307 protein-coding genes, 4 tRNA genes and 3 pseudogenes (1 of these 314 only partly in view) are annotated in these 423567 nt (G+C 69.5%); 151 read left to right on the forward strand and 163 right to left on the reverse strand.

Translation table 11 applies throughout. The annotated features are described in order from the left end of the window. Positions 1–5576 carry the 5' end (the start) of a non-ribosomal peptide synthetase/type I polyketide synthase gene (locus tag OV427_RS48315; protein WP_267863039.1) on the reverse strand. The gene continues 5839 nt to the left of window position 1, outside the view, so the window shows 5576 of its 11415 coding nt (coding positions 1–5576); its start codon is at positions 5574–5576; the stop codon falls past the left edge of the window. Beyond that, positions 5569–10920 carry a non-ribosomal peptide synthetase gene (locus tag OV427_RS48320; RefSeq protein WP_267863040.1) on the reverse strand — a complete coding sequence of 1784 codons (5352 nt, stop codon included), beginning with the start codon at positions 10918–10920 and terminating at the stop codon, positions 5569–5571. Before OV427_RS48320 ends, OV427_RS48315 begins: the two co-directional genes overlap by 8 nt. A gap of 262 nt (positions 10921–11182) precedes the next feature. Here OV427_RS48320 and OV427_RS48325 point away from each other — a divergent pair, with 262 nt between their 5' ends. From OV427_RS48325 to OV427_RS48335, 3 genes are read left to right on the forward strand one after another with little or no spacing between them, the layout of a single operon-like run. Continuing rightward, positions 11183–12163, forward strand: coding sequence for an aldo/keto reductase (locus tag OV427_RS48325; protein WP_267863041.1), 981 nt, complete (start codon positions 11183–11185; stop codon positions 12161–12163). Between the two features lie 60 nt (positions 12164–12223). Further along, a complete protein-coding gene (locus tag OV427_RS48330; protein ID WP_267863042.1) occupies positions 12224–13135 on the forward strand; it encodes a patatin-like phospholipase family protein in 912 nt (303 codons plus the stop codon). 38 nt (positions 13136–13173) lie between these two features. Beyond that, positions 13174–13815, forward strand: coding sequence for a glutathione S-transferase domain-containing protein (locus tag OV427_RS48335; RefSeq protein WP_267863043.1), 642 nt, complete (start codon positions 13174–13176; stop codon positions 13813–13815). A gap of 37 nt (positions 13816–13852) precedes the next feature. Here OV427_RS48335 and OV427_RS48340 read toward each other — a convergent pair whose 3' ends face one another. Beyond that, positions 13853–15163 carry a M23 family metallopeptidase gene (locus tag OV427_RS48340; protein WP_267863044.1) on the reverse strand — a complete coding sequence of 437 codons (1311 nt, stop codon included), beginning with the start codon at positions 15161–15163 and terminating at the stop codon, positions 13853–13855. A 345-nt stretch (positions 15164–15508) separates the two neighbouring features. On the opposite strand from OV427_RS48340, the gene OV427_RS48345 reads away from it, so the two are divergent. Both OV427_RS48345 and OV427_RS48350 read left to right on the forward strand, forming a co-directional pair. Next, entirely contained in the window at positions 15509–16231 is a 723-nt protein-coding gene (locus tag OV427_RS48345; RefSeq protein WP_267863045.1) for a dienelactone hydrolase family protein, read from the forward strand. Between the two features lie 38 nt (positions 16232–16269). After that, entirely contained in the window at positions 16270–16485 is a 216-nt protein-coding gene (locus OV427_RS48350; protein WP_267863046.1) for a hypothetical protein, read from the forward strand. A gap of 147 nt (positions 16486–16632) precedes the next feature. Here the strand turns inward: OV427_RS48350 and OV427_RS48355 are convergent, their stop codons facing one another. The 3 genes from OV427_RS48355 to OV427_RS48365 form a co-directional block, all read right to left on the reverse strand. Then, the gene (locus tag OV427_RS48355) at positions 16633–17469 is read right to left on the reverse strand and encodes a family 16 glycosylhydrolase (protein WP_267863047.1); all 837 of its coding nucleotides are present in this window, start codon (positions 17467–17469) and stop codon (positions 16633–16635) included. A gap of 178 nt (positions 17470–17647) precedes the next feature. Next, the gene (locus OV427_RS48360; RefSeq protein ID WP_267863048.1) at positions 17648–19144 is read right to left on the reverse strand and encodes an FAD-dependent monooxygenase; all 1497 of its coding nucleotides are present in this window, start codon (positions 19142–19144) and stop codon (positions 17648–17650) included. A 168-nt stretch (positions 19145–19312) separates the two neighbouring features. Next, positions 19313–19906 carry a TetR/AcrR family transcriptional regulator gene (locus tag OV427_RS48365; RefSeq protein WP_267863049.1) on the reverse strand — a complete coding sequence of 198 codons (594 nt, stop codon included), beginning with the start codon at positions 19904–19906 and terminating at the stop codon, positions 19313–19315. A 91-nt stretch (positions 19907–19997) separates the two neighbouring features. On the opposite strand from OV427_RS48365, the gene OV427_RS48370 reads away from it, so the two are divergent. From OV427_RS48370 to OV427_RS48385, 4 genes are all read left to right on the forward strand, one after another. Continuing rightward, the gene (locus OV427_RS48370; RefSeq protein ID WP_267863050.1) at positions 19998–20375 is read left to right on the forward strand and encodes a DUF1304 domain-containing protein; all 378 of its coding nucleotides are present in this window, start codon (positions 19998–20000) and stop codon (positions 20373–20375) included. A gap of 178 nt (positions 20376–20553) precedes the next feature. After that, on the forward strand, positions 20554–21192 hold the full coding sequence (locus OV427_RS48375; RefSeq protein ID WP_267863051.1) for a DinB family protein: 639 nt from the start codon (positions 20554–20556) through the stop codon (positions 21190–21192). A 194-nt stretch (positions 21193–21386) separates the two neighbouring features. Further along, positions 21387–22007 carry a hypothetical protein gene (locus tag OV427_RS48380; RefSeq protein ID WP_267863052.1) on the forward strand — a complete coding sequence of 207 codons (621 nt, stop codon included), beginning with the start codon at positions 21387–21389 and terminating at the stop codon, positions 22005–22007. Positions 22008–22296: 289 nt separating this feature from the next. Beyond that, positions 22297–23676: an FAD-binding protein gene (locus OV427_RS48385; protein WP_267863053.1), complete on the forward strand. Its 1380-nt coding sequence runs from the start codon at positions 22297–22299 to the stop codon at positions 23674–23676. Between the two features lie 39 nt (positions 23677–23715). On the opposite strand, the gene OV427_RS48390 is transcribed toward OV427_RS48385, so the two are convergent. Next, entirely contained in the window at positions 23716–24864 is a 1149-nt protein-coding gene (locus OV427_RS48390; protein ID WP_267863054.1) for a hypothetical protein, read from the reverse strand. Positions 24865–24986: 122 nt separating this feature from the next. After that, complete coding sequence (locus OV427_RS48395; RefSeq protein ID WP_267863055.1) at positions 24987–26747, reverse strand: SulP family inorganic anion transporter; 1761 nt, start codon at positions 26745–26747, stop codon at positions 24987–24989. 293 nt (positions 26748–27040) lie between these two features. On the opposite strand from OV427_RS48395, the gene OV427_RS48400 reads away from it, so the two are divergent. Beyond that, on the forward strand, positions 27041–28090 hold the full coding sequence (locus OV427_RS48400) for a hypothetical protein (protein ID WP_267863056.1): 1050 nt from the start codon (positions 27041–27043) through the stop codon (positions 28088–28090). Then, a complete protein-coding gene (locus tag OV427_RS48405; RefSeq protein ID WP_267863057.1) occupies positions 28087–29883 on the forward strand; it encodes a hypothetical protein in 1797 nt (598 codons plus the stop codon). The genes OV427_RS48400 and OV427_RS48405 overlap by 4 nt, the downstream gene beginning before the upstream one ends. Before the next feature lie 61 nt (positions 29884–29944). On the opposite strand, the gene OV427_RS48410 is transcribed toward OV427_RS48405, so the two are convergent. Both OV427_RS48410 and OV427_RS48415 read right to left on the reverse strand, forming a co-directional pair. Further along, a complete protein-coding gene (locus OV427_RS48410; protein ID WP_267863058.1) occupies positions 29945–30676 on the reverse strand; it encodes a DUF5953 family protein in 732 nt (243 codons plus the stop codon). A gap of 31 nt (positions 30677–30707) precedes the next feature. Then, on the reverse strand, positions 30708–31322 hold the full coding sequence (locus OV427_RS48415) for a DUF6310 domain-containing protein (RefSeq protein ID WP_324290041.1): 615 nt from the start codon (positions 31320–31322) through the stop codon (positions 30708–30710). Positions 31323–32116: 794 nt separating this feature from the next. On the opposite strand from OV427_RS48415, the gene OV427_RS48420 reads away from it, so the two are divergent. Beyond that, positions 32117–32887: a DNA/RNA non-specific endonuclease gene (locus tag OV427_RS48420; RefSeq protein ID WP_267863060.1), complete on the forward strand. Its 771-nt coding sequence runs from the start codon at positions 32117–32119 to the stop codon at positions 32885–32887. 190 nt (positions 32888–33077) lie between these two features. Beyond that, the gene (locus OV427_RS48425; protein ID WP_267863061.1) at positions 33078–34094 is read left to right on the forward strand and encodes a formylglycine-generating enzyme family protein; all 1017 of its coding nucleotides are present in this window, start codon (positions 33078–33080) and stop codon (positions 34092–34094) included. A 12-nt stretch (positions 34095–34106) separates the two neighbouring features. Here the strand turns inward: OV427_RS48425 and OV427_RS48430 are convergent, their stop codons facing one another. Together OV427_RS48430 and OV427_RS48435 are read right to left on the reverse strand one after the other, a co-directional pair. Next, the gene (locus OV427_RS48430; RefSeq protein ID WP_267863062.1) at positions 34107–34988 is read right to left on the reverse strand and encodes a hypothetical protein; all 882 of its coding nucleotides are present in this window, start codon (positions 34986–34988) and stop codon (positions 34107–34109) included. A 14-nt stretch (positions 34989–35002) separates the two neighbouring features. Beyond that, on the reverse strand, positions 35003–36151 hold the full coding sequence (locus tag OV427_RS48435) for a hypothetical protein (RefSeq protein ID WP_267863063.1): 1149 nt from the start codon (positions 36149–36151) through the stop codon (positions 35003–35005). A 296-nt stretch (positions 36152–36447) separates the two neighbouring features. Here OV427_RS48435 and OV427_RS48440 point away from each other — a divergent pair, with 296 nt between their 5' ends. Next, positions 36448–37707 carry a threonine/serine ThrE exporter family protein gene (locus OV427_RS48440; protein WP_267863064.1) on the forward strand — a complete coding sequence of 420 codons (1260 nt, stop codon included), beginning with the start codon at positions 36448–36450 and terminating at the stop codon, positions 37705–37707. A 6-nt stretch (positions 37708–37713) separates the two neighbouring features. Here the strand turns inward: OV427_RS48440 and OV427_RS48445 are convergent, their stop codons facing one another. Continuing rightward, the gene (locus OV427_RS48445) at positions 37714–38718 is read right to left on the reverse strand and encodes an HAD family hydrolase (protein ID WP_267863065.1); all 1005 of its coding nucleotides are present in this window, start codon (positions 38716–38718) and stop codon (positions 37714–37716) included. Between the two features lie 179 nt (positions 38719–38897). Here OV427_RS48445 and OV427_RS48450 point away from each other — a divergent pair, with 179 nt between their 5' ends. After that, positions 38898–41189 carry a hypothetical protein gene (locus OV427_RS48450; RefSeq protein WP_267863066.1) on the forward strand — a complete coding sequence of 764 codons (2292 nt, stop codon included), beginning with the start codon at positions 38898–38900 and terminating at the stop codon, positions 41187–41189. A gap of 15 nt (positions 41190–41204) precedes the next feature. Here OV427_RS48450 and OV427_RS48455 read toward each other — a convergent pair whose 3' ends face one another. Next, on the reverse strand, positions 41205–42050 hold the full coding sequence (locus OV427_RS48455) for a neuromedin U (protein WP_267863067.1): 846 nt from the start codon (positions 42048–42050) through the stop codon (positions 41205–41207). A gap of 296 nt (positions 42051–42346) precedes the next feature. Between OV427_RS48455 and OV427_RS48460 the strand changes: the two genes are divergently transcribed. Then, complete coding sequence (locus OV427_RS48460; RefSeq protein WP_267863068.1) at positions 42347–44188, forward strand: SulP family inorganic anion transporter; 1842 nt, start codon at positions 42347–42349, stop codon at positions 44186–44188. 33 nt (positions 44189–44221) lie between these two features. Here OV427_RS48460 and OV427_RS48465 read toward each other — a convergent pair whose 3' ends face one another. Then, a complete protein-coding gene (locus OV427_RS48465; protein ID WP_267863069.1) occupies positions 44222–45364 on the reverse strand; it encodes a chemotaxis protein in 1143 nt (380 codons plus the stop codon). A 153-nt stretch (positions 45365–45517) separates the two neighbouring features. On the opposite strand from OV427_RS48465, the gene OV427_RS48470 reads away from it, so the two are divergent. After that, the gene (locus tag OV427_RS48470; protein ID WP_267863070.1) at positions 45518–46834 is read left to right on the forward strand and encodes a DUF2252 family protein; all 1317 of its coding nucleotides are present in this window, start codon (positions 45518–45520) and stop codon (positions 46832–46834) included. Positions 46835–47107: 273 nt separating this feature from the next. After that, complete coding sequence (locus tag OV427_RS48475; RefSeq protein ID WP_267863071.1) at positions 47108–49846, forward strand: CARDB domain-containing protein; 2739 nt, start codon at positions 47108–47110, stop codon at positions 49844–49846. Positions 49847–50015: 169 nt separating this feature from the next. Here OV427_RS48475 and OV427_RS48480 read toward each other — a convergent pair whose 3' ends face one another. The 3 genes from OV427_RS48480 to OV427_RS48490 all read right to left on the reverse strand — a co-directional run bounded on the left by OV427_RS48480 (position 50016) and on the right by OV427_RS48490 (position 52905). After that, the gene (locus OV427_RS48480; RefSeq protein ID WP_267863072.1) at positions 50016–50483 is read right to left on the reverse strand and encodes an ester cyclase; all 468 of its coding nucleotides are present in this window, start codon (positions 50481–50483) and stop codon (positions 50016–50018) included. A gap of 263 nt (positions 50484–50746) precedes the next feature. Continuing rightward, entirely contained in the window at positions 50747–52312 is a 1566-nt protein-coding gene (locus tag OV427_RS48485; RefSeq protein ID WP_267863593.1) for a hypothetical protein, read from the reverse strand. A gap of 158 nt (positions 52313–52470) precedes the next feature. Next, positions 52471–52905, reverse strand: coding sequence for a hypothetical protein (locus tag OV427_RS48490; protein ID WP_267863073.1), 435 nt, complete (start codon positions 52903–52905; stop codon positions 52471–52473). A 336-nt stretch (positions 52906–53241) separates the two neighbouring features. On the opposite strand from OV427_RS48490, the gene OV427_RS48495 reads away from it, so the two are divergent. Next, positions 53242–55107 carry a serine/threonine-protein kinase gene (locus tag OV427_RS48495; protein WP_267863074.1) on the forward strand — a complete coding sequence of 622 codons (1866 nt, stop codon included), beginning with the start codon at positions 53242–53244 and terminating at the stop codon, positions 55105–55107. A gap of 20 nt (positions 55108–55127) precedes the next feature. Here the strand turns inward: OV427_RS48495 and OV427_RS48500 are convergent, their stop codons facing one another. Continuing rightward, positions 55128–56078 carry a hypothetical protein gene (locus tag OV427_RS48500; protein ID WP_267863075.1) on the reverse strand — a complete coding sequence of 317 codons (951 nt, stop codon included), beginning with the start codon at positions 56076–56078 and terminating at the stop codon, positions 55128–55130. A gap of 209 nt (positions 56079–56287) precedes the next feature. Between OV427_RS48500 and OV427_RS48505 the strand changes: the two genes are divergently transcribed. After that, the gene (locus tag OV427_RS48505; protein ID WP_267863076.1) at positions 56288–57316 is read left to right on the forward strand and encodes a hypothetical protein; all 1029 of its coding nucleotides are present in this window, start codon (positions 56288–56290) and stop codon (positions 57314–57316) included. 1 nt (position 57317) lies between these two features. Here the strand turns inward: OV427_RS48505 and aac(3) are convergent, their stop codons facing one another. After that, positions 57318–58118 carry an aminoglycoside 3-N-acetyltransferase gene (gene aac(3), locus OV427_RS48510; RefSeq protein WP_267863077.1) on the reverse strand — a complete coding sequence of 267 codons (801 nt, stop codon included), beginning with the start codon at positions 58116–58118 and terminating at the stop codon, positions 57318–57320. 92 nt (positions 58119–58210) lie between these two features. On the opposite strand from aac(3), the gene OV427_RS48515 reads away from it, so the two are divergent. Next, complete coding sequence (locus tag OV427_RS48515; RefSeq protein WP_267863078.1) at positions 58211–59464, forward strand: cytochrome P450; 1254 nt, start codon at positions 58211–58213, stop codon at positions 59462–59464. A gap of 102 nt (positions 59465–59566) precedes the next feature. On the opposite strand, the gene OV427_RS48520 is transcribed toward OV427_RS48515, so the two are convergent. Beyond that, complete coding sequence (locus OV427_RS48520; protein WP_267863079.1) at positions 59567–59926, reverse strand: hypothetical protein; 360 nt, start codon at positions 59924–59926, stop codon at positions 59567–59569. A 210-nt stretch (positions 59927–60136) separates the two neighbouring features. Here OV427_RS48520 and OV427_RS48525 point away from each other — a divergent pair, with 210 nt between their 5' ends. Then, complete coding sequence (locus OV427_RS48525) at positions 60137–61306, forward strand: FIST signal transduction protein (RefSeq protein WP_267863080.1); 1170 nt, start codon at positions 60137–60139, stop codon at positions 61304–61306. Next, positions 61303–63573, forward strand: coding sequence for an ATP-binding protein (locus tag OV427_RS48530; protein WP_267863081.1), 2271 nt, complete (start codon positions 61303–61305; stop codon positions 63571–63573). Before OV427_RS48525 ends, OV427_RS48530 begins: the two co-directional genes overlap by 4 nt. 105 nt (positions 63574–63678) lie before the next feature. Here the strand turns inward: OV427_RS48530 and OV427_RS48535 are convergent, their stop codons facing one another. After that, positions 63679–64524, reverse strand: a complete 846-nt coding sequence (locus OV427_RS48535; RefSeq protein ID WP_267863082.1) for a hypothetical protein — start codon at positions 64522–64524, stop codon at positions 63679–63681. A 103-nt stretch (positions 64525–64627) separates the two neighbouring features. On the opposite strand from OV427_RS48535, the gene OV427_RS48540 reads away from it, so the two are divergent. The 3 genes from OV427_RS48540 to OV427_RS48550 all read left to right on the forward strand — a co-directional run bounded on the left by OV427_RS48540 (position 64628) and on the right by OV427_RS48550 (position 67306). Then, positions 64628–65578, forward strand: a complete 951-nt coding sequence (locus OV427_RS48540; RefSeq protein WP_267863083.1) for an ATP-grasp domain-containing protein — start codon at positions 64628–64630, stop codon at positions 65576–65578. A gap of 85 nt (positions 65579–65663) precedes the next feature. Beyond that, a complete protein-coding gene (locus tag OV427_RS48545; RefSeq protein ID WP_267863084.1) occupies positions 65664–66548 on the forward strand; it encodes a LysR family transcriptional regulator in 885 nt (294 codons plus the stop codon). A 131-nt stretch (positions 66549–66679) separates the two neighbouring features. Continuing rightward, a complete protein-coding gene (locus tag OV427_RS48550; protein ID WP_267863085.1) occupies positions 66680–67306 on the forward strand; it encodes a CHRD domain-containing protein in 627 nt (208 codons plus the stop codon). Between the two features lie 86 nt (positions 67307–67392). On the opposite strand, the gene OV427_RS48555 is transcribed toward OV427_RS48550, so the two are convergent. Then, positions 67393–68010, reverse strand: a complete 618-nt coding sequence (locus OV427_RS48555; protein ID WP_267863086.1) for a hypothetical protein — start codon at positions 68008–68010, stop codon at positions 67393–67395. A gap of 121 nt (positions 68011–68131) precedes the next feature. On the opposite strand from OV427_RS48555, the gene OV427_RS48560 reads away from it, so the two are divergent. Together OV427_RS48560 and OV427_RS48565 are read left to right on the forward strand one after the other, a co-directional pair. Then, positions 68132–68827, forward strand: coding sequence for an expansin EXLX1 family cellulose-binding protein (locus OV427_RS48560; protein ID WP_267863087.1), 696 nt, complete (start codon positions 68132–68134; stop codon positions 68825–68827). An 82-nt stretch (positions 68828–68909) separates the two neighbouring features. After that, a complete protein-coding gene (locus tag OV427_RS48565) occupies positions 68910–71654 on the forward strand; it encodes a M16 family metallopeptidase (RefSeq protein ID WP_267863088.1) in 2745 nt (914 codons plus the stop codon). Between the two features lie 10 nt (positions 71655–71664). Here the strand turns inward: OV427_RS48565 and OV427_RS48570 are convergent, their stop codons facing one another. From OV427_RS48570 to OV427_RS48585, 4 genes are all read right to left on the reverse strand, one after another. Further along, the gene (locus OV427_RS48570) at positions 71665–77181 is read right to left on the reverse strand and encodes a DNA repair ATPase (RefSeq protein ID WP_267863089.1); all 5517 of its coding nucleotides are present in this window, start codon (positions 77179–77181) and stop codon (positions 71665–71667) included. Between the two features lie 122 nt (positions 77182–77303). Then, positions 77304–79463, reverse strand: coding sequence for an SPFH domain-containing protein (locus OV427_RS48575; RefSeq protein WP_267863090.1), 2160 nt, complete (start codon positions 79461–79463; stop codon positions 77304–77306). Between the two features lie 121 nt (positions 79464–79584). After that, the gene (locus OV427_RS48580) at positions 79585–80406 is read right to left on the reverse strand and encodes a hypothetical protein (protein WP_267863091.1); all 822 of its coding nucleotides are present in this window, start codon (positions 80404–80406) and stop codon (positions 79585–79587) included. 237 nt (positions 80407–80643) lie between these two features. Next, a complete protein-coding gene (locus OV427_RS48585) occupies positions 80644–81681 on the reverse strand; it encodes a methyltransferase (RefSeq protein ID WP_267863092.1) in 1038 nt (345 codons plus the stop codon). A gap of 103 nt (positions 81682–81784) precedes the next feature. Between OV427_RS48585 and OV427_RS48590 the strand changes: the two genes are divergently transcribed. Then, a complete protein-coding gene (locus tag OV427_RS48590; RefSeq protein WP_267863093.1) occupies positions 81785–82510 on the forward strand; it encodes a 2OG-Fe(II) oxygenase in 726 nt (241 codons plus the stop codon). Positions 82511–82521: 11 nt separating this feature from the next. On the opposite strand, the gene OV427_RS48595 is transcribed toward OV427_RS48590, so the two are convergent. Next, positions 82522–84213: an amidase gene (locus tag OV427_RS48595; protein ID WP_267863094.1), complete on the reverse strand. Its 1692-nt coding sequence runs from the start codon at positions 84211–84213 to the stop codon at positions 82522–82524. A 112-nt stretch (positions 84214–84325) separates the two neighbouring features. On the opposite strand from OV427_RS48595, the gene OV427_RS48600 reads away from it, so the two are divergent. Next, the gene (locus OV427_RS48600) at positions 84326–85384 is read left to right on the forward strand and encodes a patatin-like phospholipase family protein (protein WP_267863095.1); all 1059 of its coding nucleotides are present in this window, start codon (positions 84326–84328) and stop codon (positions 85382–85384) included. A 135-nt stretch (positions 85385–85519) separates the two neighbouring features. On the opposite strand, the gene OV427_RS48605 is transcribed toward OV427_RS48600, so the two are convergent. From OV427_RS48605 to murJ, 7 genes are all read right to left on the reverse strand, one after another. Beyond that, the gene (locus OV427_RS48605; protein WP_324290042.1) at positions 85520–91117 is read right to left on the reverse strand and encodes a myxosortase-dependent M36 family metallopeptidase; all 5598 of its coding nucleotides are present in this window, start codon (positions 91115–91117) and stop codon (positions 85520–85522) included. Between the two features lie 600 nt (positions 91118–91717). Further along, complete coding sequence (locus tag OV427_RS48610; RefSeq protein WP_267863097.1) at positions 91718–92665, reverse strand: aromatic alcohol reductase; 948 nt, start codon at positions 92663–92665, stop codon at positions 91718–91720. A gap of 211 nt (positions 92666–92876) precedes the next feature. After that, positions 92877–92950: transfer RNA gene (locus OV427_RS48615), tRNA-Met, on the reverse strand. Positions 92951–93019: 69 nt separating this feature from the next. Next, positions 93020–93093: transfer RNA gene (locus tag OV427_RS48620), tRNA-Met, on the reverse strand. Between the two features lie 100 nt (positions 93094–93193). Continuing rightward, entirely contained in the window at positions 93194–94900 is a 1707-nt protein-coding gene (locus OV427_RS48625) for a S1 RNA-binding domain-containing protein (protein WP_267863098.1), read from the reverse strand. Then, positions 94888–95121, reverse strand: a complete 234-nt coding sequence (locus OV427_RS48630) for a hypothetical protein (protein ID WP_267863099.1) — start codon at positions 95119–95121, stop codon at positions 94888–94890. Before OV427_RS48630 ends, OV427_RS48625 begins: the two co-directional genes overlap by 13 nt. Before the next feature lie 346 nt (positions 95122–95467). Next, a complete protein-coding gene (gene murJ, locus OV427_RS48635) occupies positions 95468–97153 on the reverse strand; it encodes a murein biosynthesis integral membrane protein MurJ (RefSeq protein ID WP_267863100.1) in 1686 nt (561 codons plus the stop codon). 117 nt (positions 97154–97270) lie between these two features. On the opposite strand from murJ, the gene OV427_RS48640 reads away from it, so the two are divergent. From OV427_RS48640 to OV427_RS48660, 5 genes are all read left to right on the forward strand, one after another. Then, a complete protein-coding gene (locus tag OV427_RS48640; RefSeq protein ID WP_267863101.1) occupies positions 97271–97753 on the forward strand; it encodes a ferritin in 483 nt (160 codons plus the stop codon). 41 nt (positions 97754–97794) lie between these two features. Continuing rightward, positions 97795–98679, forward strand: a complete 885-nt coding sequence (gene encA, locus OV427_RS48645) for an encapsulin nanocompartment shell protein EncA (RefSeq protein ID WP_267863102.1) — start codon at positions 97795–97797, stop codon at positions 98677–98679. A gap of 20 nt (positions 98680–98699) precedes the next feature. After that, positions 98700–100124, forward strand: a complete 1425-nt coding sequence (locus tag OV427_RS48650; protein ID WP_267863103.1) for a sigma-54-dependent transcriptional regulator — start codon at positions 98700–98702, stop codon at positions 100122–100124. A 79-nt stretch (positions 100125–100203) separates the two neighbouring features. After that, a complete protein-coding gene (locus OV427_RS48655; RefSeq protein WP_267863104.1) occupies positions 100204–101238 on the forward strand; it encodes a M23 family metallopeptidase in 1035 nt (344 codons plus the stop codon). Between the two features lie 97 nt (positions 101239–101335). Beyond that, positions 101336–102637 (forward strand): hypothetical protein, encoded by a 1302-nt coding sequence (locus tag OV427_RS48660; protein ID WP_267863105.1) that lies wholly within the window; start codon positions 101336–101338, stop codon positions 102635–102637. 45 nt (positions 102638–102682) lie between these two features. Here OV427_RS48660 and rsmI read toward each other — a convergent pair whose 3' ends face one another. The 12 genes and pseudogenes from rsmI to sucC form a co-directional block, all read right to left on the reverse strand. Beyond that, positions 102683–103513: a 16S rRNA (cytidine(1402)-2'-O)-methyltransferase gene (gene rsmI, locus OV427_RS48665; protein ID WP_267863106.1), complete on the reverse strand. Its 831-nt coding sequence runs from the start codon at positions 103511–103513 to the stop codon at positions 102683–102685. Between the two features lie 12 nt (positions 103514–103525). After that, positions 103526–103906 carry a YraN family protein gene (locus OV427_RS48670; protein ID WP_267863107.1) on the reverse strand — a complete coding sequence of 127 codons (381 nt, stop codon included), beginning with the start codon at positions 103904–103906 and terminating at the stop codon, positions 103526–103528. Between the two features lie 68 nt (positions 103907–103974). Continuing rightward, the gene (locus OV427_RS48675) at positions 103975–105876 is read right to left on the reverse strand and encodes a chromosome segregation protein SMC (RefSeq protein WP_267863108.1); all 1902 of its coding nucleotides are present in this window, start codon (positions 105874–105876) and stop codon (positions 103975–103977) included. Between the two features lie 95 nt (positions 105877–105971). Further along, positions 105972–106361: a 50S ribosomal protein L19 gene (rplS, locus tag OV427_RS48680; RefSeq protein ID WP_163988562.1), complete on the reverse strand. Its 390-nt coding sequence runs from the start codon at positions 106359–106361 to the stop codon at positions 105972–105974. Positions 106362–106479: 118 nt separating this feature from the next. Then, positions 106480–107223 carry a tRNA (guanosine(37)-N1)-methyltransferase TrmD gene (gene trmD, locus OV427_RS48685; protein ID WP_267863109.1) on the reverse strand — a complete coding sequence of 248 codons (744 nt, stop codon included), beginning with the start codon at positions 107221–107223 and terminating at the stop codon, positions 106480–106482. A 21-nt stretch (positions 107224–107244) separates the two neighbouring features. Continuing rightward, a pseudogene (gene rimM, locus OV427_RS48690) lies at positions 107245–107819 on the reverse strand (ribosome maturation factor RimM). After that, on the reverse strand, positions 107816–108115 hold the full coding sequence (locus OV427_RS48695; protein WP_163988569.1) for a KH domain-containing protein: 300 nt from the start codon (positions 108113–108115) through the stop codon (positions 107816–107818). Before OV427_RS48695 ends, rimM begins: the two are co-directional and overlap by 4 nt. Positions 108116–108135: 20 nt before the next feature. Next, positions 108136–108399 (reverse strand): 30S ribosomal protein S16, encoded by a 264-nt coding sequence (rpsP, locus tag OV427_RS48700; RefSeq protein WP_163988571.1) that lies wholly within the window; start codon positions 108397–108399, stop codon positions 108136–108138. A gap of 87 nt (positions 108400–108486) precedes the next feature. Continuing rightward, positions 108487–109620, reverse strand: coding sequence for a 23S rRNA (adenine(2503)-C(2))-methyltransferase RlmN (gene rlmN, locus OV427_RS48705; protein ID WP_267863111.1), 1134 nt, complete (start codon positions 109618–109620; stop codon positions 108487–108489). 199 nt (positions 109621–109819) lie between these two features. Then, a complete protein-coding gene (gene ndk, locus OV427_RS48710; RefSeq protein WP_163988575.1) occupies positions 109820–110257 on the reverse strand; it encodes a nucleoside-diphosphate kinase in 438 nt (145 codons plus the stop codon). Positions 110258–110301: 44 nt separating this feature from the next. Further along, positions 110302–111201, reverse strand: coding sequence for a succinate--CoA ligase subunit alpha (gene sucD, locus OV427_RS48715; protein WP_163988577.1), 900 nt, complete (start codon positions 111199–111201; stop codon positions 110302–110304). A 36-nt stretch (positions 111202–111237) separates the two neighbouring features. Then, the gene (gene sucC, locus OV427_RS48720) at positions 111238–112398 is read right to left on the reverse strand and encodes an ADP-forming succinate--CoA ligase subunit beta (protein WP_267863112.1); all 1161 of its coding nucleotides are present in this window, start codon (positions 112396–112398) and stop codon (positions 111238–111240) included. Between the two features lie 330 nt (positions 112399–112728). Here sucC and OV427_RS48725 point away from each other — a divergent pair, with 330 nt between their 5' ends. Further along, positions 112729–113817, forward strand: coding sequence for a S41 family peptidase (locus OV427_RS48725; protein WP_267863113.1), 1089 nt, complete (start codon positions 112729–112731; stop codon positions 113815–113817). A 226-nt stretch (positions 113818–114043) separates the two neighbouring features. Here the strand turns inward: OV427_RS48725 and sdhB are convergent, their stop codons facing one another. The 5 genes from sdhB to OV427_RS48750 all read right to left on the reverse strand — a co-directional run bounded on the left by sdhB (position 114044) and on the right by OV427_RS48750 (position 120214). Beyond that, on the reverse strand, positions 114044–114850 hold the full coding sequence (sdhB, locus tag OV427_RS48730; protein WP_267863114.1) for a succinate dehydrogenase iron-sulfur subunit: 807 nt from the start codon (positions 114848–114850) through the stop codon (positions 114044–114046). An 81-nt stretch (positions 114851–114931) separates the two neighbouring features. Then, positions 114932–116809, reverse strand: a complete 1878-nt coding sequence (gene sdhA / locus OV427_RS48735; RefSeq protein ID WP_324290084.1) for a succinate dehydrogenase flavoprotein subunit — start codon at positions 116807–116809, stop codon at positions 114932–114934. A gap of 221 nt (positions 116810–117030) precedes the next feature. Continuing rightward, positions 117031–117975: a malate dehydrogenase gene (mdh, locus tag OV427_RS48740; RefSeq protein ID WP_267863116.1), complete on the reverse strand. Its 945-nt coding sequence runs from the start codon at positions 117973–117975 to the stop codon at positions 117031–117033. Positions 117976–118009: 34 nt separating this feature from the next. Next, positions 118010–119308 (reverse strand): NADP-dependent isocitrate dehydrogenase, encoded by a 1299-nt coding sequence (gene icd / locus OV427_RS48745; RefSeq protein WP_267863117.1) that lies wholly within the window; start codon positions 119306–119308, stop codon positions 118010–118012. Between the two features lie 348 nt (positions 119309–119656). Further along, positions 119657–120214 (reverse strand): sensor histidine kinase, encoded by a 558-nt coding sequence (locus OV427_RS48750; protein WP_267863118.1) that lies wholly within the window; start codon positions 120212–120214, stop codon positions 119657–119659. A gap of 396 nt (positions 120215–120610) precedes the next feature. Between OV427_RS48750 and OV427_RS48755 the strand changes: the two genes are divergently transcribed. Both OV427_RS48755 and OV427_RS48760 read left to right on the forward strand, forming a co-directional pair. Further along, the gene (locus OV427_RS48755; RefSeq protein ID WP_267863119.1) at positions 120611–122767 is read left to right on the forward strand and encodes a hypothetical protein; all 2157 of its coding nucleotides are present in this window, start codon (positions 120611–120613) and stop codon (positions 122765–122767) included. A 5-nt stretch (positions 122768–122772) separates the two neighbouring features. Beyond that, on the forward strand, positions 122773–123516 hold the full coding sequence (locus OV427_RS48760; protein ID WP_267863120.1) for a hypothetical protein: 744 nt from the start codon (positions 122773–122775) through the stop codon (positions 123514–123516). 111 nt (positions 123517–123627) lie between these two features. Here OV427_RS48760 and OV427_RS48765 read toward each other — a convergent pair whose 3' ends face one another. After that, positions 123628–125253, reverse strand: a complete 1626-nt coding sequence (locus OV427_RS48765) for a bifunctional 3-(3-hydroxy-phenyl)propionate/3-hydroxycinnamic acid hydroxylase (RefSeq protein ID WP_267863121.1) — start codon at positions 125251–125253, stop codon at positions 123628–123630. A 653-nt stretch (positions 125254–125906) separates the two neighbouring features. On the opposite strand from OV427_RS48765, the gene OV427_RS48770 reads away from it, so the two are divergent. Next, complete coding sequence (locus tag OV427_RS48770) at positions 125907–126119, forward strand: hypothetical protein (RefSeq protein ID WP_267863122.1); 213 nt, start codon at positions 125907–125909, stop codon at positions 126117–126119. Positions 126120–126276: 157 nt separating this feature from the next. On the opposite strand, the gene menE is transcribed toward OV427_RS48770, so the two are convergent. Genes menE through OV427_RS48800 form a run of 6 tightly spaced genes read right to left on the reverse strand, consistent with a single transcriptional unit; the run spans position 126277 to position 133809 of the window. Next, positions 126277–127770, reverse strand: a complete 1494-nt coding sequence (menE, locus tag OV427_RS48775; protein WP_267863123.1) for an o-succinylbenzoate--CoA ligase — start codon at positions 127768–127770, stop codon at positions 126277–126279. A 37-nt stretch (positions 127771–127807) separates the two neighbouring features. Next, the gene (menC, locus tag OV427_RS48780) at positions 127808–128968 is read right to left on the reverse strand and encodes an o-succinylbenzoate synthase (protein ID WP_267863124.1); all 1161 of its coding nucleotides are present in this window, start codon (positions 128966–128968) and stop codon (positions 127808–127810) included. Positions 128969–128977: 9 nt separating this feature from the next. Next, entirely contained in the window at positions 128978–129901 is a 924-nt protein-coding gene (locus OV427_RS48785; protein WP_267863125.1) for a 1,4-dihydroxy-2-naphthoate polyprenyltransferase, read from the reverse strand. Continuing rightward, on the reverse strand, positions 129898–130755 hold the full coding sequence (gene menH / locus OV427_RS48790) for a 2-succinyl-6-hydroxy-2,4-cyclohexadiene-1-carboxylate synthase (protein ID WP_267863126.1): 858 nt from the start codon (positions 130753–130755) through the stop codon (positions 129898–129900). The genes OV427_RS48785 and menH overlap by 4 nt, the downstream gene beginning before the upstream one ends. Beyond that, complete coding sequence (gene menD / locus OV427_RS48795; protein WP_267863127.1) at positions 130746–132515, reverse strand: 2-succinyl-5-enolpyruvyl-6-hydroxy-3-cyclohexene-1-carboxylic-acid synthase; 1770 nt, start codon at positions 132513–132515, stop codon at positions 130746–130748. Before menD ends, menH begins: the two co-directional genes overlap by 10 nt. Next, positions 132499–133809, reverse strand: coding sequence for an isochorismate synthase (locus tag OV427_RS48800; protein WP_267863128.1), 1311 nt, complete (start codon positions 133807–133809; stop codon positions 132499–132501). The genes menD and OV427_RS48800 overlap by 17 nt, the downstream gene beginning before the upstream one ends. A gap of 182 nt (positions 133810–133991) precedes the next feature. Between OV427_RS48800 and aroF the strand changes: the two genes are divergently transcribed. The 8 genes from aroF to OV427_RS48840 all read left to right on the forward strand — a co-directional run bounded on the left by aroF (position 133992) and on the right by OV427_RS48840 (position 142121). Further along, positions 133992–134831, forward strand: a complete 840-nt coding sequence (aroF, locus tag OV427_RS48805; RefSeq protein ID WP_267863129.1) for a 3-deoxy-7-phosphoheptulonate synthase — start codon at positions 133992–133994, stop codon at positions 134829–134831. Continuing rightward, positions 134828–135517: a bifunctional demethylmenaquinone methyltransferase/2-methoxy-6-polyprenyl-1,4-benzoquinol methylase UbiE gene (gene ubiE / locus OV427_RS48810; protein ID WP_267863130.1), complete on the forward strand. Its 690-nt coding sequence runs from the start codon at positions 134828–134830 to the stop codon at positions 135515–135517. The genes aroF and ubiE overlap by 4 nt, the downstream gene beginning before the upstream one ends. After that, complete coding sequence (locus OV427_RS48815; RefSeq protein WP_267863131.1) at positions 135498–136100, forward strand: shikimate kinase; 603 nt, start codon at positions 135498–135500, stop codon at positions 136098–136100. Before ubiE ends, OV427_RS48815 begins: the two co-directional genes overlap by 20 nt. Further along, on the forward strand, positions 136097–137368 hold the full coding sequence (locus OV427_RS48820) for a shikimate dehydrogenase (protein WP_267863132.1): 1272 nt from the start codon (positions 136097–136099) through the stop codon (positions 137366–137368). Before OV427_RS48815 ends, OV427_RS48820 begins: the two co-directional genes overlap by 4 nt. Continuing rightward, on the forward strand, positions 137365–138384 hold the full coding sequence (gene aroC, locus OV427_RS48825) for a chorismate synthase (protein ID WP_267863133.1): 1020 nt from the start codon (positions 137365–137367) through the stop codon (positions 138382–138384). The genes OV427_RS48820 and aroC overlap by 4 nt, the downstream gene beginning before the upstream one ends. Further along, positions 138381–139454 (forward strand): 3-dehydroquinate synthase, encoded by a 1074-nt coding sequence (locus OV427_RS48830; protein WP_267863134.1) that lies wholly within the window; start codon positions 138381–138383, stop codon positions 139452–139454. Before aroC ends, OV427_RS48830 begins: the two co-directional genes overlap by 4 nt. After that, positions 139451–140743: a 3-phosphoshikimate 1-carboxyvinyltransferase gene (locus tag OV427_RS48835; RefSeq protein ID WP_267863135.1), complete on the forward strand. Its 1293-nt coding sequence runs from the start codon at positions 139451–139453 to the stop codon at positions 140741–140743. Before OV427_RS48830 ends, OV427_RS48835 begins: the two co-directional genes overlap by 4 nt. 76 nt (positions 140744–140819) lie before the next feature. Beyond that, positions 140820–142121: a citrate synthase gene (locus OV427_RS48840; protein WP_267863136.1), complete on the forward strand. Its 1302-nt coding sequence runs from the start codon at positions 140820–140822 to the stop codon at positions 142119–142121. A 93-nt stretch (positions 142122–142214) separates the two neighbouring features. Here the strand turns inward: OV427_RS48840 and OV427_RS48845 are convergent, their stop codons facing one another. Then, positions 142215–144032: an AMP-dependent synthetase/ligase gene (locus OV427_RS48845; RefSeq protein ID WP_267863137.1), complete on the reverse strand. Its 1818-nt coding sequence runs from the start codon at positions 144030–144032 to the stop codon at positions 142215–142217. Positions 144033–144115: 83 nt separating this feature from the next. Between OV427_RS48845 and OV427_RS48850 the strand changes: the two genes are divergently transcribed. The 3 genes from OV427_RS48850 to pyk all read left to right on the forward strand — a co-directional run bounded on the left by OV427_RS48850 (position 144116) and on the right by pyk (position 147020). Next, positions 144116–144493: a hypothetical protein gene (locus OV427_RS48850; protein ID WP_267863138.1), complete on the forward strand. Its 378-nt coding sequence runs from the start codon at positions 144116–144118 to the stop codon at positions 144491–144493. A 108-nt stretch (positions 144494–144601) separates the two neighbouring features. Then, positions 144602–145393, forward strand: coding sequence for a bifunctional nuclease family protein (locus tag OV427_RS48855; RefSeq protein WP_267863139.1), 792 nt, complete (start codon positions 144602–144604; stop codon positions 145391–145393). 226 nt (positions 145394–145619) lie between these two features. After that, the gene (gene pyk / locus OV427_RS48860; RefSeq protein WP_267863140.1) at positions 145620–147020 is read left to right on the forward strand and encodes a pyruvate kinase; all 1401 of its coding nucleotides are present in this window, start codon (positions 145620–145622) and stop codon (positions 147018–147020) included. Positions 147021–147065: 45 nt separating this feature from the next. Here the strand turns inward: pyk and OV427_RS48865 are convergent, their stop codons facing one another. The 9 genes from OV427_RS48865 to OV427_RS48905 all read right to left on the reverse strand — a co-directional run bounded on the left by OV427_RS48865 (position 147066) and on the right by OV427_RS48905 (position 156699). Further along, positions 147066–147731 (reverse strand): hypothetical protein, encoded by a 666-nt coding sequence (locus tag OV427_RS48865; protein ID WP_267863594.1) that lies wholly within the window; start codon positions 147729–147731, stop codon positions 147066–147068. Positions 147732–147747: 16 nt separating this feature from the next. Further along, positions 147748–148872 (reverse strand): glutamine-hydrolyzing carbamoyl-phosphate synthase small subunit, encoded by a 1125-nt coding sequence (carA, locus tag OV427_RS48870; RefSeq protein WP_267863141.1) that lies wholly within the window; start codon positions 148870–148872, stop codon positions 147748–147750. Beyond that, on the reverse strand, positions 148872–150185 hold the full coding sequence (locus tag OV427_RS48875; protein ID WP_267863142.1) for a dihydroorotase: 1314 nt from the start codon (positions 150183–150185) through the stop codon (positions 148872–148874). The genes carA and OV427_RS48875 overlap by 1 nt, the downstream gene beginning before the upstream one ends. Further along, the gene (locus OV427_RS48880; RefSeq protein ID WP_267863143.1) at positions 150182–151075 is read right to left on the reverse strand and encodes an aspartate carbamoyltransferase catalytic subunit; all 894 of its coding nucleotides are present in this window, start codon (positions 151073–151075) and stop codon (positions 150182–150184) included. Before OV427_RS48880 ends, OV427_RS48875 begins: the two co-directional genes overlap by 4 nt. Before the next feature lie 85 nt (positions 151076–151160). Continuing rightward, entirely contained in the window at positions 151161–152423 is a 1263-nt protein-coding gene (gene lepB, locus OV427_RS48885; protein ID WP_267863144.1) for a signal peptidase I, read from the reverse strand. Positions 152424–152426: 3 nt separating this feature from the next. After that, positions 152427–154238, reverse strand: a complete 1812-nt coding sequence (gene lepA, locus OV427_RS48890; protein ID WP_267863145.1) for a translation elongation factor 4 — start codon at positions 154236–154238, stop codon at positions 152427–152429. Positions 154239–154522: 284 nt separating this feature from the next. Then, positions 154523–155467: an NAD-dependent epimerase/dehydratase family protein gene (locus OV427_RS48895; RefSeq protein WP_267863146.1), complete on the reverse strand. Its 945-nt coding sequence runs from the start codon at positions 155465–155467 to the stop codon at positions 154523–154525. A gap of 78 nt (positions 155468–155545) precedes the next feature. Next, positions 155546–156505 (reverse strand): UDP-glucuronic acid decarboxylase family protein, encoded by a 960-nt coding sequence (locus OV427_RS48900; protein WP_267863147.1) that lies wholly within the window; start codon positions 156503–156505, stop codon positions 155546–155548. Between the two features lie 14 nt (positions 156506–156519). Then, complete coding sequence (locus OV427_RS48905) at positions 156520–156699, reverse strand: ribbon-helix-helix domain-containing protein (RefSeq protein ID WP_163988641.1); 180 nt, start codon at positions 156697–156699, stop codon at positions 156520–156522. A 93-nt stretch (positions 156700–156792) separates the two neighbouring features. Between OV427_RS48905 and OV427_RS48910 the strand changes: the two genes are divergently transcribed. Then, positions 156793–157431: a hypothetical protein gene (locus OV427_RS48910; RefSeq protein ID WP_267863148.1), complete on the forward strand. Its 639-nt coding sequence runs from the start codon at positions 156793–156795 to the stop codon at positions 157429–157431. Between the two features lie 27 nt (positions 157432–157458). Here OV427_RS48910 and OV427_RS48915 read toward each other — a convergent pair whose 3' ends face one another. The 6 genes from OV427_RS48915 to OV427_RS48940 form a co-directional block, all read right to left on the reverse strand. After that, positions 157459–157821, reverse strand: a complete 363-nt coding sequence (locus tag OV427_RS48915; RefSeq protein WP_267863149.1) for a cupin domain-containing protein — start codon at positions 157819–157821, stop codon at positions 157459–157461. Positions 157822–157848: 27 nt separating this feature from the next. Further along, positions 157849–158772, reverse strand: coding sequence for an SPOR domain-containing protein (locus tag OV427_RS48920; RefSeq protein ID WP_267863150.1), 924 nt, complete (start codon positions 158770–158772; stop codon positions 157849–157851). A gap of 134 nt (positions 158773–158906) precedes the next feature. After that, the gene (locus OV427_RS48925) at positions 158907–159365 is read right to left on the reverse strand and encodes an integration host factor subunit beta (protein ID WP_267863151.1); all 459 of its coding nucleotides are present in this window, start codon (positions 159363–159365) and stop codon (positions 158907–158909) included. A gap of 75 nt (positions 159366–159440) precedes the next feature. Further along, positions 159441–160229, reverse strand: coding sequence for a hypothetical protein (locus OV427_RS48930; RefSeq protein WP_267863152.1), 789 nt, complete (start codon positions 160227–160229; stop codon positions 159441–159443). 28 nt (positions 160230–160257) lie between these two features. Beyond that, positions 160258–161304, reverse strand: coding sequence for a tRNA 2-thiouridine(34) synthase MnmA (mnmA, locus tag OV427_RS48935; protein ID WP_267863153.1), 1047 nt, complete (start codon positions 161302–161304; stop codon positions 160258–160260). A 122-nt stretch (positions 161305–161426) separates the two neighbouring features. Beyond that, on the reverse strand, positions 161427–162695 hold the full coding sequence (locus tag OV427_RS48940) for a CCA tRNA nucleotidyltransferase (protein WP_267863595.1): 1269 nt from the start codon (positions 162693–162695) through the stop codon (positions 161427–161429). A 260-nt stretch (positions 162696–162955) separates the two neighbouring features. Between OV427_RS48940 and OV427_RS48945 the strand changes: the two genes are divergently transcribed. The 7 genes from OV427_RS48945 to OV427_RS48975 all read left to right on the forward strand — a co-directional run bounded on the left by OV427_RS48945 (position 162956) and on the right by OV427_RS48975 (position 171853). Then, entirely contained in the window at positions 162956–164581 is a 1626-nt protein-coding gene (locus OV427_RS48945; protein ID WP_267863154.1) for a kelch repeat-containing protein, read from the forward strand. 193 nt (positions 164582–164774) lie between these two features. Beyond that, entirely contained in the window at positions 164775–165674 is a 900-nt protein-coding gene (locus OV427_RS48950; RefSeq protein WP_267863155.1) for a halocarboxylic acid dehydrogenase DehI family protein, read from the forward strand. After that, a complete protein-coding gene (locus tag OV427_RS48955; RefSeq protein ID WP_267863156.1) occupies positions 165671–166531 on the forward strand; it encodes an alpha/beta fold hydrolase in 861 nt (286 codons plus the stop codon). The genes OV427_RS48950 and OV427_RS48955 overlap by 4 nt, the downstream gene beginning before the upstream one ends. 93 nt (positions 166532–166624) lie before the next feature. After that, positions 166625–167533, forward strand: a complete 909-nt coding sequence (locus OV427_RS48960; protein ID WP_267863157.1) for a sigma-70 family RNA polymerase sigma factor — start codon at positions 166625–166627, stop codon at positions 167531–167533. A gap of 101 nt (positions 167534–167634) precedes the next feature. Beyond that, positions 167635–167964 (forward strand): pilus assembly protein N-terminal domain-containing protein, encoded by a 330-nt coding sequence (locus OV427_RS48965; protein WP_267863158.1) that lies wholly within the window; start codon positions 167635–167637, stop codon positions 167962–167964. 162 nt (positions 167965–168126) lie between these two features. Continuing rightward, entirely contained in the window at positions 168127–169590 is a 1464-nt protein-coding gene (locus tag OV427_RS48970; protein WP_267863159.1) for a protein kinase domain-containing protein, read from the forward strand. Between the two features lie 148 nt (positions 169591–169738). After that, the gene (locus OV427_RS48975) at positions 169739–171853 is read left to right on the forward strand and encodes a carboxypeptidase-like regulatory domain-containing protein (protein ID WP_267863160.1); all 2115 of its coding nucleotides are present in this window, start codon (positions 169739–169741) and stop codon (positions 171851–171853) included. A 57-nt stretch (positions 171854–171910) separates the two neighbouring features. On the opposite strand, the gene OV427_RS48980 is transcribed toward OV427_RS48975, so the two are convergent. Further along, complete coding sequence (locus OV427_RS48980) at positions 171911–172273, reverse strand: DUF2019 domain-containing protein (RefSeq protein ID WP_267863161.1); 363 nt, start codon at positions 172271–172273, stop codon at positions 171911–171913. Continuing rightward, positions 172270–173556, reverse strand: a complete 1287-nt coding sequence (locus OV427_RS48985) for a hypothetical protein (protein ID WP_267863162.1) — start codon at positions 173554–173556, stop codon at positions 172270–172272. Before OV427_RS48985 ends, OV427_RS48980 begins: the two co-directional genes overlap by 4 nt. Before the next feature lie 911 nt (positions 173557–174467). On the opposite strand from OV427_RS48985, the gene OV427_RS48990 reads away from it, so the two are divergent. The 5 genes from OV427_RS48990 to tnpC all read left to right on the forward strand — a co-directional run bounded on the left by OV427_RS48990 (position 174468) and on the right by tnpC (position 181849). Then, on the forward strand, positions 174468–178925 hold the full coding sequence (locus OV427_RS48990; RefSeq protein ID WP_267863163.1) for a hypothetical protein: 4458 nt from the start codon (positions 174468–174470) through the stop codon (positions 178923–178925). 409 nt (positions 178926–179334) lie between these two features. After that, the gene (locus tag OV427_RS48995) at positions 179335–179628 is read left to right on the forward strand and encodes a hypothetical protein (RefSeq protein ID WP_267863164.1); all 294 of its coding nucleotides are present in this window, start codon (positions 179335–179337) and stop codon (positions 179626–179628) included. After that, a complete protein-coding gene (tnpA, locus tag OV427_RS49000; protein WP_267863165.1) occupies positions 179612–179938 on the forward strand; it encodes an IS66 family insertion sequence element accessory protein TnpA in 327 nt (108 codons plus the stop codon). The genes OV427_RS48995 and tnpA overlap by 17 nt, the downstream gene beginning before the upstream one ends. Next, positions 179932–180297: an IS66 family insertion sequence element accessory protein TnpB gene (tnpB, locus tag OV427_RS49005; RefSeq protein WP_267856678.1), complete on the forward strand. Its 366-nt coding sequence runs from the start codon at positions 179932–179934 to the stop codon at positions 180295–180297. Before tnpA ends, tnpB begins: the two co-directional genes overlap by 7 nt. Before the next feature lie 58 nt (positions 180298–180355). Further along, positions 180356–181849: an IS66 family transposase gene (gene tnpC / locus OV427_RS49010; protein WP_420718390.1), complete on the forward strand. Its 1494-nt coding sequence runs from the start codon at positions 180356–180358 to the stop codon at positions 181847–181849. A gap of 539 nt (positions 181850–182388) precedes the next feature. Here the strand turns inward: tnpC and OV427_RS49015 are convergent. Further along, positions 182389–183324 (reverse strand): DUF2381 family protein, encoded by a 936-nt coding sequence (locus OV427_RS49015; protein WP_267863167.1) that lies wholly within the window; start codon positions 183322–183324, stop codon positions 182389–182391. Positions 183325–183338: 14 nt separating this feature from the next. Continuing rightward, a complete protein-coding gene (locus tag OV427_RS49020; RefSeq protein ID WP_267863168.1) occupies positions 183339–185255 on the reverse strand; it encodes a serine/threonine-protein kinase in 1917 nt (638 codons plus the stop codon). A gap of 513 nt (positions 185256–185768) precedes the next feature. Between OV427_RS49020 and OV427_RS49025 the strand changes: the two genes are divergently transcribed. Further along, positions 185769–185842 (forward strand) — tRNA-Arg (locus OV427_RS49025). A 57-nt stretch (positions 185843–185899) separates the two neighbouring features. Here OV427_RS49025 and OV427_RS49030 read toward each other — a convergent pair. The 7 genes from OV427_RS49030 to OV427_RS49060 form a co-directional block, all read right to left on the reverse strand. After that, positions 185900–186517: an iron-containing redox enzyme family protein gene (locus tag OV427_RS49030; RefSeq protein ID WP_267863169.1), complete on the reverse strand. Its 618-nt coding sequence runs from the start codon at positions 186515–186517 to the stop codon at positions 185900–185902. A gap of 2 nt (positions 186518–186519) precedes the next feature. Next, positions 186520–187749, reverse strand: a complete 1230-nt coding sequence (locus OV427_RS49035; RefSeq protein WP_267863170.1) for a CapA family protein — start codon at positions 187747–187749, stop codon at positions 186520–186522. Then, positions 187746–188726 carry a fatty acid desaturase family protein gene (locus OV427_RS49040; RefSeq protein WP_267863171.1) on the reverse strand — a complete coding sequence of 327 codons (981 nt, stop codon included), beginning with the start codon at positions 188724–188726 and terminating at the stop codon, positions 187746–187748. Before OV427_RS49040 ends, OV427_RS49035 begins: the two co-directional genes overlap by 4 nt. 7 nt (positions 188727–188733) lie before the next feature. After that, the gene (locus OV427_RS49045; protein ID WP_267863172.1) at positions 188734–189345 is read right to left on the reverse strand and encodes a methyltransferase family protein; all 612 of its coding nucleotides are present in this window, start codon (positions 189343–189345) and stop codon (positions 188734–188736) included. Further along, the gene (locus OV427_RS49050) at positions 189342–190616 is read right to left on the reverse strand and encodes a hypothetical protein (RefSeq protein WP_267863173.1); all 1275 of its coding nucleotides are present in this window, start codon (positions 190614–190616) and stop codon (positions 189342–189344) included. The genes OV427_RS49045 and OV427_RS49050 overlap by 4 nt, the downstream gene beginning before the upstream one ends. Next, on the reverse strand, positions 190598–191647 hold the full coding sequence (locus OV427_RS49055) for a hypothetical protein (RefSeq protein WP_267863174.1): 1050 nt from the start codon (positions 191645–191647) through the stop codon (positions 190598–190600). Before OV427_RS49055 ends, OV427_RS49050 begins: the two co-directional genes overlap by 19 nt. A 216-nt stretch (positions 191648–191863) precedes the next feature. Further along, complete coding sequence (locus OV427_RS49060; RefSeq protein ID WP_267863175.1) at positions 191864–192904, reverse strand: hypothetical protein; 1041 nt, start codon at positions 192902–192904, stop codon at positions 191864–191866. A 645-nt stretch (positions 192905–193549) separates the two neighbouring features. Here OV427_RS49060 and OV427_RS49065 point away from each other — a divergent pair. The 4 genes and pseudogenes from OV427_RS49065 to OV427_RS50945 all read left to right on the forward strand — a co-directional run. Then, positions 193550–193774: a hypothetical protein gene (locus OV427_RS49065; protein WP_267863176.1), complete on the forward strand. Its 225-nt coding sequence runs from the start codon at positions 193550–193552 to the stop codon at positions 193772–193774. Beyond that, positions 193771–194508 (forward strand): metallophosphoesterase family protein, encoded by a 738-nt coding sequence (locus OV427_RS49070; protein WP_267863177.1) that lies wholly within the window; start codon positions 193771–193773, stop codon positions 194506–194508. Before OV427_RS49065 ends, OV427_RS49070 begins: the two co-directional genes overlap by 4 nt. Before the next feature lie 193 nt (positions 194509–194701). After that, positions 194702–195454 carry an LOG family protein gene (locus OV427_RS49075; protein WP_267863178.1) on the forward strand — a complete coding sequence of 251 codons (753 nt, stop codon included), beginning with the start codon at positions 194702–194704 and terminating at the stop codon, positions 195452–195454. A gap of 11 nt (positions 195455–195465) precedes the next feature. Continuing rightward, a pseudogene (locus OV427_RS50945) lies at positions 195466–195546 on the forward strand (ISAzo13-like element transposase-related protein); the annotation flags it as partial. A gap of 473 nt (positions 195547–196019) precedes the next feature. Here OV427_RS50945 and OV427_RS49085 read toward each other — a convergent pair. Then, the gene (locus OV427_RS49085) at positions 196020–198056 is read right to left on the reverse strand and encodes a carbamoyltransferase C-terminal domain-containing protein (RefSeq protein WP_267863179.1); all 2037 of its coding nucleotides are present in this window, start codon (positions 198054–198056) and stop codon (positions 196020–196022) included. A gap of 71 nt (positions 198057–198127) precedes the next feature. Here OV427_RS49085 and OV427_RS49090 point away from each other — a divergent pair, with 71 nt between their 5' ends. The 3 genes from OV427_RS49090 (at position 198128) to OV427_RS50685 (ending at position 228741) form a co-directional block, all read left to right on the forward strand. Beyond that, positions 198128–199087: a TauD/TfdA family dioxygenase gene (locus OV427_RS49090; protein WP_267863180.1), complete on the forward strand. Its 960-nt coding sequence runs from the start codon at positions 198128–198130 to the stop codon at positions 199085–199087. Between the two features lie 188 nt (positions 199088–199275). Further along, positions 199276–227010, forward strand: coding sequence for a non-ribosomal peptide synthetase (locus tag OV427_RS49095; protein ID WP_267863181.1), 27735 nt, complete (start codon positions 199276–199278; stop codon positions 227008–227010). 198 nt (positions 227011–227208) lie between these two features. After that, complete coding sequence (locus tag OV427_RS50685) at positions 227209–228741, forward strand: peptidoglycan-binding protein (RefSeq protein ID WP_324290043.1); 1533 nt, start codon at positions 227209–227211, stop codon at positions 228739–228741. A gap of 337 nt (positions 228742–229078) precedes the next feature. Here the strand turns inward: OV427_RS50685 and OV427_RS49110 are convergent, their stop codons facing one another. Beyond that, entirely contained in the window at positions 229079–230416 is a 1338-nt protein-coding gene (locus OV427_RS49110) for a neprosin family prolyl endopeptidase (protein WP_267863182.1), read from the reverse strand. Between the two features lie 178 nt (positions 230417–230594). On the opposite strand from OV427_RS49110, the gene OV427_RS49115 reads away from it, so the two are divergent. The 8 genes from OV427_RS49115 (at position 230595) to OV427_RS49150 (ending at position 241253) form a co-directional block, all read left to right on the forward strand. After that, positions 230595–231542 (forward strand): hypothetical protein, encoded by a 948-nt coding sequence (locus OV427_RS49115; protein WP_267863183.1) that lies wholly within the window; start codon positions 230595–230597, stop codon positions 231540–231542. Positions 231543–231822: 280 nt separating this feature from the next. Continuing rightward, positions 231823–236046 (forward strand): hypothetical protein, encoded by a 4224-nt coding sequence (locus OV427_RS49120; RefSeq protein WP_267863184.1) that lies wholly within the window; start codon positions 231823–231825, stop codon positions 236044–236046. Positions 236047–236054: 8 nt separating this feature from the next. Then, positions 236055–236621, forward strand: a complete 567-nt coding sequence (locus OV427_RS49125; RefSeq protein WP_267863185.1) for a type II secretion system protein — start codon at positions 236055–236057, stop codon at positions 236619–236621. Beyond that, positions 236618–237670: a PilW family protein gene (locus OV427_RS49130; RefSeq protein WP_267863186.1), complete on the forward strand. Its 1053-nt coding sequence runs from the start codon at positions 236618–236620 to the stop codon at positions 237668–237670. The genes OV427_RS49125 and OV427_RS49130 overlap by 4 nt, the downstream gene beginning before the upstream one ends. Continuing rightward, complete coding sequence (locus tag OV427_RS49135; RefSeq protein ID WP_267863187.1) at positions 237670–238269, forward strand: hypothetical protein; 600 nt, start codon at positions 237670–237672, stop codon at positions 238267–238269. The genes OV427_RS49130 and OV427_RS49135 overlap by 1 nt, the downstream gene beginning before the upstream one ends. A gap of 222 nt (positions 238270–238491) precedes the next feature. Continuing rightward, on the forward strand, positions 238492–238860 hold the full coding sequence (locus OV427_RS49140; protein WP_267863188.1) for a spore germination protein GerW family protein: 369 nt from the start codon (positions 238492–238494) through the stop codon (positions 238858–238860). 123 nt (positions 238861–238983) lie between these two features. Further along, complete coding sequence (locus tag OV427_RS49145; RefSeq protein ID WP_267863189.1) at positions 238984–239712, forward strand: hypothetical protein; 729 nt, start codon at positions 238984–238986, stop codon at positions 239710–239712. A gap of 92 nt (positions 239713–239804) precedes the next feature. After that, complete coding sequence (locus OV427_RS49150) at positions 239805–241253, forward strand: WD40 repeat domain-containing protein (protein WP_267863190.1); 1449 nt, start codon at positions 239805–239807, stop codon at positions 241251–241253. A gap of 22 nt (positions 241254–241275) precedes the next feature. On the opposite strand, the gene OV427_RS49155 is transcribed toward OV427_RS49150, so the two are convergent. The 4 genes from OV427_RS49155 to OV427_RS49170 all read right to left on the reverse strand — a co-directional run bounded on the left by OV427_RS49155 (position 241276) and on the right by OV427_RS49170 (position 243999). Next, positions 241276–241773, reverse strand: a complete 498-nt coding sequence (locus OV427_RS49155; protein ID WP_267863191.1) for a hypothetical protein — start codon at positions 241771–241773, stop codon at positions 241276–241278. 7 nt (positions 241774–241780) lie between these two features. After that, positions 241781–242164 carry a hypothetical protein gene (locus OV427_RS49160; RefSeq protein WP_267863192.1) on the reverse strand — a complete coding sequence of 128 codons (384 nt, stop codon included), beginning with the start codon at positions 242162–242164 and terminating at the stop codon, positions 241781–241783. Positions 242165–242353: 189 nt separating this feature from the next. Next, positions 242354–242881, reverse strand: a complete 528-nt coding sequence (locus OV427_RS49165) for a DUF4334 domain-containing protein (protein ID WP_267863193.1) — start codon at positions 242879–242881, stop codon at positions 242354–242356. Further along, on the reverse strand, positions 242878–243999 hold the full coding sequence (locus OV427_RS49170) for an NAD(P)-dependent alcohol dehydrogenase (protein ID WP_267863194.1): 1122 nt from the start codon (positions 243997–243999) through the stop codon (positions 242878–242880). Before OV427_RS49170 ends, OV427_RS49165 begins: the two co-directional genes overlap by 4 nt. Positions 244000–244201: 202 nt before the next feature. Here OV427_RS49170 and OV427_RS49175 point away from each other — a divergent pair, with 202 nt between their 5' ends. After that, positions 244202–245299 (forward strand): citrate synthase, encoded by a 1098-nt coding sequence (locus tag OV427_RS49175; protein ID WP_267863195.1) that lies wholly within the window; start codon positions 244202–244204, stop codon positions 245297–245299. A gap of 124 nt (positions 245300–245423) precedes the next feature. Here OV427_RS49175 and OV427_RS49180 read toward each other — a convergent pair whose 3' ends face one another. After that, entirely contained in the window at positions 245424–247517 is a 2094-nt protein-coding gene (locus OV427_RS49180) for a PQQ-dependent sugar dehydrogenase (protein ID WP_267863196.1), read from the reverse strand. 148 nt (positions 247518–247665) lie between these two features. Beyond that, entirely contained in the window at positions 247666–249048 is a 1383-nt protein-coding gene (locus tag OV427_RS49185) for a sigma 54-interacting transcriptional regulator (RefSeq protein WP_267863197.1), read from the reverse strand. 300 nt (positions 249049–249348) lie between these two features. On the opposite strand from OV427_RS49185, the gene OV427_RS49190 reads away from it, so the two are divergent. Then, complete coding sequence (locus tag OV427_RS49190) at positions 249349–250557, forward strand: ADYC domain-containing protein (RefSeq protein WP_267863198.1); 1209 nt, start codon at positions 249349–249351, stop codon at positions 250555–250557. Between the two features lie 11 nt (positions 250558–250568). On the opposite strand, the gene OV427_RS49195 is transcribed toward OV427_RS49190, so the two are convergent. Beyond that, positions 250569–253793: a protein kinase domain-containing protein gene (locus OV427_RS49195; RefSeq protein ID WP_267863199.1), complete on the reverse strand. Its 3225-nt coding sequence runs from the start codon at positions 253791–253793 to the stop codon at positions 250569–250571. Positions 253794–254165: 372 nt separating this feature from the next. Here OV427_RS49195 and OV427_RS49200 point away from each other — a divergent pair, with 372 nt between their 5' ends. The 3 genes from OV427_RS49200 (at position 254166) to OV427_RS49210 (ending at position 256480) form a co-directional block, all read left to right on the forward strand. After that, a complete protein-coding gene (locus OV427_RS49200) occupies positions 254166–254756 on the forward strand; it encodes a hypothetical protein (RefSeq protein ID WP_267863200.1) in 591 nt (196 codons plus the stop codon). An 83-nt stretch (positions 254757–254839) separates the two neighbouring features. After that, positions 254840–255490: a hypothetical protein gene (locus OV427_RS49205; RefSeq protein WP_267863201.1), complete on the forward strand. Its 651-nt coding sequence runs from the start codon at positions 254840–254842 to the stop codon at positions 255488–255490. 111 nt (positions 255491–255601) lie between these two features. Then, the gene (locus tag OV427_RS49210; RefSeq protein WP_267863202.1) at positions 255602–256480 is read left to right on the forward strand and encodes a zinc metalloprotease; all 879 of its coding nucleotides are present in this window, start codon (positions 255602–255604) and stop codon (positions 256478–256480) included. 129 nt (positions 256481–256609) lie between these two features. On the opposite strand, the gene OV427_RS49215 is transcribed toward OV427_RS49210, so the two are convergent. Further along, positions 256610–257077, reverse strand: a complete 468-nt coding sequence (locus OV427_RS49215) for a nucleoside deaminase (RefSeq protein WP_267863203.1) — start codon at positions 257075–257077, stop codon at positions 256610–256612. Positions 257078–257321: 244 nt separating this feature from the next. On the opposite strand from OV427_RS49215, the gene OV427_RS49220 reads away from it, so the two are divergent. The 3 genes from OV427_RS49220 (at position 257322) to OV427_RS49230 (ending at position 261903) form a co-directional block, all read left to right on the forward strand. Then, entirely contained in the window at positions 257322–258218 is an 897-nt protein-coding gene (locus tag OV427_RS49220; RefSeq protein ID WP_267863204.1) for a transcriptional regulator, read from the forward strand. Next, positions 258215–261280, forward strand: a complete 3066-nt coding sequence (locus tag OV427_RS49225) for a serine/threonine-protein kinase (protein ID WP_267863205.1) — start codon at positions 258215–258217, stop codon at positions 261278–261280. Before OV427_RS49220 ends, OV427_RS49225 begins: the two co-directional genes overlap by 4 nt. 206 nt (positions 261281–261486) lie before the next feature. Further along, positions 261487–261903 carry a hypothetical protein gene (locus tag OV427_RS49230; RefSeq protein WP_267863206.1) on the forward strand — a complete coding sequence of 139 codons (417 nt, stop codon included), beginning with the start codon at positions 261487–261489 and terminating at the stop codon, positions 261901–261903. Positions 261904–261958: 55 nt separating this feature from the next. Here OV427_RS49230 and OV427_RS49235 read toward each other — a convergent pair whose 3' ends face one another. Continuing rightward, a complete protein-coding gene (locus OV427_RS49235) occupies positions 261959–262789 on the reverse strand; it encodes an ion transporter (protein ID WP_267863207.1) in 831 nt (276 codons plus the stop codon). A gap of 97 nt (positions 262790–262886) precedes the next feature. Beyond that, complete coding sequence (locus OV427_RS49240) at positions 262887–263930, reverse strand: NAD(P)-dependent alcohol dehydrogenase (protein ID WP_267863208.1); 1044 nt, start codon at positions 263928–263930, stop codon at positions 262887–262889. Between the two features lie 176 nt (positions 263931–264106). On the opposite strand from OV427_RS49240, the gene OV427_RS49245 reads away from it, so the two are divergent. From OV427_RS49245 to OV427_RS49260, 4 genes are all read left to right on the forward strand, one after another. Beyond that, the gene (locus OV427_RS49245) at positions 264107–265012 is read left to right on the forward strand and encodes a LysR family transcriptional regulator (protein ID WP_267863209.1); all 906 of its coding nucleotides are present in this window, start codon (positions 264107–264109) and stop codon (positions 265010–265012) included. 305 nt (positions 265013–265317) lie between these two features. Beyond that, complete coding sequence (locus OV427_RS49250) at positions 265318–268431, forward strand: serine/threonine-protein kinase (protein ID WP_267863210.1); 3114 nt, start codon at positions 265318–265320, stop codon at positions 268429–268431. 59 nt (positions 268432–268490) lie between these two features. Next, complete coding sequence (locus OV427_RS49255) at positions 268491–269372, forward strand: sigma-70 family RNA polymerase sigma factor (protein WP_267863211.1); 882 nt, start codon at positions 268491–268493, stop codon at positions 269370–269372. 90 nt (positions 269373–269462) lie between these two features. Beyond that, positions 269463–270749 (forward strand): matrixin family metalloprotease, encoded by a 1287-nt coding sequence (locus OV427_RS49260; protein WP_267863212.1) that lies wholly within the window; start codon positions 269463–269465, stop codon positions 270747–270749. 53 nt (positions 270750–270802) lie between these two features. Here OV427_RS49260 and OV427_RS49265 read toward each other — a convergent pair whose 3' ends face one another. The 3 genes from OV427_RS49265 to OV427_RS49275 all read right to left on the reverse strand — a co-directional run bounded on the left by OV427_RS49265 (position 270803) and on the right by OV427_RS49275 (position 273985). Then, positions 270803–272005 carry a PLP-dependent aminotransferase family protein gene (locus OV427_RS49265; RefSeq protein WP_267863213.1) on the reverse strand — a complete coding sequence of 401 codons (1203 nt, stop codon included), beginning with the start codon at positions 272003–272005 and terminating at the stop codon, positions 270803–270805. Positions 272006–272008: 3 nt separating this feature from the next. Next, entirely contained in the window at positions 272009–273100 is a 1092-nt protein-coding gene (gene hppD / locus OV427_RS49270) for a 4-hydroxyphenylpyruvate dioxygenase (RefSeq protein WP_324290044.1), read from the reverse strand. Positions 273101–273196: 96 nt separating this feature from the next. Further along, entirely contained in the window at positions 273197–273985 is a 789-nt protein-coding gene (locus OV427_RS49275) for an alpha/beta hydrolase (protein WP_267863215.1), read from the reverse strand. A 222-nt stretch (positions 273986–274207) separates the two neighbouring features. On the opposite strand from OV427_RS49275, the gene OV427_RS49280 reads away from it, so the two are divergent. Further along, positions 274208–275797 carry an MBL fold metallo-hydrolase gene (locus OV427_RS49280; protein WP_267863216.1) on the forward strand — a complete coding sequence of 530 codons (1590 nt, stop codon included), beginning with the start codon at positions 274208–274210 and terminating at the stop codon, positions 275795–275797. A gap of 45 nt (positions 275798–275842) precedes the next feature. Here OV427_RS49280 and cysC read toward each other — a convergent pair whose 3' ends face one another. From cysC to cysD, 3 genes are read right to left on the reverse strand one after another with little or no spacing between them, the layout of a single operon-like run. Continuing rightward, complete coding sequence (cysC, locus tag OV427_RS49285) at positions 275843–276400, reverse strand: adenylyl-sulfate kinase (protein WP_267863217.1); 558 nt, start codon at positions 276398–276400, stop codon at positions 275843–275845. An 11-nt stretch (positions 276401–276411) separates the two neighbouring features. Then, positions 276412–277668, reverse strand: a complete 1257-nt coding sequence (locus OV427_RS49290) for a sulfate adenylyltransferase subunit 1 (protein ID WP_267863218.1) — start codon at positions 277666–277668, stop codon at positions 276412–276414. Continuing rightward, positions 277668–278573, reverse strand: coding sequence for a sulfate adenylyltransferase subunit CysD (gene cysD, locus OV427_RS49295; RefSeq protein ID WP_267863219.1), 906 nt, complete (start codon positions 278571–278573; stop codon positions 277668–277670). The genes OV427_RS49290 and cysD overlap by 1 nt, the downstream gene beginning before the upstream one ends. Before the next feature lie 168 nt (positions 278574–278741). Between cysD and OV427_RS49300 the strand changes: the two genes are divergently transcribed. Then, positions 278742–279554, forward strand: coding sequence for a GNAT family N-acetyltransferase (locus OV427_RS49300; RefSeq protein WP_267863220.1), 813 nt, complete (start codon positions 278742–278744; stop codon positions 279552–279554). 36 nt (positions 279555–279590) lie between these two features. After that, a complete protein-coding gene (locus OV427_RS49305) occupies positions 279591–280367 on the forward strand; it encodes a thioesterase II family protein (protein WP_267863221.1) in 777 nt (258 codons plus the stop codon). A 10-nt stretch (positions 280368–280377) separates the two neighbouring features. Here OV427_RS49305 and OV427_RS49310 read toward each other — a convergent pair whose 3' ends face one another. Beyond that, positions 280378–281157 (reverse strand): 4'-phosphopantetheinyl transferase family protein, encoded by a 780-nt coding sequence (locus OV427_RS49310; protein ID WP_267863222.1) that lies wholly within the window; start codon positions 281155–281157, stop codon positions 280378–280380. 85 nt (positions 281158–281242) lie between these two features. On the opposite strand from OV427_RS49310, the gene OV427_RS49315 reads away from it, so the two are divergent. Beyond that, entirely contained in the window at positions 281243–282457 is a 1215-nt protein-coding gene (locus tag OV427_RS49315) for a phosphatase domain-containing protein (RefSeq protein ID WP_267863223.1), read from the forward strand. Here OV427_RS49315 and OV427_RS49320 read toward each other — a convergent pair. Continuing rightward, entirely contained in the window at positions 282426–285113 is a 2688-nt protein-coding gene (locus tag OV427_RS49320) for a galactose oxidase-like domain-containing protein (RefSeq protein ID WP_267863596.1), read from the reverse strand. The two genes, OV427_RS49315 and OV427_RS49320, sit on opposite strands and share 32 nt — an antisense overlap. A gap of 340 nt (positions 285114–285453) precedes the next feature. Between OV427_RS49320 and OV427_RS49325 the strand changes: the two genes are divergently transcribed. The 4 genes from OV427_RS49325 (at position 285454) to OV427_RS49340 (ending at position 289697) form a co-directional block, all read left to right on the forward strand. Continuing rightward, the gene (locus OV427_RS49325) at positions 285454–286707 is read left to right on the forward strand and encodes a glycosyltransferase family 2 protein (protein WP_267863224.1); all 1254 of its coding nucleotides are present in this window, start codon (positions 285454–285456) and stop codon (positions 286705–286707) included. Beyond that, positions 286704–287804, forward strand: a complete 1101-nt coding sequence (locus tag OV427_RS49330) for a hypothetical protein (protein ID WP_267863225.1) — start codon at positions 286704–286706, stop codon at positions 287802–287804. The genes OV427_RS49325 and OV427_RS49330 overlap by 4 nt, the downstream gene beginning before the upstream one ends. 37 nt (positions 287805–287841) lie before the next feature. Next, positions 287842–288966 carry a hypothetical protein gene (locus OV427_RS49335; RefSeq protein WP_267863226.1) on the forward strand — a complete coding sequence of 375 codons (1125 nt, stop codon included), beginning with the start codon at positions 287842–287844 and terminating at the stop codon, positions 288964–288966. A 161-nt stretch (positions 288967–289127) separates the two neighbouring features. Then, complete coding sequence (locus tag OV427_RS49340) at positions 289128–289697, forward strand: hypothetical protein (RefSeq protein ID WP_267863227.1); 570 nt, start codon at positions 289128–289130, stop codon at positions 289695–289697. 50 nt (positions 289698–289747) lie between these two features. On the opposite strand, the gene OV427_RS49345 is transcribed toward OV427_RS49340, so the two are convergent. Together OV427_RS49345 and OV427_RS49350 are read right to left on the reverse strand one after the other, a co-directional pair. Then, positions 289748–291364 carry a Rieske 2Fe-2S domain-containing protein gene (locus OV427_RS49345; protein ID WP_267863228.1) on the reverse strand — a complete coding sequence of 539 codons (1617 nt, stop codon included), beginning with the start codon at positions 291362–291364 and terminating at the stop codon, positions 289748–289750. A gap of 280 nt (positions 291365–291644) precedes the next feature. Beyond that, positions 291645–292703 carry a carbohydrate-binding protein gene (locus OV427_RS49350; RefSeq protein ID WP_267863229.1) on the reverse strand — a complete coding sequence of 353 codons (1059 nt, stop codon included), beginning with the start codon at positions 292701–292703 and terminating at the stop codon, positions 291645–291647. 351 nt (positions 292704–293054) lie between these two features. Here OV427_RS49350 and OV427_RS49355 point away from each other — a divergent pair, with 351 nt between their 5' ends. Then, positions 293055–294020 (forward strand): TerC family protein, encoded by a 966-nt coding sequence (locus OV427_RS49355; protein WP_267863230.1) that lies wholly within the window; start codon positions 293055–293057, stop codon positions 294018–294020. A gap of 18 nt (positions 294021–294038) precedes the next feature. Here the strand turns inward: OV427_RS49355 and OV427_RS49360 are convergent, their stop codons facing one another. The 7 genes from OV427_RS49360 to OV427_RS49390 form a co-directional block, all read right to left on the reverse strand. Continuing rightward, entirely contained in the window at positions 294039–294344 is a 306-nt protein-coding gene (locus OV427_RS49360; protein ID WP_267863231.1) for a hypothetical protein, read from the reverse strand. A 182-nt stretch (positions 294345–294526) separates the two neighbouring features. Next, positions 294527–294598 (reverse strand) — tRNA-Val (locus tag OV427_RS49365). Between the two features lie 89 nt (positions 294599–294687). Then, complete coding sequence (locus OV427_RS49370) at positions 294688–294957, reverse strand: hypothetical protein (protein ID WP_163988766.1); 270 nt, start codon at positions 294955–294957, stop codon at positions 294688–294690. Positions 294958–294972: 15 nt separating this feature from the next. After that, positions 294973–295398 (reverse strand): SCP2 sterol-binding domain-containing protein, encoded by a 426-nt coding sequence (locus tag OV427_RS49375; RefSeq protein WP_163988768.1) that lies wholly within the window; start codon positions 295396–295398, stop codon positions 294973–294975. Positions 295399–295408: 10 nt separating this feature from the next. Then, positions 295409–297025: an Hsp70 family protein gene (locus OV427_RS49380; protein ID WP_267863232.1), complete on the reverse strand. Its 1617-nt coding sequence runs from the start codon at positions 297023–297025 to the stop codon at positions 295409–295411. Between the two features lie 91 nt (positions 297026–297116). Further along, a complete protein-coding gene (locus OV427_RS49385; protein WP_267863233.1) occupies positions 297117–299237 on the reverse strand; it encodes an ATP-dependent helicase in 2121 nt (706 codons plus the stop codon). A gap of 55 nt (positions 299238–299292) precedes the next feature. Continuing rightward, positions 299293–300987 (reverse strand): HEAT repeat domain-containing protein, encoded by a 1695-nt coding sequence (locus OV427_RS49390; RefSeq protein WP_267863234.1) that lies wholly within the window; start codon positions 300985–300987, stop codon positions 299293–299295. Positions 300988–301121: 134 nt separating this feature from the next. Here OV427_RS49390 and OV427_RS49395 point away from each other — a divergent pair, with 134 nt between their 5' ends. Next, on the forward strand, positions 301122–302003 hold the full coding sequence (locus OV427_RS49395; protein ID WP_267863235.1) for a CHAP domain-containing protein: 882 nt from the start codon (positions 301122–301124) through the stop codon (positions 302001–302003). Positions 302004–302078: 75 nt separating this feature from the next. On the opposite strand, the gene OV427_RS49400 is transcribed toward OV427_RS49395, so the two are convergent. From OV427_RS49400 to OV427_RS49415, 5 genes and pseudogenes are all read right to left on the reverse strand, one after another. Continuing rightward, complete coding sequence (locus OV427_RS49400; RefSeq protein ID WP_267863236.1) at positions 302079–303263, reverse strand: glycosyltransferase family 2 protein; 1185 nt, start codon at positions 303261–303263, stop codon at positions 302079–302081. Between the two features lie 167 nt (positions 303264–303430). Then, positions 303431–305401: a hypothetical protein gene (locus OV427_RS49405; protein WP_267863237.1), complete on the reverse strand. Its 1971-nt coding sequence runs from the start codon at positions 305399–305401 to the stop codon at positions 303431–303433. A gap of 6 nt (positions 305402–305407) precedes the next feature. After that, positions 305408–305506, reverse strand: a pseudogene (locus OV427_RS50950) (zinc-ribbon domain-containing protein); the annotation flags it as partial. A 9-nt stretch (positions 305507–305515) separates the two neighbouring features. Further along, positions 305516–305932 (reverse strand): ComEA family DNA-binding protein, encoded by a 417-nt coding sequence (locus tag OV427_RS49410; protein ID WP_267863238.1) that lies wholly within the window; start codon positions 305930–305932, stop codon positions 305516–305518. Between the two features lie 4 nt (positions 305933–305936). Continuing rightward, positions 305937–307214, reverse strand: a complete 1278-nt coding sequence (locus OV427_RS49415; protein ID WP_267863239.1) for an aspartate kinase — start codon at positions 307212–307214, stop codon at positions 305937–305939. A gap of 110 nt (positions 307215–307324) precedes the next feature. Here OV427_RS49415 and hutH point away from each other — a divergent pair, with 110 nt between their 5' ends. Further along, on the forward strand, positions 307325–308851 hold the full coding sequence (gene hutH / locus OV427_RS49420; RefSeq protein ID WP_267863240.1) for a histidine ammonia-lyase: 1527 nt from the start codon (positions 307325–307327) through the stop codon (positions 308849–308851). A gap of 126 nt (positions 308852–308977) precedes the next feature. Here hutH and OV427_RS49425 read toward each other — a convergent pair whose 3' ends face one another. The 3 genes from OV427_RS49425 to OV427_RS49435 all read right to left on the reverse strand — a co-directional run bounded on the left by OV427_RS49425 (position 308978) and on the right by OV427_RS49435 (position 311194). Next, positions 308978–309709: a hypothetical protein gene (locus tag OV427_RS49425; RefSeq protein ID WP_267863241.1), complete on the reverse strand. Its 732-nt coding sequence runs from the start codon at positions 309707–309709 to the stop codon at positions 308978–308980. 61 nt (positions 309710–309770) lie between these two features. Next, entirely contained in the window at positions 309771–310424 is a 654-nt protein-coding gene (locus tag OV427_RS49430; RefSeq protein WP_267863242.1) for a PAAR-like domain-containing protein, read from the reverse strand. Between the two features lie 152 nt (positions 310425–310576). Next, entirely contained in the window at positions 310577–311194 is a 618-nt protein-coding gene (locus OV427_RS49435; RefSeq protein ID WP_267863243.1) for a hypothetical protein, read from the reverse strand. A gap of 12 nt (positions 311195–311206) precedes the next feature. On the opposite strand from OV427_RS49435, the gene OV427_RS49440 reads away from it, so the two are divergent. From OV427_RS49440 to OV427_RS49450, 3 genes are all read left to right on the forward strand, one after another. Beyond that, positions 311207–312079 carry an ABC transporter ATP-binding protein gene (locus tag OV427_RS49440; RefSeq protein WP_267863244.1) on the forward strand — a complete coding sequence of 291 codons (873 nt, stop codon included), beginning with the start codon at positions 311207–311209 and terminating at the stop codon, positions 312077–312079. Continuing rightward, positions 312076–313671 carry a hypothetical protein gene (locus tag OV427_RS49445; RefSeq protein ID WP_267863245.1) on the forward strand — a complete coding sequence of 532 codons (1596 nt, stop codon included), beginning with the start codon at positions 312076–312078 and terminating at the stop codon, positions 313669–313671. The genes OV427_RS49440 and OV427_RS49445 overlap by 4 nt, the downstream gene beginning before the upstream one ends. Before the next feature lie 227 nt (positions 313672–313898). Continuing rightward, positions 313899–317798, forward strand: coding sequence for a cadherin-like domain-containing protein (locus OV427_RS49450; RefSeq protein WP_267863246.1), 3900 nt, complete (start codon positions 313899–313901; stop codon positions 317796–317798). A gap of 54 nt (positions 317799–317852) precedes the next feature. Here OV427_RS49450 and OV427_RS49455 read toward each other — a convergent pair whose 3' ends face one another. Together OV427_RS49455 and OV427_RS49460 are read right to left on the reverse strand one after the other, a co-directional pair. Continuing rightward, positions 317853–319112 (reverse strand): hypothetical protein, encoded by a 1260-nt coding sequence (locus OV427_RS49455; protein ID WP_267863247.1) that lies wholly within the window; start codon positions 319110–319112, stop codon positions 317853–317855. A 67-nt stretch (positions 319113–319179) separates the two neighbouring features. Next, the gene (locus OV427_RS49460; protein WP_267863248.1) at positions 319180–319332 is read right to left on the reverse strand and encodes a hypothetical protein; all 153 of its coding nucleotides are present in this window, start codon (positions 319330–319332) and stop codon (positions 319180–319182) included. Between the two features lie 383 nt (positions 319333–319715). Here OV427_RS49460 and OV427_RS49465 point away from each other — a divergent pair, with 383 nt between their 5' ends. Beyond that, a complete protein-coding gene (locus OV427_RS49465; protein ID WP_267863249.1) occupies positions 319716–320339 on the forward strand; it encodes a hypothetical protein in 624 nt (207 codons plus the stop codon). A 22-nt stretch (positions 320340–320361) separates the two neighbouring features. Here the strand turns inward: OV427_RS49465 and OV427_RS49470 are convergent, their stop codons facing one another. Beyond that, complete coding sequence (locus OV427_RS49470) at positions 320362–321495, reverse strand: hypothetical protein (protein ID WP_267863250.1); 1134 nt, start codon at positions 321493–321495, stop codon at positions 320362–320364. 291 nt (positions 321496–321786) lie between these two features. Between OV427_RS49470 and OV427_RS49475 the strand changes: the two genes are divergently transcribed. Further along, a complete protein-coding gene (locus OV427_RS49475) occupies positions 321787–322635 on the forward strand; it encodes a serine protease (RefSeq protein ID WP_267863251.1) in 849 nt (282 codons plus the stop codon). Between the two features lie 167 nt (positions 322636–322802). On the opposite strand, the gene OV427_RS49480 is transcribed toward OV427_RS49475, so the two are convergent. From OV427_RS49480 to OV427_RS49490, 3 genes are read right to left on the reverse strand one after another with little or no spacing between them, the layout of a single operon-like run. Beyond that, complete coding sequence (locus OV427_RS49480) at positions 322803–323228, reverse strand: hypothetical protein (RefSeq protein WP_267863252.1); 426 nt, start codon at positions 323226–323228, stop codon at positions 322803–322805. A gap of 52 nt (positions 323229–323280) precedes the next feature. Continuing rightward, positions 323281–323853, reverse strand: coding sequence for a hypothetical protein (locus OV427_RS49485; protein WP_267863253.1), 573 nt, complete (start codon positions 323851–323853; stop codon positions 323281–323283). Between the two features lie 6 nt (positions 323854–323859). After that, positions 323860–324258: a hypothetical protein gene (locus OV427_RS49490; protein ID WP_267863254.1), complete on the reverse strand. Its 399-nt coding sequence runs from the start codon at positions 324256–324258 to the stop codon at positions 323860–323862. 179 nt (positions 324259–324437) lie between these two features. On the opposite strand from OV427_RS49490, the gene OV427_RS49495 reads away from it, so the two are divergent. Continuing rightward, the gene (locus OV427_RS49495) at positions 324438–327680 is read left to right on the forward strand and encodes a carboxypeptidase-like regulatory domain-containing protein (RefSeq protein ID WP_267863255.1); all 3243 of its coding nucleotides are present in this window, start codon (positions 324438–324440) and stop codon (positions 327678–327680) included. Between the two features lie 40 nt (positions 327681–327720). On the opposite strand, the gene OV427_RS49500 is transcribed toward OV427_RS49495, so the two are convergent. Both OV427_RS49500 and OV427_RS49505 read right to left on the reverse strand, forming a co-directional pair. Further along, positions 327721–329289, reverse strand: coding sequence for a serine hydrolase domain-containing protein (locus OV427_RS49500; protein WP_267863256.1), 1569 nt, complete (start codon positions 329287–329289; stop codon positions 327721–327723). Between the two features lie 99 nt (positions 329290–329388). Further along, positions 329389–331125, reverse strand: a complete 1737-nt coding sequence (locus tag OV427_RS49505; RefSeq protein ID WP_267863257.1) for a S1 family peptidase — start codon at positions 331123–331125, stop codon at positions 329389–329391. A 319-nt stretch (positions 331126–331444) separates the two neighbouring features. Here OV427_RS49505 and OV427_RS49510 point away from each other — a divergent pair, with 319 nt between their 5' ends. Further along, positions 331445–332953 carry a B12-binding domain-containing radical SAM protein gene (locus OV427_RS49510; RefSeq protein ID WP_267863258.1) on the forward strand — a complete coding sequence of 503 codons (1509 nt, stop codon included), beginning with the start codon at positions 331445–331447 and terminating at the stop codon, positions 332951–332953. A 38-nt stretch (positions 332954–332991) separates the two neighbouring features. On the opposite strand, the gene OV427_RS49515 is transcribed toward OV427_RS49510, so the two are convergent. Then, positions 332992–333330, reverse strand: a complete 339-nt coding sequence (locus OV427_RS49515; RefSeq protein WP_267863259.1) for a putative quinol monooxygenase — start codon at positions 333328–333330, stop codon at positions 332992–332994. Positions 333331–333476: 146 nt separating this feature from the next. On the opposite strand from OV427_RS49515, the gene OV427_RS49520 reads away from it, so the two are divergent. Next, the gene (locus OV427_RS49520) at positions 333477–334037 is read left to right on the forward strand and encodes a hypothetical protein (RefSeq protein ID WP_267863260.1); all 561 of its coding nucleotides are present in this window, start codon (positions 333477–333479) and stop codon (positions 334035–334037) included. Positions 334038–334206: 169 nt separating this feature from the next. Here the strand turns inward: OV427_RS49520 and OV427_RS49525 are convergent, their stop codons facing one another. Next, entirely contained in the window at positions 334207–336243 is a 2037-nt protein-coding gene (locus OV427_RS49525) for a hypothetical protein (RefSeq protein ID WP_267863261.1), read from the reverse strand. 216 nt (positions 336244–336459) lie between these two features. Here OV427_RS49525 and OV427_RS49530 point away from each other — a divergent pair, with 216 nt between their 5' ends. Then, entirely contained in the window at positions 336460–336876 is a 417-nt protein-coding gene (locus OV427_RS49530; protein ID WP_267863263.1) for a hypothetical protein, read from the forward strand. 160 nt (positions 336877–337036) lie between these two features. Here the strand turns inward: OV427_RS49530 and OV427_RS49535 are convergent, their stop codons facing one another. After that, a complete protein-coding gene (locus tag OV427_RS49535; protein WP_324290045.1) occupies positions 337037–342970 on the reverse strand; it encodes an AAA family ATPase in 5934 nt (1977 codons plus the stop codon). Positions 342971–343127: 157 nt separating this feature from the next. On the opposite strand from OV427_RS49535, the gene OV427_RS49540 reads away from it, so the two are divergent. From OV427_RS49540 to OV427_RS49560, 5 genes are all read left to right on the forward strand, one after another. After that, positions 343128–345338, forward strand: coding sequence for a TonB-dependent receptor plug domain-containing protein (locus tag OV427_RS49540; RefSeq protein WP_267863265.1), 2211 nt, complete (start codon positions 343128–343130; stop codon positions 345336–345338). Next, entirely contained in the window at positions 345331–346956 is a 1626-nt protein-coding gene (locus OV427_RS49545) for a methyl-accepting chemotaxis protein (protein WP_267863266.1), read from the forward strand. Before OV427_RS49540 ends, OV427_RS49545 begins: the two co-directional genes overlap by 8 nt. Before the next feature lie 61 nt (positions 346957–347017). After that, positions 347018–347590 carry a YfiR family protein gene (locus OV427_RS49550; RefSeq protein ID WP_267863267.1) on the forward strand — a complete coding sequence of 191 codons (573 nt, stop codon included), beginning with the start codon at positions 347018–347020 and terminating at the stop codon, positions 347588–347590. A 47-nt stretch (positions 347591–347637) separates the two neighbouring features. Next, on the forward strand, positions 347638–349275 hold the full coding sequence (locus OV427_RS49555; RefSeq protein ID WP_267863268.1) for a GMC family oxidoreductase: 1638 nt from the start codon (positions 347638–347640) through the stop codon (positions 349273–349275). A 43-nt stretch (positions 349276–349318) separates the two neighbouring features. After that, a complete protein-coding gene (locus OV427_RS49560) occupies positions 349319–350122 on the forward strand; it encodes a hypothetical protein (protein ID WP_267863269.1) in 804 nt (267 codons plus the stop codon). Here OV427_RS49560 and OV427_RS49565 read toward each other — a convergent pair. From OV427_RS49565 to OV427_RS49575, 3 genes are read right to left on the reverse strand one after another with little or no spacing between them, the layout of a single operon-like run. Further along, the gene (locus OV427_RS49565) at positions 350112–351866 is read right to left on the reverse strand and encodes a hypothetical protein (protein ID WP_267863270.1); all 1755 of its coding nucleotides are present in this window, start codon (positions 351864–351866) and stop codon (positions 350112–350114) included. The genes OV427_RS49560 and OV427_RS49565 overlap by 11 nt on opposite strands. 51 nt (positions 351867–351917) lie before the next feature. Then, entirely contained in the window at positions 351918–352751 is an 834-nt protein-coding gene (locus OV427_RS49570) for a LytR/AlgR family response regulator transcription factor (protein ID WP_267863271.1), read from the reverse strand. Then, positions 352748–353863, reverse strand: coding sequence for a sensor histidine kinase (locus OV427_RS49575; protein WP_267863272.1), 1116 nt, complete (start codon positions 353861–353863; stop codon positions 352748–352750). The genes OV427_RS49570 and OV427_RS49575 overlap by 4 nt, the downstream gene beginning before the upstream one ends. Before the next feature lie 318 nt (positions 353864–354181). Between OV427_RS49575 and OV427_RS49580 the strand changes: the two genes are divergently transcribed. After that, entirely contained in the window at positions 354182–354658 is a 477-nt protein-coding gene (locus OV427_RS49580) for a hypothetical protein (RefSeq protein WP_267863273.1), read from the forward strand. 66 nt (positions 354659–354724) lie between these two features. On the opposite strand, the gene OV427_RS49585 is transcribed toward OV427_RS49580, so the two are convergent. Both OV427_RS49585 and OV427_RS49590 read right to left on the reverse strand, forming a co-directional pair. Continuing rightward, entirely contained in the window at positions 354725–355510 is a 786-nt protein-coding gene (locus OV427_RS49585) for an endonuclease/exonuclease/phosphatase family protein (protein ID WP_267863274.1), read from the reverse strand. Positions 355511–355598: 88 nt separating this feature from the next. Beyond that, positions 355599–356030 carry a hypothetical protein gene (locus tag OV427_RS49590; protein ID WP_267863275.1) on the reverse strand — a complete coding sequence of 144 codons (432 nt, stop codon included), beginning with the start codon at positions 356028–356030 and terminating at the stop codon, positions 355599–355601. Between the two features lie 306 nt (positions 356031–356336). Between OV427_RS49590 and OV427_RS49595 the strand changes: the two genes are divergently transcribed. Together OV427_RS49595 and OV427_RS49600 are read left to right on the forward strand one after the other, a co-directional pair. Continuing rightward, positions 356337–356633, forward strand: coding sequence for a FruA-associating protein, FapA (locus OV427_RS49595; protein WP_267863276.1), 297 nt, complete (start codon positions 356337–356339; stop codon positions 356631–356633). 167 nt (positions 356634–356800) lie between these two features. Continuing rightward, the gene (locus tag OV427_RS49600; RefSeq protein ID WP_267863277.1) at positions 356801–358393 is read left to right on the forward strand and encodes a peptidoglycan-binding protein; all 1593 of its coding nucleotides are present in this window, start codon (positions 356801–356803) and stop codon (positions 358391–358393) included. A gap of 3 nt (positions 358394–358396) precedes the next feature. On the opposite strand, the gene OV427_RS49605 is transcribed toward OV427_RS49600, so the two are convergent. Next, positions 358397–359356: a metallophosphoesterase gene (locus OV427_RS49605; RefSeq protein ID WP_267863278.1), complete on the reverse strand. Its 960-nt coding sequence runs from the start codon at positions 359354–359356 to the stop codon at positions 358397–358399. Positions 359357–359565: 209 nt separating this feature from the next. On the opposite strand from OV427_RS49605, the gene OV427_RS49610 reads away from it, so the two are divergent. Then, positions 359566–360639: a hypothetical protein gene (locus OV427_RS49610; RefSeq protein ID WP_267863279.1), complete on the forward strand. Its 1074-nt coding sequence runs from the start codon at positions 359566–359568 to the stop codon at positions 360637–360639. A gap of 43 nt (positions 360640–360682) precedes the next feature. Here OV427_RS49610 and OV427_RS49615 read toward each other — a convergent pair whose 3' ends face one another. Continuing rightward, a complete protein-coding gene (locus OV427_RS49615; protein WP_267863280.1) occupies positions 360683–361651 on the reverse strand; it encodes a deoxyhypusine synthase family protein in 969 nt (322 codons plus the stop codon). Positions 361652–362425: 774 nt separating this feature from the next. Here OV427_RS49615 and OV427_RS49620 point away from each other — a divergent pair. The 5 genes from OV427_RS49620 to OV427_RS49640 all read left to right on the forward strand — a co-directional run bounded on the left by OV427_RS49620 (position 362426) and on the right by OV427_RS49640 (position 365817). Next, the gene (locus OV427_RS49620; RefSeq protein ID WP_267863281.1) at positions 362426–362575 is read left to right on the forward strand and encodes a hypothetical protein; all 150 of its coding nucleotides are present in this window, start codon (positions 362426–362428) and stop codon (positions 362573–362575) included. A 45-nt stretch (positions 362576–362620) separates the two neighbouring features. Beyond that, the gene (locus OV427_RS49625; RefSeq protein WP_267863282.1) at positions 362621–363199 is read left to right on the forward strand and encodes a hypothetical protein; all 579 of its coding nucleotides are present in this window, start codon (positions 362621–362623) and stop codon (positions 363197–363199) included. A gap of 35 nt (positions 363200–363234) precedes the next feature. Further along, entirely contained in the window at positions 363235–364761 is a 1527-nt protein-coding gene (locus OV427_RS49630; RefSeq protein ID WP_267863283.1) for a hypothetical protein, read from the forward strand. Between the two features lie 143 nt (positions 364762–364904). Further along, positions 364905–365264 carry a DUF1428 domain-containing protein gene (locus tag OV427_RS49635; protein WP_267863284.1) on the forward strand — a complete coding sequence of 120 codons (360 nt, stop codon included), beginning with the start codon at positions 364905–364907 and terminating at the stop codon, positions 365262–365264. A 193-nt stretch (positions 365265–365457) separates the two neighbouring features. Then, entirely contained in the window at positions 365458–365817 is a 360-nt protein-coding gene (locus OV427_RS49640; RefSeq protein WP_267863285.1) for a PilZ domain-containing protein, read from the forward strand. Positions 365818–365862: 45 nt separating this feature from the next. On the opposite strand, the gene OV427_RS49645 is transcribed toward OV427_RS49640, so the two are convergent. The 4 genes from OV427_RS49645 to OV427_RS49660 all read right to left on the reverse strand — a co-directional run bounded on the left by OV427_RS49645 (position 365863) and on the right by OV427_RS49660 (position 372274). Further along, the gene (locus tag OV427_RS49645) at positions 365863–367305 is read right to left on the reverse strand and encodes an FAD-binding oxidoreductase (protein ID WP_267863286.1); all 1443 of its coding nucleotides are present in this window, start codon (positions 367303–367305) and stop codon (positions 365863–365865) included. Between the two features lie 2 nt (positions 367306–367307). Then, positions 367308–369095, reverse strand: a complete 1788-nt coding sequence (locus tag OV427_RS49650) for an ABC transporter ATP-binding protein (protein ID WP_267863287.1) — start codon at positions 369093–369095, stop codon at positions 367308–367310. Positions 369096–369196: 101 nt separating this feature from the next. Then, positions 369197–372082, reverse strand: coding sequence for a type 2 lanthipeptide synthetase LanM family protein (locus tag OV427_RS49655; protein ID WP_267863288.1), 2886 nt, complete (start codon positions 372080–372082; stop codon positions 369197–369199). 3 nt (positions 372083–372085) lie between these two features. Continuing rightward, positions 372086–372274 (reverse strand): DUF6229 family protein, encoded by a 189-nt coding sequence (locus tag OV427_RS49660; RefSeq protein WP_267863289.1) that lies wholly within the window; start codon positions 372272–372274, stop codon positions 372086–372088. Between the two features lie 404 nt (positions 372275–372678). On the opposite strand from OV427_RS49660, the gene OV427_RS49665 reads away from it, so the two are divergent. From OV427_RS49665 to OV427_RS49680, 4 genes are read left to right on the forward strand one after another with little or no spacing between them, the layout of a single operon-like run. Further along, a complete protein-coding gene (locus tag OV427_RS49665; RefSeq protein WP_267863290.1) occupies positions 372679–373230 on the forward strand; it encodes an RNA polymerase sigma factor in 552 nt (183 codons plus the stop codon). Beyond that, on the forward strand, positions 373227–373958 hold the full coding sequence (locus OV427_RS49670; RefSeq protein WP_267863291.1) for a hypothetical protein: 732 nt from the start codon (positions 373227–373229) through the stop codon (positions 373956–373958). Before OV427_RS49665 ends, OV427_RS49670 begins: the two co-directional genes overlap by 4 nt. A 31-nt stretch (positions 373959–373989) precedes the next feature. Further along, complete coding sequence (locus OV427_RS49675) at positions 373990–374514, forward strand: hypothetical protein (RefSeq protein ID WP_267863292.1); 525 nt, start codon at positions 373990–373992, stop codon at positions 374512–374514. Between the two features lies 1 nt (position 374515). Then, entirely contained in the window at positions 374516–377413 is a 2898-nt protein-coding gene (locus tag OV427_RS49680) for a CHAT domain-containing tetratricopeptide repeat protein (RefSeq protein ID WP_267863293.1), read from the forward strand. Between the two features lie 45 nt (positions 377414–377458). On the opposite strand, the gene OV427_RS49685 is transcribed toward OV427_RS49680, so the two are convergent. The 4 genes from OV427_RS49685 to OV427_RS49700 form a co-directional block, all read right to left on the reverse strand. After that, positions 377459–378196, reverse strand: coding sequence for a hypothetical protein (locus OV427_RS49685; protein ID WP_267863294.1), 738 nt, complete (start codon positions 378194–378196; stop codon positions 377459–377461). 74 nt (positions 378197–378270) lie between these two features. After that, the gene (locus OV427_RS49690) at positions 378271–378639 is read right to left on the reverse strand and encodes a VOC family protein (protein WP_267863295.1); all 369 of its coding nucleotides are present in this window, start codon (positions 378637–378639) and stop codon (positions 378271–378273) included. Positions 378640–378707: 68 nt separating this feature from the next. Further along, positions 378708–380165: an RtcB family protein gene (locus tag OV427_RS49695; protein WP_267863296.1), complete on the reverse strand. Its 1458-nt coding sequence runs from the start codon at positions 380163–380165 to the stop codon at positions 378708–378710. 33 nt (positions 380166–380198) lie between these two features. Next, a complete protein-coding gene (locus OV427_RS49700; protein ID WP_267863297.1) occupies positions 380199–380618 on the reverse strand; it encodes an archease in 420 nt (139 codons plus the stop codon). Positions 380619–380739: 121 nt separating this feature from the next. On the opposite strand from OV427_RS49700, the gene OV427_RS49705 reads away from it, so the two are divergent. After that, positions 380740–381429, forward strand: coding sequence for a phosphoribosyltransferase (locus tag OV427_RS49705; protein ID WP_267863298.1), 690 nt, complete (start codon positions 380740–380742; stop codon positions 381427–381429). Between the two features lie 50 nt (positions 381430–381479). Here the strand turns inward: OV427_RS49705 and OV427_RS49710 are convergent, their stop codons facing one another. After that, on the reverse strand, positions 381480–382997 hold the full coding sequence (locus OV427_RS49710) for a hypothetical protein (RefSeq protein ID WP_267863299.1): 1518 nt from the start codon (positions 382995–382997) through the stop codon (positions 381480–381482). Positions 382998–383149: 152 nt separating this feature from the next. Between OV427_RS49710 and OV427_RS49715 the strand changes: the two genes are divergently transcribed. Next, positions 383150–384457 carry a glycosyltransferase gene (locus tag OV427_RS49715; protein ID WP_267863300.1) on the forward strand — a complete coding sequence of 436 codons (1308 nt, stop codon included), beginning with the start codon at positions 383150–383152 and terminating at the stop codon, positions 384455–384457. A gap of 1 nt (position 384458) precedes the next feature. Here OV427_RS49715 and OV427_RS49720 read toward each other — a convergent pair whose 3' ends face one another. The 4 genes from OV427_RS49720 to OV427_RS49735 form a co-directional block, all read right to left on the reverse strand. Further along, positions 384459–385217 carry a hypothetical protein gene (locus OV427_RS49720; RefSeq protein WP_267863301.1) on the reverse strand — a complete coding sequence of 253 codons (759 nt, stop codon included), beginning with the start codon at positions 385215–385217 and terminating at the stop codon, positions 384459–384461. Beyond that, positions 385204–386145: a DUF692 domain-containing protein gene (locus tag OV427_RS49725; RefSeq protein WP_267863302.1), complete on the reverse strand. Its 942-nt coding sequence runs from the start codon at positions 386143–386145 to the stop codon at positions 385204–385206. Before OV427_RS49725 ends, OV427_RS49720 begins: the two co-directional genes overlap by 14 nt. Positions 386146–386163: 18 nt before the next feature. Continuing rightward, entirely contained in the window at positions 386164–386559 is a 396-nt protein-coding gene (locus OV427_RS49730; RefSeq protein ID WP_267863303.1) for a twin-arginine translocation signal domain-containing protein, read from the reverse strand. A 211-nt stretch (positions 386560–386770) separates the two neighbouring features. Further along, on the reverse strand, positions 386771–387679 hold the full coding sequence (locus tag OV427_RS49735; protein ID WP_267863304.1) for an NlpC/P60 family protein: 909 nt from the start codon (positions 387677–387679) through the stop codon (positions 386771–386773). Between the two features lie 177 nt (positions 387680–387856). Here OV427_RS49735 and OV427_RS49740 point away from each other — a divergent pair, with 177 nt between their 5' ends. From OV427_RS49740 to OV427_RS49750, 3 genes are all read left to right on the forward strand, one after another. After that, entirely contained in the window at positions 387857–388816 is a 960-nt protein-coding gene (locus OV427_RS49740) for an ankyrin repeat domain-containing protein (RefSeq protein ID WP_267863305.1), read from the forward strand. A 173-nt stretch (positions 388817–388989) separates the two neighbouring features. Continuing rightward, positions 388990–390546, forward strand: coding sequence for an amidohydrolase family protein (locus tag OV427_RS49745; protein WP_267863306.1), 1557 nt, complete (start codon positions 388990–388992; stop codon positions 390544–390546). A gap of 395 nt (positions 390547–390941) precedes the next feature. Further along, complete coding sequence (locus tag OV427_RS49750) at positions 390942–391853, forward strand: hypothetical protein (RefSeq protein ID WP_267863307.1); 912 nt, start codon at positions 390942–390944, stop codon at positions 391851–391853. A 112-nt stretch (positions 391854–391965) separates the two neighbouring features. On the opposite strand, the gene OV427_RS49755 is transcribed toward OV427_RS49750, so the two are convergent. Together OV427_RS49755 and OV427_RS49760 are read right to left on the reverse strand one after the other, a co-directional pair. Beyond that, on the reverse strand, positions 391966–392913 hold the full coding sequence (locus OV427_RS49755) for a hypothetical protein (RefSeq protein ID WP_267863308.1): 948 nt from the start codon (positions 392911–392913) through the stop codon (positions 391966–391968). 50 nt (positions 392914–392963) lie between these two features. Continuing rightward, entirely contained in the window at positions 392964–394805 is a 1842-nt protein-coding gene (locus OV427_RS49760; RefSeq protein ID WP_267863309.1) for an AMP-dependent synthetase/ligase, read from the reverse strand. A 39-nt stretch (positions 394806–394844) separates the two neighbouring features. Here OV427_RS49760 and OV427_RS49765 point away from each other — a divergent pair, with 39 nt between their 5' ends. Beyond that, the gene (locus tag OV427_RS49765) at positions 394845–395585 is read left to right on the forward strand and encodes an AraC family transcriptional regulator (protein WP_267863310.1); all 741 of its coding nucleotides are present in this window, start codon (positions 394845–394847) and stop codon (positions 395583–395585) included. Positions 395586–395616: 31 nt separating this feature from the next. On the opposite strand, the gene OV427_RS49770 is transcribed toward OV427_RS49765, so the two are convergent. Both OV427_RS49770 and OV427_RS49775 read right to left on the reverse strand, forming a co-directional pair. Then, positions 395617–396144 (reverse strand): peptidoglycan-binding domain-containing protein, encoded by a 528-nt coding sequence (locus OV427_RS49770; RefSeq protein ID WP_267863311.1) that lies wholly within the window; start codon positions 396142–396144, stop codon positions 395617–395619. A 32-nt stretch (positions 396145–396176) separates the two neighbouring features. Continuing rightward, positions 396177–396545 (reverse strand): hypothetical protein, encoded by a 369-nt coding sequence (locus OV427_RS49775; protein WP_267863312.1) that lies wholly within the window; start codon positions 396543–396545, stop codon positions 396177–396179. Between the two features lie 85 nt (positions 396546–396630). Here OV427_RS49775 and OV427_RS49780 point away from each other — a divergent pair, with 85 nt between their 5' ends. The 9 genes from OV427_RS49780 (at position 396631) to OV427_RS49825 (ending at position 410132) form a co-directional block, all read left to right on the forward strand. Continuing rightward, positions 396631–397431, forward strand: coding sequence for a hypothetical protein (locus OV427_RS49780; protein ID WP_267863313.1), 801 nt, complete (start codon positions 396631–396633; stop codon positions 397429–397431). A 38-nt stretch (positions 397432–397469) separates the two neighbouring features. Further along, a complete protein-coding gene (locus OV427_RS49785) occupies positions 397470–401684 on the forward strand; it encodes a hypothetical protein (RefSeq protein WP_267863314.1) in 4215 nt (1404 codons plus the stop codon). Positions 401685–401730: 46 nt separating this feature from the next. After that, a complete protein-coding gene (locus OV427_RS49790) occupies positions 401731–402357 on the forward strand; it encodes a hypothetical protein (RefSeq protein WP_267863315.1) in 627 nt (208 codons plus the stop codon). Next, positions 402354–403652 carry a sigma 54-interacting transcriptional regulator gene (locus OV427_RS49795; RefSeq protein ID WP_267863316.1) on the forward strand — a complete coding sequence of 433 codons (1299 nt, stop codon included), beginning with the start codon at positions 402354–402356 and terminating at the stop codon, positions 403650–403652. The genes OV427_RS49790 and OV427_RS49795 overlap by 4 nt, the downstream gene beginning before the upstream one ends. A gap of 289 nt (positions 403653–403941) precedes the next feature. Then, positions 403942–405324, forward strand: coding sequence for a fibrinogen-like YCDxxxxGGGW domain-containing protein (locus tag OV427_RS49800; protein WP_267863317.1), 1383 nt, complete (start codon positions 403942–403944; stop codon positions 405322–405324). A 238-nt stretch (positions 405325–405562) separates the two neighbouring features. After that, positions 405563–406489: a hypothetical protein gene (locus OV427_RS49805; protein ID WP_267863318.1), complete on the forward strand. Its 927-nt coding sequence runs from the start codon at positions 405563–405565 to the stop codon at positions 406487–406489. Continuing rightward, complete coding sequence (locus OV427_RS49810; protein WP_267863319.1) at positions 406483–408033, forward strand: serine/threonine-protein kinase; 1551 nt, start codon at positions 406483–406485, stop codon at positions 408031–408033. The genes OV427_RS49805 and OV427_RS49810 overlap by 7 nt, the downstream gene beginning before the upstream one ends. Before the next feature lie 224 nt (positions 408034–408257). Beyond that, on the forward strand, positions 408258–409634 hold the full coding sequence (locus OV427_RS50690) for a M57 family metalloprotease (protein ID WP_324290046.1): 1377 nt from the start codon (positions 408258–408260) through the stop codon (positions 409632–409634). A 198-nt stretch (positions 409635–409832) separates the two neighbouring features. Next, positions 409833–410132 (forward strand): hypothetical protein, encoded by a 300-nt coding sequence (locus OV427_RS49825; RefSeq protein ID WP_267863320.1) that lies wholly within the window; start codon positions 409833–409835, stop codon positions 410130–410132. A 93-nt stretch (positions 410133–410225) separates the two neighbouring features. On the opposite strand, the gene OV427_RS49830 is transcribed toward OV427_RS49825, so the two are convergent. Next, a complete protein-coding gene (locus OV427_RS49830) occupies positions 410226–412502 on the reverse strand; it encodes a zinc-dependent metalloprotease (RefSeq protein ID WP_267863321.1) in 2277 nt (758 codons plus the stop codon). 286 nt (positions 412503–412788) lie between these two features. Beyond that, positions 412789–413154, reverse strand: coding sequence for a hypothetical protein (locus tag OV427_RS49835; RefSeq protein WP_267863322.1), 366 nt, complete (start codon positions 413152–413154; stop codon positions 412789–412791). A gap of 203 nt (positions 413155–413357) precedes the next feature. Between OV427_RS49835 and OV427_RS49840 the strand changes: the two genes are divergently transcribed. Both OV427_RS49840 and OV427_RS49845 read left to right on the forward strand, forming a co-directional pair. After that, complete coding sequence (locus OV427_RS49840) at positions 413358–414155, forward strand: alpha/beta fold hydrolase (protein WP_267863323.1); 798 nt, start codon at positions 413358–413360, stop codon at positions 414153–414155. Between the two features lie 67 nt (positions 414156–414222). Beyond that, complete coding sequence (locus tag OV427_RS49845; protein WP_267863324.1) at positions 414223–414750, forward strand: hypothetical protein; 528 nt, start codon at positions 414223–414225, stop codon at positions 414748–414750. Between the two features lie 13 nt (positions 414751–414763). On the opposite strand, the gene OV427_RS49850 is transcribed toward OV427_RS49845, so the two are convergent. Beyond that, on the reverse strand, positions 414764–414895 hold the full coding sequence (locus tag OV427_RS49850) for a hypothetical protein (RefSeq protein WP_267863325.1): 132 nt from the start codon (positions 414893–414895) through the stop codon (positions 414764–414766). A gap of 167 nt (positions 414896–415062) precedes the next feature. Here OV427_RS49850 and OV427_RS49855 point away from each other — a divergent pair, with 167 nt between their 5' ends. Beyond that, the gene (locus OV427_RS49855) at positions 415063–416514 is read left to right on the forward strand and encodes a serine/threonine protein kinase (protein WP_267863326.1); all 1452 of its coding nucleotides are present in this window, start codon (positions 415063–415065) and stop codon (positions 416512–416514) included. A gap of 138 nt (positions 416515–416652) precedes the next feature. On the opposite strand, the gene OV427_RS49860 is transcribed toward OV427_RS49855, so the two are convergent. Then, the gene (locus OV427_RS49860; RefSeq protein WP_267863327.1) at positions 416653–417330 is read right to left on the reverse strand and encodes a TetR/AcrR family transcriptional regulator; all 678 of its coding nucleotides are present in this window, start codon (positions 417328–417330) and stop codon (positions 416653–416655) included. A gap of 63 nt (positions 417331–417393) precedes the next feature. On the opposite strand from OV427_RS49860, the gene OV427_RS49865 reads away from it, so the two are divergent. Beyond that, positions 417394–418539, forward strand: a complete 1146-nt coding sequence (locus tag OV427_RS49865) for an FAD-dependent oxidoreductase (protein ID WP_267863328.1) — start codon at positions 417394–417396, stop codon at positions 418537–418539. Beyond that, the gene (locus OV427_RS49870) at positions 418533–418889 is read left to right on the forward strand and encodes a hypothetical protein (RefSeq protein ID WP_267863329.1); all 357 of its coding nucleotides are present in this window, start codon (positions 418533–418535) and stop codon (positions 418887–418889) included. The genes OV427_RS49865 and OV427_RS49870 overlap by 7 nt, the downstream gene beginning before the upstream one ends. Before the next feature lie 95 nt (positions 418890–418984). On the opposite strand, the gene OV427_RS49875 is transcribed toward OV427_RS49870, so the two are convergent. Further along, the gene (locus OV427_RS49875; RefSeq protein ID WP_267863330.1) at positions 418985–421678 is read right to left on the reverse strand and encodes a DUF3427 domain-containing protein; all 2694 of its coding nucleotides are present in this window, start codon (positions 421676–421678) and stop codon (positions 418985–418987) included. A gap of 203 nt (positions 421679–421881) precedes the next feature. Between OV427_RS49875 and OV427_RS49880 the strand changes: the two genes are divergently transcribed. After that, positions 421882–423096: a glutathione S-transferase family protein gene (locus OV427_RS49880; protein WP_267863331.1), complete on the forward strand. Its 1215-nt coding sequence runs from the start codon at positions 421882–421884 to the stop codon at positions 423094–423096. A 78-nt stretch (positions 423097–423174) separates the two neighbouring features. Continuing rightward, a partial coding sequence (locus OV427_RS49885) for an SMI1/KNR4 family protein (protein WP_267863332.1) occupies positions 423175–423567 on the forward strand: 393 nt, incomplete at its 3' end.

Here is a 423567-nt window from a genome sequence, read left to right on the forward strand (position 1 = left end):
TGCCAGCCCGAGGCAAAGGACACACCCACGCGGCCGTCGGACAGGTTGTCCAGGACGGACCACTCCTCCGCCACGAGGACGGGGTCATGCAGCGGGAGCACCACGCTGCCGGCGCGGATGCCCACGCGCTCCGTCACCGTGGCCACGCCCGCGCCCACCACGGCCGGCCTCGGGTAGAGGCCACCGAAGGCATGGAAGTGCCGCTCCGGCGTCCACACCGCGGAGAAGCCATTCGCGTCCGCGAACTTCGCCGCCTCCAGCAGCAGCCGGTACTTGCGCCCACCGAGCGAGTCCTCGTCGTTGGCGAAGAACGACAGGCTGAAGTCCGGCCCCCGGCGCGCGGCCCCCGAGCCCGCCGACAGCAGGCTGAAACGGGCCCGCTCCTCGGGAAGCACCACGCGCAAGCCCCGCGTGAGGGCCCACAGCAGCTCCAGGTCCGAGCCCGGCGAGTGGGTCTCCTCCGCCGCGAGCCACGCGCCTTCCGCCGCGTGGCCTGCCGCGTCCAGGTGGTGGAACAGGTCCGCCACCGTGCGGTGCGTGTGGATGGCGCGGAGCCGGTCGCCCGAGGGGCCAACTCTTGGCTCCAGGCACACCATCGTCTCCGCCGCCACGTTCGCCGGACGGTGCCGCGTGAGAGCGTCCGCGCGCGAGGCCCGGAGCATCGACTCCGAAAGGGTCTCCAGGGGATGCGCCGCGCTCGGGGCCCCGGCCCCCGGCAGGAGTGACGCGCGAGCCAACGCGTCCGTGCCCTTCCCTTCCGCGAGCAGCGTGTCCACATGCAGCACGCGGGCGGCATCCAGCGTCACGCTCGTCCGCACACGCTCGTGGGTGAGCAGCAGGGGCGCCGGGCCGCCGTCGGGCGCGAGCGAGGACAGCTCGCGAAGCCGCGGCACGGACAGCAGCACATACGCACCACCGGCCTCCAGCACCGCCCAGAGCGCCACCACGCGCTCCACGGAGGGCTCCAGGCACACGGCCACCAGCACCTCGGGCCCCACGTCGCGGGCCACCAGCACCGCCGCGAGCCGCCGCGCCTTCTCACGCAGCTCGCTCCAGGTGACGCTCCGTGCGCCCACCGTGAGCGCCACGGCGCGAGCCTCCTTCGCGGCCCGCGCCTCCAGCAGCGACACCGCGGGCACCGTCGCGCGCGCGTCCCTGGACTCCGGCAGCGAAGGGGCCTGCACCGGGGCCAGCGGCAACGCGGACAAACGCAGCTCTGGAGCCGCCACCGCGGCGGCGAGCAATGCATCCCAGTGCGCCATCAGTCGCTCCATCGTCGCGGGCTCGAAGCGCTCCACGGCATAGTCCAGCGTGCCGGAGAAACCCTCCTCGCCCTCGCCCATGGAGATGGAGAGGGATGACAGCACGGCGCCGAACTGCGCCGGTCCGTCCTGGACCTCCATCAGGCTCATCCGCAGGCCCGGCAGCTCCAGGTGCGGCTCGAAGCGGTTGTGCAGGATGAACAGCGAGTCGAAGACGCGCTCGCGGCCCGTGTCCTTCGCGGGCTCGATTTCCTTCATCAGGTGCTCATAGGGCACGTCCGGGTGGGCGTACGCCTCCAGCATCACGTCCCGCACGCGCCCGAGCAGCTCGCGGAAGCTCGGGTCGCCGGACAGGTCCGTGCGCAGCGGCACCGCGTGCGCCACGTAGCCGATGACCGGCTCCAATTCCGGACGGCTCCGGTTGCCGATGGGCGTGCCCACCACCAGGTCATCGCGGCCCGACCAGCGCGCCAGCAGCGCCTTCCAGGACGCCAGCATCACCATGAACGGGGTGACGCCCTCGCGCTGCGCCAGCGCATGCACCGCGCGGGTCATCTCCGGAGAGAAGCCCACGTTGCGGCGAGCGCCGCCCAGCGCGGGACCTTCCGGACGCGGACGGTCCACCGGCAGGTCCAGCGCGCCCGGCAGCGACACCAGGCGCTCGCGCCACGCGGCGGCCTGCGAGGAGAACGCGCCCACCTCCAGCGCCTTCCGCTGCCACGCCGCATAGTCCGCGTACTGCACCGCCAGCTCGGGCAGGGGCGACGGCCGGCCCTGCTGGAAGGCGCCGTAGAGCGTTCCCAGTTCCCGTCCGAACACCACCAGCGACCACGTGTCACACACCACGTGGTGGACCGTGACGGCGAGCAGGTGCTCGTCCGGGGCCAGCCGCAGCAGCCGCGCGCGCACCACGGGCCCGCGCTCGATGTCGAGCGGCCGCGCCGTCTCCGCGTGCACGAGCCTGCGCGACTCCGCCTCGCACGCCTCTGGCGTGGCACCCGCCACCTGCTCCGCCGTCAGCGGCAGCTTCAGCTCCGGGGCAATGCGAACCACCGTATGCCCGTCCACCTGGGGGTACGACGTGCGCAGCGCCTCATGCCGCCGCGTCATCGCCTCCAGGCTCCGCTCCAGCACCGCCACGTCCAGCGTGCCGCTCATCCGCAGCACCATCGACATGTTCAGCGCCGGGTTGCCCGGTACCGCCTGCTCCAGGGCGACGACGCGCTCCTGCACCACGGACAGCGGCAGCGCACCGTCACGGGGGACGCGCACCAGGGGCGGCAGCGCCGCCTCCGTGCTCTCCGCCCCCGTGCCCAGCCGCGCCTGGATGCGCGCCGCCACACCCGCCACGGTGGGCGCCTCGAACAAGTCGCTCAGCGGGAGTTGGACGGGGAAGGCCTCGCGAAGGCGCGTCAGCATCTGCGCCGCCATCAGCGAGTTGCCGCCCAGCTCCAGGAAGTCGTCGTGGATGCCGAAGTCCGTGCGCCCCAGCCGCTCGCGCCAGATGTCCAGCACCTTGCGCTCCACGTCCGTGCGCGGCCCGGCCTTGTCCGCCGGCAGCTCCGCCACGGGCGCGGGCGTGACTTGCTGTTCCGCATGTAGGGGCGTCGTCGGCTGCGCCGTGGCGACGGCCGGAATGACCGTGGGCACCTCCACCCCGAAGGGCTGGCGCTCGAAGGGGTACGTCGGCAGCGACAACCGCCGACGCTGCTCGTGCGCGTACACGTCCTGCCAGCGCACCTCCAGGCCCTGCTCCCACAGCGCGCCAAGCGCCTCGCTCAGCGCCTCGTGCTCCGACGCCTTCACCCCCGCGCGCGGCAGCGAAGCCACCGCCCGCCCCGCGTGCCCGCGCAGTCCCAGCCGAGCCAGCGCGGTGAGTGCCTGGTCCGGCCCCACCTCCAGGAACACGGTGCAGCCGTCGGCCTTCAGGGCCTCCAGCCCGTCACCGAAGCGCACCGGCGCCCGCATCTGCCGCGCCCAGTACGCCGGGTCCGTCGCCTCCTCCGCGCGAATCCACGTGCCGGTGACGCTGGACACGTACGGCACCTGGGGCGCGGACAGCCGCAGCCCCGACACCACGCGCTTCAGCTCGTCCATCAGCGGCTCCACGTCCGCCGAGTGGAACGCGTGCCCCGCCGGAAGCCGCAGCACGCCGAGCCCTCGCGACGTCAGCTCGCGCTCCAGCGCGTCCACCTCGGACGTGGGCCCGGACACCACGCACCGCTCCGGCCCGTTCACCGCGGCCAGCGCCAGCCCACCCGTCAGCAGCGGACGCACCACCTCCTCCGCCGCGCCCACCGCCGTCATGCTCCCCGCGGGCAGCCGCGCCATCAGTCGCCCGCGCGCCGTCACCAGCGCCAGCGCGTCCTCCAGCGGCATCACCCCCGCGAGGCACGCCGCCGTGTACTCACCGAAGCTATGCCCCAGCAGCGCGTACGGCTTCACGCCATACGCCTCCCAGAGCCGGGCCAGCGCGTACTCCACGGAGAACAGCGCCGGCAGCGCGAAGCGCGGGTCCGCCAGCGTGTCGCGCGCGGCCGTCTCCGTTCCAGGCGCTGGCAGCAGCACGCCGCGCAGCGCTGTCTCCAGCTGCGGCCCCAGCCCCGCCAGGCACGCATCCAGCGCCTCACGGTACGCCGGCTCCGCTGCGTACAGCTCGCGCCCCATGCCCACCGACTGCGCGCCCTGCCCCGGAAGGAGGAAGGCCACGCGCCGCTCGCGCGCCGCCGCCACGTCCTCCAGCACCTGCGCCTTGCCCGGAGCCCGCAGCTTCGCCAGCAGGTCCGCCCGGTCCTTCGCCACCACGGCGCGCCGGTGCCCGAAGCCGCGCCGCCCCACGTTGCGTGTGAAGGCCACGTCCGCGAGCGCCACGTCGGAGGGCGCGGACTCCAGCCAGTGCGCCAGTTGCCCCGCCGTCGCGTCCAGCGCTCCCGCCGTGCGGGCGGACAGCGTCACCACCTGCGTGGGCCGGGCGCTCGGCGCGGGCGGCGGAGGCAGCGGCGCCTCTTCCAGCACCGCGTGCGCGTTGGTGCCGCCAATGCCGAACGAGCTGACACCCGCGCGCCGGGGCACGTCCCCCCGAGGCCAGGGCCGCCGCGAATCCACCACGAAGAAGGGGCTGTTCGCGAAGTCGATGGCCGGATTGGGCCGCTCGAAGTTGAGGCTGGGCGGCAGCTCTTCATGGTGCAGCGCGAGCGCCGCCTTCATCAGTCCGGCCAGGCCCGCCGCCGTGTCCAGGTGGCCGATGTTCGTCTTCACCGAGCCCAGGCCGCAGTAGCCCTTCCGGTCCGTCTGCCGCCGGTACGCCCGCGTGAGGGCCGCGACTTCAATCGGGTCACCCAACGCGGTGCCGGTGCCGTGCGCCTCCACGTAGCCGATGTCCCCCGCCTCCAGCCCCGCGTACGCCAGCGCCTCGCCGATGACGTCCGCCTGCCCCTCCACGCTCGGCGCCGTGTAGCCCACCTTCAGGCCACCGTCGTTGTTCAGCGCGGAGCCGCGGATGACGGCGTACACGTGGTCACCGTCCCGCAGCGCGTCCTCCAGCGGCTTGAGCACCACCGCCGTCACGCCGTTGCCCGGCACCGTGCCGGCCGCCTTCGCGTCGAAGGCGCGGCAGTGTCCGTCCGGGGAGAGAATCATCCCGTCCTGGAAGAGGTAGCCCGTGCGCTGCGGCAGCGACAGGCGCGCCGCTCCAGCGATGGCCATGTCGGACTGGCGCAGCAGCAGGCTCTGGCAGGCCATGTGCACGGCCACCAGGCCCGTGGAGCAGGCGGTGTAGACGGCCAGGCTCTCGCCGCGCAGCTTCAGCTTGAAGGACGCCTTCGTCGCGAGGTTCTCACCCGTGGTGCCCAACAACTCGAAGAGCGAGGCCGGGTCCAGCTTCCCCTGCCCCAGCAGCGACAGCGTGTGCAGCGACGGTCCCGCGCCCGCGTAGAGGGAAATCTTCCCCGCGTAGCGCTCCGGGTCATACGCCGCGTCCTCGAGCGCGGACCACGCGCACTCCAGGAAGACGCGCTGCTGCGGGTCCATCCATTTCGCCTCGCGCGGCGGCACGTCGAAGAAGCCGGCGTCGAAGGACTCGCCCTCGTCCAGCACCGATGCCGCGGGCACGAAGTCGGGGTGCTTGCGCACCGACTCGGGCACCAACGGTGACGCCTCCAGCACCTCGGGCTTCAGGCGGGAGATGGACTCCACGCCCTCACACAGGTTGCGCCAGAAGGCGCGCAGATCCGCGGCGCCGGGAAAGCGCCCGGCCATGCCGATGATAGCGATGTCGTTGCCACCAACGCCCGTCGTCGTGTCCTGTTCAGTCATGGCCTCGGGTGTTCCTTCCGCGCCGCTGGAGGACCTGCCTGCGGGCCTCCGCGCGCTCCTGGTGCTTGACGCCTTCCGTCTCGGGCTTCGCCTCGGCGGACAGCCTCCGGGCGAGCGCGTGGACGGTGGGATGTTCGAAGAAGTGGGTGATGGGGACGTCCCGACCGAGCGACTCGCGCAGCCGCGAGCACGCCCGCACCGCCGCCAGCGAGCTGCCGCCCAGGTCGTCGAAGAAGTGTGCGTGTACGCCGACGGACGGGTGGCCCAGCACTTCGGCCCACGCGCGGGCGATGGACTCCTCCAGCGGCGTGCGGGGCGCACCATCCGGCGCCGCGGCCCTCGCGGGAGGAGGCAGCGCACGCGGGTCCACCTTGCCGCTCGCCATCAACGGCAGCGTGCCGAGCGGGATGATGTCCGCGGGCACCAGATGCTCAGGCAGCCGCGCGCGCAGCAGGGATTTCACCTCGCCCGGCGCGAGCGGCTCAGCGGATGCGGGCACCACGTAGGCCACCAGCCGGGGCTCTCCGCCCGCGGGAGGCCGCCACACGGTGACATGGGCCTGCCGCATGCCGGCGACTTCGCGCAGCGCCACCTCCACCTCGCCCGGCTCGATGCGGAAACCGCGCAGCTTCACCTGCGCGTCCGCGCGGCCCACGAAGTCGAGCCGCCCGTCCGCGCGCCACCGCACCACGTCGCCCGTGCGGTACAGCCGCGCACCGGGCTCGCCACCGTACGCGTCCGGCACGAAGCGCTCGGCGGTCAGGTCCGGCCGGCCCAGGTAGCCGCGCGCCACGGACGGCCCGCCCACGTACAGCTCTCCCGCCACGCCCAGGGGCACGGGTTGCAGCGCCTCGTCCAGCACATACGCGTCGATGTGCGGCAGCGGCCGGCCGATGGGTGGCGGGCCCACGTCTCCCGGCGAGCAGCGCTCCCAGGTGGCGCACACCGTGACTTCGGTGGGGCCATACGCGTTGACGAACGTCCGGCCGTTCGCGAAGCGCGTCACGAGGTCCGCCGGGCAGGCTTCGCCCGCGGACATGAGCATCGTCAACTCCGGGAGCGGCGCCTCCGGCAGCAGCGTGGAGACGGACGGCGGCAGCGTCACCGCGGTGATGCGCTGCTCCTTCAGCACGCGGTGCAGCGCTTCGCCAGCGAGCAACTCACCCGGCGGAGGCAGGTGCAGCGTGGCGCCGGTGGTGAGGGCCTGGACGTACTCCGCCACCGAGGCATCGAAGGATGGCGAGGAGAACTGGAGCACCCGCGCGCCCGGGCCGAAGGGAAGGCCCGCGCCCATGGACTCGGACAGGTGCACCGCGCCCCGGTGTGTCACCGCCACGCCCTTGGGCCGCCCCGTGCTGCCCGACGTGTAGATGACGTAGGCCGCGCAGTCCGAAGACGGCACCGACGTGCCAGTCACGACGGGTTCCTCGGCGGCCTGACCCGGAGCGCCGTGTTCTTCCCAGAGCAGGGCTCGCACGCCCTCCGGCAGGGTGATGCGCTGCGCGAGCCGCCCATGCGCCAGCAACACCCGCGCGCCCGCATCCGCGAGCATCCACGCCACGCGCTCGGGAGGGTGTGCCGGTTCGAACGGAACCACCGTTCCGCCCGCCTTGAGCACTGCGAGGAAGGCCACTACCGCCTCCGGCCCACCGCGCTCCAGCAACGTGCCCACGCGCACCTCGGGCCCCACGCCATGACGCCGCAGCCGGGCCGCGAGCCGTCCGGCCCACGCATCCACCTCGCGATACGTCCACCGGGTGGCGCCGGCCACGAGCGCCACGGCATCGGGAGTCCGCGCGGCCCAGGCCTCGAACAACGTATGCAGCTCCGCGCCGGCAGCGTGCTTCGGAGCCTCCGCTCGACGCCCCAGGTCCAGCAAGCCGCGCCGCTCGTCCGCATCCAGCAGCGACAGCTCCACCAGCGGGACGTCAGGTGCGGAGGAAGCCGCCTCCAGCAGCGCGCGCAGGTGACGGGCCATGCGCGCGGCGGCGTCCGCGTCGAAGAGGTCCGCGCAGTACTCCAAGCTGGCCGAGAAGCCGCCGTCCACCTCCGCCATCATCAGCGTGAGGTCGAAGGCGGAGGCGCGGTGGCCCAGGGGGAAGGACTCCAGCTCCAGCGCCCCCAGGCGGGCCCGTGCGCCCGGCTCTCCGAGGGCGAACGCGCCCAGCGCCTCGCGCCCGGGTCGGCCGGACTGCAGCGCGAACATCGCCTGGAAGACGGGCGCGCGGGACGCGTCCCTCCGGGGATGGAGCCGCTCGACGAGCCGGGCGAAGGGCAGCTCCTGGTGCTCCAGCGCCTCCAGCACGGTGCCACGCACCTGCGCCAGCAGTCCGGAGAAGGACAGCGCGCGGGGCATGCGTGCGCGCAGGGCCACGGGGTTGACGAAGTAGCCCACCTGCCGCGACAGGTCCGCGCGCGTGCGGCCCGCAGTGGGCGTGCCCACGATGACGTCCTCCTGGCCTGTGTAGCGACGCAGGAAGGCGACGTACCCCGCCAGCAACGTCATGAACGGCGTGGCGCCATGCGCGTGCGCCAGTGCCTTCAGGCGCGCGGCCGTCGGGGGCTCCACGCGGAACGACACCGTGGCGCCCCGGAAGGACTGGAGCCGGGGACGAGGCCGCGACGTGGGCAGATCCAGCGCCGGCAGCTCGCCGCCCAGCCGCTCGCGCCACCAGGCCTGGAGCGCGTCACCGGCAGGCCCCGTGTAGCGCGGATCCTGGGCCTGGAGGATGGCCGGTGCGGGAGGAGGCGGCGGGAGCAGCGCGGCGGATGTGCCCTGGACCTCGGCGGTGTAGAGCGCGCCCAATTCCTCGGCCAGCACCTCCAGCGACCAGAAGTCGGTGACCAGATGGTGCAGCACGAACAACAACACGGACCCGCCTGGCACCCCGGTGAACAGCCGCGCGCGGACGAGCGGCCCGTGCTCCAGGTCGAAGGGCCGATGCGCCTCGGCATCGAGCCGCTCACGCAAGACCTCCACCGTCATCGCCGAAGCGTCCTCCAGCTCCAGCGACGGCACGGACGCCGAGGGCCGCAGCACGGGCTCCCCGCGCTCCTCGGGGAACGCGCAGGCCAGGGCCGGGTGTCGCGTAACGAGCGTCGAGAACACGCGCGCGAGCACCGCGGCATCCACGGACGAGGTGAACCGCAGCGCGCGGGCCACATGGTACGCCGTGCTCCCGGGAGCCATGCGCTGGAGGAACCACAGCGCGCGCTGACCATCGGACACGTACGTCGCGCCATTCGCGGGAGTGGACGGCACCGCCTCCGAACGCACGGACGCGTCACCGCGCCGTTGCTCCACCCAGGCCGTGACTTCGCGCAGGCTCGGTCCCTGGAGCAGCAGCGCGGGCGGCAGCGACACGCGCCACCCCTCCTCCACCGCGTGCAGCACCTCCAGCGCGCGCAGCGAGTCGAGTCCGAAGTGGGTGAGCGGCGCATCCACGTCCAGCGCGCGCGCGTCCACACCGAGCAGCCCCGACACGCGCGACACGAGCCACGAGAGCACCTCGCCCTGCCCTGCCGCGGACACCTCGGAGACCCGGGGCTCGTCCCGCGTCCCCGACCCCGCCGCGTCCTCCACCTGTCCCTCGCGCCACTCCCGCACCACGTCCAGCGTGCCGGCCAGGAAGGCCTCGCGGCACGCGCGCCGCTGCACCTTCCCGCTGGACGTCTTGGGCAGCGCGCCCGCGGAGATGAGCACCACCGCATGCGCGGCCACGCCATGCTCCTCGGCCAGCGCCGCGCGGATGCGCGTGAGCACCGTGTCCACGTCCCCCGCCACCTTCGCGGAGACCTCCTGCACCAGCGTGAGCCGCTCCTCCCCGTCCACCTCCACGGAGAACGCAGCGCCGCAGCCGGGGCGCAGGCCCGGGTGGCAGCGCTCCACGGACAGCTCCAAATCCTGCGGGTAGTGGTTCCGCCCGCGCAGCACCAGCACGTCCTTCAGCCGCCCGGTGACGAAGACCTCGCCGCCTTCGACGACGCCCAGGTCGCCGGTGCGCAGGTACGGCCCGTCCCCTGAGCCCGCCAGCCGACCGTGGAACGTGCGCGCGGTCTCCTCCGGCCGCTGCCAGTACCCATCCGCCACGCTGGGGCCACGCACCCAGAGTTCCCCCACCCGCCCCGGCGCGGACGGCACGCCCGTCTCCGGGTCCACCACGCGCAACTCCTGCCCGCCCAGCGCCGCGCCGCACCCCACCAGCACCGCCTCCACCTCGCCGTCCACCGGCGCCCGAGCCTCGCCGTGCCTCAGACCCTCGCGAGCGAAGCGCCGCACCACCGGGGCCTCCGCGCGCCGGCCACCAGTGACGATGAGCGTCCCCTCCGCCAGCCCGTAGCAGGGATAGAACGCCTCGCGCCGGAAGCCCGAGGGCGCGAAGGCCTCCGCGAAGCGCTCCAGCGTCTCCTCGCGCACCGGCTCCGCGCCGCAGAACGCCACCTCCCAGCGGCTCAAGTCCAGCGCGGCCCGCTCCTCCGGTGTGCTCTTGCGCACACACAGGTCGAACGCGAAGTTGGGCCCGCCGCTCACCGTTCCGCCGAAGCGAGACACCGCCTCCAGCCACCGCATGGGCTGTTGCAGGAAGAACAGCGGCGGCAGCAGCACGGTGGGGATGTCCCGGAACAGCGGCTGGAGGATGCCGCCAATCAGCCCCATGTCGTGGTACGGCGGCAGCCAGATGACGCCCACCGGATTCGGGGCCGCGTCGAAGCCGCGCGCGATCAGCCCCGAGTTGTGCAGCAGGTGCCGGTGCCGCAGCACCACGCCGCGCGGCGTCCCCGTGGAGCCCGACGTGTACTGGAGGAACGCCACCGCGTCGCCGTGCAATTCCACCGGCCGCCACGCCTCCGCTTCCTCCGCCGCCACCGAGTCCGTGGCCAGCCAGCGCAGCGCGCGCAGGTCCGGCGCGTCCTCCGTGAGCGGCTCCACCATCGCCGAGATTCCGGACGTGGTGAGCGCCACCCGCGCCCCGCAGTCCGCCACCAGCGCCTGGAGCCGGGGCAGCGTGCGCCCCAGCCGCATCGGGTCCGGCGGATACGCGGGCACCGCCACCACGCCCGCGTACAGGCAGCCCAGGAAGCCGAGCACGTACTCGCGGCCGGGCGGGTACAGGAGCAACGCTCGGTCGCCCGGTGCCAGGTGCCGCCGCAGCAGTGCCGCCACCGCCCGCGCGCCCGCGTCCAGTTCCGCGTAGGTGACGGTGCGCTCCCCTTCCTCATCCAGGAAGGTGAAAACGTTCTGTCCCCCCTGCGCCGAGGCCCGGGCGCGGCAGAGGTCTACGAAGGTCAGGTCCTCGGGACAGACGAATTCGGAGGCGGGGTCGGCGCGCGTCGGCAGGTGCATGTCGTGAGTCCCGGGGGGCCTTCCCAGGAGGGCGCCATAGACGGAAACCCCACGCGCGCACCCCACCCGCAATCCAGGGGGGCCCGCCCGACGGCTCCGCTCAGCGACCCCCTCGGATTCCCCGTACGTTTAGCGGAATCTGGGCAATCAGAAAAGACACCCGTTCATGAAAGACCCACCCGCCCGGAGTATGACGCGAGGGCTCCAGGGAGAGGGGCGTGCAAGCGTCCCCTGAACCCCGGCTCGACGGAGGAATCAACCGATGAAGTACACCAACCTGGGTCGCACCGGCCTGCGCGTGTCCCGCATCTGCCTGGGCTGCATGAGCTACGGCACGCCTACCTGGCGCCCATGGGTGCTGGACGAGGAAGCAGCGCAGCCCTTCTTCCGCCGTGCGGTGGAGCTGGGCATCAACTTCTTCGACACCGCGGACATGTACTCGATGGGTGTGAGCGAGGAAGTCACCGGCCGAGCACTGCGCCGCTACGCGCGCATGGACGAGGTGGTGATTGCCACCAAGGTCTACTTCCCCATGGGCGACGGGCAGAACCTGCGCGGCCTGTCGCGCAAGCACATCGTCCAGGGCTGCGAGGCGAGCCTGAAGCGGCTGGGCGTGGAGGCCATCGACCTCTATCAAATCCACCGCATGGACCCGAACACGCCGCTGGAGGAGACGCTGTCCGCGTTGGATCAGCTCGTGCGCCAGGGGAAGGTGCGCTACCTGGGCGCGTCGTCCGCGTACGCGTGGCAGTTCGCACGGGCGCTGGGCGTGGCGGACCTGCACGGCTGGTCGCGCTTCGTCTCCATGCAGGGCCACTACAACCTCGTCTACCGCGAGGAGGAGCGGGAGATGCTGCCCCTGTGCGAGTCCGAGGGCATCGGCGTCATCCCCTGGTCTCCGCTGGCGCGTGGCCTGCTCGCGGGCTCGCGCAAGTCGCTGGACGACCGCAGCTCCACGGCCCGCGCGAAGTCGGACACCTTCTCCGGCCAGCTCTATGACCAGCCCGGAGACTGGGAGGTGGCGGAGGCCACGCAGAAGGTGGCCGCCGCGCGCAACGTGCCGCCCGCGCAGGTGGCGCTGGCGTGGCTGCTGTCGCGGCCGCAGGTGACGGCGCCCATCATCGGCGCCACGAAGCCCGAGCACCTGGAGGACGCCGTGCGCGCGGTGGACCTCAAGCTGGCCCCCGAGGAGCTGAAGGCGCTCGAGGCGCCCTACAAGCCCCACGAGGTGCGCGGCATGTGACGCACGCGGAGGTCCCTCCCGGGACTGAGCTAGAGTCCAGCGCTCATCCCGGAGAACTCCATGAAGCGGCTCCTGCGCGTCACCCTGCTCGCCGTGCTGATGGTGGGAGCGGCCTCCTGCCGTCGGAGCGGGTCGGCGCTGCGTCATGCGCCGGAGCGCACGTGTGTGGTGCTCTCCGTGGGGGCGGCGCGCGGGCTGGCGCACCTGGGAGCGCTGGATGCGCTGATGGAGCGCGGCGTGCGCATCGACTGCGTGGTGGGCAACAGCATGGGCGCGCTGGTGGGCAGCCTCCATGCCTCCGCGCCCGGGGAGGACATGCGGACCCGCTACCGGGCGTTCTTCCGCCAGTACGCGCACGAGACGGAGCACGAGGCGAAGAAGCGCGGCGCGGTGGGAGCGGCGGTGGGGCTGCTCGCGGTGCTCATCTCAGGCGGTGCGCTGGCGCCGGCGCTCGCGGCGGGGGCGCTGGGCGCGGCGGGAGGCGCGGCGTCGGTGCCCGAGCTCAGCCATGAGCGCTTCACCCAGGTGCTGGAGCGCTTCCACCATGGGGCGCGCATCGAGGAACTGCCGGTGCCCTTCGCGACATTCTACCAGGAGCCCACGGGCGAGGGCCTGCACCGGGTGGCGGCGACGCAGGGCTCCGTCGCGGAGGCCGTGGCCTCCAGCGCGGCGAACCCGTTCCTGTTCGAGGACGCAACGCTGCAACGCATCGACCCGGGGGCAGACCGGGTGTCCGCGGTGCCGGTGCACGACGCCTGCGAGCTGTTCCCGCGCTCGCGGCTCATCGCCATCAACGTCACCGACGAGCCCGCCTTCTACCGTTCCGACCTGGACTGCGAGGTGCGGGAGATTCGCGTGGACATGACCGGCACGCCCGTCGAGGCGTTCCAGGGCGCGGGCGAGGCGTTTGAATCAGCATGGCGCGCGGGCCATGACGCCGTTATCCGCGCGCTCGACGACGGGCAGTGGTGAAGGTTGCCCGTCTGTCTTCACGAATTTGAGGAACACAGATGCCAACTGTGCTCGAAGAACTCGCCAGACCTGTCATTTTCGGCCGCTCCAGCTCCCACTTCACGCGCATCACCCGCATCTTCGCCGCGGAGCTGGGCGTCGATTACGACCTCCGCGTGGTGCGAGACCTCATGTCCTCCAACGTGGAGGACTACGGCGGCAACCCCGCGCTCCGGATACCGAGCCTTCAGACGTCCCGAGGTGTCTGGTTCGGTGCGCTCAATATCTGTCGCGAGCTGTGGCGGCAGTCGGGCCGCAAGCCCCGCGTGGTCTGGCCGGAGGACCTCGACGTACCGGTGCTGGCCAATGCGCAGGAGCTCGCATCGCAGGCCATGGCGACGGAGGTGTCGCTGGTCATGGCCAAGGTGGGGGGCGGCGGGGACGGTGCGCATCAGGCGAAGATGCGCACCGCACTGCTCAACATGATGGCGTGGCTGGAGGAGAACGTGGGGGCCGTCCTCGCCGCGCTCCCGCCGCAGCGGGACCTGAGCTTCCTGGAGGTCACGCTGTACTGTCTGGTGACGCATCTGGAGTTCCGGGAGGTCCTGCCGACGGCCCCCTACTCCGAGCTGACCCGGTTCTGTCAGCAGTTCGCGACGCGGGCATCTGTCGGTGCGACTGCGTTTCGATTCGACCCTTGAGGGTCGATGAGGCAGCGCCCTCTGACTGCCCGCGCCTTCACTCCGCGGTATACACGCGGGGCTGTTCACCTCCTCCCAGGTAGACGGCGTCGATCGGCCCGGAAGCCGGGGTCCCGGTCGCCATCCTCGTCCAGCTGCCATTCATGACGGCGGTCTGGTACAGGTTCCCGGCTTCAGCGGTGAACACCTGCGGCCACCCTCCGCCCATGTTCAGTGCCGACAAAGTCGCGCCGGGCGCAATCACGATACCCGTCGACATCGTCACCCACTCCGTGCTCGTGGCCCAGATCTGATGGAGTTGCCCGTTCATCACGGTCATCACCTGAGGTGCGCTGCCCCCCATGTACACCGCCTCGAACGCGTCGCCGACCGGCTTTCCGGTGGACGCGATGTGCCACGCGCCGCCGCCGGTCCACACCTGGTACAGCGTCCCACCCTGATTGATCATCGCCTGGATCGTGTTGTTCGCCATCACGACAGCGGAGACCTTGCCCGTCGTGTTGATGCCGGTCCAACCCTTGTGCCATCCGTTCGAATCGCCCCAGACGTGCATGAGCCGGGCATCCTCCACCGCGAGGATCTGCGGCGAAGCCTGCCCGACATCCACAGCGGACATGCTCGTGGCGTTCAAGGAGAGCCCGGAGTTGAGGGTGACCCACCGTCCACCGCTCACGAGCGTGTGCCAGAGGTAGCCGCCGGAGCTGCTGAGGATGTCACCCCATCCCGTCCCCATTTTCACGGTCGTGAAGACACTCGAGGAGATCTGCTGCCCCGTGCTCAGCTTCTTCCACGCGTCACCGTGTACCGCCGTCTCGTGGATCGTCCTTGTCGTGTTGGACTGGAGCCCGGGAAAGTCCATGGGGATCGCATAACCCCTCGTGACTGTCTGGCCGCACGAGTAACCCTGGTTCGCGATGTTCGCCCCGTTCCGCTTGAGCTCGAAATGCAGGTGATCTCCGAAGGAGTTACCGGTGTGGCCGACGAGGCCGATCGTCTGGCCCTTCGTCACGGGCTGGTTCAATGCGACGGCCGGAGCCTGCTGCATGTGCCCGTAGAGCGTCGTGTAGCCGGACGGGTGTGTGATGATCACATGGTTTCCATAGCCTGACGTGCCGAAGTCGACGACGCGCGTGGTGACGACGCCGTCGTACGCGGCCACGATGGGCGCGCCCCCCGGGCCCGCGATGTCGATTCCCATGTGCGTCGGCCTGGGGTCGGAGGGACAGCCGCCAACGACATACGAGACCCTCCCCGAGGCCGGCTGCATCATCGCCGCATGGTCGGCCCGAGCCGGCGACGCGCCAAAGAGCGTCGTCGCGATGATCCCGAGCACTGCCAGGGTCTCCATGAAGCGCCTACGTATCGCCAGGTGCATACGAACTCCCGTCTCGATGAATTCAATAAATTCATGGACAATATGGAGTTCACGGAGGTCGCTCAAGGCCTGACCCGAGCGGCGACCCAGGCATGAATCCCAGACCTGGCTAGCGCGCCATCGGCACGAGTTCCTGCTCCAAGGGAGACGCCGCAGCATCGCCCATTGCCAGCCGTTGACCCCGACCGGTTCGAGCGCACGGTCGTAGATCACCTACGCCCGGCGGGCCGTCACCCGCAGGCTGGTGCAGGAGCACTCCGTTTCCATATTGCGAGTATCTACACGCAATCGCCGCACTCCGGAGGTAAGGTCCCATCCATGCACTTCACCACCGAGCGACGCCTCGACGACGGTGTTCTCGAGCGCGAGTTCGTGGTCGGTGACGTTCCTGGCATCCTCTGGACACCGGCATCCGTACCGGCTCCGCTGATCCTCATGGGCCATCCGGGCGGACTGCGCAGAATGCATCCGCGACTTGTCGGGCGAGCCCGGCGCTCGGCCGTGGACGGATTCGCTTCGGCCGCTATCGAGCTTCCCGGCGGCGGTGACCGCGCCCCGCTCGCTGATCTCGAAAAGGCACGCGCCGACCTGCACCAGGCGTTGGCGAACCAAGCACCGGTCGACGAGATTGTCGACCGGCTGGTCCTCCCCCTGGTCGACAGAGCTGTCCCGGAATGGCAGTCCACCCTCGACTCGCTCCTTGCGCAGCCTGAACTCCGCGGTCCTGTCGGGTTCTCGGGAGGACCCGCCGCGATCGCCGTGCGACTGGCGCGGGTCGATCCGCGCATCGCGGCAGTGAATCTCTTTGCCGGCAGTTACGTACCCCGCGCCATGTTCGAGGAGGCGCGGCGGATAACGGTGCCGCTCCATGTGTTGCTCCAATGGGACGACGCGGGAAACGACCGGCAGTTGGCGCTGGACCTGTTCGACGCGTTCGGGTCGCCGGAGAAGACATTGAGCGCCAACATGGGCGGACACACCGGGGTCCCGGCATTTGCCGGCGAAGAGGTTGCCCGATTCTTCACCCGACACCTGAGGTGATGAGCGCGGCGAGGCCTGGATGCTTCCCGCTTCGCGGCGTGGCGACCTACAAAGACATCTACAAGCTCACCTACGTGCGCGGTCCCAGCGGCATCCTCGTCATGTTCGCCGAAAACCCCAGGAAGAAGCCGGGCCAGGGCGTGTCGCCGAGCACGAGGGCCACCCCAGGCGCTCAATCAGTTCTTGAAGATCAGGACGCGCAGGTCGCGGTCGGGCCGCCATTGGGTGCGCACCATCTCGAAACGTGTCGGTGAGAGCTTCCGGATGCCCGAGCTGCCGGCGGGCTGTACCCATTCTCGCCACCCGCTGCCACGCCTTCAACGTCAGCCCCGCGGCCTGAGAAGGGGAACGACCAGGGGCTGACGGTGCCGCCGTGGCCTGGCCCTGTCCCCTTTTGCTCCTCAGGGAACCAGCGCGACGAGCTGGTTGTTCGTCGAGGGCGTGAACTTGAGGGACTGGAAATAGAACGCCTGGTAGCAACCGCCCGAGGCGCCGCAGTTGCCGGACGCGTCGGCGCCGTTCAGGAACGGCGAGTTGTCGGGCGTCCAGCCCTGCCAGAAGCTGATGAAGGCGTAGCACAGCGACTCGTCGTAGGAGCCGACTGTCGACATGTCCTGGCTCCGGATGACGACGTAGTTGTTGCCCGTGCCCGTGAGGTCGACCGACCAGGTGACCGTGTTCGGCTCCCAGTCGATGCGGTAGCGGTACACCGACGCGCCCCAGCCGGAGGTCGTGTCGGGCAGCGGGTTCGGCGGGGTGCCGGTCCACAGCGGCGTCGCGGTGTCCACGTACTGCTTTCCCTGCCACCAGACGTTGGTCGACACGCTCTGCGTGCCACACGGCGTGGACCCGGCGGTGCAGTGGCCGGCGAACTCGAAGTCGATCTCCTGCTGCTGGTCCTGATTGAATTCGCTCAAGTAGAAGGTCGTGGTCACGCCGCTCCCGGCGCCCACCTTGATGGACAGCTCGTACTGGCCAAAGCCGAGCGCGACGCCGAGCCGCATCTTCGCCGAGTACCAGTTGCCCGCCCCGCCCCAGTTCGCCATGTTCATCGTCGCCAGCTCGATGTTCGGCCCACCCCCGGCCGGCGGCGGCGAGTAGCTGTAGGTCGCGGACGCGTACGGCCCGCCCGTCAGGTTGGTCCAATCCGGCGAGCCGAGGCTGTAATAGACGCTCTGCCCGGCGACGGTGAGCCCGCGAGCGGGGTCGGTCTTCAGTTCGCGACGTGCTTTGTCCATGGCCCACTCCACGGTGGTGACAGATGATGAAGAATATCCAGCCCGCGAGTGAACCCTCGCAGGTGGGCGGCGTCACCGCATCATTGAGACGAACCGGGGCGCTCGGTGTGACGCGCCTCGGGCGATGACGCGGCGCGCGACTGGAACCTCTGGAGCGCCGATTTCGATACGAGCAGCGCTACGCCGGCGTGGGCGGTCCGAACCACCGGGTGAGCGCGTCCCGCAGCCCCGAATCCGTGCCGTCTCCCACCCACGCGACATGGCCATCGGGCCGAACCAGAACGGCCGAGGGCGCGGCGACCGCACCGAACACCGGGAGCTCCCACGCGCCCGTGTATCGGGCATCGACCCGCCGAACCCGCTCCGCCCACGGAGTGAGGTCGAAGGCGCCCGGCCCGCCGAGGTTGAGGAAGACCGGCCGCGCCTCGTGCAGCAGCGAGAACACGCGCTTCGGACCGCTCTCGGTGCTCAGCTCGAGGTCGGGCATGCGACGCCCGAGCAGCGGGTGCCCCGCACCAAGGTCGTAGTGGACGTCGAGGCCCGACATCATCGCGGCGTACTGCTTGCGAGGCTGCTCCATCTTCAGCAACTCGGCCATGTTCTCGCGCAGGGCCTCGGTGCGATCGTCACCGCGGCCGAGCGCGATCTGGGCCATCGTCAGGCGGAGCACGCGGGCACCGATGGGGTGCCGCTCGGCGTGGTAGGTGTCGAGGAGGGTCTCCGGCGAGAAGCCCTTCACCACCTGCGCGAGCTTCCAGCCGAGATTCACTGCGTCCTGCACGCCGATGTTGAGCCCCTGTCCGCCCGTGGGGGCATGCACGTGCGCCGCGTCGCCGGCGAGGAGCACCCGTCGCTCCCGGTAGGACGCCGCCTGCCGAGCCATGTCGGAGAATCGGGAGAGCCAGGTCGGATTGCGAACACCGAAGTCGGTCCCGTAGACCGCAATCAGCGCCGCGCGCAGATCCTCCAGGGTCGGCTCGATTCTGTCGCCGACCTGTGGCTCGACCAGCACGACACCGGCGCGCTTCCCGTCGTCGACCTTGCCGATGGCGTTGACGCCCTTCTCTCCACGGCGGATGCCCCATGCGGGCTCCTCGGCCATCTCGACCTCGGCGATGAGGAAGCTGGTCGACGCGTCCCAGCCGGGGAACTCGATCCCGGCCTGCTTGCGAATCAGGCTCCGACCTCCGTCGCACCCGACGAGGTACGTCGCCCGGAGCGAGGCGCCGTCCGACAGCTCGACGTCGACGCCGGTGTCGTCCTGCGCGAACCCCGTCACCTCACGCCCTCGATAGAACGTCACCGGCAGCTCGGCGACCCACTCGGCCATGATGCGCTCGATGCGAGCCTGCCTGAGCGCGAGCCCGTGGTTGTGGCGCGTCGGGAAGTCGCTGATGTCGAGCGGGATGAACGAGAAGCCCGCAACCTGCATGATCTGCCCCTGCGAGAGGAAGCGCTCGGCGACACCCCGCTGATCGAACACCTCGATCGTTCGGGCGTGCAGGCCGCCAGCGCGTGACCCGGGGAGCTCCTGGTTCACCCGACGCTCGACGACGGCGACGTCGATCCCCGCCAACGCCAGCTCTGCTGCCAGCATCAGGCCCGTCGGGCCGCCTCCGGCGATCAGCACTGCATGGTTGTGCGTGGCCACACCGCGTCCGGATTCGTTGTGCATGTGTTCCTCCGCGCCCGCTGTTTTTCGCGTGCGGCCGGCGTCTGTGCCTCACAGAGGGGGGCTTGTGGCAATCCCCCGGTCCTGGCATACCGCTGGAAGTAGCAAGGGGGAGATGTCGCGTCCGCATGCGCCTCCCCGAAGCGAAACAAGCCTCCCCCCGGGCACACCCTACTCCGCCCAACCCGCCGCTTCGCTCGCCGTCGCCCTCGCCAACCGGGCGGCCGCCGCCGGATCCACCCGCGCCGTGACGAGCACGCCAATCACCGCGCCCACCAGCAACTCCACGCGGCGGGCCACCGTCTTCCGCGGCAGCGTCCCCGCCCGCGCAGCGCCCTCCAACGCCCGCGTCAGGTGTCCGTGCAGCAGGGTGCGGTAGTCCTCCACGGCCTGGTGCGCGGCCTCGTCATGCGGCGCCAGCTCCGTGGCGGTGTTGACGAGCAGGCACCCCCGCCGCGTCAGGGCCGGCGGCGCGGTCGCCATCGTCGTCGCGAGCGCTTCGAAGTAGGTCGTCACCTGCTCCAGCCCGGGCGCGCCCGAGGCGAAGACACCCAGCCGGGGCGTGATGACCTCCCGCAGGTACAGCGCGACCGCCCGCGAGAACAACGCCCGCTTGCTCTCGAACGCCTGGTACAGGCTGGAGCGGTTCAGCCCCGTCGCCGCCTCCAGGTCCGCCAGCGACGTGGCCTCGTAGCCACGGGACCAGAACACCCCCAGCGCCGCACGCACCGCCACTGTCTCGTCGAACGCACGCGTGCGAGCCACGTCACCCTCCTTGACAATTCTGAACCGAACGTTCCAATATCAATTCGGAACTGATTGGTTCAGAATAGCCGCAACCCGGAGGGGAGTCACCATGTCGCTGTTGGCCCAGGTCTTCGCGCTCATCGCCGCCGCCATCCATGTGCTGTTCTTCGTGATGGAGAGCATCCTCTTCTCGCAGCCGAAGGTGTGGCGGCGCTTCGGGCTGAAGTCGCAGGCGGACGCGGACGTGATGCGGCCAATGGCTCTCAACCAGGGCTTCTACAACCTGTTCCTCGCGCTGGGCGTCTTCGTGGGCGTGGCGCTCACGTACACCGGAGCGGTCGCCTCGGGCGTGGCGGCCGTCGTCTTCGGTTGCGCGTGCATGGCGCTGGCGGCCCTGGTGCTGGTGGCGTCCAATCGCCGCTTCTTCACCGCAAGCCTCGTCCAGGGCGCGCTGCCGCTGCTGGCGCTCCTGCTCATCGCCTTTTAAAGCAGGAAACGTTGCCCTCGGGTCCACACCTCCAGCGCAGCTGTTGCTCTCGGTTCTACACGTGACGAGGTGCCTCTCTCGGAGAGCACCCTGGCCTCGATGTTGCTCAGGCCCTCTTCCCGCATGGAGCGCATCGCTCCATGTCATCCCCGAAGAGCTCACGACCTGCTGGAAGCGTATGACCGCTCACACCCCTGATGCAGCCCCACCGCCGGAGCTGGAGTCCGCTGTTCGCATCCGCGCGCACAAGCAGTTCTTCCGCCGAACCCTCCAGGCCTTCGACGAACAGGACGCCGACTTCCAGCCCCGCCCGGGGATGCTGAGCGTGGTGGGCCACGTCCACCATGTCACCGCGGGGTTGGAGCTGTTCCTCGCGGGCGTCTTCCCGGCCATGGAGCGCTTCAAGGGGCGGGAGTGGAAGAGCCGCCGGGGCGAGGGACAGGCCTGGCTCGGGCTGGGCCCGGGATTCACCAGCATGGAGTGGACGAAGGTCTCCAACGACAACCTGTCGGGTGGAAGCGACACGGAGAGCCCGCTGGCCTTCGCGCTCCGCGCCTTCGACGAGACGATGGACCTGGCCGCGGAGCTGTATGGCCAGCTCACCCGGGAGGAGCAGCTGCTACCGCTTCCGGAGAACCCCATCCGCCTCAGGACCCCACAGGAGGCGCTGGAAATCATGATTGACCACACGGCGCACCACCGCGGCGCCCTCGCGCAGTACGCGCGCCTGCTCGACCGGGAGCCCAAGATTCCCTACTTCGAGATGAGCGAGGCCATGCACGAGGCCCAGCTCCTCGCCGGCGGACACGCGCCCTGACCGAGACTGTCCCAGGGCGTGTGACCTGCCACGCTACACGAAGGGCCATTCTGTAGCCTGTCCCGCTACAGCGGACCTGTCGCAACGGGCCTCTCCGTCTCCAGGTGCCTGTGATTACACGCCAGGACATCCTGGCATTCCCGGTGCAGCCCGAATGAGGGCAGTCCCCTCGCGGTACCATCTCGGACGGTGTCATGAAGACCCAATCCCTCAAGGTCGTTGGATTCGTCGCGGCAATGCTGTTCGCCTCATCGGCGTTCGCCGGTGAGAACACGCGGCTCGGGACGTATCTGGCCCGTGCGGACATCCAGCAGCCGGCCTCCGCCCCGCAGTGCTCCGACCCCAAGGCCCAACTGATTGAGGCTGCCGACAAGGCCGGCGTGAAGCTCAACGTCGAGCAGATCGTCACCGCCAGCTCCGAGGACGTCAACTTCGTGGGCACGAGCATCCAGGGGTTCGAGCAGGTTCCGGCGACCGACCTCCCCAAGGGTGTGGATGCCGGCTTCGTCTACCTGGACGCCCCCCGGAGCGGCATCCCCGCCGGCTTCTACCGGCTGAACGCGCACGCCGATGAAAAGGACATCCAGAAGGGGACCTACCAGGGCACCGTCGGCCTCATCGGCGCGGACGGCAAGGAAGTCACCCGGCTGGCCGCCACCATGGAGACGTCCTCGTTGTCGGTCCCCAACCCGCTGCCCTACGCGCGCACGCGCCTCGAGACCCGCATCGGGACCCATAATCCCGAGCGGCAGGACATCATCATCATCATCATCCACTGCCCGAACGGGACGACCATCATCATCGTCATCTGGTAGGCGACGCCTGAGCGGCCGCCTTCGCGCGGCCCCTCTCGACGTCACCTGACCGGCCAGCGCGCCGGGCGGAAATGGGGCTCGGGACCTTCGAGGTGCATCCTCGGGGTTCCGGGCCCCTTGTCGTTTCCAGGTCCAACCGTAGGCATTGGAGCCCGAGAGGAGTGCGATTGTTGAGGGTGCGGGCTCGGGCTAGAAACCTCCGAGGAGTCAGGAGGAGTCCATGTCGAGTCGAGTCGTCTCCCGGAGGACGTTGCTCCAAGGTGCGTTGGCCGCAGTGGCATTCAATCCCATGAGCCGAAGCTGGGCCTCCACGATGGAGGCTGGCGCGGTCCCCCTGCCACCACTGGATGGCGAGCTGCTGATGGACGCGGCGTCGCGGACCGCGGCGGCGGAGGACTTCGGTCACATCATCCACCGCACGCCGTGGGCGGTGCTCGTCCCCGGCTCGGTGAAGGACATCGTGGCCATGGTCCGCTTCGCGCGGCGCCAGGGCCTGAAGATTGCCGCCGCTCGGGGCCTCGGTGAGAGCCACAGCACCTTCGGCCAGTCCCAGGTGGCGGCGGGCATCGTCATCGACATGTCCACGCTGTCCACCATCCACGAGATTTGCGAGGACAGTGCCTGGGTGGATGCGGGCGTCCGGTGGCACGAGCTGCTGCAGGCCTCGCTTCCCTCCGGCAGGAGCCCGCCGGTGTTCACCGACTACATCGAGCTGAGCATCGGTGGGACGCTGTCGGCGGGAGGCATCGGCGGGCAGGCGTTTCGCCACGGCCTCCAGGTGGACAACGTGCTGGAGCTGGACGTCGTCACGGGCCGGGGTGAGCTCGTGCGGTGCTCACGCTGGCGTGAGCGGCCCCTGTTCGACGCCGTGCGCTCGGGCCTGGGCCAGTTCGGCATCATCGTGCGAGCCCGGGTGCGGCTCGTCGACGTGCCGCCCCGTGCGCGGACGTACACCGCCCTGTACAACGACCTCCACCGCTTCATGGAGGACCAGCGGATGCTCATCGACGACGGTCGCTTCGACTACGTCGAGGGCTTCGCCGTCACCTCCAACGGAGGCCGGGCGTATCAGCTCGAGGTGGTGAAGTACTTCACTCCGGGCTCGGAGCCGAACGATGCGCGGCTGCTCGCGGGCCTGGGCTTCCAGCCCGGGACGCTCCAGGTGAACGACGGCAGCTACTTCGACTTCGTCAACCGGCTCGCGCCGCTGATCGAGCTGCTCAAGCAGCTCGGCATCTGGGGCTTCCCCCACCCGTGGCTGGACATGTTCGTCCCCGCCCGGGCCGCGGAGGCCTTCATCCAGGAGATCCTCGCCCAGACCACCGAGGCGGACATGGGTCAGGGGCCCATCATCATCTACCCCTTCCGCTCCTCCGAGCTGACCACGCCCTTCCTGCGCACGCCCACGGACCGGCACGTCTTCCTCTTCTCGCTGCTGCGCACCGCCATTCCCCCGACGCTGGAGAATGTCGCGTCCCTGCTGCAGAAGAACCGCGCCATCTTCGACCGGCTCACCGCCATTGGCGGGAAGATCTACCCCGTCGATGCCGTGCCCTTGAGCCCCGCCGACTGGCGCCGCCACTTCCACCCCTACTGGGAGCGCTTCGAGCACGCGAAGCGGCGCTACGACCCGGACCGCATCCTCACGCCGGGCCAGGGCATCTTCTGATCGCAGCCCCCTGAAGGGGCCCGGTGAAGCCGAGCCCCTTCACTTCTGGATCTTCACTTCCTCGTAGTCGTCGGGATTCAGGCCGAGGCCGCGCAAGGCGTCCAGGTCCATGCGCGTGTCGCCGCCGATGTATGTGTGATCCCGCTTGTGCATGAAGTACCGCTGGTAGCTGTTGTCGACCTGGAACGTCTTGCCGCTCGCGCCGACCACCGTGTTCTCGTCATTGATGTAGTTCAGGAAGTTGCGGTGTTGGGCGTCGCCAGCGGCCATGCGGTCGTAATACCCCTTCATGCTGGCGTCACCCTGCTGCTGGATGGCCTCCATCCGCTGCTGGTGTCGCTGGGCGCTCTGCTGGATGGCTGCCATGTTCCGGTGGTGTTGGGCGGTCATCTGCCGCCCGAACTCCTGGATCTGTGCCATGCGCGCCTGGTGCTTCTGGTTCTGCTCCGCCTGCCAGGCAGGGTTTGCCTGATAGGAGCGCCCCATGGCTTCGATCATCGGGATGTATTGCTTCGGGTCGCCCGAGGTGGTGATTCCCGTGACGGTGACAATCCAGAACGGCCCGCTGTCGGTCGTCGTTCCCATCAGCAGCGCGTTCATGGGACGGCCGCCATCCGTGTAGCTGAAGGCCACCTGCACGGCGGTCGCATGCACACGGTGCCCCGCCTCGGCGAACCGCTTCTGGAGCTTCTGCTCTCCTTCGGCATCCACCTCGGTCGAGACGAGCTTGAAGTCCGACAGCTTGCCGAACTTCCGCTTCACGTAGGCGGGGAAGTATTCCGTGGCGGGTACGAACGGCTCGATCTTCATCCGGGGATGGACCCGGGCCATGTCGTAGTGGATGGGTGTCGCCGCGGCCGGACTCCAGTACTGGGGGAGGCTCGGATCGCCACTGAAGATGAGGACGCTTCCATCCGGGCTGACCGTATTGACCACGATGCTGTGGATGTCGAACACCCGGGCCGAGTAGGTCCGGTTGTGCCAGCCCTTCGGCATTCCCATCGTGAAGGCGTTCTCGACCGGGTCGCGCATCATCACGAGGTCGGTGGTGGGCGGCGTGCTTTGCGGAGCGGTCTTCATGGCGGGCTTCTTCGGGTCGCTCCCCCCGACTGGAGCGGCCTCATTGGGTTTGGAGCAGGCAGTCGTCAGGGCGAGCGCGAGGACGGCGAGATGACTGCTCGAACGCATGGCATGGACTCCTTGAAAGTCATTTAATCCTACCGCCGGCAACGAGGGAACCTCTGGCGTGGGTGCCGTCCGATATCCTGGCGCTGAGATACCTCTACAGCTGCTGAGCGCGGCGGCCCCCATCAATGCACGGCGGGAGGCGTCGGCGAGACGCCTCCATGCGGCTGTCCCGCTGCCCCGGCCCGAAGCTCCAGGAAGCTCCGCACCGCCGCTCCCACGGTCGGGTGGAGGTTCTCCCTTCCAATCCGCTCCCCCAGCCCCGTGCGCCTCAACATCCGGCGCATCGGGGCACGGGCCTCGGCGATGCCCAGCACCACGCCCTCCTCCTCGAACTCCCTCCGCAGCTTCTCCAGCCCCTCCGCCGCGGTGACGTCGAGGTCGAACACGGCCGACGCATCCAGCACGAACCACCGCACCGGCGTTTGAGCCCCCGCCACCAGCGCGCGGGCCTCCTCCCTCAAGTGCCGCGCATTCGCGAAGAAGATCGGCGCGTCGAAGCGATAGATGACCAGCCCCGGAACCGTCTCCGCATCCTCGTGCCGCTCGATGTCGTGGTAGCCCGGCACCCCTTCCCTCGTGCCGAGCACCGCGTCGTGCGGCCGGGCCGCCCGGCGGATGAGGTCGCCCAGCGCCAGCGCCACCGCGACGAGGATGCCCTGCAGGATGCCCAGCACCAGCACCCCCACCATCGTCACCACCGCGAGCACCGCCTCCACCGGCCGGACGCGCCACAGGTCCACGATGGACCGCACCTCCATCAGGTACACGGCGGCCACCATGACGATGGCCCCCAGCGTCACCATGGGGAGGTTGCGCAGCAGCGGCGTCAGGAACAACGCGAAGACGAGCACCACCACCGACGCCATCACCCCCACCCACTGCGTCTTTCCCCCCATGGACGCATTGACCGCCGAGCGCGAGTCGCTCCCCGTGACGGGGAACCCCTGAGTGAAGGCCGTGGCGAAGTTCGCGACGGCCTGCCCGATGAACTCCTGATTGGAATCCAGCGGGTAGCGGAACTTGTCCGCGTAGATGCGTCCGGTGAGCACCGAGCTGGCGTAGTTGACGAGCGCCAGACTGAAGGCCGCTGGCAGCAGCGCGCGTACGTCTCCGAACTGGACGGAAGGCAGTCCGAAGCCAGGCGGCGCCGCGGACAGCTCGCCCACCACCTTGACGCCTCCGTGCGCCAGTTGGAACAGCTGACCCGCCAGCGTGGTCAGGACCACCAGGATGAGCGGGCCGGGCGCTCTCGGAAGGAAGCGCCGCAGCAGCACCAGCACTCCGATGATGCCCACGCCGAGCAGCAGCGTGGGCAGATGGGCCCGCTGCACGTTCGCGCCCACCTCGTACACCTGACCGGCGAAGTCGTCCGCCTTGCGCTCCAGCCCGAAGAGCCGCGCCAGCTGGCTGCCGATGATGATCAGCGCCGCACCGTTGATGTAGCCGAGCAGAATCGGCCGGGACAGGAAGTCCGCGAGCGCGCCCGCCTTCAGCAAGCCCCCCACGAGGCTCAGCACGCCCACCATCAGCGCGAGCAGCGCCATCAGTGACGCATAACGCGCGGGGTCCGCCCCCGCCGCCAACGGGGCCACGGCCGCCGCGGCGAGGATGGCCGCCCCCGCCTCGGGCCCGATGATGAGGTGCCGCGAGGGCCCGAACAGCGCGTAGGCCAGCATCCCCGCGATGCCCGCGTAGAGCCCCGCCGCCGGGCGCACGCCGACAATCTGCGCGTAGGCGAGCCCCTGGGGGATGAGCATCGCGCCAATGGTGAGCGCGGACAGCAGGTCCGCCCGGAACCACCGGCCCGAGTAGCCCTCCGCCAGCCGCAGCCCGGGCACCCCGCGCCGCACCGCCTGCCACATCTTCGCCGCCGACAGCTTCATCGCCCCCACCACGCCCACGCCTACTGGCGGGCCATCGCCATGCGGAAGTTCTTCATGGTGACCTGTCGTCCTGCGTGCCACAGCCTGCGTTGCTGGGAAGCTAGGCTGCCCGCGACTCCAGGCCAGTGCCCCACGGGAGTGACCCCGCACAGGCTTCAGGACGCTTCCACGGATGCGGCGATGGTCCACTGACGGCGAGCCCCCGAGGGCAGGACGGAGGTCCGGGCCGTGACGAACAGCACCGCTCCCCGTCCAGTGGCCACCGTGGAAAGGCTCTCCCAGGTTGGAAGCCCATGAAACCGACGACCGTGGGGCTGCTCCTGCTGCTGAGCGCGGCACTTCCTGAAAACGCGTCCGCCGCTGAAGCGCCCGAGTGCCATACCGCTGCTGACAGCCGGAAGCTGGGCGGACACACCTTCCAGTTCCCCATCCTCCAGCAGAGCGCTTTCGTGACGACGAACGTGGGCCTCCGCGAGGGCCTTGCGCGCTACGACGTGCCGGACCTGCCCATCGGCAGTGTGGGCGCGACGGACGTGCTGCTCACGGGCGTCCAGCAGACGCTGGACCTGAGCTTCTCCATCACGGACTGGCTGGGCGTGGCGGGCTTCGCTCGAGGCACCATCATCACCGGTGCGAACGCGCGCTCCCTGCTGGTGGACGGCGCGTCGGTGGAGCTGATCGGCCAGGCGGGCGCCATCGTGCGCGTGTGGCGCAACGAGCGCAGCGGGACGCAGGTCTCCGTGCGCGGCAACTTCGGCTACCAGAACGGCAAGGAGGTCACCGTCCTCCCGCTCGTCACCAGCGTCCTGAACTCGCCGGGGCTGACGCTCGAGGAGCTGATCCTGGGCAATCTGGGCCGGTTCCTCCTCGTGCCCGCGACGGAGACCTCGGTGAACGGCGGCGCGTACCTGGCCCAGTCCTTCAGCCGTACGTTCTCACTCCAGGCCTCCGCGAATGGCGAGTACGCGTGGCGAGAGCGGAATCCCTTCGACTCGGAGGCCGGCGACCGCCTCACCCAGAAGACCCACGCGGCGCGCGTCAACCTCGGGGCCGCGCTCACCGCGGACTTCGCGCCCCACGGGGTCCCCGTGGCCGTCATGGGTGAGTACCTGTTCACCACCGGGCAGGAGACCGAGGCGCGCCTGCCCGACAGGACCTTGAAGTCGAGCACCGTCGCGCTCGGCGTCTACTACTCCGGCCGGCCCAACCTGCAGGTCGGCCTGGGCGCCGTGACGACCCTGAATGCCGCTCCCCGCATCGGATTCGACGCGGATGGCAACCCGCTCGAGTCCGACACGCCCACGCTCAGCTACGGCCAGCTCATCCTCCGCTACATCTGGTGAGCCCCCGCGCGCGCGGGCGGCGGTGGCCGCGCGTCCTCGCCTGGGCGCTGGGCGCGGCGCTGCTCCTGGAGGGGCTGCTCAACCTCGCGCTCAACACGCCGCTCGTCCCGGCGCTCATCCACCGCGTCACGCCGCGCACGAAACTGGGATGGCGCCTGGCCTGGTGGCCATGGCCGGGCCAGCTCCATGCCCGCGACTTCTTCCTGGAGCAGCGTGACGCGCACGTGCGCTGGCGCGTCGAGGCGGATGAAGTGGAGGCGAAGCTGTCCCTGGCCGCCCTCTTCCGCCGCCAGGTCGCGGCCGAGGGAGGCCGGGCCCGGGGAGTGCGCGCGCGGGTGGAGCCCCTGCCGCCCGAGGAGCGCACTCCGCCGAGGCCCCCCAAGCCCCATCCGTGGCAGGTGGTGCTGCGCGGCCTGGAGGTCCGGGACGCACGCGAGCTGGCCTTCGGCACCACGCGCTATGTCGGGCCCGCGGACGCACGAGGCAGCGTGCACATCGTCGCCGGCCAGCGGCTCACGGTGGAGGCAGGGCAGTTGCATCTGGAGCGAGGCTTCGTGGAGGTCCAGGGTCAGCGGGCCGCGCGGCTGTACATGCTGTCCACCGACTTCTCGCTCGAGGCCACCCGGCGGAGCCCCGAAGAGGGCTGGGACGTCCTCGGCGGGCTGAGCGGTCGGCTCCAGGCGAAGGCGGACCTGGTGCCACTGGACTGGCTCGAGACGCACCTGTCCCCGCACGGACAGGTAGGCCTCCACGGCGGTGCCGGCACGCTCGAAGTGGACCTGCGCGTCCAGCAGGGCCTGCTGGAGCCGGGCAGCTTCCTGGAGGGCACCGGTGCACCGCTGCACCTGCGGCTCGGGCCCGCGCACGTGCGGACCTCATGGCACGTGAGCGGCACCGTGGAGGGGGATGCTGACGCCGCACCACGAGGCCGGCTGAAGCTCGCCTTCTCCTCCGTCCGGATGGAGGGCCCTCATGCGCGGTTGCTGGAGCTGCCCGAGGTGGCGCTCACCTTCCATGCGGAGCCGCGCCTGGGGCTCCCGTCGCCGGCCGTCCAGCATGAGCTGCGCGTGGCACCCAGCAAGCCGGTGGACCTGCGGATGCTCAACGCCTGGACGGGTGAGGCGTTCCGGGTGGACTCCGGCAACGTCACCCTGAAGGCCACGGGCCACGGTGACTCCGAGCACGACCGCAGGTCGATGCGCCTCACGCTGGACACCGACCTGGTCGAGGCCCGGACCGGCGACAACCGGTGGCTCGGGCGCGCCTCCGTGGAGCTCGACACGCGAAGGCTCGCGTTGCATGGCAGGGCCGTGGGGCTGGATGGGACGATGCTGCGGCTGAGCCAGGTGTCCGCGGACCTGGACACCGCGAAGGTGCGCGGGTGGAGCGGCACCTTCTCCCTCCCCCACGCCACGCTGACGTTGGCTCCTCCGGGACTGGAGGCCCGGTTCTCCTCCAGCTTCTCCACCGCGGCCCCCATCGTCGCGGTGCTCTCCAGCCACGAGAAGCTGCCCCGCTTCCTCACCCCGCTGCTCGCGGCGCGGGACCTCGAGGTCTCCGGACAGGTGCTGATGGGCCCTCCGGGCATCCAGGTGAGGGAGCTGCGCATCAAGGACGAGAACCTGGAGCTCGAGGGCCGGATGGACCTGTCCCGTGGCGCCACCCACGCCCTGGTGCTGGCCACGATGGACGGCATCACCGGCGCCGTGGAGGTGACGCCCGAGGACACCCACGTCCAGCTCGGGGATGCGCGGCACTGGTACGAGGAGCGGCTGGCGAAGCCGTCCCCCTGAAGCACCCGGCCCACTTTGCCCGAGCACCATGGCTCCGACGTGGCGCTCGTGAGCCGCGAGGTCAAGGCGCTGAGCGCCCGCCGATCTCCGGGAAGCGCTCGTAGGCCCGAAGGAGCGCGTCCAGGTGGGCGGGGTTGTCGAGCTCGAGTGGCGCCTCCGTGAGCCGAACAACCCACCCGCCCGTCGCGGTGCGCCGTGAGCGCGAGAGCAGGTCCGTGTCGCGCGCTGAGTCAGGGAACCCGATGGCACGTGCAGCAGCGGCAGACCAATAGTTCAGCCACCCCAGTCGATGCGGAATTTCAGGTGAGCGCATGGCACCAGGGGACTTGATCGCCGGCAGCCCCCGAGGAGGGGGGGCCAGGTCGTCGGGCAGATTCTTCGTCTGACGTGCGATGTCCCAGGCCGCGCTGATCGGCGTCGCGTGCCCCCAGAACGCGCGTCCATTCTCCGCCACGGCTTCCAGCAGAACCTCCGCAGCCGAGATGCCGTCAGCGGACAGCGGCAGCGCCACATGAAATTCAAACTGAGCCCGACCGTCAGGACAAAGACCCGCCGGTATTCCCCACCCTGTTACGCTCACTCGAAAGTTGTCATCAGTGCTGCGCAGCGGCGGCATTTCTCCACGACTGCTTTCATGGGCAACGAATCCATCTCGATCCGGCAACGGGAGCAGTTGACCTTCGTCAGAAATCATCATCCCGATGCGCAAGCCTGGTCGTGCGCGCTCCATCCCATGAACAACAGCCAAAGTGCGGCCATCATCCTCTGCAAGCGCAGGCGCGTAGACAATCATGCTGATTTGGTTTCGCTGCGTGGCAGGCATTTCAGCACCAATCCATGAGAACGATAACGCCCTTGAGTCGCGGCTCTTGTGTTTCCAACATGGCCTTGTGCGTGGCGCTTCGCACGCCGACCCGGAAGTCGAATCCGCATGCTCGCGCAAGTTCTCGCTCGACCAAGAAATCACGCACATTCTTTCTGAGCACGATGTCTTGAAGCTCCTGCGGGTAGGAGTCGAAATTATCTGTCTTCACCTCCCAAAGCACACCCGCGACAACCTGCAGAGCATCGAACGCCTTGCCATTGACAAGCGCATTGGCTCCGCGAAAGGCATTGAACGGAACGTTGTCAGCACACCAGTTGTGCAAGGCGTTTCCGCCCTTGGGGGGAACGCGCTTGGGAACGCACTCTGGGCGGCGCTCTCGCTCCATTGGCTCGGCCGGCACCGGGGGGAACCCGTCTTGCCCTGATGGCTCTGGCTTGAGCTTTCGATTCGCTGAGGGTGCCTGCGGACCGGGCTTCGTTTGGGGCGCGGACTCGATCTCCTCCGGACTACTCCCGCTCAGCTCGTGCGCATCCAGTGCTTCCTTGATGGCGATTCCCACCACCACCGCGCCAACGACAATCACTGCGCCCACAGCGAGCTCGGGCGCCGCCAAGACACAGAGGCCGATTCCCAAGGCAGCCGCGCCCGCCGAGGCAACCGCGCACCTTCTCGTGGGGTCGTGGAACCGGATCCGGTCATGGTCGAGGGCATGAAAGCACCGCTCCGCCAGCACGGGCCAAGGCTGGGAAGCCTCACGGACGACACACTGACCCCCATCTCTCCATGGCAACTCCGCCGCTCTCTGGAGGTTGGCGCGCCTTGGATTCCGGGCCGCTGGCTCTCTCGGACTCTGCGCTGGCGTCGCACAGGCCAGGAGAAGAAGCAGAAGCGCGCTGCCAGCGCGGAAACGCAATGACCACGTCCTTTCAATCGAGCCAGGTCGTCGCGGGCCAAGGCTGGCTTGTTGCGGAGTATGCCAGCACGCTCGGACGACGAGGCAGAGAGCTGCGCCAGTACATGCAGGAGCGACTGTCGGGTATGCACACCCCTACTGACGGGACGGGCCACCGCGGTGGCAGTGCTCGTGGGTACGCGAGGATGCACGGGATGACCGACCAGATAGGCGCTCAGCCCATCTACTGGCCGCGTTTCTTCCAACCGTCTCCAGGGTGAACGGATCGCCGCCCCAACTGCTCCGGACTGCGATCCGCTTGGCCGACCCCGCTACGAACAGCTTGGGTGACCCGTCTGCGCTCCATTGCCCCGGCCCGTTGCACGGCGCGGCGCCGCCGTCCGCCCGGGACCACCGAGGGAGACCCAATCGTTGCGCTCCAACTCTCATTTTCTTGGTACTTGAGCCCGCAAAACCAGCGAAGCTGGCAAAGCAGCTCTTGAGGGAGGACGCACATGAACAAGCTGTCGGTCACGATGGTTGTGGGCCTGCTGCTCGGCGGTTGCGGAGCGACGCAATCCGACCTTGGAGGCGAAGGCGTCGCCAGTCAGATGGAGCAGGACTTCGGTGGCCCGAGCGGCCTCCTGGACTTCTTCGAGAGCCACTCGGAGGAGGAGATCCGGGAGGCGATGACGCAGTACGGCGTGGGGTACGTCGTCCACGGGAACGTCAACGAAGCGCTCATCAGCGACTGCCCGAAATACTTCCCGTCGAGCGACCGGAACATCTGGCACACCTTCGACGGCGAGTACTACTTCATCGACACCGCAGGTCGTCCGAATCGGGCGTACAAGTTCCTGCCGAAGATCACCGCCGCGCCGCGCGTCGACGCCTGTCAGACGAGCGTGGGGCAGTGGGGCGACGCGGAGAACCCCAGCAACGACTATGACGGGGGACACCTCATCGGCTCGCAGCTCGGGGGCTGGGGGGGCCGGGCGAACCTGGTGCCCCAGGATGTCAACTTCAACCGTGGCAACTGGGCTCAGCTCGAGAACAAGATGGCCACGTGCGGGGGCCTGCCGAGCAGCCGGCTGCGCTACTACATCGGTGCGAACTACCCGAATTCCACCGCGCTCATCCCCAACAACCTGACGATGGAGATCAAGAACCAGTCCACGGGGAGCACCGTGTCCATGTCCTTCTCGAACGTGGACCTCGGCGGCTCGAACGGGACGAGCGAGCGGACCCGTGGCGTCAACTGGCTGTCCAGCCAGGGCTGCAACTGAGCTGAGGTTCGCGCCCCGGCCGGGCCACGCCTCCACCCGTTGGCGTGGTGTCGAGCCCCACGGGCGGAGGCAGTCGTCCACTTCCAGTGCTCGCCTCCGCCCGTGAGGGCCAGTGCCTTCGTCCGCCGTCGCGTCCAGCTTGCCTCCGGCGGAGTGCGCGTCCACCGACGCCTTCCCGGAGGAGCCAGGCATGAGCACGGACATGAGCAGCGAGGCCATGAAGCTGGAGCCGGAGCCCTCCCCGACTCCCGAGCCCCCGCCGGGCGAGGCGCCCTTCCCGGACATGACGTGGGTCCCGGGCGGGACGTACTGGATGGGCTCGGACCGCCACTATCCCGAAGAGGCGCCCGCGCACCAGGTGACGGTCACCGGCTTCTGGATGGACCGCTTCACGGTGACGAACATGCAGTACGCCCGCTTCGTGGATGCCACGCGCTATGTCACCGTGGCCGAGCGCCCGCTGAATCCCGCGGACTACCCGGGCGCGCTCCCGGAGCTGCTGGTGCCCGGCTCGCTCGTCTTCCAGAAGGCCATCGGGCGCGTCGACCTGCGGGACTACTCCCGCTGGTGGGCGTACGTGCCAGGCGCGTGCTGGCGGCACCCGGAGGGGCCCGGCAGCAACCTCAAGGGGCGCGGCAAGCACCCCGTGGTGCAAATCGCCTTCGAGGACGCGGAGGCCTACGCCGTCTGGGCCGGCAAGGCACTGCCCTCGGAGGCCGAGTGGGAGCGCGCCGCGCGCGGCGGGCTGGACCGCCAGGAATACTGTTGGGGGGACGAATTCACGCCCGGCGGCAAGCACCTGGCCAACACCTGGCAGGGAGAGTTCCCCTGGCAGAACCTGCGCGAGGACGGCCACGAGGGCACCTGTGCCGTGGGCAGCTTCCCGCCCAACGGCTTCGGCCTGCACGAGATGGCCGGCAACGTGTGGGAGTGGACCACGGACTGGTTCCAGGCGCGCCACACGGGCAACAAGGGCAAGGCCTGCTGCATCCCCGTCAACCCGCGCGGGCCCGCCGGGGCGGACGGCAGCAAGGACCCCGGCATGCCCCGGGTGAACATCCCCCGCCGCGTGCTCAAGGGCGGCAGCCACCTGTGCGCGCCCAACTACTGCCTGCGCTACCGCCCCGCGGCGCGCTCGCCCCAGGCCGTGGAGAGCGGCGCCAGCCACATCGGCTTCCGCTGCATCGTGCGCCCCGCGGCGCGCTGAGGACGGGCGGCGTCAGGTGGGTACGCTGCCCGGAGGTACCCGGTCCGTCCGCTCCCGCCGCTTCGCCCAGATCTTGTAGGGAATCAGCGCGAGCAGCCGGACCAGGATGAAGGCGCCCACCACCGCCGCCACCTCCAGCGCCTGCAGGCTTGGGTAGCTCTGGATGATGATGGTCATCGTCAGCGCCGGGTGGGCCAGCGCGGCGGCCAGCGCCACGGCCTTGCGGTCCTCGGGCCGGGGGCCGCCCGCTTGATGTCCCAGGAAGTCCGCGACGGACACGAGCACCACCAGCGCCAGGATCGTGGTCACCCCGAGGTCCATCAACCGCGGCGCCGCCAGGATGACGACCACCGCCGCGACCGCCAGCAGGAGCACGTTGAACACGCGGTCGACCCACACGGCCAGCACCGGTGCCACGCGCGGGAAGAAGTAGTTGACGGCCATGCCCGCCAACATCGGAGGGAGGAGCTTCACGAGCAGCGTGCGCAGCACCAGCCCGGGCGTGGCATGGAACTGGAATCCCGACACGCGGCTCAGCACGTCGACCCAGAGGGGCACGGTGACGATGGCGCACAGGGCCAGCAGCAGCAGCAGGTTGAGCGAGGTCGTCGCGCTGGCCTTCAGCGACTTCGCCTGGTTCACCTGCAGGGGCGCCCCGGGACAGATGGCCGTGAGCATGATGGCGGCAGCCGCCACCGGGGGAAGCCTGAAGAGCCGCACCAGCACGTATGCCACCAGCGGCACCGCCACCAGCACCACGGCCAGGGCCCGCGCGTAGAGCCCCGGGCGCTGGAGCACGTGCCGGATGTCTCCCGGGCGCCGCATCAGCCCGGCGGAGAACATGGCCAGGACGATGACGTTGGACATCGCGAACATGACGATGGATTTCAACATGGCCCCTTCCCCTTTCAGGGCAGCCCGTCGTGGATTGCCTTCAAGACCGAGATGAACTCCCGGTCCATGATCAGCAGGATGGCCAACGGCGCGAGCGCCGCGGCGGCGAGGCCCATCAGCGAGCGCGGCTCGAACGGGAACAGGCGCATCTTCCGGGCGATGATGAAGGAGCTGCCCAGGTCGGCCAGGGAGGAGAAGTCGGGCGCGCCCAGCACCTCTCCGCTGGCATCGTCGCGAAACCACTTCCGTTCGAACCGCCGCGAGTGCCAGGCAGCGAGCGCGGAGAACCGGATGTCACCCCGCCGCTTGGCCTTCACGAGCTGGGGGGTGAAGAACCCCAGCGGGGCATAGACAGCGAGCGCCAGGATTCCTCCGAGCACCACCTGGGGAATGGCGTAGGTCAGCGGATCATTCACGACGCCGTGGGGCTGGAGCCTCCACTGGTACGCCGCCAGCCCCGCGGACAGCGCGAACACCACCGGCGCGAAGCTGGACTGGCTGATGGCCAGGAACCCCAGGCCGCCCGACATGTCCGGATGCGTGGGCACCAGCGCGAGCGGCAGCCGCGAGACGCGGAACAGGAAGCGGGCCCACACGACGGCGCGCCACATCCACCGCAGCGCCAGGAACCGGACCAGGGGCTGGCTCACGGTCATGTACCACCAGCCCGCCGGGGAGGGCGCGCCCCCCGTCTCGTTGAACATCCACGTCCTGGAGTGGTCGTGCGGTGTCACGAGCACGAGCGCGAAGGAGGCCAGCAGCAGGCAGGCCTCGGCGAGGCTGTTGTCCCGCCACCGCATCGCCGCACGGGAGGCGTCCTCCAAGGCGGGCCGGCTTCCCACCCCCACCAGATGTGAGACGCGGAACTGGCGCGCGGCCAGGGCGGTGTGCCTGTCGACGTAGGGCTCGGCCGCGATGAGCACCGTCAGCGCCACCAGCAACTGGGCGTGGACCTGCATCTCCGAGAACAGGGCGTGCGGCGCCGTGCCACCTTCGGCCAGCGCGAGGAGGGGGATGGGCAGCCAGGTCAGGATGATGAAGGCGAGCATGCACCGGCGCCTGCTCGCACGGTCGGGATGGACGAGATGGAGCCTGCTCTCGCACTTGAAGAGCGGCCCTCCCTGCACGAGCGAGAAGTCGGTGGATGGGGAGGATTTGACCATGGCTTGGCGGCATCCAGGCATTCACGGGGTGCCAGCCCACGGGCCGGCCACGGGCGGGCATGCGCGGGCGCCCTCCACTCCACGGTGTGCCCGCGCCCCGGGATTGACAATCCAGGCGACCAGCGGGGCGCCGCTCCTCCGGAGCGCACGGGACAGGCGGGGCGGGAGGCCGTCCGTCCGGGGGCTCGCGCGCTCCCGCATGGGAAGGATGACAGCCCCTCCGCCCGGGCAGAGCTTCACGGCATCCGCGGAGGGCGGCCCACGACGACCGGCCGGCTCCGCTCCGGGAGGTCCCCATGCGTGACACCGCCGCTCCCTCGCCCCCGGCCGACGAGGACCGGGCCGTGGCCTTCCTGCTCGACCTCGCGCGGGCACTCCACCTCGCCTACCTGCCCGCCCACGTGCTCGAGGCCCTCATGAAGGGGGCCGCGCGAGGCCTGGGCCTGCGCCTGGAGCTGTTCACGCTGCAGAGCTTCGTGGCGACGGAGATCACCTCGGGAGCACGGCGGCGGGTGGACATCGAGCGCCTGCCCTTCAACCCCCACTGGAACCTGCGTCGGACGTCCGGCGTGCTCCTGCTCACCCGCGCGGTGGCGGCGGGACGGCTCACGCTCCCGGAGGCGCGCGCCGAGCTGGACCGCGTCGTCCAGCAGCCCTCGGCATACCCGCACTGGCTCGTGTTCCTCGCCTATGGCGTGTACAGCGCCGTCGTCGGCGCCCGCGTGGGCGGAGCGTGGCGGGAGATGGCCGTGGCGGGCCTCATCGGCGTCGTGGCGGGCGTCATCCATTACGGCACGCTCAAGTCGATGCGCATCGACCTGCAGAAGAGCTTCCTCGCCGCGTTCCTGGGGACGCTGCTGGTCTGTGTCCTCTCCCTGCTGCTGCCGCCCTTCGACCTGGCCAAGGCCCTCTTCGGCGGGGCGACGCTGCTCATCCCCGCCATGGTGGTGACGCTGGGGGCCGACGAGCTGGTCAGCGAGTCCGTCGAGGCGGGGATGACGCGCCTCACCTACGGGCTGCTGCGCTTCCTGCTGGTGGGCGTGGGCATCACCGCCGCAGCCCGGCTCTGGAGCTTCTTCCTCCCGCTTCCCGCCCACCTCCCGGCCCATGCGATGCCCGAGCCCGTGGTGCTGGCCCTGGTCGCGCTGGGTGGCGTGGCGCTGACGGTCTGCATGGGCGGCCGGCAGCGCGAGCTGCCGTGGATTGTGGGCGCCGTGCTGCTGGCCTTCGGAACCCAGGAGCTGACGAAGCTCTTCGTCGGAGGACGCGGCAGCCCGCTCGTGTCCGCCTTCGTGCTGGGCGTCGCCGGGCTCCTGTATGCCCGGCTCCCGGGGAGGACCGCGACGACCATCATCATGCCCGGGCTGCTCCAGCTCGCTCCCGGCTTCATCGGCACCCAGGTCATCCTGGCGCTGCTCCATCCGAGGGCCTCCTCCTCCGGAGACAGCTTCTTCGAACTGCTCCTGGTGTCGGGGCAGCTCGTGATGGGCCTGGTGTTCGCCTCCGCCGTCGTCCAGCCCCGCGTCCCGACGCCTGCGGGGGAGGCGCCGGCGTGAGGCACGTCAGCGCGTCCCGCCGAAGATGGTCTTCCAGTCGTCGCGCATGCTGACGACGTTCCAGCCGCCCTCCTTCGCCGCCCGGAGCGAGGCCCCGTCCTTCTCCTGGTAGGCGAACTCCCTGGTCGCGTCGTCGTGGTTGATGAGGAGCTGGAAGGAGGGCCCGCGCCGCTGCGCGGAGGCGCCCAGCATGGCGATGTCCCCACCGCTGCGGACATTGCCCGCGACGAACACCGGGGACCTGCCGATGTGCAGGTCGTTGCCCACCGGCTTGCCCTCCTTGTCGTTGAGATGGTCCGGGCGGGGCTCGCGCCACAACACGTAGCGGCCGCCGCGCTTCTCGTACTTCTCCGCCAGGCTGCTGCCGATGACGCGCTCCGGAGGAATGCCATACACCTCCTCGGAGAAGACGCGCATGAAGTCCATGCCCCCGCCCGAGCTGATCCACGTCTGGAAGCCGTTGTCGCGCAGGTACTGGAGCAACTCGAGCATCGGCTGGTAGGCGAGCTGGGTGTAGGGCACGCCGAGCTTCGGGTGACGCGCCGTCTTCAGGAACTGGCTCACCTCGGCCTGGAACTGTTCCTGCGTCATGTTCGCGTGGGTGGCGGCGAACAACTCCATCAGCGCCTTCTCGCCTCCCTCCATCAGGGCGTCGACGTCCCCTTCCAGCACGGCCTTGAAGGGCTGCCGCTGCCGGAGCGACGGGTCCTTCGCGGCCAGCGCCTTGACGCGCTCCACCAGGAAGGCGCCCTGGACCACCGGTTTCTCCTGCCACAGGGTGCCGTCGTTATCGAAGACGGCGACGCGCTCCTCCTCCGGGAGGAAGTCCGGGCTGCCCTCCGTCGTCACACGGGCGACGAAGCCGAGGATGGCCTGCTTCACCGGCCCGTCGTTCCATGACGGTAGCGGGTCCGCCTTCGCGGCCTGCGCATGGGCCGCGGCCGGGAATACCAACCCGAGCACGAGCACCAGCGCGACGGGAAGGGCGTGACGGTGGGGACATGGAGCCATGGGGGCACCTCCTCCGCCACACGCTGGGACCGCCGGGCCTGGTTCGCAACGCACGTGTCACACCCGGGAAGGGCTCCGCCAGCCATGCGCCACCCCGCATGGCACGGAGCGTCTTGACCCTCGTCGTGCTGCAACCGTACCGTGATTACAGTTCTTCCATTTCTCTCTGGAACAATCCCATGCATGTCCCTGAAAGCAGTACTCGCGCCCTGGGCGTCCTCGCCCGGGTGTGGCTGGGCCTCGCGCTGTCCGCCTGTGGCGTTGCACCGGAGCCGTCGGCCACATCCGTGGACCAGCAGCGCGCGGCGGTGCTGCCCACGAATGGCGTCTGCCCCGGGCTGGACGGGGGCTCGCTCTCCATTCCCCACCACTACTGCCACGTGCGGATTGCGCAGCTTGCCTACTACGGCGTCCCCACGGACGCGTACATGGACGACCAGCTCCAGAACGACGTGGACCTGGTCGTGGCCAATGACCCCGCCGTCCGCGCGCACATCGACACCCTGGCGCCGAACACGCCGCAGCTCGTCTACTCGAATGCGAGCAACCTGTATGGCAACTGGAATGGCAACTCGCTGGGCAACGGCGGGCTGCTGGTCCACTGGCTCAACTACGCGGACGCATACGTGGCGGCACCCGAGAATCGCGAGAGCGGCTTCTTCCACTGCGACTCCACGCTGCTGAATACCTCCAACAGCAAGTACGGCTGCCAGTTCAGCGCGGTGGGCCAGTCCACGGTGCCCGTCTCGCGCTTCTGGCAGGTGAAGACGGGGCCGCTCACCGGCACCGCAGGCTTCACCGACTACACGGCGGCGGCACACACGACGAGTACCGCCGTGCAGTTCGGCACCCCGGGCAACGCGCTCTACATCGGGCACACGGACAAGTTCCGCCAGGTCATCGTCACCGTCTCCACGGTGGCGAGCGGCTGGACGTACCAGTGGCAGTACTGGAACGGCACCGCGTGGACGGCCCTCACCGTCTCCGAGCCCGCGGGCACGTGGACGACCACCGGCACCGCCCGCATCCTCGCCTTCCATCCGCCGAGCGACTGGAAGGCCACGGGCATCGCCGGGGCCAGCTTCGGGGACCGCTTCTTCTACGTCCGCGTCCAGACGACGGCGGGCACGCCCCCGGTGGCGGAGACGATTTCGAGCGAGGACTTCGTCTTCACCAGCGGCAACGTCGTCACCATCCCCTCCTTCGACGGCGCGGCGGACACCAACGGCGACGGCTACCTCAACGACACCGAGTGGGCGGCCCGCTCCGTGGGCAGGGACGCGCGGCTCAAGTGGTGGAGCCGCATGTTCTCCACCTATGGCCAGATGCGCTACGCGACCAACCCCAACTCGTATGCCTTCCGGCTGTGGTCCGCCTGGTACCACCGCAACTGGCTGCCCACCAACGCGCAGGCGGACGCGGTGTTCATGGACAACTCGGGGGCCACGGACCCCTACCCCAACTGGCCCAAGGCGGGCGCGGCCTTCCCGTTCCCCACCCTGGAGTGCGCCGTCCCGTGCACCGGCACGGGCTGCCTCTGCAACAACTACGGGACAGACTACGGGAAGCTCATCCAGAAGGTGGACGAGCAATACCTGACGTCGTCGGCCTTCACCGTCCTCAACACCTCCGGCTACATCGCGGGCCCCAACGCGGCGCTGGCGCAGGTGCAGAAGGGCATCACCTACGAGGAGAAGTACCCGCGGCCCGTGCAGTTCATGGCCAACAAGTGGAAGGAGGCCCTCCAGCTCACGAGGGACCGGGCCAGCGTGACGCCGCGCCCGCACGTCATCTACGACGTGCTCGTGGCGCCGCCGACCACCGAGGCGTACTGCAAGACGTGCGGCACCGGCACCGGCTGCCCCACCACCTGCGCGTCGTCGTACCCGACGGGCCTGGGCGGAGTGACGGACACGCGGACGCTGATGGCCGTCCTCGCCTCTCACTACACGCTGCAGGACCCGGAATTGTCCTTCCTCGACGTGAATGGCGGCGCCGCCCCGGCCTCCTCGTGGCAGTACCACTTCATCCCGGCTTGGCGGTACGACATCGGCACGCCCGACGTGGACCAGCTCACCTGGCTGACCCAGGCGCTGGACGACACGGCCGGCAACGACGCCGTCATCGTGGGCAATGACCCGTCGCCGTACAACAACTGGGATGCGTCCGGCTGCGGCGTGAAGACGCCCGCGAAGTACCGGCTCTACAAGCGCGTGTACACGAAGGGCACGTCGAAGGTCATCGTGCTCTTCAAGTCGCTCTCGTACCACACGGTCTGCACCGGCTTTAACGGCGACTACAAGCAGACGCACGTGGGCCCGACGACGGCCACGACGTTCACCTGGGGCAGCCCGCTACCGGCCACGTGCCGCAAGCTCAAGCCGGACGGCACGGTGGACACGGTGAACATCAGCGGCACCACCGGCGTGCCCATCGAAAACGCCGAGGGCGTCATCCTCGTCTGCCCCTGAGCGTGAGGGGTTGCCTCACGGCGGCCCCTTCTTCTTCGGCCCTTGCGGGAACAGGAACGCGAGCTGGAGGCGCAGCTGCCAGTCGGCGCTGCCTTCCGGACGGACTGCGTTGTAGTACGCGCTCACCGAGCCGTTCAGGGCCTGCCCGCCCACCTTGAAGACCCTGCCGGCGCCCGCGCCAAAGGGGATGACCCACGGGTCCTCATCCGCCTCCCAGTTGGCGGTGAGGATGGGCGCCGACGTCACGTACCAGCCCCCGGGCAGGTTGCAGGTGATGAAGTACTGCAGGAGCAGCTGGTTCACCGACGCCCGGTCATCGCTTCCAAAGACGGACCACACGTTGTTCGCCAGTACGCCCAGGGACCAGGGCTCGGGCTGGACGAGCAGCACGACCGAAGGACCGGCACTCCACTTCCCCGTGCCGAGGACGTCGTCCGTCGCCGTGGGCAACAGCAGCGCCGGCCCCACGCCCCAGATGAGCTTCCCGGGCTTCGCGGGCGCCACGAAGAAGGTGACCGACGTGTCCCCCAGCCCGAACGTCCCCCCGCTGTCCGCCGCCACGTCTGGTTGATACACGATGGGCAGGATGACGCGGGTGATGAGGTTCCAGTCCAGCGTCAGCGACACCGGTATCACCGGCTGGATGTTGAGGGTGTTGCGCGTCCGGTTGGACGCGCCGATGCCGAAGTCCACGTTGTCCTGCAACGGCACGCTGATGAGGTTGGCGACCGGGTTCTGCACGGCCTTCGCCAGGTCCTGCTCGCTCGCCTCCCCGCCCTCGCCCGCCGGCTGCTCCTCGGCGGCGGGTTCCTCCGGCGCCTGAGCCAGCGAGGCCGGCGCCCACGCCAGCAGTCCCAGCACTCCCGCCCACCCGCAAGCGCTCCGACACCCCGAGCCCATCACGCCCCCTCCCGCCACACGCCTGACACGCAAAGCTGGGCAGCGCGCTCCGCGAGGTCCAGGGGCCACGGGTCGCACCCCGCTGGGGGCTGGCTCACAGCGCGTCCACCCTACCCCGGAGTCCGGGAGCCTCGGGCAGGCCATGGCCAGGCCTCCTGCCTCTCGAGGATTTGCGTGGGGGTGGCGCCGTCCACACCCCTTATCGCACCATGCCCCCCTCTCCAGCGAAGCCCACGGTCTCCTGGCTCGCCCGAGCCATGCCCTTCGTCGCGACGGTGCGCGGCTACCAGCCCGCCTGGCTGAAGCGGGACCTGGTGGGCGCGCTCACCGTCACGGCCCTCCTCATCCCGGAGAACCTGGCGTACGCGGGGCTGGCGGGCATGCCGCCAGCGGCGGCCTTCTACGCGGCGCCCGCGGCCCTGGTGCTCTATGCCCTGTTCGGCAGCTCACGCCAGCTCATCTCCGCGGCGTCCGCCGCGGTGGCGGTCCTCTCCGCCGCCACCGTGAGCGCCATGGCGCCGGTGGGCTCGCCCCGGTTCGTCATCCTGACCACGGCCCTGGCGCTGATGGCGGGACTCGTCTCGGTGCTCGCGGGCGTGCTGCGGCTGGGGCGCATCGCCCAGTTCTTCTCCACCTCCGTCCTCACCGGCTTCGTCTTCGGCCTCGCGCTCATCATCGCAATCAAACAGGTGCCCAAGCTCTTCGGCATCGAAGGGAGTGAGGGCAACTTCTTCGAGCGGCTGTGGTTCCTCGTCACGCACCTGAAGGCCACGCACCTCGTCACGCTGCTGGTGGGTGCCGGCAGCCTGCTCCTGCTGCTGGGATTGGAGCGGGTATCGAAGCGGCTCCCGGCGGCCCTGCTGGTGCTGGCGGCGTCCATCATCGTCACGGCGCTGCTGGGGTTGGACGCGCGTGGCGTGCACGTGGTGGGCAAGGTGCAGGCGGGGCTCGCCGCGCCCCGGCTGCCGGACGTGGGCCTTCGCGACCTGCTGGGCCTGCTGCCCGGCGCGTGCGGCATCGCGCTGGTGGCCTTCGCCGAGGCCATTGGACCCGCACGCATGCTGGCGGCCCGCCATGGCTACGAGGTGGATGCCAACCGGGAATTGGTGGGACTGGGCGCCGCCAACATGGGCGCCGGGCTCTTCCGGGGCTTTTCCGTCGGCTCCAGTCTGTCCAAGTCCGCGGCCAACGACGCGGCGGGGGCCCGCACGGAGGTGTCCGCGCTGCTGGCGGCCGGCTTCACGGTGCTGGTCGCCCTGTTTCTCATGCCCCTCATCCGCCTGCTGCCCGAGGCCACCCTGGCCGCCATCGTGGTGTTAGCCATCTCCGGGATGATGGACGTCCGCGAGTTGCGGCGGCTGTACCGCCTGCGGCGGGAGGACTTCATCGTAGCGATGGTGGCGCTGGTCGGCGTGCTCGCCCTGGACGTGCTGCCGGGACTGCTGGTGGCGGTGGGCCTGTCGATCTTCCTGATGGTGTACCGCGCCAGCGTGCCCCGCATGAGCGAGCTGGGACGCACGCCGGGCACCCTCGCCTTCAGCGACCTGCGCCACATGCCGCGCCCGCTGACGGTGCCGGGCATGCTCATCCTCCGCCCCAACGAAGGCATCTTCTTCGCCAACGCCACGTCCCTGCGCGACGAGGTCATCGACCGGCTGCGCCGCTCCCCACGCCCCTGTCAGGCCCTGCTGTTGGACCTGGAGGTGACCGCGGACCTGGACGTCCCCGGCGCCGACATGCTGGCCAGCCTGCGCGACGACCTGAAGCAGCGAGGCGTCACGCTGATGCTGGCGAGGATCATGTCCCCCACGCGGCGGATGCTGGACCGCACCGGCGTGACAGCGAAGGTGGGCGACGCCAACCTCCACGCCCAGGTGCTGGACGCGGTGGTGGAGCACCTGTCCCACTCCCCGGCGATGACGCCGGAGGAGCAGGAGCTGCTGCGAGATGGCATGCACCGGCTGCGCGCCCTGGTGGAGGAGGCCGGCTCCACGCTCGATGAGAGCGAGGGCGCGGACCGGGAGAGGCTCCAGGACCTGGGCCAGCGCCTGGGCCGAGCCGAGTCCGTGTTGCAGGGTCCTGGAAGCACACCGCACTGAGCGGTTGGACGGGAGAGGCCCGGCCTGCCTTCCTCACGCGCGCCGCCAGGCCCTGGCCACCAGCACCACCAGGACGAGCCCGCCCACGAGCCCCAGGGCCACCAGCGCCAGCAGCCACAGGAAGACCCGGTCCACCAGGTGCCCCGCCCGGTCGAAGGCATGGTCCACCCAGCCCCGGGCCAGGCCGTCGACCTGCTGGAGCGTCGCCACGCGCTCGGCGTGCAGGGCGTCCACCACCGCCGCGCGCTCCTGCCCCACCCCCGCCATGACGGCCTGCCGCTCACCCGCGATGAAGTCCTGGAGCGAGCGCCGCTCCATGTCCAGCGCCTCCAGCACCGCCGCGCGCTCCCGGGCCACCAGCGCGGGCGTGTTCGCGACCATGCCTCCCACGCGGTCGAGGATGTCCACCGTGCGCGCCAGCTCGGCCATGGCGGAATGGAGGGCCGGGGCATTCATGGCATCCGCGGCCACCAGCTCCGCCTGCCAGCGCGCCTGGCGCGGGAGGCTGGCCGCGTAGAGGTCCACCCGCGCGGTGAGGTCGCGCGTGTCCTCCAGCAGTCCGGCCGCCTTCGTCCTCAGGCCCCCACCCGAGGCCCTCGTCACGGAAGCCAGCAGGGGCGCGGTGGACTCGCGCGAGACGAGTGTCCCCGTCAGGGGGTGCTCGGCGGCCCACTCGTGCACTCGCGCCCGTGCGGAGGACACGTCCTCGCTTCCGGTGATCTCCCGCCACACCGCCTCCACCTCTGACTCCATGTCCCCCAGCGAGCGCTGGGCCTTGGCCAGCAGCTCCGGTTTGGCACCCACCGCGGTCCTGGGCAACGCCTCCTGGAGCTGGGCCAGCAGCGCCCACGCATCCACCAGCGCGGCCACCGGGTCCGGCTGGAAGAGCGCGCCCTGCATGGTGGGCACCGCATTCGCCTTGAACGTGAGCATCGCCCGCGCCGTCTCGGGCGAGTCCGAGGCCGCGGCGAGGTCGTCCGCCGCCACCTCCAGCAGTCCGGAGAAGCGCCGGGCCAGGTCGCGCACGCGGACGCGCAGCGCGCTCACGTCCAGGTCCGAGCGCCCCACGCGCTCGGCCAGCTCCGAGCGGGGCGGATTCAGCGTGGCACATGCCGGGAGGAGTGCCGCGAGCACCACCACGAACACCCGAAGCCTGGAGCGAAGAACCGGAGACATGAGCCCGGCGCAAGCTGCGCATGCCTGCCCGCTCCGCCGACCCTCCCCTGCAACGGGTGGGCGCGTCCCGCTCCGGACAGTCCCGCTGCCGCGGGAGCAGGCCGAAACCCGGCGGCGCCCTTCCGAGATAACCTTCCAGCCAGGTCCTCCCCCATGCGAATTCCTCCCAAGCCGCCCGCGTCCTCGCGCCCCACTGCCGCCGGGCCCACGACCCGCGCCACCACCGCGAAGGCCGGGTCGGGCGCCGCCACCCGCCGCGAGCCCCAGCAGGCGGTGGCCTTCATCCAGGACTTCCACGCGCGGCTGGACCTGCCCCCGGCACGGCTGAAGGAGAAGCTGGCGCTGATGCGCGAGCGCCCGTCCTCCCTCTTCCGGATGATGCCGGCCCTCTTCCATGCGGACGTGCGAGGCCCCCTGGCAGCGGACGCCCGGCTGCTGGAGCGGCCCGCGCCGCGCATCCGCGTGGTGGGCGACGCGCACGTGGGCAACCTGGGCACGCTCCGGGGGCCGGAGGGAAAGGTGGTGTGGGGGCTCAACGACTTCGACCAGGCGGGCCGCGGCTCGCCGGAAGTGGACCTGACCCGCATGGCCACCAGCGCCGTGCTCACCGCGCGCGAGGCGGGACTGTCCGCCAGGGAACAGGGCGACGTCGTCCGCGCCTTCGCGAAGGCGTACTTCTCCACGCTGGAATCACTCGCCGGAGGCGAAGAGAACCCGGGCGCCTTCCTCACGAAGAAGGAGGCCACCGGCGAGGTGGATGACCTCATCGCGCAGGCGGGAGACACCTCACGCAAGGAGCTGCTCGAGCAGTACGCCCGGCTGGACGGCCCGGGGGCGCCGCGCTTCCGCACCACGGACACGCTGCGCCCGGTCCCCGCCGCGCAGCAGCGCGCGGTGCGCTCCGCCCTCGCCTCCTACGAGACGCAGCTCCGCGGCACCGAGGGCGTGGCACTGCCGCTGCGCGTGCTGGACCAGGCCCAGCGGCTGGACGCGGGCGGCAGCAGCTACGGGCTGGAGCGCTACTACGCGCTGGTGCAGGCGGCGGACCCGAAGCAGCCCCCGGTGCTGCTGGAGCTGAAGGAGCTGCTGGCCTCCAGCCTGGAGTCACCGCCCCGGCCCGCGGATGGCGCGGCGGTGGTGAGCGCACAGCGCGGGCTCGCGGGCCACGCCAACCCGCTCACCGGGGCCACCCAGCTGGGAGGCCGGGCCTTCCTGGTGCGCGAGTTGGAGCCGGAGAAGGCGAAGCTGGAGGGCGGCGCGCTCACCGGGAAGAAGGATGTGGTGTCCGCCTTCGCCCAGGCCGGGGTGGTGCTGGCGCGAGCCCATGGCGCCACGCGTGCGCAGGCGCAGAAGCTGGCGGCCTGGGTGGGCCCGGATGCAGGGGAGGCCACCACGCGCCTGGCGGCCTTCGCCCGGACCTACGCGGACCAGGTCCAGGCGGACTGGCGTGCACTGCGTGACGCGGCCTGAAGCGCCGCTTCCCACCCCGCGACCCCCAACAGGGCGCCGCGCGCAGTACCTCACCGGCGCGCTCCACCCGAAGTCCACCGGCCCCATGTTCCAGGCGCTGACTGCCCTGGAAGGCGTCGGAAGGACAGCGTAAGCCAATGTAGACAATCAGTATGTCTTCATAGCAATCATACAATACAGCTGCTTGCCCCCATACTGCCCGCGTTGATATCCCACCCTTCGCGTGAATTGCGCGTTCAGCAGGACTGACTGTTCTCACCTCGGGGTAAGCGCATGAATCGACGAAGCAGCAGGGTTGGAAGTCTTCTTGGCGCGGTGGTGTTGCTGGCGGCGGCTGGGTGCGAGCGCCCGGCGGAGAGCGACCCGGCAGTTGAAGTGGGCGCCACGAGGCAGGGCGCCGTATCCGGCCCGGACTTCATCGTGTCCGCGGTCACGGGGCCGGCCAGTGCCATGTCCGGACAGCAGATCTCCGTCTCCGTGACGGTGTGCAACCAGGGCACCGTCGGTGGCAGCGCTCCGGTGGAGGTGTACCTGTCGGCGGACGCAACCATCACCCCCAACGGCCCATCGGGGCCCTCGCCGGACTTCTTCGTGGGCTACGCAGGCTCGCCGTACCTCAACGCCGGCCAGTGCCAGGCGCTGACGGTGCAGGGCCCGGCGTACGCTTCCACCGAGGGCGCCTACTACCTGGGCGCCGTGGTGGATCCGCAGAGCTCCATCTCCGAGCTGATTGAGAACAACAACACCCTGACTGGCAGCCGCATCGGCGTGGGCAACAGGCCCGACTTCATCGTCTCCGCGGTCACCGGACCGGCCAGCGCCACGTCCGGACAGCAGATCTCCGTCTCCGTGACGGTGTGCAACCAGGGCACCGTCGGTGGCAGCGCTCCGGTGGAGGTGTACCTGTCGGCGGACGCAACCATCACCCCCAACGGTCCGTCGGGGCCCTCGCCGGACTTCTTCGTGGGCTATGCAGGCTCGCCGTACCTCAACGCTGGCCAGTGCCAGGCGCTGACGGTGCAGGGCCCGGCGTACGCTTCCACCGAGGGCGCCTACTACCTGGGCGCCGTGGTGGATCCGCAGAGCTCCATCTCCGAGCTGATTGAGAACAACAACACCCTGACTGGCAGCCGCATCGGCGTGGGCAACAGGCCCGACTTCATCGTCTCCGCGGTCACCGGACCGGCCAGCGCCACGTCCGGACAGCAGATCTCCGTCTCCGTGACGGTGTGCAACCAGGGCACCGTCGGTGGCAGCGCGCCGGTGGAGGTGTACCTGTCGGCGGACGCAACCATCACCCCCAACGGCCCGTCGGGGCCTTCACCGGACTTCTTCGTGGGCTACGCAGGCTCGCCGTACCTCAACGCTGGCCAGTGCCAGGCGCTGACGGTGCAGGGCCCGGCGTACGCCTCCACCGAGGGCGCCTACTACCTGGGCGCCGTGGTGGATCCGCAGAGCTCCATCTCCGAGCTGATTGAGAACAACAACACCCTGACCGGCAGTCGCATCGGCGTGGGCAACAGGCCCGACTTCATCGTCTCCGCGGTCACCGGGCCGGCCAGCGCCACGTCCGGACAGCAGATCTCCGTCTCCGTGACGGTGTGCAACCAGGGCACCGTCGGTGGCAGCGCTCCGGTGGAGGTGTACCTGTCGGCGGACGCAACCATCACCCCCAACGGCCCGTCGGGGCCCTCGCCGGACTTCTTCGTGGGCTACGCAGGCTCGCCGTACCTCAACGCTGGCCAGTGCCAGGCGCTGACGGTGCAGGGCCCGGCGTACGCTTCCACCGAGGGCGCCTACTACCTGGGCGCCGTGGTGGATCCGCAGAGCTCCATCTCCGAGCTGATTGAGAACAACAACACCCTGACTGGCAGCCGCATCGGCGTGGGCAACAGGCCCGACTTCATCGTCTCCGCGGTCACCGGGCCGGCCAGCGCCACGTCCGGACAGCAGATCTCCGTCTCCGTGACGGTGTGCAACCAGGGCACCGTCGGTGGCAGCGCGCCGGTGGAGGTCTACCTCTCGGCGGACAGCACCATCACCCCCAACGGCCCGTCGGGGCCCTCGCCGGACTTCTTCGTGGGCTACGCAGGCTCGCCGTACCTCAACGCCGGCCAGTGCCAGGCGCTGACGGTGCAGGGCCCGGCGTACGCCTCCACCGAGGGCGCCTACTACCTGGGCGCCGTGGTGGATCCGCAGAGCTCCATCTCCGAGCTGATTGAGAACAACAACACCCTGACCGGCAGCCGCATCGGCGTGGGCAACAGGCCCGACTTCATCGTCTCCGCGGTCACCGGACCGGCCAGCGCCACGTCCGGACAGCAGATCTCCGTCTCCGTGACGGTGTGCAACCAGGGCACCGTCGGTGGCAGCGCGCCGGTGGAGGTCTACCTCTCGGCGGACGCAACCATCACCCCCAACGGCCCGTCGGGGCCCTCGCCGGACTTCTTCGTGGGCTATGCAGGCTCGCCATACCTCAACGCCGGCCAGTGCCAGGCGCTGACGGTGCAGGGCCCGGCGTACGCTTCCACCGAGGGCGCCTACTACCTGGGCGCCGTGGTGGATCCGCAGAGCTCCATCTCCGAGCTGATTGAGAACAACAACACCCTGACCGGCAGCCGCATCGGCGTGGGCAACAGGCCCGACTTCACCGTGTCCGCGGTGTCGAGCGCGAGCAGCGTGAGGCTGAGCCAGACGCTCACGGTCTCGGTAACGGTGTGCAACCAGGGCACCGTCGGTGGCAGCGCGCCAGTGGAGGTGTACCTCTCGGCGGACAGCACCATCACCCCCAACGGCCCGACGGGGCCCTCACCGGACTTCTTCGTGGGCTACGCAGGCTCGCCGTACCTCAACGCCGGCCAGTGCCAGGTGCTGTCGGTGTCGGGCCCGGCGTCCGTGCCCACGACAGGCTTGTACTACGCGGGGGCCGTGGTGGATCCGCAGAACTCCATCGCGGAGCTGATTGACGACAACAACACCCGGGCGGGCACGCGGGTCTCCGTCACGCCCTGAGTTGATCCGGTCGACCGCGACCGGCGAGTGGACCCGCTCCGGCATCCCCTCGCTGGACTAACTCTACTGAGAGCTGGCGCGACAGCCCCCGGGTCCGTTCATGACCCCGGGGGCTCGCTCCTCGCGGGCACCGTCATCCCGGTCCATGTGTGAAAGCCGCTGCGCCCAATCAGTGCCGGGCGTCGGGCCTGGAGGCCTCCGCCTCCCGGGCGAGGCCGGGCCGGGCGCCGATGCCGAGCTGGGTCATGAAGCTCAGCGCGTCGTAGTACTGGCGCATCTCGGCGATCTTCCCATCGCGGAGCTCGAAGACCTCGATGAGGCGTATCTCGATGGCGCGGTTCGAGGGCGGAATCGTCACGTCCCCCGGCCCCTTGAAAGGGCCTTCGTGCGTACCCCGCCCGGTGATTTCCGCGACGACCCGGTCTCCCTGGACGATGAGGTTGGTGACGTCGACCTTCCCGTCCGGCAGAGCGGTGGCCCAGCTCTCACAGTGGTCGATGAGCTTCTCCGTCTCGTCGAAGGGGATGCTCTGCACGATGGCATCCGCGTGCATCACGGTGCGGACGAGGTCGAGGTCCTTCTCATTGAAGGCCCGGTAGAACTCCCGGATGACGGCCGCATTGTCGAGGGTTGCCATGATCGTCGTCCTCCTCCAGACGCCACCGAGCGGAGGACCGTGCGCCCGGCCGTGCCGTCACACGCTCCGGCTCCGTGCTCCTGAGCCGATTCCCCTCGACTGAGTTCGGGACGAGGGCGCCCGTTTGCAAGGCCCTCTCCCGAACCAGCCCGCTCCCTCACGTGGGCTCCTCTCGGGGCCTTCAGCGCCCCCCTCTCAATGCAGGCAGCTGGCGCAGGGGCCAGGTGCACGCGCCATCCACGACAGACGGCGGCGATGATGCATCAGTAGTTCCATGCGACGCAGTCCGTCGTCGTGCGCGTGACGAACTCGGCCAGCGTGCGCATGTTCCTGACGAACGTGCTCGTGTCGAGATAGTCACCGGCGGTGGCGCCGCTTCGCGGGCCACCCGGGCTGTACGTCGTGATCCACTTCTCGTTGTTCACCGTCGTGTCGACGGCTTGCGCCGTGTCGGCGCGGAGCTTCTGGCACGAGCGCTTCATCACGGTCGTATCGCTCGCCAGCCGGTCGTACTCCGCATGGATCGCGGCGAGCTGCGACGGGACCTCCCAGGCGTAGTTCTGGTAGGTCGGCGGCGCAGGAGAGAACTGGACCGGGTAACCGCCTGGCTTCACCGTGTAGAAACCGATGTTCGACGGCGAGGTGTCGTCGAGCTCGATGTAGCGGTGGATGAGCGTGTTGCCCGCGGAGTCGACAGTCTCGAGGTACGCGAGCGCAGTCCCGACCGCGTCGCGGTTCGCCGGCACGCTCGGGTCGAGCTGGTAGAGGCGAAGGAGCGCCCACATGACGTCCTGACTCTCCTGGCCCGCGATCGCCGGAGCCTCCCAGTTGCGCGCCCAGCGAGGCTGCATCTGGATGTCGTACTGCTGCGCCCAGGCAGGCTGTGGCTGTGGCATCTGCGCATGGCGAAGGAAGTCACCGAACGCGGTGAGCATGGCCTGATAGGTCGTGGCCCGCGCGGGATATATCTCCCTTGCCCAGTACAACATCTCCACGAAGGCCGACGCGAGGTTGTCGTTCAAGGTCGGGTCGTCCCAGTACTCTTGGGTGTAGGCGTTCGCGTAGCAATTGGCGAGGCCACACGAGGTCCCGATCGAGGGCGGATAGCCCGCCGCCAGCGCCGGGCGCGCGGCGACGGGACCGGCGAACCCCTGTGGGAAGCCGCCATGCGTCGGAAACTGCGAGGTCTCCACCCGCGCGCGGGCGTAGGTGGAGGAGCCGGAGATCGCCGTGTTCGCGAACCCGAGGAGCTGGTCCGTGCGCATCATCGCAATGAGCGCATTCTGTGTGGCCTGGTCGTCGTAGGTCGTCGTCGTACAGCCGCCGCAGCTGCAGCTTGCCGTGGTGTTGAGGTAGCACGCCTTCAACGTCGGCGTCGGTTTGAAGTCCGCGTAGAGGCGCCAGCCCCCCGACTTTATCTGCCCGTGACGCAGCGCCATCGCCGCGTCCGCCGCGTAGGTCTTGAGCACCGGTGTTGCCGGGTCGGCGAGTGCAGCTTCGACGAACGCGATCGTCACGTCCGACGTGCCCGGCGACTGGATCATGATCTGATCGTCGTCGAGCTGGATATCGCCCCAGCGCTCGCTCAGGTTGGCGGCGTTGTGGTGCCACGCATACCCGCCGTTGCGCGCGACCACATCGTGAAAGTACTTCGCCGCGTTCCGCATGCGTCCGAGCGCCTTCGTGCGGAGCGGAGTCGTGGCCCCCTGCCCCGCCTCGCCGAGCCCGATGGTGGTTTGTGGGCCATCGCCCTCCAGCTCGGAGTCAGCCGAAACGCAGGCGGACGTCGCGATGGCAGGGAAGAGAACGAGCGCAAAACGTATTCTCATGAATTGCACGTTTAGCACAGCTTGCCCGGTCGCGACGCGTGGCACCGGGAGGCTGAAGGATGTGGCCTGGCACCAGCCCCGGGCCAGAGCTGCCCAGGGGCCATGCCCATGGGAGGAAGCAGCCCTCCCATGGGCCTTCGCCCATCAACCTGAAGTGACTAGAAGCCCACGCGCGTCATGGTGAACGGCACCGGCGACACGCTGCCGCCCTTCACCAGGACGATGCCGGTGATCTTCCCGGTGAGGGTGCTGCGCTGGATCTGGCTGATGGCGTAGAAGTCCCGCTCCGCGCCCGTCGGAGTCTTGAAGACGATGAGCGCGCCCGTCGCCGGGTTGTTGGGCAGCGCCCAGAAGGTACCCGTCTCCGTGTTGCAACCGTAGATGGGACACGCGCGGCTCACCGTGCGGACGTAGCTCCCCTCCACGTGGTCCACGTACTCCACGCCCGTCAGCGTCATGGAGGTGAGCTCCTCCGCGGCCGCCGGCGGCCAATAGCGCGTGTAGGTCCCCAGCAGCCCGGAGAGGCTGTCCGGCGACTCGTACACCGCGGACTCCGCCGTCTCCAGCGACTCCGCGCCCTCGGGCGCGGGCACCCGCGGCTCCTGACCGCCACAGCCAACGAACAGCCCAAACCCGACGAGCAGCCCTCCAAGACGTCCAATCGAATGCATGTGTTCCCCTGAGGTGTGGTTGTGCAACGCGCCCCTGAACTGAATGATGATTCAGGTTTCATGAAAACTACCGGCGCATCACGGGTCGGTCCAGAACCATCCGGGTCACGGCAACGCTGGAAATGGGCGCCAGTCGTTCTTGCTGAGCCTGACCCGCTTCGGCGGTGAGCAGCCGAGCACGCCGCAGGGCCCGCGCGTCCTGGCCGCGCGGCCGGCCCTTTGTGTGCCGCCCGCGACCGGGGTGGTAGGGTTCCTGCCGTGAGAGCGGAAAAGGTGTACTCGGTCGTCAAGACGCTGGGCCAGGGAGGGATGGCGAAGCTGTTCCTCGCCTACTCGCACCTCCGCCGCGAGAACGTGGTCCTCAAGCAGATGACGCTGAAGGCCGACGAGGCCGGCCGCCGGAGCTTCCTCAACGAGGCGCTCCTCAGCCTGAAGCTCACGCATCCCAACATCGTCCGCGTCTACGACGTCTTCGAGAGCCAGGGCCAGCTCTTCATCGAGATGGAGTGGATTCCGGGCCGGAGCCTGGAGCAGCTCCTCCGGGCCCGCGCGGCCTCGGGGCTCCCCGCCAACATCGTCTGCCGGGTGATGTACGACGTGTGCCAGGCGCTGCATGCGGCGCACCACGCCACGGACTCGCATGGCCGGCGGCTGGAGGTGGTGCACCGGGACGTCAAGCCGTCGAACGTAATGGTGGGCCTGGGCGGCGTCACCAAGGTCATCGACTTCGGCATCGCCTGGTCCGCGCGGGCGACGGCGCCGGCCGCGCATGAGCTGTTCTTCACGCCGGGCTACCTCGCGCCGGAGCGGGCGGTGGAGCTGCTCAGGTCGGTGCCCGGGAGCGATGAGGGCCTTCCGTCGGAGCCGATACCGGTGGATGGCCGGAGCGACCAGTTCTGCGCGGGCGTGCTCCTCTTCGAGATGCTGACGGGCCGGCTGCCCATTCCTCCGCCCGCGGATGTCTCCGTCTCCGTTCCCAGCCAGGTGGCGCACTGCCAGCAGCTCGCACGGTGCCAGGTGGACGTGTCGGCGCTGCCGCCGGGGCTGGCGGACGTCGCCGCGAAGGCCCTCGCGCGCAGGCCGGAGGACCGCTACGGCTCGTGTCAGGAGATGGCGGAGGCCCTGGCGCGGGCCTGTCCCCTGGCGAGCCCGGAAGAGGTGGGACGTTTCCTGCGCGAGTGCTTCCCCGAGGCGCAGCGGGAGGCGGAAGAGGGCCAGCGGGTGCCGGATGCGACCGCGGAGCTCCGCACCCTGGCCATTGGCGCCATGCCCGGACCCGCCGTCCTGGAGCCGCGAAGGGCGCCGCACGTGCCTTCACTGCCCGGTGCCCGCGGAGAGCCCGCCTGGGCCACCGCGGGGGCACTGAACGGCGGGAGCCAGGACCTCCCGGCACCGCCGCCCGAGCGCAAACCGTCGCGGTGGGGATGGGGCCTGGCCTTCGTCCTGGTGCTCGGTGCGGCCGGAGCGGTGATGCTCCGAGAGGATGGATGGCAGTCGGTGGAGGCGGTGCTCCGTGAGCACGGGGGGCCCGTGCTGGATGCGGTGCTCGGTGGGAAGGAGGCGCCGCCGGGGGAGCCGGTCACGCCGGTGCCCGCGCCCGCCGAGGTGCCACCTGCGAGTCCCGTGGCGCAGCCGGAGACAGCTCCGGAGGTGCCGGCCCGCGAAGCCCCCTCCGTCCCGGCCCCGCCGAGCAGGAAGAAGGAAGGACGGCATGGCACGGGGGCCGCCGCCATGGCCGCCGGGGTGCAGCCGATGGAGCCACCGGTCATGGGCAGCGTGGACGCGGGCAGCCCCACCCAGGCGGAGCCTTCCCTGAACACGGAGGCCGGAGGCACCCTCGTGGACGACGCGGCAGGTGGAGGCGCGCCTCGCCTGGAGAAGCAGGCGGAGCCCGAGGATGCAGCCCCGGGCGACGGCTCCCCGGCGGGAGCGCTGGAAGCGGACACAGGCCGGGCCGAGGCGCCCGTCTCCGGCGAGGTTCCGCCGCCGCCCTCGGATGAGCCCCGGCCTTCGAGTCCGGCGACGGAGGGCGGCGCGCGCGATGCGGAGGCCGCTCCGCCGTCAGGGGCCGTGGCTGCGCCCGATGCCGGTGTGGAAGCCGCGCCCGGCCCCCAGGAGCCCTAGAGAAGCCGCCGCATCACTGACTACGGACTCGAGGTCGACAGGTTGGGCATGGCAATCCAGCCCCAGTGACCGGACTGGACATAGCCATACAGGAAGCTGAGGCGGGTCGAGACCTGCACCGCGCTGCCGGAGCTGCAGTCGTAGAGCGGCAGCGAGACGGAGTGCTGGACCTGCGCGCGCTTGAAGTTGAGCCCCGTGTTGTTCGGGTAGACGGCCTTCGTCGGGGACCCCTTCCCTGGCAGGTTGGTGATGAGGTTGATGCGGCCATTGCGCCCCAGGTAGTGGACGGCCAGGTTGTTGGCGGGGCAGTTGTCGGTGATGTGCAGCCCGTCGTAGGGCACGTTGTTCGACGGGATGATGTACCAGTCGCTGTACGTCCCACCCGGGTCGGGGGCCGGCCGGTAGTTCTGGGTCAGCCAGTTCATGATGTTGGTGTAGCCCGCGTCCAGCTGGTCGGGACGAATCCAGCCGCTGATGCCGCCGTTGTTCGTCGGGGCCGAGAAGGCCATGGCCAGGTAGTTCGGAGAGACGGTGGAGATGGTCCTCCGCGTCCCCAGGTTGATACGGACCTGCTGCCCCGCGGCCACGGTGCCCATCACATTCCCGAGGCTGTCGTAGACATTCGCGGCCGAGGTGGTCTTGAAATAGAGCGTCTTCGAGTTGCGATTGCACAGGCGCGGCCGGGGATCACACTTCATGCCTCCCAGCTCGCAGTTGTTGGGTGTGTTGGGTGAGTCCACACCGGGGCTCCCGGTTCCGCAGGCCGCGGAGTCCGCGACGGAGCACGGGTTGGCGGCCCAGTCCGCCGTGCACTCGCCATCCAGCTCCTGCTCCGCGGAGGCGACTTCGTCCCGTCCCTCCACCGCCGCGGGCGGCGTCACGTCCGCGCCGCAGGCCGTGAGCACGGAGACCAACACCCCCAATCCCCAGTGACGAGTGAGAGTCATCCGCGTGTTTTCAATGATTGACATGGTGCCGGATCCTTTATTCGAGCCTCACTCCAGTACGACAGGGCAATCCTAGCGATAGCAGCTTTACAGGAAAAGCATGACTGCCTCCCTGGTGAGGTCGTCAACAACCTCCACATGGGCCACCGGGCACCGCGGAGCTCTGGCGCGGCGCCCAGCGTTGAGGGCGGGCGCGGTTTCACAGGCGAGGGGCCCCGGGCGTCCTGCTGTCCATGGACGACTCGACGAAGGCCTCCTCGCGGACCCACGCGTGGACCCAGGACCCGCTGGTGGCCGAGGGCGAGGGATTCATCCAGCCCCAGCAGCGCCCCCTGGCCCAGCTCCCCGTCTTCTCTCATCCCTGGGCCCTCGCGTTCAGCGCTTCCGGGCCTGGTGACACGGGCCTCCTGCTCATGCAGGAGAGCGCCGAATTCGACGCACAGCTCCAGGTCCTGCCGGGCTTCCTGCCCCAGGCCCTCGGGGTCCACCGGATGGGCGACTACGACGCCGAGCTCGTCATGCGCGCGGCGGATGACCCGGACCGGCCCGCCTCCCTCCCCGCCGACGCACAGCTCCAGCTGGGCGTCGTGCGCGGGAGCCCGTTGCTCCACTTCACGGCGTTCAAGCTCCCCAGGGTTGCCTTCAAGTTCACGAATGGCTCGCCGCGAATCAGCTTCGGCACCCTCGACGTCGGCGGCACGAAGATCTCTTGCTGCGTGCAGCAGAACACGGTCCTGTTCTTCCCGAGCGGCGCGGCCCGCTACCAGAGCGCTTCGACCTCCGACTCGATGCTGACCTTCGACGACGCGACGGCCAGCAACTATTTCGTCCTGGGCACGCTGCCCGACAACTGGTTCGACGATGGCTCCGCGCTCACGCAACTGGCCGAGGCCGCGTTCTCCTACCCCACCGGCTCCACCGTCACGTACACGTACGACTCCACCGGACAGACGGTGGACGTGACGTACACGCTGACGACAGCCAACGTGCTGGGCTTGCCGGTGAACACGGCGGTTCACGGCCTCCTGCCGGGGCACTACCTGCCGAGCCCGATGCAGGACAACACCCCCGTGCTGCAGGGGAACCCGGTACCGGTCCGGAGCAAGGCCGGCAAGCCGATGCGCTTCCTCACCGTGCGCGGAGAGCTCAGGGTCTTCGCCGCCAGCAGCTTCACCTGCCGCTACGCACACCCGGGCATCCCCTCCTGGGTGCCGCCCCTGGACGCGGGCGACCCGCAAGGAAGGGCCCCGTTCGAGAAATGAGTCAGCGTGCGTGCGCTTCCAGCCAGGCCACGCCGCACTTCACCAGGTGGCGTGCGTCGAACAGATGGGACAGCCCCTGCGCGACCCGGCCCGCGCGGCCGCCCCCCTCCGCGAGGCACTGCTCCGCGATGGCCGTGAAGTAGTCCTCTCCGGAAGCGAGCAGCGCGTCCGTCACCGGCTCGCGGGTGTCGAACTCCTCGAAGTCCACCCAGCGCCGCTCGCCGTCCACCCACATGGGCCGCTGGTACCGCGTGATTCGTTTGCCGGGGATGTTCGCCACGTGCTCCGCGTGATGCAGCACCGTCAGCGTGTCGAGCGGCGCGCCGAGCATCAACACCTTGCCGCCCGCCTCCGTCAGCTTGTGCAGCGGAGAGCCCGCGCCATACCCGTACTGCAGCGGGTGGTCCGCGCAGAGCCACTCCGCGCGCGCACCTATCGCCGCCACGCCGGCATCCGGGTGGTCGCTCCGGACCGCCCCGGGCCAGGTGCGAATCGTCTCCGCGAGAATCCCATGGTCCCGGCTCGCTCGCGCGATGCGCTTGTCGAACGTGGGAATCTCCTCACGCAGGCGCGCGTCCTCGAAGTCCTCCGGTTCGACCCCCATCTCCCAGTCCATGTACGCCATCACCGTACCGTCGGCGCCCACCGTGTCGAGCAGCGCCTGCACCACGGCATTCACACCGCCGAGCACGGGGCCCAGGCTCCGGAGGCCGGCATGAACCATCACCCGCTCGCCAGCACCCAATCCCATGCGGCGCAAATCGTCCGTCAAGCTCGTACGCGTCGCGGGCGTCCTCGTCATGGTCCTCCAGGCCTCCTACCTCGGGAACATAGAACGAGCGTTCATATTGAACTCCAGTGAATCCAGTGAAGCGTGTGTTCTATGATCGAGGCATGACCAGTCAGAATGCGCGCGCCGGAGATGCCGTGGCCGCCTTCAACCCGATGGCGCCGGACCAGATTGAGAACCCCTACGCGCTGTACGCGCGGCTGCGCCGCGAGAACCCCGTCTTCCACAGCCCCATGTTCGACCTGTGGGTCGTCACCCGCTACGAGGACATCGCCGAGGTGGAGCGGGACACGGCGCGCTTCTCCTCGGTGGGAGCGCTCGATGCCCGGGCCGAGCCGCACCCCGAGGTGCGCAACATCCTCAAGCAGGGCTACTCGCAGTTCCTCTCCCTCGTGCAGAGCGACCCGCCGGACCACACGCGCATCCGCGCCGTGTTCGGCCGGGCCTTGAGCGCCCAGCGTATCGCCGCGATGGAGCCCTCCATCCGGGCGACGACGAACGGGCTCATCGACGGCTTCGTGGACGACGGCCAGGGGGACCTGGTGCAGCAGTTCGCGTATGCGCTGCCCGCCTTCGTCATCTGCGACCTGCTCGGCGTGCCGCGCGCGGACATGCAGCAGCTCAAGGGCTGGTCCGACGACAAGACGCTCTTGATGTCGGCGACGGCTCCCGTCGAGCAGCAGGTCGAGAGCGCGCACGGCTTCATCGCCATGGAGCGCTACTTCAAGGAGAAGATCCACGAGCGCAGCCGCAAGCCGCGCGAGGACCTGCTCACGCTCCTGGTTCCGCAGTCGATGGGAGGCACCGCGCCATTGAGCGAGCAGGAGGCGGTCTGCAACGCCATGGACCTGTTCTCCGCCGGCCACGAGACGACGACGGGCCTCATCGGCAACGGCGTGTGGCTGCTCCTCAACTCCCCCGAGCAGCTCAAGGAGGTGAAGGAGGACCCGAGCCTGCTGCCCGGCGCCATCGAGGAGATTCTGCGCAAGGAGCCGCCCGTGCGCGGCTTCTTCCGCCAGGTGACGGCGGACACCACGCTCGGCGGTGTCTCGCTTCCGAAGGGCTCGCGGCTGTTCATCCTGTACGAGTCCGGCAACCACGACGAGACGCAGTTCCCCGAGCCGGACCGCTTCGACATCCGCCGCGCGGACGCGAAGAAGCACATGGCGTTCGGCAAGGGCATCCACTTCTGCGTGGGCGCCCAGCTCGCGAAGCTGGAGGGGCGGATTGCCTTCGAGCAGCTCCTGAAGCGGCTGCCCAACCTGCGGCTGCGCACGGATGAGCCCACGGTGCGACGGCCGTACCTCATGCTGCGCGGCTTCGAGCACCTGCCCATCGCCTGGGACGTGCCGGCGTAGGGCTCTCGTCAGGGAGGCGGGCTCGAGGGTGTTGACCCGCGCCGCTTCGAGGAGGACTCGAAGCGGCCGAGCCACGTCAGGCGCCTGGCCCGCGTGGCGGAATCAGAGTGGCGAGCAGGTGGAACAGACGGGCTTGATGAGCTTCCAGCTCCCGCACGTCGTCGGGCCGTCGCCGCTGCGGGGCTGCTGGCAGCACCGCTCGTAGTACGTGCCCGGGAGCCCGAAGCCTCCTCCGGCAACCGTGGCGCAGTTGCCACAGGCCGCGGCCCACTCCGTCTTGCCCTGGATGAAGCCCACCACGGTGGTGGAGCTGGTGCACAGCGGCGTCGAGCCGATGCTCTGCTCGACTTCATCCACCGTCGAAGGCGTCTCTTCCTGGGTCTGGGGCTCCGCCGGACCACAGGCCGCGAGCGCCAGCACGAGGCACGAAGCCGACGCCCAGAGAATCATCTTCCGATGCATGACAGGTCTCCTGAATTGGGTGAGCCGGGCCCTGGACCGGGTGTCCTCAAGGTTCCGGTGTTTCTCACTATACCGAAAGGGAGGGGCCAACTGAGCCAGCGTGGGCCATGTCGCGTGGCCCCCGAGCGCTCTCACGATTGCGTGCCGTCCCGGAGGTGCGCACCTGCATGAAGAGGGGCGGTAGCCCCCGCGACGGGGGGAGCGGCAGGGATGGGAGTGGCACTGCATATCGGGGCGAGCGACGCCCTGGAGCCACGCCTCGCGGCCGAGACGGCGGTGTGCCAGGCACTGGAAGGCACGGAGGCTCCCGTGCTGGCGCTCGCCTTCTGCACGGAGCAGTACGACTCCGCGGCCCTCGCGGGCGCGCTCGGACATGAGTTGGGGAGCATTCCGTGGGCCGGGTGCTCGGCGGCCGGTGTCATCGCGGGGGAGCGGCTGCTCTGGCAGGGCCTGGTGGTGGGAGTCCTCGCCGGGGACGTGCGGGCGGGCGTGGGCGTGGCGGGGCCGGTGAGCCGCAGTCCCTTCGAGTCCGGCCGCAAGGCGGTCGAGGACGCCCTCATGGGCTTCGGCGCTCCTCCTCCCGAGCGCCGCCGCGCGGTCATCCTCCTGCCGGATGCCTTCAGCGCCAACGGGTGCCAGGTGGTGCAGGGCGCCACCCGCGAAGCCGGGGCCGGGGTGGCGTGGGCGGGCGGCGGCGCGGGCGACAACCTGCACTTCGTCCGGACCGCGCAGTTCGCCTTCGGCCACACCTACCAGGACCATGTGGTCGCGGTGGTGCTCGATGCCGACCGTCCCTTCGGCGTGGGGCTGCAACACGGATGGAGCCCCTATGGGCCTCCGGTACTGGCCACCCAGACGCGAGGCCCGGCCGTGGTGGACCTCGACTTCTCCAACGCCTTCGACGTGTACCGCAGCACCGCCGCGCACCGGGGGGACGCGGTGGGCCGCGACGACTTCAGCCACTTCGCCATGCTGCACCCGCTGGGCATCCCCGGCGCCGCGGGCAGCTATGCCATCCGAGACCCCCTCTCCGTGGAGGCGGATGGCGCCCTGCGCTGCCTGGCCGAAGTCCCGGACGGCACCCTGCTGCGGGTGATGGAAGGCGACCCCGAGGCCCTCATCGCCGCCGCGGCCCTGGCGGCGACGGAGGCCCGGGAGCGTGTCGGCGGGGAGCCGGCCTTCGCGCTGGTGTTCGACTGCGTCTCGCGTGCCCGCGTGCTGGGCCCGCGCATCATGGAGGAGCTGCGCGCGATGCACACCGCGCTCGGAAGGAAGGTGCCGATGATGGGGTGCCTCACCTTCGGTGAGGTGGGCTCCTTCGGGGTGTCCCTGCCCCAGTTCCACAACAAGACCTCCGTCCTGCTGTCGCTGCCGGCATGAGTGTCAGTCCTTCCACGCCCTCCTTTCAATCCAACCCGGGAGTGACGCCCAGCCCTCCGGTGGACGCCGTCTCACTGGCGAGCGTGATGCAGGAGTTGACCCGGGCCGCGCTCGACCTGTTCGACGAGGCGGGCGACCTGGATGGCTTCCTGCAACACCTGGCCACCCGGCTGGGCTGCCTCGTCGTGCTGTGGCTGGAGCAGTCCCCCGAGGGAGCGGTGCGGCTGCTGGGCTCCGCGGGACTGTCGCGCACCTCGCGCGCGCTCCCCCTCACCGCGGGGACGGAGGCAGGGCCCGAGCGCGCCCAGGCGGTGGTGCACTGGGGAACCGTCGACCTTCCCTACCCCGAGCTCACGTCGTCCTCGCTGACCGTGTGGCAGTTCCCGTTCCAGCAGGTGCCCGAAGGAGGCCCGCCCTCGGAGTTCCTCCTCTTCTTCGAGTCCTCCCGGCCACTCTTCGCGCAGTACTTCGGGCTGGTGCAGCGCCTGCTCCGGGTGGCGGAGAAGGCGCTGGACCACCGGTGCCTCGATGCGCGCCTGAGACAGAGTGAGCACCGCCTCTCCGAGCAGATGCTGCTCCTCGAATACGAGAACGAGGCGACACTCGACGGCATCCTCATCGTCTCCGCCGACGGGCGCATCGTGAGCCGCAACCGGCGCCTGCTCGAGCTGTGGGGGCTGACCGAGGACGAGGTACGGCGCGGGGGCTCGGCCCGCACACTGCTGCTGGTGTCCGCCCAGCACGTGCGGGAGCCGGCGCGCTTCTTCAGCCTGGTGCGCCAGCTCCTGTCCGCGCCGGAGGGGACCTTCACCGACGCACTCACCCTGCGGGACGGACGCAGCCTGGAGCTCTTCAGCGCTCCGCTGCTGGACCAGGCGGGCCGGGTCTTCGGCCGCGGCTGGTACTTCCGCGACATCACCCAACGCAAGCAGGCCGAGGCGGAGCGGGCGGGACTGCTCGCCCGTGAGCAGGCGGCACGGCAGGCCGCGGAGTCCGCGCGCCAGCGCTCGTCCTTCCTGGCCGAGGCCAGCCGCCGGCTCGCGAAGCACCTGGACGCGGACAAGGCGCTGGCGCAGGCGACCGGGCTGGCCGTTTCGTTCCTGTCCGACTGGTGCGTCGCCCTGCTGGTAGAGGACGACGCCCTCTGCGTGCGCGCCGCCGCCCACCACTCGCCCGAGGGCGTGGAGCAGGTGGGCGCCTTGAGACAGCTGCGGGTGCCGCTCGACGTGCCCGAAGGCGCGCCGCTGGTGGCGCATACGGGCCGCTCGGCGATGGTGCGCGGCGGAGACGCCACCGTGCCACCCCTGGCGCCCCTGGGCCTGCGGGAGCCCGCGCACCTGGAGCTGCTGCGCGAGCTGGGCGTCTCCGCGTGGCTGTCGGTGCCGCTGGTGGCGCGCGGACGGACGCTGGGGGTGCTGACGCTCGTCTCCACCGGGGAGACGCACCGCTGGAGCCCGGAGGACGTGGAGCTCGTCGAGAACCTCGCCGCGCGCGTGGCGCTCGCGGTGGACAATGCGCGCCTGTACGAAGAAGCGCAGCGGGCCATCCGCGTGCGCGACGAGTTCCTCTCGGTGGCGGCCCACGAGCTCTTCACGCCGTTGACGTCGCTCCGCCTCACCGTGCAGGGATTGCAGCGCGGTGCGGGGGTCGCTCCGACACCGCCCTCGCCGGCCGTGCTGAGAATCGTGGACCGGCAGACGCACAAGCTGATGCGCCTGGTGTCCGAGCTGCTCGACACCTCTCAGCTCCGGACGGGACGTCTCAACCTCCACCTCGAGGACGTGGACCTGGGCCAGGTGGTGCGGGATGTGGCCGAGCAACTGGGTCCGGAGCTGGAGCGGACCGGCACGACGCTGACGCTGGACGTGGCCCAGGGCGTGGTGGGGCGGTGGGACCGGCTGCGGCTCGAGCAGGTGGTGCAGAACCTGCTCTCCAACGCGGCGAAGTACGGCGAACGCAAGCCCGTGGAGCTGCGGGTGATGGCGGATGAGGGGCTCGCCCGACTGGTGGTCATCGACCATGGGATGGGCGTCCCACCCGAGGACCAGGAGCGCATCTTCGCCCCCTTCGAGCGTGCGACTTCCTCCCGCCACTTCGGGGGGCTGGGCCTGGGGCTGTACATCGTCCAGCGCATCGTCCAGCAGCTCGGGGGGAACATCCGCCTGAGGAGCGAACCCGGCCAGGGCTCGACGTTCGAGGTCGAGCTGCCGCGAACGCCCCTTCCCTCCTCCCGCGCGCCGCCTTCCGAGGCGCGGCAACTCCACTGAGGCAGAGGACGTTCACCTCCAACCCACGCCCGTACCGGGCGCACCCAATGAAAAGGGCCGGAGGCTTTCGCACCCGGCCCTCGGACAGCTGAATCGACGGTAGCGCTACTTCGCGCCGCCCTCTTCGCCCACGGCGAGCGTGGTCACGGGGCCCGTCGGCTTGGTGCCGCCCTCTTCGCCCACGGCCAGGGTGGTCGTCGGAGGAGGCTTGATGCCGCCCTCCTCACCGAGCGCCTTGGTGGTCATCGGAGGAGGCTTGATGCCGCCTTCCTCACCGACGGCCAGCGTCGTCGCGGGGCCGGAGGGCGGAGGAGGCTTGATGCCGCCCTCCTCACCGAGCGCCTTGGTGGTCATCGGGGGAGGCTTGATGCCGCCCTCCTCACCGACGGCCAGCGTCGTCGCGGGGCCGGAGGGCGGAGGAGGCTTGATGCCGCCCTCCTCACCGAGCGCCTTGGTGGTCATCGGGGGAGGCTTGATGCCGCCCTCCTCGCCCACGGCCATGGTGGTCGTCGGAGGGGGCTTGGTGCCACCCTCCTCGCCCACGGCCATGGTGGTCGTCGGAGGAGGCTTGATGCCGCCCTCCTCACCGAGCGACTTCGTGGTCATCGGAGGAGGCTTGATGCCACCCTCTTCACCGACGGCCAGCGTCGTCGCGGGGCCGGGGGGCGGCTTGGTGCCGCCCTCCTCACCGAGCGACTTCGTGGTCATCGGAGGAGGCTTGATGCCGCCCTCCTCACCGACGGCCAGTGTCGTCGCGGGGCCGGGGGGCTTGCTGCCACCCTCCTCACCGAGCGACTTCGTGGTCATCGGAGGAGGCTTGATGCCGCCCTCTTCACCAACGGCCAGCGTCGTCGCGGGGCCAGGCGGCCTGGTGCCGCCCTCCGGCCGGGTCGGCGGCCTGGGCGTCTCGTACTTGATGAACGGCGGTGCCTTCGGAATCTTGGTGGTCACGAAACTCTCCCTGCGAACACCAGGATTGTCGGCAGTAGGTATTTGTAGTTGCCTGAGAAAAAGCGATACCTCCGGAAACACCCGGTGGCCTGGGGGCACGGCCTTGAGAATTGGCATCTTCGGTGACGGCAATGACCCGCAGTGCGCGGCGGTGGCGCACGAGGCGGGAGTCCTCGGAGCGGAAGCGGTCATCATCGACAGTGAGGCCCTGGAGCACGGCTGGCCGCTGTCCATGAAGGACGACGAGACCTGGTACCTCGGCCAGCGCGTGGACGACCTGCGGGGCTTCTACCTGCGCTTCGTCCCCGCCCCCTTCGTCCCGGCCCTGGAACAGAACGGAGAGCTGGTGCTCTACCAGGACTGGCACGACCACTTCATGCAGACGCGCGAGCGCGCCTCCTACTTCGTGGCGTGGCTGCTGAAGCTGGCCCACCAGGGCGCCACGCTGGTCAACGGCCCGCACGCCGCCAGCGTCATGCAATACAAGCCCTTCCAGCTCCACGCGCTGCGCAGCCTCGGTGCGCGGGTGCCGCGCACGCTCATCTCCAATGACCCGGCCGCCATCCGCGCCTTCCACGCCGAGGTGAAGGACGTCATCTTCAAGCCCATCATGGGCGGCGCCATCACGCGCACGCTCGATGCCGAGGCGCTGGAGCGACTGGAGGCCGTCACGGCCTCGCCCGTCATCTTCCAGGAGCGGGTGCGTGGCGACGACCTGCGCATCATGCTCGTGGGTGACGAGGTCGTCTCGTGCGTGGCCATCGAGACGCCCGAGCAGCACCTCGACTTCCGGGCGGACCCCATCTACAGCGAGGGCCAGGCCAGCTACCGCGAGGTGCCGCTGCCCGAGCCGGTGAAGGACTTCTGCCGCCGGGCGGCGCGCGCGTGCGGCCTCACGTTCGCCGGCATCGACATCAAGCACCACGGAGACGACTACGTCTTCCTGGAGCTCAACAGCTCGCCCATCTACCTCGACGTGGAGGTGAAGCTCGGGCACCCCATCAGCCGCACCATCGCGAAGGCCGTGGTGGAAGGTGCGCGCACCGCGCGGTAGTGACCACTCCCCCCCATCGCCGAAGTCGACGATATGCGACTCGAAGGGCGTACCGTTCTCGTAGAAGCGGCAGCGAGGCAAGAGCATGGACCTGGAAGAGCTGCGGGCCTTTCTCGATGTCGCGGAGACGGGCTCGTTCCTGGCCGCCGCGGACTCCCTGGGAGTGTCGCGCACGACGTTGAGACGCCGCGTCGAGGCGCTCGAGGCTCGCGCCGGCGTACCGCTCCTCAAGAGCACCCGGTCGGGCATCGTCCTGACAGAGGCCGGCACGGTGCTCGCCCAGCGCGGGCGCATCATGATGCAGGAGACGAGCGCGTTGCTGGCGTCCATCCGCGAGGTGGGCCAGGACCCGACGGGCCTGCTGCGGGTGGTGCTGCCCGTCGGGCTCCCGCCGCACCTGCTCACCCCGCTCTTCGGCGCGCTGCGCACCACGTACCCGCAACTGCGCGTCCACGCCCGCTTCAGCAACGACCCGCTGGGCGAGCCCCTGGACGACGTGGACATGGCGGTCCACTTCGGCGAGGCGCTGCCCAGGGGGCCGTGGCTGTCGCACGAGGTGCTGCGGGTCCGTGAAGGGTTGATTGCCAGCACGGAGTACCTGGAGCACCGGGGCGTCCCCCGCTCCATGGAGGACCTGAAGGGCCATGAGCTCTTCTCGTGGGAGGCACCGGGAGAGGACGCTCGCCTCTGGCCCTCGCTCCGTGGAGCGCTGTTCAGCGTGGAGCCAGCCCTCATCACCCCGGACATCCACTTCATCCGCTCATGCTGCATCGCCGGGCAGGGCATCGGCCTGGTCCCCAGCGTGGAGCTGGCCGACCCCGGCGGTGCCGGAGAGGTGCTGGTGCCCGTTCTGCCCGACGTCGTGGGGCGAGAGCGCCCGCTCCGCATCAGCGTGCCCGAGGCGCTCTCCGAGATTCCCAAGGTCAAGCACGTGCTCTCGCACATCCGAGGCTTTCTCGACCCACTGTGAGCCCTGGCGTCACGGAGCTTACGCGGCGCGTTGCGAGATAACGGCCATCGCCTGTCCACCTTCGGCCATCACCCACGGCCGGCCCGGGCTACTCCTGGGGTGCTCATTCCGCGCTGGAGCCCGCCATGCACATGCCGACGCGTCTCGCCCTCACGGTTGCCCTGCTGACCCTGTCCGCCCACGCCAAGGAGCCCTCGGTCGGGGCGACGACCTTCACCGTCTACGAGGCCTTCCTCAGCCCCGCGCAGGAGCCCGGTGAGGAGTCGGAGACGCCGAAGCTGCTGGAGAAGAGCCTGGGGGCCACGGCGCCGTCCACGCCGCGCGAGAGTCGCAAGTCCCGGGGCTGGGGACAGGTCCGGTTCGCCAAGGACCTGAGCCGGGCCTACGTCGACGTGCAGATTGACGGGGTGAATCCCGCCGACATCCTCATGTTCCACATCCACTGCGGTCCGCCCGGAGTGCTGGGCCCCGTCGTGGTGAACCTCGGTGAGCACGGCAGCCTGCCGACGACGTTGGCCAGTGGGAAGATGTCCCTGGAGCTCACCAACAAGGACATCGTCTTCATCAAGGACATGAAGGGCATGAAGGCCGGACTGCCGGAGAGCTGCCCCGCCGAGCTGGGGTTCGCGACCCAGACGAAGACGATTGCCGGCCTGGAGTCCCTGGCGAAGAAGGGCGTGCTCTACTTCAACCTCCACACCAAGGCGCACACCTACTACGGCGAGATGCGCGGGCAGATCTACGCCGCCCAGCCGTAGACGCCTGGCAGCTCGCGCGGCCCGCGCCGTGGCGGCTCCTCTCGCACGAGCGGAGCTGCCACCTTCAGCACGACGAAGCCCGTCGCTCAGTACGCGACGACGGTGCGCGGCGTGGTGCTGGTGAAGAAGTCCGCGTAGGTGGCGACGTAGTTGCCGCCGCTGCCCGTCTCGCCGCTGATGACCCCGGTCTTGGTGCCGCTCGCCGTGAGGGTGGTGCCATCCGCGAGGATGGCCAGCGAACCCGTGTAGATGCGGCCCGAGCCGAACATGCCCGCCGAGAGGCCCTCGCTGCGCACGAAGGTCATCGTCTCCGGGTCCACGTGCAGGAGGGACAGCAGGCTGGGCGCGCTCCCGCTCGGGGAGGACTTGTAGACGTAGCTCACCGCCACGCCCAGGTCGTTGGCCGCCAGGGACAGGACGGGCGAGAAGCTGGTGGACGAGCCCAGCAGCAGGCTCGCCTGGGCCCACGGGCACGTGGCCGAGGCCGCCCGGTTCAGCCGCACGTCATAGACCGGAGGCAGCGTGCCCGGCCGCTGGATGGAGAAGATGTTGAAGCTGCACCCACGGGAGGTCCCCGCCGTCAGCCCCGCCTCCTGTGTGGCCAGCTCCGCACCCGGCTCCTGCTGAGACTGGGGCTCCTGGCCTCCACACGCGACGAGTGCGACCGAGACACAAAGGTAGACACCACGCTTGAACATTTCCATGCGCTTGCAGCCTCCTTGATTGAGAGGCGCGCAAGGTACCAATCTTGAGAGTCATTGCATTAACAATCTGTCTGCTACAGGACTGATAGCCAGCGCCGTTTGCGGGTATGATTCACGGCGTATGCGCTCACTCCGCTCCCAGTCCCGATCCCTCCTCCTTCCCCTCGCCGCCGCATTCCTCGCATGTGGTGCGTGCAGCAACGACCCTTCCGGCGGCGGCACGCCGCTGGGTGAGGAGGTGAAAGGCATCGCCACCTTCTACGACGCCACCGGCGCCGGCAATTGCAGCTACGAGGCCGGCGGCGACCTGATGGTGGCGGCCATGAACACGCCCCAGTACGACGACAGCGCGGCGTGCGGCATGTGCGTGGACGTCCAGGGCCCCAAGGGCAACGTCCGCGTGCGAATCGTGGACCGCTGCCCGGAGTGCGACACCGGCCACCTGGACCTGAGCCGCGAGGCCTTCGCGAAGATCGCCGACATGCAGGCCGGCCGCGTCAACATCACCTGGACGCCGGTGTCCTGCGATGTGGCCGGCAACCTCGAGTACCACTTCAAGAACGGCAGCAACGCGTGGTGGACCGCCATCCAGGTCCGCAACCACCGGCTGCCCATCAAGAAGCTGGAGTGGAAGCGCGGCACCGGCGGGTGGAACGACGTGCCCCGCGAGGACTACAACTACTTCGTCAACGGCAACGGCATGGGCGACGGCAGCTTCCAGCTCCGCGTCACCGCCTCCGACGGCCAGCAGGTGGAGGACACGCTCCAGAAGGTGCTCGACGACGACAGCGTCGAGGGCTCCAGCCAGTTCCGCTGACACCTGATACGCTCCTGTCCTCAGGTTGCAGTTGCATCAAGCCGGCACTTGGACAGGAGGACCCTTGAGCAAGACGTCACGAATGACGATTCGGCTCCTCTGGCTGATGGCCCTGGCCACCGCCACGAGCGCATGTCTGGGAGTGCGCGGCGCCCCTCGCTTCGGAGCCATGCGGACGGACTCGCGCCCCTTGGAGTTCCGTCACGACATCCGCCTGTACACCGTCGACAACGGAATGACCGTGGTCCTGTTGCCAGACAGGCGCACCAACCTGGTCACGGTCGATGCCCGCTACCTCGTCGGGGCCGCGGACGACCCCGCCGGGCGGGCCGGCCTGGCGCACCTGGTCGAGCACCTGACCTTCGAGGCCCGGACCGACAAGAACCGGGCCAGCATCAAGGACCTCCTCGGCGAGGCGGCCCTCTACAGCAATGCCTTCACCAGCCACGACGTCACCCACTACACGGCCACGGCGCTCGCGCACCGGCTGCAGGACGTGCTCGAGCTGGAGGCGCAGCGCCTGGAGATGAACTGCGAGCTGCTCGACGACGCGGTCTTCCGCCGCGAGCGCGACGTGGTGTTGGAGGAATCCGCCGAGCGGCGCACGCCATGGAGCGACCTCAACCTGGACGTCATGCGCGCGGTGTGGGGCGAGCTCCACCCGTATGCCCGTGGACTCGGCACGCGCGAGGTCGCGAATGCGACCCGGGATGAAGTCTGCGGCTTCCTCGGCAACCACTACGCACCGGACCGGCTGATGCTGGTCGTCACGGGTGACTTCGACCCCGACCAGGCCGCCCAGGTGATTGCCAGACGCTTCGCCCAGGACACGTGGAAGAGCAACGCCCGGCGAGCCCCCGTCCAGGAGGCCCGGCTCACGGGCACCCGCTCCCGTCATCGTGCCGACGTCGAAGATGCGGTGGCGATGGTCTTCTTCCCGGCGCCTCCCTGGGGAGGCGCCGACGCGGTGCTGCACCTGCTGGCGCTCAATCAGTTTCGCCGGGTGATGGGCGAGGCCTCGGAAGAGGAGGACTGGATCACCGGCGTGGACGTCTCCACCGCGGGCGCGGGGCAGGCGCGGTTGATTCGCATCATGCTCTCCGTTGATGACCCCAAGCACCTGGACGCCGCGGTCGACGAGGTCTTCGAGCGCGCACCCACGATGTTCGAAGAGGTCCATCCGTACGTAGCCGCGAGGCTGCTCGGCAAGCTCCAGACCGGCTACGTGGCGGCCTACGAGTCGTTCGAGGACCGGGGCGCCTGGCTCGGTGACTACCTGACCTATACGCGTCACGACCGCTTCATGGTGCCCGAGATGGAAGTCCTGGCGCGCACCTCCATGGTGGACGCCGACCGCTATGCCCGGGAGAGGTTCGTCCGGAACAAGAGCCACGTCGCCCTGGTGGAACCCAGTGGCAAGCCAGCGACCGCCACACCGGCAACCGTGGCCTCGGACCGCGAGCCCGACCTCGCTCCGTGGCGGGCAGCCGTGGATGCAGCGGAGGCGCAGCAGCCGCTACCCGCGCCGGCCTCGCGCGGCCACGGCGCCGTCGAAGAGCAGCTCCTGGACAATGGGCTCCGTGTCCTCCTGGCGCCGGACCCCACCAGCGCGCTGGTCGATGTGCGGTTGGTGTTCCCGTATGGCGACGCGGCGGACCCGTCCGAGCGCCGTGGCCGGGCCGTCGCGGCCGCCTCCTTGCTGGAGCCCGACCCGAATCATCTCTATGCAACCGGCGACTCGTTGCTGATCGGGTGGGGCTTGAGCACCGGCACCCAGCTGGACACCGATGTCTCGGAGACCTCCACTGTGTTCGTGGCGCGCGGCGCCTCCAACCTGGCGGACTGGCACGTGTGGCGGCTGTCATGGCTCATCGACCAGTGCGTCTATTCGAGCAACACCGTGACGGCCTTCCGCGACGGCGCCGTTCGCGCCAGCAGCAAGGACGCCGATCCAGCGGGGGTGCTGGGCCGGCAGCTCCTGTTCGGAGCCGGGCATCCCTATGCGACTCCGCCTCCGACCGGCGATGCGTGGAGCTGGCTGACCCGGGACGAGCTGGAGCGCTACCGCCTGACGCACTACGTGCCGCGCGGGGCCACGCTGCTCGTCACCGGCGGCTTCGACGCCGCGGCGATGCGAAAGCATGTCCAGACGCTGTTCGGCCCGTGGTCCGATGCGCCCTCCGAGCGGCCCGTGCCGCTCCCCGCCGCCCAGCCCGAGTGGGGACCGAGCTGGGTGGGAACGAGGGACGCGACCCGGACGCAGGTGGGGCTGGAGGTGGCGTTCGCGACCGCGTCCGACCCCGACCGCAATCTGGCCGCGCGGCGCGTCCTGAGCGAGATGGTCAGGGACCGGCTGCGGATCGTCCGCGAGGGCATGGGGGCCTCCTACGGCGTGCAGGTGTCCTACGCCGCGGGGACCGGCGGCGGCGCGTTCTACATCGAGAGCGAGCTCGCTCCGGCGCGGGCGGCGAAGGCCGCGAGCGCCATCGTCTCCGAGCTCGATGCGCTGCGCACCGGAGCCGGCACCATGGTGGAGGACTTCGTGAGGGCGCGGCGCCGCGCACTGGCCACCGCGATGGCGGACACCGCGGACGTGAGCGCCCGGGCGGACAGGCTCGAATACAGCGTGCGCAAGGGCCTGCCCATCGACCACCTCGACCAGGTCGCGCTCGCCATCAGCAAGGTCACCCCGGCCGAGGTCGCCGCCGTGGCGGCCGCCGACCTCGCCTCCCGCCACAGGGTGGTCTCGGTCACCGCTCCCGGCGACCGCCTGGACGAGGTCTTCACCGCGCTGAAGGCGACGGGGCCCCGCATCTTCGACAAGTAGGGACCACGCCCTACCGGCGCAGCATGGAGCGGAGGAGCTCCAGGGCCTCCGTCACGTTCTGCCAGACCTGGAGCGACTTGACGCCCTCTCCCTCTCCCTGAATGGCGCGCCGCGAGGCCCGCTCCAGGGGGAGGAGCACGCCCTCCACCAGCTCGATCTGCCGGCTCAGCTCCGCCGGAGACGGCCCGGCGATGGCCGTGCGCTGGAGCGCCTCGGCGGGCACGCTCGCCGACACATTCACCGGCCGCTCCGCCAGCGCGGCGATGGCCCGCGAGAGCTGCTCCATGTAGGGCCCGAAGTCCGGCGCGGGCGACTGCGCCGCCACCACGGCCGGGGCCGCCGGCTGCTGCGCCTGCACCGCCACCCGCTCCGTGAGCGCCTTGAGGAGCTGCGCCAGATGCTTGAGGTACGGCGCCATGTCCGTGGCCGGCGTCGCGGCCGGCGCGGGAGGAGGCGTGTCCTTCACCTCGCGGCCCACCTTCGCCACCTCCAGCACGGCGTCGCGCAGGGACTCCAGATGGGGCAGCACGTCCTCCGCCGGATTCGTCTGCTGCTCGCCGCCGCGCGCCACCTGCGAGGCCGCCTGCACCACCGCGTCGCGCACCGCGCCGAGCTGCTCCTCGATTCCACTGAGCTGGCCGGTGACGCGGGCCACGGGGTCGTCCTCCTTGCCCCCCATGCGCTTCACGCGCGCGAAGCCCTGCTTGATGTCCTCCCAGCGCTTCGCCTTCTCCGGCGTCAGCCGGCCGCGCATCTCCGCCAGCTTGAGCAGGTTCTGCTCCGCCGCCGTGGTGAGCGTCTGCGACTCGCCCTGGTAGTGGTCGTCGATGAGCCGCTCCAGCTCGGCGTCCGTCATCGCCGCGACGACCTTCTCCGTGAGCTTGTTCATGTTGCGGTAGCTGCCCTGCAACTTGAACGCGGGCTCGCTGCGGAAGCGCTCGTCCTGCGCCGCCGAGGCGATGTACTGCATGTTCACCTTCAGCAGCACCTTCTGCACGGTGAACATGCGCTGGAACACCGCGACGATTTCCTGCAGCTCCGCCGCCGCGTAGCCGTGCTTCAGCTCGCCCGCGGGCACCTCCTCGCCCTGCGCCATGCGGATGAGGCGGTGCGTGTCGGCAGGCTCTCGCGTGGCCAGCGGCGCCGTCGCCAGGTTGGAGGTCAGCGCGTTCTCGATGTAGCTGAGCGCGAACAGGTGCTCCTTCCCGTCGAGGATGTCACCCAGGTTGTAGGTGTCCGCGCGGTTGGCGAGCATGTCCGGAATGCGGAAGCGCTCGCCCGTCTCCGTGTACGGGTTGCCCGCCATGACGACGCAGAACTTCTTGCCGCGAAGGTCGTACGTGCGCGTCCGGCCGTTCCACACGCCCTCGATGCGGCGCTGGCCGTCGCAGAGCGAGATGAACTTCTGGAGCAGCTCCGGGTCCGTGTGCTGGATGTCGTCGAGGTAGAGCATCACGTTGTTGCCCATCTCGAAAGACAGGTTGATGCGCTCCACCTCCTGGCGGGACGTCGCGTTGGGCGCTTCCGCCGGGTCCAGCGACTTCACCGCGTGGCCCAGCGCGGGGCCGTTCACCTTGACGAAGGTGAGGCCCAGCCGGCTGGCCACGTACTCCATCAGCGTCGTCTTGCCGTAGCCCGGCGGCGACATGAGCAGCAGCATGCCCATGCGGTCCGTGCGCTTGCCCTCGCCCGCCGCGCCGAGCTGCTTGGCCAGGTTGGCGCCGATGAGCGGCAGGTACACCTCGTCGATGAGCCGGTTGCGCACGAACGAGCTGAGCACCTTCGGAGACAGCTCCTCCAGCCGCAGCTTGCGACGCTCGCGGTCCAGCAAGTCACGCAGCATGGCGCGGTAGGCCTGGTACTGCGGCACCCGCACCTGCCGGAACTCACCCGTGCGGGCGAGGAACTCGTCCAGGCGCACGGACAGCTTCCGGTCCTGGATGCGCGGGTGGTTGCCCAACAGCGCCGTGACTTCGGTGGCCGTCAGCGCGCCCGCCGGCTCGCGGTCCAGCTTGCGCTCGGTGAGCAGCAGCACCGCCGTCTCCAGCGCCACGTGCGCCCACGCGCCGGGGCCCTCCTCGCGCTTCGTCAGGTACGCGTCCACCCACGCGCGCGAAATCTCCAGCCGCGAGCCCAGGTCCTTCTCCAGCCCGCGCAGGTCGTCCTCGAAGGCCGAGCGCGAGCCCTGCCTGTCCAACTGCCCCAGGAACAGGTCCTTGAGCGCCAGGGCCTCGCCGCTGGTGGTGAAGCGCGGGCGCTCCACGCCCAGTTCCTCCACGAGGTAGCGGCCCGCCTGCCGCGCCTCCGCGGGCGAGTGCCCGAGGCCGTGCGAGGTGAGGAACGCGGCCACGCGCTCGCCCAACTCGGTGCCCAGGTCCGCCAGCCCGCCGGTGGAGGCGAAGGTGGTGCGCAGCCGCGAGAGGCTGCGCGCGCGCCGGTGGAACAGCGCCCGGCCCGCCTCGTCCGTGTCGAAGGCCCAGAACAGCGCGGCCCAGGCGCGAGGCACCGGGGCGAAGCGCAGGAGGCCCGCGCCCTGGTGCAGGTGGAGCAACTTCTCCAGCAGCGCCGCCGCGTCCGCGTCGTGCACGCCGCGCTCGTAGCCCTCGTCGAAGCGGTCCGCCGAGTACGCACGCACCTTCTCCAGCAGTGCGCCGCCCACCGTGGCTTCATGCAGGGCCGTCAGCGTCAGCCCGCCCTTCCCGTCCTCCGCGTCGGCCAGGACGCACGCGGCCAGGTACTCCGCCCGGTACATGTCGCGCGACTCGGAGACGAGGTGCTGCTCCCAGAGCTCGCGGTACTTCAAGAGCTCCGGGTCCTCCACCTTCTGCGAGTAGTCCGTGCCGGTGAGCTGCAGGTACAGCGCGCCCTCGCGCGGCACCAGCGTCAGCTCCAGCGGCTGCGTGTTCACGTTGAAGCGGAACGCGCCCAGCTTGATGAGCGAGTCGCCGTCCGCGAACAGGTCCTGCCTGTCGCGCAACGCACGCAGCGCGTCCTGCTTCGCGGACTTGATGCGCGACTGGACCTCGTCCGCGCGCACGCTGTCCTGCAGGCCCATCAGCTGCTCGGCCAACTGCCGCAGCTTGAGGATCATCGCGTCGGACGCGAAGTACCCGTTGAGCTCGTCGTCCGTCTTGAACGACTTCGCACGGCGCTGCACGCCCTGGAGGATGCGCTCCGCGGCGCTGAAGAGGCCCTGCGCGCGGCGCTGGCGCTCGTCGACCAGCGACTGCTTCCGGGCGCCGAAGGCCTCCAGCAGCTCCTCGCGCTTCTGCGTGATCTGCCCGAGGAACTCGTCGAACTCGCCGAAGCGGCCCTCCAGCTCCTCCAGCAGCACCGTGAGTCGGGACAGCGCCTCGTCACAGCGCTCCGGCGAGTCCGCCTGCGTCAGCGCGCTCTCGATGCTCTGCCCCAGCAGTTTGAACTGGGCGCCGAACTCCGCGCGCTTCTCGCGGCCGGACAGCTCCTTGCGCTTCGCCCCCAGGCTGGCGCGCACCCGGTTGAGGCGGCTGAACAGCTCGGAGATGCCCTCGAGGATGCGCGCACGGGCCAGCGGGTCGCCCACCTGGAGCCCGCCCACCACCTCGCCCAGCACCTCCAGGCCGTGGGCCGTCTTGTCCACGTCCTCGCCCAGCGGCGCCAGCTCGGACGTCGTCTGGAGGGGCTCCAGCTTCGCCAGCAATTCGTCCAGGCGCGTGGCCAGCGGCTGGAGCGCCTCGCCCTTCTGGAGGAAGTCCACGCAGGCCGCGCTGGCCTTGTCGGACGCCTCCACCACCGCGGCCTCCAGGGCGTCCACCCGCCCCAGGTCCATGTAGCGGATGTCCTTGAGCGTAATCAGGTGGCCGCGCTGCTTGCGCAGGTCCGCCAGCGCCTGCATGAAGGCCTCGGCGTGGGTGAGCTGCTCCGGCTGCACGCGCAGCAGCAGCTCGTCCTGGGCCGTCACCGCCGTGGCGAGCGACTCGGTGGCGCGCTTCTGCAGCGTGAGGACCTTCTCGAACTCGTCGATGATGAGCTCGGAGGTGCGCCGCAGCGCCTCCACCGGCTCCTGCAGCGCCGTCTCCGCGTGGCCCAGCCAGTAGTACGCGTCCATCGCGCGGGTGGACGCGGAGACGAGGTCCTCGTAGGTGCGCCGCGTGGGCTTGTCCGACTTCGCGATGCGCTGGAGCGTCAGCGCGTCGGAGATGCCGCGCACCAATTCCGCGTTGCCCACCTTGCCCAGGTAGCCGGGGGCCGGAGGCGTGGCCGCCGCGTGCTCCGCGGAGACGAAGGGCGTCTGCCACACCTGCATGGGGTGGACGCGCGTGGCCTCCGCCGACGTGGCGCGGAACACCACCAGTCGCCCGTCCGCGAAGAGGCTCATGCCGTGGGCGACAATCGGGTTCTGCACCTCCTTGCGCACCAGGTTGTACGGAAAGAGCACATAGGCGCCCTCGTCCCGGCGGTGGAAGACGTAGAGCACGTCCTCACCGTTCGGCGAGCGGATGGACCGGATGAACTCCATGCCTTCCGCGGCCGCGGCTCCGTCGAAGACCTTGAAGTCTCCCGTCTGGAGGTAATAGCCGCCGGGGAAGACGATGCCCTGGTCCTCGGGCAGCCGCACGCAGGACTGGCCGATGGCGTCGATGCGCACCACGTGCTGCGTGCGCGAGTTGAAGACGAGGTAGCGGTACGCCTTCTCGCGGAACGGCAGCACCCGCAGGAGGATGAGCGTGCCCACCTGGGCCCAGGCGAACTCCGCGTCGTCCAGCGACTGGTCGGGGTCCTCCACGGGCTCGCTGTAGATGCCCATGCCGGTGGAGGTGTTGTCCTCCACCTTCACGGTGAGGTCGCCCTTCACCGTCTCCACGAACACCTGGTCCAGCACGTTGACGTGCGGGTGCTGACCGGTGACGTAGTTGTCGCGCGTGGCCACCGTCCACTCGAAGTCGTGTGACGGCGGGAAGACGTGGTCTCGCTCGCCCTGGTTGTCCAGGTACGTGGCGCGGCCCTCCACGTCCACGCTGAAGCGGAAGACCTTCACGTCGCGCAGCGACTGGCCCGTCTGGAAGATGGCCAGCAGGCGCGAGTCGCGGTGGCGCAACTGCAGGAGCTTCGCGTCCTTGTAGTACTTGTACAACTCGCCGAAGTCCTTCACGAAGCGCGGGTCCGCGAGGAAGCCGCCGGCCTCGGTGTTCGGCACCGTGGACAGGTCGAAGCCCTCGGCCGTCTTCTCGAAGCGGTGCAGCGAGAAGACGTCCGACACGGACGTCTCCTTCTTCAGGCCGATGAAGACGTTGTAGCCGAAGAGGAGGTACTTCCCGACGCTGACGATGTCGCGCGGGACGCAGTTGTTCTCGGTGCGCACCCGCTCGTTGCCAATGACGGAGAGCTCCGTGCCGCCAAAGAGCGTCTTGCGACGCGCGTTGAGGTCGTTCGCCTTCGCGCCGAGCGCGTCCGCCTGCGCCAGCAGCCGCGTGCGGATGACCTCGTAGCTGCCGCCCTCCAGCGCCGCCTCGCCCGAGGGAGCCGCGCCCTTGCCGTCACTTGCCATGGATGTTCACCGGAAGAAGCGTAGACCCCCGCCAGAGCCCCCTCATGGGGAAGCCAGGGCGAGGGTCGTCGTACCAACCCGCCGCCACCGCGAAGGAGCGCGGTGGCGGCCCCATCAGCCTCTCAGCCCTGCTTGTCGGCGGAGGGCCGGCTGTCGTCGGCCACCAGCGCCTTCAGGCCCGCGCCCGCCGAAGCCACCGGGCTGGACGCCATCTTGTGCAGCAGGGCGGCCACGGCCAGGTTCTGCGCGTCGCCGCTCAGGCCCGGCTTGGAGAGGATCTCCTTCAGGTCCGCCGGCAGGTCCTTCTCGCCGTTGAGGTAACCACCGAGCGCCTTCTTCAGGGCCTCGCCGTGGTCCAGCGCGCCGTCCACCGCGGTGCCGAACGACACCGCCTTGACGAAGCGCTCGAAGAACTGGCCGTCGCCGCCGACGATGTTGAACTTCGCGTTGGCGAACGCCTTGGCCAGGACTTCGGCCTGGGCGTGGGCGATGTCCTTGCGCACGCGGATGGTCTCCAGCTCCACGTCGCGCTCCTTGTTGAGCTTGAGGCGGAACTCCTCGTGCTCGCGGCCGACGCCGTCCATCAGCTTCATGGACGCGGCCTTCTCGGCGAGGCCCCGGGCCTCGGCGAGCAGCTTCTCCTGGATGGCCGCGGCCTCCGCCAGCTGCTTCTCGCGGATGGCAATGGCCTCAGCCTCGCCGCGCTTCTGGATGGCGCCAGCCTCGGCCTCCTGGATGCGGGCGCGGGCCAGGCCCTTCTCCTGCTCACCCGCGGCCTCCGCCAGCAGGCGCTCGCGGACGATGTTCGCCTGGGCGTGGCCCTGCTTCTCGATGGCGCCGGCCTCGGCCTCCTTCACGCGCACCTGCGCCATGCCGAGCTTCTCGGTGGCCTGCGCGTCCGCTTCCTTCACCCGCACCTCGGCGAGGCCGTGCGCGGCGGACTCGGCCTGGATGCCCTCGGCCAGACGCATCTTCGCCTTGGCCGACTTGTCGGCGGCCTCGAGGTCCGCCTCGGCCAGGGTGAGCTTCTCCTTCGCCATGAACACGGCCATTTCGCTGTTGGCCTTGGCGGCGTTGACGTCCTTGACGGTCTTCTCCTGGGCCGCGCCCTCGGCGGTGATGATGAGCGCGTCCTTCTTGCGGGTGGCATCGGCCTTCACGCGCAGGTCCTTGATGCGCTCCTCCTCCTCCGCCACCGTCTTCTCCACGGCGATGCGGGCGCGCACCACGTCGGCGATGAGCTTCTTCTCGCCCTCCAGCGCCTTCTCCTTGGCGATGCGCTGCAGCTCCGTCTCGCGCTCGCGGTTGATGGCCTCCAGGGCGCGGTCCTTCTCCACGCGCTCGGTCTCCACGCCGACCACGCGCTCGCGGTTCTTCTGGGCCACCTCGACCTGGCGCTGCTTGTTCTGCTCGTTGATGAGGATTTCCTCCTCGGCCTTGATGCGGGCGAGCTCGGACTTGGCGTGCTCCTCCTGCTTCACGCGCTCGGCCTCGGAGGACTCACGCGCGTGGATGCTGTCGATTTCCCGCTTCTGCTTCGCGGAGGCCTCCTCGCGCTGGCGCTCGAGGGCGAAGATGGCCTCATCCGCCTCGACGTTGCGCTTGGTGACGGCCATGCGCTCGTCCTGGCGCAGCTCGTTGGTGAAGACGTTCTGCTTCGTCGTCAGCTCGGTGATCTTCCGGATGCCCTCGGCGTCGAGGATGTTGTCCTTGTCGAGCATCTCGACGGGGGTCTGCTCCAGGAAGTCGATGGCGCAGTCCTCCAGCATGTAGCCGTTGAGGTCGCGGCCGATGACGCGGACCACCTGGTCCTTGATTTCATCACGCTTGGTGTAGAGCTCGACGAACTCGAAGCTCTTGCCCACCGTCTTGAGGGCCTCGGAGAACTTGGCCTCGAAGAGGTTCTCCAGCGTCTCCTGGTCGGAGGCGCGCGCGCAGCCGATGGACTGGGCCACCTTGAGCACGTCCTCGCGCGTCTTGTTCACGCGCACGAAGAAGGTGACCTTGATGTCCGCGCGGATGTTGTCCTTGCAGATGAGGCCTTCCTTCCCGCGACGGTCGATTTCGACCGTCTTCAGGGAGATGTCCATCACCTCGGCGCGGTTGATGATGGGGTACACCACCGTGCCGGTGAAGGTGACGTGCGGCTCGCTCTTCAGCGTGTTGACGATGAGGACCTTGCCCTGGTCCACCTGGCGATAGAGCCGGACGATGGTGAGGGCGATACCACCGAGGACGATGACACCCACCAAGATGATGGGGAGGAGCTGGTAGAGTTCCATGGCCTTTCCTGTACGTGATGACCGCGGGCCTTGTACCAAGCTCCGGAAGCCCCCCGCAAAAGCCTCCCGGATGGTGATGTGCCGACGACCGCCCTCCCAAAGGGCCGCCGCCGGAAGTCTCTCAGTGACGAGCCCTGGCGCGAGCGATGCTGGCGGCCTTGTCCGGGTCATCGAGCTGCTTCGCTTCTTCCGGGAGGAGCCAGTCCACCGGCTCCACCTCGTAGACGTGCCGCTCGGTGTCGTAGCCGAGGATCAGCGCCGGGTCTCCGCGCTTGAGGACATTGGCCTTGGCGCAGACGACGTTGAGGATGAGGCCCGCGCCCCCGTCCTCGAAGGTGGCGTGACCGAAGCGCTCCGTCACGCTGCCGCTGGAGATGTTGCACACGCGGCCCATCAATTCCTGACGGCCGGGGGCGCGCTTCGCCACGAAGACGGGGCGCAGCGGCCGCACGGCGAGGCCGGAGAGGACCAGGGCCGCGACGAAGCACGCGAGGCCCAGGGCTCCGCTGATGAGCCACGAGGGAAGCGCCGGCCCCAGCGCCGCGTGCACGGGGCCCGCGCTCAGCAGCGACAGCGTCCAGGAGATGAAGCCCACGAGGCTGACGGACACGGTGAGGGGGATGCCCGCGAAGCCCAGCGCGGCGAGGATGCCGCCGTCCACGTCCGCGGAGTGGTCATGCGCCGCCGCGGCCTTGACGCCGCCTTCCAGCGCACCACCCGCCGCCTTCGCGCCGCCCTCCAGCGCACTGCCCGCCGCCTTGAGGCCCCCCTGGAGCGCGCCACTGGCGGCCTTGGCGCCACTCTCGAAGTCCAGGTGGCCGTCGAGCATGTCGATGCCCACCGCGCCGATGATGACGAAGAGCCAGTACGTCAGCACCACGCCCATGACGATGGTGAAGACGGCGGTCGGAAAGGCGAGGATGGCGCTGAGGAACTCGGTCATGGGGCTCGGCAGGCACTCTAATCGAGCTGTATTCCCATCGAAAATGCGGCCAGGCGCTTTTCTGGTGGGCCCATGGGCGGGCATCCAGGCGACGCCTGGGGTGCCGTGCGGCATCGAGCCGCGCATCGACCTGCTCGTGTTGGTCGCCACGACGAGCGAGGGCCTCCACTCCGCGGAGAAGGCCCTGCTCGACATGCTCGGCGAGGCGAAGCACCGGGGCTCCGCCCGCCAGGAGCGTCAGGCCGGGACGAGTTCGACGACGCTCGGGGGCATGGTGGTGGGCAGGATGTTGGCAACCTTCATCCCGGCCTTCTGCGCCAGCGCGATGTACTCCGCCTCGGTGCGCTCCTGGCCACCCACGAGCACGAGCATCGCCATGTCGTAGAGGTTGCCGAAGTGCATCGCGTTGTCGCCCGGCAGCACCGTCTCCACGATGAGCAGCTTCGAGTCGGGGCGCATCGCCTGGCGGATGTTGGAGAGGATGCGCAGGCTCTTCTCGTCGTCCCAGTCGTGGAGGATCTGCGACAGGATGTAGACGTCCTGTCCCTGGGGAATCGTGGCGAAGAAGTCGCCGTCGACGACGTCACAGCGCTCCTTCAGCCCCATCGACGCGAGCCGCTCTCGCGCCTCCACCGCCACGTGGGCCATCTCGAAGATGGAGCCCCGGATGGCCGGGTGCGCCTGGAGGATGTGCGAGATGAGCGTGCCGGTGCCGCCGCCCACGTCCATGACGGTGCGGGCCGCGCTGAAGTCATACGCGTTCACCACCGCCGGGGCGTTGAGCGTCTGGTACGCGGCCATGCTCCCGTTGAAGATGGCGGCGTCCTCGGGGTGCGCGGCCAGGTAGTTGAAGAACGAGTCGCCCATGAACTTCTCGACGGACGGCTGGCCCGTGGTGAGCGAGCCCTTCAAGTCCCCCCACGCCTGCCAGGACAGGATGTGGCCGTGCGCGCGCAGCGAGCCATAGACGGAGCCGGGGTTGTCCTTGCGGAGCATGCTGCCCAGCTCGGTGAGCCCCCAACAGTCGGACTGCTCGTCCTTGCGCAGCACCCCCAGGCCGCTGAGCAGGCGAAGCATCCGGCGCAGCGCGGGCGCGTGGGTGCCGCTCGCCTTCGCGAGGTCCTCCACGCTCTTGGGCACGTCACCGATGGTGTCGGCGAGGCCGAGCTCGGCCATGATTTGTAGACATCGAGAAACCCAGAAGCCGTACACCATCTGGGTCATGATGAGGGCCGCGGGAGGAGGAGTGCTGGACGGTCGAGGGTGCTGGCTCATGAATCCTTCTCGGGGGATGGAAGGAACGACAAGGCTGGAACCTAGAAGGTAGGCTGTAAAATCGCTATTGGTCTGTTGTGCATGTCTTGCTGTTTTCTCAACAGTGCGAACTTACACCACCCAGCGTGAAGCCCTACCTACACCGGCGCTGGAGGCGCTCCGAGAGGCCCTGCTCGGCTCTCGATTCGTCGCGCGCAGCCCGCTGATGGGGACGTTCCGCGCCAGCCGCGGCTTCGCCTTCATCTTCACGCACGAGGGCCGCGCCACCCTGGAGGCCCGCTTCCCGTTCCTGTCTTGCTACCTGGCGAGGGTGTTGGATCCAACCAGTGCTCGCGGGTTGCTCCCGTGGCGCGAGCGGCTGCTGGGGGCCCGGAAGGAACGTGTCCTACCCAACGCTTTCTACCTGAACCTGCTCCTGCTGGACGCGGGCACGGCCGTGGGCCGGCACATCGACGCGACGCTCCAGGACCCCAGCGGCGTGCCGGACGCCACGCCGCGACACGTGAGCGTGCTGTACCTCCAGGTCCCCGAGCGCGCGAAGGGCGGCGAGTTGTGCCTCCTGCGCGACAACGTGCCGGTGGGCGAGGTGCGCCCGCGCGAGGGGATGCTGGTGCACTTCCGCGGGGACCTCCAGCACGAGGTGCGGCCCTTCACCGGAGGCCCGGAGGGCGCGCGGCGGGCGAGCCTCGTGTGCGAGCAGTACGTCTTCCCGCCCGAGGCGCTCGCGCGCATCCCCTCCTTCCGCATCCAGTCCAAGGCCGGCTTCGCCGCGTACCTCGACGACTGGCGGGGACGGCCGGACGCCGGCCCCGCGGGCGAATTGGAGTAACCCGGCGAGACTCAGGTGGCGGGCTTCAGACGCAGGTCCGCCGTGGGAGCGAACCCGGGCGGGCGGCGGTGGTGCGACGCCTGCTCGTAGGCGTAGGCGAGCTTCAGCAGCGTGGGCTCGCTCCAGGCGCGGCCGATGAAGGACATGCCCACCGGGAGCCCGAAGACGTAGCCCACGGGCACGGTGATGGTGGCGTAGCCGGAGACGGCCGCGGGCGTGGAGCTGCTGCCCAACCAATGGTCGCCATTCACGAGGTCGATGAGGCCTGGAGGCGCCTGCGTGGGGGCAACGAGCGCGTCCAGTCGGTGCTTCGCCATCAGCGCGTCCAGGCCCTGCTCGCGCGACAGCTTGCGGCAGTCCGCCAGGGCCTTGCGGTACTTCTTGTCCGTCAGCGGCCCCTTCTCCTGCGCCATGTGGAACAGCTCCTGGCCGAAGTACGGCATCTCCGTGGAGCGGTGCGCGTCGTTGAATTTGATGAGGTCCGCGAGCGTGCGCGGGTGCGTCCCCTCCCCCAGCCCGGCGAGGTACGCCTCCAGGTCCGCCTTGAACTCGTAGAGCAGGACCTCGAACTCGGGCTCGTCCAGCTTCGACGCCGTGGGAATGGGGGCCGGGTCGATGATGGTGGCGCCCTGGGCCTTCATCAGCTCGATGGCCTGCTCCACCAGCGCGTCCGAGGGCGCGTGGTAGCCGAAGAAGCGCTCGCGAGGCACGCCGATGCGCGCGCCCCTGAGCCCGTTGGGGTCGAGGAACTTCGTGTAGTCCGCGTGGGCCTTGCCCTGGCTCGCGGCGGTGGCCGCGTCCGCGGGGTCGATGCCCGCGAGCACGGAGAGCAGCGCCGCGGCGTCCGCCACGGTGCGCGTCATGGGGCCGGCGGTGTCCTGGGTGTGGGAGATGGGGATGATGCCGGTGCGGCTCACCAGGCCCACCGTGGGCTTGAGCCCCACGAGCGAGCTGGCCGCCGCGGGCGACACCACGGAGCCATCCGTCTCCGTCCCCACGGCCACCGCGCAGAAGTTGGAGGCGGCGGCGGCCCCGGAGCCCGAGCTGGAGCCCGACGGCGTCCTGTCCAAGGCATACGGGTTGCGCGTCTGCCCGCCCCGCCCGCTCCAGCCGCTGGAGGACTTCGTGGAGCGGAAGTTGGCCCACTCGCTCAGGTTCGTCTTGCCGAGGATGACCGCGCCCGCCGCGCGCAGGCGCTCGACGATGAACGCGTCGCGCTGGGGCACCGCGCCCACGAGCGCGAGCGAGCCGGCGGTGGTCTGCATGCGGTCCGCGGTGGCGATGTTGTCCTTGATGAGGACGGGGATGCCGTGCAGCGGCCCGCGCGGCCCCTTCTCCTTGCGCTCCTTGTCGAGCGCCGCGGCGATGGCGAGCGCGTCCGGGTTCAGCTCGATGACGGACAGCAACGGGAGGTCTCCCTTGCGGTCCAGCTCGTTGATGCGCGCGAGGTAGCGCTCCGTGAGCCCGTGCGCGGTGTGCTTGCCGGACTTCAGGCCCGCCTGGAGGTCCGCGACGGTGGCCTCCTCCAGCTCGAAGGGCTTCGAGGCGGGGACCGCCGCCGGAGCCTTGCCGGCCGGTGGCGCGGCGGGAGCCTGCGCCTGGGAGTCCAGCGTGACGAAGGCGGTGGCGGCAGCCGTGCCACCGAGGAAGGCGCGGCGGCTCAGGCCCGCGGAGGGACTGCCAGGAGGAGTGGGCTTCTTCATGGGGTGCCGCGCACTACAGCAGCGGCGCGCGGACTGTCGCAAGCGGAGCGTGGTCTGGCCCGAGAGGGCCAACGCGCGCGCGTGCCGCCCCTGCTACCTTGCCGCCCCCGATATGGCATCCAACCTGACCCTGCTGGCCGGCCCTGACGCACTGCGGATGATTCGTGAGCGGGGCCTGCGTGGCGATGACGTGGACGTCGTGCCCGGCGCCTCGGGCGGACCGAAGTGGCTGGTGCTGGCCGGCCTGGACCGCGCCCTCTTCGCCGGCCTCTTCCAGGGGCGCACGCGGCCGCTGCACCTGATTGGCTCGTCCATTGGAAGCTGGCGGCTGGCGTGCGTGGCCCAGGCGGACCCGGTGGCGGCGCTGCACCGCTTCGAGGCGGCGTACATCGACCAGCGCTACCCCGCGAAGCCTCCGCCGTCGCTGGTGAGCGAGACGAGCGCGCGCATCCTGGACGCGCTCCTGGGCGACGAGGGCGAGGCGCAGATCCTCAACCACCCGTGGGCCCGGCTGCACGTCGTCACCGCGCTGTGCCGCGGGCCCATGGGCGTGGAGCACCCGCGCGTGCAGCTGCTGGGACTGGCGCTGTGCGCGATGGGCAACATGGTGAGCCGGCGGACGCTCGGGCTGCACATGGAACGCGTCATCTTCCACACGGCGGGCGACACCAGCCCGTTCGCCGGGCTGAAGGATCTGCCCTCCGTGCACCTGCCGCTGACGCCGGAGAACCTGCGCCCGGCGCTGCTGGCCTCGGGCTCCATTCCCATGGTGCTCAGCGGCGTGCGGATTCCGGGCGCGCGGCCGGGGGTGTACCGGGACGGCGGCGTGCTCGACTACCACCTGGACCTGGACTTCGGCCCGGGCGAGGGGCTGGTGCTCTACCCGCACTTCTACCCGTACGTGGTGCCCGGCTGGTTCGACAAGTCCCTGCCCTGGCGGCGCGCGCGTCCGGCCAACTTCCGCAGGGCGCTCCTGATTGCGCCGTCCGCGGAGCTGGTGGCACGGCTGCCGGGAGGGAGGATTCCGGACCGCGTGGACTTCGAGCGGCTCAAGGACACCGAGCGCATCCGCGCGTGGAACCAGGTGGTCGCCGAGAGCGAGCGCATGGGCGACGAATTGCTGGAGCTCATCGCCACCGGGCGCCTCGCGGAGCACGTGCAGCCCCTCTGACGCGCGGGCTCCCCAAAAGAGCGGCGGCCGGCCTCCCCGAAGGGAGAACCGGCCGCCGGATGACTTCTGAAGCTCAGTGGGGAACCGCCGGACCCGGGCCTCTCAGCCGCCCGGGCCTGGCGGCACCGTCACGTCTCAGGCCAGCGTGTTGCGCCGACGGCGCAGCAGGCTGAGGAGCGCCAGGCCGAGGATGCCGGCCGGGGCGCCCGCGCCCGTGGAGGAGCAACCGCCGCCGTTCTCCGGCGTGGCCGTGGCCTCCACGGTGGCGGTGTGGGTCCCGCCACGAGCATCCGTCACGGTCAGCTTGAAGCTGAACGTGGCGCTGTCGTCGTCGAGCTCGGGGACGTTCACGCCGAGCACCGCCTGGTTGGGGCTGGCCAGCGTGACGGCCGGGCCACCCGTCTGCTCCCACTTGTAGGTGAGGGCGTCACCATCCGGGTCGCTGGAGGCCGAGCCGTCGAGGGTCATCGCGGTCTGGTCGCCAGAGAGGATGATGCGCGCCTTCGCCACGGGGACGATGTTGTCGGACTGCGTGACAGTCACCGTCACCGTGTCCGCATCGCTGGTGAGCGAGCCGTCGCTCACCACCAGGCGGAAGGTCAGCTCCGTGTTCGCCTTCACGTCCGGCGCGGTGAAGGTCGGGCTGGCCGTGGTGGCCCCCGTCAGCGACACCCACGGGCCACCCACCTGCGTCCACTGGTACGTCACCGTGGTGCCATCCGCGTCAGCGCTGGCGCTGCCGTTGAGGGTGACCGCGGTCTTGCCCTTGGCGGAAGCCGCCTCGCCCGCGTTGGCCACGGGCGCCCGGTTGACCTGGCGCACCGTCACCACCACGTCGTGGCTGGCGGTGGCATGGCCGTCGCTCACCGTCACCCGGAAGGTGAGCTCGGTGTCGGCGGTCACCTCGCCCGTGGAGAAGGTGGCCGTCGCGGAGTCAGCGCCCGTGAGCGTGACCTCCGAACCGGACACCTGCGACCAGGCGTAGGTGAGGCTGTCGTTGTCCGGATCCGCGGCGGTGGCCGCGAGAGTGGCCGTGCTGCGCTCGTCGGCCACGACGGCGGAGGCCGTCACGGACGGCGCGAGGTTGACCGCGCCGATGTGCACGCCCACCGTGTCGCTCGTCGTCGACTTGCCGTCGCTCACCGTCACCATGAAGGTGAGCTCCTCACCGAGCACCGTCTCCGGGGCCGTGAAGGTGGCCGTCGCCGCGTTGGCGTTGGACAGCGCCACCGGAGTGCCGGACACCTGCACCCAGTGGTAGGTCAGCGCGTCGCCATCCGCGTCGGTCGCGGAGCTGCTCAGCGTCGCCGTCTCACGCTCGTCCACGGACAGGTCCGCACCCGCGTTCACCGTGGGCGCGACGTTGACCTGACGCACGTTCACCACGACCTCCTGGCTGGCCGAGGCCGTACCGTCGCTCACCGTCACGGTGAACTTGAGGACGGCGTCAGCGGCCACCTCGCCGGTGGAGAAGGACACGCTCGCGGTGTTGGCACCCGAGAGCACCACCTCGTCGCCGTCCGTCTGGGCCCAGCTGTAGCTCACGGTCTGGCCGTCCGGGTCGGACGCCGTGGCCGTGAGGGTCGCGGTGCTGCGCTCGTCGAAGGAGGCGGACGAGGCCGTCACCATCGGCGCGCGGTTCACGTTGCCAATCTGCACGTTCACCGAGTCGGTGGTGCTCGTCTTGCCGTCGCTCACCGACAGGGTGAAGGAGAGCGTCTCGCCGGTGACCGTCTCCGGCGCCGTGAAGGTCGCCGTCGCCTTGTTGTAGTCACGCAGCGCCACCGCGGTGCCGGCCGTCTGCGTCCACAGGTAGGTCAGCGCCTCGCCGTCCGCGTCGCTGGCGGAGCCGGAGAGCGTGACGGTGGTGCGCTCGTCAGCGGTGCCGTCGAGGCCCGCGTTGACGGTGGGCGCACGGTTCACCTGACGGATGCGCACCGTCACCGTGTCGGACACCGGGGCGGCGCCGTCGGTGGCGGTGAGGCGGAGCACCAGGTCGGTGTCGGCCGTCACGTCCGGAGCCGTGAAGGACGGCTTCAGCGTGTTGCCGTTGGTGATCGTCACCGCCGGGCCGGACACGCGCGCCCAGGTGTAGGTGAGCGCCTGGCCGTCCGCGTCGAAGGCGTTACCGGTGAGGGACACCGGCGCGCGCTCGTCGACCGTCACGTCCGGACCGGCCGAGATGACCGGAGCGGAGTTGGCGCACTGGCCGCTGTCCGCGCAGATCTTGATGAACGGCGTGTTGGTGATGCCGGAGAAGGACAGGTCGTCCAGCACCCAGCCGGTGTTGCCGGCGCCGTTGTCCGTGCCGATGCGGAAGCGGATCAGCACCGTCTTGCCGGCATAGGCGGTCCCCAGGTTCAGCGTGGCGGTGTTGAACGTCGGGAAGCCCGCGGTGGTGCCGACGAGGGCGCGGCGGCCCGCCAGGGGGTTGAGGTTGCCCGCGTAGTTGATCAGCACGCCCGTATACAGCGAGTCACCGATGTCGACCCACGTCGCGCCATCGTCCTCGGACAGCTCGACGACGGCGCCGTCGTAGTTGCCGCCGGCGTCCGTCTCGAAGTCGTACGAGTGACGGAAGGACACCACGAAGGGGGCGGTGGCGCTGACGTTCAGCGGCGGGGTGATGAGGCTGAAGTCGGCCGGCGCACCCAGGTCCTCGCCGTAGAAGGCGCGGTTGAGGTCGCTGAACTCGACGACGCCGAACTCGGCCGGAACCAGGTCCTCGTTGAACTCGGTGTCCCAGGGGAGGTTGAAGGGCGTGCCCTCCACCGTCTCGCTGGCGGTGGCCTCGGGGACCTCGTCGTAGTTGGTCTTGAAGGCGAGCACGTCGCTCTTGTCGCCCGGGACGGCCTGGCGGTCATCACGGAGGGAGAAGGCGAAGTCGACCCGCTGGCCCGTGCCCGCGCCCGTCAGCGAGACGGGAACGGAGACGATGCCGATGTCACCAATCCCCATGGGGGGGAACTGCGCGGTGCCACGGTCGCCCACCGTCACGCCCGTCGTGGTGGTCACGACGGTGACGGCGCTGGTCTCCGCGGGCTCGGAGCCGTTGTTGTAGACGATGAAGGTCAGCAGGCCCGTCTCACCGTTGTCGAGGATGCCGTCCTCGTCACCCGCGGCGCCGACGTTGTCCTCGAAGAAGGCGGCGAGCAGCTGCACGTCGGTGCCCACGTTGAAGCTCTCCACGACACCCGCGTGGGTGGTGGAGTTGCGATCCGGGGCCACCGCGCCCACGCCCGCGCCGCGCTTGGCGAAGGCCGCCCAGAAGCGCTGGCCGTCGGCCGGGTCATTGGCCATGGCTGCCGCGATGATGGCGTCGCGCGCCTCCAGGAAGGTCGGGGCCGCGGGAGTGAGCTTGTACCCGTTGACCAGGTAGCTCTTCATGCGGTCCTGCGCCTCCTGGAACGGATGCGCGCGCAGCAGCGCCGTGTAGCACTCCCACAGCATCGTGGTCCAAATCTCGCCGGAGTTGTGGACCTCGGCGTTGTTGCTGACCGGCGCGATGGGGGCGTTGGTGGGCAGCGCCACGCCGTCGGTGATGTGCTTGAACGTGAGGGGGTTCTTCGCCATGTCCGACGAGTACGTCACGCGGCGGATGCCGAAGAACGCGGAGTCCGGAGAGCTGCCGCGGGTGGCGTACTCAGCCGCGCCGTAGGCACCATTCCAGTTCGCGTTGGCCGGGACGTTGATGTCCTCGGGACGGGTGATCATCAGCAGGGCCGTGAAGTCGCCCCAGCCCTCGCCCATGGACCGACCCTGGTTGTTGGTCAGACCGGCGGAGTTCTGGACGAGGCGGTTGCTGATGTAGTGCCCCCACTCGTGGGCCACGATGACGTTGTCCACCGTGCCGTCGAGGTTGATGGCCTCGGCGCGCGACAGGTGAACGTTGAGGCCGGCGACATTGCGCAGCTTGTTGCCGTCCGCCAGCGTGATGCGAACCGCGGGGATGGTGATGCCGGTGGCAGCGCCACCGAGGGGGGAAACGAAGCCGGCCGCGTTGTCGGCGATGAGGAGGCCGATGGCGCCCGCCGCCTGCGCGGTGGCGGCCTTCACGGTGAAGGCGCACGTACCGCGGTCGAGCAGCGCAATCTTGCCGGCGACCGCCGCCGCGTTGGTCAGCGGGGAGCAGCCGTCCGTGGTGGACGGGCCCGCGGCGTCCGCCGCGTCCTGGCCGATGACGACGTCACCCGTGACGTCGTACGTCTGGGGACCGAAGCCCGAGGCGATACCGACCTTGTACTCACCCGCGACGCTCGCGGGGGCATTGACGACCAGCTGCCCGCTGGGACCCGAGAACAGGTACATGCGCATGCGCGGGGACGCACCGTCCGCCGGCGTCTGCATGTTGGCGTTGTTGGTGCCGCTGTAGTCCTGGGCCTGGGCGCGGATGGCGTCGTTGCCAATGCCGCCGCGGCCGAAGTTGTCGGCCTGCGCGTTGCCGGACTCCTCGTCGAAGCCGGCGTCGTAGTACCAGTCGTGGAGCCAGTTGTTCATGAAGAACAGGCTCGTCGTCGCGGCGGCGATCTGCTCCGCGTTCGCGTACGGCTGGATGTCGAACAGCATGGTCCGGTCGAACACGCCGGGCGCGGTGACGGTGGGGCGAAGGTCGCCGTCGTTGTAGCCGTCCGGAGCCGTGAGGTTCGCGAACGCGTCCGCGTTGTTACCGCGCGTCACCGTGGCGTCGTCCGCCAGCCAGGGGTCGTTCTGGCTGAAGGGCACGTTCTGCAGGGTGACCAGGCTGGGCGCGACATACGCGGGACGGAAGCCGTCCGGGGTGCCCGTGGGGTGCGGCGTGGCGTTGTTGCCGGCGGGGCCGTCGTGCGGGGTGAACGGCGGCGTGGAGTCCGCGAACACGCGGTAGCTGAACTCCGCATCCGCGGTCAGGTTGTTGCGCAGCAGGATGCGGCCGTCCACCGCGGAGATGACGTACGAGTAGTAGTCGGAGTCCTTGCTGTCCGGGCGCCCCGTGTTGAGCTCCACGTAGTACGCGGGCACCACCGCGTTGGGCAGCGAGAAGTACACCTGCTTCGAGCGCGCCGGGATGATCAGCCCTTCCGCCAGGGGGCGGGCATAGGTGGCCAGCTCGAAGTGCGTGTACTTGCCGGCGTTCTGCGCCTTCACGTTGCGCAGCAGGCTGGCATCCAACGCGGTGCCGGTCAGGTCCTGGTACGCAGCGGAGACGGCCGCACTGGCCGACAGCTGGAATTGGACGCGGGGCGCGACGGCGCTGGAGACGTGCTTGGAGAGGCTGCCGGAGACGGCCACCAGCTCGTTGTTGCGGTTGAGCAGGAGGTTGAGCGACTGCCGGAAGACCTCGATGCCGTTCGCCTCCTGGGCCAGCGTGACGACCTTCACGCCCTGGCGGTTCTCGCTGACGTTGACGACTCGAGCGCCCGCGGCCTCGAAGGAGCTCACGCCATAGAGGGAGGCGGCGTCCGCGAGCTGCGCCAGAGCGGCCTGCTCGGGCGCCATGCTCGCGAACTGGGAAGACGCGCTCAGCTTTGACTGATCCGCGCTCTTCCGAGCCCAGAGGAACGTAGGAGAACCGGTGCGCTCATCACGATGAGCAACGCGCGGCCCCTTGGAGTCCACGGGCTTGAAACCAGCGGCGACTCGACCCGCGGGCTTCGCGTCCTGCAGTGCATCGTAGTTCGGCAGCGTCCGGGCAACTGCGCTGGTACCGGACAACACCAGCGACAGGCCAGAGAGCGTGGCAACCAACCTTCTCACGTGGGGGAACTCCCTGTTCAACGGCGGGGTGGGAGCCACCTTGCAACCTGGGAGGGAGTCCCAGCACCATCGCCGGAACACCAGGTCACGAACGTCGCCCCCAGGTGACGAATTGTCACCTGCTGAGAAGATTAGTGCCCTTATTGATGTAGGTTGAAAGGCGACACCAGCGTTTATTCCCGACGCGACGCATCTTTCCGTGGTTACGGCAGGTTATGAGAGGGCTTGGAGGAAAAATGCGGTGGGTGCGAAACCTTACAGCGCTGCTATTCGTGACATTCGGGGTGAGCGTGCTGGCAACGGCCTGCCGTTCCACCGCGGAAACAGCGCCCGCGGAGGCGCCGCGTAACAACCCGGTGGCGGATGGTGGCGGCACTCCATTCCAGGACGTCCGGCGTTGGGACGCGGGCGTGGAGGCACGCGAGGGCCCGCAGCCCTTCCCTGCCCCCGCCGCCGACGCGGGAGCCTGCCCTGGAAGGCAGGAGCGCTGTTGCGATGGACACTGTGGCACTGCGCTCGAGTGCGCCCAGCTCGCGTGTGATCCCGTGCCTCAGCGACACACTCCGGCCGAGGAACGCTGAGCCGTGAGTCGCCGCGCGCTCACGGGTGCGCGGGGAACGAAGCCTCCGCGCGCGACGCCAGCCACGGCCGCACCTTCGCCTCGAGGTACTCGCGAACCGTCACGGGGCGAAGCCGGGTGAATTCCGCGTTGGCGGGACTGCGCAGCCGTCCCCGCCCCGCGAGCTGCAGCAGCAGGTGCGGCTGCATGAGCCCCTCGCGGGCCGCGCCCTCCGGGGCGCTCGTACGCGCGAGGTGGCGGCGGAGGTCCTCCACCGTGCCACGGCAGACGCGCTGGAGCTGCCGGCCCGTGAGCTCCTCGTAGAGCCGCGAGACTTCATTCACCGTCACCACGTCCCCGACGAGCTCCAGGCGCCGGCCCTCCGCGCGCGGGTCCACCACGGCCTGCGCCACCCACCGGGCCACGTCGCCCATCGCGGTGACGTCGAAGGACTCGTCGCCGGTGCCCCAGTACGCCACGTGCCCGCGCTCCAAATCGAACACGTGCGCCAGGGGCGACAGCGCCACTTCCATGAAGGCACCGCAGAGGATGAACGTGTGCCGCACGCCGCTGCGCTCCACGGCGTCCGCGACGCGCCGGTGCAGGTCCAGCTGCGCGTCCTCGCCCTCGCTGAGCTGGAAGAAGTCCGGCGAGTAGTCCGAGGGGATGAAGCGCATGACGCCGTGCCGCCGCGCCACGTCCAGCAGCCGGAGCTGACCGTCCACCATGACGTCCTCTCCGCCGCGCACGGCGGAGAGGACCACGTCCACGCCCTCCACCGCCGAGTCGAGCGAGCGCACGTCCTGGAGCGAGCCCTCGACGAGTGTCACGCCCTGGTCCGCGAGCCCGTCCAGCGACTCGGGCCGCGTGCCCGGGCGCACCAGCACATGCAGGCGGATACCGGGCCGGAAGAGGAGCGCCGAAGCGAGTCGATGCCCGAACTGGCCCGTGCCTCCCACCAGCAGGACGTGCGTGGCCTCGGTGTCCATCGTCCGCTCCTCCTCACCGGCAGGCAGGCGCGGAGAAGACGTCCGTCCACGCATGCCGCCCACACCGGGAAGATGGAGCGTGGGGCGGGCAGTGACTGCGCGGTGCGCGGGGCCGCCCCTGGTCCGGACGAGGGACGAGCAGGAGTCCTGGCGGCGGGCGCACAAAAGCAATCGGCCCGGTCATCCAGGAGGATGACCGGGCCGATCCGAGTTGCGGGGGCAGGATTTGAACCTGCGACCTTCGGGTTATGAGCCCGACGAGCTACCAGGCTGCTCCACCCCGCGTCATGTTGTGTCTGTCTTCGAACCGCTGAGTCCCGGCCTTCATTCCGGCCGGGCTTCAGGTGCTACGAGTTGCGGGGGCAGGATTTGAACCTGCGACCTTCGGGTTATGAGCCCGACGAGCTACCAGGCTGCTCCACCCCGCGTCAGTGGTTGCGGCGAGGGGGTTAGTACCGTCCCCGCTCTGGAGCGTCAACACCTTTCTCCGCGCTGCGCCATTCGGTGCGCAGCGCGGAGAAAGGAGCGTTACTTGCGCATCTTTCCGAGCAGGTCGGCGAAGGTGCCGAAGCCCTTCTTGCCCGCGGCCTGTCCCTGCGGCTGCTGCGTCTTCTGCCAGGCCTCGACCTCGGCGCGCTCCTCCGCGCGCTGCGCGGCGGTGACGGAGAGGCGGATCTTCCCGGCCGGGTCGATGTCGAGGATGGCGACCTTCACCTCCTGGCCGAGCGAGTAGTGCTTGCGCAGGTCGGTGCCGCGCTCGGTGCCCGTCTCGCTCGCGGGGAGCAGGCCCTTGCCGCCAGCGAACTGGAGGAACACGCCGTACGGCTCGATGCGGTCCACCTTGCCGACGACGACGTCGCCCACCTTGGGACGGGGCGCGGCGGGCTGACGGGCCGCGGCGGGCGCGGCGCTGGCGGCGGCGGCGGGGGCCACACGCTCCTCGGGAGGACGCTGCGCCTCCTCCTCGGAGATGCGGCGCAGGCCGATGCGCTTGTCGTTGGCGTCGATCTTCTCGACGGCGACCCAGATGACCTCACCCTCCTTCACCACGTCGCGCGGGTGCGCGATGCGGCGGTCGCTCAGCGCGGAGATGTGCACGAGGCCATCCACGCCGGGGCGCAGCTCCACGAAGGCGCCGAAGGGCTGCAGGCGGACGACCTTGCCCTGCAGACGGTCGCCTTCCTTGATCTCGGAGATGGCCTTCTTGAAGGGGTCCTCCATGCGCGCGCGCATGGACAGGGTGATGCGCTCCTTCTGCTTGCTCTTGTCGGGCGAGTTGGGCTGAGCGGCCTCCATGCGGAGGATCTCCACCTCGACCTCGTCACCGGCGTTGACCACCTCGGACGGGTGACCGACGCGCGTGTACGAGAGCTCGGAGACGGGAATCATGCCCTCCACGCCGCCCAGGTCGACGAACACGCCGAAGTCGCGCACGCCGGAGACCTTGCCCTTGACGACCTTGCCCTCGGACAGGTTCTTGCGCGTCTCCGAGGCCAGCTTCCGCTGCTCCTCTTCGAGCAGCGCCCGGCGCGACAGCACCACGTTGCGATCACGAACCTCGGTGACGCGGAACTGGAGCTTCTCGCCGATGAACTGGTCCGGCTTCTCCACGAAGCGCAGGTCCAGCTGGCTGATGGGGCAGAAGGCGCGGATGTCGCCGATGGCGACCTCCACCCCGCCCTTGTTCACGCTCAGCACCATGCCCTCCACGGGCATGCCGGAGGCGCGAGCCTCGGCCAGCATGGCCATGGACGCGCTGCCCTTGGCGAGCGCGCGCGACAGCAGGATGCCCTTGGCGCCCACCTCGATGACGTGGGCCTCGAGGCTGTCACCCACGCCGAAGCGGAGGATGCCCTCGTCGTCCTTGAGCTCGCGCAGCTCGATCATCGCCTCGCTCTTGGCGGACCCCTCCAGCGACACGAACGCGGTGTCCGCGCCGAGCTGGAAGATGGTGCCCTTGACCTTCTCGCCCACGCGCACGCCGCGGCGGCCCGGAGCACCGCCCTGCGCCTCGAACATCTCGGCGAAGGACTGGGACTCGGCGACCTCCTCGTACAGCGCGCTGGAGGGCGCCGGAGTCACCGGGCGCGGAGCGGGCGTGGGAGCCGGCGTCGTCGCGGCGGAGGCCTCGGCGGCGGCGGTCGTCTCCTCGGCCGTCGCGGTGGCGTCGGCGGGCTTCTCGTCCGAGAGGCCCCGCGTCTCGATGGCACCCGATGCGCGCTTCACGACCACCATGGGGCCGGACGGGCGGCGCTCGCCGCCACCGCTCCCGCCACCGCGGCGCTCGCCGCCCCGGTCACCGCCAGGACGAGGAGGACGGTCGCCACGCGGGGCGCCACCCTCGGGCCGGGGCGACGCTTCGCGCTCGCCACGACCTCCGCGGTCGCCACCTCGGTCGCCACCACGCTCACCACCGCGGCCACCTCCGCGCCCACCCCGGTCCCCGTCCCGGCCACTGCCCCCAGAGGGGATGCCGAGCATCACATCACCGAAGGTAGCCTTCGGCTTCTTGGGACCCATCCCGCCCGGACCGCCCGAATTGGAACCGCTCTTCTCGTCGCTCACTGCCGAGACCTTCCTGAGACGAATTCGACCCTGGCTTCCCGAGAAGCCGGGCCCCGGTGAAAAAGGCGGCGCACTCTACACGCGCGCCAACTCCGGAGGAAGCCAGATGACGCGCACGCCGTGTGGGCCGTTGCTTCGTTGTTGAACGGAGGCAGCGCGTCAAGCCATCCCACGAGCACTGTTTGCCACTCAAAGATGCGCCGCCCGGTCCGTCAGGAGCCGAGTATTCGCGGGTGGTTAGCGCACCAGCCGGAGCTTGCGACCGACCTTGCGGAAGACGGCCCCTGCCTCCGGGACACCCAGGGCCGCGGCGAGTGCGAAATAAACAATCCCGAAGGGGACGGCCGTGGCCAGGAAGCCCAGCGCGGGGTGCAGCCGGGGGGGCACGAGCAGGCCGCCCCCCCACTCCGCCTCCACGCCGGGCATGGGACCAAGAAGGGACGCGAGGCCCAGCTTGATGCCCAGCCCCACGAGCCCGGCGACCCCTGCCGCGGTCCACAGCCGGGGCAGCAGTCCGGAAGGCACGCCGACCGGGCCAATCTGCTTCACGAGCTTGCGACGGAGCAGGCTGGACTCCAGCCAGGCCACCATGCCGCCCGCCAGGGTGAGCCCCAGCGCGCCCAGGTAGTCCGGCAGGCCCACCCACCCCGGGAGCTTCAGGCCCAGGAGCCACGCGCCCAGGGCGCCCACGGACACTCGCACCACCGCGAAGCGCAGGGGCGTCTTCGGATCCTTCAGCGCGTAGAAGGCGGAGGCGTAGAGCCGGCCCACGGTGGAGGCCACCAGGCCCACCGACGCGCCCATCAACAGGTACCAGAGGTAGCGCGAGTCGGCCGCGTTGAAGCGGCCCGTCTGCAGGAGCGCCGCGGCCACCATGTCCCCGAGGAAGAGGAACGCGGCGGCGGAGGGCACCACCCAGAAGGCGATGCGCCGCGCGCCGTTGCCGATGCGCTCGCGCAGCTTCGCGGCCACGTCCTGGCCCTCACCCGAGGCGCGGGACATCTCCGGCAATTCCGCGGCGGACACCGCCATGCCGAAGAGGCTCACCGGGATGAGGTAGAGGGTCTGCGCGTACAGCAGCGAGGACACCGCGCGGTTGGAGATGAGCGTGGCGAAGGCGGTGTCCACCCACGCGCTGAACTGCACCACGCCGCGCCCCAGCACCACGGGGCCGAAGTTCTTCAGCACCTGGCGCACGGACGCGCTCGCCAGCGACAGCGTCGGGCGGAAGCCCCCCAACAGCCGCAGCGTCGAGGGCACCTGCACCGCGAACTGGAGGAAGCAGCCCAGCACCACACCGTAGGCGAGCACCTCCACCAGCCGGTCCTCGGTGTAGCGGCCACCGGCGAAGACGAGCGTGAGGATGATGGCGATGTTCCACACCACCGGCGCCAGGTACGACAGCAGGAAGCGGCGGTGGCTGTTGAGGATGCCCAGGCACCACGCGCTCAGCACCAGCATGCCCGTGCCGGGGAAGAGGATGCGGACCACGCGGATGGCCAGCTCCCGCGAGTGGCCCTCGAAGCCCGGAGCGATGAGGTCCACCAGCAGCGGCGTGGCGAGCATGCCCGCGGCCACCATCACCGCGGTGACCAGCGACAGCAGGCCGAACACCGCGCCGGCCACGCGGTCCGCCTCCTTCGTCTCGTCGCGGCCCAGCAGCCCCGCGTAGACGGGGATGAACGAGCCGGAGAGGACTCCCTCGCCGAAGAGGTTCTGCAGGAAGTTGGGAATGCGCAGCGCCGCCTTGAAGACGGCGGCTGCGTCCGCGTTGCCGAGGTAGTGCGCGAAGACGCGCTCGCGCACCAGGCCCATCAACCGTGAGGCGAGGATGCCGGTAGCGACGAGCAGCGCGCCCCTGCCTCCCGGGCGCGCGGACTGGGAAGGCGCGGTGGGCGGCGGCGGCGAGGAGGACGCGGGCATGGAGGCAGTCACCAGGGCGCGGGACTCTATGCGCGGCGTTGAGTGGCATGAAGCGCGAAACCCGGGCAGCCTCTTTCACTTGACGCTACCTCGCCAGGTTGCCAGGGTCCGGTGCCAATGGCCGGAACCCCCGACAGCGACCTGGACGACGTGGCGCGCATCCGCCGCGTGCTGGCCCGCGAGCTCGAGACCATCAACGAATACGAGGCCTTCGCCCGAGCCTCTTCGTCTCCCGACGTCCGCGCCTTCTTCCAGCACCTGGCCGCCGAGGAGAAGGAGCACGTCTCCGAGGCCGTCCACATGCTGCGCCTGCTGGACAGCGGCCAGGACGCCCACTTCACCAGCCCCGTGGCCACCGGACACTTCGAGGGCACCGCCGCGGGTGCGCCCGCCGCCCCCGCCGCGCCGGCACGGGCTGCCCCGCCCGCGCCCGCCGCGGTGAGTGGCCGCAACGGCCGCCCTCCCCTGGAACCCCTCACGTCGCTGCCCCCGCAGCGGCTCATGTACGGCCTGCCTGCCCCGCCGCCCGCGGTGGAGTCCCACCCGCTCACCGTCGGCTCGCTCCGCCGGGGTGGTGGCGGTGGTGGCAACGGTCGCTGACGTCCCCTTTCTCTCCTTGTTGACCTTCTGGAGAACATCCGATGCCTGACTTCCTTGGACATGCCGAGAACCCCCTCCGTGAAGAGGAGTGGGCGCGCCTGAATGAAACCGTCATCCAGGTCGCACGGCGGTCGCTGGTCGGCCGTCGCATCCTGGACATCTACGGTCCGCTGGGCGCGGGCGTGCAGACGGTGCCCTACGACGAGTTCCAGGGCGTGTCCCCCGGCGCGGTGGACATCGTCGGCGAGCAGGAGACCGCGATGGTCTTCACCGACGCGCGCAAGTTCAAGACCATCCCCATCCTCTACAAGGACTTCCTGCTGCACTGGCGCGACATCGAGGCCGCGCGCACGCACAACATGCCGCTGGACGTGTCCGCCGCCGCGGGCGCCGCCGCGCTGTGCGCGCAGCAGGAGGACGAGCTCATCTTCTACGGCGACGCGCGCCTGGGCTACGAAGGCCTGATGACCGCCAACGGCCGGCTCACCGTGCCGCTCGGCGACTGGACGGTGGCGGGCGGTGGCTTCCAGGCCATCGTCGACTCCACGCGCAAGCTGAACGAGCACGGCCACTTCGGCCCCTACGCCGTGGTGCTGTCGCCGCGGCTGTACTCGCAGCTGCACCGCATCTACGAGAAGACGGGCGTGCTGGAGATTGAAACCATCCGCCAGCTCGCGTCGGACGGCGTCTACCAGTCCAACCGCCTGCGCGGGGACTCCGGCGTGGTGGTGTCCACCGGCCGGGAGAACATGGACCTCGCCGTGTCCATGGACATGGTGGCCGCGTACCTGGGCGCCTCGCGGATGAACCATCCGTTCCGCGTGCTGGAGGCGCTGCTCTTGCGCATCAAGCACCCGGACGCCATCTGCACCCTCGAGGGCCCCGGCGCCGCCGCCGCGCCGCCCGCCCCCACGCATCGCCGCTAGCCCGCGCCCTGACAGCCCTCATGGCAAAGGTCCTGGTCATCGACGACGAGGCGAACCTGCGAAAGGTGCTCGCCGCGATGCTGCGCCGGGACGGCTTCGACGTCACGGTCGCGGAGAATGGCGAGCAGGGGCTCGCCGAGTTTCACAAGAACGGCGCGGACATCGTGGTGACGGACCTGGTGATGCCCAAGGTGGGCGGCATGGAGGTGCTGGGCACCGTCCGCGCCGCCAACCCGGACGTGCCGGTCATCATCATCACCGCGCACGGCACCGTGGACTCGGCCGTGGACGCCATCAAGGCCGGCGCGTTCGACTACATCACCAAGCCCTTCGACCAGGCGGAGCTGTCCTCCGTCGTCGCGAAGGCCGCCAAGACGAACGAGAGCGCCCGCCGCTCCGTGCGTCCGGACGTCAAGGCGCGCGCCGCCATCATCGGGGACTCGCCGCAGATTCAAGAGGTCTACAAGATCATCGACAAGGTGGCGGACACGCCCTCCACGGTGCTCATCACCGGAGAGAGCGGTACCGGCAAGGAGCTCATCGCCACCGCGCTGCACGGGGCGTCCAGCCGGCGCGACAAGCCGTTCATCAAGATCAACTGCGCGGCCATCCCCGCCACGCTGCTGGAGAGCGAGCTGTTCGGCTACGAGCGCGGTGCCTTCACCGGCGCCGTCACCTCCAAGCCCGGCCGCTTCGAGCTGGCCGACGAGGGCACCCTCTTCCTGGACGAGATTGGCGAAATCCCGGTGGAGATGCAGGTGAAGCTGCTGCGCGCGCTGCAGGAAGGCGAGTTCGAGCGCGTGGGCGGCATCAAGACCACCCGCGTGGACGTGCGCCTCGTGGCGGCCACCAACCGCGACCTCCAGGCGGAAATCGAGGCGGGCCGCTTCCGGAAGGATTTGTACTACCGGCTGGCGGTGGTCCCCATCACCCTGCCCGCCCTGCGCGAGCGCCGCAGCGACATCCCCATGCTCGCGCGGCACTTCCTGGACAAATACAACCGGCGCCTCAACAAGAAGATCGAAGGCATCACCGACGACGCCATGGCCCTGCTCCAGGCCTATGCGTGGCCGGGCAACATCCGCGAACTGGAGAACCTCATCGAGCGCGTGCTGCTCTTCGCGGACGGCCCCTTCATCACCGGGAAGGACCTGCCGGAGCCGGTCCGCAGCGGAGCGGGCGTGCAGGCGGGCGCCGTGTCGTCCTCCTCCTCGCCGTCCATGGAGGTTCCCACGGGTGAGGTGGGCCTCAAGGACATCGTCCGCATGAAGGCGGCCGAGCTGGAGCGGGACCTCATCGTGAAGAAGCTGGATGAGACGGGCGGCAACGTCACGCGGGCTGCCCGCCTGCTTCAAATCAGCCGGAAGTCGCTGCAGACGAAGATGAAGGAATTCGGCCTGCGCGACACCACGCCCGATGGGCAGGACGACGGCTCCGACGAATAGCCTCCGCGCGGAGGCGGAATTCCTTCGCGCGCGCGTCGGTTTCGGGCCGGCCCACTCTTTTCAAACCCAGGGAGCTTGAATGCGGCCGAACCTTCCCACCCTCGGTGCCCCGCCGAAGCGCAGTCCACTCGGCTCGGTGGTAGCCGTGTCACTCATCCTCGGCGCGTCCGCCGGAGGCGTGTGGTGGTGGAAGCAGCGGATGGCAGGCGCCACGGAGCAGGCCGCCGCGGCCGCCCCCGTGGCCGCCACGGATGCGGGAGCCGTCGCCGCGGCACCCGTCGCCCCTCCGGCGCCCGTGGACCCGGTGAAGGCCGCCGGCTTCGAGCGCGCCTCGGTGCGCATCGACGGCCCGCTGGAGACGGCCCTCAACGGCGCCGCCGGCGCGGACGTGGGCCCCGCCCTGGCGCAGGTGGTGACGCGCACGCTGGTGTGGTGGGTGGAGGTGCCGGGTGAAATCCTCCGCGGCGACACGCTCGACGTGCTGTACCAGCGCCGCGAGAACGAGGAGCCCCTCGTGCACGCCGTGCGCTTCACCAGCGGCAAGCTGGGCAAGACGCTGAGCGCGTACCGCTTCCAGGGCGAGGGCGACAAGAATGCCCGCTACTACCTTTCCACCGGCGACGAGCTGGAGATGCGCCTGGAGAAGTCGCCCATCGACGACTACGAGCAGGTGACGTCCCTGCTGCGCGACGGCCGCCGCCACAAGGGCGTGGACTTCCGCGCCCCCGTGGGCACGCCCATCAAGGCGCCCTTCAACGGCGTCGTGAAGCGCAAGAACTGGAACTGGGGCAGCAACGGCAACTGCGTGGAACTGGTGGAGTCCGGCGGCCGCGGCCGGCGCGCCCTCTTCCTGCACCTGGACGAGCTGTCCAGGGACATCAAGCCCGGCGCCCGCTTCACCACGGGCCAGGTCATCGCGGCCAGCGGCAACACGGGCCACTCCTTCGCCCCCCACCTGCACTATCAGCTGATGACCCAGGATGACCGGGTGCTGGACCCCTTCGACCAGCACAAGACCTTCCGCCGCTCGCTGAATACGGCCAACAAATCGCTGTTCGAGTCCGAGGTGCGCCGGCTGGACGGACTCCTCGGGACCTCGGTGGCCGGGAAGTAATTGCCACCCGTTTCTTGACACTCCTCCGACGGCGCGGCTAGCTGGAAGCCCCCCGGGCCTTGCCGGAAGGCCCGGGTGATTCGCCGTCGGAGGTCGGATGCAAAGGCTTCGCGCCGTACTCGCCGCTGTCACCCTGGGCGCGCCGCTCGCCGCCAGCGCGGCGGACATCACCCGGATTGCTTCGTCCTTCGAGGACGACGACCCGTTCGACCTCTTCATCGACGTCGGCTTCGAGCGCACACAGACGCGCGCGAAGATCATCCGCGAGCAGCTCATCCCCGCGGGCTCGTCCGACGCCTCCAGCCGCATCGACGCCACGGAGCTCTGGTACAAGGGCGTGGATGCGCGGCTGAACCTGGAGCTGTCCTTCGGCCTGTACCGGGACCTGGAGTTCTCCTTCACGCTGCCGCTGGTGTTCCAGCAGAACGAGCGCTGGGACCGCACCTCCGACGCGACACCGGAGAACTCCACCATCACCAACAACTGCCTGAACGCGAACGGCTCGGTGATTCCGGGCTGCCTCGAGGGCACCACGGAGCCCGTGCCCCTCTTCGGCATCCCGCAGGAGAGCTTCCGCGGCGGCCTGGGCAACATGCGCTTCGGGCTGGCCTACGCCTTCTTCAAGCAGGAGAAGGACGCCACCAAGCCCACCTGGATTGTCGGCCTGGACTACGAGGCCCCCACCGCCAAGCAGCGCGACCCGAGCGTGAACACCACGAACCCGGACGAGCGCGGCAACATCGGCGACCGCGTCCACAAGTACCAGCTCTACACGTCCTTCTCGCGCCGCATGGGCGTGGCCGAGCCGTACTTCAAGGCCAGCTACACCATCCCCGTGCGTGGCCCGGGCATCTACTCCAACTGCGACCAGCGCAACGCGGACCCGCCGAACCTGGGCGCCCCGGAGAACTGCGGCACCGGCCCGTGGACGCGCAAGGAGACGGGCATCCACGCCCCCACGCAGGCAGGCATGCTCTTCGGCGTGGAGCTGGTCCCCTTCGAGAAGCCGCAGAAGTCCCAGAAGTTCGCCCTGGACGTGCGCACCATCGGCAACTACGTGGGCCGCGGCAGGTACTACAACGAGCTGAGCCAGGCGCTGGGCAAGCTCCTCACCTCGGAGGACTACTTCCAGGTGGGTGGCATGCTCGGCGTCAACGCCAGCGCGGCCGAGTCCTTCACCATCCGCGCCTCCGGCACGTTCCTCTACAACACCGACCACACCCTCACCGCCGAGGAGCTGGGGCAGGATTTGGACGGCAGCGGCTCGGTGGACGCGGAGCCGGGCTCCCCGGAGCTCAACCCGACGTTCGACTGGCGCTATGACCTGGTGTCCCGCCGCTTCCGCGCGGTGGAGAGCACCTCGTTCCGCTTCGACCTGAGCGCCACGTTCAGCTTCTAGCAGCACGGCCGGGACGGGGCTTCTTGAGCCCGTCCTCGCCTCCCCTCACCGCTTCAGCGACAGGCCCAGCCGGTAGACGTCCTGACCGGCCCAGCCCGCGCGGCGGGCCAGCTCGGTGCTCAGCGCCTTGAGCTTCTCGCCGCGCGACAGGCCCTCCTCGAGCGCCTTCTTCAGCTCCTCCTCGGACCAGCGGCGCTCGCCGGTGCGGCCCTCCACCAGCACCACCACCTCGCCCCGGGGCTCCTCCGCCGCGTAGCGCGCCGCCAATTCCGACAGCGTGCCCCGGGCGAACTCCTCGTGGAGCTTCGTCAGCTCGCGCGCCACGCAGGCGCGCCGGTCTCCCCAGGCGTCCAGCAGGTCCGGCAGCGTCTCACCCACGCGGCGCGGGGACTCGTAGAGCACCAGCGTGGCGGACAGGTTGGCCACCTCCTCGAGCATGGCGCGCCGCTCCGCGCCCTTGCGCGGGAGGAAGCCCAGGAAGTGGAAGCGCCCGGTGGGCAGCCCGGACGCGCTCAGCGCGGCCACCAGGGCCGTGGGGCCCGGAATGGGCACCACCGTGAGCCCGCGCTCCAGCGCCTCCGCCACCAGCCTCTCGCCGGGGTCGCTGATGGCCGGGCTGCCCGCGTCCGTCACCAGCGCGCAGTCGTCGCCCTCTGTGATTCGGTCCAGGATGCGCCCGGCGCGCTGCCCCTCCGCGAAGGCCGGCAGGCTCACCAGGTCCTTGCCGCCAATGCCGAAGTGGTCCAGCAGGACGCGCGAGTGCCGCGTGTCCTCACAGGCGATGAAGCGCACGTCGCGCAGCGTCTGCAGCGCGCGCGCCGTCACATCCCCCAGGTTCCCGATGGGCGTGGCCACCAGGTAGAGCGTTCCAGCCATGGCGGCGTCCTCTCACATGCCCGCGTCGAAGGCGCCGGGAATGTGCTCCACGGTGGCGCGCTCGCCGCGCCCCACCACCGAAATCACGTCGAAGCGCATCATCCGCTCGCCCAGCGAGTGGGCGAAGAGGTAGTGCAGCGCCGCCTTCACCACCCGACGCTGCTTGGCGAAGGACACGGTGTGCGCCGGGTCTCCCCACACGGCCGTGGAGCGCATCCGCACCTCCACGAAGCACACGACGTCTTCGCGCTCGGCCACCACGTCCAGCTCCCCGTAGCGGCACGTCCAGTTGCGCGCCAGCACCCGCCACCCCCGCGCCTCCAGGAAGCCCACCGCCGCTTCCTCGGCCGCATTCCCGTACTGCCGCCGCTCTCGCGGCTCCGCCCGTCCCATGCACCCTCCCCTTCGACGCCACCCACCCTTGCCGGTCCTCCTCCGAGGAGGCAACCCGGCGCGTCGGACTACACGTTAACGGTGCCGTCCGACATCTGCGCGAAGCCGGGGTGCCCGGTGACGTGCAGCACCTGCGTCAGCGTGCCCAGGTGCTTGAGCATGCGGGCGATGAGGGGCAGCTTCACCTCCTCCATGCCGGCGAAGACGTCCTCCAGCAGGAAGGGCCGCTTCACCCGGGCGCTCGCCTTCTCCACCACCGTCATCCGGAGCGCCAGGTAGTAGAGGTCCAGGTCCTTCGGCGGCAGCTCGCCCACGGGGATGCGCCTGCCGGAGGCCAGCGCGAAGGCCCGTCCCTCGCGGTCCCACTCGATGCCCTGGTAGCGCCGGTCCGTGAGCGCGGTGAGGTACTGGAGGCAGCGGTCCTTCAGCATCGCCTGCACGGACGACACGTCCGTGGTGAAGATGTCCGAGGCCTGCGAGAGCAGCACGGGGGACGGGTCCTCCAGCGCCTCCACCGGGGCCGGTGCGCCATCGGGACCTGGAGCCGCCGCCGGGCGCGGCGCCCTGGCCAGGGCGATGGACTCCTTCAGCCGCCCGAGCTCCCGCTCCACCTCGCGGATGTCGCGCACGTACGAGCCCTTCTGCGTCAGCTCCGCGTTGAGCGCCTCGAGCTCGTGCTTCAACTCCTGCCGCCGGGTGATGGCCGACACGTATTCCGGGTCCGCCTCCATGGTCGCCAGCTGTTCCTTCAGCTCCACCACGCGCGCGGCCAGCAGCTCCTTGCGCTCCAGCATGGGGGTGATTTCCTCCATCTCCTCCACGCCGAGCGCCTTCTGCGCCATGCGCAGCGGCGCGGCCTCGGCCTCGAACTCGTCGAGAATCTTCTTCTCGCGGGCCTCGAACCGGTTGTCCTTGCTGCCCTTCCGGGAGGCCTTCTGCAGCTCGTCCACGTGGCGCAGTGCCATGAAGGCGGCCACGCCGAAGGCGGGGATGTCCAGCAGGGCGACGTAGCGGAGCGTCTTGTCCACGCCGATGCCCAGCCCCACCCCCAGCGCGAGGAAGAGCACGCCCGCGCCGAGTCCCGCCCAGAAGGTGCGGTTCTCCTTCAGCGGCGCCACGGACGGAGGCACCACGTCCGCCTCCGTGTCCCGGTCCTGGTTGAGGCGGGCCAGGGCCTCGTCCCGCTTCGCCACCACCTTGGGGAAGCGCTGCACGCGGTTGCGGATGTCCTGCGGCAGCCCGAGCGACTCCGGGGTGGGCGCCGCCCGCCATGAGGCCTCGGCCTCGGCGATGGCCACCTTCAGCCCCTCGGTGCCCTTGAGGCGCTGGTCCGTCTGGAAGACCTCCGACGTCAGGCCGTCCACCTTGAACTGGAGCTGATCCACCTCGGTGGAGCCCACCAGCTCCTGCTCCAGCGCGCGCAGCTTCGCCTCGGCGGCGGGGATGTCCTCCGCGGGAGCCACCGTGGACGCCGACGCCAGCGAGGGGTACTTCCCGGACGCCTTGGGGTCCGGCTTCGCCGCGGCGGCGGCCTTGCGCGGGCGCCTCGAGGGGAGCTGCCCCGCCTGCAGGCAGTACACCTGCTCGAAGGTGGTGCGCGGAGGCAGGCCCACCTGGCCCCGGAGGAACTGGCCAATCTCCGACGTATCCGACGTCACCAGCTCCGCCTGCTGCGTGGCCTTGTTCATCCGGTGCAACGTCCCGGAGCCACCCAGCTCGCGCAGCACGCGGTACGTCACGCCGTCCACGCCGACGAAGGTGAGGGCCGCCTTGCCCGTCTTCGCGCCCGGCGTCAGGAAGCTGGCGTCACCGCCGCGCCCGTCGGCGAAGAGCAGCGCGAGCGACAGGCCCGCGAGGGGACTCACCTCGGCCGTGGGCGGCTTGAGGACGAGGTACCCGGCTTTGAGCGCAAAGCGCCCCGCGGGAGAGAAGCCCCGGACATTCTGGACGGCGACCTCGGCGAATTGCATGGCCCGCGCATGTTAGCGCGAATGAAAAAAGGAGCGTCCGGGATCGGACGCTCCTTTTCATGACAGCCCCAGTGCCCTTCCGGGCAGGCAGGCGATCAGGCCTTCGCGGCGGCCTTCTTGGAAGGCGTCGGCGTCGGCTCCTCCTGCACGTCCACGCGGGCGGCCTTGCCCTTGAGGTCGCGGAGGTAGAACAGGCGGCTGCGATTCACATCGCCGCGCGAGAGGACCTCGATGCGCTCGTAGCGGGGGCTGTGCAGCGGGAAGATGCGCTCCACGCCGACGCCGAAGGACATCTTGCGCACGGCGAAGGTGGCGCGGTGGGCACGGCCGCTCAGCCGGATGACGACGCCCTCGAAGGCCTGCACGCGCTCCTTGTCGCCCTCCTTGACCTTCCAGTGGACGCGCACGGAGTCACCAGGACGGAAAGCGGTGACGTCCTGGCGCAGGAACTTGGCCTCGACGTGCTGAATGGCGGCGTTACGCATGACGGACTCCGGAAAATCGGAAACTTACGCGCGGGGCGCGTGAAAGAGCGGCCGTACTACCAGAGAGAGCGGTGTCGGACAAGCCCGCTTTGAGCCAACCCGCTGGGAACGCTCAGGGTTACAGGTCTTCCTCCCGACGAGCCAGCAATTTCTGGTCGGCGGCCGAGAGCTGCAGGCGGGCGAACAGGTCCGGCCGGCGCTCCCGGGTGAGGATCAGCGACTTCCAACGGCGCCAGCGGGCGATGCGCGCATGGTCTCCGGACTGGAGGACGGCGGGCACCTCGGCGCCCCGGAAGACGGGCGGGCGGGTGTACTGGGGGTGCTCCAGCAACCCTTCCTCGAAGCTCTCCGTGACGGACGAGTCGACGTTGCCCAGCACTCCGGGCACCAGCCGCGCCACCGCGTCCACCACCGCCAGGGCCGCCACCTCGCCGCCGGTGAGCACGAAGTCGCCCAGGGACAATTCGCCGTCCAGGTGCGCCATCACCCGCTCGTCCACGCCCTCGTAGCGGCCACACACGAGGATCAGCCCGGCCTCGTGGCGCACCAGTTCGCGCGCCGTGGCCTGGGTGAAGGTGGGTCCGCGGGGGCTCATCAGCAGCGCCTTCGCGCCCGGCTGCCGCGTCCGGGCGGCTTCAATCGCGGCCACCAGCGGGTCCGGCTTCATCACCATGCCGGCCCCGCCACCGTAGGGGGCGTCGTCCGTGACACGGTGCTTGCCCTCGGCGTACTCGCGCACGTCGGTGATGGTGGCGGACAGCAGGCCCTTCTCCTGGGCCTTCCCGAGGATGCTCGCGCCCAGGTAGCTGGACACCATTCCCGGGAACAGCGTGAGGATCTCCACCGGGTACGGCGGACTCATGCCCCGTCCCCGGAGTCCCCGTCAGTCTTGCCCGTGGAGGGCGTGGGGGCCACCGCCGGGAGCTCCTTGCCGGGGCGCCCCACCTCCACGTACTCGGGCGGGCGGATGACGATGCGCTGGGTGGCGAGGTCCACGCTGGGGACGAACTCGTCCGCGAAGGGCACCACCAGCTCCGGACGCTTCGGGGAGCGGATGACGATGTTGGGCACCTCGCCGGTGGACCAGATCTCCTCCACGCGGCCCAGCTCGGCGCCGGACTCGTCCACGGCGATGAGCCCCACCAGGTCTCCCTGGAAGAACTCGCCCTCGGCGGGGGGCTCCAGGTCCTCGCGGTAGACGAACACCTTGGAGCCCACGAGCGCCTCGGCCGCGGTGCGCGACGTCACACCCTCGAGGACGACGATGTTCTCCTTGGGCGTGGGCCGCACTTCCTCCAGCCACAACTCACGCTCCTCGCCGGAGCGGGTGTGCAGCAGGACGCGCTCGACGACGTCGAGCGCCTCCGAGGCCGGGTCGAAGGTGCGGATGGCCACCTCGCCCTGCAGCCCGTGCGCTCGCGCCACGTAGCCGAGCTCGAGGGTGGGCGGAGGCGTCACCGCGAGGTGTCCGGTGTCGCGGGCGGCACGGCCGCGGCGCCAGGCGCGCCAGCCGCGTTGCGCCGGTCATCGAGGATTTCCAGACGGACCTTCTGCCCGGCCTTCTGGGCAGCGGCGTTGAGCAGCGTCCGGAGGGCATTCACGGTGCGCCCGTCACGACCGATGACCTTGCCGACATCCTCGGGGGCGACCTTCAGCTCATAGAGCCGGGCGCCGTCCGCTTCGGACACGCGCAGGCCGACCTGGTCTGGTTGGTCGACCAGGGCCCGCGCGAGATAGGTGAGAAGTTGCTCCACGTATGCTCAGTGCAGCGGGCTCAGACCGCGGGAGCGGCCGGCTTGGCCTTCGCGGCGACCTTGATGAGGTCCGCCACCGTCTCGGAAGGCGTCGCGCCCGTCTTCAGCCAGTAGTTGAGCCGCTCCTCGTTGAACTCCACCTTGGGGGGCTCGAGGTTGGGGTCATACGCGCCCACGGCCTCGATGAACTTGCCATCCCGGGGGTTCCGGGAGTCGGTGGCGACCACGTGGTAGTACGGCTTCTTCTTGGCGCCCGCGCGGGCGAGACGGAGGACGACGGCCATGAGTTGCTCCAACGAACAGGTTACATCTTGGGAAAGGGGGGCGCTCTTACCGCCGCCCCCGCTGGATTGTCAAGGAAGCTCGGGACCTTATGTCGTGCCCTGGGCTGGGGCGGACTCGCCCTGGTTGGCGAGCTGGCCGCAGGCGCCGGCGATGTCCCGACCCCGGTTCCTGCGAATGTAGGCGCCGATGTGCCCATCGGCCAGGATGGCGCGGAACTGCTCGGCCCGCTCCTCGCCGGTGGTGTGGAACCCCAGGCCGGGGTTCTCGTTGTACGGAATCAGGTTCACCTTCACCGGAATGCCCTTGAGCAGCTCGATGAGCCGGTGGGCGTCCTCGTCGGCGTCGTTGAAGCCCTTGATGAGCACGTACTCGAAGGTGATGCGGCGGCCCTGACGCAGGGGGAACTTGCGGCACGCGTCCAGCAGCGCCGCGATGTTCCACTTGCGGTTGACGGGCATCGTCTTGCTGCGCTGCTCGTCGGTGCTGGCGTTGAGGGAGATGGCCAGCTTGACGTCCGTCTCCTGGCCGAAGCGCTCGATCATGGGCACCAGCCCCACCGTGGAGACGGTGATGTGCCGGTGGCTGAAGTTCGGCCCGTCCTGCGACTGGAGGATGGAGAGCGCCGTCTTGAGGTTCTCGAAGTTGTGCAGGGGCTCGCCCATGCCCATGAACACCAGGTTGCTGAGCGGGCGGAGCGTCTCCAGGCCCTCGTTCTTGCGGACCTCGCGATTGACGGCGTGCACCTGGGCCACGATTTCGCCCGGGGTGAGGTTGCGCTTGAGCCCCATGGTGCCCGTCATGCAGAAGCCGCAGGCCATGGCGCAGCCCACCTGGGTGGACACGCACAGCGTCTTGCGGTCCTCGGCGGGCATGTAGACGGACTCGATGAAGCGGCCGTCCCGCGTCTTCCACCGGTACTTGATGGTGCCGTCGGTGCTGCGCAGCTCCGCGTCCATCACCAGCGGGACGATTTCCGCCCGCGCCTTGAGCTTCTCGCGCAGGGCCTTGGACAGGTCCGTCATCTCGTCGAACGAGGTGACGCCGCGCTGGTGCAGCCAGCGGTAGAGCTGGGGGGCGCGGAACGCACGCTCGCCCAGCGTCTCGGTGACGAAGCGGGTGAGCCCCTCGAGCGACAGGCTGGCCACGTCCACCAGCTTCGCGGGCGCGGGCGCCGGAAGCGGCTCGGTGACAGGCAGGGTGTTGGCGGAGGTCTCTGACATCGTCGTTGGGCTGTAAACGGTGGGCCGGAGGGCGTCCCTTCCCACACCTGGGCCCGGCAAGTCAAAGGAGCGCACGCTCTCCTCCTCGCCTGCTGGACGCTTCCAACCCGTCTCCTGGAAGAACAACGGCCCGGGCCCGGGCCTTCGCGGGCGCGGACTCGGGCCGGGAACAGCGGCCCCGACAGGCGGGGCCGGCCGGCTACTTCTGGTACGGGTACGGCTGGATCTCCGTCTCCCGGAAGAAGTACGCGATCTCGTTCTTCGCGTTCTCCAGGCTGTCGGAGCCGTGCACCGTGTTCTTGTCGATGCTGGTGGCGAAGTCCTTGCGGATGGTGCCGGCGGCGGCCTGGGCCGGGTTGGTGGCGCCCATGATGTCGCGGTTGCCCAGGACGGCGTTCTCACCCTCCAGCACCATCAGGACGACCGGGCCGGAGATCATGAACTGCACCAGGTCCTTGAAGAAGGGCCGGGCCTTGTGGACCGCGTAGAAGCCCTCGGCCTCCTTCTGGGAGAGCTGCTGCAGCCGGATGGCGACCGGCTTCAGACCCTTCTCCTCGAAGCGGCTGATGATCTTCCCGATGACGCCCTTCTCCAGACCGTCAGGCTTGATGATGGACAGCGTGCGCTCGATGGCCATGTGACTGGCTCCTTGTGCTCGTTGGGGTGGGTTGGCGCCTGGCTTCAGCGCTTCTTGGGAGCGCCCCGCTTGAGGGCCTCCTGGAGGGTGGTGCCCAGCTCGGCGGGGCTGGCGGCCATCAGGAAGCCGGCGGCCTCCATGGCCTTCATCTTCTCCGTCGCCGTGCCCTTGCCGCCGGAGATGATGGCGCCGGCGTGGCCCATGCGCTTGCCCGGGGGCGCCGACTGGCCGGCGATGAACCCGGCGATGGGCTTGGTGAACTCGCGGGCCACGTACTCCGCGCCCGCCTCCTCGGCGCTGCCGCCGATCTCACCAATCATGATGACCGCGTCCGTCTCCGGGTCCGCGTTGAAGAGCTTCAGCACGTCCACGAAGTCAGTGCCGTTGACCGGGTCACCACCGATGCCCACCGCGGTGGACTGGCCCAGGCCCAGCTGCGTGAGCTGGTGCACGGCCTCGTAGGTGAGCGTGCCGGAGCGGGACACCACGCCGATGCGGCCCGGCTTGTGGATGTGGCCCGGCATGATGCCGATCTTGCACTTCGCGCCCGGCGTAATCACGCCCGGGCAGTTGGGGCCGATGAGGCGCACGCCCGGCTTGCCCTGCAGGTAGCGCTTGGCGCGCACCATGTCGTTGACGGGGATGCCCTCGGTGATGGTGATGATGAGGGAGATGCCCGCGTCAGCGGCCTCCATGATGGAGTCCGCGGCGAAGGGGGGCGGCACGAAGATGACGGAGGTGTTGGCGCCCGCCTGCTTCACGGAATCAGCCACCGTGTTGAACACGGGGACCTTGCCCTCGAAGTCGGTGCCGCCCTTGCCTGGCGTCACACCGGCCACGAGCTTGGTGCCGTACTCCAGCATCTGCTTCGAGTGGAACGAGCCCGCCGAGCCGGTGATGCCCTGGCAGACCACCTTCGTGTTTTCGTTGACGAGGATGCTCATGGCGTTCCTTCTGGAAAGTGTTGGCGGAGGGCCGGACTACTTGATGGCCGCGACGGCCTTTTCAGCCGCCTGCCGAAGGTTGTCCGCCGGGGTGATGGCGAGCCCGGAGTTGCGCAGCAGCTCCTTGCCCTTCTCCACGTTGGTGCCTTCCAGCCGGACCACGAGCGGGACCTGGAGCTTGACCTCCTTCGCCGCGGCGATGATGCCCTCGGCGATGACGTCGCACTTCATGATGCCGCCGAAGATGTTGACGAGCACGGCCTTCACGGCCGGGTCGGCGAGGATGAGCTTGAAGGCCGCGGTGACCTTCTCCTTGCTTGCGCCGCCGCCCACGTCCAGGAAGTTGGCCGGAGCGCCGCCCACCAGCTTGATGGTGTCCATGGTGGCCATGGCCAGACCCGCGCCGTTCACCATGCAGCCGATGTTGCCGTCGAGCGCGATGTAGGCCAGGTCCCACTCCTTGGCCTGCGTCTCGCGGGGCTCCTCCTCGGCGAGGTCGCGGTACTCCAGCAGTTCCTTGTGCCGGTAGAGCGCGTTCTCGTCGAAGTTCACCTTCGCGTCGAGCGCCACCACGCCGCCGTCCTTGAGGATGACGAGCGGGTTGACCTCGACGATGGAGGCGTCCGTCTCCATGAACATCTTGTAGAGCGAGGAGCAGAACTGGACGAACTTGTTCACCGTGGGGCCGGAGAGGCCCAAGCCGAAGGCCAGCTTGCGGCCCTGGAAGTCGGTGAAGCCCACCGCCGGGTCCACCGCCTCGCGGAGGATCTTCTCGGGGTGCTTCTCCGCCACTTCCTCGATCTCCACGCCGCCCTCGCGGGAAGCCATGAAGGTGATGCGGCTGGTGGCGCGGTCCAGCGTCACGCCGAGGTACAGCTCCTGGCCGATGGCGAGGCCTTCCTCGATGTAGACCTTGTGGACCGTCTGGCCTTCCGGCCCGGTCTGGATGGTCTTCAGCTTCATGCCCAGCATCTGCTTGGCGAGGTCCTTCGCCTCGGCGGGGCTCTTGGCGAGCTTCACGCCGCCGCCCTTGCCGCGGCCGCCGGCGTGGATCTGGGCCTTCACGACGACCACGGGCGTGCCGAGGTGCTTGGCAGCGGCCTCCGCCTCGTTGGGCGAAAGCGCGAGGATGCCCTTCGGCGTGGGCACGCCGTACTTCCGGAAGATTTCCTTGCCCTGGTACTCGTGGATCTTCATCGAGGCTCCGATTGGGACGAGGGAGACGGCCTTTAACAAGAGGCGTCAGCGCGGGGCCCTCATTGCGCAGAAACCGACGGATGGCAAGGCCGTTTGCCCCCGGCGGAACCGCGCCGTGTGGCCCCATGCACACGAGATAACCAGGATTGTCCGCCAGGATGAGCCCGGCTTCACGGCCGCGGGGTGTCCAGGGAGGCGCAAGGCAGGGGTGACACGGACGACACCTGCCCTGGAGGGCACGCGGAGGCCGGTATGGAACAGTCCCCCGGACGTTCGGATGGAACGACCGGGCGTTCGTCCCCTGCCCTGTCCCTCCTGGAGTCCTCGCGCATGTCCTTCCGTCCGTGGCGGCTGCTCTGGTTGTACCTCCTCATCGCGCCGACCCTGGCCCTGGCGGACGAGGCGCCGGTGGCGCTGGACGCGAAGGAGCGGACCCGCGTCGTCGAGGCCGTCATCGCCCAGGTCCGGGCGCGCCACTACTCGGCGGAGAAGGCGGCCCTGGCGGAACGGATGCTGCGCTCCCGGCTGAAGCGCGGCGACTACGACGCCATCACCGAGCCCCGGGAGCTGGCCCACGTGCTCACCGAGCACCTGGTGAAGGACGGTCAGGACGCGCACTTCGTCGTCATCTACAGCCCGCGGCCCGTGCCGCGAAACCTGCCCCTGCCGTGGGAGCCCGCGCCGCCCGAGGCGGAGAAGTTCCGCGCCGAGCGCGAGGAGCTCCGGCGGCGGATGGCCCTTCGCGAGGCGTATGGCATCGGCCGCGTGGAGCGGTTGGACGGCAACGTGGGCTACCTGCGCCTGACGAGCTTCCCCGAGCCGAAGTACGCCGGAGAAGCCGCCGCCGCTGCCATGCGGCTCCTGTCCGCCACGGACGCGCTCATCATCGACCTGCGCGGCAATGGCGGCGGAGACAACGAGTTGGTGGCGCTGTACCTGGGCTGGCTGCTGCCGGAGCGCACGCACGTGCTCGACACACTGTGGAAGGGCCGGCCGAAGGAGCAGCTCCACACGCCCGCGTCCCCCGTGGCGGGCCGGTACGGCGACAAGGAGGTCTACATTCTCACGGACGGGGACACGTTCTCCGCGGCGGAGACGCTCGCGTATGACCTCCAGGCGCGCAAGCGGGCGCGGGTGGTGGGCGAGACGACGCATGGAGGCGCCAACCCGGGCGTGGCCCTGCCCGTCGACGACCACTTCGTCGTGGGCGTGCCCATGGGACAGACAGTGCATGCCCTGACGAAGACGAACTGGGAGGGCGTGGGCGTGAAGCCCGACCTGCCGGTGCCAGCGGCGGACGCGCTGCGCACCGCGCATGTGGCCGCGCTCACCGCGCTGGCGAAACGCGCGGACGACCCGGCGCAGGCGGAGGAAATCAGTGAGGCGTTGGGAGCGCTAGGCTCCGCCACGAAGCCGTAGGTGCCTTCCTGTCCCGAGGGCACGCGGCTTCGCTCCACCGAGTGCGAACACGACAGCGCCCCAGCCGCCCCTTCATTCCGGCCCGGCGCGCCTTCTTCCCCCGCACCGCTCGTCACCAGGCTTCAGAGGGCATCCACTCCAGAAACGGCGGCGGCCCCGCCCGGCGTCCTGGGGACGCCAGCACGGGGCCGCTTCGCTACGAGAAGAACGGAAGGTGGCGGGCGGACTACCCCGGACCGCTGTGGCTCTTCTGCTCCTCTTCCTGGAAGAAGATGTCCTTGATCATCAGCTTCGTCACCTCGCGGTTCATCATCGCGATGGACGTCGTGAGGGGAATCTCCTTCGGGCAGACCTTCACGCAGTTCTGCGCCTTGCCACAGTCCTGGATGCCACCCGGGCCCATCAGGGACCGGACGCGCTCCTCGGACTGCATCTTGCCCGTCGGGTTCATGTTGAACAGGCGGGCCTGGCTGATGGCCGCGGCACCGACGAAGTCGTTGCCCTGCGTCACCTGGGGGCACGCCTCCAGGCAGCTGCCACAGGTGATGCACGTGGACAGCACGTACATGACCGACTGGTCCTTCGGCGACTGGCGCGGGCCCGGCCCCAGGTTGTGGGTGCCGTCGACCGGAATCCAGCCCTTCACCCGCTTGAGCGCGTCGAACATGCGCTCGCGGTCCACGGTGAGGTCGCGGACCACGGGGAACTTGCTCATCGGCTCGAGCGTGATCGGCTGCTCCAACTTGTCGATGAGCGCCGAGCAGGCCATGCGCACCCGGCCGTTGATGTTCATCGCGCAGCTGCCGCAGACCTCCTCGAGGCACGCGGCGTCCCAGATCACCGGGGCAACCTTCTTGCCCTCCACGGTGACGGGGTTGCGCTGGATCTCCATCAGGCACGAGATGACGTTGGCGCCCTTGGTGTACGGGACCTTGAACTCGTCGAAGTGACCCGGCTTGTTCGGGTCATCCTGCCGCCAGATGCGGAAGGTGACGGTCCTGGTGGTGACGGCGGTTGCCTGTGCAGTGTCCATGTCGCTCGACCCTTCACTTCCCAATCAGTTGCGGCGACCCGCCCTGCTGGCGCGGGCCCACCAGAAGATGAGTACCCCTGCTCAGGCGTACCAGCGGGGCTCGGGATCCAGGACCGGCGTGGGAATCTCCTCGTAGGAGATCTGCGGGCCCTGCTCGCTGTGCTTCGCGATGGTCGTCTTCGCCCACTTCTCGTGACGCTTCTGCCACAGCGCCATCCACTCGGGGTCCTTGGTCGGATCCTTCACCTTCGGCTCCGGCAGCGAGAACTCGGGCTTGTAGTGCGCGCCGCGGCTCTCGTCGCGCAGCAGCGCGCTGGTGGCGATGACCTCGCCCAGCTCCAGCATGTTCCACAGCTGGTTGGTGTACGACAGCGCGCGGTTGGCCACGTTGCCCGTGTCCAGCACGTTGACGTTGTTCCAGCGCGACTTGAGCTCGCGGATCTTCTCCACCGTCTTCTTCAGCCGGTCGTTGTACCGGACGACGGTGCAGTTCTCCGTCATGATGTCGCCCAGCTCGCGCGCCAGCCCGTACGGGTTCTCCGCGCCGTTCATCTTCTTGATGGTGGCGAACCGGTCCTCCCAGTAGCTCTTCGCGCTCTGGAAGTACTTCTCCGGCATGGCCGCCGCGCTGGTGGCGTTGCTCTTCGCGAAGGCCGCCATCGCCGGGCCGCCGATCATGCCCGAGTAGATGCAGGACAGCAGCGAGTTGGCGCCCAGGCGGTTCGCGCCGTGGAACGCGTAGTCCGCCTCACCCGTGGCGTACAGGCCGGGGATGTTGGTGGACTGGTTGACGGGGCTGCCCTCGGCGGGCGTCTGGGTGCGCGGGTCCGCCTCGAACTTCACGTAGAGGCCGCCCATGGAGTAGTGCATGCCCGGGAAGATGACCATCGGCGTGACGCGCGGGTCGTCTCCCACGAACTTCTCGTAGATCTCCATGACGCCCTTGATCTTGGCGTCCAGCGTCTTGGCCGGGATGTGCGTGACGTCCAGGTACACGCCGTCCTTGCCGCCGATGCCCATGCCCATGTCGCGGCAGACCATGAAGATCTCGCGCGTGGCCACGTCGCGGGGCACCAGGTTCTTGTACTTGGGGTACTTCTCTTCCAGGAAGTAGAAGCGCTCGCTCTCCGGGATGTCCCGGGGGTTGCGCGTGTCGCCCTTCTTCTTCGGCACCCAGACGCGGCCGCCCTCACCACGGACGGACTCGCTCATCAGGCGCAGCTTGTCCTCACCCGGGATGGAGGTGGGGTGCACCTGGATGAACTCGCCGTTGGCGTAGATGGCGCCCTCCATGAAGGCGCGGCCGGCGGCGGTGCCGGTGTTGATGATGGAGTTGGTGGAGCGCCCGACGACGATGCCCGGACCACCGGTGGCGAGGCACACGGCCTCCGCCGGGAAGGTGCGGATCTCCATGGTCCGCAGGTCCACCGCGACGCTGCCGATGACGCGCCCGCCCTCGTCCTTCACCGTGCCGAGCCACTCCCAGTACTCGTACTTGGTGACCTTGCCCTCGGACTCGTAGCGGCGCACCTGCTCGTCCAGCGCGTAGAGCAGCTGCTGGCCGGTGGTGGCGCCCGCGAAGGCGGTGCGGTGGTGGAGCGTGCCGCCGAAGCGGCGGAAGTCCAGCAGACCTTCGGGGGTGCGGTTGAACGTCACGCCCATGCGGTCCAGCAGGTAGATGATGCCCGGGGCCGCGTGGCACATGCCCTTCACGGACGTCTGCTCCGCGAGGAAGTCGCCGCCGCGCAGCGTGTCCTTCACGTGGATGTCCGGGTGGTCGCCCTCTCCCTTGGTGTTCACCGCGCCGTTGATGCCACCCTGGGCGCACACCGAGTGGGAACGTTTGACCGGGACGAGCGAGAGCACATCCACCTGGTGACCCGCCTCCGCGAGCTTGATCGTCGTCATCAGCCCGGCGAGACCGCCGCCCACCACCGTGAACCGCGCTGCTGCTGCCATCATCGTCTCCTTGACTGCCGGGTGCCCGACGCTGCCGTCGTGAGCCGACTCGCCATGTGGCGCGCCAGGGCCCGGACATCCCGTGCGAGAGCTACAGGCTAGATAACTTGATGAAACTCCGCCGCAATGAAGGCGCCGGCCAGGATAAGGCCGCGTCATCCACGGCATCAGGCACAGGGCCCGCCGGAGACTCCCGGCGGGCCGCAGGTGCCCGGAACGGACTACAGCTTGACCGAGTCCACCGTCTTCTTCACCGACTGGAAGGACTTCTCCAGCGCGGCCTTCTCCTCACCGTCGAGCTCCACGGTGATGACCTTCTCCACGCCGCCCGCGCCGATCTGCACCGGGGCGCCGAAGAAGTAGCCGCTGATGCCGTACTGGCCCTCCAGCAGGGCCGCGGCCGGCAGCACGCGCTTGCGGTCGAAGAGGTAGCTCTCCGCCATGGCGATGGAGGACGCGGCGGGAGCGAAGTAGGCGCTGCCCGTCTTGTACAGGGCCACCAGCTCCGCGCCGCCCTCGCGGGTGCGCTTGATGATGGCGTCCAGCTTGTCCTTGGCGATCAGCTGCGTCAGGGGCACGCCGCCCACGGTGCTGTGGCGAACCAGGGGCACCATGTCGTCACCGTGGCCGCCGAGCACCAGCGCCTCCACGTCACGGATGGAGCAGCCCAGCTCCTCGGCCACGAAGCACTTGAAGCGGCTGGTGTCCAGCACGCCCGCCATGCCCGCCACCATGTGCTTGGGCAACTCGGCGATCTTGTGGAGCGCGAACACCATCGCGTCCAGCGGGTTGGCCACGTTGATGACGAAGGCGTTGGGGGCGTGCTGCTTGATGTTGGCCGCCACGTCCTTCATGATCTTCAGGTTGATGTCGAGCAGGTCCTCGCGGGACATGCCCGGCTTCCGCGGCACGCCGGCGGTGATGATGATGACGTCCGAGCCGGCGACGTCCTTCCAGTCCGTGGTGCCGGTGACGCGGCAGGAATAGCCGTCCACCGCGGACAGCTGGTTGATGTCCAGCGCCTTGCCCTTGACCATGCCCTCGGCGGCCGGGATGTCGTAGAGCATCACGTCGCCGAGCTGCTTCTGCACGGCGAGCAGCGCCAGGTTGCCACCAATCTGGCCGCCGCCGATGAGGCCGATCTTCTTCTTGCGATTCTGAGCCATGGATTCGTCCTCTCTCAGGTCCCCGGAAGGGGGACTACATGTTCTTGATGATGGCCTGACCGAACTCCGAGCACTTCACCTCGGTGACCGTGCCCTGGCCCTCCTGCTTCATCAGGCGGGCGAAGTCGTAGGTCACCGTCTTGTTGGCGATGGCGCGGTCCATGCCCTTGATCATCAGGTCCGCGGCCTCGTGCCAGCCCAGGTGCCGGAACATCATCTCGCCGGAGAGGATGACCGAGCCCGGGTTCACCTTGTCCTGGTCCGCGTACTTCGGCGCGGTGCCGTGCGTGGCCTCGAACACCGCGTGGCCCGTGACGTAGTTGATGTTGCCGCCCGGGGCGATGCCGATACCGCCCACCTGGGCCGCGAGCGCGTCCGACAGGTAGTCGCCGTTGAGGTTCAACGTGGCGATGACGTCGAACTCGTCCGGACGCGTGAGCACCTGCTGCAGGGTGATGTCCGCGATGGAGTCCTTGATGATGACCTTGCCGGCGGCCACGGCGGCCTTCTGCTCGGCGTTGGCGGCGTCCTCACCCTTGGCCGCCTTCGTCACTTCCCACTGGTCCCAGGTGTAGACCTTGTCACCGAACTCGCGGGCGGCCAGCTCGTAGCCCCACTTGCGGAAGGCGCCCTCGGTGAACTTCATGATGTTGCCCTTGTGGACCAGCGTCACGCTCTTGCGCTTGTGGTCCACCGCGTACTGGATGGCGGCGCGGATGAGGCGGTCGCTGCCCTCCTTGGAGACGGGCTTCAGGCCCACGCCCACGTTGGTGGGGAAGCGGATCTTCCCGAACTCCTTCGGGAACTCCTGCTTGAGCAGGGCAAGGAACTTCTCGGCGGCGGGCGTGCCGGCCTCGAACTCGATGCCCGTGTAGATGTCCTCCGTGTTCTCACGGAAGATGACCATGTCCACCTTGTCCGGCGTCTTCACCGGGCTGGGGACGCCCTTGAAGTAGCGCACGGGGCGCAGGCAGACGTACAGGTCCAGCATCTGGCGCAGCGCCACGTTCAGCGAGCGGATGCCACCGCCCACCGGCGTCGTCAGCGGGCCCTTGATGCCGACGAGGTACGTGCGGAACGCCTCGACAGTCTCATCCGGCAGCCAGTTGTTGACCTGCTTGAAGGACTTCTCGCCGGCGAGGACCTCGTACCAGGCAATCTTCTTCTGGCCCTTGTAGGCCTTCTCGACGGCGGCATCGAAGACTGCTTGGGACGCGCGCCAGATGTCGCGGCCTGTACCATCGCCCTCGATGTAGGGGATGATCGGGTTGTTTGGCACGGACAGCTTGCCGTTCTGCAGGGAGATCTTCTCTCCGGAAGACGGGGGCGCCATGGGCGTACTCCTGGAAGGTGTGGCCGTGTAAGAAGAGGCGCGGGATAGTCGAAAACCCGCCCCCTCCCGTCAAGGAGTTTGGCCGACCGCCCAGGTTGCAGGACTTATCGGAGCCAGCGGCGCGGCGCGGACGTCCGCCATGCGCGTGCCAGGGTGCAGGCCCTATACGGCAGTGAACGGAGGCGCGATGCGGTGCGAGGACCAGCTCCAGGCGCGGCAGTCCTTCCAGCGTGCCGCTGCCACGCGCAGCAGCCGTGGGTGCGGCGGGAATGGAGGACCGGCGCGAGCGCAGCAGTCCTCCAGCCCTTCACTTCCACCCCCGCGGAATCACCGCGGCGGGCCCCGCGACTACCAGCTCGACATGCCGGGCGCGGGCAGCTCCACCGTCACGGTGATGCCGGCGCCACGGGCCACTTCCAGCGTGCCGCCCACGGATTCCACCAGCTCGCGAGCGCGGGCCAGCCGGCGGTGCAGCGGCCCCACCAGCATGGGCGACAGGAAGACGGCCTGCGCCTCACGCTCCGAGAGTGAAGCCCCGGGCGCGACCACCTGGAAGCGCGGGCCCACGTCCCCGAAGTCGTCCGGAGCGTCCACCGCCAGCCGGACACCCTGCCCGTTCGCCGCGTCCGCGGCGTGGGCCAACAGGAGCAGCATCACCTGCTGCATGCGCCGGCTGCTGACGCGCGCGGGGACGGCGTCCTCCGGCAGCTCCAGCGCGACTTCCACTCCATGGAGGCGGCGCGTGGCGGTCAACAACTCCACCGCGCCGCGAGCCATCTCCGCCACGTCCACCTGGGGACGATCAGGGGAATCCACCAGTGCGAGCGCGGGGCCGCGCCCCGTTGCGCCCTGCTGGGACTGCTCTCCCGACTGCGCCCCACCCGTCGTGCTCACTGCAGCACTCATCCCTCACCTCTCCCGCTGGCCGACTGGAGCTACTCTAACGAGGGGGTCTGACGATCTCCATTTCACTACGAGAAAGTACGCACAGCGTGCCCGACTTGTGACATTACAGTTGCGCGACAACATCGCCGTGATGTTGTTCACTCCCGCGCATCGCAATTCTTCGTACTCTGACAAAGCACCTGTCATCCCCGACCCCAGGCCCTACATTCCCGCCAGCCAGAAAACAGCGTGGCTGGATAAATTCGGTTTGACTGTTCCTTCTGAATCCGTATGATGCGGACCTATAGCGATTCGCCGCCCACCGCAGAACCGCTGGAGCAGGGAGGGACTGTTGTGCTTGCAACTTCGACATCCGCATCAGGCGTTCCTCAGCACCGGAGAAGGGGGCTCCTGCCTATGGAAGGGGGAAATCCGCACTCCAACCTCACCAAGCGGACGTTGGAGTTCGTCAGCCGTGATGCGCTCTTCAATGTGATTCCGCTGCCGCCGGCCGAGGCCGCCCTGGATGACTCGGGCTACTCGCTGCATGGCACGGGCGCCGACGCCATCACCTGCTCGCTGGGGACGCCGGACGTCTCCATCGGTGAGGTGACGCGGCTGTCCCCCACGGTGGTGTGGGTGATGCCGCACGGCCCGGTGGACATGTCGGAGTCGCGGACGCTGCCGGTGTACCTGTCGGGCTGCGGTGTGACGCTCGGCCCCATCCGCGGTGCGTTCATCCGCACGGACGCGGAGACGCCGAACGCGCCGGTGGGCCTGCAGCTGGTGGGCGTGACGCTGGAGCAGGGTCGGCAGATCCTCTCCCTGCTGGCGGACGCGCTGAAGCGCGGCGTGGCGGAGCCGGCCGCGTCGGTGCTGCCGGTGCAGGACACCATCGAGCAGGCCGAGCGCGTGCGCTCCATCCTGGTCGCCACCTGCGCTTCCGGTAACAAGGCCGTGCTGCGCCGCATGGGCCGTACGGTGCGCATGGTGCTCGAGCGGTTCAACCCCTCCACGTCGCAGCTGGAGTGGCGGACCGAGGAGCCGGTGGCCGAGTGGGGCGAGGCGCCCTTCGACATCGACGTCATCGGCTACAACAGCGCCTATCGGATGAAGCTGGACGTGGGCACGGCCGAGGGTGACCGGCTCCTCACCCCGCTGCCCGAGAAGCTCTTCCGCATCCGTCACCGGTGGCACCGCCGCGTTCAGGCCCCCGAAGGCGTCAGCGTGCGTTTCCACCACCCGCTGTGGCGGGAGCTGGGCGAGCTGTCTCGCGAAGTGGTGGACCTGTCCTTCTCCGGCATGTGCGTGCGCTGCCGCCCGGAGGACCTCGTGTTCCCGGGCCTGCTGCCGCCCATGCTCGAGCTGCACACCGACAACGGGCAGGTCATCACCCTGCGCGGGGAAATCCGCTACGTCAGCAGCGTGCGCGCGGACGGCACGGTGCTGTGCGGCCTGAGCGTGCTGCCCTACTCCTCCGACGAGGCGCGCTGGGTGCGCTTCGTGTCGCAGGCGGCCTCCCCCAACACCCGCACCAGTGAGAACCTGGAGGACGGGCTGTGGGACCTCTTCACCCGCTCCGGCTTCTTCAGCCTGGCGGGCAAGTCCGCCGAGGAGTTCGAGGAGCTGCGCCTGGCCTTCCGCAACATGGCGAAGAAGGCCGCCGAGATTCCGCAGCTGTTCTGCCAGGCGGTGTGGCCGTCCGAGCGCGGGCTGGAGGCGACGCTGTCCTTCATGAAGCCTTACCGCCACGCGTGGATGGGGCACCAGGTCGCCAAGCGCCCCGGCAAGCCGCCCTCCAACGTGACGGAGCCGGGGCAGATCATGCGCGACCTGTACCTGCGCACCTTCGAGCACCCGCAGAGCGACCCGGACTTCAAGTGGGTGGTGGCCTACGTGGAGGCCCTCAACCCGTGGATTGCCAAGGCGCACGTGCGCTACGCCGAGCGGCAGATGGAGACGGGCGCCGGCCTGGCCTTCACCCGCAAGGTGCACATGCTGGACGTCTACAGCCATGAGCTGACGGGCCGCACCTTCGACGGACTCTCGGTGGGCTCCGCCACGCAGAACGAGCTGACCCTGCTGTCGGACACCATCGCCCGCACGCGCCCCGCCTGCTACGCCGAGGCGCTCGACTTCACGCGCGACCGCATCGACATGCGTCCGGTCCAGGCCCGCTGGAAGGAGTTCGGCCTGGAGCGTGAGCGCGAGGTCCTGGTCGCGCGCCGTGGGGGTGTTCCGGTGGCCGCCGTCGTCGTGGAGATGGGCCAGCTGGGCACCAACCTCTACAGCCTGTTGGACATGGCCCGCCTGTTCCCTCTGACCGAGGCGGGGCCGTCCGCTTATGTCGCGCTGGTTGATGCCGCCCGTCGCTGGTACGCCGCGCGCCGTCGCACTTCGTTCCACTACATCTGTGAGGACGAAGGGGGGGAGTACGTGCAGGAGGCCGGCATCCACGCGGGGCCTGATCCGTACATGTGGATCATCTCCTCGAAGCTGATTCCGGACTTCCTCGAGCACATCAGTGAACTGACCATCGGGCGCCGGAGCGCTCACACCACTCGCCAAGGGTAATTGAAATGAGCAAGAAACTCGTGGAGGAGCTGTACGTCCCGCACGTCAAGGAGGCGCGTGAGCGTCTCAAGACGAACCCGGCGCTGAAGGCCCTGCTGGATCCGAACGTGAATCCGGCGCTGGTGGAAGGCTTCCTCATCCAGCTCAACTCCCTGGGCGTGTACATGACGGAGCCCGTGGACGGGTGGATCCGCCGCGCGGGTGAGGCGACGGTGAAGATGGGCCTGGTCGAGGTCGGCGAGAAGCTGACCACCCACGCCAAGCACGAGGAAGGTCATCACCTGATGATGATCGAGGACACCAAGTCCCTCGTGGCCCGGTGGAACAAGCACCGCACGCCCAAGCTGGACGCGGAGGCCCTGATTGCCCAGGCCCCCACCCAGGCGATGAAGGACTACCGCGCCATCCACGAGGAGACCATCGTCGGTCCGATGCCGGCCTCGCAGGTCGCCATCGAGTATGAGATCGAGAACCTGTCCGTGGTCTTCGCTCCCGGCCTGATGGATCAGGCGAAGCGCGTTCTCGGCGAGGACATCATGGAGGCGATGTCCTTCGTGAAGGAGCACGCGGAGATCGACGTGGGCCACACCGCGCTCAACGAGTACATGCTGGGCAAGCTTCTGGGCCAGGTGCCCGAGGCGGCCCCCATCGTCGGCCGCACCGGCGCGCGCGCGCTGGATATCTACCTGAACTTCATGGCCGACTGCGTGGAGCGCGCCGAGCAGCTCCTGAAGTCCGCCGCGGCCTGAGCTCCCACAGGTCCTGAAAGTCTCGCGGGCGTCACGGGCACGAGTGTGTCCGCGACGCCCGTGGCTTTTTCCGGCCCCCTGCCCTTCCAGCGAGGCTGGATGCGCACCGGTTCAACTTGCGCGCCGGACCTCGCCGTGCCCCTGGCGCGCCAGCGGGCGGATGCGTCCGCGCAGCGAGCCCTGCAGGTGCCCCTGCCCACCGCCACCCGCCGTGCCGTAGACGTAGCGGTCCGGGCGGAGCACCACGACGTCCGCCGAGTGCTGCGCGAACCAGGCACCGAGCCGGCCTTCCACGTCCACCACCCCTTCCGCCCGGATGGAACCGGTGCGCTCCGCCGCGGACACCGGCAGCCAGCGCGCGCCCAGTTCCTCCGCCAGCGTCCGGGCCTCGCGCTGCGCTTCCAGTGAAGCCCCGGGTCGCGTCAGCACCGCGAAGCCCTCGCCGAGGACGTCGTCCAGCAGGGCGGAACTTCCGTCCGGCAGCGCCACGCGAGGCTGCGGAAAGTAGGTGCCCTCCGGGGCGTCCTTCTTCGCGCGGCGTGCGTGGACGAGGAAGCCCTGCTCCAGCGGCATCATCGGCTTGACCTTGTACTGGCGGATGAAGTCACCGGTGACGGGCAGACGGTAGAGCAACTGGATGAGGGCGTTGCGCGCCCGGGCCAGCACCTGCCCGCCCGTCATCATCACCCGGCCCATGGCGTCCGAGCTGCGGATGACCTCCGCCACGTGCGCGCGCCGCTCCTGCTCGTACGTGTCCAGCAGCGACGCATCCGCCGCGCCCCCGAGCACCAGTCCCAGCTTCCACGCCAGGTTCGCCGCGTCCCGAAAGCCCGCGCACAGCCCCTGCCCCAGGAAGGGCGGCATCAGGTGCGCGGCGTCTCCGAGGAGGAACGCCCGGCCCACCCGCCACTTCTCCGCGAGACGGCTGTGGTACGAGTACACATTGACGGAACGGACCTTCACCGTCGCCGGGTCCAGGTAGGGCGCGATGAGGCTCCGGACGAACTCGGGCCGGCGCGCCGCCTCCAGGTCCTCGTCCGGCGCGAGGATGATGTCGAAGCGCATCTCGTCGCGCGCCGTACGGGTGATGAAGCCGCGGCGCCTGGGGCCGCAGAGGTACGCCGTGAACTCCGGGTCCGGCGTGGTGGTGGCCACGGTGATGGCGAGCGAGTGCTCCAGCGCCGTCGTCCCCTCGAGCTTCAGGCCCAGACGCCGACGGATGGCGCTGTGCGCGCCGTCGCAGGCCAGCAGGTAGCGGGCGTGCACCGTCACTGCGTGCTCGCTCGCGCACTCCTTCACCCGCGCCGTCACGCCCTCGTCGTCCTGCACGAAGGACTCGACCTCGTGGCCCTGCCAGAGGCTCACGTGGGGGAAGCGGTCCATGCCCCTGCGCAGCGCCGCCTCCAGACGAGGCTGCTGGAAGAACGCGCCCACGAAGTGGCCGAAGGGCTGGTCCACCTTCGTGAAGTCCACCTCCGCCAGCGTGCGCAGCTCGTCGTCCAGGTACTTCAGGAGCCGGCACGGGAAGAAGCCCGGCCCCAGCTCGTCCACGAGGCCCACCGACTGGAAGATGCGCTGCGCCTCGTCATCCACGCTGATGGCGCGGGACTGGCCGTGGGGCGCCGGCTCCCGCTCGATGACGAGGGTGCGCACCCCGTGCTGACCCAGCAGGTTCGCCGCCATCGCTCCAACAGGCCCACACCCGACAATGATGACATCAACAGACTCTGGAGCCATGTCCGCCTCCGGTTGCGCGACGTGTGAGCTGATCTGCCTTTGAGCCGATTCCCCCCTTGACCTGGGAGATAAAGATATCAAGACAACCTGACAACCCCTCCGGTCCGATTCTGACTCCCGTCGACTGCTGAGCTGATCGACACCGGACGGCCTGAACCCATCCCTTTCCCCGCATCACCTGTTTTCCCCTCGGAAACCGGCCCCACTCCCCGCTGCCTGGTGGCCCACCGCTCCGAGCGGCCCGCGCTCCGGAGCGACCCCACCGCATCCTGTGCCCTCATCAACTCCTTCATCTATTTGAACGCACGAGCGGAAATACCTTGCATGTCTGAGTTTCGCCTTCCCGGAATCGCTGCCGGATGGCAACGGCATGTCTCAAGGCCAGGCGTGTGAGGGTGTCCAGCCAGACACGGGCACCCCTGCAACCCGGCGTCTGCCATTCCTTGGAGGCTTCAAGATTGCGCCCGGACGGAACGACGCGGTGCAATGCGGGCTGAGTCCTCGCCTGCCCGGCAGCCAACATGGCGGAATCGTGACGCGAGGGGGCCTGTCCGGAACCCGGCAGTGACGCCCCACTCCAACGCGCGGCGTCGTGATTTCCAGGGCTTATGGGGGTTGTATGCAGGCTCCGAAGTTCCTCAAGGAGCAGACAGATGGAATGGCTCGAGTTCCCCCGTTGGTCCCCCGAAGTGGAGCGGCAGCTGGCGATGCAGGCCGCCCGGTTGGGCGCGGCCATGAGCCGGGGAGGCCTCACGGCCCGTCGGCCCGGCATCAGCGCCACCGTGGCGGCGGCGTACCGGCTGAACGCGATGCTGCGGGCGTACCCGCGCACCAACCCCTGGGGCCACCCCGCCTCCGAGTGCTGAGCGCCTCGCGCCCCTGAAGCCCGACCCGTCCTCCTTCGACGGCGCCAGGGCCCTGTAGGCGCGGGAGACCGCGACGAGGCCCCTCCTCCGCCCTCACCCGAGGGACGGGAGCGCGGCCCCCGGTCCCGACTTTGACTCCAGAATCAGGCTTCCCGCGTCAGCCGATGGAGCGCTGGCGGAGCACGGTGCGTTCGACCTTGCCCATGGCGTTGCGTGGGAGCGCGTCCACCCAGGTGAAGCGCGCGGGCGTCTTGAAGCCCGCGAGCGACTGGCGGCACCACGCGTCCAGCGCCTCGGACGGGGGCGTGGGCTGGCCGGCGCGGAGCGCGAGGAAGGCTACCGGGACTTCGCCCCAGCGGGCGTCCGGCACGCCCACCACCGCGGCCTCCTGCACCGCCGGGTGGTTGGCGAGCACCGCTTCAATCTCCGCGGGGTAGAGGTTCTCTCCACCCCGGACGATGAGGTCCGTGCGACGTGAGAGCACGGTGAGGCGACCGTGCGCGTCGAGCACGCCCACGTCCTTCGTGCGCAGCCAGCCGTCTCGGAGGACGTCGCGCGTGGCGTCCGGGCGCTTCCAGTAGCCCGCCATCACCGTCGGGCCACGCACCTCGATGTCCCCTTCCACGCCGGAGCCTTGCGGGGTGCCGTCCTCGCCGATGATGCGGACGTGCATGCCGGGGAGCGGAGGGCCCGCGGTGCGGCCGTCGGCTTCGCTGGGGCGCTCCGTCGTCACCTGGGAGCACGCCTCCGTGAGGCCGTACGTCTGGAGCGCCAGCAGTCCCGCGGCCCGCGCACGCGCCAGCAGGGGAACGGGGACGGGGCCTCCGCCGATGAGCGCCAGCCGGAAGGTCGGCGGCACCGGGCGATCACCTCGCGCATCCAGGACGCGCTCGAGCGTGGTGGCCACGAGGCTCGCGTGCGAGATGCCCTCCACGTCGATGGCCCGGTTGACCGCGTCCGCGTCGAAGCGGTCATGGAGGATGAGCGCGCCGCCCTCGTAGGCCGTGCGCGTGAGCATGGCGAGCCCGCCCACATGGAAGAGAGGCAGCGTGCCCAGCCAGCGGGGCGCGGGGTGTGCGCCCAGGTTCGCCGCGGAGGCCTTGGAGGAGGCCCGGAAGTTGCCCTCCGTGAGCACCGCCCCCTTGGGCCGCCCCGTCGTCCCGCTCGTGAAGAGGAGCACCCTGGGCGCATCCTCCGCCAGCGGCTCACACGTGGGTGATGGCGTGGAGTGAGGGGCGACGAGGGACTCCAGGCCTTCCGCGCCGGGGAGCCGGTCCATCAGCGCGCCCAGGGCGAGCACCAGGCGGGGCTCCACGTCCTCCATCAGCGGCCCCAGTTCCGCCCGCGTGAGGCGCGCATTGAGGGGGGCCAGCACGGCGCCCAGGCGCCCCAGGGCCCAGAAGAGGCACACGGACGCCACATGGTTCGTCGCGAGCAGCGCCACGCGGTCCCCGGCGCCGACACCCCGGTCCTCGAGGGCCTTCACCCACCGGCCCACCTCCACGTCCAGCGCCCGGTACGTCCACGCGCTTCCGGCGAAGGTGAGCGCCTCGGCCTCCGGGTACCGCCGGGCTCCTTCGCGGAGGGGACACGCCCGACCGCCTCGGGCGCCAGGGGAAGTGCCAGCTTCGACCGCCTTCGGGTCCGTCATCCTCGCGCCTCGGAATCCATGGGGCGGACCTACATCGTCAGCCCACCATCTCGGGCGTCAGGCCCAGACCGGGGGCCTGGGGCAGCCGGATGTGCCCGTGCACGGGGCGATACGGGTGCGACGCGGGCTCGTGCGCGAAGAGGCGCCCCACCGCGAGCCCCGACGCCAGCGCGCCCGAGGGCAGTGCCGCCGCGAGGTGTGTCGCGCCGGCCCGCGCCACCACTCCGTCCAGCGAGCTGGTGACGTACGACTGCATGCCCAGCCGCGCCGCCCGCATCGCCACCACCAGGCACGGCAGCAGCCCACCCAGCACCATCGGCTTGAGCACCACCGCGCCCACCGCGGGGCCTCCGCCCATCAGCGGGTCCACCGCCAGCAGTGCCCGCAGCGCCTCGGGCGAGCCGAGCGACTCGTCCGCCGCCACCATGCACGGTGCCCGCCGCTGCACCCGCCACAGCGCCGCCAGGTCCTCCGGCGGCGTGGGCTGCTCCACCAGCTCCAGGCCGTACCAGCCCAGCTTGTCCAGCGCGCGCTTCGCCTCGGGCTCGGTCCAGCCGCCATTCGCGTCCAGCCGCAGCTTCACGTCCGGCCCCACGGCCTCGCGCACCGCCTTCACGCGCTGCTCGTCGTCGTCCAGCGGGCGGCCCGCCACCTTCAGCTTGAGCGTCCCATAGCCCTCGGCCACCGCCTTGCGGGCCTCCTCCGCCAGCGCCTCCGGCCCGTCCCCGCTGAGCAGCGCATTCACCGCGACCTCCGTGCGCGCCTCCTCGGCCAGCAGCCAGCACAGCGGGACGCCCTGCCGCTGCGCCAGCAGGTCCAGCAGCGCCAGCTCCAGCGCGTGCTCCGAGGCAGGCATCGGCCCTTCCGGCGTGGTCTGGCGGGAACGGATGCGCACGCCGTCACCTCGCGCCACCGCCGGTGGGAACGGGGACAGCGTGTCCTCGATGGCTCGCACCGAGTCCCCGAGGAACTGTCCCTTCAGCGCCGCAAGCCAGGCCTCCAGCGTGGCGCCACAGTCAGCGAGCGTCTCCGTGCCGAACTCCGGCAGCGGCATCGCCTCGCCGAGGCCCACGCGTCCCGCTTCGTCCTCCAGTCGCACGAGGAAACCCTCGCGCGCCGCATGGGTGCTTCGGGACGTTTTCAGGGGCTGGAGCAGCTCCAGCCGCAACGGGGTAAGTGAGGCCTTGGCGATGCGCATGGGCTCACATCATCTCAGGTACAGCCCCAGCGCGAACAGCAGGCCATAGACAAGTTGTAGCCGCGCCGTTCCCCCCAGGGCCGGGTTCAGCGCGGCCCCCTGGGCGGTCAACATCAACCTCAGAGGTGGAACTGCCAGTGGAAGACTCAGCAGGGCCAGGAATACCCAGGGGCCCGCCTGCCCCAACGCGTACATGGCGAAGGGCGTGGCATAGGACAGCACGAGCAGCAGCACGTACTCCGCGCGGCCCATGCCCGTGCCGAAGCGCACCACCAGCGTGCGCTTGCCTGCCTTCACGTCCGTCGAGGCGTCGCGCTGGTTGTTCACCACGATGAGCGCGGTGCCGATGGCCCCCACCGGGACTGCCGCCCACCACGCCGCCGGGTCCACCGTGCCCGCCTGGACGTAGTACGTCCCCGTCACCGCCACGAGCCCGAAGAAGATGAAGACGAACAGGTCTCCCAGCCCGTGGTAGCCCAGCGGGAAGGGTCCGCCCGTGTACGCGAAGCCGCACAGCAGCGACGCGACACCAATCGCGATGATGGGCCAGCCCCCCACCACCACGAGGTACAGGCCCACCGCTGTCGCCAGCCCGAAACACACGGCCGCGCCGGCCAGCACCGTGCTCGGCGCGATGAGGCCGCTCTGCGTGACGCGCTTGGGGCCGAGCCGCTCGTGCGTGTCCGCGCCCTTCTTGAAGTCGTAGTAGTCGTTGATGAAGTTGGTGCCAATCTGGATGAGCACCGCCCCCAGCAGCGCCGCGAGCGCCGGAAGCGCGCGGCCCACGCCCAGACCGAACGCGAGCGCCGTACCCACCAGCACCGGAACCAACGCCGCCGTCAGCGTCTTCGGCCGCGCCGCCATCACCCAGAGCTTCACGCCGGGACGAGGCTTCTCCATCGAGGGATTGACTCCAGGAACCGACGTGCTCACGAGCCCATCCTCCCCGCCACCGTGGAGGCGGGACTGTCGAACTGCGGCGCCTCGTACCAGGGCGTCTGGAGGAAGCCCAGCACCTCGCGGGCGTACGCCTCCGGCGCTTCAAGGTGTGGCGCGTGGCCGCAGTCCGCGAAGGCATGGCGCCACACCACCGGCAGCTCCGCGGCCATGCGGCGCGCCGTCTGGGTGAACTTCGCGTCGTTCGCGCCGGTGAGCAGCAGCGTGGGCCGCCGCTGCGCGTGCAGCTCCGGCCAGTAGTCCGGCTGTACGCCCAGGCCCAGGCACTCCAGCGCTCCGGCGAGTCCCTCCGGCGTGCAGGCGCCGCGGCGGGCGCGCAGGGCGTCACGGCGCTCGGGCGACAACTGGCGCAGACCCTCGAAGAGGGGGAGCGCCTCCCAGCGGTCGACGAAGGCGTCCACGCCCCGGGCTCGGATGAAGGCCGCGAGCTGCGCATCCGCCTCGCGCCGCGCCGCGCGCTCCTGCCGGCGGTGCAGGCCCGGCGAGCCGCTCTCCATGATGAGCCGGCCGAACCGGTCTGGTGCGCGCACGACCGCCGCCAGCGCCACGCGCGCGCCCTGCGAGTAGCCCAGCAAATCCACGGGCCCCTGCCCCAGCCGGTCCACCAGCGCCACCAGCGCGTCCACCGTCTCCAGGAAGCCCTCACGGCCCATGTGCCGCGGCAGCGGCGTGGCCCCGTGTCCGGGCAGGTCCACGGCGATGGCCTTCACCGCGCGGCCCAGGAAGGGCCGCAGGTCGTCGAAGGAGCTCCGGCTGCCCGTGAAGCCGTGCAGCAGCACGAGCGGCCGGGGGCCCTCGCCCCACGTCTCATATGCCAGCGTCACGCCCATGGTCCGTCTCCCAGTGCGGCAGCCATCCGAGCGAAGAGCTGCCGGTGCTCGTCCACGTTGGCGGCGCGATCCACCCGCACCTCCACCAGATGCAGTCCCCCCTCGAGCCCCTCGCGCACCGCCGCCCGAAGCGCCGCGGGCGTCCGGGGCCGGTGCAGACGCGCCCCGCCGAGCGCGGCCGCGTGGGACAGGTCCACCCCGTGAGGAGTGCCGAAGAGGGACTCGAAGTCGTCCGGCCGCGCCGCCTGGGCCACCGGCAGGAACGAGAAGATGCCGCCACCGTCGTTGTTCACCACCACCACGGTGAGCGACAGGCGGGCACGCGCCGCGGTGACGAAGGCGCCCACGTCGTGCAGCAGCGCCAGGTCCCCGGTGAGCAGCACCGCGGGCCGTCCCGCCGCCGCGGCCATGCCGAGCGCGCTGGAGACGATGCCGTCGATGCCGTTGGCCCCGCGATTCGCCAGCACTCGCAGCGGCACCGAACCCGCTGGGGCGAAGGCGTCCACGTCGCGGATGGGCATGCTGCTGGACACGAAGAGCGGCACCCCGGACGGCAGCGCCGCCACCACCTCGCGCGCGATGCGCGGCTCGTTGAGCACCTCGGGCTGCTCGGAGAAGGCCGACTCCAATTCCGCGCGCGCCAGCCTCTCCGCGCCCAGGAAGCTCCGCGCCCAGGGCCCCGCGCCGCGCGAAAGGCCGCGCGTCAATGCCTCGCAAGAGGCCACCGCCGAGCCCTCCACCACCAGCGCCGCCCGGTGCGCCGGGTCGAACAGTGCGCCCCCGTCGCTGAAGAGGACGATGTCCGCGCCGGACGCGTCGAGCCACTGCTGCGGCACCTTGGGCGTCAGCCCTCCGCCGAAGCGCAGCACCAACTCGGGACGGTGCGCCTTCGCGAAGGGCGCGTGGCGCAGCAGCGCGTCGTAGTGCGACACCGTGAGCGGACCGCCGCCATAACGGGCCTGCGAGGTGGCCTCGGCCAGCACCGGGTAGCCCGTCGCCTGCGCCAGCGCGCTGATGGCCTCCGCGAAGCCGTCCGCCTCGTCTCGCGGTCCGCAGACGATGACGCCGCGCTCGGTGGCGGCGATGCGGCGGCGCACGCCTTCCAGCGCGGCCGCATCCGGCGCGGGCATGGGCGGGACGATTCGCGTGAGCGGCGCCCCGGGCCGGCCCGCCTTTGCCAGCGCGGACAGTCGCTCCTCACCGAAGGGCTCCACCACCGGGGCCAGCGGCTCGCGGAAGGGCACGTTGAGCTGCACGGCGCCTCGCGGGGCGCGCAGCGCGGTGGCCACGGCGCGGGCGGCGGTGGCGCGCAGGTGGGCCACGGCCACGTCACTCGCCTCGGGCAGGCCCAGGTCCGCGAAGAGGCGCGCGTGCTCGCCGAAGAAGCGTGCCTGCGACACCGTCTGCGGCGCGCCCCACCCCTGCAGCTCCAGCGGGCGGTCCGCCGTCAGCACCACCAGCGGCACGTGGGCCAGCGACGCCTCGATGACCGCCGGGTAGAAGTGCGCCCCCGCCGTGCCGCTCGTGGCCACCACGACCACCGGGGCCCGCGACTGCTTCGCGAGTCCCAGCGCGAAGAAGCCCGCGCTCCGCTCGTCGATGACGGACCAGGTCCGCAGCCCCTCCGAGCGGGCGCACGCCAGCGCCAGCGGCGACGAGCGCGAGCCCGGGCACACCACCGCGTGCCGCACGCCCCCTCGCGTCAGCTCTTCCAGCAACGCGCGCGCCCACAGCACATTGACGTTAGCGTCGGACGACATCCCCGCCTCCCAGCGCCCGCAACATGGCCAGGCTCTTCATCTCCGTCTCCCGCCACTCGGCTTCCGGAGTGGAGCCCGCCACCAGCCCCACGCCCACGAACAGCCGCGCCTTCCCACCGCGCACCAGCGCCGAGCGCAGCGCCACCATCAGGTGCGCGCGCTTCGGACCCACCCAGCCCACCGGCCCCGCATACCAGCCGCGGTCCAACCCCTCGTGCTCCACCAGGAAGGACAGCGCCCGCTCGCGCGGGAAGCCGCCCACCGCCGGCGTCGGGTGCAGCGCCGCCACCACCTGCGCCGCCGTGACTCCGGGCTTCAGGTCCGCGCGGATGCCCGTGCGCAGGTGCACCAGATTCTTCAGTGTGAGCAGCGCGGGCTCCGCGTCCGACGTCACCTTCTCCGCCAGGGGGCGCAGCGTCGCGAGGATGTAGCGCACCACCGAGTCGTGCTCGCGCAAGTCCTTGTCGTGCCCCTTCAACCCGGCCGCATCCCCCGGCGACGCCGTGCCCGCGAGGGCCTCCGTCTGGAGCACCTGTCCGTCCACGCGGCACAGCGTCTCCGGCGTGGCGCCCAGGAAGCAGGCCCCGTCCGGCGCGCGGAAGAGGAAGGTGGCGCAGCGCGGGTTCTGCTCGCGCAGCCGCGACAGCACGTCCACCACGTCGAAGGCCGCCGGCCCTTCCGCGTCCAGCGAGCGCGCCAGCACCACCTTCTGGAGGTGGCCCGAGGCAATCGCCTCCAGCGCGCGCTCCACCCGCGCCTCGAAGGCGGGCCGCGAGGAGGCCAGCGCCAGCGCCACCTGCGCGCCCTTCGGATGCCGGTACGTCGCCGGGAAGCACGCGCGCACCCGCTCCAGCCGCGAGCGCACCGCATCCTCACCACCCCGACCCTCCGGCGCGAAGGCCGCCACCATCAGCCCCGCCCCGTCACGCCACACCAGCACCTCCGGCAACGTCCAGCGCGCCACGCCGTGGGCGTCCCACGCCGCGTCCGGCGCACCGGTGGCGCCGAAGCGCATTCCGCCGAACCAGGGGCCGGGCATGGACTCGGGCGCTTCACCCACCCAGCGCAGCGACAGGGCGCCCAGGGACGCCAGCGCGGCCGGGGCCTGGGATGCGTCCTCCGCCACCACCACCGCGGCCTCGCCCCAGCCGGCGGCGGCCTCCTGGGCCAGCGGCCGCTCCCAGTACACCGATGGAACGCCCAGCACGTCCGCTCCCGCCAGCGGATCCCCCTCCGCCAGGGGCATCATTCCGGCCACCCAGCGCTGGCCCTCAACGGGATTGAGCGTCTTCATCAGCGTTCCTCATCGATGATTGCCTCGCAATCACCTTCGGTTGTCTTCTAAGCCATCTCGGCTATACATGCACCAAGGAGTTCAAAACCTCTTGAACTCCATGAATTGGAGGGTCCGTGGGAGGCGAGCGGCCAGACGCACCCGCACCGGCGGTATCGGGGCGGGACACAGGCGCGAGGAAGGTGCTGCGTTCCGCGCGGCCCGAGGGCACGCGAGTCAAGGTGGGTGCCGTGGAGGTCGGCGGCCCGGGCTTCGTCGTCATGGCCGGGCCGTGCGCGGTGGAGGGGGCGGAGCAGGTGGATCGCGCCGCGGCAGCCGTCGCCGCCGCCGGGGCCCACGTCCTCCGGGGTGGCGTATTCAAGCCACGCACCAGCCCCTACGCCTTCCAGGGCATGGGCGAGCCGGGCCTGCATGTGCTGGCCGAGGCCGGGCACCGCCACGGGCTGCCCGTTATCAGCGAGGTGATGGAGTCCTCGCAGCTGCCGCTCATGGAGGAATCCGCGGACATCCTCCAGGTGGGCGCGCGGAACATGCAGAACTACTCGCTGCTAAGAGCGCTGGGAAAGTCGCGCCGGCCGGTGCTCCTCAAGCGGGGACTTTCCGCGACGATGCAGGAGTGGCTGCTGGCGGCGGAGTACATCCTCGACGGCGGCAACGAGCAGGTGATGCTGTGCGAGCGCGGCATCCGAACGTTCGAAACCGAGCTGCGCAACACGCTGGACCTGGCGGCGGTGGCATGGGCGAAGCAGCGCTCGCACCTGCCCGTCATCGTGGACCCGTCGCACGCGACGGGCGTCCCGGAGCTCATCCTCCCCATGTCGCTGGCCGCCGCGGCCGCCGGGGCGGATGGATTGTTGATTGAAGTCCACCCCCGGCCGGAGCAGGCAATGTGCGACGGCCACCAGGCCCTGACACCCGAGCGCTTCCAGACGTTGATGCGCCGGCTGCCAGCCGTGCTAGGAGCGGTGGACCGACACCTTTGGAGGCCGGAAGGTCCGGCCCAGGTCGCGAGGGCTCGATGAGCACCGAAGTCCGTCAGATGTTTTCTTCCATCGCTCCGCGGTACGACGTGACGAACGAGGTCCTCTCGTTCGGCGTCCACCGCCTGTGGCGCCGGACCGCCGTGCGACTCAGTGGTGCGAAGGAGGGCAGCACCGTCCTCGACTGCGCCACCGGCACCGGCGACCTGGCCATGGTCTTCAAGCGCAAGGTGGGCGGCTCCGGCCGCGTCGTCGGCACCGACTTCTGCCCGGAGATGCTGGAGAGCGCCCCCGCCAAGGCGGCGAAGGCCGGCCTCCAGGTGGAGTTCCAGGTGGCGGACGCGCTCGCCCTGCCCTTCTCGGACAACTCCTTCGACGTGGCCTCCATCGCCTTCGGCATCCGCAACGTGGATGACCCGGTGAAGTGCCTGAAGGAGATGGCCCGCGTGGTGCGCCCCGGTGGCCGTGTGGTGGTCCTGGAGTTCGGCCAGCCCAACGGCGTCTTCGGCGGGCTGTTCCGCTTCTACAGCAAGAGCATCATGCCCGCCGTCGGCGGACTGCTGACCGGCAATCGCGCCGCGTACGAGTACCTGCCCCGCACCTCCGCGGCCTTCCCCAGTGGGGACAAGTTCGTGGAGCTGATGGAGCAGTCCGGCGCGTATTCGGAGCGGGCCGCCCACCCGCTGACGTTCGGCACCGCCTACGTCTATGTCGGCACCGTCCGCTGAGGAGCGAAAGCGCCTCGTTGAACAGACGCTCGCCTCCGTCGACCCCCGGCTCGCGCCGGGGCTTCGCGAAGCGCTCGCCCTGCCCGGGCCTGCCCTGCTACCCAAACCCGGGCAGACGGTGGCGATTGCCGGCCACCGGAGCGCGGGCAAGACACGCCTGCTGCCACTGGTAGGCGGGTTGCTTGGCAGAACGGGACTGGACCTGGATGCGCACCTGGAGCGCATCCACGGCCGCCCGCTGCGCAGGTGGGTGGTCGAGGCACCGGCGGAGTTCCGCGCCGCCGAGCGCAACACCCTGCTGGAGCTGCCGCCCGGTGGGCTGGTGTCCCTGGGAGGCGGCTTCCTCTCCCATCATGCGGACGCGCTGACGGGCCTCTTCACCCTGCTCGTCCCCATCAGCTTCGACACGTACCGCGAGCGCCTGCTCAGGGACCGGACGCGCCCGCGCCTGCGCCCCGAGCTCTCGCTGGAAGACGAATTGTCCGCCGTGTTCCATGAGCGCGAGGCACTCCACGCTCGCGTCCCCACGGTGGCCCTGGTGGATTTCCTCCGGGGCTGCCTCACCACCGAGGTCCTTCCGTGACGCCCGCCCGTCGCGTCGTCACCCTGCCCCCCACCGTGCTCGGCCATGACGCCGTGCACTTCGCGCGCGACGGTCAGCGCCGGGGCGCGGACGTGCTCGAGCTTCGCACCGATTTGCACGCCCCCGACGCCATCGACGTCGAGGCGCTCGCGCAGGTGCTCCCGCTGCTCGTCTCCGAGCGGGGCACGCCCCTGCCGCCCGCCTGGGTCTCCGCCGCGTGGCGCGTGGACCGTGACTTGAAGGATACCCGGGGACGAGACGGCGCACTGGATGCCCCCTCGGGGAAACTGCTCGCGTCGCACCACGCGGAGCGCCAGTTGTCCTCCGCGGAGGCCCTGAAGCTCTGGGAGCGCGAGCTGCCACCGGACGCCCTGGTGAAGCACGTGGAGCCCATGCACGGGCCGGAGCACCTGCGCACGCTGCTGGAGACACAGTGGTTGCTGATGCAACGCTTTGGCGTCACGCGAGTCACGGTGCTCGGCATGGGCCCGGTGGCGCTGCCGGCGCGGGCGGTGCTGGCGCGCAACAACGTGCTCGACTACGTGGCGACGGGAGGCGCCTGGGCCGCGGCGCCGGGGCAGCGGCTGATCGACGACGTCGTCCGTGAGATGCGCGGTGCGGACAGCCTGACGCTGGACCCGCCCCTGCGGCTGGGCATCCTCGGCACGTCCATCGTCCACTCGCGCTCGCCGCGCATCCACCGGCAGCCCTTCGACCGCATCGACATCCCCGAGGACGCGCCCGTCGAGACGCTGGTGGACTCGCTGCTGCCGCACTACGCGGGCTTTGCCGTCACCAGCCCCTTCAAGCTCCGACTCGCGCAGCACACGCGCTCCCCGCTGCAGGCCATCAACACGCTGGTGCGCCGGGGCACACGCTGGGAGTCCTTCAACACCGACACGTACGGCGCCCTCACGGTGCTGGACCGGCTCAACGCGATGGACGCCTTCGTGCTGGGTGACGGCGGCGCCACCGCGGCGATGCGGGCCGTGGCGGGAGAGATTGGCTGCAACCTGCGCGTGCTCCGCCGCGCCGACATCAAGGCCCCGCTGAACGGGGCGGGCGTGTGGACGTGGCCGGACCGCGTGGCCCCGCCGGAGCAACTGCGTTTCAATAAGGCGCGCGTCGCGGTGATCGCATACGGTGCGCCGGGTCGGCGCATCGCCGCGGAGATTCAACGCCGTGGCGGGACGCCGGTCCTGCTGGGCGCGGCGTGGTTCGTGGCGCAGGCCCGGCGGCAGCGCCAGCTCTGGGAGTCCGCGACATGAACACCTTCGGCACCCTCTTCCGTTTGACGACCTTTGGCGAGAGCCATGGGCCCGCGCTCGGCTCCATCCTCGATGGCTGTCCCGCCGGCGTGCCCCTCACCCGCGAGCAGATCCAGGTCGCCCTGGACCGCCGCCGCCCGGGCCAGTCCGCGCTCGTCACGGCCCGCAGCGAGCCCGACCAGGTCGAAATCCTCTCCGGCGTCTTCGAGGAGAAGACGCTGGGCACGCCCATCGCCGCCATCGTCCGCAACACCAACCAGCGCTCGGGCGACTACGAGAAGCTGAAGCAGGAGGACCGCCCCGGCCACGCGGACGCCGTGTGGCGCGAGCGCTTCAAGCACCGAGACCACCGCGGCGGCGGCCGCACCAGCGGGCGCGAGACGCTCTGCCGCGTCATCGGCGGTGCCATCGCGGAGGCGTACCTGGCCCGCGACCTCCCCTCCATCCGCACCGTCGCGTACGTGTCCCAGGTGGGGGACCTCGTGTCCGCCGTGCCCGCGCCCGGCCTCACGCGCGAGCAGGTGGACGCGCACGCCACGCGCTGCCCGGACGTCGCCGTGCGCGACGAGATGTCCCGCCGCATCCTCGCCGCGAAGGAGGCCGGTGACAGCCTGGGTGGCTCCATCGACGTGCGCGTGGAGGGCCTGCCCGTGGGCCTGGGCGAGCCCATCTTCGGGAAGATCAAGGCGCTCATCGCCCAGGCGCTCGGCAGCATCGGCGCGGTGACGGGCGTCGTGTGGGGGCCGCCGGACCTGCTCGAGCGAATCGGTCAGCCTGGCACCGTCTTCCACTCGGTGAAGGACGCGTACGGTGGCATCCAGGGCGGCCTCGCCAACGGGGAGCCCATGCAGGTGCGCGCCTTCTTCAAGCCGCCCGCGACGCTGATGGACCATGCCAAGGGCGGGCGACACGACCCATGCATCATGCCCCGCGCCGTCCCGGTGCTGGAGGCGATGGTGTCGCTGGTCATCGCCGACCTCGTCCTCCAACTGAACGCCCGGCCCCACACGCTATGAGCAGCTTCCTTCCTCCCGGCGCCTACCGCACTCCCGTCGACCGCTGGGGCACCTTCGCCCGCCTCGCCGCGAGCCTCCCCGAAGGCAGCGTGGCGGTGGTGGACCGCACCGTGGCGAAGCTGCACCCCGCGCTCATCTCCACCCTGGAGGCCCGCCGTCCGCGCGCCATCATCCAGCTCACCGGTGGCGAGAGCGCCAAGACCTTCACCGCGCTGGAGAAGGTGCTCGCGGGGGGCCTGTCCCTGCCGCGCTCCGGCACGCTGCTGGCCGTGGGCGGAGGCACCGTGGGCGACGTGTCCACCGTGGCCGCGCACCTGCTCAAGCGCGGCGTGCGGCTGGTGCAGGTACCCACCACGCTGCTCGCGGCGGTGGACAGCAGCCTCGGGGGCAAGGGCGCGGTGGACATGACGGTGCGCGGACGCGTGGTGAAGAACCCCGCCGGCGTCTTCCACTACGCGGAGGAAGGCTGGCTCTGCCCGGAGTTCTTCTCCACCCTCTCCGAGACGCAGGTGCGCGAGGGCTCGCTCGAGGCGTGGAAGATGGTCATCAGCCTCGACGCCTCCCTCTTCCGCCGCTACGTCCGCAAGCCGCCCGCGCTGGAGAAGCTGGTGAAGGACGCGCGCGCCCTCAAGGAGCGCGTCTGCTCGCAGGACCCGTACGAGCACCAGGGCCTGCGGCGCGTGCTCAACTTCGGCCACACCTTCGGGCACGTGCTGGAGAGCGTCTCGCGCTTCAAGCTGTCGCACGGTGACGGCGTGGGCCTGGGCATGCTGCTGGCCCTGGACGTGGGCCGTCACCTCGGCGTGACACCCGAGCCCGTGGCCACCCAGGCGGAGGCCGCTCTCGCCAACGGCCCCGGCGTCCTCGGCCGGGAGCGCGCCGCCGCCCTGCTCCGCCGCGCGCCGCTGAAGGACATCGTGACGCTGCTCAACGCCGACAAGAAGGCGGGCAGCGCGGGCGAGCTGCGCATGGTGCTGCTGACCGCCATCGGCACCACCGAGGTGCGCGACGTCGCCCAGCACACCTGGCGCGAGCTGTGGCCCGCCTGGACGAAAGGTATCCGCCCATGAGCTCGACGAGCGTGTCCCGCATCCTCGTGGACCCGGCCGGCCTGCGCGCCGCGCCGCTCAACCCTCCCGTGTCCAAGTCGGACGCGCAGCGGGCGCTGGTCCTGGGCCACCTCACCGGCGCGTGGCCGCTGCCGTCCGTGCAGGCCGAGCCGGACGAGGACCTGCCCGCCGACGTGCGCGTGCTGCGCCGGGGCGTGGAGGCCCTGCGCCAGCCCCCGGGCCCGGTGCGCGACGTGGACTGCGCCGACGGTGGCGCCCCCTTCCGCATCCTCGTCACCCAGGCCGCGGTGACGCCCGGCGTGCACGTGCGCTTCACCGGCACGCCCCGCCTGGGCGAGCGCCCCCACGGGCCCCTCTTCACCTCGCTGCGAGATGCGCTCGCGTCCGCGGGCCTCTCCCTCACGGAGGGCACGCCCTGGCCGGTGGAGCTGCGCGCTCCGCAGAACACGTCCGCCGTGGCGCCGGTGTTCCGGGTGCCGGGCGCGCAGAGCAGCCAGTACGCCTCCAGCCTGCTGCTGGGCTGCGCCGCGCTGTACCTGCGCGAGCACCGCGCGTGGAGCGTGGAAATCGAAGGCCCGCTGACGAGCGCCGGCTACCTGGAGCTGACGGTGACGTGGCTGAAGCGCTTCGGCTTCGTCATCCAGGAGTCCCCCTCGCGCTACACCGTGGCCGGGTACACGGCGCCCCCGAGGGTCCCCTCGCTGCCGGGTGACTGGTCCTCGCTGGGGTACCTGCTGCTCATCTCCTGGAAGGCCGGCGGCACCGTGGAGCGGGCGGACACCGGCAGCGCGCACCCGGACGACGCCATCCTCCGGCTCATCGAGCAGGTGGGCCTGAAGGCCGTGCCCGCCGGCTCACTCCACACGCTGAAGGTCGAGGGACGGCTGTCCGGCGGCCTGCGGGCCTCCGGGAAGGAATGTCCGGACCTGCTGCCCACCCTGGCGGCGCTCGCGTGCATCCTGCCGGCCCCGTCCACCCTCACGGACGTGGGCATCCTCCGAGTGAAGGAGAGCGACCGCCTGGAGGGCATCCGCTCGCTCGTGGCGGCCTATGGCGGCACCACCGACCTCCAGGGGGAAACGCTCGAAATCCGCCCCCCGGCCACGCCCCCCGCGCGTTTCGAGATGGACAGCCGGGGCGACCACCGGCTGGCGATGACGGCTGCCACACTGTGCGTGCTGTCCGGTACGCCACTCCTGCTGACCGGCCCCGAGTGCGTGGAGAAGAGTTTTCCCGGCTTCTGGCGCCAGCTCGAGCGCTCTGGCGCTCTTATTTCTGGCGCGCAGTAGAACCATCAGTGTCCGCCCTACGGACTTATCGTTCTTTTTTGTTGAAAGCGCTCTGCGCCCTGTGAAATCTGCGCCCATGGCCAAGGACACGCTGACGATCACCGACAATCGGACCGGGAAGACGTACGAAGTCCCGATCGAGAACGGCTGTATTCGCACCAACGCTCTCCGCCAGATCAAAGCCAGTGAAGAAGACTTCGGGCTGATGGGCTACGACCCGGCGTTCCTCAACACGGCCAACTGCAAGAGCGCCATCACCTTCATCGACGGTGACAAGGGCATCCTGGAGTACCGCGGCTACCCCATCGAGCAGCTCGCGGAGAAGTCCAGCTTCCTGGAAGTCGCGTACCTCCTGCTCAACGGCGAGCTGCCCACGCCGAAGGAGCTGGAGCAGTTCGTCCACCTCGTCACGCACCACACGTACGTGCACGAGAACGTGAAGACCTTCATGGACGGGTTCCGCTACGACGCGCACCCCATGTCCATGCTCGGCTCCACCGTCGCCGCCTTCTCCGGCCTCTACCCGGACGCGAAGCAAATCAAGGACGAGCGCAGCCGCCGCATCCAGATCACGCGCCTCATCGCGAAGATGCCCACCGTCGCCGCGTTCTCCTACCGGCACAGCATGGGCCTGCCGTACATCTACCCGGACAACGACCTGTCCTACGTCGCCAACTTCCTGGCGATGATCAAGCGCATCGGCACCACCACCTACAAGGTGCACCCGGTGCTGGAGCGCGCGCTGGACGTGCTCTTCATCCTCCACGCGGACCACGAGCAGAACTGCTCCACCACGTCCGTGCGCACCGTCGGCTCGTCCGAGGTGGACCCGTACTCCGCCGTGACGGCGGGCATCGGCGCCCTCTACGGCCCGCTGCACGGCGGCGCCAACGAGGCGGTGCTCCGCATGCTCCGGGAGATTGGCCACGTCTCCAAGATCCCCGACTTCATCAAGTCGGTGAAGAGCGGCGAGGGTGAGAAGAAGCTGATGGGCTTCGGCCACCGCGTCTACAAGTCCTACGACCCGCGCGCCAAGGTCATCAAGCGCGTCGCGGACGAGGTCTTCGAGGTGACGGGCAAGAACCCGCTGCTCGACATCGCCCTGGAGCTCGAGAAGATCGCCCTCCAGGACGAGTACTTCGTGAAGCGGAAGCTGTACCCCAACGTCGACTTCTACTCCGGCCTCATCTACGAGGCGATGGGCTTCCAGGCGGAGATGTTCCCGGTGCTCTTCGCCATCCCCCGCACGGTGGGCTGGTGCGCGCAGTGGGAGGAGATGGTGACGGACGCGGAGCAGAAGATTGCCCGTCCCCGTCAGGTCTACACGGGCTCCAAGCGCCGCGACTACGTCGCCATGGACAAGCGCGCCGCGAAGTAACCCGCGAGCGGGCTTGAAGTGAAAAGGGGCGAGGAACCGCGAGGTTCCCCGCCCCTTCGCTTTTCGCAGGCCCTCCAGCGGGCCCGGACGGCCTCAGCCGTGGGCCTCCGCGCCCTTGGAGTCGGCGTAGAGCGACTCGATGAGGGCCGCATACTTCTGCTCCACCACCTTGCGGCGCACGCTCAGCTTGGGCGTCAGCTCGCCTCCGTCGACGGAGAACTCCTTCCCCAGGACGGCGAAGCGCTTGATGGTCTCGAAGCGGGCCAGCTTCGGGTTGACGTCGCGCTCAATCCCCTGCTGGAGGAACTCGTGCAGGCGCTTGTCCTCGGCGAGGACGGCCAGGTCCGTGGGCCAGCCCTTCTCCTTCGCCAGGGCGAGCGCCTTCTCCGACTCCAGCGCCAGCAGGGCCACGAGGTAGTTGCGCCGCTCACCAATCACCTGCGCGTGGCCCACGCCCGGCAGCATCTTCAGCATCTCCTCGATGTTGCTCGGGGCCGTCTTCTTCCCGCCGGAGGTGACGATGATTTCCTTCTTGCGGCCAGTGATGTGGACGAAGCCCTCCGAGTCCAACTGGCCCACGTCTCCGGTGTGCAGCCACCCGTCCTCCAGCAGCTCCGCGGTGGCCTCCGGGTTCTTGTAGTAGCCCATGCAGACGTTGCCGCCGCGCACGAGGATTTCGCCGTCCTCGGCGATGCGCAGCTCCACGCCCAGCATGGCGCGGCCCACCGTGCCCAGCCGCGTGGCGTCCTCGGTGTTCACCGTGCCGGGGCCCGTCACCTCCGTCATGCCCCACACCTCGTGGATGACGATGTCGATGGACGCGAAGAAGTCCAGCACGTCACGGCCGATGGGCGCCGCCGCGGTGGCGAAGAACTCCACCCGGTCCATGCCGATGCGGGCCCTGAGCGGGGCGAACACCAGCTTCTGCGCCAGGCGGTACTTCGCCTCCATCAGCAGCGGGATGCGCTCGTGGCGCATGGCGCGGGTGTGGCGCTCCATGGCCACGCCGCGCGCCCAGTCCACCAGCCGCCGCTTCATGGGCGGCTGGGACTTGAGGCCCGCCTCCGCCTTCACCTTGAACTTCTCCCACACGCGGGGCACGCCGAAGAAGAAGGTGGGCCGCAGCTCCTTCAGGGCGTCCGGCATCTTGTCCACCGACTGGGCGAAGTACACCTGGATGCCCATCAGCAGCGGACAGTGCAGGGAGATGATCTGCTCGGCGATGTGGGACAACGGCAGGTAGGAGATGAGGGACGGCGCGTTGTTCTTCCCGAACTCCACCGACTCCTTCAGCTGGTTCGCCGTCCACACCAGGTTGTGGTGGCTGAGCATCACCCCCTTGGGGTGGCCGGTGGTGCCGGAGGTGTAGATGAGGGTGCCCATCTGCTCGGGCTTGAGCGCGTTGACGCTGTCCCAGTACGGCCCCTCGTCCACGCCGGTGCCACGGGCCATGACGTCCGCGTACGTCAGCACACCCTCGGGCAGCGTGGCCGGCGGGTCGATGACGACGAGGTGGCGCAGCGCGGGGAGCTTCTGGCGGAGGGCCAGGCCGGTGCGCAGGTGCTTCTCGTTCTCCACCACGAGGACGGTGGCCTCACAGTGTCCGAGGATGTACTCGAGCTGCTCCAGCGAGCTGGTGGTGTACAGGCCCACCGGCACCCCGCCCATGGCGATGGTGCCCAGGTCCGCCACGTGCCACTCCTCGCGGTTGAAGCCGAGGATGCCCACCGGCTGCCCCGCTCCGAAGCCCAGGGCGTGCAGGCCCAGGGCGAAGCGGCGGACCCGCTGCGCGTAGTCCGCCCAGGAGGTGGGCACATAGGCGCCCCCCTGGAGCTTCCAGAGGGCCGGCTGCTGCTCCAGCTGGGTGGCCCGGTCGTGGAGTGCGTGAACGACGGTCTTCGGTAGTTCCATGGGCGGAAGGTAACGGATGCCCACCCGGCCCCGCCAGCAGCGTCGCGCGTCTCAGACGTTGACAGCTGGATGGAGTGCTTTGTATGCCGCGCCCGACCATGAGCATCGACTTCACCTGCCAGAAGTGCGAGGCGAGCTTCGAGCTGGACGCCCAGGATCTCATCGAGGGGACGGAGAAGATCGTCTGCCCTCACTGCGACGCGAAGGCGCCCGCCAACTTGACGGAGGACTTCGTCGCAGCGCTCACGGAGATGCGGGCGCAGATCGCCGCGCTCGACAAGAAGTTCGCCGTGTCCATGACGCTCGAGTCCGTCGACGTGGAGGACTCCCTCGACGACGAGGAGGACGACGAGGACGAGGAGGACTCCGAGGAGGACGACGAGCTCGACGAGGATGAGGACGAGGACGTCGACGACGAAGAGGACTACGACGACGACGAAGAGGACGACGACCGCGGCTGAAAGCTCGCCCGCCTGCCCCCCAACCCGGGGGGCGGCGTTGTACCCCCCGGAAGGCCGCGCCCGGAGCGGCGCCCTCCCGGGGGGGTACTGGGTGCGTAGCTTAGAGGTGTGAAAACGCCCAACCGCGCGACCCTCTTCGTTGCACCTCTCTCCGCAGTGGTCCTGGCGCTGGGAGGGCTCCTGCTCCTGCCTGCCTTCAGTTCAACCGGCGCCATCGCCGCGTCTGTTCCCGAAGCGAGCTCCCAGCAGCCCTGCATCACCGACCATGGAGACGACCCCAAGGCCTGCGCCGAGCTCGTGGAGCTCGAGGTGCAGGACGTGGTGCCGCTCGTGGAGGCGCAGACGCACGCCGTCGTGCTGACCACCAAGGACCGCGACATCGTCCTGCCCGTCTTCGTGGACGAGGCCTCGGCCGTCTCCATCGCCTTCCGGCTGGCCGAACGCGAGCCGCCCCAGCCGCTCGCTCAAGATCTGCTCGACGACGTGGTGCAGCAGCTCGGCGGCCGCGTCACCGAGGTCCGCATCGACGACCTGCGCGACAACGTCTACTCCGGCCGCGTCTTCCTGGAGCAGGGCAAGCGGAAGATGACCCTGGAGGCGCGCCCCTCGGACTCCATCGCCATGGCGCTCACCAGCCACGCCCGCATCCGCGTCACCCGCAAGGTGCTGACGCTCGCCGGCATCAGCCGCGACGAGATTGAAGGCATGCAGGGCGGCCCCGGCGTGGGTGGCAGCGGGCAGGGCGGCATGGACATGGACGAGGACGCGGCGCCCCTGCCCCTGCCCGGCACGCCCGATTCCAGCCAGCAGCAGACGCCGCTCGACATGGACATGGACACCCTGCCGCAGGGCCACCCGGCCCTCACGCCGCAGGGCACGGGCAAGCAGATCGACCTCTAGACTGGACGGGCCCCCGCCCCGCACGCAGCGGAAGCCAGCCACAAGACGCAAGAAAGCCCGGCCCCCCCTCCCAGGGAAGCCGGGCTTTCTCTCTCAAACGTCGAGAGCACAAATAGATTCGCGAGGGCCCGCCGGTAGGGTGGGCGCCTCGCGTGTGGCGGAAGAATTGCCCCGCGAGCGTGAGGCTGTCAAGCCGGCCCCCCGGACGCCTAGGATGCGCGCACATATGCGCAAGGCGAAGATCATCTGTACGCTGGGGCCCGCCTCGGACACACCTGAAGTCATCGAGGGACTCATCCGCGCGGGCATGAACGTGGCGCGGCTGAACTTCTCCCACGGTACGCACGAGGAGCACCGCCAGCGGGTCGCCATCATCCGCAAGCTGGCGAAGCGCCTGCGCATGCCGGTGGCCATCCTCCAGGACATCCAGGGGCCCAAGATCCGCCTCGGGAAGTTCCAGGACGGACAGCTCACGGTGAAGGCCGGCCAGACGGTGACGGTGACGACGCGGGCCGTCATGGGCCATGGCTCCATCATTCCCACCCCCATCAAGTCGCTGGTGAAGGACGTGGTGCGCGGGGACGACATCCTCCTGGACGACGGGCGGGTGCGGCTGCGGGTCCTGAAGGTCCAGGGCCCGGACGTCACCTGCAAGGTGGAGGTGGGTGGGCTTTTGAAGGACAAGAAGGGGCTGAACCTGCCGGGCTCGCCCATGTCGGTGCCCACGATTACGCCCAAGGACGTGGACGACCTGGCCTTCGGCCAGGAGGTGGGCGTGGACTACGTGGCGCTGTCCTTCGTGCGCTCCGCGGCGGACATCCACAAGGCGCGCGAGCTCGTGAAGCAGAACAGGACCCCGCTCATCGCGAAGATTGAAAAGCCCCAGGCGGTGGACCAACTGGAGGCCATCGCCGCGGCGGCGGACGGCATCATGGTGGCGCGCGGCGACCTGGGCGTGGAGATGCCGCTGGAGCAGCTCCCCGCCATCCAGAAGCGCATGGTGCGCGAGGTGAACCGCAGGGGCGGCCTCGTCATCGTCGCCACGGAGATGCTGGAGAGCATGGTGAACAACCCGAGGCCCACGCGTGCCGAGGTGTCGGACGTCGCCAACGCGATTCTCGACGGCGCGGACGCGGTGATGCTGTCGGGCGAGACGGCGGCGGGCCGCTACCCCGTCGACGCCGCGGCCACCATGGCGCGCATCGTCGAGGAGACGGAGCGCGGCGTGGTGCGGCACCAGCACCACTCCCCCTTCGAGCGCTCGGAAGACATGGGGACGGGCGTGGCGGCGGCCGCGGTGGCGGCGGCCACGCAGCTCAACATCGAGACGATTGTCGCCTACACGGAGAGCGGCCACACCGCGCGCCTCATCTCCGAGTTCCGGCCCCACGCGCGCATCGTCGCCCTCACGCCGAGCCAGGACACGGTGAACCGGATGTCACTCTACTGGGGCGTGACGGGACACCAGGTGGGCCGGGTGACGTCCACGGACACCATGCTCCGGCAGGTGCGCAAGCTGTGCCGCGATGCGGGCATCTGCAAGGCGGGCACGCCCGTGGTGGTGGTGGCCGGCGTACCGCTCAACGTGCCGGGCAACACGAATCTCATGAGCATCCACCGCGTCTGAGGCGGCTTCGGGCCCGCGCCTTCGCGACGCGGGCCCGGGAGACGCTCAGAGCACCTTCTGCTCGAAGTCGTAGAGCTTCTCGACGGGGAGCTGGCGGTAGCGCTCCACGTTGAGGGCGCGGCGGGCGCACTCCCAGACGAGCTCGTTGGGCGTGCGGTCCGGCTCCTTCTTCTTGCGGCGCTTCACCTCGGCCTTGATGGGCTTCACGGCCACGCGCGGGTGGTAGCAGAAGGCGGAGGAGAACAGCAGGTGCCCGCCGAAGGGGATGAGGCGGGCCTCGATGATGTCACCCGTCTCCAGGCCGGCGATGTGGCGGCGCTCCGTCACGTCGAAGTCCTTGCCGGAGTACAGCTCGCGCAGGCGGACCTCGCCCTTGCCCAGCTTGCGGACCTCGAAGAGGCCGTGGACCGTTTCCGTGAAGCTGCGGAAGGCGTTGGCCTCCTCGGGCGGCGCGTTGGCCAGCCGCTGCTCGTACAGCTCCGCGGCCGGCGTCTTGCCGGTGAGCGGCGAGACGCGGTCGTAGAGGTAGTAGTCGAGGAAGGACGCCATCCTCAGCTCGAACAGCTTGTCGTCCTCGAACACCTCTCCCGTCAGGCGGAAGTAGTCGGCCTTGGCGGCGAGGAGGTCCTCCTTGCGGGGCTCCTGGCTGCCGAAGGCGATGAGCTGATCCAGGTACGGCTGATACGAGAGCGGTGACAGCGGCGAGTCCATAGAGCGGTCTGCCATCCTACCCCGCCATCAGCTTCGCGAACCGGCCGAAGAGATAGCGTGCGTCATGAGGGCCTGGAGAGGCCTCGGGGTGGTACTGCACGCTGAAGGCTCGCGCGTCCGGGACGGCGAGGCCCTCCACCGTGCCATCGTTGAGGTTGATGTGCGTGACGACGGCCAGGCCCTTGAGGCTGGCGTCGTCCACGGCGAAGCCGTGGTTCTGCGCGGTGATTTCGACCTTGCCGGTCGTCAAGTCCTTCACGGGCTGGTTTCCACCGCGGTGTCCGAACTTCATCTTGTACGTCCGGCCGCCCAGCGCCAGGGCCATGATCTGATGGCCAAGGCAGATACCGAACACCGGCACCTTGCCCAGGAGCGCCGCCACGGTGCGGTCCGCGCCCTTCACCGCCGCCGGGTCGCCGGGGCCGTTGGCCAGGAAGACGCCGTTCGGCTTGCGCGCGAGGACTTCCTCCGCCGTGGTGTTGGAGGGCACCACCGTCACCCGGCAGCCCTGGTCCACCAGGAAGTGGAGCATGGACTTCTTCAGACCGTAGTCGTACGCCACCACGTCGAAGTGGAGCGTCTTCTCGGGGACCTTCTCCCCGATGCCGGTGAACACGTCCGGCGAAGGCGTCGTGAAGGTGTACGGCGCCTTCGTGGACACGCCGGTGGCCAGGTCCAGGCCCTCCATGCCGCGCGCGGAGCGGGCGCGCTCCACCAGGGCCTGGGGGGACAGCCCTTCGCTGGAGATGACGCCCATCTGCGCGCCGTGCGTGCGCAGGTGGCGCACCAGGCGGCGGGTGTCGATGCCTTCGATTCCGGCGACGTTGTTGCGCTTCAGGTACGCGTCGAGCGACTCCTTCGCGCGCCAGTTGGACGGCTGCTCCGTGAGGGCACGCACCACCATGCCCACCGCGTGGACCTTGGAGCCCTCCTCGTCCTCCGGGTTGGCGCCAACGTTGCCAATCTCCGGGTACGCCATGGTGACGATCTGCCCGACGTAGGAGGGATCCGTGAGGACCTCCTGGTAGCCGTACATGGTCGTGTTGAAGACCACCTCGCCCACCGTCTCGCCGACCGCGCCAAAGGCGCGGCCCTCGAAGGTGGTGCCATCCGCCAGCGCGAGCACTGCCCGCTTCGTCATCACCGCGACTCCTTGCTCGGGCCAACCTGGCCGTTCTCGAACACCTTCCGACCGCCGACCCACGTCTGCACCACACGCCCCTTCTGCTTGCGTCCGTGGAAGGGCGTATTCCGGCTGCGGGAATAGAACCGGTGGGCGTCCACCGTCCACTCCTCCGAAGGGTCCACCACCGTGACGTCCGCTGGCGCCCCGGGGGCCAGGTGACCGCCCGGCAGGCCGAACGCCTTGGCCGGCCCGTGCGTCAGCAGCTCCACCGCCCGCTTCGCGGTGAGCACGCCCGCGTGGACCAATTCCAGCGTCAGCCCCAGGGACGTCTCCAGCCCGACGATTCCATTGATGCCCTTCTCGAACTCGACCTGCTTGTCCAGCACGCCATGCGGCGCGTGGTCCGTGGCGATGGCCTCCACCGTGCCGTCGGCGATGGCCTCGCGCAGTGCCTCCACGTCCCGGTTGGAGCGCAGCGGCGGCGCCATCTTCGCGTGGGTGTCGTAGTCGCCCACCGCGCGGTCATCCAGGATGAGGTGGTGCGGCGTCACTTCCGACGTCACGCGCAGGCCGCGGCGCTTCGCCTCGCGGATGAGGCGCACGCTGCCCTCGCAGGACACGTGGGCCAGGTGCAGCCGGGCGCCCGTCTCCTCCAGCAGGACCAGGTCGCGCGCCACCATGGCCACCTCCGCCGAGGCGGGAATCCCGCGCAGGCCCAGCCGCGTGGACGTGGGGCCCTCGTGCATGGCGCCGCCGGCGGACAGCGTGAGGTCCTCCTCGTGGACCATGATGGGGACGTCGAACTGGGTGGAGTACTGGAGCGCGCGCCGCATCAGCGCCGCATTCATCACCGGGCGTCCGTCGTCGGTGATGGCCACGCAGCCGGCGGACACCAGCTCGCCCATCTCCGCCATCTCCTCGCCCTTGAGGCCCTTGGTGATCGCCCCGGCCGGGTAGACGTGGCACAGGCCGGCGGCGCGGGCGCGGGAGAGCACCAGCTCCGTCACCATGCCGTTGTCGTTGACCACCTTCGTGTTGGGCATGGCCACCACCGCGGTGAAGCCGCCCGCCACCGCCGCGCGGCAGCCGGTGAGGACGGTCTCCTTCCCCTCCTCGCCCGGCTCGCGCAGGTGGACGTGCAGGTCGATGAAGCCCGGCACCACCCACTTCCCGGTGGCATCCACGACTTCGGCGCTGGAGGGTACGGGCAGCAGGGCCTCGGACACCTCCACCACCTTGCCGTCGCGCACCAGCACGTCGCGCACGCCGTCCACACCGTTGCGCGGGTCGATGACACGCCCCCGCCGGAAGAGCACCGTGGAGCTCATGACGCGCACACCTCCAGGATGGCCCGCCGCACGGCCACACCGTTGGACACCTGCTCCAGGATGACGCTGCGGGCCCCGTCCGCCACCGAGGGGGCAATCTCCACGCCGCGGTTGATGGGGCCGGGGTGCATCACCACCGCGCCCTCCTTCATCCGCTCCTCGCGGGCCGCGTTGATGCCGAACAGGCGCGAGTACTCGCGCGTGGAGGGCAGGAAGTTCTCCGTCTGCCGCTCCAGTTGCAGGCGCAGGCACATGATGGCGTCCGCCTGCGGCAGCACCGCGTCCAGGTTGTGCGTCACCTCCGCGCCCATCGCCTCCAGGCCAGGCGGCATCAGCGTGGGCGGGGCGCACAGCACCACGCGCGCGCCCAGCGCCTTGAGGCACAGGAGGTTGGAGCGCGCCACCCGGCTGTGCATGACATCGCCGACGATGAGCACCGTGCGCCCGTCCAGCGAGCCCCAGCGCTGGCGCAGCGTGAAGGCGTCCAGCAGCGCCTGGGAGGGGTGCTCGTGGGTGCCGTCGCCCGCGTTGATGACGGCGCAGCGCACGTGCTTCGCCACCAGTTGCGGCGCGCCCGAGGACTTGTGCCGCATGACGATGATGGTGGGCCCCGTCGCCTCGATGTTGCGCGCGGTGTCCAGGAGCGTCTCGCCCTTGGAGACGGAGGAGCCCGTCTGGGTCCAGTTCATCACGCTCGCGCCCAGGCCCTTGGCGGCCATGTGGAACGAGGTGCGGGTGCGGGTGGAGTCCTCGAAGAAGAGGTTCGCCACCACCTTCCCACGCAGGATGTTCGTGCCGTCCGGTCCGGCGGGAAGGTGTGCGCGTGCGCGGTCGAGCAGTGCTTCCAGCTCGTCCCGGCGCCAGCCTTCGATTCCGAGGAGGTGTCTCATGGCCGGGGGCGCCGCGTACCCCGTGCCGCACGGCGCGTCAAGCACCGTGCGTGGAGCGCCAGGCCGGCTGCCCCCGCGATGTACTTCAGCGGACCGGCTCGAAGAAGCGGTCCACCCGCAGGCCGGTGCCGCCGAAGAGGCCGTGGAACAGGCCCTCGAAGCCCAGCGACAGCCACACCACCATGGCCTTGCCCTTGATGTGGCCGTAGGGCACGTACTCCACCTTGCCTCGTCCGGTGACGCCCAGGCCGTGACGGCTGTCCGCGCTGTTGTCGCGGTTGTCGCCCATGACGAAGACGTGGCCCGGGGGCACCGTGTAGGGCCCCTCGCGCGCGGGCATCTGCGACAGCGTCTGCAGCGCGGCGTGCGTCACCCCGGACAGGTTCTCCTCGAACAGCGCCTCGGACTGGTCGTACCAGCGGCCATCGTCGGTGATGTTGTGGACGATGTAGTCGGTGGACACGGCCTTGCGCGCCTGCGGCTGGCCGTTGAGGTGGATGACGCCGTCGATGACCTCCACGGTGTCACCGGGGATGCCCACCACGCGCTTGATGTAGTCCTTGGACTCGTCCACGGGGTTGTTGAAGACGATGACGTCCCCGCGCTCCGGGTGCCGGACGATGACGAACGGCACCACGTTGGCGAAGGGGACGCGCACCCCGTAGATGAACTTGTTGACGAAGACCTGGTCGCCAATCTGCAGCGTGGGGAGCATGGAGCCGGACGGAATCCGGTACGGCTCCACGATGAAGGTGCGGATGACCAGGGCGATGAGCAGCGCCTTGCCGAAGCCGCCCACGAAGTCCATGGCGGACTGCTTGCGGTACGGGCCCAGGTGCTGGGCCGTCAGCTCCTCCAGCCCCTTGAGCTCCTGGCGCATCCGCTCCGCGTTGCCCTCGATGGAGGCCGTCTCCACGCGCAGCGCCTGGTCGGTGATGCGCTCGGGCACCTGCGCGCCCAGCTTCTCCCGCACGTGCGGCTTCTGGAGGATGCGCTCGTTCTCGGAGATGAGCTCCTGCGCCTCGTGGCGCAGCCCGCGCAGCGCCTTCTCCTTCGGGGACACGTTGCGCCACACCAGCAGCGCGACGAAGTAGGCCACCATCAGGAGCCCCAGCCCCTTCATCAAGGGCTGCGCCCACGCGGCGGCGGAGGGCGCGAACTCGATGAGGATGGTGTAGGGCACGAAGGCCAGGCCGATGATGCACAGCGGGGCCCAGAGGCTGGTGAGCAGCTCGCGCCACATGAGCTGGCGGCGGGCGCGCAGCTGCTCCGGCGTGCGACGGGCGGCCATCGCCGCGGCGAGCTTCACGGGAGGCGTGGGGGTTGCCGAGGGACTGGCCGCGTTCATGCGCTACTGCTCCGTCTTGAGGACCGCGAGGAAGGCTTCCTGCGGGATCTCCACCGTGCCCACCTGCTTCATACGCTTCTTGCCCTCCTTCTGCTTCTCCAGGAGCTTGCGCTTGCGGCTGATATCGCCACCGTAGCACTTGGCCAGAACGTTCTTGCGCATGGCGGAGATGGTCTCACGCGAGATGATCTTCGCGCCGATGGCCGCCTGGATGGCCACCTCGTACATCTGCTTCGGGATGACCTCCTTCAGCTTCTGGCACACCTCGCGGCCGCGCAGGTACGCGCGCTCGCGGTGCACGATGACGCTGAGGGCGTCCACCGGCTCGCCGTTGATGAGGATGTCCAGGCGGGCCAGGTCGGACTCCATGTACCCGGCCAGCTCGTAGTCCAGGCTCGCGTAGCCGCGCGACACGCTCTTGAGCTTGTCGAAGAAGTCGAACACCACCTCGGCGAGCGGCATCGCGTACGTCACCTGCACGCGCTGGCCGCTGCTGCCCAGGTACTTGATGTCCTTCTGCACGCCGCGCCGGTCCTGGCACAGCTTGAGGATGGCACCCAGGTGGTCGTTGGGGACGTGGATGTGACAGGTGAGGAGGGGCTCCTCGAACTTCTCGATGTTCTGCACCGGCGGCAGCTTGGCCGGGTTGTCCACCAGCAGCACGTCACCCTTGCTGGTGGTGATGCGGTACACCACGCTGGGCGCGGTGGTGATGAGGTTCAGGTTGTACTCGCGCTCCAGGCGCTCCTGGACGATCTCCATGTGCAGCAGGCCCAGGTAGCCGCAGCGGAAGCCGAAGCCCAGCGCGGTGGAGGACTCGGGCTCGTACGTGAAGGCGGAGTCGTTGAGCGTCAGCTTGGCCAGCGCGTCGCGCAGGTTCTCGTACTCCGCGGAGTCCACCGGGAAGATGCCGGAGAACACCATCGGCTTGACTTCCTTGAAGCCGGGGAACGGCGCGTCCGTGGGACGGGCCTCCTCGGTGACGGTGTCGCCCACCTTCGCGTCCTGCAGCTCCTTCACGTTGGCGACGAGCACGCCCACCTCGCCCGCCATCAGCTGCTGCACCGGGCGCGAGAACGGGCTGAACACGCCCAGCTCCTGCACCTCGAAGACCTTGTTGTTGCTGAAGAGCTTGATCTTCTGCTTCAGCTTGAGCGTGCCTTCCAGCACGCGCACCAGCGTCACCACGCCCCGGTAGTTGTCGTACCAGGAGTCGAAGATGAGGGCCTTGAGGGGGGCGTCCGGCGAGCCGCTCGGGGGCGGCACGCGCGCCACCACGGACTCGAGGATCTCCTCGATGCCGATGCCCTCCTTGGCGGAGGCCGGCACCGCGATGGACGCGTCGATGCCGATGACGTCTTCAATCTCCGAGCGGGTGCGCGCGACGTCCGCGCTGGGCAGGTCGATCTTGTTGATGACCGGGATGATTTCGAGGTCGTGGTCCAGCGCCATGTAGACGTTGGCCAGCGTCTGGGCCTCCACGCCCTGCGACGCGTCCACCACCAGGAGCGCGCCCTCGCACGCGGCCAGGCTGCGGCTGACCTCGTAGGCGAAGTCGACGTGTCCCGGCGTGTCGATGAGGTTGAGGACGTACTGCTTGCCGTCCTTGGCGGTGTAGTTCATCCGCACGGACTGGGCCTTGATGGTGATGCCCCGTTCCCGCTCGATGTCCATGTTGTCGAGGAACTGGGCCTGCGCCTCGCGCTTGGTCAGCGTCCCCGTTTTGTCGAGGAGACGGTCGGCCAGCGTCGACTTTCCATGGTCGATATGGGCGATGATGCAGAAGTTGCGGATGTGCGCGTTTTCAGCCGGCATGTTCGGGGCGCTCGTCGGAAGAAGCGGGCGTGAGTAACACCGAACCGCGCGAAAATCTACGCGCGACCGCCCGCCGGACGAGCAACCCGCCAGGGAAGCACGTTTGTTCCCGGGACACCTGTAGCGCCCGCCCGGGGGCCCCTCCCCCACCCGGCCCCGCCCCTGTCACGGAGCAGGCACATGGCAGGGGTGGCCTCCTGCACCAAGCCAACCGGCGGCACAGGCTGCGCCGCCGGCCGGACGTCATGGCGGGCCGGGACGCGGAAGGCGCCCCGGCCCGGCCCTCAGCCGTGCACGCGCGAGGGAGTGCCGGCCTTCTCGCGGAAGAAGGCGACGGTGCGGCCCAGGCCCTCGCGGATGTCCACGGTGGGCTCCCAGCCGAGCACCTTCTTCGCCAGGGCGTTGTCGACGCAGGAGCGCAGCTGCTCGCCGGGCTTGCCCGGAGCGTGCGCCGCGGTGGCGGTGGAACCAGCGCCCTCGGCCAGCAGCGAGAAGAGGCGGTTGATGTCCGTCTCCACGCCGGTGCCGATGTTGATGGCGCCCACGTAGTCCTTCTCGAAGGCGAGCCGGTTGGCTCGGGCCACGTCCGGGCCGAAGACGAAGTCACGCGTCTGCTTGCCCTCGCCGAAGATGGTGCAGGCCTGGCCGGCGATCAGCCGCTGGCTGAAGATGGCCACCACACCGGCCTCGCCATGCGGGTTCTGCCGCGGGCCGTACACGTTGGCGTACCGCAGGGCGACGTACGGCAGGCCGTACTGCGCGCGGTAGTAGCCGAGGTACAGCTCGCCGGCCGCCTTGGAGACACCGTACGGAGACAGCGGCCGCGTCGGGTGGCTCTCCGGCGCGGGGAACACGTCCTGCTCACCGTAGATGGCGCCGCCGGTGGAGCTGAAGATGACCTTCTTCACCCCGGAGACACGCGCGGCCTCGAGGAGGTTGAGGAAGCCGCGGATGTTCACATCCGCGTCGAAGCCGGGGTCGTCCACGCTGCGGCGCACGTCCATCTGCGCGGCCAGGTGGCAGAGGACCTGCGGCTTCTCGGCCTTGATGAGCTCCGCGGCCTCGCGGCTGCGGATGTCGTGCACCGCCAGGCGCACGCGCGGGTCCAGGTTCTCCCGCTTGCCGCCAGACAAGTCATCCAGGGCGATGACCTCGTGCCCACTTCGCAGGAACTCATCGCACACGTGCGAGCCGATGAAGCCCGCACCACCCGTCACCAGGACTTTCACGCTTCCTCCCGACACCCGACCGTGTGGCCGCGGTGTCTACAGGTCCGCAATGCTATTGACGCCGCGAAACTAGGGCGTTCACGTCCTACCGGCAACCTCCCGGAAATAGGCAATGGTCTCCTTCAGACCTTCTTCCAGGAGCACCTTCGGCTCCCACCCCAGCAACGTGCGGGCGCGGGTGATGTCCGGCTGACGCTGCTTCGGATCATCCCTGGGCAGCGGCTTCTCGATGATCTTCCCACCGCCGCCCGCCGCCACGCGCACGGCCTCCGCGAACTGGCGGATGGTCATCTCTCGCGGGTTGCCGATGTTCACCGGGTTCGGTTCGTCCGAGAGCATCAGCCGCACCAGCCCGTCCACCAGGTCCTTCACGTAGCAGAACGAGCGCGTCTGGCTGCCGTCGCCGAAGACGGTGAAGTCCTCGCCCTTGAGCGCCTGGCCCACGAAGGCCGGCACCACGCGGCCGTCGTTGAGGCGCATGCGCGGGCCGTAGGTGTTGAAGATGCGGACGATGCGCACCTGCACGCCGCGGCTGCGGCCGTAGGCGGCGGTGATCGCCTCGGAGTAGCGCTTCGCCTCGTCGTACACCGAGCGCGGACCGATGGGATTCACGTTGCCCCAGTAGTCCTCGCGCTGCGGGTGGACGAGCGGATCTCCGTACACCTCGGAGGTGGAGGCCATGAGGAAGACGGCCTTGTTCGCCTCGGCCAGCTTCAGGCCGTTCTCCGTGCCGATGGAGCCCACGCGCAAGGTCTCCAGCGGGAGCTCCGCGTAGTCGATGGGCGACGCGGGCGATGCCATGTTGAACACGTAGTCGATGGGCCCCTTCACGGGAATCCCCTCGATGATGTCCGCCTTCACGTACTCGAAGCCCGTGCGCCCGTTGAGGGTGGTGAGGTTCCGCTCGCTCCCGGTGATGAGGTTGTCCACCGCCACCACGGACGCCGCGCCGTCATCCAGGAGCCGCTCGCACAGGTGCGAACCCACGAAGCCCGCACCGCCGAGGACCACCACCCGCTTCCCACGAAAGCTCTTCACGTCACGCCTCTCTCTCACAGCTCGTCGAAGGTCACCTGACCCGGGAGCTGGGCCTTGTACTTCTCGAGTACCAGATCGATGCCCTGGCGGATGTACTCGGCCACGGGCACCTTCGTCTTCTGGTTCAGCGCCTTGAGGAGCTCGTTCTGCTCCGGAGTGATGTAGATGGTGGTGCTGACTTTCTTTCGGGCCATGGCGATATGTGAAAATATATGAAGTGACGTGTCGCGCGAAAGCCTCTCGTGCACGCGGCGAGGCCCCGCCGCTCCGTCACACCGGAGTCCTGTATGCCACACAGCAAGAGCTTGTTTTTCCTGGGTTTTCTGGCCGTGGGCGCCCTGGCCGGCTGCGCGGGCGACAAGTCAGCGGAGCGCGGGACGGAGACCCGGGGGGCCGGGGACGCGGCGCGGACGCAGGCGGAGTCCATCCAGCCGGAGCGCTCGGGTGACGAGCGGGTGCAGGAGCAGGACGTCAACGGCGACGGGAAGCCGGACGTGTGGACGTACATCGTGAAGGACCCGGGCACGGGCGGAGCTCCCGAGGGCGACCGCAAGGTGCGCCAGGAGCTGGACCTCAACTGGGACGGCCGCGTGGACCTGACGCGCTACTTCGACGCCACGGGTGAGCAGACGCGCGAGACGCTGGACCTGGACTACGACGGCAAGGTGGACGCCACCTACTTCTTCGAGAAGGGCATCAACACGCGCCGGGAGCGGGACGTCAACGGCGACGGCCGCGCGGACAGCTTCACCTTCTACGAGGGCGGCACGCTGGTGCGGAAGGAGCGCGACACCAACAGTGACGGCAAGGTGGACTACTGGGAGTACTGGGAGGGCGGCCAGGTGGACCGCATCGGCGAGGACCTGGACGGGGACGGGACGGTGGACAAGTGGACCCGCAACCCCAACAACGCGGCCAGCGAATAGGACGCCGGCCGCGCGCGCAGCGGACGACTACGGCTTGCTGGTGCCGGTGCGGCCGTACGAGTCCTCCAGCCGCACCACGTCGTCCAGCTCCGGGGTGCTGACCTCGAGGATGTCGCAGTCGGTCAGCGCCACCATGCGGTGCTTGGTGAGCGGCTTGATGTGGTAGCTCTCGCCGGGGTTCATCTCCTTCTCGATGAGCCCCTGGCCTTCGTCGACGACGAAGAGCAGCTTGCCGTTCTGGACGTGGATGGTCTCGTCCTTCTGGTTGTGGAACTGCAGGCTGAGCTTGTGGCCCTGCTTCACGTGCAGCAGCTTGCCCACGTACCGCTCGGTGTGGGCCCAGATGAGCTCGTGGCCCCAGGGCTTCTCCACCCGCCTCGTCGTCGTCATGTTGCTTACCGTCTTCCTCGCCCCGCTCTAGTTCGTGCCGGCCACGAAAGCATCGAGCTTGGTCTCACGCTTGAAGTCTGACTGATACCGGCTGGCGTCGTCCTTGGTCGCGAAGCTGCCCATGCGGACGCGATACCACGTACCCCTCCCGGGTACCTCGGCCGCCAGGATATAGGGGGCATAGCCGTCGCCGCGCAACCGGGCGGCGAAGCGTTCGGCCTCCTGGCGGTCCGGAAAGGAGGAGATCTGGAGGGTGAAGGCGCCGCCCTTCACGGCCTGGGCCGGCGGCTGCGCGGTGCGTGCGATGGCCTCCTTCAGGCCCCCACCTTCCTTGTTCGTGGTGCGCGTGGGGACGGCCGCCACTTCCACCTTGCCCGACACCGGCACCGCCTTCACCTCGGCCCTGGCGACCTCGGCCTTCGCGGGCTCGGCCTTCACGGGCTCGGGCTTCTGGGCCACGGCGGCGGGGGTCGGCGCGGTGGGGGCCTCGGCGGCGACGACCGTCTCGGGCTCCTCGGGCTCCTCCGGGGGCAGCTCGCCCGTGTCGGGGTCCGGCGTGGGGGCCAGCTTCGGGCGCTCGGCGGTGGGGGTGGGCTCGGACGGCTTCGCGGCGGCGGGCTTCTCCGCGGGCGCGGCGGGCTTCGCGGAGGGCTTCGGCGCGGGGGCGACGGCCACGTGCTCGGAGGCGGCCTTCTTCGTCAGCTCGTCCTGGAAGGTGAGCTGCGCGTCCTTCTGCTGCACGTCCTGGAGCGCCTGCGCGTTGGCGTCGAGCGCGGAGAGGAGGTCCGGCGCGGAGGCCGTCTGGACATTGCCTGCCAGCTTCTTGCCGACGACGACGCCCAGCACGAAGACGGCGCCCATGACGACGATGCCGGCAATCAGCAGGCTGACGATCTGCCGGTTGTCCAGGGAGACGTCGAACTTCTCCTTCATCCGGTGGGCGTCACGCATGGCTTGGGAATCCTCGGGCGCGGACGCAGCGGGCCACACGAATCCGTGTTGCGGCCTGTAGCGTCGGCATGGAGGGCAAGGTACGCCCCACCTCCGGGCCGGTCAAATTCACGGAAGGCCTCACTCGGGCGCTGTCAACCCGTGGCGAACGCGGGTGGTGCAGGAGGCGGGGTAGCGAGCGGGCTGGGAGGCTCCGCGGGCGGCGGCGCGAGGGGAACCGGCGCGGCCACCGACACCGGCGCGGCCACCGACACCGGCGCGGCCGCCGACACCGGCGTGGACACCGATACCGGCGCGGCCGCCGTGTCGACGGTCGGCATGTTGAGCCGCTCGCGCAGCTCCTTGCCGGCGGCGAAGGACAGCGTCCGGCGCTCGGGCACGGAGACGCTCTGCCCCGTCTTCGGGTTGCGGCCCGTGCGCGCGCGGCGGCTGCGGACGGAGAAGACGCCGAAGCCGCGCAGCTCGATGCGCTTGCCGGCCACGAGCGCCTTGCACATGCAATCGAAGACGGCGTGAACGATGGCTTCCACCTCACGCCGGGGGACGTGCGGGGCACGCGCCACGATGCGCTCGATGAGCTCACTCCTCGTCATCGCACACCTCTCTGGAGGGACGAGGGACTCTACAGAAGCAGGCCCCGCAAGGACAAACCACCCCTCCCCCCAGGGCTAGCGGAGGCGGAGGTCGGCGGGGCCCTCCACCTCTGTTTCCCTGCCGTCCCCGGAGCGAAGCACCACCTCCGAGCCGTCTGGAATCAGGAGCCGCACGGTGCGGCCCAGGGGGACCTCGCGGTCCTCCAGCAGCACGGCGGTGGCGAGGTCGTCCGTCTCGGCCACGGCGAAGCCGTCCTCCACGATGGCCACCAGCCCGTCCTCGCCCAGGGCACCCGCATGGATGAAGGGCACGCGCGGGCGCATGGGCGGCGGGGGCAGCGGCTGGCGCGGCCCGTCCTGCTTCGCCGCGTCGGAGCCCAGGTTGCTCAGGCCATTGGGCGTGAAGAAGGCCACGAAGTACTGGGCGGAGCTGTAGTCGCCCTGGGACTGGGCCTGCTGCGCGGACGCGGGCGTCACCTGCACGTTGGTATAGCGCGCGGCGACGATGCGCAGCGCGCGGGGCGCCGCCTGCACCTCCCCCGCCTCCCAGCGGCGGGACGGCAGGTTGACGCCGTGGAGCTTCGCCTCGTCGGCTTCGCCCACCTCCAGCGTGTCGCCGTCCTCCAGGAAGCGCAGGCCGCCGCCGAAGTACTCGAGGACGGCGGGGCCGGTGGCGGTGAGCTGCTCATCCGGGAGGAGCTGGGCGCCCACGGCGACGGGGAGCTTCTCCTTGCCCACCGTGCGCAGCACGGGCGCGCCCGCGGCCAGCAGCCCGGCGATGGGCTTGTCCGAGCGCTCCTTGCACCCGGCGGCAAGGCCCACGGCGGCGGCCGCGAGCAGGCATCCCACGAGGCGCTGCGCCATGTCCGGCACCCTCCTCAGCGGCGCGGGGTCAGACGATCCAACCACCGCCGAGCACGCGGTCCTGATGGTAGACCACCGCGGCCTGTCCCGGGGTGACGGCGCGCGCGGGAGCGTCCAGCTTCACGGAGACGAGCCCGTGCGGCGACACGTGCACGCGTCCCGGAGCCCCCGCGTGGCGGTGGCGGATGCGGACCTCCACGGCCTGCTCGGGCGGGGGCGGCCCGTCCACCCAGTGGGGCTGGAGGAGGCCGAAGTTGTCGCGGCCGGTGCCCTCGGCGGGGCCCACGACAACGCGGTGCGTGTCCGGCTCCAGGCGCTGCACGTAGCGCACCTCGCCTCCGCCCAGGTTGAGTCCCTTGCGCTGGCCCACGGTGAAGCGGTGGATGCCCTGGTGCGTGCCGAGCACCTGTCCCTCGGTGTCGACAATCTCGCCCGAGGGCTGCGGCCCGGCGACCTTCTCCACGAAGCCGGCGTAGTCGCCGTCGGGCACGAAGCAGATCTCCATGCTCTCCGGCTTGTGGCTGGTGACGAGGCCATGGCGCTCGGCGACGGCGCGCACCTCGGCCTTCGTCATGTGGCCCACCGGGAAGACGATGTCGCGCAGCTCGTCCTGGCCGAGCGTGAAGAGGAAGTAGCTCTGGTCCTTCGCGGCATCGACGGCGCGGCGCAGGACGTAGCGGCCGTCCGACTCCTCGACGCGGGCGTAGTGGCCGGTGGCCAGGCGGGCGCCGAGCGCGCGGGCGCGCTTGAGCAGGAAGTTGAACTTCACGTCGCGGTTGCAGGCGACGCAGGGGATGGGGGTGCGGCCCCCGAGGTAGGACTGGACGAAGGGGTTGATGACGCGGTCCTGGAAGATCTCCTCCGCGTTGGCCACGTAGAAGGGAATCCCCAGCGTCTGGGCCACGGCCCGGGCGTCATCGATGTCATCCGGACTGCAGCAGCTCCCGCACTTCGCCTTGCCCTCGTAGGACCAGACGCGCAGGGTGATGCCGATGACCTCATGGCCCTGCTCCTTGAGCAGGGCGGCCGCGGCCGAGGAATCCACCCCGCCGCTCATGGCAACGACGACTCGCATGGTGCTCCTTCCTACACGCCCGGACGCCCCGGCGCACGCGGGAGGACGCCCGGGAGGCCCCTTTCCCGACATGCACCAGAGGGGCATGGGGTGGGAAGCCCGCTCCCCTGCCCCACCAGCGCTCAGCGGCCGGCCCGGGCGTGCCAGTCCTTGAGCCGGGCCTTCAGCGTCTCCGCCGTGTTCAGGGCGGGGTCATCGAGCACCGACTCCAGGAGGAACCGCGTGGCCTCGCCGACGACGGGGGACGGGCCGACGCCCAGGGTGGCCATGATGTCGCCGCCCGTGAGGGCCAGTTCCTTCGCGCTCAGCGGAGGCTTCGCCGCGGCAAGCGCCTCCAGTCGCGCGAAGAGCGCTTCGGCCTCCGGCAGTCGCTCCGGTGCGCGGACGCCGACGCGAGCGCGGGCCACGGCAATCAACTGCGGGAGCTGGGGCAGGCCCACGCGGGCCAGGAGCCTGCGCAGCGCGGGGTCGGAGTCCCCGACCTTCTCCTCCAGCTTCGCGTGCTCGACGAGGAGCGCGACGAGGTCGGCGCTCTTGTTGGGGAACTTGAGGCGCAGGCCGATGTCACGGGCCCGCGTGCGGTCCACGAGGTCCGCGAGCAGCACGGCCATGCGGACCTCCACGTCGACGGGCGCGGCCTGCACGGCGGCTCGCGCCTGACGCGCGGCCTCCGCGTCGGCACGGGCCAGCTCGGGGAGGAACACGTCCAGCAGTCCGGTGTCCGCGAGCAGCGCCAGCCCCAGCTCGGCGCGAGGGGTGTGGAGCAGCTTCACCAGCTCGTCGTGGATGCGCTCGAAGGCCACCTTCCGGAAGACGGAGAGCGTGGTGGGAATGGCGTCACGGGTCGCCGGGTCCAGGGAGAAGCCGAGCACCGCGGCGAACCGCACGGCGCGCAGGGAGCGGAGCCCGTCCTCGGAGAAGCGCTCCTGGGCGGACCCCACGCAGCGGATGAGCTGGGCCTTGAGGTCGTCCTGTCCACCGAAGGGATCCACCAGCTCGCGGTCCACCGGGTTGTACGCCATGGCGTTCATGGTGAAGTCGCGGCGGGACAGGTCCTTGACGATGTCGCTCTCGAAGGCGACGGAGCTGGGCCGGCGCCCGTCGTGGTAGTCGCCCTCGGAGCGGAACGTCGTCACCTCTACGTGCGTGCCGCCCTGCACGACGGTGACGGTGCCGTGCTGGATGCCGGTGGGGATGACCTTGCGGAAGGCGCGTTGGACCTCCTCGGGCAGCGCGCTGGTCGCCACGTCGAAGTCCTTGGGCGGCACCAGGCGCACCATGTCCCGGACGCAGCCGCCGACGAGGTACACGGCGTGGCCCAATTCGCGCAGCCGCGCGATGACCTCGAGCACGGGCTTGGGAATGTCGGCGTTGTGGAGGTTGGCGATCATCGATTCCGCGTTGTAGCGGCGAGCCTCTCGCAATCCAAGCCCGGGCACCGCACATCCTCACGTCCGGCGCGGACTGCGGGTATCCTGGCAAACCGCAGCCGCCTTCGGCCCAGGGCGCTGAGAGTCATCCACTGACACCTCGTGTGTTGTCCCCAGAAAGTCCTGGTCCCATGTCATCTTCGAGAACCGCTGCCCTGTCGCCCGGGCGGTCCCTGGCTGTGTCCGCCGTGCTGGTCCTCTCCGTCGCGGGATGCGACCCCGTGGCCGCTGAAACCTCCACCTCGCCAGAGGCTCCCCGCGCCCAGGCCGCCGCGCTCACTCCCGCGCTCGTGACGGTGCTGGAGCCCGAGGCGGACAGCTACGTCACGACAGGGTTCGGAAGGGAGACCTCGAACTTCGGCGGCGACAGCGAGTTCAAGGTCAGCCCCTGGTTCCAGACGCAAGCCTACCTCCGTTTCAACCTGGGCAGCCTGCCCGCCGGCGCGAAGGTCCGCTCGGTGAAGCTGACGGCCACCGCCTTCACGGGCTACGCCGGCGACGGTGATGGCAACGTCTACACGTACCTCGTCCCGGACAACTCCTGGGGGGAGTACACCCTCAACTTCAACAACCGGCCGCTGGCTCCCGGAGGGCCCCTGGGCTCGTGGTTCCTCTGGTACCCGTACTTCGGTTACTACGAGGACAAGCCAGGTGTGAACGAGGACCCCAGCCTCGTGCCCGCCGTCCAGAGCGCCATGGATTCCACCTACGACCGGCGCATCTCGTTCCTGCTCCGCAACCAAGGCTACTACGACACCTACTACTATTCTCGTGAGGTGGCGGACGCGACGAAGCGGCCCAAGCTCGAGGTCCGCTACGGCGACGTCTGGTTGAGCGCCAGCTCCGCACCCTCGGTTCGCACGAAGCACACCGCCACGCTGCTCGCGGATGGCCGCGTGCTGGTGACGGGCGGAGCCAACAACGCGGGCTGGCTGGACAGCGCGGCGCTCTACTCGCCCGCCACGAATACGTGGACGACCACCGCCTCCATGTCCGTGAAGCGCTACGGGCACGGTGCCACCCTCCTGGGCTCCGGAGAGGTGCTCGTCACGGGAGGTCAGAACAACGGCGGCGTCGTCTCCTCCACCGAGCGGTATTCCCCCTCCACGGGGACGTGGAGTGCCGCGGCTTCGATGTCGGCCGCGCGCTTCCGCCACACCGTGACGACACTGAACGACGGCAGGCTGCTCGTCGCCGGCGGCTTTGACGGAACCCTGGGACTGATGAGCACGGAGCTGTATGACCCGGCCACGGGCACCTGGACGTCAGGGCCCGCGATGACCTCGCGCCGTTTTGGCCACACCTCCACGTTGCTGCCGGACGGACGGGTGCTGGTGGCGGGAGGACACAGCGGAGGACAGGCGCAGGCCACCGCCGAGGTGTATGACCCGGCGACGAACACCTGGACGGCCACCGGCACGATGAGCTCTTCCCACTTCGGGCACGGCGCGGCCCTGCTGCCGGATGGCCGGGTGCTGGTCGCGAGCGGGCTCACGTCAGGCGGTGTCCTCACGTCCGTCACCGAGACCTACTCGCCCGCCACGGGGACATGGACGACCATGGCCTACCTGTACCCGGCGCGCAGCGAATTCAGCATGGTGACGCTGGGCTCGGGCCACGTGTTCGTGCTGGGCGGCACCGACGGCACGGCCATCACCTCCATGGTGCAGCGCTTCGTCGTGGCCACGAGCTCCTGGTCGGTAGCGCCCTACATGGGCAGCCCGCGCCGCAACCTCTCGGCCACGGTGCTGCCCGACGGCCGGGTCCTCGCCATCGGCGGGCAGGCGGACACCTCCACCGCGTCCCTCTCCTCCGCCGAGGTCTTCACGTCCTTCACGGACCTCTGACCGTCACCCGGCCCGCGCCCCCTCGAGGATGCAGTGTCCTCGACGGGCGAGCGGCTCGAGCTCCCTCGAGCGGTAGTGGAAGCCGGGCACTCGTGCGCGCATGCGCTCGGTGCCCGGACGCCAGGGCGGGCGGATGCACGGCCGGGGATGTCCGCGTGAGCGGCGCGGCCCACCGTTGTGGAGGGTGCCCGGCATGGCCCTGACCAGACAGGTGAGCAAGCGCGAGGCTGAAGGCGACGTCGAGCGCATCTACCACGAGCTGCAGCAGACGCTGCGGGTGACGGGCGTGGACGTGTCGCTGCGCATGTGGGCGGCATTCCCACGCTTCTTCGCTGCGATGTGGGAGACGCTGCTTCCGAACGTGGAGACGCGAGCCTTCGAGAAGGCGGCGGACAGCCTGCGTGACGAGGCGCTGGAGGTGACGGCGGACTGGGAGCCGCTCGGCGCATGGGACGCGGTGAAGCTGGGCGCGAGCCAGCGCTTCCACGTGAAGGGCGTGCTGGAGCTCTACGGCGCATTGCAGCCGAAGGTGCTGCTGATGGCGTCGGCGGTGCGGCTGGCGCTGACGGATGAGCCGGTGGGGCGGAAGGGAGTCCCGGGCACGGAGGAGCGGCTGGAGCGGGGCGTGCCTTCGAGGATGGCGGCGATGGAGTGGGTGCCCGACAGGCCCGACGACCCACGGCTGCGAGCGCTGTTCTCGGACGTGGTGAAGTCGGTGGGACCTCCCGCGGTGCCGGGAGAGTTCCGCGCGCTGGCACTGTGGCCGGAGTACCTGGAAGCGGCGTGGCGCCGGCTGAAGCCGAGGATGCGGGAGGAGGCCTTCACCCAGGCGGTGGAGTCGCTGCGGCAGTCGGCGCGGCTGCAGGCTCGCACGCTGCCGTACGAGGTGGTGCTGAGCCGCGAGCAGGTCGAGGCGCTGGGAGAGGATGCGGCGACGGTGTTCCGGGTGACGGACGCGCTGGAGCGGCGGTTGCCGGTGCTGCTGTTGAACCTGGCGCAGCTGGTGCTGGACGCGCCGGAGGTGGAGCGTCACCCGTTCCCCGGAGCCACGAAGCGGGTGCCGGCTCGGGTGTCGGAGGAGGCGCTGCGATGAACTGGCGCGACTGGCAGGCCCGACAGGCGGTGGTGGAGCTGGGGGACCGCTTCCTGAGCTACGTGGACCTGGGCGAAGGACGGCCGATGGTGCTGCTGCATGGGATTCCGACGTGGGGCTTCCTGTGGAGCGGGCTGGCACCGGCGCTGGCGTTGACGCACCGGGTGCTGGTGCCGGACCTGCTGGGCTACGGGTACTCGGACCGGAGGGATGCGTTCGACCGGTCCGTGGCGCGGCAGGCGGAGGCGCTGGATGCGTGGATGGACCGGCTGGGGGTGCAGGACGCGGTGGTGGTGGGGCACGACGTGGGAGGTGGCGTGGCGCAGCACCTGGCCGTGCGCTTTCCCCAGCGGGTGGGCCGGCTCTGTCTGATGGACAGCGTCTGCTACGACGCCTGGCCGGGAGAACTGATGCTGCAGCTCGGGCACCACGGGGTGGTGAAGACGCTGTCGGCCGATGCGGTGTATCGGCTGTTGAAGGTCGCCGCGAAGCGGGGCGGCTTTGCGAAGGCGCCGCCAGATGGATTGATGGAGGGATTGCTGGCGCCGTACGCGACGGAAGCCGGAAAGGTGTCGCTGGTGCGGAACGCTGTGTCGCTGAACACGAACCACACGCAGGAAGTGGCGTCGAGGCTGGGACAACTGTCCGTGCCGGTGCTGATTCTGTGGGGCGAGGACGACGCCTTCCTGTCCTCGAAGTACGGCGACCGGCTGGCCTGGGACATCCCCGGAGCGAAGTACGTGAAGGTTCCGGGCGCGAGGCACTTCGTCATGTGGGACGCGCCGCACGTCGTGGCCACGGAGCTGTACCGGCTTGTCGAAGTGGAAGCACCGGAGGAGGCAGGCATCGCGCGGTAGCCGTGGCGGCGGGGGATGGAAACGGAGGGAAGGAACGGGGTAACAAGGCACGTGAGGCGTGCCGCTCCCGGCACGCGCGGTGCCGAGGTGCGCATGCGAACGCAGCAGAGCCGCTCGCTCGTCTTCCTCCAGCAACTGGGGCCCGGAGCCCGGAGTGGCTACGCGACCCTCTCCGGACTGGAGGACGTGCTGGCCTCGCTGTACGCCGCGGGGCAGCAGGCCTGGCCGGGCGTGTCCCTCTCGGAGGACGACTTCCTGCGGCACCTCGCCGGGTGCCTGCCAACGGACGAGGACCCTGCCCGGGCACTCGCTTCCGTGCATGCCGCGGACCTCTATCTGGCGTGTGCCTGCGCGCGAGGCGACCCCACCGCGCATGCCGCGCTGGAGCGCCACGTGTTTCCCAAGGCCGCGGCCTCCGTGGCACGGCTGCGTGAAACCGGAGTGGAGCCGGCCGAGGTGTTCCAGCGCCTGCGCGAGCGGCTCCTCGTTCCGGAAGGAGGCCGGCCCCCGCGCGTGGCGGAATACCAGGGCAGTGGTCCGCTCGCGGCCTGGCTGCGGGCGGCCGCGGTGCGCATGGCCCTCAACCTCCAGCGGACGGAGCGTCGGAGGGCCCACGCAGAGGAGGAAGCGGAGGCGCTGTCGCTTCCCGCCGAAGCGGGCACCGCGGACGTCGAGCTGGACTACCTGCGCAGAAACCACCGCGAGGACTTCAAGGCGGCGCTCTCCGAGGCACTCAATGCCCTGCCCGCGCGGGAGCGCACCGTGCTGCGCCTGCACGCCGTGGAGGGACTGAGCCTGGAGCGCATCGGCACCATGTACCAGACGCACAAGTCCACCGTGTCGCGCTGGGTGTCCCGGGCCCGGGAGACCGCGCTGGAGGGGACCCGGCAGCGACTGGTGGAGCGGCTCAAGCTGTCCTCTGGAGAGCTGCACAGCCTGATGCGCGCGCTGAACGGGGAGCTGGACCTGAGCCTCCCTTCCCTGCTGAGCAAGCCCGGGTAGCCTCGGGGGGCCGAAACTTTTTTCGCGGCGTCGTGCAACGCCTCCAGGTGGCCGGTGTCATCCCAGTGAAGGTGAAACCAACCCCCTGGAGGACACACCCCATGCATCACGGAATGAAGCTGGCCCTGGTCGCGCTGACGTTGGTGGGAACCCCTGTGCTGTCGGCGGAGGAGGCGAAGCCGGCCAAGGCCGCCGAGACCGCGCCCGCCGCCACCGAGGGGACCATCGTCCTGAAGAAGGGCGGCCAGAAGGACCTGCGCGTGCCGGGCATGGTCCGTGTCGCGATTGACGAGCCCGAGATCGCCGACGTCGACGCGCCGGGCAAGGACGTGCTGCGGCTCACCGGCGCCAAGGCCGGGGAGACGGACCTGCTCGTCTGGTCGGGGAAGGAGAACAAGCGCAGCACCTACCACATCGTCGTTCGCGACTGACCCACGCGGCCCGCGTACTGCGGGGGGATTCCGGGCTCCCAGCATGGGGCCCGGACGCTTCCCGCGCAGGCGGCAGACGATGGACGGGCGTCGTGGCGCCAAGTCATGCCGCCCCCCCGGCTTTCCGGCGCCTGTCCGGGCTGCGAAGATTCGACGCGCGCCATGAACCCGTTGCCCAGCCCTCCCCTGCCCTCCTGTCCGGACGAGAACCTGCTCGCGGCCTTCGCCACCGGCTCGCTTCCAGGGGCGAAGGTGCCAGGGGTGGAAGCCCACCTCGATGGCTGTGCGGATTGCCGGGCGCTGGTGGCAGCCGTGGCCTCCGAGTCCTCGCATCCGGGCACGAGCGATTCGGACGTGCCCACACGGCTGGACACCGGTGCGCCCACGTTGTCGGACGCACGACCGGAAATGGCGCTTCCGCCGGGGACGCGGCTGGGGTCCTACCTGATTCGCGGTGTGCTGGGCATGGGAGGCATGGGCGTGGTGTACGCGGCGGATGACCCGCGGCTGGGGCGGCGGGTGGCGCTCAAGCTGCTGCGACCGCTGCAAGAAGGCGCGGAGCAAGAAGGCCGGGCGCGGCTGCTTCTGGAAGCGCAGGCGATGGCGCGGCTGTCACATCCCAATGTGCTGCCCATCTTCGAGCTGGGCACGGCGGAGGGCCGCGACTTCCTGGCCATGGAGTGGGTGGAAGGCACCACGCTCGGGGACTGGCTCCGCGCACGCGAGCGTCCATGGCGCGAGGTGGTGGAGGTGTTCCTCGCGGCGGGAGCGGGACTCGCCGCCGCGCACCGGGCGGGACTGGTTCACCGGGACTTCAAGCCCTCCAACGTCCTGGTGGGGCTCGACGGACGGGTTCGCGTCACGGACTTCGGCCTGGCCAGACACGGCACTGGAGAACAGGACGCCGTGACGTCCGGGGTGATGGACGAAGCCTCCCCATCCGAGTCGTCCGCGCTCACGCAGCGGGGCCGGGTCCCGGGGACGCCCGCATACATGTCTCCCGAGCAGCGCGCGGGCCGGGCCGTGGACGCGCGCAGTGACCAGTACAGCTTCTGTGTCGCGCTCCACGAAGCGCTCCAGGGTGAGCGACCGCCGGGCCTCCCTGCGTCCTCCTCGCACCGGGCCCTCCCGCGAAGAGCGCGGGCCAGGGACCTGCCGAAGCACGTCCTTGCTGCCCTGGCCCGGGGACTCGCGAAGGCCCCGGAGGAGCGCTTCCCTTCCATGGATGCGCTGATGGCGGTGCTCTCCCATTCGCCTCCGTCCCGGCTGCTTCGCATGGGTGGGCTCACCGTGGTGTTGGCGGGTGTGGGGATTGGGCTGTTCCTGTGGAAGCAGCCTCAGCGCCATGAGCCACCTGACGCACGGGTGCAAGCAGCCCCCGTCGCAGCGGAGCGTGGTGACACGGCGAACACGCTCATCTCGCTGCGCGAGGACCAGGTGAAGGATCTGCCCGTTCCCAAGCTCCAGCGCATCGCGGTGGGGGACCCGGCGATCGTGGAGGTAGAGATCCTGGACGGCGACGTGCTGCGCCTGACGGGAAGGTCGGCGGGCACCACGAACCTCGTGACGTGGACCCGTGAGAACGGGGAGATGCAGCTCTACACCCTGTCCGTCACCGCGCGCTGACGTCAGAGCGCGCCTGCCATGGGAGCAGGGCTCGACGCTCAGCGACCGACCCTTGCTTGAATGATGGGCCCTCCGCGCTGGAGCCCCTACCCACCAGGCAGGGGAGCCGCGCCCTCCGCGCGCTTCGGGTTATCCTACCGGAGCAACGATGGCCCTCCGATTCGCGCGCGGTGCGCTCTGGCTTCTCCCCCTGGCGCTCATGACGGTTGCCCATGCGGGCACACCGCCCGCGCGCGGCTCCCGCGTCATCGAGGGCATCGCTGTCGCGAGCACGGGGCCCGTGGCCTCGGTGAAGGTCCGCGCCACCCATGGAGGGCGCGTCGTTACCGCCCGCACCGACGCGCACGGCCACTTCGTGCTCCGCGGCCTGTCCGACGACTGGTGGACCCTGACCGCGTCCCGAGGCTCCGAGGTGGGAGAAGTCCAGGCAGCGCCAGGAGCAGTGGAGCCGCACTTCGTGGTGCTGGAGCTGGGCCTGCCCAGGACCGTGCGCGGCGTCGTGCGCTCCGAGTCGGGCCTGCCCGTGCTCGGGGCCCGGGTGGAGGCGGGCCTCCAGGGCGTGGACGGCCTGCGAAACCCCCGCGAGTACCGCACCGCCAGCAACGGACGGTTCGAGCTTGCAGTGGCGGGCCTCTCTCCGATCGCAATCCAGGTGAGCGCTCCAGGGTTCCTTCGCCAGCGAGTCACCGAGGCGTCGTCCACCGGGGAGTGGGACGTGGTGCTCGAAAGCTCGGTGGAGCTGCGCGGCAGGGTCACCGATAGCCGAGGCACGCCGGTGATGGGCGTCCGGGTTCGTCTCAAGCGGTACGGGCAGACGTCGTTCTCCAGGACCTTCTCCGGCCGTGACTCGCTCGCCACCCTGACGGAGGGTGACGGCACCTTCGCCATCGGGGGTCTCCAGCGAGGCCGTTACAGCTTCCTGCTCGAGCATCGGGCCCACGCCGCTCGCATCGGAGACGTAGAGGTCCCCACCGCCGAGGTGCGCTGGGCGCTCCCGGAGGGCATCCGCGTCTCCACCACCGTCACGACTCAGGGCGGTGCGCCCACGCCTGCCACGGTGTCCTTCTCCGGACCGCTGGCGGACCCGGCCTTCTTCCCCTCGGAGCGAACCGTCGAGACCGACGCCGCGGGAGGCGCGGTGCTCGATGGCCTCGTGCCCGGGACCTACCAGGTGACGGCGAGCCTGCGGTCTCGTACGGAGGAGCGGTCCATGTCTCGCAGGGTCCAGGTCTCCGCCAGCGAGCCGGCCCTGGCGCTGAACTTCCGGAGCCCCCACCCGCTGCGAGGGCGTGTCGTCGACGCGCGCGGGCGTCCCCTGCGGGGCGTACGGCTGTCACTCCGCCACGAGGACGAGGAGCGGGCGGGCTTCTCGGTGACGCGCCGGAGCATCGACGGCACCTTTACCTTCGACAGCCTTCCTGAAAGAGCGCTGACGGTGGTGGCCTGGAAGGAGGGCTACGAGTCCGTCTCCACCGAGGTCCGGGTCCCCGCTTCGGCACCACTTCGCCTTGTGCTGAAGCGGCAGCGGATCGTCCCGGTCTCTGGCCGCGTGGTGGATGCGCGGGGCCGGCCCATTCGCTCGTTCAGCGTGAACGGCACCCAGAAGCGGCACGCGGCGGGCCGCTTCTCGATGCCGGTGCCGCCGGGCGTTGAGGCGGTGGTGCTTCGCATCTCCGCCGAGGGCTTCGCCCCCAGGCTGCTGACCCTCGATCCGCGTGCCCCGGCGTCGCGGAAACTGGGGGCCGTCCGGCTCGACAAGGGCAGGACGCTCACGGGGCGCGTGGAGACCCCGGAAGGCTGGGACCTTGCCGGAGTGGCGGTCCGGTGCAGATGGCCCGGCGCGCCGACACACCGGGACCCGAGCGCCTGCCACGGCGAGACGCTTCCGGATGGGAGCCTCTACCTCGTCCACGTGCCGGCGGAGCCGGTCGTGCTCGAGCTGGACACCCCGGACTGGCCACTGACACGGCTCCTCGTGCCCGAGGGCGTCACGGAGGCGCGGGTACGGGTGCCTCATGGGTTGACGGTGCGGGGCACCGTCAAGGATGCGCGCGGGCTCCCACTGGAGGACGGCGACGTCCGCGTGGAGGTGGAGGGGGAGGCGCACTTCGCCCCCATCCGTCCCGACGGGACGTACGTCATCCGGGTATCGCCAGGGCGTGGCTCCATCCAGGTCGTCAACCAGCGGGGCGAGCCGACAACCTTCGAGGGCGCGGAAGGACAGACGGCCCGGGTGGACCTGCTGGTGCGGAGCGATTCCTGACAGGCCCCGAGCTCGGTGTTCTGTAGGGAATGAGGACCGAACCGCCCCCCAACTAGCTCACGGAAACTTGAGCGTGCCCTCGCGCCACGCCTTGAGCGCGTACTCCGCCCGTGTCCGGATACGCCCTGGGCGGGCAGCAAACTCCAACAGAACAGGTTCACCCTGAGCTGGAGCAAACTCAAGCGCGTGTGCAGCAGCAATGGAACGGACATTCTCGTCCTCGCTCTTCAACAGCGGAAGGAGATGGGAGGCCACCGCTCGACTCCGGAGCTCACGGTAGGCACTTGCAATCCTGTCGTGAGCCCGATTGGCAGCACGAGGATTCGCAGCGGCCAGCGCCTGTCCGTAGGCTACCGCCGCATGCTCGTACTCTTGGACGAGTTCATCAATGCTCGCCCCTTGGATATTGCGCATGCTCATGGAACGACTCCGTAGTCCCGGAGGATTCTCAAACAGAACTCGCGTTGGGCCTGAAAGGACTGACCATTCAGCCACTGCCGCACGGTTTGTCCACCAGAGAGGAGAGGATCTTTCGACGAGTAATACGCGCTGATTTGCCTGTGAATCCCTTCGTCGATGGCGATCACGTTCTCGGTGTTGTGAAGGGCATGAGGACCGAACCGCTCCACGTTGCCCGGCGTCTGCTCGACGATGTGGTGCCACTGCTTCCCCTGGCCTGCTGAGCCCAAGGCGCTCTTGAGGCCGCTGAACGAGCCCCAGGACCTGAAACCGGCAGGACGGACTCCCGCTGCGGTTCCTCGTAAGCCCTGGGCCGTCATGGCGACCGCCGTGGCGGGCAGGGAGATGACGACGGTACTGCCTTCAATGGCTACCGCACTCACCTGCCCCACGTTCGCAAGGCTGATGCCTACCCGTAAGGCCCCGGCCGCCGCGGCCTCCATGTAGCTGGGCAGCATCGACAGCCGCGAGGCCAGCCCCACGGCGCCCCCGGCCATGCCATGACTCACCACCATGGTGACCGCAAGGACGAAGACACGCGCCACCTCGGGTCCCACCCGGTTGGCGAAGCGATGGCCGGCCTGCTCCAACTCAATCCACGTCGTGGCCTGGTCGGTAGCTCGCTTCAGCTCCCGGCTCGCGTCCACCACCTCAAGGAACGTCTCCACTCCCAGGTAGATGAGCAGGACCGCAGAGACGATGGCCGCCGCCTTGGTGAACACGGGCTCGGGATTGGCCGCCAGGACGGCCCAGGTGACGAGGCCCGTGGCGATGACGGTGTAGAAGAGCTGGGGCGCCAAGGTCTTCTCCACCGCCCGGGCGATGCTCTCCTTGAGGGGCTCCAGCGACAGGCCCAGGGCAACGCCCAGCTTGTCCCACTCGCCCAGGCCTGGCCCGATGTCGAGCAGGGAGAGGCAATGGTCCCTACGCTGGCCCGGCACGCAGAGGCCACCGAAGCTCTTGCGCATCAAGCGCTGCCATCGGGTGTCTGCACTGTTCTCCGGGTGGGAGGCGCGCACCAGCAAACCTTGCTGCGGAGCACGGAGCGTCAGAGGTACCTCCAGCACCAGCCGCGCCAACGCCTCCTCGAATGCTTCCGCGCCCACCGTCACGGACTGGCTTGCGGAGGACGGCCTGTACTCCAGGGGTGAGCCCTGTCCCGTGTCGAGGCGGATGACACGCGGGGCGGCGCACGCATCAAGCAGGGCGAGGAGCAGGATCGCGACGGCCAGCCGGGTTGCCATGAGCCGCTTTCGGGAACGAGGAGGGCTCCAGCCTACGGAAAGGTTCCTCCGGAGACGATGTTGTTCCGGTCCTCCTCTTCTTCCTTCAGCGGAACGCGATGCTGCGCTGCCTCTGCACCGCCCCCAGTCCGGCCTTGGTGTGGGCGAGGCAGCAGGCCTCCCGCTGCGGCTCGATGAGCGCCACGCCAACCGCAGCCCTCTTGGCTGCCTCGGACTCTGTCAGGTAGGCGTCAAGGTCCCCATCGAACAGGTGTCCGCACCGCGCTGGCTTCGCGCTCGTTGCGCGCGTCGGTCCGCCTGCTATAACGCGCCAGCACGACCCAGTAGCTCAGTTGGATAGAGCGGCGGTTTCCTAACCCTTGAAGGGCTCCTCGGTCCTCGGGTGGTGGCGGCTAAGTCTCCGAGATTACTGGACATTGGAGTTCACCCGCGTTCACCGGCAGCCGGCCGATTACGTACCAATTACGTACTGCCTATCTCGGCATCAGGGAACCGCTCCCGCGTGGGAGGAAAGCTAGGGCGGCGTGAGCCCGATGGGACTGCGCGGACTCTCCACCCGCTAGGCGTACAGCGTGGGCAGCCCCAAGCAGCGGCCCTTTTTGGCCCTTCCACTTCAGCCCTCGCCTCGATCGGCACCTCATCTTTCTCATTCCCACGGCTCGATGCACCGTCAAAGGCCATCTCCTCCTCACCGCGTCATCCCGCCACCTTCTACTGCCCTACGACTCCCCGTGATGAGCGACTGGAACATTGGGGGGGGATGTAGTTGGATGTCAGTCGTTGTTCATGGGCAACTCGGGGGTAGATGACCGATGGCACGGCGACGTTCCAGGGACAGCATTGCGCTCGGCCGTACTTTCCTTGAGGTCGCAAATGCTGCGGAGTTGCTTGAGTCGGATGAGATGCTGCGAATGGCGCTCGCGTTCAGGCAAGGAAAGAGCTGGTTGCAACTCCTTGAGCACCGCTACGTGGTCGTGCTCGGTGAGGCGGGTACGGGTAAGAGCACAGAGTTTGAGAGCCAGGCTGACGCCTTGGTAATGGCCGGTCGCGCGGCTTTTTTTGTAGAACTCAACGACCTTGCAGAGGACGGTCTCGTTGGAAGCCTCGATCCGGATGACGAGGAACGCTTACATGCATGGCGCAAAACCAAGCAACATGCCGTCTTCTTCCTAGACTCCCTAGACGAGGCGAAGCTACAGAGACACTCGCTCCACCAAGCGCTCCGAAAACTCAGGAAGGAACTGAAGGACGAATGGCAGCGAGTCCAGTTGACAATCTCCTGTCGCGTCAGCGACTGGTGGGCAGACGCCGACAGATCTTCTCTGGAAGAGGTCATACCCAAAGACAGTAATGAAAAAGTGTATGTGGTCCAAATCGCCCCATTGGATGAGGACCAAGTGGCTCGATTGGTCGCCCATATCGGAGTGACTGACGTCGGCGCGTTTATGATCGCCATCAAGGAGAGCCACGCGCAAGTCTTCGTAGAACGACCACTAGATGTGGAGTGGCTCGGAACCTACTGGATGCGTCAGCATCGCATTGGAAGCCTGCGAGAACTGGTCGCTGATAACATTAACGAAAAGCTCCAAGAACGAGCGACTCGCAGGTCCACTCTTCCACGATCCAAGGCAGAGAAAGGTATCCGCGCGCTCGCTGGGATCGCCACGCTCACACGTCGGCATTCCTTCCTTGTGCCTGATGAACAGCACGATATTCACCGAGCCGCATCGGCCATCAACCCAAACGAGGTGCTGGCTGACTGGTCCAACGAAGATATTCAACAGCTTCTACGGCTACCCATTTTTGATGAGTCCACTTACGGCAGGGTACGTATACATCACCGATCAGTACAAGAATACTTGGCTGCCAAGTGGCTGGTAGATCTCAGTGACGCAGGATTAGCTCGGAGCAAACTGGAGGAGTTACTCTTTCGAGAGGAAGCGGGTCAGCGCGTCATTCCAGAGCACCTCGGCCCTGTGGTGGCTTGGTTTAGCCTGTGGGACGCATCCCTGCGTGAAAAACTAGTCAGAGAAGCACCAGTTCTGCTACTTGCGCATGGAGACCCTAGCGGGCTGAGTGTGGATGAGCGCTCAAACATTTTGCGCAACTATGCGCACAGCTACACAGAGCGCAAACATCTATTCGACAGATTTGAACAGGCCAGTCTCGACCGATTTGCGTCACCGGCCTTGGCAAATACGATTATCGACCTTCTCTCTGCCCCAGATCTCCCAGAAGAGCTAACTGCGGTGCTGCTTCAGATCGTTGAGCACGGCCGAATCGTGGGATGCGTTCCGAGCGCATTACGCCTAGCACTTACTCAATCATGCTCGGAACACGTGCGCTTCTTCGCCATCCGAGCGGTGGGCATCGCAGGCAACAAGGAACACCGAGAACAGTTGCTGCCGCTCATTGAGACAACCGAAAACTGGGAACAAGACGTTGCCGGTTCCTTTGTCCGTGCGCTCTACCCAGACCTGCTCAGCATCGACGGCCTACTCCGAGTTCTCTCTCGCGTCGAACCCAAGCGCCGCTACACATTGACAAGCCTACAAATAGTGCTTGAGAATGAGATTCCAGCATCTCACCCTGGGCAGCGCTTGCAATTGCTTCAAGCACTCATGGCCTTCATTGGCACCACCAACGAAAATGGGAAGCGAGAGATACGTCACGAGCGAGCATGGCTTCTACGGGCAGCAGGTAAACTACTGGCGGCCACGCTTGATGATCTGCCTAGCGATAGTGTCCACATGGCTCTTATCAATGTCCACATGGCTCTTGTTAAAGATGCCTTGGAGCTATTTCGGCAGCGCGACGAGACAGGGCTTCAAACAGCGGCAGAGCACGGCGTGGACGAAGTCCGAGAGGCAGTGGCTCGCCACGGAGAGATTCGGAGGATGCTGTTCTGGCAGCGGGTGGAGGCTCATCGTCAGCGCAAGGGAAAGACACCCACCCGCTATCACGAACTTCCCTACAGCCACGATATCTTTGAACTCAGCGCGAACGACGAGCAGTGGCTTACTCGCGACGCGAGCGAGCGAGGCAATATCAGAGAACGTCTACTTGCCTTCGATACGTTGGGATGGGTACTGAATATTCAAGAAAAGCTAGAGTATCGCCTCAGCCAATTGCAAAGTATTGCGGCCAAAGACCCCGTGCTCCGCAAGCGACTGGAGCGCTCAATGAACCGTCCCGCACCGAATCTCCCGTCGATGACAAAATGGCAACGTATCAACCGGGCTCGGGAGCTAAGGCGCAAACGCCAGCATGATATTAGTTGCAAAGCGCTGACAGATCACATTGAGACCATACGGGATGGCACCAACTCTCGTGCATTGTGGTTTCTCTGGGAGCGAACAAAACAGGACGAGACCTACTCAAGCACAAAAGCGCACACGTCTCTTCGGGAACAATATGGTGACAAGATCGCCGATGCGGCCTTGGATGGATGGCGGGCGTTTTGGCGGCTCTACGATCCCCCCCTTCCCCACGAGCGTAAGTCACGCAACACATCGCCATGTGGTATCACTCTTGGTCTCACCGGACTATCCCAGGATATTCAGGCGGGACTTGATATCGCAAATCTTGACGAGGCGCTCGTCGTCAGGGCGATCCGCTATGCGGCGTGTGAACTAAACAGCTTTCCCGACTGGATGGGAGGGATTGCGGAGGCCCATCCAAAGGTCGTCGCTCAGACCTTGGAAGCAGCCATCTCTGCCGATTACGAGCACCCAGACACTGGTACACCAATCAACGACGTCCTGGCAAAGCTCGCGCGCTCTCACCATTCCGCTCGATTCGCGTGCGCGTCCGTGCTCTCCCGTCTGCTTGGCGTGAAAGAGCCACCAATGGTGGAGGCACTGATTGAGACGCTCTCAATACTCCTTACGACCAAGAATGTAGATGTCGCGATAGTTGATGCAATAGCTGAGAATCGCTGCCGCGATGCACTCAAAAACAGAAGGCGGTTCGCTGTTTGGTGGTGCGCTTGGATTGATCGGGATGGCGATTCAGCCCTCGACTTCCTTGAGAAAATGCTGAACGAGTCATCCCCTGATGATGGATATGGAGTGATCGAAGAGATTTGTAATTTCATTCACGAATGCGATGAACGATTTGCCTTAATGCCAATAGCCGCATTCAAAAAGGTTGGCGCCCTGGCTAGATTGATACCACTGGTATACGGGTACATTACCCCGGCCGGTGACACGCATCATGAAGGTGCGTACTCTCCTGGCCCGCGGGACAACGCTCAAACGGTTCGCAGCAATCTGATTACGTGGCTCGCCGACATCCCGGGCACGGAATCAACGACTGCTCTGCGCAAAGTCGCAGAGGACCCACGAATGGCAGGCTTCCGTGACTGGCTCCTCCATAGAGCTGACCAACGGCTGGTTGCAGACCTGAGCAAGGCAACCCCCAGCGTGGCCGACGCTCTCATTGGGCTCTTCAAACAATTTGGTCTCGATGCCGTAAACAACCTAGGTCCCTTGAGCCACGAAACCATGACAAAAATACACGTTGGCATAATCACGATGAAGGAAGAGGAGTACACGGCCCTCCTCGAAAAGCTTAAGCCCTCGGCAACCAGAACAGGGGGAAGGCGAGACTACGATATTGCTGAAATTCAAACCCCCAATGGACTCTGCCGTGTCGGCATCACGCGATGTGTCCAACAAGGAAATACATATGCACAGACTGCTGCAACAGAGATGTTGGCTGACCTGTCGCCTGCTTTCATGTTGGTCGTTGGCATCGGCGGTGGTGTGCCTACGCCAGATTTTTGCCTTGGCGACGTTGTTGTTTCCAGCTACATCCAGGACTTGACGCTAGAGGATACAGGCACAGACTACGACTCTAGTCGATTCGATGCACTAGGTGGGCCGTTGCATCCAGCGGCTAGTCGCATTGTCGAGCGGCTACGCGCGATTGAGCTAGACCATCGCAACAAGGATTGGATTAGCGCTGTCTCGATTGGAGCCAAACGCCCAGGGTTGGACGGCAAAGCCACAACTGATGATGAGGTATGGAACGCTGACATTTCCGATGCGCTCGCGCGGCACGCAAAGCGGGATGCTCCGATGTCCACCGCGAGAAAGATTGCGTCGAGCGATCGACTCGTCAAGAATCCGGATTTAATCAAGACATGGCGCACAGTGTCGAAGGGCGTGGTGGTGGTTGAGATGGAGAGCACGGGCGTCTCTCTTCTGTGCCAACGCAACAACATTCCTGTTCTGGTGATTCGTGGCATTAGCGACATTGTCGGATGGAAGCGTGATGAGGCCTGGACAGTATATGCTTGTCACACGGCGGCTGCACTCACGCGCATGTTGATCGGAGCTGGTCTCTTCTGCTCCGAGAGTTCTTGATTCAAATTTTCCTGCCCGCGCCGCGCAATGTTGAGTTCAAAATCGCCACGAGTTCATCTAAACGGCGGGCGCCTACACGGGGTGGATTGGCCTCTCTACTCGCTGTTCAAGGGGGGCCTAAGTTCAGACAAGAAAGCCCTCTTCCAAGAGGGCACAGGCGACTACCTCTCCGCCGTCATTACGGGCAAGGGCACCCAAGACCATGTCTGCGGACAGTGCTGCCACTGCTAGGATTGGAAACAAGCAGGACACGGTCGGAAAGTTCACCTCGGTGAACGGTATAAGAGCCGTGACGGTCCCTACCGTTGCAGCACCTTCCCCATCAATCTGCGCCCTGCGGGACGCGCTCACGACGCGCGCCACGAGGGCCTCTCCGGGCCTGCCGTGCACGTGCGTCCTGGAGGACACCATGAACGACGAGGATGACACCCCGGCTCACCTCTACGAGGAGAAGGTGGTGAGCCTCAACCTGGAGCTGGCCAACCTGGAGCACGCCCTGCACGGAGCCCAGCTTCTGGCCGAGCTTCTCGCCAACAACGACATGCCGACCGCTGAGGCCGACCGGCAGGCGCCCCGCTCCGTCGTCGCGATCCTGGCCCTGGCGGATGCACGGCGCCGTATCCGTACGACGGACGACGTGCCGCAGGGCCTTGAGGGGATGAGCAAGTCAGGTCATCCCTTGTCGGGTGCCGAAGAGAGCTGAGAAGCCGGAGTGGACGCGCGTCGCCGAGGAGTTCGAAGCGAGCGGGCAGACGCAGCGGGAGTTCGCCGAAAGCCGAGGGCTGCGGCTGAGCACGCTGCAGTCGTGGGTGTACCGGCGTCGGCGCCAGGTGAGTACTGAGGCGGAGCCGCCCGTGCGCTTGCTGCCCGTGCAGATGAGCGGAGCGCCCATGGCGGAGGGGATGCCGTTGGAGGTGCTCACCGTCAGTGGGGCGCGCGTGCGCTTCGCGTCGGACACGGACGTCGACTACGTGGCGCGACTGGTGGCGGCGCTGGGGCGTGCGGCGTGCTGACGTTGCCGGCCTCGGTGCGAATCCTGCTGGCCACCGGGCCGGTGGACATGCGCAAGTCGATAGACGGGCTCATGGCCCTGGTACGCACCGGCTGGGGCGAGGACGTCTACTCGGGCCACCTCTTCGCCTTCGTCAGCCGGCGAGGAGACCGGGTGAAAATCCTCACCTTCAGCCGGGGCGGCTTCGTCCTGTACTACAAGCGCCTGGAGACGGGCCGCTTCCGACTGCCGCCGGTGGACGCCGACGCGCAGTCCGTCGCGCTCGACGCCACGCAGCTGGCAATGCTGCTGGACGGTATCGACGTGGCCGAGGTGAAGCGCCAGCCCGCCTGGACGCCCCCAGGGCGGCCAGGGAGCTGAGCACGTCACGCAGGCAATGGCCCACCCGACGGGTTGTTCCTCGCGGGTGCCCCGTCCGCTGCCACTCGACCACCACTGCCTCTGGCGCGAGGAAGCCGAGGAGCTCAAGGCCGAGGTGGGCCGCATCGGCGGGGAGTTGGACACCCTCAAGGGCCAGATGGCGGCCCTCCAGCGCCACGTGTTCGGCAAGAGGGCGGAGAAGCTGCCGACCGTGGCAGCCGAGCTGCGCGGGGAAGAGGCGAGCGCGGAGTCGAAGGCGGCACGGGACGAGGCGGCGCTGAAGAAGCGACGAGAGCGCGCGGCCCGCAGGGCGGAGGCGTGCCCCACGCGTGAGATTCACCACACCGTCCCGGCTGAGGAGCGGCACTGCCCCGCCTGCGGCAGCGAGGACTTGAAGCTGCTGGGCAAGGGCCGCACCACCGAGGTGTACGAGTACCTGCCGGCCCGCTTCGAGCGGCAGGTGCACGTGCAGGAAGTCCTCTCGTGCAAGTGCGGTGGAGGCGTGGTGACGGCGCCCGCGCCCGCCAAGGTGGTGGACAAAGGCGAGTACGGCCCCGGCTTCCTCGCCCACGTGGTGACGTCCAAGTGCGCCGACGCCATGCCGCTGCACCGGCTGGCCCAGCGCATTGAGAGGGGCGGCGTGCCGATGAGTCGCAGCACGCTGACGGACCTTTTCCACCTGTCCGCCTCGGTGCTGCTGCCGCTGTCCCGCCACCTGCTGCAATGCATTGCGTCCGCCGAGGTGGTGTGGGCCGACGAGACGCCACTGCGCGTGCTGGACGTGAAGAAGACGCGTCTGGGCTACCTCTGGACCTTCCTCACCCAGAACGAGAAGGGCGAGTGGCTCATCGGCTACCGCTTCAGCATGGGGCGTGCGGGCAAGACGCCCCTGGACGTGCTGGGAGGCACCACGGGCGCGCTCGTGGTGGACGGGTACACCGGCTACAACCCGGTGACGCTGCCCGACGGGCGCACCCGCGTTGGATGTTGGGCGCATGTGCGTCGCCGCTTCTTCGACGCGCTCGCCACCGCTCCCGAAGCACGTGAGGCCATGGACCTCATCCTGGCCCTCTACCGGGTGGAGGCCCAGGCGCGCGAGGCGGATGTGGTGCGCACGGCCGCCCACCGCGAGCTGCGCCAGCGGCACAGCTCGCCCGTTCTCGGGCAGCTGCGCGCCTGGCTCGAGCAGCAGGCTCCGCGGCATCCGCCGAAGGGGCCGCTGGGGCAGGCCATTTCCTACGCGATGAAGCAATGGGACGCCCTGGGCCGCTTCGTCTCCGATGAGCGCCTGCCCTTGGACAACAACCGCTCAGAGGCGGCGCTCAGAAAGGCAGCGCTGGGAAGGAAGAACTTTCTCTTCGTCGGCCACGAGGCTGCGGGAGAGAACCTGGCCAGCCTCTACGCGCTGGTGGCCACATGCGAAGCCAACGACGTCAACCCGGAGGAGTATCTCGCAGACGTGCTGCTGCGGGTGCAGACACACCCCGACTCGCGCATCGGAGAGCTGCTGCCGCACGAATGGAAGCGCCTGCGCGCCTCCGACTCCTCCTGAGCCCCTCGCGCAGGTCCATCCCACCCAATCGCTCACGCCCGGGTTCGCGACCACCGCCGAGCACAATACCCGTCCGTCTTTCAAGCAGTCCGGCACGTCATCCGCCGTACGGATACCACGGCGCCAGCAGATCCGCCGGGTCATCAGGGGTGAAGCTGATGCACGGCACCTGTGGGCGCCGCACAACGCCATAGCTCGGAGCCGCTTCCAGGGGACGCGGAGGACGTGAGGCTGGAACCCCGGACTTCGCCCAGGCCATCGGCCACTCCCGGCACCAGGACGAGCGCGAGCAAGACGGCCAGGCGCAAGCCCCAGGCGAAGCGGGCCGCGAGGAAGACGGTAGCCGGCGGACCGGAGGCCCCCTTGCAGCGGGAGGAGGGCGCGCCCCCTCCTGCTGCGCCCGCGTCTCCGTGATACCCGGCAGTGGCCGGAGGGGCTTGGGCTTCACGAGGGTGTCATGCACCGGCAACGGTGAGGACACCCGGAGGTCGTCAGACCTCTTTAGCCCTCGGCTCCATGCCCGTGCTCGTCGGCGCGCGTCACGGGAATGAAACTCCCGACAGGGTGATGGTGCGGCCGGTACCCGCCTCCCACAACTTGAGCGTGAAGGGCCCCTGGGCCTCCTCTTTTGTCGCCACCGCCTCCACCAGGATGTGTTGCAGATTTCTGTCCGCTTCAAAGGGACCTCGCTGCCATACCGGCAGGATCTTCAGCTCCACGCCCGTTCTGCTCGTAAGCAGCGCCCCCGCCGTGGCCCATGGCTGCACACCCTGCGGATTCTCCATCACGAGCTCCACCGCCACCCTGCCGGCAGAGCGGTAGCTGTAGACCTCCAGCGTCACCAGTGCGTTTCCGGGAAATTTCGTGACGGCTTCGTTGAGCAAGCGGGTCGATACCCCCGTGTTGTCCATCTGCTTGGTGACGATGAGTCCCACGAGTCCTCCCGGTCCTCCGCGCTCGGCCCGCTCCCGCTCCAGCTCCTCTTGGCACCGCTGCGCCTCCACCTTCGCCTCCTTCGCCTCCCGCTGGTAGGACGCGGCGGTGCGGGTGGTGCGGTACACATCCAGCAGCCGCTCTGCACGAGCCGGATGCACCACGAGCGTGAAGGCCGCGCCAGCGGGGGCCGCACCGTCCTTGAAGCGCACCACGAGTCGAAGCCGCTCTCCGCTCTTCAGCGCGTCCGAGGGGAGGAGCCGGAGTGTGGCCTGGCCGGCGTCCACGAGGATGAAGGACTCCCGCTTCTCCAGCGCCACCGTGTCCTTGCCTTCCTTGTCCCGCAGCAGCTCCACATCAAAGGCCAGCGTGGTGGACAGCCCCGGGCTGATGTGCAGCTCGGGCTCGTCACCAGTGGGCTCCGCCGGAAGCTCGAGCTGCCGCACGCCTGCATTCCATGAGGGGAGAGGCGGCTCTCCGCTGGCCGGCAGTCCCATCAGCACGGTGAGCGCTACCAGCGCGGCAGAGTATGAAGCGGACATGGGGGGCATCACCCTCACTCGAAGCGGTTCACGGGATTCGCACGCCCGGTCGTCCAGATACGGGCGAAGTCGGCTTCACTTCCGGGCTTGCGCTCCAGGCCGCGCTCCCTGCTGCTGCTGAGCAGCTCAATGCACACCGGATACGTGCGGCCCTGGTTCGTCCGCGCCCAGGTGAAGCGGCCATACACGCGCTCGGAGAGGTAGAGCTTGCCGTAGAGCAGCGACCCGCTCCGGAGTCCCTCCCAGCCCTGTCCCAACCGCACGGTGGTGTTCCCCTCGCGCACGGTGATGACGTGGGGCTCGCCTTTGATGACATCGAAGACGAAGACGCGGGTGTCCCCCAGCTCGATGCCCAGCTCCTTCATCGCCTCCAGAGCGCCCGGCGGGCACTCTTCCGGTGGCGGAGTCGGACGAACCTGGGGGCCGGAACAGGCGAGGTTGAGACAGGCGCCCGCAACGCCCATGGCCTTCATCCCCACCTTCTTCAACGCGCTGGCAGACGGCTTCGACTCCTTCATCACGGGTGCATCCTCTTTCGTCAGCGCCGCGAGAGGCGCGGCGGCCACAGCGGTTGCCTCCACCATGAGCGGAGCTGTGGCAGGGGCAGCTTCCGGTAGCGCCTCCACTGGCGCTACTTCACGGAGAGGTGCGGAGCGCGTCACCACGTTGGACGGTGACGAGGGCACCTTGGCATCGGATGCAGCTCCGCCCTCCAGCAGCCGCATCCCCCAGGCGGCCAGGCCCACCATCCCCGCGAGCAGCACGGCCACCACCAGCACCGGCGAGTGCAGCCGCTGTTGTACTGGAGGCACCTCTACTGGCGGCTCCTGCCCCAGATCCACGACGTCTCGCCGGTCCGGTTGCCGGACGAAGGGTAAGGCGGGGGCGATGACCAACCTGGGCGCGGGTGGCGTGCCGGAGTACGTGGGCCACTCTGGCCGGCGGATGCGACGTCGGTGGGCAGTGCTGGGGTCAAGCTCGGTGCCCTGCTCCTCGTCCCACTCGAAGAGGCTGGCCTCCCACGCCGCGGACTTGCCGAAGCTCACCGCCGCCATGAGCGCCGCGTGCAGCTCGGTCCCCGTCGGGTAGCGATCCTGCGGCTTCTTCGCCAACAGCCGCATGATGACGCCGCTGAGCGCCCGAGGCGTGCGCCGGTTGAAGTCAGCTGGCGCCGGGGGCGTCTGCCCCTCGATGGCCAAGTACAGCATGTCGGGCGGCAGGTGCGGCGGGAACGGGTAGTGCCCTGTCACCGCCCTGTACAGGCTTACGCCCAGTGCGTACAGGTCATCGGTGGGCTGGTACTCGTACCGCGCTCCCGGACGTCCGTGGTTCGCCCGGTGGAAGCGCACCGACTCGGGGCTGCGCAGGAGCAAGGTGCCCGGGGGCACCGTCTGCTCGGTGATGGTGGCCGCGCCCGCGTAGTCCCCGATGCCGAAGTCGATGAGCAGCGGCTCGCCATCCGGTTCCCGTATGAGAATGTGCGCGGGCTTAAGGTCGCGGTGCAGCACTCCCGCCCGGTGGAGCGCATCGAAGGCCAGAGCCACCTTGCCGGCGGACTGCGCCAGCTCGCGGAAGCTCGGATTTACCTCCTCGGCCCAGGTGTCCAGCGGCCGGCCGTTCACCCAATCCATGACGAAGTAGAGGTAGCCCGTCTGCGGATGGGGCCACCTGCCGCAGGCGTGTAAGCGCACCACGTTGCGGTGCACGGCCTTGATCATGAGCAGCGCGACTTCACGCTCGGCACGTTCGTCACCAGGACGAAGCGCCAGCTTCAACGCGTAGAATTCGCCGGGCCGGGCCATGTCCTCCACGCGGTACACGGCTCCGAAGCCGCCCACTCCCAGCCGCTCCACCACGCGCCAAGTGCCCACCTCCGTGCCGGGCCCCAGCGCCTCCGGGTACACCTGAAAGTTTTCCGCGTGCAGGGGCATCAGGCGGCTCACCTCGGGTACAACCTAGCAGGTTCCCGAGCCACCCCGGTTGTATACCTACTTCCCCGGTTGGACGGTGGTCTGCCCTCCAAAGGGCAACTCCCGCCCGCGCCGCGGCATAAGAGCCATGGCGGAAGCCTCCGCTGGCATCCAGTCTCTTCCGGACTGGGCGCCTTCCTCCAACCCCACAACCCGCAACACGGCGTACCGCGAGTCACACGGGCCACGGAGCACCCGCTCCACTCGGGGCGAAGTACGTCCGCACATTCCGGCGGTAGCGCTAGGTGCGCCCCTCGGCTTTGGGGTGGGCGAGGAAGCGGGCCACCAGCTCCGGACCCATGAGGACCGCCTCGGAGGCGGCCTTCTCGGCCGCCTCGGCTTTCCTCAGGTAGGCGTCAGATCACGGTCGAACAGAGCCGGTTCGGCAAGCGCGTCAGACTCGTTGCGCGCGGACAGTCGCTTGCTATAACGGGCGCTGTTGAAGACCACGGAGTTCCGCAACTCAAGTCGTCCGACCCCGTAGCTCAGTTGGATAGAGCGGCGGTTTCCTAAACCGCAGGCCACAGGTTCGATTCCTGTCGGGGTCATCGCCCTGCTTCCTGAATCTCTGGAAGCAGGGCGTTTTTCTGTCCGGTGGCGCCCGCTCACGGCCGCGCCTCGCCGGCCAGCGCCGCGCGGTGGATGGCCACCCAGAAGTCGGCGGCCCGCCGGGCCCCTTCGAGCAGCGGCTCCGGGTGCCCGGCCCCCAGCGCCGCGCAGAGCGCCTGGGCCCGCGCGCCGTGCTCCAGGTCCACGTCGAGGTGGACGAGGATGAAGCGCGCCTTCGTCCGCTCCAGCCCGAGCCGCCCCAGCCCCTGGCGGGCCTCGCCTCCCAGGTGCCGCGCCACGCCCTCCAACACGCGCAGCGCGCCCAGGAAGGCGAGCTGCCGCTCCGGCCCGATTCCCTCCCAGAAGGCGTGGAAGTCGGCCACCTCGCGAGGCGTGTCGGACGAGGGCTCGCGCCCGAAGGCCGCGAGGTCCGCCTGGGCCAGCAGGTAGTGCGACTGCTCGTCCCCCGCCAGCTCCGCGAAGAAGGCCTTCAGCTCGGGGAGCGTGGCGCGCTCGGCCGCGAGCCGCAGCCGGTCTCCGCTGCGCCGCGTGTAGTGGTACATCATGTCGAGGAACGCCATGTAGCGCTCTGGCGTCACCGCCGGCAGCCAGCTCGCGACCTGCCGCGCCATCCCGACGGTGAGCGCCTCCAACTGCTCCTCAATCGACGACATCCTCAGTCCCTCCGGTCCGAAAGCAGCGCGCCCAACGTCCGCCGGGCATGCGCGAGGTGCGGCGCCGCCCGCTGGGGGGGCAGCTCGTCCAGGCGCACCACGCCCGCGTCGAGGAACCCCTCCCCTCCGAGGCCCCGTCCACAGGCGGTGGGCACCGCGCGCAAATCCACCGGCTGGAGCACGCCCCGCGCGTCCCGGGCGAACGCGAGCTTCAGCACGGCCCCCGTCTGGCACCCCAGCGTGGGCATGATGCTCAGGAAGTTGCCCAGCGAGTACGCGATGAGCCCCATCCGCGCGGGCCCGCCCCGGCGCACCTGCGTGGGGCAGGTGGCGTCCGCGCCGTCGATGGACACCCACTCCACTGGCTGGAGGACATGTGGCGAGGAGCCCAGGACGAGGTCCGCCCCGCGCTCGATGAGCCTCCGGGCGTGCTCGCGCTGGAGGGCCTCGGGCCAGTACTCGTACTCGAAGCCCCAGTGCGGCATCAGCACCACCAGGTCCGGCCCCACCGCGCGAGCGGTGTCGATGAGCGCGCCCAGCCGCTCCCAGTCCGGCGCGTGGAGGGGGCTGCCCAGCCGCGTCACCGGCACCCCGGCGGGCGGCGCCCCCACGAGGTGGTTGATGTCATACGTCACGGCGGCGATGCCCATCCGCACCCCGTCCACCTCCAGGGCGGCCACCGCGTCCTCCGGCCGAGGGCCTCCCACGCAGCGGTGCTGGGAGGAGGCCAGCACCGTCCCCCGGGTCCGCTCCAGCCCTTCGGCGCCCTGGTCGAGCGCGTGGTTGTTGCAGAGGGAGAAGACGCGGTGGCGCGCCGTGCCCTCCCAGGCCGCGAGGTAGTCCGGCGGGGCGTTGTAGTGGAGCGTCTCGTAGACGAGCCGGGGCACGGGCCGCGCCGGGTCCACCGGCGTCTCCAGGTTGGCGAAGGCCACCGCGTCCCCCGCCATCACCTCCCGGACGCCGGGAGAGAGGGCGCGGTGGAAGCCGCTGCGAATCCACATCATGTCGCCCACGGCGCTCAGCCGGAGCTCCGGCGCGCCCGCGTGCCGCCAGCTCCCCGAGGCGAGGTGCCGGGCGACTCGCGCGAAGTGCTCCCCGGTTCCGGCCGAGCGCGGCTCCGGCAGGTGCAGGAGGCTCTTGGTGATGTAGCGCAGGTTGAGGTCCCACCGGGACAGCGGCCAGCGGCCGTCCTCGTAGCGGATGTCCGCGTACAGCCGGCGCAGGGCGTTCATGGGCGCTTTCGCTCCAGGGTGACGAGTCGCACGTCCTCCTCCACCACCATGGGGCCGGCCAGGAGGGCCCGCCACATGACGTGGAGGTAGCTGTCGAAGACGGGGGCCCCGCGCGCGAGCAGCTCGGGGCGCAGGCGCGCGTGCAGCCGCGCGAGGTTGTAGCCGGGCACCCGCGGGTAGAGGTGGTGGTCCAGGTGGTGGTTGAGGCCGTTCCACAGGAAGGTGACGAGCCGGGTGCTGCGCACCGTCGTCGCGGTGTGGAAGCGGTCGCCGCGCCAGACGTTGGCGTGGTGGTCGGAGATGGACTTGAGCCCGTTGAGGGGGCTGGCGAAGAGCACCGGCAGCAGCCAGCACTCCACCGCGCCCCCGAGGAGCCCGTGGCCCGCCAGGAGCCAGAAGAGCAGCGCGTAGAAGGCCCCGTAGCCGAGCAGCACCCGCGCATGGCGGCGCAGACGGGCGGCGTCGAAGTACTGCACCGGGTAGAGGACGTTGAAGTAGACGAGGCTGAGCGGCAGGCCCAGCAGCACGGTGGCGTAGAAGAGTGCCCACAGCCCGGGCGAGCGGCGGCCCGCGTTGTAGGCGTCAGGGTCCTTCTCGGTGCGGTTCCAGCGGTGGTGCGCGAGGTGGTCGTGCCGCATCGGCTCGTAGGCGATGCCCACGAGCAGGCTGAGCCCGTTGCCGAAGAGGCGGTTCTGCCAGGGCCTCGGGAAGAGGGTGTCGTGCCACGCGTCGTGGTCGAGCTGGATGAGCCCCATGACGCCCAGGGCCGCCAGCAGCCACAGGGGCAGCTTCAGCCAGAAGCCGCTGACGTGCGCGAGCCCCACGCCGGCCAGCCCCCACACGCCCAGGTGGAGGGCCGCCATGCCCAGGGCCCGCGCGGGGCGGATGCGCAGCAGTTCCACCAGCTCGTCGCGGGAGGGGCCCGGCCCGGCGGGGGCGGCGGGTGAAGCGGAGGCGGGGGCGAGGGCGGGCTGCATGGGGCCTTTAGAGGTAGCGGGGGACGCGCTGGCGGTAGCGCGCGTAGGCCTCGCCGAGGCGGGCGGAGAGGTAGCGCTCCTCCTGGAGCACCAGCCCGTGGAACAGCCCCCCCAGCCCCGCGCACGCCCCGAGCGTCACCAGCGACGGAGCCCAGAGCGAGGCGCCCACGAGGTACAGGTAGGAGAAGACGTAGATGGGGTTGCGCGAGTAGCGGTGGAGTCCTCTCTCGTGCAGCACGGGCGGGGCCTCCCCCGCGTCCACGCCGATGCGGAACGTCGCGCCCATGCCGTACTGCGCCGCCAGCATGCCCACCAGCCCGAGCACGCCCAGCGCCCAGCCCACCTCCGGCGGAAGGGCCAGCAGGGGCCGGCCCCAGGGCAGCTCGGACCAGCGCGGCCAGAGCGCCGCCGCCACCACCGAGCCAGCCCACACCAGCGAGGCGCCGCTGATGCGCCGCGTGAGGCGCGTGTGGGCGGAGTCGGCCCCGGTGCTCCGGTAGGCCAGCGGGCTGCGGCCGAAGCGCAGGCGGTAGACGAGGCTGGAGCCCAGGTGCCCCAGCAGCAGGTGCAGCGAGATGAAGCCCAGGTAGAGCGCGGGCGCGTCGCCAGGCCCCTTCATGGTCCCACCACCTCCGCCGGAAGCCCGAAGCCCGAGGACGCCCAGCCCGCGAGCTGCTCGGTGAAGTCGCGCAGCTCGCCCCGGGTCCACAGTCCCTCGAACGTCGCCGTGCTGATGTTGAGCGTGTCGCCAAAGCCCAGGCCCGTCGCGCCCCAGGTGGCCGTGTGGCTGCGCATGGAGTGGATGCGGAAGGGCGCGTCCACGAAGTGCTTGTCGAGCCGCCCCAGGTAGGTCGCCACCAGCGTGTTGGTGCGGGGCTCGGCCACCAGCCCGGGGCGCGCGTTGCGCCGCAGCACGGGCCCCGGGGCGAGCCGCGCCACCGCCATGCACTCCAGCGCCGTCGTCCAGTGCACGCCCTCGTCGAGCACGCGCCGCAGCGCCTCGCGCACCAGCGCCGCCAGGGCGGGCGCGTCCTCCAGCCGGGCGCGGACCTCCCGCAGGGGCAGCTCCAGCGGCACCGTCGAGCAGCCATTGCCCAGCATCCGCCCCAGCCCCAGCATGCGCCGCAGGTCCACCGGCACCCGCAGGCGGATGAGCCCGTCCTTCGTGGGCTCGCGCAGCGCGACGCCCGCCAGCAGCGCGGCGAAGAAGACCTCCGAGGCCTGGACGTCCGTGCGGCCCGCCGGGAGTGTCAGTCGCGCCGTCGCCATCAACGAGCGGCCCGCGGTGTCTCCACTGCGGCGCAGGCCCAGGCCCCGCTGCGCGAGGAGCCGGCGGCGGGGGCTCGCGAGGCCCAGCACCCGGCCCGGCCCGCGCAGCGCCGCGAGCAGCACCTTGCCATCCGTCAGCGTCGAGGGGCCCAGCGGGGGCGACTCCGACGCGCGCCCCGCGCAGTGCAGCCAGAGCCGCTCCAGCAGGTGGGCGAGCGCTTTGGCGTCCCCAATCGCGTGGTGGAGCTGGATGGCGAAGAGCCACGGGCCCGGCGCGCCATCGGCCAGGGGGTGGAGGTGCAGCCGCAGCGGCACGTCCCTCGCGAGGTCCACCCGGGTGTTGATGACCCGCGTCACCGCCTCGGGCTCGCCCAGCGGCTCGGCGCCTTCCAGCAGGGCCGCGTCCACCGCCTCGTCCGTGCGCGGCGCGGGCACCCACGCACCGCGCGCGTCGTCCCAGGCCACGTTGAGGCGCTCGCTCTCGCGCACCAGGGCGCGCAAGGCCCCGCGCAGCCGCGCCACGTCGGGCCGCGCGTCGATGCGCAGCAGCACCGTGGCCCAGATGGTGGCCACCTCACCGTCCAGTCGCGCGAGGAGCGTGTCTATGAAGTTCGCGCGCATCGCTCCACCCATCCGCTCCAAAGGGCCCGGGCCGCCTCGCCGTCCAGCCGCGCCCGCCCCACCGCCTCGCGCGCCCGCTCCGGCGCCGGCAGGTGCTGGAAGACGATGTCGTCGGGCGCGTCCAGGCGCGGGCGGAGGCCCGTCGGCAGGTAGCCCGCCGCGAGAAGCACGGGCGTGGCCTCGGCCACCCGCTGGGGCTCGCCCATGGACAGGTGGACGAGGTCCACGCGCGCCCGCGAGGACGGGAGCGCCGTGGCCCCCTGCCCTTCCCCGGCAGGCCCCACCAGCTCCCGCCGTTCGAGCCGCAGGGACTCGTTCCAGTCGAGCGGGCGCAGCACGAGGCCCCCGGCGCGAGGGCGGCGCTCCAGCGGCGTCAACTCCACCGTCCCCGGCAGGCCCGAGGCGGCGAGGATGGACGCGAGCCACTCCCCCCACGGCCCCGCGGGCAGGAAGCGCCGGCGCGGAGGCAGCGGCGCGAGCACCGTCGTCATCGCCAGCGCCTGCATCGGCAGGCCCGAGCCCTCCACCCCCACCAGCGTCTCCCCCTCGGTGTAGTCGACGATGAGGCCCACCGGCACGGCCCGCATGAAGCGCGACGCGTAGCGCTGCGCCATGAGGTGCAGCGTGGACGTCTGCTGGTGCAGGAAGCCCACGCGCGCCTCGAGCCGCTCCAGGAGGTGGCTCCACAGCCGCTCGTGCTCGGAGCGGTCCATGGCGGTGCGCCGGCTGGGCAGAGCCATGGAGAGCCCCGAGTCCAGGGAGTCCCGCCCCGGCTTGCACCACAGCCCCGTGTGCCAGAGGAGCGTGCCCCGGGCGTCGAACTCCCCCAGGCTGAGCAGCGCGCCGGCCCTCCAGAGCCGCGAGGCCCCTCCAGGCTCATGGAGGAAGCGGTAGGAGTAGCTCCCGGCGTAGCGCGCGTGGAGCAGCTCGCGCAGCGCGGGCTCATCGGGTTCCGCCAGCCAGCGGGTGTGCTCGCTGGGCTGGGCGGCGCGAAGGCCGTGAAAAGGGGTGGCGGCGCGTTCCCGGCACATGGAGTTTCAGCAATGCACCAACAGGGCCAGCCGGGAAGCCCCCCTCCTTCCGAGGGGATGGGCCCGGCCGCCGCCCCGCGCCCCCACCGGGTGTGCAGCCCGCTACACGAAGTGGAGTGCTCGGCTGCACAGGCGGCAAGCGCCTGCCCGGCCGTCCTGGTCGCGCCTCGAACCCCCGAGCACCCAGGGGCTCCAAGGTCGCGGCGCCAGCCCCTTTCACGGGTAGTGGATGCGGGCCCGGATGGCGCGGTGGCCGGAGTAGTTGAGCGGGTTGTCCGAGCCGGTGAACTTGCGGTCGGCGGCGTCGCCCTCGTCATAGGTGACGGTGTGGCCCGAGGACGAGCGGGCCGCCGCGTTGAAGAAGAGGAAGTCGATGCGCCCCCCTCCCCCTCCCGTCCAGTTGTCCCCCAGGCACGCCTTGCTCCCCCCGCAGACCTCGTAGATGGGGTCGTTCCAGCCGTAGTTGACCGTGCTGGAGAGCTGGCTGTTCGCCTGGTTGTACCACTGCTTGAAGTCGCCGCTGGAGTTGAGGTCCCCCTCGTTGGAGTCAACGCCCCAGATGATGAGGTCGGCGGTGCCGGTGCCTCGCACCCTGGCGTCCGTGCGCTGGATGTTGACCTCCGCGCACGCGGGGTCCGAGGCCGGGCCGCCCTGGTCTGTCGGCCAGTGCGTCGACCCGAGGATGACCCGCTTGCCGGTAATCTTGTCCCTGAAGGCCATGCGCACGCCGATGGAGCGCGACTGGCCATTCAGCACGCACGCGCCATTGGCGCCCTTGTCGGCCTGCCAGGTGTCTCGCGTTCCGGCGATGGGCTCCAGGCGGCCGGTGCGGTAGATGATGGCGTTGGTCTGGTAGCGCTTCGCCTCGCCGCAGGGGCTGAGCTGGGAGTCCGGGTTCGCCTCGGCGATGATGAAGTCATACAGCCCGGGCAGGTTCTGCTGCATGTATTGAGCGAGGTTGCCGGCCTGGCCCGCGCCGCTCATCTGGTGGACGATGAAGACGTCCGGCGAGTACGTCTGGTCCTTCATGTAATAGATGAGGTCCTGCCAGTCCCCCTCGCACGGGTTCTCACCGGGGTTGGGCAGGTTCTCGTAGTTCACGTTGTAGGCCACCAGGAAGCCCGGGTTCTCGTTCACCGTGACGCCCTGGGGGAGCGAGCCCACCGCCTCAGGCTCCGCCGTGTCCTTGACCGGGGTCTCCCCACAGCCAAAGAGGAAGAGAGAGGTCATCACCGACACTGCGACTCTGAATTTCATGGGGACCTTCGATTGGGATGGGCTGAGGAATTCAGGCTCCATCCTGGATGAGGGCCCGTCCCGGCGGCCGTCTTGAAAAATCCGCTCCCGGCCTGGCCTGGGCGTCCGACTTGAACGCGCCATCGGCGCTGAGTCGTCCCCGGGAGCAACGGCCAGTTGCCGGCGGTGTTGGCCAGGGACGGTCCGTTGCCGCGCCACTGCGTCACCAGCCGCCAGGCGCCGGCGGGCTCGAGAGGAAGGCAAGGAGCGGGTGGTTGTTGTTCAGCTCTGACTGGTGGACGTTGCCCGCGCCAATCGCGTCCACGCCCGAGAGCACCTGGATGGGTGTATGACTTTGCGTGGGCGCCGCGAGCGTCCGAACCTCAGCCCGCCCGGCCGCCGCCACCGCTTCCTTCTCCCAGGAGTAGAGGGTGGGGACGCTGACGCCCGACTCCTCCCCTCGCCCCCGGCTTGCCCTACACCGCGCGCGCTTCCCCCAACATTGAACCAGAACATGCACGGATGGGCGGGTTGTTTTTCCTCTGAACCTCGCCACCTTCGAGGTCCAAGGACCCGCCGGGATCATCCCTCACATGCACATGCGGAGCGCGACGCCGCGTCGCGTAACGCTTGTATGAATGGAGCGTATACATGGATGCCAGCGAGATGCTCCCCCAACATAGGGTCGGCCACCTGCGGCAGCTCCTCGCCACGGACCCACGAACCAACCTCCTCGACGTGCAGCTCAGGATCACGGGCAATCGCGTGTTCATCGCCGGTCGCGTCGAGTCGGACTCGTTACGCGCGGCGGTGGAGCAGGTGGTGCGCGAGGCACTTCCCCCGGAGATGCAGGTCGTGAACAATCTGTCCGTCACGGCCTACGTCCCATGAGAATCGCCGCCGTCGGGGATATCCACGCCGGAATGGACTCGGCGCCGCTGATCCGGGCCGCCGTCGAGCACTTGCGGGGCCGGGCCGACATTCTGGTGGTGGCCGGCGATCTCACGCAGCACGGCTCTGTCGAGGAGGCCCAGGTCGTGGCTCGCGAGCTCGCGCGCCTCGAGTTGCCGATGTTCGCGGTGCTGGGCAACCACGACTACCACATGGGCGCCGAGCAGGCGATTAGCGCCACGCTCGAGGACGCGGGGGTGCGCGTCCTCGAGGGCAAGGCGGTGGTCTGCGATGTCGATGGCGTGCGGGTCGCGGTGGCCGGGGTCAAGGGGTTCGGCTGCGGGTTCGCCGGCGCGTGCGGCACCGAGTTCGGCGAGCCCGAGATGAAGCTGTTCGTGCGGCGCTCCCGGGAGAGTGGCGAGCAGCTGGCCCGTGCCCTCGCCACCGCGGACGCCAACCTCCACGTCGCGCTCACGCACTTCTCGCCCGTCAAGGACACGCTCCTCGGCGAGCGCCCCGAGATCCACCCCTTTCTGGGCTCGTTCTTCCTGGCCGACGCGATCGACCAGGGTCCGTGCGACGTGGCGTTTCACGGCCACGCGCACAACGGCACTGAGTGGGGGCTCACCGCGGGCGGCGTCCCGGTGCGAAACGTAGCCCGGTTCGTCCTACGTGCCGCCTACAAGGTGTACGAGCTCGACCCGGCGGCGCCACCCGGCTCGCGCCTGCGCTGACCGAGCGACGGACGAGCCCGCTGGCCGAAGCCGGACAGCCTTGCGCGTCGAACTTCCTCCGCGCACTGGACTGCGGCGCGCCTGGAGCGGTTGCACTGAAGGAGAACTGGCCGCTCCTCGACACCTGGGTGGACGACCGCACAGCTTGCACGAGGGGCTTTGATGGCACCCCTTCGACCGAGGGAGAATTCCCATGAGCGAATCGCCGTACTCGAGCAGCTCTCAAGCTACCGTGAGCCTTGCGGACGAAGAGACGACACTGCGTGTTGTCACCGACACCGTCTTCGGACTCTGGACCGCCGTGAACAACCTGACCCGGCTTCGGCCGTCACGCCGAACGCGCTACCGCGTCACCATCTTCGGTTCAGCGCGGACGAAGCCTGGCCACTGGGCCTACGACGAAGTCCGGAGAATGGCGGCAGGTCTGACCACGTTGGGTTGCGACATCGTCACGGGCGGCGGTCCAGGGTTGATGGAGGCCGCGAACCAAGGCGCCAGACAGGCTCAGGGTCCCAGCCGGACGCAGTCCACCGGAATCCGCGTGGACCTGCCATTCGAGCAGGAGTCAAACGCCTTTGTCGAACAAGCCTATGTGCATCAGACGTTCTTCACCCGCCTGCACCACTTCGTCCTGATGTCCGACGCCTACGTGGTCGTTCCAGGGGGAATTGGCACGGCGCTCGAATCGTTGATGGTCTGGCAACTGCTTCAGGTCAGACATCTGCGTGACACGCCACTCGTCTTCGTGGGTGCGATGTGGGGCGGGCTCGTCGACTGGGCACGCACGCACATGCTACGGCCCGGCAACGAGCTCATCAGCGCCCCTGACCTGGAGATCCCGCGCTGCGTGAACGGCGCGGACGAAGCAATTGCGATCATCCGCGAACATCACGCCCGGTGGCAAAGCGACGCCGGTGCACAGCCCGCCGAGGAAAGGACTCACTGAGGGCGCTGACCGGATGGAAGGCCGAGTCGCAGCGGCTGGCGGACGCAACGGGCCTGGCCATCAGCGTCTGCCACTTCCCGCCCGGCACGAGCTGGACCGGCGGCGCTACCGCACGGGAATCAGCTTCTCTCGAGCTGCAACGCCTTGAAGCGCGCACCGCATTCCTACCAGCGCAAGCTGGCGGTCTGGAACGAAGGTTCCTTCCGCGCTCGCCCGGCGCCGGGCAGCCCAGTGTCAGGCGAGGCATGAGCACGCCCCCGAGGGGTGCCGACGTGGAACGAACGTTCCTTCCGCGCTCGACCCGCGCCGGGAGGCAGGGAGTAAGGCGGGGATGGCCGTCCTGAGTCGTTTTCCGGCAATGGTGGCGGGTGCCGCCCGGGTTCTCACCCGAATTGTCGGGGCGTGAGGGGGGCTTATAGTTAGGGAACCGCCCGTTTAAGAGTTCGATTCCTGTCGGAGTCACTCGCCCTGCTTCCAGAATCCCCGGAAGCAAGGCGTTTTCCTGTCCGCGTGCGTCCGCTCAAGCCGGTACCCGTTGGGGACCGGAACCGAGCCGTCCCCGCCCTCAGGACATCTGGAAGACGCGGAGCAGCACGAGCGCGCGCTGCAGGTCTCCAATGACGGAGATCTTCCCCGCACCGAACATCGACATGGCCTCGCCCGGGTCGTTGTAGAGCCGCTGGAAGTCGCTCTCGGAGAGCGCGAGCGAGATATCCGGCGTGCCACGGCCCTCGTACACGGTGGGCTGCGCGCGCGACAGGTCCAGGGTGAAGGTCCGCACGCCGCTCAGGCGCAGCTCGTACACCCCGCCCAGCGTCCGGGCCTCCTCCGCGTTGCGCTCCAGGGCCGGCTTGATCCGCTCGAGCAGCAGCGCTTCCAGGGACAGGTCCACGGCCGCCTCTGTCGCCGTCTTGAAGAAGATGCGGTCCTCCAACACCAGCGCATCCAGCGCGCAGCCGAGGAAGAACTTGATTGCGTCCGCGGGCGTCTCGACGATGGGCATGCCCTTGCGGTTGAAGGAGGTATTCAGCAGCACGGAGATGCCGGTGACCGCCTTGAAGTCCTTCAACAGCCGGTAGTACGCGGGGGACACGTCCTCGGTCACCGTCTGGATGCGGGCCGAGTTGTCCTGGTGCACCACACTAGGCAGTTTCGAGCGCCACTCGGAGCGCACCGGCGCCACCAAGATCATGTACGGGCTGTCGTATTCGCAGTCGAAGTAGGTGGAGCAGTCCTCCCGCAGCACGGACGGGGCGAAGGGGCGGAAGTCCTCGCGGAACTTCACCTTCGAGTTGATGAAGTCGCGCATCTCCGCCCGGCGCGGATCCGCCAGGATGCTGCGGTGGCCGAGCGCCCGCGGGCCGAGCTCCGAGCCGCCCTGGAACCAGCCCACCACCTTGCCATCCGCGAGCAGCTCCGCGGTACGCCGTGAGACGTCCTCCACCGGCTCTTCCTTCAAATGCTCGCCGTGCTGCTTCACGGCCGCCTCGAGCTCGTCGCGACGGTAGTGCCGGCCGAACGCCGAGGCGCCCGTGGCCTTTACCCGCTCCCGCTTGAGCACCTCCAGCCAGCCGTAATACGCGCAGCCCACCGCCAGGCCGTTGTCGCCCGCCGCTGGCTGGATGAACAGGTTCTTGAAGCGCGTCTGCGTGCGGATGAGCCGGTTGGCCACCGCGTTGAGCGCCACGCCGCCCGCGTAGACGAGGTTGTCCGACGGGGAGACCTCGTAGCGATGGTTCACCACGTGGAGGATGGCCCGCTCCACCTCGCGCTGCACCCACCACGCGAAGTCCGCGTGCGCCTGGAAGTGCTCCTTGAAGTCGGTCTTGTTGCGCGCCGGGCGCGTGAAGCGCTCCTGCCAGTCGTAGCGCACGAAGACGCGGCCGTCCTTCAGGTCGAAGATGGGAAAGTCATGCTGGCCGGGGCGGCCGTAGGGCGCCAAGCCCATCAGCTTCCCAGGGTCCTCGAAGCCCGCGAAGACGTAGGTGCTCGCCGCCAGGTACATGCCTCCAATGGAGTGCATGGTGCTGCCAGGCCGCAGGGGGTAGTTCTTGAGAGCGAGGCCGCCCTCGGAGAAGTCCTTGTACACGGGGCGCAGCTGGCCCTGCGCGTAGCGGTAGTAACTGTCCTTCTCGTAGAAGAGGTGCCCCAGCTTCTCGGGCGGAACTTCCGGGAGGGTGCACCCCTTCAGGTCGAGGCAGTCGTCGTAGGAACTGCCACAGCCGTCGATGATGAGCACCGCGGCCTCGTCGAACGGCGAGGCGCCAATGGCGCTGTAGGCATGCGACAGGTGGTGGGAGATGGTGACGATGGGGACGTTCGTCCCCTTCACCATGCGGGGTCCGCGGTACCAGTCGTCGGCCCCCACGAGCATGCCGAAGTTTTCGTTCTGCACCACGGCGGCCACGTCGTCGATGGTGATGCCCTCGGCCTGCAGGCAGTAGCTCACCGCGTCCGAGTCGTTGCCTCCATCATGCTTGCGCCGGGTGATGCGCTCCTTCTCGATGGCCACGCAGATTCGCCCGTCCTTGATGAGGCACGCCGAGCCATCGTGGGAGAGGCCCGTGCCAAGGACATAGGTGGGTCTGGTGCTCCGAGTCATTCGTGGGTTCTCCAGGTTGAGAGCACCTCGATTCTAACTGTATTGTGCCGCGCGACCGCCAGCCCTCCCCCATGCTTCCCCTCACCCTCGATCCTCCCTCCCCGGACACTTCTCTTCTCGACTGGGTCGAACAACACCGCGAGCGTTGGCGCACGGCGCTCCTGGAGCACGGCGCCGTGCTCTTCCGGGGCTTCCACTTCGAAGGGCCCCAGGACTTCGAGAAGCTCTCCGGCGCGCTCTACGTGGACCCGCTGCGCTACGTCTACCGCTCCACCCCGCGCACGGAGGTGGGCCGAGGCGTCTACACCGCGACCGAGTACCCGCGGCAGGAGACGATTCCGCAGCACAACGAGAACGCCTACTCGGACAGCCGTCCGATGAACCTGTGCTTCCACTGCGTCACTCCCGCCGAGCAGGGCGGAGAGACGCCTCTGACGGACAACCGGCTGACCACCGCGAACATCCCCGAGCCCATCCGGCGGCGCTTCGAGGAGCGGCGCATCATGTACGTCCGCAACTACGGGCCTCGTGTGGACCTGCCCTGGCAGGTGGTGTTCCAGACGCAGGAGCGCTCCGAGGTCGAGGCGTACTGCCAGGCGCACGGCATCGAGTTCGAGTGGAAGGACAAGGACGGCACCCGGCTGCGCACGCGCCAGGTGCTGCCCGCCGTGGCCCGGCATCCCCTCACGGGAGAGACGTTCTGGTTCAACCAGGCGCACTTGTTTCACGTGAGCAGCCTGGCCCCCACCGCGCAGCAGGCGATGCAGATGCTCTTCAAGAAGGAGGATCTGCCGCGCAACGCCTACCACGGCGACGGGAGCGATATCGACGTGGCCGACCTGGAGGCCATTCGCAAGGCGTACCAGGACACCCTCGTCACCTTCCCCTGGCAAAAGGGGGACGTGCTGCTCGTGGACAACATGCGGGTGACCCATGGGCGCAAGCCCTACGAGGGCACGGGCCGCAAGGTGCTGGTGTCCATGGGTGACTGCTACGCAGCCGACGTGAAGTCCCTCCAGACTCCGCGTTAGCGCGCCTGGGAAAGGATGACGGCCGCGGGCCCGGCGGGCTTTGCGCCAGGGGCGAGCCAGGGGGTATCGTCGCTCGGCTGCCTCCCCCTCCTTGTTGAAGTTCTTCGGAGCCTGCGCTCAAGGCGGCTGCGTCCTCGTTACAGGGCGAACGCCGTGCCGAGCCTGGCGGTCCACAGCGATTCGTGACCATGGCGCCTACCCCTGAGCAGAAGCGTGCGCGGCTCGCCGAGCTGCTGCGCGAGAAGAGCCGTTCCTCCCACCGTGCCCCGGTGTCCTTCTCCCAGGAACGCATGTGGATACAGGAGCGGCTCGACCCCGGCAGCGCCGCCTTCAACCAGCCCATCGCCGTGCGGCTGTCCGGCGAGCTGGACGTGGACGCCCTGCGCCGGACGCTGCGGGAATTGTTGCAGCGGCACGAGCCGCTGCGCACCACCTTCGTCGATCAGGATGGCCGGGTAGAGCAGCACATCGCCGCCTCGGTGGAGGTGGCCCTGCCCGTGGTGGACGTGCAGGGCGCCGCCGGAGGCGAGGCGGAGGCTTGGCGCGGGCTGCATGCCCAGGCGCGGCAGCCCTTCGACATCGAGAAGGGCCCGCTGCTGCGCACGGTGCTGTACCGGCTGGAGGCACGCGAGCACCTGCTGCTGCTCAACGTGCACCACCTCGTCTCGGATGGCTGGTCCCTGGGAGTCCTCGTCCAGGAGGTGGCCGCGCTCTACGGCGCCTTCTCCCAGGGAAGGTCCTCGCCGCTGCCGCCGCTGCCCATGCAGTACGCCGCGTTCGCGGCCTGGCAGCGGGACTGGATGGAGGGCGAGGCGCTGGACTCGCAGCTCTCCTGGTGGCGCCAGCGTCTGGACGCGGACGCGATGCTGGAGCTGCCTGGTGACAGGCCCCGGCCCGCCATCGCCAGCGCCCACGGCGCGCGCCACACGGTGGTGCTGCCGCCCGGCCTGCTCCAGTCCCTCGAGGAGCTGGCGCGAAGCCAGGGCCGCACGCTCTTCCCGGTGCTGCTCGCCGCCTGGCAGGTGATGCTGGCGCGCTACACCGGCCAGGAGGACGTGGTGGTGGGCTCGCCCGTGGCGGGCCGCAACCGCGCCGAGCTGGAGGGCCTCATCGGCCTGTTCGTCAACACGCTGGCCCTGCGCGCGGACCTGTCCGGCGACCCGTCCTTCCTGGAGCTGGTGGACCGGGTGCACGCGTTCAACGTGGACGCCTTCGCGCACCAGGACGTGCCCTTCGAGAAGGTCGTGGAGGCCTTGCGCCCCGCGCGCCACCTGGGCGTCTCTCCCCTGTTCCAGGTGCTGTTCGCCCTGCAGAACGCGCCACTGCCCGCGCTGCGCGTGCCGGGCCTCGTCATGGAGGCCGAGCCGGTGGACAGCGGCGCCAGCCAGCTGGACCTGTCCCTGCTGGCGACGAAGGTGCCCCAGGGGCTGCGCCTGGCCCTCGTCTACCGCACGGACCTCTTCGAGAGCACCACGGCGGAGCGAATGCTGAGGCACTACGCGCGGCTGCTGGAGGGCATCGTCGCCGCGCCCGAGCGGCGTCTGTCCGAGCTGCCGCTGATGGACGAGGCGGAGCTGCGGCAGGTGGTGAAGGAGTGGAACGCCACCGCGACTGCCTTCCCGCGCGAGGCCTGCGTCCACGAGCTCGTCGAGGCCCAGGCCGTCCGTACACCCGAAGCGGTGGCCCTGCGCTTCGGGGACCAGCAGTTCACCTATGCCTGGCTGGACGCCCGCGCAAACCAGCTCGCCTGGCACCTGCGCTCACTGGGCGTCGGCCCCGAGACTCGTGTCGCCCTCCTGCTGGAGCGCTCCGTCGAGCTGCTCGTCTGCGTGCTGGGCGTCCTCAAGGCCGGTGGTGCCTTCGTCCCGCTGGACCCGGCCTACCCCGCCGAGCGCCTCGGCTTCATGCTGGCCGACTCCGCTGCTTCCGTCGTCCTCTCCGTGCAGTCCCTGGCCGGCAAGCTGCCCTCTCGCGGCGAGCACCGCGTCATCCTCGACACGGACGCGCCGCTGCTCTCGCGTCAGCCGCAATCGCCTCCTGAATCCGAGGCGACGGCCGAAAGCCTCGCCTACGTCCTCTATACCTCTGGCAGCACCGGCCGCCCCAAGGGCGTCATGGTGCCTCACCACGGCCTCGTCCACTACCTGCACTGGGCCCTGCGCGAGTACCGCGTGTCCTCCGGGCACTCGGCCCCGGTGCATACCTCCGTCGCCTTCGACGCCACCCTCACCAGCCTCCTCACTCCCCTGCTGGTTGGCGGCTCCGTGCACCTGCTTCCCTCTGGCAATGAGCTGGAGGCACTTGCCCACTCCCTCCGCAGTCACCGCCACGGCCTCGTCAAGCTCACCCCCGCGCACCTCCAGGCCCTGCTGGACCTGATGACGCCGCCGGAGCTGGCGCTCCAGGCAGGCACCTTCGTCGTCGGTGGCGAAGCCCTGCCCGCCGCCACCGTGGAGCGCTGGCGCCAGCTGGCCCCTCGCGTACGCCTCATCAACGAGTACGGCCCCACTGAGACAGTCGTCGGCTGCTCCATCTACGACGTCAGCCGCGACGGCCTGGTGCGCGGCATGGTGCCCATCGGCCGGCCCATCTCCAATACCGCCCTCTACATCCTCGACGCGCAGTTGCAGCCGGTGCCCGTGGGCGTCACCGGCGAGCTGTACATCGGCGGCGCGGGCGTGGCTCGCGGCTACCTGCGCCGACCGGAGCTCTCCGCCGAGCGCTTCGTGCCGGACGCCTTCAGCACCGTGCCCGGCGCGCGCATGTACCGCACCGGAGACCTCGCGCGCTTCCTTCCGGACGGCAATATCGACTTCCTGGGCCGCCGCGATGGACAGGTGAAGCTGCGCGGCTTCCGCATCGAGCTGGGTGAAGTCGAAGCCGCCCTGCGCGCCCACCCGGGCATCTCCGATGCCGTGGCCACCGTGCGCACGGACGGGCCTTCCGGCCCCCGGCTCGTCGCGTACGTCGTGCCCGGAGGAGGAGCCGCTCCCGAGGCCCTGGACGCCCGTGCCCTGCGCGATTCACTTGCCCGGCAGTTGCCCGAGTACATGGTGCCTTCCGTCATCGTGCACCTGGACGCCCTGCCGCTGACGCCCAATGGCAAGGTGGACCGCAAGGCCCTGCCTGCACCGGAGGCTCCCGTGGGGACCTCCACCTATGCGGCCCCGCGCAACGACACAGAGCAGTTGCTCGCCACGCTCTGGCGCGAGGTGCTGCGAGCGGAGCGCGTGGGCATCCACGACAATTTCTTCGAGCTGGGCGGCCACTCGCTGCTGGCCACGCAGGTCGTCTCGCGCATCCGCGCCACCTTCGGCGTGGAGTTGCCCCCGCGGTCCCTCTTCGAGGCGCCCACCGTCGCGGGCGTGGCCGGGCTCCTGGGTGCCGCCACCCGGGCCCGGGTTCCGGCCCTCGTTCCGGTGCCCCGCACGGGTGAGCTGCCGCTGTCCTTCGCCCAGCAGCGGCTGTGGTTCGTCGACCAGCAGGAGCCCGGTAACGCCGCCTACAACGTGCCCGTGGGCCTGCGCCTGGAAGGCGCGCTGGACGCGAAGGCCCTGGAGGGTGCGCTCGCCGAAGTGGTGCGCCGTCACGAGACGCTGCGCACCACCTTCGCCTTGCGCGAAGGCCAGCCCGTGCAGTGCATCCACCCCGGCGCTGACTTCGCCCTGGTCCGGGTGGAGCTGACCGGGTTGCCCCCGGCCCAGCGCGAGGAAGAGGCCCGCCGGCTGGCGCAGGAAGAAGCCCTGCGCCCCTTCAACCTCGCCACCGGCCCGCTGTTGCGCGGCTCGCTGCTCCGGCTGGACGAGGAAGTACACGTGCTGCTGCTGACGATGCACCACATCGTCTCCGACGGCTGGTCCATGGGCGTGCTGGTGGGCGAGGCGGTGGCCCTCTACACCGCCCTCGCCAGAGGCCTGCCCTCGCCTCTACCCGAGCTGCCGGTGCAGTACGCCGACTACGCCGGCTGGCAACGCGCATGGCTGCAAGGCGAGGTGCTGGAAAGCCAGTTGGGCTGGTGGCGGGAGCACCTCTCCGGCGCGCCCCAGGTGCTGGAGCTGCCCACCGACAGGCCCCGCCCCGCCGTCCAGTCCCACCGCGGCGCGTACCTGCCCGTGCGCCTGCCCCATGCGCTCTCCGAGTCCCTCAAGCGACTCTCCACGCGTCAGGGCGTGACACCGTTCATGACGGTGCTGGCTGGCTACCAGGTCCTGCTGCACCGCTATTCCGGAGCAGCGGACCTCGTCGTCGGTTCTCCCATCGCCGGCCGTACCCATGACCAGACCGAAGGCCTCATCGGCGTCTTCATCAACAACCTTGCCCTGCGGACCCGGATCGACTCGCGCGCCTCGTTCCTGTCGCTGCTGGGCCAGGTGCGCACCACCACCCTGGCTGCCTACGAGCACCAGGATTTTCCCTTCGACAAGCTCGTCGAGGAGCTGCGGCCCCAGCGCAGCCTGGGCCGCGCGCCGCTCTTCCAGGTCAGCCTCACCCTCCAGAACGCCCCCATGGGTCAGCTTGAGGTTCCTGGCCTGCGCCTGAATCCGCTCGCCCTCGCCTCCCTGCCGACGAAGTTCGACTTGAGTCTCGTGCTGGAGGAGACGCCTGACGGCTTCAGGGGCCACTTCCTGTACGCCGCGGATTTGTTCGACGCCTCCACCGTGGCGAGGATGGCCGGCCACCTGCAGACGCTGCTGGAGGCCATCGCCGCCCACCCGGAGCGCCCCGTCTCCGCGCTGCCGCTCATGGACTCCGCCGAGCGCCAGCGCCTGCTGGTGGAGTGGAACGCCACCGCCCACGACTTCCCTCGCGACACCTGCGCCCACCTGCTCTTCGAGGCCCAAGCCCGCGCCACTCCGGACGCCGTCGCCCTTCGCTTCGGTGAGGACTCCCTCACCTATGCCCAATTGGACGCCCGCGCCAACCAGTTGGCGTACCACCTGCGCTCCCTGGGCATTGGCCCCGAGACTCGCGTCGCCCTCCTGCTGGAGCGCTCGGTCGAGCTGCTCGTCTCCGTGCTGGGCGTCCTCAAGGCCGGCAGCGCCTTCCTGCCCCTGGACCCGGCCTACCCCGCCGAGCGCCTCGGCTTCATGCTGGCCGACTCCGCTGCTTCCGTCGTCCTCTCCGTGCAGTCCCTGGCCGGCAAGCTGCCCTCTCGCGGCGAGCACCGCGTCATCCTCGACACGGACGCACCGCGGCTCTCACTTCAGCCGCAATCTCCTCCTGAATCCGAGGTGACGGCCGCAAGCCTCGCCTACGTCCTCTATACCTCTGGCAGCACCGGCCGCCCCAAGGGCGTCATGGTGCCGCACCACGGCCTCGTCCACTACCTGCACTGGGCCCTGCGCGAGTACCGCGTGTCCTCCGGGCACTCGGCCCCGGTGCATACCTCCGTCGCCTTCGACGCCACCCTCACCAGCCTTCTCACTCCCCTGCTGGTTGGCGGCTCCGTGCACCTGCTTCCCTCTGGCAATGAGCTGGAGGCTCTTGCACAGTCCCTGCGCCTCCACCGCCACGGCCTCGTCAAGCTCACCCCCGCGCACCTCCAGGCCCTGCTGGACCTGATGACGCCGCCGGAGCTGGCGCTCCAGGAGGGCACCTTCGTCGTCGGTGGCGAAGCCCTGCCCGCCGCCACCGTGGAGCGCTGGCGCCAGCTGGCCCCTCGCGTGCGCCTCATCAACGAGTACGGCCCCACTGAGACAGTCGTCGGCTGCTCCATCTACGACGTCAGCCGCGACGGCCTGGTGCGCGGCCTGGTCCCCATCGGCCGGCCCATCTCCAATACCGCCCTCTACATCCTCGACGCGCAGTTGCAGCCGGTGCCCGTGGGCGTCACCGGAGAGCTGTACATCGGCGGCGCGGGCGTGGCTCGCGGCTACCTGCGCCGGCCGGAGCTCTCCGCCGAGCGCTTCGTGCCGGACGCCTTCAGCACCGTGCCCGGCGCGCGCATGTACCGCACCGGAGACCTCGCGCGCTTCCTGCCGGACGGCAATATCGACTTCCTGGGCCGCCGCGACGGACAGGTGAAGCTGCGCGGCTTCCGCATCGAGCTGGGCGAAGTCGAAGCCGCCCTGCGCGCCCACCCGGGCATCTCCGACGCCGTGGTCACCGTGCGCACGGACGGGCCTTCCGGCCCGCGGCTCGTCGCGTACGTCGTGCCCGCGGCAGGTGTCGTTCCCGAGGCCGTGGACGCCCGTGCCCTGCGCGATTCACTCGCCCGGCAGTTGCCCGAGTACATGGTGCCTTCCGTCATCGTGCACCTGGACGCCCTGCCGCTGACGCCCAATGGCAAGGTGGACAGGAAGGCGCTGCCCTCACCGGATGCATCCCATGTGGCGGCCTCCGAGTACGTCGCTCCGCGCACCTCCACCGAGACCCTTCTGGCCGACCTCTGGGCCCAGGTGCTGGGCCTGGAGCGCGTGGGCCTCCACGGCCACTTCTTCGAGCTGGGCGGCCACTCCCTTCTCGCCATCCAGCTCATCTTCCGCACTCGCACCCTCTTCGAGGTCGAGCTGTCCCTCGAGGAGCTGTTCTCGGCCCCCACGCTCGCGGAGTTCGCCCAGCAGGTGGAGAAGAGCCGCAGGGAGGCCCGGGGCCTCACCCTGCCTCCCCTGGTCCCGGTGCCGCGTACGGACGCGCTGCCGCTGTCCTTCTCCCAGCAGCGACTTTGGTTCATCGATCAGCTGGAGCCCGGCAGCGCCACCTACAACATCCCCGTGGCCTTGCGCCTGGAGGGCGCGCTGGACGCGAAGGCCCTGGAGGGTGCGCTGGCCGAAGTGGTGCGTCGTCACGAAGCCCTGCGCACCACCTTCGTCTCGCGCGAGGGTCAGCCCGTGCAGTGCATCCACCCCAGCACCGACTTCTCCCTGGCCCGGGTGGAACTGACGGGACTGCCTCCCGAGCAGCGCGAGCAGGAGGCCCGTAGGCTGGCGCGAGAAGAAGCCCTGGGTCCCTTCAACCTCGCCACCGGTCCGCTGCTGCGCGGTTCGCTGCTGCGGCTGGATGACGAAGTGCACGTGCTGCTGCTGACGATGCACCACATCGTCTCCGACGGCTGGTCCATGGGTGTGCTGGTGCGCGAGGCGGCCGCTCTCTATGCCGCCTTCGCGAAGGGGCAGCCCTCCGCGCTGCCGCAACTGCCGGTGCAGTACGCCGACTTCTCGGCCTGGCAGCGGGGTTGGTTGCAGGGCGAGGCCCTCCAGAAGCAACTGTCATGGTGGCGCGACCACCTCGCGGACGCGCCCCATGTCCTGGAGTTGCCTGGCGACAAGCCCCGCCCCGCCGTGCAGTCCCATCGGGGCGCGCACCTGCCCGTGCGCCTGCCGCGTGGCCTCTCCGAGTCCCTCAAGCGCCTGTCCACCCGCCAGGGTGTGACGCCCTTCATGACGCTGCTGGCGGGCTTCCAGGTCCTGCTGCACCGCTACTCCGGCGTGGAAGACATCGTCGTCGGCTCGCCCATCGCCGGCCGGACCCACGCCCAGACCGAGGACCTCATCGGCTTCTTCGTCAACAGCCTGGTGCTGAGGACGCGGATTGACGCGCGAGCTTCGTTCCTGTCGCTGCTGGGCCAGGTGCGCACCACCACCCTGGCCGCCTACGAGCACCAGGACTTTCCCTTCGACAAGCTCGTCGAGGAGCTGCGGCCCCAGCGCAGCCTGGGCCACTCGCCCCTGTTCCAGGTCGACTTCACCTTCCAGAACGCCCCCATGGGCCCGCTGCAGGCGCCAGGGCTGCGCCTGCAGCCGCTCCCTCCCGAATCGCTGCTGGCCAAGTACGATCTGGGCCTCGTCCTGGAGGAGACGCCTGACGGCTACAGCGGCGTCCTCGTGTACGCCGAGGACCTGTTCGAGGCGTCGACCGTGCAGCGCATGGCCGGGCATCTGCAAACGCTGCTGGAGGGCATCGTCGCCGCCCCGGAGCGTTCCATCTCCGAGCTCCCGCTGCTGGACGTGGCCGAGCGCCAGCGCATGCTGGTGGAGTGGAACGCCACCTCGCGCGACTTCCCCCGCCACACCTGCGTCCACCGGCTCTTCGAGGCCCAGGCCCGACGCACTCCCGACGCCATCGCCCTTCGCTTCGGTGAGGACTCCCTCACCTATGCCCAACTGGATGCCCGCGCCAACCAACTGGCGCACCACCTGCGCTCCCTGGGCATCGGCCCCGACACTCTCGTCGCCCTCCTGCTGGAGCGCTCCATCGAGCTGGTGGTGGCCGTCTTCGGCGTGCTCAAGGCGGGCGGTGCCTTCGTCCCGCTGGACCCGGCCTACCCCGCGGAGCGCCTGGGCTTCATGCTGGCCGACTCCGCGGCCCCGGTCGTCATCACCGTGGAGCGCCTGGCGGATGAGCTTCCCTCGCGCGGTGAGCAGTACGTGCTTCTCGACGCGGAGGCGTCGCTGCTCTCGCGCTACCCTGCCTCGCCTCTGGAAGCCACGGCAACGGCCGAAGGCCTCGCCTACGTCCTCTACACCTCTGGCAGCACCGGCCGCCCCAAGGGCGTCATGGTGCCTCACCACGGCCTCGTCCACTACCTCCACTGGGCTCAGCAGGAGTACCGCCTGACGCCGGGGCTCTCAGCCCCCGTGCATACCTCCGTCGCCTTCGACGCAACCCTCACCAGCCTTCTCACGCCCCTGCTGGCTGGCGGCACCCTCCACCTGTTGCCCCCTGGCAATGAGCTGGAGGCGCTTGCCCACTCACTACGCATTCACCGCCACGGGCTCGTCAAGCTCACCCCCGCGCACCTCCAGGCCCTGCTGGAGCTCATGGCCCCCGAGGCGCTGGCCTCTCAGGAGGCCTGCTTCGTCGTCGGCGGCGAAGCCCTGCCCGCCTCCACCGTGGAGCGCTGGCTCGACCTGGCGCCCCACGCGCGCGTCATCAACGAGTACGGCCCCACCGAGACCGTCGTCGGCTGCTCCATCTACGACGTCAGCCAGGACGGCCTGGTGCGCGGTCTGGTGCCCATCGGCCGGCCCATCTCCAATACCGCCCTCTACATCCTCGACGCGCGGTTGCAGCCGGTGCCGGTGGGAGTCACTGGCGAGCTGTACATCGGCGGCGCGGGCGTGGCGCGCGGCTACCTGCGCCGGCCGGAGCTCACCGCCGAGCGCTTCATCCCCGATGCCTTCAGCACCGTGCCCGGCGCGCGCATGTACCGCACGGGCGACCTGGCGCGCTTCCTTCCGGATGGCAATCTCGACTTCCTGGGCCGCCGCGATGGGCAGGTGAAGCTGCGCGGCTTCCGCATCGAGCTGGGCGAAGTCGAGGCCGCCCTGCGCTCCCTCCCGGGCGTCTCCGACGCCGTGGCCACCGTGCGCACGGACGGGCCTTCCGGCCCGCGGCTCGTCGCCTACGTCGTGCCCGCGGAAGGTGTCGCCGCCGAGGCCCTTGTGGCTCAGGCCTTGCGCGAGGCCCTCGCCCGGCAGTTGCCCGAGTACATGGTGCCTTCCGTCCTCGTGCACCTGGAGGCCCTGCCACTGACGCCCAATGGCAAGGTGGACAGGAAGGCCCTGCCCGCGCCGGACGCAATCCATGCGGTGGCCTCCGAGGCTGTCGCCCCGCGCACCTCCACCGAAGCCATGCTGGCCGACCTCTGGAGCCACTTGCTGGGTGTTGCCCGGGTCGGCATCCACGACGACTTCTTCGAGCTGGGGGGCCACTCGCTGCTGGCGACCCAGCTCCTCTCCCGCATCCGCGCCTTCTTCGGCGTGGAGCTGTCCCTGCGCGAGCTGTTCTCCGCCCCGACGGTGGTGGAGCTGGCGCAGCAGGTGGAGACCCGCCGTAGGGAGGCACAGGGCCTCACCCTGCCTCCACTCACCCCGAGTCCTCGCACGGGCGAGCTGCCGCTGTCCTTTGCCCAGCAGCGGCTGTGGTTCGTCGATCAGCTGGACCCCGATAGCGCCACCTTCAACATCCCCGTGGCACTCCGCTTGACGGGCGTGTTGGACGCAGACGCACTGGAGGGTGCGCTGGCCGAGGTGGTGCGCCGCCACGAAACACTGCGCACCACCTTCCTCTCGCGTGAAGGCCAGCCGGTGCAGTGCATCCACCCCACCGGTGACTTCACCCTGGCCCGGGTGGAGCTGACGCATCTGCCCACGGCCTCGCGCGAGGAAGAGACCCGCCGGCTGGCGCGTGCGGAGGCCCTGCGTCCCTTCAACCTCGCCACCGGACCGCTGCTGCGGGGCTCACTGCTCCGGCTGGGCGAAGACACGCACGTGCTGCTCTTGACGATGCACCACATCGTCTCGGACGGCTGGTCCATGGGCGTGCTGGTGCGCGAGGTGGCGGCCCTCTACGCCGCCTTCACCCAGGGCCAGCCTGCGTCCCTGCCGCGGCTGCCGGTGCAGTACGCCGACTACGCCGCCTGGCAGCGCTCCTGGCTCCAGGGTGAGGCGCTCGAAGCACAGCTGTCCTGGTGGCGCGAGCACCTCGCGGGCGCCCCCCACCTGCTGGAGCTGCCTGGCGACAAGCCCCGCCCGGCCGTCCAGGGCTTCCTCGGCGCGCATCACACGCACGTGCTGCCGAGCGCACTGGCCGACTCGCTCCAGGCCCTCTGCCACCGGGAGGGCTCGACCCTCTTCATGGCGCTGCTCGCCGGCTTCGAGGTGGTCCTCTCCCGGTACTCGGGGCAGGAGGACTTCGTCATCGGCACGGACATCGCCAACCGCAACCGCGCGGAGACCGAAGGCCTCATCGGCTTCTTCGTCAACCAGCTGGCGCTGCGCGCCCAGGTGGGCGGAGACCCGAGCTTCCGCGAGCTGCTCGGCCGCGTGCGAGCCACCGCCCTGGACGCCTATGCCCACCAGGACCTGCCCTTCGAGGAGCTGGTCAAGGTCATCAACCCCGAGCGAAGCCTCGGCCACGCGCCTCTCTTCCAGGTGAAGCTGGTGCTCCAGAACCAGCCCACCACCGCACTGACGGTGCCCGGCCTCACCCTCACGCCCGAGCGCACCACCGAGGCCGCCTCGCGCCTGGACCTCACCCTCTTCGTATTCCCGACGTCGCAGGGCCTGTCCTGCACGTGCGAGTACCGCACCGACCTCTTCGAGCCCGCCACCATCGACAGGCTGATGCGGCACCTGGGCACGGTGCTGGAGGCCGCCGCGGCAAGGCCCGAGACGCCGGTGTCCTGCCTGCCGCTGATGTCCGAGGAGGAGCAGCGTCAGGTGCTGGTGGAGTGGAACGCCACCGCCCGCGACTTCCCCCGCGACAGCTGCATCCACCACCTCTTCGAAGCCCAGGCTCAGCGCACTCCCGACGCCATCGCCCTTCACTTCGATGAGGACTCGCTCACCTATGCCCAGTTGGACGCTCGCTCCAACCAGCTGGCGCACCACCTGCGCTCGCTGGGCATCGGCCCGGACACCCTCGTCGCGCTCTTCCTGGGGCGCTCCCTGGAGCTGGTGACGGCCATGCTCGGCGTCCTCAAGGCGGGAGGCGCCTTCGTTCCGCTCGACCCTTCCTACCCCTCTGAGCGCCTCGGCTTCATGCTGGCCGACTCGGCGGCCCCGGTCGTCATCACCCTGGAGCACCTGGCGGACGAGCTGCCCTCGCGAGGTGAGCAGTACGTGCTGCTCGACGCGGATGAGCGGCTGCTCTCGCGCCAGCCGCAATCGCCTCCTGACTCCGGGGTGACGGCCGAAAGCCTCGCCTACGTCCTCTACACCTCCGGCAGCACCGGCCGCCCCAAGGGCGTCATGGTCACGCAGCAGGGCATCGCCCACTACCTCGCGTGGGCACGCCAGGAGTACCGCGTGTCCTCCGGGCAGAGCGCCCCGGTGCATACCTCCGTCGCCTTCGACGCCACCCTCACCAGCCTCCTCGCGCCGCTGCTGGCTGGCGGCTCCGTGCACCTGCTTCCCTCCGGGAATGAGCTGGAGGCACTTGCCCAGTCCCTGCGCCTCCACCGCCACGGCCTGGTCAAGCTCACGCCCGCGCACCTCCAGGCACTGCTGGACCTGATGTCCGCCCAGGAGCTGGCGCTCCAGGAAGGCACCTTCGTCGTCGGTGGCGAAGCACTGCCCGCCGCCACCGTGGAGCGCTGGCGCCAGCTGGCCCCGCGTGTACGCCTCATCAACGAGTACGGCCCCACCGAGACAGTGGTCGGCTGCTCCATCCATGACGTGAATGAGGGCGGCCTGGTCCATGGGGCCGTCCCCATTGGCCGGCCCATCGCCAATACGGCGCTCTACATCCTCGATGCGAGGCTGCGGCCGGTGCCCGTGGGTGTCACGGGTGAGCTGTACATCGGCGGAGCGGGTGTCGCGCGCGGCTACCTGCGCCGGCCGGAGCTCACCGCCGAGCGCTTCATCCCCGATGCCTTCAGCACCACCATGCCCGGTGCGCGCATGTACCGCACGGGCGACCTGGCGCGCTTCCTTCCGGACGGCAATATCGATTTCCTGGGCCGTCGCGATGGGCAGGTTAAGCTGCGCGGCTTCCGCATCGAGCTGGGCGAAGTCGAGGCCGCCCTGCGCTCCCACCCTGGCATCTCCGACGCCGTGGCCCTGGTGCGTGCGGACGGGCCCTCCGGTCCGCGGCTCGTCGCGTACGTCGTTCCCGTGGGAGGTGCCGCCCCCGGGACGCTGGACACCCGTGCCCTGCGCGAGTCCCTCGCCCGGCAGCTCCCTGAGTACATGGTGCCCTCCGCGCTCATGGCCCTGGAGGCGCTGCCCCTCACCGCCAACGGCAAGGTGGACCGCAAGGCCCTGCCCGCCCCGGAGGCCGCGGCCCCCAGCGTCGATGAGGTCGCACCGCGCACTCCCACCGAAGAGCTGCTGGCCGGCCTCTGGGGCCAACTGCTGGGCGTCTCGCGTGTCGGCCCCCACGATGACTTCTTCGAGCTGGGCGGCCACTCCCTGCTGGCCACCCAGCTCATCTCCCGCCTGCGCTCCCTCTTTGGCGTCGAGCTGTCCCTGCGCGAGCTGTTCTCCGCCCCCACCCTCTCGCAGCTCGCCCTGCAGGTGGAGGTGAGCCGTCGACAGGCCCGGGGTCTCACCCTGCCTCCGCTCGTCCCGGTGCCTCGCACGGGCGAGCTGCCGCTGTCCTTCTCCCAGCAGCGGCTGTGGCTCATCGACCAACTGGAGCCCGACAGCGCCACCTACAACCTGCCCGAGGCCTTGCGCCTGGAGGGCGCGCTGGACGCCAGGGCACTGGAGAGCGCGTTGGCCGAGGTGGTGCGCCGTCACGAGGGTCTGCGCACCACCTTCGCCTCCCGTGAAGGCCAGCCGGTACAGTGCATCCACCCCGGCAGTGACTTCTCCCTGGCACGGGTGGACCTGACGGGACTGCCTCCCGAGCAGCGCGAGCAGGAGGCCCGCGGGCTGGCACGAGAAGAGGCGCTGCGCCCCTTCAACCTCGCCACCGGTCCGCTGCTGCGCGGCTCGCTGCTGCGGCTGGACGACGAAGTGCACGTGCTGCTCTTCACCATGCACCACATCGTCTCGGACGGCTGGTCCATGGGCGTGCTGGTGCGTGAGGTGGCGGCCCTCTACGCCGCCTTCGCGAAGGGCCAGCCTTCGCCCCTGTCACAGGTGCCAGTGCAGTACGCCGACTACGCCGCCTGGCAGCGCGGCTGGCTCCAGGGCGACGCGCTGGAGAAGCAACTGGGCTGGTGGCGCGAGCACCTGGCGGGCGTCCCCCACGTGCTGGAGTTGCCTGGCGACAGGCCGCGCCCCGCCATCCAGTCCCACCGTGGCGCCCAACTGCCCGTGCGCCTGCCGCGTGGCCTCTCCGACTCCCTCAAGCGCCTCTCCACGCGCCAGGGCGTGACGCCCTTCATGACGCTGCTGGCGGGCTTCCAGGTCCTGCTCCACCGCTACTCCGGCGCGGCGGACATCGCCGTTGGCGCGCCCATCGCCGGTCGCACCCATGGACAGACGGAGGGCCTCATCGGCTTCTTCGTCAACACCCTCGTCCTGCGCACGCAGCTCAGGCCCGAAGACTCCTTCCTCTCGCTGCTGGCCCATGTGCGCGCGACCACCCTGGCCGCCTACGAGCACCAGGACCTTCCCTTCGACAAGCTCGTCGACGAGCTCCGGCCCCAGCGCAGCCTGGGCCACTCGCCCCTGTTCCAGGTCAGCTTCGCCCTCCAGAACACCCCCATGGGCCCGCTGGAGCTGCCGGGGCTGCGCCTGCGACCGCTGGCTCCGGAAGCAGCCCTGGCCAAGTTCGACCTGAGCCTCGCCCTGGAGGAGACACCCGATGGCTTCCGGGGCGAGCTCGTGTACGCCACGGACCTGTTCGACGCATCGACCGTGACGCGCATGGCCGGCCACCTGCTCACGCTGATGGAGGGCATGGCCGCCCATCCGGAGCAGCCTCTCTCCGCGCTGCCATTGATGGACGCGGCCGAGCGCCAGCGCGTGCTCGTGGAGTGGCAGGGTCAGCCCACGTCCTTCCCGGAAGACGCCTGCATCCACCACCTCTTCGAGGCCCAGGCCCGGCGTACGCCCGATGCCCTGGCCCTTCGCTTCGGCGACGACGCCCTCACCTATGCCCAGCTGGATGCCCGTGCCAACCAACTGGCGCACCAGCTGCGCACGCTGGGGGCCGGCCCCGAGGTGCTGGTGGGCGTGTGCCTGGAGCGCTCGCAGGAGCTGGTGGTGGCGCTCCTTGGCGTGCTCAAGGCGGGCGCCGCGTACGTGCCGCTGGACCCGGCCTATCCGCGCGAGCGGCTGGGGTGGATGCTCGAGGACGCGGCCGCCCCGGTGCTGCTGACCCAGCAGCACCTGCTCGGGGTGCTGCCGCCCCACTCCGCCCACGTGCTGTGCCTGGACAGGGACTGGGACACGGTGGCCCGCCAGCCCTCGTCCACCCCCGTGCCGCTGGCCGGCCCCGAGGCCCTGGCCTACGTCATCTTCACCTCCGGCAGCACGGGCCGCCCCAAGGGGGCGATGAACGCGCACACGGGCATCGTCAACCGCCTGCTGTGGATGCAGCAGGAGTACGGGCTCACCGCGGCCGACACGGTGCTGCAGAAGACGCCCTTCAGCTTCGACGTGTCGGTCTGGGAGTTCTTCTGGCCGCTGCTGACGGGTGCGCAGCTGGTGGTGGCCCGTCCCGGCGGGCACCAGGACCCGGCCTACCTGGCGCGCCTCATCCAGGACTGTCGCGTCACCACGCTGCACTTCGTCCCCTCCATGCTCCAGGCCTTCCTCCAGGAGCCCGGACTGGAGACCGCGTGCGCGTCCGTGCGGCGCATCGTCTGCAGCGGTGAGGCGCTGCCAGCGGACCTGGCGCGGCACTGCCTGGCGCGGCTGCCGGGCGCCGGGCTGCACAACCTCTATGGCCCCACCGAGGCGGCCGTGGACGTCACCTTCTGGGAGTGCCGGGGGGACGACCGCCGCGCCTCGGTGCCCATCGGCCGGCCGGTGGCCAACACGCGCATCCACCTGCTGGACGCGCACCTGTCGCCAGTTCCGGTGGGAGTGCCGGGCGAGCTGTACATCGCCGGCGTCCAGGTGGGCCGCGGCTACCTCCAGCGGCCCGCGCTGACGGCGGAGCGCTTCGTGCCGGACCCGTTCTCCCCCGAGCCGGGCGCGCGCATGTACCGCACCGGCGACCTGGCCCGCTGGCTGCCCGACGGCACGGTGGACTACCTGGGCCGGCTCGACTTCCAGGTGAAGGTGCGCGGCTTCCGGATTGAGCTGGGTGAAATCGAGGCGGCGCTGGCCGCACACCCGGACGTGCGCCAGGCGGCGGTGGTGGCACGCGAGGACCTTCCGGGCCACAAGCGGCTGGTGGCCTATGTGGTGCCGGGCGAGGGCGCCACGCTGGACGGCTCCGCGCTGCGCGAGGCGCTGACGGGTCGGCTGCCGGAGCACATGGTGCCCTCGGCCTTCGTGGCGTTGGAGGCGCTGCCCCTGTCGCCCAACGGCAAGCTGGACCGCAAGGCCCTGCCCGCCCCGGAGGCGCGGCCGCGCGACGACGGGAACTTCGACGCGCCTCGCACGCCTGAAGAGCAGACGCTGGCCACTGTCTGGGCGGAGTTGCTGGGCCTGCCCCGCGTCGGGCGGCACGACAACTTCTTCGAGCTGGGTGGTGACTCCATCCTCGCCATCCAGTTCGTCTCTCGCGCCCGCCGCGCGGGCCTGCACCTGGCCGCCAACCTCGTCTTCCAGCACCAGACGCTGGAGGCCCTGGCGCGCGTGGTGAAGCGTGAAGGCCAGGTCCAGGCCGAGCAGGGCCTGGTGCGGGGCCCGGTGCCGCTGACGCCCATCCAGCTCGCCTTCTTCGAGCAGCCGCCGGCCCACCTCCACCACTACAACCAGGCCGTCGTCCTGGCCGCTCGCGGGGCGGTGGACGTGCCTGCCCTGGACAAAGCCCTCCAGGCCCTGGTGGCGCACCACGACTCGCTGCGCCTGCGCTTCACGCACGGGGCGGACGGCACCGCGCACCAGCACCTCACCGGGCTGGAGGCGCTCGTGCGCGTGGAGCCGGTGGACCTGTCCTCCCTGCCCGAGGCCGCCCAGGCCCAGGCGCTGGAGGCCGAGGCAACCCGCATCCAGGCCAGCCTCCGGCTGGACGAGGGACTGCTGCTGCGCGCCGCCCTCTTCCACTTCGGCCCGGCCCGCGCGCCCCGGCTGCTGCTGGCCATCCACCACCTCGCCGTGGACGGCGTCTCCTGGCGCATCCTGCTGGAGGACCTGTCCACCGCCTATGCGCAGGTGCTGCGCGGCGAGGCGGTGGCCCTGCCTCCGAAGTCCACCTCCTTCAAGGCCTGGGCGGAGAAGCTGCGGGCCTTCGCCCGCTCCGAGGCGCTGACGCACGAGTGGCCCTACTGGCAGCAGGCCGCTCACGCGCACGTGCCCGCCCTGCCGATGGATCTGCCGGGCGGCGGCAACCCGCTGGCCTCCGCCCGCGGGGTGAGCGTGTCGCTGGACGCGGAGGAGACGCGCCAGTTGCTACAGGAGACTCCCGCCGCCTGGCGCGCCCACATCAATGACGTGCTGCTGGCCGCGGTAGTGGAGGGCGTGACGCACTGGACGGGCCAGCCCCGGCTGCGCGTGGACCTGGAGGGCCACGGCCGCGAGGACCTCTTCGAGGACGTGGACCTGTCACGCACCGTGGGCTGGTTCACCTCGCTGTATCCCGTCGTGTTCGACGTCTCCGGCGCCGCCACCCCGGGCGACCGGCTGCGCGCCGTGCGCGACTCGCTGCGGCGGCTGCCCCGGCGTGGCATGGGCTACGGGCTGCTGCGCTACCTGTCCGGCGACGAAGGGGCCCGCCTCCTGCGCGACGCCCCTCGGGCGCAGGTGATCTTCAACTACCTGGGCCAGTTCGACCAGCTCGGCGGCTCGCAGGCGCCGGGTGCCACGCCGCCGCCCTTCACGCCCACGGGAGGGCCCACGGGCGCGCTGAGGAGCTCGGAGGGCGAGCGCACCCACGCGCTGGAAGTCACCGGCTACGTCTTCGACGGCCGGCTGACGCTGGGCTGGACGTACAGCACGGCGCTGCACCGGGAGGAGACCATCCAGGCGCTGGCCACGCACTGCCTCGTAGCGCTGCGGCAACTCATCGCCACCCGAGCCTCCGAGGACGCGCGCCGCTACACGCCGTCCGACTTCCCGCTCGCGAAGCTGGAGCAGGCCACGCTCGACCGGCTGCTGCCAGCGGGCCTGGCCGTGGAGGACCTCTACCCGCTGTCGCCGCTCCAGCAGGGCCTGCTCTTCCACACGCTGGCGGAGCCCGGCTCGGGCGTCTACGTCTCGCAGCTCGCCTGGACCTTCGGTGGCACCGTGGACCTGGCCGCCTTCCGGCGCGCGTGCGAGGCCGCGGTGGAGCGCCACCCGCTGCTGCGCACCTCCTTCGTCTGGGACGGCCTGGAGGACCCGCTGCAGCACGTCCACCCAGGCGTCGCCCTGCCCTGGGAGGAGCATGACTGGAGGGACCTGCCCGAGGCCGGACAGCGGGCACGCTTCGACGCCCTGATGAGCGAGGACCGGGTGCGCGGGTTCGACCTGCGCCGGCCTCCGCTGATGCGCATGACGGTGGTGCGCCTGGGCGAGCACACCTGGCGCGCCCTCTGGAGCCACCACCACCTGCTGCTGGACGGCTGGAGCCTGGGGCTGCTCTTCCAGGCGCTTTTCACCGCCTACGGCGAGCTGCGCGCGGGCCGGACGCCGCCCCGGAGCCCGTCGCGCTCCTTCCGCGACTACATCGCGTGGTTGGGGCAGCAGCCCGAGGAGCGCACCGAGGCGTACTGGCGCGAGGCGCTGCGCGGCTTCACCGCCCCCACGCCCCTGCCAGGTCTGCGCTCCGCGAGCTCCGGTGCGGCGCCCTCCCGCGAGGCGCGGCACACGCTGCTCTCCGCCGAGGCCACCTCCGCGCTCCAGGCCTTCGCCCGCCATCACCAGCTCACCCCCAATGACGTGGTGCAGGCCGCCTGGGCCCTGGCGTTGTCGCGACACACGGGCGAGGACGAGGTCCTCTTCGGAGTGACGAGCTCCGGCCGCTCCGCGGCGGTGCCCGGCATCGAGCAGGCCGTGGGCCTGTTCATCAACACGCTGCCCGTGCGCGTGCGCGTGGACGAGGACCTGGGCGTCCTCGCGTGGCTCAGGGGACTGCACGCGCGGCAGGCGGAGCAGCGCCAGCACGAGCACTCCGCGCTGGTGCGCATCCAGGGCTGGAGCGCCGTGCCTCGCGGCACTCCGCTGTTCCAGTCCCTCTTCATCTTCGAGAACTACCCCGTCGACGCCGCGGTGAACTCGGCCGGCGCCGAGCTGGGCATCCGGGACGTCCTGGTGCGTGAGCAGCCGGACCTGCCGCTGGTGGCCGTGGTCGCGCCCGGCCCGCGTCTGGGGCTGAGCCTGAAGTATCTGGCGGGACGCTTCGAAGCACCGCGCGTGGAAGGGCTGCTGGAGCACTGGGCCCTGGCGCTGGAGGCGCTGGTGTCGCGCTCCGGCGGCCGGCTGGGCGACGTCTCCCTCCTGTCGGAGGCCGAGCGCCAGCGCGTGCTGGTGGAGTGGAATGGCCAGCCCGCGCCCTTCCCACAGGACAGCTGCATCCACCACCTCTTCGAGGCCCAGGCCCGCGTCACTCCGGACGCCGTGGCCGTTCGCTTCGGCGACGACTCGCTCACCTACCGCCAGCTGGACGCACGCGCCAACCAACTGGCGCACCTCCTGCGCTCGCTGGGCGTCGGCCCGGACACCCTCGTCCCGTTCCTGCTGGAGCGCTCCGTCGAGCAGGTCGTCGCGCTCTTCGGCGTCCTCAAGGCCGGCGGCGCCTTCGTCCCTCTGGACCCGGCCTCCCCCGCCGAGCGCCTGGGCTTCATGCTGGCCGACTCGGCCGCGCCTGTCGTCATCACCCTGGAGTCCCTGGCGGGCAGGCTTCCCTCTCGCGGGGAGCGCCTCGTGCTGCTCGACGCCGACGCGGCCCTGCTCGCGCGCCAGCCTCCGTCGTCTCCTGACTCCAGCGCGACGGCCGGAAGCCTCGCCTACGTCATCTATACCTCCGGCAGCACCGGCCGCCCCAAGGGCGTCATGGTCGAGCACCGCTCGGTGCTCAACCTCCACCGCGCCTTGCGGCAGACGGTCTACGCCGGCCTGCCCCCGGGCTCGAGTGTCACCCTCAATGCGCCGTTGGCCTTCGACGCCTCCATCAAGCAGCTCATCCAGCTACTCGACGGCCACTGCCTGCACATCGTCCCCGAAGACCTGCGCAGGGACGCGCACGCCCTGGTGGAATGGCTGGCCCGGCACCGCATCCAGGCACTCGACTGCACCCCTTCGTTGCTGCGGCTGCTGCTGCAGGAGGGCCTGCTGGAAGGGGCCCACGTGCCCGGCTTGCTGGTGCCCGGGGGCGAGGCCATCGACGAAGCCACCTGGGAGCAGCTCGCCAGCTCCGAGCGCACCCAGACCTTCAACGTCTACGGCCCCACCGAGACCACCGTCGACGCCACCACCTTCCGCCCGCGGCCCGGTACCCAGCCCACCATTGGTGGTCCGCTGGCCAACGTGCGCGTCTACGTGCTGGATGCGCGCCTGCGCCCGGTGCCTCCAGGCGTGCCCGGAGAGCTCTTCATCGGCGGAGCCGGCGTGGCGCGCGGCTACCTGCGCCGCCCGGAGCTGACCGCGGAGCGCTTCCTGCCCGATGCCTTCAGCACCGAGCCCGGCGCGCGCATGTACCGCACCGGCGACAGGGTGCGCTGGCTGGCCGACGGCACGCTCGACTACCTGGGCCGCGCCGACTTCCAGGTGAAGCTGCGCGGCTTCCGCATCGAGCCAGGCGAAATCGAAGCCGCCCTTCGCTCCCACCCATACGTCTCCGACGCCCTGGCGCTGGTGCGCGCGGACGGGGCCACCGAGCCGCGGCTCATCGCCTATGTCGTCCCCTCTTCCGAGGAGGCCGGTGGCTCCGGGTTGGAGACCCGGGCCCTGCGCACCTGGCTGGCCCAGCAGCTGCCGGACTACATGCTGCCCTCGGCCTTCGTGGTGCTGGAGGCCCTGCCGCTGACGCCCAACGGCAAGGTGGACCGCAAGGCCCTGCCCGCGCCCGAGGCCTCGTGGAATGAACGTTCCTTCCACCCGCCCGCCACGCCGGCGGAGCAGGAGCTGGCCACCCTCTGGCGCAACCTGCTGCGCGTGGAGCGCGTGGGCCGGGATGACAGCTTCTTCGCCCTGGGCGGCCACTCCCTGCTGGCCACCCAGCTCGTCACCCGCATCCGCGCGGCCTTCGGAGTCGAGGTGCCCCTGCGCACCCTCTTCGAGGCACCCACCCTCTCGGAGCTGGCCCGGCACATCGACGCCCTCCGGGGTGAGCAGGCGCCCGTGGCTCCGCCCCTGGTGCGCGTGCACCGCACGGGTGGGCTGCCGCTGTCGTTCGCCCAGCAGCGGCTGTGGTTCATCGACCAGTTGGAGCCCGAGAGCGCCACCTACAACATGCCCGTGGCCCTGCGCCTGGAGGGAGCGCTGGACGTGGCGGCCCTGGAGCACGCCTTCCGCGCGCTCATCGAGCGCCACGAGGTGCTGCGCACCACCTTCGCGGTGGAGGACGGCGAGCCGGTGCAGCACATCCACCCGAGCCCCGGCTTCTCGCTGCCCGTCATGGACCTGGGCGCCCTGTCCACCGAGGCCCGCGAGGCCGAGGCCCGCCGCCTGGGCACGGAAGAGGCGCTGCGGCCCTTCGACCTCACCACCGGCCCGCTGCTCCGGGCCTCGCTGCTGCGCCTGGCGCCAGAGGAGCACGTGCTGCGGGTGACGATGCACCACATCGTCTCCGACGGCTGGTCCCTGGGCGTGCTCGTGCGCGAGCTGGCCGCGCTGTACTCGGCCCGGGCCATCGGCCAGGAGGCGAAGCTGCCGCCGCTGCCCGTGCAGTACGCCGACTTCGCGCAGTGGCAGCGCCAGTGGCTCCAGGGGGCGGTGCTCGACGAGCAACTCGGGTATTGGAAGCAGCAGCTCTCGGGCCTCACGACCTTGGAGCTCCCCACCGACAAGCCCCGCCCGCCCGTGCAGACCCTCCATGGCTCGCACGTGCCCGTGGCCCTGTCGCGCTCCGCGTCCGAGAAGCTCAAGGCACTCTGCCAGCAGGAGGGCGCCACGCCCTTCATGGCCTTGCTCGCGGCGTTCCAGGTGCTGCTGTCCCGCTACTCGAGCCAGGAGGACATCTCCGTCGGCTCGCCCATCGCGGGCCGCCAGCGCGAAGAGCTGGAAGGCCTCATCGGCTTCTTCGTCAACACGTTGGTGCTGCGCGCGCACGTGGAGCACGGCACGTCCTTCCTCCACCTGCTGCGCCAGGTGAAGGAGACCTCGCTGGGCGCCTTTGCCCACCAGGACGTGCCCTTCGAGCGGCTGGTGGAAGAGCTCCAGTCCACCCGCGACCTGAGCCGCAGTCCGCTCTTCCAGGTGCTCTTCGCGCTGCAGAACGCACCGGCGTCCTCGGCCCAGGGCACGGGACTGGCGCTGCGTCCGTTGGACGTGGAGAACCCCACCATCAAGTTCGAACTGGAGCTCATCCTCACGGACTCACCGGAAGGCTTCCGGGGCAGCCTGCGCTACAACACCGGGCTCTTCACGGCCGCCACGGCCGGGCGCATGGCGGAGCACTTCCGCGTGCTGCTGCAAGGCCTGCTGGACCGGCCCGAGCAGCCCCTCGAGACCGTCTCCCTGCTCACGGCCGCGGAGCGCCACCAGTTGCTGGAGGAACTCAACGACACGCGCACCATCCTCCAGCGCTCCGTCATCCCCCACCTCGTCTCGGCGCAGGTGGCCCGCACGCCGGATGCCACGGCGCTGGTCGTGGGCACCGAGCGCTTCACGTACTCGCAGCTCGATGCGCGCGCCAACCGCCTCGCGCACCATCTCCAGTCGTTGGGCGTCGGCCCCGAGGTGCGCGTCGCCATCTGCATGGAGCGCACCGCGGACCTCGTCGTCGCCCTGCTTGCCGTCCTCAAGGCCGGTGGCACCTACGTCCCCCTGGACCCGGCCTACCCGCGCGGACGTCTCGACTCCATGCTCTCCGACTCCGGCGCGCAGCTCCTCCTGTCGCACCAGGCCCTGCTCGCGTCACTTCAGCTCGACACCCAGGGCCTGCGCACCGTCTGCCTCGACGCGCTGCCCGCGTCCTTCGCCGAGCTGCCCACGTCCGCCCCGGTCTGCCACGCCGTGCCGGACAACCTCTCGCACATCATCTACACGTCCGGCTCGACGGGCCGGCCCAAGGGCGTGGCCATCTCCCACGGCAGCTCCACCGCCTTCCTCGACTGGTCGCTGCGCACCTTCACGCGCGAGCAGTTCGCCGGCACCCTGGCCGCGACGTCCATCTGCTTCGACATCTCGGTCTTCGAGATCTTCGCGCCGCTCTCGTGCGGCGGCACGGTGCTGCTGGCCGACAACGCGCTGGCACTGGCCTCGCTGCCCGCCGCTGCCGAGGTGACGCTCGTCAACACGGTGCCCTCCGCCGCCGCGGAATTGCTGCGCCTGGGCGCCATTCCGCCCACCGCCGCCACCGTCAACCTCGCGGGTGAAGCCCTGCCCGGCACGCTGGTGCGTGCCATCTACGCCACCGGCACCGTCCAGCACGTCTACAACTTCTACGGCCCCACCGAGGACACCACCTACTCCACGTACGCACGCGTCCCCGAAGGCCCCGGCGAGCCCACCATCGGCGTGCCGCTGCCGCAGACCTCCGGCTACATCCTCACGCCTGGCATGCAGCTCCAACCCGTTGGCGTGCCGGGCGAGCTGTACCTCGCGGGCGCGGGCCTCGCGCGCGGCTACCTCGGCCGGCCGGACCTCACTGCCGAGCGCTTCGTGCCGGACCCGTTCAGCCCCACGCCCGGCGCGCGCATGTACCGCGTGGGCGACCTGGTGCGCTGGAGGGCCGACGGCGAGCTCGACTTCCTGGGCCGCATCGACTTCCAGGTGAAGATTCGCGGCTTCCGCATTGAGCTGGGCGAAATCGAATCCGTCCTGCGCGGCCACCCCACCGTCAAGGGCGCGGTGGTGATGGCGCGTCAGGATGAGCCCGGCGGTGACAAGCGCCTCGTCGCGTATGTCACCCCCGCCGAGGGCCAGACGATTGAAGTGGACGCGCTGCGCCGCCACCTGCGCCAGCACGTGCCCGACTTCATGGTGCCCGCGGCCTTCGTGCCGCTGGACGCCTTCCCGCTCAATCCCAACGGCAAGGTCGACCGCAAGCTCCTCCCCGTGCCGGAGTCCGTGCGGTCCGGCCCGCAGGCGGGCTACGTCGCCTCGCGCACGCCCACCGAGGAGCTGCTGGCGGGCCTCTTCGCGCGGGTGCTGCGCGTGGAGCGGGTCGGCATCACGGACGACTTCTTCGAGCAGGGGGGCCACTCCCTGCTGGCGACCCAGCTCGTCTCCCGCGTGCGGTCCACCCTGGGCGTGGAGCTGCCCCTGCGCGCCCTCTTCGAGACGCCCACCGTTGAATCCCTCGCCGAGCGCCTCAGGGCGCCGGGAGCCTCAAGCCACGAGGCAGCGCCGGCGCTCATCCCGGCGCCGCGTCACGGGCCGCTGCCGCTGTCCTTCGCCCAGCAGCGCCTCTGGTTCATCGACCAGCTCGAGCCCGGCAGTGCCGCGTACAACCTTCCCACCGCGCTGCGGATGCGCGGGCCGGTGGATGTGGGCGCGCTGGAGAAGTCCTTCGCCTCGCTCGTCGGGCGACACGAGTCCCTTCGCACCACCTTCGCCGTCCACGACGGCGAGCCCGTCCAGCGCATCCACCCGCCCTCGGACCTCCGCTTGCCCGTGGTGGACCTGGAGGCGCAGCCCGCCGCCGAGCGCGAGGACGAGGCCCGGCGGCTGGCCCACGAGGAGGCGCTGCGCCCCTTCGACCTGGTCACCGGTCCCCTCTTCCGCGTCACGCTGCTCCGGCTCGGGGAGCAGGAGCACGTGCTGCTGGCGACGATGCACCACATCGTCTCCGACGGCTGGTCCCTGGGCGTGCTCGTCCGCGAGCTGGCCGCGCTGTACCTGGCCCGGACCACCGGCCGGGAGGCGGAGCTGCCGCCGCTGCCGGTGCAGTACGCCGACTTCGCGCAGTGGCAGCGCGGCTGGCTGCAGGGCGAGGTGCTCCAGCGCCAGCTCGGCTTCTGGAGACAGCAGCTCTCCGGAGCGGCCCCCGTGCTGGAGCTGCCTGGCGACAAGCCCCGTCCCGCCGTCCTGTCCTTCCGCGGGGCCCACCTTCCGGTGCATCTGCCCGGGGCGCTGAAGGACGCACTGCTGGCGCTCTGCCAGCGCGAGGGCGTCACCCCCTTCATGGCGCTGCTGGCGGCGTGGCAGGTGCTGCTGGCGCGCTACTCGGGGCAGGACGACGTCAGCGTCGGCGCGCCCATCGCGGGCCGCACCCGCGCGGAGACGGAGGGCCTTATCGGCTTCTTCGTCAATACCCTCGTCCTGCGCTCGCGTGTTTCACCCCAGGCCACCTTCCGCGAGCTGCTCGCCCAGGTGCGCTCCACCACCCTGGGCGCCTACGAGCATCAGGACGTGCCCTTCGAGAAGCTCGTCGAGGAGCTGCAGCCTGCGCGCAGCCTCAGCCACTCGCCCCTCTTCCAGGTCATGCTCGTGCTGCAGAACACGCCCGTGCAGACACTGGAGCTGGGGGCGAGCACGGCGGGCCTTCCGCCGCTGCGCCTGGCTCCCGTCGAGTCCGGGCTGGACTCGGTGAAGTTCGACCTCACCCTCTCGCTCACCGAGACGCCCGACGGCTTCTCCGGCTCCCTGGCCTACCGCACCGACCTGTTCGAGCAGCCCACCGTGGCCCGCATGGTCGAACACCTGCACACCCTGCTCCAGGCCGCGGTCCGCGCTCCGGAGACCCGCCTGGACGCCCTGCCGCTGATGGGGGCCGACGAGCTGAAGCGCATCCTGGTGGACTGGAACGACACGCGCCGCGAGGTGCCCTGGGTGGGCACCCTCCACGAGTGCATCGAGGCCCAGGCCGCGCGGACTCCTGACGCCCTGGCCGTCCTCGACGACTCCACCCAACTGTCCTTCGCCGAGTTCAACCGCCGCGCCAACCGGCTCGCCCATGCCCTGCGCCGGCGCGGCGCCGGACCCGAGGTGCGCGTCGGCCTGTGCCTGGAGCGTGGCGTGGACATGGTGGTCGCCGTGCTGGGCATCCTCAAGGCCGGCGCCGCCTACGTCCCCATGGACCCGGCCTACCCGCGCGAGCGCCTGAGCTTCATGCTCCAGGACTGCGGCGCCCCGCTCGTCCTCACCCAGCAGCACCTGGCCGGCCTGCTCGAGGGCTCCGGCGTGGAGCCGCTCTTCCTCGACAGCCCCCACATGGCTGAAGCGCTCGCCCGCGAGTCCGAGGCCAACCCACCCCACGTGAGCGCCCCGCAACACCTGGCCTACGTCATCTACACCTCGGGCTCCACCGGCCGGCCCAAGGGCGTCATGGTGCAGCACGCCTCCATCATGAACATGCGTGCGGCCATCGACTTCATCGTGCACGCGCGCGCCGAGGGCCCGCTGCGCGCCAGCCTGAATGCGCCGCTGGCCTTCGACTCCTCCGTCCAGCAATTGGTGCAGCTGGCGGACGGCTACGCCCTGTGCGTGGTGCCGCAGGCGGCGCGCGAGGACGTGGCGCTGATGAAGGCCTGGCTGGAGAAGCACCAGGTGGACCTGCTGGACTGCTCGCCCTCGCACCTGCGGCTGCTGCTGGACGAGGGCCTGGGCGACTCGCGGCTCGTGCGCGTGCTGCCCGGTGGCGAGGCGATAGATGAGGCGCTCTGGACGAGGCTGGCCACGCACCCCAACCTCATCCCCTTCAACGTCTACGGGCCCACCGAGTACACCTGCAACGCCGCCGCGCGGCCCATTACCGCCGACACGCGCCGGCCCACGCTGGGACGGCCGCTGGCCAACATGCAGGCGTACGTGCTGGACGAGCGGCTGAGGCCGGTGCCCGTGGGCGTGCCCGGCGAGCTGTGCATGGGCGGTGCGGGCCTGGCGCGCGGCTACCTGGGCCGCCCGGAGCTGACCGCCGAGAAGTTCGTCCCCAATCCCTTTTCCTCGGAGCCTGGAGCGCGCCTGTACCGCACCGGCGACAAGGTGCGCTGGCTGGCCAACGGGGAGCTGGAGTTCCTGGGCCGCATCGACTTCCAGGTGAAGCTGCGCGGCCTGCGCATTGAGCTGGGTGAAATCGAGGCCGCGCTGGAAGAGGTGCCGGAGGTCCGCCGTGCCGTGGTGCTGGCACGCGAGGACGTGCCCGGAAACAAGCGGCTGGTGGCCTACGTCGTCACGGACGAGGCGAGGCGCGTGGAACCGGCCTCGCTGCGCGCCACACTCCTGAAGAAGCTGCCCGAGTACATGGTGCCCTCCGCCTTCGTCACCCTGGAGGCCCTGCCCCTCAACATCCACGGCAAGGTGGACCGCAAGGCCCTGCCCGCGCCGGACCTGGCCCCCGCGAGCCAGTACGTCGCACCCCGCACGCCCATGGAGGAAACGCTCGCCGCGCTGTGGGCCGAGGTGCTGGGTCTGCCGCGCGTGGGCGCCGAGGACGACTTCTTCGCGCTGGGGGGCCACTCCCTCATGGCCGCGCGACTGGTCTCCCGGCTCCAGCGGGAGCTGCACCGGCGCGTGCCGCTGGCCACCCTCTTCGCGCACCCCACCCTCGCGGCCCTGGCCCGTGCCCTGGACGACGCCCAACCGGAGCCCACCGCGTCAGCCTCCAACCTGGTGCCCCTCAAGGCGGGACAGGAGCGTGGCCGACCGCTGTTCCTCATCCATGGCGGTGGCGGCGGCGTGGACGCCTACGCCAGCCTGGCCCGCCTGCTCCCCGCGGACCGGGCCGTCTACGCCCTCCGAGCACCCGGACTGGACGGTGGCGCGCCGCCGCCCGCGTCCGTCGAGGCGCTGGCCGAGCACTACCTCCCCCAGCTTCGCGCAGTGCAGCCCCGGGGCCCGTACCTGCTGGGAGGCTGGTCCTTCGGCGGGCTCGTGGCCTACGAGCTGGCCCGCCGGTTCCAGGCGGAGGGCGACACGGTGGAGCTGCTGGTGATGCTCGACACCCACGCTCCCGGGCCGCGCATCGGGCCGAAGCCCGGAGCCCTGAACGAGCTGGCCACCTTCGGCCGGCTCCTCGACCTGCCCTGGCAGTCCCTGCGGTTGGACACGGCGAAGCTGGAGCAGCTCGAGGGCCGGGAGCGGCTGGCCTGGCTGCTGGAGCAGCTCCAGCACCTGCCCGAGGCCGCGCCCGAGCTGGACCTGGATGAGACCGAGCGCCTCTTCCGCGTCTTCCAGCAACTCAGCGAGGCCCAGCGGACCTACGTCCCGGCCCCCTACGCCGGCCGTGCCGTGCTCCTCAAGGCGGCCGACAGTGCGGGGGACCTCGGCTGGAGCACCTGGCTGTCCACGGAGCCACGGGTGCTCGAGGTGCCCGGAGACCACTTCACGATGCTCGAGACGCCGAACCTCGTGTCCGTGGCGGAGCAGCTCGCGGCGCTCCTCCGGGAGTAGACCGCAGGCCTCAGGTTCGATTCCTGTCGGGTCATCGCCCTGCTTCCCAAGGCCTTGGAAGCAGGGCGTTTTTCTGTCCAGACCCCGGTCCTGAAGACTTTATCGGCAACTCGGTGCGCACCTCTCCCGACAATGGGAAATCCCCGCTTGGCGTGCGCCCCCCGTTCGAGAGCGTCGCTCTGATCCGAAGGAACCGACATGGCCATTGACTCGACCAGCCGCTCCACGACTCGCGTCTCCACTCCGCCGCGGACGAGCGCGCTTGTCGCGCCGACCTCGACGTCGTCCGGGCGGGGCACCACTCCGACGAACAACCGGGTGGGCACCTCCGGGGTGAGCTCGTTCGAGGGGACGAGCCGGACGGACCCCAATGCCATCCTGGGCCGCTACAACCCGACGGGCGCCTCGGACCGGACCGCGCGCCAGGACGGCATCCGGCAGGGAGGCCCTGCCGCCTCGCGCCAGATGGCGATGACCGACCTGCCGCGGCTGCAGCAGTACAAGGCGGACATTGAATCGGTGGCGCAGGAGTACGGCTTCCCGCCGGCTTTGCTGGCCGCGATCATCAGCCGCGAGAGCCGCGGTGGCCAGGCGCTGGACGCCAACGGGCGCGGCGACAACGGCAATGGCTACGGCCTGATGCAGGTGGACCGGCGCACCGCGGCGGGCGTCGGCGGTCCCCGCAGCCGCGAGAACATCGCGCAGGGCGCTGGAATCCTCCGGGACAAGCTCAACCAGGTGAAGCGCGACCACCCCAACTGGACCCCCGAGCAGCAGCTGCGCGGCGCGGTGGCCGCCTACAACGTGGGCGCCGGCAACGTGCGGACCATCGAGGGGATGGACCGGGGCACCACCGGCGACGACTACTCCAGCGACGTGTGGGCCCGCGCGCAGGCGCTGGCGCCGCACTTCGGTGGCGCGCCGACCGGCGGCACGGAGAACCGGCCCGAGATCAACCCGGACCGTCCCGCCCCCGAGCGGAACCGGACGACGACCCCCTCCACGCGCGTGGCCAGCTTGAAGCAGGGCGCGGAGAGCCCGCAGGTCGGCTCGCTCCAGCGGCAGCTCAAGGCGGCCGGCGTCAACCCGGGCCCCATCGACAACAAGTTCGGCCCGAAGACCGAGGCGGCGGTGCGCCGGTTCCAGCAGGAGCACGGCCTGAAGGTGGACGGCATCGTGGGGCCGCGGACCCGGGCGGCGCTCGAGGCGAGCAGCGCTCCGGGCCAGCGTCCGACGACCACCGGCGGCGGCCGGCCCACCACCGGCACCACCGGCACCACCCCCAACCGGCCCACCACCGGCACCGGCGTCAATGGCACCGCGCGGCTCAACAACTATCCCGCCGGCAAGGGCATGGCCACCGGCACCGTCACGGTGAACGGCAACACGTACCAGTTCAACTCCGGCTCGCGCAGTCTCTTCTCGGTTCCGCAGGGCGAGTTCCGGGTGACGGCGCATCGCAACAGCCGCTCCGACGCGGGCTTCACGCGGGATGGCGTCGGCTTCAGCTTCCGGCTCGAGGATCCTCGCCGCCCGGGCTCCGACAAGTTCTATGACTCTCGCGCGGGTCGCGACCGTGAGGCGCTGCGCATCCACCCGGACGGTGGCGCGACCGGCACCGCGGGCTGCATCGGCATCGTCGGTGATGCGGCGACGTTGCGCCGGTTCCGCGACGACATGAACGCGGAGCTCCGCCGCAACGGCGGCTCGTACACGCTGCGCGTGCAGTAACGAGCACGAAGAGGCCGGAGCGGGTGCGCCCCCTCGTGGGGCGGCCCCGCCTCACGCAGGCGTCCCGCCCGGCGCCCGGCGTCTGGCCAGGTGGCGTCCTGGGCGAGCAGCGGCGAAAACTCCGGCCGCTGCTGCTCCAGGCCCACCCGCGGCGCCATCGACCCGGATTCGTCGCCCGAGACGTGGCGGCCTGCGCGCGGTAGCTCAAATCTCTCCGAGCAACCCAACGGGCCCCTGCCCTCAGTTGGGGCCCCATCGGATATAGCCGGCGGTGGTCACGCCATGGCTGTTCGCGAACGTCGTCTGTGCGCTGGCTTCCCCCGCGGGTTGTCTTCGCTCAGCGGCAGCCCTCGGCCGCCTTGCCAGGTCCGCCGTAGAAGAACCGGTTCTTCGTGCGCGAGGTGCTGCTGAAGGTGGGCTCGCTCACGGAGTAGCACCTGGCATCGGTGGCGACCGGCTTGGTGCTGGCGTCCCACCACCAGTAGGTGGTCGGGGCCCAGAAGTAGGTGAGGTTTCGGAAGTAGGCGGCATGGCTCCAGCCCTCGGACGCGAAGCGGCCGCTGCCCATCTGCGTCGCCGTGGCCTCGGGCGCGGAGGAGTCGTAGACCTCGCCGTACCAGGTGAGCTTGTCGGCGTTGTTCCGGATGCCCTGCGTCGAGAAGAGGAAGCCCTCGTTCTTGCAGGTGGAGGTCGTGTCGTTGTCCTTGCAGCGTGGGTAGTAGCCGATCCACTCGCCCAGGACCCGCACCCACCAGTTGCCCTGGTGCAGGCGCACCTCGATGTCCATGACGTACTGTGCCTTCCCCTGGGCGCTCATGCCGATGAGCTTCGCGCCGGGCACGATCTTGGTGCTGACCTGCCGCCAGCCGTCGCACAACTGGTTGTAGCCCCCCTCCCAGTCTCCGTCCTCGGAGCCGTTGGTCCGGAAGTAGGTGAAGAGGTGGGGCTGCTTGTCACCATTGAGGGACTCGAGCTCGATCTTTCCCACCTCGATGGCCTGAATGGGACTGCCCCGCATGACGGCGACCTGCGCGATGGACGTCTCATTGTCCACGGGCCCGGAGGTGTCCCAGAGGTTGACGATGGCCGCGCTGCCGAAGAAGGGGCCGCCCGTCTTGTTCCAGTTGCCGTAGTAGCGGTCATTCGAGGCGGGGGAAGGCTCGGGGAGGCGCTCGAAGACGTCCTCCGGGTTCTCGGGGGGCTCGGTCTCCAGGCGCAGGTAGTTCTCCACGTCGAAGCGGACGACGGGCACGGTGCCCTCAGGGCCTTGCGCCCACGGCTGGAGCTGGAGCTCCGTCTGCACGGGCGCGTCCTTGTCCTCGGGCCCCGGCGTCTCGGGCAGCGGCCTCGTGCCCTCGGGCATCTTTTCGTCGGCGGGCGGAGGCATCTCCGGCACGTCGCGCGGGGCGGGCACCCAGTCGATGACCTGTCCCGAGTCCGTCTTCGTTGTGGCCACGATGTTCAGCCGGGCGAGGCGCGCGCGGAAGAACTCGCGGATGCGCTCGCGGCGCAGCTCCAGTTCCTTCTCGGTGAGCGGGGCCGTGGTGCGCCCGGTCCGGTCCGTGGAGGGCTCGGCCACGGTGGCCTCGGAGGCGGGCGCCTCCTGCGAGCCGCAGCCAGACAGAAACAGGTAGAGGAGGGTGACGCCCCGCAGGGCGGAGGACTTCCTGAGCATGGCGCTTCCTGGGACGGATGTGATTGGGACCTGCCTCCCTCCAACGCGCGCGGCTTCAGTTCTTCCCGGCGCCGAGGAGATCGCCGATGGCAACCACGGGTAGGACTCCACGAGTTGGACGAGGGTGCCCTGGCTCGCTCGTCATTGGAGGTATGGTCGCCGTTGAAGGAGAAACTCCATGGCCTCGCCGTCCAGCACGCCGATTCACCTCGCGATCCACGCTGTCCGCCTCAACGCCAACAACCTGCTGCAGGACCCCAACGTGATGGGTGTTGCGGTCGGCAAGAAGCTCTCCGGCGGAAAAGACACCGGAGACCTCGCGGTGACCATCTTCGTCGCGCGCAAGCTGGGGCGCGGCGCGCTGCCCTCGAGCGCCCTGCTACCCTCGAAGCTGCTGATCTCCGGCAACGAGGTTCCCACCGACATCGTCGAGGCGAGCGGTCCGTTCTACCAACACGCGAACGTCTCCAGCGCCCTTCCGGCGAGGCCCGGCACCAGCATCGGCGAGGTCAGCGTCACCGCCGGCACCTTCGGCGCGGTGGTCTATGACAACAAGAGCGGTGCTCCGCTCATCCTGTCGAACAGCCACGTGCTCGCCAACAACAACCAGGCGCCTCTGGGTTCGCCCATCGTCCTACCAGCGCCCTATGACGGTGGCGTGGCACCGAGCAACACCATCGCAAAGCTGTCGAGGTTCATCCCCCTCATCCCCCAGGCCCAGGGCACGAACACGGTGGACGCGGCGGTGGCCAGCCCACTGGACGCCTCCAGCATCGACAACACGCCTCTCAACGGTGTGCCGGGGCCTGGCAAGAACAACCCCGCGGTCGGCCTGCTGTGGGGCGGTGACGGCGTCACCCTCAGCTTCTATTCGCCCATCGACACGGTGCTCGCCCTGCTCGATGTGCGCTTCGCGAGCGCGGACTCCACCCTGGCGCCAGCCATCGGCCAGCAGGTACAGAAGACGGGGCGCACCACGGAGAAGACCACGGGGAAGATCACCCACGTGAACGCCACGCTCAGGGTTTCCATCATCGGCATCGGGATCGCCCTCTTCACCAATCAGTTCATCACCACGCTCATGTCGCAGGGAGGCGACAGTGGCGCGGTCGCCATCGCCGTGTAACGCGGGGAGGCGCTCGACCTCTCCCTCTTCGAGCGGCTGATGCGCATCAAGGCTGAAGCAGGTAGCCGCGGCTGGCGAACCCACCACCCACGTGGTGGGGGACGTCAGAACGATGGCGCACATGCCAGCGGAGGGTTTCGAGGGTTTCGCCCCTCCGGGTCGCGCGATTCGACATGTCGTCATGTGGCCATTTTCGCGGTTGGGGGGTCTTCCTTGGCCCACCAAAGGTCCGCCGGGCCCCTCCCCTCCCCGGGCACCTTCGCAAAGCCAGGAGAGTGGAATGCGCTCGCGTTGGTCGATTCCGAGTCCCAGAGAGCTGACGCGACTCTTGCTGTTCGCGGGCCTGTGGCTCTTCGCGGGCGAGGCGAGCGCCCAGAGTGACATCGTCACGTTCAGCCGCGGCTCGCTCATCATCCCCGAGCAGGCCTCCTTCCAGACGGGCTGTGGCAGCATCTCCGCGTACGGGCTGGTGTGGCGCCTCCTCCAGTCCAACGAGCCGGGCGGCTACAACGAGAGCCACCCCGTCACCGTCTACTGGGTCATCAACAACTCGAAGAGCTCGCCCAACCGCTGTGTCCCCACCAACCGGCACACGTCGCCCAGCCCCAACAACGGGAGCTGGAACGACCCACGGTGGAACGACGGCTGCGACCTCGTCATCCGCAACGACACCCAGCAGCCTGTAGTGCCCGTCAATGCCGCCGTCGCGCCCGGAGCGGGCGGCATGTATCCGACAGGCAATCTCCCCAACTACACCACCAGTGCGGCCAACGTACGGCCGGCCTTCAACAGCATCACGCTCAATGACACGGTGACGCCGCGCTTCACCACCATCCAGTACATGGGCGGGCCGTTCGTCATCGACGCGGCGGACGCGCCGAACGTGCTCGGCTTCCTGCGCAGCGCCACGGACCCGGCCATCTCCCAGTACAGGAACAGCTGCACCTGCAACACCTTCCCCACCGCCGGCTGCCGCTTCGTGCAGATGCACCAGGCCACCGTCCAGTTCACCGCGCCGGTGTCCAAGCGCATCAACAAGCTGCCGCCCAAGATTGCCCTGCTGGACATGGGCACGGGCGTCTCCGCGGGCATCCTCGACGACTACCTCACCAATGCGGGGCTCAACTTCACCGGCGCCGCGGGGTGCCCGGCGGGGACCTTCTCCGGCTGCGGCACCAACGGCGGCCAGCCGGGAAAAATCTACGACCGCTTCCACGCCAACGCGGACCTCATCAGCACGGCCGCGCACCCCCACGGCCTCCTCAACACCGCGGATGCGCGCGGGCGGCCGCTCTACCGCGTCTTCTGGGCACCGCACTGGGTGTCCAACGATTCCTCCTTCTCGCAGTACGTCGCCAACGGGGATGGCTCTGCGAACCAGAAGGCCAACGCGCTGAACAACATCGCCTACTATGCCAACCGCAAGGGCACCGGCCTGTTCGCCGAGTGCGCCAGCCTGGAGAGCTACGAGGGCTCCTACGAGGGCGGCGCCCTGCGAGTGGCCCAGGCCACCCCGGCCACGGCCTTCCACTACACCCGCAACATCGACACCAACGGACTGTCCAGCGGCAACGACTGGGACGGCCGCAACTGCACGGACCCGGACTACCTGGCGCTGCCGACGCCCCGACCCCAGTGCGTCATCTACCCGAACCCAGCGGACCCGTTTTCGCAACTGGGTGACTTCCGCTACAACAGCACCGGCGGGCACGTGCACAACTACCGGCCCAACCCGTCCCCTGTTTCCACCTACCAGCCCGGCCTGAAGCGGCTGGCGGTGTCCTGGCGCAACTACCAGAGCGGGGACTTCCCGGCGAACGCCAGCGCCCACAACGACAACAACTGGGACTTCTTCACACTGCGCCTCAAGGACAACGACACCAACAAGGCCACCATCGTCTACCTCGCCGGCCACAGCTACACCGACACGGTTCCGGGCAACCGCATCGTCCTCAACACGCTGATGAACCTGGGCGCGGACCCGGTGGGCCAGGAGCGCGCGCTGTCGGCGCCGGTGGCGTACGACGACCCGAACGGCACGGACACCAACGGCACCCGCGCGCTGGTGCTGGCCCCCACCTTCGAGGCGGTGACGGGCTACCCGCCGGGTGTGGACCTCTATGTCCACGCCATGGGCTCGCAGTGGGTGTTCCCCTACGTCCCGGGGCACCTGCGGACCCACTCGCTCATCGGCGGCACCGCGCTGGCCGCGGGCGCCAGCGCCCTGGACGCCGCCACCCTGTGGGACGCCGACGAGCGCATGCCCCTGCCGGCCCAGCGCAACCTCTTCACCTACTTCGGCGGCCGCTTCGTGTCTCCCGCACCGCTGGGGCCGGCAGCCCGCGTGCGCAACGACGTCCTCCAGGTGGGCTGGGTGCCGGAGAAGGTCGCCGGCACCACGCTCAACGGGAACTTCCTCGTCGCGCCCAACCCCGGCTGCGTGGACGTGCTGAAGATGGGGCGCGGGCTGGCACGCGACGGCACCTACCGGTTCGACCTGGTGGAGGGCGCCGACGGCGTCTGTGATCTGCAGGAGGCCATGCAGTACACCGCGCTCAACCCCGGCAGTGACTTCGGTGTCAGCGAGCTCGCCAACAACCTGGCCCGGCTGCTGACGGACCTGCCCGCCTTGCAGCAGATGCTCCAGCGCGTGCGCGGCCACTGCTTCGCCACCACCACGCGGCTGGACGGCAGTGGCGCTCCCATCCTCGAGCCCTCCGACCTGCAGTGCAACAACGCGGACGCGGACAACCGCGCCCACCTGGGCGGACTGGTGCACTCGAGCCCCGCCGTCATCCCGCCCAGCCCCAACATCCAGGACAACGGCGCCCCGCGCCCCACGGTGGCGTACGTGGGCGGATTCGACGGCCAGCTCCATGCCCTCTACGTCTCCGGCGGCGCGGGCTACACCGGGCCGCGGGGCGGGCGCACCTCCCACAACACCGGCGCCTCCACGAAGTTCTCCGTCGACTGGGCGCAGCGCTTCGCGAGCAACTCCAGCCTGCCGCAGCCTGGCACGGAGCTGTGGTCCTTCCTGCCTGCCACGCAGTTGCCATGGCTCAAGAGCAACAGCGCGCGGGTGGACTCGACGCCGGTGGTGCAGGACGTCTTCGCCGACTTCACCGGCAACGGCCTGCGCGAGTGGCGCACCGTGCTGGTGGCATCGGTGGGCCCCGCCGGGAGGGACCTCTTCGCGATGGACATCACCCACCCGCTGAAGCCGGTGCTGCTGTGGCACCTGGTGGGCAGCGTGGCCCGGGCCGGTGGCCATCCCCCGTACTCGGTGGTGGCGCGGGCCGACACATCCATCGGAGGCACGGACGTCTCCGCGAAGTGGCGCCAGCCGGACGCGCTCTTCCTGGAGCGCCCCGCGACGGACCCCGGACGCCTGCCTTCCGGCCTCTATGACTACTCGGACCTGGGCGGCGCGAGCGGCCTGTCCATCGGGCAGCTCCGGCGCGGGCTGGAGCCCGTGTACGCGGTGTTCGCCGCCACCAACGCGTCGGGCGAGAATGGCGTGTCGCGAGGCCTGGAGGTCTTCTCCATCGACGTGGCCACCGGGCAGAAGCTCTGGCAGTGGGAGCAGCCCTACACGCAGGCCTGGGCGGACAACACCGTGCCGCCCGTCGTGTCGGTGCTCCCCGGCCGGGAAGGCGTGTCCCGGCTGCTGGTGGGCGACATGGAGGGGCGCCTCTGGGAGCTGGACGCCGGCTCCGGCATGAACGCCAACGTGCTCCGCGACGTGCCGGGCTGCCCCCGCTCCACGCCCTGCGCGCTCGCCGCGTTCGACACGCGCTCCACCGCCGGCGAGCCCCAGCCGCTCACCACCAACGTCTCGGTGGCGCGCCTGCCCCAGACCCCCACCGGGGCGCTGGCGTCGTATGGCGGCACGCTGGTGGCGCTGGTGGGCACGGCGGGGGCGGACTGGGTGAGCGGCACGGTGCCCGGCAGGCTGCACGTGCTGCTGCTCGACGAGCGCTACCGCAAGCCGGTGCGCGCGGACGGCCTGCACCTCGATGGGACGGCCTGGCCACAGAACAACGCGCTGAGCTCGGCGCGGCTGGAGGGGCTCCTCCAGGAGCCTGCGCCCTTCCCGGTGACGTTCACCGCGGGCTCGCATCTGCACGGCACGATTACGGTGGCGGGCCGCACCGCCTTCTTCCAGACGGCGACCGGCCCGGTGAATGACCCCATGTCGCTCAGCGGGCGAAGCTCGGGCGCCACGTACTCCATGGACCTTGGCGACGTGTCGGCGGTCTCGCCCGCCACGCAGTTGGGCGCCACCAGCTACGCCAACTTCGGCGGCGTCACCGTGTACCACCGCGACACCGGCACGAGCTCGAAGGACTTCATCGTGGGGCAGGAGGTGTCCCGCATCACCAACACCGTCCTCAACAACACCGGCACGAAGGGCGCCGCCAGCCCGGACCCGACGCAGTCGGTGAGCACCAACCCGGGCCTGATGTACCGGTTGCTCAACTGGATGCAGCGCCACCTGAGGTGAGGCCCCCCATGCGACGAAACCATGCCCCGGGCTTCACGCTCATCGAGTCGATGATTTCGCTGGCCGTGCTGGCGCTCGCGATGGCCGGCACGCTGGCCGGCCTGCTCCACGCCTCCTCGGAGCTGCGCGAGGGCGAACTGCTCCAGGCAAGGAAGGCGCTGCTGGACGCCAGCACGCAGCGGCTGTGGCTGGCGGACAAGGCGCTCGTCGCCGCGCGCGCGGTGGTTCGGCCCGCCGCCGCGCCCACCACGCTGGCCATTGGCGCCGCGCCCTGGACGGTGGACACGTCCGCGCCCGTCACCGGGGACCCGGGCACCGGGGCGTACTTCCAGGTGCTACCCACCGGCCAGATCAGCCATGTGCCGGGCATCCCCCTGGGAACGTCCTGTACCGATACCCGCCTTCGCAGGGGCACCTACTGCCGCGAGGTGCTGGTCACCGAGGGCACGCCCTACGCACTGAGCGCGGGGCAGGTGCCCGCGGGCGTGCGGGCCTACACCGTCTGGCTGCGTATCAGCCGTCTGGGCGAGCCCCTCGAGCGCGCGGTGGTGCACACGGAGGTGGTCATCCCATGAGACGCTGGCACGCACGTGGGTTCTCCCTCATCGAGCTCATCGTCGCGATGGCGGTGATGCTGGTGGCGATAGCGGCCGTCTCGTACCTGCTCATCGCCACCCTCCGCATGAAGCACAACACGGAGAACGCCATCGAGAGCAACGACGCGGCCCGGCTGGCGCTGGAGCCCCTCGTGAAGGACCTGCGGCTGGCGGGCATGGGCGCCTCCGGGGGCCTCTGGCTCAACCAGGGCGGTATTCCCACCCAGGTCAACGCGGTGTTCGGTCTGGACGGCGCCGCGGCGGCAACGACCTTCGAGCGTGACGACCTGTGGCTCGTGCTCCCGGACCCGCAGGCCCTGCGGGAGAGCTGTGTCGACCGTGGAGCCTCCACGTCGGTGGTCAGCGCCGGCGTGGGCGCGCTGTCGGTGACGTGTACGACCAGCCTGCGGGACACGGACCTGTTGATGGTGAGCAACATGACGTCGGCGGCGTTGCTGACGGGCCTCACCCTCACGCCCGCGCAGCAGACGACTCCGGGGAGCATCGACTACGCCGAGTCCACCCTGTCGGGCTTCTCCAACGCACCGGGGCGGGGCGGCTTCCAGGTGGGGGACTTCGTCTTTCCGGTGACGCTCGTGCACTACTACATCGACGTGGACCCGGCCTCGTCGCGGCCCGCGCTCTACCGGGCCCAGGGTCGGCTGGCGCCGGACGCGCGGGGGCGGCCCTTCTCGGACGTGGCCGGCTCCGAGCGGATGGTGCAGCTCGACATCGAGGACCTGCAGGTGGCCTACGGCTTCGACGCGGTGGGCAGCGGGCGGCCGGAAGGCTACGCGTTCCAGCACGGCCTGGGCCCGGCGTGGCTTCCCGGAATGCGCTCGCTGCGCGTCAGCATCGTGGGCCGGGGCCCTCAGGTCCAGCGCGACGCGCGGGACGTCGTGGTGTCGGGCCTGAGGCCGGTGAGCATCGAGAACCATGACCCGGCCGGCGCGCCCGAGGACGGCTTCCGCCGAAGCCAGTACACGCGCCGGGTGGAGCTGCCCAACATGGCAGCGGGAGTCCTGTGATGGGCGCGGGTCGGAAGTCTCGTGGCAGCGCGCTGCTGACCACCGTTGCCTTCACGATGCTCATCCTCGTGGCAGCCCTGGCGCTGCTCACCTATGCGAACCAGAGCCGGCGCCGGGCCATCAACAACACGCGCTCCATCGACAGACAGGCGTGCACGGAGGCGGGGCTCCAGCTCGCGCGCGCGTACTTCGGCCGGAACTTCACCCTCTGGAACACCTACCTGGACACGCCCGCGTCCTACAACCCGGTGGCATCGAGCTGGAACACGGTCCCCGCGGCCCCCACCACCCCCGCGCTGAGGGGCAGCCGGCCCGAGCTGTTCTCCGACCTGGACGGCGACGGCGCGAGCGACGTGTACATCTACATCCGCGACAACGAGGACGAACGCTTCCCGGCAACCATCAACTGGCGGCGGGACAACGACCACACCGTCATCGTGGGCGCGGTCTGCATCTCGAGGACGCTGGTTCCCCGGTTGGGTGGGGCCCCCGACCCGGACTCGCTCAGCACGGAGGGGCTGCTCAGCTACAACGACCCGGCCTCGGGCTACCGCTCCCAGGGCTACGGCGGCGCCTCCGGTACCGGGAACCTGAACTGAGCTGCCGAACGCCAGGCGTCCTCTACGCCTCCAGGCGGGCAACCCCGCGAGGCCAGGCACTCCACCAGGCGTCCCATGCTCCCTCCGCCCGGAGGCCCTGCCACGGAGGGCGCCCCGGGCCGTCGTGTCGCCCCACGGCCCGGCAACACGCCCTGCCGGTCATCATGCCGCACCGTGTCCACCTCTCGCCGTGAGGACACTGACATCCACTTTGGGGGAGCCATGGACGTCACCGAGGTCATTGACCGGGCTCGCGACAGCATCACCGTGAAGCGCGTCTACGGAGAAGCCATCCATCAGAAGGGAGTCACCATGATTCCCGCGGCCCTGGTGGCCGGCGGAGGCGGAGGCGGAGGTGGCGAGGGGCTGGCTCCCCAGCAGGCCGGAGTGGAGGGCGAGGCCTCGAAGGCAAGCGGCTCGGGCGGTGGCTTCGGCCTGAGGGCCAGGCCCGCGGGCGCCTTCGTCATCCGCGAGGGTAGCGTCACCTGGATCCCCGCCGTGGACGTCAACCGCATCGTCCGGGGAGCGCAATGGCTCGCGGGCACGGCGCTCGTCCTCTTCGGCATCAACCGCATCCTGCGCGCACGCTGAGAACCAGGCCCCAGTCCACCGATACATGGCGGCGCCGCCCTCCCTGCCCGAGCCCCGGGAGTCCTCCGGCCTCGCGAGCCTCGCGAAGCCCCGGACTCGTTAGGTTCAACGCGAGGAGGGGTCATGCGCGCACGCGAAGCGGGCATCGCGGTGCTGCTGCTGGCCATGGGCTGCGTGTCCATGGAAAACCAGCTGTGGCCGAGCACGGAAGCACACGTCATCCAGGGCGAGCACCGGGTGGCCGCCGTCGCCGATGAGCAGGGCGTGCACCTGCTGGCGGATGGCAATGCCTGGAAGGGCTACCCCTCCGACCTCGAGCGCCGGCTCACGCCCATCTATGTCCGGCTGGAGAACGGGAGCGGCCGTCCGCTGCGCCTGAGCTATTCGGACTTCTCGCTCGTGGGGCAGACGTCGCGCTTCCGCTACACCGCGATTCCGCCGCTGTCCCCCCGGACTCCGTCAGTCTCCTCCTCGCCGGGGAGCTACATCGAGCCCACGTCGTGGCACGTGGGCGTCAGCGGCTGGTATGGCTGGGGCTGGGGTTGGGGGCTGGGTTGGGGCTGGGGCCCGTATTGGGGCTGGGGCAGCCCCTATTTCGGCGCTCCCTGGTACGGCCCCTACCCCTACTCCTGGGGCTACTCGTACGAAGTGCCGCTGCCCACCGAGGACATGCTCACCCGGGCGCTGCCGGACGGCGTGCTGGAACCCGGAGGCGCGCTCGATGGCTTCCTCTACTTCCAGGGCGTGATTCGCCGCGAGAACGCGGTGTCGCTCCAGGTGCAGCTCGTGGACGCGAGGACGAACGAGCACTTCGGCACGCTCGACATCCCCTTCCAGGTGCACAAGGGCTGACACGTGTGATTCCACGAGGGGTCTTCAGTGAACGGCGGTGGGGTGACGCAGGGGCATTGGACAATCCGATGCCGCGCGGCTTTTCTGGATGGATGAGCACATCATCGCGAGCGGCTTCGCGGGAGAGGCGCCTTCACGGACCGAGCACGAAGCTCACGGGCCACTCCACGCACATCATCGCCGCGGAGTGGTCCGAGGACTCGTCCCGACTCGTCTCGGCTGCCTCGAACGACTCCACGGTTCGCGTGTGGGACGTCGAAGCCGCGCGGACCGTGTCGAAGCTCGATATCGCGAAGGGGGTCAACAACGTCCGGCTGTCTCCGACGGGGGACCGGCTGGTCGCGACGTTCGACGACAAGGTTGCTCGGGTGTACGCGCTCACCTCCGGCGGGGAGCTTGCGAGCGCACGCCAGGGGGCGCGTACCCAGGCGCTGGAAGTGGCTCCGGACGGCGAGGTGTACTGGGCGGGCTTTGGCGCAGGTGACGACGTGGTCTGGTCGTGGCGCCCTGGCGAAGAGCCGAAGCCGCTCCTGAACGGCATCCACACCTTCGAGCCCCACTGCGGCCTCTCGTTTTCCCGCGACGGAACGGAGCTGTGGTGCTTCTTCGAGTGGGACCTCGTGGGGTTCGACACGCGGACAGGTGCGGAGCTGGCGCGATTCAAGGGGGACCGGGACGTCGCCCTCGGGACCGGCTTCGTGTTGCCTCCGAGGCGCTGCGCGGTGGCCGTGAAATCACATCTCAACCGGGATGACGAACCGGTCCGGCCGCGCCTCTACAAGTGGGACCTCGAGTCCGGCAGGCATGACTGGAGCTCGGAAATCCTCAGGTTTGGCCACGGTGTCAGGCCGTTGCTGGCGATGGCCCGGAGCACGCGCTGGCTCGCGACGCTCGGTGACGATGGCGTGACGCTTCACTCGAGTCGTAGCGGGCGGGTGCTCGGGGTGCTGCCATGCGAGGTGTCCGCGTGGGACATCTCCTGCCTGAGCGTGTCTCCAGATGAGCGCTTCGTCGCGGTGGGGACAGCGAATGGCGACCTGGTCGTCCACGACGTCGGCGACGCGGTCATCGAACCTGGCGTGGCGGTGCCGCGCATCGCCCGGCGCTCCCGTATGGGCAGTCCGCTCCTGCTGCGGCTGCAGAAACGGCCGGGACTGTGGCTCCGGGTGCATGAGAACGGCGACCTCGAGAAGGCCGAGGGCGATGCCCGCACCGATTCGGTCATCACGACCCCGGTCCTCCGGGCCGGCCAGCAGCGTCCGGTGGCCGTTCATCCTGGCTACCTCGCCTCGGAGCTCTGCCGGCGTCTCTGGCCGCACGAGCTCTCGAAGCCTCCGCCCTGGAGCAGGGCCCATCCCGTGCAGGTCTTCGTCGGAGGCGAACTGGCCGTCGAGGGCCATGTCGGCATCGGGAGTGGCGAGGACATTCTCGGCATCGACAGCGACCCCGACGGCGTCGGGGAGCGGGTTGGCGGGGAGCTCGGTGCCCGGAAACTCCTCGCTGGCATCGAAGCCCTGCTGGCGTGGCTACCGGCCGACTGACCCGTCAGCTCGGTGGGTGGCATCAGAAGAGCGGGCCTGCAACATCCACCACGAGCTCGCCCCGGTTGGCGGCGGCGATGAGCTGTTTGGCCAATTGCTCACGCTCGGCCGGGAGAAGCCGCGGCAGCAACTCCTGAAGCTGGCGCCGGTCCTCCGTAGACCAGGTGCGCCGCGAGAGTCCCTCCTCGACGACGTCCTTCGCGCCGATGAACTCGGGACTCGGCGGCGCGGCGTCGGCCTCGTCGGTGGGCGCGTCCTCGCCCTTCTCGGGCGCTGGCGCCACGGCGACAGCCGGAGCGGGCGCGGGAGGAGGAATCGCCGCCGCATGCAACTCCTGGCGCACGGCGGCGCGGATGGCCTCGACATCCGTGGCGGCGACCGGTGCCGGCACGGGAGTCACACCCACCGCCTGGACCTGGGGCGGCGTGGCCGGAGATGGAGCAGGCGCGACGGCCAGCCACATGCCCCCCGCGCCCAGGAGCACTCCTGCTACGACGGCCAGGACCAGACGTGGGCTCATGGCGGACCTACCGCAGGTTGTAGGAAGCGTTGACGCTGATGACCCGGTCACACGAGCCGTCGGCGTTCGCCACGAAGTAGAGGTAGGACGCCGGGTTGAGCGTCTGCACCACCTTCAGCATGTCGGCGTTGCTGGTGTAGCAGGACGCGTACTGCCCCGTGGCCGTCGTCGCATAACACGTCGCGGAGAAGCTGCCCGTGTCATAGGAGTACAGCGAGCAGCCGATGTACTGCTGCGTATCCGAGCTGAAGCGCGCCGTGGACAGGGTACCGTTGGCATTCGTCTGCCCCAGGCTGTCCGTCCAGATGCTCACCTGCTGCCCACCGCTGCTGCCCGCAAGGGCCGTCGACGACGCCACGACCAGCGTCGCGACCAGAGCCAGCTTCTTCATTGCGTCCTCCAGTGGCCCGGTCCATCCGGGCCGTTCCCCCTCCGGGGAAGTTCGAGCCAGCAAACCCAGGGCTTCGCTCCGGCACGCAGTGCGCGCCGCCAGGCCCCGGGGGCCAGGTGCAGGTCCGTCATGCGGCGTTCTGCACATTCGAACGAGGACGGCCGATTTCCTTCGGAGGCCGGGGCCGGCTCAGTGGGCGGGGAACAGCTTCGCGGCGTCCGTGTCGCGTCGCAGCACGAAGAAGTACGGCTGCGGCATGCCGCGTGCGTCCATCGCCCCGAGCACCGTGCCGTCGTCCACCTTCCGGAAGACGTCGAGAATCGGCCGGTCGTCGTAGAGCATCGTCGCGCTGACCTTCCCCCGGTACTCGGTCAGTCGCAGGCGAGCCTTGAACGCGTCGGTCTCGACGTCCGCGCGATGCTGCCCCACGGCACCTTGAAGCGTGGGGGACGGCCACTTCCTCGGGTCCACGGGAAACACCGCCGAGCGGTCCGTGGTGAAGAACAACAACGGGTGCACACGTTCCCCGTCGAGGAACTGCTTGCCGTACCAGCCTGTCGCACCGAGCAGACCATCCAGCGCGTGGCCCGTCCGCAGCTCGCTCCCCTTCCAGGTGCCACGCATGAATGCGAGGTCCACGGTGGGCAGGCTGTCGAACAGCGCAAACGCCTCCTCCGGGGAAATCCGCTCGGCCTTCACCGCCTCGTCGAACGTCATGGACTGCACCCTCCTTCCATGCGCAGCACCGGCTTGATGGCCGTGCGCGTTTCCATGTCATGAACCGCGTCGTTGATGGCCTCGAACGCATAGGGGCGGCTCAGCCGCTCCAGCGGGAATCGCCCCTCCGCGTGCAGCTTGACCAGACGGGGGATGAACGTCTTCGGGTCCGCGTCACCCTCGATGATGCCCACCAGCCGCCTGCCGACGAGCAGCCCCATCATCGGCAGGGTGACGTTCGGGTTGTCGCGGCCGGGCAGGCCCAGCAGTCCGCACGTGCCCAGGGGCCGCGTCACGTCGAACGCCTGGCGCAGCACCTGCGGCAGGCCGACACACTCCAGCGCGAAGTCGACGCCCCCTCGCGTGCGCTTGAGAATCGTCTTCGTGAGGTCGGGCTCCGTCGCCAGGAAGGTGTCCGTGGCGCCCAGTTCCCGCGCGAGCTCGAGGCGCTCCGGGCGCAGGTCCACGGCGATGACCGAGGAGGCCCCCGCGACACGCGCCGCCATGATGGCCGCGAGGCCCACGGCGCCCGCCCCGAAGACGGCGAGCTGCTGCCCGGCCTGGAGCCGGAAGGCCTCGAGCACCGCGCCCGCGCCCGTCTGGAAGCCGCAGCCCAGCGGAGCGAGCAGCTCGGGAGGCACCGAGGCGTCGACCTTCACCGCGTTGTGCTGATGCGCGAGCACGTGGGTGGCGAACGACGACTGGTGGAAGAAGCTCGAACGGACGGGCTGCCCCTTCCAGCGCATGGGGAACGAGCCGTCCGGCCGCGCCCCCGAGACATTGCCCGCCGGCCCAAGCTGGCAGTACGCGGGGTGCCCACCCACACAGGTGTCGCAGGCGCGGCACGAGAAGTAGCTGAGCACCACCGTGTCGCCCGGCGCGAAGTCCGTCACCCCCTCCCCCACGGCCTGCACCACGCCCGTCCCCTCGTGCCCCAGCACCGCCGGCAGCGGGAAGCGGCCCGCACCCGCTCGGTACGTGAGGTCCGTATGGCAGATGCCGCTTGCGGTGATGCGCACCAGCAGCTCGCTCGCGCGTGGCGACTCCAGCTCGACCTCGTCGATGACGAAGGGGCCATTCACCTCATGCAGTAGCGCGGCACGAACGGACTGACCCATGGACGCATTGTTGGCACTCTGCCAATAACTTCGCCACGAAAAATTCATGCCCCGTCCGTGCGACGGTGCTCCAGCGGAAGCGCCCCACCCTGCTCGCCCCCGTCCTTCCCGCGCGTGTACAGGGACGCACTCATGTCGATTGTCGAATCGCGTTTCCAGGCTCGTGGCCGGGTCTTACTCCTCGTGCAGGAGGAACCCGAGCATGGGCACGACAGAGGCAGCACCGCAGGCGGGGCTTGAAGGCGTCATCGTCGCGGATACCCGGCTGAGCGAAGTGGATGGCGAGCGCGGACGGTTGGTGATCGCCGGGAGTGATGTGGAGTCGCTCGCGGGCGCCGTCTCCTTCGAGGAGGTGTGCGCGAGGCTCTGGGCGCCGTACGCCCAGGAGCCGCTGCCCTCCTCGCTCCAGGCCGCGCTCGGGGAGGCGCGCGCGCGGGCCTTCGGTTTGCTGGAGGGGCTGGGCAATGCCCTCTCGGCCGAGGACGGGATGGACGCGCTCCGGGCCGCGATGGCCCATGTCCCCATCCAGCCGGGCAACGAGCGGGAGACGTTCCTGCTGCTGACAGGAGCCGCCGCGGTGTTCGCGGGCGCGTGGGCCCGGCGCAGTCGCGGGCTGGCGCCCGTGCGGCCGGATCCCAAGCTGCCGCATGCCGCGGACCTGCTGCGCATGGTCACCGGAGAGCATCAGCCCGAGCGCGCCGCCGGGCTCGATGCGTACCTGGTCACCGTCTCCGATCATGGCTTGAACGCCTCCACGTTCACCGCGCGCGTGATCACCTCGACGGGCTCGGATGCGGTGTCCGCCACCGTGGGTGCCATCGGCGCGCTCAAGGGCCCGCTCCATGGTGGAGCGCCGGGGCCCGTGCTGGACATGCTCGACGCCATCGCCCGACCGGAGAACGCGGCGTCGTGGCTGGAAGAGGAGTTGAAGGTCGGCCGCCGCATCATGGGGATGGGCCACCGCATCTACCGCGTGCGAGATCCTCGCGCCGCCGTGCTGGAGCGCGCCATCGAACGGCTGGAGCGCGGCGGGCTTCGGACCGACCGGCTCGCGCTGGCTCGGGCGGTGGAGCACGCCGCCGAGGAGCTGCTTCGTCAGCGCTACCCGGATCGCCCGCTGCGCGCCAACGTGGAGTTCTACACGGCCGTGCTGCTCGACGCGGTGGGACTCGATCGGACGCTGTTCTCCACGGTCTTCGCCTGTGGGCGCGTCGCGGGCTGGCTCGGGCACGTCGCCGAGCAGCGGGCCACCGGCAAGCTCATCCGGCCCGCCTCCCGCTACGTGGGCACGCTGCCGTAGGAGCTCCCGCAAAAGGGCCCGTAACCCCTGAGGGTTACGAGCCGTTTCAAGTGGACGCGGCGGGAATCAAACCCTCGGACAAGGCCCCCCGGCGCCTCCACTGCCGCGGGACCTGAGAACCTCCCTACTGCCCGAGCAGGACGCGGAAGATCTTCTCGTTGCTGTTATCGGGGATACTGTCCTTGTCGCCCTGGTTGGTGGTGGTCAGCCACAGGTTGCCGTCGGGGGTCGGCTCGACGGTGCGCAACCGGCCGTAGGTGCCGACGAAGAACTGCTGCACGTTGGTCAGGCTTGAGCCGCTGATGACCTCGCGGTAGAGGCGGGAGCCGCGGGCGCAGGCCACGTAGAGCACGTCGCGGACCACCGTGATGCCGGAGCAGGAGCCCTCCGACGTGGGGTAGGTCTGCTTCGGGGCGATGTACCCGGCCGTCGCGCAGCCCGAACCGCCCTGGGACATCGTCCCCTCACAGTTCGGCCAGCCGTAGTTCCCGCCCTTCTGGATGAGGTTGGTCTCGTCCATCACGGAGTTGCCGAACTCCTGCTCCCAGAGGCGGCCCTGGGAATCGAAGGCCAGCCCCTGTGGGTTGCGGTGGCCGTAGCTCCACACGAAGTTGCCGAAGGGGTTGTCGGACGGGATGGTGCCGTCGGTATTGAGCCGCAACACCTTGCCGGCCAGGTTGTTGATGTCCTGCGCATAGGCGCCGTTCTGGGCATCCCCGGTCGCCGCGTAGAGCTTCCCGTCCGGTCCGAAGCGCAGGCGCCCACCGTTGTGGAACTTGTTGCGGCCGATGCCCTGGAGCAGCACCTGGAGCGAGGCGGTGTTGAGGGTCCCGTTCTCGTACCGCAGGCGCACGATGCGGTTGTCGGTGGGCGAGGTGTGCATCACATAAAGCCAGCGGTCGCTGGAGAACGTGGGGGAGATGGCGAGCCCCATCAGCCCGCCCTCGCCGTCGGTGCTCTGCACGTTGGGGACGGTCCCCACCGACGTCTGCTGCCCCGTCGCCGGGTCCAGGCGGACGATGTTCTGCGCGTCCCTGCGACCGTAGAGCACCGAGCCGTCCGGCAGGTTCACCAGGCCCCACGGGATGTCCGTGTCGGTGGCGACCTGGGTGACGGAGCAGACGGCGTTCGTGCAGGCCTGGCCGGTGGTGACCGTCACGGCCGAGCTCCGGGCCGACGCATTGCCCTGGGCGTCGCGGGCGAGCACGGCGTAGGTATAGGCCGTGTTCGGAGAAAGGCCGCTGTCGACGAAGCTCGTCCCGGGCGGCGAGCCGGACACCGTTCCAATCTTCACGTCCCCTCGGAACACGTCATACGCGCTCACGCCCTGGTTGTCGGTGGACACGCTCCAGCTCACGGTCACGCTGGTACCCGTGGCGGTGGCGGTGACACCGGTCGGCACTGTGGGAGGCTGGGTGTCCGTCTGGCACGGTGGCGGGGTGATGGAGAGCGTGGCACTGCCTTGCGAGACATTGCCCGCCGCGTCCCGCGCGTTCACGTAAAGGCCCCAGGTCGCGCCAGGGACCACGGTCAGACCGGTGGACACCGTGGCGCCGGAGACGGACTTCATGAGCTGGCCGTCGTGGTAGACGTCATAGAAGGCGACCCCCTCGTTGTCCGTGGACGGAGACCACGAGAGCGTGGCCGAGTTGCACGTCACGTAGGACAGGGTGAGCCCCGTGGGCACCGTGGGGGGCTGGGCATCGGGCGGCAGCGACCACTGCTGGTTTGTCTGGCCGTTGCAGTTCCAGACAATCACCGGCGAGCTGTTGGCGGTGGCCTGGCCGGACACGTCGAGGCACAGCGACGACGCCGTATGGACCACCGCGCCATTGGCGTTGCGGCCCCACCGCTGGTTCGCCGCCCCGGTGCAGGCGCCGATGACCGCCCTGGCCCCGGCGCTGGCCGTCGCGGGCTGGACGCACCAGGCGCCGTCGAACACTCGCAGCTCGCCCTCGGGCGTGAACAGGAACCGCTGGTTCCCCTGCCCGTGGCAATCATAGATATTGAGCCCCTGCCCCGACGTCTGGCTGTTCTGGGCCACGTCGAGGCAGCGGCCGGACTGCACGCCGATAAGCCGGGTGCCCGCAATCAGCGCGGCGGCTTGCGTTGAGAGCCCGGGGTCGTCCTCCGACTGCACTCCACAGGCAGCCACGGCGGCGAAGAGCAAAACCAGTCCGGTGCGGCGCACTACGACGGGCAGGTGACGAACGTGCATTGAGACGCTCCTTGGTGTGCCACCTCCTTCCCGGTATTCACGGTGTGGCTCAAGCAATCTTTTTGCATCTGCATCAGCGTGTGTTGAACGCTGGGCAGCAGGAGCCTGGACGTCCAGGCTCCGTGCCGCATTCCCACCCTCATGGGCTTCAGTCGCCCTCGCTCCCGGGAGCCACGGCGATGCCATGGCGCGCGAGCAACCGCCGGAGCTGCGTGCGATGCATGCCGAGCGCCCGCGCCGCGGCGGCCACGTTGCCACCCTGCTGGCGCAGCGCCTCCTCGATGCGCGCCTTCTCCCCGGCCTCCAGGGGTGGCGCCCGCGAGGACACTTCTCGCCTGACGCTTCCCGTCTCCATCGGCACCGGAGTCGACATCGCGGGCCCGAACGCGGTGCCGGCGCTCGGGCTCAGGTGGAGGGCCTTCACGCGCGCCTCGCCGCCCAGGAGCGCGGACTGGACGGCACTGCGCACCTCGACCCGCAGCTCCCGGACATTCCCTGGCCAGGGCCGCAGCAGGCACTCCTCCACCAGCGACACGTGCATTCCCAATCCGGGCGCCACCTGCCGCACCTCCTGCTGGAGCAACAGGGGAATCTCCTCGGGGCGCTGACGCAGCGGCGGCAGCATCACCTCCGGCCTGCCCAGGCGGAAGTAGAGGTCCTCCCGGAGATGCCCGCCCGCCACCCGCGCGCGCAGGTCCTTGTTGCTCGCGGAGCAGACGTGAAGGTCCACCGGCTTCGGCTTCGAGGCGCCCAGCGAGAGGACCTCCCGGCTTTCCAGCACTCGCAGCAGCTTCGCCTGGACGGACAGGTCCAGCTCCACCACTTCATCCAGGAACAGCGTGCCGCCGTCCGCGGCCTGGACGTAGCCCTGGGCATCCGCGTCGGCCCCGGAGTACGCGCCGCGCCTGGCGCCGAACAGCAGCCGCTCCGCGAGGCTCTGGGGAATCGCTGCGCAGTTGACCGCCACGAAGGGCCCCGCGCCTCGGGGCCCGCTCTGATGGAAGGCACGCGCCACGCCCTCCTTGCCCGCACCGCTCTCCCCGTGGATGTGCAGCGTGGACCCGACCTGCGCCAGCCGCGCCACTTCCGCCAGCAACCGTTGCATGGCGTGGCCGCGCACGAAGCCGTCCCGGAGCACCACGCCGTGCCGCGCCAGGGGACCCACGTCCGCGCAGGGGACGAACAGCGAGTCCCCCATGCGGAGGACCCGCTGGACTTCCTGCGGCGTTCTGGCGGGCACCTGCTTCCCCTCCACGAACGTGCCGTTCTGACTGCCGAGGTCCGTCACCCAGAAGCGTCGCCCATCGAAGTGGACGCGAGCGTGACGCCGGGACATGCGCGGGTCCTGGACCTCCCCCAGCTCAACGGCGCCCCGCCCCAACTCCAGGGCCCCGTCCCGCAGCGGCAACACCTCCGCCATCGCCGCGTCCCCGCTGAACAGGCGCAAGAGACCCGGCACCTTCTCCTCACCGGAGCCGCTCGCGCCTCCGCTGGCTCCGCTCGGCTGCAGGGTCGATGGGTCCTTCTCCATGGGCCGTCATCCTACGCGGCTCCTGGCACACGACGCAGGTGCCAGCAGGTGTGCCACGCAGGGGGGCTCCACCCGGGACGCGTGAAGAAGTGCCCGAGATGATTGACGAGCCCACGCTCCATCGCGCCAGAGTCCGTGTCAGCGAAGCAGGCACATGCCTTGCTTGGGCCGCGAGCGCTTCGTGCACGCGAAGCCAGTCGTTTCCATCCAGGGGCTGGGACGAACCCGCCCGCACACATCGAAGCGAGGGGACTCGAGATGAAGCAGGTGAAGAACATACGGCCTTCATGGCTCGGACTGATGGCACTGTTGCTGTGGGTGAGCGGATGCAAGACGTGCGGCTCTCACCTGCCGCCGCCCAAACCCGTCCCCGACAAGGAGGCGCCAGCCGACGCCGGCACCGTCACGTCCCCTGCTGACGAGCCGCTGTCCACCACCGGGTGCAGCGATGGGAAGTGCAAGGCTCCGTGGCCGCCACCCGAGGTCCCGACGAGCTTCGCCGCCTGCCCGACGGGCTCTTGTGGTCCCGGCAGCCAGAATGGCAGGGGAATCTACGTCTCCAACACCGATGTGCGGAGCTACTGCTTCAGGGACGAGCACGCCGCCTCACCCTCGTTCCCATACTCATTCTGCCCCGAGTTCTTCATCAACACCCCCACCGGGGTTCGACTCCAGGTGCGGGATTGGACCAATCCCAATTGGGTCCGCGATACCCCGGTCCAGGCCTGGCTCGAGCCCGCCTCAGGCACCCGTCAGTCCGTCACCCTGAAGAGCATCCGGAGTGACCAGAGCCGGCTCGTCATCACCTACGAGACGGCAGGTCAGGTGCATGAGGTCACCGGTGCCGGACTGGAGCAGGTGAGGCTCGGGTTCCAGCTCAGCGTCATTGATGACGCCTACGTGTACGAGATGAAGCTCAGCGCCGCATCGGGCGCCGGGGGTCCAGAGGAACTCCACCGGTATCGCCTCGACTACCGGTACAAGCTGGGCAGCACGCCGTCCGCTTGGATGACTCACTGCGAGGACTCCGCCGCGGGAAACCGGATCTCCTTCCTGGGAGGAAAGAAGGTGGATGGCCTGACGGCTCGCGTGACGGATGAACCCGGCGTCACGACCCTGAGCTGCGAAACGGGAGCCATCAGCACCTGTCTGGCCTGGGGCTACACGCCGTGGAGCTCCCGGACGGGGGACCCCAAGTGGAGCGACTACCTCTTCCGTTCGTGCCTGCACGCCAAGCGCGCGGCCTACTTCGTCCAGTTCGGCGACTTCAAGAGCTACACGGTTTCCGGAACCGAGATCTTCAAGCGGGACCCGTTCGGCATCAACTCCGAGCAGATGCCTCACTTCGAAGCGCTCTGGAGCCCCCGAGGCGCGGAGTGCCTCAACACGGAGAATGCTCGTCACGGAGAGCTCCTCCCGGCCTCCGCAAGGCTGCCCCCGTGCACGCCTATCGGCTGGGAAAAAACCGAGTTCGGGAGGCTCGCCACCAGCCCCCAAACCCTCCCCTGAGACAACCACCGTCAGGGCTGTGAGAGCCGCTGCTCCACCTCGCGCAGCGGCTCCTCGTACTCCCTCCGCAGCAACGGATTGAGCTCGACGGCCCGCACGAGCGCGGCGCGGGCCTGACGAAGCGTCTCCATGCGTGTTGCCGCCTGACGCTCCAGCCGGGCCCGCGTCAGCAGGAGCCCTCCACGGATGGCGTGGGCCTGCGCCAGGGCCGGGTCGAGCTTCAGCGCCAGCCCCACCTGTTCCTCGCCTCGCGCGATGGACTCGAGCGCGGCGCTGGCGGGCTGTTCCTCCGCCAGATGCCAGTAGACGCGCGCCAATTCCTGGTGGGCCTCGTAGTACGGATACAGCTCCACGGCCTGCCGGGCCTCGGCGAGCGCCTGCTGGAGCAGTGGCACTCCCGGCCGTCCCCGCCGCTTCGCCCACGCCGCCTCCACCATGCTCAGCCGCGCGCTCACCACGCGGCAGTCCACGCAGCCCGCGTCGTTGCGGTACGCCTCCACCAGCGCCCTCCGCCCGGCCTGGAGGTCACCGTCGGGATTGCGCGCCTCGCCCAGGGCGTGCTCCGCCGCCACGAGGTGACCCCTGGCGCGGTGGAAGTACGTCCTCCCGAACGTGGCGTTGATACCCAGGGAGCGCGCCAGGTGCTGGAACGCGCGCTCGAGCGCGGGGCGCGGCGCTCCCCCACTGTCGAGGAGGTACTGCGCTCGCGTCAGCTCCGCGGCAGCCACCTGGTTCAGCACCAGGTAGAAGCGCCCGTCGATGGAGAGGGCCTGCTGGCCCACCTGGAGTGCCTTCTGGATTTCGGCCTCTGGATCCTGTCCGTGCGCCAGCGCGTGAGCCGCCTGGTCGTCGTACAGGTCGCCCAGGTTCTGGAAGGCGTAGAGGTAGCGAGGGTCCACCTGTATCGCCTGACGGAAATAGCGCTCTGCTTCCGCGAAGGCGTCGCGCGGGTCCTGGCCGTGCTCGCGCTGGTGGTTGCCCTTCCAGCGGTAGACCAGCGCCAGGTCATTGAGCCCCCAGGGATAGCGAGGCTGGAGCGCGAGCGCCTTCCTCAGCGCGGAGATGGCCTCCTCCCAGGCCGGCCCCGGATCCCTCCCGTCCCTGGCCTCCTGGAAGCCACGCAGGAAGAGGCCATTGCCCAGCGAGTCGTAGGCATACACGTCGCTTGAGTCCAGCTCCACCGCGCGAGTCGCCGTGGCGATCCACTCGGCGAGGATGGGCGCCGGGTCCTCGCTGCCGCCCTGGAACCGGTTCAGGTGGTAGCGCTTCAACAGGACCTGGGCCTGCCGGGTGTACCCGGACGCGCGCAGCGGGGCCGCTTTCAGTGCCCTGCCTCCAGCCTCCAGCGCGCGCCGCAGTGCCTCCTGGGGAGGCCTTCCCTGCCGCTGGTCCAGCTCCGACTGTTGAAGCCACGCCTCCGCGAGCGCCTCATGAATCCGCGCGTCACTTCTCCCGGACTCGGCCGCATGTTCGTACTGGCCCACCGCCGCCTGGAGTCGCGAGCGCGCCGCGTCGTACTCGCCGCGCTCCAGCAGCTCCATCGCCCGCGTGTATTCAATGTCCGCGGCGAGCTTCAGCGCCTCGTAATCCCACGGAGCTTCCGCGGTGGCCTCCGCCGCTGCCCGTGCCGCCGCGTCGTAGTCCCGGCGGTAGAAGGCGATGAGCCCTTCGAGGTAGCGAGGTGACTCCAGCGCGAGCCCCTGGCTGCGCTCGAGTGACTGGAGCGCCGGCTCCAGGTACTGCTTCTCCAGCTCCCGCTGCCGACCGGCCAGCCACTCCGCGCCACCGCTGCGCCGCGCGTCCTCCATGGCCCGGTGGTACAGCTCGCCCAGCACGCGGCCCCGAGCCAGATGCAGTTCGCGCGTGTCGATGCCCAATCCCCACGCCTTCGTCAGCGCCTCGTGCGCCTTCTCGAAGTCGAGCATCGCGAGGTGGCCACGTCCCAGGGCGTACTGCACGAGCCCCTCGCCGGCCTCCCCGAGCGCGTGCTCCCGCGCCGCCATCCTCTCCATGAGCGCGTGGACGTGCTGCTGCTCACGGGTCGTGTCGTGCAGTGGCAACCCATGGGCCACGCGGAGGAAATACTCCAGATCCTTGACCTGCTGACCCAGTTGCTCCGCCAGCAGCGCGCGGCCCGCGGACTGCTCCCGCGTGTGCCGTGCTTCCAGCCAGGAGCGCACGCCGAAGGCGGAGAGGACGAGGATGCTCACCAGCGACAGCGCCGAGATGGCCACCAGGGCCCGGTGCCTGCGCGCCCCCCGCTTCAGCCGATACAGCAGCCCCGGGCGCTGCCCGAGGATGGGCTCGCCGTCGAGATAGCGTCCCAGGTCCTCGGCCAGTGCCCGCGCGGACGGGTAGCGCAGGTCCGGCTCCTTGCTCAGGCACTTGAGGACGAGGGTCTCCAGGTCGCTCGCGAGCTGGGGCACGCGCATGCGTGGAGGCGGCGGCTCCTCGTGGAGCACCTTCGTCAGCGTGCCCATGAGCGTCGGGTCGGTGAACGGCGGCACGCCGGCCAGCAATTCGTAGAGCGTGGCGCCCAGGCCGTACACATCCGTGCGGCGGTCGATGCTCCGCACGTCACCACGGGCCTGCTCCGGCGCCATGTACGCGGGCGTCCCCATCACCGCGCCCGTCTCGGTGAGGCCGTGCCCCTGGTCCACCTCGTACGCCAGGCCGAAGTCCAGCACCACCGGGAGCCACCGCCCGTCCTCGCCGCTGGAGACCAGGATGTTGGCGGGCTTGAGGTCGCGGTGGATGACGCCGAGCCGATGTGCCTCGTGGATGGCCTCGGTGACCTCCTTCATCACCCGCACTTTTTCGGGCACGGACATGGGGGCCTGGTCGACCCGCTGTCCGCCGACGAGCTGCATGGCGATGTATGCCTTTGCGCCAACCTCGCCGACTTCGTAGACCTTGCAGATGTTCGGGTGGTCGATGCGCGCCTGCGCGCGGGCCTCGCGCAGCAGGCGCATGACTCGGTCCGGATGCGCCCCGCGGATGAACTTGAGCGCGACGACGCGGCCCAGGCGCAGGTCGCGCGCCTTGTAGACCTCGCCCATGCCGCCGCGGCCCAGCGGCTCGATGAACTCGTAGCGCTCCCAGTGGCTGACCGGGAACTCCGGCGTCTCCCCAGACCGCGCCTCATGCTCTCCAACGGGGGACGGCCGAAGGGAGTCGAGGCTTTCGGGTGGGAGCGTCGGGTCGAGAGCCAGTCTTTCCTTTTCGGAAGCTGACATGCGGAGCGCGGTCTCCTGGGGTTCCTCGCCCCATGCTGCCCGGGGCCCCTCAAACGGTCCAGCGAGCCACGTCTTCACGGGCGACACGGCCACGCGGTGCCGGACCTGCCTCGCGATGGCACATGGCACATGTGCCAGGTGTGCCACCCGCGTGGAGTCCTGGGGGCCAGCGCGCTCGACACAGGGGCCGGCTTCAGGCCCGCTTTCAGAGGAGGATTCGTCCGCGCGATGTCTCGAATGGAGTCCGCGGCCCCCGAGGCAGGCGCGCGGGCACGGGCCTTGCTCATGGGTCCACGCAGATGGCGAACACCGCCGGGCACACCGGACGGGGCGTCATCCCAGGCAGTCCACCCGAACCCCAAGGAAGAAAAAATGAGCACTCTCTCGCTGCTGAAGCGCGCCGCCATCGGTCTGTCCGTTGTCGCCCCCGTCGTGATGGCCATCCTCCCGGGCACCGCGAGCGCGTACCGTGCCTACCCCGCCGCCGGCTGCACCTACGAGACCGACTTCGTCGGCGACTACATCTGGTCGCTCGGCATTGGCAACCAGAGCGCCGTCGGCGGCGGAACCCCGCGCGCGCGCAACATCCGCTGCCCCATCATCGACGACAACTCCGGCGCCCCCAGCGCCACCACGCCCAACGTGAGCTGGAGGCCCGCCGTCGCTTCCATCTACGTGACGGGCTACGACGGGCACAACGGCACCACCGACTACTACAACGCCCAGGCGACCGTCTGCTACGTGTTCAGGGAAGGCACGGGCTCCTCCTGCTCGACGCCCAAGGTGCTCCGCCCGATTGCCACTGACGTCACCTTCACGGGCCCGTTCCAGGTCGCGCTGGACGCGGCACAGGTCAACAAGCTGAAGGAGGCCTGGCAGGGCGACTACTCCTACGTCCAGATCCAGATCCCCCAGAACGGGCCGCTGGGCAACAGCGTCATCTACGGCTACTCGACCTACTAGGCCACCGCCCCACCCGCTCGCGTTGACGCCCGGAGCGTGGGGGCGCGTGCCCCGCGCTCCGGGCTTTTTCCCCTGGAGGAACCATGTCTCTCTCGCTGAAGAGCCCCTGGCTGGCTGCCATCACCACCACCACCCTCGTCGCCGGCATCGCCTGGAGTCTCGGCCTGACGCCCGGCCCCACCACCCCTTCCGCACCCGCACCCGAGCCGGTGCTCGCGCCCAGCCCCGTCGCCCCCAGCGCCTCCGCGGACAGTGCGCGCATTCGCCAGTTGGAGCAGCAGGTGGAACAGCTCGCCCAGCGGCTCGGCTCCGAGGAGGCAGCCCGCGCCAATGTCCCGCCCCCGCCCATGCCCCCGACTCCGGAGGAGCAGGTGCAGCGCCGCGAGGCCGGCATGGAGATGTTCGAGATGAAGGTGGACGCGTACCAGCAGGAGCGCCTGGACGCCGTGTGGGCGGACCCGGCGCGCAAGTCGCTGGAGACCAGCATGGGCACGCTCCTGGCGAGCCTGCCGGCGGAGCGGCGCGGAAACCTGCTCGGCGTGGACTGCCGCACCCACTCCTGCATGGCCACGCTGGAGTTCCCCAACTTCGCCGCCGCGAAGGACCAGTTTCCCCGCTTCGTGGAGCACATCTACGACGTGCCCTGCGGACGCACGGCCGTGCTCGACGACACGGAGGACCCGGCCGCGCCCCTGAAGGTGCGCGTCCTCTTCGACGAGTGCGCGCGCGACTGAGGCCCACATGCGACTCGCTCACACATACCGCTGCCGATGTGACCGAAACGCAACAGCCGGGGTCCACGTTTAGCGGAATTTTCCGCCATATATCCTGAGAGTCGGAGTCACATGCGTATCGCTGGAAAGACGGTTGTGGCCCTGGGGGCAATTGCCGCGATGACCGGCTGCGGCCCCGTGGACGAGACGGAGCAGCAGGACACGCAGGCCGCGGTGGTGGATGCCCGCAACTGCGGTGCCCAGGAGTTCAACCAGGACGAGGTGGCGGCGATCGAAGCCCGCTACGAGGCGGCTCGGGCGGTGCAGGCGATGGGTGGCACGGTCCACGCCGCGGCCATCTCCATCCCCGTCTATTTCCACGTCATCCGTGACGCGAGCGGCAACGGCGGCGTGACGACCACGCAGATCGACAACCAGATCACCGTCCTGAACCAGGCCTACGCGTCGAGCGGCGTCAGCTTCACCCTGGCCGGGGTGGACTACACCAACAACTCCCAGTGGTACACCTGCACTGGCGGCGGGTGTGAGACGAAGATGAAGAAGGCGCTGCGCAAGGGCAGCGCGGACGACCTCAACTTCTACACCAACAACATGGGCCAGGGTCTGCTCGGCTGGGCGACCTTCCCCTGGAGCTACGCCAGCGCTTCGACCTCGGATGGCGTGGTCGTCCTCCAGAGCTCGCTGCCGGGTGGCTCTGCGACCAACTACAATCAGGGCGACACAGGCACCCACGAGGTCGGCCACTGGATGGGCCTGTACCACACGTTCCAGGGCGGCTGCACCAGCCCCGGCGACAGCGTGGATGACACGCCGTTCGAGGCCTCCCCGGCCTCCGGCTGCCCCTCCGGCCGCGACACCTGCACCACCGCCGGCGTGGACCCCATCACCAACTTCATGGACTACACCTACGACTCCTGCATGAACACGTTCAGCGCGGGCCAGAACAGCCGCATGAACAGCATGTGGACCACGTACCGCGCGGGCAAGTAGTCCCCGCCTGCAACAACGCATGTCCCGGAAGTGCGCAACGGGCCTCTCACGCAGGTGGGTGGCCCGTTGTTCTTGGCGGAGCTCACCACCGCTATTTCGACGGTTGGAGCTCCGGAGGCATGTGGACGGCTACTTCTTCGTGGCTGCACGCCAGAGCTCATAGAGCTCCACCGCGCCCCCGGACTGGACCGGCATGTGGACGGGCTTCAGGCGCTGCTCCGCGGGCGGCCTTGCCAGCTCGGCATGGATGGCGGCGGTCGACAGTCCGTAGGGCTCGCCGTCCGCGTTCGAGTAGGCAAACGCGACCTGCTCGATGCCTGCCATCCGCATGGCCGCGAAGCACATCGGGCAGGGCTGACCGCTCGCATACACGGCGCAGCCGTCGAGACGTGGCGTGCCCAGCGCCTGGCCCGCGGCGCGGAGCGCGAGGAGCTCCGCGTGGGCGGTCGGGTCGTGGGTGGCCTGCGTCTCGTTGACGCCGCGCGCGATGACCTGGCCGTCCTTGACGACGACGGCGCCGAAAGGCCGCCCGCCATGGCGGACGTTGTCGCGCGCGAGCCCAATCGCTTCGAGGAGATGGTCCTTGGGCGATGACATGAATGCCTCCATGCCTCCGGACCGGATGGGGCGAAAGAAGTTTGTTTCGCTCCTGTCGTGGAGTCATCCCTCCCGGAGCGCCCTGCCACGTGCGGAGCACGTGGGTCCCGTCAACACTCCTCCTCGGCACGTCTGCACCAGCCCCCCACCCGCCTCTGGCCCCTATCCGCCCTATACTTGGTGCCGTGAATACACGTGGCCCCGGCCCCGTTGAATCAGGGGCTTGATGTCAGGAGTGCTTGGGATGCATGGGGCTGATTCCGAGTCCTTCGAGAGGGTGTTGCAGTCCGCCGGCGAGCTGTCCTCCGCCCGCCTCCGTGAGACTCCGGGAGCCAGAGAGGCCGTGGAGCGAGCCCTCTCCCAGGCCGCGGCCCTCCACGACGCCGCGCCCGAGCCGGGGGCCTTCGCGCGACACCTCGGGGCCCTGCTTTCGCGGGCGGTGGACCCGATGCTCGCGCTGGAGCGACTGCATGCCCGGGACCTCGCGCTCGCGCTCTCCTGCGCACAGGGGCTGCCGGCGGCCCGTGCGCTCCTGGAGCAGGAGGTCCTCCTCAAGCTGCGCGTTCCCCTGTCTCGCATCCATCCCTCGCCGGTGTTCGCGGACGAGGTGCTGCAGGTGCTCCGGGCCAACCTCTTGATGCCTCGCGCGGAAACACCCTCACGGCTGCTCGGCTACGCGGGCGTGGGCCCGCTGCTGCACTGGGTGAGCATCTCCGCCACGCGGCTCGCGCTGCGGATGCGCAAGGCCCAGGGAGAAGAATCGCAAGTCGACGCCGAGGTGCTCGCCGCGCACCCCGCGCCGGGAGGGCTGGAGCTGGGCTTCGTCCGGGAGGAGGCCCGAGGGCATGTGCGCGCGGCCTTCATCCGGGCGGTGGCCTCGCTGGATGACGAGGACCGGGAGTTGCTGCGACTGCACTTCGTCGAGCGCCTCTCCCTGGAGCGCATGGGCGCCCTGTTCGGCCTGCACAAGTCCACCCTCTCACGCCGGCTCTCCGCGGTGCAGGCGCTGCTGGAGAAGCGGACGCGGCGCGCGCTCGCCGAACGCCTGTCGCTGCCCGAGCCCGAAGTGAACAGCCTGATGCGCGCCATCCAGGGCCGGCTGGACCTGAGCCTCTCGGGCCTGCTGGCAGCGCGCGAATGAGCTGCCCCGACGAGAACACGCTCTCGGGCTATGCGAGCGGAGCGTTGGACCCCCAGGGAACGACCACCGTGCGCCAGCATGTCGCAGGCTGCTCGGAGTGCCGGAGCGTGCTCGCCGCGCTGGGCGGGCTGGAGACGCCTCCTCCGCGGGTCGACACAGGGCTGCTCGTCTCCGGCGCGCGCGTGGGGCGGTACATGGTGCTCGGTCTGCTCGGCGAAGGAGGCATGGGGCGCGTCCATGCCGCCTATGACCCAGAGCTGGACCGCAAGGTGGCGCTCAAGCTGCTGAACCTCGCGAGACTCGGGGAGGGCTCTCTTGCCCAGGCGCGTCAGCGACTGGAGCGCGAGGCCCGCACGATGGCCCGGCTGTCGCACCCTCATGTCGCCCGACTGCACGACGTGGGGGAGTTCCAGGGGCAGCTCTTCCTGGTGATGGAGCTCGTCGAAGGAGGCACGCTCCGGCGGTGGCTGGCGGAGAAGCCGCGCACGCGCCGGGAAATCCTCGCGCGCTTCATCCAGGCGGCGGATGGGCTCGCGGCCACCCACGCGCTGGGCATCATCCACCGCGACTTCAAGCCCGACAACGTCCTGCTGACGCGCGACGGGCAGGTGCGCATCACCGACTTCGGCCTGGCCAACGCGGCGGTGGCGCTGGAGCCTCCTCGGGAGGACGTGGCCTTCGTCTCCGGCGAAGCGCCGCTCACCCTCACCGGGGCGTTCCTGGGGACTCCCGCCTATTGCGCGCCGGAGCAGCTTCGCGGAGAGCGGGGGGATGCCCGCTCGGACCAGTTCGCCTTCTGCGTCGCGCTCTACGAGGCGCTCAACGGGCAGCGGCCCTTCGCGGGAGCCACGCGCGAGGAGCTCCTGTCGTCCATGGTGCGCCAGGAGGTGCGCCCCGAGAAGAGCGGTGTGCCCTCGTGGCTCAAGGCCGTGGTCCGGCGAGGACTCTCCGTGGACCCGTCGCGGCGCTTCGAGTCCATGCAGGTTCTGCGGGCCCGCCTCTCGCGAGAGACAGAGGCCTGGAAGCGCAGCGCCGTCACGGCGGTGCTCGCGGGAGGACTGGTGGGCCTGGGGTTCCTCGTGCTGGGGCCTTCATCGGCGACGCCGAGCGAGGCCTGCCAGGGCAGTGAGCGGCACCTCGCGGGCATCTGGGACCCGGCCGTGCGTGAGTCCACGCGTCAGGCCTTCCTGAGGACGAAGGACCCCGCGGCCGTGGCCTCGTTCCAGGCCGTGGCCTCCACGCTGGAGCGGTGGACCCAGGACTGGACGCGTGCGCATCAGTCCGCGTGCGAGGCGACTCACGTCTTCGGCGAGCAGTCGGAAGCGGCGCTGGGGCTTCGGATGACGTGTCTGGACCAGCGGCTGGGAGAGCTGTCACGGCTGACGATGGCGCTCCAGGGCGCGGACGCGCGGACGGTGGAGCGGGGCTTCGGGCTGGGGGCCTCGCTCGGCGGCGTGGGCCGATGCGCGGACGTGCGGACGTTGCAGGAGGCCGTGTCTCCGCCGGAGGACCCGAAGGCGCGCGCGGAGGTGGACGCGGTGCGCGCGGAGCTCGCGAAGGCGAACGCGGAGATGCTCGCGGGCCATCCCGCCGAGGCGCTGCGAATCGCCCTGCCCGCCCGCGAGCGTGCGCTCGCCACCCGCCACCGGCCCCTGGAGGCAGAGGCGAATCACCTCTGCGCGCGATTGCAGGAGGACACCGAAGCCTTCGGGGACGCGCGCGCGTCCCTGGCCCAGGCGTCGCTGGCGGCCGAAGCGGGGCGGCACCTGGGCGTGCTCGCGCGGGTGCTGATTGCCCAGGCCTGGCTGCATGGGTACGGCTTGGGGCGCCCCCAGGAGGCGTGGCCCTTCTTCCAGCGCGCCCGTGCCGTGGCGGAGACGCTGCGAGACGCCGATCTGGACCTCCTGCTGAACCAGATGCAGGCGGAATTGCTGGAGCAGGAGGGCCGCTTCGCGGAGGCGGAGCCGCTGCTGCGTGCGACGCTGGAGACCGCCACCGCGCGGGGCCTGACGTCGGCGCGCGCGGAGCTGAGCGGCCGGCTGGGCCTGCTGGCCAGGCAACAGGGGCGGCTGCTGGAGGCGAAGCGCTGGCTGGAGGAGGCGCTGCGGGTCCATGAGACGCACTTCGGCGCGGCGCACCGGGACACGGGACGAACCCTGGTGAACCTGGGGGGCACGCTGGCCCAACTGGGTGAGCTGGCGAGCGCCGAATCCGTCCTCCTGCGGGCGCTCGAAATCCTCCGCCGGACGCTGGGCGAGGAGAACCTGTCGGTGGCCCGGACCTGGTCCAACCTGGCGCTCGTCTACTTCGAGTGGGGACATGGAGCCCAGGCGCGGGAGGCCGCGGAGAGGAGCTGGGCGGTGGCGCGCAAGAGCCTGGATGCCGACAGCCCGGTGCTGATGGGGATGAAGTCGAACCGGCTGGGCGTGCTGGGCGAACAGGGCGAGCGTTTGCCGGAGCTGGAGCATGCCCGAAGCCTCCTGGCGCAACACGCGCGTGTCTATGGCGCCACCCACCCGGAGGTGGCGCTGGATGCGCACGAGGTGGGCCGGCTGCTGCGCCTGATGGGGCGTCCGGACGAGGCACGCGACTTCCACTCGCGCGGCGTCTCGCTCCAGCGGCCTCTGGCCGACAAGGGCGAGGTGGATGGCGCGGGGCTGCGCTCCCTGGCGGATGCCCTCCTCTTCCTGGGGCAGGTAGACGAGGCCCGGCGTCATGTGGAGCAGGCGCTCGCGAGCATGGAGCGGGACCTGGGGCCTTCGTCGTCCGAGCGCATCGAGGCGCTGCTGCTGCTGGGGGACGTCCAGCTCGCGCGAGGCCAACCCGCCGAGGCCCTGGCGCCGCTGCGGACCGCGCTGGAGGTGCTCACGGTGCGGCAGGTGGTCTCCGCGCGCGTCCCGAGGGTGCGTCGTCGGCTCGCGCGGGCGCTCCGGCTGACGGGGGCGGTGGAAGAGTCCTGCAAGGAGGCGCGGCGCGCCTGGGAGGAGCTGGCCGTCTGGCGCAAGGCCTATGCCCAGGAGACGACGGAGGCGCGAGCCGAGCTCGGGCACTGTCGAGGGTAGCGGTCGACTTCATGACGGGGCAGCCCCGCTGCCGCTGAGCCGGGTCCTGCACTCACGGTCGAATCGTGGTGCGCTGTCGTCCGATATCGTCCGAGCGCCTCGTTCTATCTGTGTCACCGGTTGCCTGCCGCGCTTCACGTCGGCGGCAGGGACCCACAACACACTGGAACGAGGTGCTTCGTATGAAGTCATTCTTGAAGTGGGGAATGTCCGCTGTCCTGGCCACCATCGCGGCTCCGGCCCTGGCTCACGAGGATGCGACGGGTACGCAAACGGAGTTGGCACAGCTCGCGGGAATCGAGTCGGCACGGGCCGCCTGCTACATCGACACGACGGCGTGGGACGTGGCCACCCCTGACTACTGCTCCACCATCGTCTGGTGGCAGCCCAAGGCCACGGCGGTGTTCTCGGTCATCGGCATCGACCAGTCCTCCGGCCGGTACCAGCTCACGTACCTCGACAACAAGTGCTCGAGGGTCTGGTACACCACCCAGGAGGGCTGGATCTGCTCGCGCTCGATTGGCCCCTTCCGGGACCACACCCAGCGCGTGCAGGTGACCGACCTGCAGACGGGCCAGTCGGTCATCCTGTCCGCCATCGCCAACTACGAGACCGGCGCGTAGCGCCGCATCACGGCACGGCACCTGGATGAGCAGGTCGCCGTGCCATCTCCGCGGGTCACAGGCCGTGCCCGCAGTACTTGCAGTGTGACGCGTCCAGGTCATGTCCCTGGACGCCGCAGCCGAGGCAGGCGCGCGAGTCGACCGCATGGCGGGTGGCGGCGGCCAGCTCCACGGAGACGATGCCGGTGGGCACGGCGATGATGCCGTAGCCCATCACCATCAGCACCGAGGCGATGAGCTGCCCGAGCACCGTCTTGGGAGTGATGTCACCGAAGCCCACCGTCGTCACGGTGACGATGGCCCAGTACATGGCCCGGGGGATGCTGTCGAAGCCGTTCGCTCCGCCCTCCACCACGTACATCACCGCGCCCATGACGACGACGATGGTGAGCACCGTGCCCAGGAACACCGTGATTTTCGGCCGGCTGGCGCGCAGCGCGGTGAGCAGGATTTCCGCCTGTCCCAGCAGGTGGGCCAGCTTGAGCACGCGGAAGACGCGCAGCAGCCGGACCACCCGCACCACCAGCAGCGACTGGGCGCCGGGAACCAGCACGCTCAGGAAGGTGGGGAGGATGGCCACCAGGTCCACCAGCCCGAAGAAGCTGCGCATGTAGCGCAGGGGCCGCTGGACGGCGATGAGCCGGAGCACGTACTCGGCGGTGAACAGCGCCGTGAAGAACCACTCGGCAACGCGGAGCACCCGGCCGTACTGGTCGCGCACCGACGCCACGCTCTCCAGCATCACCGCGACGATGCTGAAGAGGATGGCCCACAGCAGGGCGATGTCGAACGCCTTCCCGGCCGGAGTGTCTGCTTCGAAGATGATGGTGTGCATCCGGTGGCGGAGGCCACCGTCGGACGGGCTCTGCTCGGAGGGACTGGACACGGAGCCAGTCTAGGCGCCCGGTGGCCATTGAAAAGCGAGAGGAAGCGGTCATCGCGATTTCGCCGATAGCCTTCCGCGCCACGGCGACGGGCGCTCGCTACTTCAGGGTCGCGGCGTCGATCACGAACCGGTACCGGACGTCGGAGGCGAGCACGCGCTCGTAGGCCTCGTTGATCCTGCCGGCCGGGATGACCTCGATGTCGGAGCCGATGTGGTGCCTGGCGCAGAAGTCCAGCATCTCCTGCGTCTGACGGATGCCGCCGATCAGCGAGCCCGCGAAAGACCGGCGGGTCATGATGAGGGAGAACACGTTGACCGAGAGCGGCTCCGGGGGTGCGCCCACGTTGACCAGGGCACCGTCCAGGGCCAGCAGGGACAGGTAGGCGTCGAGGTCGATCTTCGCGCTCACCGTGTTCACGATGAGGTCGAACGTTCCGGCGAGCTTCTTGAACGTCTCCGCATCGCTCGTGGCGAAGTAGTGGTCCGCGCCGAGGCGCAGGCCGTCCTCCTTCTTCTTCAGTGACTGCGACAGGACGGTGACCTCGGCCCCCATCGCGTGCGCGAGCTTCACGGCCATGTGCCCGAGCCCGCCAAGACCGATGACGGCCACCTTCTTGCCGGGGCCGGCGCCCCAGTGGCGCAGCGGCGCGTACGTCGTGATGCCGGCGCACAGCAGCGGCGCGGCGGCGTCGAGCGCGATGCCCTCGGGAATCCTGAGGACGAAGTCCTCGGCCACGACGATGTGTGTTGAATAGCCGCCCTGGGTGCGCTGGCCATCCTTCCCAACACCGCCGTAGGTCCCGGTGAACCCCTTGAGGCAGTGCTGCTCCTCACCCTTGAGACAGTTCGCGCACTCGCGGCAGGAGTCGACCAGGCAGCCGACGCCGACGCGGTCGCCGACGGCGTGCCGGGTGACCTCGGAGCCCACCCTGGCGACGATGCCGGCAATCTCGTGGCCGGGGACGATGGGGTAGTTCGCCGAACCCCACTCATTGCGAGCGTTGTGGATGTCGGAGTGGCAGATGCCGCAGAACTTGATCTCGATGAGGACGTCGCGCGGGCCGAGGTCACGACGCTCGATGGTCGTCGGACCAAGAGGGGCTGTCGCTGACCCGGCCGCGTAGGCATTGACGGTGAGCATGTGTCTTCAAATCTCCGTGGCTTCGGGACCGTTGAGTCTCGTTCACGAAGAGAAGTACGCCCCGGCACGGCGGCTGACTACGCGCCGGGGAGGCAATAGGCTCTTAAGCGGTGCTTAACAGTGAGGTGGCGGCTTCTCGGTGGCGACACGGAAGCCATCGAAGGCGGTTCTCGCAAATGATTACGGCTCCCTTCTCACAGCTGCAGGTGTTCCTCGCCGTGGCCCGCCTGCGCAGCTTCAGCGGCGCGGCGCGCGAACTCGGCGTCTCCACGGCCGCGGTCAGTCAGGCGGTGCGGCAGCTCGAGGGGCAGACGCGCGTGGTGCTGCTCACCCGCACCACGCGCAGCGTTTCGCTGACGGACGCGGGCAGGCGGCTCGTGGAGGGCGCGGGCCCGGCATTGGGGCAGGCGCTCGCTGCCCTGACCGAGGTCTCCGCCCAACCGAGTGAGACGGTGGGCAGGGTCCGGCTGTCGGTGCCACGAGCGGCGGTGCCCTACGTCATCACCCCGGTGGTCCCCACCTTCCGCGCGCGGCACCCTCGGGTCGAGGTGGAAGTCGTCATCGAGGAGCGCTTCGTGGACATCGTGGCGGAGGGCTACGACGCGGGCGTGCGGCTGAGCGAGTCCATCGAGCGCGACATGGTGCAGGTGCGGCTCACCGACGCGTTCCGCTTCGTGGTGGTGGGCGCGCCCGGCTACCTCGAGCGCCACGGGACGCCCCAGCGCCCCGAGGATCTCCTGCGCCACGAGTGCATCACCTTCCGCTTGCGGACCACCGGGGCGCTCTACGCGTGGGAGCTGGAACGGGGCCGCAGGAACTGGCGCGTGCCGGTGCGCGGTGGCGTGGTCTCCAACGACAGCCAACTGACGGTGTCCCTGGTGGAGCAGGGCCTGGGGCTGGCGTACGTCTTCGAGCCCATGGTGGCCGAAAAGCTCCGCACCGGACGGCTGCAGCGGGTGCTCGAGGCCTACGCGCCCACGGTTCCCGGCTTCTTCCTCTACTACCCCAGCCGTGCGCAGCGCTCCCCGGCGCTGCGCCTCTTCGTGGACGTCGCCAGGGAGCTGGCCGCGAAGGCGGTGTGAAGGGTAGACGACCACAGAGCGGCTTCGGGGCACCTCCCAAAGCGAGACACATGGCAGCGCTCCACCGAGCCCACTGCAACAGATGCTTTACGAGATGCACACAGGCCCGCGACATCGCCTCGCGTTTCGACGCGCGTGAGGGAAATGTCGTCCAACCATCAGTCATGCTTCGAGGTCCGAGGTCCGCCCCGCGGGCTCCGCGACCTGGCCGCGCCTGGGCACGCGGTGTCCCGGACGCCCCTCTTTTCAGCGGGGTATTCCGCTGACGTATGTTTCTCGGGCTATGCAGCCTTCGGGCTGTTTCCATGACCCCATGTCCTGACGAGAACGAGCTGCTGGAGTGGGAGCAGGGGCGCCTGTCCGCGGACGCCGTGGCCCGGCTGGAGGCCCACCTGGACCACTGCGCGGCGTGCTGCACGGTGGTGGCGGGACTCGAGGGACAGGGCGCCCTGGCCGAAGAGGCCCTGGACTCCATGGCGTCGTCCGAGCCGGGCGCGCCTCCGCACGCTGGAGCGCGTGTGGGGCGCTACGTGCTGCTGCGCCGCGTGGGCGAGGGCGGCATGGGAGTGGTCTTCGCCGCGTATGACCCGGACCTGGACCGGGAGGTGGCGCTCAAGCTGCTCAAGCCCGGGGCGGTGGCGGACGCGGAGGCGCGCGGGCGGCTGGTGCGCGAGGCCCAGGCGCTGGCACGGCTCTCCCATCCCAACGTCGTCATCGTGCATGACGTGGGCCTGGACGGCGACACCGTCTTCCTCGCCATGGAGCTGGTGCGCGGGCGGACGCTGCGCCACTGGCTGGCGGAGGCGCCCCATCCGTGGCGCGAGGTGCTCGCGCGCTTCCTCCACGCGGGCCAGGGGCTGGCGGCCGCGCACGCGGTGGGGCTGGTGCACCGCGACTTCAAGCCGGACAACGTGCTGCTGGGAGACGACGGCCAGGTGCGCGTCACCGACTTCGGCCTCGCGCGCCTAGCCCCCGCTGAGCCAGTGACTGGGGATAGCCCCACCCCGGAGGCCTCGCCGAAGGAAGGCGACACCCTCGCCGGCGTGCGGCAGGGAACCCCCGCGTACATGTCCCCGGAGCAGTGGCGGGGCGGACGCGCGGACGCGCGCAGCGACCAGTTCAGTTTCTGCGTCACGCTGTACGAGGCCCTCTTCGGCCAGCGGCCCTTCGCGGGAGGTACGACGGCGGAGCGCGCCCGGGCCCTGCGCGAGGGACGGGTGACGCCGCCGCCACGCGGCTCACGCGTGCCCGGCACCGTGCGCGATGCCGTGCTGCGCGGCCTGGCCGTGGAGCCGGCCTCGCGCTACCCCTCACTGGACGCACTGCTGGCCCGGCTCGAGTCCGGCCCGCGCGCGCGCCGCTGGCGCCAGGTGGCCGCGGCGCTGGCCACGAGCGTGGCGGCCAGCGCCGCCGTGGGCTTCGCGCTGGCCCGGGGTGACGCCGCTCGGGCGTGCACCGGCCTGGAGGCCCGGCTGGAGGGCACCTGGGACGCGGCGCACCGGGCCCGACTGGAGCAGCGCTTCCGTCAGGGCGCGCTGCCGGCACCTGGGGACGCGTTCGAGTCCACCGCGCGGGCGCTGGACGCCTATGCCCAGGCGCTGGTGGCCCAGGAGCGCCAGTCCTGCGAGGACACGCGCGTGCGGCAGGCGCAGTCCGAGCAACTGATGGACTTGCGCGCCGCGTGCCTGGATGGCCGGCGCCGGGCGCTGCGCGTCCTGGTGGAGCTGCTGGAGGGAGGCGAGCGAGAGGCGCTCACCCGTGCACCCGAGGCCGTGCGGCAACTCCCCTCCCTGGCCGCGTGCGCGGACCGGGACGCGCTCGCCCGCGTGGAGCCGCTGCCGCGGGCCCCGGAGGCGCGGGAGCGACTGGCGGCGCTGGGCCAGGAGCTGGACGGCCTGCGCGTGCAAGGCGCGGCCGGGTTCCATGCGCGTGCCCTGCCCCGGCTGGAGGCGGTGGTGACGGCCCTGCGCGAGCTGGGACACCGGCCCACGCTGGCGCGGGCCCTGCTGCTGCTGGGCGAGCTGCGAGGCACCGCCGGAAGCTTCGCGCCGGCGCGCGAGGTGCTGGAGGAGGCGGTGCGCGTCGCGGAGGCCGGGCACGACGACGAGACCGCCGCGCACGCGTGGAACCGCCTCCTCTACACGGAAGTCGAGGGCCTGGGCCTGGTGAAGGAGGCCGAGCGCACCGCGCGCATGGCGGAGGCGGCCCTGGAGCGGCTGGGGCCCGAGGCCTCCCTGGAGGTGGCCGCGGAGCTCCACCGCGTCCGCGGCAGCCTCAGCTACCGTCAGGGCGACTACGCGCGGGCGCTCGCCGACGCCAGCAGGTCCCTCGCCTTGCTGGAGCGGGCGCGCGGGCCACGCGACGTGGCGCTCGCCGACGTGCTCACCGGCATGGGCTCGGCACTCAACGCGCTGGGGCGCTACGCCGAAGCAGAGCAGCACCATGCGCGCGCCCAGGCGCTGGTGGAGGCGGTGTACGGCCTCGAGCACCCGCTGCGCGCCGCGCACCTCAACAACGTGGCCACCGCACTGCGGCTGCAGGGCAAGGTAGCCGAGGCGGTGGCGCGCTACAGCGAGGCCCTCGCACTGGGCGAGCGACTCCTCGGGGCGGAGCACTCCAGCACCAGCATGATCCGGGTGAACCTGGGCGACGCGCTCTCGCGACAGGGCCAGCTCGCGGAGGCGCTGCCCCACTACGAGCGCGCCCTGGCGAGCCTGCGCAAGGCAGGGGGCGGCGGCCAGCGGATGGCCAACGTGCTGCTGAGCCTGGGCAATGCCCGGGCGGACATGGGACAGCTCGCGCAGGCAGAGGCGGCCTACCGCGAGGCGCTCGCCATCCAGGAGGCGCAGCTCGGCCCCCGACACCCGGACGTGGCCCTGTCGCGCAACAATCTGGGCTTCGTGGCAATGGACGCGGGCCGCCTGGAGGAGGCGCGCACCCACTTCGAGGCGGCGCGCGCGCTGTGGGAGGACACGCTCGGCCCCAGCCACCCGAAGGTGGCCAGCGCGCTGTACAACCTGGGGCACGTGGAGCTGCGCCTGGGCAGGGTACGTCCGGCGCTCGTCCACCTGCGGCGGGCGCTGGAGATGCGCGAGCAGGCGCTCGGGGCGGAGCACCCCCGGGTGGCACAGACGCTCGGACTGCTGGGCGAGGCGCTGCTGGAGGGCGGCCAATTGCGCGAGGCCCGCGAGCCGCTGGAGCGGGCGGTGGCGCTCGCCGCGCGAGTGGAGCTGGCTCCGCCCGAGCGGGCCCGGGCACACTTCGCGCTCGCCCGCGTCCTCTGGCAGTCGCGCGGAGAGCGGCCCCAGGCGCTGGCCCTGGCGCGGGAGGCCCAGGAGGCCTACGCCCGCGGCGCGCCCGTCTACGCGCCCCGGGCGCGTGAGGTGCGGGCCTGGCTGTCCGCGCACGGTGCCCACTGAGCCGGGAACCGGGTCTCCCTCCTGCCCCGAGAGGGCGCGCTCGTCGGTGGAGGTGCTTCGTGTCGTCCGAGCAGCTCGAGTCCTTCCTGTCGCGGGTGCCGCGGGCGCTCGTCCCGGCGTTGCGGGCCCACGCGGGCCTGGAGGAAGCGCTCACGGGCCTGGTGCGCGAGGCACGCGAGGCGTGGCCGCGGGTGGACATGGACGAGCGGGCCTTCCTGGCGCACGTGGCCGAGCGGCTGCCTTCCGCGGGCGAGGCCGGCGAGGTGCTCGCGAACCTGCGCGCGGGGGAGCTCTTCCTCGCCTTCGCCTGTGCGCGGGGAGACGCGCGCGCGCTCGAAGCGCTCGACGCGCACGTGCTGTCGCAGGTGGGGTCGTGGCTGCCGCGCGAGGCACCCTCCCTCGTGGACGAGCTGCGACAGGTGTTGAGCCAGCGACTGATCGTCCCGGTGGACGGGGCGGCACCGAAGCTGGCCTCCTATTCCGGGCGCGGTCCGCTGGGGCAGTGGGTACGGGCGGTGGCGCTGCGGCTCCACATCGACCAGCAGCGCGCCGCGCCGCGCGAGCAGCCCGTGGGGGAGGCCCCGGCGGAGCTGGCGGAGCGGCTGGGCGCGGACCCCGAGCTGGCCTTCATCCGCGAGCGGCACCAGGAGGACTTCCGCGTGGCCTTCCGCGCCGCGCTGGGCCGACTGGACGCTCGGGAGCGCAACCTGCTGCGGCTGCACCATGTGCACGGCCTGTCCATGGACTCGGTGGGCGCCACCTACCAGGCGCCTCGCTCCACCGTCGCGCGATGGATTGCCCGCGCCCGCGAGCAACTGCTGGCGCTCACCCGCGAGGAGCTGACGACGCGGCTGGGGCTCACGCCCGACGAGCTGGACAGCATGCTACGCCTCGTGTGCAGCCAGCTCGACGTCAGCCTTCGCCAGCTCATGACGGACTGACGGCCTCGAAATCGCGCCGGCCCGGTGGGACGAAATTCCCCAGGTCTCGTCAAAGGGGAAGTACCGCAGCGTTCCCCCTCGGAGACAATCATGACGAAGAGATATGCGCGTTCCTGGGTCGTGCCGTTGGCGCTCTTGGGTGTGGTGGGGTGTGCCAAGACCGGAGGCGATGAAGCGCTCCCCGTCACCCCGGAGGACGCTCACGTGACAGCGTGGGTGCCCGGGACGCCGGTGCCCGCCCACGCGCACGCCGAGGGCACGGACCACACGCTCATGGTCGACTGGATTCTCGAAGAGGACTCCGTCGATGAATTGACCGACCATTCGGCGTTGATCATCAACGGCCGGGTGGAGTCCACGCGCTTCGACGTCATCCGCGCCTACGCGAAGTCCAAGCTGGAGGGGCAACCCACCGGAGAGGCGAGCGGCATCTACAACGACCTTCCGGTGACCATCGCGACCGTGAGGGTCGGCGACCTCGCGCGTGCCTCGCAGGGGCTGAAGACGGCCTCGGGCGGCGCGCTCGCACGGGGCGCCACAGTGGACGTCATGTTCCCCGGCGGCCTGCTCGCCGACGGCTGCACGCTCGCGCCGGAGGACAACCCGCTGCCGAAGGTGGGCGAGCAGGCGGTCTTCTTCCTCACGCCGCAAGGGGGCACCGAGCCCATGGCCTCGCGCTCCATGGCGGGCATCTACGCCGTGACGGGCGGCCCGCGAGGTCGGGTCCTGGTGCAGGGCGGCCTCGTCCAGGGCGCGAGCTCGTCGCGTCACGCCGCCGTGCTCGAAGAGCACGTGGGACAGCCGGTCGACGCGTTGCTCGAAAGGGTCGAAGCCCGCGCACGGGCCGTCGCCTACGTGAGCCCCGACGCGCGCCCGATGCCGATGATGGAACAGGCCCCCCACGAGGGGCCGACCGCCCAGAGTTGGTGCGGGCTTCCCCGCTTCGGCTACAAGTGGTGCCGGAAGCCCACGAACGTCACCTTTACGGACTACACGGGCGCGGGTTGGCCCGTCGGTGACGCGATGAACGCGTGGATGTACACGAACGTCTCGAACAGCCTGTATCTCTACTGGCGTTCCAGCGGCGCCTCCGACGTCATGGTCTACGAGGCGTACTACGGCTACACCGGCTGGTACGGGTACGCGGGGAACAGTTGGTCGGGCACCTGCCTGACCCGGAGCACCATCCAGCTGAACGACACGTACTACTCGGGCGCGCACTACGCGAAGACCGTCGCCATCCACGAAGTCGGGCACAGCCTCGGCTTCGCCCACTACGGGAACTGCAACTCCATCATGTACACGGACCCCACCCAGTGTGCGGCCGCCACCACGTCCTGCGACGCGCAGGCCGCAGGGGAGCTCTATCCGTACTGAGTGAGGGCCGAGCACGGGATGGGCCGCCCACGCCGGGCGGCCCGTCCCCTTCCCTACCCTCGCGCCGCCAGCACCCGGCCCAGCCGCGCCACGGCCTCTTCAATCTTCGCCGGCTCGCAGTTGCTGAAGTTCAGCCGCATGCAGTGCGCGGCGGACCGTCCGCCCGCCACGGAGAAGGCCTGCCCGGGCAGGTACGCCACCTTCTCCGTCTCCAGCGCGCGCGGCAGCAGCGCGGTGGTGTCCGCGCCCTCCGGCAGCTCCACCCAGACGAACATGCCGCTCGTGGGCTTCGTCCACGTCGCCCCCTTCGGCATGTGCGTCTCCAGTGCCTTCAAGAGCGCGTCGCGCCGCAGCCGGTACTCCTGGCGCAGCCGCGTCAGGTGCCCCTCCAGCTTCCCCGAGTCCAGGAACGACAGGACGATGCGCTGGGTGAAGGTCGCCGTGTCGATGTCGCTCGACTCCTTCACCGTGGCCAGCCGGAACACCATCGGCTCCGGCACCACCACCCAGCCCACGCGCAGGGCGGGCGCGAGAATCTTCGAGAACGAGCCCACGTAGAACACCCACTGGTCGTCCATCGCGCGCAGCGGCGGCAGCACCGTGTCCTCGTACTGGAGGAAGCCGTACGCGTCGTCCTCGATGATGGGCATCCGGTAGTCGCGCGCCAGCTTCACCAGCCGCTCGCGCGCCTCCAGCGCCAGGCCCGTGCCCAGCGGGTTGTGCCCGTCGCTCATCGTGTAGAGGAACGCCGGCCGCTCGCCCGACTTCAGCATCGACTCCACCGCGTCCAGGTCGATGCCCGTGCGCGCGTCCCGGCGCACCGGCAGCCGCTTCGCCTGGTACGGCTCCAGCACCTGCTGGAACCCCGAGTACACCCGGTCCTCCAGCATCACCGACTGGCCCGGCTCCAGCATCAGCCGCACCAGGAGGTTCATCCCCTGCTGCGCGCCCGTGGTCAGGAACACCTGCTGCGGCGTGCAGCGCACGCCCCGCTTCGCCATCATCGCCACGACGTGCTCGCGCAGCGGCTGCAGCGTGGCCGAGTACTGCAGCGCCCCACCCTGCTCCGACAGGACGCGCACCGCCGCCTGCCCCATGCCTTCGGTGGGGAACAACTCCGCGGCCGGCAGGCCCAGCGCCAGGGAGAAGACGCCGGGCTTCGTAATATTCTGCAACATGTCCTGCATGGCGGACGGCGCCAGCCGCCGCGCCCAGGACGCCAGGGGAAGCTCAGGGGTGTTCATCGACGACGACATGATTCAAGGCCTCCGGGCCTGCTCGCGCTCCACCGCTTCGAACAACGCGCGGATGTTGGCACCGCCAAAACCGCGCGCGTCCTTGCGCTGGATGACTTCGAAGAAGAGGGTGCGCCGCGAGTGCATGGAGCGGGTGAATGCCTGCAACAGCAGCCCCCACGCATCACGGTCCACCAGGATGCCGTAGTCTCGCGTCCGGGCCACGTCCAGGTCCAGCCTCCCCAGCCGCTCCTCGAGCACCTCGTAGTAGCTCGGCGGAATATCCAGGAAATCCACTCCGCGTGAGCGCAGCGCCCGGATGGCCGCCTCGATGTCGTGGCTCAGCATGGCGAAGTGCTGCACGCCCGCGCCGCCGTGGCGCGCCAGGAAGTCGTCAATCTGCCCCGGCTTGCCGGCCCGCGCGGGCTCCATCATCGGGAAGCAGATGCGCCCGTTGTCGTTCTGCATCACCTTGGAGTTCATCCCGCTCTCCCCCGTCCGCACGTTCTCCTCGTGCGATTCGTGGAAGCCGAAGACGTCCCGGTAGAAGCGCACCATCGGCTCCAACTGCCCGGGCTCCAGGGCGATGGCCAGGTGGTCCAACGCCGTGAAGGGCTCGAACGAGGGCAGCGGGAAGCCCTCCGTCACCGGCTGGTACACCCCGGGCAGGAAGTCCTCAGGACCGCCCCGCGACTCGCGCTGGATGAAGGAGTGCACCACGTCCCCCATCGCCGCCACCGTCGCGCGCGTCACCCGCGCCGCGCCGTCGCCGTACACCTCGGGCCCGCTCACCGGCCGCGCCCCCAGGCGCACCGCGTCCCGGAAGGCCGCCTCCACGTCCGTCACGCGCAGGGCGATGTCCCGCACCGCGTCCCCATGGCGCCGCACGAAGTCCGCGGAAGGCCCCTCGCCCGAGGCCTCCGTCAGCACCAGCCGCAGGTGGCCCTGCTGCAAGAGCAGCGAGCGCCGTCCCTCGGGCCCCGCCTCCGCCCGGCCCACGACGTGGAAACCGAACGTGCCCACATAGAAGAGCGCCGCCGCCCCCGTGTCCTCCACCCACATTTCCACATGGTCAACTTCCCTGAAATACATGCGTTCCCCCAAGCAGGGGGGCATGGTACTTCATTGAAAGATGAACATTCCAGATAGGGCGGACTAGCACGCAAGACCGCCCTCATGGGTAGCCTCGCGCTTTGGTGCCCGGCTGACGGCTCAGGGAGACGCGGGGGCCGTGAGGAAGTTGAAGCCTTCCTTGGCGATGTCGATGGGTATCCCGTGGGGCCCGTCGAACTCGCGGTAGTCCACCACGTAGTCCTCCTTCAGGAGCTGCTCGTTGATGTAGCGGCCCCCGAAGTCGATGGGCAGCACCGCGTCCTGGGTGCCGTGGGACATGAACACGGTGGGCTTCCCCCGGAGCTCGGAGGCGGCGACGAAGCCCGGCGAGAAGGCGGCGATGCGGCGGAAGAACCCACCGTTGGTGAGCCCGACGGACAGCGCGTAGCTGGCGCCGTCGGAGAAGCCGCAGATGGAGACGCGGGCCGGGTCCACGGAGTACTCGCGGAACACGCGGTCCAGCCCGCGACTGATGCGGGACAGGTCCACGTTGTAGTGGCCCCGCTCGATCATGTCCCACGTGAAGCCCACCGACTTGGGCACCAGCACCAGCGTGCCGTTGGCCTTGGCTTCCTCGCGCATGATGCCCAGGATGGCCTCCGGCTTGCCGCCGGCCCCGTGCAGCAGCACCACCAGCGGCGCGGGCGTGTCCGGCTGGTAGCTGTCCGGCACCAGCAACAGCCCGGCATCCGGGTTGTCCACGTCCATGGGCAGCTCCCCTCGAAGCGCCGAGGGCTCGGTGGGCGACGTCACCTGCTTGTCCATGCGCGCCGAGCCGAAGCGCGCCTCCGTCAGGTGACCCGGCTCGCTGCACCCCGCCATCGTCACCAGCAGCCCCAGGAGGACGCCTGCCGGCCCTCCCCGGAACGTCGCGCGTGCAGTCTTCATCCGTGGCCAACCCCTTCTGTGTGTCCGCGTGTCGCATTCGGGAAACGCGGCAACCACCGGCGCCATATCGCCCGGAGGCCTTCACCGGCATGTCTGGGGGCACCTTCACCGCCCGTGTCACCCCGGGCCCCCACCCGTGCGTGTGGACGGAAATCCGTGTATCAACCGGGCTCCGCTGCTCGCAAGCCCCGCCGGAAAATCAAGCCTCGCCCGGAGACTGCAATGCTGGACCGCCCGATGTACCTGAAGCCGAACGTCGCCATCGAGCCGCTCTACAACCAGTGGTACACGTGGTGGTACCTGCTGTCCCCGGCGACGGCGCCGCTGTTCGTGACGAACCTGCACCTGAAGCTGATGCAGTCCTTCGTCGCCAACCCGGACGTCCACGTGGCGGCGCTGAAGAACCCCATGCTGATGGGCGGGCCCTTCATCAACCACCCGGCCTCGCGCGTGCCGCAGGTGAAGGAATTGCTGGAGCGCACCCAGCGCGAGCAGGCGCACATGCTGGCGTACACCAAGGCCATGGCGGAGCTGGAGCAGCTCATGGCGCCCAACAACGGTGGCTCGCTGGAGTCGCTCTACCCCAAGGTGCCGGACATCCTGCGCGGCTACGTGGAGCTCACGTACGACTTGAGCCACCGCGCCAGCGCCCGCGTCATCGAGCCGCTGCTGTATCGCAGCAGGTTCTACCAGGAGTCGTCGCAGAGCGTGACGCTCAACATGGTGGACGGCGACTGGCGCCCGTACATCTTCAGCACGCCGCGCCTGGAGGAGGACTCGCCCTTGTGGCTGAAGGTGCCCTTCAAGCACGAGGGCCTGGACGAGCTGTTCCGCATGCGCCACACCGCCGGCTCTCCGGGCAAGGTGGCGGAGATGCTGGGCGTGTCCGCCAGCGCCGCGGGTGCCTTCGCCAACCTCTTCACGGAAGCCGAGCCGCGCCGCGCGGAGCGCTACGCGGGTGAGGGCGTGCGGGTGCGCTACTTCGGCCACGCCTGCGTGCTGCTGGAGACGAAGGACGTCAGCATCCTCACGGACCCCGTCATCAGCTACGAGTTCCCCACGGAGCTGCCGCGCTTCACCCACTCGGACCTGCCCGAGAAAATCGACTACGTGGTCCTCACCCACGGCCACGCCGACCACCTGATGATGGAGACGCTGCTCCAGCTCCGGCACCGGGTGGGCACCATCATTGTCCCGCGCAACAACGGCAACTCGCTGGCGGACCCCTCCCTGCGGCTGATGCTGCACCACACCGGCTTCAAGAACGTGGTGGAGATCGACGACCTGCAGGAGATTCCCGTGCCGGGCGGCTCCATCACCGGCCTGCCCTTCATGGGCGAGCACAGCGACCTGTCCATCCAGGCGAAGACGGCGCACCTCGTCCGGCTGGGCGGCAAGTCCCTGCTGATGGCGGCGGACTCCAACGCCATCGAGCCGCGCCTGTACCAGCACCTGCGCGACATCGTCGGCTCCATCGACGTGCTCTTCCTCGGCATGGAGTGCGAGGGCGGCCCGATGAGCTGGATGTACGGCCCGCTGCTGAGCAACCCGCTGCCCCGGAAGATGGACCAGGCCCGCCGGCTCAATGGCTCGGACAGCGCCCGCGCCACGGAAATCACCAACTACCTGGCCCCCAAGGAGGTCTACGTCTACGCGATGGGCCAGGAGCCGTGGCTGCGCCACGTGATGATCCTCGTGTACGACGACAAGGCCCCGCAGATCGTCGAGTCCAACAAGTTCCTCGAGCACTGCAAGACGAAGAGCATCCAGGCCGAGCGCCCCTACGTGAGGATGGAGCGCATCCTCAAGTAGGCCCGCGATTCGACCCCCTCCACGCTGGACGCCTGAGACGACGTCTCAGGCGGCCGCGGCGGAGGCCAGCAGGCCCTGGGCGCGCAGCATCTCCACCACGCGCTCCAGCCCCGCCTCCACGGACTCCGCATCCGAGCGCACGGTGGCCTCGGGGGCCTCCGGCGCCTCGTACGGGTCCGACACGCCGGTGAAGTGCGGAATCTCCCCGGCGAGCGCCTTCTTGTAGAGGCCCTTCACGTCGCGGGCGATGAGCGCGTCCAGGCTGGCCTGGATGTAGACCTCGAGGAAGGGGATGCCCTTCGCCTCGGCCATGCGGCGCACCTCGTTCCGCGAGCCCCGGTAGGGAGAGATGGCGGCGACGATGACGCCCACGCCGTGCTTGGCGAGCAGCAGCGCCACGTTGCCGATGCGCCGCACGTTCTCCTCGCGGTCCTCGCGCGAGAAGCCCAGGCCGCGCGACAGCCAGGTGCGCACCTCGTCACCGTCCAACAGCTCCACCGGCCGCATCCCGTCCACTCGCGCCTGCAGCGCGCGGGACAGCGTGCTCTTGCCCGCGCCGGACATACCCGTCAGCCAGAGGATGAATCCCGTTGTCTGCCGCATCGTCATTCACCTCAGACCGCGGGACCGTTGATCATCCCGGCACCCACCGTGGCGTTGGTCGCCTCGTCGATGAGGATGAAGCTGCCCGTGTAGCGGTTGCGCTGGTACTCGTCGAAGAACAGGGGGACCGTGGTGCGCAGCGTCACCCGGCCAATCTCGTTCAGCTTCAGCTGCGGGCTGTCCGCATCCCGGTGGAGCGTATTCACATCCAGCCGGTAGTGCAGCTGGTTGATCTTCGCCCGCGCCAGGCGCGTGGTGTGCTTGATGGCCAGCCGCGCGCCGGGCTGCAGCGTCGTGGTCTCCGACAGCCAGCACACCATCGCGTCGATGTCCTGGCCCGCCGTGGGCGGGTTGCCCGGGCGGCAGAGCATGTCGCCGCGGCTGATGTCCAGCTCCTCGGCCAGCGACACGTTGACGGACATGGGCGGGAAGGCCTCGGTGAGGCTCTTGCCGGCCAGGTCGATGTCACGGATGCGGGTGGTGAAGCCGGAGGGCATCACCATCACCTCGTCGCCCGGGCGCAGCACGCCGCCCAGCACCTGCCCCGCGTAGGCGCGGTAGTCATGGTACTTCGCGGACATGGGGCGGATGACGCTCTGGACCGGGAAGCGCACGTGGATGAGGTTCCGGTCGGACGCGATGTGCACGTTCTCCAGGTGGTGCAGGAGCGTGGGGCCCTCGTACCAGGGCATCTTGTCCGAGCGCGACACCACGTTGTCCCCGCCCAGCGCGGAGATGGGGATGAACGAGAGGTCCTGCACGTCCAGCTTCATGGAGAACTGGCGGAACTCCTCGCGGATGCCGTCGAAGACAGCCTGGTCGAAGCCGACCAGGTCCATCTTGTTGATGCACAGCACCAGGTGCGGCACGCGCAGGAGCGACGCGATGAAGGCATGGCGGCGCGTCTGCTCCAGCACGCCCTTGCGCGCGTCCACGAGGATGAGCGCCAGGTCCGCCGTGGACGCGCCCGTCACCATGTTGCGCGTGTACTGCAGGTGTCCGGGCGTGTCCGCGATGATGAACTTGCGCTTCACCGTCGAGAAGTAGCGGTACGCCACGTCGATGGTGATGCCCTGCTCGCGCTCGGCCTTCAGGCCGTCGAGCAGGAGCGCCAGGTTGACGTACTCGTCGCCCCGGGCGCGGCTGGTGCGCTCCACGGCGGCCAGCTGGTCCTCAAGGATGGACTTGGTGTCGTAGAGCAGCCGGCCAATGAGGGTGCTCTTTCCGTCATCGACGGAGCCCGCGGTCGCGAAACGAAGCAGTTCCACTAGAAATAACCCTCACGCTTGCGGTCTTCCATCGCCGTCTCGCTGAACTTGTCGTCGGCGCGGCTGGCGCCGCGCTCGGTGACGCGCGAGGCGCGAATCTCGTTGACGACCTGCTCCACGGTGGTGGCCGAGGACTCGACGCACGCGGTGCAGGTCATGTCGCCCACGGTGCGGAAGCGCACCTCGGCGGTGATGACTTCCTCGCCGGGCAGCATCTGGAGGAAGGGCGACCAGGCCATCAGCATGCCGTCGCGGCGGAACACCTCGCGCCGGTGGCTGTAGTAGATGGACGGCAGCGCCACCTTCTCCTGGTCGATGTACTGCCAGATGTCCAGCTCGGTCCAGTTGGACAGGGGGAACACGCGCAGGTGCTCACCCCGGCGGTGACGCGCGTTGTAGAGGCCCCACAATTCCGGGCGCTGGTTCTTCGGGTCCCACTGCCCGAACTCGTCGCGGAACGAGAAGACGCGCTCCTTCGCGCGGGCCTTCTCCTCGTCGCGCCGGGCGCCGCCGAACACGGCGTTGAACTGGTGCTTCTCAATCGCCTCCAGCAGCGGCACCGTCTGCGCGCGGTTGCGCGAGGCGCGAGGCCCCTTCTCCTCCGCCACGCGGCCACCATCGATGGCCTCCTGCACCGACGCGACGATGAGCCGCGCCCCCAGCTCCGCCACGCGTGCGTCGCGGTACTGGAGGACCTCCGGGAAGTTGTGCCCGGTGTCCACGTGCATCAGCGGGAAGGGCAGTGGCGCCGGCGCGAACGCCTTCACCGCCAGGTGCAACATCACCGCCGAGTCCTTCCCTCCGGAGAACAGCAGGACGGGCCGATCCAGCTCGGCCGCCACCTCACGGATGATGAAGATGGACTCGGCTTCCAGGGCCTCGAGATGTGACAGCTCGTAACTCACGGGGCGGCAAACTAGCACAGCTCTCCGGCAGCCCTGCCAGCCCCCAATATCCGGCGACACTTGATACATCGGGTGAGCCGCGTCCAGGCCGCGACTCCGCAGGTGGGTCTCAGCAGTCCCGGGCTCACGGGCAGTGTGGGTTTGGGGCAGACTGCTCCCGAGGTGGCCATGGACGCCGAGTCATTGCCGCACCCGGAGCCCCGCCTGCTGGCGTGGCGCATCGAGCAGGCGCAGGCGGAGCAGGTGGACCAGACGCCCCTGCCCGGGCGCGTGGGGCAGCCCTCACTGCACGTGGCGGGTGGGCGGGCCATCTACACCGGCCCCCGGGCGCTGTTCTCGGTGGCGCTGGGGGTGGGGCTGGGCGGCGCGGTGAGCGAGGAGGACATGGACCGGATGGAGGCGCTGCTCGGCCAGGGCGGCGGCGCGGTCCGCATCGAGCTGAACCCGTTCTGCGACCCGTCGCTGGGACGGTCGCTGGCGCGGCGCCGGTACGTCGTGGAGTCCTTCCAGCTCGTGTGGTGGCGCCGTCCGGGGGACGTGCCTCCGCCGCCTCCGGGCGTCACGGTGCGCCCCATGAGCGTGGGCGAGGAGCGCACGTGGGCGGGGCTCTTCTTCCACGCGTACGCGGGGCGCCCCGCGGCGGCGGAGGTGGAGCTGCTGGGCGGCCTCAACCTGACGCGCACGCCCTGCAACACCTGTTTCCTGGCGTGTGTCGATGGGGAACCCCGGGGCGTGGGCGTGGTGTCCGCGACGGGCGGCGTGGCGCTGCTGTCGGGGGATGGTGTCCCCCTGCCCTACCGGGGGCGGGGGCTCCAATTGGCGCTCATCCACGCACGGCTGGAGTGGGCGGCCGAGCGCGGCTGCGACGTGGCCACCGCGTCGACGGAGCCCGCCACGGCGTCACAGCGCAGCTACGAGAAGGCGGGGTTCCGCTGTGCGTACCCGAAGCTCATCATGGTGAGGCCCGCCCCGGGGACTTGACCCGTTTTCCATGCCCGTGCGACAGAGCCTCAAGCCATGCCCAGTCCGACCCCTCAGAGCCCCGACCGCTGGTTCCCGACGCGCAAGCCGCTGACCGAGCCGCGCATGCGGCTGTTCTGCTTCCCCTTCGCGGGCGGCAGCGCGGCCATCTACAACGCCTGGGGCGCCGCCATGCCCGTGGGCGTGGAGCTGTGCGCGGTGCAGCTCCCCGGCCGCGAGCGCCGGCTGATGGAGAAGCCCATCGACAACCTCCCGGCGCTGGTGGACGCGCTGCTCCCCGTGCTGGCGCCGCTGCTGGACAGGCCCTTCGTCTTCTTCGGCTACAGCATGGGCTCGCGCATCTCCCTGGAGCTGACGCGCCGCCTGCACGTGCGCAACGGCCCCATGCCCCGGGGCCTCATGCTGGCCGCCGCCGGCCCGCCGCGAGAGAACGACCGTGAGCCCATCCACCACCTGCCCGAGGCCGAGTTCATCGCGCACCTGCGCAAGTACGACGGCACGCCGGAGGAAATCCTCCAGCACAAGGAGCTGCTGGAGCTGCTGCTGCCCACGCTGCGCGCGGACTTCGCGCTCGCCTGGTGGGAGAACGGCAACCACCCCGTGAAGCTCGACGTCCCCATCTCCGCCATGGGCGCGGTGGGCGACGCTCACGTCCCCGTGGCGAAGCTGGAGACGTGGCGCGAAGAAACTTCGAACGCGGACTTCCGCGTCCGTCACTTCCAGGGCGGCCACTTCTTCATCCGCCAGCACCAGGACGCCATCCTCACCGCCGTGCGCGAGGACCTCGCGCGGTGGATGGCCCCGGCGACCTGAGGAGGCCGCGCTACGCCGCCTGATAGCGGGGCGGAGTGGTGTCCCCGGCCAGCGGCACGGTGAATTGCCAGCGCACGCTCAGCGGCAGGCCCCGGGCCCGCCGCAGTGCCACCGCCGCCTGGTGCCGCTCCGACGGCTTGAGCTGCACGAACTGCCACGCCTCCGGCTCGTCCCGCATGCGCGGGTCGAAGGAGATGCGCGGCGCCTGCTCCGGCTCCAGGTGGAAGGCGAACTGCTCCAGCGGCAGCGACAGCCCGGCCCCGCGCGCCTTGATGTAGGCCTCCTTCAGCGTCCAGTACTCGAAGAAGCGCGCGCGGTGGCGATCCTTCGGCAGGCCGCGCAGCGTGGCCACCTCGGTGGGCGCGAAGTAGTGGTCGGCGATCTCCACCGTCTCCCCTTCCCGCTGCGCATCCTCCACGTCCGCGCCCAGCTCCGCACCCGTCCCCACCGCCACCAGGGCCATGCCGTCGGTGTGGGAGAGGTTGAAGCGCAGCTTCGTGCCCCACTCGCCCTGCACCTCCGGCCGCCCGTACGCGTTGGTCGCGAAGGTCCAAGCGGCCGGAGCCACCGGCGCGTAGCGTGAGAGAGTCAGCCGCACCAGCGCGTGACTCACCAGGTACTGCCGCTGGTGTCGCTCGAAGCGGAAGCGGCGCTGCTTCTCGCGCTCCCTCGCGTCCAGCAGTCCCCAGTAGGCGTCCAGCAGTTGCCGGTCGTCGATGCGCTCCGGCTCGACAATCCAGACATGGACCTCGTCGGGCCGCAGCTCCAGGAGGTTCGAGACAGTCGACATGCCCTACATCTACCACGCCGTCGGGCGGCCCGCGTAGGCTGGGGATTGGCCCGGAGCACCGCCCGCCGGGCCGGGGGGAAGAACCATGGACCTGACTGCCGCGACGAAGAAGCTGGAGACGCTGCGCACCCTCATGGCCGGCCACACGGACATGGCCGAGGAGCGCCGCATCCTGGAGCTGCTCACCGGGGCCAGCGCCGCGGAGCTCAACTTCCTGCTGAGCAACGTGGACCTGGAAGGACTGCTCAGCGACATGGATGACCGCATCATCGGCCCGGACAACCAGACCGCGCTGCTGGAGCTGCTGTGCGTCCAGCGTGCGGCCGAGCTGTCCCTCCCCGCGCGCGCCAGCCTGGTGACGGCGCTCCAGGTGGGCGCCACCCGCCTGGAGGCCGAGCGCCGCGTCCGGGACTTGTTCCTCGGGCTGCATGGCCGCGAGCTGACGTCCTTCAAGAACCTGCTCGACTCGGGCGGCAACCACCAGGACTTGGAGAAGCTGCTCTTCGACGACGTGGACGACCCGGGCGTGCGCGAGGAAATCCTCACCCACATCCGCCGCGAGGCGGAAGGCTCGCCCAGCGGAGAGAACAAGGTCCTCAGCGACATCGACGACACCTTCTACGCGAACCTCAAGGACAAACGGTACCCGTCGAAGACGGTGTACCCGGGCGTGCTCGCCTTCTACGCCGAGCTGGACCGCGGGCCCGGCATCATCGCCGGCCGCGAGGGGGACCTCACCTTCGTCACCGCGCGCCCCATGGACGCGCTGGGCGTGGTGGAGAACATGACGCTGGACACCTTGCGCGAGCGCGGCGTCCCGCCGCCCGCCGTGCTCTCCGGCAGCTTCGCCCACCTCGTGGGCAACTCGCGCATCGCGGACAAGAAGTTCGACAACTTCCAGCGCTACCTCCGCATCTTCCCCGAGTACGGCTTCGTCTTCGTGGGTGACAGCGGCCAGGGCGACGTGGAGTTCGGAGACCGCATGCTCGCGGCGGCCCCGAACTCGGTGCACGCCGTGTTCATCCACGACGTGGTGGACACGCCGGAGGCCACGCGCCAGGCCTGGCGGGCGAAGCGCATCTACTTCTTCGACACCTACGTGGGCGCCGCGGTGGAGGCCTTCCAGCAGGGCGTCATCTCCCGGGACGGCGTGGCACGCATCGCCCGCGCCGCCCAGGAGTCCATCGCCGGCATCGCCTTCACCACGCCCGGCCAGCGCGAGGCCCGGCAGTTCGAGCTGGAGCGGGACCTGAAGCGCGCGGCGGCCATCACCGCCCCGCCGGTGGCGACGAACCGCTGATTCCCAGCTCCAGCGAGAGGTCGAACGTCAGGTCGGGCGAGGTGGCGCCCACCTGCTTCACCATGACGGCGACGGTGTTCTCGCCCTGCACGAAGACGTCCGGCGCCAGCGCCACCGTGGCGCTGGCGTTGTCCGAGCCCGCGTTGGCGTACTTCGCATGTGCGGTGGCATTGGTAGCCACGTTGCGATAGAGCACCGGCGTCCCGTTGACGTACACCACGATGCCGTCGTCATAGAGCACGCTCAGCGTGGCGCTCGTCACGGTGCCGGACACGGTGAGCTTCTTGCGGAAGTAGACGCTCGTCTGCGACGGAATGGTTCGCGTGAGCATCGTCGCCTCGTCCCCGTCGCCATAGCCGAGCTGGCCCGCGCCGGACAGCCACGCGCTGTCGTTGTACCCCGCTGACGTCCACGTCGCGCCCGGGTCCTGTCCGTTGTCCCGGAACTTCCAGGTGGAGCGCCAGGGGATGGGCGTCTCTCGCCGCACGGTGGAGATGGAGAAGACGGCGTTGCTCACGTCCACGGGAGCAACGCCCCCGGTGCGGGACACGCGCACCATCGCCTGCGTCGTCGGCGAGTTCGGCACCTGCCAGGTGTACGCGCCGGTGTTCACCACGCCGGAGGCGATGGGGGCCCAGTTGGCGCCCCCGTCCAGCGACCATTCCAGGTCCACGGCGGACACGTTGCCGCTGGTGTTCCACCGGAGGGTGGCGGAGGTACCGACGATGAGCACCTCGCCCCCGTTGGGAGACACCAGCGTGAGCGTGTCCGGCGGGGGCCCGTCGTCGCTCAACTCCGCCTCCAGGCCCAGCGCGAAGGTGAGGTCGTCGGACGAGCCGCTCACCTGCTTCACCATCACGGAGATGACGTTGTCCCCCACCACGAAGGGTGTGCCCGACAGCGGCACCGCGGCCCGCTCGTACTCGTTGCTCACCGAGGCGGAGGCGTACGCGCCGAAGCCCACCCCGTTGCCCAGGTTCCTCGCGAAGACGGGCACGCCGTTGACCCACACGCCGATGCCGTCGTCGTAGAGCGCCTCCAGCCAGGCGCGGGTGACGGGCTTGTCGAGCGTGAGGTGCCTGCGGAAGTACACCGAGGGCTGGGCCGGCGACGTGCGCGTCAGCAGCGTGCCCTCGTCGCCATCCCCGTAGCCGAGCTGCCCCGAGCCGGACTGCCACGCGGAGTCGTCGTAGTCCCGGAGCATCCAGTCCGAGCCGGGGTCCACACCGCGGTCGTCGTACCTCCACACGTCGCTGAACGACACGAGGCGCCGCGCCTTCGGCGGCACCGGCGGCACCATCACCACCTTCCCCACCGAGGGCACTCCCCGGTCGTCCACGAGGAAGAGCAGGTACGGCCCCGGCGGCGCGTCCACGTTGGTGGCGGGCGCGGTGACAGTCAATCCATCCGCCGTAACCGTGAAGCCCAGGGTGAGGAAGCGCTGCCCCTGGTCCATGGCGTGCGTGGGCGCCCCCAGGCCGATGAGCGTCACCTTGCGGATGGACGCCGCCTGCGGCGTGCTCACGTTGAAGCGCTTCCCCGGCTCGACGAGGCCCGGTGCCGAGGCGAGCGTGGGACGCGCACCCTTGAAGAGGTAGGGCGGCGAGAAGAGCTCCATCGTGCGCACGTTGCGGCCGCCGCCGTGCAGCACGCGCCCGTCCGGAAGCAGCAGCGTCGTCGCGTGGTAGCCGTGGAAGTCGCTCGCGGAGGCCAGCCTCGTCCACTTGTCCGCCGTGGGGTTGTAGACCTCCGCGTACTTCACCGCGCCGGACGCGGTGTTGAAGCCGCTGGCGCTGGAGCCCCCGGTGACGAGCACCGTGCCGTCGGGGAGCATGGTGGCGTTGCCCTGCCGCCGGGGCAGCGACATGGACGCGGTGTAGCGCCACGCGGGCTTCGGCAGGTTGAGGTCGATGATTTCCGCGGTGGCCGTGGGCGGGTCCCCTCCGCCGAGAATCATCACCTTCCCGTCGAAGTACACCGCCGGGCCGTAGCTGCGTCCCCCGAAGAGGCTGCGGCCGTACTCCCACCACGTGCCCGTGCCGTACCAGTCCAGGAACATGGTGGCGCGCCTCGGGGCCGCGAAGAAGAGCTTGCCGTTGGGCGCCACGAACATGCGCGGGTAGTAGGGCAGGTCGCGCACCGCGGTGGACAGGTCTCTCAGCGTGTGGGCGGGACCGCTGCCCGGGCCGCCCAGCTGGTACACCTGCACGAGCTGGTTCGTCATTCCCGAGCCGTGCGTCTCACCCGAGAGGACCGCCACGTCCCCATTGGGCAGCGTGGTGTTGGTGGGGTACCAACGAAGGTCATTCATGTCGGGGCCGCGGAACCAGGTGTTCGTGGCCCCGTCGTAGATGCTCGTGTGCGCGAGCCCCACGTGCGACTCCGTGTGCCCTCCCGTCACCAGCAGCCGCCCGTCGGCGAGGAACGAGTGCCCCGAGCAGAAGATGTTGTAGTCGGGCACCGCCGCCTGCGTCCGCGTGTTGGTGGCGGGGTCCCACAGCACCGGTGGCCCCTCGCCCTCGTCGAACTCTCCGAAGACGAACACCTTGCCGTTGGGGAGCAGGTTGGCGTGGGTGGCGGAGATGGGCCAGGTGCCCAGGTGCGTCCATTGCCCGACGTCGGAAGGTGCCTGCGCCCGGGCCTCGCCAGTGAGCATCAGCACACACGCCCACAACCACACCGCGAGCCCTCGCGGTGCCCCCGCTCCTGATCCTGATGACATGGCTCCCCCAGACAACTCGGCCGGAAGTCCGGCGGCAGAACCTGAGCGGCCCCGGGTCCCCCGTCATCCCCCGCATCAGTCGCAAGCAATGCCGGGAAGTGGACGGGTCCGCCGAGGGAGCGCTGCCCACTCTTCATCAGTCGCCCTGTACGCCCGGGCAGTTGGCGGCGGACCGCGTCCCGCCAACCTTCCGGTCGCTCATATCGGGGGTCGCGGAGGCACGTGTGCCTTCGTGTGGCAGGAGCTCGCAGGCGTGACGGGGATCAGGACCTAGATGGAGCTCTTTCCCATTCATCTGCTGTTCATCATGGTGTTGATGAACCGCTACATCCTCGGTCCGCTCCTGCGGCGCCTGCGCGGCCAGCAGTTCGACCGGGTGGACGACACGTACCGTCCGCGGGTGGCCATCGTCATTCCCCTCTTCAACGAGGGAAAAGGCATCTTCCACGCCGTCCGCAGCCTGCTCGAGCAGGACTACCCCAGCGAGCTGCTGCAAATCGTGGTGGTGGATGACTGCTCCAAGGACGACAGCTTCGCCTGGGCGCTGAAGGCCGCCGAGGGGCACACGAACGTCGTCGTGCTGCGCAACCCGGAGAACATGGGCAAGCGCAAGGGAATCAACCGGGGCGTGAAGGCCGCCGTCGACGCGGAAATCATCGTGTCGGTGGACTCGGACGTCATCGTCGACAAGTCCGCCGTGCGCCAGTTGGTGCGCCGCTTCACCAGCCCGCGCATCGGCGCCGTGGGTGGCCGCACCTACGTGACGAACCGCCATCAGAACTGGCTGACGCGGATGATTGAAATCAAGTTCCACTTCGCCCAGGAGTGGCTGAAGGACCTGGAGCGCAGCTTCCGGCAGGTGATGTGCCTGACGGGCTGCCTCACCGCGTACCGCCGCCACGTCATGCTGGAGCTGGAGCCCATCCTCGAGGCGCGCTCCATCGCCGGCATCCCCATCAAGTACGGCGAGGACCGCTTCCTCACGCGGCAGATCGTCAAGGCCAGGTACGAGACGGTCTACACGCTGGACGCGTTCTGCTTCACCGCCGCGCCCGCCACGCTGGCCGGGTACTTCTCCCAACAACTGCGGTGGCGGCGCTCCAACCTGGTGGACCTGCTGGGCGGCCTGTCCCACGCGTGGCGGCTGCACCCGGTGGTGACGGTCCATTACGTGTCGCAGCTCGCGCTGCTGCTCTCGTACCCGGTGGTCATCATGCACAACGTGATCAACGGTGAGTTCTGGGACATCCTCGCCTTCCACTTCCTCGTCATCGGGCTGCTGGGCGTCATCTACCGCCTCGAGACGCGCCACCTGCCGGAGGACCGGCGCGTGCATGGCGCGAGCTTCCTGCCCATGGCGCTGCTCATGCCGGTGACGTACGCGCTCTTCACGCCGCTCGCGCTCTTCACGCTGGACTCCGGGAGTTGGGAGACGCGGGGCAGTCCCAGCTCCGCTCCCGCCACGTCGCCCGCGGACAACCGCGGCGGGATTCCGCCCACTCACGCCGGTGAGGGCTCCTCTTCATGAACCAACGCGTCGCCAATCGCATCAACTCCGTCGTCGTCTCGGCCTACAAGTTCATGGGCTCGGTGCTGCTGGCGTTGATCATGCTCGGGCTCCTCTCGTTCCTCGCCGTGCAGGGCTTCTTCCTGGTGAGCCGCGGCTGGGTGTCGCCCACCGTGGTGTCGCCCACCGACACGGAGATCCTCACCCTCAGCACCCAGGTGGCGGCGCAGACCTCCGCCCGGGACCACGTGCTCACGGAGCGGCGCACGGTGGAGGACCGCATCGCGGACACCGAGCGCACCATCGCCGCGGAGCGCTCGTTCCAGCAGCGCTTCCGGGTGGCCTTGAATGGCGAGCGCACCGCGAGAGACCGCGTGTCCCGGCGGCTGTCGGAGCTGCGGCGCGAGTACGGCCTCGCCCGTGCGGAAATCGTCCAGTCCAACCGGGCCTTCTCCGGCCTGACGCGCGTTCGCACGGAGGCGCTGTACGGCGCGCGCCTGCTGGAGCAGGAGGACAAGCTCACCATGAACCACCACCTGGCGCAGCTCGCGCAGAGCAACCTGTCGCTGGCGCAGAGCTCGGTGGACCTGGAGACGAAGCTGGAGTCGCTCCAGCGGGAGATGGCGGGTCTGGCGGCGGTGCAGAAGGGGCTGGGCCAGGAGTCCGCGCCGGACGGGATGACCACGGACGTGCTGCTGCTGGAGCGCGAGTTCACCCACTCGACGCTGGAGCTGGCCCGGGCCGAGGCCACGCTCAAGAGCCTGAGGCAGGACCTGCAGGCGCTGGACGACGTCGCCCTGCGGTACGAGACGCTGATTGCCTCGCTGCGCGCGTCGCCGTACCTGCGGGCCATCGAGAAGGACCTGACGGTGGCCTTCGTTCCCTACGAGAACCTGGGCCGTGCCGAGCAGGGCACCCCGCTCTACGCCTGCGCGGCGATGCTGTTCTGGTGTCACGAGGTGGGCGTGGTGGGCAAGGCCCTGGAGGGCGAGGTGACCCTCAAGCACCCCATCCGCCAGTACATGATCCGCGGCCTAATGGTGGAAATCCAGCTGTCGGATACGCCCGCCGCTCGGGAGGAATTGCTCCACCTGGGCCGTCCTCCGATGCTGTTCTGATGGCGTCCCCTCCCGGAGGTGGAGACGGTCTATGCGGATGATGCTCACTGGCGGTGCGCTGCTCGCCCTGGCCGCACGCACCGCGCTGGCGCAGTCGGCGCCCCCGGCGGAGGCGGCGCCCAGGTTGGAAGACCGGGCCGGCGGCTATTGCGATTTCGTGCGCGGGGTGGCCGACGCGGAGGCGGCGCTGGAGCTGGCCCCGGACGTGTACGCCAGCATCGGCGTGGTGAATGCGGGCGAGGCGAGCGGTGGAACCAGCGACAGCGCGCTGGGGAAGCCGAAGCCGCGGGTGACGGCCGGCCTCAGCTACGACTTCGTGGGGCTGTACCGGGGCAATGCCCTCCGCAAGCGCGCGGAGGCGGAATGCCGCCGCCAGCGCGCCATGGCCATGCTGGAGGCCGCGGTCCACCAGGGCAGCGGGCTGGGGGAGGACGCCGCGCTGGCGGCCCGTGGCCGCGTGCTCGACGAGGCCCTGCCCCGCGCCGAGGAGCTCGTCACGGCCCTGCGCAATGACTTGCGCGAGGGCCGGAGCACACTGGAGGAGCTGAACGCCGTGCAGGTGCGGCTGGACACCCTGCGCGCGCTGGCGACGAACACCGCGCTCGCCCGCGAGCGGCTGGCGGGGAGGCCCCGCGTCGCGGAGGGCCAGCGGCTGGAGACGCTGCTGGAGGAGATGCGCACCGCGGATGACGCGGTGGAGTCGTACTCCGGTGGCCTGCGCCGCGCGGAGGCCTGGCAGCTGAGCCTGCGGGGCGGCTACGACGAGGTGTTCGACGTGGAGCAGACCACGCCCTTCTCCGGGCAGCTCATGCTCACCTACAACCTGGGGCACCTGTGGCAGGGCTCCGCCAACGCGCGGGCACGCGAGGGCCGCCGACGTTCGACCATCGAGGACGTGTCCGGCGTGTCCCAGCGCGTCGGCGAGCTGATGGCGGAGTTGCGCGCCGTGCAGCGCACCGAGGAGGGCCGCCTGCGCGAGGTGTCCACCCTGGTGACGGACCTGGAGGGACAGCTGCGCGAGGTGGAGTCGCTGCAGACGCGAGAGATTCGCCGCTTCCGCGACTACCTCCTGCTGGAGCTGACCCGGCTGCGCGCGGAGCAGGCCTACCTGCGCGCCCATGTGGAGTCGCTCGCCACGTTCGTCGGAGCCGGGACGCCGTGACGCCGCGGCACGTGCTCACGGCCTGTGTCGCCGGGGCCGTGCTGCTGGGGCTCGGCGGTGTGGCGGTGGGTGCGTCGGACGCGGGCCCGAAGGATGGAGGGCCCTCTCCTTCGGCCCGGGCACCGGTGTCCTCGAAGCCGCGCCGGGAAGGAGGCACGCGCATGACAGAGCCCGTCTTGCTGTCCTCGCTGGACGTGACGGAGGGCGAGCTGCGCGCCGGACAGGATGGGCGCCTCACCGTCGACGGGCCCCGCATGCGCGCGGTGCTTAAGGGCGCGACGCCCTCCTCGGCCGAGCTGCGCTTCACGGTGCTGGGGCCGACGGCGCGGCAGGTGGCGCTCGCCTCGGGTGAGCAGCGCCAGCAGGTGGGACTCAAGTTGCGCGCGCTCGACGGCTGCAACCTGGTGTACGTGATGTGGCGCATCGCCCCGAAGCCGGGCGTCGTGGTGAACTACAAGCGCAACCCGGGGCAGCACAGCAGCCGGGAGTGTGGCAATGGCGGCTACACCACCGTGCGCCCCGCGCGTCGCGACTCCGTGGACGCGCCCGCTCCGGGCATCCCGCACACGCTGCGGGCCCTGCTCGAAGGCTCCACGCTGCGCGTCTGGGCGGATGGCCGGCTCGCATGGGAAGGCGAGCTGCCCGCGGAGGCGCTCGCCGTGGACGGGCCCGTGGGCCTGCGCTCGGACAACGTGCGCGTGGCGCTTCAGCTCTTCAGCCCCGTGCACTGATTCGTCACTCGCGGGGCCGGCCTTTCGCACCGGCCCCTGCCCTGCCCGCGCTACACGCGTGCCTGGGCTTCCGGCACGGGCGCAGCCGGCTTCTCGGCCTTCTCCGACTCACGCTCGGGCGCGGGCTCCGCGCAGAGGCTGGAGTTGTTCTGGGTGCAGCGGCCGCCGTCCCGCATGTCGAACTGCCAGCGGTGCCGCGGGCACACCAGGTAGCGCCCCTCCTCCACCCAGCCGCCGGACAGGTCCGCGCCCTGGTGCGGGCAGAACCGCTGGATGGAGAAGCGCTTTCCACCCACGTCCACCACGGTGCGCTCGCGCTGCGCCTCCGTGGAGCGGATGCCCTCACAGAACTCGCGCATGTCCTCGATTTCCACGCCGAGGAAGCCGTGGAGCACGGGCTCGTACACGTCCGGGTTGCGGCTGAGACGCAGCCGGAAGGACAGGAGGAAGTCCTCCCAGTTCAGCTTCCGGTCCAGCACGCGCACGATGTCCGCCGCGCTCGCCTTCATGGTGTAGCGCACCGACTCGCGAATCTCCGGCACCACGTCCACCCGCCGGCCCTTGAAGTCCACGCGCAGGAGCTTCTCGGGCAGCTCCGTCAACTCCACGTACAGCGGCATGCCCACCCGCTCGTGCAGGTCCAACAGGTCCAGCTTGCGCTGCAGCTCCACCCGCAGGCGCTCGTGGATTTCGTCCACCTCCGCGCGCAGCATGTTGCGGCGCCGCTCGCGGAAGACGTGCTCCTGCCTGGCCGCGTAGTCGCGCAGGTACTGCTCGAGGTTCTCCGGCGTCACGCGCTCCGGCGACAGCGAGACGAACTCCAGTGAGCGCACGTCCAGCACGTCCCCGGGCATGGGCTCCAGGTAGGCCGTGGCGGCGTCCGGCAGCCGCTTGCGCATGAAGTCGAAGAGCTGCGTCGCGCTCGGGAAGATGTTGACCTTCTCGAAGTTGAGGTGGAACTGCGTCGGGTCCAGGAAGCACGCCGGGCCCGCCGCGGCGATGTACGCGCGCGGCTGCACCTGCTCGAGCGCGCGGGCCACCGCCTCGAACTTGCTGTCGCGCTTCTTCAGGGAGATGGCCGCGTACGTCTCGGGCGCGTACTCGTAGCAGGTGGGGTGCCAGATGGCCCCGGAGAACTGCGCGGAGAACACGTCGATGGGCCCCTCCTCCGAGACGATGCGCACCATGCGGTCATGGAGCTTGCAGTCGTTGAGGTTGAGGAAGCACTGGTTGTCCCCGCGCACCATCACCGCCGAGTCGCGGTTGGTGCCCTGCTCGGAGACGAAGAGCTTGATGTAGCCGCCCTTGATGGGAATCTCGCGCGCGTCCTCGCAGGCGATGACGCGCTTGCAGCCGTACTTCGCGAAGACGTCCTGCAGCTCCGAGCGGTGGAACTTCGGCACCAGCACCGTGAAGTCCCGCCGCTGCACCGTGGCGAGGAACTCCGGGTCGAAGTGGTCCTTGTGCTCGTGGCTGATGTAGAGGTACCGCTCCTTGCCCGGGGTCTCCAGCTTCTCGCGCACCAGCGGTGCCAGGTGGTGGTTGCGAGGCAGCTGCATCCACGCCGAATCGAAGGCCCCCCGCGAGGTGAGCCACGGGTCCATGACGACGATGGCTCCCGCGGTCTCCACGACGAAGCCGGCGTGGCCCAGGAAAGTAATCTGCATGGACGTCTTCCCTACCCTTCGGACATGAAGCGGGTCGGCGGCGCGCCGCGCCCGGACAGGCGGATGCCGGCGGCTGGCGCGTCGGCGCCCGAAGGCTGGGAACCCTCCGCCACCCCGGCCACCTGCCCTCCGGTACAATGCGGACGTCCGCCGGTGGATTCCCGCCGCGCTCGCCAGGAAACACGAAGGGCGCGAAAGGCCTTCGCCCTCCGCGCCCCGCGTTGGCTTCACGACACCGGCTTCACCGCGTCACACGGATGAAGCCGGCGCACACCTCTGACTACGGCTGGATTTCACGGACGGACAGCCACTTGAAGTCCACGTCGTTGGCGTTGTCCCAGCGGAACGTGGCGATGGGGCCACCCCAGGTAATCGGCATGGCGCCGACGGCACCACCGCAGTGCTGGGCGTCGCCGCCCCAGTTGCCGGCGTCCACCATGTCGGCGACCTTCTTCCAGGTGACCTTGTCGGCGTTCTCGTTGACGTACAGCTCCAGGTGCACGGCCTCCTTGCCGTTGGCCTGGGTGTTGCGCATCACCGCCTTGAAGCCCACCCAGCGGCCCTTGAGCGCCGAGGTGGCGGGCTGGTACGGGGCCTGCTCGTAGGAGACGTGCCACGTCTCCTTCTGCCAGCGGGCGCGGCCGTCGTAGTGCAGGCCGCCCTTGTAGCTGCTGCCCTCGCAGCCGGAGTTGTCGTCGTTGTGCTTGCCGCCGCGCGCGTACCAGTCGAAGTTGTCCGCGGTGTCCTGCACCGCGTTGAGCTTCACGAAGCCCGTCATCTCGATGTTCTTCCAGTCGTTCGGGGCCTGCATGTAGCCGCGGCTGGCCATCACGTCGCGGTCGTACGTCGGAATCTTCGCGGCGCTGTAGCCCGTGGTCGTGGAGACGCCCATGCGCACCTGGCTGCTCTTCATCTTCCAGGAGCCGTCCGCGTTGCGCGTAATCGCCTGCTGCGGGTCGAAGCGCTTGTCCGCCGTGGCGTTGTCCGCGAGGAACCACTCCTCACCGCCGGCCACGCTCGGGTAGAGCATCGTCACGCCGAACTTGTCCGTGCCCGGCTGGGCAGGCGTCGGGTCGGGGGCCGGAGCGGGGACCGGATCCGGCGTGGGCGTCGGGACGGGCGCGGGCTCCCCCGGAGTCGGCACGGGAGTCGGCTCCGGCGTCGGCTCGGCCACCGGGGGCTCGGACGGAGTGGGGTTCGGCAGCTGAGGCTGCTCTGCGGGCGGCTGGACGGCCCCTGGCGTATTGGTTCCTTCGTTGCCAGGGTTACCGCAGGCGGAGGCAGCAGCCAGCGCGAACAGCGCGCCACACGTCGAAGCGAGAAAACGGTTCCGGATCAATGCTCTGTCCTTCTTCGGGGGTCATGAGAGTGACGGGGCCGCGGGCGCCGATCGCGGGCGGCCTTCTCGCCGCGCCCTCGTCCCAGAAGGCCGGAGCTGCCTTCGCGGGGGGGACGGGGACGCCTGGCTGGTCTCGATGACCCGTGACTGTTCAGTCCAACCGGGACGGGACAGAACCCATCACGCTACTGAACATTTCCCAGGGCAGGGCCGGACGCCGGAGCGCTCCGCTGCCTGCTCCTCCAGTGGACGGACAGCGCCCGTGCCCGCACATCCTTCGGTTTTCCCGAAGGAGCGGCGCTGGAATCCCTATTTGTGGATGGATGGGACGCTTCTTAACTCAGAGTCCCTATGGGAAATCTAGAGAGCGTAGGCAGTCCGGCCCTATGGGGCGGCTTCATCGCGTTCGTCATCGCGATGTTGGCGCTGGACCTGGGCGTGTTCCACCGCAAGGCGCACGTGGTGAAGTTCAAGGAGGCGCTGGGGTGGAGCGCGGTGTGGATCAGCCTGGCGCTGCTCTTCAACACGGCCGTGTGGTGGAAGTTCGGCGCCGAGCCGGGCATGCAGTTCCTCACCGGCTACCTCATCGAGAAGTCGCTCTCCGTCGACAACATCTTCGTCTTCGTCGTCATCTTCTCCGCGCTGCGCATCCCCGCGCTCTACCAGCACCGGGTGCTCTTCTGGGGCATCCTCAGCGCGCTGGTGCTGCGCGCCATCATGATCTTCGCGGGCGTGGCGATGCTCGAGCGCTTCCACTGGCTCATCTACGTCTTCGGCGCCTTCCTCATCCTCACGGGCGTGAAGCTCTTCCTCCAGCGCAACAAGGAAGAGCACCCGGAGGACGGCTGGCTGATGCGGTTCGCCCGGCGCACCATCCCCTCCACGAGCACCTTTGACGGGCATCACTTCTTCACGAAGGAGAACGCCCGCTGGCTGGCCACGCCGCTCTTCATGGCGCTGCTGCTGGTGGAGGCGTCGGACGTCATCTTCGCGCTGGACTCCATCCCGGCCATCTTCGCAGTGACAAGAGACCCCTTCATCGTCTTCACGTCGAACATCTTCGCCATCCTCGGCCTGCGCTCCATGTTCTTCCTGCTGGCCGGCGCGGTGGAGAAGTTCAGCTACCTGAAGGTGGGCCTGTCCGCGGTGCTCGTCTTCGTGGGCGCGAAGATGGCCGCGGTGGACTTCGTGAAGATTCCTCCCGCGCTCTCGCTGGGCATCATCGCCACCCTGCTGGGCGGCAGCATCGTCGCGTCGCTCATCAAGAACCGGAATGCCCCGGCCGCGAAGGAGCTGCCCAAGGCGAGCGAGGCCTGAGCCGCCTCGCCCGTGGCCTCAGGAGGCGGAGGAGGCACGTTGCAGCGCCACGAAGTCCAGCCAGGCGCGCACCGCCTCCTCGAAGTCCTCCAGGGGCAGGTGCAGCGTGCGGCCCGGAATGGCGTGCTCGGTGCGGATGGTGGCGCGCACCGGGCTGAACTCCACGCACCAGCAGTCGCCGGGCACCTCCCAGGCGCCCATGCGGCCCGCACGGAGGTCGTGAATCAGCGCCAGCAGCCGCTCCGCCGCGCCCGAGCCCGGCTGCAGCTCCTCGGAGAGGTAGTCCGCCAGCACGTCGTTCGGAGGCGTGGCTCGTACGAGCACGCTTCCGCGCGGCTCCCATGTGAATCGGAGGTTCCTCGTCGACACGGACGCAGGGTGACATGCCACCGGGTTGCGTCACATCCGAGGACCGCGCGAGGCCTCGCGCAGTGAACATTTTGCGGCCGGAAAACAAAGAGGCCGTGAGCCCCGGGTTTCCCCTTGGACTCACGGCCTCTTTGAAGTGGGCGCAGCAGGGTTTGAACCTGCGACCCCTGCCGTGTGAAGGCAGTGCTCTACCGCTGAGCTATACGCCCTTGCTATATGTCGCCACCGCGTCGGCTTCAGCGGCGACGAACGCGGGGGTAAATGCCATCCGCCCGCGCGGGTGTCAACGCAATTTCGACTACAGCGAGTCCAGCTTCTCCTCCAACTCACGCAGGCGACGCTTGAGTCCCGAGAGCTGCTTGCCCAGGGACTTGAACTCGCTGCGGGGCGCGAAGTGGAAGGCCTTCATCAGCTCCTCCTGGCCCCGGTCGAGCGCCTGCTTGCCCCGCTGCACCTTCCCGATGGCGGTGGCGATGGCCATGGCGCGCTTCTCGTCGGCCATGAGCTTCTCCACGGCCTTGCCGGACACGTCCAGCGCCTGCTTCTTCAAGTCATCCCTGATGCCCATGTGGCCCCTCCCCGCTCACGGCTCGTCGATGTACTGCGTCTGCAGCTTCGCGAAGACCCGGTCGGCGATGCCCTTGTACTTCATGCGCTCGATGAGCGGCTGCAGGTCGCCCTTCATGGAGATGCGGCGCTTGAGCACCGCCTCGACGGGGTCCAGCGTGCCCTTCAGCAGCTGCTTCCACACGGTGTACGGCGCACGCGCCAGGTAGACGGGCTCCAGCTCGTCCAGGTCGTCCGGATCCGCGAGCACGCGGGCCTTCTCGATGCGGCATTCGCCGGGGACGACGTGGACCACGAACGTCTTCGCCAGCTTGCCAGGCTCGGCCTCGACCACGGCCCCGAAGTCGCCCTTCCAGCCCTTGCCGGCCACGGCGCACTCGGGGTCCTCGTTGGTGAGCCGGACGGCCTCGTCCAACCACTCCTTCGACGGGAACTTCGGCATCGCGGACTCCCTAGCCCCTCCGGAAGATGCTCCCGATTCGCGACAGGAGCCCCCCATTGTCGCTGGCGTTGCTCGACGAGGGCCCCTGCTGCGGGTTGCGCGCGGAGGCCTCCTGCAGGGCCCGCTTGAGCTGCTCGGGCGTGTCCCGCGTGGCGAGGTCCACCTTGCGCATCCCGCTGGCCTCTTCCACCGTCACCTGGAGCAGACACTCCTCGGTGAGGCGGAAGTCGATCTTCCGGCCCGCGGCGGCGGAGGGCACGCGCACGGTGCCCAGGTACTCGTTGTCCACCAGCATGTCGCTGTCGCCCTGGTAGATGTCCAGCTCGATGAAGGGCGAGCCCGGCTCCTTGGGCGGAGGCAGGCGGAAGCTCTTCACCAGGGGGATGAGCGAGTTCTTCTCGATGATGCGTTTCACGCGGCCGTTGGGCATCGCGTAGCCAATCGGCATGGACAGCGCGTCCAGCAGCGTCACCGCGTCGATGCTGCCCAGCGAGTCGCCCAGGAGCGCCGCGCCCAGCGCCACGCACTCGTCCGGGTGGACGCCCTTGCGCGGGGCCTTGCCGAAGTGCGCCTGGATCTTCTGCTGCACCAGCGGCATGCGGCTCTGGCCGCCGACGAGGATGATCTCGTCGATCTCCGCGCGGGAGATGCCCTTCTCCTCCAGCACGCGGTCGCAGATGTCGAAGGTGCGGTCCACCAGGTCGCCGCTGAGGCTGTTGAGGAACTCGCGCGTCAGGGGGATGCGCAGATCCAACGGCTTGCCCTTGCGCTCGTCGATGAAGGGCAGGTCGATGACGACGTTGGGGATGAGCGTCAGGTCGATCTTCGCCGCTTCCGCCGCGTTCTTGATGCGCTGGAGGGCGATGGGGTTCTCCGTGAGGTCGACCTTGTTCTCCTCGCGGAAGCGCTCCAGCACGTACTCCATGATGCGGTTGTCGAAGTCCGTGCCGCCCAGGAAGGTGTCGCCGCCGGTGGCGAGCACTTCGAAGACGTTGCCGGCCAGGTGGAGCACGGACACGTCGAAGGTGCCGCCGCCCAGGTCATAGACGAGGACCTTCTGGTCCAGGCCGCGGTTGAAGCCGTAGGCCAGCGCCGCCGCGGTGGGCTCGTTGACGATGCGCTTCACGTCGAAGCCGGCCAGCCGCCCGGCCTCCTTCACCGCGTTGCGCTGGTTGTCGTTGTAGTAGGCCGGGACGGAGATGACCGCCGCGTCGATGGGGCCGCCGAGGAACTGCTCGGCGATGGTCTTCACCTGCCCGAGCACGAAGCTGGACACCTGGGGCAGCGAGTACAGCTTGCCGCCGAGCATCACCGCCGCGTCTCCGTTGGGGCCCTCGACGATGTCGTAGGGGAAGTACCCCTTCAGGTCCTCCACGGCCTTGGAGTTGTACTTTCGGCCGATGAGCCGCTTGGTCCCCCAGAGCGTGTTCCGGGGGTTGGTGACCATCTGGTCCTTGGCCACCCCGCCCACCACCAGCTCCCCGCGAGACGAGAGGGCGACGACGGACGGCAGCGTGAGGTTGCCGCGATCCGTGGGGACTATCTTCGGGATGCGGTTGCGCACGGAGGCCACCAGCGTGTTGGTGGTGCCCAGGTCAATCCCGACGATGCGAGGTCTGTCCGCCATGAAGTTCGGGGGGCGTGGGCCAGTGGTGGCGCGCCTGCCCTCCACTCTCTATCACGTCGCGGTGGCGCGTGCGCGTTTCTGGGCGTCCGGCTCAGGGCTCCGGGTCCGGATCGCCCGGCGAGGGCTCGGCCGGTCCCTGGGGTAGGACGTCGGGTGCCGCCTCCCGGGGCGGTGCGACTGGCGGCTCCTCCACGGTGGCCAGGACGAGCCGATCATAGGGGGCCTCCTCCCCCACCGGCAGCTCCTCGATGAAGCGGGAGACGCGCAGGAGGATGCGCTCCCCGTCCCGGGGCAGCACTGTCAGGGGGTACACCAGCGCCAGCTCGTCCCGGGCCCGCGTCATGGCGACATAGAACAGCCGGCGCTCCTCCTCTTCCTCCTCGGGCAGGCGAGAGGCCAGCGACAGGGGGAAGCGGCCGTCCGCCAGCCAGAGGACGAAGACGGCCCGCCATTCCAGCCCCTTGGCCTGGTGGACGGTGGACAGCGTCAGGTACTCGTCCGGGGTGTCCGTTTCCGAGTCGCCCGCCAGGGCCTGCTCTGCGGCGAACTCCGCGACGAGGGCGATTTCGGACAGGAAGCGCGGCAGGTCCTCGAAGCGGGCGGCGAACTCCGCGAGCTGGCGGATGTCCTCCTCCCGCTGCTCCTCCGCGGCGAACTCGGCCTTGAGGTATTCCGCGTACCCACCGGCCAGCACGTCTTCAATCAACACTCCCGGTGTGCGTGCCGCCTCCGGCCGGGTGAGTCGACGCATCAGGTCGGAGAAGGCCTGGAAGCCCTTCTGGGCCTTGCGTGGCAGGTGGGCGCGGACGTCGGCGTGGGCCAGCCCCTCCGCCAGGGGCGTGCCCTCCGGGAGCGCGCGCAGGGTCGTCCACAGGTGCTCCGTCGTCGCGGGTCCCACGCCGGGCACGCGCCGCACCACCCGCTTGAAGGCGAGCTCATCCGCGGGGTTGTTCACCAGCCGCAGGTGGGCGAGCACGTCCTTGATGTGGGACTGCTCGAAGAAGCGCACCCCGGAGCGCACGCGGAAGGGGATGCCGCGGCGGGCCAGCTCCAGCTGCAGCTCCAGCGAGTGGCTGTGCGCGCGGTAGAGGACGGCCATGGCCTCCAGCGACAGCCCCTCGTCGCGCAGCTCGAGGATGCGCTGGGCCACGAAGGCGGCCTGCTCGGCGGCGTCCCTGGTGGGGACGACGACGGGCATGGCGCCCGGGGGACGCGCCGCCGTCAGCTCCTTGGGGAACTGGCGCTCGTTGCGGGAGATGGACGCGTTGGAGAGCCGGAGGATTTCGGGGGTGGAGCGGTAGTTGCGCGTGAGGGTGAAGACGGCGCAGCCGGGGTAGCGCTCGGGGAAGCCGATGATGTTGGTGAAGTCCGCGCCGCGGAAGCTGTAGATGGACTGGCAGTCGTCGCCCACCACCGTGAGGTCCTTGCGCTCCCCGGCGAGCAGGTCCACGAGGTCGCCCTGGAGCCGGTTGGTGTCCTGGTACTCGTCCACGAGCACGCATTGGAAGCGCTCGGTGAGCTGCGCGCGGATGGCGGGGTGCTGGGTGAGCAGCCGCTTCAGGTGGAGCAGCAGGTCATCGAAGTCCATCAGGTGCATCTGCGCCTTGCGCTGCTGGTAGCGCGCGGCGGTGGCGAGCACCTCGGGGGCCAGGGGGAGGAACTGGGGGCGGCGGTCCACCAGCACCTGGGACACCGGCTGCTGGAGGTTGGTGGCCAGGGACACCAGGTCCAGCACCAGGTCGGGGCGGGGGAAGCGCTTGTCGCTCTTGAGCTTGCGCTCGGCGATGCACGTCACCATGAGGTCTCGCGCGTCCTCGCGGTCCAGCACGGTGAAGTGGGTGGAGAAGCCCAACACGCCCGCGTGCTGGCGCAGCAGCACGTGCGCGGCGTGGTGGAAGGTGCCTCCGAGGATGCGCTTCACGTCCGCGAAGGAGCCGGCCAGCTCCTCCACCCGCCGCGTCATCTCCCGCGCGGCCTTGTTGGTGAAGGTGAGCAGGAGGATGCCCTCCGGAGGCACGCCCCGCTCCAGCATGCGGGCCACGCGGAAGGTGAGCGTGCGCGTCTTGCCGGAGCCCGCGCCGGCGATGACGAGCACCGGCCCCTCCCCTGCTTCCACCGCCGCGAGCTGCTCCTCGTTGAGGAGGGCGGCATAGTCGATCCGCGGCGACGGCTTCGCGGGGGCGACCTTGAGCGTGTAGGGGCGCGTGGCCATGGGGCGGGGAACTCTAACCGCCCCGCCCTTCGCGAACACTTTGATCCACAGCGGATCAGGGCGTGGGCTTCAGGGCCGTCAGCCGGGCCCCCGCGGCGGCGCGGACCTGGGGAGATGGATCCCGCTCCCTCGCCAGCTCGAGCAACAGTCGCCCCACCTGCTGGGGCAGCTTCGTGGTCACCGCCTCCAGCGCGGCGGTGCGCTCCTTCACCGCGCCGTCCAGCCGCTCGCGCACGTCCTGGTCGGAGCAGGTGCGAGCCCCGGGCGACTGCTCGCGGAGGATCAGCTCGGCATCCGCCAGCCGGGCCTCGGCCAGCCGCTTCGCCTCCGCCGCCCTGCGCTCGAACTCGCCCAGGTCCTCGGCGAACTCGCGGGTGGAGGCACGGGCGCGGGCGATGGCCTCCGCGGCGAACCGCGCGTTGACGGCCGCCGCGCAGAGCTGCCGCACCGAGCCCAGGGGGATGCGTCCCTCGGTCGTGACGGTCTCCTCGTTCGCGACCTCCAGCGACCACAGCGCGAGCTGCCGCGCCGCCACCGCCGCGGAGAAGGACTGCTTGCGCTCCTCGCGGATCTGCACCCAGCGGCGCAACACCACCGGATCCGGCGCGCCGCCGTCGAAGGCACGTTGGTACTCCGTGGACGCCTGGACGAGGTTGCCGGAGAGGTCCAGCAGCACCGCCACCTGGAGGTACAGCTCCGAGCTCGTCGCCCGCTCGCGCAGCGACTCCAGGCGCGAGGCCACCTCGTATTCCGCCACCGGGCGCGGCAGCGCGGAGAGCACGGTGCGCAGGGACTCCAGCGCGTACTGGCGCACCAGCGGGTTGCGCGCGGAGCGCAGCGCGTCCAGCAGCGGATCCAACGCGCGCACGGAGACGTGCTGGCCCATCTCCTCGGCGGCCTGCCAGCGGTCCAGCGCGTCCGGTGCCACCAGCGCGCGCTTCAGGTCCTCCAGGTCGCGCAGGTAGTGGGCCACATGCGCGGCCTGGGCCAGCGGCTCGGGGCGCGCCAGGGCGGCGCGCTCGGCGCGGGCCCGCGTCAACCGCTCGGAGAAGCGGGTCAGCTTCGGCCCCAGCGGATGCGCCTTCACGCGCGCCTCGGCTTCGTCCACCAGGCCGGAGACGAGCAACCCCTCCACCTCCAGCTCCAGCAGCAGGACGCGCGCCTCCTCGCGGTGCGCGCCGGCCGGGAAGTCCTTGAGGTACGCGAAGAGCTTCGTCGCTCCGGAGGCACTGGCCTCCTCGAAGGCCCGGCCGTCCAGCCGTGACTCCACCTCCTGGCGGCGGGGATCATCCGGCGAGGCCTTCAGGTAGTCCGACAGCTTCCGCGGGTCGTCGGTGCTGGCCAGCTCGCGGGCCTCCGCCTCGGCCAGCAGGCGCTTCGCCTCGTCGCGCTGCGCGCCGTCCGGATGCTCCTGGAAGAACTGCTTCCAGGCGGCCACCGTGCCGGCCTCCTTCGCGGCGTTGAAGCGCAGGCCCTCCAGCAGCGTCTTCGCGGTGCGAGACGGCCCGGCGTCCGGGTACGCCTCCAGGTAGCGCTTGTAGCCAATCACCGTGTGCAGCCGCTTCGCCTCCTCGAACTCCAGCTCCGCCAGCCGCGACTCGGCGGCGTCGACGTCCGGGTGCGTGGGGTGCTCGCGAAGGAATGTGCGGTACGCCTCCACCGTGTCGGCGCTCGCGGCCCGCTCGTAGGGCGAGGGGATGCAGCCGGTGGCCAGCAACAGGACGGCGAGGGCTCGACGGAGGGAGGCCATTCACCCCAGCAATACCGCACCCACGCTCCCCCGGAAACCCGAGCGGGTACGGACGGTTGCCTGGGTGGGTTTTTTGACGACACCCGGACTCGGGCCGAGCATGGCGCCCCAGGTCGCTACAGGGAGGTCGCTGCATGAGGTCGGTCGCGCTGATGGGAATGCTCGCGGTGATGGCGACGGGCTGTGCCACCACGAGCGCGCCGCTGGAGCCCTGGCTGGACTCCTACAGCCTGCGCTACCGCTCCGCCTCCCCGCCCGCCTTCCCGCGCGAGTCGCTCTCCAGCCCCGTCGTCGCCGAGCAGCCGGCACGCACGCCCTCGCGAGCAACGGCGTCCCCGGCCAGGGCCCCGACGAAGCCGGTGGCCGCCCGCGCTCCGAAGTCCGGCGCGACGAAGCCCGCCGTTACTCCGATCCGCGCCGCGGAGTCACCGCGCCCTGCCCCGTCTACAGGTCCCCGCGAGACGGTGCTCGCCACGGCTCGCGCGCTGGTGGGCAGGTCGCAGGTGGTCCTCGCCGGGCGCAGCTACCCCGCCGACTGCACCGGCCTCATCGAGGGCGTCTATGCCCAGGCCGGCATCCGCTTCCGTGGCACGCTCAAGCCCGGCGACAACGGCGTCACCGCCCTCTACCGCCACGCCCGCGCACACGGCCGCGTGTACACGGAGGGCCGGCCCGCGCCCGGAGACCTCGTGTTCTTCCGCGAGACGTATGACCAGAACCGGGATGGCCGCCGCAACGACGGGCTCACCCACGTGGGAATCGTGGACGCCGTGGACGCCGCCGGCACCGTCACCGTCATCCACCGCGTGCGCCGGGGCGTCGTGCGCTACCGCATGAACCTCGCCCGCCCCCACCTGCCGAGAGATCCGAAGACGGGCGAGGTGCTCAACGACTTCCTGCGCCACGCCGGCCCCAACCGGGAGCCCGTGCTCACCGGCCAGCTCTTCGCGTCCTTCGGCAGCGTGCTGCCCGCGGACCCCGTCAAGACGAAGCCGGTGCCGGTGGCGCTCCGCTGAGCCCCACCGCACCGGCTGTGCCTCGCGTCCCGGGGCCGTGACGAGCAGGCTCCCGGGCGCGGTGTTCCTGTCACCTCACGCTCGCGCGGTGCGGTCCCACGCGGCGCGCTGCGTGTTGCGCAGGAAGCGCCAGAAGCCCACGACGATGGCCAGGTTCATGGTGACGAAGTAGTAGGCCACCGAGGCCACCCGCTTCGACGTGCCCCGCTTCAGCACACCCGTCTTCCCCAGGTACGCCAGCGCGTAGAACAGCGCCTGGCCGAAGAGCGTGAAGCGGTAGAACATGCTGTCGAGCAGGAACACGTTGGCCAGCAGCGCCGCGCCCATCAGCGCGGGGGCGCACCAGCGCAGCAGCTTGTGGGACCAGAACGCGAACGCGGGGAAGCCGGCCGTCGGAAGCAACAGCCCCGGCACCATGCGCAGGCTCTGGAAGTTGCCCGCGGCGATGCGCGCCCGGCGGCCGAACTCCTTGTCGTAGTCCTCGGTCGTCTCCTCGTGAGCAACGGCCTGCTCCTCGTAGACGACCTTGTAGCCCTTCTCCAGGATGCGCAGCGGAATCACGAAGTCGTCGACGATGGTGGACGGCGGCAGCTCCGTGAACAGGGTGCGCCGGATGGCGTACAGGCCGCCGTTGGCCCCCACCACCGCGCCCCGCCGTCCCTCGTACATCTTGATGAGCGACTCGTAGCTCCAGTAGGCGCTCTCCTCGTAGTCCTGCTTCGTCGGATTGTAGAGCTTGAGCTTCCCGCAGACGGCCCCCACCTCCGGGTCGTCGAAGTGGCGCACGAGCCGTTCAATGGCCTCCGGTTCAATCATCGTGTTCGCGTCCGAGAGGACCACGATGTCGCCCTTCGCCATGGGGATGCAGCGGTTGAGCACCGTCGTCTTGCCAGCACGCGGCGCCGGAGACAGCCGCACCCGCGCGTCCGGGCACTTGCGGACGATGTCATCCGTGCCGTCCGTGGAACCGTCCGAGCCAATCACCACCTCGAACTTCTCGGTGGGGTACTGAAGCGCGAGGCTGTTCTCCAGCTTCTGCTGGATGCAGGACGCTTCGTTGTACGCCGCCACCACCAGGCTGACCGAGCTCTTCGGCCCTCCCCTGCGCGCTTGCTGTCGGCCCGCTCCAGCTCCGCCCCGCATCGCCCGGATGTTCTGGGCAACCTGCGCCCCTCCATCCAGTACGAACAGGATGAGTGGGTAGAGAAAGTACGTGTGCGCGAGCAGCAGCGCGGCACACCAGAAGAAGACCTCCGCCATCGACCATGCCTCCCTTGACCCAGTCCCCGAACCTGCACGGGGTCTAGCAAGAGGCATGCCCTGCTCTTCGCGCACAATCCGCCCGCAACGTCTCGGGCTGGCGGTGGATCAGCCCGTGAGGGACTGGACTTTCTCCAGCCCACGGGCGCCACAGGGCGGTCGTCGTTTCAGGGCTTCTCGGCGCCCGCGTCGAGCTGCTCGAGCAGCCTGCTCGCCAGCTGATGGTTGGGGTTGAGGGCGAGCACATCGTCCAGCAGGGAACGGGCCGCGGCCTGCTCATTCAGGCGCAGGGCCAGGCGGGCACCCAGGACATAGGCGCGCAGCAGGGTGCGGTCCTCCTGGCGCAGCGTCTCCAGCTCCTTGGCGACCTCCACGAGCGAGTCCGGCGGCGAGCCGGAGCTGAGCGCGTACTCGGCCCGGGCCAGCGTGCTCCACGTCTTGGAAGAGCCCTCCACGTTGCGCAGCCGCTCGGCCAGGGCCAGCGCTTCCGGGGCCACCGTCACGCCGGCATGGATGGCACGCGCCTTCAACCGGGCCACCAGCGCCGGGGCGGGCTCCACCTCGGGCCCCATGGCCAGGGCGGAGAGCTGCGCGTACAGCTCCTTGCGCAGCGTGTCCGCGTCGCTCCGGAGCGGGGCCAGCGCGGCGGCAATCTCCGCCATCTCCTTGTCCACGCCCACCCCATTCCCCGTCGCCTCCTTCGCCCGCCTCAGCCTGGCGGAGCGCTGCTGGAGCCGCTCGGCCTCCGCCTGGAGGTCGGACAGTCGCAGCGACTGGGCCACGGCCAGCTCGGCCTGGGCCTCGATGTACTTCGGGTGCGCGGCGTTCAGGGTGCGCAGGCGCTGGATGGCCTGCTCGCGCGAGGCGGAGTCATCCCGGCGCAGCAGCGCCGTCGCCCGGTCCTTGTCCTCTACCGCCGCCGCAGGCATGTCCGTGTTCCGGTCTCGCCACGCCGGGTAGGCCAGCACGGCCGTCAGCACGAGCCCCACCGCCACGGCCAGCCCGATCCACAGTCGCTCCCGACCGCTGGACGCGCTTCCGGCGTCGAAGGGCGTCCTCGCCGAAGAAGGTGCCCGGGTCGCCGCGAGCAGCTCCGGAGGCAGCTCCACCTGGGCGCGACGCGCGGTGCTCCCCGTCCCGGAGACGGGCTCGACGGCCGCGGGCCCCTGCGACGTCGGGCCGAAGGGCAGCAGCGTCTCGGAGCCCACGGGCGCGGGCGGCTCGGGAGGCAGTTGGATGCCGGTGTCCTCGCCGGGAGCGGAGGCCACCGCGCCGAAGAGGTTCGTGCGGTTGATGGTGGAGCCCTGCCGAGGCGGCTCGGGGGACACCGCACCGAAGGCCTGGGTGGTCACCGGTCCGCGAGCCTCGTCGGGAGGTATCGCCGGCACCGCGCCAAACGCCTGGGTCGAGCCCATGGGGGTGTGCGAACCGCGGGCCGGGAAGATGCCGGAGGACGACCTCGGAGGGATACCCGACTCGGGCGGCGACACCGGCCCCTGGCCCGTGACGCGCTCCGAGCCGACAGGCGCGGGCACCGCGCCGAACGCCTGGGTGTGGCCCTGCGACGTGGAGGCTCTCGCCGGGACGGCGCCAAACGTCTGGGTGGTGTTGCCAGGAGAGGAGCCGCCCTGGGCGGGCACCGCGCCGAAGGGCTGCGTCGCATTGCCGTACCCGGCGCCCTGGGCCGGCACCGCACCGAACGTCTGCGTCGCATTGCCCGGAGCTGACGAGCCCTGAGCTGGCACCGCACCGAACGTCTGCGTCGCATTGCCCGGAGCGGGCGTGCCCTGTGCCGGCACCGCGCCAAACGTCTGCGTCGAGTTCCCCGGCTGCGCCGACACCGCCCCGAACGTCCGGGTCACGCCCACGGGAGCAACAGGGGGAGGCGGAGGAACGACCGGGCCCGACCTGTCAGTGCCCTGCACCGCGCCGAACGTCTGCGTCGTATCCGGCACCGGCGTGGAGGTCGACCCGTCCGGCTGCGGCTTCGGATGCGGCCCCGAGCCGAAGATCTGCGTGGTCATCATCTGCGAGCGTCCCGCGCCGAAGATCTGCGCGGAGCTCGTGCGCGGGGGCGCACCGCCCGGCGCCGCCGAAGCGGGCTGGGGGGCCGGAGCCTGTCCGGAGGGAGAGGCCATGAACACATGGCCACAGCGCGTACACTGGACCGAAGCGCCTCCCGGGGGGAGCAGGCGGGGGTCGAGCACGTACTGCATGGAGCACTGAGGGCAGGAGATCTGCACGCACCGTGCTTACCACACGGGCCCGGCGTCCGGAGCGGCTCCCAGTGACGTGGCCGCCTGGAGGGTCTGCAACTTGGCAGCACCCACGCCCGGGACGTCATCCACCGCATCCCAGCTCGCGAAGCCACCACCGTCCTCACGGGCCTCGACGAGGCGCCGGGCCAACGCAGGCCCCACGCCCGGCAGGAGGGCAAGCTCCTCCTCCGTGGCGGAGTTGAGGTCCAACCGGCGGCCCAGGGCCAGGGCCTGCGCCCCCGACGGCGCGCTCCCCTCCCCGCAGGTGGCCACCCCGTCCGCGCCAATCCGCACCGCCTCCGGCGCGCAGTCCAGCGCCGGGGCGGAGTCGGGCCACTGCAGGCGGGCCACCGCGCCCAGCCCCATCACCCCCAGCGCGGCGACGGCGAGCGCGGCGGTGCGGCCCGCCACGGACTCAGACCTTCTCGCCCTTGAGGGCGGCCGTCTCGGAGACGGCGGAGACGCCCTCGGGAGGCATCGGCTGATCCAGCCCGAAGGCGGTGTGCAGCGCACGCACGGCCAGCTCCGTGTACTTGGAGTGGACCACGCACGACACCTTGATCTCCGACGTGGAGATCATCTGGATGTTGATGCCCTCCGACGACAGCGCCTGGAACATGCGCGCCGCCACGCCCGAGTGGTTGCGCATGCCCACGCCGACGATGGACACCTTCGCGATGTTGTCGTCCGTCTCGATGCCCGCGGCCTGGATGTCCTGCGCGACGTCCTTCACCAGCTCCTGAGCCTTGGCGAAGTCCGTCTTGCCCACCGTGAAGGTCAGGTCCGTCCGGCCATCCCGCGCCGGATTCTGGACGATGAGGTCCACCACGATGTGCTTCTCGTCGAGCGCGCCGAAGATCTTCGCCGCCGCGCCCGGAACATCTGGCACGCCGCACACGGTGATCTTCGCCTCGTTCCGGTCGTAGGCGACTCCGCGGACCAGCACGTCCTCCATGGACTTGTCCTCCTCACACACGAGAGTGCCGGGGTCATCGGTGAAGGACGACTTCACCCAGAGCGGCACCTTGTACTTCATGGCGAATTCGACGGAACGGATCTGCAGCACCTTGGCCCCCACGCTGGCCAGCTCGAGCATCTCCTCGTAGGTGATGCGGTCCAGCTTGCGCGCGGCGGGGACCATGTTCGGGTCGGTGGTGTAGACGCCGTCCACGTCCGTGTAGATCTCACACGCATCGGCCTGGAGCGCCGCGGCCACCGCCACCGCCGTGGTGTCCGAGCCTCCACGGCCCAACGTGGTGACGCTGCCCTCCTCGTCCACGCCCTGGAAGCCGGCGACCACGACGATGTGGCCCTTGGACAGGGCAGCGCGGATGGGCTGCGCGTCGATGCTCTTGATGCGCGCTTTGGAGAAGGTGCTGTCGGTGACGATTCGGACCTGGTGGCCGAGGAAGCTGGTGGCCTTCCCCTGCTGGGCCTGGATGGCCAGGGCCACGAGGCCGATGGAGACCTGCTCACCGGTGGCGACAATCACGTCCTGCTCGCGCTCGTCGGGCCGGTCGGTGATCTGTGCCACGAGTTTGAGCAGGCGGTTCGTCTCACCCGACATCGCCGAGACGACGACCACGACGTCATGCCCTGCTTCCTGGGCGGCCAGGCAGCGGAGGGCGACGTTCTTGATGCGGTCGACGTTTCCCACCGAGGTACCGCCATACTTCTGGACGATTAGTGCCACGGCGCCTGCGACCTCCCTCTTCAGTCGGCGGGAGCTATACGAGCAGCGCCCTCGGGTGTAAAGCGCCCGCAGCCGGCATTCTGGCGTTTACGCACCCCTTTGGAGCCCCAATGTCTCGCGCTCGTATCCTCATCGACGGTGACACCCTCAAGCTGGAGGAAATCCTCCAGGTGGCCCGGAACGAGGCCACCGTGGAGCTGGCCCCCGCGGCGGCCACCCGCGTCCGCGCCTCGCGCGCCCTGGTGGACCGGGTCGCCGCCGGGGACACCCCGTCCTACGGCATCAACACGGGCTTCGGCACGCTGGCCGAGGTCCGCATCGACAAGAAGGACCTTCGGGACCTTCAGCGCAACCTCATCCTCTCGCATGCATGCGGCGTGGGCACGCCCCTGCCCCTCCCGGAGGCCCGGGCGCTGCTGCTGCTGCGGTGCAACGTGCTGGCCAAGGGCTACTCCGGCATCCGCCCGGAGACGCTGGGCCTGGCGCTGGACATGCTGAACCGGGACGTGGTGCCGGTGGTGCCCGAGCGAGGCAGCGTGGGCGCCTCAGGCGACCTGGCGCCGCTGGCGCACCTGGCGCTGGTGTTCATCGGCGAGGGCGAGGCCTTCCACCAGGGCCAGCGGATGCCGGCGCGTCAGGCATTGGAGAAGGCCGGACTGCAGCCGGTGGTGCTGGAGGCCAAGGAGGGCCTCGCGCTGGTGAACGGCACGCAGGCCATGTGCGCGGTGGGCACGCTGCTCCAGCTCCGCGCGGAGACGCTGGCGGACATCGCGGACGTGGCGGGTGCGATGACGCTGGAGGGCCTGCTGGGCAGCCACAAGCCGTTCATCCCCGAGATTCACGACGTGCGGGCGCACCCGGGCCAGAAGGACTGCGCTGCGCACCTGCGGCGGATTCTCGCGGGCAGCGAGCTGGTGGAGACGCACGTCAACTGCAGCAAGGTGCAGGACCCCTACTCGCTGCGCTGCATGCCGCAGGTGCACGGCGCGGCGCGAGAGGGCATGGCCTTCGCGCGGCGCATCCTCGAGGTGGAGGTGAACAGCGCGACGGACAACCCGCTGGTGTTCACGGAGACGGAGCGGATTGTCTCGGGCGGCAACTTCCACGGGCAGCCCATCTCCCTGGCGATGGACGTGGTGGCGATGGCGCTGACGCAGCTGTCGTCCATCAGCGAGCGGCGCGTGGAGCAGCTGGTGAACCCGTCGCTGTCGGGGCTGCCGGCGTTCCTGGCGAAGAACTCGGGGTTGAACTCGGGCTTCATGATTGCGCAGGTGACGAGCGCGGCGCTGGTGGCCGAGTCCCGCGTGCTGAGCCACCCGGCGTCGGTGGACTCGATTCCGTCCTCCGCGGGCCGCGAGGACCACGTGTCCATGGGCATGACGGCGGCGCTCAAGGGCAGACAGGTGAGTGACTTCACCCGCTCGTGTCTGGCCATTGAGGTGCTCTGCGCGGCGCAGGCGCTGGACTTCCGGCTGCCGGTGAAGCCGGGCAAGGGCGCGCTGGCGGCGTATGAGCTGGTGCGCTCGAAGGTTCCTCACATGGACAGGGATCGTGAGCTGCACAAGGACATCGAGGCGGTGAGCCAGCTCATCGACTCGGGCGCGCTGCACGCGGCGGTGAAGTCCGCCACGGCCTGACGTCCTCGTCGCCAATAGAAAGGGCCTGGAATCGAGAGGGAAACCTCGAAGATTCCAGGCCCTTCGTCTTTCAGCGCCCGGACTTCTCCATTGGCGTGATCTCCGACTCCAAGATGTCTCCAGAAACTAGAAAGGGGACTTCACCAGGTCCGTGTTGTCCTCGAGGAGCATCTGGAAACGCTTCAACTCCTCGGGACGGTGCATGCCCACGCGAAGGGTGAAGTGGGGGCTGTCGGGAGGGCGGTACAGACGTGCCGCTGCCCCATCCCGCTCGAAAAGCATGCTGTGTCGGGGGTAGGCGAGTCGGGCGAAGCCCATCTTCTCGAGGAGGCGCACGAGGTCCTCGGCACCGGGAGTCGTGCGTCCCTCTCCGCGCAGGTAGCTGACCTGATGAGGGAGGGTGGGCAGGTGGACGTGCTCCATCGCCCAGAGGAAGAGCATCTCCCGAAGGCTGATGGCCTCCCGGTGCAGCTTCGTCTTCCAGGAGTCCGCACCGAAGGGCATTCGCACCACCTGACAGTCTCCTTCCTCGGAAGGAGACTCCAGGTCGAGCCAGTAATGATGGGGGGCCAGAGGGTCCGGGTCTCCGAAGATGAAGAGAAACCGCCTTGGTGGCAGTTCTCCCTTGGGAGCGAGCCTGTAGAGAGCGGCGACATCGAGGATGGGGTCGAAGGAGCGTACAGGGGCCAGGAGCGGCCCTCCGCGCGTCCCCATGACCTGGGCGAAGTTCCGGTAGACGGCCGGGAGCGGACGACCGAAGACCTCCTCCAGCTCGTCCACGAGCACGTCCGGATAGCCCTCGATTTGACCGCCGTAGCCGGGAGCGTAGCGCTCGAGCAGTGCTAACAGTTCGTCCATGGCTCAGGCGCATTCCTTGCTGTTGTCACACAGCATTTCGGGGGTGAGGCTCTGGCAGGCCTCACAGGAGGGGACCCTCCACCCGCTGCTTCTTGATCGTCTCTTCCGCTTCCTTGATTTCAGCTTGAAGCGGGCCGAGCTCGGCGGTGATGGCCCCCTTGTTCGCCACGTCCTTCGACTTGAGCTGGGTGAGCAGCTCACCCACCCTGCTCTTCCTGGAGGCCAGGGGAATCGCCGCCTCCTTGGCCTTCTCGACGGACCTGCGCTCCACCGCGTTCCGCTTCTCCCGGAGCTGAAGGTACCTGTTGAGGTGGGGCCGCTGCGCGTTGAAGCGCTTCATCAACTCCACGAACACCATCTCCACGTGGCCCACGACTTCCGGCGTTTCGAGCACCTGATGCGTGTCCACCGACTTGTTGCAGGCCGTGCACGGCGTGTCATCCCCGTAGGCCAGGCCGGTGCCGCCCATGGCGATGAACGACGTGTTGAAGGTGTTGCCGTTGTGCAGCGTCGGGTCGAGGAATCGCACCACGCCCTTGCCTTCGACCTTCACGTCCGTGCTGCCGCTGCCCCAGGTCATCTTCCCCTTGAACTTGGAGGAGAGGAGGCCGCCGGCCGTCCCTGGTTCGTCTCCGGAACTGGTGCTTAGCTCGGAGCTCGTCAGCGCCACCGGGTTGCCTTCAATCGTCGTCTTCTTGCTCCCCTTCGCGAGCATCGAGTCCTGGGCCGAGTTGACGAGGGCGTGGGCACGGGCACCGCCGGCGTCGGCACCTTGCAGACGTCTGGCGCGGCCGACACATGCGTGTTGCCGGCGCCCTTGTGCAGAATCGAGCGGCCATTGGCGAAGACCTTGCTCATGGATCCTCTTCAGTTCTTCGGAATCATTTCCACGACGCAGGCGCCGACCCGCCCACCGTCGGCACACCCGTAGACCAGTGTCCTACGCGGCCCGCCATCCCGCCACCTCGCCCGGTGCAGCGCCACGCCCATCATGACAGGACCAGCGCCTGCTCCGGCATCCCCCAGTCCTTCGCCTGCCACTCCCACTCGGAGGGGCTCGGGCATCAGCGCGGCATTGCGCAGGTACGCCCGGGTGAATTCGGTGCCCCAGAAGGACTCTCCCGGTTGGCAGGCCAGGACGCCATCCACCCTGCTTGCACCCGCCACCGCGTCGCGCCGGAGGACCTGGAGTGCTTCCGTCAGTCCCTCCGCCAGGCTGGGCTCCCGCCGCGTGAAGGGCCGGGGCTCCACCGCGAGCGCCGTGCCCAGCAGGACTCCCATGGCCTCCAGGCCCAGCGTCCTGGACGCCCCCGAACGGGCCAGTGCGACGAAGCCCGCCGCCTCCCCGGGAATCCTCCCGTCCGGATTCTGGCGCCCCAGGTGCAGCCGCGCCGCCGCGTGGGAGCGGACCGGTGTGAGGGACACGGACGCAATGGAGCGCGAGTCACCGCGTAGCCAGCAGTGCACCGCACAGACTGCGCCCACGCGAGAACCTCCATGCTCGAAGTTCGCAACGTCGTGAAGACCTACGGAAGAGCCGTCACCGCCGTGGCGGACGTCTCGCTGACGCTCGAGCGCGGGGTGGTGGGCCTCATCGGCCACAACGGCGCCGGGAAGACCACCTTGATGCAGATGATCGCCACGCTGACCCGGCCCACCCGCGGGCAGATCCTCTTCGACGGCGTGGACCTCGTGAAGAATCCGGAGGCCATCCGGCGCCGGCTCGGCTTCCTGCCACAGGAGTTCGGCGTCTATCCGAACCTGACCGCGCTCGAGTTCATGCAATATTTCGCCGCGCTCAAGGGGGTGCGCGACCCTGCCCGCATCCGCCACCTGCTCGAGCTGGTCAACCTGCACGACCAGGCCCACCGGCCGGCGGCCGCATTCTCCGGCGGGATGCAGCGGCGCCTCGGCATCGCCCAGGCGCTGCTCAACGACCCCGACATCCTCATCGTCGACGAGCCCACCGCGGGGCTCGACCCCGAGGAGCGCCTGCGCTTCCGGAACCTGCTCGCCGAGCTCGGCTTCCGCAAGCTGGTCCTCCTCTCGACCCACATCGTCTCCGACGTGGAGAGCATCGCGAGCCAGCTCGCCATCCTGCGCGCGGGGCGGCTCATCGCCTTCGAGACGCCTGAGGCGATCCTCCAGAACGCCCGGGGGCAGATCTGGTCGGCCCAGGTCGCGGACGGGGAGTACGCGGAGCTGCGCGCTCGCGTGCACGTCCTGCAGGCTCAGCGTCAGGGCAGCGGCCGCATCGCTCTGCGCATCGCGCATGCGCAGCCGCCTTGCCCTGGCGCCCTGGCGGCCGAGCCCAGCCTCGAGGAGGCGCTGATGGCCCAGCGATACGCGGTGCAGGAGCGGGCAGCATGAATGGCCACCTGCTCAAGACGATGGCGCGGCTGGAGATGCGCCTGCGCATGCGGCGCCTGTCCAGCCTCGTGGCGCTGCTCGCGGTGGTCGCCCTCAGCTGGATGATGATCCCAGCCCCCACGGGCGGCGAGACGTTGATGGCCGTGGGCGAGGCGCGCGTGCGCTACACCAGCTCCGCGCTGGCGCTGGGCAGCGCCTCGCTCGGAGGACTGCTGTTCGGGCTCGTCGGCTTCTTCCTCCTGCGTGGACGCATCGGCGAGGACCTGCGCACCGGCACGGGCGGGGTGATTGCCGCGACGCCGGTGGGCAACGGCCAGTTCCTGTTCGCGCGGTGGCTGGGAGGCGTCGCCTCTCTCGGTGCGCTCGTCGTCGCCTTCATGACCGCCACGATGGTGCTCGATCTCCTGCGCGGCGAGGGGCCGCTCCAGCCGTTGATCTACCTGTACACCTTTGGCCTGCTGCTGCTGCCGACCGTGTTCTTCGCCGCCAGCTGCGCGGTGCTGTTCGACAGCTGGGCGCCCCTGATGGGCAAGCGCGGCGACATCCTGTTCTTCATCCTCTGGGTGGCGTTGCTGTCGCTCTCGTCGCAGCTCGACGCCAGCGCCCCTGAGGGCGTGGGCATCCAGGTCCTCGACTTCCTGGGCGTCGCGGCCGGAATGGCAAGGCTGCAGGCCATCCTGCACACGAGCCAGGTTTCCCTGGGCATGGCCTCGTTCGATGCGAGCCTCCCGCCAATCACCCTGCCCGACCTGCTGTGGACCCGGTCGGCCCTCCTGGCGCGCACGGGCTCCGCTGTACTGGCCCTGCTGCCGCTGCTGCCCGCGACGGTGCTGTTCCACCGCTTCTCGCCGGACCGCGTGAAGGACCGCCAGTCGCGCAAGCGCCGCTCCCCCCTCGAGGTCATCAACGGGCGACTCCGATCGCTCACGAAGCTGGTGCGGCCGATGTTCCGTCTGGCTTCCCTGTTGCCTGGCTCTTCAGGGCAGATGGTCGCCGAGGTCGCGTTGACCTTGACGGTCTCCCCCTCGTCAATCGCCGCGCTGCTGCTGTCCCTGGCCGCGTCTCTGGTGCTTCCCGCCGACAAGCTCGCTGCCGTCCTGTCGGCGGCAGTGGCCTTCTGGGCGATCCTCGTCAGCGAGGTCAGCACGCGCGACCACCAGTCGGGCACGCCGCTGCTGACGGGTGCCGTCCAGGGCGGTATCCCGATGCGCTACGTGCGCCAGCTCGCCGCCACCTTCGTCCTCGGCCTGCTCTTCATGGGCGCAATCGCGGTGCGCTGGGCGTCGGCCGATCCGGTACGCGCCTGCGCCGTGGTCGTGGGCACCTTCAGTCTGAGCGCGCTCGCCAGCCTGTTGGGCCGTTGCACGAACACCCCGCGGACCTTCCTGGCGCTGTTCCTGTTCGGCTTCTATGTCGCGCTCAACGCCACGCAGGTTCCCATGCTCGACATGGTTGGCTTCAACGGAGTGGCCACGGCTGGGTCGGTGCTAGGAACTCTGGCGTTCGGTCTGACCGTCATGGTGGCCGGGGCTGTGAGGAATGAGCCCCGCGGATTTGGACCGATTGGTCGTTGGCTGTCGATGCGAGCTTGAATGTGCCCTCGGTGTGCCCTCCGGCGTCTCTGACCGATGCGGCGTGGAGCTGGAGGGGCACGGACCGGTCAAGCTCATGGTTCATGCCTCAAAGATGTAAGAACCATGATGATTCATCTCCAACTCGATTGCACATGCTGCGCCTGGTGGCCCGTTGTCGAAAAGGCCCCTGGCGCCGAGCACCGGACGGCCCCGGGGCAGACACTCCTCCCGGCAGACTCCGCACCATGTCCCCTTCCCTCGCAGCACGGCCGCAACCGTTGTTCGGGATGCTCATCGCACTGACGCTGCTCTCGTGTCAGACGTCCTCCGCGCCAGAGAATGACTCGCCGGGCGCGGCGGTCTCGGCGCCTCCCGAAACCAGCGTTCCCTTCGACGTGTCCGCCGTGATTCGGCAGGTCCACTTCGCCTTCCGGCCCGACGGCGCGGGCTGGAGTGGCGGACACACCACCTACGGGGTGCGCGCGGGGGTGGACGGGCTGACGCTCACTCCTGTGTCACATCCACGCGTCACACGAGGGGAGGTCTCCGCCCAGCGCGCCCGTGACACCGGCGCGGTCGTGAAGGGCGCGCCCCTCTCGCTCGGCGCCATGCGCTGGCATCGCGGGTCCCGGCCCGCTCCAGCGGGCGAGGTCCAGGGACGGCTGGAACAGGCCGGCCATCTCGCCCTCACGCGAGAAGGCTTCGTTGAAACGATTCGAAACACGGAGGAAGGCGTCCGGCAGGAGTGGGGCTTTTCCTCCGAACCTGGAGGGAGAGGCGACCTGACGCTGGCACTGTCCGCGAAGGGCCTGGCGTATTCCGGAGACAGCGCATCGGGACTCCACTTCAAGGATGCGCGCACGGGCCTGGGCTTCCGCTATGGCCACACGGCCTGGGTAGAGGCCTCGGGTCGGAGCACGCCGCTCCAGGCGCGGTATGTCGCGGGCGACATCCAGCTTCGCGTGCCGGCGGCGGTGCTGGCGTCGACCACGTTCCCCGCCACCGTGGCGCCCGTCATCTCCCCGGAGTTCGGCATGGACCAGCCCGTCCCCGGTCCCTTGTCCACCCTGCTGGATGAGCCCGCGGTGGCCTCGAATGGCTCGAACCACCTCGTCGCCTGGAAGGACTACCGCCAGGGGACGTACCAGCTCTACGGCACACGCGTCACGAGCGCGGGAGTCGTCCAGGATGTCTGGGGCCTTCGCTTCACGAACGGCACAGTCACCCCCGACCGTCCCAAGGTGGCCTCCAACGGCACGGACTATCTGGTGGTCTGGTCGGCTCCGATGGGAGGTGGAACCCACCAGGCCCAGGCCACGCGCGTTTCATCCAGCGACGCACAGCCGGACATCGCGCCGTTCGTCATCCTTCCCGATGAAAACACGCAGCAGCTCGCTGCATCGGTGGCCTCGAATGGGACGGACTATCTCGTCGCCTGGAGGAACAACACCGCCTCACTCGCTAGCCTGCGCGGCACCCGGCTGTCCGGCACGGGGACCATCCTGGACCCGGCGGGACTGACGCTCGCCACGAACACGAAGAGCCTCATCCCCGAATCCGACATGGCGTCCAACGGCACGGACTACCTGGTCGTCTGGGATGACGAGCGCGACAATGGCGTGGGCGACATCTACGGAACGCGAGTGACGAGCACGGGGACCGTGCAGGACCCGCAGGGCATCGCCATTGCCACGGGTGAGAAGTCCCATCGCAATCCGGCGGTGGCCTCGAACGGTACGGACTACCTCGTCGCCTGGACGGACAGGCGCAGCGACGCGGAGGGAGACGTCTTCGCGGCACGGGTGACAAGCAGCACGGGTGCGGTGGAGGACAGCTCTGGCATCGCCGTCTCCGCGACGACTGGCCAGCAGGCCCTGCCGGCGGTGGCGTCCGATGGCACGGGTTATCTCGTCTCCTGGACGGATACCCGCTCGGTCAGCTTCGATGCGGAACTCCATGCCGCACGCGTCTCGCCCATTGGAACGGTGCTGGACCCAGAGGGCCTGAGACTCTCTTCCTATAGCAGCAAGTATGATGCTCCGGCGCTGACCTTCAACGGGTTGGACTACTTCATTGCCTGGAGTGGTGGGTCCTCCCTCCGCGGCATGCGGGTGACGCTCGCGGGGGAAGGCTCGGATGCGCCAGGCATTCCACTCGTGACGTCCGCCAGCAGGCAACGGACACCCGCTGTCGCCTCCAATGGCACCCAGTACCTCGTCGTCTGGTACGACAACCGGGACAACGGCGAGAACATCATCGCCGTGCGGGTCTCCGCCACCGGAGAGGTGCTGGACACGTCGGGGCTCGCCATCGACCTCTCGTCCGCGGGAGGCGGCGGATACGGCCCGGTGGTGGCATCGAATGGGACGGACTACCTCGTCGTCTGGAAGGCCCAACGCGGGGCCGAGTCTCGCTTCGTCAGCACACGCGTCACGAGCCAGGGCCAGGTGCTGCATCCCCAGGGACGTCCCATCTCTCCAGCGTCGCTCCCATTCGTCATTTCGCCATCCATCGCCTCGAACGGTACGGACTATCTCGTCGCCTTCACCGCGAGTCGGCTCACCGAGCCGGGCTCACGAGTCGTGGGCGTCCGGATCTCGAGCGAGGGTGAGGCCCTGGATGCCTCCGAGCTGCGCATCTGCGAAAACCCCGAGAGCTTTCCGGACGACCCGAAGGTGGCATCCAATGGCACGGACTACCTTGTCGTCTGGTCCGACAGTCGAAACAGCACCGCCGACATCTATGGCGCGCGCGTGACGAACGCCGGGGCCGTGGTGGACCCGGCGGGAATCGCCATCACCACGGCGAATGACAATCAGCGGAATCCCGCGGTGGCCTCCAACGGCACGGACTACCTCGTGGTCTGGGGAGATTTCCGCAGGAGCAGCTCGTCCGACGTCTACGGGGCAAGAGTGGCGAGCACGGGTGAGGTGCTCGACCCGGAGAGCATCGCCATCTCGACGGCGACCCGCTGGCAGCAGCTTCCCTCCATCACCTCGCTGGGGACCGAGTATCTCGTCGTCTGGCAGGACCATCGGGTCTCCACGAGCGACCCCAACATCCAGGGAGCCCGGGTGACGGGCGCGGGCCTGGTGCGCGAGTCGCAGGGCTTCGTCATCTCGGGCAACCCCGAGCCCGAGGAGACACCCGCGGTGGTTTCTGGAGACGGTCGGACGGCCCTCGTGGTCTATGACGTCGACGCCAACTCTGAACCCTTCTGGGATCGTCGCATTCGCGGACGGCTCGTGACGTTCAGCGACAACCGGCCGCCCTCGGCGGAGTCCCTCTCCCTGTCCACGCCGGAGGACACACCCCTGTCTGTGTTGCTCCACGCGATGGATCCGGAGGGTCAGAGCCTGACCTACGACCTCGTGTCGCCGCCGCGTCACGGTGTGCTGACGGGCACCGGCGACAGCCGGACCTATACGCCCGCGGCTCACTCCTTCGGGCCGGACAGCTTCACCTTCCGGGTGTCGGATGGAGAGTTCTTCTCGGCAATCGCCACCGTGACGCTTCAGGTGACCTCCGTGAATGACGTGCCCTCCGTGCCCCTGCTCCTCGCTCCAGCCGAGGACGCGCTGCTCACGAGCGGGCTCGTCACGTTCCAGTGGCAACCCTCCACGGACGCAGATGGCGATGCCCTCAGCTATGACCTGGAAATCTTCCAGGGGGACACCCGCCTTCGCCTCCACCGTACGGCGGAGACACGTCGGCCCCTGGTCGATGGCGAGCAGTTGCCTCCGGGGAACTATTCCTGGAGCGTCAAGGCCGTGGACTCGCACGACGTCGCCAGCGCCGCTTCCCCCGCGCGTGCGTTCACCATCGAGAACGAGGACACGGCAGACGCGGGCTCCACGGATGGAGGGACTGACGCGGGTGAACCGGATGCCGGCCCCCCGGATGCCGGCCCCCCGGATGCCGGCGAGGAAACGGACGCGGGCTCCGTGGACTCGGGTGTCCCGGATGCGGGCCCGCAGGGCAATGACGCGGGCACAGAGCCGCCTCCCGTCGGCAATCCTCCCGACGTGTCGGGCTGCGGCTGCAACCCGGTACCAAGCACGGCGCCCGCCGCGCCGCTACTCCTGGCGGCCCTCGGACTGATGGCCCGCGGGTCCCGCCGCCGTCGACCCCTGCCAGGCTGCTGACGAAGGGCCTTTCCAGGCCCTTCGTCTCTTCAGCGCCCGGGCTTCGTGCGTCGGTTACGGAAGCCGCCGGAGGACGAACACGGCGCCGCTGGACTTCGTGCCTCCGATGAAGAGCCCGGCTGCGCTCGTCGACGCCGCGTTTCCGATCTCCGACCAGCTCTCGTCCGAATCGAGCGTCACCGGTCCCGACCAGACTCCCGCCGACGAACGCTCGACCGCGACCAGCGAGCTCTCGTCGAAATCGTTCGTCGAGTCGTTCCAGTCCTCGAAGTGATACTGGCGCGCCGCGATCAACACCAGCCCGCTCCCCGGCCGCTGCGCGACCACGGGCAGATAGTGATCGATCGATTCGATCGACGACTCTGTCTCCTCGTAATAGGAGGTCAGCCCCCCGATCGCCTCCTGGATGAACGACCCGCTGCTGCTCATCCGATACAGGCGCAGCGGACTCTCCGTGGTCACCCACAAGGTACCGTCGACCCAGGCCGACATCTGCCCGGACGGGAATCCCAGCTGCACCGAGAGCCGCGGCCCGAGCGGGCCTGCGCCCTGATTGGCGAGCCGCCGTGCGTAGATTCCATCCGGAGCCCGGTACGTCACCCAGATCGCATCCGGCGCAATCACCAGACTCGTGCTGCGCCAGGTCAGGGTCCGCGACGCGCTGTCGAGCGTATGGACCGCGCCGGAGCAAGCAGTCGCGAGGTCGTACGAGGACAGTCGATACTGTCCGTTGGTGAGGTTGTCGCCGTCGTTCCACGTGTACCAGACCCGTCCCTGGCCATCGACGTCGGCGCTGACGTCATTGACGATTCCCACCGGCGTGATGCGTGTCCAAGCGCTCCACGACGATCCATTCCAGCTCTTCACGAAGAGCGCGTACATCAGACCGTCGGCGTCGAGAATCGCGCGCGAATACCGCGCGGAGATGATCACCACCACCGGCGCCGCGCCGAGCGAGCTCTTGTTGGCGGACCCCACGAAGACCCGCCCCATCACCTCCGCCGTGCGGCCGTTGTAGGTCGGCAGTCCTCCGTCGATGCGCTCCGGCGAGGACCAGGAGCCGCCCTGGAGCTTGCGGAAGAAAACGCCGGCTCCCGTATATCCCGGTAGGTAGTCTCGGGAGACCAGCGCCGCGCTGCCGTCGTTGAACGCGGTCATGTGGCTCCATGACGCGAGCGAAGCGGAATCATCGAGCAGCGTCTGCCAGGTCTGTGCTCCGGCCGCTCCGGGCAGGAGCACCGCGAGCCCGAGCAGGACCGCGACGAGCGACATCCGCGCGGACGATCGTTGGATTCGACCCATCGAAGAGAACATGTTTCCTCCGTGTGATATCAAAGCGCCGGATCTCCCCGAAAAACAGGGAATCGACGAGCGCGACAACCTAGCAGGCCTTGGGCATGACGAACGTCAACTTCCGGTTGTCCTGCTGATTGGTCATCCGCGTGCGTCCGGCCCCCGTGGGTCCCTGCGCGGTGGGAGGCCCCTGCCACAGCTCGGCTCGCAGGAGGCGGTCCAGGTCAAGCCGACGCGGCATGAACCGAGCTCCCCATGGTATAGACGCGGCTGCATCTTCCGGGTCCTCATCATGGCGTTCTTCGGCTGCTGCGGGCCCGTGTGGATGAACCTGGGCAAGTCGGCGACGAAGCCCGCGCAGACACCACCCGCGCAGGGACAAGCCGCCCCGAGAGGACGAGGACGCTCCGGGTCAAGGAGGTCGCCTGGGAGCACACCGTCAGCATCGAGCGCTACCACCACCAATGCAGGGCGATACCAGTCGACCAGTGAGGTTCAATCGTGGCGATAAAGCTTGGATGGTTTGCTGCACGAACGGACGCAGATCTCATCCCCGTCTTGCAGAAGTTGCGACCGCGAGCCGCGAAGGGAGAAATTCCAGAAGGGTTTCGAGTCGCGCGGTGCGTGGCAGCTGAAAAACCGGGTGCGCTCGGGACACTCAAGGGTCTCTTCAAGAAGACTCCACCCGTCCCCGTGTTCACGAGCGCGGTGCTGCTTGGCTGGGAATTTCTCGCGGTGTCCCACTGGGCTCAGGCGGTTTCCCAGGAACTGAAGTGCGTGACCGTGTCGTTCTTCGTGTTCGAGGGGACCTGGAGCTACTCGATCTTCGACCTCGGAGAAGAACTCGCGGGGATGGCCGTCTACTCGCTGCCCGAGCCCACCCTCTACGGGAATGTCGAGCGGGCCGCTTCACTGTTCGGAGTCGAACCCGACCTGTTCCGACGTTATGAGGCTGCGCTCAGGTCCGCGGTCATCGAGGACGGCGAAGAACCATCCCCTTTCCCGGGCGACACGTATCCACCAGACGACGAGTGGGCTCACGTCGACTTCGCGCGACGCCTGGGCGGCATCAGCTATCCAGATCCAGGCGAAGGGACCGAGTTTCGCTGGGACGAGGCAGCGGCCCCCATCAACAACACTTCTTGGATGGGTTTGCCAGCGCGGCTTCCGCTGCCAGAGCAGCCACCTCGGCCGGATGCCAGGGAAATTGATTTCGACAACTTCCCGTCGGGGGACGATCCCTTCTGATTCGACTGCCGGAGCGCCTCCTCTAGGAAATCACCTTCACCGGATCCGCCACGCCGGCCCGCGCCGTCGCGGTGGCCAGGGCGCGGACGTCCCTCGAGAAGGCGGAGAGGAACGGCGGCAGCGCGCCCCGGGCGATGTCCGCCGGGTCGAGCATGGTGGCCCAGTACTGCTTACCGTCGCCAATGGCGATGCGCGCCATGAAGGCGGCCTCCTTCTGTGCATCCACCCCGAGCGCGCGCTCCCCCTGGAAGGGCGTGAGGGAGAAGAGCCGGTAGAGGTCGATGAGCCCATCAATCCGTCCGGCCAGCTTCTGGAGCAGCTGCCGGTTGTCCGTAGGCGCAACGAGGTAGGTCGAGCCCTTTCCTCCCTTCTCCTCGGGAGGCAGGGAGATGCCGGCCATCTCTTTCGGGTCCACGAGGACGCTGAACTCGGAGCCAGGGTGGCTGGCCTTGTCCGACAGGGTGAAGTGCCGCAGCGGCGGGCGGGCGCCCTGCGACTTGATGCTATCCGGAACCAGCTGCATGCCCAGCGCGCGCATGTCCAGGAGCAGTTCCAGGAGCTCGGCCGGAAGCCCCTGCTGCTTCAGCTCCTCCGCGCCGTACATGCCCGCCCAGCGCCTGCCGTCTTCGAACAGCGCACGGATGTGGATGGAGGGCGTGCGCAGCGTGTGGGGCTGGAAGGCGTCCTGGGCGCGGGGGGACGGAAGGCCGGGCAGGCCGGCTTCGAGCACGCGCTCAGCGAGGTGGTCGAAGATCGAAGCTGTGTCGTTCCTGTCCTCATCCAGCCGGTGCTCGACTCCCACGAGCTGGTTGGGTGAGTAGGGATGGAAGACGAAGACGATCCGCCGCCCGAGCGTGGCGACGAAATGGAGCGGGTGCACGTTGTCGATGATGTGCAACGAGGTGAGGCGCGGTGTGGTGACGGTGGGGACGGCCGGGCCACGGGTGTCCCGCAGGGCCGCGGTCATCGCGAACTCCACCGCGGGGTCCGGCTCATCCGCGGGAGGCAGGGGCTGGGGAGGAGGAGGCGCCGCATTCCCCATCGCGGGCGCGCTTCCGCCAAGCGAGAGCGTATCGCTCGTGCCGCGCTTGCTCCCAGACATCACGAACACGGCCACACCCGTGGCCACGACCGCCAGGACGAGTATCAGCAACATCACGCATACCCCCTCGTAGGGGCGCGGAGCCTTCCAGGGGCCGTGGCGCGCTGTCAAACAGACAGTGGTCTGCCCGGTGTTCAGATTCCTCGGGGCCATGGGTGCCTCCAGTCTTCACCAGGACGTCGCCGAGGATACGTGACATGTCAGGTGGGCCCGCCGGACGAGGCCTGACACGTCAACGGCTCGCTTCAAGGCGGGTGCCGTGCACTGGCGCCCTCGCGGCGTTCCACGCGCGCGCGTGGCTCTCGGTTTGCACAAAGCGCTTCGAACTTGAACTTCGAGGGGTCGATGCGCTTCGTGCTTGGAGTCGTTGTCGCGGTGGGACTGCTGGGCTGTGGTGGTTCGGAGGTGGAGGGCGTCGATGCAGTGGAGAGCCTCGGCCAGGAGATTGTCGGAGGGGTGGAGGCGCGACCGGGGAGCCACCCCTGGATCATCAGCTTGCAGCAGTACGGAAGCCACTTCTGCGGAGGCTCGCTGATTCGGACAGGCACGAAAGAGGAGTCCGACATCGTGGTCACGGCCGCGCACTGCGTCTACGACGGCACGTCCGGTTTGACGGCCTCCGCGGGTGCTCACGATCTCCGGAATCCAGGGGCGGGTGTCCAGACCGTCCAAGGAGTGACGACGAAGTACCATCCGGCATACGACCCGGACACGACGATGAACGACATCGCCATCATCAAGCTCGCAAAGCCCATCAAGTTCTCCACCACAGTCCAGCCCATTGCGCTCCCGCTCTCCGGGGAGACCGTCCCAGACGGTGCTGACGCGACGGTGGCCGGGTGGGGCCTCACGCGCGAGGGCGGAGCTGATGGTTCCAATATCCTGATGCAGGTGTCGGTCCCCATTGTCGGGAGCCAGGAGCTGGCGGCTGCCTACCGCGCCCAGGGTATCCGCATCAACGCTCATGCGATGATCGGGGCTGGGTATAAGCAGGGGGGCAAGGACGCTTGTCAGGGCGACAGCGGGGGGCCGCTCTTCCTTCGCGGAGCGGACAAGAAACCCGTGCTCCAGGGGATCGTGAGCTTTGGCGTTGGCTGTGCGAGGCCAAGCCTGCCCGGCGTCTATACCCGGGTCTCCAGCTATATCCCTTGGATCAAGAATCAGATTCGCATCCTGAGCAGTACGTCGAAGTAGCAACCCGGGTGCACAGCCCCAGCGGCACCCGTCCGCGGCCCTCCTCCCCCCTCTGGACCAGCCCCCTTCAGCAGGGGGCCCCATGCGTCCTATGCGCTGTAGCAAGTACGCAGCGCAATCACCGTCGTGGCGCTGTCATGCGCGGGGTCCCACGCGCGAGCGCTTCGTCAGTAGTTCGTGTTGAGCGAGCCGTTGGTCACCCTGAGGTATGTACAGATGCCGTTCACGTCCCATCTCACGTCGAAGAAGCCCCGGGAGCTCAGGGCCTGCTCCCAGAGAGACGAGACGGTCGCGTCTGGAATGCAGGTGTAGACGGTGTCGGTGGTGGCGCCCGGCACGGTGGCCCGGGCATAGAAGCTCCGGTTGCCGGCCAGGTCATCACGGAATGAGGCGGAGGTGGTCGCCGCGGCGTCCTCTCGGAAGCCGATGAAGTTGCCAAAGCAGCGGCCCGAGCCATCCGCGGCCTTGGCGCAGGACACGGTCCTCAGCTGGAGGCCCGCGCTCGCGACGGAAGCGATGCCGAGGGCGGCGAGCGCCACCACCGGGGACAGCGACTTCAGGGAAAGAGACTTCAGGGAAAGGGACTTCGTCATGGTCTTCTCCTGGATGGGATGACTTCCGACAGCAGGACCTTGGGGTGAGGCGCTACGGCAGCCCGTCGGCCTGGTCGGAAGGAATGAGTCGGTTCTGGTTGATGGCGACAACGAGCCTGCGTCGGAGCTCCTCGGCCTCGGCGCGGCCGCGGAGTTGGGAGAGCTCGTGTCGAATCTCGAGGACATCCTCCGCCGTCATGCGCCCGCTGGAGACGACCCGCTCCACCAGCGAGCCCGCGCGGGCCACGGACTCGTGCTGCTCCTGGGACAGCGGTGGAGGCGGGGCGGGAGGCGCCGCTTCGCGTGAGCCCATGGCGAGCGCCCCGGACTCCTTCAGCAGGGTCGCCATCCGCTGGGCAATGGCATCCAGGTCTTCAGCGGTGGGCCGTGCGGAGCCCGAGGCCAGGGACGGAGGAATGCCCGCGGAGAGACTCCCTGAAGGACTGTCGGTGACGTGATTCATGGCCTGGACGACCCGGCGCAGCGCGGCGACCTCGGTGGAGAGTTGCTGCATGCGCAGCTCCTGGGCCTGCTGCCCCTGGCTCATCGCGAGCCAGCAAGCCACCGCGCTGCCCAGGGCTGATGTCAGGCCCAGGAACCCCATACGCAAGACATGGGCGGTCATGGCGGCTCAGAAGTGGGAGTACTGACTGCCGTTGTTCAGGAACAGCGAATAGCATTCACCCAAGGCGTTCCAGTAGATGGAGAAGTAGCCCTGGTGGTTCATGGCCTTGCTCCACTGTGCGCCCGTCACTGCGTCAGCCGTGCAGTTGAAGTACTCCGTCGTCGTGCCGGACGTGAGGGCCGCATTGAAATACAGAGCGGAAGTGCTGGTCCGGGTGAAGGATGCCTGGGTGTTGGCGCCGGAGTGATTTCGGAAGCCAAGGAGGCTGCCGTAGCACCGCCCCGAGCCATCCGCGTTCTTGTAGCAGTTCGCGGATTCCGTCTGGAAACCGGCCAGGGCCGCGGGGGTCGTCAGCAGTGTCGCGAGACAGACGGCTGCCGCCAAGGTCTTCGAGGTATGACTCATGTGGGTTCCTTTTCTGGAGCTGGCCAGGACCCGGGCTCATGCCCGAATGCCTGGCTGAGAGAAGTGACGTGAAGTCCTTCGCTCGAAGCAGAGACTAAGGACAGGGTCTGACTTCGCGATGCCCCTGCCGCGTCCCTGCTATCCTGTTGCATCTGGGGCCACGAGGTCTGGAGGGCTGGATGCGCACGCGACATGGGGTGCTCGGGCTCGTCGTCCTCGCAGCACTCACGCTGCTGGGCCTGTGGCTGCTACGCGGCGGCGTGCAGTCCCGGTCCGATGCGCCCTCCCCGGCCCGGGCGGCCCATCCCCAGGGCTCCGCGTCCTTCCATCGTCCGTCCCCCCAGCGCACTGCTGAAGGCCCGCGCCTGCGCGGCACCGTGGTGGACCGCTTGGGTGCTCCCGTGTCTGGCGCCCGCGTCTCCGCCACGTGGCCGGAGCCCGGACAGACGCTGTCGGAGCGGCCCTGTCCCAGGGACGCCTCGGACTCCGAGGACACCCCGGGCCAGAAGCTCGCCGCCTGCATGCCGCTGGCGAGCGACCTCGTCCTGGAGCTCGTCGCCGCGCGCGAGGGCGAGGTCCCCATCCTCGCCGAGGCCACGACCGCCGACGACGGAACCTTCGTCCTCGAAGGACTTCCCGCGGGCCCGCTGTCGCTCTGGGTGCTGAGCGAGCACGGCGCGGACCTGCGCTCCGGCATCCCCGCGGGCACCGAGGGCGTGACGCTCATCATGGGCCGGGGCCGCGTGGTGGAGGGCACCGTCCGTGGCGAAGGCATCCCCCTGGCCGAGGTGCGGGTGACGGTGTTCGACGCCCGCAACACCCGCTTCTTCGACGCGACCACCGGCGCGGACGGTCGCTTCCGCGTCGGCCCGCTGCCGCATGGCGACCTCTACGTCTTCGCCGCCCACGAGGGCTGGCTCCCCGCGCTCGTGCCGGCCGACGAAGCGAAGGAGGTGACGCTCCACCGTCCGCGTCCACTCACCGGCCGCGTGGTCTCCGGCCGGGCCCCCGTGCCGGGCGTGGAGGTGCGCATGCGCCCCAGCGTGGACCTTGCTGACGCCGCCCGGCGACTGGCCATCACGGACGCGGAGGGCCGCTTCACCTTCATGTTGCCCACGGACGACGAGTACACGCTCACCGCCTCGCACGACGGGCGGTACGCGCTCGCCCGTGTGGAGCCCGGCGCGTCGCCTCCCGAGGTCCTCCTGGAGCTGGGCAGTGCCCTCCACGTCGAGGGCCGCGTGTCCGACGACGCACGGCGGCCCGTGGCTGGCGCTCGCGTGGCGCTGTACCCGGAGGGAGACTCCCCCATGGGACTGGAGACCGTCACGGACACGGAGGGGCGCTACCGCCTGGGCCCCGTGGAGCCCGGCACCTGGGCCTTCGCGCTGCAGGCCGACCGGTACGTCGACCCACCGGAGATGCTGAAACGCACGCTCGCCCCCGGCATGGGCCCCCTGGACTTCACCCTCGCCCGCGCGAGCGCCATCACCGGCAACGTCACCGACGCCGAAGGACGTCCCGTGCGGGGACTCGAGCTGCTCCTCATGCGCCCCACGTCGGACGACGACGAGCGCCTGATGGAGACGTCGACGGACGAGGACGGCCGCTTCGTCCTGGACGCGGAGGCTCCCGGGGACTTCGTCGTCGCCGTCCGCGGCTCCGACCACCTCGACGCCACCTTCCGCGTCCGCGCGCCGTCCGAGGACGTCCACCTCACCCTGCGCTCTGGTGCCTCCGTGAAGGGAACCGTGGTGGATGCGGACGGCCTCCCACTGGAGAACTTCCTGGTGGAGCTGCTGGACCCCGAGCTGGACGAGGAGGTGAACCGGGACGCGTTGACCGACGCGCGGGGCTGCTTCCAGCTCCGGGGCGTGAAGCCCGGCCGCTACGTGCTGCAGGCGGCGATGGAGGACCAGGGCTTCATGCGCAGGCCCTGGCGTGAGGTGGCGCTGAGCGACGGCGAGCAGGCGGAGGTGGAGCTGCGACTGGCGCCGGAGCGCAGCCTGTCCGGTGTCGTGGTGGACGGCTCGGGCCAGCCCGTCGACGGAGCCCTCATCCGAATCCATCCTCCCGAGGAGGAAGTGCCGCCATGGAAGCGGGAGGGCCGCAGGCGCCTGGACGGACCGCCCCGAGGCATCCTCAGCGGCCCGCACGGCCGCTTCACCGTGTGGCACCTGGCGGAGCCCGAGTACAACGTGGCCGCGTCGAAGGACGGCTACAGCTTCTCCGCCGGGAGCTCGGTGGGGGGCGGGCCCGTGGAGGGCGTGGACCCGCTGCTATCCAAGGTGACGCCGTGGCTCCGCGTCGGCCCCGACACGCTCCAGGTGCGCCTGGTGATGGAGCGACGCGCCCACGTCTCCGGCCGGCTCGTCGGCCCCGATGACGCGCCCCTCCGCCGCGTCCACTTGAACGACCGGCTCGTGGAGGACCCCACGGGCGCCTTCACCCTGCCCCTGAAGTCGGAGGGGCCCACACGACTTTCCTTCTATGCGGCGGGGCTGCCTCCGATGATGTTCGAGGTGGAGCCGCGCGCGGCGGGAGCGGACCTGGACCTGGGCCGCGTCCGGATGCCGGCGGCGCGCACGGTCCGCGGCCGGGTGCTCGACGCGGAGACGCGGGCCCCGGTGGAGGAAGCCCACGTCTACAGCACCACCCGTCCCGGCAATGGCTCGGTGGAGCGCTTCCTGGGGGCCTCTGACATGACGGACGCGGAGGGGCGCTTCGAGCTGTCCCCCGTGGACACCTCGCTCCCCTTCACCCTTCATGTCGTCGCGGAGCGCCGCTATCTGCGGCGGGAGCTCACCGTGGCCCCGGGAACGGAGACGCTGACGGTGCTGCTGACCCAGGGCGCCGCCGTGGAGGTGACGGTGACGGACCGGAAGGGCCGGCTCCTCGAGGCGGTCGTCGGGTTCAACTGTGACGTCGGCGGCTCCGTGAGCGGCACCGCCAGGGGAGGACGGCTCGTCCAGCGCGCACTGAGTCCCGGCCCGTGCACGGTGAGCGTGGAGCCGCCGAGCACGGACGACGGGAGCCACGACCGGGCCCGCTTCCTTCCCCAGCGCGTGGTGGTGCCCGTGAGCGGCCGGCTTCCCCTCACCTTCCAGGAGGCCGAGGGCGGTGCCACGGTGAAGCTGCGCTCGCCCGACGTCAAAGGCTGGAACATCCTCCTGCACCCGGGCAGCGTGCCTCCGCCAGGGAAGGTCTCGGAAATGCTGCGCCTGATTTCCCTGGACCTGCCTGCCGTGAAGTCAGCGGACGAAGCCACCTTCCTCCACGTGCCCGGGGGCCGGGCCACCGTCTTCCTCCTGGGTGGCTCGGAGAACGGGACGCGAGTCCACGCCGAGGAACTGGACATCCCCACCGGAGGCACACTGTCGCGCGAGCTCACTCCCGTGTGGCGACAGGTCGAAGCGGACTGACGTGTACTGGCAGTAGAAAGCGTTTGAGTCCGAGCCGCGATCAATTTGCTGCTTTCTCGAACTTCACGTTCTTCGCTCCCCAGTTCGAGATGCGGAAACCGGTGACGATTCCGTTTGAGCTTCGGACGAATTCGATCTGGACGGGGAATTCGATCGTGCCTGAGAATTTGTCCTTCCCCGCGTCGATGAGGGCGATGTCGCCGTATCTGATGTGGGAGAGGAGCAATTTTCCGCTCGCGACTTTCGCGCGGTACGCCGTGTCCAATTCGGCGTTGTAGAACCTGCCTTCGAAATCCCTCAGGCTGACATTCGGAGCTACCGTCGGACTCTTCGCAGCCGGAGCGGCGTTCGGGACGGGGGCGGGCTGAAGATCTTTCAGATACATTTCGGCAACCTTCATGCTGGTGTCCGCGTTCAGGTAATGTTCGTCGTTGCTCAACGCGATGACACCCAATCGCTGCTCGGGGAAGCGCCCGAGAAAAGATCGAAACGCGGCCGCGTGCCCGCCGTGACTGTAACGCTTGACGCCCCTCTCGTTCCAGAGGATCTGCCCTTTCGCGTGGTAGCCCGGGTTGCCGTCGGAGACCGCGTAGACGACCCGCTCGCCGTTGTCGAGCAGCGACGGTTCGTTGAACCTGCGTATCAACTCGGCATCGCCGACGACCGGTCTCTCGAAATTCAGCACCCACTTCGCCATGTCCTCCACGGTGGTGTAGAGATTTGACGGGCCGTCGACCGAGTTGGTCAGGGGCATTTTCTTGTAGGTACCGCTGACCAATTCGTAGGAGTCCGCTCGATTCCGGACGAGCTTTTCGAAGTCGTCGTAGAACTGCGTGTCGTTCATCCCGAGCGGTTCGAAGATGTTCTTCTTCGTGTACGCGGCGAACGACTGCCCGCTCGTTCGCCTGACAATTTCCGCCAGCAGCGTGTAGCCGGAATTGCTGTAGAGGTACTGGCTGCCGGGCTCGAAGTTCAACTCCCTTTGCCGGCACAACATCCTGATGACCTGCTCCGTCGTGGTGGCGTCGGCGGACTTCCACCCGGCCAGGCTCATCACCGCGGATTGGTCTTTGACGCCGCTCGTGTGTGCGAGGAGGTGCTTCAACCTTACCGTCTTGCCGTAGGCCGGTAGTTCCGGAATGTATTTTCTGACGTCATCCTCGAGCGAGACCTTGCCTTGCTTCTCCAGAAGGTAGATCGCGAAAGCGGTGAACTGCTTTGAAACCGAGCCGATCTGAAACACCGTCGTCGTGGTGATCGGCACGTCGAGCTCGAGATTGGCCGTTCCGTAGCCTTTCTTGAAGACAATATTCCCGTCTTTGACGACCGCCACCGCGACCCCGGGCGTCGAGGCGTTGTAGTTGGAGAATATCCGGTCGATCTCCCCGCCGACGTCCGCACCGTTCGTTTGCCCGAGAGCGGGCGAGGCGGCGATGAAAAGCAATGCAATGGAAAAGAGCGTTCCAGGGGACGAGACGATCTGGGCCTCCGTGGTGGGTGCTGCGAGGCACTGTGCCTGCCCGCCAGCGGCCCGTGCGGCCCGTTCAGCCAGCCAGCAGCTCCGTGCAGCGAACGGGCCCTCCGCTGCAGCGAACGGGCCCTGGTCCACAGCAAGGGCTGAAACTCCGGTTGGGCGCGACGAAACTCTCGTTGCCACACTTCCGGTGCGCGGGAGCGAGAGTCCGCACCGCGCACCGGAAGACAGGGCTCAGAGGTTGGTGATGTAGCTCAGGGTGAAGAGCGAGTCCGTGAGCGTGCCGGTGGGGTTGCGGCAGTGGACGGTGACCTGGGTTCCCCCAGCGCCAGCCGAGCCCCAGCTACCGACATTGCAATAGAGGTTGGTGCCGCCGTAGGCCGTCACCATTGCGCTCGTCTTGTTGAACGAGGCCATGTTGGGGATGGTGACGACATACGTGCCCGTGCTCGGGTGGGTGGCCGTCAGGGTGTTGCCCAGCGAGTGCCACTGGTACGAGAGGGACGGCGTGTGGGAGGCGGCCGTGGCGTCGCTGCTCCACGCGTACGCGCCGAGCTGCCCGTCGTTCGCGACGTGCTGGTCGGTGTAGCGCATGCTCCAGAGCGTATCGACGGGGCTGCCCGCCGAGTCGAAGCACCGGACGTTGACGACATTCGTCGCCCAGCTGGACACCTTGCAGTATTCCGAGCTGGAGCCGTAGGCGGTCACCTGGACGTTTCCGCCCGTGGTGGTGAAGCCGGGCAGCGTGGCGCTGTAGACGCCCACGCTGCTTCGGCTGACGGTGTTGGTGCCGCCACGCGAGTTGTAGGCGTACTGGAGGGAGGGCGTGTAGCTCGCCGACGTCGGCTCGTTTGCCCAGAGGTAGGCGCCCTGCTCCGGGTTGCCAGCGCCCGCGCGGTAGTACTGCGCGACGAAGGTGGTGTCCGCCGCCACGCCCGCCGGGGTGTGGCATTGGACATAGACATGCTCCGTGGTTCCGGAGGGTACCCAGCTCGCCGCCTTGCACCGGTTGGCGGAGCCGTAGGCGGTCACCTGGACATTGCCGTTGGACTGGCCGAGGCCCGGCATCTCGACACGGTACTGGCCGGTGCCGAGGCGGGTGATGGTGTTGCCGCCGCCGGTGGAGTTGAACGAGTAGGAGCTGCTGGGCGCGTAGCTCACGGACGTCGGCTGGTCCGCCCAGACGAAGCCGAAGGCGGCGGGGATGATTCCGCGGATCCACGGGAGGGCGACGTCGACGCGCGAGCCCGTGGCGGCGCCGGTGTTGATGCCACAGCCCGCCGGCGAGTTCGTGTGGGTGGCCACGAGCTGGAAGACGCCGCCGACCTGGGTGAACACCGAGCCGCCGCTGTCTCCGCCGCACATCTCCTCGGTATTGACGTTGAGGTAGAAGAGGTCGAGCGCGCTCGAGCCCGTCACCCGGAACTGCCCCTCCTGCATGTTGTCGGGGGTGGTGTTGTCTTCGATGCGGCCCCAGCTGGCCGGCGTCACGGCGGCGTTGACCGCCGGAATCGCCGTGGCGAGCTGCACGATGGGGGCGTTGGACGGCGTGGCGAGCCGGAGCAGCGCGAGGTCATTGGTGTTGTTGAGGAAGACCTCGGCACCCTGGATGACCTGGCCGCGGCTGGTGTCGCTGATGCGGGTGCGGTTGAGCGACGCCCAGATTTCGGTGGCCGAGAACTCCCCGGCGGAGATCGTGCCGTCGAGGTTGGCGTCGAAGCAGTGCTGCGCCGTCAGGACCCAGCCTGGAGCGATGTGCGAGCCACTGCAGGTGCGATTCGCGGTCGAGGTGGCGGAGCTGGTGTGCAGCGAGACTGCCCACGGATAGGTGCCGTCGGGAACAGCCGTTCCCCGGGCAATCTCGTGCGGCTGCTCCGCCAGTTCGTTGCTCGAGGGCTCTTCGCCCTCGGGCACGCCGCACCCGACACTGCCCGCGAGCAGGGCCAGGACACTCCACTTCATGCTCTTCATGGTTCTTCCCCTATGGTTTTCGGAGCGCGTTCCGTCATGCGCGAGCAGCAACGTGTTCGCGTGTGCAGCGCTCGTGCACCGCGCGGGTGAGATCGGAGAGTGCCGCCGGGGTTCTGGGTGTTGCTGGCATGACCACACCCTGAACGGGGCTCGGCTGACTTTTCCCTCACCCCTTCGAGCCGTAGGGCTTCGCTCTCCGCGGCCCCACCCGATCGGAGTGACTGCTCAGCCTCGTCTTGCGACCGCTCACCCGGGGTTCCCCGAATCCCTGACTGCCGGGCCGTAGCCTGCTTCTCGTCATCTCCCATGGAGGAAGCGGATGAATGCGAGGCCTGTCAGACAGCCGGACCCGATGCAGGTGGCCCCTGTGCTCCCCCCAGCGCGGAAGGGCACGCCGGTACCGCGCACGGTGCTGTTGGTGAATCCCTTCTATCCCAAGGACGTGAACGCGAGCTTCGGCAAGCACGTGCTCACGCCCACGCTCGCGCTCACCAGCCTCGCCGGAGCCACGCCCCCCGAGTGGCGCGTGCGCTACTGGGATGAGAACCTGCTGCAAGGCGCCCCGCCCATGGAGGAGGTGCCGCAGGTGGTGGGCATCAGCGTGCACCTCACCTTCGCCCGGCGGGCCTATGCCCTGGCCGCCTGGTTCAAGGCGCACGGCTGCATCGTGGTGATGGGCGGCCTGCACGCCCTCTCCTGCCCGGACGAGGTACAGGCGCACGCTGACTCCATCTGCGTGGGCAACGGCGTGCCCGTCTGGCCGCGGATGCTGCGGGACATCGAGCGCGGGGAACTCGAGCCCCGCTACAGCGCCGAGTACCGCGACTACGCCGCCGACCCTCCTCCGGACCGGAGCATCCTGCCGGACCATGGCTTTCTCACCCCCGCCTCGCTCATCGCCACGCAGGGCTGCCACAACCGGTGTGACTTCTGCTACCTGGCCACGGGCGACACGCGCATCAAGTACCAGATGCGCACCCCGGCCCAGGTGGCCGAGGACTTCCGCTCCACGGGCGCGCCCTATGGCGTCTTCGTAGACAACAACCTCGGCTCGAGCCGCCGCTACCTGCGCGAGCTGTGCCAGGCCCTGGCCCCGCTGGAGAAGATCTGGAGCGCCGCCGTCACCCTGGATGTGACAGACGAGCCTTCCCTGGTGCGGGAGATGGCGCTCGCCGGGTGCACGGGGGTCTTCATCGGCTTCGAGAGCCTGACCGACGACAACATCCGCGCGGCGGGAAAGAAGAGCCCGCGCGCCGAGGACTACGCGCGCCGGGTGGAGGTGTTCCACCGCAATGGCATCCAGGTGAATGGCAGCTTCGTGCTGGGCTTCGACCACGATCGGCCGGAGGTCTTCGAGAACCTGGCGCGCTGGATAGAAGACACCCGCCTGGAGTGCGCCACCTTCCACATCCTCACGCCCTATCCGAACACGCCGCTGTTCCGCCGCATGGAGGCCGAGGGGCGGCTGCTGCACCAGGACTGGTCTCTCTACGACACGGCGCACTGTGTCTTCCGCCCCAAGCACATGAGCCCCGAGGAGCTGGAGGCCGGCTATGCGTGGATCTACCGGCGACTCTTCTCGCTCTCCTCCATCTGGGCGCGCAGGCCCCGCCAGGCCAGCGCCGTGCTGCCGTATCTGGCGATGGCGCTGCTCTACAAGCGCAGCAACTTCCTGTGGCGCTTCCTCATCCGCCACCGCCTCACGCACAAGATGTGGTCGCCGCTGGTGCGCCTCACCCGCCTGCGCCACCTGCGCTACCGCCGGCGGCTGGCGCGCGAAGGCTCGCTGCCCGGGCACATGGTGTCCCCCATCCGCCCCAGCGTGTAGCAGCCAGCATCTTCGTCACCGCCAGTCGAAGGCTGGAGTCACAACGGTACATGGATCGAGACTCCGTCCCGACCGGAGCTCCAGTCGCGCAAGTACTTGTTGAGCTCGCCGTAGAACGACACCGACACCAGTTCGGCCACGGAAAAAAGCTCGACGAGCAGCGCTTCCACATTTCCGTTGTGCGTTTCGGCCGCGTCAGCGTCGACGTACTCCTCGACTATCGAGTAGTGACCCGGCCGCTGGGTGACAAACCACTGATAACGCAACGTCCCCGGCTCGTCCGCGGCGGCGGAAGCCAACGCCCGGGCGAGCCGAATGAACTCCGACTCATTGTCAGGCCGCTGCACCCGAAACTCACACTGCACCAGAAGAGTCATCCGATGAGGATAAGGCGGAAAACGCACATGGACTACAGGCGGAATGGGGGCCCTGTTTGAGAGGGCGGGCTGTGCGCCGGGCCGGAGCAGAGGCCTTTCGTCACCCGGGCACGCCGCCTATAGAGTGTGGGTGGAGGCGCTCGCACATGGACGGCTCGGTCTGCGGCATCTTGACGGTCCTCTTCCTCGTCACCCTCCACTACCTGGCGAGGCAGTCCGCAGATGACGAACTGGTGGAAGCAGCCCCCGCCTGGATCGAGTTCGCCCGCCGCCATGAGCTCCGGTACAACGAGCTCAACATCTGGGGCCGCTTCAAGGGGTACGCGCTGCGTGTGGACACCGAGCAGCACAAGTCGACGAGGTCCAAGTTCAACCTGACCCGACTGGTCTTCGCCGTCCCCGCCCTGCCCCGCACGGTGCTCATCGAGCCCGACTACCGCTTCAACGAGTTCCCCATCCGCCAGGAGCACGCCACGCCCGAGGTGACAGCGCTGCTGCAACACCCCTCGGTGCGGGAGCGCTTCTCCGTCGCGGCGAACACCTACCGTGAGTTCACCATCCAGAACGGGCACATCTCCGCGCAGCGCAATGGCCGCGTGCCCGTCACCGTGGAGGAGCTGGAGTCCTTCATCGAGCCCGCCTTCCAGCTGGCCCGAGCGCTCGACGAGGCGGCGCGGTCCGGCACACCTACCAGTCGTTCCGGGTGACGCGGGAAGAGCTTCTCGAAAGCACCAGCGGGGTGAGACGCCGGAGCCCGCCGGGGAGTTCCGGGCGTCGTGATTTTTTGCATCTTCGACTGCATCTGCATCCCGATAGACCTTCGAGAAATCCCGTTCAAGGTGACGTTCCAGTAGCGCGCACAGCGACGGGTTCCAGTCACGGTGACGCGGGTACGACCGTCCACGCGCGCTCGACGGTCGCCGAGCCCCAGGTGAGGTGAACGGTCGACTTTCCCGGCGCGATGCCCTCCAGACACAGGCCGTCGGAGAAGGCCTTCCGGCTGAACACCAGCGAGTCACCGCTGAGCGCCACGCGCGGTCGGGTGGGCGGCTGCCCGAGAATCACCACGCCGCCCACCCCCAGCGGAGCGAGCGCCGTCACGCACTTCGCCGTGCCCCCCGGCAGGGTCTGCGCCTCCAGACCCCGGATGTCTGTGATTGCCGAGGCATCTCGCACCTGGATGGTCAGGGTGTCCGCCCCGAGGGGAGACGACACGGTCAGCGTGTGCGGCACCGCCCCGGAGGCCAGGGCATCTGGAGCGCTCACGCTGGAAAGGGCCTCGGGGGTATCGGTCGCGACGCGCAGCGGGGCAATGCCATGGAGCACGGTGCCATTCGCGCGCGTGTAGCTCGCCGCCACCGTCGCCTTCGAGCGGACGAACAACTCCACCGACGGACCCCGCTGCGCCGGACTCCCGGCCTCCGCGCGAAGGGTATAGGCGATGCGGTCCACCTTCCGGGCTTCGACGTCGAGCTCGCCCGTGTCGTCGAGGTTGGCAGCGTGGAACTCCAAGCCGTGCGTGCCCTCGGCCAGGGGCTTCACGGTCAGCACCATCTTGGAGCCCACGCAGGTCCCGCCCTGGAGGGCCAGCCCCGCGCTCGGCCCGGGCGGAAAGACCGTCCAATCCCACGCGGGGTCCTGCTGGAAGGTGAGCTTCTGCGGCGGCCCCAGGGAGATGGGCACCGGCGACAAGCCCAGCTCCAGCGAGAGCAGGAGCTTCGTCGTGAGCCCCACCCCCACGAGCTGGTCCTCACCCAGGACACCTCCATCGGGGACGGGGTCGCGATGCTCGATGCGCCAGTCGGAGTCGATGTAGCAGTCCCCATCCAGCAACCAGGGGTACTCGCACTTTCCGTCGGAGACGCTGCCGGGACAGTCGCCGCCGCGAGGAATCTCCGCCACGAGCTCCGTGCCCCCATCCGGAATCACCGACCCGACAACGGGCGGCGTGCCTTCCTCCACGCCGCCCGCGGAGAACGAGCGCGTCAGGCCGCGCCCATCCGAGAGCCGCGCGTCCACGTCGCACGTCTCCCGGCCCACCAGCTCGAACCGGAAGGCACGGCCCGCGAGGCCGAGGGGCAGTGGGCCGGCAATCTCCACGCCCGACAGGACCAGCGCACACTGATTCCCCGCCGCAGTCACCGTCGCCTTCTCACCGGGGGCATGGACACAGACGGAGTGCCCTCCCGCCGTGGTCCCCAGGACGATGGCCCGCGGCTGCTTCGCGCGTGCGGGCTCCTCGGTCAACGTGAGCTCCAGCATCTCCGGGGCGTAGACGAGGAACTCCAGGGTGCCACCGCCCACGAGCGCCCAGGAGTACGCTCCGGGCTCGGCGGGTGCGCGGGCCTCGCCCTTCCCATCCACCTGCTGCGTCAGCACGAAGCCCGGCGCATCGACCAGCGAGACGTCGCCCACCGTCAGCGACGTGTCTCCAGCGCTCGCCTGGAGGTCGAAGCCGAAGCGGCTGCCCGCGGGGACCGGATGGACGGCGCGGTAGCCGAACTCGTCGCAGTGGACCGAGACGCGCGTCTGCGTGACGGTCATCGCCTGGAACCAGGCCTCCACGGTGTGGGGAGTGCCGCTCGGGTCGAGGTATTCGACGGTGAGCCGTCCCCTTCCCTCGGCCTTCGCCCTCATGCGGATGAGCGCGGCGCCAGCCTCGACCCGTTGCTCCCCCAGCTCGATGCGGTCACCCGACATGGAGACGCTGACCAGCGTCTCGACGTCCTCGTCCGGGCAGACCCTCAGCGGAGGGGAGCCCACGAGGCACTCGCCAACGGACACGAGCACCTCCACGCCCACGGGAAAGGTGAGGACCGGGACGTCGTCCTCCTCGTTCCCCGGGCCCGCGCGGCCACAGCCCACGGACGAGACCACCAGGGCCAGCAGGAGGACACAGGCGGAACGGAGCATGCACCCATTCTATGCGAGCCCGGAACGGAAAGCCGAGCTCGCCTGCCCATCGGTACGAGGTGCGCTGCCTGGAGGACCAGGGAGAGCCCCGCCTGCATCGCCGACCGAGCGGATGTCGCCGAAAAATCGCCCATGAATTGCAACGGTAATATGATGGCACATGAGCCGTACGTCGCGTGCCTCACGTCTCTTCCCACTCACCGCTGGAGGCGTTTCATGTCCCAGGAATCTTCGTTCCGCCGTGCCTTCTTCCCCTCGCTGAGCGTCGTGTTCGCAGTCGCACTCGTCGCCTGTGGTGGGCCCGAGGAGCAGCCTCTCCCCGACGCACTCGTCGACGCCGACGCGGCCGTCGTCGCCGCCACCGACACCTTCGACGTCTCCATCTCCTGTGAGGCCGCCTTCGGCGACTTCGTGTGCGACGTGGCGCGGACTGGCGGCGTGGGGCCTTTCTCGGCCACCTGGACGGGCGTCACCCGCGCGTACATCGACGTCAACTACCTGCACAACCCCGACACGGTCCAGGGAATGTGCACGCCGAACAGACCGAGCACCGTCCAGCTCAGCATCACCGACGCGCTGGGCCGCAACGTCGTGCGCAGCAAGTCGTTCCCCTGCAGCCAGCTGGCGCCGTAGCGCACCGGGCCGCGGCGTCGCAGCGGCAGTCAGTCGCGCTGCGACCTCGTGGCCCCATGGTGCACCGAGCCACGACATCGGCGGCGACAGGCAGTTCCGCCGTGGCCCGGGGCCCGGGCCGCGGCGGCGTCCGCGAGAACCGGGAGACGCCTGGTCGTCATCAGTGCGGTCCAGGACGGGGCAGCTCCACCGTGAAGGTGGAGCCCACATTCTGCGTGCTTTCTGCCCGCACCGTGCCGCCGAGCGCGGAGACGACCTCGCGCACGATGTAGAGGCCCAGCCCCAGGCCGCCGTAGTGTTTCACGGAGACGGCTCGCTCGAAGCGCTCGAAGACGTGCGGCAAGCGGTCCGGGGCGATACCGATGCCGGAGTCCTTCACCACCAGCCGCGCGATGCCCTCCCGGGCTTCCACGACGACTTCAATCGGCTTGCCGGCGCCAAACTTGAGGGCGTTGGCGAGCAGGTGCACCACGACCTGCTCCAGCCGCTTGCGGTCCCACCGGCCCACCACGGGTGCCTCGGCCTCGAGTGACAGCGGGCAGCCCGCCCGCGCCAACTGCTCGCTGAAGCGCCCCGCCACCTTCCGGGCCACCGCCGCCAGGTCCACCTCCTCCGACTGGAGGCGGAGGTTTCCCGCCTGGATGGCCGAGTCGTCGAGCAGCTCGCCGATGAGGCCCGTCAGCCTCTGCATGTGCCGCTCGGCGCTTCGGGAAGTGCGAGCCACGACCTCGGGCGAAGCGACGCCGGCAGCTCTGCCCAGCCCCTGCACCGACAGCTTCAGCGCAGTCATGGGTGTGTAGAGCTCATGCGTGGCAACGGTGAGGAAGTCGTCGCGCTGCCGGACGGCCTCCTGTGACTCCCGATAGAGACGGGCGTTGTCGAGGGCCAGGGCGGCCCGGCGGGCGAGCTCCTGGGCCAGCGTCACGTCCGCCTGGCCATAGCGGCGGCCGGCCTTCGCGGAACCGAAGGTCATCGCCCCGAGAGTCCGCCCATGGGCGGCGAGGGGCACCGCAATCGCCGTATGCGTGCCGAGCGCGCGGATGAGCTCCGCGTGCCTTGCGTCCCGAACGGTGGTCTCCAGGAGCGTGTCCGGGAGCTCCGGCAGGAGAATTGGCTCTCCCGTCCTCAACGCCTGTCCTGCCGGCTGCGGCGAGTCCCAGCCAGGGGGATAGCGCGCGGCGAGCTCGCGCAGGACTCCCTCCCTCGCCGCATCCGCGTGGAAGCCCGCCACCCGCGTGACAACGCCATTCTCCACCACGTCGATGACGCACCAGTCGGCGAAGAAAGGGACAGCCAGGCGCGCCACCTTGGCCAGGGTCGCTTCGAAGCCCAGCGACTCGGCCAGGATGGCGCTCGCTTCGGCGAGGAAGCGCACCGTCGCCTCGGCGCGCCTCCTCTCCTCGAAGAGAAGACTGTTCTCCAGGGAGACGGCGATGTGCGACGAGAGCAGCTCGAAGACACGCACCCGCTCTGACGTGAAGGCGTCGGTGGCCAGATTGTTCTCGAGGTAGATGACGCCCACGCGCCGCGCCTGCCGGTGGATGGGCACGGCCAGGACGGACTTGAGGGCCCGCTCGGCCACGTCGGAGTCCGAGACGAATGCCCCCTCCTGAGCAGCGTTGCCCAGGACGACGGCCCTGCCCGTGCGCCAGACGGCTTCGACGACGGAAACCGGAAGCCGTGGCTGCGCCCTCAGCGGTACCTGGACCCGGGAAACCTCTCCGGTGGCGGACACCACCGCCCGCACCACGGGCGCGCCCTCTTCCTCGAGGACGAGGAGGCCCCGCTCCGCGCCAGCCGACTCGAGACATATCCTCATGAGCTTCTCGAGGAGGCGCCCGAGGACCACCTCGCCGGAGAGCGTCTCGGCGGCCTTCAGCAGGGTGAGCACGTCGAGGCCCACCTCCCTGCCTCCCGGTGTGACCGGAGTCCTCCAGCGAGGCACGCCTGGAACCACGAGCTGGGCGTGCTCCTCCTCGAGCAGGTGGACCTTGGCCGTCGCCCCCCACCGGGTGTAGGCGTCGAGGGCTTCCGCGAGGTAGCGGCTGGCGACGTACGGCTGAGCTCGGGCCAGGTAGAAGCGGCCACACAGCTCGTTGGCGAGGGCCTCGTCCTGAAGGAAGCCCTCCCGGTGCGCACCCTCCATGGCCTGGTGGTAGAGGTCTTCGGCCTCCAGAGGCTTGCCTTCCAGCCGCGCCCGCTCCGCCGCGACGAGGTGGTGCTTGTGGCGGAAGTTCTCCGGGCAATTTTCGGCCCAGGTGTGGAGCCTCTGCTCCAGCGGCGCCATCCGGGCCAACGCGGCGGCCTTCTCGTCCGGGGAAGCTCCGCCCGCCAGCGCCGCCAGCGTCAGGGCGGTGTAGAAGCAGTGCTCGAATTCATGCACCCAGCTCCGTACGAGCTCAATCCACTTCGCCGCGGCCTCTGACATCTGGAGGGCATGGGAAGCGTCACCGAGGAGATACGAAGCCTGAAGGCGCAAGGTCGCATAGATGCAGCGGACCGTCGGATTCAGCTCGACCGAGGCGAGAAATTCCGCTTCGTCGAACTCGGCATCGTCGAAGCAGCGAGGCCTCGAGGTCCAACCCTTGAGGCAGCGAATCGCCTGGCGGGAGCCGAGCAGGTGTTCGCTCACCAATCGGATGCCGGTTCTGCGGCTGTACGCCATGCCCTCGTCCACCACCGAGAGGATGCGGTCCAGCCCCGTCCCTTGCGCCAGGAGCGTCCAGGTCAAGAACAGATGGCAGTATGACGTGAACTGAAACTCCCCCGACTCGAGCCCCTTCGCCATCGCCGTACGCAGGAGTGGCACGCTGGAGCGGAGCGGTGCCCGCCAGGAGTTCATGGAGACGGCGAACACGAAGAGCGTCCGGGTCTCCAGCGCGCGGTTCCCGAACCTCCGGCTCAGCTCGACACCCATTCGGCCAAAGGCATGGGCCTTCGCATACTCGCCTCGAGCCCTGGCGAGGATCTGGCCGTATTCGGCATACATCTGCGCGGAGATGACCGAGTGCCCCTGCTCCAGCGAGCAGCGGACCGCCCAGAGCACGAGGACGGTGTAGAGCTTCGGGTCGGAGAGAATCGCGGCGGAAATCATGTCCGCGAGGAGCTGCTGCAAGGCCGCAGGTTCCGCGCCGTGCACCCACGGGGCGTCGAGCAGCGCATCCGGCGTGCGCCCCCCGAGGCGCTCCTCGACGGCCGCGAACGCCGCTCGGATGGCTTCATCGAAGTCCCGTTCGGGGAGCTCCATGCCGAAGAGACGCAGGCCCTCATTCCCCCAGTGGAGCGCCCGCGAGAAGTCCGCGCGCAGGCTGTAGGCAACCACGCGGACGACATGGAGAGCCACCTTCTCGAGGCGTGACTGCGCATGCAGGAGCGCGGCCTCGACGAGCGCCTCGGCGTCCTCGGGGGTCGCGACGCGAAAGGCCAGCTCCGCCGCGTCCCGGTGCAGGCGGAACGAGAGCTCATGCTGGGAGTGCCAGGCATCCACGGGGAGGAGGCAGAGCGCGTGCCGCAAGTATGCGAGCGCGGCCTCATAAGCCGAGGAGGCCTTGGCCTTGCGCGCGGCCCTCTCGTTGAGCTCGGCCAGCCGCAACCGCTCCGTGTCCTCGCGCAGGAGGCTGGCGCCCCGGTTCAGCTGGTCGACCGCCTCGAAGAGACGCTCGGAGCGCTCGGAGAGGCCCTCCAGCAGGCTTCGCCCTATCTCGAGGTGCAGGGCCTTCCTTCTGTCGTCGGAGAGAAGAGAGTAGGCCGCCTGCTGGACGCGGTCGTGCGCGAAGCGGTACGAGGCCGAAGGGCCCGTGGCTGCATGGGCTGGCTGCTCCCGGCGGGCCGCCAGGCCCACCGGAGCCAGCAGGCCTTCGCGGATGGCCAGCCAGAGCGGCCGGGCGGCATCTTCGGGGCGTTGCGCCCGCACCCTGGCCAGCAGCCCGACGTCGAACTGACTTCCAAGGCAGGCGGCCACCGTCAGCGCCTCCTGGGTTGCGTCCGGGAGGCGCCGGATGGAGGCCACCAGGAGGTCCACCACATTCTCGGGGACCGGGGCCTCTGCAATCCGGGGAAGGTCCCAGGTCCACACGCCGGCTCCAATGTCGAAGACCAGGAGTCCTGCTGTCTGGAGGAACCGGAGGAAGCGTTGGAGGAAGAAGGGGTTTCCGGCGGTCTTCTCGACGAGGAGGGCGCCGAGGGGGCGGACGCGATCCGGTGAGGAGTGGAGCACATCACAGAGCAGCGCCGTCACCGCGCCGGCCTGGAGCGGGCCGACCTCCAGCGCATGGACCGTGATGCCTGCTTCCCGGATGGCCTGGATGGCCTGCGCTGCCGGATGCGCCGGGCCCACCTCCTCACTGCGCCAGGCCACGAGGACGAGAAGATGGCGGATGTCGGAATCCGACACGAGCACGCGCAGCAGCTTGAGCGAGCCCGAATCCACCCACTGCATGTCATCGAGGAAGAGCAGGAGTGGGTGCTCGGACGCGGTCAGCGCCCGCATGAAGGACGAGAAGACGAGGTGGGTGCGGCTTTCGGTTTCAGCGGGGCCGAGCGGTGGGAGGGGTGGCTGACCACCGAGGAACTGCTCGAGCTCGGGGACGAGCTCGGTGAGGACACGGCCATTCGGGGAGACGGCCTCCTGGATTCGCTGCCGCCACGCCGTGGCAACCGGCTCCGACTCGCCGAGGAGCTCGAGCGCGAGCCCCCGGAACGCCTTGACGAACGGGGCCAGGGGAACGTCCCCCCGCAGCTGGTCATACTTCCCGGAGAGGAAGCGTCCCCTGGCTTCGGCCAGGGAGCGTATTTCCCGCACGAGCGCCGACTTGCCAATGCCCGCCCTCCCCTCGACAACGAGGAGTTCCCTGGCGCCCGCCACGCAGCGCGCGTATGCGCCTGTCAGCTCGGCGAGCTCTCGCTCCCGGCCGTACAGCCTGGCCCCGAGAGCAAGCTCGCGCTTGTCGAGGCGGGCGAGCTCGAATGGCTCCACCCTGCCCGAAGCCCGCCATTGCTGCTGCACCTCCACGAGGTCCGCATGGAGCGCCTCGGCCGTCTGGTAGCGCCACTCGGGCATCTTGGCCAACAGCTTGAGGACCATGTCGGAGAGCACCCCGGGGACTCGGGGATTCGCCTCGGCGGGCGCAACTGGAATCCGGGCCAGGTGGGCATGGACGATTTCCAGCGGGTCCTCCGAAGGGAAGGGAGCGGCTCCCACCAGCATCTCGTAGAAGGTGGCGCCCAGGGAGTAGAGGTCCGCGCGGTGGTCCACCAGACGCTTCATCCGCCCTGTTTGCTCGGGTGCCAGATAGGGAAGCGTTGCCTCGAGCTCTCCGGACACACCCGCCCCCTGGGAGAGGCCGGTGAGCGTGGTGGCCAGCTCGAAGTCGACGAGGGTGAGGTGCGTCCCCTCGCCGAGGACGAAGTTCGCCGGGCAGAGGTCCCGGTGAATGACGTTGTGTCCATGGACGGCTGCGACGATGGCGGCCATCTGCACCGCCAGGTCGAGAAAGGCGTCCACCTCGAGGCGCCGTCCACGAAGCGTGTCCTGGAGACTGGAGGGCCCGGCGTCCTCCAGGACGAGCGCCGGCCTTCCGTCGCTTGTCTCCAAGGCCAGCGGCTTGACGACTCCGGGCACGTCCAGCGCGGTGAGCAGTGCATACTCATGGCGCAAGAGTGCCTCGGCCCTCGGGGCGTCCTGCTCCGGCCGGACAGATTTCACGATGACAGGGTGCCCATCCCTGTCCGCCCGTATGACGACGTAGCCGGCGCCCAAGTGCAGTGGCCGGGCCACTTGAAGTGCGCCCTCTTCCATCACAGGGTAATCGTCGGCACGGGGCCCCCCCTCCGCAAAGACGCCTGCAGCCGTGGCCCCGCGGGCCTCGCCGGTCGGATGCGGTAGAGGGGGGCAGACGTCTGCTCTGCTCCGAAAACCGCGGTGCGGCAGCGAGGTGACAGGCTCACCGACCGATGGGTGCTGGCCGTTGATACACACCCCCGGCACGGTCAAACGCACCCCACCCACTGGAAATGACTCACACACGAAGTACACGCGCCCAGCGCGGTCAGGGGTTCCAGGAGGAGCCACGTGCGTCCGGTTGAGACCGGTCATGCCCCATGCATGGTGGCCACCCCGCAAGCGGGCGGGCGCAGCATCTGGGATGAGGGACTCCCAACCAACCCACACATGCAGGAGGAGCCCACACGCTGAAACATTCACGGTCCATCACTTGCAACATGTCTGTCTTCAGGAAAGGACATCCCCTGCAATGCGTTCTCGTCCCCCCACCCGGAACAACGTCGCTGCCTGGTCCCTGGGAGCCGCGCTGCTCGCCTGCCCGGTGGTCGCTCATGCGGAGTCGGCAACCCAGATTGACGACCTCTCGCTCGAGGAACTCCTCAACCTCGAGGTGGACACCGTCACGCGCCGCATCCAGCCGCTGCTCTGGGCTCCGGCGCGCTCGGTCGTCGTCACACGCAGCCAGATTCTGCAGCGCCGCTACGTCAACCTGCGAGACCTCCTGCAGGACATGCCGGAGGTGGATGTCTTCACCAACTACTCATCGGTGACCCGGAGCGCGGTCTCCGTCCGCGGCCTGGTGGGGAACAATCGTTTCCTGGTCCTGGTCGACGGCGTCCGAATCAACGCGATGACGGGCGACGAGGCCCCCGTCGAGGACAACTACCCGCTCTTCGACACCGAGCGCGTGGAGGTCATCTACGGTCCTGCGTCCGCGCTGTACGGCGCCGACGCGCTGGTCGGCGTCATCAACATCGTCAGCAGGCGAGAGGAAGCCAGCAACGGCGTCGGGGCCTCGGTCTCGTACGGGAGCGCCGACACGCGCTACGGCGCCGCCAAGGCGTTCACGAAGATTGGCGAGCACGTCCGGCTGAGCCTCGCGGCCCACAAACACGACTCGGATGCCCCGAACCTCGCGAGTGCCTATCGGGAAGACTTCCAGGGCATCGGCGAGCTGCGGGACCCCTTCTCCGGAAACGTCCTGGCTTCGATTCCGAACAACCGCTTCAGCAACAAGGTGTCGAGCTACTCCATCTCCGCCCGGCTGACGCTGGATAAGGAGCTGACGGCCGGCTACGACGTGCGGCAGTTCACCCAGCTCACGTCCGTGGGCGTGAGACCGGAGTTCACCGTCTACGGCGCGGAGGCCCCGCACCGGTGGCAGACCTTCTATCTGACCTATCGCAAGGAGTTCCTCCCGAAGCTCGAGTCCAGCTCGGAGATCAACTACGCCATCTTCACCAAGCCACCGTCGTTCTCGTACAACAACGCGTACTCGGGGGGGCTGCCGCAGTACAAGTATTCGAGGAACACGTCCTTCAGCGTCAGGGAACAACTGGCCTACCCACTGACCCCCGACATCGACGTCGTGGCGGGAGTGTCCTGGGCCTACATCCACGCGCTTCCCGAGACGGGCGCCCTCTCCACCCCGTTCGACGAGGACCTGCCCTCGGGGGCGCAGGGGCAGACCATCTTCGGAACGTCCATCCCCTTCCCGAACTACGAGCTCAACTATCAGACGCTCGGCAGCTACCTGCAGACCCAGGCACAGCTCACGAGCAGCCTGGCCGTCACGGCGGGCATGCGCTTCGACCACGACACCCGGTATGGCAACACCTTCAACCCGCGCGCGGGGGTCGTCTACCAGTTCACGTCGGGAAACACCGCGAAGCTGCTCTACGGCGAGGCCTTCCTCGCGCCGCCGCCAGCGTACCAATACGCCTTCTGGGGCTCGTTCGCGGGAAACGATGCCAGCACCGGCCGGCCCTTCGCCTACTGGTTCCATGTCCCCAACCCCGACCTGGACCCCATGAAGGCGCGCACGCTGGAGTTCGACTACTCGCTGCTGATGGCCAAGGACCTGCTCGTCGAGCTCGATGGCTACTTCAGCGCAGTGAATGGAATCACCGTCGCGCGCACGGTCGAAAGCTCCACCGAGTTCGCGGGTGCGGACGTCCTGTCCTACGAGGAGTTCCGGAGCGAGGGCCGGGCCAGGCTCTACGGCGGAAGCGTTTCGCTCCGCTACCGGGTGCAGTTGGGGGCCACGGAAATCGAGCCGTGGGGTTCCTTCAGCCTCTCCCAGGGAAGGACCTTCGACAAGCCCGAGGATGGATGGACCGAGATGTCCTTCAACGCGCCCTACAAGGTGAAGGGAGGCATCACCCTGAAGCGCGGCGCCTTCAGCTTCACCCCTCGGTTTCGCTGGGCCTCGCGGTCCACCCAGACCCTGCGCAACCCGGCGGAGCCCTCCCACCGGCTGACAGCGCCCGCCTACGCGGTCGTCGATGCCGCGCTTCGAGCGGATGACCTCTTCGTCGACGGGCTCTCCCTGGCCCTGGACGTCCGCAACCTGCTGGATGCCAGGTATTACATGCCGGGTGCCGGCGGCCCGCTGGAGTTCCTCAACACCCCCCAGGACCCGCGCACGGCGATGCTGGAGTTGTCATTCAACTATGACTAGGCGCGCGGCACCGTGGAAGTTCCTCCAGCAGCAGTCACTCCGCGTCAAATTCGTCGCACTGGAGGCGGCGCTTCTGGCTGCGATTGCGTTGTTTCTCCTGGCGTTCTTCCCGTCGCGGCTCGACTCGCTCGCGCGGGCCTCCGTGGAGCAGCGGGCCGTGGGCATCGCCACGGTGCTGTCTGCCGCCGTGGCCCCCGCGCTCGACTTCGACGACGTGGCGCGCGCGGAGGAGCTGGTGAGCGGTCTGGCGGGCACGCCGGGAGCGGTGTACGCGCTCGTCCTCCGCGAGGATGGCAGCCGGATGGCGTCGTGGAAGCCCGAGGCTGCGCCCGAGCCGGCCTCCCTGCCCCGGGCGTCCGACAACCAGCCCCAGGTCTCCTCCTCCGAGCGTGACCTCCACGTGGCCATGGCCGTGAGCAGCCGCACCGGCGCCCGCGGACAACTGGTGCTCGGCTTCAGCCTCCAGGAGCTCCACGCCCAGCGTCGCAGCAACCTGCTCGTCGTGGGACTCGTCTCCGGGCTGGTGTTCCTCGTGGGGCTCGGGTTGACCTTCCTGGTGGGCACCCGGGTGGTGCGCCCGGTGGAGCGGCTCCGCGCGGTGGCCCAGCATATCTCCCAGGGGGACCTCGTCACCGCCGAGCAGGCGCTCGGCGGCGCCGACGCGGTCGAGCGTCAGGCGAGCGCCTACGTCTCCTCTCTCAAGCAGCGCTCCACCTCCGACGAGCTCGAGCAGCTCGCCGGCTCGTTCGCGGTGATGCTCACCCAGCTCCGCCGCGCCACACGGACCCTCCAGGAGTCCGCGCACCGGCTCTCCGATCACACCGCCGCGCTGAAGGTGGTGTCGCAGGAGCAGGAGGGCATGGTGCGAGACCAGGCACGCGCCATCCAGGGCACGCAGGCTTCGGCGCAGGAGCTGCGCCTGACCGCGGACCTGGCGACGCAACGCGCCGAGGCGGTGCTCGGGGTCGCCGCTCGGGCGGAGTCCATCGGGACGTCCGGGGAGAGCAGCATCGAAAAGAGCCTCCAGGGGTTGAGCCACATTCGCAAGCAGGTGGAGCAGATTGCCGAGCGCATCGCGAGCCTGGACACGCACGCGCAGCGAATTGGCAACATCACCTCCACGGTGAAGGACCTGGCGGACCAGTCGAACATGCTCGCGCTCAACGCTTCGATTGAAGCCGCGCGAGCCGGTGTGCACGGCAAGGGCTTCGGGGTGGTCGCGCGGGAGGTGCGCAGCCTCGCGGACCAGTCCATCCAGCGCACCGTGGAGGTCCGCAAGCTCCTCGGTGGCATCATCGAGTCCATCCGCGCCGCGGTCTCCATCACCGAGAGCGGTTCGGCCCAGGTGGCGCAGGGGCTCGAGAGCGTCCAGTCCTCGGGCGAGAACTTCCAGGAGCTGACGCGCATCGTGAAGGCCAACCGCGAGGCGGTCGAGCAGATCGCCAGCGCGGTCTCCCAGCAGAACACCGGCATCACCCACATCTTCTCGGCCATTGACGACCTCGGACGTCAGATGGCCCAGACCGTTGCCCGACTCGAATCCATGGCGAATGCCATCACGGTCGTCCAGGACGTCTCGAAGGCCGTGCTCGACGTCGCCAATCACTACCGCATCTGACTTCTTCTCCTCTGCTCCGGACAGAAACGCGATGACTCCCTCGAATCCTGGCCGTCCCCGCTTGCGCCATCTTGCTTCCGGCTGGGTCCTGCTACCCCTGGGGCTCCTCCTGGCGAGCGGCCGCGCCGGAGCGGACCCCCTCGTGGACCGGCAGGCCGTCATCACCCTCCGGGCCCTTGCCTACGACAACAACCTCGGCAAACGCGCGGGTGGCTCGCTGGCCGTGGCGGTGCTCTTCAAGGAGGGACACTCCGGCTCTGTCGACAGCTCCAGGAAATGGACGGAGGCCCTGACCCGGCTGGGGGCGCTCAAGGTCCAGGGAATGCCCCTCCAGGTCGTGAGGCTGGCCTACACCGATGCGGCGTCCCTCAAGGGCGCCGTCGCGACACAAGGGCTCGACGCGCTCTTCGTGTGCGAAGGGCTCGAGGCCGAGGTCGACGCGCTCAAGGCCATCAGCCGCTCGGCGAAGGTGCTCACCATCACGGGTTCCGCTGCCCTGGTCGAGCGGGGGCTCTCGCTGGGGATTGTCCTCTCCGGGGACAAGAACACCATCCTCATCAATCCGCAGGCCAGCGCGGAGGAGGGGGTCTCCTTCGGCAGTGACCTGCTCCGCCTGGCGAAGATGGTGAAGTAGCTGCCGCACCCTGACTCCAGGTCTCCCCTCACAGCGAGTTTGCCCGCATGACGAAGAAGACCTCCTCCCCACCGCCTGGCAAGACGCAGCTCCTCCAACAGCTCCAGGCCGGGAGGCTCTCCCGCCGTGGATTCCTGACGCTGCTCGGCCTGACGGCCACGGCCGTGGGAACCCAGACACTGTTCAGCTGCTCGGCGCCCACCTCGGAATATGACTACATCATCGTGGGGGCGGGCTCGGCGGGCTGCACGCTCGCGGCCAGGCTGCTTGCGGGCTCCAAGGCACGCATCCTGCTGATCGAGGCGGGAGGCTCGAACGACCGCGAGGAGGTCCGCGACTTCACCCAGGCCTGGAAGCTGACGCTGCCCGACTCCGAGGTGGATTGGGGCTACAAGTCCGTGCCCCAGCGAGAGCTGATGGACAAGCAGCAGTCCTACTCCAGCGGCAAGGTGGTGGGCGGAAGCAGCTCCATCAACGGCATGGTCTGGGTGCATGGCAACAAGGGCGACTTCGACGGCTGGGCCGCCTCGGGGTGCTCCGGCTGGGATTTCAACGGTGTGCAGCCCTCCTTCCAGCAGGTGCGTGCGGCGCTCCAGCCGACCTCGGCGCTGACGGCCCGCGGTGCGCTGTCCCAGGCCATGGTCCAGGCGTTCGCGAACCTTGGCCATCCGTTCAACCCGGACCCCAACGGCGAGCAGCAGCTCGGCGTGGGTTACACCTGGTTGAACGTGACGGAGGACGGCCGGCGCCTGGATGCCTTCTCCTCCCTCCTGGCGCCGAGTGTCGGCGACCCCCGGCTGAGCATTCTCATGGGTGCCCACGTGAAGCGCATCGCCGTGCGCGGCAACAAGGCCGAAGGGGTGGTCCTGGACCAGGATGGAGTGGAGCAGACGCTGAAGGCTTCGCGCGAGGTCATCGTCTGCGCGGGCACCATTCAGACGCCGCAGTTGCTGATGCTCTCGGGGATTGGCGATCCGGCGGAGCTGTCGCCCCATGGCATCCCGGTGGTGGCGGCGGTGCCGGGCGTGGGAAGGAACCTGCACGACCACCTCATCTCGGTGGCGGTGAGGAAGCTGCGGCAGCCGGAGCCGGCATCGCATGTCACCACCATGGACGTGAGCGTCTTCTTCGGGGAAGGCCCGCGGTCAGGCATGCCGAAGTTCCAGGTCCAGGCGTATTACATGCGGTATGGCTGGGCTTCCTACCCCTCCGAAGCGGTGGCGTTGGGGCTCATCAATCTGCACCCGACAAGCCGCGGGAGCGTGAAGCTGCGCTCGGCGGACTTCCAGGACGCCCCGCTCATTGATCCGAACTTCCTGGGCACGCCCGAGGACATGGCCAACCAGCTCGAGGGCTACAAGGCCATCCGGCAGTTGCTCGGAGCGCCCGGGCTGCGCGACTGGTTGGAGGACGTGGAGCACACGCCAGGGCCAGAGGTTTCCACGGATGCGAAGCTCCAGGAGGCAATCCGGAAGTACTCCGAGAGCGACTTCCATTCCGTGGGGACGTGCCGGATGGGCACGGACGACCTGGCGGTGGTGGATCCCCTGCTCCGGGTCAAGGGAGTCCAGGGGCTGCGGCTGGCGAGCGGCGCCATCATGCCCACCGTCCCCTCGGGGAACACCAATGCGGCGTCCATGATGGTCGGAGATCGCGCTGGCAGGCTGCTCCTCGAGCTCGGGTGAGGTGACGCGCTCCGGCCGTCGACATGCCATCATCCCGAGACTCATGTCCCTCCTGGATGCGCTGCGCGCCCGGCTTCATGACTCGGGCCTGAACCTGCTCGGCGTGGCGGACCTCGCCGGATATGACGCTCGGGTAGGACCGGCCCGCCAGTCCCATGCGTTGATGCCGGGAGCCCGCTCCATCGTCGTGGTGGGCAACGGGGGCCCGGCGCTGTGGCGGGCCTTCCTGGCGGACCTCGAGAGAGACACCCGCCGCCTCACGCACGAGCCCCACCCGCTGGAGGCCTTCGTGCATCGAGAGGTGCAACGGGCGGACGCGGTCCTGGGGGACACTTCGCGCCGGTGGTACTTCGCGGCGTCCGATGCGCCCTTCCAGGTGGACTTCCGGCTCCTCGGGTACCTCGCCGGGTTGGGGACCGACAGCCGGCTCCGGTTGCTGATGCATCCGGAGCACGGACCGTGGGTGGGCCTGCGGGCCGCCTGCTTCGTGGACGCGGTGCTGCCCGCCAGCGCGCCGGGGGGGCCGGACCTCTGCTCCGGCTGCCCGGCGCCGTGCGTCTCCGCCTGTCCCGGCGGGGCCTTCCCCGGGGGCACCTGGGACGTGGACCGGTGCAGCACCTTCCACGCCGAATCCATGCAGTGCGCCAGCACGTGCCATGCCCGGTGGGCGTGCCCCCAGGGCGCCGCGTCGAGGTACCCGGTGGAGGCGCTCGCCTACCACGCCAATACCTTCCTCGGCCGGCGCGCGTTGAGGGAGCACCTGGGGGTGCCCGAGTCCGAGGACCGCTACCCGGGCACCCCTCCGCTGTGGGGGAGCTGGCGCTCCCGCATCGACGTCAAGGGGTGAGCACGACGTAGTCGAGCAGCGCCAGCGCGGCGTCGTCGGCCAGCAGTGGGTTGATGGACGGGCTCACCTCGCCCAGGTTCCGCGGCACGAACGTCCAGCCGTTCCACGGGTACACCTGGCTGATGTGGGCGTAGTACGCGTCGCCGCGCACGCGGTCGTGGAGCAGCCGCTCGAAGTCCAGTCCGAGCCGAGCCTCCATCCAGGAGGTGGACCGCTGCGAGAGGTCGACCTCTGGCGCGGCCACCCAGTCGAGCACGAGGCCCGGCACCGTCCGCAGCTCTGCGCCGCTCCAGTCCACGTAGGTGCCGGTGTTCGGCTCATACGTCTCGGGAACCAGGCCCCACCAGCTTCCTCCGTGGATGCGCACGAGTCCGCCGCGCAGGTCCTGCACGTGCACGACATCCTCGTCGCGCCGGGCCACGGCCATCTTGTCGGCGAGCCAGCCGACGAGCAGCGTGGCGGCAAGGGTGTAGCGGGCGCTTCCGGTGGCCCGGCCCAGCTCCAGCAGGCCGGCGACGTTGTAGGTGGCGAACCAGGGCGACTGGAGGCTTCCCGTGCCCCAGGGGCTGGCGATGCCTCCCAGCGCATGCAGGTCATCCTCGAAACGGGGGTCTCCCCAGGGGAACCATGCGGGCGTCGTCATGCGGGCCAGCAGCGCGTCCGCCGCGGCGACGGCCGCGGTCTGCTCGCCTGCCGCGAGGAGGAGCCGGAGCTCGGCACCGGTGGAGACCGGGTCCACCCCGGCAGCAGGCTGTTGCCGCAGCCAGGTGGCCGCGCGCAGAGCCCCCGCCCGGAAGTCGGCGGCCCCGGGCAGCGACGGCAGCGTGGACAGCTTCAGCAGCGTCACCCCGATGATGCCGGTGGTCATCCGGTTCGGGAACCCGTTGGCCGGCGCGACGCCGTAGGCCCAGCTTCCCTCCGGCTCACCCGTGGGGGTGCGCCGCTCCAGCCGCAGCAGGAAGCGCCCGGCCCGCTCGACGGCGGGCAGGACCTGCGTGTCTCCCGTCAGTTGCGCATAGGTGGCGAGGACCTCCGCGAGCGCGGCGAAGTTGAAGCCGGCGTGGCCGTTCCACATCCAGGTGAGCACGTCATCGGCGGTGCCGAGCACGCCATCCACCCCGCCCGCCAGCGTGGCGGAGTTGGCGAAGGCCCCCGTCGCGTCCAGCGTGACGTCCTGCTGTGGGTCCGGGAAATAGGACGCCTGGAAGGTCTGCACCGCGCCCAGCCCCAGGGCCGTGCTGGGGAGCTGCTTGTCGAGAATCTGCCGCAGGAAGGCGTGCCGGAAGCGCTGGAGGAACGCAGTCCTGCCGGTCGCCTGGTAGGCCTTGAGCAGCGCCAGGGCCTTGTAGGCGGTGGGGTCCGCGAGCTGGAGGGAGATGTATCCCTGACGGGTGAGCAGTCCCGCGTTGGAGGGGTCCTGCGGGTCGTCGTAGTTGAGGTAGTTGGACGACCAGTTGTCCCGGTGGATGTCGAAGCTCATCCCCTCCACCCGGGCACAACCGGGACCCGGATAGAAGAAGGGCGACGGGTCATCATCCTCGCAGGTGACGACGAACTGCTGGCCATACTGCATCGCCGTCAGCCCCAGCGCCCGCACCACGGAAGCCGGCCTGGCCGCGCCGGACACTGCGTCGGGCGCCCGCGCCGCGGCGGGTACCGCCGTGAGCAACACCGCCACCGCCCAGCCCACGCTCGAGCGCCACCGTGAGACAGCGCCCGCCTCATGCCTCTTGGGTGAATGCAATGGTGTATCTCCTGTAAAGGCGTACACCCTAGCAGCCGGCTCCCACTTTCTTCATTCAAGAGGTGGCTCACGTCCTCGGCGTACGGAGAGCACCTGGTCGAGCCGGTCGCGATAGCTGCGGCTCAGCTTGAGGCGGCGTCCATCGTGGAGCAGCACCCAGAACTCGCCGTGGAAGAGGGGCTGCAGCTCCTTGACCCGCTCCAGGTTGACGAGCGTCGAGCGGTGGATGCGCAGGAAGCGGCGAGGGTCCAACTGCGCCTCCAGCTCACGCAGCGACTGACGCAGGAGGTGCGCCCGGCCGCCCACGTGGACCTGGACGTAGTAGTCCTCGGCCTCGGCCCAGTCGATCTGCTCGACGGGAACCAGGAGCACCCTCCCCGCCTCCTTCACCGCGAGCCGCTCGAGGTACGTGGGGGCCAGGGCGGGCGGCGCGGCGGGAGCGGGGGCCACGGCCGCGCACAGCTCACCCAGCTTGCGTGCCATCCCCTGGACCCGGAGCCCGCTGACGTGCGCCTTCGCGCGTGCGAGGACGCTGGCGAAGCGCGCGTCGTCGAAGGGCTTGAGCAGGTAATGGATGGCGCCCACGTCGAAGGCCCGGAGCGCATGGGTGTCGAAGGCCGTCACGAACACCACGGCGGACGCTGCACCCGGCCCCGCGGCCTGGAGCACCTCGAACCCGTCCACGCCCGGCATCTGGATGTCCAGGAAGAGGAGGTCCACGGGGCCCTGCTGGAGCGCCTGGATCGCCTTGCGCCCCGTCGCGCACTCGCCCACCACCTCGATGTCCGGGTCCGCCGACAGCAGCAACCGGAGGCTCTTGCGGGCGAGGTGCTCATCGTCCACGACGAGGGTGCGGATGCGCTCCGAGAGCAGCGGCGTGCTCATGAGGCCCTTTCCGCGCGCAGGAAGGGAATGGCCACCTCGGCGACCGTGCCGCCGTCTTCGGTCCGTCTGAGTGACAACCGGTGACGCTCCCCGTACAGATGACGCAGGCGGGCTCGAGTATTGGCGAGGCCAATTCCTCCAGACTCGGCTCCCTCCGGCCAGCCAGGCGCGTCATGCGCCCCGCCGGGTGCGCTCCCCGCCCCCGAGTCCTCCACCGAGAGGCACAACATCTCCGCCTCCCGCCGGATGTGGACGAACACCCGCCCCTCGCCCTCCTGGACGCACGTCCCATGGCGCACGGCATTCTCCACGAGCGGCTGCAGCAGCAACTGGGGGACGAGCGCCTCGAGGACCTCCGGGTCTACCTGGAGCTCCGTGTGGAGCCGCTCCTGGAATCGCAGTTGTTCGATGCCCAGGTAGCGCTCGACCAGCTCGACCTCCTGGCGAAGGGGGACCTGCTGGTTCGCGTCGCCGCGCAGCACCGCCCGCAGCAGATCCGCCAGACCCGCGACCACCCGAAGCGCCCCCTCCTTGTCGTCGGTCCGTACGAGCCCGGACACGGTGTGTAGGGCGTTGAAGAGGAAGTGGGGGCGCAGCTGCATCTGCAGGGCCAGCAGCTGGGAACGCAGCAGCTGTGACTCCAGCTCGGAAGCCCGCACGGCGCGCTCCAGGTAGAGCCGGTGGAAGCGCAGTGCGTGGCCCACGGCGAGAGCGCCCAGGTAGCAGAAGAGACAGTAGATCAGCGCACTGAAGAAGTAGTGCAGCACCGGGCGCTGCGGGTGCTCGACGAACAGGTCCAGCACCGAGCCGAAGGCGAACTCGAGGCTCCACAGGACCAGGAACAGGGCCGCGTGCGCGCCCACGCCGCGGCGCCATGCCGGCCCGTCGAGAGGGTAGCGCTCGCACAGGGTGAAGATGAGGGGCGTATAGAGCGCCCATAGCCACATCCCCAGGATGTTGCTGAAGAAGAAGAAGGTGCTGGGCAGGGGCCTGCCGGTGGAGAGCGCGGCCGCTACGCCCCCGGCGACCGCCACACAACCCACGAGCGTCCACGCAGAGAAGATGAGCGCCGCTGCACGCCAGCGAGAGATGACCACGGGGGAAGAGAGCATGGGCATGAGGGTTCTCGGGTCAGCCGCACTCTAGTCCCAACGGGTGCGTCCCGCCGCGCGACGGGAGGGGCAACAGCACCCCGTGGTGCGGCGCGCGAACGCCGCGGTTCAACGGCCCCCGAGAGCCCCCCGGCTCGGACCCGCGCCAGGCCGCTTCGCCGTGCTCCGCCGCCGGCTCACTGCAAAGTCGCGTCATCCGCGGCGCACGGCGCGCATGTTGAGGGGCGCACCTCGCGGGGATGGCGTACGAGCAGCCCACTCCTCCTCGCGGGGCGTCCGAGGAAGCAGCGCCCATTCAACGACTGGAGAGGTATCCCCATGCGGGTAGCGAGTGTCATGAAGGCCCTGGCGGTGGTGGTCCCGGTTTACGTTCTCGCTTACGCGCCCACGGCGCGGGCGGGCGGATGCAAGGAGTTCCACGCGGACCTGGTGGAGCACAAGTCCACGCAGGGGTGCCTCAACCCGGCGAGGTCGTGCTTCCTGGGTGAGGTGGAAGGGAATCACGGCCTGCGCGGCGTGACGCACTTCCAGGGCGAGGAGGTGCGCGCCTTGACGCCGGGCTCGCCGGGATGGGTCAGCTACAACGGCTTCTTCCACTACACCCTCAAGGAGGGCACCCTCGTCGCGCGCGAGACTGGCATCACGAATGCCGGCTTCGTGACGGCCCACCATCAAATCGTGGATGGCACGGGGGCGTTCGCCGGCGCGACGGGCTACTTCTTCGTGAGCGGCGTCAAGTTCGACAACGGCGACACCATCGTCACCCGGGTGACGGGCGAGCTCTGCATACCCTGAGGGTAGCGCGCTTCGCGGAGCTGGGTGCCGTGGCGCGCCAGGGGCCGAAGCGGCAGCTGCTGCGGCTCAGGCGCGCCGCAGCCGCGCGGCGATCGGCAGGTGATCAGAGGGCTCGGTCTCCGACGGCATCGGCGTCCGGTCGTCCAGTTCCGGCAGCCGGACCGGCTGCGCCTCCAAGGCACGCGAGTGGAAGAGGAAGTCGATCGCCTTGGCTCTGTCGTTGGCGTTGCAGGTCGGCTGGTGCCGCCCCTGATAGGCATCGCGCAGCCCGGCCTCCGCGAACGCTCGGACCAGCGGCTCCCCGGGCTGCGCGTTGAAGTCGCCGCACACGACCCACAGGGCCTCCGAGTCCCTCTGGACCAACTCCTCGAGCAGCTCGGTCGCCTCCTGCATCCCCTGGTGCTGCTCCACGGGCCTGTCCGGCCGATCCCAGCGCAGGTGCGTGCACGCCACGCGCAGCCGGTCCCCTCCGACGTCGAAGTCCACGACCAGCGCCAGGTGCCCCGAGATGCGCCCGTCCTCCAGTCGGTCCCTGAAGTAATGGGCCCGGTGGCCGAGGCAACGCTCCAGGCGGTGGAACACCGCGCAGCCGTCGGGCCGGCCCTGCTGTTTCAGGGCCAGCACGCCGGTGTACCCGAGCGGCTCCAGCTCCCGCTGGAGCGCGGCGAAGCGGTCGGGCTCCACTTCCTGCAGGCAGACGATGTCCGCGTCCAGCTCCGCAATCCGGCGTGCCAGTGCCTCCTCGCGCCTCTGCGGCCGGAGGACGTCCGCGGGCGTGTGCGGGAACCACTCGGGCTTGATGTAGGCGTCCGCCAGGATGTTGTACGAGGCAATTCGCAGATCCACCGCCATCGGCAGGTCCTCCAGGTTCGCCAGCTCGAGACATCATCGCGCCGGCCAACCTCGCGCGCCACCCACAGTGGACCCTGCCGCCAGCGCATCACTGCATCGACAGCGCCCAGGTGTAATTGCCGCTGGTCCCAATGGAGGTCAGGGTCGCCTTGCAGATCGCGGACGTGCTGCCTCGTGAGGTGCCCGTTCCACTCGGCGTCCAGTACGCAGAGGCGCCCGTAAGCGGATTGGGCGGGGTGTAGATGCTGCTCAGGCTGAAGCGGCAGGTCTTGCTGCCGTTCGTGTAATCGAAGTGGGCGGCCGTCGTGGTGCCGCAACTGGTCTGGTACACCACAGACGTCGAGTTGGCCGACACCGGGCCGAGAGTCGGGATGATCGCGGCACACGCATTCAGATAGCTATTGGTGATCGTGGTGGTGGTGATCTTGTTCTGGACCGTGAACGTCAGGGTCGCAGCCTGAGCAGAGCCCATGCCCAGTGCGGCCACCGAAAGCGAGGCAAACAGCGTGCTGACCTTCATGAACAACCCCTTGAATGTGGGGGACCCGTTTCCCCTTTGGTGGGTTGAACGCCTGTTGCGCGCGTTTGTCTGAACCGACGCTCACTCGGTTCTCGAAAGTGGTTGGAGGGCTGCCGGGCGCAGCGCGCACAGGAAGGAGCGGCTCCCTTCGGAAGCCTTGAAGTTTCCAGGCTCGTCGGAACTTGGATTCCCTGGGAAGGCAGTGCCCTCGGAGAGGATGGAACTGTCAGCGATTGCTCAACACCTACCGACTCATTGCCCGGGAGGTCAGATGCCTGCCCGGACAGCCATGGCAAACATCCGACCATGCACATGACCCACGAGCAGGTAGGAATTGAGGAGTTGACGTCGGCGGACTTCGCGGTGCTGGAGGCCTGGGACCCGACCCAGGTGGAGCTCACTCCGGCCATGGCGTCCCGGCTGTGGTTGCAGACGAGCCTCCGCCTCACCCGGGCCCAGAAGGAGCTCCACGATGCCATCTTCACCCACGATGGCACCGACGCGAGCCTCGACCGCTATGCCAGCGCGCGGGCGGAGCTCGACTCGGCGGAGGCCTGGGCCCTGCGTGTCGCCAAGGCCCATCCCCGACGCGACCAGGATTGACGGACTGCGGGCCTCGTCAACGCCCCTGGCCTCCGAAGGGCCTGGAATCCATGGGTTCCAGGCCCTCCGCCTTCCGCACCCGGCCTCGCAACTTCCCCTCCCCGATTCTCGATAACCAGGAATCTGGAGCAGCGGCCGCCCGTGGCCCGCCGGAAGGAATTTGCCTCATGACGACGACTTCTGCCGTTCGTGCGTCTCAGACCCAGGCGACGCGCGCCACCGCCTCCGCGGCGGCCTCGAACCCGAACGCCATCCTCTCCAAGTACCAGCCCACCGGCGCCTCCTCGGCCACCGCCCGGCAGGATGGGCTGCAGGGCGGAGTCGCCGCCTCGCGCAAGATGGCGCAGACGGACCTGCCCAAGATCAAGAAGTACGCCGACGAGTTCGCCGCCGCGGGCAAGAAGTACAACCTGCCCCCCGCGCTGCTGGCGGCCATCGCCTCGCGTGAGTCTCGCGGGGGCTCGGCGCTCGACAGCCGCGGCTTCGGCGACCACGGCAACGGCTTCGGCCTGATGCAGGTGGACAAGCGCTTCCACAGCCTGAAGGGCGGGCCGTTCAGCGCGGCGCACATCGACCAGGCCGCCGGCATCCTCAAGTCCTACCAGAACCAGATCAAGGCCAGACACCCGGACTGGCCGCCCGAGCAGCAATTGCGCGGCGCGGTGGCGGCCTACAACTCGGGTGTCGGCAACGTCCAGACCATCAAGAACATGGACGTGGGCACCACGGGCAATGACTACTCCAACGACGTGTGGGCGCGCGCCCAGGCCCTGGCCCCGAACTTCGGCGGCAAGACCGACGGAGCCTCGGGCCCGTCGCGCCCCAATGAGCCGCGCCCGAGCCCCTCCGCGCCGACCCTGAAGGAGGGCAGCCACGGCGCCCCGGTCACCAAGCTGCAGAAGCAGTTGGAGAAGCTCGGCTTCGACGTGGGCAAGGTGGATGGCGACTTCGGTCCCAGGACCGAAGCGGCGGTGAAGCGCTTCCAGGCCAAGCACCACCTGGAGGCGGACGGCGTCGTCGGTCCCAAGACGCACGCGGCGCTCGACAAGGCGCTGGACCACCTGTCCAAGCCCAAGCCCACCCACTCGGACGGCTTCGACAACGGCTCCAAGTGGAAGGACGCTCCCGCGCTGGCGGACGTGAAGTCCGGCAAGGCGCACCTGCAGCAGGGAATGGAGGGAGGCTCGGTCAAGCACCTCCAGAAGCTGCTGGGCCTGGAGACTGACGGCAAGTTCGGCCCCGCCACCAAGAAGGCCGTGGCGGACTTCCAGCGCGAGCACCACCTGGATGCCGGTGCGGGCCGGGGCTCGGTGGGTCCGAAGACGCTGGCCGCGATGGAGAAGGCGGCCAGGAGCGACGGCCCGGGCGATGCGACTCCCGCGATGCGCAAGCTCGCGAAGGCGGGCCACGCGGCCGCGATGAGCATCGGCGGCTACAACAGCCAGGGCCTGTGCGCCACCGGCGTGAGCAAGGCCATCCAGAATGCCTTCGGCTTCAAGGTCTGGGGCAATGGCAACCAGATCGACAACAACCTGCCGCGCGACAAGTTCAAGCAGGTCCACATGTCGCTGGCCGAGGCGCTGAAGACTCCGGGCCTCGTCCTCACCTGGGAGAAGACCTCCACGACGGCGGGCCAGAAGTACGGCCACACCGCCATCACCACCGGCGACGGCCACTCGTCCGTGAGCGACTTCATCGAGCGCAACACGCTGAACGCCAGTGGCCGCACCGGGCTGAAGATCTTCCGGCCGACGATCTGACCGTCAGCGGGAGATGGCCTCGCGCCGGGCCGGTTGCGGCACCGCGGCCGGCTCGGGCACCTGGACGGAGGGGCTCGGCGCGGGAGCCTTGGGAACGAGCAACGGCACGCGGCCCTCGGGATACAGGGCCGTGAGCCGGTCGCCCCGGAGCTCCAGCGCCGCCAGATGGTGGCCGTACCCGGTGCTCAGGCCGGTGTCGGTGAACACCACCCGCCCCCCGAAGCGCATGCGGATGCGTCCGTCCTGGGTCGTCGTGTGCCCCATCACCATCCGCTTCGCGCCCAGCTGGCCCAGCACCTTCGTGAGCCCGGCCTCCCACTGCGCCTCGTCGTCCAGCGCGTAGCCGCGGAACCACAGCGGTCCGTTCCGGGCCGAGGCCCCTCCAGGAGGCTGGCCCGGTGTCACGTCCTGCAGCACCCAGCGGTTGAGGCCCTCCAGCGTCGTCTCCGGCAGGTCCGGGGCAATCCCCCCGTGCAGGAAGAGCGTGCCGTTGATGCGCACTACTGCGGCATGCGTGCGCAGCCAGCGGCCATAGCGACCCTCGGGGCCATATGCAGCCTGGTGTCCCTGCGTTCCCCGGGGCGTGCCCGGCGCATCCGGCGCGGGGCTCTGGTCCGCGAACGAGGCCCGCTCTCCCGGGGCGACGTAGCGCAGGTCCCCCATCATGTTCATCACCTCGTGGTTGCCCAGCAGGGCGTGGACCCGGCCGCCCGCCTTTTGCGCCTCGACCTCCAGGCGCATGAGCAACTCGTAGGCCTCGCGCGTCTGCTCACCCCGGTCCGGGATGTCCCCCGTCTGCACCAGGTGCGCCTTGCCACCCGTCCAGTGTCCCTGCGCGTCGATGAGCCCGGCCAGCTTCAGCACGTCGCGCAGCGCTCCCACGTCACCGTGGACGTCTCCCACGGCGACGATGCGCTCCACTCCCTGGAAGACATACGGCTCCGTGCGCGGCGCGGCAGCCATGAGAACGGGACACAGCAGGAGGCAGAGCAAGGCGGGACGCACGGGAGGTTCCTCGGCACGACGGTGACGCTGACACCGCGGAGCCTAATTCACGTCCCCTCCCCTTCCCACCGCCCGGGCCCAGGTCGGAAATGCAAAAGAAATGGAGCCCCCGCGTCCCCCTGGGAGACGCAGCAGCCGTGCCTCCTGCTTGAAAGAGGTTTCCACACATGGCTCCAACCAACGGAGTGGGCCCCCGGACGACGTCGACCCAGGCGAACAACACCTCCAGTCCGACGCGGGCAGGCCAGGTCCAGGACGCGGTGCAGAAGCCCCCTTCGGATGTCGAAGAGGCGCTGAAGGAGCTCGAGCAGAAGCTGGGCAAGATCTTCAAGCCGGACGCCGAGGCCCTGGCCAGTGGGAAGCTGCCTCCCCGGCCGGGACGTGAGCTGTCGGCGAAGGACCAGGCGGACGCGGAGCGGGCCGTCTCCGACTTCCTCCTCAAGGTGGGGCTGGACAAGGCGGAGAAGTACCTCCTGGGTCCCAATGCCAACTCACCGGGAGCCGCGGCCGTCCTTGGAAAGCTCAAGGACCTCGTCGGCAAGGACGGGCTGAAGCTCAAGCTCGGGGACAAGGGGGAGTTCACCCTCAAGGCCGAGCTCGGCAACTGGCTGGTCAAGCCCGCTCCCGCCGGGAGCGCCGCCGTCAAGTTCCAGCTCACGAAGAACACCACGACCACGGGCTCCGTCAGCTTCAACAAGGATGGCTTCGACAAGGCCTCGGGTGGCGTCGAGTGGAAGCAAGGGGGCACCAAACTCACGGCGAATGCCAACTTCAACAAGGATGGCTTCGAAAAGGTCTCGGGTGGCTTCGAGCGGACGCAGGGGCGATTCACCACCACGGCGACCGGCACCCTCAACGCCCAGGGCGGCCTCAAGCTGGAAGAAGGCCTGACGTTCAAGGTCAAGCAGGGGGTTGTCGGCTTCAAGGGCACCCAGGACTTCCAGAACAACACCGCGCGCTTCGAAGCCAACGTGAAGCGGGGCAGCACGTTCGAGGCGAGCTCGGGGCTCAACCTGAAGTCGGGCAATCTCTCCAGCGTGGACGGGAAGTTCACGTGGAAGCTCGACAAGGACCGCCTCACGCTCAAGGGCAACGTGCTCCAGGACTTCCTCAAGAACACGACGAAGGCCGAGATGACGGTGGACTACAAGCCGAAGGCAGACACCAGCTTCTTCGTGGGCGCCACGGCCGACTCCAAGAACGGCTTCGGGGTGCGCTTCGGAGCCGCCGTCAGGTTCTGACCCTCGGGGCCCGGCGGTCGAGCCCGGGCCCCATCCGCGAGGTTCAGCTGTCGAGGACGTAGCTGAAGATGAGCGGCGCGACGATGGACGCGTCGCTCTCCACGACGAACTTCGGCGTGTCGATGCCGAGCTTGCCCCAGGTGATCTTCTCGTTGGGCACCGCGCCGGAGTACGAGCCGTAGCTCGTCGTCGAGTCGCTGATCTGACAGAAGTACGCCCACAGCGGGATGCCCTCGCGCCGGAGGTCCTGGTGCAGCATGGGCACCACGCAGATGGGGAAGTCCCCGGCGATGCCGCCGCCAATCTGGAAGAAGCCGATGGGCGCGCGCGGGGCGGTCTCCGTGTACCAGGCCGCGAGCGTGGTCATGGACTCGATGCCGCTCCGGACGGTGTGGACGTTCTTCACGTCTCCGGCGATGCAGTGTCCCGCGTACATGTTGCCCAGCGTGGAGTCCTCCCAGCCCGGCACCCAGATGGGCAGGTCCTTCTCGCAGGCCGCGAGCAACCAACTGTGTCGGGGGTCGATCTGGTAGCTGCTGGCCAGCTTGCCGCCACGGAGTACGCGGTAGAGGAACTCATGCGGGAAGTGCCGGCGCCCGTCCCGGTCCGCCGAGCACCACTCCTCCAGGATGACGGCCTCGATGCGACGCATGGCCTCCATCTCCGGGATGCAGGTATCCGTCACCCGGTTCATGTGCCGTTCGAGCAGCGCCTGCTCGTCTGTCGGCGTCAGGTCCCGGTAGTGCGGCACTCGCTCGTAGAACGCGTGGGCGACGAGGTTGAAGATGTCCTCCTCCAGGTTCGCGCCCGTGCAGCAGATGGCGTGGACCTTGTCGCGCCGGATCAACTCCGCCAGGGAGATTCCCAGCTCCGCCGTGCTCATCGCGCCCGCGAGCGTGACGAGCATCTTTCCACCGCCCTCCACGTGCCGGACGTAGCCGTCGGCCGCGTCGACCAGTGCCGCTGCGTTGAAGTGCTTGAAGTGGGTCCGGCAGAAGTCCCTGATGTTCAAGTGGTCAGCTCCCGGCGACGAGGGGTCGGCGTGGGGGCTGTCGCCAGGGCGCACCACACCGAACGCTCTACGGCCCGAGGACGGGCCGCCATCGAAGCGCCGGGTGGCTGAAGCGGGAGCCGTTGTAATCAGCCCGGGTGTTCGTCGCAAGTAGAGCCGTCGCGGCTCCCTGCCACGAGCGAGCAGCCGCGGGAGGCGAGGGGCTGGCTCGGCCCGGAGCGCGCATGGAGCAATGGATTGCGGCGGCTCCGGTGCCCGCGTATATGCGCAGCACCATGTCGCTGGTCCTTCGCATCTTCACGCTCGCACTCCTGCTCGGCTGGCAGGCTGTGGGCGTCGGGGCGAGCGGTCCTGCGCACCACTGTCAGAAGCAGGTCGAGAAACGCCGCGCCAGATGCCACTGCCCCCACGGTGAGCTGAAGGCGGAGCAGGCTCCGCACAGCCAGCCGACACTGCGGAGTGACTGCTGCGACGAGCCGGGCTGGAAGCTGCCCGCGCCTACCTTCGTGGACACCTCCAGCAACTCCTTCCTGGGGGTCCCCCCGCAGGGACTGCCTCCGACATGGATGAGCGTCTCCCCTCCCCAGGGTGGACGCCTCCCGTCACTCGCGCTCTGGGAGCAGCCTCGTGCCCAGGGCCCACCTGTCTTCCTCCGCATCCGCTCTCTCCTGATCTGAGTGCTCCGGCGCGCGCCTGGACCCTCGTGGCCGACGCACGCCCTCTCGAAAGCACTCAGTCGTATTTCCACCGTGTTTCAGGAGGTGTCGGATGAACATGTTCTTTGAAGTCATTGTCGGCGTCGTGTTGATCACCCTGCTCATCGTCGTGTTGGGGCCCGCCCTGTGGAGCTCGCGGCTCAGCATCACCGAGAAGCAGAAGCACTGGGAGCAGCAGGGCAAGAAGCGCCCCGGGGCAGGTGACTGAGGAGCCTCGACTCACGGCGGTGGCGACCCTGGTAACGTTCGACGCATGACCCCAGGGAACACGCCGCCCGCGGTGGACTCGGGAGGTGAAGCACCACCACCGCGCCGCAACCGATGGTGCGCCACGACGGCCTGGGCCCTCCGGCTCGGCGCCGTCGTCGTCGTGACGCTCCTGGCCTACACGAGCTTCATGGCCTACATGCTGAGCTGCCTCGTCTGGCCGCTCCTGCTGGTGTCGTTCGCCACCACGCTGTACCGACGGACCGCGCGGGCGGCGCTCGACTTCGCGGTGGTCGTGCTGTGCTTCGCGGGACTCCAGGGCGGCTTCGCCTATCGACACCGGCAGGTGGAGCACGAGGCGGCGCCCGTGATTGCCGCCGTCGAGGACTTCCAGCGGGCCCACGGGCACTACCCGAAGGAGCTCTCCGAGCTTCCCCCCTCCGTGTGGACGGCGCTTCCCAATGCCGCTCCGAACGACCTGCGCTGGCAGGGCGCGGGGGGAGCCCCCTGCTGGTACCGGGAACCCGATGAACGGAGGAAGGCCTACGGCATCACCTGCGTCACCTTCGTCTTCCTGAAGCACACCTACGACTCGGAGCGACGCCGCTGGTATTCCTGGGACTGAGCGCCTCCCACCCGCGGCACTTCCAAGGGGAAACCATGTTCCTGTCTCGACACACGCCTTCACGTGCACCGGCCCTGGCGCTGGCTGGACTGTTGTCATTCGCGGGCCTCGCAGGCTGTGGTCCGGAGAGCACCGGACCAGGCGCCACCGCGAGCGAGCCCGCCGCCACCTCGCGGGCCGCCTCGCTCGTCACCCTCGGCGGAGACACGTCGTGTGCCTGGGGGAGCGTGGACTGCAATCCGTGTGTCCCCGACGTGCCCGCCCGCTTCAATGCCATCAGGGACCACGGAGAGGTGCTCGGCTTCTCCCCGGGGACCTTCAACTTCAACGTCGCCTACCCGGGCAGCAACCATTGGGAGGGCATCCAGCGCCTGCCGCTCGGCTCCGGCCGCTACTTCGTCCTGTCCAAGCGGGATGGCAACGCCGGGGGCAACGTGGGCCACCTGGTCCACATGGCCACCCGCAACGGCGATGGGCTGCGATTCCGCTCCAACCGGCTGTCCACCAGCATCGCCCAACCCGAGGACACTGCTCCGCCCGGGGATGACCGCGCGGTGACGGCGCTGCCGGTGCTCGGCGGCTATACCCACGGCGGCGGCATGCAGGCGGTGGGCAACATCGTCGCCCTCCCCATGGAAGAGGGCCCCGGTGCCGGGCGCATCGCGCTCTACGACTACAACTCCAGCCTGAACCCGAGCCCCTTCGCCTACGTCGCGGGCAACACCGCGAACGCGGGGACCGCGTCCCTCTCCAAGCTGTCCAATGGGCGCTACCTGCTGCTGCTCGGGCAGTACGACGCGAAGTCGCTCGAGGTCTTCTTCTCCTCCGAGAACAACCTCCGCTCCGGCACCAATCAGTGGCTCCGCACGGACCAGTGGTACGACGGGGAGCTGGCCTCCGGCGACTGGGGCCCCTTCCAGAATCTCAACCTCGTCACCGACTGCAATGACTCGCAGCTCTACCTGGTGGGAACGCGGCTGGGCGGGCTCCGGTGGGGCGCCGTCAGCGACGACCATGCCCACCTGTACCGGGTGAACATCGACGGGCACCTGCGGCTGGAGCACGTCGCGTCGAAGCATCTGTACTGCAGCAACGACGGCTCGCGGCAGTGCAACCTCGACGCGGCCGGCGGCGTCTTCGTCGACGCGGACCGCAACCTCCTCCTCTACGCCACCGAGCATGCCGATGACGGCCCCGCCGGCTCGGTGAAGATGGTGGAGTTCCGCAACACCTGGGCGGATGCCCGGTGCGGCGCCGACATCTCACACGCCTACGTCGACTTCTACGACGACTCCGACTTCAGCGACCGGGGCTTCATCTACGACTACGTGGATGGCGGCCTGAAGAACTGGGGCAGCTTCCACAGCATCGACGCCTTCAACGACAAGGCCTCGGCCGTCCGTTGGTGCATCCCGCCCGGCTGGCGCGTGCGGCTCTACGGCGACTCGAACTACAGCGGCAGCTACAAGGACCTCATCGGCAGTGGCACCCTCCGCGAGGTCAACCTGAACAGCTGGAGCTTCGGCGACAAGGTCTCGTCCGCGCGCTGGCTGGCGTTCTGAGCGGAGCGCCCTCGCGGGAGGACGCGCTCCAGGCGCCGTCGGATATCTCACGGGCGACAGGAGCCAGGGATGCCGGCTGACAGCGGCTGGCGCCTGGACTATCTCCGCACCTGACTACCGCTGGTTCCGAGCGTGGAGGACGTATGCCCTATGTCGATGGTTTCGTCGTGCCGGTTCCCATCAAGAACATCGCCGCCTACCGCACCATGTCGCGCAAGGCGGGCAAGCTGTGGCGCGAGCACGGCGCGCTCGCCTACTTCGAGTGCGTCGGCGACGACGTCAAGCCCGGCAAGCTCACCTCCTTCCCGCAGAGCGTCAAGCTGAAGGCGGGGGAGACCGTGGTGTTCTCCTGGATTGTCTACAAGTCGCGCGCCGAGCGGAACCGCATCAACAAGAAGGTCATGGCTGATCCCCGCCTCACGAAGATGATGGACCCCAAGGCCATGCCCTTCGACAGCAAGCGGATGATCTACGGCGGCTTCAAGGTGTTCGTCGAGCTCTGACGCCTGGTGATTCTCCACCCTGTCGTCTCCACCCTGGCGCATCCCATGCGGGGATGCGCCAGCCGAGCAAGACTCCTGACGGTACGTGAGGAGTGTTGGACGGTGGAAACCCGACGCTCGCGTGTTCCAGAATTGACTATCGTTCTCTTGGAATCGCATCAAACGCGAACAGTGTCTGGCAATCATTCCGTCCATGCCAGACAGACACGAGCAGATTGACCGCCGTTCCTTCCCGCGTCTCCAGGCTCCGCTTTATTCGCGCCCGGCGCGGCTGCAGTTCGGTTCAACCCGACAGGTGCTGGACGTCAGCCGGAGCGGCGCCCGCATCTACTCCGACGAGTTCCACGCGGAGGGCAGCCAGTTGGAGCTGGAGCTCTTCCTGGCGGATGCCGGCTCGCTGGAGTGCAAGGCGCGCGTGGTCTGGACGTCGAAGCTTCCTCCCGGCGGCGTCGCCCGCTACGAGGTGGGACTGGCCTTCCTGGACGCGCCGCCCGCCACGTGGAGCCGGCTCCAGCCGCTGCTCGTCCCCGACGACGTGAGGGAGGCCTCCTGAAGGATTTGAAAGTGGGGCGGCCTCAGACCGAGCCCGCGGACACGCTCACGGCGGGGAGAGCGTCTGGGCGTGGCGGAAGACGTTCTGTGGGTCGTACTTCTGCTTGATGCGCTGGAGCCTGGGGTTGTTGCTCCCGTAGTAGGCACGGCGGAAGCCATCCAGGCGCGCGTCCGCGTAGCCCTGATACACATGTCCGTTGGCGTGCGGGAGCACCGTCATCCACGAGGCATCCACCCACCCACGTGCGTGCTCGCGCAGGGCATCCACGGACCGTGAGCCCACGGTGGCGGTGTGGCGAATCAGCATGCGCGCGTGCCGGTGGAGGAAGCTGGAGGTGCCATCGGAGAGCGCATACGCCCCGCCCCAGGGAATGAACTCGAGCTCCCGGTACTGCGCGTAGCGGCGATCCGCCTCGAACTGCTCCACACACGCCTGGATGGCCTCCGGCTCCAACGACTCATCGAAGAAGCTGGAGCGGGTGAACTGGTAGCCGGTGGATTGGTACGGGAGGCTCGGCATCCAGGCCGGTGCTGCCTCATGGTCCAACAGCCCGACCAGGTACTCCGCTGCCGCCGTGGGCGCGAGGCGCCACCTGCGCAGGTCCCCGGCCAGCGGTCCGAGCCAGCGATCCAGCGTCTCCACGAGGCTCACGACGCGCGCGCCCCGCCCGAGGATGACACCGAAGAGCTCCACGTAGCACGGGGCCTCCGGGTCGTCCGGCGCGACGAGGCCGAGCTCGAGATTCACATCCGGGTCCGCATCGGGCGCATGCTCCTGCCAGAGCGCCATCAGCTCGGCGGCCTCGGTCAGGGGCCAGCGGCCGTGGCAGACGGTGAGCCCATCCAGGGGATGGGTCCGCAGCGTCAGCTCGGTGACGATGCCGAAGCCGGAGGCGCCAGCGCCACGAAGCGCCCAGTAGAGGTCGTCCGCTTCCTCCCTGCTCGCCTGGAGCACACGGCCGTCGGCGCAGACCATCTCCATGCTCTCGACGTGGTCCGTGGTGAGCCCGTAGCGCCGGCCGAGGAACCCGAAGCCACCGACCAGCGCGAGCCCGCCGATGGCGACCCGGGGACACCCTCCGGTGGGAACGGCCCGGCCCACGGAGGCCAGGCTCCGGCTGACGTCGGCGGAGAGCGCGCCCGGTCCGACCACGACGACACCGTTTCTGGACTCGACGTGGGCGAGCTCCGAGAGGTCGACGACGACCGGCGCACGCGTGGAGAGGTCCGCGAAGCAATGCCCTCCACTTCGCACCGAGAAGGGCAGCTCCTGCTCGAGGAGGAACTCCAGCGTCCGCTGCACGTCCGAAGTGCTCCGGCAGCGGACCAGGGCCTGGGGAGGCGTGAGCGGCAGGCCCGCCGCGAACTGCTTGTTGGCGAGCAGCATCCGCTCGTCTCCCGGCAGCACCACCGCGCCCTGGAGGACCCCGCGGAGCAGGGACCAGTCGACGTCCCGGCAGAGTGCTTCGGCTTCGGTCGAGGTCATCATCGTCAGGAAGTATCGTCCTCCAGCCCGTGCAGTTTCGTCTGCAGTCGATAGAGTTCCGCGTAGCGGCCGTCCAGCAACATCAGCTCCTCGTGGCGGCCCTGCTCGACCACGGCCCCGCGCTCCAGGAAATAGATACGGTCGGCGTTGCGGACGCTCGCCAGCCGGTGGGTGATGAGCAGCACGGTGCGCTCGCGGGCCAGCTGCCGGAGCGACTCGTATACGGCATGCTCGGCCCTCGCATCCAGGGGCGCCGTCGGTTCATCCCAGATGACCAGGGGCGCGTCCCGGTACAGGCCCCGGGCCACGGCCAGCCGCTGCCACTGCCCGCCCGACAGGTCCTGGCCGCCCCGGAACTGGCGCGACAGGAGCGTCTCCCAGCCCTGCGGCAGGCACTCGATGACCTCCAGCGCACGCGCCTGCTCGGCGGACTGGAGGAGGACGCGCGAGTCGGGGTCCTCGCGTCGGTGGCGGCCGAGGCGGACGTTGTCCCTGGCGCTGCGAGGCCAGCGGATGGGGTCCTGCAGCACCATCACCACCCGGTCCGCGAGGCTGTCCGGCGCCATGTCCCGCAGGTCGACGCCGTCCCAGGTGATGCGGCCCGACGTCGGCGGGTAGAGCCCGGCAATCAGCTTGGCCAGCGTCGTCTTGCCGGAGCCATTCTCTCCCACCAGGGCGATGCTCTGGCCCGCCTCGATGGTCAGCGACACGTCGCGCAGGGCCAGCCGGCCCTCCTGCCCCGGATAGTGGAAGCCGACGCCGTGCAGCTCGATGCGCCCCGGATTCTCCGGCGCCTCCACCCCGGTGGAGGGACGGACGCGCCGCGAGGACTGCTCGAGGAACTCGCGGTAGTCGCTGATGTACAGGCCCTTCTCGAACAGGCCGTGCGCCATCTGCATCAACTGGGTGAGCGCCGTGCTCGCGCCGCGCACCGCGATGACCGCCGTGCCGACGATGGCAAGGTCCAGCCATTCCGCGTGCAGCATCACTCCGAGCACGACGAAGGTCGCCACCAGGCCGATGCTGGAGAGGAGCCGGCCGACCGCGCCCGCCCTCGCCTCGGCCACGCCCATGCGGACCAGGTGGTCCTGCAGCGCCACGGCGCCGCGCCGGTACTCGGACAGCACGTAGTCCTGGGCCTGGTTGGTGCGAATCTCGGGCGCGCACTCCCGCTGAGTCGCAAGCTCGGCCATCATGTGGACCTGCCGCGTGAGGGAGATGGTCGTCGGCATGCCGGCGTATTGGAGCCGCGCCGCATGGAGCGCCGCCCAGCCCTCCGGCAACAGGGCCACCACCAGCAGGGGCAGGAGCAACGGGTGGAGCCAGAGCAGCGCGAGCGCCGCGCCGCCCACCGAGAACGCCGCGCGGAACGCGTCGACGAGGCAGGTGGTGGCGCCCTCCATGTGCAACACGCCCCGGTCCCGGGCCCGGTGCAACTGGTCGTAGAAGCCCGGGTCGTCGAAGGAGGACAGCTCCACCTGGAGGCTCGTCCGGAACAGCTCCTCCTCGGCGACGCGGAACACGCGGGGGACCAGGTTCGCTCGCGCCACGGAGGTGGCCGTCTCCAGTCCCATGCGCGCCAACTGCACTCCCCCCAGCAGGAGCAGCACCGGGAGCGCCGCTTGCAACCGCTCGGCCCCGGAGCCCTCGGAGAAGAGCTGGCCGAGGACCCGCGTGGTCAGCAGCAGTCCCCACGCGGTGGCCGCCCCGGCGAGCAACTGGGAGACGATGACCACGAGCGCGGACCGGGGCGCCGCCCGGCGCAGCACGGACAGCACCGGGTGGACAGCCATCGCCACGCGCCGGGCGAGCGCCCACAGGCCGTGGCCCGCTGGCGCGCCCCTGTCGAGGCGCCAGTACGGTGTCTCCAGCTCGACCTGGGGTGCGTCCGCGCTCAGGGGTCTCCCCCTCCGACCGTCAGGATGGACGGCAACGCGTTCTCCGGGTGGGTCCTCAGCAATTGGTAGACGACGCCGCCCAGGCCGGGCAGCAGGCCCGGGACGAAGGCCTCCCGCGCCATTCCACAGGAAGGACCCCGCTCCTCGATGCTGGTGAGAATCGTGCCCAGCAGGTGCTCGCGCGTCAGGCCCTCGGGGCCCTCACCGGCGGCAATCGCGCGGTCCATCAATTCCCACGCACCCAGGTCGCCGTGGCAGGCGCAGTGGTTCCAGCCGATTCCCAGGCGCCACGTTGCCGCGGCGGCCCGGCGCAGCGTCAGCCGCGTCCGCGCATGCTCCAGCCTGGGGTCCAGGTCGGCATGCGCCAGGCCGATGCCCACCGAGCCGTGGCACCACGCGGCCGCGGTCTTCAGCCCGTCGAGCAGGCGCAGGTCCAGCCAACCCTGCTCGCCTTCGTCGAAGAGCGCCTCCTCGAAGGCGAAGGCCGCGCGCGCCGTCTGCGAATGGCGGGGAGCGCCCGTCACGCGGGCGAGCCGGGTCAGCGCCCAGCCGATGCCGGTGACGCCGTGCGCGAAGCCGCCCACGCCTTCCGGCCAGCTCTGGTGGGACCAGTAAGCCCCGTCGCCCTTGAGCCGTGCCAGGTCGCACAGTTGGTCTCCCAGCGCGCTCGCCAGCTCGAGAGGCCGCGCGTCTCCCGTCCTCCGGGCCAGCGCGAGGAGCGGGGCAATCGCGCCGGCCTTGCCCGAGAGCACGTCGTGGATGTCGTCGGCCGCGGCCGCCTCGGGAATGCCCTCGGCGAGCGCGGCGGCGCGCGCCACGCCGTCACCGGCGTCCATCCCCCAGTCGGCCAGGACCAGGCGCGTCCAGAGCTGCGAGCCGAGGCCGATATAGCCCCCGGGTGCTTGCGGCCGGAGCTTCACGCCCCGGCTCCGCTGCACACCGGGCCGCGCCTCGGCCAGGTCCAACGTGTGCAGCGTGGCCGCGAGGAGCGCCTCCAGTCCCGTCACCGGGTCCGCCCTGCCCGCCGCGGCTTCGCGCAGGTACGCGCCCAGGAGGAGCGCGATGCCGGAGGTGCCTCCGTACAGGTCCTGCTCCAGCGGCTGCACGGACCAGCCGGTGGGCCTGAAGATGGGGGCAATCCAGGTGACGGTGCCGTCCCCGCCACGAATGGCGGTGGCGGCGAGGTCGCCCATGATGCGCGCCATGATGCGCCGGCGGGAGCGCTCGAGCCCGTCGGTCCGCACCCGCTCGGGCCGGCGCGGCACTTCCTCCGGCCGCCAGCCGTCGTTGATGTAGGCGCTGACCAGCGCGGACTGGATGACGTTGCGCTCCAGGTTGAAGTCCGCGGCGCGCCAGTGCTCCAGCGCGGCGTCCACCAGGTTGCGGGGCGGCAACCAGGACGTGCCTCGCGGGCCTTCCAGCCGGCCCTCCGCGGCCACCGTGGTGAAGATGGGGATGTCGCCCTCGAGCAGCTCCTCGACCTCCGCCTCGATGACCGCCGCGTCGCTGGGCGCCGTCGAGACGTTGGCGGCCATCTTCGCCAGCAGCTCCCGGGCGCGCTGGCGCGGCGGCTCCGGCTTGTGCAGCGACACCGGGTGCCACAGCATCCGGGCCAGCTCGGAGTACACCTCGGTCGTCCGCGTGACGACGCGGATGCGACAGCCGGAGAAGGGCTCCAGCATGCTCCGGAGCCGTCCCTCCGTGTCCAGCCGCCGCAGCGTTCCGGTCATCTCGTCGAAGCTGGTGAGGACCTCGGGCCAGTACCGGGCCAGGGCCGGCTCCGGGCTGGGGTGATTCTGGGAGACGGGCGCTTCGACGCGGGTGGCGCCGATGCGCGCCTCGTCGGTGCCCGCCTTGATGACGCCCGGCTGCTGCAGGCGCGGCTGCTGCCCCGGCAGCATTCCCACGGCGGAGCTGTCCACGCCGCGCCACCCCAGGCCCTCGCCTCTTCCCGGCAGCAGGCCGATGGACAGCACCGTGCCGGAGACCAGCTCCGCCGCGAGGTCCAGCGCCTGGCCCAGCCCCGACGGGTGGGGCGGAGGCTTCGGCGTGAAGAGCGTCTCGCAGTCCACGATGACGGGACTGCCGCCATGGGCAATGAGGTTCTCCGCGTGCAGGTCGCTGCCGCCGAGCAGCCGCATGATGGCGAGCCAGTGGCCGATGCCACGGTAGAAGTCGAGCAGCTCCTCTCTTCCGGAGGCATGGCGGTGCGGGACGAACTCGGCCCAACCGTGGGCCTCGCGCAGCACCACCGCGGGGACGCGGATGGACAGGGCGGCGCCGTGATACTCGGCCAGCTCGGTGACGAACTGGCGCAGGGCCAGGTCGATGGCCAGCGAGCGCGGCTTGTAGACAAGCCTCCCGCCCTCGCACCGAAGCAGCGAGACTGTCTGACCGCCGCAATGACTGTCACCCGCACCGAAGCCCAGGCTCCGCAGCTCCCCGGGCGCCGCTTTGCACAGGGCGCCGAGGCTGGCGCGGTCGGCGGCCCAGCGCACCGCGAAACGCAGTGAGGCCGCGCAGCGGTTGCGGACAATCTTCCCGATGCGGGGGAGCAGCGTCGGATACGGACCCGCGAGGCCGTCCCAGAAGTCACGCCGGGACGAGAGCTCCAGGAATTGCGTCCAGCGTGCCGCCGCGTCTTCGCCGGTGAGACGCCCCGTCACACGCGCGGCGTTCAGCTCGAGCACGAGCAGCCGGGTGAGCTTCCGGCCGAGGACGGAATAGAGCGAGTCACGCGTCGCGGCGGCGATGAGGCCGCGCTCGCCGCCAGCGAGTCCAGTAACCCGCTCGAGCTGGGTTGCCAGCTCCTCCACGGCGGGCAGGAGCAGGCACCCCAGGGATGCGGTGAAGTTACTGGCGCCTGTATCAGACGCCGTCACGGCTCAGCAGCACTGGAAGGTCAGGGAGCCGGTACAGGCCGTGCCACACCGGCCGCTGATGGTGCCGGTCTCACAGATGATGTCCGCCTCCGTGAACTCGCCGCCGATGAACAACGGGCCCGCTGGGTTGTCCATGTCGGCGTCGTTGCGCCACTGCTCCACGAGATCGCTTCCCTGAGTCGCATTGTCCATGACGCTCTCCTCTGGCTCCGGTTGACGAACGTGCCGCAGGGATGAACGAGACGGGCGGCCGTAGACCGACCTGCGCGACTTCTGGCCTACGCCACTCGCACGGTTCAGACCTCCGACACGCGGCAGAGGATAAGCACGCGTTGCAGGCGAATCAATGTAGCCCCCCGTGTCACATGAGCGATACGGGAACCCCTTACATGAATGGTTCAATGTCGCTGGTGATGGACCGCGGGAGCGGGCCCGTCGTCGTGGGCGGAAAATCCCTCCGGAAATAGCGGTGAGGGGAATAAAGGGCGGCCACCGTTGAGGAGGAACAGGGCGGCCGGTGCTTCCCTTCACCGCCACTGCCTTGCTCTTGCCGAGAGGTTTCGAACACCATGGGCGCTTCCTGGAGGATCTTCCACGTGGAGCTGCAACAGAGACCGGATCCGGTCGCGAAGGCCCTCCCGGACGAGGGGCTCGCGCAGCTCCGGCGGGACCTGGAGCGGGCCGTCTCCCGGGTGTGCCCGCCGGCCCTGGCCGACCGCCGCGATGACCTGGTGCAGACCGCGATGATTCGCGTCGTGGAGCTCCAGCGTCGCGAGCCGGACCGGGCCCGGCTCTCCCCGGCCTACCTGTACCGGGTCGCCTACACGGCGCTCATCGACGAGATGCGCGGCCTGGACCGGCGCCGCGAGGTGGCCCTCGAAGAGGTGGAGGCGATGCCGCGTCAGCCCACGGCGCCGGGAGACCCGGAGCGCTCCGCGGGGGCCGCGCAGATTGGCCGGGCGGTGCGCGACTGCCTCCAGCGGCTCGTGCAGGACCGACGGCTCGCGGTGACGCTGTACCTGCAAGGGCACACCATTCCAGAAGCCGCGGAGCTGCTCGCCTGGGATGGCAAGCGCACCGAGAATCTTGTCTACCGGGGGCTGAGCTCGCTGCGTGCCTGCCTCGCGACGAAGGGAATCGAGCCGTGAGCGAGCGCATGCCGGACGAGAAGCCCGATGACGCCACCGTCGAGCGACTGCGCGCGGCCTTCCGCGCCGGGGACTCGGCAGAGGCCGGCGAGCCCGTCGACGCGGACCGCGTCTGGCGCGCGGTGAGCGGCGAGTCGACGCCCGAGGAGCGCCGCGAAGTCGTCGCGCGTGTGGCCGCGGACCCGGCCTGGGCCGCCGCCTGGCGCCTGGCCCATGAGCTGACCCGTTCCGCCGCCGACGCGACGGAGCGCGAGCCCGTAAGGGACTCGCGGGCCCGGCGCGACACGGAGCGCCCGAAGGCCCGGGGCGGACACCGCTTCCACCTCGCGTGGAGCCGCCCCGCGTGGGGCGCGCTGGCGACGGCGGCGCTGGTGCTCGTGGTGGCAGGCGTCTTCTTGAAGCAGGGGCCTGACGGCCCACCGCTCGTGAGGGGCGGTGCCACCGTGGCCATCGTCTCCCAGGTGCCCGAGGACGCGCCCCTGCCGCGCGAGCGCTGCGTGCTGCGCTGGAGCGGAGGGCCGCCGGGGACGCACTATTCACTCCAGCTGTCCTCGGAGGACCTGAGCGTGGTGCATCGCGAGGACTCGCTGACGCTCGGTGAATACCCGGTGCCCGCGCGGGTGCTCTCCGCGCTCCCACCGGGGGCGAAGCTGTTGTGGCAGGTCGAGGCGAGGCTGCCGGATGGGGCAGTACGTCGCAGCGCCACGTTCGTTAATCGAGTCGAGTGACGGTGACATGCCGGTGTCGGAGGGGGATTCCATGAAGACCGAAGGTGCGATGAAGAGGCAGCGCGGGGGCGCATGGGTGCGGGTGCTGGGAATGGTGCTGTGCGGACTGGCCACGCAGGCCTGGGGGCAGACCACCACCCCCCCCCGGGTCGAAAGGGTGACGACGCGGCCCCTGACGGGTGCCACGCGCGACACGGTGGTGGCCTCGGTGGTGGACACGGGAGTGCGCACCGGCGCAAGCGTCCTCGTGACGCTGCGGCTGGTGGACGTCAACGGCACCATCGTGGCGCAGACCACGGGGACGGTCAGCGAGGGCGTGCCGCTGCGGCTGAGCTACCGGGCCCCCTCGTCCGCGGGCGTCTCCGCGCAGGTGGTCGTCCCGCTGGGGCCGACCGAGCTCTCCGCCGCGGTGGTGACGCTGGAGCGGTGGAATCCCAACCTCCCGTTGAGCACTCCGCTTCCTCCTGCCGTCTGCCAGATCATGGGCGATGACGGCCCGCCGCCCGGGCCTACGTCGGACGGCTGCCACCGGGAGTACCTGGACATCACCCTCTGACGTGCTCCCCCCGCCGCGACACGCCTTCCGCTCCCTGCTCATCCTCGCCTTCGTGGCGGGGCTGGGCATGGCGCGCCCTGCGCTGTCCGCGCGGGACGCGGGGGTGGTGGTGCCCGCGGCGGTGGCGGAGTGCGTGGTGCGCTTCGAGGCGCGGCCCCGCGAGCGGGAGTCCGCGCTGTGCTTCTATCAGAGCGCCCAGGGCCCGGCGGGGCGCGACGCCGCCCGGCAGGAACTGAAGGCGCTGGAGGCCCGACACCCCGAGCAGCCCTGGCTCCCCCTGGCGCTGGGACACGTGGAGCTGCTCTCCGGGCCGAGCCCGGCCGAGGAGGCCTACCGCCGTGCGGTCCAGGGCTTCCGCCGCCTCCAGGACGCGGAGGGCGAAGTGATCGCCGCCATCAACCTGCGCAACGTGCTGGTGACGCAGGGGCGCACGGAGGAAGTCCGCGAGTGGACGCGACGCATCGGTGAGGTGGCCCGGGCCTCGGGCAGCGCGGAGTTGAACGCGCGCGCCCTCATCGTCGAGGCCAACGAGCGCTTCGACGTGGAGCACGACGCGGGCGGTTCCTTCCGCCTGCTCAAGCGCGCGGAGGCGCTTGCCTTCCCGGACGGCAGCGCCGGCCTCAAGAAGCAATGCCTGACCTCGCTGGCCACGGTCAGCACGCGCCTCGGGCGGCTGGATGAGGCCGTCGAGTTCTACCACCGCCTGGCGGAACTGGCCCGGAGCACCCGCGAAGGCCCGGAGGAGGCGCGCGTGCGCGTCGCGCTGGCCAACCTGGCCTTGCGGCGCAATGAGCGCCAGCCGGAGCCCGGCGGCCGCGAGCGCGTCCTGGCCCTGGCCCGTGAGGCACTGGCCGCGGCGGAGCAGGCCGGCAGCAAGTCGCTGGAGATGATGTCGCTGCGGCTGGTGGTGGACATGCTGGGAGGCTCTCCCGAGGAGCAGCGCGAAGGCGAGCAGTACCTGCGGCGCTGTCTGGCGCTGGCGGACGAGCTGGCGATGCCCGATCAGCGCATCGCCTGCCTGTGGACCCGCGCGGAGCGGCGGTCCTCGGTGGACCCGGCGGCAGCGGACCAGGACTCGGACGCGGCGCTGCGCCTGGCCTTCGAGCTTGGCAATCCGCACACCCTCGCCCTGGCCCTGCGGGGACGCGCGACGGTGGCCTTGCACACGCAGCCGCTGCCCGAGGCGCTCCGGCATGCCGAGCGCGCCCTCGACGGAGCGGAAGCGCTGCGGGAGCTGCAGCGCAACGCCTCCAGCCAGGCCGAGGTGTTCGCGAACTGGGCCCGCGACTACCACCGGCTCGCGGGCTGGACGCTGGAGGCGGGCGGCGCGACGGGAAGGCCTCCACAGGTGGCGCCGCGGGAGGCCCTGGAGCGCGCGTTCCGGGTCAGCGAACGGCTGCGGGCGCGCTCGCTGCTCGACGCGCTGGCGGCCTCGTGGGCGCTGTCCGATGCATTCGATGAGCCGGGCCGGCGCGCAGGGCGCGCGGAGGTTCAGCGGAAGCTGGCGGCGGTGCAGCGGCGCCTGCTCGAACCGGGGCTCGCGGCCGGCCCGCGGGACGCGGCCCTGCGTGAGCTGCAGGAGTTGGAGCGGAGCGAGGAAGAATTGCGCCCGGCTCCTCGGCATGGCGCCGTCGGGTTCCCCTCCCTGGCGACCATCGAGCGGGGACTCGCTCCAGACGAGGCCCTGTTCGCCTTCCTCGTGGGCGACGACCAGGACGTCTATGGCAATCCCGCCGGAGGTGCGTGGCTGCTCGCGGTGACGCGCGAAGGGACGCGCGCCCACCGCCTTCCCGAGCGCGCGCGGCTGACGTCCGCCGTGGCCCTCTTCACCGGCCTCATCGAGCGGCGGGACGGCTCCGAGGCGGGCGCAGCCGCGGCGCTCCACACGCAGCTCCTCGCGCCAGCGCTGGCCGGGCTTCCCTCCGGCGTGCGCCGGCTGCTGCTGGTGCCGGACGGGCCGCTGCACGACCTGCCCTTCGCCGCGCTTCGCGAGCGCCCGGACGGGCCGCCGCTGGTGGCGCGCTACGAGCTGGCGCTGGTGCCGTCCGCCAGCCTGTTGCACTACTGGCGCCAGCAGCGGCCGCTCGCGCCGGGGGGCGAGGCGCTGGTGCTGGCCGACCCGGACCGGGGAGGTGACGCGCGGGTGGCGCGGGCCACGGCGTCGGAGCGGAGCGGCGTCTTCGAGGAAGCCGCCCGGCTCGGCGCGCTGCCGGAGGCCCGGTGGGAGGGACACGCGGTGGAACAGGCCCTCCAGGAGACGACGGTGGCCCCGCGGTTGCTCGTCGGTGCGGAAGCGTCCGAGCGGGCACTCAAGAGCGCCGACCTCGCCTCCGTGCGCGTGCTGCACCTGGCGGCGCATGCCGTCGTCGACGCGGAGGCTCCCGAGCGCTCGGCGCTCGTCCTTGCCCCAGGGGCGGAGGAGGAGGACGGCATCCTGCAGCCGCGAGAAATCGCGGAGCTGCACCTGGGGGGAGCCCTCGTCGTGCTGTCGAGCTGTCGCAGCGCGTCTGGCGCGGTGCTGCCCGGTGAGGGCGTGCTGAGCCTCGCCCGCGCATTCTTCGAGGCGGGCTCACGTGCGGTGGTGGCCAGCCTGTGGCCGCTGCGGGACGATGAGACGGCGGAGCTCGTGGCCCGCTTCTACCGGCACCTCGCGCACGGGCTGAGCGCTTCCGCCGCGCTGAGGGCCGCCCAGCTCGAGGCCCTGGAGGACGGGCAGCCCACGTCGGCGTGGGCGGGGCTGGTCGTGCTGGGGGATGCGGCGCTGGTGGCGGTGGAGCCACGCAAGCCAGAGGGTACACGCGCCACGAGTCTGCTCCTGGCGGGAGCGGGAGCGGCGGTCCTCTGCCTGCTCACCACCGTGCGCGTCTGGCGCCGTCGGCGCTCTCTTCCGAAGCCCTGAGCGCCCGGCACACGGAGTCGCCGGACGCCCGGGCGAAGCCTCTGGCTACAGCGTCTGCTCGCCCGGGCGGGGCGGTGCCTCGCGACGGAGGTTCTCCTCGAACACGATGGCGGTGCCGGACACGACGGAGCCCATCCCGGGCAAATCGTAGGTCTCCTGGGTGATGAGGATGGCGTCGGCCCCGAGGTGGCACGCCGCGGCCCGCAATTCGACCATGGCACGCACCTGGTGCGGGGACCCTCCGGGGTCGTACTCCGGGGACAGCTTGAAGTGGAGGCCGGCGATCTCCTGGTAGCGAATGTCGGGCTGCTTCGTGCGCAGGACGGCGAGACGGCAGTCGGGCGGCTTGGCGGCGAGGTCCGCGACCAGCCCCGAATGGGAGATGTTCACCGGCGATTCGAAGGCGTAGGCCAGAGCCTCGACTTCGTCGCGCTCCCCCGGCCGCCCGTACTCCTCCGACTCGATGAAGACCTTCTCGCCGCCGAGGCCACAGACCTTGTCGTTCAGCAGCTTCTCCGCCTGGGCCCGGTCGAGCCCCACGCCGGTGAGCACCAACCGCCCCACCTTGCGCGTGCGGGGGGCCCCCTCCAGGTCCTGCTTCACGTACTCCACGGCGCAGCCGGCGGGACGCGCCGAGAGCGACGCGGTGCGCTCCGTCACGTGGACCGCGGGCGGCCGCTGGAGCAGCACCTGCTGCGCCTTGCTCGGCTCGGTGGTGGCACAGCCCGTGCCCGCGAGCAGCGCACACAGGGCCAGGGGGGACATGGAAAAAAGTACGCGCATCAGCTCCTACCTTGGTGAGGCGCGCTCTATACCATGGCGGGGGTGACGCGGACGACGTCACCCCCGCGACTGCATCACCCGCCCGCCTTCATGCAGACGGCTTCCACGTTGTTCCCATCCGGGTCGATGAGGAACGCCGCGTAGTAGTCCGGGCCGTAGTCCGGGCGCGGACCGGCGGCTCCGTTGTCCTTCCCGCCCGCCTTCAGCCCCGCGGCGTGGAAGGCACGCACCGCGTCCTGTGTGGCCGCGCGAAACGCGAGGTGCGCACCGGGCCCCGCGGCGTCTGCCTTGTTGAGCCAGAGCGCGGGCGCGCCCGGCGGACCGAAGCCCGCGCCATCCGCATTCTGACCGCTCACGACGAGCCCGAGGGGCGCGAGCGCGGCCTCGTAGAAACGGACGCTCGCCGAGACGTTCTTCACCTTCAAGCCGATGTGGTCGTACATGTCTGCTCCCGTGATTGAGATGGGCGCACCGTACGGGGCCGGCACCCGCCAGTCTTACAGGACCTTGCTCAGCCCTTGAGCACCGCGAGCGGCACCAGCCGCGCCACCTTGCGGGCGATGCCCGCGGTCTCCACCGCGTCCACCACGCGCTCCACGTCCTTGTAGGCCGTGGGTGCTTCCTCCGCGAGCTCCGCGTTGGAGGGGCACTCCACGATGATGCCCCGCGCATTCAGCGCCTTGCGCAGCTCCGCGCCCACCACCTGTCGCTTCGCGGCGGCGCGGCTCAATTGCCGGCCCGCGCCATGACACGCGCTGCTGAACGACACGGACCGCGACTCGCTCCGTCCCGCCATGACGAAGGAGGACGTGCCCATGCTGCCGGGGATGAACACCGGCTGGCCCACCCGGCGCAACGCCCCGGGAAGCTCCGGGTTGCCCGGCCCGAAGGCCCGCGTCGCGCCCTTGCGGTGGATGCACAGGCGCTGGCCGCCGTACTCCTCCACCTTGGCGATGTTGTGGGCCACGTCGTAGACGATGCGCGGCCACACGTCCGTGCCGAGCCTCCGGCCAAACACCTCACGCACGCGGTGCGTGAGCACCTGCCGGTTGGACCACGCGAAGTTCGCCGCGGCGCACATGGCCGCGTAGTAGGCCTGTCCCTCGGGTGAGGAGAACGGCGCGCACGCGAGCTGCCGGTCCACCAGCCGGAGTCCCTCTCGCGCCAGGGCCCGGTCCATCTCCCGCACCGCGTCCGTGCAGACCTGGTGCCCCAGCCCGCGCGAGCCGGTGTGGATGAGAATCGTGAGCTGTCCCTCGAACAGCCCGAACGCCGCGGCGGCCTCGGCATCGAGGATGCGGTCCACGCGCTGCACCTCGATGAAGTGGTTGCCACCGCCGAGCGTCCCGAGCTGGTCATGCCCCCGCTGCCGCGCCCGGAGGGAGACGCAGGCCACATCGGCGGCGGGCAGGTGGCCGCCCGACTCGATGCTCGGCAGGTCGTCCTCGGTTCCCATCTCCAGACCGCGCACCACGTAGGGCACACCCTCGGTCAGCACCCGCTCCAGTTGCTCTTGATTCAAGGCCAGCCGACCGTGCCGGCCGAAGCCCGTGGGGATGCTCCGCGCCAGGTCATGGGCCAGGGCCGCGATGTCGTCCCTCACGTCGTCGTGACGGAGCCCGGTGGACAGCAGCCGCACGCCGCAGTTGATGTCGAACCCGATGCCCCCGGGGGAGATGACGCCCTCCGGAAGCAGCGTGCCCGCCACGCCTCCCACGGGGAAGCCGTAGCCCTCATGCATGTCCGGCATGCCGATGGCGAAGCCCTGGATGCCCGGCAGCGTCGTCACGTTGACGAGCTGCACGAGGCTCCGGTCCTGCGCCATCTTCCGGAGCAGCTCCTCGTCGGCGACGATGCGGGCTGGCACGCGCATGTCCTCGCGGAAGCCCGCGTCCAGCTCGTAGAGCGCGGGCCCGACCTGGCGAAGGCGGGGCGTGAGGGGTTGCTGGACTTCGACGATGGGTTCCATCCTCGCCTCGCTGCGGCCAGGGCCGTGGGACGGTCAGACGTCGAGCACGACGAAGGCGATGAAGCGGTCCTCGTGCTCGCGAATCTCCAGCCCGTGGAAGGTGGCGGCCTTCACCGCCGTCTTGAGCACCTCCGGCGTGAAGCCGCGGATGCGCGCGTGCAGCTTCCGCTCGGCGAGCGTGTCCACCACGACGTGCGTGTAGACGCGCTTCTTCATGTCCGAGCGGGAGATGAGCTCGTTGAGCCAGTCGACGAGCAGGGCCTCGGTGTCCACCGCGTCGAGCGTGACGTGCTCCTCCTCCGTGCCGGCCGGTGGCTCCGGCGGACACTCGCCGAGCATGACCTCGGCCAGTGCATACCCCGCCTCTTCGAAGAGCTCCGCCAGGTCGGTGCCCTCGACGCGGATGCGGACCTCACTGGTGTGCGGCTCGAACTGCCAGGTCCCCGGTTCCACGCCCCCTCCCCTGTAGTGGGCTGTCCCTTCAAGGTGGAGGCGACTCCGGGCGGATGCCACCCGGCACGGGGCGCCCCTAGCTTGAAGAAGACCGGTGACCAGGCCGCGTCGGGGGGATGCCATGTACTTCGAGGACCGCGTCGATGCGGGCCGGAGGCTCGCGGAGCTGCTGCTCGAGCATGGCTATTCGGGAGAAGACACCCTCGTCCTGGGATTGCCTCGCGGGGGCGTTCCCGTGGCCTACGAGGTGGCGTCCGCACTGGGCACTCCCCTGGACGTCTGGGTGGTGCGGAAGGTGGGCGCGCCGGGCTTCCAGGAGCTGGGGCTGGGGGCGGTGGCGGAGGGAGGCATCGCCTACCTCAACCGCGAGCTCATGGAGGAGGTCGGCGCCACCGAGGAGGAGGTACGGGACACGGTCCGACGGAAGAGCGCCGAGGTGAACGAGCGCGTGGTGCGCTATCGCCAGGGAGCCCGGGCGCCCGCGGTCGAGGGCAAGGTCGTCATCCTCGTCGACGACGGAATCGCGACGGGAGGCACCTTCCGGGCAGCCATCCAGGCGCTCCGCCTGCGGCATCCCGGTCGCATCGTGCTCGCCGTCCCGGTCGCCGCCTCGCAGGCGCTCGCCGAGCTGCAACCCCTGGTGGACGACGCCGTCTGCGTGTTCCCGACGCCAGCGCTGTACGCCATCGGCCAGTGGTACTCCGACTTCCACCAGGTGCCGGACGACGACGTGGTGGACCTGCTGGAGCAGGCCCGGCTCAATCTCCGCTCGCGACGGCCCTCCCCGCCCATCGAGCCCGCGCACGTCTAGTCGACCGAATCCGGAAGGTCCGAGCCCCGCGTGAATCGCCAAGCGCTCCGTCAGTACATGGAGCGCCGGGTGAAGCCGGCGAGCGCCGCCAGCGGCAGCACGGAGCGCGTGAGGTACGGCAGGCGCCACATGCCACCGTGGTTGGCGCCCTGCATGATGAGCTCCAGCGGGTGCCGCAGCGGCACGCTCGGGTTGGAGAGCGCGTCGGGGTTGCGCAAGTCGTGCACCCACAGCGCCGCCATCAGCGCGTTGGTGGTGGCAGGCTCGAAAATCTCGACGCCGAAGCTGCGGGCGCCCCGGAAGCCGGCGGCGAGCAGCGGGTTCTTCACCACCGAGTGCGTCGCCGTGGACGGCGCGACGTTGATGGACACGCGCTGCCCCGCCGCGCGCGTGACGATGGCCCGCCACTGTTGCAGCCGCTTGGCCAGCGCGTAGTTGGGGCCCTGCTGGAGGACGATGCAGTCCACCGTTCCGTAGCGCTGGCCGTTGCTGCTCGCGATGATGCGGCCGGTGTTCGGCTGGTACAGCGCGCCGCGGCTCACCCCGCGCAGCGTGGCCTGGGCCGTGCGCCCGAGCATGCCCCGCTGGGCGTAGCGGGCGGCCACCGCGAGGGAGACGTCCTCGGGCACGGCGAACACATCCGTCGGCGTCGCCATGTACGCGAGCGAGGTGCCAAACCGCGCGTCGCCGAGCGCGGTGACGATGGCATCCATCGCCACCGAGACGCGCACGTGCCGCTCGCCGTCGAGGTACGCGAGCGACGCGACGTCCAGGTCCCCGGAGAGCGTCCGCAGCCAGGCGACGATTTCCGGCGCCTGGGTGAGCAGGTCCGAGCCCGCGTGGGCACGGACATACTCAGCGCCCTCCCCTGCCGGCGCGCTGGAGGGGACTGGCGCGAGGAGCCTCCCGTTCCCCGTGGACGCAAGCTCGACGAGGCGCTGCCACACGCGAGGACGCTGGAGGTCCACCGCGGCCACGTTGGCGCGCCAGCGCATGAGCCACGGGAAGGGGCCCGCCTCCGACGCCGCGCCGAGCAGCACCATCGTCCGGTCCGAGAGGTCCAGCCACGCCGGGTTGCGCTGCACCAACCGCAGCGCCTCGGCGTGCGAGGGCTCCATCACGCCCTCGCGCTCCCACTTCTCCAGCTGACGCAGGAGCGAGTCACCGGAGAGGCTCTGCCCCCGGTACGGCACCTCCCAGCTCACGGGCGCCGAGCGCTCACGCCCTTCGAGCGTGGCGGTGCGGAAGCCCTCACCCACGGGCGAGGCCATCGCCGTATCGAGGGTGAGGGGCTGGCCGTCGCGCCAGAACTGGAAGGCGCGCCGCGTCGCGTCCAGGCCGGCGCGCGCGATGGCGAGGGCATTCTCGGGGCTCTCCAGCGAGCGCTCCACCAGCAGGCGCACGTAGTGCGGATAGCGCTCACGCCAGCGCTTCTCCGCGCGCAGCTCCCGCGAGGCGTCGGCGCCGATGGCATCGAAGGCGGCCTCGAAGACGGCCCGCGCCGTGTCGCTGGTGCTGCGTCGCCCGTCCGGAGTGGACGGGAACTGGATGCCGCTGTCGGTCGTCATGCTGCCCCCTGGTTCGCGCGGCAGCATGTACCGGTGCCCGTTCCAACGTTCAATGACGGAGTGCGTGTGTGACGCCTTCACAGCGGCGACACCTGCTCCCTCCCACCCCGGGACGAGGGCACGCCGCCACCACTGGGAGTACCGTCCAAGCCATGGCCCGCTTCCTCCTCGCCACCATTCCCCTCACCGGCCACTTCAACCCCGGTGCGCCCATCGCCCGCCGGCTCGTCGAGCGCGGACACGAGGTGCGCTGGTACACGGGCAGCCTCTTCCGCCCCAAGGTGGAGGCCACCGGTGCGCGCTACGTTCCCATGCGGGCCGCGAGGGACATCCACGACTCCACGGTGCATGACGTGTTCCCCGAGCGCGCGGCGCTGGGAGACTTCGCGAAGCTCAAGTTCGACCTGACGCGCTTCTTCATCGACTCCGCGCCCGGACAGGTGGAGGACCTGGAGGCCGAGCTGCGGGACTTCCCGGCGGACATCCTGGTGTGCGACACCGGCTTCGTCGGAGCGTCCCTCCTCCAGGAGCGGCGAGGGCTCCCGTGGGCCGCCTTCGGCATCACCGCGATGACGGTCGCCAGCGCCGACACGGCGCCCTTCGGCCTCGGCCTGCTGCCCACGAGCACTCCCATTGGCAGGCTGCGAAACCGCGCGCTCGCCTGGGGCGTGAACCACGTCCTCTTCCGCGACGTCAACGCGCACCTGCGGCGCATGCGCGCCGGGCTCGGCCTGCCCGCCACGCACAAGCCCATCTTCGACGTCCCCGTGTCCCCCTTCCTCTACCTCCAGGGCACGGTGCCGTCCTTCGAGTACCCGCGCGGAGACCTTCCTCCGCAGGTCCACTTCATCGGCCCGTTCCTTCCCGAGGCCCCGGCCGACTGGAAGCCGCCCGCCTGGTGGAACGAGGTGCGCGAGTCACGCCGCCCCGTGGTCCACGTCACGCAGGGGACGCTGGCGACGGAGGATCCGTACCTCATCCTCGCCACGCTCCGGGCGCTCGCGGACGAGGACGTGTGGGTGGTGGCTGCCACGGGAGGCCCGCCGGTGGAGTGGCTCGGTGCCGGCCCCTTCCCCGCCAATGCCCGCATCGAGCGCTTCATCCCCTACGCGCACCTGATGCCGCACGTCTCGGTGATGGTGACCAACGGCGGCTATGGCGGCGTCCAGTGCGCCCTCGCTCGAGGCGTGCCCCTGGTGTGCGCGGGCACCACGGAGGAGAAGCCGGAGATCGCCAACCGCATCGCCTGGACGGGCGTGGGCCTGAATCTCAAGACGAAGACGCCCACGCCCGAGCAGGTGCGGCAGGCCGTGCGCACCGTGCTCGCGACGCCGGACTTCCGGAAGAAGGCCCAGGGACTCCAGGCGGAGATTGCCACGCACGACGCGCCCACCGAGGCCGCCGTGCTGCTGGAGCGGCTGGCGGAAACGCGCGAGCCGGTGCTCTCCTCACGTCATTGAATCAGGCCCGGTGGGCCCCCCGAAGCCGCAGCGCGCCGGCCACCCTCAGTGCCGCCACCACGTCCGCCGAGCCCCCTGGCAGCGCACCTGCGGCGTCCACCGGCGTCCCCGCCGCAGCGGCCGCGAAGGCGCTCGCCTCCTCGAGTGTCGCGGGACGCCAGAGCCCTGGCACTCCAGGCGCGACGAGGACGGGGTACCGCCGCGCTTCAGGCTCGGGCAGGGGCACCTGCTTCAAGAGGGCCCCGAGCACGGCCTCGGGTGGCGCGTCGAACGGGATGCACGCGGCGGACGGGTGCCGCTCCAGCACGGCCCCGGGTGCCAGCTCCGGCACGGTGCCACCGTGAGCAGGAGCCACGAGCTTCAGCGTCCACAGCGCGCGCTCGAGCTCAGCGACCGGCCGTACGTGAGGCGCCGCCACGGTGCGCGCCACGTACTCCAGGAACGACAGCCCCTCGGCGATGAAGAAGAGGGTGAAGCACGGCACCTCCTGAAGGTAGTCGCGCAGCACCGCGTCCGCCCTCCCCCGAAGCGCCATCAGCGTCAGCCGCGCGGACCGCTCCACGCGCTGGTGCCGCCACCACCGGGGCACCTCCGCCGTCAGCGAGAAGCCGGGCGAGCCGCCCACCTCACGCAGCCAGCGGCGCTCCTCCTCCGCCAGTGCCCGCCCATCCAGCGACGCCAGCACCGGGTCCGCCGCCCGTCCCGACGAGCGCGCCTCCACCAACTGCCCGAGCGCGGCCTGCCAGTCACGGAGCGCCATGGCGCCTCTCCTCCTTCGCCAACGCCAGGTGCCAGTGCCATATCGCCCGTGCCCGCTCGACCTGCTGGAGCACTGCTTCCGGCGCCAGCCGAGCCTCCTCCAGCAGCTCGTAGCTGATGCCCGCCAGGTGGGGCGCACGAGGCACCAGCCACTCGAGCAGCTCCCACACCGGCTCCGGCACCGCATGGCTGTGCACGTCCATCAGGAAGCCGTTGTGCGTGTCTCCCCCGGCGATGTGCACCTGCACCACGCGGTCCAGCCGCAACCGGCCCAGGGCTTCGAAGGCGTCGAAGCGGTGATTCACCGCGTTGCAGTGGAGGTTGTAGAGGTCCAGCAGCAGCCCGCAGCCGGAGCGCTCGACGAAGTCATTGAGGAAGCCCACCTCGTCCCGGCCGCCCTCCGAGGGCAGCCCGGGCAGGTACCAGGTGAGGTTCTCCAGAAGGAAGGGCACGCCATAGCGCCGGGCCAACGCCGTGCCCCTGGGGACGAGCAGCTCCAGCGCCTCCTCCGTGAAGGGCAGCGGAAGCGGAGTGCCCACGTTCAGCTCACCGCCGCCGGGAGCTTCCACCGTCAGGAATCCCAGGTGCTCGCTGTGCCAGGGAAACGACCGCAGCGCATGGAACGAGTCCAGCAGGTCCAGGTACGCCGTGTTCCACCCATGCGCCGAGCCGATGGACAGCCCCAGTCCGTGGACCACGACGGGCAGGCCCTCCGTGTCGCGCAGCGCCTGTTCCCAACGCGCGGGCTGTGGCACCAGCCGGCGCGCACCGTCCGAGACATGCTCATGGCAGAGGATGTCTGGACTGAGCTCGAGGAAGTCCACTGCGCCCCGGCACGCCTCGACAGCGGGCGCGCCAGGGATGTACGTGAGCCCCACGCCCAGCCGGCGCGGCGGGACGAAGTCATCCGGCTTCCAGGTTGAATCCATCCCGCCGGCCATGGCGCGTCAGAAGCCCGCGGTCCCGAAGTCCTGCACCAGCGTCACCGGATCCGACTGGTCGCCCAGGTAGCCGGTGTTGAACACCAGCTCGCGGATGATGCCGCGGTCCTTGATGATGCCGCCCAGGCCGCAGTTGGGGCAGCCGCTCGGCTTGATGATTTCGTCGAGCGCGGCGTGGAGGTCGGCCAGCGTCGGCGGGGCCTTGTTGTTGAAGATCACCTTGGTCCGCACCGGCGCGAGCGGCAGCGCGACGGGCTTGCCACACAGTCCCGTGGTGGCGGCCTCTGCCTTGCCCACCGTGGCGACAATGCCCGCGGCGACGGTGCCGGTGACCACGGTCTTCATGAAATTACGGCGGTCCGCCGAGGGCGCGCCCTCGGGCTTCTCGTCATGCTTGTCCATGTTGGCTCCTGTGGGTGTAGCAATGGGATACGGCAGGAGTGCGCCGGAAATCCGATGACAATGCGCCCCCCCGTCGTTGAACGGCGACCCCGGAAATTCTTCCCCGGATTCGACGAACGCCCCGCGGCCCTGACGCAAAGCCGGGCCCTACGGTCACCTCGCCGTACTTCAACCGAGCCGCGCCACGGACCGCCTGTGACACGCGACCTGTTCAGACTCCGGGGACCCGGTGAGCCGTATAGGCCGGGTCCTGGAGGTACTTATTGGCGTCGGAGATGATGACGCCCGTCTTGCTGCCATCGGGGTTGGTCCATTCCGGGGTCGCTTCCAGGACCGACGGAATGCCATCTCCATCACCGTCACCCAGGTAGACAGCGACGTGTCCATACTTCACCAGGAGATCGCCAACCTGGATGCTGGACTTGGCGATTTTTGGAATGCCATCCTTCATCGCACTGGAGGAGGTCCAACCGAAAGGCACGCCTGCATACTGGAACATGTTGTACACCAGTCCTGAGCAGTCGAAGCCTCTGGCGCCAGCGGGCTGATAGTAGTTGCCTTGACCACTGCCGCAACTCGAACCGTAATGCCAGATTCCAGTGCCGGGTGCAGCGCCGAATCGGTACTGCCCCGCACAGGCTCCCGTATACACGGAGTCCAGTGCTGCGAGGCCGTAGGAGAGAGCAAGGCGGACCTTCACGGAAGGCGAGGTCGCCGTCTTGCAATTCTGCATGTAGAACGGGATGCCATGTGCCGGGATGCTCGCCACGAGCGTTCCGTCGAGGTAGTACTTGAACTCATCGCCAGGCACGATTGCCACGTGGACGATCCCGCCAACCTTCCACTCCCCAGGTCCAGCGGTGTAGCCCTCATTGGATTGCAGTCCGACTCCTGGGCGGTAGCTCTGCACCGTGGCCGTATGAGTGTAGGCCGTCCCATTCAGCAGATTGTTGGTGACCTGGTAGACACCTCCGTACGCGGTGACCTTGTTCCAGCAGGCCCCGGTGTGCGGATCCGTTCGGTAGAATGTGTAGTCAGCTCGAGCAGGCGTCGTGAAGGCGAAAAGCGATGCAATAGCCGAGACGATTGCAAGCATCTCACATTTGCGGGATGAGCGCATTTCGATACATCCTCTCGTTTATCAACAGGGATTCCGGTATTGCACGATATCCGGATTCAGTGAACATTCAGAGGCCTGAATGTGTCAAGGGCAGGCGTAGAGCCGCCCCCGGATATTCCTCGTCGTGCCGTTGCCTTCTGCCACACTCCGCTCCTGAACTTTTTCCACGGAGCTTTGATGAGCGACGTATGGGCCCTGGCGGTCGAAGGTAAGGCGGATGAGCTGCGCGCGGCGCTCGAGGGCGGAGCGAACCCCGAGGCAATGGCCAGCGGCAAGGAGACGGCGCTCATCGCGGCGGCGTCCAAGGGGCACCTGGCATGCGTCACGCTGCTGCTGTCCCACAAGGCGAAGGTGGCGGCGAAGACGGACGGAGGCAAGACGGCGCTGATGGAGGCCGCTGCGGGCGGCCATGTGGACGTGGTGCGCGTGCTCCTCGACGCGAAGGCGAAGCCGGACGTGGCGAACAAGGTAGGCATGGGGCCCTTGCACGTTGCCGCCGAGCATCCCGCGGTCGTCGAGCTGCTGCTCGCGGCGAAGGCCGACCCGAACCTGGCGAGCAAGTCAGGACGGACGCCCCTGATGTTCGCGAAGCGCGCGGACGTCGCCGAGCTTCTCCTGAAGGCTGGCGCGAAGGTCGATGCCGCCGACAGCGAAGGAGAGACTCCGCTCCACCGCGCTGCCGAGGCGGCAACCGAAGCGGTGGTGCGCAGTCTGCTCATCCATGGGGCGTCCGCGGACGCACTCGACAGCTCCGGCAAGACGCCGCTGCTCCTCGCCATCCGCGCCTCCTCCTTCGGCAAGGCGCCGGGAGTGGCCATGGAGCTCATCGCGCGCACGACCCACCTGGAGGCACGCGGCTACCGGGGGCAGACGGCGCTGAGTGTCGCGTGCGAGGAAGGTTTCAGGGCCCCCGCCGAAGCACTCGCGGCGAAGGGGGCTGACCTCGATACGCGCGACAATGCGGGCATGACGCCGCTGATGTGGGCGGCCAGGTACGGTCGGCTCGACTTGGTCGACTGGCTCCTGACGCGGGGCGTCGATGCCTCGATGACCGACGCGAAAGGCAAACGGGCCATCGACCATGGAGAGAAGGACGAGGGCATCGTGGCCCGATTGGGCCCGCCTCCGCGCGCCTGACCGGGGCGACCTGCCAGCGCTCCTGGCGCCGTTGCCTGCACCGATGACGCGGCTCGACGCTGTGTTCCCCGCATGCATTAGAACTGGAAAAGTTCAATGCAGGTGTGCATTGATGCCTCTTGGGAGAGGCAGCACACCTATTGACTCTGGTGCACCCAGAGGGGGAACAGGACATGTGTCAGCGGCTCTGTGGAAACCACTCGGTCCATGGCGGCGAGCCCGAGAAGACGGGCTCCTCGCGTCGGCAGTTTCTCGCGGTGGGGGCTTCAGCACTCGGTGCCGCGGCCATCTCGGCAATTTCCACGCCAGCGCTGGCTGCGCCTGCGCAGGGGGAGATGTCGCAGGAGCGCGGCGCCAGCGACCGTGACATGCCAGTGGAGACCGGTACTTCGCACCGGCGCTACCTGATCAGGGGCGGCGCGGTCCTCAGCATGGACCCGACTGTCGGAGACTTCGCCCAGGGCGACGTGCTCATCGAGGGCAAGAAGATCATCGCGGTCGGGCCCCGCCTGCACGCTCCGGGTGCGGCAATCATCGACGCAACGGGCATGATCGTCATGCCAGGGTTCGTCGACACCCACCACCACCAGTACCAGACCGCGCTGCGGAACTTCCTGCCCGACGGCCTGCTGTTCAACGACGGGCTGCCACACGGCCAGAAGAACTACCTGGACCTCATCCACTCCACGATCACGCCGCTCTACAGGCCGAAGGATGCCTTCATCGCCGAGCTCGTCGCCTCGCTCAGCCAGCTGGACGCTGGGGTGACCACGGTCGTCGACACGTCGCAGGTAGGCCATTCTCCGGAGCACACCGATGCCGTCATCGAGGGGCTCCAGGAAGCGGGCCGTCGCGCGGTCTTCGTGTACTCACCGGGCGTGGGACCCCGCACCGTGTTCCCGACGGATCTCCAGCGGATTCGGCGCCGCTACTTCTCCTCGAACGATCAGCTCTTGAGCCTGGCCATGGGCGGAGAGGTGTTCGATCCCGCCTTCCGTACCTTCTGGCAGATCGCGCGCCAGAATGGCCTGCACATCGTGTCTCACCTCGTCGGCAGCCTTGGACAGGAGACGCTCGTGGAGCAGCTCGAGAGTGAGGGCCTGCTCGGGCCCGACCTCGAGTTCATCCACGCCAGCCGACTTTCGGAGGGCTCCTGGCAGGCAATTGCCGCGTCGGGGGCCACCGTCTCGTTGGCGACCCCCATCGAGATGACCATGCGGCACGGCATGCCGCCGATCCAGACCGCGCTCGATCACGGCGTCCAGCCCGCGCTCAGCACCGACGTCGAGTGCACGATGACCGCGGACTTCTTCACCCAGATGCGGACCGTCTTCACGCTTCAGCGGGCGCTCATCAACGAGCGCGCGCTCAACGGGGAGACGAACCTGCCCGACCTCCTCACGAGCCGCGATGTGATTCGCTTCGCGACCGTCGAGGGGGCCCGGGTGGCCCGGCTCTCCAACAAGGTCGGCTCGCTGACTCCGGGCAAGGAGGCCGACATCATCCTCCTGCGGGCGGATGCCATCAACGTGGCCCCGCTCAACAACGTGCCGGGGGCCGTCGTGACGTTGATGGAGCGCAGCAACGTGGACACGGTCATTGTCGCGGGAAGAATCCGAAAATGGCGAGGAGCCCTGGTCGGCGTGAACTGGCCCCACCTCCGCGCCACCCTCGAGGCGTCCAGGGACTCCATCTTCCAGGCCGCGGGAATCCAGCAAGTGCTCTTCTGAAGGGGTGACACCGGGGCCGTGCGTGAGCGCGGCCCTGGTGGTGGCCCAGGTCGCACGGCGGGTGTGAATACAGACCTGGCGAGCCCGTCGTCAGCGACATGTCCAACACCTCGCGAACTCAACTCCTGATACCCGCCCTGGTCGCCACGCTCGCGACCGCGGCGTGGGCCGAGCCACCCACCTCGCCAATCCCGCTCATTGTCGCCAATGAAGGGAAGGTCTCCCTCATCGAGGGGGACGGCTCGCGAACCCTCGCGGACTGCCGTGCCCTCAATGAGACCCGATTCGTCGCGGGGCCCAGGCGAGGCCAGGTCGAGCACGAATGGAGGCCGTGCTACCTCTCCTTTCTGGCCGTGCACGCGCCGACAGGACGCTGGGCGGTGTCGGCGGCAATCATGTCTGGCGAAGTCCGCCTGGCCGTGGATGGCCGCGAGTACACCCCGCCCACCGACAAGGCCGGACGCCTGACGAAGGGCGACTACATCCTCATGGGCGACCGCAATGGAGTCCTGGCGGTCACCCTCGGCCGCCCCGAGACGTGGACGAGCGATGGGACTGTCTACTCCCAGGGCCCGGAGGCCTTCACTCCGGACGGCTCCCGCGTGCTCGTCAGTAACTCCAAGAGTGCCGTGTGCCAGTGGTGGAGCTGGAGCTTTGCCCCTCGGCCCGTCGGCGTTCGCGTGCTCCCGCCCGGAATGACAGACACCTGCCACGCGCCGGCGGCTGGCGAGCTCCGCACCGTGCTGAGGAGCCAGCGCGACGGCGTCCGTATCGCCACCCTGGACCCGACGGGCACGAGGCCGTGGAAGCTGAGCCCGCCCCTGCGCCAGGAGCGCCGCAAGATGACAACCGCCGCGCTGCTGGGGGGCACGCTGGTCTTCTTTCGCGAGGGCGAGAATCACCCCGAGTACGGAGGCTGTGATGAAACGAGGCCCGGCACCTACCGGCGCTTCGAGCTGGGCACCGGCGAGGAGCGCATCTTCAAAACCCAGCAGGACTGGTGCACCGCGGACGAATTCCTCCTGGCGAACGCGCGCAGGCGGACCGTGTACTTCTACGGAGAGCGCCCCGACCCCGTCGATGGCGGCGAGCGCCTGTTCGAGTACGACCTCGAGCGCGACGCGACTCGTGAGATTGACATCGAGTCGCTGCACAAGGTGTTCGACGTCAGCGCGGATGGGCGGACGCTCCTCCTGTCCACGTACCCCCACGGGCTCATGCTGTACGACGTCGACTCGGCGCGCCTGGTCAAGGTGGGAGGAATCAATTCGAAGGAGGCCCGGGCGCTACTGCTCGCCCCGCGCTGACCCCGGGCGCCGCGCCGTCGCTCGGCCATCAGGAGGACCTCGGTGGCGCGGTCGGTTCAGGCACGAGCCCCGCCGTCAGCTGCGGCCGGAACGCATCGTGGCGAGCGGAGGCTCACAGCTCGGTCAGCAGGAAGGGGCCGCTCACGCGTATCACGAGCTCCCCCTTCGCGTCGTCCTCCTGGATGCGGCGTCCCCACTCTGCGATGGCCGCATCGACCTCCTCGTACGAGACGACGTCGGTCCACGCCGCGTACGGCGCGTTGCAGCCGGGCCTGCTGATGAAGGCAATTCCCTCCGAGCCTCTACTCCCAATGGCCACGGCCGAGTTGCCGCGCTTCTCGATGTCCTCGGGCTGGTCGGGGAGCATGGGCCTGAAGACGCGCGAGCCCTGCCCCGTGAGCACGATGAGGCGCCGGCTGCCCTTGTCCAGCGATGAGCACCAGTCCACCGTGTAGCCCTCATGCTGGCCGAATGGCGTGCGGATGTCCTCGGGCACGCCCATGTGCTGCCACACGCTGATGGAGAGGGTTCCCGCGTAGTCTCCCTCTTTGAGCCACTTCCCCAGGTACGCGATGAGCGGGTCCACGGACTTGAAGCTCGGAGTGATGAAGCCCGCTCCGGAGGGCTCACAGAACTCGCTGTAACCGGGCCCGCAGTCCTGGAACAACCAGCCCTGCTCCCTCAAGAAGTCGTCATCGAGCCCTTCGATGCGTCCCGCGCGGAAGCCGGGCCTGGGCACCTCTTCCGGGCCCCTCATGATGGGAAAGTCGATGCGAAGGTTCGGGGTCCCGGGAGGCGCCAGGCTGTCGACGTTGCGCCCTCCTGGCAGCACGTGGATGGCGCGGCGGCCATGCCCCGTGAGCACGACGCCTCCCCTGTGCCCCTGCAACGTAGCCGTGTGCTCGAAGTGCATCTGCACCGAGTACCCGTCGTACGTCCCCGCCTTCGTGTGGATGTCCTCGAGCCGCCCCAGCTTCGGCGAAGGACGCACGGCACGAGGCGCGCAGGCCCCCAGACAGAAGGTGGCGGCGAGGCCCAGGACGAGCAGGAGGCGGTTCATGACGGAGGAGTCTTCCGTCCGCGGTCGCCCCTGCGCAAATCATGAAATCATCATGAAGCGTGGGCCCCGTACATCGACTCAATCAACGCCGCGTGCTTCCGAACGACCTCGTGGCGCTTGACCTTCAGCGACGCCGTGAGCTCGCCACCATCCACCGTGAACGGGCCGGGCGACACACGAAACGTCTTGATGCGCTCGAAGGACGCCAGGCCCGAATTCGCTTCCTCGACCAGTGTCTGCAGGACGTCGTTGATTCGCGGGTGCACCGGATCCGCCGGAATACCCTCGCGTCGAGCCACCACGGCGAGTATCTCCGCGTCGAGCGCAAACAAGGCCGTACAGTAATTCCGCCCCTCACCAATCACGACCGCCTCCTGGACGAGCGGGTGTCGCTTGAGCAGTGCCTCGATCTTCAGCGGCGCTACGTATTTTCCACCGCTCGTCTTGAGCAGCTCCTTCTTCCGTCCGGTAATCCGAACGAACCCCTCCGAATCAATGGAGCCAAGGTCTCCCGTCCGGAACCATCCGTCGTCATCGAAGGCTTCAGCCGTTGCCTCCGGGCGATTCAAGTAACCCCGGGAGATATTCGGCCCGCGAGCAAGGAGCTCACCATCCGACCCCACTTTGAGCTCGCATCGTTTGAACGATCTCCCAACACTCCCTGGACGCACGTCCTCCTTGCGATTCACGGTCAGGCCGGGGCACGTTTCCGTCAGTCCGTAGGCTTCCAGAACGGTCAGCCCCAAGGAGAGAAAGAACATCTGGACATCGACGCGAAGCGCAGCAGCTCCCGAGAGAAGAACGGAAGCGTTGTCCAAGCCCAGACGGGCGCGCAGCTTCGCCAACACGAGGCGGTCCGCCAATCCACGCTGAGCCTTCAGCCACACCGGCAGCGAACTGCCGGCAGCGCCACGGGACGCGACCTGACGACCCACGCCCAGGGCCCATTCCACAACCCATCGCCGCAACCCCTGCTCGCTCTCGATGGCGCTCGTGACCTTCGCCATCATCTTCTCGAAGACACGCGGAGCCGCCGGGAAGAACCCCGGGCGCGCAGCGAGAAGATCCGCTGCCAGCGTGGGCACCGACGACATGACCAGAGGCGCACCGAAGAACGGACCCGCGAACTCCACCATTCGTCCGAAGGAGTGCGCAGCGGGTAGGAAGAGAAGCAAGCCGTGCCTGAGCACGTTGTCATCCATCAGCCCCGCGTCGGCGACGTCTTCGAGCATCGCCAACATGTTGTCGTGGGTTTGAATCACCGCCTTCGGTGCTCCGGTGGTTCCCGAGGTATAGGTGAAGGTCGCGACGTGCTCGCGTCGAATCAGCGACACTCTTCGACGCATCTCATTCTCCAACGCTGCTCGTCGGGCGCGCCCCCGGGCCTCGAGGCTCTCCAGGCTCTCCCAATCGTCCGCGGGAGCAAGACCGGCAGGATGGATGACCACCACCTTCGCTCGGGCACCGAGGTCGGCCGGCGAGTAACGCCTTTCGAAGAACGTGAAGCCCTTTCGAAAGGCTCGCACCTTGTCGAGTTGACTCCCGTCGTCCACGACGATGAGCTGTGCCGCGGTGTCCACGTGCATGTAGCCCACCTCTTCCGGCAGCAGGCTCGCGTAGACGGGGACCGTCTTGAGGCCGACGCTCAGGGCAGCGAAGTCGACGAGACAAGACTCCATCGTGGTGTTTCCGACGATGGTGATGCACGCGCCATCGTCCACCGGACCGGCGCTCAACAACCCCGACGCGATGGCTTCGATGCGCGGGGGCAACTCCGACCAGGGGACGTCGACATAGGCATCGTCTCGTCGCACCCGGAATGCGACGCGCCGCGGCGACGTGCGCGCCCGGTCGAGAATCATCTGGGACAGGGACGGGTGTTCATGGGCCATGAGGCCTCAAGCTACGTGCGGCGCCACGTCCAGGCTTGTATGATTCTGCAGATGCAGAGCCACTTGTTGCTGGGCGGAGGAAGAGCGCTGTACGTCGGCCGCTTCCACGAGTTGCCCAGGCATCGGTTCGCCGCCAACGCCGTTCTCGTGGGTCTCGATGATGCGTTCGACCTCGTCGACGGCGACGGCCACGTCGAACAGCACGAAGCCGCCTTCGTGCGTGGGTGGCAGTGGCATGCGCTCGACTTTCATGGCGGACGCGCAGCAGTGCTGTTTCTGGAGCCTGGCGCGGGACTCAGCCGTCCGGTCGACGCAGACGCGTTGCGCGTGGCAGTCGAAACCGCCCTTGCCGCGCGAAGGCCTGAACCCTGGACCGAGCTCTTCCAGAGCGCCCTGAATCTAGGACCCTGTCCGCTGACGGTCGACGCACGCATCGCTCGCGTCGCCGCGTTTCTTTCCACACCCGACGACGAACCCTCCGATGCGGTGACGCTGGCGCAACGGGTGGGCGCCTTCACTTCCCTCGTCGAACACCGATTCAGCGAGCAGGTCGGCGTCCCGATGGGCGCATTTCGCGCCTGGCACCGGATGCAAGCGGCCACCGCGCTCGCACTCCGGGGCCGAAGCCTCACCGACGTTGCGCACGCCGCGGGCTTCTACGATTCAGCCCATTTCTCCCGACTCTTCCGCAGCATGTTCGGCTTGCCGCCCTCGAAGGTCTTCACCCATGGCCTCACGGGCGCCGTCTTCGAAGCACGAGGCGCCGAGGCGAATCGATGAATCGACCGCTGCGTTCCAGTCGACGTGCGGCTCAAGGCCGCTCGCCCGGGTCCAGGTCGCGGTAGACGCCGGGCCGCCACGGAGGCACCGGTTTCTGGGCGGTGCCCTCGTGGTAGGTGGCGTCGAGGTGCTCACGCGTCCTCGGGTCCAGCTTCGCCGTCACCGGCAGGCGCATGGCCACCTGGTAGTCCGCGAGCGCGTCCTCCGTGCGGACCTGGTCCTTCTCCTCGGTGAAGCCCAGGTTGTCCAGCCGGTCCCGCGCCCCCTGGCCCATCCCCGTGGGCATGAGCGAGCCCAGCTCCAGCTCCCACTCCAACGGCCGGGTCCCCTCCTGCGGTTCCCATACCTGCAGCCGCGCCGTGCGGGCCTTCTCCGGTACCAGCACGTCCAACAGCCCCCCGGAGTCGACCTTCCCCCGGTGCGTCTCGCCCGCGACCTCCAGGCGGTAGCGCAAACCCACCCGCGCCTCGAAGTCGGGGCCGCGCAGGACGATTCTCACCCGCAGGCGCCGCGCCAGGGGACACTCCTCCACCACCCGTCCCGCTTCGGAGTCGCTCATCCCGCCCGGCGCATCATCTTGACGCTTGTCCGTCATCGTTGCTCTCGCGGTGAGGGGTCCCGTGCGGCGCGCGCCGACTCCACCCAGGTGTCGAGCTGGCGCATGCGGATGCTGGCGGCCTGCCGGCTGGTCAGGATGGCGGCTGCATCCGCGTGCCGCGGATCCAGTTCGAAGTCGCGTCCGAACTCGCACGTCAGGTCCACGAACCGGGCAATGTCGAGCTCTTTGCTCAGCCGGTACTCGCGGGCCCGCTCCACGAGCGCCACGAGCCATGCCTCTCCGGCAGCACCTTCGGGGAGCTCGGGCCAGCGCTGGGCGACGTGCGCGCGGAGCCGCAGGAGGAACTCCCGGTCCGGGACGCTGCGCAGGGCCTTCATCTGCTCACTTCGGATTTTCAACATGGAAGGGCCCACCGGTTTCTGTGTCCGAACCATATCCATCGCGCCCGGCATGGGGGAAGCTCTGCCGGGAAGGCAGGGAGCGCCCATGTTCATCACATGCACCAACCCGCGGGTGCACGAGGACGACCACGAGCCGTGCGCCAGCTGCGGCCTCGTCATCTGCAGCCACTGCAACCAGGGGCCCCGCTGCGCCACCGGCTGCCCGCCGGTCGACGACTCCATGACGGTGGAGGAGAAGGTGGAGCAGCCCCGGGAGAACCTCAAGCGCCGCCGGGAAGAGCCGTCGGGTCAGGAGCTGCTCCTCGAAGAGCGCGAGCTGCGGCAGGTCAACAAGCGACGCCGCCGCGTCTTCCTCTTCGAGCATCAGGAGAAGCAGAGCCATGACACCCTCCGCGTCGGCACCTCCGGTGTGAGCCTCTACGCGAAGGTCCTCGACATCGAGAAGGAGTGGCGGGGCCGCACGGTCATCGCCCACCACGTCCTCCTGGAAGGCATCCTCGCGGAGTGGTTCCATGACCTCGCCGAGGACCTCTCGAACCTGCCGGACCATGAGGACTGGCCGGCCAAAGCGGGCCGCTGCAAGCTCGACATGGCGCTCGAGGTGCCGGTGTTCGAGACGCTCACGTCCCACCTGGCGCTGGTGGAAATGCCCCTGGAGGCGGGCCTCTGGCTCCGGCTGGGCATCGGACCGCGCGGCGGCGACAGCCGCAACCTCGAGGGCCTTCCCTTGCGCATCTTCCTCCCTCCCGAGAAAGGCACCAGACTCGGGCTTGTCGCGGTAACGGAGCGGTTCTCGGACCGCTATGTCATTACCTCGGTGGACGCGGTTCAGCAGTCCTCTCCCCTGGGTGAGAAGCTCGACCGGTTCTCCGGCCGGTATGACTGAAGCCCGCAGTCGCGCCCTCCGGCGAAGGAGCTCCCGACGTGCCCCGGATTCTCAAGACGCAAATCACGCTGAACACCCTCGTCCAGCAATGGTTCCCCCAGGCCTCAGCCGCCGCGCGCCCCCGCTTCGTCGTCGTGGTGGATATCGGCCAGGGCAACTGCAATGCCCTCTTCGACACGCAGGGCCGGCTCCTCGGCTACTTCGACCTGGGCGGCGGCGTGCTGGTGAACAAGTTCACCTTCCCGGACCCGGCGCCCACCTTCTGCATGGGGCTCGACACGAAAATCATCCTGTCGCACTGGGACGAAGACCATAACTCGTCGCTGTATGTCCTCACGCATCAGCACCACGCGAAGCTGACGGCCGGCATCCCGACCGCCAGCTACATGGTGCTCGCTCCCGCCCAGCGCAGCGACCCTCCGGGCGGAAGGACCCGGGGGCTGAGACACATGCGCAGCGAGGATTCGAAGTTGCTCGAGCAGTACCTGGAGGGCGAGGTCGACCTGCACATCTGGCCCGACGAGGACCCGGACGCACTCCTTCCTCCGGACATTCCCCACGCCGAGCACGGGCTCGTGCGGCTCATCAAGGTGAGCGGCGACAACCTCAACAACCACGCCATCGCCTTGCGGCTCAAGGCGCACGGGGTGAACGAGTACATCCTCCTGACGGCGGATGCGGAATACCAGACGGGCAGCTTCACGCATGGCTGCGACACCACCTGCGTGGGGCTGGTGGCGAGCCACCACGGCGCCGCGCTCGAGGACGCCACCGAGGTTCCCCAGCCCCTGCCGGGCTCACGCATGCTGCTGGCCTACTCCTATGGGTGGGGCAACTCGTACGCGCATCCTTCGGACCCGGGCGTCTCCGCGTATGAGGGCCGGGGCTGGGAGGATGACAGCCGCATGGACACGGCGGGGGCGGAGGCCTCCGCCAGGTTCGCCGGGCCCCGGGGCAGCGTGGGCCTGATGTTCTCCGCCGATACGGGGCCCGCGGGGCTGTTGCCGGGGGCCAACGCGGCGGACACCGATGAGGCGGCCATTGCCCTGGTGGCCACGGCGGCCGCCGAGGTCCAGTCCTGCAATGCTGTCGCCCAGCCCGCGGAGGGGCCCGCGGTGGCCGTTGCCGCCGCGTACCAGGCCGCCCGCGAGGCCGGAGCTGCGTGGGTGGCCGACGCACTCGTGGCGCCCGCCACGCGGGGGCCCCCCGTCCACCCCCCGCTCCTGGGGCCACCGGTGGCGCTCGACGTCACGGCCGCCACAGGTGCCCGGGCGGTGGTGGCGGCGTTGCTGGATGCGCTGCAGAACGCCCCCGCCCACGCGGCCTCCGCGGCGCATGCCGACATCCAGGCGCTCGCGGACGCCGTCACGCAGGCGGCGATGCGCGCGTGCGGCCGGGTGGCCATGGAGCTGACCCGCAGGGTCGAGGAGCGCCGCAAGGCGCTGGCGAGCGCGGCGGGAGGGCGCGTCCACGTGAGCACCCGCTCCCGGGACCCCATGCGCGATGCCGCGCATTACACGCGCCACGGTGGCACCCAGTCGGAGGTGGAGGTGTCCCTGCCGGACGGGTTGGTCCAGCGCGTGGTCGACGCGGCCACCCAGCGGGATGCCATCCTGCCGCCTACGGCGGCGGCGGTGCGGACCGCCCTCGCCAAGGCCGCGTGCGAGGCCGCCTGGGCCGTCATCGGCGTGGAGCGGGGACAGTGTGCGGCCCCTCCCTCCGTGGCCGAGCATGTCGCCCAGCAGCTCGTCATCCGGGACGACGTCAAGACGAGCATCGCCGCGGCCGTGGCGCTCGCGCCCGCCATTCCCATTGGCGCGTTCTCCGTGGCGCCTTCCGCCCTCACCGACAACGACAACGCGCGGCAACTGCCTCGGGTGGCGGCCGTCGCGGCGCTCGTCGCGAACGTCGCCGGCACCGCCGCGGATGTCGCGGCGGCGCGGGCTGTCGCCGCGGCCCGGGTGACGCTGGCGGCGGCCCATGGCGCCCCCCAGGTCGGCTGCCATCGGCATCCCCGCACCTGCGGCAACGGACCGACAGCCGACCACCCCTGCTCGCTGTCCATCCACTACTCCACGAAGATGTTCGCGCCGCGCATCCGCACCTACGCGGGAGACGGGCAGGCGGGCCACATCGGCGAGAACGTGGCGGCCACCACGGGGCGGCTCCGGGGGCCGGCGGGGCTGGCACTGGGGAACATGGGCGAGCTGTACATCGCCGACCCGGCAGCGCACCGCATCCGCCGGGTGGACGACAGGGGGCGCATCCACACCTTCGCCGGCGATGGGAACGCGGCGCATGCTGGCGACGCGGGGGGCAACCTGCTCACGGCACGGATGAATGGCTGCGCGGGGCTCGCCGTGGATGACGTGGCCGGCGTCGTCTATGTCGCGGACAGGCTCAACCACCGCGTACGCAGCTTCGAGCGGCGCAGCGGCCGGGTGAGCACCGTGGCCGGCACGGGCGCGGGGGGGCACTCGGGAGACGGAGGGGCCGCGGCTGTCGCGCAGCTCCATTCCCCCGAGGACGTGTTCTTCGCCCACGAGCTGCGCTGCCTGTTCATCGCCGATACCGGCAACCACTGCATCCGGATGGTGGACCTGCGCAGCGGCCGCATCTCGACGGTGGTGGGCACGCCTGGAACCGCGGGGGCCCTCGGGGATGGCGGTCCGGCCGTCCAGGCCAGGCTCAATTCCCCTTCGGGAGTCTTCGTCGACGTCGCGCGCAGCATCTACATCGCGGACCGTGGCAACCACTGCATCCGCATCAGCGAGGGAGGTGAAATCCGGACCTTCGCGGGCACGCCCGGCGTGGCCGGCCACGCGGGCGATGTCGTCACGGGCCTGCGGCGAGACGGCCGTGCGACGGATGCCCAGCTCGACCAGCCCTCGCACGTCACCGTGGACGAGGAGGGCGTCGTCTACATCGCGGACACGGGCAATCACTGCATTCGCATGGTCGCGACGGAAGAGCGCAGCTGGGAGACCCGGGACCCCATCAGCAACAAGAAGCAGAAGCACCGGGAGGACGTGGACGTCATCAGCACCATCGCGGGGAGCCCCGGCGTGGCGGGGCATGCCGGAGATGGTGGGGCGGCCACCGGGGCGCTCCTCTCCGACCCCACCGGCGTGGCGCTCTCCGCGGACGGTCAGACGCTGTACATCGCCGACAGCGGCAACCACGTCGTGCGGAGCGTCGACCTGACGACGGACGACATCGATGCGGTGGCCGGCACCGCGGGCACGGCCGGCCACCAGGGTGACGGCGGAGCCCCGGACCACGCCGAGCTCGATTCCGCCACCCGCGTGGTCTGCACCGGCGGCGGCGAGCTCTTCATCTCCGATACGGGGAACCACCGCGTCCGGAGCATCACCCCGGACGGTGCCACGCTGAACGCCTTCGCCGGCTCCGGAGTGCAGGGGTTCGCGGGCGATTCCGCCGGGCAGGCCGCCGCCGCGAGGCTCAATGGCCCCATGGGCGTCGCGTTCGACAGCACGCGCAACGTCCTCTACATCGCGGACACGCTGAACCACCGCATCCGGCAGGTGGATGTCGCGTCGGGAGTCATCACCACCATCGCCGGGACGGGGATTGCCGGCTTCAATGGCGACGGCCCCTCCGCGCGGACCCAGCGGCTCAGCTCTCCCAAGGGGCTGGCGCTGGACACCGAGAAGGGCGTCCTCTTCATCGCGGATTCGGGGAACCACCGCCTCCGGAAGCTGACCCTGGCCACCGGTGCGCTCGAGACCTTCGCCGGGGATGGCACCGCGGCCTCCACCGGGGATGGAGGAATGGCCTCCACGGCGAGACTGAATGCGCCCACGAGCATCGCGCTGGACTACCTGACGCTCACCGACCTCTACGTGGTGGAGACCGGCTCCCACTGCGTCCGCGTGGTGCGGCTCGAGGATGACCAGATAGATCCCTTCGTCAACCAGGCCCGGACGGCGGGCAATGCCCTGAACGCGAGCTCGTTGCTGGTCAGGCTCCAGGACCCCGAGGGGCTGACGCTCGACGAGGGCGGCAACCTGTACGTGGCCGATACCGGCAATCACCGCGTGCTGAAGGTGGTGCTCGAGTCGAAGGCGGCGAGCGTGGTCACCGGCACCGGGGTTGCCAACTCCACGGGAGATGGCGGCGCACTGGCGCCGGCCACCGTCAACAGGCCCAGGGGGCTCGTGGTCGACACGGCCGGCCGCAGCCTCTACGTGGCCGAGGCCGCGGGGTTCCGGGTCCGCAAGGCCGCCATGTAGGGTGTGACGCTGGCTCCATGCGGGTCAGGCCGGTAGTGTCGCGCCCGTGCTGGGACGCATCAGGAAACGCGCCGCGCTGCTCGTGCTCGGTGTCGCCGCCACGCCGGGCTGCATTCCCGAGCCCGTCGACGTCACCGGCAAGCGCTGTGGCCCGGACCAGTCCTGTGGGCCGGGCCTCCAGTGCCTGGCGGGGCGCTGCTCGGCGGGAGACGAAACGCCGAGGCCGGCCAACCTCGTGTCCAACTCCGGCTTCGAAGAGGGTGCGCAGGGGTGGGAAACCTCCGGAGTGCTGACTTCCGAGGCCCCGGGCTTCACCGGCACCGCTGCGGCGCGGCTCGTGGCTCGGCAGGAAGAGCCCCCCGTGACGCTGACACCCCGCTCGCCGCCGCTCCTCGAACCGGTGGAGAGCTTCTACTGCGCCTCGGCCTGGATTCGCGGAAGCGAGGGCCGCACTGCCCTCCTCCAGCTCCTGGTGGACTCCGTGCCCGATGAGACAGTGGAGCTGCCGCTGGATGGCACCTGGCGGCAGGTCACCGCCTCCACGCTCTTCTTCCCGGACATGGTGGGCTCCGTGCGGCTCGTCCTTCCGGCCGGAGTCCAGACGCCGGTGTGGGTGGATGACGTGAAGCTGTGGCGCTCGGACAGCAGCTCGCCCTGCGAGGACGAGCCTTGAGCGCGTCTCCCCCGCGCACCTCGCCCATCACCGAGAAGACGGACCCCGACGTCCCGCCCCGGGTACGGCTGCTCGTCCTGGAGGGGCCGGACCATGGCCGGTCCGCCCTGGTGGAGGGGGGCACCGTCGTGGTGGGGACGCTGCCGGACTGCCAGTTGGTCCTCACCGATGACACGGTGTCCCGCCAGCACGTGAGCCTCGAGCTGCTCGGGCCCCGCGTGCGTGTCAGGGACCTCAAGAGCCGCAACGGGACGCGCTACCTGGGTGCCCGGGTGGAGGTGGTGGAGGTCCCCCTGGGCGCCATCGTCTCGCTCGGGAAGACCCGGCTCGCCCTGCTCCCGGCGGATGCCGCGCCCGAGCGCCTCAGCGAACAGACCGAGCTCGCGGGACTGCTCGGCCGCTCGCTCGCGATGCGCCGGCTCTTCGCCGAAGTCGAGCGCGTGGCCCCCGTGGACATCTCCGTCCTCATCCAGGGCGAGACGGGCACGGGCAAGGAGGGCATCGCGAAGGCCCTGCATGTCCTGTCCGGAAGGACGGGCGCGCTGCGCGCCTTCGACTGTGGCGCCGTCCCAGCGTCCTTGCTGCCCGGCATCCTCTTCGGCCATGCGCGCGGTGCCTTCACGGGCGCGGTGGCGGATACCCCGGGCGCCATCGAGGCCGCCCATGAGGGCACCCTCTTCCTCGACGAGGTGGCGGAGCTGCCGCTGGAAGTCCAACCTGCCTTCCTGCGTGTCCTGGAGACGGGGCGCTTCTGCCGCCTGGGCGAGACGCGCGAGCGCCACGTCCGCTTCCGGCTCGTCGCCGCCACGCACCGGGACCTCACGGCCGCGATGAAGAAGGGCGCCTTCCGGCCGGACCTCTACCACCGGCTGGCGAGCATCGTGCTGCACGCGCCGCCACTGCGGGAGCGGCTGGACGACATTCCGCTGCTCGCCGAGCACTTCGCCCGAAGCCTCGGGGCCTCACTTCCACTGTCCCCCGCGAGCCTCGCCACGCTGACCGCCTATCACTGGCCCGGCAACGTGCGGGAGCTGCGCAACGCGGTGGAGCGGACCCTCACCCTGGGCGCCGAGGCCGCGCTGCCCGAGCTCGCGCCCCCTGGCGGAGCGAAGGAGGACTTCCACGCGACACGAGAGCGCGTCCTCGGTGTCTTCGAGCGCAGCTACCTGGAGGCGCAACTCGCACGTCACCGGGGCTCCGCCGCGGCGGCCGCGCGGGAGGCGGGCCTGGCGCGCTCCTACTTCTACCGGCTTCTCAAGACACACGGGCTGCTCCCCGGACGCGGCAGGGGCTGAGCCAAGGGGCTTCGGGAAATCAAACATTCTCGCGCTGGTGGGTGCTCACTGGAACCTCGCGACGTGAGCGACGATCAGCGCAGGGCGCCGCTGGAGTGTGTCGACGCGCGGCTGGACGCCGACATGAGCGAAGTGCTCGCCGCAGCTCAGTCATTCTCAAGGCGTCTCAGGAAATCCTGGGGCGGCGGAATGCAACCTGGACGCACCATCTCCAAACTTGACAACGACTGGACTGGCCATTCAATCCAGGAGCCCCTACCCAGAGTCTTTCCCCCTGGAGCTCTCCAGTATGCGTTCCCGACGCCATCTTTTCACGACTGGGCTACTCGCCATCTGCACCTTCCTCACCGTCAACTGTCGTCCTGAGGATGACCTGCCGACCTCCACCTCACTGAAAAGCGTGAGTGCGTCGGTGACAGAAGCGCCCCCCGAGATTCTGCCTTCTGAATTCATACAAGACATCACCGGCGCACTATCCGAAGGCGAATCCGTCCCCGCGAATCATCCCGAATACCTGTCATCAACGCTCAATCCGGACATCCTGATAACGACAGAATCCGACATCTGGGTGACCTTCGTGTCGGAGACAGCCACGTTCCTCAATAGCTTCGGATATTTCACATACACCGAAGGGACCCCTCCGACCAGCGCAGCCACCGTGGAGAAAATCCTCGTCTTCGAGAACAGCTCAGCCTGGGGTTCAGGCGGGCCCCTGCGACAAGGCGACCGGATGCTTCTGGGTCGATTTCCAGCGGGAACCCGGATTGGCTTCTTCCTCGTGTCCAACGGTTGGGACTGGGGCACGGTCGACTTCAGTCGCCTCACCTACTACTCCATCGATGCATTCAATCCCGAGTCGCTCGCAGAACAGCGCCGCCATGTCGTTTCACTCTATCATCCAGGCACACACCGTCGGGTTCTTGCCTTCGAGGACTTCGACCGTTCACATGAGCAGAACATACATAATTTCTCCGACCTCATTGTTTCCGTGAGTAGCAATCCAGCAACAGGGATTGAACCTTCGGGGCCCAGCATTCCTGAGGGGCCGTGCCCTGGCGCCCCCCCAGCAGCGCTACAGTCGTGCCGCCAACTTCACCAGTTCTGTCCTGAACTACCCAGTGGCACCTATGAACTGAATCCCTGTGGGTCCGAAGCCAAGACGCACTACTGCGATATGACAAGCTCAGGAGGGGGCTGGACCGTGGCGGGCTGGCAGACAGCGTCAGCCAAGACCAGCCTGGGCGTTTCCGACCGGGGCACCCCAGGCAGCAGTGACTGGTCCAGGAACCTCTCCTGCGTGCAATTCAGTGAAGTGCAAGTCTTCAACCGCACTTATAATGAGGCGTTCACCCAGTCGTACTCAGCATCCACCTGGAACTACACCGCCACGAACATGGCTTTTGGCTCACCTGGCACCGCCTTCAAGCAGGGTGTCTATGGTCCAACCAGTTCGAGAATCATGATGGGATGCATAAACTACAGTTACAACGGAGGCGTCGTTCCAGAGGCAGCCTGTGACAGCGACTGGCAATCCGGCGCTCGTGGCCACCTTGCAGATTACGCAGGCGAATACTGCTCTGGAGGGCGACTGGACTTCACCTGGGCTTGGAGCAACGGCACTACCTGTCGGTATCGAGGCCAACCCTATATTTGGGGCTTCGCCATCCGGTGAACTTCACTGCGAGGAGGGGCGGCATGTCGCTCCTCCTCCGACGAATCTTCTCAACGCATGAGATGGGGGCCCTGTTGAGGGGGAGGAAGGGTGCAGAGGGGCCGAGGAGTGCCGCTGACGGGGCCGCCCGAGCGATGCTCCCGACCGGTGGACAGCCCAGGTGAGCCAGATCCAGGCGCTGGCGTCGCTCCCCTGCTCCCTCGCCGTAACCTGCTCGACGTTCTAGGATGCGCGCGACATGTGGCTCGCCGTGACACTGCTGGTGGTGCTGGGACAGGCCGCGCCAGCCAATCCCTATATGGAGCAGGCACGGGCGCGGTACGAGGCGCTTCACTTCAGCGAAGCGGTGGAACTGCTCGAGCTTGCCGAGCAGGTGCCCTCCCGCACTCGCGCCCAGCACCTGGACATCCTCGAGCTGCGGGCCCGCTGCGAGCTGGCCGAGGGCCGGCGCCAGGAGGCCGAGGCCACCTACGAGCGGATGCTGATGCTCGACCCGCGCGCCGAGCCTCCGGCGGACCTGTCGCCCAAGATTCTCGAGACGTTCCAGGCCGTGAAGGCCCGGCTCTTTCCAGCCGGCTACGTCGCCCTCAAGCAGCTTCCCGCGGCCGAAGGACTGGTGCGCGTGGAGGTGGTGGACCCGTGGCGGCGCGCCGACGCCGTGGTGCTGCACTGGCGCGGCCCGCGCGACGCGGACTGGCGGCCGCTGCGCGCCCGGCCCGACGCGGAGTGCTGCGTCTTCCAGCTTCCCGGCGGTGGGCCCGGCCCCGTGCGCTGGTACGTCGAGGCGCAGGGCCCGGATGGCAACGGGCTGACCCGGCTGGGTGCCCCGGAAGCGCCGCAGGAGTGGACACGGGGCATGGCTCCCCTGCCTCCTCCGGGTGCCGGCCCCGGAGACGTGCATGGGGACAGGGAGTCCTCCACGACGCCCCGCCTCCGCAGGACGCTGGGGTGGGTGTCGCTGGGGGTGGCAGTCGCCGCGGGCGTGGGCGGCACGTGGCTCCAGGTCAGGTCCGGCGAGTCGCATGACGCCGCATCGCGCGCGGAGTGGGCCGGTGACTCGCGGCGACACTCCGACCGGGCGCGCACGCAGGCCGGGTGGGCCACGGGCCTCTTCATCGGTGGCGGAGCGGCGGCGCTCGGCGGCGGCTATCTCCTCACATGGTAGCGACCGGGCTCGCCACCCGGGGGCTGCGCGTGGGCCCCTACGAGCTGCTCTCGCGCATCGCGGCGGGGGGCATGGGCGAGGTGTTCATCGCCCGGCGCACGGGCCTGGCCGGCTTCGAGAAGCGCGTGGCACTCAAGCTGCTGCTGCCCCACCTCTCCGAAGAGCCCGCGTTGGTGGAGCGCTTCCTGGAGGAGGCCCGCATCGCCGCGCGGATGGAGCACCCCCACATCATCCCGCTCTTCGACGCGGGCGAGGCGGACGGGCGCTACTACCTGGCGATGGCGCTCGTGGAGGGCGTGAGCCTGTCGCAGTTGCTGCGCGCGTGCCGGCGAGAAGACAAGCGCCTCTCTCTTCCCGTGGTGCGGGCGGTGGCCACCGGCCTTTGCGAGGCGCTCGACTACGCACACCACCTGCGAGGACCCGGGGGCGAGGACTTCGGTGTCGTCCACCGCGACGTCAGCCCGTCCAACGTCATGGTGTCCACACGCGGGGCCGTGCTGCTCGCCGACTTCGGCATCGCCCGGGTGCTCTCCCACGTGACGACCCGCGGCGGCCGTCCGTGGGGCAAGTTCGCGTACATGCCTCCGGAGCAACTGGAGGCGACGGGGCCCGTGGATGCTCGGGCGGATGTCTTCGCGGCAGCCGTGACGCTGTACCAGGCGCTCACGTTGAGCTCACCGTTCCAGCGCGAGACGGACCCGGCCACCATGGACGCCATCCGCCGCGAGTCGCTGCCGGATGTGACGCACCTGCGGCCGGATGCCAGCGCGCGCCTGAGCGACACGCTCCAGCGGGGCGCCGCTCGCGAGCGGGAGCTGCGGCTGCCGTCAGCGCGGGCGCTCCTCGACGGCTTCATGGAGGGGCCGGTGGCAGGGCCCGCCGAGTTGGGCGCGCTCGTCGAGTCGCTGTGCGCCGCCGAGCTGGCCCTCTTCCGCCAGCCTCCGCCGTCGCTGGACGCAGGCCCTACCCGGACCGTTCCCCCTGCCGGCGAGCCGGGGGAGGTGGAGCGCCAGGGCGGTACACGCCCACCCGGGAGAAGACGGAGCCTCGTCCTGGTGGGAGGCGCGGCCGTGGTGGTGGCGGGCGTCGGGCTCTGGTGGCGGAGCGCGCGCGAGGAAGTTCCCTCTTCCCCTTCCCTGCCAGCGGCTGACAGCCGCACCGGGGAGGCATCCGCCGACGGTGCCCGGCAACCACCGGCCGTCGCTGTCCCGTCTCCGTCCCCCATGGAGCAGCCCGCCCTCGTAGAGGCCCCGAGGCGCCCGTCGACTTCCTCTGCGCCGGTGAGGCGCGAGCCCGCGCGGGCCACGGAGGCGAAGGCCCCTGCCGGTATCGGCTACCTGACCGTGGACGCGCGTCCGTGGGCGGTCATCTCCGTGGACGGGCGCGAGGTGGACCGGACGCCGCTGGCCCGCTACCCGTTGCCCGCGGGACGCCACACCGTCGTCTTCCACAACCCCGTGCTGGGACGGACCGAGCAGCGCACCGTCCGAATCGAGCCGGGCGCCGTCGCCACCCTGCGAGTGGATTTCGAGCCGGCCCGCTGAGGCCCGAAGTGTCGTGCCCCCGGACAGCTGTCTCCTGGCAGGGGACAGCCTTCCCGCGCGCCTCCAGGGCCTGACGCGCCAACCCCGCGAGATGCGGCGCGAGGAGCGCCGGGAGCGCACCGGCTCCGCTGAGGGCATGGGGCGTGCAACCTCCCCTGCACGCACGGAAGCCGCGTGCCGCAACCCCAATCGTCCCCACATCGCAGTCAGAGAAGCGAGCATCCATGTTCAAGCAAGCAGCAGTCCTCGCGGTGACCAGTGTTGCATTGCTGGTCGGTTGCGGTACCGACCGCCCGCAGACCGAGCAGGAGGAGATCATCTCCAACCTGGTCGAAGCCGGCTTCCCGGAGGACGACATCCAGGTCATCGACGGTGCCGTGTACGTGGGCGGCGACGGGCGTGTGTCGCTCGCGGCGTCCCGCGAGATGCTTCAGGCCCCCTCAGGGAGCGCCGAGCAGTTCCGCTCGACCAACATCGTGGGCTCGAGCGTGACGAAGATCTGCCTCAACCCCACTGCGTCGTTCAACAGCTACCCCATGCTGAGCCAGGGTCTCGACCAGGCCATCGCCAACTACAATGAGCAGGCGCTCCGGCTCACCTTCGCGCGCGGCCCGACCACCGGCTGCACCGCGAACATCAACGTCGAGACCTGGGCCAATAATTGGAGCGATGCGGAGTTCCCGGAGAACGGCTATCCCGGTTGGCGCGTCCGGATCACCACCTTGCTCAATGACTACGGCGCCGACCTGAACGAGCACATCATCACCCACGAGCTGGGCCACACCCTCGGCTTTCGCCACTCGGACTACTATGATAGCTCCATCAGTTGCCCCTACTCGGGCTCCGAACCTGTTGGGGACGCGGGTGTCCAGCACATCCCGGGGACGCCGGACGCCGGCGTCGCGCACGGGTCGATCATGAACTCCTGTCCCGATGGCACTGAGACGGGCGAGTTCACCAGCACCGACATCACCGCGCTGAGAGTCCTCTACGGCCAGAGCGCGACCCAGAGGTGCCCGGACGTCAACGTCGCGGCCTACCAAGGGCAGACGGGGGTGCAGATTCGCTGCACCTGCTCCTCGGGGGGCGGAGGCCCGGTCTGGGGAACGAACCTCTACACCGATGACTCGAACATCTGCACCGCCGCGGTGCACGCGGGGGTGATGACCCCCAGCGGCGGGGCGGTGGTCCTCGAGGTCCAGCCGGCCCAGAGCACCTTCATCGGAACCACCCGCAACGGCGTCACGACGAGCTCCTACGGCGCCTGGCCGGGGAGCTTCCGCTTCATCGGTGCGCAGGTGCCGCAGCCGCCGCCGCTCTGCTCCAGCATCAACATCATGTCCTACCGCGGGCAGAACGGGTCGAGCATCCTGTGCAGCTGCCCGGCCGTGAGTGGGGGCTCCGTGTGGGGGACGGACCTCTATACCGATGACTCGAATGTCTGCGCGGCGGCAGTGCACGCGGGCGTGATTCCCTCCACCGGCGGACAGGTCTTCGTCACCATCCAGCCGGCCCAGGGCAGCTATACCGGCACCACCCGCAACGGCATCTCCACGTATTCCTACGGTTACTGGGCAGGGAGCTTCTCCATCAGCCCGTAGTCGCCACGCCGGCAGCTGGCAGCCAGGGCGCGGGGCGGTCGTGGAAGCGCCACCGCGTCCTCGTCAGGGACATGACCCTCCGGGGGCAGCAGCTCCCGGGGGGCCCGCAGACCCAGAGTAAGTAGTTTCCCATACACAGCCAAGAGATGCCTGCAATCTGGGATAGGCTCGCCATCGCAGCCCTACACAGGAGCGTGTATGCGGAACTTGATGATGCAATTGGGTGCCAGCCTCAGTCTCGTCTTCGCAGTGGGTGGTCCTTCGACGGCGCTCGCATATCCACCGCAGTGCATGGATGTGTGCTCGTGCGCCAGCAGCTGCACCAAGCCCTGTTACCTGGGCACCTTCCGCAGCACGTGCGCGGAGGAAATCTGCGTGGACTACTGCCGGGGCAGCGACACCCAGGCCTCTGTCTCCGAGGAGGAGCAGCAGTCCCAGGCGAAGCAGGACGCCGAGCAGGACGTCTGCATCGAGCAGGCGCCCTCCGCGGAGAGCTGAGCCCACCTCCGTTACCGGTGGGGCCGTGACACGTGCCCCGGAGGCCGAGCCGGTGGAGCGAGGCGTGCGCTCCACCGGCCCGGGTATTTCGCGTCAGCGGAAGTAGGGCGAGATGGCCGCGGACACCCGGGCGAGGAGGTCCGCCGTCAGCAGCCGCTCATCTCCGGACAAGGACGGGAGCTGCGCGGCGAGGACGTCGTGGGCTTCGCTCAGCGCCGCGTAGGAGGCCAGCGTCTGATGGACCTCGAGGATGTCCACCATCGTGCGCCGCGCGGTGTAGCTCCGCACGCCGTCCGTGTTGAGCAGGATGGCCTTCACGTCCGCAATCACCAGAGGCAGCAGCTCCGGCGAGTTGGGCGGATTGGCGGTGAAGGTGCCGCGGCTGGCCGCCGGGTCCAGATACAGCCGCGCCAGGGTGCGCCACGCGAGCTCGTCCGCCTGGGACGCATACGTCGTCGGCGCATCCGCGGGGATTTGCAGCGGCGGGCGCAGCGGCGCCAGCGTCTGGGTATACGCGAAGGCCCGCGTCTGCGCATTGCCCGCCCGCACGAACTGCAGGGGGAACTTCACCTGGTAGTCGAAGGTGCGGAGCAGCTGGCTGATGGGCTTCGTGTCGCGCATCCACGTGTCGAGCCGCGCGTGGAAGCGAGGGAGGTAGAACTTCGTCAGCGGGTCATCGAAGCGGTCAATGGTGTTGCAGTACGGGTCCACCGCCACGTCGGCGCCCGTGCAGAACGCCTGTGAGGGAAGCTGCGACGACAGCCCGTAGAGGTAGCGCACCGCCGCCACGTCGTACGCCCCAGGAGTGTCCATTCGCACCGCATCCGCGTCGTCGAAGTAGTCCATCACCGAGGAGCTCGGGGGGCTTCCGGGGCCACCGTCGTTCGCCAGCGAGCCCTTGAAGTTGTGGTGCAGGCCCAGCGTGTGGCCGACCTCGTGCAGCACCACGTTGGTGAGGAACGCCTCCACCCGTTGCTTCTTGGTGAGCGGCGCGAGCTCCGCCCGCCGCGAGCCCTCGGCGTCGAGCGCCTCCTCGCGGAGCGCCGCCGGAACCAGCTCGCACAGGCGGTCCTCCCGCATGCCGGCCCACGTCGGGCGCAGGGCGGTGCGTGGCTCGAGCGCGGGCGGCCGCAGGGGCGCGTCTTCACTGAACTGCTCGTGCGCCAGGGCCACCCACAGCGCGGGGGCGTAGATGGTGGCGCCGCGCACCTCGCCGGTATTGGGGTTGGTGCGCCAGTCGGCGAAGGCGAAGGGAATCCCCTCGTCCGTGTCGAAGATGAGGACGTTCTTCTCATCGTCGGCGAAGCCCGACGTGTCGGACACCACTGCCTCCAGGGCCTTGAAGCCGAACGCCGCGTTCCAGCCCTCGATGCCGCGCTTCACCGCGCCCACCACATCATAGGCCTGGAAGCGCGGGTCGTTCTGCACCGTGAGGATGCTGGAGGTGATGTGCCAGCGGATGGGCCGCATGCCGGGGTGGATGTTCCACTTCACCGGCGTCTGCTCGGTGAGCCCCCCCGAGTTGGGGATGAAGCGCGGGGTGGAGAGGAAGTAGTAGTCCCGCGGCGGACGTGGCGTGGGGGTGAAGCCCGGGCTCTCGTGGTACCGGCGCAGCGCCAGGGCCAGGGTGCCCGAATTGCTGTACGGGTTGTCCGCCAGGAAATCCTCCGCGTACTCCTGCGGCGCGTCCAGGTAGCCGTTGAAGACCTGCTCGAAGGCGATGCCATCCGAGAGCTGGCGGAAGCGCTGCGCGAAGCTCAGCTCCACCTGGAACCGGGCGCCCTGGGCACCATACCTGTCGCCCATCACTCCGAAGCGATTGAGTCCCGCCGTCGGGTCGATGAGCACGTACGCGTCCGAGTCCCGCGCGCGGTTGAACGGGCCGTGGCCGGTGACAATCGGGTACGCCTCCACCACCACCTCCGGGTCGAAGACGTCGCTCATCTCCTTGCGGTCATCGACGTCCAGGACGAAGAGCTTGCCGTTCTGCTCCTTGAAGCTCACCACGCGGGTGCCCAGGGTGCTCGCCCCTCCGAGGGCCACGCCGCCGGGGTGGTTCTGCTTGAGGTACGCGGACATGAACCACTTCTGGCCCAATTCGCTCCGGCGGATGGCCAGGTAGAAGCTGGTGCCGGTGTCGTCCACCACGCCGCCCAGCTTCTCCTCCACCCGCTGCTTCTGCTCCGTGCCCAGCTCGCGAGGCACCGCCACGAAGGCGCCATCCAGTTGCACCGGCTTCCCGGTGTCAGGCGCCTCCGGGACGGTTTCCGTTGGGGTGCTCGTGGGACTGCCACAGCCCGTGCTCAGCGCCAGGGCCAGGGACGCGGCGCTCAGCCAGGCGCGCCGTGAGGCGATTCGACTTCTCCACATGAGGGACTCTCCGGGTCGGGGATGCGCCCATCGCATCCCGCTCCGGGACAACGGCCCCAGCGCTCCCGACCCCTCAGCGTCATTCCTCCACGCGGGAAATGCCTCTCATCCGGCAACGGCTCCGCACGTCTTCCGATATGCCTTTCCCGCGAGAGCGTTGGGCGCCGCCCGCGCGAGGGGCCCAGGCCACCACGGGGCACCAGGCCATGGGCCCGTCATGTCGTCTGGGAGGGCCACGGCCAGCGTCTCGCGCAAGGGCGCAGGCGCTGGCGTGACCCGGGCCGCTCTAGCAGCCGCAGGACAGGAAGCCGCCCGTCCGGTACTGGTATTCCGTGTGCGTGTAGTTGCCGTACTGGTCGAAGCACGCGCGGTAGCTGTACTGCTGCGCGTAGACGGCGAGATTGACATCGCAGTTGCCGAACTCGTCACAGTACGTGCCGCAGCCCAGCCGGGGGCGACACGTGGTGCTGGAGCCGTCCCAGAGCCACTCGGACCAGCCGGCGCACGAGCCCACCTCGGCCTCCTGCGAGACCAGCGCCTCGGCCTCCACGGCGGCGGCCTCCTCCTCCGTCATGGGTCCACCGCAGGCGGTCAGCGCCAGGCTCGTGCACACCACGGCAACCACGCGCAGCAACGTGACTCCAGGCTTCATGAGCGCTCCTCGATCCGGAGGCGGTCCCCGGGATGGAGCCCTGGACCTCCGGTGGGGCGTCACGCTAGGCAGGACACTTCCGCCGGGCGTCTTTGCCCTGGAATCCCGCCCCTCTGGAGTGTTCTCTGAACGACAGTAGCGTTGCCCCGCGCGGAGGAGATTTGAACTTCACTTACGAAGCCGCGGCAGGCAGGAACAGTTCCATGACGACCTGGATGAGTGGAGTCTGCGAAACGAACGGCATCAACATCCACTACCTCCGAACCGGAGGCGCCAACCCTCCCGTCGTTCTGCTCCATGGATTGACCGGGAACGGCGCCTGCTGGACTCCCCTGGCGCGCGTGCTCGAAGGTGAATTCGACGTCGTCATGCCCGACGCCAGAGGGCACGGCGGTTCGACCGCGCCGCACCACGGCTACCGGTACGACGATCTCGCGAGCGACGTCGCGGGCCTCATCCGCGGCCTGGAGCTCTCTCGTCCGGTCCTGCTTGGCCACTCGATGGGCGGCATGACCGCCGCGGTGGTGGCGAGTCGAGGGACGGGGGGCATCCGCGGCCTCATCCTGGTCGACCCGACGTTCTTGAGCCCCGAGCGCCAACGCGAGGTGCACGACAGCGACGTCGCCGATCAACACCGCCGGGCCCTCGGCCTACACAAGTCGGACCTCGTTGCACAGGCCCGAGCCCGACACCCGCGTCGCTCGCCCGAGATGGTCGAGCTTCTTGCCGAGGCGAGACTGAAAACCCGCATGGGCGCCTTCGACGTTCTCACGCCACCCAACCCCGAGTATCGCGACGTGGTGAGCGCGATTGACGTCCCGATCCTACTCGTCATTGGGGACAGCAGCCCCGTCGTCACGCTCGAGATGGCAACGGAACTGCGGAGCCTCAACCCACGCGTGCGAATCGCGCAGGTACAGGACGCCGGCCACGGCCTTCCGTTTGACCAACCCGAGCGCCTGGGAGAGGTGGTCGCGTCGTTCTTGCGTGAGCTGGCATAGAGCCTGTTTCGGTAGGAGCGAATGGGCGCAGTAGCATCGCGATCCGCAACCCGGAAGGAAGCCTTTCATGCGTATGCAGCACGTATTCGCCGCCATGGTCCTGCTGTCCACGTCAGCGCGCGCCGACGACCTCAAGCCCTTTCAGAAGGAGGCCAAGAAGTCCTTCGAGAAGTCGATCTCCAGCGCTCTGAAGGACGCCAACACCGCGTGTGGCACCAGGCTCAAGGTCAAGACCAACTTCAACTGGTTCAATCCCAAGGACTGGGACGGCGTGGGCTACGAGGACTCCTGCAAAGAGGTGCTTCATGGCATCGCGACCATGTGCGAGCGTCCCGAGCACAAGAAGGCCCTCGCAAAGAAGGTGACCGGCGTGGCGTGCCTGTTCACGTGGGACCTCTCGCAAGTCGCTCTCTACGGTGCCCTCGACCCCGAGCACCCCGACAACAAGAAGAAGGCCGGCACCAACGACACCAGGTCGCGCAACGTCTCGATTTGGAAGGGCCTGCTCATGTACGAGATGCACAAGGGCGACAAGACCATCGCGGACGACACCCGGACCGTCCTCGAGGAGGCGCTGAAAGCCGGTTCCCGGTAGGACAACCCGTTCTCTAATCTGGCTCCTTCGCGTCGTTGAACTGGCCCAGGCAGGTGTCGAGCCACGTCTGGCGCTCGGTCTGCTCGTCGGCGTCGAGGTGCTCCTTCAGGTTGTGCGCTGGCCGATGACGGGATTGAGCGCCCACGCGTCTTCCCTCTTCTCCTCATGGGGCGCGGGCTCGGGTGGTGCTCCGGACACCCCACTTCAGTGCGGTGTGGAGGGGTGTCGTCCACCTGCTGGATGACGTTGGAGTTCAACTACCTCGCGAGTAGTCTCCTCGTGCGCGGTGCGGACCGCCTCACGAGGTACCTCATGGAGTCTGACGCCCTCTATCCGACAAGCCTGCCTCCTGGGACGCGAATCGGCCCGTGGCGTGTGCTGGAGCAGCGCGGCCGGGGCACCTACGGCGTCGTCTACCGCGCGGTGCCCGCCGAGGAGCTGGCCGCGGAAGCCGTGGCCCTCAAGCTGGCCCTGCACCCCAGGGATGCGCGCTTCGCGCGTGAGGCGGAGCTGCTCTCGCGCATCCACCACCCCGCCGTCCCGCAGTTGCTGGACCATGGCCACTGGCAGCCCCGGGAGGGCGTGTCCTACGCCTGGCTCGTCATGGAGTGGGTGGAGGGCCTGTCGCTCTATGAGTGGGCCCAGGCACAGCGCCCGTCTTCACGGCAGGTGCTTCAGCTTCTTGCCCGGCTGGCCCGAGCCCTGGATGCCACTCATTCGGCAGGAGGGCTCCACCGGGATGTGAAGGGTGACAACGTCCGCGTTCGGCGTGCGGACGGCCAGCCCTTCCTCCTGGACTTCGGCTCCGGCCACCACCTGGGGGCCTCCACGCTGACGCCGCAGCCATTTCCTCCCGGCACCCCGGCCTACCGCTCGCCCGAGGCGTGGCGCTTCGCCCTGGGCTCGAGCAAGCCCCCGGCCAGGCTCCCGGCTGTCGCGTATCCGCCGGGGCCGGCGGATGACGTCTTTTCCCTGGGAGTGACGGCCTATCGACTGGTGACGGAGAAGTACCCGCCGTCTGCGCACCCGTGGGAGGAGGAGAACTGGAGGTGGAACCCCGAGGAGCTGGAGGACTGGACGGCGCGAGTCTGCAACCCCCGCTGCGCCGCGGAACTGAGCGCGCTGGTGAGCCGGATGCTGTCGCCGCGCCCGGAGGAGAGAGGGAGCGCGAGGGAGGTGGCGGAAGCGCTCGAGAAGGCCGCGCGCCGCGCAGGACGCGAAGCGGATGTGCCGCTCTTCACAGGAGAAGAGCCGCGGCCCGCGGGCCGCATTCCCATCCCTCGGCGCGTCGCGGTGCTGCCCCCGCCTCTCATGTGGAGGTGGCCCTGGTTCGCGGCCACCGGCCTCGGAGGCGCACTGGCACTGAGCGCCGGGGGGCTGCTGAGCGTGAGTCGCTCTGAGATGCCCGCAGCGTCCCACCTCGCGGAGCAGGAGGAGTCGAAGGATGCCGGTACCGTGGCCGTGGGGGACTCCGTGCTGACGGCGCCGGTGGCGCCCGAGCGAGCCCCCTCCGTGTGGGCATCCATCGCGATAGAGCTGCCCCCGAAACCCTTCCCGGGGCAGCGGCGGCCGGACGGTAGGGGCCGCTGTCCTGGCAAGGTGCAGGTGGCAATCAACGGCGGTTGTTGGACGAAGCAGCCCGTGGACCTGAAGGACTGTGATGAGTGGGGCGGCTTTGAATACAGGGGTGCGTGCTACCAAGCCGTCCTGACTCCGCAACGCCCTTCCACCTCGGGCCCTTCGGAGCGAGACGACAGTCCATAGAAGTGGAGGCGGTGCTGGCGCAGTGGGTCGACCAGCGGCGGAGGGACGGAAGTCAGCGCATCGAGCGACGCGACTGCTCGCGGAAGCAGGTGGGCGTCAGCTGGTGGGGACGCGAAGCCACCTGGGATAGGGACGCGGTCACGCGTACGGGCTGCCACGGGCCGCGGCGCTGGCAGCGGTGAAGCCGCGGTCAATCAGCTCAAGGAACCCCTGGCGGGTGGCAGCCGCACTGGCTGAGCGCTGGCCGCGCAGGGCCTCGCGGAAGGCCACGCGCCAGGCCCCGACCATCAGCGCGGCAACCAGGCGCGCGACCGGGTCGCCGGCCGGGGCACCCACGCTTTCGGCGAGCATCCTGCCGACGTCTCGCTCCAACTCTTCGGACAGCTCGCGGGTGTGGGCACGGAGCGCGGGGCTGTCGGCCACGACCTTCCAGAAGCCAGAGACGCCAGGGGTCACCGTCACGAACGCGTGGCGCTGCTCGACCAGCTCGTGAACCAGCGCTCGCAGCGCCGCCACCGGGGAGCGGCGACCGCGGCTGACGAGCGCGTCGTGCACGAGCGTCTGCGCCTCGTCGCTCCGGTCGAAGAAGAGATCCTCCTTGCGAGAAAAGTAGTTGAACACCGTCATCTTCGAGACGTTGGCCGCGGCGGCCACGTCGTCGATGGTCACGTGCTCGAAGCCGCGCTCGGTGAAGAGCTTCGTGGCGATGTTCGAGATGAGCTGGCGCGTCGCCCTCTTCTTGCGCTCACGCAGCCCCTCGGGCCTGGCGGTCGGGTCGCTCGGTCGGCGCTCGCGCTCGCGGTTGGATTCGGACATGGAGGAATCGTAGGTCGAATATCAATTTGTACTCGGTACAAAATTCTGACACCTTTCGCCAGCATGGACGAGCGCACGGTGGACGTGGTGGTGGTGGGAGCAGGTCCCACGGGATTGATGTTGGCGAGCGAGCTGGCACTGGGTGGGGTGCGAGTGGTGGTGCTCGAGCGGCGCAGCGAGCCTGATTCGACGCTCAAGGCAGGGGGCATCGGGACGCTGGCCAGCGAGGCGCTCGAACGGCGGGGGCTCGGCCTGGCGCTCGACGCCGAGGAGGCTGCCGCCGTCGAGGCGATGAAGAAATCGCTGGGGGTGCAGGACGGCCCGCCAGCGGGTGGGATACGCCACGTCGGGGGCCACTTCGCGGGGCTGCGGCTGATCGACCAGACCCTGCAGCGCGAGCCCGCCCGGAGGATGCGCGGGGTTCAGCAGCAGGCGCTCGAGCACATCCTGGCCGAACACGCGGTCGCACTTGGGGTCGAGGTCTGGCGCGGGCACACCGTCGAGTCGTTCGACGACACCGGCGAGCGCGTGAGGGTCGAGGCGCGAGGGACCGGCGGGCCGCGGCCGCTCGAGGCGGCGTTCCTGGTGGGCTGCGACGGGGGCCGGAGCACGGTGCGCAAGCAAGCCGGCTTCGACTTCCCCGGGACGGACCCGACCCTCACCGGTCACCAGGCCCTCGTCGAGCTCGATCACCCCGAGCGCCTCTTGCCGCTCGGCTGGCGGCGCACGGCAGTGGGGATGCTGTCCTACGGCCCGATGCCGGGGCGCGTGGGCATCATCGAGTTCGACGGTCCGCCGACCGATCGCGAGGCACCCTTGACGGCCGCCGAGGTGGAGCAGAGCCTGCGGCGCGTCAGCGGGGCCGACGTGCGCATCACCGCCCTGCACTCGGCGACGCGCTTCACCGACCACGCGCGCCAGGTGTCGAGCTATCGGCGGGGTCGTGTGCTGCTGGCCGGCGACGCCGCCCACGTCCACTCCCCCTTCGGAGGGCAGGGGCTGAACCTCGGTCTGGTCGACGCGGTCAACCTCGGCTGGAAGCTGGCCGCCACGGTGCAGGGGCACGCCCCCGACGGCCTGCTCGACACCTATACGGCCGAGTGCCACCCGATGGCGGCGCGCGTGCTCGACAACACCCGCGCCCAGCTCGCGCTCATGCGTCCCGACCCGCAGACGACCGCGATGCGGCGGATCGTAGCGAGTTGCTGACCACCTACGCCGACGTCAATCGCTACTTCGGCGAGATGATCAGCAGCGTCGCCACGCGCTACGACCTCGGCGACGACGATCCGCTCGTCGGGCGCCTCGTCGCCGACGTCGAGCTGACGATTGCCGGAGTGGTCACGCGCCTGTTCTCGCTGATGCGCGACGGCCGCGGGCTCCTCGTCGATGGAGACGGCGTGGCCTCCGCGCAAGGGGCCGCGTGGGCGTCGCGGGTGCGCGTGGTGAAGGCCCCCGGGGCGCGCTCGATGCTGGTACGCCCCGACGGCTGCATCGCGTGGGCCGGGCGCGACGGTGGACTGCACCCCGCACTGGAGCGCTGGTTCTCAGCCCCCTGACGGTTCGTGTTCGCGTGGCGACCTGTTCCGCGGCCTGGCGGAAGCACCTCCGTGCGCCGCGCAAGCTCCGGGCGAGACCGAGGAGCAGGCTCCGGCTACGGAGTGGTGCCGCCGAGCTCGCGCTGGAGGTCTCGCGGCACAGGCCGCTCCAGCTCGAAGGTGACGGTCATGGGGGCATCACCTCGTACGCCCATGACTCGCGCCTCTCCCATGTAGAAGGCGGGGGCGTGCGAGCGCCGCTGGACGAACAGGTGGAGTGACACTCCGTTCCGGGCGTGCTCCAGCACCTTCCGGCCCGCGTTGTTCGCGCGAGTCATCTTGTTCTGGCTGGTCCACGAGAAGCGCCGCTCCGAGAGGAAGTGGTTCAGGTAGCGGTGCGTCTGCTTCGCCCCGCTCGTGTCGAGCTTGGTGATGATGACGCCGTGCTGGCCGAACCACAGGATACCGGTGTTGTGGCGGATGGGGTCGTACTGCTCCCCGAAGTGGCGGACGATTTCGGGGCGTGTGTAGGGGACGTGATGTGCCAGGTCCGAGGGGCTCCGCAGGACGCCTCCGTGGCGCTCCAGGTGGTCCTTGTTCACCGTGTACAGCAGGCGTCCCTCCACCTGGGAGGGCAGCTCGGCTCCGACCCCCTCGAAGAGGATGCGGCTCAGACGTCCCCCGGAGAGCAGGTCCTCCGGAAGCTTCGTGGCCAGGGTCTTCCAGGCCCGTGAGGCCTCGAGCGGTGCGTGCTCGACCTGCCACTGGGGGTACTTCCGGAAGAACGCCTCGTAGCCGGCCTCCGGCTGTTCGGGACGGGTGATGAGTCCCCAGAGCAGGGCATAGGGTCCGACCCGGGGGGCCTGCCAGTCCACTTCCAGGGCCGCCAGGAACCTCCGGACCGGATGGTCCTCGGGGAGTCCCACCGCCCAGGGAGGGAGGTCTCGATGCGCCTGCTGGCAGTCGAGCCAGGTGCCGAAGACCGCGCGGAAGTCACTCAGCGCGGGGAGCTCATCGCGGTGCCAGAGGTCGAGGGGAAGCGGAGAGCGGCCCAACTCCTCCCGGAGTGATTGATAGGCCTCGGTGCAGCGCTCACGCCGCGTGACTTCCCCGCGGCTCTTCTCCAGCAGCTCCCGGGTGCGCCGCTCGAGGATGACCTCGCAGTCGCGAGGAGGCTTCAGGGTGAAGCCCTGGATGTCGGCGCGGGCCCCCGTGCCCTGCGGGAAGTGAAGGGCCTTGAGGGACGCCCAGCTGCTCCGATGATGGCCGACGAAGTCGAGGACGGTCAGCACCTCTGTTCCCGGATACAGGCGCAGCCCGCGCCCCAGTTGCTGGAGGAACAGCGAGGCGGAGTCCGTGGGGCGCAGGAAGAGGAGCGAGTTGATGGCCGGGATGTCGACGCCCTCGTTCAAGACGTCCGCGGCGAACAGCCACTCCAGCGGGTCGTCCACGTCCGCCAGCCTTCGGTAGAGGTGCTCACGCAACTCGACGGGTTGCTCTCCCGAGACAACCTCGGCGTGCTGGTTCCTCCGCTGGAAGGCCTCTGCCATGAAACGGGCGTGGCGGAGGCTGGCGCAGAAGCCCACCGTCGCTCGCTTCGGCCCGTCGAAGCCGCGCAGGAGCGCCTGCTCCAGCACCAGCTCGGCGCGCGTGTCGATGGACAGCTCCCGCTCCAGGGCTTCGATGGAGAGCCTCCCGTTCCTCCAGGGAATCCGCGCGAAGTCGACGGTCTCGTCCGCGATGCCGAAGTAATGAAAGGGCAGGAGCCAGCCGCGCTCGATGGCCTCGGGGAGGCGCATCTCGTAGGCGATGTTCCAGTTGCACCACTCGAGCACGTCGTGTCCGTCCTGACGTTCAGGCGTGGCCGTCATCCCCAGCAGGAAGGCGTCCTGGAGGAGCGTGCGCAGCGGCTGATAGCTCGGGGCCTCCGCGTGATGGAACTCGTCGATGATGACGTAGTCCCACTTGCGCCCGAGCAGCGCGGTGTTGTCACGAAGGCCCTGCACCGTCGCGAAGACCACGTCCGCGTCCAGCCCCAGGTGCCCGCCACCGGCCAGTCCGAGCTGGTGGTCGTGCAGCACGTCACGGAATGCCCTGAGGGCCTGGGTGAGGTGTTCGAGGCGATGCGAGACGTACAGGACGTTCCGCGCACCGCTCACGGACACGTCGAAGGCCGCGAGGTAGGTCTTTCCCAGCCCGGTCGCGGCGATGACCGCCGCGCGGCGCTCACCTCTCGCGCGCAGCTCAGCCAGCTTTCGCAACGCTTCACGCTGCGCCGGGTTGGGCTCCGGCCGTGGCCGTGGCGCGTCCGCTGCCAGCAGCAGGGGCGCGGGGACACGCTCCCGGCGGCGCCGGCCCTGGTACCACCGAATCAGCTCCTGGCTCAGGGGGCGGACATCGGGCCGACTCCAGAGCGTGTCGAACTGCCGCCGGGTCTGCTCGAGGCTCTCGGGCCCCGAGGCGCGAATGTTCCACTCGAGGTTGGTGGCGAGCCCGCCCTTGGTGAGGTTGGAGGAGCCTGCCCAGCACTCGCCGACCGTGCTCCCATTGAACCACCAGAACTTGGCGTGAAAAGGAGTGCGGCCCTCCTGGACCCGGCACTCGACGCCCTCCAGCTTCAGGAGTGCTTCCAGCGCCTCGGGCTGCGTCAGCTCCTGATAGGTCGAGGTGAGAAGCCTGATGCGGCCCCCTCTCCTGGCCATCTCCCGGAGCGGGTCCACGAGGAGCTGCAAACCGCTGGAGCGGGTGAAGGAGACCGCGAAGCGTGCCTCCTCCGCTCGGGCCAGGCCGGCTCGCACGATGTCGAGCATTCTCAGCTCGCCGGGAAAGTTCAGGACCGAGTGCTCGGACGCCAGGGACATCGGAGCCAGGTTAGTTCGGAGAGGATTCCCGCGGAAGGGACGCAACCTGATGCACACCCGGGACCGGGAGCTGGAGCACGTCGGGACGGACGCCAGAGGAGCCGCCGCGCGGGAGCGGGAACGGCCGCCCGAACAATGATACGGGGAGCCGCATGCGCCTCTGGTACGCCCCCACATCGCCCTTCGCGCGCAAGACGCGTATCGTCGCCCATGAGCTGGAGCTGACCGAGCAGCTCGAGCTGGTGGAGGTCAATCCCTGGACCGACGGGCGGCTGCGCGCCCTCAACCCCCTGGCCAAGGTGCCGACGCTGGAGCGGAGTGACGGGCCGCCAATCTATGAGTCCGGGGTCATCTGCGACTACCTGGATGCGCTGTCAGGCGAACGGCGGCTGTTCCCCGAGACAGGAGAGGCGCGCTGGCGGGCACTGCTGCTGCAGGGGTTGGCGGATGGGGCCAGCACCGCTGCGGGGCGGCTCTTCGCCGATGAGCAGCGGCCGGCGGACCAGCGGTCCGAGGCGGTGCTGCTGCGCCAGGCCGGGGCCCTGCATGCGGCGCTGGACTCACTGGAGCGGGAGACGTTGGAGGCCGACCGTCTGACTATCGGCGAGGTCTCGGTCGCGGCCTTCCTCGGTTACCTCGACTTCCGTTGGCCCGAGTCCGACTGGCGCAGAGGACGGGAACGGCTCTCAGCGTGGTTCGCCGAGGTGGAGCAGCGACCGTCCATGGTGGAGACGCGCCACGTGCTCTCACCTCCCCAAGGTCAGATTCGCAATGCAATGGGACACGGAGGGGAAGTACAGGAAGCGGTGAACAGCTATAGGGTGACCGTCGAAGCTGCGGTCAATCAGGCTCGGCGCTTTACGCTCAAGTGTGTTTGGAAAAAACTGGTTCGGACCTCGAGGCTCGACGAGGCTTGGATCGAGAAGAATATCGAGAGCCTGCGGACCGGTTACAAAAACATAGATGCTGGGAAATGCTCGATCTATGTGTTCACGATAAGGTCGGGCCCGACAGGAAGTGAAATCATCGAGGCTGTTGAGCGCGCCAAGAAGTCGCTCGTACAACCGGGAAAGAAGTCCAACCTCTGCAGGACTACTCCCGCGCACAATGACTCCAGGGTGCTGTACGTCGGCAGAACCTTCACGCCTAAATCGCGTATCGCGCAGCATCTAGATGCGTCTACCGGCTCTACTTATGCCTTGCACCTTTTGCAATGGGCGAAAGATATGAAATTGGAGCTCGACCTTCAGGTGTACGACGTCCCCGAATATCAAGACACCCTGCCCATGGAACGCGCCATGAACGTACTCGAGACGGGGATGTGGGATCGTCTGCGGCCCATACTCGGCCGCCGTGGCGATAAATAGAGAAGGCTTTCCTGTGGGCAAGCGCAGCCTGGCGCTCTACGAGGCTTGCTACTGCGCGCGCCATGCTTGGAGGAGTCCATGTCTGACGTGGTCGCGGTCTGGCAGCGCCTGAAGTTCTGGTTCCAGGACTATGCCCCGGAGCTGGTCCCCCACCTGAATCCGGGAGCCACGCAGGTGCAGCTCGCTGAGCTCGAGCAGCGGCTCGGGCGCCCCCTGCCCGAGGACTTCCGGGCCTCCTACGCGCTTCACAACGGGCAGCAAGACGCATCGAGCACCGGCATCGTCATCGGGCTCAAGCTCCTGCCGCTGGACAGAATCCTGATGTGCATGGAGGAGCTCGAGCGCCACGCCACGGAAATGCCTGCCTGGATCCAGGGGGTCGCCACGAAGCCAGAGGGGGCCATCCAGCCCTTCCGCGCCTGTCGGGGCTGGGTGCCTGTCACCCAGGATTCGGGAGGCAATTATCTGGGG

Source organism: Pyxidicoccus sp. MSG2, from assembly GCF_026626705.1.
Lineage (GTDB): Bacteria > Myxococcota > Myxococcia > Myxococcales > Myxococcaceae > Myxococcus.

Bases quoted from the DNA above. Each gene is read 5' to 3' on its own strand.
- OV427_RS49620 (WP_267863281.1), top strand. From the start codon at position 362,426: ATGTTCTTTGAAGTCATTGTCGGCGTCGTGTTGATCACCCTGCTCATC.
- OV427_RS49610 (WP_267863279.1), top strand. From the start codon at position 359,566: ATGGCTCCAACCAACGGAGTGGGCCCCCGGACGACGTCGACCCAGGCG.
- aroC (WP_267863133.1), top strand. From the start codon at position 137,365: ATGAACACCTTCGGCACCCTCTTCCGTTTGACGACCTTTGGCGAGAGC.
- OV427_RS49345 (WP_267863228.1), bottom strand. From the start codon at position 291,364: ATGCAGATTACTTTCCTGGGCCACGCCGGCTTCGTCGTGGAGACCGCG.
- OV427_RS48530 (WP_267863081.1), top strand. From the start codon at position 61,303: ATGAGTGTCAGTCCTTCCACGCCCTCCTTTCAATCCAACCCGGGAGTG.
- OV427_RS48355 (WP_267863047.1), bottom strand. From the start codon at position 17,469: ATGGACAAAGCACGTCGCGAACTGAAGACCGACCCCGCTCGCGGGCTC.
- OV427_RS49090 (WP_267863180.1), top strand. From the start codon at position 198,128: ATGCTTCCCCTCACCCTCGATCCTCCCTCCCCGGACACTTCTCTTCTC.
- encA (WP_267863102.1), top strand. From the start codon at position 97,795: ATGCCTGACTTCCTTGGACATGCCGAGAACCCCCTCCGTGAAGAGGAG.
- OV427_RS48760 (WP_267863120.1), top strand. From the start codon at position 122,773: ATGAGCAAGAAACTCGTGGAGGAGCTGTACGTCCCGCACGTCAAGGAG.
- OV427_RS48835 (WP_267863135.1), top strand. From the start codon at position 139,451: ATGAGCTCGACGAGCGTGTCCCGCATCCTCGTGGACCCGGCCGGCCTG.
- ndk (WP_163988575.1), bottom strand. From the start codon at position 110,257: ATGGCCATCGAGCGCACGCTGTCCATCATCAAGCCTGACGGTCTGGAG.
- OV427_RS48520 (WP_267863079.1), bottom strand. From the start codon at position 59,926: ATGCATCGGAAGATGATTCTCTGGGCGTCGGCTTCGTGCCTCGTGCTG.
- OV427_RS48815 (WP_267863131.1), top strand. From the start codon at position 135,498: ATGTCGGCACCGTCCGCTGAGGAGCGAAAGCGCCTCGTTGAACAGACG.
- OV427_RS49055 (WP_267863174.1), bottom strand. From the start codon at position 191,647: ATGTGCCGGGAACGCGCCGCCACCCCTTTTCACGGCCTTCGCGCCGCC.
- OV427_RS49125 (WP_267863185.1), top strand. From the start codon at position 236,055: ATGCGACGAAACCATGCCCCGGGCTTCACGCTCATCGAGTCGATGATT.
- OV427_RS49480 (WP_267863252.1), bottom strand. From the start codon at position 323,228: ATGACGAAGTCCCTTTCCCTGAAGTCTCTTTCCCTGAAGTCGCTGTCC.
- OV427_RS48800 (WP_267863128.1), bottom strand. From the start codon at position 133,809: ATGAAGACGCTCAATCCCGTTGAGGGCCAGCGCTGGGTGGCCGGAATG.
- OV427_RS49760 (WP_267863309.1), bottom strand. From the start codon at position 394,805: ATGGCCCATGAACACCCGTCCCTGTCCCAGATGATTCTCGACCGGGCG.
- OV427_RS49160 (WP_267863192.1), bottom strand. From the start codon at position 242,164: ATGAAGAAGCTGGCTCTGGTCGCGACGCTGGTCGTGGCGTCGTCGACG.
- OV427_RS48990 (WP_267863163.1), top strand. From the start codon at position 174,468: ATGGCGCTCGCGTTCAGGCAAGGAAAGAGCTGGTTGCAACTCCTTGAG.
- sucC (WP_267863112.1), bottom strand. From the start codon at position 112,398: ATGAAGATCCACGAGTACCAGGGCAAGGAAATCTTCCGGAAGTACGGC.
- murJ (WP_267863100.1), bottom strand. From the start codon at position 97,153: ATGCCCGCGTCCTCCTCGCCGCCGCCGCCCACCGCGCCTTCCCAGTCC.
- OV427_RS49115 (WP_267863183.1), top strand. From the start codon at position 230,595: ATGGCCTCGCCGTCCAGCACGCCGATTCACCTCGCGATCCACGCTGTC.
- OV427_RS48325 (WP_267863041.1), top strand. From the start codon at position 11,183: ATGAAGTACACCAACCTGGGTCGCACCGGCCTGCGCGTGTCCCGCATC.
- OV427_RS49195 (WP_267863199.1), bottom strand. From the start codon at position 253,793: ATGTCAGCTTCCGAAAAGGAAAGACTGGCTCTCGACCCGACGCTCCCA.
- lepB (WP_267863144.1), bottom strand. From the start codon at position 152,423: ATGAACGCGGCCAGTCCCTCGGCAACCCCCACGCCTCCCGTGAAGCTC.
- OV427_RS48910 (WP_267863148.1), top strand. From the start codon at position 156,793: ATGCCACACAGCAAGAGCTTGTTTTTCCTGGGTTTTCTGGCCGTGGGC.
- OV427_RS50690 (WP_324290046.1), top strand. From the start codon at position 408,258: ATGTTCAAGCAAGCAGCAGTCCTCGCGGTGACCAGTGTTGCATTGCTG.
- OV427_RS49845 (WP_267863324.1), top strand. From the start codon at position 414,223: ATGCGTATGCAGCACGTATTCGCCGCCATGGTCCTGCTGTCCACGTCA.
- OV427_RS49430 (WP_267863242.1), bottom strand. From the start codon at position 310,424: ATGCTCGCGAAGGGGAGCAAGAAGACGACGATTGAAGGCAACCCGGTG.
- ubiE (WP_267863130.1), top strand. From the start codon at position 134,828: ATGAGCACCGAAGTCCGTCAGATGTTTTCTTCCATCGCTCCGCGGTAC.
- OV427_RS48660 (WP_267863105.1), top strand. From the start codon at position 101,336: ATGCAAAGGCTTCGCGCCGTACTCGCCGCTGTCACCCTGGGCGCGCCG.
- OV427_RS49630 (WP_267863283.1), top strand. From the start codon at position 363,235: ATGTTCCTGTCTCGACACACGCCTTCACGTGCACCGGCCCTGGCGCTG.
- OV427_RS49155 (WP_267863191.1), bottom strand. From the start codon at position 241,773: ATGAGCCCACGTCTGGTCCTGGCCGTCGTAGCAGGAGTGCTCCTGGGC.
- OV427_RS49555 (WP_267863268.1), top strand. From the start codon at position 347,638: ATGACGAAGAAGACCTCCTCCCCACCGCCTGGCAAGACGCAGCTCCTC.
- OV427_RS49265 (WP_267863213.1), bottom strand. From the start codon at position 272,005: ATGTCGTCGTCGATGAACACCCCTGAGCTTCCCCTGGCGTCCTGGGCG.
- OV427_RS49825 (WP_267863320.1), top strand. From the start codon at position 409,833: ATGCGGAACTTGATGATGCAATTGGGTGCCAGCCTCAGTCTCGTCTTC.
- OV427_RS49765 (WP_267863310.1), top strand. From the start codon at position 394,845: ATGATTCTGCAGATGCAGAGCCACTTGTTGCTGGGCGGAGGAAGAGCG.
- OV427_RS49030 (WP_267863169.1), bottom strand. From the start codon at position 186,517: ATGTCGTCGATTGAGGAGCAGTTGGAGGCGCTCACCGTCGGGATGGCG.
- OV427_RS49040 (WP_267863171.1), bottom strand. From the start codon at position 188,726: ATGCAGCCCGCCCTCGCCCCCGCCTCCGCTTCACCCGCCGCCCCCGCC.
- OV427_RS48850 (WP_267863138.1), top strand. From the start codon at position 144,116: ATGCCGCGCCCGACCATGAGCATCGACTTCACCTGCCAGAAGTGCGAG.
- OV427_RS49695 (WP_267863296.1), bottom strand. From the start codon at position 380,165: ATGGAACCCATCGTCGAAGTCCAGCAACCCCTCACGCCCCGCCTTCGC.
- OV427_RS48625 (WP_267863098.1), bottom strand. From the start codon at position 94,900: ATGGTGGTCGTGAAGCGCGCATCGGGTGCCATCGAGACGCGGGGCCTC.
- OV427_RS49860 (WP_267863327.1), bottom strand. From the start codon at position 417,330: ATGTCCGAATCCAACCGCGAGCGCGAGCGCCGACCGAGCGACCCGACC.
- OV427_RS49495 (WP_267863255.1), top strand. From the start codon at position 324,438: ATGCGCACGCGACATGGGGTGCTCGGGCTCGTCGTCCTCGCAGCACTC.
- lepA (WP_267863145.1), bottom strand. From the start codon at position 154,238: ATGCCGGCTGAAAACGCGCACATCCGCAACTTCTGCATCATCGCCCAT.
- OV427_RS48880 (WP_267863143.1), bottom strand. From the start codon at position 151,075: ATGAGACACCTCCTCGGAATCGAAGGCTGGCGCCGGGACGAGCTGGAA.
- OV427_RS49525 (WP_267863261.1), bottom strand. From the start codon at position 336,243: ATGCTCCGTTCCGCCTGTGTCCTCCTGCTGGCCCTGGTGGTCTCGTCC.
- OV427_RS49210 (WP_267863202.1), top strand. From the start codon at position 255,602: ATGCGTATCGCTGGAAAGACGGTTGTGGCCCTGGGGGCAATTGCCGCG.
- OV427_RS48480 (WP_267863072.1), bottom strand. From the start codon at position 50,483: ATGGCAACCCTCGACAATGCGGCCGTCATCCGGGAGTTCTACCGGGCC.
- OV427_RS48525 (WP_267863080.1), top strand. From the start codon at position 60,137: ATGGGAGTGGCACTGCATATCGGGGCGAGCGACGCCCTGGAGCCACGC.
- OV427_RS49250 (WP_267863210.1), top strand. From the start codon at position 265,318: ATGACCCCATGTCCTGACGAGAACGAGCTGCTGGAGTGGGAGCAGGGG.
- OV427_RS49625 (WP_267863282.1), top strand. From the start codon at position 362,621: ATGACCCCAGGGAACACGCCGCCCGCGGTGGACTCGGGAGGTGAAGCA.
- OV427_RS48765 (WP_267863121.1), bottom strand. From the start codon at position 125,253: ATGGCTCCAGAGTCTGTTGATGTCATCATTGTCGGGTGTGGGCCTGTT.
- OV427_RS49325 (WP_267863224.1), top strand. From the start codon at position 285,454: ATGGAGCTCTTTCCCATTCATCTGCTGTTCATCATGGTGTTGATGAAC.
- OV427_RS49710 (WP_267863299.1), bottom strand. From the start codon at position 382,997: ATGACGACCGACAGCGGCATCCAGTTCCCGTCCACTCCGGACGGGCGA.
- OV427_RS48475 (WP_267863071.1), top strand. From the start codon at position 47,108: ATGAATCGACGAAGCAGCAGGGTTGGAAGTCTTCTTGGCGCGGTGGTG.
- OV427_RS49085 (WP_267863179.1), bottom strand. From the start codon at position 198,056: ATGACTCGGAGCACCAGACCCACCTATGTCCTTGGCACGGGCCTCTCC.
- OV427_RS49650 (WP_267863287.1), bottom strand. From the start codon at position 369,095: ATGGCTGTCCACCCGGTGCTGTCCGTGCTGCGCCGGGCGGCGCCCCGG.
- sdhA (WP_324290084.1), bottom strand. From the start codon at position 116,809: ATGGCAGCAGCAGCGCGGTTCACGGTGGTGGGCGGCGGTCTCGCCGGG.
- OV427_RS49070 (WP_267863177.1), top strand. From the start codon at position 193,771: ATGAGAATCGCCGCCGTCGGGGATATCCACGCCGGAATGGACTCGGCG.
- OV427_RS48460 (WP_267863068.1), top strand. From the start codon at position 42,347: ATGCCCTTCGTCGCGACGGTGCGCGGCTACCAGCCCGCCTGGCTGAAG.
- OV427_RS49045 (WP_267863172.1), bottom strand. From the start codon at position 189,345: ATGAAGGGGCCTGGCGACGCGCCCGCGCTCTACCTGGGCTTCATCTCG.
- OV427_RS48930 (WP_267863152.1), bottom strand. From the start codon at position 160,229: ATGGCGCAGCGCCTCGTGGGATGCCTGCTCGCGGCCGCCGCCGTGGGC.
- OV427_RS49330 (WP_267863225.1), top strand. From the start codon at position 286,704: ATGAACCAACGCGTCGCCAATCGCATCAACTCCGTCGTCGTCTCGGCC.
- OV427_RS49520 (WP_267863260.1), top strand. From the start codon at position 333,477: ATGGACGGCTCGGTCTGCGGCATCTTGACGGTCCTCTTCCTCGTCACC.
- OV427_RS49735 (WP_267863304.1), bottom strand. From the start codon at position 387,679: ATGCGCTCATCCCGCAAATGTGAGATGCTTGCAATCGTCTCGGCTATT.
- OV427_RS49020 (WP_267863168.1), bottom strand. From the start codon at position 185,255: ATGCCCCTGCACGCGGAAAACTTTCAGGTGTACCCGGAGGCGCTGGGG.
- OV427_RS48865 (WP_267863594.1), bottom strand. From the start codon at position 147,731: ATGGACTCGCCGCTGTCACCGCTCTCGTATCAGCCGTACCTGGATCAG.
- OV427_RS49855 (WP_267863326.1), top strand. From the start codon at position 415,063: ATGGAGTCTGACGCCCTCTATCCGACAAGCCTGCCTCCTGGGACGCGA.
- OV427_RS49225 (WP_267863205.1), top strand. From the start codon at position 258,215: ATGAGCTGCCCCGACGAGAACACGCTCTCGGGCTATGCGAGCGGAGCG.
- OV427_RS48420 (WP_267863060.1), top strand. From the start codon at position 32,117: ATGAACAAGCTGTCGGTCACGATGGTTGTGGGCCTGCTGCTCGGCGGT.
- OV427_RS49320 (WP_267863596.1), bottom strand. From the start codon at position 285,113: ATGCTCACTGGCGAGGCCCGGGCGCAGGCACCTTCCGACGTCGGGCAA.
- OV427_RS48830 (WP_267863134.1), top strand. From the start codon at position 138,381: ATGAGCAGCTTCCTTCCTCCCGGCGCCTACCGCACTCCCGTCGACCGC.
- rlmN (WP_267863111.1), bottom strand. From the start codon at position 109,620: ATGTCAGAGACCTCCGCCAACACCCTGCCTGTCACCGAGCCGCTTCCG.
- OV427_RS48515 (WP_267863078.1), top strand. From the start codon at position 58,211: ATGACCAGTCAGAATGCGCGCGCCGGAGATGCCGTGGCCGCCTTCAAC.
- menC (WP_267863124.1), bottom strand. From the start codon at position 128,968: ATGCGCATCGCCAAGGCCTCACTTACCCCGTTGCGGCTGGAGCTGCTC.
- OV427_RS49640 (WP_267863285.1), top strand. From the start codon at position 365,458: ATGCCAGACAGACACGAGCAGATTGACCGCCGTTCCTTCCCGCGTCTC.
- OV427_RS49570 (WP_267863271.1), bottom strand. From the start codon at position 352,751: ATGAGCACGCCGCTGCTCTCGGAGCGCATCCGCACCCTCGTCGTGGAC.
- OV427_RS49575 (WP_267863272.1), bottom strand. From the start codon at position 353,863: ATGCTCTCTTCCCCCGTGGTCATCTCTCGCTGGCGTGCAGCGGCGCTC.
- OV427_RS49300 (WP_267863220.1), top strand. From the start codon at position 278,742: ATGGACGCCGAGTCATTGCCGCACCCGGAGCCCCGCCTGCTGGCGTGG.
- OV427_RS49395 (WP_267863235.1), top strand. From the start codon at position 301,122: ATGAGGTCGGTCGCGCTGATGGGAATGCTCGCGGTGATGGCGACGGGC.
- OV427_RS49515 (WP_267863259.1), bottom strand. From the start codon at position 333,330: ATGACTCTTCTGGTGCAGTGTGAGTTTCGGGTGCAGCGGCCTGACAAT.
- OV427_RS49485 (WP_267863253.1), bottom strand. From the start codon at position 323,853: ATGACCGCCCATGTCTTGCGTATGGGGTTCCTGGGCCTGACATCAGCC.
- OV427_RS49050 (WP_267863173.1), bottom strand. From the start codon at position 190,616: ATGCGCGCGAACTTCATAGACACGCTCCTCGCGCGACTGGACGGTGAG.
- OV427_RS48845 (WP_267863137.1), bottom strand. From the start codon at position 144,032: ATGGAACTACCGAAGACCGTCGTTCACGCACTCCACGACCGGGCCACC.
- OV427_RS48430 (WP_267863062.1), bottom strand. From the start codon at position 34,988: ATGTTGAAATCCATCGTCATGTTCGCGATGTCCAACGTCATCGTCCTG.
- OV427_RS48955 (WP_267863156.1), top strand. From the start codon at position 165,671: ATGAACTGGCGCGACTGGCAGGCCCGACAGGCGGTGGTGGAGCTGGGG.
- OV427_RS49065 (WP_267863176.1), top strand. From the start codon at position 193,550: ATGCTCCCCCAACATAGGGTCGGCCACCTGCGGCAGCTCCTCGCCACG.
- hutH (WP_267863240.1), top strand. From the start codon at position 307,325: ATGTCTCGCGCTCGTATCCTCATCGACGGTGACACCCTCAAGCTGGAG.
- OV427_RS48750 (WP_267863118.1), bottom strand. From the start codon at position 120,214: ATGAGTGCTGCAGTGAGCACGACGGGTGGGGCGCAGTCGGGAGAGCAG.
- OV427_RS49750 (WP_267863307.1), top strand. From the start codon at position 390,942: ATGTCTGGCGAAGTCCGCCTGGCCGTGGATGGCCGCGAGTACACCCCG.
- OV427_RS48970 (WP_267863159.1), top strand. From the start codon at position 168,127: ATGAACCCGTTGCCCAGCCCTCCCCTGCCCTCCTGTCCGGACGAGAAC.
- OV427_RS49715 (WP_267863300.1), top strand. From the start codon at position 383,150: ATGGCCCGCTTCCTCCTCGCCACCATTCCCCTCACCGGCCACTTCAAC.
- OV427_RS48400 (WP_267863056.1), top strand. From the start codon at position 27,041: ATGAAACCGACGACCGTGGGGCTGCTCCTGCTGCTGAGCGCGGCACTT.
- OV427_RS49075 (WP_267863178.1), top strand. From the start codon at position 194,702: ATGAGCGAATCGCCGTACTCGAGCAGCTCTCAAGCTACCGTGAGCCTT.
- OV427_RS49770 (WP_267863311.1), bottom strand. From the start codon at position 396,144: ATGAGCGACTCCGAAGCGGGACGGGTGGTGGAGGAGTGTCCCCTGGCG.
- OV427_RS49400 (WP_267863236.1), bottom strand. From the start codon at position 303,263: ATGGCGGAGGTCTTCTTCTGGTGTGCCGCGCTGCTGCTCGCGCACACG.
- OV427_RS49475 (WP_267863251.1), top strand. From the start codon at position 321,787: ATGCGCTTCGTGCTTGGAGTCGTTGTCGCGGTGGGACTGCTGGGCTGT.
- OV427_RS49440 (WP_267863244.1), top strand. From the start codon at position 311,207: ATGCTCGAAGTTCGCAACGTCGTGAAGACCTACGGAAGAGCCGTCACC.
- OV427_RS48925 (WP_267863151.1), bottom strand. From the start codon at position 159,365: ATGACGAGGAGTGAGCTCATCGAGCGCATCGTGGCGCGTGCCCCGCAC.
- OV427_RS48995 (WP_267863164.1), top strand. From the start codon at position 179,335: ATGAACGACGAGGATGACACCCCGGCTCACCTCTACGAGGAGAAGGTG.
- OV427_RS49545 (WP_267863266.1), top strand. From the start codon at position 345,331: ATGACTAGGCGCGCGGCACCGTGGAAGTTCCTCCAGCAGCAGTCACTC.
- OV427_RS48330 (WP_267863042.1), top strand. From the start codon at position 12,224: ATGAAGCGGCTCCTGCGCGTCACCCTGCTCGCCGTGCTGATGGTGGGA.
- OV427_RS49095 (WP_267863181.1), top strand. From the start codon at position 199,276: ATGGCGCCTACCCCTGAGCAGAAGCGTGCGCGGCTCGCCGAGCTGCTG.
- OV427_RS49460 (WP_267863248.1), bottom strand. From the start codon at position 319,332: ATGCCGCGTCGGCTTGACCTGGACCGCCTCCTGCGAGCCGAGCTGTGG.
- OV427_RS49275 (WP_267863215.1), bottom strand. From the start codon at position 273,985: ATGAAGACTGCACGCGCGACGTTCCGGGGAGGGCCGGCAGGCGTCCTC.
- OV427_RS48425 (WP_267863061.1), top strand. From the start codon at position 33,078: ATGAGCACGGACATGAGCAGCGAGGCCATGAAGCTGGAGCCGGAGCCC.
- OV427_RS48875 (WP_267863142.1), bottom strand. From the start codon at position 150,185: ATGAGCTCCACGGTGCTCTTCCGGCGGGGGCGTGTCATCGACCCGCGC.
- sdhB (WP_267863114.1), bottom strand. From the start codon at position 114,850: ATGGACACTGCACAGGCAACCGCCGTCACCACCAGGACCGTCACCTTC.
- OV427_RS49590 (WP_267863275.1), bottom strand. From the start codon at position 356,030: ATGAAGGTCAGCACGCTGTTTGCCTCGCTTTCGGTGGCCGCACTGGGC.
- OV427_RS48500 (WP_267863075.1), bottom strand. From the start codon at position 56,078: ATGTCAATCATTGAAAACACGCGGATGACTCTCACTCGTCACTGGGGA.
- OV427_RS49390 (WP_267863234.1), bottom strand. From the start codon at position 300,987: ATGGCCTCCCTCCGTCGAGCCCTCGCCGTCCTGTTGCTGGCCACCGGC.
- OV427_RS48375 (WP_267863051.1), top strand. From the start codon at position 20,554: ATGACCGCTCACACCCCTGATGCAGCCCCACCGCCGGAGCTGGAGTCC.
- OV427_RS49205 (WP_267863201.1), top strand. From the start codon at position 254,840: ATGTCTCTCTCGCTGAAGAGCCCCTGGCTGGCTGCCATCACCACCACC.
- OV427_RS49175 (WP_267863195.1), top strand. From the start codon at position 244,202: ATGGGCACGACAGAGGCAGCACCGCAGGCGGGGCTTGAAGGCGTCATC.
- menD (WP_267863127.1), bottom strand. From the start codon at position 132,515: ATGTCGTCCGACGCTAACGTCAATGTGCTGTGGGCGCGCGCGTTGCTG.
- OV427_RS48550 (WP_267863085.1), top strand. From the start codon at position 66,680: ATGCCGACGCGTCTCGCCCTCACGGTTGCCCTGCTGACCCTGTCCGCC.
- OV427_RS49215 (WP_267863203.1), bottom strand. From the start codon at position 257,077: ATGTCATCGCCCAAGGACCATCTCCTCGAAGCGATTGGGCTCGCGCGC.
- OV427_RS48950 (WP_267863155.1), top strand. From the start codon at position 164,775: ATGGCCCTGACCAGACAGGTGAGCAAGCGCGAGGCTGAAGGCGACGTC.
- OV427_RS49675 (WP_267863292.1), top strand. From the start codon at position 373,990: ATGAAGACCGAAGGTGCGATGAAGAGGCAGCGCGGGGGCGCATGGGTG.
- OV427_RS48395 (WP_267863055.1), bottom strand. From the start codon at position 26,747: ATGAAGCTGTCGGCGGCGAAGATGTGGCAGGCGGTGCGGCGCGGGGTG.
- OV427_RS49835 (WP_267863322.1), bottom strand. From the start codon at position 413,154: ATGAAGCCTGGAGTCACGTTGCTGCGCGTGGTTGCCGTGGTGTGCACG.
- OV427_RS49455 (WP_267863247.1), bottom strand. From the start codon at position 319,112: ATGTTCTCTTCGATGGGTCGAATCCAACGATCGTCCGCGCGGATGTCG.
- mnmA (WP_267863153.1), bottom strand. From the start codon at position 161,304: ATGCGAGTCGTCGTTGCCATGAGCGGCGGGGTGGATTCCTCGGCCGCG.
- OV427_RS49830 (WP_267863321.1), bottom strand. From the start codon at position 412,502: ATGTGGAGAAGTCGAATCGCCTCACGGCGCGCCTGGCTGAGCGCCGCG.
- OV427_RS50685 (WP_324290043.1), top strand. From the start codon at position 227,209: ATGGCCATTGACTCGACCAGCCGCTCCACGACTCGCGTCTCCACTCCG.
- OV427_RS49660 (WP_267863289.1), bottom strand. From the start codon at position 372,274: ATGGACAATGCGACTCAGGGAAGCGATCTCGTGGAGCAGTGGCGCAAC.
- OV427_RS48565 (WP_267863088.1), top strand. From the start codon at position 68,910: ATGACGATTCGGCTCCTCTGGCTGATGGCCCTGGCCACCGCCACGAGC.
- OV427_RS48650 (WP_267863103.1), top strand. From the start codon at position 98,700: ATGGCAAAGGTCCTGGTCATCGACGACGAGGCGAACCTGCGAAAGGTG.
- OV427_RS49880 (WP_267863331.1), top strand. From the start codon at position 421,882: ATGCGCCTCTGGTACGCCCCCACATCGCCCTTCGCGCGCAAGACGCGT.
- menE (WP_267863123.1), bottom strand. From the start codon at position 127,770: ATGACGGACCCGAAGGCGGTCGAAGCTGGCACTTCCCCTGGCGCCCGA.
- OV427_RS48915 (WP_267863149.1), bottom strand. From the start codon at position 157,821: ATGACGACGACGAGGCGGGTGGAGAAGCCCTGGGGCCACGAGCTCATC.
- OV427_RS49340 (WP_267863227.1), top strand. From the start codon at position 289,128: ATGACAGAGCCCGTCTTGCTGTCCTCGCTGGACGTGACGGAGGGCGAG.
- OV427_RS49705 (WP_267863298.1), top strand. From the start codon at position 380,740: ATGTACTTCGAGGACCGCGTCGATGCGGGCCGGAGGCTCGCGGAGCTG.
- OV427_RS49385 (WP_267863233.1), bottom strand. From the start codon at position 299,237: ATGGCCACGCGCCCCTACACGCTCAAGGTCGCCCCCGCGAAGCCGTCG.
- OV427_RS49535 (WP_324290045.1), bottom strand. From the start codon at position 342,970: ATGACCGGTCTCAACCGGACGCACGTGGCTCCTCCTGGAACCCCTGAC.
- OV427_RS49840 (WP_267863323.1), top strand. From the start codon at position 413,358: ATGACGACCTGGATGAGTGGAGTCTGCGAAACGAACGGCATCAACATC.
- OV427_RS48670 (WP_267863107.1), bottom strand. From the start codon at position 103,906: ATGGGACGGGCGGAGCCGCGAGAGCGGCGGCAGTACGGGAATGCGGCC.
- OV427_RS49165 (WP_267863193.1), bottom strand. From the start codon at position 242,881: ATGACGTTCGACGAGGCGGTGAAGGCCGAGCGGATTTCCCCGGAGGAG.
- carA (WP_267863141.1), bottom strand. From the start codon at position 148,872: ATGACGAAGCGGGCAGTGCTCGCGCTGGCGGATGGCACCACCTTCGAG.
- OV427_RS48465 (WP_267863069.1), bottom strand. From the start codon at position 45,364: ATGTCTCCGGTTCTTCGCTCCAGGCTTCGGGTGTTCGTGGTGGTGCTC.
- OV427_RS49185 (WP_267863197.1), bottom strand. From the start codon at position 249,048: ATGGAGAAGGACCCATCGACCCTGCAGCCGAGCGGAGCCAGCGGAGGC.
- OV427_RS49540 (WP_267863265.1), top strand. From the start codon at position 343,128: ATGCGTTCTCGTCCCCCCACCCGGAACAACGTCGCTGCCTGGTCCCTG.
- OV427_RS48965 (WP_267863158.1), top strand. From the start codon at position 167,635: ATGCATCACGGAATGAAGCTGGCCCTGGTCGCGCTGACGTTGGTGGGA.
- OV427_RS48940 (WP_267863595.1), bottom strand. From the start codon at position 162,695: ATGATCGCCAACCTCCACAACGCCGACATTCCCAAGCCCGTGCTCGAG.
- OV427_RS49150 (WP_267863190.1), top strand. From the start codon at position 239,805: ATGAGCACATCATCGCGAGCGGCTTCGCGGGAGAGGCGCCTTCACGGA.
- OV427_RS49180 (WP_267863196.1), bottom strand. From the start codon at position 247,517: ATGCACGTTCGTCACCTGCCCGTCGTAGTGCGCCGCACCGGACTGGTT.
- OV427_RS49130 (WP_267863186.1), top strand. From the start codon at position 236,618: ATGAGACGCTGGCACGCACGTGGGTTCTCCCTCATCGAGCTCATCGTC.
- OV427_RS49740 (WP_267863305.1), top strand. From the start codon at position 387,857: ATGAGCGACGTATGGGCCCTGGCGGTCGAAGGTAAGGCGGATGAGCTG.
- OV427_RS48570 (WP_267863089.1), bottom strand. From the start codon at position 77,181: ATGGCAAGTGACGGCAAGGGCGCGGCTCCCTCGGGCGAGGCGGCGCTG.
- OV427_RS48585 (WP_267863092.1), bottom strand. From the start codon at position 81,681: ATGAGCCAGCACCCTCGACCGTCCAGCACTCCTCCTCCCGCGGCCCTC.
- OV427_RS49135 (WP_267863187.1), top strand. From the start codon at position 237,670: ATGGGCGCGGGTCGGAAGTCTCGTGGCAGCGCGCTGCTGACCACCGTT.
- OV427_RS49310 (WP_267863222.1), bottom strand. From the start codon at position 281,157: ATGTCGACTGTCTCGAACCTCCTGGAGCTGCGGCCCGACGAGGTCCAT.
- OV427_RS49200 (WP_267863200.1), top strand. From the start codon at position 254,166: ATGAGCACTCTCTCGCTGCTGAAGCGCGCCGCCATCGGTCTGTCCGTT.
- OV427_RS48595 (WP_267863094.1), bottom strand. From the start codon at position 84,213: ATGAAGAAGCCCACTCCTCCTGGCAGTCCCTCCGCGGGCCTGAGCCGC.
- OV427_RS49445 (WP_267863245.1), top strand. From the start codon at position 312,076: ATGAATGGCCACCTGCTCAAGACGATGGCGCGGCTGGAGATGCGCCTG.
- OV427_RS49110 (WP_267863182.1), bottom strand. From the start codon at position 230,416: ATGCTCAGGAAGTCCTCCGCCCTGCGGGGCGTCACCCTCCTCTACCTG.
- OV427_RS49810 (WP_267863319.1), top strand. From the start codon at position 406,483: ATGGTAGCGACCGGGCTCGCCACCCGGGGGCTGCGCGTGGGCCCCTAC.
- OV427_RS48920 (WP_267863150.1), bottom strand. From the start codon at position 158,772: ATGCGTGACGCCCACCGGATGAAGGAGAAGTTCGACGTCTCCCTGGAC.
- OV427_RS48675 (WP_267863108.1), bottom strand. From the start codon at position 105,876: ATGCAATTCGCCGAGGTCGCCGTCCAGAATGTCCGGGGCTTCTCTCCC.
- OV427_RS48840 (WP_267863136.1), top strand. From the start codon at position 140,820: ATGGCCAAGGACACGCTGACGATCACCGACAATCGGACCGGGAAGACG.
- OV427_RS48580 (WP_267863091.1), bottom strand. From the start codon at position 80,406: ATGACCGAGTTCCTCAGCGCCATCCTCGCCTTTCCGACCGCCGTCTTC.
- menH (WP_267863126.1), bottom strand. From the start codon at position 130,755: ATGGGCGTGACGCTGGCATATGAGACGTGGGGCGAGGGCCCCCGGCCG.
- OV427_RS49805 (WP_267863318.1), top strand. From the start codon at position 405,563: ATGTGGCTCGCCGTGACACTGCTGGTGGTGCTGGGACAGGCCGCGCCA.
- OV427_RS49635 (WP_267863284.1), top strand. From the start codon at position 364,905: ATGCCCTATGTCGATGGTTTCGTCGTGCCGGTTCCCATCAAGAACATC.
- OV427_RS49505 (WP_267863257.1), bottom strand. From the start codon at position 331,125: ATGAAGAGCATGAAGTGGAGTGTCCTGGCCCTGCTCGCGGGCAGTGTC.
- OV427_RS49865 (WP_267863328.1), top strand. From the start codon at position 417,394: ATGGACGAGCGCACGGTGGACGTGGTGGTGGTGGGAGCAGGTCCCACG.
- OV427_RS49145 (WP_267863189.1), top strand. From the start codon at position 238,984: ATGCGCGCACGCGAAGCGGGCATCGCGGTGCTGCTGCTGGCCATGGGC.
- OV427_RS49745 (WP_267863306.1), top strand. From the start codon at position 388,990: ATGTGTCAGCGGCTCTGTGGAAACCACTCGGTCCATGGCGGCGAGCCC.
- OV427_RS49725 (WP_267863302.1), bottom strand. From the start codon at position 386,145: ATGGATTCAACCTGGAAGCCGGATGACTTCGTCCCGCCGCGCCGGCTG.
- OV427_RS49730 (WP_267863303.1), bottom strand. From the start codon at position 386,559: ATGGACAAGCATGACGAGAAGCCCGAGGGCGCGCCCTCGGCGGACCGC.
- OV427_RS48445 (WP_267863065.1), bottom strand. From the start codon at position 38,718: ATGGCTCCATGTCCCCACCGTCACGCCCTTCCCGTCGCGCTGGTGCTC.
- OV427_RS49230 (WP_267863206.1), top strand. From the start codon at position 261,487: ATGTCCGCTGTCCTGGCCACCATCGCGGCTCCGGCCCTGGCTCACGAG.
- rpsP (WP_163988571.1), bottom strand. From the start codon at position 108,399: ATGGCCGTCGTCCTCCGTCTCGCCCGCGCGGGCGCCAAGAAGAAGCCG.
- OV427_RS49510 (WP_267863258.1), top strand. From the start codon at position 331,445: ATGAATGCGAGGCCTGTCAGACAGCCGGACCCGATGCAGGTGGCCCCT.
- OV427_RS48755 (WP_267863119.1), top strand. From the start codon at position 120,611: ATGGAAGGGGGAAATCCGCACTCCAACCTCACCAAGCGGACGTTGGAG.
- OV427_RS48485 (WP_267863593.1), bottom strand. From the start codon at position 52,312: ATGAGAATACGTTTTGCGCTCGTTCTCTTCCCTGCCATCGCGACGTCC.
- OV427_RS49755 (WP_267863308.1), bottom strand. From the start codon at position 392,913: ATGAACCGCCTCCTGCTCGTCCTGGGCCTCGCCGCCACCTTCTGTCTG.
- OV427_RS49120 (WP_267863184.1), top strand. From the start codon at position 231,823: ATGCGCTCGCGTTGGTCGATTCCGAGTCCCAGAGAGCTGACGCGACTC.
- OV427_RS49380 (WP_267863232.1), bottom strand. From the start codon at position 297,025: ATGGCGGACAGACCTCGCATCGTCGGGATTGACCTGGGCACCACCAAC.
- mdh (WP_267863116.1), bottom strand. From the start codon at position 117,975: ATGGCTCAGAATCGCAAGAAGAAGATCGGCCTCATCGGCGGCGGCCAG.
- OV427_RS48410 (WP_267863058.1), bottom strand. From the start codon at position 30,676: ATGATTGTCTACGCGCCTGCGCTTGCAGAGGATGATGGCCGCACTTTG.
- OV427_RS49355 (WP_267863230.1), top strand. From the start codon at position 293,055: ATGGGAAATCTAGAGAGCGTAGGCAGTCCGGCCCTATGGGGCGGCTTC.
- OV427_RS48770 (WP_267863122.1), top strand. From the start codon at position 125,907: ATGGAATGGCTCGAGTTCCCCCGTTGGTCCCCCGAAGTGGAGCGGCAG.
- OV427_RS49490 (WP_267863254.1), bottom strand. From the start codon at position 324,258: ATGAGTCATACCTCGAAGACCTTGGCGGCAGCCGTCTGTCTCGCGACA.
- OV427_RS48560 (WP_267863087.1), top strand. From the start codon at position 68,132: ATGCGCTCACTCCGCTCCCAGTCCCGATCCCTCCTCCTTCCCCTCGCC.
- OV427_RS49245 (WP_267863209.1), top strand. From the start codon at position 264,107: ATGATTACGGCTCCCTTCTCACAGCTGCAGGTGTTCCTCGCCGTGGCC.
- hppD (WP_324290044.1), bottom strand. From the start codon at position 273,100: ATGCCCCCCTGCTTGGGGGAACGCATGTATTTCAGGGAAGTTGACCAT.
- OV427_RS48655 (WP_267863104.1), top strand. From the start codon at position 100,204: ATGCGGCCGAACCTTCCCACCCTCGGTGCCCCGCCGAAGCGCAGTCCA.
- OV427_RS48385 (WP_267863053.1), top strand. From the start codon at position 22,297: ATGAGCCGAAGCTGGGCCTCCACGATGGAGGCTGGCGCGGTCCCCCTG.
- OV427_RS48345 (WP_267863045.1), top strand. From the start codon at position 15,509: ATGCACTTCACCACCGAGCGACGCCTCGACGACGGTGTTCTCGAGCGC.
- OV427_RS48360 (WP_267863048.1), bottom strand. From the start codon at position 19,144: ATGCACAACGAATCCGGACGCGGTGTGGCCACGCACAACCATGCAGTG.
- OV427_RS49605 (WP_267863278.1), bottom strand. From the start codon at position 359,356: ATGGCTGCCGCGCCGCGCACGGAGCCGTATGTCTTCCAGGGAGTGGAG.
- OV427_RS49305 (WP_267863221.1), top strand. From the start codon at position 279,591: ATGCCCAGTCCGACCCCTCAGAGCCCCGACCGCTGGTTCCCGACGCGC.
- OV427_RS49260 (WP_267863212.1), top strand. From the start codon at position 269,463: ATGACGAAGAGATATGCGCGTTCCTGGGTCGTGCCGTTGGCGCTCTTG.
- OV427_RS48985 (WP_267863162.1), bottom strand. From the start codon at position 173,556: ATGGCAACCCGGCTGGCCGTCGCGATCCTGCTCCTCGCCCTGCTTGAT.
- cysC (WP_267863217.1), bottom strand. From the start codon at position 276,400: ATGCGGCAGACAACGGGATTCATCCTCTGGCTGACGGGTATGTCCGGC.
- OV427_RS49690 (WP_267863295.1), bottom strand. From the start codon at position 378,639: ATGTACGACCACATCGGCTTGAAGGTGAAGAACGTCTCGGCGAGCGTC.
- OV427_RS48545 (WP_267863084.1), top strand. From the start codon at position 65,664: ATGGACCTGGAAGAGCTGCGGGCCTTTCTCGATGTCGCGGAGACGGGC.
- OV427_RS49875 (WP_267863330.1), bottom strand. From the start codon at position 421,678: ATGCTCGACATCGTGCGAGCCGGCCTGGCCCGAGCGGAGGAGGCACGC.
- OV427_RS48640 (WP_267863101.1), top strand. From the start codon at position 97,271: ATGGCCGGAACCCCCGACAGCGACCTGGACGACGTGGCGCGCATCCGC.
- OV427_RS49280 (WP_267863216.1), top strand. From the start codon at position 274,208: ATGCTGGACCGCCCGATGTACCTGAAGCCGAACGTCGCCATCGAGCCG.
- OV427_RS48470 (WP_267863070.1), top strand. From the start codon at position 45,518: ATGCGAATTCCTCCCAAGCCGCCCGCGTCCTCGCGCCCCACTGCCGCC.
- icd (WP_267863117.1), bottom strand. From the start codon at position 119,308: ATGGCGCCCCCGTCTTCCGGAGAGAAGATCTCCCTGCAGAACGGCAAG.
- rsmI (WP_267863106.1), bottom strand. From the start codon at position 103,513: ATGGCTGGAACGCTCTACCTGGTGGCCACGCCCATCGGGAACCTGGGG.
- OV427_RS49685 (WP_267863294.1), bottom strand. From the start codon at position 378,196: ATGCGCGTACTTTTTTCCATGTCCCCCCTGGCCCTGTGTGCGCTGCTC.
- OV427_RS49720 (WP_267863301.1), bottom strand. From the start codon at position 385,217: ATGGCGCTCCGTGACTGGCAGGCCGCGCTCGGGCAGTTGGTGGAGGCG.
- OV427_RS49335 (WP_267863226.1), top strand. From the start codon at position 287,842: ATGATGCTCACTGGCGGTGCGCTGCTCGCCCTGGCCGCACGCACCGCG.
- OV427_RS48905 (WP_163988641.1), bottom strand. From the start codon at position 156,699: ATGGCCCGAAAGAAAGTCAGCACCACCATCTACATCACTCCGGAGCAG.
- OV427_RS48320 (WP_267863040.1), bottom strand. From the start codon at position 10,920: ATGCACCTGCCGACGCGCGCCGACCCCGCCTCCGAATTCGTCTGTCCC.
- OV427_RS48380 (WP_267863052.1), top strand. From the start codon at position 21,387: ATGAAGACCCAATCCCTCAAGGTCGTTGGATTCGTCGCGGCAATGCTG.
- OV427_RS49450 (WP_267863246.1), top strand. From the start codon at position 313,899: ATGTCCCCTTCCCTCGCAGCACGGCCGCAACCGTTGTTCGGGATGCTC.
- trmD (WP_267863109.1), bottom strand. From the start codon at position 107,223: ATGAGTCCGCCGTACCCGGTGGAGATCCTCACGCTGTTCCCGGGAATG.
- OV427_RS48370 (WP_267863050.1), top strand. From the start codon at position 19,998: ATGTCGCTGTTGGCCCAGGTCTTCGCGCTCATCGCCGCCGCCATCCAT.
- OV427_RS49220 (WP_267863204.1), top strand. From the start codon at position 257,322: ATGCATGGGGCTGATTCCGAGTCCTTCGAGAGGGTGTTGCAGTCCGCC.
- OV427_RS48390 (WP_267863054.1), bottom strand. From the start codon at position 24,864: ATGCGTTCGAGCAGTCATCTCGCCGTCCTCGCGCTCGCCCTGACGACT.
- OV427_RS49470 (WP_267863250.1), bottom strand. From the start codon at position 321,495: ATGTTGCTGATACTCGTCCTGGCGGTCGTGGCCACGGGTGTGGCCGTG.
- OV427_RS49315 (WP_267863223.1), top strand. From the start codon at position 281,243: ATGGACCTGACTGCCGCGACGAAGAAGCTGGAGACGCTGCGCACCCTC.
- OV427_RS49370 (WP_163988766.1), bottom strand. From the start codon at position 294,957: ATGGGCATCAGGGATGACTTGAAGAAGCAGGCGCTGGACGTGTCCGGC.
- OV427_RS48555 (WP_267863086.1), bottom strand. From the start codon at position 68,010: ATGGAAATGTTCAAGCGTGGTGTCTACCTTTGTGTCTCGGTCGCACTC.
- OV427_RS48980 (WP_267863161.1), bottom strand. From the start codon at position 172,273: ATGAGCATGCGCAATATCCAAGGGGCGAGCATTGATGAACTCGTCCAA.
- OV427_RS49190 (WP_267863198.1), top strand. From the start codon at position 249,349: ATGGCACTGTTGCTGTGGGTGAGCGGATGCAAGACGTGCGGCTCTCAC.
- OV427_RS48340 (WP_267863044.1), bottom strand. From the start codon at position 15,163: ATGGAGACCCTGGCAGTGCTCGGGATCATCGCGACGACGCTCTTTGGC.
- rplS (WP_163988562.1), bottom strand. From the start codon at position 106,361: ATGCGTAACGCCGCCATTCAGCACGTCGAGGCCAAGTTCCTGCGCCAG.
- sucD (WP_163988577.1), bottom strand. From the start codon at position 111,201: ATGAGCATCCTCGTCAACGAAAACACGAAGGTGGTCTGCCAGGGCATC.
- OV427_RS49580 (WP_267863273.1), top strand. From the start codon at position 354,182: ATGCGGGTAGCGAGTGTCATGAAGGCCCTGGCGGTGGTGGTCCCGGTT.
- OV427_RS48975 (WP_267863160.1), top strand. From the start codon at position 169,739: ATGGCCCTCCGATTCGCGCGCGGTGCGCTCTGGCTTCTCCCCCTGGCG.
- OV427_RS48335 (WP_267863043.1), top strand. From the start codon at position 13,174: ATGCCAACTGTGCTCGAAGAACTCGCCAGACCTGTCATTTTCGGCCGC.
- OV427_RS49775 (WP_267863312.1), bottom strand. From the start codon at position 396,545: ATGTTGAAAATCCGAAGTGAGCAGATGAAGGCCCTGCGCAGCGTCCCG.
- OV427_RS49405 (WP_267863237.1), bottom strand. From the start codon at position 305,401: ATGGCCTCTCCCTCCGGACAGGCTCCGGCCCCCCAGCCCGCTTCGGCG.
- OV427_RS49425 (WP_267863241.1), bottom strand. From the start codon at position 309,709: ATGGACGAACTGTTAGCACTGCTCGAGCGCTACGCTCCCGGCTACGGC.
- OV427_RS48505 (WP_267863076.1), top strand. From the start codon at position 56,288: ATGGACGACTCGACGAAGGCCTCCTCGCGGACCCACGCGTGGACCCAG.
- OV427_RS49645 (WP_267863286.1), bottom strand. From the start codon at position 367,305: ATGATGACCTCGACCGAAGCCGAAGCACTCTGCCGGGACGTCGACTGG.
- OV427_RS49600 (WP_267863277.1), top strand. From the start codon at position 356,801: ATGACGACGACTTCTGCCGTTCGTGCGTCTCAGACCCAGGCGACGCGC.
- OV427_RS48440 (WP_267863064.1), top strand. From the start codon at position 36,448: ATGCGTGACACCGCCGCTCCCTCGCCCCCGGCCGACGAGGACCGGGCC.
- OV427_RS49780 (WP_267863313.1), top strand. From the start codon at position 396,631: ATGTTCATCACATGCACCAACCCGCGGGTGCACGAGGACGACCACGAG.
- OV427_RS49595 (WP_267863276.1), top strand. From the start codon at position 356,337: ATGCACATGACCCACGAGCAGGTAGGAATTGAGGAGTTGACGTCGGCG.
- OV427_RS48450 (WP_267863066.1), top strand. From the start codon at position 38,898: ATGCATGTCCCTGAAAGCAGTACTCGCGCCCTGGGCGTCCTCGCCCGG.
- OV427_RS49240 (WP_267863208.1), bottom strand. From the start codon at position 263,930: ATGCTCACCGTCAATGCCTACGCGGCCGGGTCAGCGACAGCCCCTCTT.
- OV427_RS48610 (WP_267863097.1), bottom strand. From the start codon at position 92,665: ATGGACACCGAGGCCACGCACGTCCTGCTGGTGGGAGGCACGGGCCAG.
- pyk (WP_267863140.1), top strand. From the start codon at position 145,620: ATGCGCAAGGCGAAGATCATCTGTACGCTGGGGCCCGCCTCGGACACA.
- OV427_RS49375 (WP_163988768.1), bottom strand. From the start codon at position 295,398: ATGCCGAAGTTCCCGTCGAAGGAGTGGTTGGACGAGGCCGTCCGGCTC.
- OV427_RS49585 (WP_267863274.1), bottom strand. From the start codon at position 355,510: ATGGCGGTGGATCTGCGAATTGCCTCGTACAACATCCTGGCGGACGCC.
- OV427_RS49530 (WP_267863263.1), top strand. From the start codon at position 336,460: ATGTCCCAGGAATCTTCGTTCCGCCGTGCCTTCTTCCCCTCGCTGAGC.
- OV427_RS48600 (WP_267863095.1), top strand. From the start codon at position 84,326: ATGGCATCCAACCTGACCCTGCTGGCCGGCCCTGACGCACTGCGGATG.
- OV427_RS49800 (WP_267863317.1), top strand. From the start codon at position 403,942: ATGCGTTCCCGACGCCATCTTTTCACGACTGGGCTACTCGCCATCTGC.
- OV427_RS49015 (WP_267863167.1), bottom strand. From the start codon at position 183,324: ATGTCCGCTTCATACTCTGCCGCGCTGGTAGCGCTCACCGTGCTGATG.
- OV427_RS49170 (WP_267863194.1), bottom strand. From the start codon at position 243,999: ATGGGTCAGTCCGTTCGTGCCGCGCTACTGCATGAGGTGAATGGCCCC.
- OV427_RS49060 (WP_267863175.1), bottom strand. From the start codon at position 192,904: ATGAAATTCAGAGTCGCAGTGTCGGTGATGACCTCTCTCTTCCTCTTT.
- OV427_RS48725 (WP_267863113.1), top strand. From the start codon at position 112,729: ATGTCCTTCCGTCCGTGGCGGCTGCTCTGGTTGTACCTCCTCATCGCG.
- OV427_RS49140 (WP_267863188.1), top strand. From the start codon at position 238,492: ATGGACGTCACCGAGGTCATTGACCGGGCTCGCGACAGCATCACCGTG.
- OV427_RS48435 (WP_267863063.1), bottom strand. From the start codon at position 36,151: ATGGTCAAATCCTCCCCATCCACCGACTTCTCGCTCGTGCAGGGAGGG.
- OV427_RS49035 (WP_267863170.1), bottom strand. From the start codon at position 187,749: ATGAACGCCCTGCGCCGGCTGTACGCGGACATCCGCTACGAGGACGGC.
- OV427_RS48575 (WP_267863090.1), bottom strand. From the start codon at position 79,463: ATGGAACTCTACCAGCTCCTCCCCATCATCTTGGTGGGTGTCATCGTC.
- OV427_RS48960 (WP_267863157.1), top strand. From the start codon at position 166,625: ATGCGAACGCAGCAGAGCCGCTCGCTCGTCTTCCTCCAGCAACTGGGG.
- OV427_RS49560 (WP_267863269.1), top strand. From the start codon at position 349,319: ATGTCCCTCCTGGATGCGCTGCGCGCCCGGCTTCATGACTCGGGCCTG.